Annotated in this window: 350 protein-coding genes, 9 tRNA genes, 9 rRNA genes, 1 other RNA gene, 7 pseudogenes and 2 riboswitches (1 of these 378 running past the window's edge); of the genes and pseudogenes, 115 read left to right on the top strand and 261 right to left on the bottom strand. The window is 73.2% G+C overall.

The window, feature by feature from the left end:
- From OG335_RS24980 to OG335_RS24910, 15 genes are all read right to left on the bottom strand, one after another.
- Window positions 1-2,556 carry the 5' portion of an Rne/Rng family ribonuclease gene (locus tag OG335_RS24980; protein ID WP_405013345.1) on the bottom strand. It extends 1,044 nt beyond the left edge of the window, so only the first 2,556 of its 3,600 coding nucleotides appear in the window; its start codon is at window positions 2,554-2,556; its stop codon lies beyond the left edge, outside the window.
- 351 nt (window positions 2,557-2,907) lie between these two features.
- Window positions 2,908-3,672: a TIGR03936 family radical SAM-associated protein gene (locus tag OG335_RS24975; RefSeq protein ID WP_405013344.1), complete on the bottom strand. Its 765-nt coding sequence runs from the start codon at window positions 3,670-3,672 to the stop codon at window positions 2,908-2,910.
- Between the two features lie 139 nt (window positions 3,673-3,811).
- Window positions 3,812-4,558, bottom strand: a complete 747-nt coding sequence (locus tag OG335_RS24970; protein ID WP_405013343.1) for a hypothetical protein — start codon at window positions 4,556-4,558, stop codon at window positions 3,812-3,814.
- A 71-nt stretch (window positions 4,559-4,629) separates the two neighbouring features.
- On the bottom strand, window positions 4,630-6,558 hold the full coding sequence (locus OG335_RS24965; protein WP_405013342.1) for a TIGR03960 family B12-binding radical SAM protein: 1,929 nt from the start codon (window positions 6,556-6,558) through the stop codon (window positions 4,630-4,632).
- 145 nt (window positions 6,559-6,703) lie between these two features.
- A complete protein-coding gene (gene rodA, locus OG335_RS24960) occupies window positions 6,704-7,903 on the bottom strand; it encodes a rod shape-determining protein RodA (protein WP_405013341.1) in 1,200 nt (399 codons plus the stop codon).
- Window positions 7,900-10,122, bottom strand: coding sequence for a penicillin-binding protein 2 (mrdA, locus tag OG335_RS24955; protein WP_405013340.1), 2,223 nt, complete (start codon window positions 10,120-10,122; stop codon window positions 7,900-7,902). Before mrdA ends, rodA begins: the two co-directional genes overlap by 4 nt.
- Before the next feature lie 52 nt (window positions 10,123-10,174).
- Window positions 10,175-10,816, bottom strand: coding sequence for a rod shape-determining protein MreD (gene mreD / locus OG335_RS24950; protein WP_405013339.1), 642 nt, complete (start codon window positions 10,814-10,816; stop codon window positions 10,175-10,177).
- A gap of 2 nt (window positions 10,817-10,818) precedes the next feature.
- The gene (gene mreC / locus OG335_RS24945) at window positions 10,819-11,757 is read right to left on the bottom strand and encodes a rod shape-determining protein MreC (RefSeq protein WP_405013338.1); all 939 of its coding nucleotides are present in this window, start codon (window positions 11,755-11,757) and stop codon (window positions 10,819-10,821) included.
- 129 nt (window positions 11,758-11,886) lie between these two features.
- Window positions 11,887-12,912, bottom strand: coding sequence for a rod shape-determining protein (locus OG335_RS24940; protein ID WP_405015518.1), 1,026 nt, complete (start codon window positions 12,910-12,912; stop codon window positions 11,887-11,889).
- A gap of 445 nt (window positions 12,913-13,357) precedes the next feature.
- Window positions 13,358-13,771 (bottom strand): nucleoside-diphosphate kinase, encoded by a 414-nt coding sequence (gene ndk, locus OG335_RS24935; protein WP_405013337.1) that lies wholly within the window; start codon window positions 13,769-13,771, stop codon window positions 13,358-13,360.
- Window positions 13,772-13,872: 101 nt separating this feature from the next.
- Window positions 13,873-14,253 carry a DUF4233 domain-containing protein gene (locus tag OG335_RS24930; RefSeq protein ID WP_405013336.1) on the bottom strand — a complete coding sequence of 127 codons (381 nt, stop codon included), beginning with the start codon at window positions 14,251-14,253 and terminating at the stop codon, window positions 13,873-13,875.
- Window positions 14,254-14,260: 7 nt separating this feature from the next.
- Window positions 14,261-15,658 (bottom strand): bifunctional folylpolyglutamate synthase/dihydrofolate synthase, encoded by a 1,398-nt coding sequence (locus OG335_RS24925; protein WP_405013335.1) that lies wholly within the window; start codon window positions 15,656-15,658, stop codon window positions 14,261-14,263.
- 76 nt (window positions 15,659-15,734) lie between these two features.
- Window positions 15,735-18,542 carry a penicillin acylase family protein gene (locus OG335_RS24920; RefSeq protein WP_405013334.1) on the bottom strand — a complete coding sequence of 936 codons (2,808 nt, stop codon included), beginning with the start codon at window positions 18,540-18,542 and terminating at the stop codon, window positions 15,735-15,737.
- A 145-nt stretch (window positions 18,543-18,687) separates the two neighbouring features.
- Window positions 18,688-19,212: a hypothetical protein gene (locus OG335_RS24915; RefSeq protein ID WP_405013333.1), complete on the bottom strand. Its 525-nt coding sequence runs from the start codon at window positions 19,210-19,212 to the stop codon at window positions 18,688-18,690.
- Between the two features lie 353 nt (window positions 19,213-19,565).
- On the bottom strand, window positions 19,566-22,208 hold the full coding sequence (locus OG335_RS24910; RefSeq protein ID WP_405013332.1) for a valine--tRNA ligase: 2,643 nt from the start codon (window positions 22,206-22,208) through the stop codon (window positions 19,566-19,568).
- A gap of 182 nt (window positions 22,209-22,390) precedes the next feature.
- Between OG335_RS24910 and OG335_RS24905 the strand changes: the two genes are divergently transcribed.
- Window positions 22,391-23,425, top strand: coding sequence for a hypothetical protein (locus OG335_RS24905; RefSeq protein ID WP_405013331.1), 1,035 nt, complete (start codon window positions 22,391-22,393; stop codon window positions 23,423-23,425).
- 61 nt (window positions 23,426-23,486) lie between these two features.
- Window positions 23,487-24,281: a hypothetical protein gene (locus OG335_RS24900; RefSeq protein ID WP_405013330.1), complete on the top strand. Its 795-nt coding sequence runs from the start codon at window positions 23,487-23,489 to the stop codon at window positions 24,279-24,281.
- Between the two features lie 76 nt (window positions 24,282-24,357).
- On the opposite strand, the gene clpX is transcribed toward OG335_RS24900, so the two are convergent.
- The 5 genes from clpX to OG335_RS24875 all read right to left on the bottom strand — a co-directional run bounded on the left by clpX (window position 24,358) and on the right by OG335_RS24875 (window position 29,211).
- Window positions 24,358-25,644 carry an ATP-dependent Clp protease ATP-binding subunit ClpX gene (gene clpX / locus OG335_RS24895; RefSeq protein WP_405013329.1) on the bottom strand — a complete coding sequence of 429 codons (1,287 nt, stop codon included), beginning with the start codon at window positions 25,642-25,644 and terminating at the stop codon, window positions 24,358-24,360.
- A gap of 304 nt (window positions 25,645-25,948) precedes the next feature.
- Window positions 25,949-26,605 (bottom strand): ATP-dependent Clp protease proteolytic subunit, encoded by a 657-nt coding sequence (locus OG335_RS24890; RefSeq protein WP_405013328.1) that lies wholly within the window; start codon window positions 26,603-26,605, stop codon window positions 25,949-25,951.
- 52 nt (window positions 26,606-26,657) lie between these two features.
- Complete coding sequence (locus OG335_RS24885) at window positions 26,658-27,284, bottom strand: ATP-dependent Clp protease proteolytic subunit (protein WP_405015517.1); 627 nt, start codon at window positions 27,282-27,284, stop codon at window positions 26,658-26,660.
- A gap of 214 nt (window positions 27,285-27,498) precedes the next feature.
- Window positions 27,499-28,881: a trigger factor gene (gene tig / locus OG335_RS24880; RefSeq protein WP_405013327.1), complete on the bottom strand. Its 1,383-nt coding sequence runs from the start codon at window positions 28,879-28,881 to the stop codon at window positions 27,499-27,501.
- A 256-nt stretch (window positions 28,882-29,137) separates the two neighbouring features.
- Window positions 29,138-29,211 (bottom strand) — tRNA-Pro (locus OG335_RS24875).
- A gap of 165 nt (window positions 29,212-29,376) precedes the next feature.
- Here OG335_RS24875 and OG335_RS24870 point away from each other — a divergent pair.
- Window positions 29,377-29,450: transfer RNA gene (locus tag OG335_RS24870), tRNA-Gly, on the top strand.
- Window positions 29,451-29,899: 449 nt separating this feature from the next.
- Here the strand turns inward: OG335_RS24870 and OG335_RS24865 are convergent.
- Together OG335_RS24865 and OG335_RS24860 are read right to left on the bottom strand one after the other, a co-directional pair.
- On the bottom strand, window positions 29,900-30,166 hold the full coding sequence (locus OG335_RS24865; RefSeq protein WP_405013326.1) for a hypothetical protein: 267 nt from the start codon (window positions 30,164-30,166) through the stop codon (window positions 29,900-29,902).
- Between the two features lie 275 nt (window positions 30,167-30,441).
- Complete coding sequence (locus OG335_RS24860) at window positions 30,442-31,404, bottom strand: peptidoglycan DD-metalloendopeptidase family protein (RefSeq protein WP_405013325.1); 963 nt, start codon at window positions 31,402-31,404, stop codon at window positions 30,442-30,444.
- 5 nt (window positions 31,405-31,409) lie between these two features.
- Window positions 31,410-31,603: riboswitch (cyclic di-AMP (ydaO/yuaA leader) on the bottom strand.
- 393 nt (window positions 31,604-31,996) lie between these two features.
- Between OG335_RS24860 and OG335_RS24855 the strand changes: the two genes are divergently transcribed.
- Window positions 31,997-32,782: a DUF6348 family protein gene (locus tag OG335_RS24855; protein ID WP_405013324.1), complete on the top strand. Its 786-nt coding sequence runs from the start codon at window positions 31,997-31,999 to the stop codon at window positions 32,780-32,782.
- 39 nt (window positions 32,783-32,821) lie between these two features.
- On the opposite strand, the gene OG335_RS24850 is transcribed toward OG335_RS24855, so the two are convergent.
- The 4 genes from OG335_RS24850 to OG335_RS24835 all read right to left on the bottom strand — a co-directional run bounded on the left by OG335_RS24850 (window position 32,822) and on the right by OG335_RS24835 (window position 36,148).
- Complete coding sequence (locus OG335_RS24850) at window positions 32,822-32,980, bottom strand: hypothetical protein (RefSeq protein WP_405013323.1); 159 nt, start codon at window positions 32,978-32,980, stop codon at window positions 32,822-32,824.
- Between the two features lie 472 nt (window positions 32,981-33,452).
- On the bottom strand, window positions 33,453-34,670 hold the full coding sequence (locus tag OG335_RS24845) for a PP2C family protein-serine/threonine phosphatase (protein ID WP_405013322.1): 1,218 nt from the start codon (window positions 34,668-34,670) through the stop codon (window positions 33,453-33,455).
- 317 nt (window positions 34,671-34,987) lie between these two features.
- Window positions 34,988-35,473, bottom strand: a complete 486-nt coding sequence (locus OG335_RS24840) for a ribose-5-phosphate isomerase (RefSeq protein ID WP_405013321.1) — start codon at window positions 35,471-35,473, stop codon at window positions 34,988-34,990.
- Window positions 35,474-35,551: 78 nt separating this feature from the next.
- A complete protein-coding gene (locus OG335_RS24835) occupies window positions 35,552-36,148 on the bottom strand; it encodes a biotin transporter BioY (protein WP_405013320.1) in 597 nt (198 codons plus the stop codon).
- A gap of 304 nt (window positions 36,149-36,452) precedes the next feature.
- Between OG335_RS24835 and OG335_RS24830 the strand changes: the two genes are divergently transcribed.
- Window positions 36,453-37,856, top strand: a complete 1,404-nt coding sequence (locus tag OG335_RS24830; RefSeq protein WP_405013319.1) for an amino acid permease — start codon at window positions 36,453-36,455, stop codon at window positions 37,854-37,856.
- Window positions 37,857-37,919: 63 nt separating this feature from the next.
- Here OG335_RS24830 and OG335_RS24825 read toward each other — a convergent pair whose 3' ends face one another.
- A complete protein-coding gene (locus OG335_RS24825) occupies window positions 37,920-38,552 on the bottom strand; it encodes a disulfide bond formation protein DsbA (RefSeq protein WP_405013318.1) in 633 nt (210 codons plus the stop codon).
- 219 nt (window positions 38,553-38,771) lie between these two features.
- Between OG335_RS24825 and pepN the strand changes: the two genes are divergently transcribed.
- Window positions 38,772-41,333 (top strand): aminopeptidase N, encoded by a 2,562-nt coding sequence (pepN, locus tag OG335_RS24820; protein ID WP_405013317.1) that lies wholly within the window; start codon window positions 38,772-38,774, stop codon window positions 41,331-41,333.
- Window positions 41,334-41,434: 101 nt separating this feature from the next.
- Here pepN and OG335_RS24815 read toward each other — a convergent pair whose 3' ends face one another.
- From OG335_RS24815 to acnA, 6 genes are all read right to left on the bottom strand, one after another.
- Window positions 41,435-42,370: a carbohydrate ABC transporter permease gene (locus OG335_RS24815; RefSeq protein WP_405013316.1), complete on the bottom strand. Its 936-nt coding sequence runs from the start codon at window positions 42,368-42,370 to the stop codon at window positions 41,435-41,437.
- 13 nt (window positions 42,371-42,383) lie between these two features.
- Window positions 42,384-43,316, bottom strand: a complete 933-nt coding sequence (locus OG335_RS24810) for a carbohydrate ABC transporter permease (protein ID WP_405013315.1) — start codon at window positions 43,314-43,316, stop codon at window positions 42,384-42,386.
- Between the two features lie 77 nt (window positions 43,317-43,393).
- A complete protein-coding gene (ngcE, locus tag OG335_RS24805) occupies window positions 43,394-44,803 on the bottom strand; it encodes an N-acetylglucosamine/diacetylchitobiose ABC transporter substrate-binding protein (RefSeq protein WP_405013314.1) in 1,410 nt (469 codons plus the stop codon).
- A gap of 409 nt (window positions 44,804-45,212) precedes the next feature.
- Window positions 45,213-46,541, bottom strand: coding sequence for a glycoside hydrolase family 18 protein (locus OG335_RS24800; protein ID WP_405013313.1), 1,329 nt, complete (start codon window positions 46,539-46,541; stop codon window positions 45,213-45,215).
- 280 nt (window positions 46,542-46,821) lie between these two features.
- Window positions 46,822-47,451 carry a maleylpyruvate isomerase family mycothiol-dependent enzyme gene (locus tag OG335_RS24795; RefSeq protein WP_405013312.1) on the bottom strand — a complete coding sequence of 210 codons (630 nt, stop codon included), beginning with the start codon at window positions 47,449-47,451 and terminating at the stop codon, window positions 46,822-46,824.
- Window positions 47,452-47,533: 82 nt separating this feature from the next.
- Complete coding sequence (acnA, locus tag OG335_RS24790) at window positions 47,534-50,179, bottom strand: aconitate hydratase AcnA (protein WP_405013311.1); 2,646 nt, start codon at window positions 50,177-50,179, stop codon at window positions 47,534-47,536.
- 484 nt (window positions 50,180-50,663) lie between these two features.
- Between acnA and OG335_RS24785 the strand changes: the two genes are divergently transcribed.
- Window positions 50,664-51,101, top strand: coding sequence for a type II toxin-antitoxin system VapC family toxin (locus tag OG335_RS24785; RefSeq protein ID WP_405013310.1), 438 nt, complete (start codon window positions 50,664-50,666; stop codon window positions 51,099-51,101).
- 95 nt (window positions 51,102-51,196) lie between these two features.
- Entirely contained in the window at window positions 51,197-51,727 is a 531-nt protein-coding gene (locus OG335_RS24780) for a superoxide dismutase family protein (protein WP_405013309.1), read from the top strand.
- 177 nt (window positions 51,728-51,904) lie between these two features.
- On the opposite strand, the gene argF is transcribed toward OG335_RS24780, so the two are convergent.
- From argF to OG335_RS24765, 3 genes are all read right to left on the bottom strand, one after another.
- Window positions 51,905-52,906 (bottom strand): ornithine carbamoyltransferase, encoded by a 1,002-nt coding sequence (argF, locus tag OG335_RS24775; protein ID WP_405013308.1) that lies wholly within the window; start codon window positions 52,904-52,906, stop codon window positions 51,905-51,907.
- 257 nt (window positions 52,907-53,163) lie between these two features.
- A complete protein-coding gene (locus OG335_RS24770) occupies window positions 53,164-55,890 on the bottom strand; it encodes a polynucleotide kinase-phosphatase (protein WP_405013307.1) in 2,727 nt (908 codons plus the stop codon).
- Complete coding sequence (locus OG335_RS24765) at window positions 55,887-57,539, bottom strand: 3' terminal RNA ribose 2'-O-methyltransferase Hen1 (protein WP_405013306.1); 1,653 nt, start codon at window positions 57,537-57,539, stop codon at window positions 55,887-55,889. Before OG335_RS24765 ends, OG335_RS24770 begins: the two co-directional genes overlap by 4 nt.
- Before the next feature lie 124 nt (window positions 57,540-57,663).
- On the opposite strand from OG335_RS24765, the gene dapD reads away from it, so the two are divergent.
- Both dapD and OG335_RS24755 read left to right on the top strand, forming a co-directional pair.
- Window positions 57,664-58,650: a 2,3,4,5-tetrahydropyridine-2,6-dicarboxylate N-succinyltransferase gene (dapD, locus tag OG335_RS24760; protein ID WP_405013305.1), complete on the top strand. Its 987-nt coding sequence runs from the start codon at window positions 57,664-57,666 to the stop codon at window positions 58,648-58,650.
- A 393-nt stretch (window positions 58,651-59,043) separates the two neighbouring features.
- Window positions 59,044-59,265 carry a hypothetical protein gene (locus OG335_RS24755; RefSeq protein WP_405013304.1) on the top strand — a complete coding sequence of 74 codons (222 nt, stop codon included), beginning with the start codon at window positions 59,044-59,046 and terminating at the stop codon, window positions 59,263-59,265.
- On the opposite strand, the gene OG335_RS24750 is transcribed toward OG335_RS24755, so the two are convergent.
- From OG335_RS24750 to OG335_RS24715, 8 genes and pseudogenes are all read right to left on the bottom strand, one after another.
- On the bottom strand, window positions 59,256-60,089 hold the full coding sequence (locus OG335_RS24750; RefSeq protein ID WP_405013303.1) for a DUF6099 family protein: 834 nt from the start codon (window positions 60,087-60,089) through the stop codon (window positions 59,256-59,258). The genes OG335_RS24755 and OG335_RS24750 overlap by 10 nt on opposite strands.
- Window positions 60,090-60,461: 372 nt before the next feature.
- A pseudogene (locus OG335_RS24745) lies at window positions 60,462-60,770 on the bottom strand (nucleotide pyrophosphohydrolase); the annotation flags it as partial.
- Window positions 60,771-60,892: 122 nt separating this feature from the next.
- Window positions 60,893-62,188 (bottom strand): AAA family ATPase, encoded by a 1,296-nt coding sequence (locus OG335_RS24740; RefSeq protein ID WP_405013302.1) that lies wholly within the window; start codon window positions 62,186-62,188, stop codon window positions 60,893-60,895.
- 261 nt (window positions 62,189-62,449) lie between these two features.
- On the bottom strand, window positions 62,450-63,277 hold the full coding sequence (locus OG335_RS24735) for a putative RNA methyltransferase (protein WP_405013301.1): 828 nt from the start codon (window positions 63,275-63,277) through the stop codon (window positions 62,450-62,452).
- 44 nt (window positions 63,278-63,321) lie between these two features.
- On the bottom strand, window positions 63,322-63,750 hold the full coding sequence (locus tag OG335_RS24730) for a fic family toxin-antitoxin system, toxin component (RefSeq protein ID WP_405013300.1): 429 nt from the start codon (window positions 63,748-63,750) through the stop codon (window positions 63,322-63,324).
- Window positions 63,747-63,980 (bottom strand): toxin-antitoxin system HicB family antitoxin, encoded by a 234-nt coding sequence (locus OG335_RS24725; RefSeq protein ID WP_030270443.1) that lies wholly within the window; start codon window positions 63,978-63,980, stop codon window positions 63,747-63,749. The genes OG335_RS24730 and OG335_RS24725 overlap by 4 nt, the downstream gene beginning before the upstream one ends.
- A 194-nt stretch (window positions 63,981-64,174) precedes the next feature.
- Window positions 64,175-65,503 (bottom strand): class I SAM-dependent RNA methyltransferase, encoded by a 1,329-nt coding sequence (locus OG335_RS24720; RefSeq protein ID WP_405015516.1) that lies wholly within the window; start codon window positions 65,501-65,503, stop codon window positions 64,175-64,177.
- A 392-nt stretch (window positions 65,504-65,895) separates the two neighbouring features.
- Window positions 65,896-67,950 carry an APC family permease gene (locus tag OG335_RS24715; RefSeq protein WP_405013299.1) on the bottom strand — a complete coding sequence of 685 codons (2,055 nt, stop codon included), beginning with the start codon at window positions 67,948-67,950 and terminating at the stop codon, window positions 65,896-65,898.
- Between the two features lie 247 nt (window positions 67,951-68,197).
- On the opposite strand from OG335_RS24715, the gene OG335_RS24710 reads away from it, so the two are divergent.
- Together OG335_RS24710 and OG335_RS24705 are read left to right on the top strand one after the other, a co-directional pair.
- On the top strand, window positions 68,198-68,866 hold the full coding sequence (locus OG335_RS24710; protein ID WP_405013298.1) for a potassium channel family protein: 669 nt from the start codon (window positions 68,198-68,200) through the stop codon (window positions 68,864-68,866).
- On the top strand, window positions 68,866-69,537 hold the full coding sequence (locus tag OG335_RS24705) for a potassium channel family protein (RefSeq protein ID WP_405013297.1): 672 nt from the start codon (window positions 68,866-68,868) through the stop codon (window positions 69,535-69,537). Before OG335_RS24710 ends, OG335_RS24705 begins: the two co-directional genes overlap by 1 nt.
- Before the next feature lie 60 nt (window positions 69,538-69,597).
- Here OG335_RS24705 and OG335_RS24700 read toward each other — a convergent pair whose 3' ends face one another.
- Entirely contained in the window at window positions 69,598-70,365 is a 768-nt protein-coding gene (locus OG335_RS24700; RefSeq protein ID WP_405013296.1) for a DUF3159 domain-containing protein, read from the bottom strand.
- Entirely contained in the window at window positions 70,362-70,772 is a 411-nt protein-coding gene (locus tag OG335_RS24695; RefSeq protein WP_405013295.1) for an OB-fold nucleic acid binding domain-containing protein, read from the bottom strand. The genes OG335_RS24700 and OG335_RS24695 overlap by 4 nt, the downstream gene beginning before the upstream one ends.
- A 139-nt stretch (window positions 70,773-70,911) precedes the next feature.
- On the opposite strand from OG335_RS24695, the gene OG335_RS24690 reads away from it, so the two are divergent.
- The 3 genes from OG335_RS24690 to OG335_RS24680 all read left to right on the top strand — a co-directional run bounded on the left by OG335_RS24690 (window position 70,912) and on the right by OG335_RS24680 (window position 74,640).
- Window positions 70,912-72,114 carry an ROK family protein gene (locus tag OG335_RS24690; protein ID WP_405013294.1) on the top strand — a complete coding sequence of 401 codons (1,203 nt, stop codon included), beginning with the start codon at window positions 70,912-70,914 and terminating at the stop codon, window positions 72,112-72,114.
- A gap of 133 nt (window positions 72,115-72,247) precedes the next feature.
- Window positions 72,248-73,579, top strand: coding sequence for an LLM class flavin-dependent oxidoreductase (locus OG335_RS24685; RefSeq protein ID WP_405013293.1), 1,332 nt, complete (start codon window positions 72,248-72,250; stop codon window positions 73,577-73,579).
- Window positions 73,580-73,800: 221 nt separating this feature from the next.
- A complete protein-coding gene (locus OG335_RS24680; protein WP_405013292.1) occupies window positions 73,801-74,640 on the top strand; it encodes a patatin-like phospholipase family protein in 840 nt (279 codons plus the stop codon).
- 113 nt (window positions 74,641-74,753) lie between these two features.
- Here OG335_RS24680 and OG335_RS24675 read toward each other — a convergent pair whose 3' ends face one another.
- The 19 genes from OG335_RS24675 to OG335_RS24585 all read right to left on the bottom strand — a co-directional run bounded on the left by OG335_RS24675 (window position 74,754) and on the right by OG335_RS24585 (window position 100,635).
- Entirely contained in the window at window positions 74,754-75,641 is an 888-nt protein-coding gene (locus tag OG335_RS24675) for a TauD/TfdA dioxygenase family protein (RefSeq protein WP_405013291.1), read from the bottom strand.
- A 36-nt stretch (window positions 75,642-75,677) separates the two neighbouring features.
- On the bottom strand, window positions 75,678-76,010 hold the full coding sequence (locus OG335_RS24670) for a 4Fe-4S dicluster domain-containing protein (RefSeq protein WP_405013290.1): 333 nt from the start codon (window positions 76,008-76,010) through the stop codon (window positions 75,678-75,680).
- Window positions 76,007-77,584 carry an FAD-dependent oxidoreductase gene (locus tag OG335_RS24665; protein WP_405013289.1) on the bottom strand — a complete coding sequence of 526 codons (1,578 nt, stop codon included), beginning with the start codon at window positions 77,582-77,584 and terminating at the stop codon, window positions 76,007-76,009. The genes OG335_RS24670 and OG335_RS24665 overlap by 4 nt, the downstream gene beginning before the upstream one ends.
- Before the next feature lie 8 nt (window positions 77,585-77,592).
- Window positions 77,593-78,555, bottom strand: coding sequence for an ABC transporter permease (locus tag OG335_RS24660; protein WP_405013288.1), 963 nt, complete (start codon window positions 78,553-78,555; stop codon window positions 77,593-77,595).
- The gene (locus tag OG335_RS24655) at window positions 78,552-79,358 is read right to left on the bottom strand and encodes an ABC transporter ATP-binding protein (protein ID WP_405013287.1); all 807 of its coding nucleotides are present in this window, start codon (window positions 79,356-79,358) and stop codon (window positions 78,552-78,554) included. Before OG335_RS24655 ends, OG335_RS24660 begins: the two co-directional genes overlap by 4 nt.
- A 3-nt stretch (window positions 79,359-79,361) precedes the next feature.
- The gene (locus tag OG335_RS24650) at window positions 79,362-80,405 is read right to left on the bottom strand and encodes an ABC transporter substrate-binding protein (protein WP_405013286.1); all 1,044 of its coding nucleotides are present in this window, start codon (window positions 80,403-80,405) and stop codon (window positions 79,362-79,364) included.
- A 530-nt stretch (window positions 80,406-80,935) separates the two neighbouring features.
- Window positions 80,936-81,052: ribosomal RNA gene (rrf, locus tag OG335_RS24645) — 5S ribosomal RNA — on the bottom strand.
- A gap of 97 nt (window positions 81,053-81,149) precedes the next feature.
- Window positions 81,150-84,258 (bottom strand): 23S ribosomal RNA (locus OG335_RS24640).
- 280 nt (window positions 84,259-84,538) lie between these two features.
- Window positions 84,539-86,060 (bottom strand): 16S ribosomal RNA (locus OG335_RS24635).
- Together the 16S, 23S and 5S rRNA genes form the textbook arrangement of a ribosomal RNA operon.
- Before the next feature lie 459 nt (window positions 86,061-86,519).
- Window positions 86,520-88,205 carry a ribonuclease J gene (locus OG335_RS24630; RefSeq protein WP_405013285.1) on the bottom strand — a complete coding sequence of 562 codons (1,686 nt, stop codon included), beginning with the start codon at window positions 88,203-88,205 and terminating at the stop codon, window positions 86,520-86,522.
- A gap of 169 nt (window positions 88,206-88,374) precedes the next feature.
- Window positions 88,375-89,274 (bottom strand): 4-hydroxy-tetrahydrodipicolinate synthase, encoded by a 900-nt coding sequence (gene dapA / locus OG335_RS24625; protein ID WP_405013284.1) that lies wholly within the window; start codon window positions 89,272-89,274, stop codon window positions 88,375-88,377.
- Between the two features lie 229 nt (window positions 89,275-89,503).
- Entirely contained in the window at window positions 89,504-90,232 is a 729-nt protein-coding gene (gene thyX, locus OG335_RS24620; RefSeq protein WP_405013283.1) for an FAD-dependent thymidylate synthase, read from the bottom strand.
- Window positions 90,229-90,690 carry a hypothetical protein gene (locus OG335_RS24615; protein ID WP_405013282.1) on the bottom strand — a complete coding sequence of 154 codons (462 nt, stop codon included), beginning with the start codon at window positions 90,688-90,690 and terminating at the stop codon, window positions 90,229-90,231. The genes thyX and OG335_RS24615 overlap by 4 nt, the downstream gene beginning before the upstream one ends.
- A 7-nt stretch (window positions 90,691-90,697) precedes the next feature.
- Window positions 90,698-91,444, bottom strand: coding sequence for a 4-hydroxy-tetrahydrodipicolinate reductase (dapB, locus tag OG335_RS24610; RefSeq protein WP_405013281.1), 747 nt, complete (start codon window positions 91,442-91,444; stop codon window positions 90,698-90,700).
- Entirely contained in the window at window positions 91,441-92,811 is a 1,371-nt protein-coding gene (locus OG335_RS24605) for a M16 family metallopeptidase (protein ID WP_405015515.1), read from the bottom strand. The genes dapB and OG335_RS24605 overlap by 4 nt, the downstream gene beginning before the upstream one ends.
- Before the next feature lie 81 nt (window positions 92,812-92,892).
- Window positions 92,893-95,103 (bottom strand): polyribonucleotide nucleotidyltransferase, encoded by a 2,211-nt coding sequence (locus tag OG335_RS24600; protein WP_405013280.1) that lies wholly within the window; start codon window positions 95,101-95,103, stop codon window positions 92,893-92,895.
- Window positions 95,104-95,537: 434 nt separating this feature from the next.
- The gene (rpsO, locus tag OG335_RS24595) at window positions 95,538-95,828 is read right to left on the bottom strand and encodes a 30S ribosomal protein S15 (protein WP_405013279.1); all 291 of its coding nucleotides are present in this window, start codon (window positions 95,826-95,828) and stop codon (window positions 95,538-95,540) included.
- A gap of 140 nt (window positions 95,829-95,968) precedes the next feature.
- A complete protein-coding gene (gene eccD / locus OG335_RS24590) occupies window positions 95,969-97,435 on the bottom strand; it encodes a type VII secretion integral membrane protein EccD (protein ID WP_405013278.1) in 1,467 nt (488 codons plus the stop codon).
- Window positions 97,436-97,731: 296 nt separating this feature from the next.
- Window positions 97,732-100,635, bottom strand: coding sequence for an FAD-binding and (Fe-S)-binding domain-containing protein (locus OG335_RS24585; protein ID WP_405013277.1), 2,904 nt, complete (start codon window positions 100,633-100,635; stop codon window positions 97,732-97,734).
- Window positions 100,636-101,192: 557 nt separating this feature from the next.
- Between OG335_RS24585 and eccCa the strand changes: the two genes are divergently transcribed.
- Both eccCa and OG335_RS24575 read left to right on the top strand, forming a co-directional pair.
- Entirely contained in the window at window positions 101,193-105,146 is a 3,954-nt protein-coding gene (eccCa, locus tag OG335_RS24580) for a type VII secretion protein EccCa (protein WP_405013276.1), read from the top strand.
- Between the two features lie 468 nt (window positions 105,147-105,614).
- A complete protein-coding gene (locus OG335_RS24575; RefSeq protein ID WP_405013275.1) occupies window positions 105,615-107,015 on the top strand; it encodes an APC family permease in 1,401 nt (466 codons plus the stop codon).
- 66 nt (window positions 107,016-107,081) lie between these two features.
- Here the strand turns inward: OG335_RS24575 and mycP (OG335_RS24570) are convergent, their stop codons facing one another.
- From mycP (OG335_RS24570) to OG335_RS24555, 4 genes are all read right to left on the bottom strand, one after another.
- A complete protein-coding gene (mycP, locus tag OG335_RS24570; RefSeq protein ID WP_405013274.1) occupies window positions 107,082-108,386 on the bottom strand; it encodes a type VII secretion-associated serine protease mycosin in 1,305 nt (434 codons plus the stop codon).
- 110 nt (window positions 108,387-108,496) lie between these two features.
- Entirely contained in the window at window positions 108,497-108,787 is a 291-nt protein-coding gene (locus OG335_RS24565; protein WP_405013273.1) for a WXG100 family type VII secretion target, read from the bottom strand.
- Window positions 108,788-108,864: 77 nt separating this feature from the next.
- Window positions 108,865-109,173, bottom strand: a complete 309-nt coding sequence (locus OG335_RS24560) for a WXG100 family type VII secretion target (RefSeq protein ID WP_405013272.1) — start codon at window positions 109,171-109,173, stop codon at window positions 108,865-108,867.
- A gap of 181 nt (window positions 109,174-109,354) precedes the next feature.
- Window positions 109,355-110,932, bottom strand: coding sequence for a type VII secretion protein EccB (locus tag OG335_RS24555; RefSeq protein ID WP_405013271.1), 1,578 nt, complete (start codon window positions 110,930-110,932; stop codon window positions 109,355-109,357).
- A 337-nt stretch (window positions 110,933-111,269) separates the two neighbouring features.
- Here OG335_RS24555 and eccE point away from each other — a divergent pair, with 337 nt between their 5' ends.
- The 3 genes from eccE to OG335_RS24540 all read left to right on the top strand — a co-directional run bounded on the left by eccE (window position 111,270) and on the right by OG335_RS24540 (window position 115,676).
- Window positions 111,270-112,541 carry a type VII secretion protein EccE gene (eccE, locus tag OG335_RS24550; RefSeq protein WP_405013270.1) on the top strand — a complete coding sequence of 424 codons (1,272 nt, stop codon included), beginning with the start codon at window positions 111,270-111,272 and terminating at the stop codon, window positions 112,539-112,541.
- A complete protein-coding gene (locus tag OG335_RS24545) occupies window positions 112,541-113,305 on the top strand; it encodes a hypothetical protein (protein ID WP_405013269.1) in 765 nt (254 codons plus the stop codon). The genes eccE and OG335_RS24545 overlap by 1 nt, the downstream gene beginning before the upstream one ends.
- 268 nt (window positions 113,306-113,573) lie before the next feature.
- Window positions 113,574-115,676 (top strand): AAA family ATPase, encoded by a 2,103-nt coding sequence (locus tag OG335_RS24540; RefSeq protein WP_405013268.1) that lies wholly within the window; start codon window positions 113,574-113,576, stop codon window positions 115,674-115,676.
- Between the two features lie 60 nt (window positions 115,677-115,736).
- Here OG335_RS24540 and OG335_RS24535 read toward each other — a convergent pair whose 3' ends face one another.
- The 10 genes from OG335_RS24535 to rimP all read right to left on the bottom strand — a co-directional run bounded on the left by OG335_RS24535 (window position 115,737) and on the right by rimP (window position 128,707).
- Entirely contained in the window at window positions 115,737-116,684 is a 948-nt protein-coding gene (locus OG335_RS24535; RefSeq protein WP_405013267.1) for a bifunctional riboflavin kinase/FAD synthetase, read from the bottom strand.
- Between the two features lie 63 nt (window positions 116,685-116,747).
- Entirely contained in the window at window positions 116,748-120,140 is a 3,393-nt protein-coding gene (locus OG335_RS24530; RefSeq protein WP_405013266.1) for a serine protease, read from the bottom strand.
- A gap of 245 nt (window positions 120,141-120,385) precedes the next feature.
- Window positions 120,386-121,291, bottom strand: a complete 906-nt coding sequence (truB, locus tag OG335_RS24525) for a tRNA pseudouridine(55) synthase TruB (RefSeq protein ID WP_405013265.1) — start codon at window positions 121,289-121,291, stop codon at window positions 120,386-120,388.
- Between the two features lie 24 nt (window positions 121,292-121,315).
- Window positions 121,316-122,398, bottom strand: coding sequence for a bifunctional oligoribonuclease/PAP phosphatase NrnA (locus OG335_RS24520; RefSeq protein WP_405013264.1), 1,083 nt, complete (start codon window positions 122,396-122,398; stop codon window positions 121,316-121,318).
- 2 nt (window positions 122,399-122,400) lie between these two features.
- Window positions 122,401-122,841, bottom strand: a complete 441-nt coding sequence (gene rbfA, locus OG335_RS24515) for a 30S ribosome-binding factor RbfA (protein ID WP_405013263.1) — start codon at window positions 122,839-122,841, stop codon at window positions 122,401-122,403.
- 147 nt (window positions 122,842-122,988) lie between these two features.
- Complete coding sequence (locus OG335_RS24510; protein WP_405013262.1) at window positions 122,989-123,285, bottom strand: DUF503 domain-containing protein; 297 nt, start codon at window positions 123,283-123,285, stop codon at window positions 122,989-122,991.
- A gap of 124 nt (window positions 123,286-123,409) precedes the next feature.
- Window positions 123,410-126,556, bottom strand: a complete 3,147-nt coding sequence (gene infB / locus OG335_RS24505; RefSeq protein ID WP_405013261.1) for a translation initiation factor IF-2 — start codon at window positions 126,554-126,556, stop codon at window positions 123,410-123,412.
- Window positions 126,557-126,753: 197 nt separating this feature from the next.
- A complete protein-coding gene (locus OG335_RS24500) occupies window positions 126,754-127,047 on the bottom strand; it encodes a YlxR family protein (protein ID WP_405013260.1) in 294 nt (97 codons plus the stop codon).
- Between the two features lie 70 nt (window positions 127,048-127,117).
- Complete coding sequence (nusA, locus tag OG335_RS24495; RefSeq protein WP_405013259.1) at window positions 127,118-128,119, bottom strand: transcription termination factor NusA; 1,002 nt, start codon at window positions 128,117-128,119, stop codon at window positions 127,118-127,120.
- A gap of 51 nt (window positions 128,120-128,170) precedes the next feature.
- The gene (gene rimP, locus OG335_RS24490) at window positions 128,171-128,707 is read right to left on the bottom strand and encodes a ribosome maturation factor RimP (protein ID WP_405013258.1); all 537 of its coding nucleotides are present in this window, start codon (window positions 128,705-128,707) and stop codon (window positions 128,171-128,173) included.
- Window positions 128,708-128,944: 237 nt separating this feature from the next.
- Between rimP and OG335_RS24485 the strand changes: the two genes are divergently transcribed.
- Window positions 128,945-130,117: a ferritin-like domain-containing protein gene (locus tag OG335_RS24485; protein WP_405013257.1), complete on the top strand. Its 1,173-nt coding sequence runs from the start codon at window positions 128,945-128,947 to the stop codon at window positions 130,115-130,117.
- An 80-nt stretch (window positions 130,118-130,197) separates the two neighbouring features.
- Window positions 130,198-131,118: an aminoglycoside phosphotransferase family protein gene (locus OG335_RS24480; protein ID WP_405013256.1), complete on the top strand. Its 921-nt coding sequence runs from the start codon at window positions 130,198-130,200 to the stop codon at window positions 131,116-131,118.
- On the opposite strand, the gene OG335_RS24475 is transcribed toward OG335_RS24480, so the two are convergent.
- The 8 genes from OG335_RS24475 to OG335_RS24440 all read right to left on the bottom strand — a co-directional run bounded on the left by OG335_RS24475 (window position 131,091) and on the right by OG335_RS24440 (window position 142,387).
- The gene (locus OG335_RS24475) at window positions 131,091-131,657 is read right to left on the bottom strand and encodes a GNAT family N-acetyltransferase (RefSeq protein WP_405013255.1); all 567 of its coding nucleotides are present in this window, start codon (window positions 131,655-131,657) and stop codon (window positions 131,091-131,093) included. The genes OG335_RS24480 and OG335_RS24475 overlap by 28 nt on opposite strands.
- Window positions 131,658-131,765: 108 nt before the next feature.
- Entirely contained in the window at window positions 131,766-132,641 is an 876-nt protein-coding gene (locus OG335_RS24470) for a GNAT family N-acetyltransferase (protein ID WP_405015514.1), read from the bottom strand.
- A 144-nt stretch (window positions 132,642-132,785) separates the two neighbouring features.
- Complete coding sequence (gene ispG / locus OG335_RS24465; protein WP_405013254.1) at window positions 132,786-133,946, bottom strand: flavodoxin-dependent (E)-4-hydroxy-3-methylbut-2-enyl-diphosphate synthase; 1,161 nt, start codon at window positions 133,944-133,946, stop codon at window positions 132,786-132,788.
- 141 nt (window positions 133,947-134,087) lie between these two features.
- Window positions 134,088-135,380, bottom strand: a complete 1,293-nt coding sequence (locus OG335_RS24460; protein WP_405015513.1) for a M50 family metallopeptidase — start codon at window positions 135,378-135,380, stop codon at window positions 134,088-134,090.
- 61 nt (window positions 135,381-135,441) lie between these two features.
- Window positions 135,442-136,671, bottom strand: coding sequence for a 1-deoxy-D-xylulose-5-phosphate reductoisomerase (gene dxr / locus OG335_RS24455; RefSeq protein ID WP_405013253.1), 1,230 nt, complete (start codon window positions 136,669-136,671; stop codon window positions 135,442-135,444).
- 187 nt (window positions 136,672-136,858) lie between these two features.
- Window positions 136,859-138,301, bottom strand: coding sequence for an aldehyde dehydrogenase family protein (locus OG335_RS24450; RefSeq protein ID WP_405013252.1), 1,443 nt, complete (start codon window positions 138,299-138,301; stop codon window positions 136,859-136,861).
- Window positions 138,302-138,583: 282 nt separating this feature from the next.
- Window positions 138,584-140,149 carry a PucR family transcriptional regulator gene (locus OG335_RS24445; RefSeq protein WP_405013251.1) on the bottom strand — a complete coding sequence of 522 codons (1,566 nt, stop codon included), beginning with the start codon at window positions 140,147-140,149 and terminating at the stop codon, window positions 138,584-138,586.
- A 198-nt stretch (window positions 140,150-140,347) separates the two neighbouring features.
- Complete coding sequence (locus OG335_RS24440; protein ID WP_405013250.1) at window positions 140,348-142,387, bottom strand: ATP-binding protein; 2,040 nt, start codon at window positions 142,385-142,387, stop codon at window positions 140,348-140,350.
- Between the two features lie 228 nt (window positions 142,388-142,615).
- Here OG335_RS24440 and gabT point away from each other — a divergent pair, with 228 nt between their 5' ends.
- From gabT to OG335_RS24425, 3 genes are all read left to right on the top strand, one after another.
- The gene (gene gabT, locus OG335_RS24435) at window positions 142,616-143,956 is read left to right on the top strand and encodes a 4-aminobutyrate--2-oxoglutarate transaminase (protein ID WP_405013249.1); all 1,341 of its coding nucleotides are present in this window, start codon (window positions 142,616-142,618) and stop codon (window positions 143,954-143,956) included.
- Between the two features lie 447 nt (window positions 143,957-144,403).
- The gene (locus OG335_RS24430) at window positions 144,404-145,045 is read left to right on the top strand and encodes a phosphatase PAP2 family protein (RefSeq protein WP_405013248.1); all 642 of its coding nucleotides are present in this window, start codon (window positions 144,404-144,406) and stop codon (window positions 145,043-145,045) included.
- A 151-nt stretch (window positions 145,046-145,196) separates the two neighbouring features.
- A complete protein-coding gene (locus OG335_RS24425; protein ID WP_405013247.1) occupies window positions 145,197-145,790 on the top strand; it encodes a MarR family winged helix-turn-helix transcriptional regulator in 594 nt (197 codons plus the stop codon).
- Here the strand turns inward: OG335_RS24425 and OG335_RS24420 are convergent.
- Window positions 145,696-146,622, bottom strand: coding sequence for an EamA family transporter (locus OG335_RS24420; protein WP_405015512.1), 927 nt, complete (start codon window positions 146,620-146,622; stop codon window positions 145,696-145,698). The two genes, OG335_RS24425 and OG335_RS24420, sit on opposite strands and share 95 nt — an antisense overlap.
- A gap of 129 nt (window positions 146,623-146,751) precedes the next feature.
- Between OG335_RS24420 and OG335_RS24415 the strand changes: the two genes are divergently transcribed.
- The gene (locus tag OG335_RS24415; RefSeq protein WP_405013246.1) at window positions 146,752-147,684 is read left to right on the top strand and encodes a LysR family transcriptional regulator; all 933 of its coding nucleotides are present in this window, start codon (window positions 146,752-146,754) and stop codon (window positions 147,682-147,684) included.
- 43 nt (window positions 147,685-147,727) lie between these two features.
- Here the strand turns inward: OG335_RS24415 and OG335_RS24410 are convergent, their stop codons facing one another.
- From OG335_RS24410 to OG335_RS24345, 14 genes are all read right to left on the bottom strand, one after another.
- Complete coding sequence (locus OG335_RS24410) at window positions 147,728-148,447, bottom strand: ZIP family metal transporter (protein WP_405015511.1); 720 nt, start codon at window positions 148,445-148,447, stop codon at window positions 147,728-147,730.
- Window positions 148,448-148,619: 172 nt separating this feature from the next.
- The gene (locus tag OG335_RS24405; RefSeq protein WP_405013245.1) at window positions 148,620-149,054 is read right to left on the bottom strand and encodes a DUF6278 family protein; all 435 of its coding nucleotides are present in this window, start codon (window positions 149,052-149,054) and stop codon (window positions 148,620-148,622) included.
- 129 nt (window positions 149,055-149,183) lie between these two features.
- On the bottom strand, window positions 149,184-150,824 hold the full coding sequence (locus OG335_RS24400) for a restriction endonuclease (RefSeq protein WP_405013244.1): 1,641 nt from the start codon (window positions 150,822-150,824) through the stop codon (window positions 149,184-149,186).
- A 417-nt stretch (window positions 150,825-151,241) separates the two neighbouring features.
- Window positions 151,242-153,152, bottom strand: coding sequence for a hypothetical protein (locus tag OG335_RS24395; protein ID WP_405013243.1), 1,911 nt, complete (start codon window positions 153,150-153,152; stop codon window positions 151,242-151,244).
- A 160-nt stretch (window positions 153,153-153,312) separates the two neighbouring features.
- Window positions 153,313-153,969, bottom strand: a complete 657-nt coding sequence (locus OG335_RS24390) for a YigZ family protein (protein WP_405013242.1) — start codon at window positions 153,967-153,969, stop codon at window positions 153,313-153,315.
- Between the two features lie 268 nt (window positions 153,970-154,237).
- Window positions 154,238-155,545 carry a DUF6986 family protein gene (locus OG335_RS24385; protein ID WP_405013241.1) on the bottom strand — a complete coding sequence of 436 codons (1,308 nt, stop codon included), beginning with the start codon at window positions 155,543-155,545 and terminating at the stop codon, window positions 154,238-154,240.
- Between the two features lie 197 nt (window positions 155,546-155,742).
- On the bottom strand, window positions 155,743-157,281 hold the full coding sequence (locus OG335_RS24380) for a DUF2637 domain-containing protein (protein WP_405013240.1): 1,539 nt from the start codon (window positions 157,279-157,281) through the stop codon (window positions 155,743-155,745).
- A gap of 134 nt (window positions 157,282-157,415) precedes the next feature.
- On the bottom strand, window positions 157,416-158,096 hold the full coding sequence (locus tag OG335_RS24375) for a LuxR C-terminal-related transcriptional regulator (protein ID WP_405013239.1): 681 nt from the start codon (window positions 158,094-158,096) through the stop codon (window positions 157,416-157,418).
- Window positions 158,048-159,412 carry a sensor histidine kinase gene (locus tag OG335_RS24370; protein ID WP_405013238.1) on the bottom strand — a complete coding sequence of 455 codons (1,365 nt, stop codon included), beginning with the start codon at window positions 159,410-159,412 and terminating at the stop codon, window positions 158,048-158,050. Before OG335_RS24370 ends, OG335_RS24375 begins: the two co-directional genes overlap by 49 nt.
- 315 nt (window positions 159,413-159,727) lie before the next feature.
- Window positions 159,728-159,844: ribosomal RNA gene (gene rrf, locus OG335_RS24365) — 5S ribosomal RNA — on the bottom strand.
- A gap of 96 nt (window positions 159,845-159,940) precedes the next feature.
- A 23S ribosomal RNA gene (locus tag OG335_RS24360) occupies window positions 159,941-163,049 on the bottom strand.
- Window positions 163,050-163,328: 279 nt separating this feature from the next.
- A 16S ribosomal RNA gene (locus OG335_RS24355) occupies window positions 163,329-164,850 on the bottom strand.
- 536 nt (window positions 164,851-165,386) lie between these two features.
- Window positions 165,387-166,157 carry a nucleoside/nucleotide kinase family protein gene (locus OG335_RS24350; protein WP_405013237.1) on the bottom strand — a complete coding sequence of 257 codons (771 nt, stop codon included), beginning with the start codon at window positions 166,155-166,157 and terminating at the stop codon, window positions 165,387-165,389.
- 13 nt (window positions 166,158-166,170) lie between these two features.
- Window positions 166,171-167,163 (bottom strand): LD-carboxypeptidase, encoded by a 993-nt coding sequence (locus OG335_RS24345; RefSeq protein WP_405013236.1) that lies wholly within the window; start codon window positions 167,161-167,163, stop codon window positions 166,171-166,173.
- Window positions 167,164-167,672: 509 nt separating this feature from the next.
- On the opposite strand from OG335_RS24345, the gene OG335_RS24340 reads away from it, so the two are divergent.
- Complete coding sequence (locus OG335_RS24340; protein WP_405013235.1) at window positions 167,673-168,383, top strand: hypothetical protein; 711 nt, start codon at window positions 167,673-167,675, stop codon at window positions 168,381-168,383.
- 134 nt (window positions 168,384-168,517) lie between these two features.
- Here OG335_RS24340 and OG335_RS24335 read toward each other — a convergent pair whose 3' ends face one another.
- Window positions 168,518-169,081, bottom strand: coding sequence for an NUDIX domain-containing protein (locus tag OG335_RS24335; protein ID WP_405013234.1), 564 nt, complete (start codon window positions 169,079-169,081; stop codon window positions 168,518-168,520).
- Between the two features lie 89 nt (window positions 169,082-169,170).
- On the opposite strand from OG335_RS24335, the gene OG335_RS24330 reads away from it, so the two are divergent.
- Entirely contained in the window at window positions 169,171-170,076 is a 906-nt protein-coding gene (locus tag OG335_RS24330; RefSeq protein ID WP_405013233.1) for an ATP-grasp domain-containing protein, read from the top strand.
- Window positions 170,077-170,171: 95 nt separating this feature from the next.
- On the opposite strand, the gene OG335_RS24325 is transcribed toward OG335_RS24330, so the two are convergent.
- Window positions 170,172-174,068 carry an ABC transporter ATP-binding protein gene (locus OG335_RS24325; RefSeq protein WP_405013232.1) on the bottom strand — a complete coding sequence of 1,299 codons (3,897 nt, stop codon included), beginning with the start codon at window positions 174,066-174,068 and terminating at the stop codon, window positions 170,172-170,174.
- 546 nt (window positions 174,069-174,614) lie between these two features.
- Window positions 174,615-175,244: pseudogene (locus tag OG335_RS24320) on the bottom strand (TetR/AcrR family transcriptional regulator); the annotation flags it as partial.
- A 128-nt stretch (window positions 175,245-175,372) separates the two neighbouring features.
- On the opposite strand from OG335_RS24320, the gene OG335_RS24315 reads away from it, so the two are divergent.
- From OG335_RS24315 to OG335_RS24300, 4 genes are all read left to right on the top strand, one after another.
- On the top strand, window positions 175,373-177,094 hold the full coding sequence (locus OG335_RS24315; RefSeq protein WP_405013231.1) for a carboxyl transferase domain-containing protein: 1,722 nt from the start codon (window positions 175,373-175,375) through the stop codon (window positions 177,092-177,094).
- Between the two features lie 125 nt (window positions 177,095-177,219).
- A complete protein-coding gene (locus tag OG335_RS24310) occupies window positions 177,220-179,469 on the top strand; it encodes an acetyl/propionyl/methylcrotonyl-CoA carboxylase subunit alpha (protein WP_405013230.1) in 2,250 nt (749 codons plus the stop codon).
- Entirely contained in the window at window positions 179,466-180,464 is a 999-nt protein-coding gene (locus tag OG335_RS24305; RefSeq protein WP_405013229.1) for a hydroxymethylglutaryl-CoA lyase, read from the top strand. The genes OG335_RS24310 and OG335_RS24305 overlap by 4 nt, the downstream gene beginning before the upstream one ends.
- A 195-nt stretch (window positions 180,465-180,659) precedes the next feature.
- On the top strand, window positions 180,660-181,865 hold the full coding sequence (locus OG335_RS24300) for an acyl-CoA dehydrogenase family protein (protein ID WP_405013228.1): 1,206 nt from the start codon (window positions 180,660-180,662) through the stop codon (window positions 181,863-181,865).
- Between the two features lie 120 nt (window positions 181,866-181,985).
- On the opposite strand, the gene OG335_RS24295 is transcribed toward OG335_RS24300, so the two are convergent.
- Window positions 181,986-182,441 (bottom strand): universal stress protein, encoded by a 456-nt coding sequence (locus tag OG335_RS24295; protein ID WP_405015510.1) that lies wholly within the window; start codon window positions 182,439-182,441, stop codon window positions 181,986-181,988.
- A gap of 993 nt (window positions 182,442-183,434) precedes the next feature.
- On the opposite strand from OG335_RS24295, the gene OG335_RS24290 reads away from it, so the two are divergent.
- Window positions 183,435-184,577, top strand: coding sequence for an HAD family hydrolase (locus OG335_RS24290; protein ID WP_405013227.1), 1,143 nt, complete (start codon window positions 183,435-183,437; stop codon window positions 184,575-184,577).
- Here the strand turns inward: OG335_RS24290 and OG335_RS24285 are convergent.
- A complete protein-coding gene (locus OG335_RS24285) occupies window positions 184,544-185,365 on the bottom strand; it encodes a GNAT family N-acetyltransferase (protein ID WP_405013226.1) in 822 nt (273 codons plus the stop codon). The genes OG335_RS24290 and OG335_RS24285 overlap by 34 nt on opposite strands.
- A gap of 709 nt (window positions 185,366-186,074) precedes the next feature.
- Here OG335_RS24285 and OG335_RS24280 point away from each other — a divergent pair.
- From OG335_RS24280 to OG335_RS24265, 4 genes and pseudogenes are all read left to right on the top strand, one after another.
- Window positions 186,075-187,118: pseudogene (locus OG335_RS24280) on the top strand (helix-turn-helix domain-containing protein); the annotation flags it as partial.
- 668 nt (window positions 187,119-187,786) lie between these two features.
- The gene (gene orn, locus OG335_RS24275; RefSeq protein ID WP_405013225.1) at window positions 187,787-188,389 is read left to right on the top strand and encodes an oligoribonuclease; all 603 of its coding nucleotides are present in this window, start codon (window positions 187,787-187,789) and stop codon (window positions 188,387-188,389) included.
- 248 nt (window positions 188,390-188,637) lie between these two features.
- Window positions 188,638-188,713, top strand: a tRNA-His gene (locus OG335_RS24270).
- Between the two features lie 286 nt (window positions 188,714-188,999).
- A complete protein-coding gene (locus OG335_RS24265) occupies window positions 189,000-189,449 on the top strand; it encodes a DUF4442 domain-containing protein (protein WP_405013224.1) in 450 nt (149 codons plus the stop codon).
- A 334-nt stretch (window positions 189,450-189,783) separates the two neighbouring features.
- Here the strand turns inward: OG335_RS24265 and OG335_RS24260 are convergent, their stop codons facing one another.
- Window positions 189,784-190,821 (bottom strand): LacI family DNA-binding transcriptional regulator, encoded by a 1,038-nt coding sequence (locus OG335_RS24260; RefSeq protein ID WP_405015509.1) that lies wholly within the window; start codon window positions 190,819-190,821, stop codon window positions 189,784-189,786.
- A gap of 601 nt (window positions 190,822-191,422) precedes the next feature.
- Here OG335_RS24260 and OG335_RS24255 point away from each other — a divergent pair.
- The 5 genes from OG335_RS24255 to OG335_RS24235 all read left to right on the top strand — a co-directional run bounded on the left by OG335_RS24255 (window position 191,423) and on the right by OG335_RS24235 (window position 197,130).
- On the top strand, window positions 191,423-192,751 hold the full coding sequence (locus OG335_RS24255) for an ABC transporter substrate-binding protein (RefSeq protein ID WP_405013223.1): 1,329 nt from the start codon (window positions 191,423-191,425) through the stop codon (window positions 192,749-192,751).
- A gap of 125 nt (window positions 192,752-192,876) precedes the next feature.
- On the top strand, window positions 192,877-193,884 hold the full coding sequence (locus OG335_RS24250; protein ID WP_405013222.1) for a carbohydrate ABC transporter permease: 1,008 nt from the start codon (window positions 192,877-192,879) through the stop codon (window positions 193,882-193,884).
- Between the two features lie 3 nt (window positions 193,885-193,887).
- Complete coding sequence (locus OG335_RS24245) at window positions 193,888-194,766, top strand: carbohydrate ABC transporter permease (protein ID WP_405013221.1); 879 nt, start codon at window positions 193,888-193,890, stop codon at window positions 194,764-194,766.
- Window positions 194,767-194,809: 43 nt separating this feature from the next.
- A complete protein-coding gene (locus OG335_RS24240; protein WP_405013220.1) occupies window positions 194,810-196,282 on the top strand; it encodes a GH1 family beta-glucosidase in 1,473 nt (490 codons plus the stop codon).
- A 71-nt stretch (window positions 196,283-196,353) separates the two neighbouring features.
- Window positions 196,354-197,130 carry a hypothetical protein gene (locus tag OG335_RS24235; protein WP_405013219.1) on the top strand — a complete coding sequence of 259 codons (777 nt, stop codon included), beginning with the start codon at window positions 196,354-196,356 and terminating at the stop codon, window positions 197,128-197,130.
- Between the two features lie 49 nt (window positions 197,131-197,179).
- Here the strand turns inward: OG335_RS24235 and OG335_RS24230 are convergent, their stop codons facing one another.
- Both OG335_RS24230 and OG335_RS24225 read right to left on the bottom strand, forming a co-directional pair.
- Entirely contained in the window at window positions 197,180-198,103 is a 924-nt protein-coding gene (locus OG335_RS24230) for a spermidine synthase (protein ID WP_405013218.1), read from the bottom strand.
- 95 nt (window positions 198,104-198,198) lie between these two features.
- The gene (locus OG335_RS24225; RefSeq protein WP_405013217.1) at window positions 198,199-198,723 is read right to left on the bottom strand and encodes a hypothetical protein; all 525 of its coding nucleotides are present in this window, start codon (window positions 198,721-198,723) and stop codon (window positions 198,199-198,201) included.
- A 326-nt stretch (window positions 198,724-199,049) separates the two neighbouring features.
- On the opposite strand from OG335_RS24225, the gene OG335_RS24220 reads away from it, so the two are divergent.
- Window positions 199,050-200,459: a tetratricopeptide repeat protein gene (locus OG335_RS24220; RefSeq protein ID WP_405013216.1), complete on the top strand. Its 1,410-nt coding sequence runs from the start codon at window positions 199,050-199,052 to the stop codon at window positions 200,457-200,459.
- 7 nt (window positions 200,460-200,466) lie between these two features.
- On the opposite strand, the gene OG335_RS24215 is transcribed toward OG335_RS24220, so the two are convergent.
- Complete coding sequence (locus OG335_RS24215; protein ID WP_405013215.1) at window positions 200,467-201,105, bottom strand: histidine phosphatase family protein; 639 nt, start codon at window positions 201,103-201,105, stop codon at window positions 200,467-200,469.
- A gap of 177 nt (window positions 201,106-201,282) precedes the next feature.
- On the opposite strand from OG335_RS24215, the gene OG335_RS24210 reads away from it, so the two are divergent.
- From OG335_RS24210 to OG335_RS24180, 7 genes and pseudogenes are all read left to right on the top strand, one after another.
- Entirely contained in the window at window positions 201,283-202,485 is a 1,203-nt protein-coding gene (locus OG335_RS24210; RefSeq protein WP_405013214.1) for a hypothetical protein, read from the top strand.
- Window positions 202,486-202,516: 31 nt separating this feature from the next.
- Window positions 202,517-204,133 carry a hypothetical protein gene (locus OG335_RS24205; RefSeq protein ID WP_405013213.1) on the top strand — a complete coding sequence of 539 codons (1,617 nt, stop codon included), beginning with the start codon at window positions 202,517-202,519 and terminating at the stop codon, window positions 204,131-204,133.
- Window positions 204,130-205,491, top strand: a complete 1,362-nt coding sequence (locus tag OG335_RS24200; RefSeq protein ID WP_405013212.1) for an AAA domain-containing protein — start codon at window positions 204,130-204,132, stop codon at window positions 205,489-205,491. The genes OG335_RS24205 and OG335_RS24200 overlap by 4 nt, the downstream gene beginning before the upstream one ends.
- 166 nt (window positions 205,492-205,657) lie before the next feature.
- On the top strand, window positions 205,658-206,056 hold the full coding sequence (locus OG335_RS24195; protein ID WP_405013211.1) for a hypothetical protein: 399 nt from the start codon (window positions 205,658-205,660) through the stop codon (window positions 206,054-206,056).
- Between the two features lie 114 nt (window positions 206,057-206,170).
- Window positions 206,171-206,794, top strand: a pseudogene (locus tag OG335_RS24190) (bifunctional DNA primase/polymerase); the annotation flags it as partial.
- A 65-nt stretch (window positions 206,795-206,859) separates the two neighbouring features.
- Window positions 206,860-206,933, top strand: a tRNA-Lys gene (locus OG335_RS24185).
- 80 nt (window positions 206,934-207,013) lie between these two features.
- Window positions 207,014-207,343 (top strand): hypothetical protein, encoded by a 330-nt coding sequence (locus tag OG335_RS24180; RefSeq protein ID WP_405013210.1) that lies wholly within the window; start codon window positions 207,014-207,016, stop codon window positions 207,341-207,343.
- A 151-nt stretch (window positions 207,344-207,494) separates the two neighbouring features.
- Here the strand turns inward: OG335_RS24180 and pgi are convergent, their stop codons facing one another.
- Both pgi and OG335_RS24170 read right to left on the bottom strand, forming a co-directional pair.
- Window positions 207,495-209,156 carry a glucose-6-phosphate isomerase gene (gene pgi, locus OG335_RS24175; protein WP_405013209.1) on the bottom strand — a complete coding sequence of 554 codons (1,662 nt, stop codon included), beginning with the start codon at window positions 209,154-209,156 and terminating at the stop codon, window positions 207,495-207,497.
- A gap of 140 nt (window positions 209,157-209,296) precedes the next feature.
- The gene (locus OG335_RS24170; RefSeq protein ID WP_405013208.1) at window positions 209,297-210,877 is read right to left on the bottom strand and encodes a Na+/H+ antiporter; all 1,581 of its coding nucleotides are present in this window, start codon (window positions 210,875-210,877) and stop codon (window positions 209,297-209,299) included.
- A gap of 281 nt (window positions 210,878-211,158) precedes the next feature.
- Here OG335_RS24170 and OG335_RS24165 point away from each other — a divergent pair.
- Window positions 211,159-211,232 (top strand) — tRNA-Lys (locus OG335_RS24165).
- A 70-nt stretch (window positions 211,233-211,302) separates the two neighbouring features.
- Here the strand turns inward: OG335_RS24165 and OG335_RS24160 are convergent.
- On the bottom strand, window positions 211,303-212,262 hold the full coding sequence (locus OG335_RS24160; protein ID WP_405013207.1) for an N-acetylglucosamine kinase: 960 nt from the start codon (window positions 212,260-212,262) through the stop codon (window positions 211,303-211,305).
- Between the two features lie 130 nt (window positions 212,263-212,392).
- On the bottom strand, window positions 212,393-214,084 hold the full coding sequence (locus OG335_RS24155; protein ID WP_405013206.1) for a chitinase: 1,692 nt from the start codon (window positions 214,082-214,084) through the stop codon (window positions 212,393-212,395).
- 240 nt (window positions 214,085-214,324) lie between these two features.
- Here OG335_RS24155 and OG335_RS24150 point away from each other — a divergent pair, with 240 nt between their 5' ends.
- Window positions 214,325-217,543, top strand: coding sequence for a S41 family peptidase (locus tag OG335_RS24150; RefSeq protein ID WP_405013205.1), 3,219 nt, complete (start codon window positions 214,325-214,327; stop codon window positions 217,541-217,543).
- A gap of 136 nt (window positions 217,544-217,679) precedes the next feature.
- On the opposite strand, the gene OG335_RS24145 is transcribed toward OG335_RS24150, so the two are convergent.
- A complete protein-coding gene (locus tag OG335_RS24145) occupies window positions 217,680-217,892 on the bottom strand; it encodes a hypothetical protein (RefSeq protein WP_405013204.1) in 213 nt (70 codons plus the stop codon).
- A gap of 159 nt (window positions 217,893-218,051) precedes the next feature.
- Window positions 218,052-220,100, bottom strand: coding sequence for a phosphocholine-specific phospholipase C (locus OG335_RS24140; protein ID WP_405013203.1), 2,049 nt, complete (start codon window positions 220,098-220,100; stop codon window positions 218,052-218,054).
- A gap of 186 nt (window positions 220,101-220,286) precedes the next feature.
- Here OG335_RS24140 and OG335_RS24135 point away from each other — a divergent pair, with 186 nt between their 5' ends.
- A complete protein-coding gene (locus OG335_RS24135) occupies window positions 220,287-220,943 on the top strand; it encodes an SDR family oxidoreductase (RefSeq protein ID WP_405013202.1) in 657 nt (218 codons plus the stop codon).
- Window positions 220,944-221,007: 64 nt separating this feature from the next.
- Here the strand turns inward: OG335_RS24135 and OG335_RS24130 are convergent, their stop codons facing one another.
- Together OG335_RS24130 and OG335_RS24125 are read right to left on the bottom strand one after the other, a co-directional pair.
- Window positions 221,008-221,667, bottom strand: a complete 660-nt coding sequence (locus tag OG335_RS24130; RefSeq protein WP_405013201.1) for a pentapeptide repeat-containing protein — start codon at window positions 221,665-221,667, stop codon at window positions 221,008-221,010.
- A 143-nt stretch (window positions 221,668-221,810) separates the two neighbouring features.
- Window positions 221,811-223,022: a low temperature requirement protein A gene (locus OG335_RS24125; protein WP_405013200.1), complete on the bottom strand. Its 1,212-nt coding sequence runs from the start codon at window positions 223,020-223,022 to the stop codon at window positions 221,811-221,813.
- A 541-nt stretch (window positions 223,023-223,563) separates the two neighbouring features.
- On the opposite strand from OG335_RS24125, the gene OG335_RS24120 reads away from it, so the two are divergent.
- Together OG335_RS24120 and OG335_RS24115 are read left to right on the top strand one after the other, a co-directional pair.
- A tRNA-Lys gene (locus OG335_RS24120) sits at window positions 223,564-223,637 on the top strand.
- A 151-nt stretch (window positions 223,638-223,788) separates the two neighbouring features.
- Window positions 223,789-223,862: transfer RNA gene (locus OG335_RS24115), tRNA-Lys, on the top strand.
- 131 nt (window positions 223,863-223,993) lie between these two features.
- Here the strand turns inward: OG335_RS24115 and OG335_RS24110 are convergent.
- On the bottom strand, window positions 223,994-224,818 hold the full coding sequence (locus tag OG335_RS24110) for a hypothetical protein (protein ID WP_405013199.1): 825 nt from the start codon (window positions 224,816-224,818) through the stop codon (window positions 223,994-223,996).
- 221 nt (window positions 224,819-225,039) lie between these two features.
- On the opposite strand from OG335_RS24110, the gene OG335_RS24105 reads away from it, so the two are divergent.
- Together OG335_RS24105 and OG335_RS24100 are read left to right on the top strand one after the other, a co-directional pair.
- Entirely contained in the window at window positions 225,040-227,385 is a 2,346-nt protein-coding gene (locus OG335_RS24105) for a transglycosylase domain-containing protein (protein ID WP_405013198.1), read from the top strand.
- A 129-nt stretch (window positions 227,386-227,514) separates the two neighbouring features.
- A complete protein-coding gene (locus OG335_RS24100) occupies window positions 227,515-228,567 on the top strand; it encodes an EamA family transporter (protein ID WP_405013197.1) in 1,053 nt (350 codons plus the stop codon).
- 52 nt (window positions 228,568-228,619) lie between these two features.
- On the opposite strand, the gene lepB is transcribed toward OG335_RS24100, so the two are convergent.
- Window positions 228,620-229,558, bottom strand: coding sequence for a signal peptidase I (gene lepB / locus OG335_RS24095; protein WP_405013196.1), 939 nt, complete (start codon window positions 229,556-229,558; stop codon window positions 228,620-228,622).
- A gap of 244 nt (window positions 229,559-229,802) precedes the next feature.
- Entirely contained in the window at window positions 229,803-230,138 is a 336-nt protein-coding gene (locus OG335_RS24090) for a chorismate mutase (RefSeq protein WP_405013195.1), read from the bottom strand.
- Between the two features lie 249 nt (window positions 230,139-230,387).
- On the opposite strand from OG335_RS24090, the gene OG335_RS24085 reads away from it, so the two are divergent.
- Together OG335_RS24085 and OG335_RS24080 are read left to right on the top strand one after the other, a co-directional pair.
- A complete protein-coding gene (locus tag OG335_RS24085) occupies window positions 230,388-230,813 on the top strand; it encodes an OsmC family protein (protein ID WP_405013194.1) in 426 nt (141 codons plus the stop codon).
- A gap of 359 nt (window positions 230,814-231,172) precedes the next feature.
- Window positions 231,173-233,617, top strand: coding sequence for a putative bifunctional diguanylate cyclase/phosphodiesterase (locus tag OG335_RS24080; RefSeq protein ID WP_405013193.1), 2,445 nt, complete (start codon window positions 231,173-231,175; stop codon window positions 233,615-233,617).
- Window positions 233,618-233,815: 198 nt separating this feature from the next.
- Here OG335_RS24080 and OG335_RS24075 read toward each other — a convergent pair whose 3' ends face one another.
- Window positions 233,816-234,961, bottom strand: coding sequence for an LLM class flavin-dependent oxidoreductase (locus OG335_RS24075; RefSeq protein WP_405013192.1), 1,146 nt, complete (start codon window positions 234,959-234,961; stop codon window positions 233,816-233,818).
- Window positions 234,962-235,699: 738 nt separating this feature from the next.
- Here OG335_RS24075 and OG335_RS24070 point away from each other — a divergent pair.
- Together OG335_RS24070 and OG335_RS24065 are read left to right on the top strand one after the other, a co-directional pair.
- The gene (locus OG335_RS24070) at window positions 235,700-236,299 is read left to right on the top strand and encodes a DedA family protein (protein WP_405013191.1); all 600 of its coding nucleotides are present in this window, start codon (window positions 235,700-235,702) and stop codon (window positions 236,297-236,299) included.
- Between the two features lie 307 nt (window positions 236,300-236,606).
- Entirely contained in the window at window positions 236,607-237,857 is a 1,251-nt protein-coding gene (locus OG335_RS24065; RefSeq protein ID WP_405013190.1) for a hypothetical protein, read from the top strand.
- Between the two features lie 52 nt (window positions 237,858-237,909).
- Here the strand turns inward: OG335_RS24065 and OG335_RS24060 are convergent, their stop codons facing one another.
- The 6 genes from OG335_RS24060 to OG335_RS24035 all read right to left on the bottom strand — a co-directional run bounded on the left by OG335_RS24060 (window position 237,910) and on the right by OG335_RS24035 (window position 243,970).
- Window positions 237,910-238,782 (bottom strand): alpha/beta fold hydrolase, encoded by an 873-nt coding sequence (locus OG335_RS24060; RefSeq protein ID WP_405015508.1) that lies wholly within the window; start codon window positions 238,780-238,782, stop codon window positions 237,910-237,912.
- A gap of 77 nt (window positions 238,783-238,859) precedes the next feature.
- Window positions 238,860-239,966, bottom strand: a complete 1,107-nt coding sequence (locus OG335_RS24055; protein WP_405015507.1) for a branched-chain amino acid ABC transporter permease — start codon at window positions 239,964-239,966, stop codon at window positions 238,860-238,862.
- A 107-nt stretch (window positions 239,967-240,073) separates the two neighbouring features.
- A complete protein-coding gene (locus tag OG335_RS24050; protein WP_405013189.1) occupies window positions 240,074-240,940 on the bottom strand; it encodes a branched-chain amino acid ABC transporter permease in 867 nt (288 codons plus the stop codon).
- Window positions 240,937-241,752: an ABC transporter ATP-binding protein gene (locus tag OG335_RS24045; RefSeq protein WP_405013188.1), complete on the bottom strand. Its 816-nt coding sequence runs from the start codon at window positions 241,750-241,752 to the stop codon at window positions 240,937-240,939. Before OG335_RS24045 ends, OG335_RS24050 begins: the two co-directional genes overlap by 4 nt.
- A 146-nt stretch (window positions 241,753-241,898) precedes the next feature.
- Window positions 241,899-242,696 (bottom strand): ABC transporter ATP-binding protein, encoded by a 798-nt coding sequence (locus tag OG335_RS24040; protein ID WP_405013187.1) that lies wholly within the window; start codon window positions 242,694-242,696, stop codon window positions 241,899-241,901.
- A 71-nt stretch (window positions 242,697-242,767) separates the two neighbouring features.
- Window positions 242,768-243,970, bottom strand: coding sequence for a substrate-binding domain-containing protein (locus OG335_RS24035; RefSeq protein WP_405013186.1), 1,203 nt, complete (start codon window positions 243,968-243,970; stop codon window positions 242,768-242,770).
- A gap of 538 nt (window positions 243,971-244,508) precedes the next feature.
- On the opposite strand from OG335_RS24035, the gene OG335_RS24030 reads away from it, so the two are divergent.
- Both OG335_RS24030 and OG335_RS24025 read left to right on the top strand, forming a co-directional pair.
- The gene (locus OG335_RS24030) at window positions 244,509-245,270 is read left to right on the top strand and encodes a CoA transferase subunit A (RefSeq protein WP_405013185.1); all 762 of its coding nucleotides are present in this window, start codon (window positions 244,509-244,511) and stop codon (window positions 245,268-245,270) included.
- A gap of 1 nt (window position 245,271) precedes the next feature.
- Window positions 245,272-246,006 carry a 3-oxoacid CoA-transferase subunit B gene (locus tag OG335_RS24025; protein WP_405013184.1) on the top strand — a complete coding sequence of 245 codons (735 nt, stop codon included), beginning with the start codon at window positions 245,272-245,274 and terminating at the stop codon, window positions 246,004-246,006.
- A 134-nt stretch (window positions 246,007-246,140) separates the two neighbouring features.
- Here the strand turns inward: OG335_RS24025 and OG335_RS24020 are convergent, their stop codons facing one another.
- Both OG335_RS24020 and OG335_RS24015 read right to left on the bottom strand, forming a co-directional pair.
- The gene (locus OG335_RS24020) at window positions 246,141-246,851 is read right to left on the bottom strand and encodes a uracil-DNA glycosylase (RefSeq protein WP_405013183.1); all 711 of its coding nucleotides are present in this window, start codon (window positions 246,849-246,851) and stop codon (window positions 246,141-246,143) included.
- A 309-nt stretch (window positions 246,852-247,160) separates the two neighbouring features.
- A complete protein-coding gene (locus OG335_RS24015) occupies window positions 247,161-247,940 on the bottom strand; it encodes an HAD-IIA family hydrolase (protein WP_405013182.1) in 780 nt (259 codons plus the stop codon).
- Window positions 247,941-248,296: 356 nt separating this feature from the next.
- Here OG335_RS24015 and OG335_RS24010 point away from each other — a divergent pair, with 356 nt between their 5' ends.
- Together OG335_RS24010 and OG335_RS24005 are read left to right on the top strand one after the other, a co-directional pair.
- On the top strand, window positions 248,297-249,322 hold the full coding sequence (locus OG335_RS24010; protein ID WP_405013181.1) for a lytic polysaccharide monooxygenase: 1,026 nt from the start codon (window positions 248,297-248,299) through the stop codon (window positions 249,320-249,322).
- Between the two features lie 39 nt (window positions 249,323-249,361).
- The gene (locus OG335_RS24005) at window positions 249,362-250,432 is read left to right on the top strand and encodes a Gfo/Idh/MocA family oxidoreductase (protein ID WP_405013180.1); all 1,071 of its coding nucleotides are present in this window, start codon (window positions 249,362-249,364) and stop codon (window positions 250,430-250,432) included.
- 79 nt (window positions 250,433-250,511) lie between these two features.
- Here the strand turns inward: OG335_RS24005 and mycP (OG335_RS24000) are convergent, their stop codons facing one another.
- From mycP (OG335_RS24000) to OG335_RS23965, 8 genes are all read right to left on the bottom strand, one after another.
- Window positions 250,512-251,930 carry a type VII secretion-associated serine protease mycosin gene (mycP, locus tag OG335_RS24000; RefSeq protein ID WP_405015506.1) on the bottom strand — a complete coding sequence of 473 codons (1,419 nt, stop codon included), beginning with the start codon at window positions 251,928-251,930 and terminating at the stop codon, window positions 250,512-250,514.
- A gap of 169 nt (window positions 251,931-252,099) precedes the next feature.
- Window positions 252,100-253,695 carry a WXG100 family type VII secretion target gene (locus OG335_RS23995; protein WP_405013179.1) on the bottom strand — a complete coding sequence of 532 codons (1,596 nt, stop codon included), beginning with the start codon at window positions 253,693-253,695 and terminating at the stop codon, window positions 252,100-252,102.
- Window positions 253,696-253,729: 34 nt separating this feature from the next.
- Window positions 253,730-254,305, bottom strand: coding sequence for a hypothetical protein (locus OG335_RS23990; RefSeq protein WP_405013178.1), 576 nt, complete (start codon window positions 254,303-254,305; stop codon window positions 253,730-253,732).
- Window positions 254,306-254,668: 363 nt separating this feature from the next.
- Window positions 254,669-255,667, bottom strand: coding sequence for an adenosine deaminase (locus tag OG335_RS23985; RefSeq protein ID WP_405015505.1), 999 nt, complete (start codon window positions 255,665-255,667; stop codon window positions 254,669-254,671).
- 130 nt (window positions 255,668-255,797) lie between these two features.
- Window positions 255,798-257,111 carry a DUF445 domain-containing protein gene (locus OG335_RS23980; protein WP_405013177.1) on the bottom strand — a complete coding sequence of 438 codons (1,314 nt, stop codon included), beginning with the start codon at window positions 257,109-257,111 and terminating at the stop codon, window positions 255,798-255,800.
- A 146-nt stretch (window positions 257,112-257,257) separates the two neighbouring features.
- Window positions 257,258-258,217, bottom strand: a complete 960-nt coding sequence (locus OG335_RS23975; RefSeq protein ID WP_405013176.1) for an ATP-binding cassette domain-containing protein — start codon at window positions 258,215-258,217, stop codon at window positions 257,258-257,260.
- Between the two features lie 126 nt (window positions 258,218-258,343).
- A complete protein-coding gene (locus OG335_RS23970; protein WP_405013175.1) occupies window positions 258,344-259,246 on the bottom strand; it encodes an ABC transporter permease in 903 nt (300 codons plus the stop codon).
- Complete coding sequence (locus OG335_RS23965; RefSeq protein ID WP_405015504.1) at window positions 259,239-260,084, bottom strand: ABC transporter permease; 846 nt, start codon at window positions 260,082-260,084, stop codon at window positions 259,239-259,241. The genes OG335_RS23970 and OG335_RS23965 overlap by 8 nt, the downstream gene beginning before the upstream one ends.
- Before the next feature lie 286 nt (window positions 260,085-260,370).
- Here OG335_RS23965 and OG335_RS23960 point away from each other — a divergent pair, with 286 nt between their 5' ends.
- Window positions 260,371-262,776, top strand: a complete 2,406-nt coding sequence (locus tag OG335_RS23960; RefSeq protein ID WP_405013174.1) for a transglycosylase domain-containing protein — start codon at window positions 260,371-260,373, stop codon at window positions 262,774-262,776.
- Window positions 262,777-262,936: 160 nt separating this feature from the next.
- Here OG335_RS23960 and OG335_RS23955 read toward each other — a convergent pair whose 3' ends face one another.
- Window positions 262,937-263,239: a GroES family chaperonin gene (locus OG335_RS23955; protein ID WP_405015503.1), complete on the bottom strand. Its 303-nt coding sequence runs from the start codon at window positions 263,237-263,239 to the stop codon at window positions 262,937-262,939.
- A gap of 191 nt (window positions 263,240-263,430) precedes the next feature.
- On the bottom strand, window positions 263,431-263,772 hold the full coding sequence (locus tag OG335_RS23950) for a DUF3618 domain-containing protein (protein WP_405013173.1): 342 nt from the start codon (window positions 263,770-263,772) through the stop codon (window positions 263,431-263,433).
- 142 nt (window positions 263,773-263,914) lie between these two features.
- Here OG335_RS23950 and bcp point away from each other — a divergent pair, with 142 nt between their 5' ends.
- Together bcp and OG335_RS23940 are read left to right on the top strand one after the other, a co-directional pair.
- The gene (bcp, locus tag OG335_RS23945) at window positions 263,915-264,388 is read left to right on the top strand and encodes a thioredoxin-dependent thiol peroxidase (RefSeq protein ID WP_405013172.1); all 474 of its coding nucleotides are present in this window, start codon (window positions 263,915-263,917) and stop codon (window positions 264,386-264,388) included.
- A gap of 222 nt (window positions 264,389-264,610) precedes the next feature.
- Window positions 264,611-265,300 (top strand): hypothetical protein, encoded by a 690-nt coding sequence (locus OG335_RS23940; protein WP_405013171.1) that lies wholly within the window; start codon window positions 264,611-264,613, stop codon window positions 265,298-265,300.
- 94 nt (window positions 265,301-265,394) lie between these two features.
- Here OG335_RS23940 and OG335_RS23935 read toward each other — a convergent pair whose 3' ends face one another.
- Window positions 265,395-267,776: a chitinase C-terminal domain-containing protein gene (locus OG335_RS23935; RefSeq protein WP_405015502.1), complete on the bottom strand. Its 2,382-nt coding sequence runs from the start codon at window positions 267,774-267,776 to the stop codon at window positions 265,395-265,397.
- Between the two features lie 354 nt (window positions 267,777-268,130).
- On the opposite strand from OG335_RS23935, the gene OG335_RS23930 reads away from it, so the two are divergent.
- The gene (locus OG335_RS23930) at window positions 268,131-268,784 is read left to right on the top strand and encodes an HNH endonuclease signature motif containing protein (RefSeq protein WP_405013170.1); all 654 of its coding nucleotides are present in this window, start codon (window positions 268,131-268,133) and stop codon (window positions 268,782-268,784) included.
- A gap of 66 nt (window positions 268,785-268,850) precedes the next feature.
- Window positions 268,851-268,934: transfer RNA gene (locus OG335_RS23925), tRNA-Leu, on the top strand.
- Window positions 268,935-268,992: 58 nt separating this feature from the next.
- Here the strand turns inward: OG335_RS23925 and rdgB are convergent.
- The 4 genes from rdgB to OG335_RS23905 all read right to left on the bottom strand — a co-directional run bounded on the left by rdgB (window position 268,993) and on the right by OG335_RS23905 (window position 271,251).
- Entirely contained in the window at window positions 268,993-269,601 is a 609-nt protein-coding gene (gene rdgB / locus OG335_RS23920) for an RdgB/HAM1 family non-canonical purine NTP pyrophosphatase (RefSeq protein ID WP_405013169.1), read from the bottom strand.
- Between the two features lie 20 nt (window positions 269,602-269,621).
- Window positions 269,622-270,008 (bottom strand): hypothetical protein, encoded by a 387-nt coding sequence (locus tag OG335_RS23915; protein WP_405013168.1) that lies wholly within the window; start codon window positions 270,006-270,008, stop codon window positions 269,622-269,624.
- Between the two features lie 190 nt (window positions 270,009-270,198).
- Window positions 270,199-270,933: a ribonuclease PH gene (gene rph / locus OG335_RS23910; protein ID WP_405013167.1), complete on the bottom strand. Its 735-nt coding sequence runs from the start codon at window positions 270,931-270,933 to the stop codon at window positions 270,199-270,201.
- 81 nt (window positions 270,934-271,014) lie between these two features.
- Window positions 271,015-271,251, bottom strand: a complete 237-nt coding sequence (locus OG335_RS23905) for a glucose PTS transporter subunit EIIB (protein ID WP_045306667.1) — start codon at window positions 271,249-271,251, stop codon at window positions 271,015-271,017.
- A 398-nt stretch (window positions 271,252-271,649) separates the two neighbouring features.
- Here OG335_RS23905 and OG335_RS23900 point away from each other — a divergent pair, with 398 nt between their 5' ends.
- Together OG335_RS23900 and OG335_RS23895 are read left to right on the top strand one after the other, a co-directional pair.
- Window positions 271,650-272,942, top strand: a complete 1,293-nt coding sequence (locus OG335_RS23900; protein ID WP_405013166.1) for a PTS transporter subunit EIIC — start codon at window positions 271,650-271,652, stop codon at window positions 272,940-272,942.
- Between the two features lie 230 nt (window positions 272,943-273,172).
- Window positions 273,173-274,441, top strand: a complete 1,269-nt coding sequence (locus tag OG335_RS23895) for a PTS transporter subunit EIIC (protein ID WP_405013165.1) — start codon at window positions 273,173-273,175, stop codon at window positions 274,439-274,441.
- Between the two features lie 124 nt (window positions 274,442-274,565).
- Here OG335_RS23895 and OG335_RS23890 read toward each other — a convergent pair whose 3' ends face one another.
- Complete coding sequence (locus tag OG335_RS23890) at window positions 274,566-275,525, bottom strand: LuxR C-terminal-related transcriptional regulator (protein WP_405013164.1); 960 nt, start codon at window positions 275,523-275,525, stop codon at window positions 274,566-274,568.
- Window positions 275,526-275,665: 140 nt separating this feature from the next.
- Here OG335_RS23890 and OG335_RS23885 point away from each other — a divergent pair, with 140 nt between their 5' ends.
- On the top strand, window positions 275,666-276,571 hold the full coding sequence (locus OG335_RS23885; protein ID WP_405013163.1) for a branched-chain amino acid transaminase: 906 nt from the start codon (window positions 275,666-275,668) through the stop codon (window positions 276,569-276,571).
- Window positions 276,572-276,614: 43 nt separating this feature from the next.
- Here OG335_RS23885 and OG335_RS23880 read toward each other — a convergent pair whose 3' ends face one another.
- The 9 genes from OG335_RS23880 to clpS all read right to left on the bottom strand — a co-directional run bounded on the left by OG335_RS23880 (window position 276,615) and on the right by clpS (window position 283,052).
- On the bottom strand, window positions 276,615-277,364 hold the full coding sequence (locus OG335_RS23880; protein ID WP_405013162.1) for an MBL fold metallo-hydrolase: 750 nt from the start codon (window positions 277,362-277,364) through the stop codon (window positions 276,615-276,617).
- Window positions 277,365-277,547: 183 nt separating this feature from the next.
- Window positions 277,548-277,739, bottom strand: coding sequence for a MerR family transcriptional regulator (locus OG335_RS23875; RefSeq protein ID WP_405013161.1), 192 nt, complete (start codon window positions 277,737-277,739; stop codon window positions 277,548-277,550).
- A 221-nt stretch (window positions 277,740-277,960) separates the two neighbouring features.
- Window positions 277,961-278,929, bottom strand: coding sequence for a PLP-dependent cysteine synthase family protein (locus tag OG335_RS23870; RefSeq protein WP_405013160.1), 969 nt, complete (start codon window positions 278,927-278,929; stop codon window positions 277,961-277,963).
- Window positions 278,930-279,053: 124 nt separating this feature from the next.
- Window positions 279,054-279,332, bottom strand: coding sequence for a MoaD/ThiS family protein (locus OG335_RS23865; protein ID WP_405013159.1), 279 nt, complete (start codon window positions 279,330-279,332; stop codon window positions 279,054-279,056).
- 94 nt (window positions 279,333-279,426) lie between these two features.
- Window positions 279,427-279,543, bottom strand: coding sequence for a putative leader peptide (locus tag OG335_RS23860; protein ID WP_317634052.1), 117 nt, complete (start codon window positions 279,541-279,543; stop codon window positions 279,427-279,429).
- 136 nt (window positions 279,544-279,679) lie between these two features.
- Entirely contained in the window at window positions 279,680-280,111 is a 432-nt protein-coding gene (locus OG335_RS23855) for a Mov34/MPN/PAD-1 family protein (RefSeq protein WP_405013158.1), read from the bottom strand.
- A gap of 153 nt (window positions 280,112-280,264) precedes the next feature.
- Window positions 280,265-281,710: an amino acid permease gene (locus OG335_RS23850; protein WP_405013157.1), complete on the bottom strand. Its 1,446-nt coding sequence runs from the start codon at window positions 281,708-281,710 to the stop codon at window positions 280,265-280,267.
- Window positions 281,711-282,032: 322 nt separating this feature from the next.
- A complete protein-coding gene (locus tag OG335_RS23845) occupies window positions 282,033-282,608 on the bottom strand; it encodes a DUF2017 domain-containing protein (RefSeq protein ID WP_405013156.1) in 576 nt (191 codons plus the stop codon).
- A 150-nt stretch (window positions 282,609-282,758) separates the two neighbouring features.
- Entirely contained in the window at window positions 282,759-283,052 is a 294-nt protein-coding gene (gene clpS / locus OG335_RS23840) for an ATP-dependent Clp protease adapter ClpS (protein WP_405013155.1), read from the bottom strand.
- 149 nt (window positions 283,053-283,201) lie between these two features.
- Here clpS and OG335_RS23835 point away from each other — a divergent pair, with 149 nt between their 5' ends.
- The gene (locus OG335_RS23835) at window positions 283,202-284,530 is read left to right on the top strand and encodes a nicotinate phosphoribosyltransferase (protein ID WP_405013154.1); all 1,329 of its coding nucleotides are present in this window, start codon (window positions 283,202-283,204) and stop codon (window positions 284,528-284,530) included.
- A gap of 266 nt (window positions 284,531-284,796) precedes the next feature.
- Window positions 284,797-285,384: an isochorismatase family protein gene (locus OG335_RS23830; RefSeq protein WP_405013153.1), complete on the top strand. Its 588-nt coding sequence runs from the start codon at window positions 284,797-284,799 to the stop codon at window positions 285,382-285,384.
- A 136-nt stretch (window positions 285,385-285,520) separates the two neighbouring features.
- Here the strand turns inward: OG335_RS23830 and OG335_RS23825 are convergent, their stop codons facing one another.
- Entirely contained in the window at window positions 285,521-286,549 is a 1,029-nt protein-coding gene (locus OG335_RS23825; RefSeq protein WP_405013152.1) for a hypothetical protein, read from the bottom strand.
- A 316-nt stretch (window positions 286,550-286,865) separates the two neighbouring features.
- Between OG335_RS23825 and OG335_RS23820 the strand changes: the two genes are divergently transcribed.
- Complete coding sequence (locus OG335_RS23820; protein ID WP_405013151.1) at window positions 286,866-287,501, top strand: hypothetical protein; 636 nt, start codon at window positions 286,866-286,868, stop codon at window positions 287,499-287,501.
- Here OG335_RS23820 and OG335_RS23815 read toward each other — a convergent pair.
- Both OG335_RS23815 and OG335_RS23810 read right to left on the bottom strand, forming a co-directional pair.
- A complete protein-coding gene (locus OG335_RS23815) occupies window positions 287,476-288,117 on the bottom strand; it encodes a hypothetical protein (protein WP_405015501.1) in 642 nt (213 codons plus the stop codon). The two genes, OG335_RS23820 and OG335_RS23815, sit on opposite strands and share 26 nt — an antisense overlap.
- A gap of 423 nt (window positions 288,118-288,540) precedes the next feature.
- A pseudogene (locus OG335_RS23810) lies at window positions 288,541-288,827 on the bottom strand (cation transporter); the annotation flags it as partial.
- A 419-nt stretch (window positions 288,828-289,246) separates the two neighbouring features.
- Here OG335_RS23810 and OG335_RS23805 point away from each other — a divergent pair.
- Both OG335_RS23805 and OG335_RS23800 read left to right on the top strand, forming a co-directional pair.
- Entirely contained in the window at window positions 289,247-289,636 is a 390-nt protein-coding gene (locus OG335_RS23805; RefSeq protein ID WP_405013150.1) for a hypothetical protein, read from the top strand.
- A gap of 204 nt (window positions 289,637-289,840) precedes the next feature.
- Window positions 289,841-290,932, top strand: a complete 1,092-nt coding sequence (locus OG335_RS23800; RefSeq protein ID WP_405013149.1) for a DUF2332 domain-containing protein — start codon at window positions 289,841-289,843, stop codon at window positions 290,930-290,932.
- A 233-nt stretch (window positions 290,933-291,165) separates the two neighbouring features.
- Here the strand turns inward: OG335_RS23800 and OG335_RS23795 are convergent, their stop codons facing one another.
- Together OG335_RS23795 and OG335_RS23790 are read right to left on the bottom strand one after the other, a co-directional pair.
- Window positions 291,166-291,696 carry a DinB family protein gene (locus tag OG335_RS23795; RefSeq protein WP_405013148.1) on the bottom strand — a complete coding sequence of 177 codons (531 nt, stop codon included), beginning with the start codon at window positions 291,694-291,696 and terminating at the stop codon, window positions 291,166-291,168.
- Between the two features lie 166 nt (window positions 291,697-291,862).
- Window positions 291,863-292,282 carry a winged helix-turn-helix transcriptional regulator gene (locus OG335_RS23790; RefSeq protein WP_405013147.1) on the bottom strand — a complete coding sequence of 140 codons (420 nt, stop codon included), beginning with the start codon at window positions 292,280-292,282 and terminating at the stop codon, window positions 291,863-291,865.
- A 119-nt stretch (window positions 292,283-292,401) separates the two neighbouring features.
- On the opposite strand from OG335_RS23790, the gene OG335_RS23785 reads away from it, so the two are divergent.
- Entirely contained in the window at window positions 292,402-293,040 is a 639-nt protein-coding gene (locus OG335_RS23785; protein WP_405013146.1) for an NAD(P)-dependent oxidoreductase, read from the top strand.
- Window positions 293,041-293,538: 498 nt separating this feature from the next.
- On the top strand, window positions 293,539-294,030 hold the full coding sequence (locus OG335_RS23780) for a GNAT family N-acetyltransferase (protein ID WP_405013145.1): 492 nt from the start codon (window positions 293,539-293,541) through the stop codon (window positions 294,028-294,030).
- A 77-nt stretch (window positions 294,031-294,107) separates the two neighbouring features.
- Here OG335_RS23780 and OG335_RS23775 read toward each other — a convergent pair whose 3' ends face one another.
- The 6 genes from OG335_RS23775 to OG335_RS23750 form a co-directional block, all read right to left on the bottom strand.
- Window positions 294,108-294,554 (bottom strand): HIT family protein, encoded by a 447-nt coding sequence (locus OG335_RS23775; RefSeq protein WP_405013144.1) that lies wholly within the window; start codon window positions 294,552-294,554, stop codon window positions 294,108-294,110.
- 33 nt (window positions 294,555-294,587) lie between these two features.
- Complete coding sequence (locus tag OG335_RS23770; RefSeq protein ID WP_405013143.1) at window positions 294,588-294,788, bottom strand: hypothetical protein; 201 nt, start codon at window positions 294,786-294,788, stop codon at window positions 294,588-294,590.
- An 89-nt stretch (window positions 294,789-294,877) separates the two neighbouring features.
- Window positions 294,878-296,329, bottom strand: coding sequence for a S8 family serine peptidase (locus OG335_RS23765; RefSeq protein WP_405013142.1), 1,452 nt, complete (start codon window positions 296,327-296,329; stop codon window positions 294,878-294,880).
- Window positions 296,330-296,450: 121 nt separating this feature from the next.
- Window positions 296,451-297,836, bottom strand: coding sequence for a WXG100 family type VII secretion target (locus tag OG335_RS23760; RefSeq protein ID WP_405013141.1), 1,386 nt, complete (start codon window positions 297,834-297,836; stop codon window positions 296,451-296,453).
- Between the two features lie 71 nt (window positions 297,837-297,907).
- A complete protein-coding gene (locus tag OG335_RS23755; protein WP_405013140.1) occupies window positions 297,908-298,405 on the bottom strand; it encodes a hypothetical protein in 498 nt (165 codons plus the stop codon).
- A 158-nt stretch (window positions 298,406-298,563) separates the two neighbouring features.
- A complete protein-coding gene (locus tag OG335_RS23750; protein ID WP_405013139.1) occupies window positions 298,564-299,295 on the bottom strand; it encodes an endonuclease V in 732 nt (243 codons plus the stop codon).
- Window positions 299,296-299,505: 210 nt separating this feature from the next.
- Here OG335_RS23750 and OG335_RS23745 point away from each other — a divergent pair, with 210 nt between their 5' ends.
- Complete coding sequence (locus tag OG335_RS23745) at window positions 299,506-299,802, top strand: hypothetical protein (protein ID WP_405013138.1); 297 nt, start codon at window positions 299,506-299,508, stop codon at window positions 299,800-299,802.
- A gap of 86 nt (window positions 299,803-299,888) precedes the next feature.
- Here the strand turns inward: OG335_RS23745 and OG335_RS23740 are convergent, their stop codons facing one another.
- The 3 genes and pseudogenes from OG335_RS23740 to OG335_RS23730 form a co-directional block, all read right to left on the bottom strand.
- The gene (locus OG335_RS23740) at window positions 299,889-300,593 is read right to left on the bottom strand and encodes an RDD family protein (RefSeq protein WP_405013137.1); all 705 of its coding nucleotides are present in this window, start codon (window positions 300,591-300,593) and stop codon (window positions 299,889-299,891) included.
- Between the two features lie 130 nt (window positions 300,594-300,723).
- Window positions 300,724-301,221: an RDD family protein gene (locus OG335_RS23735; protein ID WP_405015500.1), complete on the bottom strand. Its 498-nt coding sequence runs from the start codon at window positions 301,219-301,221 to the stop codon at window positions 300,724-300,726.
- Between the two features lie 1,527 nt (window positions 301,222-302,748).
- A pseudogene (locus OG335_RS23730) lies at window positions 302,749-302,844 on the bottom strand (hypothetical protein); the annotation flags it as partial.
- A 212-nt stretch (window positions 302,845-303,056) separates the two neighbouring features.
- Between OG335_RS23730 and OG335_RS23725 the strand changes: the two are divergent.
- Window positions 303,057-303,473 (top strand): SsgA family sporulation/cell division regulator, encoded by a 417-nt coding sequence (locus tag OG335_RS23725; RefSeq protein WP_405013136.1) that lies wholly within the window; start codon window positions 303,057-303,059, stop codon window positions 303,471-303,473.
- Between the two features lie 203 nt (window positions 303,474-303,676).
- Here the strand turns inward: OG335_RS23725 and OG335_RS23720 are convergent, their stop codons facing one another.
- The 4 genes from OG335_RS23720 to OG335_RS23705 all read right to left on the bottom strand — a co-directional run bounded on the left by OG335_RS23720 (window position 303,677) and on the right by OG335_RS23705 (window position 309,399).
- Entirely contained in the window at window positions 303,677-305,167 is a 1,491-nt protein-coding gene (locus OG335_RS23720; RefSeq protein WP_405013135.1) for a glycosyltransferase 87 family protein, read from the bottom strand.
- Window positions 305,168-305,377: 210 nt separating this feature from the next.
- A complete protein-coding gene (locus OG335_RS23715) occupies window positions 305,378-306,904 on the bottom strand; it encodes a cellulose binding domain-containing protein (protein WP_405013134.1) in 1,527 nt (508 codons plus the stop codon).
- A 225-nt stretch (window positions 306,905-307,129) separates the two neighbouring features.
- The gene (locus OG335_RS23710; RefSeq protein ID WP_405015499.1) at window positions 307,130-308,530 is read right to left on the bottom strand and encodes a histidine kinase dimerization/phospho-acceptor domain-containing protein; all 1,401 of its coding nucleotides are present in this window, start codon (window positions 308,528-308,530) and stop codon (window positions 307,130-307,132) included.
- Between the two features lie 152 nt (window positions 308,531-308,682).
- Window positions 308,683-309,399 (bottom strand): response regulator transcription factor, encoded by a 717-nt coding sequence (locus OG335_RS23705; RefSeq protein ID WP_405013133.1) that lies wholly within the window; start codon window positions 309,397-309,399, stop codon window positions 308,683-308,685.
- Window positions 309,400-309,566: 167 nt separating this feature from the next.
- On the opposite strand from OG335_RS23705, the gene OG335_RS23700 reads away from it, so the two are divergent.
- A complete protein-coding gene (locus OG335_RS23700; RefSeq protein ID WP_405013132.1) occupies window positions 309,567-310,091 on the top strand; it encodes a hypothetical protein in 525 nt (174 codons plus the stop codon).
- Window positions 310,092-310,120: 29 nt separating this feature from the next.
- Here OG335_RS23700 and OG335_RS23695 read toward each other — a convergent pair whose 3' ends face one another.
- Window positions 310,121-310,813, bottom strand: a complete 693-nt coding sequence (locus tag OG335_RS23695) for a VOC family protein (RefSeq protein WP_405013131.1) — start codon at window positions 310,811-310,813, stop codon at window positions 310,121-310,123.
- Window positions 310,814-311,028: 215 nt separating this feature from the next.
- Between OG335_RS23695 and OG335_RS23690 the strand changes: the two genes are divergently transcribed.
- Window positions 311,029-311,511, top strand: coding sequence for an Lrp/AsnC family transcriptional regulator (locus OG335_RS23690; RefSeq protein WP_405013130.1), 483 nt, complete (start codon window positions 311,029-311,031; stop codon window positions 311,509-311,511).
- A 64-nt stretch (window positions 311,512-311,575) separates the two neighbouring features.
- Here the strand turns inward: OG335_RS23690 and OG335_RS23685 are convergent, their stop codons facing one another.
- The 7 genes from OG335_RS23685 to OG335_RS23655 all read right to left on the bottom strand — a co-directional run bounded on the left by OG335_RS23685 (window position 311,576) and on the right by OG335_RS23655 (window position 317,221).
- The gene (locus OG335_RS23685) at window positions 311,576-312,382 is read right to left on the bottom strand and encodes a hypothetical protein (RefSeq protein WP_405013129.1); all 807 of its coding nucleotides are present in this window, start codon (window positions 312,380-312,382) and stop codon (window positions 311,576-311,578) included.
- Window positions 312,383-312,545: 163 nt separating this feature from the next.
- Complete coding sequence (locus OG335_RS23680; RefSeq protein ID WP_100889990.1) at window positions 312,546-313,196, bottom strand: helix-turn-helix domain-containing protein; 651 nt, start codon at window positions 313,194-313,196, stop codon at window positions 312,546-312,548.
- A gap of 553 nt (window positions 313,197-313,749) precedes the next feature.
- The gene (locus tag OG335_RS23675) at window positions 313,750-314,208 is read right to left on the bottom strand and encodes a DUF2752 domain-containing protein (RefSeq protein ID WP_405013128.1); all 459 of its coding nucleotides are present in this window, start codon (window positions 314,206-314,208) and stop codon (window positions 313,750-313,752) included.
- 2 nt (window positions 314,209-314,210) lie between these two features.
- A complete protein-coding gene (locus tag OG335_RS23670; RefSeq protein WP_405013127.1) occupies window positions 314,211-314,447 on the bottom strand; it encodes a TM2 domain-containing protein in 237 nt (78 codons plus the stop codon).
- 234 nt (window positions 314,448-314,681) lie between these two features.
- The gene (locus OG335_RS23665; protein ID WP_405015498.1) at window positions 314,682-316,508 is read right to left on the bottom strand and encodes a DEAD/DEAH box helicase; all 1,827 of its coding nucleotides are present in this window, start codon (window positions 316,506-316,508) and stop codon (window positions 314,682-314,684) included.
- 135 nt (window positions 316,509-316,643) lie between these two features.
- Window positions 316,644-317,030, bottom strand: a complete 387-nt coding sequence (locus tag OG335_RS23660) for a type II toxin-antitoxin system death-on-curing family toxin (RefSeq protein ID WP_405013126.1) — start codon at window positions 317,028-317,030, stop codon at window positions 316,644-316,646.
- Window positions 317,027-317,221 carry a hypothetical protein gene (locus OG335_RS23655; protein WP_405013125.1) on the bottom strand — a complete coding sequence of 65 codons (195 nt, stop codon included), beginning with the start codon at window positions 317,219-317,221 and terminating at the stop codon, window positions 317,027-317,029. The genes OG335_RS23660 and OG335_RS23655 overlap by 4 nt, the downstream gene beginning before the upstream one ends.
- 205 nt (window positions 317,222-317,426) lie before the next feature.
- Here OG335_RS23655 and OG335_RS23650 point away from each other — a divergent pair, with 205 nt between their 5' ends.
- The gene (locus OG335_RS23650; protein ID WP_405013124.1) at window positions 317,427-317,864 is read left to right on the top strand and encodes an SsgA family sporulation/cell division regulator; all 438 of its coding nucleotides are present in this window, start codon (window positions 317,427-317,429) and stop codon (window positions 317,862-317,864) included.
- Window positions 317,865-317,887: 23 nt separating this feature from the next.
- Here the strand turns inward: OG335_RS23650 and OG335_RS23645 are convergent, their stop codons facing one another.
- The 3 genes from OG335_RS23645 to OG335_RS23635 all read right to left on the bottom strand — a co-directional run bounded on the left by OG335_RS23645 (window position 317,888) and on the right by OG335_RS23635 (window position 324,096).
- A complete protein-coding gene (locus OG335_RS23645; protein WP_405013123.1) occupies window positions 317,888-320,407 on the bottom strand; it encodes a bifunctional lysylphosphatidylglycerol flippase/synthetase MprF in 2,520 nt (839 codons plus the stop codon).
- Window positions 320,408-320,543: 136 nt separating this feature from the next.
- Complete coding sequence (locus OG335_RS23640; protein ID WP_405015497.1) at window positions 320,544-321,095, bottom strand: class F sortase; 552 nt, start codon at window positions 321,093-321,095, stop codon at window positions 320,544-320,546.
- A 178-nt stretch (window positions 321,096-321,273) separates the two neighbouring features.
- Window positions 321,274-324,096, bottom strand: a complete 2,823-nt coding sequence (locus OG335_RS23635; protein WP_405013122.1) for a phosphatidylglycerol lysyltransferase domain-containing protein — start codon at window positions 324,094-324,096, stop codon at window positions 321,274-321,276.
- A gap of 230 nt (window positions 324,097-324,326) precedes the next feature.
- On the opposite strand from OG335_RS23635, the gene OG335_RS23630 reads away from it, so the two are divergent.
- Entirely contained in the window at window positions 324,327-325,577 is a 1,251-nt protein-coding gene (locus OG335_RS23630) for a hypothetical protein (protein WP_405013121.1), read from the top strand.
- A 36-nt stretch (window positions 325,578-325,613) separates the two neighbouring features.
- Here the strand turns inward: OG335_RS23630 and OG335_RS23625 are convergent, their stop codons facing one another.
- Together OG335_RS23625 and OG335_RS23620 are read right to left on the bottom strand one after the other, a co-directional pair.
- Entirely contained in the window at window positions 325,614-327,047 is a 1,434-nt protein-coding gene (locus OG335_RS23625; protein ID WP_405013120.1) for an MFS transporter, read from the bottom strand.
- Between the two features lie 127 nt (window positions 327,048-327,174).
- Window positions 327,175-327,489, bottom strand: a complete 315-nt coding sequence (locus OG335_RS23620) for a DMT family transporter (protein WP_405013119.1) — start codon at window positions 327,487-327,489, stop codon at window positions 327,175-327,177.
- A 53-nt stretch (window positions 327,490-327,542) separates the two neighbouring features.
- Window positions 327,543-327,606: riboswitch (guanidine-III (ykkC-III) riboswitch) on the bottom strand.
- 285 nt (window positions 327,607-327,891) lie between these two features.
- Between OG335_RS23620 and OG335_RS23615 the strand changes: the two genes are divergently transcribed.
- Window positions 327,892-327,966, top strand: a tRNA-Cys gene (locus tag OG335_RS23615).
- Window positions 327,967-328,129: 163 nt separating this feature from the next.
- Here OG335_RS23615 and OG335_RS23610 read toward each other — a convergent pair.
- From OG335_RS23610 to OG335_RS23570, 9 genes are all read right to left on the bottom strand, one after another.
- Window positions 328,130-329,608 (bottom strand): PPE domain-containing protein, encoded by a 1,479-nt coding sequence (locus tag OG335_RS23610; protein ID WP_405013118.1) that lies wholly within the window; start codon window positions 329,606-329,608, stop codon window positions 328,130-328,132.
- Window position 329,609: 1 nt separating this feature from the next.
- On the bottom strand, window positions 329,610-329,939 hold the full coding sequence (locus tag OG335_RS23605) for a hypothetical protein (protein ID WP_405013117.1): 330 nt from the start codon (window positions 329,937-329,939) through the stop codon (window positions 329,610-329,612).
- A 123-nt stretch (window positions 329,940-330,062) separates the two neighbouring features.
- Complete coding sequence (locus OG335_RS23600) at window positions 330,063-331,367, bottom strand: S8 family serine peptidase (RefSeq protein WP_405013116.1); 1,305 nt, start codon at window positions 331,365-331,367, stop codon at window positions 330,063-330,065.
- A gap of 189 nt (window positions 331,368-331,556) precedes the next feature.
- Window positions 331,557-333,827 carry a xanthine dehydrogenase family protein molybdopterin-binding subunit gene (locus tag OG335_RS23595; RefSeq protein WP_405013115.1) on the bottom strand — a complete coding sequence of 757 codons (2,271 nt, stop codon included), beginning with the start codon at window positions 333,825-333,827 and terminating at the stop codon, window positions 331,557-331,559.
- Window positions 333,824-335,185 (bottom strand): 2Fe-2S iron-sulfur cluster-binding protein, encoded by a 1,362-nt coding sequence (locus tag OG335_RS23590; RefSeq protein WP_405013114.1) that lies wholly within the window; start codon window positions 335,183-335,185, stop codon window positions 333,824-333,826. Before OG335_RS23590 ends, OG335_RS23595 begins: the two co-directional genes overlap by 4 nt.
- Window positions 335,182-336,048 (bottom strand): FAD binding domain-containing protein, encoded by an 867-nt coding sequence (locus OG335_RS23585; protein WP_405015496.1) that lies wholly within the window; start codon window positions 336,046-336,048, stop codon window positions 335,182-335,184. The genes OG335_RS23590 and OG335_RS23585 overlap by 4 nt, the downstream gene beginning before the upstream one ends.
- 438 nt (window positions 336,049-336,486) lie before the next feature.
- Window positions 336,487-338,127 (bottom strand): beta-N-acetylhexosaminidase, encoded by a 1,641-nt coding sequence (locus tag OG335_RS23580; RefSeq protein WP_405013113.1) that lies wholly within the window; start codon window positions 338,125-338,127, stop codon window positions 336,487-336,489.
- Between the two features lie 69 nt (window positions 338,128-338,196).
- Entirely contained in the window at window positions 338,197-338,478 is a 282-nt protein-coding gene (locus OG335_RS23575) for a DUF3039 domain-containing protein (protein ID WP_405013112.1), read from the bottom strand.
- A gap of 58 nt (window positions 338,479-338,536) precedes the next feature.
- Window positions 338,537-339,109 carry a YqgE/AlgH family protein gene (locus tag OG335_RS23570; RefSeq protein WP_405013111.1) on the bottom strand — a complete coding sequence of 191 codons (573 nt, stop codon included), beginning with the start codon at window positions 339,107-339,109 and terminating at the stop codon, window positions 338,537-338,539.
- 326 nt (window positions 339,110-339,435) lie between these two features.
- On the opposite strand from OG335_RS23570, the gene murA reads away from it, so the two are divergent.
- On the top strand, window positions 339,436-340,776 hold the full coding sequence (murA, locus tag OG335_RS23565; RefSeq protein ID WP_405013110.1) for a UDP-N-acetylglucosamine 1-carboxyvinyltransferase: 1,341 nt from the start codon (window positions 339,436-339,438) through the stop codon (window positions 340,774-340,776).
- A gap of 75 nt (window positions 340,777-340,851) precedes the next feature.
- Here murA and OG335_RS23560 read toward each other — a convergent pair whose 3' ends face one another.
- The 10 genes from OG335_RS23560 to ftsE all read right to left on the bottom strand — a co-directional run bounded on the left by OG335_RS23560 (window position 340,852) and on the right by ftsE (window position 352,846).
- On the bottom strand, window positions 340,852-341,133 hold the full coding sequence (locus OG335_RS23560; protein ID WP_030271959.1) for an HU family DNA-binding protein: 282 nt from the start codon (window positions 341,131-341,133) through the stop codon (window positions 340,852-340,854).
- Window positions 341,134-341,614: 481 nt separating this feature from the next.
- Window positions 341,615-343,090, bottom strand: coding sequence for an NAD-dependent malic enzyme (locus OG335_RS23555; RefSeq protein ID WP_405013109.1), 1,476 nt, complete (start codon window positions 343,088-343,090; stop codon window positions 341,615-341,617).
- A gap of 347 nt (window positions 343,091-343,437) precedes the next feature.
- Window positions 343,438-345,726, bottom strand: a complete 2,289-nt coding sequence (locus OG335_RS23550) for a HelD family protein (protein ID WP_405013108.1) — start codon at window positions 345,724-345,726, stop codon at window positions 343,438-343,440.
- Between the two features lie 198 nt (window positions 345,727-345,924).
- Window positions 345,925-347,112, bottom strand: a complete 1,188-nt coding sequence (locus tag OG335_RS23545) for a uroporphyrinogen-III synthase (protein ID WP_405013107.1) — start codon at window positions 347,110-347,112, stop codon at window positions 345,925-345,927.
- Between the two features lie 215 nt (window positions 347,113-347,327).
- A complete protein-coding gene (locus OG335_RS23540; RefSeq protein WP_405013106.1) occupies window positions 347,328-348,695 on the bottom strand; it encodes a nitrate/nitrite transporter in 1,368 nt (455 codons plus the stop codon).
- A gap of 198 nt (window positions 348,696-348,893) precedes the next feature.
- Window positions 348,894-349,272: a transfer-messenger RNA gene (gene ssrA, locus OG335_RS23535) on the bottom strand.
- A gap of 125 nt (window positions 349,273-349,397) precedes the next feature.
- Complete coding sequence (smpB, locus tag OG335_RS23530) at window positions 349,398-349,886, bottom strand: SsrA-binding protein SmpB (RefSeq protein ID WP_405013105.1); 489 nt, start codon at window positions 349,884-349,886, stop codon at window positions 349,398-349,400.
- A gap of 58 nt (window positions 349,887-349,944) precedes the next feature.
- A complete protein-coding gene (locus tag OG335_RS23525; protein ID WP_405013104.1) occupies window positions 349,945-351,078 on the bottom strand; it encodes a S41 family peptidase in 1,134 nt (377 codons plus the stop codon).
- A 111-nt stretch (window positions 351,079-351,189) separates the two neighbouring features.
- On the bottom strand, window positions 351,190-352,101 hold the full coding sequence (gene ftsX, locus OG335_RS23520) for a permease-like cell division protein FtsX (protein WP_405013103.1): 912 nt from the start codon (window positions 352,099-352,101) through the stop codon (window positions 351,190-351,192).
- A gap of 55 nt (window positions 352,102-352,156) precedes the next feature.
- Window positions 352,157-352,846: a cell division ATP-binding protein FtsE gene (gene ftsE, locus OG335_RS23515; RefSeq protein WP_405013102.1), complete on the bottom strand. Its 690-nt coding sequence runs from the start codon at window positions 352,844-352,846 to the stop codon at window positions 352,157-352,159.
- A 338-nt stretch (window positions 352,847-353,184) separates the two neighbouring features.
- On the opposite strand from ftsE, the gene OG335_RS23510 reads away from it, so the two are divergent.
- Window positions 353,185-353,379 (top strand): hypothetical protein, encoded by a 195-nt coding sequence (locus tag OG335_RS23510; RefSeq protein ID WP_405013101.1) that lies wholly within the window; start codon window positions 353,185-353,187, stop codon window positions 353,377-353,379.
- 151 nt (window positions 353,380-353,530) lie between these two features.
- Here the strand turns inward: OG335_RS23510 and prfB are convergent, their stop codons facing one another.
- The 3 genes from prfB to OG335_RS23495 form a co-directional block, all read right to left on the bottom strand.
- Window positions 353,531-354,640 (bottom strand): peptide chain release factor 2, encoded by a 1,110-nt coding sequence (gene prfB, locus OG335_RS23505; protein ID WP_405013100.1) that lies wholly within the window; start codon window positions 354,638-354,640, stop codon window positions 353,531-353,533.
- A gap of 34 nt (window positions 354,641-354,674) precedes the next feature.
- Window positions 354,675-355,958: a serine/threonine-protein kinase gene (locus tag OG335_RS23500; RefSeq protein WP_405013099.1), complete on the bottom strand. Its 1,284-nt coding sequence runs from the start codon at window positions 355,956-355,958 to the stop codon at window positions 354,675-354,677.
- A gap of 190 nt (window positions 355,959-356,148) precedes the next feature.
- Window positions 356,149-358,011: a serine/threonine-protein kinase gene (locus tag OG335_RS23495; RefSeq protein WP_405013098.1), complete on the bottom strand. Its 1,863-nt coding sequence runs from the start codon at window positions 358,009-358,011 to the stop codon at window positions 356,149-356,151.
- Window positions 358,012-358,291: 280 nt separating this feature from the next.
- On the opposite strand from OG335_RS23495, the gene OG335_RS23490 reads away from it, so the two are divergent.
- Window positions 358,292-361,069 (top strand): FHA domain-containing protein, encoded by a 2,778-nt coding sequence (locus OG335_RS23490; RefSeq protein WP_405013097.1) that lies wholly within the window; start codon window positions 358,292-358,294, stop codon window positions 361,067-361,069.
- Window positions 361,070-361,224: 155 nt separating this feature from the next.
- Here OG335_RS23490 and OG335_RS23485 read toward each other — a convergent pair whose 3' ends face one another.
- From OG335_RS23485 to OG335_RS23470, 4 genes are all read right to left on the bottom strand, one after another.
- Entirely contained in the window at window positions 361,225-366,165 is a 4,941-nt protein-coding gene (locus tag OG335_RS23485; RefSeq protein WP_405013096.1) for an NAD-glutamate dehydrogenase, read from the bottom strand.
- 417 nt (window positions 366,166-366,582) lie between these two features.
- Window positions 366,583-367,242: an HAD family hydrolase gene (locus tag OG335_RS23480; protein ID WP_405013095.1), complete on the bottom strand. Its 660-nt coding sequence runs from the start codon at window positions 367,240-367,242 to the stop codon at window positions 366,583-366,585.
- A 29-nt stretch (window positions 367,243-367,271) separates the two neighbouring features.
- Window positions 367,272-367,781 carry a DUF6912 family protein gene (locus tag OG335_RS23475; protein ID WP_405013094.1) on the bottom strand — a complete coding sequence of 170 codons (510 nt, stop codon included), beginning with the start codon at window positions 367,779-367,781 and terminating at the stop codon, window positions 367,272-367,274.
- 207 nt (window positions 367,782-367,988) lie between these two features.
- Window positions 367,989-369,050, bottom strand: a complete 1,062-nt coding sequence (locus OG335_RS23470; RefSeq protein WP_405013093.1) for a patatin-like phospholipase family protein — start codon at window positions 369,048-369,050, stop codon at window positions 367,989-367,991.
- 321 nt (window positions 369,051-369,371) lie between these two features.
- Here OG335_RS23470 and OG335_RS23465 point away from each other — a divergent pair, with 321 nt between their 5' ends.
- A complete protein-coding gene (locus tag OG335_RS23465; RefSeq protein WP_405013092.1) occupies window positions 369,372-370,058 on the top strand; it encodes an Rv3235 family protein in 687 nt (228 codons plus the stop codon).
- Between the two features lie 79 nt (window positions 370,059-370,137).
- Here OG335_RS23465 and secA read toward each other — a convergent pair whose 3' ends face one another.
- The gene (gene secA, locus OG335_RS23460) at window positions 370,138-372,888 is read right to left on the bottom strand and encodes a preprotein translocase subunit SecA (protein WP_405013091.1); all 2,751 of its coding nucleotides are present in this window, start codon (window positions 372,886-372,888) and stop codon (window positions 370,138-370,140) included.
- 289 nt (window positions 372,889-373,177) lie between these two features.
- On the opposite strand from secA, the gene OG335_RS23455 reads away from it, so the two are divergent.
- Window positions 373,178-374,323, top strand: coding sequence for a winged helix-turn-helix domain-containing protein (locus tag OG335_RS23455; protein WP_405013090.1), 1,146 nt, complete (start codon window positions 373,178-373,180; stop codon window positions 374,321-374,323).
- 12 nt (window positions 374,324-374,335) lie between these two features.
- Here OG335_RS23455 and OG335_RS23450 read toward each other — a convergent pair whose 3' ends face one another.
- Window positions 374,336-375,091 (bottom strand): response regulator, encoded by a 756-nt coding sequence (locus OG335_RS23450; RefSeq protein ID WP_405013089.1) that lies wholly within the window; start codon window positions 375,089-375,091, stop codon window positions 374,336-374,338.
- A 163-nt stretch (window positions 375,092-375,254) separates the two neighbouring features.
- Window positions 375,255-375,941 (bottom strand): ribosome hibernation-promoting factor, HPF/YfiA family, encoded by a 687-nt coding sequence (gene hpf / locus OG335_RS23445; RefSeq protein ID WP_405013088.1) that lies wholly within the window; start codon window positions 375,939-375,941, stop codon window positions 375,255-375,257.
- 432 nt (window positions 375,942-376,373) lie between these two features.
- Between hpf and OG335_RS23440 the strand changes: the two genes are divergently transcribed.
- Window positions 376,374-377,108: a ComF family protein gene (locus tag OG335_RS23440; RefSeq protein WP_405013087.1), complete on the top strand. Its 735-nt coding sequence runs from the start codon at window positions 376,374-376,376 to the stop codon at window positions 377,106-377,108.
- 40 nt (window positions 377,109-377,148) lie between these two features.
- Here OG335_RS23440 and OG335_RS23435 read toward each other — a convergent pair whose 3' ends face one another.
- From OG335_RS23435 to mtrA, 3 genes are read right to left on the bottom strand one after another with little or no spacing between them, the layout of a single operon-like run.
- Complete coding sequence (locus OG335_RS23435) at window positions 377,149-378,981, bottom strand: LpqB family beta-propeller domain-containing protein (protein ID WP_405013086.1); 1,833 nt, start codon at window positions 378,979-378,981, stop codon at window positions 377,149-377,151.
- On the bottom strand, window positions 378,971-381,112 hold the full coding sequence (mtrB, locus tag OG335_RS23430; protein WP_405013085.1) for an MtrAB system histidine kinase MtrB: 2,142 nt from the start codon (window positions 381,110-381,112) through the stop codon (window positions 378,971-378,973). The genes OG335_RS23435 and mtrB overlap by 11 nt, the downstream gene beginning before the upstream one ends.
- 4 nt (window positions 381,113-381,116) lie before the next feature.
- The gene (mtrA, locus tag OG335_RS23425) at window positions 381,117-381,794 is read right to left on the bottom strand and encodes an MtrAB system response regulator MtrA (RefSeq protein ID WP_363487734.1); all 678 of its coding nucleotides are present in this window, start codon (window positions 381,792-381,794) and stop codon (window positions 381,117-381,119) included.
- A 286-nt stretch (window positions 381,795-382,080) separates the two neighbouring features.
- Here mtrA and OG335_RS23420 point away from each other — a divergent pair, with 286 nt between their 5' ends.
- The 5 genes from OG335_RS23420 to OG335_RS23400 are packed head-to-tail and all read left to right on the top strand — an operon-like array spanning window position 382,081 to window position 387,679.
- Complete coding sequence (locus OG335_RS23420; protein WP_405013084.1) at window positions 382,081-383,331, top strand: hypothetical protein; 1,251 nt, start codon at window positions 382,081-382,083, stop codon at window positions 383,329-383,331.
- A 4-nt stretch (window positions 383,332-383,335) separates the two neighbouring features.
- Window positions 383,336-384,019, top strand: coding sequence for a DUF4129 domain-containing protein (locus tag OG335_RS23415; protein ID WP_405013083.1), 684 nt, complete (start codon window positions 383,336-383,338; stop codon window positions 384,017-384,019).
- Window positions 384,016-385,323, top strand: a complete 1,308-nt coding sequence (locus tag OG335_RS23410; protein WP_405013082.1) for a DUF4350 domain-containing protein — start codon at window positions 384,016-384,018, stop codon at window positions 385,321-385,323. Before OG335_RS23415 ends, OG335_RS23410 begins: the two co-directional genes overlap by 4 nt.
- Window positions 385,320-386,342 (top strand): AAA family ATPase, encoded by a 1,023-nt coding sequence (locus OG335_RS23405; RefSeq protein WP_405013081.1) that lies wholly within the window; start codon window positions 385,320-385,322, stop codon window positions 386,340-386,342. Before OG335_RS23410 ends, OG335_RS23405 begins: the two co-directional genes overlap by 4 nt.
- Before the next feature lie 26 nt (window positions 386,343-386,368).
- Window positions 386,369-387,679, top strand: coding sequence for a DUF58 domain-containing protein (locus tag OG335_RS23400; protein WP_405013080.1), 1,311 nt, complete (start codon window positions 386,369-386,371; stop codon window positions 387,677-387,679).
- On the opposite strand, the gene OG335_RS23395 is transcribed toward OG335_RS23400, so the two are convergent.
- Complete coding sequence (locus tag OG335_RS23395; RefSeq protein WP_405013079.1) at window positions 387,646-388,428, bottom strand: helix-turn-helix domain-containing protein; 783 nt, start codon at window positions 388,426-388,428, stop codon at window positions 387,646-387,648. The genes OG335_RS23400 and OG335_RS23395 overlap by 34 nt on opposite strands.
- An 84-nt stretch (window positions 388,429-388,512) precedes the next feature.
- On the opposite strand from OG335_RS23395, the gene OG335_RS23390 reads away from it, so the two are divergent.
- Window positions 388,513-389,496: an LLM class flavin-dependent oxidoreductase gene (locus OG335_RS23390; RefSeq protein ID WP_405013078.1), complete on the top strand. Its 984-nt coding sequence runs from the start codon at window positions 388,513-388,515 to the stop codon at window positions 389,494-389,496.
- Window positions 389,497-389,626: 130 nt separating this feature from the next.
- Here OG335_RS23390 and rrf (OG335_RS23385) read toward each other — a convergent pair.
- The 4 genes from rrf (OG335_RS23385) to OG335_RS23370 all read right to left on the bottom strand — a co-directional run bounded on the left by rrf (OG335_RS23385) (window position 389,627) and on the right by OG335_RS23370 (window position 396,332).
- Window positions 389,627-389,743: ribosomal RNA gene (gene rrf, locus OG335_RS23385) — 5S ribosomal RNA — on the bottom strand.
- A gap of 97 nt (window positions 389,744-389,840) precedes the next feature.
- A 23S ribosomal RNA gene (locus OG335_RS23380) occupies window positions 389,841-392,949 on the bottom strand.
- 281 nt (window positions 392,950-393,230) lie between these two features.
- Window positions 393,231-394,752: ribosomal RNA gene (locus tag OG335_RS23375) — 16S ribosomal RNA — on the bottom strand.
- A 575-nt stretch (window positions 394,753-395,327) separates the two neighbouring features.
- Window positions 395,328-396,332, bottom strand: a complete 1,005-nt coding sequence (locus OG335_RS23370; RefSeq protein WP_405013077.1) for a stage II sporulation protein M — start codon at window positions 396,330-396,332, stop codon at window positions 395,328-395,330.
- Between the two features lie 111 nt (window positions 396,333-396,443).
- Between OG335_RS23370 and OG335_RS23365 the strand changes: the two genes are divergently transcribed.
- On the top strand, window positions 396,444-397,400 hold the full coding sequence (locus OG335_RS23365) for an RDD family protein (RefSeq protein WP_405015495.1): 957 nt from the start codon (window positions 396,444-396,446) through the stop codon (window positions 397,398-397,400).
- 153 nt (window positions 397,401-397,553) lie between these two features.
- Here the strand turns inward: OG335_RS23365 and OG335_RS23360 are convergent, their stop codons facing one another.
- From OG335_RS23360 to OG335_RS23330, 7 genes are all read right to left on the bottom strand, one after another.
- Window positions 397,554-398,201 (bottom strand): hypothetical protein, encoded by a 648-nt coding sequence (locus OG335_RS23360; RefSeq protein ID WP_405013076.1) that lies wholly within the window; start codon window positions 398,199-398,201, stop codon window positions 397,554-397,556.
- 203 nt (window positions 398,202-398,404) lie between these two features.
- Window positions 398,405-399,853: an adenosylhomocysteinase gene (gene ahcY / locus OG335_RS23355; protein ID WP_405013075.1), complete on the bottom strand. Its 1,449-nt coding sequence runs from the start codon at window positions 399,851-399,853 to the stop codon at window positions 398,405-398,407.
- Between the two features lie 367 nt (window positions 399,854-400,220).
- Entirely contained in the window at window positions 400,221-401,195 is a 975-nt protein-coding gene (locus tag OG335_RS23350; RefSeq protein WP_405013074.1) for a cation diffusion facilitator family transporter, read from the bottom strand.
- A gap of 120 nt (window positions 401,196-401,315) precedes the next feature.
- Window positions 401,316-402,482 (bottom strand): SIS domain-containing protein, encoded by a 1,167-nt coding sequence (locus OG335_RS23345; RefSeq protein ID WP_405013073.1) that lies wholly within the window; start codon window positions 402,480-402,482, stop codon window positions 401,316-401,318.
- Window positions 402,483-402,516: 34 nt separating this feature from the next.
- Window positions 402,517-402,699 (bottom strand): Trm112 family protein, encoded by a 183-nt coding sequence (locus OG335_RS23340; RefSeq protein ID WP_405013072.1) that lies wholly within the window; start codon window positions 402,697-402,699, stop codon window positions 402,517-402,519.
- Between the two features lie 128 nt (window positions 402,700-402,827).
- Entirely contained in the window at window positions 402,828-404,222 is a 1,395-nt protein-coding gene (locus OG335_RS23335; protein WP_405012343.1) for a phosphomannomutase/phosphoglucomutase, read from the bottom strand.
- Between the two features lie 158 nt (window positions 404,223-404,380).
- Window positions 404,381-404,794 (bottom strand): DUF3499 domain-containing protein, encoded by a 414-nt coding sequence (locus tag OG335_RS23330; protein WP_405013071.1) that lies wholly within the window; start codon window positions 404,792-404,794, stop codon window positions 404,381-404,383.
- An 83-nt stretch (window positions 404,795-404,877) separates the two neighbouring features.
- On the opposite strand from OG335_RS23330, the gene OG335_RS23325 reads away from it, so the two are divergent.
- On the top strand, window positions 404,878-405,330 hold the full coding sequence (locus OG335_RS23325; protein WP_405013070.1) for a metallopeptidase family protein: 453 nt from the start codon (window positions 404,878-404,880) through the stop codon (window positions 405,328-405,330).
- Window positions 405,331-405,345: 15 nt separating this feature from the next.
- Here OG335_RS23325 and OG335_RS23320 read toward each other — a convergent pair whose 3' ends face one another.
- From OG335_RS23320 to OG335_RS23310, 3 genes are all read right to left on the bottom strand, one after another.
- Window positions 405,346-407,019 carry a DUF5719 family protein gene (locus OG335_RS23320; protein WP_405013069.1) on the bottom strand — a complete coding sequence of 558 codons (1,674 nt, stop codon included), beginning with the start codon at window positions 407,017-407,019 and terminating at the stop codon, window positions 405,346-405,348.
- Between the two features lie 6 nt (window positions 407,020-407,025).
- Window positions 407,026-410,940: a glycosyltransferase gene (locus tag OG335_RS23315; protein WP_405015494.1), complete on the bottom strand. Its 3,915-nt coding sequence runs from the start codon at window positions 410,938-410,940 to the stop codon at window positions 407,026-407,028.
- 281 nt (window positions 410,941-411,221) lie between these two features.
- Complete coding sequence (locus OG335_RS23310; protein ID WP_405013068.1) at window positions 411,222-411,497, bottom strand: WhiB family transcriptional regulator; 276 nt, start codon at window positions 411,495-411,497, stop codon at window positions 411,222-411,224.
- A 692-nt stretch (window positions 411,498-412,189) separates the two neighbouring features.
- On the opposite strand from OG335_RS23310, the gene OG335_RS23305 reads away from it, so the two are divergent.
- From OG335_RS23305 to OG335_RS23295, 3 genes are read left to right on the top strand one after another with little or no spacing between them, the layout of a single operon-like run.
- Window positions 412,190-412,792: a cysteine dioxygenase gene (locus OG335_RS23305; RefSeq protein ID WP_405013067.1), complete on the top strand. Its 603-nt coding sequence runs from the start codon at window positions 412,190-412,192 to the stop codon at window positions 412,790-412,792.
- Window positions 412,793-412,820: 28 nt separating this feature from the next.
- Window positions 412,821-413,780, top strand: coding sequence for a 2-phospho-L-lactate transferase (gene cofD, locus OG335_RS23300; RefSeq protein ID WP_405013066.1), 960 nt, complete (start codon window positions 412,821-412,823; stop codon window positions 413,778-413,780).
- Window positions 413,777-415,069, top strand: a complete 1,293-nt coding sequence (locus OG335_RS23295; protein WP_405013065.1) for a coenzyme F420-0:L-glutamate ligase — start codon at window positions 413,777-413,779, stop codon at window positions 415,067-415,069. The genes cofD and OG335_RS23295 overlap by 4 nt, the downstream gene beginning before the upstream one ends.
- Before the next feature lie 12 nt (window positions 415,070-415,081).
- Here the strand turns inward: OG335_RS23295 and OG335_RS23290 are convergent, their stop codons facing one another.
- Both OG335_RS23290 and OG335_RS23285 read right to left on the bottom strand, forming a co-directional pair.
- On the bottom strand, window positions 415,082-415,990 hold the full coding sequence (locus OG335_RS23290) for a DNA-3-methyladenine glycosylase family protein (RefSeq protein ID WP_405013064.1): 909 nt from the start codon (window positions 415,988-415,990) through the stop codon (window positions 415,082-415,084).
- A gap of 196 nt (window positions 415,991-416,186) precedes the next feature.
- A complete protein-coding gene (locus OG335_RS23285; RefSeq protein ID WP_405013063.1) occupies window positions 416,187-417,302 on the bottom strand; it encodes a peptidoglycan recognition protein in 1,116 nt (371 codons plus the stop codon).
- A gap of 102 nt (window positions 417,303-417,404) precedes the next feature.
- Between OG335_RS23285 and OG335_RS23280 the strand changes: the two genes are divergently transcribed.
- The 3 genes from OG335_RS23280 to OG335_RS23270 all read left to right on the top strand — a co-directional run bounded on the left by OG335_RS23280 (window position 417,405) and on the right by OG335_RS23270 (window position 421,924).
- Window positions 417,405-418,196, top strand: a complete 792-nt coding sequence (locus tag OG335_RS23280) for a TIGR03089 family protein (RefSeq protein ID WP_405013062.1) — start codon at window positions 417,405-417,407, stop codon at window positions 418,194-418,196.
- A gap of 192 nt (window positions 418,197-418,388) precedes the next feature.
- Window positions 418,389-420,125 carry an LCP family protein gene (locus OG335_RS23275; protein WP_405013061.1) on the top strand — a complete coding sequence of 579 codons (1,737 nt, stop codon included), beginning with the start codon at window positions 418,389-418,391 and terminating at the stop codon, window positions 420,123-420,125.
- A 230-nt stretch (window positions 420,126-420,355) separates the two neighbouring features.
- On the top strand, window positions 420,356-421,924 hold the full coding sequence (locus tag OG335_RS23270) for an LCP family protein (protein WP_405013060.1): 1,569 nt from the start codon (window positions 420,356-420,358) through the stop codon (window positions 421,922-421,924).
- A 21-nt stretch (window positions 421,925-421,945) separates the two neighbouring features.
- On the opposite strand, the gene OG335_RS23265 is transcribed toward OG335_RS23270, so the two are convergent.
- Window positions 421,946-422,605, bottom strand: a complete 660-nt coding sequence (locus OG335_RS23265) for an acyltransferase (RefSeq protein ID WP_405013059.1) — start codon at window positions 422,603-422,605, stop codon at window positions 421,946-421,948.
- 100 nt (window positions 422,606-422,705) lie between these two features.
- Window positions 422,706-423,746: a glycosyltransferase family 2 protein gene (locus OG335_RS23260; RefSeq protein WP_405013058.1), complete on the bottom strand. Its 1,041-nt coding sequence runs from the start codon at window positions 423,744-423,746 to the stop codon at window positions 422,706-422,708.
- Between the two features lie 341 nt (window positions 423,747-424,087).
- On the opposite strand from OG335_RS23260, the gene OG335_RS23255 reads away from it, so the two are divergent.
- Window positions 424,088-425,581 carry an LCP family protein gene (locus OG335_RS23255; RefSeq protein WP_405013057.1) on the top strand — a complete coding sequence of 498 codons (1,494 nt, stop codon included), beginning with the start codon at window positions 424,088-424,090 and terminating at the stop codon, window positions 425,579-425,581.
- Here the strand turns inward: OG335_RS23255 and OG335_RS23250 are convergent.
- From OG335_RS23250 to ssuE, 4 genes are all read right to left on the bottom strand, one after another.
- The gene (locus tag OG335_RS23250) at window positions 425,568-427,586 is read right to left on the bottom strand and encodes a hypothetical protein (RefSeq protein ID WP_405013056.1); all 2,019 of its coding nucleotides are present in this window, start codon (window positions 427,584-427,586) and stop codon (window positions 425,568-425,570) included. The two genes, OG335_RS23255 and OG335_RS23250, sit on opposite strands and share 14 nt — an antisense overlap.
- 145 nt (window positions 427,587-427,731) lie before the next feature.
- Window positions 427,732-430,299, bottom strand: a complete 2,568-nt coding sequence (locus OG335_RS23245; RefSeq protein WP_405013055.1) for an ABC transporter permease — start codon at window positions 430,297-430,299, stop codon at window positions 427,732-427,734.
- Between the two features lie 17 nt (window positions 430,300-430,316).
- Window positions 430,317-431,105, bottom strand: coding sequence for an ABC transporter ATP-binding protein (locus OG335_RS23240; RefSeq protein WP_405013054.1), 789 nt, complete (start codon window positions 431,103-431,105; stop codon window positions 430,317-430,319).
- Between the two features lie 251 nt (window positions 431,106-431,356).
- Complete coding sequence (gene ssuE / locus OG335_RS23235; protein WP_405013053.1) at window positions 431,357-431,938, bottom strand: NADPH-dependent FMN reductase; 582 nt, start codon at window positions 431,936-431,938, stop codon at window positions 431,357-431,359.
- A 372-nt stretch (window positions 431,939-432,310) separates the two neighbouring features.
- On the opposite strand from ssuE, the gene OG335_RS23230 reads away from it, so the two are divergent.
- Window positions 432,311-433,681 carry an LCP family protein gene (locus OG335_RS23230; RefSeq protein WP_405013052.1) on the top strand — a complete coding sequence of 457 codons (1,371 nt, stop codon included), beginning with the start codon at window positions 432,311-432,313 and terminating at the stop codon, window positions 433,679-433,681.
- A gap of 60 nt (window positions 433,682-433,741) precedes the next feature.
- Here the strand turns inward: OG335_RS23230 and OG335_RS23225 are convergent, their stop codons facing one another.
- A complete protein-coding gene (locus OG335_RS23225; protein WP_405013051.1) occupies window positions 433,742-434,905 on the bottom strand; it encodes an acyl-CoA dehydrogenase family protein in 1,164 nt (387 codons plus the stop codon).
- Window positions 434,906-435,025: 120 nt separating this feature from the next.
- Complete coding sequence (locus OG335_RS23220; RefSeq protein ID WP_405013050.1) at window positions 435,026-436,189, bottom strand: LCP family protein; 1,164 nt, start codon at window positions 436,187-436,189, stop codon at window positions 435,026-435,028.
- Between the two features lie 161 nt (window positions 436,190-436,350).
- Between OG335_RS23220 and OG335_RS23215 the strand changes: the two genes are divergently transcribed.
- Both OG335_RS23215 and OG335_RS23210 read left to right on the top strand, forming a co-directional pair.
- On the top strand, window positions 436,351-437,694 hold the full coding sequence (locus OG335_RS23215) for a UDP-glucose dehydrogenase family protein (RefSeq protein ID WP_405013049.1): 1,344 nt from the start codon (window positions 436,351-436,353) through the stop codon (window positions 437,692-437,694).
- Window positions 437,695-437,722: 28 nt separating this feature from the next.
- Window positions 437,723-438,130, top strand: a complete 408-nt coding sequence (locus OG335_RS23210) for a CoA-binding protein (protein ID WP_405013048.1) — start codon at window positions 437,723-437,725, stop codon at window positions 438,128-438,130.
- A gap of 43 nt (window positions 438,131-438,173) precedes the next feature.
- Here the strand turns inward: OG335_RS23210 and OG335_RS23205 are convergent, their stop codons facing one another.
- Genes OG335_RS23205 through OG335_RS23190 form a run of 4 tightly spaced genes read right to left on the bottom strand, consistent with a single transcriptional unit; the run spans window position 438,174 to window position 441,940 of the window.
- Window positions 438,174-438,992 (bottom strand): MerR family transcriptional regulator, encoded by an 819-nt coding sequence (locus OG335_RS23205; RefSeq protein ID WP_405013047.1) that lies wholly within the window; start codon window positions 438,990-438,992, stop codon window positions 438,174-438,176.
- A 41-nt stretch (window positions 438,993-439,033) separates the two neighbouring features.
- On the bottom strand, window positions 439,034-440,224 hold the full coding sequence (locus OG335_RS23200; RefSeq protein WP_405013046.1) for a dipeptidase: 1,191 nt from the start codon (window positions 440,222-440,224) through the stop codon (window positions 439,034-439,036).
- A 37-nt stretch (window positions 440,225-440,261) separates the two neighbouring features.
- Window positions 440,262-440,786, bottom strand: a complete 525-nt coding sequence (gene purE / locus OG335_RS23195) for a 5-(carboxyamino)imidazole ribonucleotide mutase (RefSeq protein WP_405013045.1) — start codon at window positions 440,784-440,786, stop codon at window positions 440,262-440,264.
- Complete coding sequence (locus OG335_RS23190) at window positions 440,783-441,940, bottom strand: 5-(carboxyamino)imidazole ribonucleotide synthase (RefSeq protein ID WP_405013044.1); 1,158 nt, start codon at window positions 441,938-441,940, stop codon at window positions 440,783-440,785. Before OG335_RS23190 ends, purE begins: the two co-directional genes overlap by 4 nt.
- A gap of 210 nt (window positions 441,941-442,150) precedes the next feature.
- On the opposite strand from OG335_RS23190, the gene OG335_RS23185 reads away from it, so the two are divergent.
- Window positions 442,151-442,672: a GtrA family protein gene (locus tag OG335_RS23185; protein WP_405013043.1), complete on the top strand. Its 522-nt coding sequence runs from the start codon at window positions 442,151-442,153 to the stop codon at window positions 442,670-442,672.
- A gap of 9 nt (window positions 442,673-442,681) precedes the next feature.
- On the opposite strand, the gene OG335_RS23180 is transcribed toward OG335_RS23185, so the two are convergent.
- Window positions 442,682-443,926 (bottom strand): ATP-binding protein, encoded by a 1,245-nt coding sequence (locus tag OG335_RS23180; RefSeq protein WP_405013042.1) that lies wholly within the window; start codon window positions 443,924-443,926, stop codon window positions 442,682-442,684.
- Window positions 443,927-443,944: 18 nt separating this feature from the next.
- Window positions 443,945-444,619 carry a response regulator transcription factor gene (locus OG335_RS23175; RefSeq protein ID WP_405013041.1) on the bottom strand — a complete coding sequence of 225 codons (675 nt, stop codon included), beginning with the start codon at window positions 444,617-444,619 and terminating at the stop codon, window positions 443,945-443,947.
- 328 nt (window positions 444,620-444,947) lie between these two features.
- Here OG335_RS23175 and OG335_RS23170 point away from each other — a divergent pair, with 328 nt between their 5' ends.
- Window positions 444,948-446,453: a peptide MFS transporter gene (locus OG335_RS23170; RefSeq protein WP_405013040.1), complete on the top strand. Its 1,506-nt coding sequence runs from the start codon at window positions 444,948-444,950 to the stop codon at window positions 446,451-446,453.
- A gap of 272 nt (window positions 446,454-446,725) precedes the next feature.
- Here the strand turns inward: OG335_RS23170 and hutI are convergent, their stop codons facing one another.
- From hutI to hutU, 4 genes are all read right to left on the bottom strand, one after another.
- A complete protein-coding gene (gene hutI / locus OG335_RS23165; RefSeq protein WP_405013039.1) occupies window positions 446,726-447,892 on the bottom strand; it encodes an imidazolonepropionase in 1,167 nt (388 codons plus the stop codon).
- A gap of 89 nt (window positions 447,893-447,981) precedes the next feature.
- Entirely contained in the window at window positions 447,982-449,334 is a 1,353-nt protein-coding gene (locus OG335_RS23160; protein WP_405013038.1) for a formimidoylglutamate deiminase, read from the bottom strand.
- Entirely contained in the window at window positions 449,322-450,509 is a 1,188-nt protein-coding gene (locus OG335_RS23155; protein WP_405015493.1) for an allantoate amidohydrolase, read from the bottom strand. Before OG335_RS23155 ends, OG335_RS23160 begins: the two co-directional genes overlap by 13 nt.
- Window positions 450,510-450,520: 11 nt before the next feature.
- Window positions 450,521-452,176: a urocanate hydratase gene (gene hutU, locus OG335_RS23150; protein ID WP_405015492.1), complete on the bottom strand. Its 1,656-nt coding sequence runs from the start codon at window positions 452,174-452,176 to the stop codon at window positions 450,521-450,523.
- A gap of 219 nt (window positions 452,177-452,395) precedes the next feature.
- Here hutU and OG335_RS23145 point away from each other — a divergent pair, with 219 nt between their 5' ends.
- A complete protein-coding gene (locus tag OG335_RS23145; RefSeq protein ID WP_405013037.1) occupies window positions 452,396-452,878 on the top strand; it encodes a hypothetical protein in 483 nt (160 codons plus the stop codon).
- An 85-nt stretch (window positions 452,879-452,963) separates the two neighbouring features.
- Here OG335_RS23145 and OG335_RS23140 read toward each other — a convergent pair whose 3' ends face one another.
- From OG335_RS23140 to hutH, 5 genes are all read right to left on the bottom strand, one after another.
- Entirely contained in the window at window positions 452,964-453,578 is a 615-nt protein-coding gene (locus tag OG335_RS23140) for a CE1759 family FMN reductase (RefSeq protein WP_405013036.1), read from the bottom strand.
- Complete coding sequence (locus OG335_RS23135; protein WP_405015491.1) at window positions 453,575-454,672, bottom strand: LLM class flavin-dependent oxidoreductase; 1,098 nt, start codon at window positions 454,670-454,672, stop codon at window positions 453,575-453,577. The genes OG335_RS23140 and OG335_RS23135 overlap by 4 nt, the downstream gene beginning before the upstream one ends.
- Window positions 454,673-454,807: 135 nt before the next feature.
- Window positions 454,808-455,176: a hypothetical protein gene (locus tag OG335_RS23130; RefSeq protein WP_405013035.1), complete on the bottom strand. Its 369-nt coding sequence runs from the start codon at window positions 455,174-455,176 to the stop codon at window positions 454,808-454,810.
- A gap of 93 nt (window positions 455,177-455,269) precedes the next feature.
- Window positions 455,270-456,142, bottom strand: coding sequence for a MurR/RpiR family transcriptional regulator (locus OG335_RS23125; RefSeq protein WP_405013034.1), 873 nt, complete (start codon window positions 456,140-456,142; stop codon window positions 455,270-455,272).
- A 198-nt stretch (window positions 456,143-456,340) separates the two neighbouring features.
- Window positions 456,341-457,921, bottom strand: a complete 1,581-nt coding sequence (hutH, locus tag OG335_RS23120; RefSeq protein ID WP_405013033.1) for a histidine ammonia-lyase — start codon at window positions 457,919-457,921, stop codon at window positions 456,341-456,343.
- A gap of 157 nt (window positions 457,922-458,078) precedes the next feature.
- On the opposite strand from hutH, the gene fdhD reads away from it, so the two are divergent.
- Complete coding sequence (gene fdhD, locus OG335_RS23115; RefSeq protein ID WP_405013032.1) at window positions 458,079-458,903, top strand: formate dehydrogenase accessory sulfurtransferase FdhD; 825 nt, start codon at window positions 458,079-458,081, stop codon at window positions 458,901-458,903.
- 29 nt (window positions 458,904-458,932) lie between these two features.
- Here the strand turns inward: fdhD and OG335_RS23110 are convergent, their stop codons facing one another.
- Both OG335_RS23110 and OG335_RS23105 read right to left on the bottom strand, forming a co-directional pair.
- Window positions 458,933-459,304 (bottom strand): hypothetical protein, encoded by a 372-nt coding sequence (locus tag OG335_RS23110; protein WP_405013031.1) that lies wholly within the window; start codon window positions 459,302-459,304, stop codon window positions 458,933-458,935.
- A 713-nt stretch (window positions 459,305-460,017) separates the two neighbouring features.
- Window positions 460,018-461,148, bottom strand: a pseudogene (locus tag OG335_RS23105) (diguanylate cyclase domain-containing protein); the annotation flags it as partial.
- Window positions 461,149-461,373: the final 225 nt, after the last annotated feature.

Genomic DNA, 461,373 nt, shown 5'->3' with positions numbered 1-461,373 from the left:
CTCGGCCGCCTCGATGTTGTTGCGGGTGACGGTCTCCTCGAGGTTGCCGCCCTGGCCGACGAACTTGCCGGTGTTGACGTCGACCACGATCATCGCCTCGGTGCGGTCGATGACCAGCGAACCGCCGCTCGGCAGCCAGACCTTGCGGTCCAGCGCCTTCATGAGCTGCTCGTCGATGCGGTACGTGGCGAACACGTCGACGTCCGAGGTCCACTTCTGGAGCCGCTCGGTGAGGTCGGGGGCCACGTGGGAGACGTAGTCGTGGATGGTGTTCCACGCGTCGGAGCCGCTGACGATGACCTTGGTGAAGTCCTCGTTGAAGATGTCGCGGACGACCCGGACGGTCATGTCCGGCTCGCCGTAGAGCAGCACCGGGGCGTTGCCGGTGGCGACCCTCTTCTGGATGTCCTCCCACTGCTGCTGCAGCCGCTGGACGTCCCGGGTCAGCTCGTCCTCGCTGGCGCCCTCGGCGGCGGTGCGCACGATGACGCCCGCGTCGTCCGGGACGATCTTCTTGAGGATCTGCTTGAGGCGGGCCCGCTCGTTCTCGGGCAGCTTGCGGCTGATGCCGGTCATCGAGCCCTCGGGCACGTAGACCAGGTAGCGGCCGGGCAGCGAGATCTGGCTGGTCAGGCGGGCGCCCTTGTGGCCGATCGGGTCCTTGGAGACCTGCACCAGCACGGACTGGCCCGACTTGAGGACCGACTCGATCCGGCGCGGGCCGCCGTGGCCGCCGAGCGCGCCGAAGTTGACCTCACCGGCGTACAGCACCGCGTTGCGGCCCTTGCCGATGTCGACGAACGCGGCCTCCATCGACGGCAGCACGTTCTGCACCTTGCCCAGGTACACGTTGCCGACGTACGAGGTCGCCTGCTCCTTGTTGACGTAGTGCTCGACGAGCACGCCGTCCTCCAGGACGCCGATCTGGGTGCGCTCGCCGTTCTGACGGACGACCATGACGCGCTCGACCGACTCGCGGCGGGCCAGGAACTCGGCCTCGGTGATGATCGGTACCCGGCGGCGGCCCAGCTCGCGGCCCTCACGGCGGCGCTGCTTCTTGGCCTCCAGACGGGTGGAGCCCTTGATGGACTGCACCTCGTCCGGGTCGAACGACGGCTCGGTGGAGCGGCGGCGCGGCTCGCGCACCTTCACGACCGTGCGGACGCCGTCCTCGGTGCTCTCGGCCGGCTCGGAGCCGCCCTCGCCACCACGGCGACGGCGACGCCGGCGGCGGCGCGAGGAGGACAGGCCGGCGGCGAGGTCGTCCTCGTCGTCCTCCGGCTCCTCGTCAGCGCCCTCGTCCTCGGCCTGCGGCTGCTCGGCGCCCGCAGCCTCGACGGCCTCCGGCTCCTCGGACTCCCCGCGGCGGCGGCGACGGCCGCCCCGGCGGCGGCGGCGGGACGGACGGTCGTCCTCCCAGTCGCCCTCCTGCTCGGGGCCGCTCTCGGGGGCCTCGACCGGCTCCTGCACCGCGACGGGCTCCTGCGGGCGGGCCACGGGAGCGGGGGCGGCGACCGGGGCGGGTGCGGCGACGGGGGCGGGTGCGGCGGCGGGCTCGGCCGCGGCACGGGCCGGCTGCTGGCGGGTCCGGGCGGGCGTCTGGACCCGGACGGGCGTACGGACCCGGCGGCGGCGGCCGACACCGCTGTACTCGAACTCCTCCTCCGTCCCGGACGAGGAGGGGGCGGCGGCCGGGGCCGCCTTCTCCGCCGCCTTCTCCGCCGCCTTCTCTGCCGGCTTCACCGCCGGTGCGGCGGCAGCGGCCGCGGCGGGCGCGGTGTAGGGCGCGGGCTCCTGGAAGACCGGCGCCTGGAAGATCGCGGTGGACGGGCGGACCGCACGGCGGCGGACCCGCTGCGTGGGCTCCGGCTCGGCGGCGGGCGCCGGCGGCGCGGCCTCGGCCGGGACGGCCTTCGGCTCCTCGGCGACGGCCTCGGGCTCCTCCTCGGCCTCCTCGGCGACCGGCTCGGGCACCACGGGGGCCTGCTCGACGACGCGGCGGCGGCGGGCACGGCGGGCCGGGGCGGCCGGCTCCTCCGCGACGGCCTCGGCGGTCTCGACTGCCTCGGCGGCGGGGGCGGGCTCGACCGCGACGACGGGCGCCTCGACGGGGGTCTCGGCCTCCGCGGCGGGTGCACCGGCCGGGGCCTCGGCACGCTTGCGGGCCCGGCGGGCCCGGACGGGCTTCTCGGCGGGCGCCTCGGCCTCGGCGGCCGCAGCGGCGGGCGCCTCCCCGACCGGGGCCTCGGCCTCGGTCACGACGATCGGTGTGGCATCCGGCGCACCGGCCGGGGCCTCGACGCGCTTGCGGGTCCGCCGGGCCCGGACGGGCTTCTCGGCGGGCGCCTCGGCCTCGGCGGCCGCAGCGGCGGGCGCCTCCTCGGCGGGTGCGTCGGCCGGGACGACGGTCTCCGCGCTCTCGGCGGCGGCACCCTGGGGTGCGCCGGCCGGGCGGGACACCGCGCGGCGCCGGCGGCGCGGCGGGGCGGCGGAACCGCCTTCGGCGGGGTTGTCGGCCGGTTCCGCAGCAGACTGCGGTTCGGTGTTCTCGAGCATGCGGGTGGATCTCCCGTCAGGCCCCCGGGCTCCGCATCCGGGCACGGCTCGACACCTGGGTCACGGTCGGCCACGGAAATGGCGGGCCAACTCCCACGGTGCCGCCGTGCGGACGCGAGGCCGCACAGGAGCTCGTAGTCTCGCTCGGCGTCCCGCACGGTGCGGGATGTCGAAAGTCTTCTGGTCTGACCAGTTGTTCTCTGTTGTCAAGGCCGGGCCTCGGGGCCCGTCTGCGTACGACGACGCTCGCTCCCCTGGGAAGCCGCGGGGACCTGTGGAGCCACGGCCCGGTGGCGGGCCCTGGTTCCCTGCCCGCTCGGCGGTCGGCGAAGGCGTACGGCCCTGCGGCCGTCAGAGGCCTGCCGGGGCCGCAGCGCGATCGAGCGCCAGCGGGTCGGTCACCGTGCCGGACTCCTCGTCGAGCGGCCCCTGCGCCAGCCTGGTCACCTCAGCGGGGACCGGCGGCGCCAGGTCGGCCGTTGCACGGAGACCGGACAAAACGTCGTCGGGTCGTACGGCGGGTGTGGCGTGTCGTACTACCAGCCGCAGTATCGCACAGGCTGCGCCCTGACGAACATCGTCGGCACTGTCTGTGGCAGTGTCGTTACCATCGCCGACCTGCGGCGGGAGGACGGCGAGCGCCGCCACGGCCCCACGGGCGTCGAACACCCGCATACCGTTCTTGGTCAGACGCTTCACCTCGACCTGCTCCGCCGCAAGGAACTCGGCCACCGCACGGGCCGCCTCGGCGGGCTCGACACCGACCAGCCGGAGCTGCCACTCGGAGGCCTCCAGGCGCTCGACGAAGTGGGCGGTGCGCACCTCGACGGCGTCGATGACGTCCAGGCCGGGCGGCAGGGAGGCGTCCAGCCGGGCACGGAGCGCCTCCGGGTCCAGCACCTCGGTGAGACCGATCTCCAGGTACTCCGCCTCGCTGGCGACCCCGGTCGGTGCGGCGTTGGCGTAGCTGACCTTGGGGTGCGGCGTGAAGCCGGCCGAGTACGCCATGGGGACGGCCGAACGGCGGAGCGCGCGCTCGAACGCCCGCTGGAAGTCCCGGTGGCTGGTGAAGCGCAGACGGCCGCGCTTGGTGTAGCGGAGACGGATGCGCTGCACCGTCGGCGCGGGCGGCGGACCGTCGGGCGTGCGGCGTGCCAGGGCTGCTCAGTCCTTATGTCGGTGTCCCGTCCGGCCGCGGGCGGCCGGGTGTCTGTCAGGACAAGGGTACGCGCCCGGGCCCGCCGCCCCGACCGGGTCACCCCAGAAGGACCCGCCGCACCTCGCGCACCACGCCCTGGATCTCCACCTTCACCGGCCACCACACCTCGCGCCGCACCCAGCGGCACGGCCGGACCACGAGGAACCGCCAGAGCCGTCCGCCGATCCGCCACGCCCGGACGATCGCCCGCCCGGTCTCCCGGAGCACCGGGTACAGCACCACCCGCCAGCACCACGCCAGCGCCGCACCCAGCACCCGCAGACACCACAGCAGCGCCGCACCCAGCGGGCGCAGCACCCACCTCGCCAGCCAGAGCAGCGGCGCCACCACCAGCACCCGCCAGCACCAGGCCAGCGCCGCACCCAGCACCCGCAGACACCACAGCAGCGCGCGCCCGAACGGGCTCAGCACCCACTCCCCCAGCCAGAGCAGCGGCAGGAGTACCAGCACCCGGCCGAGCGGCGCCAGGATCCACCGGTACGCCCACACCGCGGGCTCCACGACCAGCACCCGGCCCAGGAGGGTCAGCGCCACGCCCACGGCCCGCACGGCCGCCACCAGGGCCCGTACGAGGGGCACCAGCACCCGGCGGCAGACCCACCCGGCCGGCACGACCACCAGCACCCGCAGGCACCACAGCAGGGCCGCGCCCAGCGGGCGCAGCACGACGAGCAGCAGTTCCCCCGCGAAGCGCAGCGGCACCACCACGAGCAGCGCGAAGATCCGTGCGGGCACCCGGATGCAGGCCACCAGGCAGCCCTCGGCGGGTCGTTCCTTCTCCATCGGTCTCCTCGTCACGCAGCGGCCCTCCCCGGCGAACACGCCGGGGAGGGCCTGGAGGTTGCGTGACGGTGCTAGGGCTTGACCACGCTCAGCGGCAGCAGCTTCTGTCCGGTCGGGCCGACCTGGATGTGGGTGTCCATCTGCGGGCAGACGCCGCAGTCGAAGCACGGGGTCCAGCGGCAGTCCTCGACCTCGACCTCCTCCAGGGCGTCCTGCCAGTCCTCCCAGAGCCAGTCCTTGTCGAGGCCGCTGTCCAGGTGGTCCCAGGGCAGCACCTCCTCGTAGGTGCGCTCGCGGGTGGTGTACCAGTCGACGTCGACGCCGGTGCCGGCGAGGCCCTTCTCCGCGCTGGCGATCCAGCGGTCGTACGAGAAGTGCTCGCGCCAGCCGTCGAAGCGGCCGCCGTCCTCGTAGGCCGCGCGGATGACGGCGCCGATCCGGCGGTCGCCGCGGGAGAGCAGGCCCTCGATGATGCCGGGCTTGCCGTCGTGGTAGCGGAAGCCGATGTTCTTGCCGAACTTGCGGTCGTTGCGGATCGAGTCGCGCAGCTTGGTGAGGCGTGCGTCGGTGTCCTCGGCGGAGAGCTGCGGCGCCCACTGGAACGGGGTGTGCGGCTTGGGCACGAATCCGCCGATGGAGACGGTGCAGCGGATGTCGTTGGTGCCGGTGACCTCGCGGCCCTTGGCGATGACGTTCTTCGCCATGGTGCCGATCTGGAGCACGTCGTCGTCGGTCTCGGTCGGCAGGCCGCACATGAAGTACAGCTTCACCTGGCGCCAGCCGTTGCCGTAGGCGGTGGCGACGGTGTTGATGAGGTCCTCTTCGGACACCATCTTGTTGATGACCTTGCGGATGCGCTCGCTGCCGCCCTCGGGGGCGAAGGTGAGGCCGGAGCGGCGGCCGTTGCGCGAGAGCTCGTTGGCCAGGTCGATGTTGAACGCGTCGACGCGGGTCGAGGGCAGCGACAGGCCGACCTTGTCCTCGGCGTAGCGGTCGGCGAGGCCCTTGGTGATGTCGGCGATCTCCGAGTGGTCGGCGGAGGAGAGCGACAGCAGGCCGACCTCCTCGAAGCCGGTGGCCTTGAGGCCGCGCTCGACCATCTCGCCGATGCCGGTGATGCTTCGCTCCCGCACGGGGCGCGTGATCATGCCGGCCTGGCAGAAGCGGCAGCCGCGGGTGCAGCCGCGGAAGATCTCCACGGACATGCGCTCGTGCACCGTCTCGGCGAGCGGCACGAGGGGCTGCTTCGGGTAGGGCCACTCGTCGAGGTCCATGACGGTGTGCTTGCTGACCCGCCACGGCACGCCGGGGCGGTTGGGCACCACGCGGGCGATGCGGCCGTCCGGCAGGTACTCGACGTCGTAGAAGCGCGGCACGTAGAAGCCGCCGGTCCGGGCGAGGCGCAGCAGCACCTCGTCGCGGCCGCCGGGGCGTCCTTCGGCCTTCCAGGCGCGGATGATCTCCGTCATGTCGAGGACGGCCTGCTCGCCGTCGCCGACGACGGCGCAGTCCAGGAAGTCCGCGACGGGCTCGGGGTTGAACGCGGCGTGGCCGCCGGCGAGCACGATCGGGTCGTCGAGGGTGCGGTCCTTCGACTCCATCGGGATGCCGGCGAGGTCGAGCGCGGTCAGCATGTTGGTGTAGCCGAGCTCGGTGGAGAACGACAGGCCGAACACGTCGAAGGACTTGACCGGCCGGTGGCCGTCGACGGTGAACTGCGGCACGGCGTGCTCGCGCATGAGCGCTTCGAGGTCGGGCCAGACGCTGTAGGTGCGCTCGGCGAGGACGCCCTCGCGCTCGTTCAGCACCTCGTAGAGGATCATGACGCCCTGGTTGGGCAGGCCGACCTCGTAGGCGTCGGGGTACATCAGGGCCCAGCGCACGTCGCAGGCGTCCCAGTCCTTGACGGTCGAGTTGAGCTCGCCGCCGACGTACTGGATCGGCTTCTGGACGTGCGGGAGGAGGGCCTCCAGGCGTGGGAAGACCGATTCGACTGGCATGCGGTGAGCCCTTTGAGACGTGGACGGGGTGATCCTCAAGGGTAGCCGAACCGGCCGGTGCGATTTCTCGCCCGAACGCCGCCGCCCGTCCGGAACGGGTCCGGACGGGCGGGGCGGGCGGGTCGTGCGGGGCGGGGACCGCTGGTCAGATCCCTATCGGCCGCTGGGAGCGGACGGACTGCAGGAGCCCTATGCCGATCCAGACGGCGAACATCGAGGAGCCGCCGTAGGAGACGAACGGCAGCGGGATGCCCGCGACGGGCATGATGCCGAGGTTCATGCCGATGTTCTCGAAGGCCTGGAAGGCGAACCAGGTGATGACGCCGGCGGCCAGCACGGTGCCGTAGAGGTCGGTGGCCTGCCGGGCGATCCTGCAGCCGCGCCAGAGCACGACGCCGAGCAGGGCGAGGAGGGCGATGCCGCCGACGAACCCGAGCTCCTCGCCGGCGACGCTGAAGACGAAGTCGGTCTGCTGCTCGGGGACGAACTGGCCGGTGGTCTGGAAGCCGTGGAACAGGCCCATGCCGGTGAGTCCGCCGGAGCCGATGGCGATGCGGGCCTGCGCGGTGTTGTAGCCGACGCCGCCGGGGTCGAGGGTGGGGTTGGCGAAGGCGGCGAAGCGGTCGATCTGGTACTTGCTCAGGACGCCGAGCTTCCACACCAGGAGTGCTCCGGCGCCGCCGGCCGCGATGAGGCCGAAGACCCAGCGCCGGGCGGCGCCGGAGGCGAGCAGGATGCCCATGATGATGACGCCCATCACCATGACCGAGCCGAGGTCGGGCATCAGCATGATGACGGCCATCGGGAGGGCGGCGATGGCGAGCGCCTGGATCACGCTGCGCGAGGAGGGGAACTCCCGCTCCCCCGCGTCGACGCGGGCGGAGAGCACGACGGCCATGCCCATCACGATGGAGAGCTTGGCGAACTCGGCGGGCTGCAGCGAGAAGCCGCCGCCGAACTGGATCCAGGAGTGCGCGCCGTTGATGGTCGAGCCGAGCGGCGTGAGGGTGGCGACGAGCAGCAGCAGGACGCCGATGTAGACGAACGGCACGGCCGTGCGCAGCCGGCGTGTCCCTATGGCGACGGTGACGGCGCACAGGGCGACGCCGATGAGGGTGTTGGTGAGGTGGCGGTAGAGGAAGTACTGCGGGTCGCCGTGGGTGAGGGCGTCGCGGCCCCGGGTGGCGGACCAGACGAGCAGGGAACTCCCGAGGGAGAGCGCCAGCGCGGCCAGGACCATGATCCAGTCCATCCGGCGCAGCGGCGCGTCCTTCGCGAGGACCCGGGAGATCGAGCCGCGGGGCGGGGCGAGCCGCACGTTGCGGTACGAGCCGTAGGAGGTCATCCGCGGCTCCTTCCGGGGGTGCGGGCGGGTTCCAGGGCGGCGAGGGCCAGGGTGGTGGTGCCGCCTGCGCCGCCGGTGGCGGGGGTGGGGTCGAGGAAGGCGCGGGTGCCGGAGTACGCGGCCTGGAGGATGGCGGTGCCGTCGGGGTTGAACTTGGGGAGCTCGGCCTGCGGCTTGGGCAGCAGGGCCTTGCCCCCGTCGACGTTGCCCTTGTCGTCGACGCCGTAGAGCGCCTGGTAGATGCGTCGCACCGAGTCGCCGGAGCCTCCGGAGCCGGTGCCGCCCTGGCTTATCGTCATCACGACCGCGTAGTCGTCGCTGTAGGTCGTGAGCCACGAGGTGGTCTGCTTGCCGTTGACCTCGGCGGTGCCGGTCTTGGCGTGCAGCTGGATCTTGTTCTGGGGCCAGCCCGCGCCGGTGAACTTCCAGGCGGCGGTGCCGCTGACGACGACGCCGGCGGTGGCCTGGTCGATGTACTGCAGCAGCTTGCCCTGGGCGGGGATCTTGCCGTCCTCGTGCGGGGCGATGTCGCGGACGAGCTTGCCGTCCGGGCTCATGATCGCCTTGCCGACGCTGGGGCGGTAGAGCGTGCCGCCGTTGGCGAGGGCGGAGTAGATGCGGGCCATCTGGAGCGGGGTGACGAGGGTGTCGCCCTGGCCGATGGCGAAGTTGACGGCGTCACCGGCGCGCATGACGTTGCCGTCCTGGCAGTTCTCGCGGGCGATGAGGTCGGCGTACTCCTTGCCGCCCTTCGCGGCCTGCTCGCACCAGGAGGTCTTGTTGGCGTCGTAGAAGGCCTGCTTCCACTGCCGGTCGGGCACCCGGCCGGCGACCTCGCTCGGGAGGTCGACGCCGGTCTTGGCGCCGAGGCCGTACTGGTGGGCGGTCTTGGTGAACCAGTCGGCCGGGTTCTTCGGCTTGATGCCGCCGTCCTTCAGCCACTGGTCGTAGGAGAGGTGGTAGAAGACGGTGTCGCAGGAGATCTCCAGCGCCTTCTCCAGGGAGATGTCGCCGAAGCTCTCGCCCTCGAAGTTGTTGAAGACGCGGCCGCCGATGGTCATGCTCGGCGGGCAGGGGTAGTGGCCGTCGAGCGAGTAGCCGGCCTGGACGGCGGCGGTGGTGGAGATGACCTTGAAGGTCGAGCCGGGCGCGGAGAGCCCCTGGATCGCCCGGTTGATCAGCGGGTAGTTGGAGTCCTTGTCGGTGAGCGCCTGGTAGTCGCCCGCGGAGATCCCGCCGACCCACAGGTTGGGGTCGAAGGTCGGGGCGCTGGCCATGGCGACGATCCGGCCGGTGTGGACGTCCATGACGACCGCGGCACCCGAGTCGGCCTCGTAGTTCTTGTGGGTCTCCTTGTCGTAGACCTTGCGGGCGTCGGTCATGGCGCGCGCGAGCTGGTCCTCGACGACCTTCTGGACCTTGGCGTCGATGCTGGTGACGAGGTTGTTGCCGGGCTGGGCGGGGGTGGTGCCGGCGCTGCCGATGACCCGTCCGAGGTTGTCGACCTCCAGCCGGTCGACGCCGGTGGTGCCGCGCAGGTCGTCGTCGTAGACGGATTCGAGGCCGGCCCGGCCGATCTGGTCGGACGGCAGGCGGCGTTCGCGGCCCTCCAGGTCGGCGCTCTTGGTGACCTCGTCGTCGGTGACCGGCGAGAGGTAGCCGAGCACCTGGGCGGCGCTGGCGCCCTCGGCGCCGGTGTAGCGGCGGACGGCCGTGGGCTGGGCGGTGACGCCGGGGAAGTCCTCGCGGCGCTCCATGATCTGCATGGCCTGCTGCGTGGTGGCCTGCTGCGTGACCGGGATCGGCTGGTAGGGCGAGCCGTTCCAGCAGGGCTTGGGCGTCTTGGCGTCGCACAGCCGCACCTTGGCCTGGACGTCCTTGGCGGGAAGTCCGAGCACCTCGGCGAGGCGGCCGAGCACGGCCTTGCCGCGGTCCTTCTGCTGGAGCAGGGAGGTGCGGCTGACGGAGACGACGAGCTTGGTCTCGTTGCCGGCGAGCACCCGGCCGGAGGCGTCGAGGATCTCGCCGCGCACGGCGGGCTCCACGACCTCCCGGATGTGGTTGCCCTGCGCCTGCGCGGCGTACTGGCTGCCCGTGCGGATCTGCAGGTACCAGAGCCGCCCGCCGAGGGTGGCGAGCAGCGACAGCACCAGGATCTGCAGCACCACGAGACGGATCGTCACCCGTTGGGTGCGTCCGGTCTCCGGGATGTTGCTCACTGGGGGGACTCCTCCTCGGAGGTCTGCGGTGTCGGGAGGTGGGGCCGGCGCCTCAGGGGCGGCGGGCGAGGCCGAGGACGCGGCGCTTGCGCGGGCCGGCCGGCATCGGCGAGGACTCCCGGGTGGTCTTGTAGCGGGCGAGGCTGCCGAGCCCGGAGCCGCCCGGGTCCTCCGTCTCGGTACTGCCCGCGCCGCGCTCGAAGCGCCTGGCGAGGAACATCACCGCGGGCACCACGAAGGGGGCCAGCAGGACGTCGTACAGCAGGGCGCTGAACACGAGCCCGCCGAGCCCGACGTGACGGGCCGCCGTGTCGCCGACGAGGGCACCCACGGAGGCGTACAGCCCGGTGGAGACGACGGCGGCGCAGGCCACGACCAGCAGGGCGCTGACCGCGGACCGCTGCCGCCCGCCCTCGGGGCGGAGGAGCCCGGCGGCGTAGCCGACGAGGCAGAGCACGAGGGCGAACCGGCCGACGGCGTGGTCGGACGGCGGGGCGAGGTCGGCGAGCAGGCCCGCGGCGAAGCCGGCCAGGCAGCCGCCGGCGGGGCCGTAGACGAGCGCGAGGCCGACGACGACGAGCATGAGGAGGTCCGGGGTGGCTCCCGGCAACTGGAGCCGGCCGAGCACGCTGACCTGGACGACCAGGCCGAGCAGCAGCAGGACGGCGGAGAGCAGGATGCGGTTCACACGCACGGTCAGTTCCCCCCGGCAGGTGTGGCGGACGTGGTGGACGGCTGCGCCGGGGCGGCGGCGGGGGCGTTCGCCGCGGCGGTGGGCTTCGGCGGCAGCACCTCGTCGCGCGGGTCGCTGCGCGGCGGCACCACGACGACGCCGACCAGGTCGAGCCGGGTGAACTGCACGTACGGCTCGACGAGGACGGTCTTGGTGAGCTGCCCGGGCGTCGCCTGGACCTCGACGACGCGGCCGATGGGCACGCCGGGCACGAACGGGCGTCCGCTGCGGGAGCCGAAGGAGACGACCCGGTCGCCGGTCTTGACCTGGGCCTTGCCGTTGAGCAGCTGCACCTTCATCGGCGCGGTGCCCTGGCCGGCGGCGAAGCCGATCTCGTCGCTGCCCTCCATCCGGGTGCCCGCGGTGAAGCCGGGGTCGGAGGCGAGCAGCACCGTGGCGGTGGTCGGGGCGACCGTGGTGACCCGGCCGACCATGCCCTGGCCGTTGATGACGGTCATGTCGCGGGTGAGGCCGTCGTCGCTGCCGGCGTCGATGGTGATCGTCCAGGAGAAGCCCTGGGCGGCGCCGAACGCGATGACCTGGGCGGCCTTGATGGTGTAACCGCCCTTGCCGGCGGTGCCGAGCAGGTCGTCGAGCTGCTTGGTGCGGCCGGCGGCGGTGTCGGAGGAGGCGAGCCACTGGCGCAGCTCGGTGTTCTCCTTGGTGATCTGGTCGAGGCGCTGCTGGTGCGTCGAGGCGTCGCGGACGGCGCGGACGGTGCCGGCGACCGGGTCGACCACGCCGGAGGCGGCACGCTCGACCGGGCCGAGGGCCTCGGCCGCCACCCGGCGGACCCCGCCGAGCGGCGAGTCCTCGCCGCCCTTGATGTCGACGGTGATCAGGGCGAAGGCGACCGCGACCAGCAGGATGAGCAGTAGTCGGCTCTCTCGAGTGTCCCTCACGGTGCTGGAGCGCCCCTTCGTTCCCTGGTACCGGTTGTTCAGTTGGATGGGTGCGGCGCGCGGGTGCCGCGTGTGCGGCGGGCCCGGGCCGCGGTGGTGCGGCGGCGGGCTGCCGCCGCACGTGGTGGGTCAGCGCCGCGGCTGGGCGTCCAGCACCTGCTGGAGTGCCTCGAACTCCTCGACGCACTTGCCCGCCCCGAGCGCCACCGAGTCGAGCGGGTTCTCGGCGATGTGGATGGGCATGCCCGTCTCGCGGCGCAGCCGCTCGTCGAGGCCGCGCAGCAGGGCGCCGCCGCCGGTGAGCACGATGCCGCGGTCCATGACGTCGCCGGCGAGCTCCGGCGGGCACTGGTCGAGCGTGGTCTTGACGGAGTCGATGATCGAGTTCACCGGCTCGTCGATGGCCTCGCGGACCTCGGCCGCGGAGATCACGACGGTCTTGGGCAGGCCGCTGACGAGATCGCGGCCGCGGATCTCGGCGTGCTCGTCCTTCTCGCCCTCCAGCGCGAAGGCGGAGCCGATCGACATCTTGATCTGCTCGGCGCTGCGCTCGCCCAGGAGGAGGCTGTACTCCTTCTTGATGTGCTGGACGATCGCGTTGTCCAGCTCGTCGCCGGCGACGCGCAGGGACTGCGCGGTGACGATGCCTCCGAGGGAGATCACGGCGACCTCGGTGGTGCCGCCGCCGATGTCGATCACCATGTTGCCGGTGGGCTCGTGGACGGGCAGGCCGGCGCCGATCGCCGCGGCCATCGGCTCCTCGATGATGTGCACCTGGCGGGCACCGGCCTGGGCGCTGGCCTCGATGACGGCGCGGCGCTCGACCCCCGTGATGCCGGAGGGCACGCAGACGACGACCCGGGGGCGGGCGAGGTAGCGGCGCCGGTGGATCTTGAGGATGAAGTAGCGGAGCATCCGCTCGGTGATCTCGAAGTCGGCGATGACGCCGTCCTTGAGGGGCCGGATGGCGACGATGTTGCCCGGGGTGCGCCCGATCATCTTCTTCGCCTCGGCGCCGACCGCGAGGATGCCGCCCGTGTTGGTGTTGACCGCCACGACGGAAGGTTCGTTGAGGACGATCCCCTTGCCCCTGACGTACACCAGCGTGTTGGCAGTGCCGAGGTCGATCGCCATGTCACGGCCGATGAACGACAGATTGTTGGCCATGGGGTGTGCAGTGCCTTCCCGAGCTCGGTGTGCATGTGCGGGGGGTGGGCCGATCGCGCGCGCCCACGACAGGGCTGACATCAGCTGAGGAGCGGTACCGGGCCCTTGAGTTGCGACCATCGTAGCCAGGCCTGTTCACCGCGGACCGCGAGGTACGGCATGCTGGCCATTCTTAGACGGAGGATGTGCTACTCACGGGATTGGGACGCCGTGTCGGCGGTCCGGGTTGCGCGTTCCGGTGAGGATTTCGTGGAACTCACCTGGTCGGGCCAGGCCGGGTTGCACCCGGCCCGGCCCGGGGGTCCGCCGCGTGCGACACCGGATCGTCAGGCATGCGCGGGGTGGGGCGTGCGCGGGGATCCGGGTGCCCTGGTCGGACGTGTGCGGGCCGGACGTGCCCTGGTCGGACGTGGGCGGGTCGGACGTGGGCGGGTCAGACGTGGGCGGGGAAGAAGATCTTGATCTCGCGCTCGGCCGACTCGGCCGAGTCGGAGGCGTGGATCAGGTTCTCGCGGGTGATCGTGGCGAAGTCGCCGCGGATGGTGCCGGGGCCGGCCTGCAGCGGGTCGGTCGCACCGGCCAGCGCGCGGATGCCGGGCACGACGTTCTCGCCCTCGACGATCAGGGCGAGCGACGGGCCGGAGGTCATGAACTCCAGCAGCGGCTCGTAGAAGGGCCGGCCGACGTGCTCGGCGTAGTGCTGCTCCAGCGTGGCACGGTCGAAGGTGCGCAGTTCGACGGCGGCGAGCCGCCAGTTGGCCTTGCGCTCGATACGGCTGATGATCTCGCCGGCCAGGCCGCGCTCGACGGCGTCGGGCTTGAGCAGGACGAGAGTGCGCTGGGACACGGTGCGGCTCCAGAGGATCGGCTTCGACGTGGTGTATACGCCACGTCAGACACTACCCTGCGTGCGCGGGCCGTCGGGAGGAACGGGCCGCTCAGCGGGGGTCAGGCGGTGGCTGCGGGCGCCGCGGCGGGAGTGCCCGCGGAGGGTGCGGCGGCGGCGGCGGCCCTGGCGGCCTTGATCTCGTCGATCCGGCGGCCGTACCGCACCGAGCACCACCAGAGGGCGGCGAAGACCGCGCCGAGGCCGTACATCGTCGGGAGGACGAGGCCGCTGGCGATCAGTCCGATCTGCAGCGCCCAGCCGACGGTCACGGCGCCCGGGCGCTCGATGACCCCGCAGAGCAGCACGCAGAGCAGCATGGCGATTCCGCTGACCGTCCAGATGGTGCCGGTGGACACGTCGGACACCTGCATCGCCACCAGGCCGGCGAACAGGATGAGCAGGGCCTCGCCGATCAGCGTCGAGGAGCACAGGATCCGCATCGGGGCACTACTTCCTTCCGAACAGCAGGCGTGCCTCGCCCACCGTGATGACCGAGCCGGTGACGAGGACGCCGGCGCCGCCGAGGTCCTCCTCCTCCGCGAGGGTGACGGCCGCCTCGATGGCGTCGTCGAGACGGCGCTCGACCCGCACGCGGTCCTCGCCGAAGATCTCCACGGCGATCGAGGCCAGGTCGTCGACCGCCATCGCGCGGTGGGTGGAGTTCTGGGTGATGACGACCTCGGCGAGGACCGGCTCGAAGACCTCCAGCAGCCCGGCCACGTCCTTGTCGCCGCTCGTGGCGATCACGCCGACGAGCTTGGTGAAGGCGAAGGCCTCGCCGATCGCGGCGACCACCGCCTCGGCGCCGTGCGGGTTGTGCGCGGCGTCCAGGATGACGGTCGGGCCGCGGCGGACGACCTCCAGCCGGCCCGGCGAGGAGACGCCGGAGAACGCCTGGCGCACCTTGTCGACGTCGAGCTGTCCGCCGCCGCCCGCGCCGACGCCGAAGAACGCCTCGACCGCGGCCAGCGCCAGGACGGCGTTGTGGGCCTGGTGGGCGCCGTGCAGCGGGAGGAAGACGTCCTCGTACTCCGCGCCGCCGAGGCCGCGCAGGGTGACGAGCTGGCCGCCGATCGCGACCTCGCGGCGGATCACGCCGAACTCCATGCCCTCGCGGGCGACGGTCGCGTCGACCTCGACGGCGCGTCCGAGGATGGTCTGCGCGGCGTCGACCGGCTGCTGGGCGACGACGGCGACGGCGCCGGGCTTGACGATGCCGGACTTCTCCACCGCGATCTCGCCCGGCGTCGAGCCGAGCTTGTCCGTGTGGTCGAGGCCGATCGGGGTGATGACGGCGACCGTCCCGTCGATGACGTTGGTGGCGTCCCAGGAGCCGCCCATGCCGACCTCGACGACGGCGACGTCCACCGGGGCGTCGGCGAAGGCCGCGTACGCCATGCCGGTCAGCACCTCGAAGAACGACATCGCGACGGGCTGCCGCTCGTCGACCATCCGCACGTACGGCTCGATGTCGCGGTAGGTCTCGACGAAGCGCTCGGGGCTGATCGGCACGCCGTCCAGGCTGATCCGCTCGGTGACGGACTCCACGTGCGGGCTGGTGTACCGGCCGGTGCGCAGCTCGAAGGTGCCGAGCAGCTGCTCGACCATGCGGGCGGTGGAGGTCTTGCCGTTGGTGCCGGTGATGTGGATCGACGGGTACGAGCGCTGCGGCTGGCCGAGGATGTCCATCAGGGCGCTGATCCGGTCGAGCGAGGGCTCCAGCTTGTTCTCGGGCCAGCGGCCGGAGAGCTCGGTCTCGACGGCGCGCAGCTCGGCCTCCGGGCCGGCGGCCGCCGCGTCGGAGGGGCGGGAGGTGTACGGGTTCTGCTCGGCCTTGTCGCTCACAGGGTCAGTCTACGGAGCGCGGCGCCCTGCTCCGGCGCGGGCACCCCGGGCGGGGCGCCGGCGCCGGAGCGCGGGGTCAGCGGTGCGAGGGGAACTGCACGACCTGCTGGTAGGTGGGCCGGTTCTGCCAGGTGGTCTTCGCGTCGGTGACGCCGCCGAGCGGGCGCTGGACGATCGTGTCGGCGCACCACTGGTCGCCGGCGGCGCAGTCCGCGTCGCCGGGGTAGACCTGGGCGGCGGTCTGTGCGGCGGCCCTCCCCAGGCTGTCGAGGAGCACGCCCCGGCAGGCCGCGAGGTCTCCCCCGCCGCAGTACGGCCGGGCGAGCGGGCCCGCGACCGGGTCGCCGAGGACACCGCGCAGGTCCTTGTCGAGGTAGCTCCACCAGCCGTACTGGAAGGCGGAGCCCTTGTGCGGGATGGACTCGTTGGCGCTGACCGGGCCGCCGGAGGGGCCGGTCTGCCCGCCGGAGGGCGACTCGTTGATCTGGAGGGCGCCGGTGAGTGCGGTGAAGAGCGGGTCGCCGAGGCCGGGCCGCAGGACGGCGTCGGCGAGCAGCGGCCACCAGGCGTCGAGGGTGCGGACGGCGTCCGCGTCGGCGTAGCGGTGGCTGCCGGGGGAGGTCTCGCGGCGCGGCGACCCGGCGGCCCGCCAGGTCTCCAGCCGCTGGACGGCGGTGGCGAGGGCGGGGTCGGTGACGGGTGCGGAGCGGATCACCCGGAGGAGTTCGGGCAGCACGTCCTCGGCGCGCAGGTCGGCGAGGGCCGCGCTCTCCATGGCCTGGGTGAGCGAGACCCGGCTCGCCCGGCCGCCGCCGGCGAGGAGCGCCCTGACGCGGTCGTCGAGGAGGTTGCCGCGGTGCACGGAGCCGTTGCCGAAGCCCGCGGCGGCGAAGCCGGCGGCCTGCCTGTTGTTCCAGGAGATGTAGTAGTCCTGGTTGACGGACTGCGGGTGCCCGGCGGGCGGGGTGTAGCGGGCGGTGTTCGCGACGGGGTCGAAGTCCAGCCACTCGTAGGCGGGTTCGCCGCGGGTGGGCAGGCCGGGGTCGACGCCGGGGGCGCGCACCGGGTTGGTGCCGGAGTTGTAGTACGCGATGTCCCGGGAGTCGGCGTAGAACCAGTTGAACGTGTAGTTGATGCTCTGCGCGGCCTGCTGGAAGCTCGCGGCGTCGTGCACCGCTCCGGGGTCGTTGAGCATCTGGAAGCCGATGATGGAGTCGGCCTCGTGCCGGTAGGTGGAGCGCAGCGAGGTGAAGGCGACGGGTTGTCCGCCGACGGTGCCGCGGGCGGTGACGAGGCCGTACTTCGTGCGGTTCATCACCAGCGTGTAGGAGCCGGCGCCGGTGGGGTCGGCGGTGGTGGGCTTCCAGGTGTTCTTCTGTTCGAGGCGCTCCAGCGGGAGGCACTGCCCGTGCCAGAGGTAGTGGTCGGCGGCGGTGGTGGCGGGGCTGCCGTCGGTGGTGCAGAGCGGCACGGCGTACGTGTCGGTGATGTCCTGGCCGGCGGAGGTGGCGCTCCACGCGTAGTCCTGGCCGCGTCCGAGCTGCACGTAGAAGCTGAGGCCGGCGAACGCGGCGCCGCGGGCGCTGATGCCGGGGCCCTGGATCTCCTCCAGCATGAGCAGCTGGGGGGCGAAGTAGCCGGTCTGCGGGCCGAAGACGGCGACGGGGTGGCCGTCGTCGGTGTGGCTGCCGGAGACCAGGAGGGCGTTCGACATGCCGTGCTTGGCGGTGAGGAGGTTGCCGGGCAGCAGGCCGGGTGCGGCGGTGACGGTCTGGCCGCCGGTGCCGGTGGCGTCGCGGACGAGGGGTTCGGGGACGACCGACCCCGCGTCCGGCAGGGCGGTGCCCTGCGGGTCCTGCGGCGGCTGCGCGTACGGGAAGCGCTGCCCGTCGTGGAGGGTGAGCACGGCCTCCGGGTCGTCGGACTCGCGCAGGGACGACCAGACGCGGTCGCCCTCGGCCTGGCCGTAGCGTGCCTCGGCGGCGAGTTTGACCTGGGCGGAGGCGAGTTCGCCGCCGCCGCCGGAGCCGAAGAGGGCGCCGACGACGGAGGCGAGGGCGACGAGGTCGGTGAGTTCGAACGGGTCGATGGTGCCGGCGTTGGTGATGGCGTCGATGTGGCCGGTGAGGTCGTACTCGCCGGGGAACCAGCGGCCGCTGTAGGCCTCGCGGATGTACTGGTTGATGCCGTCGAGGTAGGCGCCGGCGTCGGCGAGGGCCTGCCGGGCGCGGTCGCCCTGGCCGGCGATGGCGTCGATCTGCTGCTGGAGTTCGGCCTCGGTGTAGGGGGCGGCCTGCCAGAAGCTCTGCTCCAGCTGGCGGTTGGCGGCGGCGCCGCCGGCGAAGCCGGAGAGCTTGCCGCGGCCGACGTGCCGGAAGAGGTCCATGACCCAGAGCCGGTCCTGGGCGGCGGCGTAGCCTGCGCCGAACTCGGTGCCGTACCGGGTGGTGCCGGTGATGTGGGGGACGCCGGTGGCCTTGTCGCGGACGATGGCGACGTCGGCCCGCGGGCGGGTGGTGGAGGCGACCTGGTCGGCGGGGACACCGAAGGAGGCGTCGTTGAAGAAACTCCTCAACCCGGCCTCGGTCAGTTGCGGGTAGGCGCCGGCGAGGGCGGCGTAGGGGCCGAGCTGGTCGTCGGTGTGGGCGGGGCGGCTGCCGAAGACCTTGTGGAGCAGGATCTCGGAGAGCGTGGCGTTGCCGTTCTCGCCGGGCGGCAGGATGTCGAGGCACCGGCCGGCGCAGAGGTCTCCGGCCACGGCCGCGGCCGTGGCGGGGACGGGGGCGGCTGCGGCGGGCGGCGAGGCGGTGGGGGCGAAGGCGGCGATCAGGGCTGCCGCGAGGGTGGCGGCGGCGAACCTGGGTGCACGGGGGCGTCGTTGCATACCGGCTCCTCGGTCGAGTTGCGGCTGCGGTGCTGCGCTGTGCTGCGCTACCCGACGGTAGGACGCTTGCTGACACTCTGCCTAGTAGCGTGCATGCCACAACCCGGCGCCGAACGCGCCGCGCCGCGCGCCTCCCCCGGCTCCGTCAGGCGTGGCGGGCCACGGGCACGTGCACCCGGCGGCCGCCGTGCCGGCGCCGCAACTCGGCGGCGATCTCCGCGCCCTCGCCCTCCGGGAGCAGCGGCAGCATCATCGCGACGGCCTGCAGCAGCCCGCCCACCAGGTACGTGGTGTCGGGCGTGGCGGCGATCAGGGCGCGGACCGTGGGGACGTCGCCCGCGTCCACCGCCTCGATCAGGCGGGCCGGGTCGGCCGCGTCCTCGTCGAGCAGCACGCCGGAGGTGTCGGCCGGCACCCGCCGGGCGAGCCCGCGCAGCACCCGGTCGGCGGCCTCGGGGGCGTACGCCTTGCGCACGGCCTCGGCGGCGATCCAGACCAGCAGGGTGGCGACCTCGCGTTCGACGTTCTCGGCGAGGAGCCGGTCCAGCTGGTCGTCGAAGGACAGCTGGTTGCCGTGCCGGAATGCCAGCAGAAGTGCCGCTGCCCGGGCTTTGGCCGCCTCGACCTCGCGCAGGGGCAGTTCGTCGGCCAACTCCCTGGTTGCCGGCATGACGTGTCCTCCCGTCAGTCGCGCACCCGAATGGCGACGTCTGCCCACCGTACACATCCCACCTCGGAACACCAGGTGAACGCGCGCAGGCAGAAACGGATGGAATTCACCGGACATCGATCACGGTGTTTCACCGGGTGCACCTCGGACGCGCACGGGGAAATACCGCCGAACGGTCTATCAAGAACACGTCCGACTGCGCCGAATACGCGATTTCCGGCGACTCCGCACCAGGTACCGGTCCGCGCCGCGGCAGGGCCTGCGCCCGCGGTGGGACCCGGGACCGCCACCCGGCACGCCGACGCCCGGCCGGGTCTCCCGGCCGGGCGTCGGTGCGTCCGTCGTACGGCGGGTCAGGCCTGCGGCAGGCCCGCCAGCTGGGCGGTGATCCGCGCGATGTCGGCCCCGGCGGCCTCCTGGCGGGTGCGGATCTTGGCGACGACCTCGTCCGGCGCCTTCGCGAGGAAGGCCTCGTTGCCGAGCTTGGCCGTGGTCTGCGCCTTCTCCTTCTCGGCGGCCGTGAGGTCCTTCTGCAGGCGCTTGCGCTCCGCGGCCACGTCGATGGTGCCGGAGAGGTCCAGTGCGACGGTGGCACCGGCGACCGGCAGCGAGGCGGTGGCCGAGAAGTCCTCCGCCGGGACGGTCAGCCGCAGCAGCGAGCGGATCGCGTCCTCGTGGACGGCGAGCACGGTGCCCGCGAGGTCGAGCCGGGCCGGCACCTTCTGCGCGGGCTGCAGGCCCTGGTCGGAGCGGAACCGGCGCACCTCGGTCACCACCTGCTGGAGGGTGGCGATCTCGGCCTCGGCGGCGGCGTCGCGGCGGGAGCCGTCCGCCGTCGGCCAGGCGGTGACCACCAGCGACTCGGCGCCGGTCAGCGTCGTCCACAGGGTGTCGGTGACGAACGGCACGATCGGGTGCAGCAGCCGCAGCGTGACGTCGAGGACCTCGCCGAGCACCCGGCGCGAGGCGTCGGCCTGCGCGCCGCCCTTCGCCAGGGTGGTCTTGGAGAGCTCGACGTACCAGTCGAAGACCTCGTCCCACGCGAAGTGGTAGAGCGCGTCCGAGACCTTCGCGAACTCGTAGTCCTCGTACAGCGCGTCGACCTCGGCCACGGTCGCGTCCAGACGCGACAGGATCCAGCGGTCGACCGCGGTGAGCTCCTCCGCGGGCGGCAGCGGGCCCTCGACGGTGGCGCCGTTCATCAGGGCGAACCGGGTGGCGTTCCAGATCTTGTTGCAGAAGTTCCGGGAGCCCTTGACCCAGTCCTCGCCGATCGGCACGTCCGCACCGGGGTTGGCGCCGCGGGCCAGGGTGAAGCGGACGGCGTCGGCGCCGTAAGCGTCCATCCAGTCCAGCGGGTCGACGGCCGTGCCGGACGACTTCGACATCTTCTTGCCGAACTCGTCACGGACCAGGCCGGTCAGCGCGATCGTCTTGAACGGCACCTGCCCGTCCATCGCGTACAGGCCGAACATCATCATCCGGGCGACCCAGAAGAAGATGATGTCGTGGCCGGTCAGCAGCACGTCGGTGGAGTAGAACTTCTCCAGGTCTGTGGTCCGCTCGGGCCAGCCGAGCGTGGAGAACGGCCACAGACCGCTGGAGAACCAGGTGTCGAGGACGTCCGGGTCCTGGTGCCAGCCCTCGCCGGTCGGCGGCTCCTCGTTCGGGCCGACGCAGACGACCTGGCCCTCGGGGCCGTACCAGACCGGGATCCGGTGGCCCCACCAGAGCTGGCGCGAGATGCACCAGTCGTACATGTTGTCGACCCAGTCGAAGTAGCGGCCCTCCAGCGCCTTCGGGTGGATCTGCACCCGGCCGTCGCGGACGGCGTCGCCGGCCTCCTTGGCCAGCGGCTCGACCTTGACCCACCACTGCAGGGAGAGCCGCGGCTCGACGACCGTGTGGCAACGCGAGCAGTGGCCCACGGCGTGCTCGTACGGGCGCTTCTCGGCGACGATCCGGCCCTGCTCGCGCAGCGCGCCGACGACGGCCGAGCGGGCCTCGAAGCGGTCCAGGCCGAGGAAGGGGCCGTGCACGGTGATCGCGCCGTGCTCGTCCATCACGGTCAGGTTGGGCAGGCCGTGGCGCTGGCCGATGGCGAAGTCGTTCGGGTCGTGCGCGGGCGTCACCTTGACGGCGCCGGTGCCGAACTCCGGATCGACGTGCTCGTCCGCGACGACCGGGATCTCCCGGTCCGTCAGCGGCAGCTTGATGGTGCGGCCGACCAGGTGCCGGTACCGCTCGTCCTCGGGGTGGACCGCGACGGCGGTGTCGCCGAGCATCGTCTCGGCGCGGGTGGTGGCGACCACGATCGAGTCGTCGCCGTCGCCGTAGCGGATCGAGACCAGCTCGCCGGGACGCTCCTTGTGCTCGACCTCGATGTCGGAGAGCGCGGTGAGGCAGCGCGGACACCAGTTGATGATGCGCTCGGCGCGGTAGATCAGGCCGTCGTCGAACAGCTTCTTGAAGATGGTCTGGACGGCCTGCGACAGGCCCTCGTCCATGGTGAAGCGCTCGCGCGACCAGTCGACGCCGTCGCCGAGGCGGCGCATCTGCCCGAGGATCTTCCCGCCGTAGCTCTCCTTCCACTCCCAGACCTTCTCGACGAAGGCCTCGCGGCCCAGGTCGTGCCGGGAGAGGCCGGACTCGGCGAGCTGCTGCTCCACCTTGTTCTGGGTGGCGATGCCGGCGTGGTCCATGCCGGGCAGCCACAGCGCCTCGAAGCCGAGCATGCGCTTGCGGCGCGTCAGGGCGTCCATCAGCGTGTGCTGGAAGGCGTGACCCAGGTGCAGGGCACCGGTGACGTTCGGCGGCGGGATGACGATCGTGTACGCGGGCTTGTCGCTCTTCGCGTCCGCGGTGAAGTAACCGCGTTCCACCCAGCGCTCGTACAGCGCGCCCTCTACCTCCGCCGGGGCGTAGGTCGTCGGGAGGGTGGCTGCGTCGTCCCCGGGGTAGGACTTCTCGGGGCGCTGGTTCGTCGTGTCGGTCACGACGCACAGTTTACGTACGAGGGGGGCCTCGTTACGAACCGATAGGCCGCGGACCGCCCGGCCCGGTGCGGACGACCGTGCGGTAGCGTGCCCGGATACTCGTACGGGTGACCGTACGGACACGGACGAGAAGCGCACGACGGCAGGCCGCGGTGACACCGTGGCGGGGGGACGGGTCTTCCATGTACGGCCAGGGTCAGCAGTACCCGCAGGACAAACCGCAACAGCCGCAACAGCCGCCCCAGCAGCCACCGTACGGGCAGCCCCCGTACGGCGCCCCGCAGCAGCAGCCCGGGTACGGCTACCCGCAGCAGCAGCCCGCACCACCGTACAACGCGCCCCAGCAGCCCCCGGCGTACGGCGCCCCGCAGCAGCAGCCCGGGTACGGCTACCCGCAGCAGCAGCCCGCCGCCCCCTACGGCGGCCCGCCCGGCTACCCGCAGGCGCCGGTGCCGCAGCAGCAGCCGTACGGCGCGCCCGGCGGCTACCCGCCGCCCGCGCCGCGCAGGAGCAGCAGCGGTCTGGTGATCGCGCTGGTGATCGGCGCCGTCGTGCTGGTCGGCGGCGGACTCGCGGTCTGGGGCCTGTCGAGCGGGGACGACACCGGCACCGGCACCGGCACCACCGCGGGGAGCACCGGCGGCACCGGCAGCACCGGGGGCACCACCGGCGGCGGGGGTGGCACCACGAACGCCGCCTACAAGCTCGACCTGCCCGCGACCCTGCTCGACGGCTACGGGCAGCAGCAGGCCACCGCCGTACCGGCCACGCCCGGCCCCGACGGCAAGCCGCCGGCCTGCAGCAACGGCACCGCCGTCGCGGGCAGTTACACCAAGCAGCAGACCAGCATGCTGCAGGTCGTCGGCTGCTACGGATCGGTCGCGAGCCCGTCCCTCGTGATGGCCGCGCTGGAGGCCGAGATCGTCACGCCCAAGAAGATCGGCACCACCACCATCACGTCCAGCTGGCTCCGCAAGCCGACCGAGTACCCCGTGGGCCGGACGAACAGCTCCGGCGCGAAGCTCAAGTGCGGCGTCATCAGCTCGTCCGCCACCAAGGCCGCCGCCGGGGGCACCACCGTCTGCTTCTGGGCCGACCGCTCGACCGCCGCCGAGGTGGTCTTCGGCGACCTGATCCCGACCGGCAAGCCGCTCACGCCCGCCGAGGCCGCCGAGAAGACCGCCTCGATCCGCGAGGCCGTCCTCGTCAAGAAGTGAGCCCGCCGGCAGCCGCCGCAGGCAGCCAGGCTCCTCGATCCCCTCGTCGAAAGGACGTCCGGTGTCCGAGCAGAACCCGTACGGTGCCCCACCCCCGCAGCCCCAGCCGTACGGGGCCCCGCCTCCCGCGTTCGGCCCGCCCCAGCCTCCGGCGTACGGATATCCGCAGCAGCCGGCACCGCCCTACGGCGCCCCGGCCGCGGGTTTCGGCGTCCCTCAGCAACAGCCGTGGGGCGGCGGGGTCGTGCCGCCGCCGCAGAAGTCGCGGCGCGGGCTCTGGATCCTGCTGGGCTGCGTGGGCGGCGCGATCCTCGTCGGCGCCGGACTGCTGGGGTACTTCGTCTACGGCGTGACCTCGACGACGTCGAAGTACACCATCGCGCTGCCCTCGTCGTTCCAGGGGCTCCCGCGGGACGACTCCAACCCCCTCGCGCAGAAGCTCGAATCAGGCCTGGAGGACTCCCTCGGCAAGGGCGAGAACGCCTGGTCGCCGACGCCGGTCAGCACGGTGTACACCGATCGGCAGAAGGTCGTCGCGGTCTTCGGCGGCTACGGCACCGTGCTCTCCCCCCGCAGCCAGATCGACGACTTCTACGTCAACTTCGAGGAAGGCGCCCGCAGCCAGGGCACGACGTTCAGCGACCGCCGGGACTTCGACCCGGGCCCGCTCGGCGGACGGCTCACCTGCGAGATCATGCACGCCCCGGCCGAGGACGACAGCCTCTGCACCTGGGCCGACGGCTCGACGTTCGTCGCGATGCTCACCGGCGAGGTCGACCCGGACGGTGAGGTCGACCTCGACGAGGCCGCGGCCGCCGCGCTGGAGATGCGCAGGATCGCCGAAGTCCCCAAGTAGCCCCGCACGTACGGCGAAGGCCCCCGCGGACCATCCGGTCCGCGGGGGCCTTCGCCGTCTACAGGTCGGGCGACGGTCAGGCGCTCTTCTCGCGCCGCTCCCGCTTGATCATGTCCCGCGGGACGAGGGTCGGGATCGCGTGCTTGGAGACGACGTCCCCGGTCACGACCACGCGGGCGACGTCCTGACGCGACGGCACCTCGTACATCACGGACATCAGCACCTCCTCCATGATGGCGCGCAGGCCACGGGCACCGGTGCCGCGCAGGATCGCCTGGTCGGCGATGGCCTCCAGGGCGTCCCGCGTGAACTCCAGCTCGACACCGTCCAGCTCGAACAGCTTGCGGTACTGCTTGACCAGGGCGTTCTTCGGCTCGGTCAGGATCTGCAGCAGCGCCTCGCGGTCGAGGTTGTGCACGCTGGTGATCACGGGCAGACGGCCGATGAACTCGGGGATCATGCCGAACTTCACCAGGTCCTCCGGCATGACCTGCCGGAAGTGGTCGCTGGAGTCGGACTCGCGCTTCGAGCGGATCGTCGCACCGAAGCCGATGCCCTTGGCACCCGCGCGGCCCTCGATGATCCGCTCCAGACCCGCGAACGCACCGCCCACGATGAACAGCACGTTGGTGGTGTCGATCTGGATGAACTCCTGGTGCGGGTGCTTGCGGCCGCCCTGCGGCGGCACCGAGGCGGTGGTGCCCTCCAGGATCTTCAGCAGCGCCTGCTGCACGCCCTCGCCGGAGACGTCACGCGTGATCGACGGGTTCTCGCTCTTGCGGGCGACCTTGTCGATCTCGTCGATGTAGATGATCCCGGTCTCGGCCTTCTTGACGTCGTAGTCCGCCGCCTGGATCAGCTTGAGCAGGATGTTCTCGACGTCCTCGCCGACGTAGCCGGCCTCGGTCAGCGCGGTGGCGTCCGCGATCGCGAAGGGCACGTTCAGCATCCGGGCCAGCGTCTGCGCGAGCAGCGTCTTGCCGGAGCCGGTCGGGCCGAGCAGCAGGATGTTCGACTTGGCGAGCTCGATCGCGTCCTCGCGACCCGCGCCGGTGCGGCTGCTCTCGCCGGCCTGCACGCGCTTGTAGTGGTTGTAGACGGCGACGGACAGCGCCTTCTTCGCCAGGTCCTGGCCCACCACGTACTGGTCGAGGAACTCGTAGATCTCGCGGGGCTTCGGCAGCTCCTCGAAACGGACCTCCGAGGACTCGGCGAGCTCCTCCTCGATGATCTCGTTGCACAGGTCGATGCACTCGTCGCAGATGTACACGCCAGGCCCGGCGATCAGTTTCTTCACCTGCTTCTGCGACTTGCCGCAGAACGAGCACTTGAGCAGGTCGCCACCGTCTCCGATGCGTGCCACGAGGTGCTTCCCCTTCGCCAGGGGCCCCGCAGCGGTCCGGGGCCTGGTGCTGTGGACCGGCTGCGCCATCGGCGGTCGGTCTCGCTATCCGACGGTACTCTGCCGCGGCGGCAATTCCGCCGACTTCGGCAGCTCTGCCCTACGCCCTGGGCGAATTGATACCGAACAGAAGCCGTCTCCCGGGCATGGGCCCGTCTACTGCATTGTGCCCGTCCGACCACCCCGACCGGAACGGATCGGGGCGGGGCGTACGTCACGGTGCCGTGTGCACCGTTGTACCACCCCGCCCCCGACTGCTCCGTGCTCAGGCCGTGAGCGACGACTTGCGCGTGGAGATGATCTGGTCGATCAGCCCGTACTCCAGGGCCTCCTCGGCCGTGAGGATCTTGTCGCGCTCGATGTCCTCACGGACGGTCTCGACCGGCTTGTTGGAGTGCTTGGCCAGCATCTCCTCCAGCTGCTCGCGCATCCGGAAGATCTCCTTGGCCTGGATCTCCAGGTCGGACACCTGACCGCGGCCCGTCTCGGTGTACGGCTGGTGGATCAGGATGCGGGCGTTCGGGAGCGCCATGCGCTTGCCCGGCGTACCGGCCGCCAGCAGCACCGCGGCGGCGGACGCCGCCTGGCCCATGCAGACGGTGGTGATGTCGGGCTTGACGTACTGCATGGTGTCGTAGATGGCGGTCAGCGCCGTGAACGAGCCGCCGGGCGAGTTGATGTACATCTGGATCTCGCGGTCCGGGTCCATCGACTCCAGGCACAGCAGCTGCGCCATGATGTCGTTGGCCGAGACGTCGTCCACCTGCGAGCCGAGGAAGATGATGCGCTCCTCGAACAGCTTGGCGTACGGGTCGTACTCGCGGATGCCCTGCGAGGTGCGCTCGACGAAGCGCGGGACGATGTAGCGGCCCTCGGCACGGGCGCCCTGGAACTCGCCGCGCGGCGTGTATGGAGTGTTCATGGGGTGTTGGGTCCTCCGAAGCGTACGGTCTGGGGGTCTGTGCCGGGAGCGGTCAGGACGCTCCGCCGCCGGTGCCGCCGCCGCCCGGGACGTCCGCGGCACTGTGCATGATCTCGTCGATGAGGCCGTACGCCTTGGCCTCCTCCGGGGTGAACCACCGGTCGCGGTCCGAGTCCGCGGTGACCCGATCGAAGGTCTGACCGCTGTGGTGCGCGATCAGCTCGGACATCCGCTTCTTGGTGCGGAGCAGCTGCTCCGCCTGGATCCGGATGTCGGAGGCCGAGCCGCCGAGGCCGGCCGAGGGCTGGTGCATCAGGATGTTGGCGTTGGGCAGCGAGAAGCGCTTGCCCTTGGCACCCGCGGTCAGCAGGAACTGGCCCATGGAGGCCGCCATGCCCATCGCGATGGTGACCACGTCGTTCTTGATGTACTGCATGGTGTCGTAGATCGCCATGCCGGCCGTGATGGAGCCGCCCGGCGAGTTGATGTACAGGAAGATGTCCTTCTCCGGGTCTGCGGCCAGGAGGAGGAGCTGCGCGGTGATCTTGTTGGCGATGTCGTCGTCGACCTGCTGGCCGAGGAAGATGATGCGCTCGTTGAGCAGCCGGTTGTAGACCTGGTCGCCCAGGCCGCCGAGCACGTCACCGGCGGCGGCGCGGGGCGCCGTCAGGCCATCCATCTGCATCTGCGGGAACGTCACTTAGCCACCTGCTCAGTCGATCTGCGTGTGTGTCGCTGTCCATCGACCCTAACGCGCAGGCCGGGCCGCAGAATCCCCCACGCAGAACTGTTCGCTGTGAGCGCAGGGTGCACGCGGGAATACGGCAGCGGCCCGGACACCGTGCGGTGTCCGGGCCACTGGAGGCCGATCGGCGGGATCGGCGCGGGGAGGATCAGGCCTCGTCCGCGACCTCGACGGTCTCGACGGCGTCGGACGCCTCGGTCTCGTCCTCGTCGTCCTCGAAGGAGACGGCCTCACCGTTGCTGTCGGTCACCTTGGCGGCCTCGACGACCAGCGCCAGCGCCTTGCCACGGGCGACCTCGCCGACCAGCAGCGGAACCTGACCGCCCTGGACGATCTGCTGCGCGAACTGGTCCGGGGTGAGACCCGAGCCGGCGGCACGGCGGATGAGGTGCTCGGTCAGCTCCTCCTGGGAGACGTTGAGCTCCTGCTTGGCCACGATCTCGTCCAGGACGAACTGGGTCTTGATGCCCTTCTTCGCCTGGTCCGCGGTCTCCTGCTCGTAGTCCTCGACGGACTTGTCCTGGGTGGCCAGGTAGGCCTCGATGGTCAGGCCCATCGGCTCCAGCTGGTGGTGCTCCAGGTTGTGCTTGCGGGTCTCGACCTCGTCCTTGAGGAGCTTCTCCGGGTACTCCATCTCCACCCGGGTCAGCAGCTCGTCGAGGACCTTCTCCTGGGCCTGGGTGGCCTGGTCGAACTCCTTCATGCGCTCCAGGCGCTTGGTGGAGTCGGCCTTCAGCTCCTCCAGCGTGTCGAACTCGCTCGCCAGCTGGGCGAACTCGTCGTCCAGCTCGGGGAGCTCCTTCTCCTGGACGGCGGTCACGGTGACGGTGACCTCCGACTCCTTGCCGGCCTCGGTGCCACCCTTGAGCTCGGTGGTGAAGGTCTTGGACTCGCCGGCCGACAGGCCGACGACGGCCTCGTCGATGCCGTCCAGCAGGCGGCCGGAGCCGATCTCGTAGCTCACGCCGGTGGCGGTGCCGTCCTCCGGCACCTCACCGTCGACCTTGGCCTCCAGGTCGACGACTACGACGTCGCCCTCGGCGGCGGCGCGCTCGACGTCCTTGACGGAGGAGAAGCGCTCGCGGAGCTGCTCCAGCGACTTGGCGACGTCCTCGTCCGACACCTCGATGGCGTCGACGGTGACGGAGATCTCCGAGAAGTCCGGCAGCGTGATCTCGGGGCGGACGTCGACCTCGGCGGTGAACTTGAGGTCACCACCGTCGGCGATCCGCTCGACACCCTCGATGTCCGTGATGTCGGGCTGGCCGAGGACGTCGATCTTGATCTCGTCGACGGCCTGCGTGTAGAAGCGCGGCAGGGCGTCGTTCACCGCCTCCTCCAGCACGGCGGCACGGCCGAAGCGCTGGTCGATGACACGAGCCGGAATCTTGCCCTTGCGGAAGCCCGGGACCGAGACCTGCTGGTTGATCTTCTTGTACGCCGCGTCGAGGCTGGGCTTGAGCTCCTCGAAGGGCACCTCGACGGTGAGTCGAACCCGGGTCGGGTTCAGAGTCTCGACGGCGCTCTTCACGGTTAGGTCTCCTATTGGGCTTGCGGTCAGGTTGTCTCCGCCCGAGGTCGTCGGCCGGAAGGCCGATCGGGCGAGACGGGCGATGGGCGGTTGGGGCTGCATCTCCCGTACGGGGGGTGGACGGTGAGCGTGACTCCTCGCCCTCGGGCGGTCGCGGTCCGTGTAATCGCCACAGGCACCACCGCCAGCGGTCCATCCTACCGGTACCACGAAAGCAACAGGGCCCCGCCCGCCTGACGAGACCCTGCCGAAACTGTCGGGGTGGCCGGATTCGAACCGACGGCCTTCCGCTCCCAAAGCGGACGCGCTACCAAACTGCGCCACACCCCGTAGTGCCGAGAGGAAGAGTACACGCCGGTCCGGGGCCCCTCCGCGCAAATATCGGAGCCCGCCCGGGCGAAAGCGGTGTGCATTTCGCCGACCCGACCAGGTAGGCTGGCCAACGTCCTCGCGGCCGACCCCGGCCCCGGGGCGACGTGCCGTCAACGCACGTGTGCGGGCGTAGCTCAATGGTAGAGCCCCAGTCTTCCAAACTGGCCACGCGAGTTCGATTCTCGTCGCCCGCTCCATCCGTCCCGGCCCCAGCTCAGCGACATGATCGCGGAGCTGGGGCCGTCGTCGTTCGAGGGCCCGTCAGGGCGGCGCGGCCGGTCCGTGCCAGCGCCAGGTCGGACCGGCCGCGGTCCCGCCCCGGCTCCTCTCCTTCTCCCAGGAGCACCGGGGCGCGCGGGAGGCCGCACCGGCGGGCGGGGACGCCGTTGCACCCCCGGCGTACGCGCGGTCACACGGTCTGCCGCCGGTTCCCGTCACCCGTCCCCGGGACGGGTGACGCTCCCCGGACCCGGCCGGACCCGCCGGGCACGGCCCGACGGAGACGGCCCGACGGAGACGGCCCGACGGAGACGGCCCGACGGAGACGGCCCGACGGAGACGGCCCGACGGAGACGGCCCGACGGAGACGGCCCCGGGCCGGCGGGTGAACCGCCGGCCCGGGGCCGTTGCCGTGCCGCGGCCGAGGTCAGCCCAGGTAGTGACGGACCACGCGGGAGGCGTACACGTCGGTGTCGAGCATGCCCGCGCGGGCGGAGTCGGAGCCGCCGTCGTTGGAACCCACGGTGTTGTCCTGGCCGGCGTTGAAGATGTCGTCGCCCGCGAGCTGGTTGTGGTTGCCGATCACGATCGTCGGGTTGAAGTCGTCGCTGTCGGCGACCGCGGACGCGGCCGGCAGGCAGACGGCTCCGGTGACGGCCAGGAGAACGGCGGCGCGGCGGAGTGCTCGGGTCATGAGGGGTTCCCTTCCACGTTCCACGACGGGGTTTGTCGTGGCTGCGACAGTAGAAGGAAGGGGACGCGGCTCCGGGGACGTTCGGCCGGTCGGTGGCGTGTTGACGCCGCACGCCCCGACGCGGGAGGAGGCCGCGCGGAGGAGCCGGCGCGGGAGGAGCCGGCGCGGGAGGAGCCGGCGCGGGAAAGGCGGACGGGAAAGGCGGACGGGAAAGGCCGAGGCCCGGCCGGGGATCCGTGGATCTCCGGCCGGGCCTTCGGGTGGCGCGGGGTGCGTCAGACGCGGACGCCGTGGGCGGCGAGGTACGCCACCGGGTCGATGTCCGAGCCGTACGACGGGGTGGTGCGGACCTCGAAGTGCAGGTGCGGGCCGGTCACGTTGCCGGTGGCACCGGAGAGGCCGATGACCTGGCCGGCGGTGACGGTCTGGCCGACCGAGACCTTCAGCGCCGAGAAGTGCGCGTACTGGGAGTACTTGCCGTCGGCGTGCTTGATGACGACGTTGTTGCCGTAGGCGCCGCCCCAGCCGGCCTCGACGACGGTGCCCGCCGCGATGGCGTGGATCGAGGTGCCGGTGCTGACCGCGAAGTCGACGCCGGTGTGGTAGCCGCTGGACCAGTTGGAACCGGCCTTGTGGTACGGGGTGCCGAGGCCGGAGGAGACCGGCGCGACGTAACCCGAGGCGGCGGCGGGCGCCTTGGCCTCGGTGGTCGGGGCGGCGGGCTTCGCGGCCTCGGTCTTGGGCGCGGCGGGCTTCGCGGCCTCGGTCTTGGGCGCGGCGGGCTTGGCGGCCTCGGTGGTCGGGGCAGCCGGCTTCGGGGTGCTCGCGACCGGGGCGCGGTGCTCGGAGCGGGAGGCCGCAGCCGAGTCGGCCTTCTTGGTCTCGGCCTGCGGCGCGGCCGCGGCGGCCTGACCGGAGACGGAGAGCTTCTGGCCCGGGAGGATGAGGTTCGGGTTGCCGCCGATGACCTGGCGGTTGTCGTCGTACAGCTTCTTCCAGCCGCCGTCGACGTGCTGCGCACCGGCGATCTTGGACAGGGTGTCGCCGTGGACGACCTGGTACGAGGCGGCCTGCGCCGGAGCGGCGGCCGGGGCCGCGGCCTGAACGGCGGCGACGGGGGCCGCGGCCGGGGTGCCGGCGCTGTGGGCGCTGGCAGCGGTGACGGGGATGGCGATCGCAGCGGCGGCCACACCGGTGGCGACGGCGACGCGGGACAGACGGGTGCCCAGAACGGACATGGAGTTGTTCCTCTCCTACGCCTACGAGGTGAGCTGTCGGGTTCGGGCGGGGAGATCGCCCGGTCGCGGAAAATGACGCGACTTCACCCCAAGCCGTCCCGGAACTACCGGACGCGGCACTTACCTTGGGTCCCCCGCTCCTGCCGTGCACAGATGGTGCGTGACCCCGGGCAGCGGCAGGACTCGGCGTTCCGCCCGGTGGCCCGCCCGGTCGGTGGCCGGGCAGACCATGAGAAAAACCTATGGACCGCTCCGCTGGCAAGCCGCCCCCTCCGAGGGGCCGTCAGGGGCCCTCCGGGCGGTCACTCTCCGCCGGGGCGAGGTGGGCGTAGCGCAGTCGCCGCAGTGACCGTGCGTATCCGGATCATGTCCGCGCGGGAGATTCCGCACCCCGCGTGGCCGGCCGGTCGCGGCGGGGCACGGATCATGCACGGCCCGGTGACCCTGGTCACGAGAGCCTCCCGGAGGCCCTTTTCCGGGTTCACCGGACGTCAGGGCAACCGCGCCCGCGGACCGGTGTCACCGGGCGGGCGCCCGGCCGATAGCCTCGCTCGCGAGCGATGTTCGACCCCTTTTCGAGCGAGGAGCCCTCTTGCGGGCGCAGGCCAGGCTGGAGACGGTCCAGCGCAGCGTGATCCGGGAGATGGCCCGGTACGGGCAGCGGTTCACGGTGGACGGCCGCGTGCTGCGCGGGCCCGGCACGACGGCGGTGGCGGTCCGCGAGCACCCGGGCGAGGACGGCTCCGCCGGCCACGTCGACCTGGGCTTCGTCCTGCGGCTGGGGCAGGCGGACGGTCCGGTGATCTGGGACTGCACCGCCGGGCGCGGCCGCACGGAGGAGGAGAAGCTCGACAGCGCCGTGCGCATGTGGGCGACGACCACCGCGGCCGCCGTGGTGGAGATGCAGGAGCGCCGCGGCGAGCACGGCGACCACGTGCGGCCCGTGGAGCTGCCCGGGTGGCACGCGGTGCAGGGCCCGGCGGCGGTGTTCGGTTTCGGGAGCGACCGGCTGGCGGAGTGGCTGGCCGACAACCGGCTGCTGCCCGCGCTGGCGGACGCCCTGCGCCCGGGGCTGTCGCCGACCGGGGTCACCGGGGTGAAGGTGTTCCTCGGCGGCCGGGCCGGTGAGGAGGTCGCCGAGGTGCGGGTCGACGGCGCCGTGTCGGACCCGGCCTCGGCCGCGCTGCGCGCCCTCGGCTGGCCGCGCGGCGAACGCCTGTGCTGGGCACGGCTGTTCGTCCTGCTGGTCCCCGACGAGCAGGAGGCGCAGGCGGTGCCCGCCGGTTCGGCTCCGGCCCCCGGGGCGACACAGGGCGGCCCGGGGGTGCTGCGGCGCGGCCTGCTCGCGCGCTGGCGGCAGGCGAGGCCGGGGCGCTGACCTGGCCGCGCGGAAGCGGCGGCCGGGTCGGCGCTGCGGTCAGCTGGCCACGGAGGAGATCGTCTTCGCGAGCTGGCTGAGGAAGTCCTGGATCGGCTTGGCCGCCGTGGACTGGCTCACCATGAAGCCGAAGAGTGCTGCGAGGATCGCGTGACTGGTCTTCAGCTGCTTGTTGCGGATGAAGATCACGACGATCACGCCGAACAGGAACAACGCGGAGACGGAGAAGGCCACCCGGACTCACTTCCTCAATCTGTGGCGGGGGTTCTTGCTGGAACCCCGTGTCGAAGCCGGACCGCGGCCTGCGCCGACCGTCCCTGGCACGAGTCGGCCGATCCCGTCGCCATGGAGGTGCCCTGCGGGACCCGACCGCCTGTTGCCTGCCGCACGTGCCGCCCCCCATCCCCCGAGCTTCGACCAGCCCACCCGGACTCAGTGTGGTCGTTCGTGCTGCCTGCGTAAAGGACTTGCCGGAAGCACGGGGCCCGGATCCTGCCATGTGAGACGAATTTCCGCCGACCGAGACGATAGCGGAAGCCTTCTGACGAACCGTCCGCGGGGGTCGGATGAACACGCCGAATCGGCCTACGGGCAGGCCCGGGCGGTGTGATCCATCCGGGGGAGGCTCCGCCAGAATGGCCGAAGATCACCTCCCAGGGGTTGACAGGCGCTACTGCCGCCACACCAGCAGCACGGCGCGGTCGTCGTTGACGTCCTTGGCGACCGTCTCGATGAGCCGGCCGGCCGCACCGCGGAAGCCCTTCACCACCAGCCGGTCGGCCTCGCCCATCAGCCGGTCCATGCCCTCGGAGAGGTCCCGCCCGGGGATCTCGACCATGCCGTCGGTGCAGAGCATCAGGAGGTCGCCGCGGTCGAGCTGGCCGCGCACCGCCTCGAACTTCGCACCGTCGTAGATGCCGAGGAGCGGCCCCTCCTGCGACTCCTTGACGTCCCAGCGCCCCGCACCGCCGAGGCGCTGCATGCCCGGCAGGTGTCCCGCCGACAGGAGTTCGTACTGCCCGGTGTCGAGGTCGAGCACGAGGTGGACGGCGGTCGCGAAGCCCTCCGCCCAGTCCTGGCGCAGCAGGTAGCCGTTGGCGGCGGGCAGGAAGTCGTGGGCGGGCAGCGATCCGAGGAGGCCGCCGAACGCGCCGGAGAGGAGCAGGGCGCGGGAGCCGGCGTCCATCCCCTTGCCGGAGACGTCGGCGAGCACGACCTCCAGCACCCGGCCGCCGGGGCCGGTGCGGGTGGCGACGACGAAGTCGCCGGAGAACGACTGGCCGCCGGCCGGGCGCAGCGCCATGTCGGCGGACCAGCCGTCGGGGAGCTGTGGCACCTGGCTCTGGACGCGCAGCCGCTCGCGGAGGTCGAACAGCATGGTGCCGCCGCCGCGCCAGGGCACGCCGACGCGGCTGCGGAACTGGGCGAGCAGCAGGCCGGCCACCCCGACCGCGCCGACCACCAGGGCGGCGCCGGGGGTGACGCCGTAGACGTAGGCGTCGGGGTTGTCGCTGGCGATCCGCTCGCCGGTGTGGACGAGCGATTCGGCGGAGAGTCCGAGTGCGGCGGCCGCGTAGAGCAGGACGAGGGTGGCGGGGCGCAGCAGCAGGGAGCCGGCGAGCACCGGGAGCACCAGGGCGGTGGGCGGCACCCAGGCCGGGATCCAGATGTTGAGGACGACCAGCAGCGGGACGGCGGCGAGGAAGAGGGCGAAGGCGAGCCAGTCGGGGGCGGCGCCGCGGAAGTAGTCCACGCCGGTCCTGCGCAGGGTGCGGCGGGCCCGGCGGAGCCTCGCCCGCAGCCGGGCCGTCACGGGATCCCCGGCCGCGTTCGCGGTGGGGCCCGTCGCAGTGCTCCCGGGCGTCGCGCCCTGCGTGCTGCCAGCCATGGGGCCCGACCTTATCCACCGGTGCGGTCCGGCGTCGACGCCCCTGCCGGGGTGGGGTGCGCGGTCGCACCGGGCGGGGCGGGTTTCGGCCGGGTGCGCCGTGGGCTCCCGTGGAGCGTCCCGGGGCGTGCGCGGGGCGCTGCGCGCCGGGCGGGCCGGGCCGGGGCGGCGGGGAAGGGCGGCACGGCCGGGTGCCGGGTGAGGGAGAGGGGGCGCGGCCGGAGTGCTCACGGCCGTCCGGACGCGGTCCGGCGGTGGTGCGCGGTCGTTGCTGCCGCACGGCCCTCTGCGGGCCGTGCGGCAACGGGTCGGAGGGATCAGCCCTGGGGGTGGTGGGCCGGGATCGGCGGGAGCTCGCCGGTGGTCTCGTACTCGCTCAGCATGTCGATCCGGCGGGTGTGCCGGGTCTCGCCGCTGTAAGGGGTGTTGAGGAAGATCTCGACGAACTTGGTGGCCTCGTCGGTGGTGTGCATCCGGCCGCCGACCGAGATGACGTTGGCGTTGTTGTGCTCGCGGCCGAGAGCGGCGGTCTGCTCGCTCCAGGCGAGCGCGGCACGGACGCCCTTGACCTTGTTGGCGGCGATCGCCTCACCGTTGCCGGAGCCGCCGATGACGACGCCCAGCGCCTCCGGGTCGGCGGCGGTGCGCTCGGCGGCGCGGAGGCAGAACGGCGGGTAGTCGTCCTCGGCGTCGTAGATGTGCGGGCCGCAGTCGACCGGCTCGTGGCCTGCTCCCTTCAGCCACTCGACGAGGTGGTTCTTCAGTTCGTATCCGGCATGGTCGGAGCCCAGGTACACGCGCATGACCATGAGTGTGGCATGCGCGTGCACGGGCCCGCGGGAGGGGGCCGGAGGCGGTCGGCGCGGCGGGCCGACGATGGGTCAGCGGCGGCCCGCGAGCTTCCAGGCCAGGGGCAGGGCGCCCATGGCGAGCAGGGCCTTGAGGGCGTCGCCGACCAGGTACGGGTAGAGGCCGAGGTGGGCTGCCGTGGCCGGCGACACGTCCAGCGAGGCGGCCAGGTAGGGGACGCCGACGGCGTAGATGGCGAGGGTGCCCAGCACCATGGCGCCGGCGGTGCGCAGCGGGCTGCGGTCGGCGCCGCGGCGGGCGAGGGCGCCGGTGAGGGCGGCGGCGAGGACGAAGCCGATGACGTAGCCGAGGCTGGGGGCGGACCAGCCGGAGGTGCCCTCGGCGAACCAGGGCAGGCCCGCCATGCCGGCCAGGAGGTAGAGGCCGAGCGAGGCGGCGCCGCGGCGGGTGCCGAGGGCGGTGCCGACGAGCAGGGCGGCGAAGGTCTGGCCGGTGACCGGGACGGGCGATCCGGGGACGGGCACGGAGAGCTGGGCTGCGAGGCCGGTGAGGGCGGCGCCGCCGGCGACGAGGGCGAGTTCGCGGGCCTGGCCGCCGAGGCGGGTGGTGGCGCGGGGCAGCAGGTCGGCGAGGACGGGGGTGCCGGTGATCGGCGTGGCAGTGGCCATCGGGGGCTCCGCTTCGGGCTCGGCGCGCACGGCGGCGTGGCGCGGTCGGGTGATCACTCGTGAACCTACGCCGCGTCACCGGGCGGGGCGGTCTCCGCATGCGACAAAGCGTCAGGGGCGGGTGTTGTGGGGTCCGGCCTGCGACGAAGCCCACATCGACGGGTGCACGGGTGAGGGTGTAGGCACCGCGCGTGACGGACGTGTCCGGATTTCGAGCCCGGGCCGGATCGCCTTGGCGTGTCCATCGCCCATGCCGAATAGTGGACGACTCTCTCCGGAATCCGACGACCACGGGACACGCCTGATGACGACCCCCTCCCCCACGCCCACCCTGGAGCGGCCGGCCGGAGCGCCCGCCGACGAAGGCCGGCTGGCACCGGGCCTCAAGCCGCGCCATCTGTCCATGATCGCGCTCGGCGGCGTCATCGGCGCCGGCCTCTTCGTCGGCTCCGGCGCCGGCATCGCGGCCGCCGGACCGTCGATCGTGCTGGCCTTCGCGCTCTCCGGGGTGCTCGTCATGCTGGTCATGCGGATGCTCGGCGAGATGTCGGCGGCCCAACCCGCCAGCGGTTCCTTCTCCGTGCACGCGGAGCGCGAGATCGGCCCGTGGGCCGGGCTCACCGTCGGCTGGATGTTCTGGACGCTCCTGTGCGTGGGCGTCGCCGCCGAGGCGATCGGCGCCTCGAAGGTGATGCAGGGCTGGTTCCCCGGGGTGCCGCTCTGGGTGTGGGTGGCCGTCTTCATGGCCTTCTTCTGCGGCAGCAACCTCGCCGCGGTGAAGAACTTCGGCGAGTTCGAGTTCTGGTTCGCCGCGGTGAAGGTCACCGCGATCGCCGCGTTCCTGGTGATCGGCGTGCTGGCCGTGCTGGGCCTGCTGCCCGGCAGCGACAGCCCCGGCACGGCGCACCTCACCGGCCACGGCGGCTTCCTGCCGAACGGCACGACCGGCCTGGTCACCGGCCTGCTCGCGTCCGTCTTCGCGTACGGCGGCCTGGAGACCGTCACCATCGCGGCCGCCGAGTCGAAGGATCCCCGGCGCAGCGTCGCCGTCGCGGTGCGCACCGCGATGTGGCGGATCGCGCTGTTCTACGTCGGCTCGATGGCGGTCATCGTCACCCTGGTGCCGTGGGACGACCCTTCCGTGCGCGAGCCCGGCCCGTACGTCGCGGTGCTGGACACGCTGGGCATCCCGGGCGCCGGCCAGGTGATGAACGTCGTCGTGCTGATCGCCCTGCTGTCCGCGATGAACGCCAACATCTACGGCTCCTCGCGGATGGCGTACTCGCTGGTGCAGCGCGGCCAGGGCCCGAAGGCGCTGGCGCGGACGCACGGCGGGGTGCCCCGCCGGGCCGTGCTGGCCTCCTCGGCCTTCGGCTTCCTCGCCGTGCTCCTCAGCTACCGGTGGCCGGACACCGTCTTCACCTGGCTGCTCAACACGGTCGGCGCCGCGGTGCTGGTCGTGTGGGCGTTCATCGCGGTCGCGCAGCTGCGGATGCGCCGCCGGCTGGAGCGCGAGGCGCCGGAGCAGCTGACCGTGCGGATGTGGGGCTTCCCGTACCTGACGTGGGTCGCGCTGGCGGGCATCCTGGCGGTGCTCGGGCTGATGCTGCTCGACGAGGACAACCGGGTGCAGCTGTGGTTCACCGCCGGTCTGGCCGCGGTGCTGGCCGTGACCGGACTGGTCCGCGGCCGGCGGCAGGCCGCCTGACCCGGCGGCGGGTACGGCGAGGGGCCCGGCGCGGGAGAACCCGCCGGGCCCCTCGCCGTGCCGTCACTCGAAGGACGGGCCTGCGGTGCGGGTGCGCTTGATCTCGTAGAAGCCCGGGGTGGAGGCGACGAGCACCGTGCCGTCCCACAGGCGGGCGGCGGCCTCGCCGCGCGGGGCGGGGGTGACGACCGGGCCGAAGAAGGCGACCCGGTCGCCGTCGGGGCCGTCCACGGCGATGACCGGGGTGCCGACGTCCTCGCCGACCAGCGTGATGCCCTCCCGGTGGGAGGCGCGCAGGGCCTCGTCGTAGGCGTCGGTGTCGGCGGCGTCGGCGAGCTCGACCGGCAGGCCGGCGGCCTCCAGGGCGGCCTCGATGGTGGCGCGCTCGTTCGGCAGGCCCTGGTTGTGGAAGCGCAGGCCGAGCTCGGTGTAGAGCCGGCCGAGCACCTTGTCGCCGTGCGCCTGCGCGGCGGCGATCAGCACCCGGACCGGGCCCCAGCCCTGGTCCAGCAGCTCGCGGTACTTCTCGGGCAGGTCACGGCCCTCGTTGAGCACCGACAGGCTCATGACGTGCCAGCGGGTGTCCACCGGGCGCACCTGCTCGACCTCCAGCATCCAGCGGGAGGTCATCCAGGCCCAGGGGCAGATCGGGTCGAACCAGAAGTCGGCGATCTTGCGGGAGTCGGCAGTCGTCACGGACGGCGTCCTTCGGTCGAGGGGTCGGTACGGGACTCCCGGGGCGTGCCCCGGTCCCGCGGATGGCAACAGCGCGCCCCTGCGGTTGATTCCGTGCGCACCACCCGGGTCCGTGCCGGGGCCGGGCGGACCCGCCGTGAAAGGATGCCCCAGGCCGGGCCCACCGGTCCGGCCACCGCATCACCTCACAGCGTGCGATCCGGACAAAGGAGTACCGCCGTGCCGGGCAAGAACCTGAGCCGCGAAGAAGCGCAGCAGCGGGCCGAGGCGATCGGGGTGGAGAGCTACCGCATCCATCTCGACGTGACCTCCGCGCCCGACCCGGCGGCCGCCACCTTCCGCTCCACCACGACCGTCGTGTTCCGCTGCTCCGCGCCGGGCACCGACACCTTCGCGGACCTGCTGGCGCCGCGGGTGCACGCGGTCACCCTCAACGGCCGCGCGCTCGACCCGGCCGAGGTCTTCGACGGGGTCCGGGTGGCCCTGCCCGGCCTGGCCGCGCACAACGAGCTGACCGTCGTCGCCGACTGCGCGTACAGCCGCACCGGCGAGGGCCTGCACCGGTTCGTCGACCCGGCGGACGACGAGACCTACCTGTACACGCACTTCGAGCCGGCCGACGCCCGCCGGGTGTTCGCGAACTTCGAGCAGCCCGACCTGAAGGCGCCGTTCACCGTGTCGGTGACCGCCCCGGCGGCGTGGGACGTGTACGCGAACGCGGTGCACGAGGAGATCACGGCGGACGGCGCGGCCCGCACCTGGCGGTTCGCCCCGACGAAGCCGATCTCCACCTACCTCACGGCGGTGGTCGCCGGGCCGTACCACGTGGCCCGCGACCACTACAGCCGCGAGCTGCCGGACGGCGGCGTGCTGGAGATCCCGCTCGCCGCGACCTGCCGCCGCTCGCTGGCCCCGCACTTCGACTCGGACGAGATCTTCACCGTCACCAAGCAGGGCCTGGACTTCTTCCACCAGGAGTTCGACTACCCGTACCCCTTCGGCAAGTACGACCAGTGCTTCGTGCCGGAGTACAACATCGGCGCCATGGAGAACCCGGGCTGCGTGACGTTCCGCGAGGAGTACGTCTTCCGCTCGAAGGTCACCGAGGCCGCGTACGAGGGCCGGGCCAACGTCGTGCTGCACGAGATGGCGCACATGTGGTTCGGCGACCTCGTCACCATGAAGTGGTGGGACGACCTGTGGCTGAAGGAGTCGTTCGCCGACTACATGGGCTCGCTGTCGCAGCACGAGGCGACCGGGTACCGGGCGGTGTGGATCACCTTCGCCAACCGCCGCAAGGCGTGGGCGTACCGGCAGGACCAGTTCCCGACGACGCACCCGATCACCGCGGACATCCGCGACCTGGAGGACGCGAAGCTCAACTTCGACGGCATCACCTACGCGAAGGGCGCCTCCGTCCTCAAGCAGCTGGTGGCGTACGTCGGCCGGGAGCCGTTCCTCGCGGGTGCCCGGCAGTACTTCCAGCGGCACGCGTACGGCAACACCCGGCTCGCCGACCTGCTGGAGGCGCTGGAGGCGACCAGCGGCCGCGACCTCACCGCCTGGGCCGCCGCCTGGCTGCAGACCTCCGGCGTCAACGTGCTGACCCCGCAGGTCACGGTGGACTCCGAGGGACGCATCACGGAGCTCGCGATCGTCCAGGACGGCTCGGTGCCGCGCCCGCACCGCGTCGCGGTCGGCCTGTTCGACCAGGACACCGACGGCGGCCTCGTGCGCACCGCACGGATCGAGCTGGACGTGACCGGCACCCGCACGGTGGTCGCCGAGGCCGCCGGGCGGCCGCGGCCCGCACTCGTGCTGGTCAACGACGACGACCTGACGTACTGCAAGGTCCGCTTCGACGAGGGCTCGCTGGAGACGCTGCGCGCCTCGCTCGGCGAGATCCGCGACGACCTGGCCCGGGCGCTCGCGTGGTCCGCGGTGTGGAACCTCACCCGCGACGGCCTGATGCCCGCCCGGGACTACCTCGACCTGGTGCTGCGCTTCGGCGGCCGCGAGTCCGACATCGGTGTGCTGCAGTCGCTGCACCTGCAGGCGAAGACCGCGCTCGACCTGTACGCCGACCCGGCGTGGCGGGCCGCGGGCGGCCGGCTGCTCGCCGAGGGCGCGGTGCGCGAGCTGCGGGCCGCCGAGCCGGGCAGCGACCACCAGCTGGCGTGGGCCCGCTTCGTCGCCACCGCGGCCGACGGCCCGGAGGAGTTGCAGCTGGTGCGCGGCCTGCTGGAGGGCACCGCACGCATCGACGGCCTCGACGTCGACCAGGAGCTGCGCTGGACGCTCTGGCTGGCGCTCGCCGCCGGCGGGGCCGCGGAGGGCCCGGAGATCGAGCGGGAGCTGCAGCGGGACAACACCGCCAGCGGCCGCCGCCAGCTCGTGCAGTGCCTGGCCGCCCGCCCCACCCCGGAGGCGAAGGCCGCCGCGTGGTCGGCCGTCGTCGACTCCGACGAACTGCCGAACGCCCTGGTGGAGGCGGAGATCGCGGGCTTCGCCCAGGCCGGCCGGCGGGACCTGACGGCGGGCTTCACCGCGCCGTACTTCGCGGTGCTGGAGAAGGTCTGGGAGCAGCGGTCGATCGAGATCGCGATGCGGATCGTCGGCGGGTTCTTCCCCCGTCACCAGACCGAGCCGGCCGTGCTCGCGGCGACGGACGAGTGGCTGGACGGGCACCCGGGGGCCGCGCCGGCCCTGCGCCGCCTGGTGACGGAGTGCCGTGACGACCTCGCCCGGGCGCTGCGCGCGCAGGAGTGCGACCGGGCCTGACGGCCGGAACGGCCGCGGCCCGCTGACCCGGATGCGGCCCGACACGGATGCGGCCCCCCGGCCCGGAAGGGCAGGGGGGCCGTCGGCGTTCCGGGCCGCTGCTACTTGAGCGTGGCCGAGGTGAGGCCGGACTGCACCTGGCGCTGGAAGGACAGGTACACCACCAGCACCGGCAGCATGGCGATCGTCATGCCGGCGAAGAGGGCCGGGGCGTCGCTCTTGTAGCCGGACTGCAGGGCGAGGTTGACCAGGCCCTGGGCGAGCATCGAGTGGTCGGCCTCGCCGGCCGTGGTCGGCTGCATCAGGGTGACCGGCAGGATGTACTGGTTCCACTGGCCGAGCACGTTGAAGATGCCCACGCTGATCAGGCCGGGCTTGGCCATCGGCACCATGATCCGGAAGAACGCCCGGGTGTGCGAGCAGCCGTCCAGCATCGCCGCCTCGTGGATGGCGGTCGGCAGGGTGCGGAAGAACGAGTGCAGGAAGAACACGGTGAACGGCAGCGAGTACGCGACGTACACCAGGATCAGGCCGAGGTAGCTGTTCAGGCCGAGGTACGGCGAGATCTCACCGAGGTTGCGGACCATGAAGAACAGCGGCACGAGGGCCAGGTAGACCGGGAACATCGCACCGGCCACGAACGAGAAGTAGATCACCCGGTTGCCGCGGAACTCGTAGCGGGCGAGCACGTAGGCCGCCATCGCGCCGAGCAGCATGGTGAGGGTGAGCGAACCCGCCAGCACGATGAGGGTGTTGGCGAAGAACCCGCCGATGCCCTTGGACCACGCCCGGGTGAAGGAGTCGAAGCCCCAGTGCGTCGGCCAGCTCCAGGCGGAGCCGTTGATCTGCGAGTCGGTCTTGAACGCGCCGAGCACGACCCAGGCCAGCGGGAAGAGGATCATCACGGCCCAGAGTGCGAGGAAGCCGTGCGAGAAGACGTTGAGGATGCCGCCGCTCTCGGCGAAGCGCTCCGTCCGGCCGGCCGGACGGCTGCGCTGGGCCGGTACGGCGGTGGACTTGTCGATGCTGGTGCTCATGGCCAGGCCCCGCTCAGTACTCGATCCGCTCGCGCCGGGTGACGCGCAGCGAGACGACGGACAGGATGAGGGTGAAGAAGAAGATCACGACACCCATCGCGCAGGCGTAGCCGGCCTCGCCGAAGGCGAGGAAGTTGCGCATCAGATACGTCGACATCAGCTCGCTGTGGTGGTCTGGGCCGCCGCCGTAGGTGCGGCCCGGGGTCATGCTGGCCACCAGGGCGAAGGCGTCCATCGCGACGATCGCGAGGTAGACCCAGGCCGTCTGCACGGTCTCCCACAGCAGCGGCAGGGTGATCGTGAAGAACGTCTGGCCGCGCTTGGCGCCGTCGAGCAGCGCCGCCTCGTAGATGTCCTTGGGGATCGACTGCATGGCCGCCGAGAAGAGCACGAGGTAGAAGCCGACGCCGCCCCAGACGAGGATGCCCAGGATGCACCAGAGCACCAGGTCGGGGTCGGAGAGCCAGGCCACCGGGTGCTGGGCGTCGACCAGGCCGGCCTTGATCAGCACGCCGTTGAAGAGACCGCTGGCGTCCGTGCGGTACACGGCCTGCCAGAGCACCGCGAGGATCGCGATGGAGAGCACCTGCGGGAAGAAGAACACGACCTTGTAGAAGGCGGCGCCGCGGACGCCCTGCACGCCGCCGGTGCCGCCCTTGCCGCCGACGTTGAGCATGAAGGCGAAGAAGAGCGCGATCAGGATCGTCGCGACCGGCAGCACCGCGAGCAGCAGGAGGTTGTGCCACAGCGCGCCGAGGAAGACCTCGTCACCGAAGAGTTTCGTGTAGTTGTCCAGGCCGACGAAGTTCATCTCCTGGCTCTGCCCCGACCAGTCGGTCAGGGAGTACCCGAAGGTCTGCGCGTACGGCCAGAGCACCAGCCCCACGTACAGCACGATCGGGAGAAAGAGGAACCCCACGATGAAGGGGTACTTGCCGTGACGCATGGGTCACTTCTCCTGTCCGTCAGGGTGACGCACCGGGGGCGGTTCGGGGCCCCCGGTGCGTCCTGTTCCTCCGCCGGTCAGGCGGTCTTGTTCTTGGCGGCCGACTCCTTGGCGCGCTTGATCCACTCCGCCGGAGTGATGCGCTTGGCCATCAGCTCGCCCGAGGCGTTCTGCAGGTCCTCGTCGAACTTCGATGCGGTGTTCGGGTACTGGTAGTTGAAGGTGTTCGCACCGGCGGCCGTGAGGGAGACGACGGTGGAGGCGGTGCCCGGCTTGAGCTTGACCTCGGGGCCGACGCCGTCCTTCAGGCAGGTGAGGCTGTTGGCGGTCTGGGCGAACTTGCCCGAGGCCTCCTTGGTCAGCATCATCCGGAGGAACTCGAGGCCGCCGGCCACGTTCTTGGCCTTGGACGGGACGATGAAGGGCTCGCCCGCACCGGCGCGGATCGCCTCGAAGGGCAGCTTGTCGCCGGGCAGCGACGGCATGGGCAGGAAGACCATGTCGAAGTCGGCCGGGGTGGTGGCCAGCTGCTCGTTCTCCAGCCAGGAGCCGGACGGGATGAACGCGGCCTTGTACTGGTTCCAGGCGGTCTGCGACTCGGTGTGCGTCATGCCGTTGGTGCCGGGGAGGAGGAAGTCCTTCTCGACGATCTGGTAGAACGCCTCGACGACGGTCTTGACGGCCGGGTCGTCCCAGGCGGTGGCGTCGAGGGCGTCGATGCGCTTCATCAGGTCGAGGCCGCCCTGCTTGGCGATCATGTCCAGGAGCGCGACGTTGATGTAGTAGGGGTACTTGCCCTGGTGGGCGAGGGGCGCGATGCCCTTGGCCTTGATCTTGCCGCAGAGCTCGATGAACTCGGCCCAGGTCTTCGGGGCCGTCCAGCCGTTGTCCTTGAAGAGCTTGCCGGAGTACCAGAAGCCCCAGACGGTGTAGACGTAGGACAGGTTGTAGACCTTGCCCTTGACCGTGCCGGACTCGATGGTGCCGGGCATCAGGACGTCGCGGATCTTCTTCGACGGGTCGTCGATGTACGGCGCGTCGAGGAGCGGCTGCAGGTCGGTGAGCTGGTTGGAGTCGGCCAGCACGTCGAGCTTGATCTGCTTGTTGCCCGAGTCGTCGATGACGTCCGGCGGGGAGCCGGCGTTGAAGCGCGGCTGCAGCTTGCCGGTGACGTCCTGGTCGGCCTGGTGGTTGATCTTGGCGCCGGGGTAGCTCTTCGAGTAGATGGCCTCGAAGGCCTTGGCGTAGTCGCTGCCGTAGCCGCCGTTGAAGATGAAGACCTCAAGGCCGTCGGCGTCCTTGACGCCGAACGGGTTCTTGGCGTCGGTCAGGTTGTAGCCGCCGGCCGCCTTGTCGCCCTTGTCACTGCTGCCGCCGGTGCCGCCGGCACACGCGGTGAGCAGGGACCCGCCGGTGGCGGCCAGCACGGCGATGCCTGCGGCGCGCTTGAAGATGTCACGCCGGTTGTACTCGGTTGCAGAGCCCATGAGTGCCCCTAGCCCCTCGATGTCCAAGAAGATGGGTGATGCCCCGGGGTATGACGAGATGTCAATTCCCGTTGATAAAGGCCCGCCTGGCGGCAAGTGCGCCGGTCAAAGGCGTGCGGTCGATGCGCAAAGGTATAGTCCACTGTTCATCCTGCGGCAATAGCAGGGCCGCTGGATGGGTCACGTTGGGAGTCAAAGCGTTGCGGGCGGTGCAGCATGTGCAATGCGCAGGGAGCCTGCCCGATAGCCGACAGACCGCCCGGACACCGAGAAGATAGCGCGTTGATGCTCGTTTAGACACAGAAACGCGCAGCTTCGCGCATCAGCGATCAAAATCGTGATGCGAGACGCTGCGCGTGGGAGAGCGGGGGCAGGGGGGCGCGCCAGGACCGGCACGCCCCCCGTCGGGTCACGGCCGCCCGAAGCCGCCCTGCAGGCCGCTGTCGAGGGCCGACACCAGGGAGCCCTGGGCGTCGTCGTTGTCCAGCGACCAGGCCATCACCCCGCCGAGCCCGAGCGCCCGGACGTAGCGCGCCTTGCGGGTCAGCAGCTCGGGCGTGTCGTACGTCCAGAACTCCGTCCCGTCGTACTTCCAGGTCGCGCCGTGCAACCGGTCGTCGTGGACCGCGCCGGGCAGGTCCTTGATCAGGCGGTAGGGCAGGTTGCCGCCCTGCGCGAGGCCGGTCGCCGGCTGGTAGAGGCCCGCCGTGCCGCCGTCCGCCACGCCCGTCCAGCCGTAGCCGTAGAACGGCACGCCGAGCACCGCCTTCTCCGCGGGGAGGCCCCTGGACAGGTAGTGGCGCACCACGCGGTCCGCGCTGTAGCCGGCGTTCTGCGGCGACGGGTCGGCCCGGTCGGAGAACAGGTTGGCCTGGTGGTTGGTCGGCCCCTGCGCCTCCCACGGGCCGTGCAGGTCGTACGTCATCAGGTTGAGCCAGTCGACCGAACGGGCGACCCTGCCGATCTCCAGCTGGTCGGCCTTGGCCTCCCCCGCCGGGACGGCCGCCGTCAGCAGGTAGTGGCTGTGCCGCTTGCCGCCCAGCGCGTCGAGCTGGCGGCGGAACTCCTGCATCAGCAGCGTGTAGTTGCGGCCGTCCTCCGGACGGACGACGTTGCCCGGGTCGCCGCCGCCGCCCGGGTACTCCCAGTCGATGTCGATGCCGTCGAAGACCCCGGCCCCCGCACCGGCCCCGCCCTCGGCGGAGCCGAGCTGCGGCAGGTCGCCCTTCACGTACAGGTCGATGCAGGAGGCGACGAACTTCTTGCGGGCGGCGTCGGTGGCCGCGGCGTCCGAGAAGTACTTCGACCAGGTCCAGCCGCCGAGCGAGATCACGGCCTTGAGCTGGGGGTTCTTCGCCTTCAGCTTGCGCAGCTGGTTGAAGTTGCCCTTCAGCGGCTGCTCGGCGGTGTCGGCGACGCCGTCCACCGACTCCTCCGCGCCGACGGGCCGCTGGTAGTCGGCCCAGGCGTCGCCGACGCCGGCGGCGTTGGCCTCGAAGCAGGTGCCGTCGGCGGAGACGTTGCCGAAGGCGTAGTTGATCACGGTGAGCTTGCCGGCCTGGCCGGACTCCTGGACCTTGCGCGCGGTGGCGCCGCTGTAGACGCCCCACTGGGTGAAGTAGCCGACCCGCTGGCCCTTCAGCCGGGGGGCGGGGTGGTCGTGGGCCTGTGCGGCCGCCGGTGCGGCGAGCACGGTGGCCAGTGCCACCGCGAGGACTGCTGAGGTGCGTCTGGGCATGCCCGTGACCTTCTCCGAGTCAGCATCAAATGGTCTGGACCAAGCTGAGACAGAGGTTTAGTCCATCGGCCGGGCAGCGCACAAGGGGGCCGACGCACCGTCAACCGCCCGCCGGCACAACGCCGGACCCCCGGACCGCCCCGCGAGCGACCCCCGGAAGGCCCGCGGAAGGCCCGCGGAAGGCCCGCGGAAGGCCCGCGGACCGCCGTACGAGCGGGCCGTGCGAGAGGCCCGCGGACCGCCGTACGAGCGGGCCGCGCGAGCGGCCTGCGGCCCGCCGTCAGCCGCGTGACGCCAGCGTCGGCACCCCGGCGCCCGCCAGCTCGCCGAGCGCCTCCTGCCGCCCCGTGAGCGCCATCAGGAGGGCCAGCATCGGCCCGGCCACCTCCGGGCCGGTGCCCGCCGACCAGTCGGTGTCGGTGGCCCGCAGGGCGAGCCCGTCGATCCGGCGCCGACCGCCGATCAGCAGGTTCGAGCGGCGGTAGAAGTCCGCACACCGGGTGAGCGCCGCCATCGGGTACGGGTGGACGACGCCCAGCGGCCGCCGGATGTCCTCCGCGTGCACCACCGTCTCTCCCAGCCAGCTGTCCAGCGGCCCCGGCGGGTGCCGCACCGACTCCAGCCGGGCCGCGAACGCGGCGAGCGTGCCCGCCGGGCCGTCGGCGGTCAGCGCGGCGATGTCGCGGGCCGCCATCGCCTCGAAGCGGAACCCCGACCCGGCCATCCGCACCGCGAAGCGCGCCGGCGTCGTCGCGGCCGTCGCCGCCATGTGCGCCAGGGTCTCCTGCACCGTGCGCCCGGCGCAGAGCGAGGGCGTGGCCCACTGCCCGGGCGACAGCCGCTCGACGTCGGCCAGCAGCGCCCGCCGCTCGGCATGGATCACGGGCCAGGGATCGCGCGGTGTCGCCATGCCTCCGTCGTACTACGACGAGGGCCGGGCCGCACCCCCTGGTGTCAGGGGGTGCGGCCCGGCCTCCGGGTCACTGCGGAGCTCAGCCGATCAGGCTGCGCAGCACGTACTGCAGGATGCCGCCGTTGCGGTAGTAGTCCGCCTCGCCGGGGGTGTCGATGCGCACGACCGCGTCGAAGGTGACGTCACCCGCGGTGACCTTGACGGTCTTCGGGGTGCGGCCCTCGTTGAGCTCGGTCACGCCGGAGAAGGAGAAGGTCTCCTCGCCGGTGAGGCCCAGCGAGTCGGCGGTCTGGCCGGCCGGGAACTGCAGCGGCAGGACGCCCATGCCGATCAGGTTCGAGCGGTGGATGCGCTCGTACGACTCGGCGATGACGGCCTTGACGCCCAGGAGCGCGGTGCCCTTGGCCGCCCAGTCACGGGACGAGCCGGAGCCGTACTCCTTGCCCGCCAGGACGACCAGCGGGGTGCCGGCGGCCTGGTAGTTCTGCGAGGCGTCGTAGATGAACGACACCGGGCCGTCGGCCTGGGTGAAGTCGCGGGTGTAGCCGCCCTCGGTGCCCGCCGCGATCTGGTTCCGCAGGCGGATGTTCGCGAAGGTGCCGCGGATCATGACCTCGTGGTTGCCACGGCGCGAGCCGTAGGAGTTGAAGTCACGCTTCTCCACACCGTGCTCGGTGAGGTACTGCGCCGCCGGGGTGCCCGGCTTGATGTTGCCGGCCGGGGAGATGTGGTCGGTGGTGACCGAGTCGCCCAGCTTGGCCAGCACGCGGGCACCGGCGATGTCGGTCACCGGGCTCGGGGTCTTGGCCATGCCCTCGAAGTACGGGGGCTTGCGGACGTAGGTCGACTCGGCGTCCCACTCGAAGGTGTTGCCGGTCGGCACGGGCAGCGACTGCCAGCGGTGGTCGCCCGCGAAGACGTCCTGGTAGCCCTTGTCGAACATGGCCTCGTCGATGGAGCCGGCGACGGTGTCGGCGACCTCCCGCTCGGACGGCCAGATGTCGGCGAGGAAGACGTCGTTGCCGTCGGCGTCCTGGCCCAGCGCGTCACGGGTGATGTCGACGTTCATGTTGCCGGCGAGGGCGTACGCGACCACCAGCGGCGGGGACGCCAGGTAGTTCATCTTGACGTCGGGGTTGATCCGGCCCTCGAAGTTGCGGTTGCCGGAGAGCACCGAGACGACGGCGAGGTCGGCCTCGTTGACGGCGGCCGAGACCTCCTCGGGCAGCGGGCCCGAGTTGCCGATGCAGGTGACGCAGCCGTAGCCGACCAGGTTGAAGCCCAGCTTCTCCATGTACGGGAGGAGGCCGGCCTTCTCGTAGTAGTCCATGACGACCTTGGACCCGGGGGCCAGGGTGGTCTTGACCCACGGCTTGACCGTGAGGCCCTTCTCCACGGCCTTCTTCGCCAGCAGGGCGGCGCCCAGCATGACGGAGGGGTTGGAGGTGTTGGTGCAGGAGGTGATCGAGGCGATCACGACCGCGCCGTTGTCGATCTCGTAGGACGAGCCGTCGGGGGCGGTGACGGCGGTCGGCTTCGAGGCCTCGGCGGAGTACGTCGGCAGCGCCTCGGCGAACCTGTCGGCGGCCTCGGCCAGGATCACGCGGTCCTGCGGGCGCTTCGGGCCGGAGATCGACGGGACGACGGTGGAGACGTCCAGCTCCAGGTACTCGGAGAAGACCGGCTCGACCGACGGGTCGTGCCAGAGGCCCTGCTCCTTGGCATACGCCTCGACCAGGGCGAGCTGCTGCTCGTCGCGGCCGGTGAGCTTGAGGTAGTTGATGGTCTCGGCGTCGATCGGGAAGATCGCACAGGTCGAGCCGAACTCCGGCGACATGTTGCCGATGGTGGCGCGGTTCGCCAGCGGGATCGCGGTGACGCCCTCGCCGTAGAACTCGACGAACTTGCCGACCACACCGTGCTTGCGCAGCATCTCGGTGATGGTGAGCACCAGGTCGGTGGCGGTGGTGCCGGCCGGGAGCTGGCCGTTGAGCTTGAAGCCGACCACGCGCGGGATCAGCATGGAGACCGGCTGGCCGAGCATCGCGGCCTCGGCCTCGATGCCGCCGACGCCCCAGCCCAGCACGCCCAGGCCGTTGACCATCGTGGTGTGCGAGTCGGTGCCGACACAGGTGTCGGGGTACGCCTGGCCGTTGCGGACCATGACGGTGCGGGCCAGGTGCTCGATGTTGACCTGGTGCACGATGCCGGTGCCGGGCGGGACGACCTTGAACTCGTCGAACGCGGTCTGGCCCCAGCGCAGGAACTGGTAGCGCTCCTTGTTGCGGCCGTACTCGATCTCGACGTTCTGGACGAAGGCGTCCGGCGTGCCGAACTTGTCGGCGATGACGGAGTGGTCGATGACCAGCTCGGCCGGCGCCAGCGGGTTGATCTTCGCCGGGTCGCCGCCGAGGTCCTTGACGGCCTCGCGCATGGTGGCGAGGTCGACGACGCAGGGGACACCGGTGAAGTCCTGCATGATCACGCGGGCGGGCGTGAACTGGATCTCCTCGCTCGGCTCCGCCGCGGCGTCCCAGTTGCCCAGGGCGCGGATGTGGTCGGCGGTGATGTTGGCGCCGTCCTCGGTGCGGAGGAGGTTCTCCAGCAGGACCTTGAGGCTGTACGGCAGCCGCTCGGAACCCTCGACGGCGGAGAGCTTGAAGATCTCGTACGACTCGTCGCCCACCTGCAGCGAGCTGCGGGCGTCGAAGCTGTTCGCGGACACGACTGACTCCTTCTGGGTCCACCCGATGGTAAGGTAAGCCTTAGCTAAGCCCACCTCGCCGATGCGGAAGGCGTGCGGCTCTCGGCAACTATCTTGATGTCAAGATAAATCATAGTGTGAACTTATCTCGATGTCGAGATAAACCATAGTGCATGCCCGCGCACGCCATCACCTCAGGCAGGGCCCTTCCGGGACGCGCCACGGCACCCCTCCCAAACTTCACCCGCCGCCCGTGCGGCGCAAGTGCGCGCGCACACCGGAAGCCCTGAACACGCCCCGGAACACGCCCCTCAGGCGTCCCGGCACGCGTCCCGGCGACGGGCCGGACGCGCGCCGCGGCTAGGGTGTCCGGAACCCCGCCCGAGCCCCGTTCGAGCACCCACCCGAGCCGCCGTCGCGGCCCGTTCGCCCCGCGACCGCCCACGTCCGCGCCGCGCACGAGCAGCCTCGCGGGACGACGGCCCCACCGCCGAGGAGCCCGCCCGTGATCGTCGTCGACGCATCCGCCCTCGTCCTCGCCCTGGCCGACGACGGCCCGCGCGGCGACGGAGCCCGCGCCGAACTCGCCCGCGACACCGCATGGGCGGCACCCGACCACGTCCTCATCGAGTGCATGCAGTCGCTGCGCGGCCTGCTCCTCGCCCGCCAGGTCACCGCCGAACGCGTCACCGAACTCGCCGAACGGCTGCCCGCACTGCCGATCCGGCGGATCGACGTGGCCCCGCTGCTCCGACGCGTCTGGGAACTCAAGGACAACCTCACCCCGGACGACGCCGCGTACGTGGCGGTCGCCGAACAGCTCGGCGCACCCCTTGTCACCGCCGACCTGCGGCTGATGCGGGCCAGCGGCCCCCGCTGCGAGATCCGCGGCATCGACGCGGCCGGCAACACCGTGGCAGGCCGGACCACCCCGTCCGGGTGACGCCGCGGCACGCCGCCGCGCCGGCCGCCCGGCCGGACGCCACCGTGGGACGGCCCACCCGAGCCGTGGCGGGCCCGCCCGACGAGAGGCCCCCGATGCCCGTGCCGTTCGCCCCCGCCCTGCCCGCGCTGCTCCTCCTGCCCGCGCTGGCGGCACCGGCCACCGTCGTGGACGCGGACTTCGACCCCGCGTCCGCCTTCGTCCGGCCGACCGCCATCAGCCACGTACCCGACCTGGTGCCCTACGGGGGCCATGTCCGGCTCACCGTCACCCGGGCACCGGGCGCCTCCACGGTCGCTCTGGAACTGCGCGGCCTGGCCCCCTCGCTCGACCTCGCCGCACACGTGCACACCGGCCGCTGCGGCGCCGACCCGGCCGCCTCCGGACCGCACTACCAGCACGTGCCGGACCCGGTGCAGCCCTCGACCGACCCGGCCTACGCCAACGACCGCAACGAGGTCAGGCTGGCACTCCGCACCGACGACACCGGGCAGGCCGCCGCGCGGACGGCGGTGGGCTTCGCCTTCCGCCCCGGTGAGGCACACTCCCTGGTGCTGCACACCGGCCGGCGGAGCGGCGCCCATCCGGCGGGCGAACGCATCGCGTGCGTCGACGTCGACCTCTGACCCGCAGGCACAGCGGCACGGCGGCACAGCGGCACGGCGGCACAGCGGCACGGCGGCACGGCGGCACAGCGGCACGGCGGCACAGCGGCACGGCGGCACGGCGGGTCAGCGGCACGGCGGCGGACCGGGTTCGGCGCCGGTGCCCGGTGCCGGTGCCGGGAGGTGGGTGGGTGGGTGTCAGGAGCCGAGCGTCGCGACCATGACGGCCTTGATGGTGTGCAGCCGGTTCTCCGCCTGGTCGAAGACCACCGAGTGCGCCGACTCGAACAGCTCGTCCGTGCACTCCAGCTCGGCCATGCCGGTCGCCTCGTGCATCTGCCGCCCGATCTCGGTACCGAGGTCGTGGTACGCGGGCAGGCAGTGCAGGAAGCGGACGGCCGGGTTGCCCGTCGCACGGACGGTGTCCATCGACACCTGGTACGGCCTGAGCATCTCGATGCGCTCCGCCCAGACCTCCTTGGGCTCCCCCATCGAGACCCAGACGTCGGTGTAGAGGAAGTCGGCGCCGGCCACGCCGTCGGCCACGGACTCGGTCAGGGTGATCCGGGCGCCGGAGGTCTCGGCGAGGGCCTGGGCGGCCTTCTGCACCTCCGCGGCGGGCCAGAGCTGCTCCGGCGCGACGATCCGGACGTCCATGCCGAGGAGGGCGCCGGTGATGAGGAGCGAGTTGCCCATGTTGTTGCGGGCGTCGCCGAGGTAGGCCAGGGCGACCTCGGAGAAGGGCTTGGCGCAGTGCTCCCGCACGGTCAGCACGTCGGCGAGCATCTGGGTCGGGTGCCACTCGTCGGTCAGCCCGTTCCACACCGGCACCCCGGCGTTCGCGGCCAGCTCCTCGACGATGTGCTGGCCGTGGCCCCGGTACTCGATCCCGTCGAACATCCGGCCGAGGACCCGCGCCGAGTCCTTGATCGACTCCTTGTGGCCGATCTGGGAGCCCGCCGGGTCGAGGTAGGTGGTGGTGGCTCCCTGGTCGTGCGCGGCCACCTCGAAGGCGCACCGGGTGCGGGTCGACGTCTTCTCGAAGATCAGCGCGATGTTCTTGCCCCGGAGCCGGGGCTGCTCGGTACCGGCGTACTTGGCGGCCTTCAGCTGCGCGGCGAGGTCCACCAGGAAGCGGAACTCCTGGGGAGTGAAGTCGAGCTCCTTGAGGAAGTGCCTGTTCCGGAGGTTGAACGCCATGCCGGGCTCCTGGGTCATCGGATACTTGAATGGGAAGTGTATACGACAGCCCGAATTTGTATGCAGATGGCGGCGGCCGACTCCGCACCGCGTCCCACCGGCTCCACGGGGACACCGCCGGGCGTGTCCGACACCGCCGGGTCCACCCGGACCCTGCCGGACCGCGGTCGGCATGGCCTGGCCCGGTCGGGCCCGGCCGGGTCCGCTCGGAGGCGCCGGGTCCGGCCCCGCCGCTCGCGGCAGGGCCGGACCTCCGATCAGAGCCGCGGGTCGACCGGCTCCGACTCCAGCGCGAGCACCGCGAAGACCGGCTCGTGGACCCGCCACAGGGGCTCGTTCGCCGCCAGCCGGTCGAGCGCCTCCAGGCCGAGCGCGTACTCGCGGAGGGCGAGCGAGCGCTTGTGGCCGAGGAACCGCTGCCGCAGCACGTCCAGCGACTCGGTGTAGTCCGGGCCGTAGATGATCCGCAGGTACTCGCGACCGCGGACCTTCACTCCCGGCTGCACCAGCCGGCCCGCGGCGTCGCGCACGAGGGAGGCCACCGGTTTGACGACCATGCCCTCACCGCCCGCTCCGGTGATCTCCTCCCACCAAGCGATGCCGACGGCCACGGACGCGTCGTCGGTGGTGTCCACCAGCAGGCGGCCGGTGCCCTGCAGCACCGGCTCCGCCGCGTCGTCGGCGGCGACCAGCCGGTCGATCCAGCCGAGGTGCCGGTCGTGCGGGAGCACCGCGAGGTTGGCCCCCTCGGCGGCGAGCAGTTGGAACGGCGCCAGCCGGATGCCGCTGAGCCCTTCGGTGGGCCAGCAGTAGCGCCGGTACGCGGCCGTGAACGCCTCCGCGTCCAGGGCGCGGCGGCGCTGCCGGGCCGTCAGGTCGGCGACGTCCAGCCCGCGCGCGGCGGCGCGCTCCAGCGCGTCCACCACCTGCGGCAGCGCGGCGCCCGCGGCCGCACCGACCGCGGCGTACTGGCGGCGCAGCAGCTCGGCCGCCTTCAGGGACCACGGCATCAGCTCGGCGTCCAGGAGCAGCCAGCCGGTGCCGAGCTCGTCGAAGAGCCCGGCCCGCTCGGCGGCCGTCCTGACCCGGCCGAGCACGGCCCCGGTGAGCTCGTCGTCGCCGAGGAAGGCCCGACCGGTACGGGTCCAGATCGCGCCCGGGCCGGAGAGGCCGAACCTCTTCTCCAGCGCGGCCTCGTCCCGGGCGACCAGCACGACGGCCCGGGAGCCCATGTGCTTCTCCTCGCAGACCACGTGCTGCACACCGTCGTGGCGGTACGCCAGGAACGCCTCCTCCGGGTGCTCCAGATAGCCCTCGCGCCGCGAGGTCGCGGACGGGGCCATCGTCGGCGGCAGGTAGGCGAGCAGCCGCGGGTCGAGCGCGAAGCGGCTCATCACCTCCAGCGCCGCGGCGGCGTTCTCCTCCCGGACGGCGACCCGGCCGTGGTGCGCGGTCTCCACGATCCGCCGTCCGGAGACGTCGGCGAGGTCGAGCGGACGGCCCTCGCGGCCGCCCGGCGCGTCCGTGTGCAGCGGCCGCGAGGGGGCGTACCACTCCTGCTCCGCCGGGACGGAGACGAGCTCGCGCTCGGGGTAGCGCAGCGCGGTCAGGCTGCCGCCGAACACGCAGCCGGTGTCCAGGCAGATCGTGTTGTTGACGAAGCTCGCCGCGGGCACCGGGGTGTGGCCGTAGACCACCAGCGCCTTGCCCCGGTACTCCTCCGCCCACGGGTAGCGGACCGGCAGGCCGTACTCGTCCGTCTCGCCCGTCGTGTCGCCGTACAGCGCGTGCGAGCGGACCCGGCCGGAGTTGCGGCCGTGGTACCTCTCCGGCAGACCGGCGTGGCAGACCACCAGGGCACCGCCGTCGAGCAGGTAGTGGCTGACCAGGCCCCGCATGAAGGTGCGGACCTCGTCCCGGAACTCCTCGGACTCGGCGGCCAGCTGGTCGATCGACTCCTGCAGGCCGTACGCGACCGTGACCTTGCGGCCGTCCATGTGCCGGCCGAGCTTGTTCTCGTGGTTGCCCGGCACGCAGACCGCGTGGCCGGCTGCGACCATGCCCATCACCAGGCGCAGCACGCCCGGCGTGTCCGGGCCGCGGTCGACCAGGTCGCCGACGAACACCGCGGTACGGCCGTCCGGGTGGGCGGCGTCGACCGCCCGGCCCCGGGCGTCGCGGGCCAGGTCGTAGCCGAGGCGGGCGAGCAGCGTCTCCAGCTCGGAGCGGCAGCCGTGGATGTCGCCGACGATGTCGAAGGGGCCGGTGAGGTGCCGCAGGTCGTTGTACCGCTTCTCCGTGACGATCTCGGCGGTGGCGACCTCCTGCTCGCCGCGCAGGAGGTGCACCTTGCGGAAGCCCTCGCGTTCCAGCCCCTTCAAGGAACGCCGGAGCTCGCGCTGCTGGCGCGGCAGCACGTGGTCGGGCAGCTGCCGGTCCGGGCGGTGGCGGTTGCGCTCGGCGCACACCGCGAGCGGGACGTCCAGGACGATCGCGATCGGCAGGATGTCGTGCTCCCGGGCGAGCCGGACGAGGGCCTTGCGGGACTCGGGCTGCACGTTGGTGGCGTCGACGACGGTCAGCCGGCCGGCCGCCAGCCGCTTGCCGACGATGTAGTGGAGCACGTCGAACGCGTCGGCGGAGGCCGACTGGTCGTTCTCGTCGTCGGAGACGAGACCGCGGCAGTAGTCGGAGGAGACGACCTGCGTGGGCTTGAAACGGGAACGGGCGAAGGTCGACTTCCCGGAGCCGCTCGTGCCGATCAGCACGACCAGGGACACGTCGGTGACGGGCAGCCGCCGGACGGGCTGCGCCACGGCGGGCACGTCGGCGGGCGTGCCGGACGGTGCGGGGGCCGGGGCCGGGTCGGCGGAGCCGAGGGCAGGGACGGGGACCGAGCCGGGGACGGAGCCGGGGGCGGGGGCGGTGTGGGGGGTGTCGTCGGCGGTCGTCCCGTCGGCGGCACTGCGGTCGTCGGTCGTCATCGGGTCACGCTCCCTTCGGGGGCCTGGTCGGTCGTGGCGCCGCCGGACGCGAGGAACAGGGCGAGCTGGGTCGGCGCCCCGACCTCCTCGTCCGACGGGCCGACGGGCCGGAGGTCGACGGTGTACCCGTACGTGCGGGCGACCTGTTCGGCCCAGGCTCGGAACTCCGCCCGCGTCCATTCGAAGCGGTGGTCCGCGTGCCGTACGTGGCCCGCCGGGAGGCTCTCCCAGCGGACGTTGTACTCCACGTTGGGGGTGGTCACGACGACCGCCCGAGGGCGGGCGGCGCCGAAGACCGCGTACTCCAGGGCGGGCAGTCGCGGCAGGTCGAGGTGCTCGACGACCTCGGAGAGCACCGCGGCGTCGTAGCCCTTGAGCCGGGCGTCGGTGTAGGTGAGCGCACCCTGCACCAGCTGCACCCGCGCGGCCTGGCGCTCCGACATGCGGTCCAGCCGCAGTCGGCGCGCGGCGGCGGCCAGGGCGCGGGAGGAGACGTCGACACCGAGCACCTCCTTCACACGGGTGTCCTTCAGCAGCGCACCGACCAGCTCGCCCTGGCCGCAGCCGAGGTCGAGCACCCGCGCCGCACCGGTCTCCGCGAGGGCGGCGAGGATCGCCTCCCGGCGCAGCTCGGCGAGCGGTCGGGAACGGCCCGCTCGGGCGTCGTCGGATGCCGGCGGACCGCCGGCGACCCCGGCGGCATCGGCGACAGGCGCGTCGGACGCACGGGTCGTGCCGGATGCCTCGGCCGTGCCGGATGCCCGGGGCTCTCCGGATGCGTGGACGTCCTCGGCCGCGCCGGACGCCTCGGGCTCGTCGTCGGACACGGCGTTGTCCAGCTCCTCCGCCTCCTGGTCGTCCGCCTCGGCGAGGCGGGCCAGCGCCAGCCGTTCCATGGCGAGCCGGGTGAGCGACCAGCGACGGGCCAGGTAGCGACGGGTGATCAGTGCCCGCTCGGGGTGCCCGGCGAGCCATCCGTCGCCGGCGGCCAGCAGCTTGTCGACCTCGTCCGGGGCGACCCAGTAGTGCTTGGACCCGTCGAGGACCGGCAGCAGCACGTAGAGGTGCTGCAGCGCGTCGGCGAGCCGCAGTTCGCCGGTGAGCCGCAGCCGTACGTAGCGGCTGTCGCCCCATGCGGGGAACACCTCGTCCAGCGGCACCGCGGTGGCCTCGACCTGCCACCCGAGCGGCGCGAAGAGCCTCCGGACCATGGCGGGCCCGCCGCCGCCGTCGCCACCGCCGTTGGCCGGCACCGCGGGCAGCGCGATCCGCAGCGGCAGCGGGAGGTCGGCCCGACCGGGCAGCTTCTCGCAGTCGCCCTTCATCGCCGTCCGGAAGACCGTACGGAGGGCGACGGCCAGCAGTGAGGACGCCGCGTAGGGGCGGTCGTTCACGTACTGCGCGAGCGTGAGGTCCGGCGAACCGCCGCGGCCGCCCTTGCCGCGGTTCTGACGGACGAGGGCGACCGGGTCGATGTCCAGCAGCAGTGCGGCGGTGCAGGCCTCGTCGGTCGCCTCGGGGTAGAAGACGTGCGCCACGCCGTGGGCGGTCGAGAAGCGCTGCACCTTGTCGGGGTGCTTGTGCAGCAGGAAACCCAGGTCGGTGGCGGGACCGTCCGCGGTGGCCGTGGTGGAGATCGAGATGAACACCCGGCCGAGTATGGCCGATCGGGGATCGGCAGGTCATCGCATTTTGGCCTGTCAGCGCGGCCGACGGCGTCCGGACGGTGAGCGCGTTCGGCAGTGCCTCCCCCGATTCGTTAACGTGCTCGATGTGACTGCTGAAACCTCCTCCCTCCCCGGCGCCGTCGCCGTCGGCCTGGCGACGATCGCCGCCGACGGCACCGTGCTCGACACCTGGTTCCCCGCTCCCGAACTGACCGCCGCGCCCGGCCCGGCCGGAACAGTCCGGCTCACCGCCGAGCAGGCCGAGGCCGCGCTGGGGAGCGGCGCCGCGGAAGCACTGCGCGTCGACGCCCGCCGCGGCGTCGAGGTCGTCGCGGTACGGACCGCCATCTCCTCGCTGGAGGACAAGCCGCTGGACGCGCACGACGCGTACCTGCGGCTGCACCTGCTGAGCCACCGTCTGGTGAAGCCGCACGGGCAGAACCTGGACGGCATCTTCGGGCTGCTGGCCAACGTGGCGTGGACGAGCATCGGGCCGGTGCCGGTCGCCGGTGTGGAGCAGGCCCGCCTCGCGGTCCGCTCGCAGGGCGGCCAGCTCGCCGTGTACGGCATCGACAAGTTCCCGCGGATGACCGACTACGTCGCGCCGAGCGGCGTCCGGATCGCCCACGCGGACCGCGTCCGCCTCGGTGCCCACCTGGCCGAGGGCACCACGGTGATGCACGAGGGCTTCGTGAACTTCAACGCCGGCACGCTCGGCACCTCGATGGTCGAGGGCCGGATCAGCGCGGGTGTCGTGGTGGGCGACCACAGCGACATCGGCGGCGGCGCGTCGATCATGGGCACGTTGTCGGGCGGCGGCAAGCAGACCGTGTCGGTCGGCGAGCGCTGCCTGCTCGGCGCCAACGCGGGCATCGGCATCTCGCTGGGCAGCGACTGCGTGGTGGAGGCCGGTCTGTACGTGACCGCCGGCACCCGGGTCACCACCCCCGACGGCAAGATCGCCAAGGCGGTGGAGCTGTCCGGCCAGGACAACCTGCTGTTCCGCCGCAACTCCCAGAGCGGCGCGGTCGAGGTGATCGCGCGGTCCGGCTCGTGGGGCGGCCTGAACGCGGAGCTGCACGCGCACAACTGATCCTCTGTGCTGCCGGCGGGCCCGGCTCGCGTACGGACCGTACGCGAGCCGGGCCCGCCGTCGTGCCGGGACGGGACCGCGGCTCTGCCGACGGGCGGGCCAGGACCGCGAACCCGACCGCGAACCCGACCGGGACCGGGACCGCGACCGCGATGTCGGGTCCGGACCCAGGCCCGGACCCAGGCTCCGGGCGGAGGGGCGTCGGGCCCGGTTCCCGCGTATGGCGGAACGCGGACCGGCGCGCAACCCGGCCTCACTCCTGGGGCTGACGGCCGAACACGGTTGGACCTCAACGGGTGGTGCGAGGTGACCGCCGGCGTGCGGGGGTCGTTGGAGGGTGGGCGCCGGTGTCCGGCGCCGCACACCGCACCACCGAGTCGGAAGGGCACTCTCATGTCCGATCGCACGTCCGAGCCGAATCCCGAAGCCTCGCAGTCGCTCTCGTACGACCTGTCCGCGGCCGTGGCGTCGAAGGGCCTCCTCCAGCAGATGGAGGAGCTGCTGGCGACGGTGAGCGCCAACCTGGCCGGGCTCGGCGCCGACCTGCGCTCCTCGAGTGTCACCCGGACCGACGACCCGGAGGACGAGGCTCCGGAGGCCGGCGCTCACCGCTGAACCCCGGTCGGGGATCCGTGCGCCCCGGCCGCGGCGGGTGGCCGCACACCGGCGCGGAGGCCCCGGCCGCGGCACGCCGGAGCTGCGGCCGTCCCGGATGCTGACTGTCGGCGGTCCAGCGGTCGCGCCGCGAGCGGGTCGGGCAGGCCGGACACCCCCGGCGCACCGGCCTGCACCGGCAGATCGGACGGGCCGGGCTGCGCGGACACGTCGGACGGGCCCGCCGTGCCGGGACCCGCCGCCGGGGGCCGGTCGTCGTCGGCCTCGCCCGCGTCCTGCGGCGCCGCACCGCTGTCGCGGCGGACGGTGCGGAGCAGCTCGGCCACGAGGTCCTTGCACTCCGCGCCGGCGTCGACACCGTCGATGCACTGCCAGTACACGGTCTCGGCGTCGGCGCCGCAGGCGAGCACGACGAGGGCCTCGGCCACCTCGTGCAGCAGGCTGCCGAGTTCGTGGAGCAGCGGTTCCAGCTCCCCGAGGCCGTCGAGGCGCTCGGCCCTGACACCTGCGGTCCGGTCCGCGGAGGGCCGTTCGACACGGGCTCCGCCGGCCGACCGATCGTGGGGATCCCCGGCGTGGTCCTTCCTGGGGCCGGCCTCCTCCGTGTCGTCCGGCGGCCGGGCCAGGCAGGCGACCGCGTGGGATCCTGCGTCGCGCAGCAGTTGTCCGAGTGCGCCGATCTCACCGGTCTCCCGGTGGGCGATCCGGATGCCCACGGCCTCGATGAGCAGCACCGTCTGCCGGGCCTCCTCCAGTACGTCGGACGCCGTCCTGGCCTGGGCCAGCGTGTGCCGGGCGGTCTTGATCAGTCGCAGTGCGTCCATGCCGCCACTCCCTTCGCTCGTGTCCGTCCGCCGTCGCCGGCGGTGTGTCACGACGCAAGGGTGCCCGCGGTGCCGGACCACGGCCTTCCGGCCCGGACGCCCTGTGGACAAACCCCGCCTGTGGACAACCGAGGTCCCCCACACGGCGGAAAACCGTCACCCGCACGGTGGACAGGCGGAACGAGAAACAGAGAGGGAGAGACAGGAGAGGAGGGAGAAGGGGCGGGAGCACACGGCCCGTCACCCGACGGCGGACCCGCCCACCGCCGCGTCGTCACCAGGCCCCGGCCCCCGCCCCGACCTCGACCCCGACCCCGACCCTGCATCGTCACCCGATCCCGCATCGTCACCCGACCCCGGCACGGCGTCGCCACCCGGGACGGGGAAGCGCGTCTCGTTCCGTTCGATCTTCGCCGCCAGGGCCTCCGCCGGGTCCACGCCCACCGCCGTGCAGAACTGCAGCAGGTAGGCGAGGACGTCCGCGACCTCGTCGCGTACCCGGTGGGCCCGATCGGGGTCGGACATCACCGCGTCGGCCTGTTCGGGTGTCAGCCACTGGAAGATCTCCAGCAGTTCGGCCGCCTCCACGCTGAGCGCCGCCGCGAGGTTCTTCGGCGTGTGGAAGGGCTGCCAGCGCCGGGCGGCCGCGAACGCGGTGAGCCGGTGCCGGAGCACTTCCAGGGCGTCGGGCCCGGGGCCAGGCCCGGGTTCCGGTCCGGGTTCCGGTCCGGGCCCGGGGCCAAAGCCGGGCCCGGGCCCGGGTGCGGCCGAGTGCGGGGCGGGGGTGCGGGTGTCGTCGTCGCTCACGCCCCCAGGTCTACCCCATCACCACCGACCCGCCCGCCCTGCGGGGGCACGCGCGGACGGTCCGGCGGCACCAGGACGCTGTGGCCGGTGGCCGGATCCCGGCGGCACTCGACCAGTTCGACGCCCTCCACCTCGTGGGCCGCCGCGGGCTCCTGGAGGGCGGCGAGCACCCTGACGTCCTCCTTCGCGCAGACGTCCCGGGCGACCCGGAGCAGTGAGGCGGTCTGTTCGGTGCCGAGGCCGGCGCCGAGGTCCTCGGCGAGCACGGTGAGCTGCCGGTGCGCGGAGGGCACCTCGGCGGCCGCGTCGACGTCGAGCACTCCGGCTCCGGTGAGGAGTACGGCGGCGAAGGCCAGCAGTCGCAGCATGCCGTCGGAGGCCTGGTCGGCGCCGGTGCGGCCGAGGACGCCTTCGTCGAAGACCGCCATGAGGCGCTCCTGCGTGTCCGCGCCGCGCCGGGCGACCTGCAGTCCGAGCAGGGGGTGCGGGGCGGCCGCCTGGACGGCTTTGAGGAGGCGCCCGTAGCGGCGGCTGCACTCCCGTTCCAGCCGGGCGAGCACGGCGGAGATGTTGGAGGCGGTGCCGACGAGTCGGGCCTGCGTCTCGGGCCGGGTCCAGCTGCGCATCGCCGCGGGCACCGGGTGCAGCGGGAAGACCTCGCGCAGCGCGGTGAGCAGGTGTTCGGCGGCGGCCAGCACCTTGCGCTCGCCCGGCGACGACCCGGCCACGCGCAGGGGGATCTGGGCGGTGATCAGGCTGTCGCTGGGGAAGGGCGCGCGGATGTCGCCCTGCCGGGTGTCGTTGTGCCAGGTGACGTTCACCCGGCCGTGGGTGGTGTCCTGTTCGCCGGTCTCCACCAGGGTCTCGCCGGCGAGGGTCAGCCACTCGCGGGCGACGCGGACGCGGCCGTCGGTGCGGACGACGAGTTCCAGCCGGATCGGGCCGGCGTCGGAGCGGACGGTGCAGCCGAGGATGATCGCGTTCCGGCCGTGCGGGACGCAGCCTGCCAGCCCGCCGCGGATGGGTGCGGCCAGCGGCCCGGAGGTGCCGCCGAGACCGTCGAGCGAGAGGCCGATCTCCTCGCCGAGGGCGAGCCGGGAGAGGACGGCGAGGGCATCCAGCGCGTTCGACTTGCCGACGCCGGAGGGCCCGTGGAGCACCGTCAGCGCGGTGAGCGGCAGGGTGGTGCGGCGGTACGACTTGAAAGAGGTGAGCCGTAGTTCCTCGACGGCGGGGCGGCGGATGGCGGTTCGGGTGACCGGGGCGGCGGTCACGGCGGCTTCGCTGGTCACTCCGGGACCTTAGCGGCCGTCCTGGCAGGTGAAACGTACCTGCTCGGGCGGGTTCACACGAACGGCTCAGCGCCCGCGGCGCCGCGCACCCCCTGCCCCGAAGGACGCCGGCCGCCACCCGTCGCCGGACCACGGCGCGCGGCCCGCACGCAGGACAGGCAAGAGAGGCGGAAGGAGGCGAACGGGGGCACGGGACGAAGACGCCGGACGGAAGGGCCCGGCGGAGGGACAGGACGGAGTGACGGCCCGGTCGGCCCGGCCTCAGCCGTAGACCGACAGCCGCACGGAGCCGGTCACCTCGACGGGGTCCGGGAGTTCGGCGAGGGCCGCGGCGAGCCGGTCGGGCGCGGTGTGCCAGGCGTTGGGGCCCATGCCGACGACGGCCGCCGCGTCGCTGTGGGAGAGGCGGAGCGTGAACTCCACCTCCGTCCGGTCGAGGGGCTGCAGCCAGGGGTTGAGCTTCTCGTCGATGCGGCGTTCCTTCTCGTCGTCCACGGACAGCAGGCCGAGGCCGTCGACGAGTTCGCGCAGGTGGCGGCCGGTGGGGGCGACGAGCAGCAGGCGGCCGCCGGGGCGCAGCACGCGGCGGATCTCGGGGCCGTTGCGCGGGGCGAAGACGTTGAGGACGAGGTCGGCGCAGCCGTCGCGGAGCGGCAGCGGGCGCCAGGCGTCGCAGACGACGGCGCCGATCCGCGGGTGGGCCCTGGCGGCGCGGCGCAGTGCGTACTTGGAGATGTCGAGGGCGGCGCCGGCGGGGCCGGCGAGGCGGTCGAGGACGTGGGCGAGGTAGTAGCCGGTGCCGGCGCCGAGGTCGGCGACCAGGCCGTCGTGGGGGACGGTCCCGGCTGCGTGGGCGAGTGCGTCGGCGATCGGACGGTAGTGCCCGGCGGCGAGGAAGTCGGCGCGGGCGGCGACCATGGGGGCGGTGTCGCCGGTGCCGGTGTGGGCGTCGCCGGCGAGCAGGCTGACGTAGCCCTGCCGGGCCTGGTCGAAGCTGTGCCCGGCGGGGCAGCGGAGGGTGCGCCCGTCGAGGGTGAGGTGCCGCGCGCAGTGGGGGCAGGCCAGATGGTGCTCGATGTCCTGCAGCAACGTCGCGTTCCTCGGGCTCGGGGGTGGGCTCCCAGCCTAACGAGTCAGTCGGTGTCGGTTCCTTCGTCGTCCTCCCCGCTGACTTCCTCCTCCTCGGGTTCGTCGACGACCCAGGCGGCGAGGCGTTCGGCGACCCCGCTGACGCCGATCTTCCCTTCGCGGATGGCGCGGGCGAGGCTGCGGACCTCGCGCGCGGTGGTGGCGACGGTGCAGCCGCTGGCGACGAGGTAGGCGTAGGCGACGGCGGTGGCGAACAGCTCGTTGTTCCGCTCCAGCGAGGGGATGCGGATCAGCTGGTGCATCAGGGCCGCGGCCCGGTCGTAGGGTTCGGGGTAGACGGCGATGTCGAAGATCTCGGCCTGGTGCCGGGCGACCGCGGCCAGGAGCGACCCGTAGTCGGTGACCTGGGGGTCGCCCGGGGTGTACTGCTCAGCGGTCATGAGCAGCCACGAGAGGTCGACCTCAAGTTTCAACGGCGCACGTCCTGCGCGCCGGGCTCTCCGAACTCGGCCAGGAAGGCGGTCTCGTACTCCTTCATGAACTGCGCGGCGGTGTCGACGAAGAGGCGACCGGCCTCTCCCATGTCCTGCTGCACGAGGCGTTCGATGTACTGGTTCATGCTGATCCCCTGCTGTTCGGCCCTTTCGCGGGCCATCTCGGCGGTGGTGGCGTCCACCCGGACGTTGAGTTGTTTCTTGGCCATGCATTCAAGCTAGCGCCGAGGTGCTAGCACAGCAAGGGCGCTTTCCGGCCGCCTCTCCGCCCCCGCTCCCCTCAGATGTCCGTTCACGCCCCGTCGGAAACCAGCCACCCGGCGCACGGACCCGGCCGCGCCACGGCGGACGGCGGGTACGGGAGCCGTTCCTCCCGTACCCGCCGTCCGGGTGGTGGCCTCGGCTACTGCGCGCCGACCGGCTCCAGGATCGCCACGCACTCGAAGTGGTGCGTCATCGGGAACAGGTCGAACGCCCGCAGCGAGACCGGCCGGTAGCCGCCCTCGCGGAAGAACGCCAGGTCGCGCGCGAGCGCCGCCGGGTCGCAGGCGACGTACGCGATGCGCCGCGCCTCCAGGCCCGCCAGGTGCGCCACGGTCTCCCGGCCCGCACCGGCACGCGGCGGGTCGAGGACGATGAGGTCGGTGGCGGTGATGCCGGTCCGCGGGAGGAGCGTCTCCACCCGGTCGCACTCGATCCGGACGTTCTCCAGCGCGGCGAGGTTGTGCCGGGCGTCCTCGACGGCCCGCTTGGACGACTCGATGCCGAGCACCGCGCCCTCCTCTCCGACCCGGTCGGCGAGCGCACCGGCGAACAGCCCGACGCCGCAGTACAGGTCGAGCGCCATCTCGCCCCACTGCGGGTCGAGGCCGTCCAGCACCGCGTCGACCAGGGTGTCCGGGGCCTCGGGGTGGATCTGCCAGAAACCGCCGTCGGAGACGCGCCAGGTGCGGCCTGCGGCGCGCTCGCGGACGAAGGTGCGGCCGTGCACCCGGTGGAAGAGGTCCTGCTCGTCGACGCGGGTGATCGACACCGGCTTGTCGAGCTCGACCAGCGGCAGCTGCTCGCCCGGGGCGGGCCGCAGGATGACCTGCCGGTCCGAGGAGCCGGACGCGGCGATCGCGTCGACCGAGACGAGGCCCGTCCAGTCGCGCGACTCGATGCCGAGCTCGGTGACGCCCTCGGCGGCGATCAGGCAGCGGTCGATCGGCTGGATGTCGTGCGAGCGGTGCTTGCGCAGGCCGACGCTGCCGCTCTCCCGGTCGACCGCGTACTGGACGCGGGTCCGCCAGGCCGGCACCTCGCCGGCCGGGAGCTTGCCGCCCACCGGCTCCACCGAACCGTCCCAGCCGGCCTCGGCCGGGGTCAGGCCGGCGAGCTTGGCCAGCTGCTCGGTGAGCACCTGGCCCTTGAGCTTGCGCTGGCCGCCCGGGGTGACGTGCTGCCAGTCGCAGCCGCCGCACAGGCCGGGGCCGGAGAACGGGCACGGCGCGGCGATGCGGTCCTTGGCGGCGTCGAGGACCTCGACGGCGTCGGCCCGCAGGAAGCGCGAGGTGGTGGTGCCGTCGGTGATCTCGGCGATCACGCGCTCGCCGGGCAGCGTGTGCCGCACGAAGAGCACCCGGCCCTCGTGCCGGGCCACGCAGTGCCCGCCGCCGTGCGCGACCGGGCCGACCTCGACCTCGTAGCGCTCGCCCACCAGCGAGTCGCCGCTGGGCACCTTGGGCGCCACCGGGGCCTTCGGCGCCTTGGGGGACTTCGACGCACGCGGGGCGCTCTCGGCGGTGCGCAGCGCCTTGGGCGGGCGGACGGCCTGCTTGGCCGCCGTGCGGCCCTTCGGCCGGTCCGTGCCGCCCTGTGCCCGGCCCTGCTGCTGCCGGGGAGCGTCCGCGCGGTCCTCGCGGGCACGCCGGGCCCGGGGCTCGTCGGCCGGGGCGGTCTCGCGGGGCGCGAGGGGCGCGGTCTGGGCGGTGTAGCCCTCGCGGTCGGTGGCGGCCGGGCGGGCGGCCCGGTTGCTCCAGCGCGGGTGGGCGACCTGTCCCGGCCTCGCGCCGGACTTGCCGGCCTTGCCGGTCTTGCCGGCCTTGCCGGACTTGCCGCCCGATCGGGGCGGGTTGTTGCGGGTCACGGTGATCCGTCCTTGCTGCTGGACTGTGCGGAGTCTGAGGTCTCGAAGGCCCGGTTGACCTGGTGCCGGGGCTCGCCGCGTCGGACGGCGCCCGGTGCCGACCATGCCTTCTGCGGCTTGCGCCGCTCGGAGGACTCCAGCTGCCAGGGTACGGACGTCACCATCACCCCGGGCTTGAAGAGCAGGCGGCCCTTGAGCCGGAGCGCGCTCTGGTTGTGCAGCAGGTGCTCGTACCAGTGGCCGACGACGTACTCGGGGATGTAGACGGAGACGACGTCGCGGGGGCTGCTGCGGCGCAGGTTCTTGACGTAGTCGAGGACCGGTCCGGTGATCTCGCGGAACGGCGAGTCGAGGACCTTCAGCGGGACGTCGATGCCTCGGGCGTCCCAGTCCTGGCGGAGGGCCTCGGTGTCGGCGAGGTCGACGTTGACGGTGACGGCCTCCAGGGTGTGCGCGCGGGCCAGCCTGGCGTAGGCGAGGGCGCGCAGGGCCGGCTTGTGCAGCTTGGAGACCAGCACGATGGCGTGCACCCGGGTCGGCGGGGCGACGTCGTCGGGCTCCTCGGCGGCGACGAGCTCGTGGGAGACCCGCTCGTAGTGGCGGCGGATCGCCTTCATCAGCACGAAGAGCACGACCATCGTGGCGATGGCGATCCAGGCGTGGCTGATCTTGGTGACGAGCACCACGATGAGCACGGCCATCGTCATGACCAGGCCGAAGGTGTTGATGGCCCGGCTGCGCTGCATGTGCGCGCGCTTCTTCGGGTCGGTCTCGCTGCGCAGCAGGCGCGTCCAGTGCCGGATCATGCCGGACTGGCTCATGTTGAACGACACGAAGACGCCGACGATGTACAGCTGGATGAGCCGGGTCGGGTCGGCGTCGAACGCGACGATGAAGAGGACCGCCACACCGGCCAGCAGCATGATGCCGTTGGAGAACGCGAGGCGGTCGCCGCGGGTGTGCAGCTGGCGGGGCAGGTAGCGGTCCTGCGCGAGGATCGAGCCGAGCACCGGGAAGCCGTTGAAGGCGGTGTTGGCGGCGAGCACCAGGATGAGGCCGGTCACCGCGGCGACGAAGTAGAAGCCGGGCGTGAAGTTCGAGAACACGGCCTCGCTGATCTGGGCCAGCGCGGTCTTCTGGTGGTAGCCGGGACCGGCGCCGACGAGCTGCTCGGCCGGGTCCTCGGCCATCTGCACGCCGGTCAGGCGGGCCAGCCAGATGATGCCCATGAACATCACGACGGCGATGCTCGCCATCAGCAGCAGGGTGGTGGCGGCGTTCTTGCTCTTCGGCTTGCGGAACGCGGGCACGCCGTTGGAGATGGCCTCCACACCGGTCAGCGCGGCGCAGCCCGAGGAGAACGCCTTCAGCAGGAGGAAGACCATGGCGAAGCCGGCCAGCGAGTCGTTGCCGGGCGTGGCCTGCAGGTGGAAGCCGGCGCTCTCGGCGTTCATGTCCTGGCCGAGGCCGAAGTAGCGGAACGCGCCCCACACGACCATGCCCATCACACCGACGATGAAGGCGTAGGTGGGGATGGCGAACGCGCTGCCGGACTCCCGCACGCCGCGCAGGTTCACGCCCATCAGCAGGATGACGACGATCACGGACAGCACCAGCTCGTGGCCGCGCAGCGACGGCACGGCCGACACCACGTTGGCCACGCCCGAGGTGGTGGAGACGGCCACGGTGAGCACGTAGTCGACCAGCAGGGCGCTGGCCACCACGAGGCCCGAGTTCGGGCCGTGGTTCACGGTCGCGACCTCGTAGTCGCCGCCGCCGCTGGGGTACGCGTGCACGTTCTGCCGGTAGGAGGCGACCACCGCGAGCATCACGACGGCGACGACCAGCCCGATCTGCCACGAGAAGTGGATCGCGGACGCCCCGGCGACGGACAGCGTGAGGAGGATCTCCTCGGGGGCGTAGGCGACGGAGGACAGCGCGTCCGAGGCGAACACGGGCAGCGCGATGCGCTTGGAGAGAAGAGTCTCCCCCAGCTTGTCGCTGCGGAGCGCTCGCCCGATCAGGATGCGTTTCGGGAGATCGGCAGGCATAGGCACATCAAGGAATCGTAGGGGCTACCACCGGATGTGCCGACGACCGGTGCCCCCTCCGTCGAGACTGTGTTCGGCGGACCGGCTAGCGTGTCGGATGAAGGATTTGCGGGCAACACCCGGTTGCCCGGTGCGCCGGGGTTGAAGGCGCGGATGACGATCCACCCCCGAAAGCGGGGGTGCGGAAGGATGATGAGCGGTGTTTGCGCAGGTCATGACCCCAACGGATCGGGTGAGGTAGCGTCCCGTGCACATCGTCATCATGGGCTGCGGACGCGTGGGCTCGGCCCTCGCGAGAGCCCTGGAGAAACAGGGCCACTCGGTCGCCGTCGTGGACCAGGATCCGACCGCCTTCCGCCGGCTCGGCGCCGGGTTCAACGGCCGACGCGTCACCGGCGTGGGCTTCGACCAGGACACCCTGCGCGAAGCGGGCATCGAGGAGGCCGGTGCGTTCGCCGCGGTCTCCAGCGGTGACAACTCCAACATCATCGCCGCCCGCGTCGCCCGCGAGAACTTCGGCGTCGAGAACGTCGCCGCCCGGATCTACGACCCGCGCCGCGCCGAGGTCTACCAGCGTCTGGGCATCCCGACCGTCGCCACCGTGCGCTGGACCGCCGACCAGATGCTGCGCCAGCTGCTGCCGAGCGGCGCCGAGCCGCTGTGGCAGGACCCGTCCGGCAGTGTCCAGCTCGCCGAGGTCGCGTACGCGCCGACGTGGATCGGGCACAAGCTGACCGCGATGGAGGAGGCCGCGGGCGTGCGCGTGGCGTTTCTCACGCGGCTCGGCGAGGGCGTCCTCCCGACGCCGCACATGGTGGTGCAGGAGGGCGACCTCGTCCACGTGACCCTGCGCCGGGCCGAGCTGGACGCGGTCGAGGCCGCGTTCGCCAAGGGCCCCGAGGAGGAGGGTCACTGATGCGAGTCGCCATTGCCGGGGCCGGTGCCGTCGGCCGCTCGATCGCGGGCGAGCTGCTGGAGAACGGCCACGACGTCCTCCTGATCGACAAGAACCCCAACTCCATCTCGGTGGAGCGCGTGCCGATGGCCGAGTGGCTGCTGGCCGACGCCTGTGAGATCACCTCGCTCGACGAGGCCGCCCTGCAGCGCTGCCACGTGGTGATCGCCGCCACCGGTGACGACAAGGTCAACCTGGTCGTCTCGCTCCTCGCCAAGACCGAGTACGGCGTGCCCCGGGTCGTCGCCCGGGTGAACAACCCGAAGAACGAGTGGCTGTTCAACGAGTCCTGGGGCGTGGACGTCGCCGTCTCCACCCCGCGCCTGATGTCGGCCCTGGTCGAGGAGGCCGTCAGCGTCGGCGACCTCGTGCGGCTGATGCGCTTCAGCCAGGGCAACGCCAACCTCGTCGAGCTGACCCTCGCCCCCGACACCGAACTGGTCGGCACCCGGGTCGCCGACGTGCCCTGGCCCGACGACACCGCCCTGGTGACGATCATCCGTGAGGGCCGGGTGCTGGTGCCGGGCAAGAACGACACCCTGGAGGCCGGCGACGAGCTGCTCTTCGTCGCCGCCCAGGAGCGCGAGGAGGAGCTGGAGAACCTGCTGTCCGCAGGCTCCGGCGCCCAGTAGCGCACACGCGCGAGGGCCGTACCCGCCGGGTACGGCCCTCGCGTCGTTCGTCCTCCGCCGTCACTCGTCCTCGGCGATCTCCGCCTTGATCGGCGGCGGCGCCTTCAGCAGGATCTGCCAGGTCACCCACATCGCCAGCAGCATCGGCGGGATGCCGAGCGCGACCTTCAGCCAGCCCAGCAGGTTGACGTTGCCCGTGAAGTACAGCGGGAAGAGGATCAACGGCTTGACGCCCATGATCGCCACCCACGCCCAGGTCGCCTTGGTGTACGCCGCGAGCCGGCCCGGGTTCTGCCGGCGCCAGGTGAACATCTCGCCGGTGGGCGGGCCCAGGATCACGCCGACCAGCGGCCAGCGGACCAGCGCCGACACCGCCAGCGTCACGCAGTAGCCGACGCTGTAGAGCAGGCCGGGCAGGTAGAAGTTCTCCGCCTTGCCGGTCTTCATCGAGATCCACGCGCCGATCGCGACACCGAAGACGCCTCCGAACGCGTGCTGGATCGTCTCCCGCTTGAACAGCCGGATCACCACGAACAGCGCACTCAGACCGAGCGCCGACCACGCCGCCGTGGCCACCACGTGCGTCAGGTTGAACGCCACGATGAAGACCAGGCCGGGCAGGGTCATGTCGACCATGCCGCGGACACCGCCGAAGGCCTTCAGGACCGTCTCGGCCGCCTCCTTGGAGGCGGCGGCGTCCCGCGCCGCGGCCTCCTCGGCCGAACCGGGACCGGGCTCGGCCGTACCGGGGCCGGCCTGGGCCGGATCGATCCCGTCGGCCACGCCGACGGTGGGGGCGGCGGACTCGCCGCCGGGCAGGTTGCTCACGCGGATTCGCTCCCGTGTCCGACCGGACGCAGCTCATAGCGGGGGTTGAACAGCACGCGGCGCCCGCGTGCGTGACTGATCCGACCGGTGGCGATCAACCGCCGGCCGGTCTCTATGCCCACGATCGAGCGGCGGCCGAGCCAGACCACGTCCAGCGCGTCCGTACCGTCGAACAGCTCGGCCTCCAGGGCCGGCACACCCGCCCGGGGGCGGAGTGTCACGGTGCGCAGCGTCCCCGCCACGGTGACCACCTCACGGTCACCGCAGCTGGCGATCGGTGTGCATCCCGACTCGGCCGTGTCCTGGCGCAGTTCCTCCGCCTCCAGCTCCTCCGAGGAGGACGTCAGGCGGTTGATCATGCGTCGGAAGCGGCCCTGCGGCTGATCGCTGCGGATGTCACCACTCATGTCGGAAGGGTACCGGGTGGCGGGCCCCCGGCGGCAGGGTCGCAGGTCACAGCGGCCACGGCGGCGCCACCGCCGTCCGCCCGGGCCGCTTCACGCCGCCGCCACGCCCGTGCAACACCCCGCTGGGACCATCGACCGCATGCTCTCCCTGGTCGCCTCCCCCACGTTCGGACGCACCGCGCTGCCCGCCGAGGGCGGCGGCGCGGGCGCGGTGCTGCGGCAGGTCCTCGCCGGAGGGCCGATGACCCGCCCCGCGGTCGGCCTGGCCGCCGGGCTCAGCCCGGCCGCCGTCTCCCGGCACACCGCCGACCTCATCGCCCTCGGCCTGCTGCGCGAACTCCCCCCGCCCGACGGCCCGCCCCGCGCCGGCCGCCCACGGCTCCCCCTCGGCATCGACACCCGCCACCACCTCGCCTGCGGCGTGCACATCGGCGTGCCCTGGCTCACCTTCGCCCTGCTCGACCTGCGCGGCCGGGTCGTCGCCCACGAACGCATCCCCCGCCAGGGCGACGCCGACGAGGTCCTGCGCGCCGTCCGGGCCCACCTCCCCGGCTTCGCCGCCCGCCGCGCCGCCGGCCGCTCCCTGCTCGGCGTCGGCGTCGTCACCGGCGGCTGGGTCGACCCCGAGCGCGGCGTCGTCGTCGAACACGGCCCGCTCGGCTGGCACGACGTCCCCGTCCGCGAACGGCTCGCCGGGGTCACCCGGCTGCCCGTGCACGTCGACGGCCACGCCCGCGCCCTCGCCCGCGCCGAGCTGCTCTTCGGAGCCGGCCGCGAGGCCACCGACCTCGTGCAGCTCTTCGTCGGCAACGTCGTCGACGCCGCCATCGCCACCGGCGGCGAGGTGCTGCGCGGCCCGCGCTCCCGGGCCGGCGACATCGGCCACCTGCCCGTGCCCGGCTCCACCGAGCCGTGCCTCTGCGGCCGCACCGGCTGCCTCCAGGCCACCGTCTCCGACCGCACCCTCGCCCGCCGCGCGTACGAGCAGGGCATCGTCCCGCGGCCCGACCTCGACCTGCTGATCGCCCGCGCCGCCGTCGGCGACCGGTCCGCGCTCCGGCTGTTCGACGAACGGCTGCGGCTGATCGCACCCGCCGCCGCCCTCCTGCTGAACGTCCTCAACCCGGAGGTCCTCGTCGTCAGCGAGGCCGGCCTGGCCGTCGCGCCCGAGCTCGGCCGCACCCTCCACGCCCAGGTCCTCGCCCACTCGCGGCCCGAACCGGCGCCGCTCGTCGCCCCCGGTTCCTTCGGCCTCGACCTGCTGGCCGTCGCCGCCTGCGCCGGCGTGCTCGACAGCGCCTACCGGCGGCCCATGGAGCTGCGGACGGCACGGGCCTCCTGACCGGCAGGGGGACGTCGCGGCCGGGTCAACGCCGCATTAATTCCCCCGCCCCGCGAATCGTTGTCCGCCGCACGCACGGCCCGGAGGATGGCAGGAATCCTTCCCCTCCTCCTCCGAGCCGGAGCCCTCCGCCATGCCCGAGAACGACCGCCACCTGCACTTCAACCTCTTCCTCATGGGCGTCGGCCACCACGAGGCCGCCTGGCGCCACCCCCGTACCGACCCCGCGCAGGCCGCCGACGTCACGCACTTCCAGAACCTCGCCCGGCAGGCCGAGGCGGCGTCCTTCGACTCCGTGTTCCTCGCCGACGGCGTCGAGGCCCGTTCGGACGGCGGCTGGGGCCTGATCAGCCACTTCGAACCGTTCACCCTGCTGACCGCCCTCGCCGTGGTGACCGAGCGGATCGGCCTCATCGGCACCGTCTCCACCGGCTTCTCCGAGCCCTACAACCTGGCCCGGCAGTTCGCGTCCCTCGACCACATCAGCCGCGGACGCGCCGGCTGGAACATCGTCACCTCCGCCGGCGACCGCGCCGCCCAGAACTTCGGCCGCGACGCCAACCAGGAGCACGCCGTCCGCTACCGGCGGGCCGAGGAGTTCCTCGACGTCGTCACCGCCCTGTGGGACAGCTGGGAGGACGACGCGCTGCTGCTCGACCGGGCGTCCGGCGCCTTCGCCGACGCCGGTCGCGTGCACGAGATCGACCACACCGGCGAGCACTTCCGCGTCCGGGGGCCGCTGAACATCCCGCGCAGCCCGCAGGGCCACCCGCTGCTCGTCCAGGCCGGCTCCTCCGAGAACGGCCGCGGCTTCGCCGCCCGCTGGGCGGAGGCCGTGTTCACCGCCCAGCAGACGCTCGCCGAGGGGCAGTCCTTCTACGGCGACCTCAAGCGCCGGGCGGCCGCCGCCGGACGCGACCCGAACCTCGTCAAGATCCTCCCCGGCGTGGTGCCCGTCATCGGCTCCACCGAGGCCGAGGCCCGCCGCCTCGACGAGGAGCTCGACGGCCTGATCAGCCCCGACCGCGCCGTCTCGGTGCTCTCCGGCGTGCTCGGCGTCGACCTCGGCGACCACCCCCTGGACGCGCCGCTGCCGCCCCTCCCGCCCGTCACCGCGATCAACGGCGCCAAGAGCCGCTTCGAACTCATCCGCGACCTCGCCGAGCGCGACGGCCTGACGCTCCGGCAGCTCATCGGCCGGCTCGGCGGCGGCCGCGGCCACCAGGTGGCCGTCGGCACACCCGAGCAGGTCGCCGACCACATCGAGACCTGGTTCACGCAGGGCGCCGCGGACGGCTTCAACGTGATGCCGCCGATCCTCCCCGACGGCCTCACCGACTTCGTCGAGCAGGTGCTGCCGATCCTGCGCAAGCGCGGGCTCTTCCGCGAGGGGTACACCGGCCGCACGCTCCGCGAGCACTACGGCCTGCCGCGCCCGGCCGGCCGGTACACCGCCGCGGCGTGACCCGCGCCGTCCGGGGCGGTGCGGCCACCGGGACCGCACCGCCCTGCGGCATGCCCGCGCCCGGCCGGCCCGCCCCGGCCGTCCGGGCGCACACGGACGGCACGGACGGCACGGACGGCACGGACGGCACGAGCGGCACGAGCGCCGTGGAATCCCCTGCGCGGCCCGCACGTTGACCGTCCGTGGCGCGGCGCCGGGCCGCGCGAGGAGGGTGGCGGCGCATGACGGTACGACGGTCCCTGGTGCTGGGCGGCGGCGGCCTGGCGGGCATCGCCTGGCAGACGGGCGTGCTCGCCGCTCTCGCGGAGGAGGGGCTCACGGTGACGTCCGGGGCCGACCTCACGGTCGGCACCTCGGCGGGCGCCACGGTGGCCGCACAGCTCGCGAGCGGCCTCGGCCTGCCCGAGCTCTACCGCCGGCAGGCCGAACCCTCCCTGCAGAACACCGAACTCGCACCGGCGGCCTTCGACGCGGCCGCGCTGATGGAAACCTGGGCGGCGATCCTCGCCGACACCACCGACCCGGCCGAGGCCCGCCGCCGCGTCGGCGGACTGGCGCTCGCCGCGGACACCGTCCCCGAGGAGGCCCGCCGCGCGGTGATCGCCGACCGGCTGCCCGCGCACACCTGGCCGGACGGCAGGCTCGTGCTCGTCACCGTCGACGCCCACTCGGGCGAGGTCGTCCTCCTCGACCGGACGTCCGGGGTCGGCCTGGTCGACGCCGTGGCCGCCAGCTGCGCCGTCCCCGGGGTCTGGCCGCCCGTCACGATCGGCGCCGGCCGCTACGTCGACGGCGGGGTCCGCAGCTCCGTCAACGCCGACCTGGCCGACGGCGACCGGGTGCTGGTACTCGCGCCCCTGCCGGACGAGGCCCTCGCCGGGCAGCTCGCCGGGCTCGTCGCCGGCGGTGCCCGGGTGCTCCCCGTCACCCCGGACGAGGCCTCCGCGGCGGCCTTCGGGGCGAACCCGCTGGACCCGGCGGTCCGCACCCCCGCCGCCCGGGCCGGGCTCGCCCAGGGCCGCGGGATCGCCGCCGAGGCCCGGGAGATCTGGCAGGGCTGACCGCCCTCGCCAGGTAATCGCCGCCGGGTGACCGCCACCGGGTCCCGGACGTGGCGGTGCGCCGCAGGGCAGCAAGCCCTGCGGCGCACCTGCGTCGGCACCCGACCCGGGCGTCAGCCCGTGTAGTGCGCCGCGTCGTCGCCCTCGACGACGTAGCTCGGCTCGCCCGACACGGCGACCGGCACGTCGCCCGCGACGGTCACCCGGTGCAGGCGGCGCGGCAGGTCGTCGTAGTCGTCCGGCGCGTAGTGCTGGGTCGAGCGGTTGTCGAAGAGCACCACGTCGCCCACGGCCCAGCGCCACCGCACCACGTTCTCCGGCCGGGTGACGTACGACTGCAGGGTGCGCAGCAGGTCGAGCGAGGCACCGGAGGGCAGGCCGAGGATCCGCTCCGCGAACCCGCCGACGAACAGGCCCCGCTCGCCGCTCTCCGGGTGGACCCGCACGACCGGGTGGGCCGTGCGGTAGGTGCGCGACGTGAAGACCCGGCGGCGCTCGGCCTCCGCGTCGTCGAGCTCCTTGCCCTGGGCGTAGTCGTAGTCGTTGGTGTGCACGGCCCACAGCCGGTCGGCCAGGTCGCGCAGGGCGTCCGGGAGGTCCTGGTAGGCGGTCTGGGTGTTGGCGATCAGCGTGTTGCCGCCGTACGGCGGGACGACGAGGCTGCGCAGCGTGGACGCCTTCGGCGGCGTGCGGACGAACGTGACGTCGGTGTGCCACTGGTTGGCACGGCCGCCGTCCTCGCTGTCGACGGCGAGCACGTGCGGCTGCCCGTCGAGCGAGGGGACGGTCGGGTGGGCGGTGGTGAGCGGCCCGAAGTGGCCGGCGAACCGGGTCTGCCCCTCGTCGTCGAGGTGCTGGCCGCGGAAGAAGAGCGCCTTGTGGGCCACCAGCGCGTCGTTCAGCGCCGCCACGGTGGCGGTGTCGAGCGGGGCGGCGAGGTCGAGGCCGGTGATCTCGGCGCCGATCCGGCCGCCGACCTTGTGGATCTCGAATGCGGTCACGGTGTGCCTCTCTCAGGAGTCGCGGGAGGTGGGGCTTCAGGACGTGATGGGTGCGGTGCCGAGGGTCGGCCCGACGGCGAGCAGCGAGCCCGGGGTGCGGCCGTGTCCCCAGCCGATCAGGGCGCGGTAGCTGCCGAGCAGTCCGGCGTCGGCGAGTTGCTGCTCGTCCTGCGGACTGCGGTGGGTGGTGGGTGCGACGAACAGCGCGTCCACGGGGCAGTTGGCCTCGCAGTGGAAGCAGGTCTGGCAGTCGGCGTGCCGGGCGATGACCGGGATGCCGTCCGGGCCGCGGTCGAAGACGTCGGTCGGACAGACCTTGATGCAGCGGTCGCAGGCGATGCAGCGGTCGGCGGAGACGAGTTCGATCACGCGGGCTCCTTCAGGGGTCGGGTCCACACCTCGTCGAGGCCGCCGGTGGCGATCCGGTGGTGCTGGGCCGGGTCCTGCGCGGGGAAGTCCAGGCGGCGTGCCATGCCCCGGCTCTCGGTGCGGGCCAGCGCGGAGCGGTACATCCAGCGGGCGTTCGCGGCGAGCGCAGCCGCCTCGCGGGCCCGGACGGCGTCGCGGCCACTGCCGGACAGCCCGGCCCGGGCCGATCGCCAGGCGTCGTCCAGCACGTCCAGTGCGGCGGTGAGGGTGTCGCCGTGCCGCAGGTAGTTCTTGTCGTACGGCAGCACCTCGCCCTGCACGGTCGTGATCAGCTCGCGGTGGTCGATCCGGCCGGCCGGGCCGGTGGGCCGCAGTCCGGCGCCGCCCGTGCCCCGCACCGGCCGCGTGGCGGCCCTGGCGCCGAGCCCGGCCGCGTGGCGGGCGGCGCCCTGCCCGGCCCACGTGCCGGACGACATCGCCCAGGCCGCGTTGTGGCTGCCGCCGCCGGTGAAGCCGCCGCAGATCAGCTCGCGGGTGGCGGCGTCACCCGCCGCGTACAGGCCGGGCACCGTGGTTCGGCAGTCCTCGCCCGCGATCCGGATGCCGCCCGTGCCGCGCACGGTGCCCTCGGCGAGCAGTGTCACCGGGAACCGCTCGGTGAACGGGTCGATCCCGAGCCGGTCGAAGGTGAGGAAGAAGTTCGGCTGGGCGAGGCGCATCGCCTGCCGCGCGGAGGCGTCCGCGCGGTCGAGGGTGCAGTACACCCGGCCGGTCAGCAGCTCCCGGGCGATCACGGAGCGGCCGCCCTGGCTGGCGGCGCCCTCCAGCACCGTGCCGTCCTCCCGGTGGAAGGTGGCGAAGGAGTAGAAGGCGGTCTTGGTGACGGAGGTGTGCTCGGGGGCGATGCCGTAGGCGTTGGAGAACTCCATGCCGGAGAGCTCCGCGCCGACCTCGGCGGCGTACAGCGCACCGTCGCCGGTGTCGGTGTCCGTGCCGAGGGCCTTGCTGAGGAACGCGCAGCCGCCGGTCGCCAGCACGACGGCACGGGCGCGCACCCGGTACGCGTGCCCGGCCTGGCGGCGGTAGCCGGCCGCGCCGGCCACCGATCCGTCGGTGGCGGTGAGGAGTTCGGTGACCGGACTGTGGTCGAGGATCCGTACACCGGCACGGCGGACCCTGATGCGCATGCCGCGCATGTACGCCGGGCCCTGGAGGCCGTTGCGCAGCGGGCGTCCGTCCGGGCCGGTGGGGAACCGGTAACCTCCGCTCTCCGCGAGCTCGTTGATGTTGGCGAACGTCCGGTCGAGCACCCGGCCCATCCAGCCGCGATCGGCGAGGTACCCGCCGAGCTCCTCCCGGCTCGCCATCGCGGCCTCGCGGGCGGCGGGTTCGGGGGCGACGTACCAGACACCGGTGCCTCCGGCGGCGGTCGCCCCGCTGGTGCCGCAGTAGCCCTTGTCGGCGAGGACGACGTCGGCGCCGGCCCGTGCCGCGTCGAGCGCCGCCCAGGTGGCGGCCGGTCCGCCGCCCACCACCAGGACGTCCGCGGTGAGTTCGGCCGTTTCGGCGGTCACCGGGCCACTCAGCCGTTCACCGGTGCGCGCCAGGCCGTGAACCTGCGCTCAAGCCCGACGAGCAACTGGTTGAAGGCGACGCCGATCAGGGAGATCGTGACGATGCCGGCGTACATCTCCGGGATCGCGAAGTTGTACTGCGACGCGTTGATCAGGTAGCCCAGGCCCGCCTTGGCGCCGACCATCTCGGCCGCCACCAGGACGAGGATGGAGACCGCCCCTGCCAGCCGGATGCCGGTGAACACCGTCGGCACGGACGCCGGCAGGATCACCTTCTGGAACAGCCGCAGCGGCGACAGGTTGAGCGAACGGGCCAGCCGCAGCAGGGTCGGATCGACCGTGCGGACCGCGCTGATGGTGTTCAGCAGCACCGGCCAGATGCACGCGTACAGCACGATGGAGATCTTGGACGTCTCGCCGATCCCGAGGATCAGGACGAACACCGGCAGCAGGGCCAGCGCCGCGGTGTTGCGGAACAGTTCGAGCAGCGGGCTCAGCAGGTTCGCGACCGGCTTGTACCAGCCGATCAGCAGGCCGAGCGGTACCCCGATCAGCACGGAGAGGCCGAAGCCGCTCAGCGAACGCGTCAGGCTGGCCTGCGTGTTGGCGACCAGTTGCCCGTTGCCGAGGAGGCCGGTCCATGCGACGACCACCTCGCTGAACGGCGGCAGGAACGTCGGGTCGACGAGTTCCAGGCGCGGCGCGATCTCCCACAGCCCCAGCAGCAGGGCGATCGCCAGGCTCTTGGTGAGCCCGGTCAGCAGCACCGCCCGCAGGCGGCGCAGGCGGCGGAACCGTGCCGCAGGGGACGCCAGGGGCTGCGCGGCGGCCCGGGGCGCCGGGACGGCGGCGGTTGAGGCTGCGGAGGTCGGAGGCACCGCGTCGGCGGTCGGGCCGGACCGGGCGGGAACGGCGGGCGCCTTCGGCCTCGCCAGGACGGACGGAGCGGGCGGACTGACGTCGGTGCTCATGCGGCGCTGACCTCTTTCTCCAACTGCTGGGCCCTGCTGACCTCGTCGTGCAGCAGGTTCCAGATCTCGTGCCGGTAGCGGGCGAACTCGGGGCTGGAGCGCAGGTCGTGGACCGCGCCGCGGTCGCCCAGGTCGATCGGCACGACCTCCTTGACCCGTCCGGGCCGGGAGGTCAGCACCGCCACCCGCTGCCCGAGGTAGACGGCCTCCTCGATGCCGTGGGTGATGAAGACGACGGTCTTGCCGGTGCGCTCCCAGATCCGCCGCAGCTCGTCCTGCAGCGACTCCCGGGTCTGCGCGTCGAGTGCCGCGAACGGCTCGTCCATCAGCAGCACTTCGGGGTCGTAGGCAAGGCTGCGGGCGATCGCCACGCGCTGCTTCATGCCGCCGGAGAGCTCGTGCGGGTGGCGGTCCTCGAAGCCGTGCAGGCCCACGAGCTCCAGGTACTCCCTGGCCCGCGCGGCCCGCTTCCGGCGCGGCACGCCGATCGACTCCAGGCCGAACTCGACGTTGCCCTGCGCCGTACGCCACGGCAGCAGCGCGTACTGCTGGAACACGGTGGACCGGTCCGGGCCGGGCCCCGTGACCGGGCGGCCGTCGAGCAGGATCTCGCCGCCGTCCGGCTTGGTCAGGCCGCCCAGCAGGTCGAGCAGGGTGGACTTGCCGCAGCCGCTGGGCCCCACGATCACCGCGAACTCGCCCGGCGCGATGTCGAGGTCGACGGCGTCCAGGGCGGTGAACTCGCCACCCCCGCGGACGGTGAAGGTCTTGCTGACGGAACGGAAGGAGATTCCGGTGCTCATCGCTCAACTCCTGCTGGGAGACGGGGAGGTGGCAGCGGCTGCGGAGTAGCCGTTGAACTCGTTGGTGTACAGGTCGGACGCCTTCACCTGACCGGCCTTGATGTCGCCGTGCGCCACCAGCCAGTCGATCCAGGTCGCGAACTCCGCGTCGGTGACCCGGCCGCCGGTCTCGGCGACGCCGGCGGACTTCCAGTACTTCAGCGTCGCGGTGTCCTCGTTGCGGCCGCGCTTCTTGACGATCTCGACGCTCCGGGCGATGACCTCCTCGCGGGGGGTCGTCCTCGTCCACTCGATCGCCTTGGCGACACCCGTCACGAAGGCCCGCGCGGTGGTGGGGTTCTCCTTGAGGAAGCGCTTGGTGATCACGTAGGTGCCGGCGCTGAACTTGCCCAGCAGGTCGAAGTCGCTGAAGAGCGGACGGATCCCGCCCGTGGCGAGCGCCTTGTCGCGCAGGACGCCGCCGAGCACGCCGACCTCGATCTGCCGCTGCCGCAGCGCCTGTTCGGTGTTCACCGGCGGCACCACGATCGGCTCCACCTTGCCGATCTCCCCCGCCGTCAGCCCGTTGCGCTGGAGGTAGATGTCCAGCACGGCCTCGGCGTGGGCGCCCAGCGTGTTCATCCCGACCTTCTTGCCGAGCAGGTCGTGGGCGGAGTGGATCGGACTGTCCTGCAGCACGTAGTAGCCGTTGTACGCGGCCTCGTCGACGCCGTAGTAGCTGATCACGGCCTTCACCGGGGCCCCTGCGGCGATCAGCTTCACGACAGCGCCGTTGAAGGCGCCACCGAAGTCGATCTGACCTGTCGCCGCCGACTGGATGTCCTGCGGGCCGCTGATCGTGTTGCCGACCCACTCCAGCTTCACATCGCCGAAGTACCCGAGGTCCTCGGCGAGTTCGGGCAGGGTGACCTGGCCGGCCCAGCCCTGGTAGCGGAGCTTGCGCGTCTCGCCCGTGCCGCCCCCCGACGCGGTGGCCCGCCCGCAGGCGGCGGCGGCCGCCCCGACGGCGGCGAGGGCGAGGAACGAGCGGCGGGAGGTCGCGGACATGGCGGATCCTTTGCGGGGCGGCAGGAGAGACTCCCGGTCGGCAGCGGCGCCCGCAGAACGTGCACGGGGAGGGGACCGGCCGACGGGCAGGAGAGATGACGCGTGACGGGGTGCGCGGTACCGACCCGGGCTAAGCCGTCGAAGGGACGGCCCGGGCGGGGCGGCGGTCAGCGCGGATGGTGAGGGGAGCAGGGCGACGCGGCGGCGCGAGGGCCGTCAACGACAGACGGCACAGATCGCGCTCGCGTGACGTCGCAGATCGACGTACAGGCGGCCCACAAGGCTCTCGGACTGGCTCACGCTCCCAGCGTTCCAGCCGCCGGGTACCGGGTCAACGAATGTTCCCGGCCTGCAAGAAACCTGTCGTCGGGGGAAACACCCGGGCAGTACTCGGCTCCTGCGGCGGGCCGCCGGCCCTCGGCCATGGCACGCCGTGCAATGCCGCGCAATACCGTGCCCCGCCGGCAGAAACGTGCCGTAAACGCAGTGAAGCCCCCTCCCGGACGGGAGGGGGCTTGACTGGAATGATTGTTCGGCGGCGTCCTACTCTCCCACAGGGTCCCCCCTGCAGTACCATCGGCGCTACGAGGCTTAGCTTCCGGGTTCGGAATGTAACCGGGCGTTTCCCTCACGCTATGACCACCGAAACACTATGAAACTGTCACCACCCACCCGCGAACTCAGGACACAGCCTGGTGCGATGGGGGTCGTTGTTTCAGAACAACACAGTGGACGCGAGCAACTGAGGACAAGCCCTCGGCCTATTAGTACCGGTCAACTCCACCCCTTACAGGGCTTCCATATCCGGCCTATCAACCCAGTCGTCTACTGGGAGCCTTACCCTCTCAAGGAGGTGGGAGTGCTCATCTCGAAGCAGGCTTCCCGCTTAGATGCTTTCAGCGGTTATCCCTCCCGAACGTAGCCAACCAGCCATGCCCTTGGCAGGACAACTGGCACACCAGAGGTTCGTCCGTCCCGGTCCTCTCGTACTAGGGACAGCCCTTCTCAACACTCCTACGCGCACAGCGGATAGGGACCGAACTGTCTCACGACGTTCTAAACCCAGCTCGCGTACCGCTTTAATGGGCGAACAGCCCAACCCTTGGGACCTACTCCAGCCCCAGGATGCGACGAGCCGACATCGAGGTGCCAAACCATCCCGTCGATATGGACTCTTGGGGAAGATCAGCCTGTTATCCCCGGGGTACCTTTTATCCGTTGAGCGACGGCGCTTCCACAAGCCACCGCCGGATCACTAGTCCCTACTTTCGTACCTGCTCGACCCGTCAGTCTCACAGTCAAGCTCCCTTGTGCACTTACACTCAACACCTGATTGCCAACCAGGCTGAGGGAACCTTTGGGCGCCTCCGTTACTCTTTAGGAGGCAACCGCCCCAGTTAAACTACCCACCAGACACTGTCCCTGATCCGGATCACGGACCCAGGTTAGACATCCAGCACGACCAGAGTGGTATTTCAACGTCGACTCCACCATGACTGGCGTCACGGCTTCAAAGTCTCCCACCTATCCTACACAAGCCGAACCGAACACCAATATCAAGCTATAGTAAAGGTCCCGGGGTCTTTCCGTCCTGCTGCGCGAAACGAGCATCTTTACTCGTAATGCAATTTCACCGGGCCTGTGGTTGAGACAGTCGAGAAGTCGTTACGCCATTCGTGCAGGTCGGAACTTACCCGACAAGGAATTTCGCTACCTTAGGATGGTTATAGTTACCACCGCCGTTTACTGGCGCTTAAGTTCTCAGCTTCGCCCGACCGAAATCGGACTAACCGGTCCCCTTAACGTTCCAGCACCGGGCAGGCGTCAGTCCGTATACATCGCCTTACGGCTTCGCACGGACCTGTGTTTTTAGTAAACAGTCGCTTCTCGCTGGTCTCTGCGGCCACCCCCAGCTCAGAGTGCAAGACTCATCACCAGGAATGGCCCCCTTCTCCCGAAGTTACGGGGGCATTTTGCCGAGTTCCTTAACCACAGTTCACCCGAACGCCTCGGTATTCTCTACCTGACCACCTGAGTCGGTTTGGGGTACGGGCCGCCATGAAACTCGCTAGAGGCTTTTCTCGACAGCATAGGATCATCCACTTCACCACAATCGGCTCGGCATCAGGTCTCAGCCTTAATGAACGGCGGATTTGCCTACCGTTCGGCCTACACCCTTACCCCGGGACTACCACCGCCCGGGCTGGACTACCTTCCTGCGTCACCCCATCGCTCACCTACTACCCCGTTGGGTCACCGGCTCCACCACGTCCCATTGTCCGAAGACTCCGGGCCGGCTTCGCGGGCTTAGCATCAAGAGGTTCGACGTTGGCGCTTCAAAGCGGGTACGGGAATATCAACCCGTTGTCCATCGACTACGCCTGTCGGCCTCGCCTTAGGTCCCGACTTACCCTGGGCAGATCAGCTTGACCCAGGAACCCTTGGTCAATCGGCGCAAGAGTTTCCCACTCTTGTATCGCTACTCATGCCTGCATTCTCACTCGTGAACCGTCCACAACTGGATTCCTCCGCTGCTTCACCCGGCACACGACGCTCCCCTACCCATCCACAGCGCCGTTGGGCGTATTCTGTGAATGACACGACTTCGGTGGTGTGCTTGAGCCCCGCTACATTGTCGGCGCGGAATCACTTGACCAGTGAGCTATTACGCACTCTTTCAAGGGTGGCTGCTTCTAAGCCAACCTCCTGGTTGTCTCTGCGACTCCACATCCTTTCCCACTTAGCACACGCTTAGGGACCTTAGTCGGTGTTCTGGGCTGTTTCCCTCTCGACCATGGAGCTTATCCCCCACAGTCTCACTGCCGCGCTCTCACTTACCGGCATTCGGAGTTTGGCTAAGGTCAGTAACCCGTTGAGGCCCATCGCCTATCCAGTGCTCTACCTCCGGCAAGAAACACACGACGCTGCACCTAAATGCATTTCGGGGAGAACCAGCTATCACGGAGTTTGATTGGCCTTTCACCCCTAACCACAGGTCATCCCCCAGGTTTTCAACCCTGGTGGGTTCGGTCCTCCACACGGTCTTACCCGCGCTTCAACCTGCCCATGGCTAGATCACTCCGCTTCGGGTCTTGGGCATGCAACTATGACCGCCCTATTCGGACTCGCTTTCGCTACGGCTACCCCACACGGGTTAACCTCGCTACACACCGCAAACTCGCAGGCTCATTCTTCAAAAGGCACGCAGTCACACCCCACAAGGAGATGCCCCCACGGCTTGTAGGCACACGGTTTCAGGTACTATTTCACTCCGCTCCCGCGGTACTTTTCACCATTCCCTCACGGTACTATCCGCTATCGGTCACCAGGGAATATTTAGGCTTAGCGGGTGGTCCCGCCAGATTCACACGGGATTTCTCGGGCCCCGTGCTACTTGGGAGAAGCTCAAGCAAGCCGTACAGATTTCGTCTACGGGGGTCTTACCCTCTACGCCGGACCTTTCGCATGTCCTTCGACTACCCATACGGTTTCTGACTCGCCCAGCCGCCGGCAGACGACTGAAGAACTTTCCCACAACCCCGTCATGGCAACCCCTGCCGGGTCTCACACCATGCCGGTTTGGCCTCATCCGGTTTCGCTCGCCACTACTCCCGGAATCACGGTTGTTTTCTCTTCCTGCGGGTACTGAGATGTTTCACTTCCCCGCGTTCCCTCCACATACCCTATGTGTTCAGGTATGGGTGACAGCCCATGACGACTGCCGGGTTTCCCCATTCGGACACCCCCGGATCAAAGCTCGGTTGACAGCTCCCCGGGGCCTATCGCGGCCTCCCACGTCCTTCATCGGTTCCTGGTGCCAAGGCATCCACCGTGCGCCCTTAAAAACTTGGCCTACAGATGCTCGCGTCCACTGTGCAGTTCTCAAACAACGACCAGACACCCACCCTCCCACACCGAACGGTGCAGTCACGTGAGGCCGGCACCCAGAGGCAACAGCCAAACGGCCGTCCCCTCAGGACCCAACAGCGTGCCCGACCCGACCGGATCACCACCACGTTCCACGCCCCGAAGAGCAGTACTAGCAGTCGTCACCGACCGTGCCGAATAGTCAACGTTCCACCCATGAGCAACCGTGCGAGACATTCGCTCGCAAGCGGCTATGTGCTCCTTAGAAAGGAGGTGATCCAGCCGCACCTTCCGGTACGGCTACCTTGTTACGACTTCGTCCCAATCGCTGGTCCCACCTTCGACGGCTCCCTCCCAAGGGTTAGGCCACCGGCTTCGGGTGTTACCGACTTTCGTGACGTGACGGGCGGTGTGTACAAGGCCCGGGAACGTATTCACCGCAGCATGCTGATCTGCGATTACTAGCAACTCCAACTTCATGGGGTCGAGTTGCAGACCCCAATCCGAACTGAGGCCGGCTTTTTGGGATTCGCTCCGCCTCGCGGCATCGCAGCCCTTTGTACCGACCATTGTAGCACGTGTGCAGCCCAAGACATAAGGGGCATGATGATTTGACGTCGTCCCCACCTTCCTCCGAGTTGACCCCGGCAGTCTCCTGTGAGTCCCCATCACCCCGAAAGGCATGCTGGCAACACAGAACAAGGGTTGCGCTCGTTGCGGGACTTAACCCAACATCTCACGACACGAGCTGACGACAACCATGCACCACCTGTACACCGACCACAAGGGGGCGCCTATCTCTAGACGTTTCCGGCGTATGTCAAGCCTTGGTAAGGTTCTTCGCGTTGCGTCGAATTAAGCCACATGCTCCGCTGCTTGTGCGGGCCCCCGTCAATTCCTTTGAGTTTTAGCCTTGCGGCCGTACTCCCCAGGCGGGGAACTTAATGCGTTAGCTGCGGCACCGACGACGTGGAATGTCGCCAACACCTAGTTCCCAACGTTTACGGCGTGGACTACCAGGGTATCTAATCCTGTTCGCTCCCCACGCTTTCGCTCCTCAGCGTCAGTAATGGCCCAGAGATCCGCCTTCGCCACCGGTGTTCCTCCTGATATCTGCGCATTTCACCGCTACACCAGGAATTCCGATCTCCCCTACCACACTCTAGCCTGCCCGTATCGAATGCAGACCCGGGGTTAAGCCCCGGGCTTTCACATCCGACGCGACAGGCCGCCTACGAGCTCTTTACGCCCAATAATTCCGGACAACGCTCGCACCCTACGTATTACCGCGGCTGCTGGCACGTAGTTAGCCGGTGCTTCTTCTGCAGGTACCGTCACTTGCGCTTCTTCCCTGCTGAAAGAGGTTTACAACCCGAAGGCCGTCATCCCTCACGCGGCGTCGCTGCATCAGGCTTTCGCCCATTGTGCAATATTCCCCACTGCTGCCTCCCGTAGGAGTCTGGGCCGTGTCTCAGTCCCAGTGTGGCCGGTCGCCCTCTCAGGCCGGCTACCCGTCGTCGCCTTGGTAGGCCATTACCCCACCAACAAGCTGATAGGCCGCGGGCCCATCCTGCACCGCCGGAGCTTTACACCGTCAACCATGCGGAAGACGGTCATATCCGGTATTAGACCCCGTTTCCAGGGCTTGTCCCAGAGTGCAGGGCAGATTGCCCACGTGTTACTCACCCGTTCGCCACTGATCCACCCCGAAGGGCTTCACCGTTCGACTTGCATGTGTTAAGCACGCCGCCAGCGTTCGTCCTGAGCCAGGATCAAACTCTCCGTGAATGATTACCCGTCATCGGGTTCACACCCGCGTTGAGCGGCACGGCAACCCCCGGAATAGGGAGCCCCGCGCACTGCGTCCTCGCTGTGTTATTTACTACAAAAGGAATCTCCAACCCCGGAACAAGTCCGAGGCCGGGGATGTCAACATATCTGGCGTTGACTTTTGGCACGCTGTTGAGTTCTCAAGGAACGGACACTTCCTTCGGACCGCCTTCCAGCGGACCCTCCGGGTGTTTCGCTCTTTCGTGTTTCCAGCTTATCAGATGTTTTCCGCCCCGTTTTCCGGGGACTCTTTCATCGGATTTGCTTTTGCCTTTCGGCGCTCCCGAACTCTAGCAGAGTTTCTCCGCCGCATTTCCCGCTCCGAACTGAATTCGGAGGAGGTCTGCCCGGCGGTGGGGCAACTCGGAGAACATTACGCACCGAGTCGCCCCACGTCAAACCGGGGCCGGGCGGGCGTCAGACCTCGACGACGACCGGCAGGATCATCGGCCGGCGGCGGTAGTTGTCCGCCACCCACTTGCCGATGACCCGGCGCACCATCTGCTGCACCTGGCGGACCTCCAGCACGCCGTCGCCGGCGGAGCGCGTGAGCGCCTCCTCCAGCTTGGCGACGACGGGCACGAACGCGCTGTCGTCGATGCCGGAGCCGCGGGCCTGGATCGTCGGGCCGCTCACGATCTTGCCGTTGGTGGAGTCCACCACCACGAAGACCGAGATGAAGCCCTCCTCACCGAGGATGCGGCGGTCCTTGAGCGAGGCCTCGGTGATGTCGCCGACCGACGAGCCGTCGACGTAGACGTAGCCGGCCTGCACCTTGCCGACGATCCGCGCGACACCGTTCTCCAGGTCGACGCAGACGCCGTCCTCGGCGATGACCGTGCGCTCCTTCGGGATGCCGGTCTTGATGCCGAGGTCGGCGGCGGCCCGCAGGTGGCGCCACTCGCCGTGCACGGGCATCAGGTTGCGCGGACGGCAGATGTTGAAGAAGTACAGGAGCTCGCCGGCCGAGGCGTGGCCGGAGACGTGCACCTTGGCGTTGCCCTTGTGCACGACGTTGGCGCCCCAGCGGGTCAGGCCGTTGATCACGCGGTAGATCGCGGTCTCGTTGCCGGGGATCAGCGAGGACGCGAGGACGACGGTGTCGCCCTCGACGATGCGGATCTGGTGCTCCCGGTTGGCCATCCGCGACAGGGCGGCCATCGGCTCGCCCTGCGAGCCGGTACAGACGAGCACGACCTTGTCGTCCGGCAGGTCGTCCAGCGTCTTCACGTCGACGACGAGGTTGCCGGGCACCTTGAGGTAGCCGAGGTCGCGGGCGATGCCCATGTTGCGGACCATCGAGCGGCCGACGAACGCCACCTTGCGGTTGTGCTTGTGGGCGGCGTCCAGCACCTGCTGGATGCGGTGCACGTGGCTCGCGAACGAGGCGACGATGATCCGGCGCTTCGCGGTGCCGAAGACGTTGCCCAGCGCGGCGGAGATGTCCCGCTCGTGCGGGATGAAGCCGGGCACCTCGGCGTTGGTGGAGTCCACCAGCAGCAGGTCCATGCCCTCCTCCGCCAGCCTGGCGAAGGCGGGGAGGTCGGTGAGCCGGCCGTCCAGCGGCAGCTGGTCCATCTTGAAGTCGCCGGTGGCGACGACCATGCCCGCGGGCGTGCGGACGGCGACGGCCAGGGCGTCCGGGATGGAGTGGTTGACCGCGATGAACTCGCAGTCGAAGGGGCCGATGCGCTCGCGCTCGCCCTCCTTGACCTCCAGCACGTACGGGCGGATCCGGTGTTCGGCGAGCTTGGCCTCGATCAGGGCGAGGGTGAGCTTCGAGCCGATCAGCGGGATGTCCGGGTTCTCCCGGAGCAGGTACGGGACGGCGCCGATGTGGTCCTCGTGCCCGTGGGTCAGGACGATGCCGTCGATCTTGTCGAGGCGGTCCCGGATGTACGTGAAGTCCGGGAGGATCAGGTCGACGCCGGGCTGCTCGTCCTCGGGGAAGAGGACGCCGCAGTCGACGATCAGGATCCGGTCGCCGTACTCGAAGACGGTCATGTTGCGGCCGATCTCCCCGAGGCCGCCGAGCGGGGTGATGCGGAGGGCGCCCTGCTTCAGGGCAGGGGGCGCGCCGAGTTCGGGATGCGGGTGGCTCAAAAGACTCTCCTCACGACGCACGCCACATGCCCGGAAGGACCTCCCCCGGAGACATATGGCGTGCATCCATCGTCGGTTTCCTACGTACCAGGTGCCTCCGCGCCTTCGGTCCGGTCCAGCGGCAGGCCCTCGGGGGCCCGGCGAGCCGGGGCGCGCACGTCTCTGTCTGCTACAGGTGTACCCCGCCGTCGGCCAGATCCTGCTTCAGTCGCGCAATCTCCTCGGGCGTGGCGGACACCAGCGGCAGGCGCAGCGGGCCGACGGGGTGTCCCAGCAGCTCGAGTGCGGCCTTGGTGAGGATCACGCCCTGGGTGCGGAAGATACCGCTGAAGACGGGCAGCAGGCTCTGGTGGACGGCGGTGGCCTTGGCGGTGTCGCCCGCGGTGAAGGCGTCGACCAGGGCCCTCAGCTCGGGGGTGACGAGGTGGCTGACCACGCTGACCACGCCGACGGCTCCGACCGAGAGGAGCGGCAGGGTCAGGATGTCGTCGCCGGAGTACCAGGCGAGCCCGGAACGCGCGATCGCCCAGGAGGCGGCGCCGACGTCGCCCTTGGCGTCCTTGTTGGCGACGATCCGGGGGTGCTCGCCGAGCCGGACCAGCGTCTCGTGGCTCAGCGCGACACCGCTGCGGCCCGGGATGTCGTACAGCATGACCGGCAGGCCGGTGGCGTCCGCGAGGGCGACGGTGTGCCGGTACAGGCCCTCCTGCGGGGGCTTGCTGTAGTACGGCGTGACCGAGAGCAGGCCGTGGGCGCCGGCGGCCTCGGCCTGGCGGGCCAGCTCGACGCTGTGGCGGGTGTCGTTGGTGCCGACGCCGGCGATGATGTGCGCGCGGTCCCCGACCGCCTCCACCACGGCACGGACCAGCTGGGCCTTCTCGGCGTCGCTGGTGGTCGGGGACTCGCCGGTGGTGCCGTTGAGCACGAGACCGTCGTTGCCGGCATCCACGAGGTGGGCGGCGAGGCGCTGCGCGCCGTCGAGGTCGAGGCCACCGTCGGCGGTGAACGGGGTGACCATCGCGGTCAGGACCCGGCCGAAGGGCGTCTGGGGGGTGGAGGTCGGAGCCATGTGTCCAAAACTACTCGTAGGCCACTGGGGGGCGGTCACGCCGGTCCACGGTTCGGACAGAATCCGGGGCGGCCGGCGGCGGGCCGGAGGGAGCCGAGCATGGGATTCCGGTGCTGCCCGCTCGGGGGTTCGGGCAGCACCGGGATCCGTGTTCCGAGCGTAGGGAGCGCCCGGAACGCCCGCAATCCGGACATCTCGGGCGCACCGCCCGTATGCCTGTCGTCCCAGGTCAGGGGGCGACCCGGCCGTGCTTCTCGAAGGCCGCATGGGTGAGCGGCATGAGCTCGGCCCACTTCGCCTCCATCCGCTCGGCGACCATCTCGATCTCCCGCTGCGGGAAGGACGGCACCGTCGCGTTGTCCCGCTTGGTGCGGAGCGAGAGGAAGTGCATCAGCGAGCGAGCGTTGCAGGTCGCGTACATCGACGAGAACAGGCCGACGGGGAGCACGGCGCGGGCGACCTCGCGGGCCACGCCGGCGTCGAGCATCTCCTGGTACGCCCGGTAGGAGGCGCGGTACGACTCCTCCATCGCCGCGGTGGTCACCCGGTGCTGCTCGGGGGTGCCCTCCACGAACTCGTACCTGCCGGGACGGCCCTGCTGGACGAGCTTGCGCCCGGCGTCCGGCACGTAGAAGACCGGCTGCAGCTCGCGGTAGCGGCCGGACTCCTCGTTGTACGACCATCCGCTGCGGTGGCGGTGGAACTCGCGGAACACGAAGATCGGCGCGCTGATCAGGAAGGTCATCGAGTTGTGCTCGAACGGGGTGCCGTGGCGGTCGCGCATCAGGTAGTTGATGAGGCCTTCCGAGCGCGCCGGGTCCTGGCCGACGGCCTCGATGGACTGCTCGCCCGCGGTGGAGACCCGGGCCGCCCAGAGCACGTCGGTGTCGGTGGCGGCGCTTCGGACGAGTTCGACCGTGACGTCGCTGCGGAACGTGGGGGCGGTGCCGTCGGTCACGCGGTGCTCCTCGTGTCGAGAGTGGTGCTGTGCAGCTTGATGGCGTGGTGCATGGCCTTGCGGGCGCGCGGGGTGTCCCCGGCGTCGGCGTAGGCCACGGCGAGGCGGAAGAAGACCCGCCAGTCCCCGGGGGCGGCCTCCGCCTCGGTCTTGCGGCGGGCGAAGACCTCGTCGGCGGAGGCCCGGTCGATGCGGCCGCCGGTGGTGCGGCGGAGCTCGTCCACGGGGAGGCCGCCCTCGGCCTCCAGCTCGCGGGCGAGCTGCTCGCTCGCCCGGCCGAAGCGGACGGTCTGGAGGAGGAACCAGACCCCGATCGGCGGGATGACGAAGGCGCACACGCCCATGCCGATGCCGAGCGGCTTGCCGGTCGCGATGAGCTGGACGCCCTCGCCCACGCAGAGCAGGGAGACCAGCAGCAGGGCCGCGGCGAGCAGGAAGAAGCCGGTACGGGAGGTCATGCGGGGCTCACAGGTCCAGGAAGTGTTCGAGGCCGAGGGTGAGCCCGGGTGTGTCGACGACCTTGCGGACACCGAGCAGGATGCCGGGCATGAAGCAGCTGTGGTGCAGCGAGTCGTGCCGGATGGTGAGCGTCTCGCCGGCGTCGCCCAGCAGCACCTCCTGGTGCGCGAGGAGGCCGCGCAGCCGTACGGAGTGCACCGGGACGCCGTCCACGTCGGCGCCGCGGGCGCCGTCGAGACCGTGGGTGGTGGGGTCGGTCTGCCGGGGCAGGCCGGCGGCGTCGCGGGCGGCGGCGATGAGCTGGGCGGTGCGGGTCGCGGTGCCGCTGGGGGCGTCGGCCTTGTTGTTGTGGTGCAGCTCGACGACCTCGACGGTCTCGAAGTACTTCGCGGCCGCCTGGGCGAACTGCATCGACAGCACGGCGCCGATGGAGAAGTTCGGGGCGATCAGGAGGCCCGTGCCGGGCGCGTCGGCGAGCAGGGCTCGCACGGTCGCGAGGCGCTCGTCCGTCCAGCCGGTGGTGCCGGTGACGACGTGCAGGCCGTTGCGGAGGCAGAAGTCCAGGTTGCCCATCACCGCGTCGGGGTGGGTCAGCTCGACGACGACCTGCGCCCCCGCCCCGGTGAGCTCGGTGAGCTCGGACTTGCTGTTCAGTGCGGCGACCAGCTCCAGGTCGGCGGCGGCCTCGACGGCCCTGACGGCCTCCGAGCCGATCCTCCCGGTGGCGCCGATCACGGCGACGCGCAGAGTCATGCGGTTTCCTCCTGGGCGAGCTGGGCGGCGATCGCCGCCGCCCGCTTGTCGTTGACCGGGCCGATCAGCGCGAGCGACGGCCGGTACGCCCCCAGCACATCACGGGCCACCGCGTGGACGTCCTCCAGAGTCACCGCCGCTATCCGCCCGAGCATCTCGTCGACGGAGAGGTGGGTGCCGTAGGCGATCTCGGCCTTGCCGATGCGGTTCATCAGCGAGCCGGTGTCCTCCATGCCGAGCACGGTGGAACCGGAGATCTGACCGATGGCGCGGTGCAGCTCCTCCTCGGTGATGCCGTCGGCGACGACCTTGGCCAGCTCCCGGCGGCAGATGCCGAGCACCTCCTCGACCCGCTTGGGCTGGCAGCCGGCGTAGATGCCGAAGATGCCGCTGTCGGCGTACGAGGACGAGTAGGAGTAGACCGAGTACGCGAGGCCGCGCTTCTCCCGGACCTCCTGGAAGAGCCGGGAGCTCATGCCGCCGCCCAGGGCGGCGTTGAGGACGCCCATGGCCCAGCGGCGCTCGTCGTGCCGGGGCACGCCGGGGACGCCGAGCACGAGGTGGGCCTGCTCGGTGGGCCGGTTGAGCACCTCGGTGCGGCCCGCCGTGCGCACGGTCTTGACGCCGCGGCGCACCTCGGCGGGGTGTCCCTCGGACTTCGCGAGGACGGCGGCGAACGCCTCCTCGACGAGCTTGACGACCTTGCGGTGGTCGAGGTTGCCGGCGGCGGCGACGACCAGGTGCTCCGGCTTGTAGCGGCGGCGGTAGAAGCCGGCGATCTGGTCGCGGGTGAGGTTGGTGACGGTCTCCTCGGTGCCCAGGATGGGGCGGCCGAGCGGGCCGGTGCCGTAGATCACCTTGGCGAAGAGGTCGTGCACGACGTCGCCCGGGTCGTCCTCGGCCATCGCCATCTCCTCGAGGATGACGCCGCGCTCGGCGTCGACGTCCTCGGGGCGGATCAGCGAGCCGGTGAGCATGTCGCAGACCACGTCGATGGCGAGCGGGAGGTCGGTGTCGAGCACCCGCGCGTAGTAGCAGGTGTTCTCCTTGGCGGTGAACGCGTTCATCTCGCCGCCGACCGCGTCGAGCGCGGCCGAGATCTCCAGGGCGCTGCGCCGGGCGGTGCCCTTGAAGAGCAGGTGCTCCAGGTAGTGGGTCGCGCCGTTGAGGACCGGTGTCTCGTCCCGGGAGCCGACGCCGACCCAGATGCCGAAGGTTGCGGAGCGGACCGTCGGGAGGGTCTCGGTGACGACCCGCAGGCCGCCGGGGAGGACGGTGCGGCGGACGGTGCCGGCGCCGTCGACGCCCTTCAGCAGGGTCCGGGTCGTGCCGGGGCGCTGCTTCGCCGCGGGGGCCTGAGCCACCAGGTGTACCTCTCAGATCGGGGAAGAACAGGGTGCGGCCCGCACGCCGCGAGGGGCGTGCGGGCCGCGGGCTGACCTAGTGCGTCACTCGGACGCGGCGGCGTCGCCGCCCTCCTCGCCCTCGACCACGGGGATCAGGGAGAGCTTGCCGCGCGGGTCGATCTCGGCGATCTCGACCTGCACCTTGGCGCCGACCGCGAGCACGTCCTCGACGTTCTCCACGCGCTTGCCACCGGCGAGCTTGCGGATCTGCGAGATGTGCAGCAGACCGTCCTTGCCGGGCATGAGCGACACGAACGCGCCGAAGGTCGTGGTCTTCACCACGGTGCCCAGGTAGCGCTCGCCGACCTCCGGCATGGTCGGGTTGGCGATCTGGTTGATCGTGGTGCGGGCGGCCTCGGCGGCCGGACCGTCGGAGGCACCGATGTAGATGGTGCCGTCGTCCTCGATCGTGATCTCGGCGCCGGTGTCCTCCTGGATCTGGTTGATCATCTTGCCCTTGGGGCCGATGACCTCGCCGATCTTGTCCACCGGGATCTTGATGGTGATGATGCGCGGCGCGTACTGCGACATCTCGTCCGGGGTGTCGATGGCCTCGTTCATCACGTCGAGGATGTGCAGGCGGGCGTCCTTGGCCTGCTTCAGCGCGGCGGCGAGCACCGACGCCGGGATGCCGTTCAGCTTGGTGTCGAGCTGGAGGGCGGTGATGAAGTTGCGGGTACCGGCGACCTTGAAGTCCATGTCGCCGAACGCGTCCTCGGCGCCGAGGATGTCGGTCAGCGTGACGTAGTGCGTCTCGCCGTCGATCTCCTGCGAGATGAGGCCCATCGCGATGCCGGCGACGGCGGCCTTGAGCGGCACACCGGCGTTCAGCAGCGACATGGTGGAGGCGCAGACCGAGCCCATCGAGGTGGAGCCGTTGGAGCTCAGCGCCTCGGAGACCTGGCGGATCGCGTAGGGGAAGTCCTCGCGGCTCGGCAGCACGGGCAGGATCGCCCGCTCGGCCAGCGCGCCGTGGCCGATCTCGCGGCGCTTGGGCGAACCCACGCGGCCGGTCTCGCCGACCGAGTACGGCGGGAAGTTGTAGTTGTGCATGTAGCGGCGACGCGTCTCGGGGGCGAGCGTGTCGAGCTGCTGCTCCATGCGGAGCATGTTGAGCGTGGTGACACCCAGGATCTGGGTCTCGCCGCGCTCGAAGAGGGCCGAGCCGTGGACGCGCGGGATGGCCTCGACCTCGGCGGCCAGGGTGCGGATGTCGGTGACACCGCGGCCGTCGATGCGGACCTTGTCCTTGATGACGCGCTCGCGGATGATCTTCTTGGTCAGCGCGTTGTAGGCGGCGCCGATCTCCTTCTCGCGGCCCTCGAACTCCGGGAGCAGCTTGTCGGCGGCGATCGCCTTGACGCGGTCGATCTCGTTGTTGCGCTCCTGCTTGCCGGCGATGGTGAGCGCCTGGGCGAGCTCGTCCTTGACCGCGGAGGTCAGGGCGCCGAGCACGTCGTCCTGGTACTCCAGGAAGACCGGGAACTCGCCGGTGGGCTTGGCGGCCTGGGCGGCCAGCTGGGCCTGGGCGGCGCAGAGCACGGTGATGAACGGCTTCGAGGCTTCGAGGCCCGCGGCGACGATCTCCTCGGTGGGGGCCTCGGCGCCGTCGGCGACCAGCGAGATGGTCTTCGTGGTGGCCTCGGCCTCGACCATCATGATCGCGACGTCGCCGTCCGGCAGCGCGCGGCCGGCGACGACCATGTCGAAGACGGCGTCCTCGAGCTCGCTGTGGGTCGGGAACGCGACCCACTGGCCCTTGATCAGCGCGACGCGGACGCCGCCGATCGGGCCGGAGAAGGGCAGGCCGGCCAGCTGGGTGGACGCGGACGCGGCGTTGATCGCCACGACGTCGTACAGGTGGTCGGGGTTGAGCGCCATCACGGTGACGACGACCTGGATCTCGTTGCGCAGGCCCTTGACGAAGGACGGGCGCAGCGGGCGGTCGATGAGGCGGCAGGTGAGGATGGCGTCCTCGGAGGGCCGGCCCTCGCGACGGAAGAACGAGCCGGGGATCCGGCCCGCGGCGTACATGCGCTCCTCGACGTCGACCGTCAGCGGGAAGAAGTCGAAGTGCTCCTTCGGCTGCTTGGAGGCGCTGGTGGCCGACAGCACCATGGTGTCGTCGTCCAGGTAGGCCACGGCGGAGCCGGCGGCCTGACGGGCCAGGCGGCCGGTCTCGAAGCGGATGGTACGGGTGCCGAAGCTGCCGTTGTCGATGACGGCCTCGGCGTAGAACACGTTCTCTTCCACCTGGAAGATCTCCTCTTTCGTACGTGTCCGGTGGAGCGTCCCCTGCGTCTGCCTGCCCGGCCCTGCGGGCCGGTCTTCGATCGAAGCCTCCGGGTGTCGTCGTGGACTCCCGGCGGCCACTACCGAGGACCGGCGCCTTTCGGCTGCCTGGTCGGCGGTCGCGTGTGGACGCTCCCCCGGATGCGGGCGGCCTCCGTTTGAAGCCTGCGGCCCGCGCGTGGTGTGGGTGCTGCCCGGTGCCGTCCGCGAGACGCGCGGTCGGGCATCAACCCGGGCATGCCCTCCACCTTACAAATTCACACCCTACAGAGCGCGCCATTACCACGCGTGTGGCTGCGGTTATCTCCTGTGGGGCGTCGCCGCGGCTTCGTGGCCGCGGCGGATGCGCCGAAGGGCGGCTCCCCCGAGCGGGGGAGCCGCCCCACGGAGCGGTGTCAGCGAGCGCCGCCCGCGGCGCCGCGGCGGATGCCGAGGCGGTCGACGAGGGTACGGAAACGCTCGATGTCCTTCTTGGCCAGGTACTGCAGCAGCCGGCGGCGCTGGCCGACCAGGATGAGCAGGCCACGACGCGAGTGGTGGTCGTGCTTGTGGGCCTTGAGGTGCTCGGTCAGGTCCGAGATGCGGCGGGAGAGCATGGCCACCTGGACCTCGGGGGAACCGGTGTCGCCCTCCTTCTGGCCGAACTCGGCGAAAATCTGCTTCTTGACGTCGGCGGCGAGAGCCACGGCATCTCCTTCAGGGGTGGCCGAGCGATCCCGGTAGACGACACAGGATCTGACAGAACTCGGACTGTCCAAGCGTACCAGCGCCCGCCGGCGTCCCCTGTCACGGGGGCGCGGGCGGGCGGCGGAGGGGTGCGCGGGGGTCAGCTGGTGATGCCGCGGACCAGGGCGTAGATGTTCAGCACGGCCAGGGCCAGCGGGACGAGCGACATCAGCATGAGGCTGTCGACCATGTCCAGGATGCGGCCCCAGAACGGGGAGACGCCGACCCGCGGGACGATCAGCGCGATCGCCGTCAGCAGCGCCGCGCCGGCCGCGATGGACGCCGACAGCCAGACGGTGCGCAGGTCGAGCGAGCTGCCGGCGCCGCCCTGCTGCAGCTGCTCCAGGATGAACAGCGGGGTGTGCAGCGACAGGCCGAGGACGAGCAGGGCGAGGCCGGCGAGGCCGGCGATCGTCAGGCTGAAGACCTGCGCGGTGTAGCGGAACAGCCGGGCCCGCAGCATGGTCGAGATGCCCACGGCGAGCGCGAGCAGCTCGGCGGGGACGGAGTCGCTGAAGCCGAGGACGGCGCAGGCGCCGACGACGGTGGCCGCGCAACCGCCGACGAGGCCGACGAGGACCTCGTGGCCGCGGCGGGCCTGGTGGGCGATCCGCTCATACTGGACGGCCTCGGCGCGGCTGGTCTCCTCGCCGTAGCCGCTGCCGCGGGTGCGGGTCTGGCCGGGGGCGCTGAAGCCGACGGGCAGTCGGGCGAACCGCGCCGACAGGGCGGGCAGGAAGCCGACCACGGCGACGGCGGCGACGCCGGTGACGGCCGCGATGTGGGTGGCCGGCGTGCCGTCGAGGAGGACGGCGGCGAAGGTCGAGAGGGTGCCGGCGGCGGCCAGGAAGGAGGAGGCGACGAAGACCGAGTCCTTCTCCGGGAGCAGGCCGACGAGCAGCACGGACGCGACGAGCGCCGCGACGCAGCCCACGAGGAACTGCAGGCGGCCCGGACCGTCGCCGAGGGCGACCGGCACGGCGCCGGAGCCCGCGATCAGCGCGTGCGGGAGGGCGCCGAGGCCCAGGGCGAGGCCGGCTGCGTGGTCGCCGTACACCCGGGCGCGGACGCCGGCGAAGGTGACCAGCACGATCGCGGTGACGCCGGAGAGGATGCCGGGCAGGCCGTGCATGTCGTGCCGCAGGTCGGAGTACCAGAGGGCGAAGCCGAGCAGGGTGAGCAGCACGGCGGCGCCGATGAGGCCGAAGGCCCGCATCAGGTCGGGGCTCCAGAAGCGGCGGTCGGCCTCGACGGCGCTCGCGATGGCGTCCGCGACGTCGTCGTAGACGGCCGGCGGGAGCGACTCGGAGAACGGGCGCAGGCTCAGCAGGTCGCCGTCGCGGACCTGCTGGGCGGCCAGCGGCATGCCGCTGTCGAGCACGGTGCCGTCGCGGCGCACCAGGTGGAAGCCGGTGGGCGTGCCGTCGACCTGGGTCTGGCCGGTCAGGCGCAGCACCTCGGGGTAGATGTCGGCGAGCGGGACGTCCTCCGGCAGGGCGACGTCGATCCGGCTGTCCGGTGCCACCACGGTGACGCGGCAGAAGCCGGTGGTCGCGTTGGCGCTCATGCGGCCACCTCGCACCGGTCGGCGGGTGCTCCCCGTAGGGCGCGCCCCGTCCCTGTCCGCTCGCTACGCTCGCTCACCGGCGCTCCCCCTCGTTGGATGTGCCTGTTCGTCAGCTTCTGTTCTGCTGTGCGCCGCTGTACGGATCGGGACCGACACGATCCGGCCGACAGGCGGCGCGGCGTTACCCTACCGCCCGCCGGGGGTGGCGGGTGCGCCGGGGGCGGGGGCGTCCGGGCGGTGCGGGCGGCGGGTCGTCCGGGTCCGGCCGACCGGGCGCGGCCTGCGCCGCTTCCGGTTCAGCGGTCGGTGGCGGCTGTGCGGTCGAGGGGGTCGTGGCGGTCGAGGCCGTCGCGGACGACCTGGGCCAGGTGCACCGCGCGTCGGCCGTCGCCGAGTTGGGCGATCTGGATGCGGCAGCCGTAGCCGTCGGCGAGGACGGTGGTGTCGGGGGCGGCGGCCCGGACGGCGGGCATCAGGACGCGTTCGGCGGCGGCCACCGAGACGTCGTAGTGGCCCTGCTCGAAGCCGAAGTTGCCAGCGAGGCCGCAGCAGCCGGAGTCGAGGACGGTGTTGTCGAGGCCGAGGGCGGCCTCGATGCGGCGGTCGGCGGCGGTGCCGAGCACGGCGTGCTGGTGGCAGTGGACCTGGGTGACGGCGCGGCCGCCGAGGTGGGGCAGGTCGGTGCCGTCCTCGTCCAGGAACTCGGCGAACGTCCTGACCCGGGTGGCGAGTTCGCGGGCGGCCGGGTCGGTGGTGCCGAGGAGGCGGGGCCACTCCTCGCGGAGCGCGGCGGTGCAGCTGGGTTCGAGTCCGACGACCGGCACTCCGGGCGGCAGGGCGGCCAGGCTGCGGCGGGCGACGGCGCGGGCGACGCCGAGCTGGCCGGTGGAGATCCAGGTGAGGCCGCAGCAGACCGGCCCGTCGGGGAGCCGTACGTCGTGGCCGAGGCGCTCCAGCACCTCGACGGCCGCCCGGGCGGCGTCCGGCTGCAGGTAGGCGGAGAACGTGTCCGGCCAGAGGATCACCGGGGTGGCGCCCGGCCGGGCCGGGCGGGCGGCCCGGTGGCGCCGGAACCACGCGGTGAAGGTCTCGGCGGGCAGGGCGGGGAGGTCGCGGCGGGGGTCGATGCCGCCGAGGCGCTTCAGCAGGGCCGCCGCGGGGCGCAGCCGCAGCAGGGCGCCGGCCGGCCGCGGGGCGAGCGCGGCGGCGCGCAGCCAGAGCGGCAGCCAGCCCATGGACCAGTGGGAGGCGGGGCGCAGCCGGTGGCGGTAGTGCTGGTGGAGGAACTCGGTGCGGTAGGTGGCCATGTCGACGTGGGTGGGGCAGTCGCTGGCGCAGCCCTTGCAGCCGAGGCAGAGGTCGAGGGCCTCGCGGACCTCCTCGGACCGCCAGCCGTCGGTGACGGCCTCGCCGCGGAGCATGTCGGCGAGGAGTCGGGCGCGGCCGCGGGTGGAGTGGCGTTCCTCGCCGGTGGCCATGTAGCTGGGGCACATGACGCCGGTGGTGGTGTCGGTGCACTTGGCGACGCCGACGCAGCGGTGGACGGCGTGGAGGAGGCTGCCCCGGTCGTCGTCGTAGGGCTGGGCGAGGGGCAGGAGGTCGCGGCCGGTGAAGCGGAGGTCGGCGTCGAGGGGGCGCGGGTCGACGAGGTTGCCGGGGTTGAGGAGGTTGCCGGGGTCGAGGATCCGCTTGAAGCGGGCGAAGAGGTCGATGATCTCCGGGGGGTACATGCGGGGCAGGAGTTCGGCGCGGGCCTGGCCGTCGCCGTGTTCGCCGGAGAGCGAGCCACCGTGGGAGACGGCGAGGTCGGCGGCCTGTTCCATGAAGGCGCGGAACTCCGGGAGGCGCTGCGGGTCGGTGAGGGGGAGGTCGAGGCGCAGGTGGACGCAGCCCTCGCCGAAGTGTCCGTAGGGGATGCCGCGCAGGCCGTGCCGGCCGAGCAGGCGGCGCAGGTCGCGCAGGTAGTCGCCGAGGTGTTCGACGGGGACGGCGGAGTCCTCCCAGCCGGGCCATGCCCGGGTGCCGTCGGGGAGGCGGGTGGCGATGCCCGCGCCGGCCTCACGGACGGCCCAGAGCCCGCGCTGTTCGGCGGGGTCGGTGACGACGGAGGTCGCGGCGCGGGCCTGGCGGCGGGCGGTGGCGGCGAGGTCGTGGGCGGCGTCGAGGGCCTCGCGGGGGGTGTCGCCGCCGACCTCCAGGAAGAGCCAGCAGGCTCCGTCGGGGAGGTGGTCGAGGGCGGCGGGGCGGGGGCCGGCGGCGAGGAGCGCCGCGACGAGGTCGGCGGCCATGCCCTCGACGGTGAGCGGGCGCAGCGGCAGGAGTCCGGGGACGGCGTCGGCGGCGGCGCTCTCGTCGGGGTAGCCGGCGACGACGAGGGCGCGGGCCGCGGGTTCGGGGACGAGGCGGACGGTGGCGCCCAGGAGGACCGCGCAGGTGCCCTCGGTGCCGGTGAGGGCGCGGGCGAGGTGGTGGCCGTGTTCGGGGAGCAGCGCGTCGAGGGCGTAGCCGGAGCCGCGCCGCGGCAGGTCGGGCATGGCGCGGCGGAGCAGGGCCAGGTGGTCTCCGGCGAGGTCCTGGAGGGCGCGGTGGAGTTCGCCCGCGCGGCCGGGGAGGGTGCGCAGGCGGGCTCGGGCGGCGGCGTCGAGCGGTCCGCCGGCGGTGAGTTCGGTGCCGTCGGCGAGGAGGAGGTCGAGGGTGCGGACGTTGTCGCCGGTGCGTCCCCAGGCGACGGAGTGGGAGCCGCAGGCGTCGTTGCCGATCATGCCGCCGAGGGTGCAGCGGCTGTGCGTGGACGGGTCGGGGCCGAAGCGCAGGCCGTAGGGGCGGGCGGCGCGCTGCAGGTCGTCGAGGACGGTGCCGGGTTCGACGGCGGCGGTGCGGGCGTCGGGGTCGACGGACAGCACCCGGCCCAGGTGGCGGCGGAAGTCGATCACGACGGCGCCGGGGCCGATCGCCTGGCCGCCGATGCTGGTGCCCGCCCCGCGCGGCACCAGCGGCACTCCGGCCTCCCGGCACAGGGCGACGGTCGTCCGGACGTCGTCGAGGTCGGCCGGGTGCACGACGCCGGCGGGGAGTTGGCGGTAGTTCGACGCGTCGTAGGCGTACACGACGCGTTCGGCGGTGCCGAACCTGGCCTCGCCCCGCAGGGTGGCGGCCAGCTCGCGGGCGAGGTCGGCCGTGCGGGGGTCCGCCTGGGTCATCGGGGTCCTCCGGCTGCGGTGCGGGCGGGTACGGGACGGCGGGCCGGGGCCGGCCGGGGCCCAGTCTCCAGGATGGCGCGGCGGGCGGGGTCCGGCGCGTCGGGGCGGCCCCGGCCGTGGGGCGGTCCGGCCTCCGACGGCGCCGGTGCCGCTGATGCCGCGTCATCACGCGGCTCCGCACCGCCGGGTCGATCGCACGGGTGTTCGCCGGTGTGCGGGGGCGGCGGCCCCGCCCGTACGCCGGGAGCCCGCCGATCCGTGGCCGCCGCAAAGCCAACCCTCGTCCCCGAACCGTCCAACCGGACCAGTAGGATCGGCGCTTGCGCAAGGCGCACGGGGGCGGGCACGATGCGGCGGCCCCCGCGCCTGCGGTCGGCGGAGCGGGGGCGGCGTCATCCATCGGAGCGCCCGGACCCGTGGACGTATTCGGTTGCGTGAGGGTTGGTGCCAGTGAGCGAGCGGGCGGAGCGAACCGTCAAGAGGTGCGTGTTTCGCGCAGCGGCCGCCGAGCGGCGGGCTCGCGTCCTGACAGCGACGGACGGGGAAGAGGCGGTCGCATGAGTGTGGTGACGGTGAAGCGTCCGGCGCGGGCATATCCGCCCGCGGTGCCGGACGAACCGGTGGAGCTGGTGCCCCCGCCCGAACTCCCGCGGTCGGGCGGCGAGGACTGGATGATGTCCCTGCTGCCGCTGCTGGGCATGGGCGGTTCGGCGGCGTTCTTCTTCTCCCCGGGCGCGCAGGGCCCGATGAAGATCATGGGTGTGCTGATGGTCGCCTCCACGGCGGGCATGGCGGTCGCCCAGATCGTGAAGGCCCGCCGCGGCGGCAGCGCCGGCACCGCCGACGAGCGCCGCGACTATCTGAAGTACCTGCAGCAGATGCGCCGACAGGTCCGCCGGACCGCCGAACGCCAGCGCGGCGCCCTGCTGTTCACCCACCCCGAGCCCGACCAGCTGTGGTCGATCGTCGCCGAGGGCCGACGGCTGTGGGAGCGCCGCCCGACCGACAACGACTTCGCCCAGGTGCGGCTCGGCCGCGGGCCGCAGCAGCTGTCGACACCGATCGTCGCGCCGCAGACCGCGCCGATGGACGAGCTGGAGCCGCTGGCCGCGGAGGCCATGGGCACCTTCATCAAGGCGCACGGCACCCTGCAGGACCTGCCGCTCGCGGTCTCGCTGCGCGCCTTCTACCACATCACCGTGTGCGGCGATCCCGACACCGTGTACGGCACCGTCCGGGCGATGATCGCCCAGCTGACGACGCTCCACTCCCCCGACGACCTGATGGTCGGCGTCGCCGCCGCCCCCGGCGCGATCGACGAGTGGGAGTGGGCGAAGTGGCTGCCCCACACCCAGCACCGCAAGGAGAACGACGGCGCCGGTGCGCGCCGTCTGATCGCCGCCGGGCTGGGCGAGCTGGAGGAACTGCTCGCCAAGGAGCTGGAGGGCCGCAAGGGCTTCTCCCGCGACAACGTGCCGAGCGCCGACAAGCCGCACCTGATCGTCGTCATGGACGGCGCCGCGGTGCCGCAGGACTCGGTGCTGGCCGGCGCGGAGGGCGTCGAGGGCGTCACCGTCATCGAGGTGGTGCCCGGTGACCTCGACGAGCCCAGCGGCCACCTGGTCATCACCGTCGGCAAGGACGACCTGCTGCTGGAGTCCGCCTCCGGCGCCTCCTACTCGGGCAAGCCGGACACCCTGTCGTCCTGGCAGTCCGAGGCGCTCGCCCGCCAGCTGGCCCCGTTCCGGGTGTCGGCGGGCGGCGACGACGGCGACCCGTCGCTCGTCTCGATGGACTTCACCGAGATGATGAACACCGGCGACCCGGGCTCCTTCGACCCGGCCCGGCACTGGCGGCCCCGCCCGATGGCGGAGAAGCTGCGCGTGCCGCTCGGCGTCGGCACCAACGGCGAGTACGTCTGGCTGGACATCAAGGAAGCGTCGCTGCAGGGCATGGGCCCGCACGGCATGTGTGTCGGCGCGACCGGCTCCGGCAAGTCCGAGGTGCTGCGCACCATCGTGCTGGCCCTCGCGGTGACGCACTCCTCCGAGGTGCTCAACCTCGTGCTCGCCGACTTCAAGGGTGGCGCCACCTTCGCCGGCATGTCGGAGATGCCGCACACGGCGGCCGTCATCACCAACCTGGAGGGCGAAGCCACCCTCATCGACCGCATGCGCGACGCGATCGAGGGCGAGATGAACCGCCGCCAGGAGCTCCTGCGCGCGGCGGGCAACTACGCGAACATCAACGAGTACGAGCGGGCCCGCGCCGCCGGTGCGGCGCTCGACCCGCTGCCCTCGCTCCTGATGATCATCGACGAGTTCTCCGAACTGCTCACGGCGAAGCCGGACTTCATCGACCTGTTCATCCAGATCGGCCGCATCGGCCGTTCGCTCGGCATGCACATGCTGCTCGCCTCGCAGCGCCTGGAGGAGGGCAAGCTCCGCGGCCTGGACACCTTCCTCTCCTACCGTCTCGGTCTGCGCACCTTCTCCGCGGCCGAGTCGCGCGCCGCGATCGGCGTCCCCGACGCCTACCACCTGCCGCCCATCCCCGGCGTCGGCTACCTGAAGTTCGGCTCCGACGTCATGGAGCGGTTCCGGGCCGCGTACGTCTCCGGCCCGTACCGGCCGCCGGGCCAGCAGCGCACCAGCGGCGGCCAGGTCATCACCGCGCAGCCGGTGCTCTTCACCGCCGCCGAGGTCGCGATCGTCGAGCCCGTCGTCGAGGAGGTGTACGAGGAGGTCGAGGAGATCGACGACTCGCTGCTCGACACCATGCTCGACACCTTCGTGCACCGCATGATCGGCCAGGGCCCGCCGGCCCACCAGGTGTGGCTGCCCCCGCTGGAGGAGGCGCCGAGCATCGACGGCCTGGTGCCGCCGCTGCAGGCCACCGCCGAGCGCGGTCTGACCTCGCCGGAGTACGGCGCCCTGGGCCGCCTGGTGGTGCCGGTCGGCATCGTCGACAAGCCGCGCGACCAGCGCCGCGACGTGCTCTACCAGGACTACTCGGGTGCGGCCGGCCACGGCCTGATCGTCGGCGGTCCGCAGTCCGGCAAGTCGAACATGGTCCGGGCCCTGGTCTCGGGCTTCGCGGTCACGCACACCCCGGTCGAGACGCAGTTCTACCTGCTCGACTTCGGCGGTGGCGCGTTCGGCGCGCTCGCCGGCCTGCCGCACGTCGGCGGGGTCGCCGGACGCCTGGACGTCGAGAAGGTCCGCCGCATGGTCAGCGAGGTCCACGGCGTCCTCAACCGCCGCGAGGAGCTCTTCCGGGCCACCGGCATCGACACCGTCACCACCTACCGCACCCGCCGCGCGGCGGGCCAGCTGCCGGACGAGCAGTTCGGCGACGTGTTCCTGATCATCGACGGCTGGCTGACCTTCAAGCAGGAGTACGAGGTCCTGGAGCCGGTCATCTCCGACATCGCGCAGCGCGGTCTGACGTACGGCGTGCACGTCGTCGTCACCGCCGCGCGGTACGCGGAGGTGCGGCCCGCGCTCAAGGACCTGCTGCAGAACCGCACCGAGCTGCGGCTCGGCGACTCGATGGAGTCGGAGATCGACCGCAAGGTCGCGGTGAACGTGCCGGCCGGCTCGCCGGGCCGCGGCATCACCGCGGGCAAGCTGCACTTCCTCTCCGGCCTGCCCCGCCTGGACGGCTCCTCGTCCACCGTCGACCTCGCGGACGGCGTCGCCGACCTGGTCGCCCAGATCGACGCGGCGTGGACGGGCCCGCGCGCCCCGCAGGTGCGCATGCTCCCCGCCGTCCTCGACGGCCAGGCCCTGCCGAAGGGCTTCGAGCACCCCGAGCTCGGCGTCTCCTTCGGTGTGGACGAGGTCGAGCTGGCCCCGGTCTTCGTCAACTTCGAGACCGACCCGCTCTTCATCGTCTTCGGCGAGAGCGAGTCCGGTAAGTCGGCGATGCTGCGGCTGCTCATCAAGCAGATCACCGAGCGGTACACCCCGGAGCAGGCCGGCATCGTGGTCGGCGACTTCCGCCGCTCGCTGCTCGGCGTGGTGCCGCAGGAGTACCTGGTCGAGTACGCGGCGGCCGCACCCGCCATGACGGCGATCATCGAGATGCTCCGCGGCGCCTGCTCGCGGCGCCTGCCCGGTCCGGACGTCACGCCGGAGCAGCTGCGCAACCGCAGCTGGTACAGCGGCAAGGACATGTTCGTGATCGTGGACGACTACGAGCTGGTCGCCACCGGTTCGGGCAACCCGATGGCGCCGCTGGCGGAGTTCCTGCCGTTCGCGCGCGACATCGGCCTGCGCGTCATCATCGCCCGCAACGCCGGCGGTGCCGGCCGGTCGCTGTTCGAGCCGGTCATGCAGCGCATGCGCGAGCTCGGCGGTCAGGGCCTGCTGCTCTCGGGCGACAAGAACGAGGGCGCCCTGCTCGGCACCGTCAAGCCGCAGCCGCTGCCGCCGGGCCGCGGCGTGTTCGTCTCCCGCCGGATCGCGGCGGGCCAGACGGTGCAGACGGGCTGGCTGCCCACCCTGTAACGGTGACCGTGCGTGACGCCAAGGGCCGGACTCCTCGGAGTCCGGCCCTTGGCGCATCCCAGGCCGTGGACGGTGCCAGAACGTTACCTGTGTTTTTTCCGCCGTCGGCTGCGGTTCCCGTAGGCCCCCGGCCCGCCCTGCGGCCCGCGGAGGGCCACCTGCACCCCATCTGGTGAATCGACACGCCTCCTTCGATACACATGCCGTTCACCGGAGTTCACCTTGGAATCAAGCCCGACCGGCCGGAGTTGACAAGACGGACAAAGGCGAATATTGCCGCAGGTGACCATCGGATCGCATGCCCATGCGCCGGAGCGCAACGGATTCCGAAGCAGATCACGCGTTGACGTGGGCAAATCGCCACGGTTGCATGGCCACTCGGGAGCGATCGAACACCATGCCCGTCAACGCCCATCGGAGGCGATACCGCTCCCTCCCCCAAAGCTCCGCACAGCCGATCGGATTCCCATGACCGACACGCTTCGCCCGCCACTCGCCGTAGCCGAGACCACGGCAGGTACGGGCACTCCCAAGAAGCTCACCCGTTCGATCGGTGTCGTGGGCGGCACGCTGCTCACCCTCTCCTGTGTCACGCCGGCGTCCTCGCTGTTCGTGATCGTGCCGGACCTCTTCTCCACCATCGGCACCTTCACGGCCCTGTCGATCGCGATCGGCGCGCTCATCTGCATCGCGGTGGCGTTCTGCTACTCCGAGCTCGGCACGCTCGTCCCCAGCGCCGGCGGCGAGTACGCGATGGTCGGCACCCTCGCCGGCCGCTTCGCCGGCTGGCTGGTGTTCATCCAGTCCCTGATCGTCGTCATGATCGTGCCCTCGCTGATCGCCATCGGCACGGCCGACTACCTGGCGCCCATCGTGCACGTCGACGCCCGCTGGGCCGGCGCCGCGGTGATGCTCGCCGCCACCGTGGCCGGCCTCCTCGACCTGCGCGCCAACGCCTGGATCACCGGCGTCTTCCTCGTCCTGGAGGTCATCGCCTCCGCCGTGGTCGCCTTCCTGGGCTTCGGCCACGCCGAGCGCGGCGTCGGCAGCATGCTGCACGGCTCCGTCGTCACGGACGGCGCGACCAGCGGCGTCGGGATCGCCGCGATGCTCGCCGCGATGGGCACCGCGCTCTTCGTCACCCAGGGCTTCTCCACCGCCATCTACCTCTCCGAGGAGCTGGAGAACCCCCGCCGCAACGTCGCCCGCACCGTGCTGTGGACCCTCGGCCTGTCGGTCGTCGTCATCCTCGTGCCGGTCGTCGCGATCACCGTGGGCGCCCCCGACCTCGCCGCGCTGAGCGCCGGCGACATCTCCGCCCTCGTCGCCGGCTGGAGCAACACCGCCGTCGGCACCTTCATCAGCCTCTGCATCGCGCTGGCCATCGTCAACGCGGGCATCGTCATGGTCATCCAGAACTCCCGGGTGCTCTTCGCCTCCGGCCGCGACAAGGCATGGCCCGAGCCGGTCAACAAGGCCTTCGGCACCCTGAACCGGTACAACGCCCCCTGGGTCTCCACCCTGGCCGTCGGCGTCCCCGGCGCGGTGCTCTGCTTCGTCCCGCAGGACCAGCTGACCAACATCACCGGTGTCGCCGTCGCCGCGCTGTACCTGCTGGTCGCCGTCGCCGCGCTGTTCTCCCGCAAGGGCCACCACAAGCACGCCCCGGCCTGGCGCCAGCCGATCTGGCCCGTCCTGCCGGTCCTGCTGATCGTCGGCCTCGCCTACCTGCTGACCCAGCTCGACGTCACCGCGCTGCTGTGGACCGCCGGCATCACCGCCGCGGCCGGCCTCTACTGGCTGCTGTACCTCCGCCCCCGGCAGGACACCCGCTGGGTGATCACCCTGCCCGAGGACGAGCAGGTCTGACCCGCCCACGCAGGAGGCCCGGCACCCCGAGGGGGGTGCCGGGCCTCGGCCGTCCTGCCGGACCGCTCAGTCCTCGCGGCGGCGGCGGAAGTCCCGCAGCACCACCGACCCGCCCGCCAGCGCCGCCACGGTGAGCGCACCGCCGCCCAGCACGAACGTGCCGGTACGGCGGTCGCGGTCGGCCTGGGTCTCGGCGAGGCCGAGCGGCTGCGCGACGACGGGCACCCGGTCGATCGTGACCTTCGCGTCCTCGTGCGGCTCGTCGTCCTGCTCCGCGCCGCCCTGCACGGCCTTCACCGGGTCGACGACACCCCAGCCGATGAACTTGTCCGGGCCGCGCTGGGTACGCTGCGCGGTCTGCATGATGCGCGCCCGGATCTGCGCCGGCGTCCACTCCGGGTAGGCGCCCTTCAGCAGGGCGGCCACCCCGGCCACGTACGGCGACGAGAAGCTCGTGCCGTTGTCGACGCACTGCCCGCCGGCCGGCACGGTCGAGAGCATGTCGACGCCCGGTGCCGCGACTTTGACGAAGGCGCCGTACTCGGAGAACGGCGCCCGCTCGTTGTTGCGGTCCGAGGCGCCGACGGCCAGCACGGTGCGGAAGGCCGCCGGGAACGTGTCGCCCTCGCGCCCGTCGTTGCCGGAGGAGGCGACGATCACCACCCCGCGCTCCTCGGCGCGGTCGACGGCCGCCTGCAGCTCCTTCTTCTTCGGGAAGTCGGCCTGGTCGCCGTCCGCCCGGACGTCCTGCGAGATGTTGATGACGTCGGCGTGCTTGTCCAGCGCGTCGTCGATCGCCCGGATCAGGCTGTCGACGGATCCGCTGCCCTGGTCGTCGTTCTGCTTCAGCGAGAGGATGACCGCGTCCGGCGCGAGGCCGACGAAGCCCGTGCCGTTGATCGCCCGGGCCGCGATGATGCCGGCGACCTTGGTGCCGTGGCCGACGGTGTCCTTCCGCCCGCTGTCCTTCTCCCCGCCCGGCGGGCTCGCGAGGTACGAGCCGCCGTCCTCGACCTTGTCGCGCAGCTGCGCGTTGCGGTCGTCCACGCCGGTGTCGATCACCGCCACCTTGACCGGTGTGTCCTTCTTCCGCCCCGGCACGTCCTTGGCGAACCTGCCGGTGCGGCCTTCCTTCCACAGCTCGGTCAGCAGCACCCGCTGGAGCGCCCAGGGCATGCCCTGCACGTTGGCCGACGGGAAGGTGCACTCACCGGCCGCGGCGATACCGATGGGCGACCAGTGCGCGGAGCCGTCCGCACCGGACGGCGAGGCGGACGGCGACGCCGCGTACGCCGGGGCTGCGGCGAGCGACCCGACCACCCCCAGCACGACGGACACCGCGGCTGCCCCGCGGAACGTACCCAACGACACCTGAACTTCCCCTCTGATCCCCGGATGCCGTGCGCGTCGGTGACGCGCGGAGGGCGGGCGCCCCCGGACGCCCGCCCCTCTCGGAAGAACCGTGCCGCGCGGCGACCGGCTCAGCTCCAGACGCTGGTGTTCTTCTGCTCGGTGGACTGGTAGCTCTGCGCCGCGTTGTCGAGCGAGGTCGAGATCTGACCCAGGACCTGCTGCAGGTCGGCGGCCTTCGCGTCCCACTCGGTCTGGCGGGCGCGGTAGCCCTCCTGCGCGGCACCTTCCCAGCTGGAGGCGATGCGCTGCACGCCGGCCTTCAGCTCGTCGAGCTGCGACTGGATGCGCTGCGCGGTCTGACGGATCTCCGAGGACGCGTCCGTAATGGTGGAGAAATTGACGAGAATGTGGTCGGACATGATGTCTCCTTGTCGATGGAATCGCCAAGGCCCGCCCTGCGGGCCCGAATCGGCTGCGGCCTACGAACCCGCGAGGATCAGAAAGAGCCGCCGAGACCGGACATCGAGGACTGCTGGTCCTGCTCGGTCTGCGCGTACAGCTTGGTGGTCGCCTCGATCGCCTGCTTGATCTCGTCGAGCACCCGGTTGAGCGCCGTGGCGTCCTCGTTGAAACGGGTCTGCATCTGGCCGTAGGCCTGCGCGGCCTGACCCTGCCACCCCGCCTTGATCGAGTCGACCAGCGAGTTGAGTCGCTGGATCTCGCCCTGAACCTGAGCGTTCACCTCGCCGATGCGGTTGGCGAAGGAGCTCATTTCCTCAGCGGTAGTCCTGAACTGACCAGCCATGATCCACCATCCCCCATGAGACAGACATTTGTGTTCGGATAGTCCTGACACGGCCTACCCGGGAACGCCGCGATGCGGTGTCCCCCAGCACTGTAGCCGCCACCCGCAAGTCGCCCAACACCGGGCGTCGTACAGTTACCAGACCATGACAGTGCGGCGAAGAGCGCGTTCTGACTGATCGTCACGCGGTCTGCGCGGTCTCCGCGGCCTTCGTGCTCAGCGCCCCGCCGGCCGGCACGAGCACCGACCACGCCAGCGGAACCCTGCCCGGCGTCACCGACTTGTAGCCGAGACGGGCCTGCGCACCGGCGTCCTCCGCAGCCGCCTGCTGCTGACCCGCCGTGGGCGCCGGGGAGGCGCCGGTGCCGCCGTCCCCGTTGGCCTGCAGCGAGTAGCGCAGCCCGGTCTCGGTGATGAGGAACGTCGTGCCGGAGGTGTCCTGCTCGCCGGGGGCGGTCTGGCCGTCCACGGCGCGGTACAACAGGCCGTGCCCGGGCGTCACATGGGCCGAGGCCGACCCCAGCGACACCTTCGCCGGGTATTCGGTGTGCGCCCACACGGTGCGCTTCACCGCGCCCTCGACATACCCCTCGAAGGTGCTGCAGATCACCGAACGGGTGCCCTTGGGGCCGGTGTTGAGCGGCAGCGCGGGCTTGGCGTCGGGCAGGTCGCCCTTGTCGAGCATGGTCGTGTCGACCTTGCCGGCCAGCTCCGCGTTCTCGGCGGGCGACAGCTCGGCGGCCTTCGGCGTGGCACCGTCGTACGGCACCTTCAGCCTGGGGTCGTTGCGGATCACCTCGGCCTGGAACGGCGTCACCGCGTACAGCACGTCCTTGCCCACCACGTAGTAGGTGTTCTGGAAGAACATCAGCCGGCCCACGTACGCCTGCTTCTTGTCGGTCAGGGCGACGTTCGACCTGACCTTCGCGCTGCCGAGGTCCTTGATCTCCGGGAAGACGATGACCTCGCCGGCCTCCAGCGTGTCCAGCCAGTCCTTGGTGACCTGCTGCGGCTGCACCTTGTCGCCGAACAGCCCCGACTCCAGCGCGGACCGTTCGATGCCCTTCATGTCGGTCTGACCGACGGCATGCTTCACGCCGTTCATGTCGACCAGGAACTTGCTGCCGACGTCGCCCTTGCTCACCGGCGGCGCCTGCACGTAGAGGCCCTGGCCCTCCTGCAGCACCAGGTCCTTGCGCTCCAGCTCCTTAGCCTCGTCGCCCGCGGCGATGAAGACGGCCTGGTTGATGCCGGCCTGGGTGCCCTCGGCGCCCGGGCGGTCGCAGACCGACCACCTCTTCGTCTCGCCCGCGTCGGCGGCGGACGGCAGCTTGTCCGGCGCGTACGGGATGCCGATCGTCGCGCCGTGGTTCTTGTAGTTGTCGAGCACCTTGTCGGCGACCGGCACCACCTTGGAGCCCGCGGGCAGCAGCAGCCGGGCCGAGGACATGTTCAGGACCTGGTGCAGCACCTTCTCGTGGGTCTCCGGGTCCTCCAGCACGACGTAGCGGGTGGTGGAGTCCTTGCCCTGGATGATGTTCTTGCCGTCGTCCCAGTTGAGCGGCGCGCTGGGCTTGATGACGCCCCACATGCCGAAGCCCGCGACCACCACGGCCGCCACCACGAAGCTCGGCAGCACCGCGCGCACCGGACGCGGCGCGTCCTCGTCGTTGCCACCGCCGCCGGGCTGGAGGAACGCACCGACCGTCCGCTTGCGGGCGAAGTTGTACGCGTTCAGCTCGTCCCTGCGTGATGCCATGCTCGTCCCCGTCTCCCCTGTGTGACCGCGCCTGTCCGACCGTCAGCGCACGTTCGCCGTGCGCGAGTCTGCCAGCCTCCCCCGGCCCCGGGCCGGGGCACCCCCGAGGGCACCGGACGCACTCAACCCTCTACGATGCGGCAGCAGACGGTGAGTACGGTAACGGGTACGGTACGCCGACCGGCCAACCGGGCCGTGACATCACAGCAGAGAGGTCCATCGGGGGATGCCAAGCCAGACCGCTCCAGCCCGACGCAGCGCTCCGCACGGCCGCAGGGCCGGCGGACGGCGCCCCGACCCGGACGGACGCCGCGGCCGTCCCGCACCCGCCTCGCCGGTGTCCGTGAAGGTGCACCCCCGGCCCGGCCTGCTCGGCAAGCGCCTGCGGCTGCAGCAGCTGGTGCTGCTGGAGGTCGCCGCGGCACTCGTCGCGGTCGGCTGGACGATCGGCCCGGCCGTGGCCGGAGCGTTCGCCGTACCCGCCGCCCTCCTGGTGATCGTCGGCCTCGTGCCGATGCGCGGCCACACCCTGCCGGGGGCCATGCGGGTGCGCTCGGCGATGAAGGCCCGGCGCCGCGAGGCCCAGTACAACGTGCCCCCGCCCGGCACCGACCCCGCCCTGGCACCCGCGCTGGAGGTCGAGCCCGCACTGCGCACGTGCACCCACGTCACCGAGACCGACCTCGGCGACGGCCGGCCGATCCGCCGCGAGACCGGCATGGTCGGCGACGGCACCTTCTTCACCTCGGTGCTGCTCGTGCAGGCCAAGGACCTCCCGCTGCGGCCCGTCCGCACCGCCCTGCCGCTGCCGCTCGACGTGATCTGCTCCGCACTCCAGGTCGACGACATCGGGCTGGAGTCCGTGCAGCTCGTGCAGCACACCCAGCCCGCCCCGGCGCCGCACCTGCCGGACCAGTCGCTCGCGGCCCGCGCCTACCACCAGCTCCAGGACGGCCCCGCCACCCCGGCGCTCCGGCTGACCTGGGTGGCGCTCAAGCTGAACCCGGAGACCGCGACCACGGCGGTGCTCGCCCGCGGCGGCGGCGAGGAGGGCGCCCGCAAGACCCTGCAGCGCGTCACCGACCAGCTCGCCGGCCGGCTGAACGCCGCCGGGTTCACCGCCACCGTGCTCGACGAGCGCGAGCTGATCGCCGCCCTGGCGATCTCGATCTGCGCCAACCCTGTGGCCGTGGCCGGCCGCCAGGGCAGCGGAGGCGGCGGCGCGGCCGCTGCCCGCCGTACCCAGGAGAGCAGCAAGTTCTGGCGGATCGACGACCGCTGGCACAGCACGTTCTGGATCTCCAAGTGGCCGCAGCTCAGCCGGCCGGGCGGGGCAGCGGGCCGGATCTCCGCGCCCGACCTCGTCAACCTGGTCACCGGCACGCCCGCGCTGGCCAGCACCTTCAGCCTGACCGCGAGCCGCGGCACCGGCGGCTCGGTCGCCGTCAGCGGCCACGTGCGGGTCACCGGCCGCAGCGAGAGCGAGCTCGCCCAGGTCGGACGGCTCGTGGAGTCGCGCGCACACCACGCCGGGATCGGTCTGACCCGGCTCGACCAGGAGCAGGCACCCGGCCTGCTCGCCACGCTGCCCCTGGGAGGGACTTCCTGATGGCCTATCAGTCCTACCCCACCCAGGCCCCGCAGCCCGCCGCCGAACCGGCCCGCCCGGCCCGTGTACGGCCCGGCTTCGGCCTGCGCGGCCCGCGCCGCGAGAAGCACGTGCTCACCGCGGAGGACCTCGGCGCACTGTCCTTCCCCGTCGGTGACGACGGCGTGGTCATCGGCGTCGACCCGCAACAGCAGCCCGCCGTGATCGGCCTCTTCCGGCCGAGCCCGTACGACGTGGTGCTGATCGGCGGCATGTGGACGGCCCAGGTCATCGCCCTGCGCGCGGCCGCGACCGGCGCCCGGGTGGCCGTCGAGACCGGCCGGCCCCAGGCGTGGGCGCCGATGGCGCAGGCCGCCGGCGGCGGCCAGCCGTGCGTGACCGTGCACCAGGCCGGCCGGCTCGGACCGCAGGGCGCCTCGGTCGCCTCGCCGGTGCTGGTCGTCCGCGACCTCGGCGCACGTCCGCCGCGCAGCCGGCTCTCCGCCGCCCCGTGGCAGACCACGCTGACCCTGCTGCCGTACCTCGGCCCCAACGCCGGCCGGGTGCTCAACGCCGCCGACCTGGTCGGCGTGCAGCGGATCTCCCCCCAGGAGACGGAGATCGTCGCCCGCATCCTGTCGCTCGGCGACCACGAGGTCGCGGCGCTGCCCACGCTCGGCGAGAACATCACCCTGTGGGCGACCCGCATGCAGCGCCAGTACGTGATGACCAACCCCGGCGAGGCCGAGGCCCAGGTGCTGGGCGGCCCCCGCCGCATGGACTGAGCACCACCCCGAGGCCGACGGGTCCGCGGCCGGCAGCTGCCGCCGCGGGCCCGTGTCCGTGACCGCCCGTTTCGGGCCGCCCGCGCAGGGGACGGGGAAGAGAGGGCGGACGCCCCGGCGTTCACCCTTCGGGTGGTTCCGCGGGCGGTGCACCGCCGTGCCCGCAGCGGTACCGCATCCGGTACCGCCTACAGGTGACCGCGGATCACGTCCTAGTCTTGGTGCCCGACCCACCGCGAACAGCGGCGACGAAAACGAGGGAGCCCCAGTGAGCAGCGATCGGGACGGCGTCTACGTCGGCGACAACGCGGCGGAGGACGACGACGACTGGTCCGACGAGCCCGACTACGCTCCCCCGTCCTGGTACACGCAGAGCGCGGGTGCACCCGAGCAGGCCGCTCCGGCGCCGGTGCCGCCGCCCGCCGTGCCGCAGAACTCGACGGCACCTCCGCCGACCCCGGCTCCCGGGCCTGCTCCTGTACCGGCGCCCGCTCCCGCGCCGGTGCAGAGCCACGTCCCGGCTCCCGCGCCCGTCCCGGCTCCCGCGCCCGTCCCGGCCCCGGCGCCCGCTCCCGCGCCGGTCGTCGCCGCGCCGGCCCCCGCCGTGCACGAGCAGCCCCCCGCCGTCGAGCAGCCGGCGCCGGTTCCCGCGCCCGCGCCCGTCCCGGTGGCGGAGCAGCCCGCGCCCGCGGTCGAGGTGCAGGCCGTACAGCCCGCCCCGGTGCAGGAGCAGTCGGCGCCGCAGCCCTGGCCGCCCGCCCAGGAGCAGGCGGTGCAGCCCGCGCCGGCTCCCGTGCAGCAGGCCGCTCCGGTCCAGCCGGCTCCCGTGCAGCCCGCGCCCGTGCAGCAGCCCGGCCCGCCCGCACCGCCGCCGGGCCCGGTGCCGCCGTACCAGCAGTACCAGCAGCAGCCGCAGCCGCAACCCGGTCCGTGGCCGCCCCAGCCCTACCCGAACACCGGGCCCGGGCCGGTGCAGCCCGGCCCGCCCGGCCCGCCGGTCGACCCGCGGACCGGCGGCTGGCCGCAGCAGCCGCAGCAGCCCCAGCCTCAGCCGTACCAGCAGGGCTACCCGCAGCAGGGCGGGGTTCCGCAGGCTCCGGTGGCGTTCCAGCAGCCCGGCCCGCAGCAGTCGACGGCGCACGGCGCCGCGCTCGGCTACACCGCGGCGGTGGAGCTCTCCTCGGACCGGCTCCTGAAGGGCCAGCCGAAGGTGCAGCGGCAGCAGCCGCGGTTCCAGTTCGGCGGCAAGCAGGCGCAGGCCGACCGGGCGCGCCGGCTGGAGATCATCCGCACGCCGGTGATGAGCTGCTACCGGATCGCGGTGATCAGCCTCAAGGGCGGTGTCGGCAAGACCACGACGACGACGGCCCTCGGTGCGACGCTCGCCAGCGAGCGCCAGGACAAGGTCATCGCGATCGACGCCAACCCGGACGCCGGCACGCTCGGCCGCCGGGTGAAGCGCCAGACCGGTGCGACCATCCGCGACCTGGTGACCGCCATCCCGCACCTGCGCAGCTACATGGACATCCGCCAGTTCACCTCGCAGGACCTCAACTCGGGTCTGGAGATCCTGGCGAACGACGTCGACCCGGCGGTCTCGACGACCTTCGACGACTCCGACTACCGCCAGGTCATCCAGGTGCTGGGCCAGCACTACCCGATCATCCTGACGGACTCCGGCACCGGTCTGCTCTACAGCGCGATGCGCGGTGTGCTCGACCTCGCCGACCAGCTCATCGTCGTCTCCACGCCGAGCGTGGACGGCGCCTCCAGCGCCTCCACCACGCTGGACTGGCTCTCCGCGCACGGCTACGCCGACCTGGTGCAGCGCAGCATCACGGTGGTGTCCGGGGTGCGCGAGACCAGCAAGATGATCAAGGTGGAGGACATCGTCGCGCACTTCCAGACCCGCTGCCGCGGTGTCGTCGTGGTGCCGTTCGACGAGAGCCTGGCGGCCGGCGCCGAGGTCAACCTCGTGATGATGCGGCCCAAGGTGCGGGACGCCTACTTCGAGCTGGCCACCCTGGTCGGCGAGGACATCGCCCGCGCCCAGCACGCCCAGCAGGCCGCGTGGGCGCAGCAGCAGGGCTACCAGCCGATGCCGCAGCAGCAGCAGCCGTACCCGCCGCAGCAGGGCTACCCGCAGCAGGGCGGCTACACGGGGCAGCCCGCACCGGGCACGCCGTGGGCGCAGCCGGGCCAGGCCCCGCCGCCCGGCTACGGCCAGCAGCCGCCGCCGCAGGCCCAGCCGGGCGGGCAGCAGCTGCCGCAGGAGTGGCAGCAGGGCGGTCAGCAGGGCTACGGCTACCCGCCGCAGGAGGGGCACCAGCCCCCGCCGCCCGGGTACGGCTACCCGCCGCCGCAGCACTGACCGGAACGCCGCAGGCCCCCGACGCCGGACGTCGGGGGCCTGCGGCGTGCGTGCGGCCGGTCAGCCGGCGGGGTCGGTGAGCTCGCGGGCCTGCTTCACGTCGTCGGCCATCCGCTCCAGGAGCGCGTCGATGGAGTCGAACTTCTCCATGCCGCGCAGGTAGGCGAGGAAGTCGACCGCCACGTGCATCCCGTACAGGTCGAGGCCGACCCGGTCGATGGCGTACGCCTCGACGGTGCGCGCGGTGCCGTCGAAGGTGGGGTTGGTGCCGACCGAGATCGCGGCGGGCATGCGCTCGCCGTCCGCGGTGAGCCAGCCCGCGTACACGCCGTCGGCGGGGATCGCGCTGTGCGGCACCGTCTCGACGTTGGCGGTGGGGAATCCGAGCTCGCGGCCGCGCTGGGCGCCGCGCACCACGATGCCCTCGACCCGGTGCGGGCGGCCGAGCACCTCGGCGACCCCCCCGAGGTCGCCGGCGGCGACGAGCCGGCGGCACAGGCTGGAGGAGAACGCCTCGCCGTCTCCCGCGGAGCCGGTCACCTGGAGGTCGAGCACCTCGACGTCGAAGTCGTCGGCGGCCCCGAGCTCGGCGAGCAGCGCGACGTTGCCCGCGGCGCGGTGTCCGAAGCGGAAGTTCGGCCCCTCGACGACGCGCTTGGCGCGCAGCGCGTCGACGAGCACCTGCTGCACGAAGAACTCCGGCGACTCCTGGGAGAACTCCAGGGTGAACGGCAGCACCAGCACCGCGTCGACGCCGAGGGCCTCGATCAGTTCGGCCCGCCGGGGCTGCGGGGCGAGCAGCGGCGGATGGCTGCCGGGCCGCACGACCTCGCTCGGGTGGGGGTCGAAGGTGACCACCACGGACTTGGCGCCGACTTCGCGGGCGCGCTCGACCACCCGGCTGATGATGAGCTGGTGGCCGCGGTGCACACCGTCGAACGATCCGATGGTGACGACGCTGCGCCCCCAGTCCCCGGGGATCTCCTCCAGGCCACGCCAGCGCTGCACCTGACCGCTCCTTGTCCCTCTGCCGCGCCCCCGCAGGAGCACTCGAACACTCAACCCGAACCCCTATAGCGTGCCATGCGCCCGTCCCTGCTCCGGCACCGGAATGGCCTCGGCGCGGTCCGTGGCCGGTCCGGGGCCGGCCACGGGGTGCTGCGGGTCGCGTCCGGAGGCCGTGCGGGGCCGCCGGCGGGCGGTGTACGGGCCGTTGGGGAGCGGCGCGGCGGTGTCGGGCCACTCGGCGAGCAGCCGGGAGAAGGCGGCGACGCGGTCGGCCGTGCGGGTCAGTGCGGTGTCCGCGCCGGGCCAGCGGGCGGCGATCCGGCGGACGACCTCGCGGGTGCGTTCGGGGCGGGCGGCGGCGCAGGTGTCGGCGATCCGGTCGAGCACGGCGGCGAGCACGCCGGGGTCGCGTTCGGCGGCGAGCAGGGTGTCCAGCAGCCGGTCGCGGCCGGGGTCGTCGGCGGTGGCGAGCACCGGGGCGAAGACCTTGCGGACGGGGGCCTGCGCGGTGACGACCGCGGCGACGAGCGGTCCCGCGTCGTGCCCGGCGGCCAGCAGCGCGTCGAGGTGTGCCGCCAACTGCCCGGCCCGTTCGGGGTGTTCGCGCAGCTGGTCGGCGGCGACGAGGACGCCCTGGCGGGCGACCCGCGGATCGCGGGCACCGGCGAGCAGGCGCAGCGCGTCCGCGACGGGCGCTCCGGGGCCCGCAAGCCTGCGCCGTACGGCGCCGACCACGGCCGCGGGGTGGTCGGCGAGGGCGGGCGCCAGGGCGTCGGCGCCGACGAAGGGGTCGTCGGCGGCGTACGCGGCCAGGGCGCGTGGGAGGTGCTCGGCCCGGCTCTCCGGGTCCCGGACGAGCACGGCGAGCGCGGCGCCGTGCAGGGCGGGCTCCTCGGTGCGGGCGAGCAGGGTGAGGGCGGTGTGGCGGAGCAGCCGGCGGCCGGCCGGGCCGGCGTGCGGGGCGGCCCGTACCGCGTGCACGGCGGCGGCGACGTGGCGTTCGGGCCGGGGGTCGTGGCTCCAGCGGTCGGCGGCCCGGCAGAGCGCGGACGGCTCGTCGGCGGCGAGTTCGGCGAGCAGCGCGTCGGCCCGCGGATGGGCGGCGGCGACCAGGGTGTCCGTCAACTCGTCGAGGGCGAGCAGGCGGTGGGTGTGCAGGAGGTCGCGGGCGAGGTCGGCGACAGTGGCGCCGGTGCCGTCGCCGAGCGGCCCGGCGTCGGCGAACCACGCGCAGAGCAGCGGCATCGCGGTGCGGGGGTCGGCGGTGAGCAGGGCCGCCGCGGCCGCCCGGTACGGGCGGCCGGGCGGGTCGGTGCGCACGAGGCGGCGCAGCAGGGCGAACCGGTCGGTCGGGGCGAGCGGCAGGGCGGCCCACCAGTCGGGCCCGAAGGCGGGGTGCCGGGTGAGGTGGTCGAGCAGTGGGCGGTGCACGGCGGGGTCGGGGAGGCCCGGCAGGACGGCGGTGAGGAGGGCCGCCGACCACCATGCGGCGGCGCCGTCGGGTGGGGCGGTGTCGAGGGTGCGGCGGAGCCGGTCGAGGCGGGCGGCGAGGGCGGCGCCGCCGTCCGCGGGGTCGGGCGGGCGCAGGGCGGCGGCCACGGTCGCGAGGCGGTGCCGCGGCACGGCGGGGCAGGCGGCGGAGGCCGCCCCGGGCCGGTCCGCGGCGGCCGGGCCGGGGGTGGCGTCCGGGGGCGGGAGCAGCAGGTCGAGCGCGCGGTCCACGTCGAGGTGCCGGCCCTGCAGCCGGTCGGCGTGGTCCTCGCGGGCGAGCCGGTAGCCGTCGCCCGCGCGGGTGAACAGGCCTTCGGCGAGCACGGCCCGCCGCCAGCCGCCGGCTGCGGGGAACAGCCCGTCGAACTGTTCGGCGGTGAGCGCCGCGTGGCCGGTGGCGAGGAGCAGCCGGGCGGCCTCGTGGACGCGTCCGGCGACGCGGGCGGCGGTGCGCCGCAGCCGGCTCGCGTCCTCGCCGCGCGGTGGGGGCGCGCCGCGGCGGTGGGCGCCGCGGGGGCGGTCGTCGTCGGTGGCGGTGGTCCGGCGGGCGATGCGCAGGCACTGGAGGTCGAGGTGGGCCGCGTAGAGGGCGTCGCGGTCGGCGGGGGCGGCGGTGAGCCCGGCCGTGCGGAGCTCGCCGGCCGTGCGCAGGGCCTGCGGGTGGCCGGCGTCGGCGGGCGGGAGCAGAGCGGGGTCGGCACCGCACCGGTGGGCGACCTGCCGGGCGGTGTCGGGCGGCAGCGGGCCGAGGTGGAGGACGGGGCCGGGGCCGCCCGGGCGGCTCTCCGGGCGGCACGCCAGCAGCAGCCGTGCGCCGTGGGCGGCGAGCCAGTGCCGGGTGGCGGTGTGCCAGGCGGCGGTCGGCGGTGCGGGCGCCTCCTCGGGGGCGTCGAGCAGCACCAGCAGGGGGCGGTCGGCGGCGGCGCAGAGCCGGGCCGTGTCGTCCGCGGCGGGGGCGGGGACGCCGAGGGTGCGGGCGGCGCCGGCGAGGGCGCGGTGGAGGGCTTCGGCGAGGGAGCCGTCCGCGGGCGCGAGGTCGGCGCCGCGCAGCCAGAGCGTCGGCAGGGGATGCGGCCGGGCGGACCGGCGGGCGGCGAGGGCGGCGAGTTCGGTGCTGCGTCCGCTGCCCGCGGTGCCCTGCAGCACGGTGACCGTGGCGGTGGGCTCCTCGCCGGTGAGGCCGTCGGGGCGTTCGACCCGGTCGGCGGCGAGTGCCGCGACCGGGCAGGGCCCGGCGGTGGCGGAGGCGAGGGCGGTGGCGGCGAGCGCGAGGATCCCGCCGAGGTTGAGGGCCGCGCCGAAGGCGGGGGCGCTCTCGGCGTTGCGCAGCAGCAGGTCGGCGGGCAGGACGTGGGCGAGCGGCAGGGCGGCGGCGGTGTCGGCGCGGGCGCCGGTGAGGCCGGGTGCGAGGAGGGCGACGACGGCGCCGGTGGCGGTGTCGACGACGGGTGCCCCGGCGGCGGGCGGTACGGCGGTGGCGGGGAGCCGCAGCAGTACGGCGGCCGGGGCGTGGAGCCGACCGGCGGGGGTGCAGGGCAGGAGGACCGGGGCGGCGTCCGGGGCGGGCCGGTGCAGGACGGCCAGGGCCGCGTCCTCGCGGAGGGCGGCGACCGCCGGGTGCGGGCCGTCGGTGCGGCCGGGCCGCTCGGACTGCTCGGGCTGCTCGGGCCCGTCGGGCCGGTCGGGTGGTGCGGTGTGCAGCAGGGCGAGGCCGGACGTGCCGAGGGCGTGGACGCCGCCGGGGGCGAGGACGGCGGTGCGGCCGCCGGGCAGGTGCAGGACGCGCCCGCCGGGGCCCGTCAGGGCCTCCAGCGGGGCTGCCAGGGTGCCGTGCCGGTCGAGGGGCAGGGCGAGGCCGGTGGGGTACCCGTGCGCGTCGGTGACGGCGACGGGTGCCCAGCCGGGCGGTCCGGGCGGAGCGCCCGCGCCGTGCGCCGTGCCGCCGTACTGGTGCCTGCCCGCCATGGGTGGTGCCCCCTCCCGCGGGCCGGGGGGAGGGGGTCCGGCCGCGTACCTGCCGCCGGGAGGGTGCCCGGGGTGAGGGGTCGGCCACCGCGCACACGCCGTTCACCACGCCGGTTCACCTCGCGCGCTCGCCCGTACGGGTGAGAACGCGGGCAGGGCGGGCGTCGCCCGGAGGAGGGACGTCCGCCGGGGAGCGGTGTCGCCCGAACGGGCGAGCCGACCGGAGGGGACGGGGGTGGCGGCCGTCAGCCGACGAAGACCGCGACCGGCTTCGCGCTGGCGCCGCGCTCCTCGACCAGGGCGAGGAAGCGCCCGTCCGGGTCGAAGACGGCGATGGGCCCGTCCACGCCGAGGCCGGGCGCCGGCAGCTTCACGCCGGTGGAGATCATCCGCGCCTGGTCGGCGTCGACGTCCCAGCGCGGGAAGGCGGCCGCCGCGGCCTCCGCGATCGGGAGCACCTCCAGCTTCTCCTCCAGCTGCTCCAGGGTGCGGGCGTGCTCCAGCCCGTACGGGCCGACCCTGGTGCGGCGCAGCGCGGTGAGGTGGCCGCCGACGCCGAGGGCGGCGCCGAGGTCGCGGGCGAGGGCGCGGATGTACGTGCCGGAGGAGCACTCGACGGTCACGTCGAGGTCGGTCACCGGGGTGCCGTCCTCCGCGACGGCGGTGCGCTGCGCGTGCACGGTGAAGGAGTGCACCGTGGTCGGCCGGGCCGCCAGCTCGAAGTCCTCGCCCTCGCGGACGCGGGCGTAGGAGCGCTTGCCGTCGATCTTGATGGCGGAGACCTTGGACGGCACCTGCATGATCTCGCCGGTGAGCAGCGCGACCTGGGCGTCGACCGCGTCGCGCGTCACCGCGTCGGCGGGGACGGAGGCGGTGACCTCGCCCTCCCGGTCGTCGGTGATCGTGGTCTGGCCGAGCCTGACCGTCGCCTCGTAGGTCTTGCTGGTGAGCATCAGGTGGCCGAGCAGGCGGGTGGCCCGCTCGACGCCGATCACCAGGATGCCGGTGGCCATCGGGTCCAGGGTGCCCGCGTGGCCGACCTTGCGGGTGCCGGCGAGCCACCGGAGTTTCGCGACCACGCCGTGCGAGGTGATGCCCTCCGGCTTGTCGACGACGACCAGGCCGTCGGGGCCGGTTCCCTTGCGCTTCATCGGTTCTCTCTGCAGATGGACGGATCAGGAGGGCAGCGCGGCCCGGAAGCGCGCCACGGTGGTCTCGACGCCGTCGCGGACGGCGAACCCGGCCGCGTAGACGTGGCCGCCTCCGCCGAGTTCGGCGCAGACCGCGGCGACGTCGACGGCGCCCTTCGCGCGGCAGGAGCCGCGCAGGGTGCCGTCGGGGTCCTGCTTGAGCACGAGTGCCACCTCGGCCTCGGCGGGGCGGCGCAGCACGTCGATCAGGCCCTCGATCTCCTCGACGGTCACGCCGTACAGCACGAGTTCCTCGTACGGCACCCAGGTCCAGACGAGGCCCAGGCCGCCGGCGGCGGCGGGCTCGTACACCGCGCGCCCGAGGGCGCCCGCGAGGACCTTGAGGTAGCCGAAGGAGGAGGTGTCCCACAGCCGGCGGGAGATGAGGTCGTGCCGGATGCCGGTGGCCAGCAGCCGGGCGGCGAACTCGTGGGTGGCCGGGGTGGTGGCGGCGTACTTGAAGGAGCCGGTGTCGGTGGCGACGCCGGTGTACAGGCAGGTGGCGAGGTCCCGGTCGAGCGGTACGCCGAGGCGGCGCAGCAGCTCGTCGACGAGCACGGCGGTCGCGGGGGCGCCCGGGTCGATCAGCCGGTGCGTGCCGAAGCCGGGGTTGGAGGCGTGGTGGTCGAGGACGACCAGCACCGGCGCGGCGAAGGCCTTCTCGTGGAGCAGGCCGAGCCGGCTCTCGGAGGCCACGTCGAAGCAGAGCACCAGCTCGGGCACGTCGGGGACGGCGGCGGCGGGCACGATCAGCTCCTGGCCGGGCAGGAAGGCGAGCGACTCGGGGACGACCTGCGGGTCGTCCCCGAAGGAGACCCGCACCTCGTGGCCGAGGGCGCGCAGCGCGAGGCCCGCGGCGAGCGCGGAGCCGAGTGCGTCGCCGTCGGGGTTGATGTGGCAGATCAGGTCGATCGTGCCGGCCCGGCGGACGGCCGCGACCACCCGCTGCCACTCGTGCTCCAGGCCGGGCGCCTCCGCGCGCGGGGCCGGAAGCGCCACGAGGGCAGCCTCCACCGTGCTGGTGGAAGCCGCCCCCGCGGTACCGGCCGCCGTCGGCTCGCCGGTCATGGCTACTCGTCCTCGTCGTCGCGCTCGCCGGGCTGGCGGTACGGGTCCGCGTCGCCCGCGTACGCGGCGCCCGCGGCGGCGGTGCGTACCGCCGCGTCGGACTGCCGCGCCTTGTCCAGCAGGTCGTCGATGTTCTTGGCGTTGTCCGGCAGCGCGTCCGCGACGAACGTCAGGGTCGGTGTGAACCGGACCCCGGTCTGCCGGCCGACCTCGGAGCGGAGGACGCCCTTGGCGCTCTCCAGCGCCGCGGCGCTGGCCTCCCGCTCGGTCTCGTCACCGTAGACGGTGTAGAAGACGGTGGCCTCGCGCAGATCGCCGGTGACCCGGGCGTCCGTGATGGTCACGTAGCCCAGTCGCGGGTCCTTGATCCGGCGCTGCAGGGTCTCGGCGACGACCACCTGGATGCGGTCGGCGAGCTTGCGCGCCCTTGCGGTGTCGGTCACTGTGCCTCCTCGTGCGATGGGTCCGGTACCCGGGCCGTTCCTGCGCCCGGTGGGGTCCCAGCCCCAACGTACCTGCCCGCGCCCAGCCTTGTGGGCGCTCTCGGTCCTGATCGGTGTGACGGTCGCGACTTCCGCGGCCGCCGCTCCTCATTCGTCGTCGTCATGGTGGTGGCGCCTCCTGGTGGAGAGCAGCATCACCTCGGGGCGGCCTGCGACGAGCCGCTCACAGCTGTCCAGGACGTCGGTGACGTACGCGGCGTCACCGGCCACCACCGCACAGCCGATCTCGGCCCTGCGGTGGAGGTCCTGGTTCCCGACTTCGGCAGCGCACACGCCGTACTTGCGCTGCAGCTCGGCCACGATGGGCCGCACGATCGAGCGCTTCTCCTTCAGCGAGTGGACGTCGCCGAGGAGGAGGTCGAAGGTGAGAGTTCCTACGAACATGTGTGGCAGGTCTCGCCGACCTGTAAGGCCTCGAAGGGTCCGTGGATCACCTGGACCCTACACAGCGAGACCGGGGCCGGTCGACGGGAATTTCCTCCCGCCGACCGGCCCCGGGCCGACACCGTTACGCGCGCGGCTTCTCGCGCATCTCGTAGGTCTCGATGACATCGTCGATCTTGATGTCGTTGAACGAGCCCAGCGTCACACCGGCCTCGAAGCCCTCGCGGACCTCGGTCGCGTCGTCCTTGAAGCGGCGCAGACCCTCGATGTTGAGGCTCTCCGCCACGACCTTGCCGTCGCGCAGCAGGCGGGCCTTGGTGTTGCGTCGGATGACGCCCTCGCGGACGAGCACACCGGCGATGTTGCCGAACTTGGAGGAACGGAACACCTCGCGGATCTCCGCGGAGCCGAGGCGCACCTCCTCGTACTCGGGCTTGAGCATGCCCTTGAGGGCCGCCTCGATCTCCTCGATCGCCTGGTAGATGACCGAGTAGTACCGGATGTCGACGCCTTCGCGCTCGGCCGCGGTACGGGCACGCCCCTCGGCGCGCACGTTGAAGCCGATGATGATGGCGTCCGAACCCATCGCCAGGTCCACGTCGGACTCGGTGATGGCACCCACACCGCGGTGCAGGATCCGGAGCTCGACCTCCTCGCCCACGTCGAGCTTGACGAGGGCGTCCTCGAGGGCTTCGACGGAACCGGAGACGTCACCCTTGATGATGAGGTTGAGCTTCTCGATGCTGCCGGCCGCCAGGGCCGCCTCGAAGCCTTCGAGCGAGACACGCACGCGGCGCTGCGCGAAGGACGCGTTGCGGTCGCGGGCGGCACGCTTCTCGGCGATCTGGCGGGCCGTGCGGTCCTCGTCGACGACGATGAAGCTGTCGCCGGCGCGGGGCACCGAGGTGAGACCGAGCAGCAGCACCGGACGGGACGGACCCGCCTCGGCGAGGCTGTTGCCGTTCTCGTCGAGCATGGCGCGGACTCGGCCGTAGGCGTCGCCCACGACGATCGAGTCGCCGACGCGGAGCGTGCCGCGCTGGACGAGCAGCGTCGCCATGGCGCCGCGGCCCTTGTCGAGGTGCGCCTCGATGGCGATGCCCTGCGCGTCCTGCTCCGGGTTGGCCCGCAGGTCCAGCGAGGCGTCCGCGGTCAGGACCACGGCCTCCAGCAGCTGGTCGATGTTCAGGCCCTGGCGCGCGGAGATGTCGACGAACATGGTGTCGCCGCCGTACTCCTCGGCCACCAGACCGAACTCGGTCAGCTGGCCGCGGACCTTCGTCGGGTCGGCACCCTCGACATCGATCTTGTTGACCGCGACCACGATCGGCACGTTGGCGGCCTTGGCGTGGTTGAGCGCCTCGATCGTCTGCGGCATGACACCGTCGTTGGCCGCGACCACGAGGATCGCGATGTCGGTGGACTTGGCACCACGGGCACGCATGGCGGAGAACGCCTCGTGACCGGGGGTGTCGAGGAAGGTGATCGGACGCTCTTCGCCGTTCACCTGTGCCGACACCTGGTAGGCACCGATGTGCTGGGTGATGCCACCGGCCTCGCCGGCCACCACGTTGGTCTTGCGGATGGCGTCGAGCAGGCGGGTCTTACCGTGGTCGACGTGACCCATGACGGTGACGACCGGCGGGCGCGCCTCCAGCATGTCCTCGTCGCCCTCGTCGGCACCGAAGTCGATGTCGAACGACTCGAGCAGCTCGCGGTCCTCGTCGTCACGGCTGACGATCTCCAGGACGAAGCCCATCTCGTCGGCCAGCAGCTGGAGCGTGGCGTCGGAGACCGACTGGGTCGCGGTGACCATCTCGCCGAGGTTGAACATCACCGAGACGAGCGCGGCCGGGTTGGCGTTGATCTTCTCCGCGAAGTCCGTCAGCGAGGCACCACGCGACAGGCGGACGGTCTGCCCGTTGCCACGGGGCAGCATCACACCGCCGACGGACGGGGCCTGCATGGCCTCGTACTCCTGGCGCTTCGCCCGCTTCGACTTGCGACCACGGGCCGGACGGCCACCGGGGCCACGGCCGAAGGCGCCCTGCGTGCCACCACGGGCACCCGGACCACCGGGACGGCCGCCGAAGCCGCCGGGACGGCCACCGCCGCCACCGAAGCCGCCGCCACCGCCGCCGCCACCCGGACGCGGGCCGCCGAAGCCGCCGCCACCGGCCGGGCGCGAACCCGGGCCGGCCGGACGACCGGCGAAGCCGGGACGTGCGCCGCCGCCGCCGGGACCGGCCGGACGGGCACCGGGACCGCCACCCGGGCGCGGGCCCGGACGCGGGCCGGGACCGGCCGGACGCTGCGGCATCATGCCGGGGTTCGGACGGGGCATGCCGGACGGGCTCGGCCCACCCGGACGCGGGGACGCCGGACGGGGCAGCCCGTCGGGACGCGGACGGTCGCCACCGGGACGCGGACCGCGCTCGGCACCGGGGGCACCGGCCGGACGCGGACGGTCGCCACCGGGACGCGGACCGCGCTCGGCACCGGGAGCACCGGCCGGACGCGGACGGTCGCCACCCGGACGGGGGGCGCCACCGGCACCGGGAGCACCGGCCGGACGCGGACGGTCGCCACCCGGACGGGGGGCGCCACCGGCACCCGGACCGCCGGGACGGCGGTCGCCGCCGGGACGGGCCATGCCCGTGTTGCTGGACGTGAACGGGTTGTTGCCCGGACGCGGGCCGGCCGGACGCGGGCCCGGACGGGCCGCGGGGTTGGCCGGACGCGCAGCGGCCGGACGGGACTCACGGGGCTCACGGGCCTCGCCGGCCGGGGCCGGGGAGGAGAACTCGGCAGCGGGGGCGGCCGGAGCCACCGGAGCTGCCGGAGCCACCGGCGCGGCAGGCGAAGCGGGGCGCGCCGCCGGGCGCGGGCCCGGGGTCGGCGCACCGGCGGAACGCGGTGCCGCGGGGGCGGCCGGAGCGGCGGGTGCCGCGGCGGCCGGGGCCTGCGTAGTGGGACGGGGGCCCGGCGTCACGGTGGGACGCGGGCCGGGGGTGGGGGCACCCGGCTTGGGTGCGGCCGCGCCGGAACCGGCGGGCTGGGGCGCCGCGGGCTTCCGCGGGCCAGGCTTCGCGGAGGAACCGCCGGCAGGCGGCGTCGCTCCCAAAGCGTCAGTCAACTTGCGAACGACCGGCGCCTCAATCGTCGAGGACGCCGACCGCACGAACTCACCGAGCTCGGTGAGCTTGGCCATGACGGCCTTGCTCTCCAAGCCAAGCTCCTTGGCAAGCTCGTATACCCGGACCTTAGCCACTTCGCTCCTGTCTAACTGTCCGGGGTGATCGTCCGCCGGACCGTCGCTACTTCATGGGCGTACTCATCGCGTACTCATCGAGTGCTCATCGCAATCTCGACCTACTTCCATCTCGCGAGGTACCTGACGTTTCGCACCGCACACGCGTCAACGCGTGCCGTGCGGTTCTTGCTGCGGTGCTCCGCCGCGCCTGAGACTCAGGACGCCGGGACACCACCCGCCCGCTGTTCGACATGGGCCCGCAGGTCATCGGTGTCGAGCGGACCCTGGAGCCGGAAGGCCCTGGGGAACGCCCGGCGGCGGACCGCGAGGTCGAGGCAGGCGGGCTCGGGGTGAAGATGTGCACCCCGACCCGGCAGTGCGCCGCGGACGTCGGGGACGCAGGCGCCCTCGACCACCACGACACGCAGCAGCTCGTGCTTGGCCGCGCGCTTGCGGCAGCCCACGCAGGTGCGTTCCGGGCATGCGCGGACATGCGTCCGGCCAGACAACCTCAAGTCTACCCCTCCGAAGGGACATGGCGCCGCCCCGCCGATCACGGCGGGACTCGCGCACCACCGATCAGCGCGCTGCGGATTCCCCGTCCAGCACCTCGGTGTCGGGCCGGATGTCGATCCGCCAGCCCGTCAGGCGGGCGGCCAGGCGGGCGTTCTGGCCCTCCTTGCCGATCGCCAGCGAGAGCTGGTAGTCGGGCACGATCACCCGCGCGGAGCGCTGCGCGTAGTCCACGATCTCGACCTTCGTCACCCTCGCGGGGGACAGCGCGGCAGCGACCATCTCGGCCGGGTCCTCGGAGAAGTCGACGATGTCGATCTTCTCGCCGTGCAGTTCGGCCATCACGCCGCGCACCCGCATGCCGTTCGGGCCGATGCAGGCGCCCTTGGCGTTCAGGCCCTGGCGGCGCGACCACACCGCGATCTTGGTGCGGTGGCCGGCCTCACGGGCGATCGCCGCGATCTCCACCGACCCGTCGGCGATCTCCGGCACCTCCAGCGCGAAGAGCCGCTTCACCAGGTTGGGGTGGGTCCGCGACAGCGTCACCGACGGGCCGCGGACACCGCGGCGCACGCCGACGACGTAGCAGCGCAGGCGGGTGCCGTGCTTGTACTCCTCGCCGGGCACCTGCTCCTGCGGAGGCAGGATCGCCTCCAGCTTGCCGATGTCGACCAGGATGTTCTTGGGGTCGTTGCCCTGCTGGACGACACCGGTGACGATGTCGCCCTCCTTGCCCGCGTACTCGCCGAAGGTCTGGTCGTCGGCGGCGTCGCGCAGGCGCTGCAGGATGACCTGCTTGGCCGTCGACGCGGCGATCCGGCCGAACCCGCTCGGGGTGTCGTCGAACTCCTTCGGCTCCACGCCCTCGTCCAGCTCGGCCGCGTCCTCCAGTGCCCACACGGTCACGTGGCCGGTCTTGCGGTTCAGCTCCACCCGCGCCCTGCGGCGCGAGCCCTCGGTGCGGTGGTACGCGATGAGGAGCGCCGACTCGATCGACTCGACGAGCAGCTCGAAGGGAACGCCCTTCTCGGTAACCAGCCCACGCAGGGCGCTCATGTCGATGTCCACAGCTACGCCTCCTCTTCTCTCTTCAGGTTCATGATCGGGGTCGGGAACGGACTACGCGTCGTCGTCAGCGTCGTCGTCGGCGTCCGCGACCTCGTCGAGCAGCGCCTCGTCCTTGCGGTTGAACTCGACCTGCACGCGGGCCTTCGCGACCTCCGTGAAGGCCAGGCGGCGCTCCTTCGGGCGTCCGCGGCCCTTCACGGGCTGCACCTCGACCAGCGCGCCGTCCTCGTCGCTCTCCAGGATGCGGGCGGTGATCTCGCCGCCCTCCACCAGCTGGATCAGGGCGAGCCGGCCCTCGGCGCGAAGCCAGTGGCGCGGCTGCAGGAGGGGGCGCTCGGCGCCCGGCGAACCGACCTCCAGCAGGTAGGCGCCACTGCCCATGAGGTCCGAGTCGTCCAGGGCCTGTCCGACCAGGCGGCTGAACTCGGCGATCGCGTCGAGGTCCACCCCGCCGTCGGCGTCCACGTCGACCTGCACCTGACGGCGGTTGCCCGCCTGGGTGACCTTGACGTCCTCCAGGTCGAGGCCTGACTCCGCGGCCAGCGGTTCCAGCAGGGCACGCAACCGATCGGTCTGGGGGGTGCTCATCCGGGTGACTCCTCGGCCGCGTCTGCTGTTGTCAGGTGCTAACTCCTCGCGCAGCCTATCCGGTCACCCCCGCAACCGCCGATTCCGACCGTGCCGCCCGCCCGGGTGACAGCGTCCGCCGAGAGCAAGGTCACACCCGAACGACCCGCCCCGCGCCCGCGGACCGGCCGGAGCCGGGTGCCATGATGCACCGTGACCGGGGGCGCCGTCCCTCACCGAGCGAGCGGGAGCCCTGCGATGCCGTCCCCCACCCGGCGGACCGTCCTGGCCCTCGGTGCGCTGACCGGCGCGCTGCTGGCGTCCGGCTGCACCGACGACCACCGGGACCCCGACCGTGCGGACCGCCCCGATCCGGACCTGCCGCTGCGGGCCCGGGCCGTCGCCGCCACCGACACCCTGCTCGCCGGCTACGACGCCGTCGCCGCAGCGGGGGCGGGGCCGGACGCGGCACTGGCGGGCGTCCTGCGGAGGCAGCGGGCGGAGACCGCCGCGCACCGGGCCGCGCTCGCCGAGGGACTGCCCGCGGCATCGCCGTCCGCATCCGTCCCCGCCCCCGCATCGCCGCCCGTTCCCCCCTCGCCCGCCTCGCCGTCGCCCGCCGCGAGCGGTGCGGTGGCGACCGTCGCCGCGCTGGCCGCCGCCGAGCGCCGGACCGCGGGCGCCCGGCTGGCCGACCTGGAGGCCGCCTCCCCCGCCCTGGCGGAGCTGCTGGCCGCGGTCTCCGCCTCCGGCGCCCTGCACGCGGCGGCCCTGGGCGACACCGGCCCCGTCACCCCACCGACCGCGGCGTCCCCGTCCCCGTCACCCTCCACGTCAATGACCGCACCCCCGTCCAGGTCCCCGGCCTGGTCCCCGTCCTCGGGCTCCGCCACGGCCCGGCCCGCCTCCGGACCGGCCGCCGCAGGCTCCTCCGCCGCGGCCTCCGCGCCGGCGCCGACCGCCGCGGTCGAGGCACTGCAGGCGGCCCTCGGCGCGGAGCACGCAGCCGTCTACGGGTACGGCGTGGTCGGCGCCCGCCTCACCGGCCCGCAGCGGGACGACGCCCGCAGCGCCTACACCGCGCACCAGGCCCGGCGGGACGGCCTGGAGCGCCGCATCACCGGCACGGGCGTCTCGCCCGCCGCCGCCGCCGCGGGCTACCGCCTGCCCTTCGCCGTCACCGACGCGGCCGGCGCCGGACGCCTCGCCGCCCACATCGAGACCCGCCTCACCGCCGTCTACGCGGACGCCGTCGGCGCCACGGCCGGCGAGGCCCGGCAGGCGGCGGCCGCGGCCCTGCGGGAGAGCGCCCTGCGCGCCGCGCACTGGGGTGCCGTGCCCCCGGCCCTGCCGGGCCTGCCCGACCCCGCCGCGGACGCCACCGCCGGCACGGGTGCGGACACGTCCGCGAGCGCCTCGCCGCGCACCTGACCTGCGGCCCCCGGCCGATGCCCGACAATGAGCGGGCGACCCGTCCCGGGCGCACGGAGCGAGAGGCCAGCATGTCGGCGATGCCAGGGCAGCAGATCACCATCCCCGCGCGGCTCGCCGACACCGTCCAGGCGTGGGAGGGCGAGGCCGGCCGGGCCTGGCTGGCCACCCTGCCGGAGCTCGTCGTCACCCACCTCGACCGCTGGGGGCTCACCCTGGAGCGGATCGGCGACCCGGGCGGGCAGATCAGCCTGATCTGCCACGTGCACCGGGAGACCGACCTCTCCCCCGCCGTCCTCAAGGCCGGGCTCGTCACCGAGGAGACGGTGAACGAGCACGCCGCCCTGCGGCACTGGGCCGGCCGCGGCGCCGTCCTGCTGCTCGACGCCGATCCGGCGGCGGGGGTCCTCCTGCTGGAGCGGCTGCACGGCGACATCCCGCTGCGCTCGCTCGCCGAGGACAAGGCCATGCTGGAGGCGGCGAGCCTGCTGCGGCACCTGTGGGTGCCGCCGGCGGACGGCCACCCGTTCCAGGCGGTGCCGGACCGCGTCGCCGGGATGTCGGCGCACCTGCGGGAGCACCGGGCCCTGCCCGGGGCCGTGGACGTGCTCCCGCTCGTCGACGAGGCCCTGGAGACCGCGGCGGGCCTCGCCGCCTCCGAGCCGGAGCGGTTCCTGCTGCACGGCGACTTCCACCACGGCAACGTCCTCGCCGCCGACCGCGCGCCCTGGCTGGCCATCGACCCGAAGCCGCTGGTCGGCGAGCGCGCCTACGACCTCGCCTGGCTCGTCCAGGACCGGATGGACACCCTCGTCGGCTCGCCCGGCCCGCGCGCCGCCGCACGGCGCCGCCTGGGACGCCTGTCGGAGGCCGTCGGGGTCGACCGCGACCGGCTGCGCGGCTGGACGCTCTTCCGCACCGTCGCGGCCGGCCTGTGGAGCCTGTCCGTCGGCGACGGGGAGGCCGCCGAGCTCTACCTGGAGTTCGCCGCCGGGCTGTGAGCGGCCGCCAGCGGCAGCGTCGCGCCCATCACCGCGTACGGGCGGAACGTGTTGGGGAAGCGCACCGCCCGGGCGAGGTCCCGGTAGCCGAGTGCGCGGTAGAGCCGCCGCGCCGGGGTCTCGGCGTCGATCGCCGACAGGATGCTGCGGTCCTTGCCCGAGGCGTCGCACAGGCCGCGGATGAGGGCACTGCCGAGGCCCCGGCCCTGGTAGGCGGGCAGGACGTGCAGCTCGGTGACGGCGAAGACGCCGTCCAGCCAGTCGCCGTACCCGCCGGCCTCCAGGTACGGCTGGATCACCGTCGACCACCAGTGCTCACGGGCGTTCGGCATGCCGTAGCCGAAGCCGACCAGCCGACCGGAGTCGAAGGCCCCGAGGGCCCTGACGCCGGGCTGGTGGGCGTGCCGTCCGACGATGTGCAGCCGGACGGCCACCTCCTCGGGCGTCAGCCCGAACGCCTCCGCCTGCACCTCCAGCGCGTACGGCGCCCAGGCGGCCAGGTCGATGGCCTCGATCGTCACCCCGGTGTGCTGCTCCATGGCGGGAATGTACTCCCCCGCGCCCCGTCGAGTGATCGTTACCCGCGTCCGGCGCCCGCCTGACGCGCCGCACGGACGCCGCAACGGCCGCACGGCAGGGCGCCGCAGTCAGAACAGCACGCTCATGAACGCCCCGACCTCGCGGAAGCCCACCCGGCGGTAGGCGGCCCGGGCCCGCAGGTTGAAGTCGTTGACGTAGAGCGACACCACCGGCGCGACCTCCGCGAGGGCGGTGGCGAGCACGGCGGCCATGCCGCCCTCGGAGAAGCCGCGGCCGCGGTGCTCCGGTGCGACCCACACGCCCTGGATCTGGCAGGCACCCGCCGTGACGGCGCCGATCTCGGCCTTGAAGACAACCTCACCGTCGTCGCCGAACCGGGCGAAGGAACGGCCCGCGGAGACGAGCTCGGCGACCCGGGCCTGGTAGAGCAGGCCGCCGTCGCCGGCGAGCGGGGAGATCCCCACCTCCTCGGTGAACATCGCCACGCAGGCGGGCATCACCGCCTCGACCTCGTTGCGGCGGACCCGCCGGACGAGCGGGTCGGGCGCGACCTCGGCGGAGGGCGTGGTGGTGGCCATCAGCGGCTGGTGCGCGCGGACGTCCCTGGCCGGTCCCCAGCTGCGCTCCAGCAGCGCCCAGAGCGCCGCCGTGGGCCCTGCCGGGCCCACGATGGAGGAGCAGCGGCGGCCCTGGCGCCGGGCACGCTCGGCGAAGGCCCGGACGGCCTCCGGGCCCGCGTCGACGAGCACGAGGTTCGCGCCGGCGTAGCAGAGCGACTCCAGCCGGCCGTCCTCGTCGTGCCAGCCCCACAGCTCGCCGCCGAGGCGCCACGGGTCGAGCCCGACGGCCTCCACGCGGGTGGCGACGAAGGCGTTGGCCACCGGATCGCGGCGGAGCACGTCCAGGGCGTCGTCGAGGTCGGAGGCGTCGAGCACCCGCGTGGCCGCCAGGGCCCGCGCGACCTGGAAGGGGCCGGGGAGCATCACACCTCGATCGAGCACGGACACCTCACTTGGGGACTCCTGCCGCACCCTACTCCCCCGGCGGTCGCGGCAGGGACCACGGGGGCCGTCCGTACACCCTCCCGGGAGGGGTGGCGGACGGCCCGTGGCCGGTCTTCGACGGGGTCAGTCGGCGGCGACGACGACCGGGGCGCCGGACTCGACGCCCTCGGCCTGCATCTGCTCGGCGAGCTTGAGCGCCTCCTCGATGAGGGTCTCGACGATCTTCGACTCGGGAACGGTCTTGATCACCTCGCCCTTCACGAAGATCTGGCCCTTGCCGTTGCCGGAGGCGACGCCGAGGTCGGCCTCACGGGCCTCGCCGGGGCCGTTGACGACGCAGCCCATGACGGCGACGCGCAGCGGCACCTCCATGCCCTCCAGGCCGGCGGTGACCTCCTCCGCGAGCTTGTAGACGTCGACCTGGGCGCGGCCGCAGGACGGGCAGGAGACGATCTCCAGGCCGCGCTGGCGCAGGCCGAGCGACTCCAGGATCTGGTTGCCGACCTTGATCTCCTCCGCGGGTGGGGCGGAGAGCGAGACGCGGATGGTGTCGCCGATGCCCTCGGCGAGCAGCGCGCCGAAGGCGACGGCCGACTTGATGGTGCCCTGGAACGACGGGCCGGCCTCGGTGACGCCGAGGTGCAGCGGGTAGTCGCAGGCGGCGGCGAGCTGGCGGTAGGCGTTGATCATCACGACCGGGTCGTTGTGCTTGACCGAGATCTTGATGTCGCGGAAGTCGTGCTCCTCGAACAGCGAGCACTCCCACAGCGCGGACTCGACCAGCGCCTCCGGGGTGGCACGGCCGTACTTCTCCAGCAGGCGCTTGTCGAGCGACCCGGCGTTGACGCCGATCCGGATCGGCACGCCGGCGCCCTTGGCGGCCTTGGCGATCTCGCCGACCTTGTCGTCGAACGCCTTGATGTTGCCCGGGTTGACACGGACGGCGGCACAGCCGGCGTCGATCGCGGCGAAGACGTACTTCGGCTGGAAGTGGATGTCGGCGATCACCGGGATCTGCGACTTCTTCGCGATGATCGGCAGCGCGTCGGCGTCGTCCTGCGAGGGGACGGCGACCCGGACGATCTGGCAGCCCGACGCGGTGAGCTCCGCGATCTGCTGGAGGGTGGCGTTGATGTCGGAGGTCAGCGTGGTCGTCATCGACTGGACCGAGACCGGGGCGTCGCCGCCGACCGGAACGTTGCCGACCATGATCTGACGCGAGTAGCGGCGCTTGGCGAGCGGCTTGAGCGGCAGGGACGGAATACCGAGCGAGATCGCGGTCATGTGCGCAGGGTTCCCCTGAGTGATGTCGGTGAGCCGGCCGGTGGGTCTGACCGGGCCGGGCGGGTCGTCGAGGACGCGCCCGGCCCTCAACGGTACGGCACGACGCCCGGCCGGAGCACATCCGGCCGGGCCGCCGCGGCGCTAGTTCAGCTTGACGGGGTTGACGACGTCGGCCGCCATGACGAGCGCGGTGAAGCAAATGAAGACGCCCGCGACCACGTACGCGAAGGGCATCAGCTTCGCCACGTCGAACGGACCCGGGTCGGGCCGCTTCAGCAGGCCCGCCAGGCGGCGGCGGACCGACTCCCAGAGGGCTCCGGCGATGTGGCCGCCGTCGAGCGGCAGCAGCGGCAGCATGTTGAACAGGAACAGCGACAGGTTGATGCCGGCGAGCAGCTGGATGAAGAACGCCAGCTGCTGGGTGGCCGGGAGGTCCATGGAGACGACGTCGCCGCCGAGACGGGCGGCGCCCACCATGCCGATCGGGTCGTCGGTGGAGCGCGGGGCGCCGTCCACGACCGCGTGCCACAGGTGCGGCACCTTGCCGGGCAGGGCGACCAGCGAGGAGACGCCGTGCTTCGCCATGGCGCCCATCTCGTCGGCGCTCTCACCCAGGCTCAGGTGGTGCACGCCGCGGGCCGGGGTGATGCCGAGGAAGCCCGCCTCGACGGTGCGGCCCTTGACCGCGTAACCGTCCTTGTCGACCGCCGGGAGCGTGTTGGTGGCGATCGTCGCGCTCAGCGTGACCTGCTCGCCGTGCCGGTCGACGACGATCGGCACGGTGCGGCCGGCCGAGTCCCGGATGTCCGCCTGGAGCTGCGTGTAGGTGCCGATGCGATCGCCGTCGAAGGAGAGCACCGTGTCGCCGTTGCGCAGCCCCGCCGCGTTCGCGGGCGAGACCGGCGCCCCGGCCGGGCAGACGTCGGTCGGCTCGCCCGCCTTCACGACGCACGCGCTGACCTGCTGCACCGTCGGGGTGGAGACCTCCTGCCCGATGCCCATGAAGAGGGCCAGGAACAGCACCACGGACAGGATGAGGTTCATGAACGGCCCGGCGAACATCACGATGACCCGCTGCCAGGGCTTGCGGGTGTAGAAGAGCCGGTGCTCGTCACCCTCCTGCAGCTCCTCGTACGAGGCCTCCCGGGCGTCCTCGATCATGCTCCGCCAGGGCGAACTGCTGCGCTTGGTGACCCGGCCGTCCGCGCCCGGCGGGAACATCCCGATCATCCGGATGTAGCCGCCGAGCGGGATCGCCTTGATGCCGTACTCGGTCTCGCCCTTCTTGCGCGACCAGACGGTCGGCCCGAAGCCGACCATGTACTGCGGCACGCGGATCTTGAACAGCTTGGCGGTGGAGAGGTGCCCCAGCTCGTGCCACGCGATCGAGAACAGCAGCCCGACCAGGAAGATCAGGATGCCGAGCACCCACATCAGATTGTTCACCGCTCGCCCTCCGCCATGCCGCTGCCGCTCCGCCCGCCGTCCGTACCGGTCAGCCCGCCGCCAGCTCGCGGGCCCGGGCACGCGCCCAGTCCTCCGCACGAAGGACGTCCGCCACGGTGAGCGAAGTTCCCGGCGCGGGGGTGCCGTGCTCGGCGACCACCTTCGCCACAGTGTCCACGATCCCCGTGAACGGCAGCCTGCCGTTGAGGAAGGCCTCCACACACTCTTCATTGGCCGCGTTGAACACCGCCGGGGCGGTGCCGCCGAGCGTACCCACCTCCCGGGCGAGCGAGACGGCCGGGAAGGCCTCGTCGTCCAGCGGGAAGAACTCCCAGGTCGCGGCCTTCGTCCAGTCGCAGGCGGGGGCGGAGTCCGGCACCCGGTCGGGCCAGCCGAGGCCCAGCGCGATCGGCATCCGCATGTCCGGCGGGCTGGCCTGCGCCAGGGTGGAGCCGTCGGTGAATTCGACCATCGAGTGGACGACCGACTGGGGGTGCACGACGACCTCGATCCGGTCGAACGGCACGTCGTACAGCAGGTGCGCCTCGATGACCTCCAGGCCCTTGTTGACCAGGGTCGCGGAGTTGATCGTCACGACCGGGCCCATCGCCCAGGTCGGATGGGCCAGCGCGTCGTCCGGGGTCACCCCGGCGAGCTGCTCACGGGTGCGGCCGCGGAACGGGCCGCCGCTGGCCGTCACGACGAGCTTGCGGACCTCCGCCCGGGTGCCGCCGGCCAGCGCCTGGAACAGCGCGGCGTGCTCGGAGTCGACCGGCACGATCTGCCCGGGCCGGGCCACCGCCTTCACCAGCGGGCCGCCGACGATCAGCGACTCCTTGTTCGCCAGCACCAGCACCCGCCCGGCCTCCAGCGCCGCCAGGGTGGGCCGCAGCCCGATCGACCCGGTGATGCCGTTCAGCACCGAGTGGCACTCCAGGGCGGCGAGCTCGGTCGCGGCGTCCGGCCCGGCGACGATCCGCGGCAGCGGGCGCCCGGCGGCACCGGCCGCGAGCGCCTCGCGCAGCGCGGGCACGGCGTCCTCCCGCGCCACCGCCACCGTGTGGACGCCGAGCTGCAGCGCCTGCTCCGCGAGCAGGCCGACCCGGCCGCCGTTGGCGGACAGCGCCACCACCCGGAAGCGGTCGGGATTGCGCAGCACCACGTCGATCGCCTGGGTGCCGATCGAACCGGTCGAACCGAGGATCACCAGCTCCCGGGGGCCGTCCGGGTCGGCGACCGTGGGGGTGAAACGCAGCTGGGGGTGGGCGAGCGAGTTCATGCCCCCATTCTGTCCTGTCGCGGCCGCTGCTCCGTCCTGTCGCGGCCGCCGCCCGGTCCGGGTGGGGGCCGTCGCGGCGGGGTGCCGCCCCTGCGGGGTTCCGTCGTGGCAGGCGCCGTCGTGGCAGGCCGACGCCCCGCCACCAGGTGTCGGTGACGGGGCGTCGGGTCGGCCGGGCGACGCCGGGTCAGAGGTCCAGGCCGGTGAGCACCAGCACCTTCTCGTAGGTGAAGTCGGCCATCGCGTACTTGACGCCCTCACGGCCCACGCCGGAGTCCTTCACGCCGCCGTACGGCATCTGGTCCGCGCGGTAGGAGGGGGCGTCGCCGATGACCACGCCGCCGACCTCCAGCTCGCGATGGGCGCGGAAGGCGGTCTGCACGTCGTGGGTGAAGACGCCGGCCTGCAGGCCGAAGGCCGAGTCGTTGACGGCGGCGAACGCCTCGTCGGTGGAGTCGACCCGGTGCAGCGACAGGACCGGGCCGAACACCTCGGCGGTGGCGAGGATCGCGTCGGCGGGCAGGTCGGCGACCACGGTCGGCGCGTAGGCCGCACCCTCGCGGGTGCCGCCGGTCAGCACCTTCGCGCCCTTGGCGACGGCGTCGTCGACCCAGGACTCGACGCGCTTCGCGGCGTTCTCGTCGACGAGCGGGCCGACGTCGACGGCGTCGTCCGCCGGGTCGCCGGTGACCTGCGCCCGCACCTTGGCGACGACCTTCTCCACGAGCGCGTCGTAGACGCTCGCGTCGGCGATCACCCGCTGCACCGAGATGCAGGACTGGCCGCCCTGGTAGTTCGAGAACATCGCGATCCGCGTCGCGGCCCAGTCGAGGTCGGCCTCGGAGGACCAGTCGGCGAGCACCACGGCCGCGGCGTTGCCGCCGAGCTCCAGGGTGACGTGCTTGCGCGGCACCGAGTCCATGATCTGGTAGCCGACCTTGTCGGAACCGGTGAAGGAGATGACCGGCAGCCGCACGTCCTGGACGAGGGCCGGCATCTTCTCGTTCGGCACCGGGAGGACGCTCCACGAGCCGGCCGGCAGGTCGGTCTCGGCCAGGATCTCGCCGAGCACGAGGGCCGACAGCGGGGTGGCCGGAGCCGGCTTGAGAATGATCGGGGCGCCGACCGCGATCGCCGGGGCGACCTTGTGCGCGACCAGGTTCAGCGGGAAGTTGAACGGGGCGATGCCCAGCACGACGCCCTTGGGGAAGCGCCGCACCACCGCGAAGCGGCCGGTGCCGCCCGGGTCGGTGTCCAGGCGCATCGTCTCGCCGTTGGTGCGGCGGGCCTCCTCGGCGGCCCAGCGGAACACCGAGACGGCACGGCCGACCTCGCCGCGCGCCCACTTGATCGGCTTGCCGTTCTCGGCGGTGATCAGGCGGGCGATCTCCTCGGTGCGCTCGGCGAGACGCTTCGACACGTGGTCGAGCGCCGCGGCGCGCACGTGCGCGGGGGTCGCGGCGAACGCGGGCGCGGCGGCCGCGGCGGCGGCCACCGCCTCCTCGATCTGCGCGTCGGTGGGGACGGCGACCTTGCCGACCAGGCTGCCGTCGTACGAGTGGCGGACCTCGAAGTCGGTGTCGCCGCTCGCCCGGCGGCCGGCCAGCCAGAACTCATGGGTGGTGGTCACGGTCGCACCGGCCCTCTCCTCGTTGCTCCGCCCCACGGTCGCGGGGTCCGTTCTTCACGGTAGGACCCGGCGGGCGGCAAACGGATTGGACAGTGTGGAGGGGTGCGCGGAGCCGCCGCTCCAGGACGGCGGGATTGCCGGGCGACGGGCCGGTGACCTGGTCGCGTGACCCTCACCGCTCCCGCGCTCCGCCCCCGCTTCTCCGCTCCCGCTCTCCGCCCCGCGGCCCCGCGTACTCGCGACCTCGCTCTCGCCCGTGCTCCTCGGGCGGTCGGGCGGGGCTCAGTCCTCGCCGGACCGCAGTGCCAGCCACAGCTCCATCCGCACGTCCGTGTCGTCGAGCGAGCGGCCCAGCAGCTCCTCCACCCGCCGCATCCGGTACCGCAGGGTGTGCCGGTGCACGCCCAGATCGGCGGCGGCCGCGTCCCACTGGCCGTGCCGCGACAGCCAGGCCCGCAGGCTCGCCACCAGATCACCCCGCGCGGTGCGGTCGTGGTCCCGGAGCGGCCTCAGCAGGCCCTCGGCGAACGCCGTCACCGCCTCCTCCCCCAGCAGCGGGAGCAGCGACCCCGCACCGACCTCCTCGTGGTCGACCGCCCGGCGGCCGCCCCGCACCGCCACCGCCAGCGCCCGCTCGGCCTGCGCGAACGCCGTCGCCGCCTCCTCCAGCGTGGCCGGCGCCGACACCCCCAGCGACAGCCCGTCCTGCTCCTCCACCGCCCCCAGGCACGCCCGGTGCGCCGCACCGTTGTCCACCGCCAGCACCAGCAGCCGCGGCCCGTGCGGACCGTCCTCGCGGGAGACGAGCAGCCGCTCGCCGACCCGGCCGCCCGCCTGCTCCGCCCGGTCGCCGAGCTCGCCCAGCGCCTCGGCCGCCTCCGGCCCCGGACCGGCCCCCGCCACCAGCACCCGCGCCATGCCCTCCGGCAGTCCGCCGAACAGGCCCGCCGACACCTTCCGGGCCGTCGCCACCTCGCCGGCGAGGATCATGTGCAGCAGCGCCGCACCCATCCGTTCCTCGGCCTGCCGCAACTCCCGCGACCGCTCCAGGGTCAGCGTCAGCAGCGCCACGGCCGCGTTCAGCACGTACCGCTCGGTCGGCGTGATGCGGTCCTCGGTACCGACCGCCAGGAAGCCGCGCGGGCGCCGGTCGGCCCCCAGCGACTGCACGACCACGTAGTCCTCGTCCGCCGTGTCGATCCCCGGCGCCCGGCCCTGCAGCGCCGCGCTCGACGGGGCCGGACGGCGGCGCAGCCGGTCCACCTCGGCCGCCAGCCGGCCCGCCCGCCGCGCCGCCCAGTCCGGCGCCACCGCCGACAACGCGCCCGAACCGTCGTACAGCGCCGCCCACCCGCCCAGCCTCGCGGCGAGCCGGCGCACCACCGCGGTCGTGCCGTCCTTGCCGAGCGCGGCGCGGGTCAGCTCCTCCTGCGCCTCGAAACTCGTCGTCACCGCCTCGTACTGCTCCGCCGCCAGCGCCGCCGACACGGCCTTGCTGATCGCGATGAACGGCGTCGCCTCCGGCACCCGCAGCAGCGGCAGTCCGCGCTGCACGGCCGCGTCCACCAGCGCCTGCGGCACCTCCGCGTGCGACAGGCCCACACCGAGGCCCAGGCCCACCACCCCCGCGTCCGCGAGCCGGTGCACGTACGCCTGCAGCCGGGACGCGCTCCGGCCTAGCTTGATGCCCGTCGTCAGCAGCAGCTCGCCGCCCTCCAGGAACGGCGTCGGGTCGTCCAGCTCGCTGGTGTGCACCCAGCGGACCGGCCGCTCCAGGTGGTCCGCACCCGCCAGGACAGTGAGGTGGAGCGCGGTGTTGCGGACGACAGAGGCGAGTGTGGGGGGCATGGCACCTTCGCTGGTACGACCCGGTCGCGCCGTTGCGACCGCGCGGGAGAGGGATCGGAGAGCTCACCCCCATTATGTACGGCCCGGACAAGCAGCAGCACCGAATCCTCCGCTGCGGAGCGGAGCTGAGCAACGCCGAAAGCCTGTGGTCGGTGTGCGGTGCCGACACGCTGTGCGGACGCGCGGTGCCGGCACGGGTCAGCTGCGCAGGTCCACCAGCAGCGGCGGCACCTGCTCACCGTCGACCGTCGTCAGCGACACCACCGCGTGCCCGCTCGGCAGCGCGTGCGCCAGATCGGACGGCGACCACCGGTGCCGCTCGACGTCCCGGGTCGTCACCGACTCCGTCTGCGCGGTCGTCCCCGACAGCGCCTTGCGACCCGCCCGGGCCGCCTTGCGCACCAGGCCGCCCGAGGTGTCCGGGGTGTGCGTGACCGCGGTCTCCGTCACCAGGTGCGTCCCCCAGGCCTCGGAGAACAGCCTGCCGTCCCACGGCGCGATCCCCGGGAACGCCATCCGGCACCCGACCGCCCCGAACAGCGGCGCCCGCAGCGCCTCCGGCAGGTCCACCAGGCTGCGCAGCACCAGCACCGCCCCCGCGTGCGCCCCCCTCATCCGCTGCAGGCCGCGCACCGTGTGGGTGTCCAGCGCGGCCGTCGCGTCGTCCACCACCAGGCCCGCGAACAGCGAACGGTCCGCCCTGGCCACCGCCGCCTGCACGAACTGCGCCACCACCAGCCGCGACAGCATCCGGGCCGCCTCCGGATGGCTGCGCTCCGGCAGCTTGATCCGCACCCGCAGCGGATGGTCCAGCGCCCGCATCGCGAACGCCGGACGCGCCTCCGGCCCTCCGGGGAAGCACCCCGCGAACGCCGGACGGTCCAGCAGCGCCAGCCGGTCCGCCAGCAGCCCGCCCGGATCGTCCACCCGGCCGCGCTGCCGCTCGCGCTGCACCAGATCGGGCTCGTGGACCGCCAGCACCCCGGCCGTCCGCAGCACCTTGCGCAGCGCCTCCCACACGTCCGCATCGCCCGACAGCAGCGCCCGCAGCTCGGCCACCCCCGGGTAGCGGCCGTGCGCCGCGTGGTACGGGCCCACCACCTGCTGCAGCGCCGAACGGGCGCTCTCCGCACGCGACGCCAGCTCGTCCGGCAGCAGCGCGTCGGCCAGCCGCGCCGCCGCCTCGTCCGGATCCGCCGCCGCCCCGTACAGGTCCAGACCGTACGGCGTCGCGCGGTCACCCGGCGCGATCACCACGTCGTACCAGGCGTCGGGCCCCAGATCGGCCTCCGCCGCACCGATCACCACCGCACAGGCCGACCCCGCCAGCGCCTGCAGGCACAGCGCCTCCGCCACCGGCCGCGCCAGCCGCGCCGTCTTCCCCGTCCCCGCCGGACCGACCGCCAGCAGCGACGTGCCGAGCAGAGCCGGATCCAGCGCGAAACCCGCGGTGCGGTGCGCCGGCGGGTTCTTCACCACGTCCTGCGCCGTCCCCAACCGGACCTGAGAGGTCAACAGGTCGTGCCGGCCCGTCCGGCCCGGCAGATCACGCACCTCGGACGGGTGCGCGCACGCCGCCGCCCCCCGCGCCGCCACCTGCTCCTCGAACGCGGGCAGGAGGGAGGGGTCGGCGGTCACCGTCCCCCAGGCCCGGCGGATCCGCACGTAGTCGACGTCCCCGACGGGCTCCCCGGCGAGCCGGTGGGCGGCGGTGGGGGCGGCGCGGCGCACCTCGTCCCAGGGGTCGACGGTGCCCGGGGAACGGTCGGGGGTCGCGGTCTCCTCCCGGGTGACCGTCCGGGCCAGCGCGGGTGCAAGCCAGCGGCGCCAGAGCTCGGCCCACCGTCCCATGCGCCCGAACAGCATGACGACACCCAGCAGGACCGCCACATTCACGGCGAGCGCGATGAAGAGTGAGATCACGAAGGAGTTCGGACTGGTCAGTCCGCCCATCCCGAGCAGCCCCTGGACAAGCGGAACACCCTGGAGGTAGACGATGGTGCCGACAGCCAGGTTCAACGCCGCCCGCAGCAGGAGCGGGCCGGCCGGGACGGCGGCGTGCGCGGCGCGGGCCTCGTCCTGGGGGCGGTGGCCCAGGCGGAAGATGCCCGGCGCGGCCTCGGGGCGGGGTTCGGCCGCCCAAGCGGCGAGGTCGAAGGGGAGGGCCCGTTGCGGCGGAACGGCCGATGTCCGGTGGGCCTGTGCGGCCCGTTGCCCCTGTGTGCCGTCCAGTCCCATCCCGGCCCCGCTCCCTGTCCCACCACCGGCATTGCCATACCCGTGTCACCGGCCCGGCGACACGCCCGCGCTCAATGTAGTGGAGCGCGGGTGCGCGTTCGGCGATCTCCGCGCGCTGGCCAGTCAGCACAATTCGGAAGGACCAGTGCTCCCGAGTGGCGCATGCCGGGGCCGGGAGCCCGGCCGTAGCCTTCGAGGACCGCGCCTTGAGATTTGGAGATCCCCGCCATGAGCGCTGCAACCCCGCTCCCGCAGGAGCGCCGCCTGGTCACCGCGATTCCCGGCCCGAAGTCGCAGGAGCTGCAGGCCCGCAAGCTCGGCGCGGTGGCGGCGGGTGTCGGCACGACCCTCCCCGTGTACGTCGCGCGTGCCGGCGGCGGCGTGCTGGAGGACGTGGACGGCAACCGGCTGATCGACTTCGGTTCCGGCATCGCCGTCACCAATGTCGGCAACAGCGCCGAGGCGGTCGTCGCCAAGGCGTCCGAGCAGTTGGCCGCCTTCACGCACACCTGTTTCATGGTGACGCCGTACGAGGGCTACGTCGCCGTGGCGGAGCAGCTGAACGAGCTGACGCCGGGCGACCACGAGAAGCGCACCGCGCTGTTCAACTCGGGCGCGGAGGCCGTGGAGAACGCGGTGAAGGTCGCCCGCGCGTACACCAAGCGCACCGCCGTCGTGGTGTTCGACCACGGGTACCACGGCCGCACCAACCTGACCATGGGCCTGACGGCGAAGAACATGCCGTACAAGCAGGGCTTCGGCCCGTTCGCGCCCGAGATCTACCGGGTGCCGGTCGCGTACCCGTACCGCTGGCTGACGGGTGCGGAGAACTGCGCCCCCGAAGCCGCGGCGCAGGCCATCGACATGATCAACAAGCAGATCGGCGCGGACAACGTCGCGGCGATCATCATCGAGCCGATCCAGGGCGAGGGCGGCTTCATCGAGCCGGCGAAGGGCTTCCTGCCCGCCATCGCGGAGTACGCGAAGGCGAACGGCATCGTGTTCGTCGCGGACGAGATCCAGACGGGCTTCTGCCGCACCGGTCAGTGGTTCGCCTGCGAGGACGAGGGCGTCGTCCCGGACCTGATCACCACGGCCAAGGGCATCGCGGGCGGTCTGCCGCTGGCCGCCGTCACCGGCCGCGCCGAGATCATGGACGCCGCCCACGCGGGCGGCCTGGGCGGCACGTACGGCGGCAACCCGGTGGCGTGCGCCGCGGCGCTGGGCTCCATCCAGACCATGAAGGAGCTGGACCTCAACGCCAGGGCGCAGCACATCGGCGAGGTGATGCTGGGCCGCCTGCGCACGATGCAGGAGAAGTTCGACGTGATCGGCGAGGTCCGCGGCCGCGGCGCGATGATCGCGGTCGAGCTCGTGAAGCCGGGTGGCAAGGAGCCGAACGCCGAGGTGACCGCCGCGATCGCCAAGGCGTGCCACGCCGAGGGCCTGGTGGTCCTGACCGCCGGCACCTACGGCAACGTGCTGCGCTTCCTGCCGCCGCTGGTGATCCCGGAGCACCTGCTGACCGAGGGCCTGGACATCATCGAGAGTGCCTTCGCCCGCGCCTGACGGACCGGGACGGTGGTCCCAGGACGGGGTGGACCCGGGACGGTGGACAGCGTCCCGCACCGAGCGGCCCGGCCCCGTGGGGTCGGGCCGCTCGGCCGTTCCCGTCCACCCCCTCGCGGACCCGGGCGGACCCGCGCGGACCCGGGCGTGCGGGATACGCACGCGGACGACCGTGGGCGCGTGGAGGTTGTACTCGGAGTGGTGAAGATGCTGTGCGAAACCGGTTGCGCTCCACTGCGCCGGAGGGCCTTTGACGTAGTGTCATCGCAGATGGACAGCGAGCCGCGCCCCTGCGCACCACCTTCGGCAGCCGCGGCACCGGCCGTCGAACCTCCAGACCGATCGACCGACCGCCCGGTCCACACCCCCCGGGCCGCGCGGAGCGGCGATCACCTCGGCCGCCCCGGAGCTCTCCCCCCTGCTCCGGGGCGGCTTCATGCGCTTGTCGTGCCCCTGTTGATCGCGGTGCTGGCGCTCATCTCCTGGCAGGTGGCGGTCGACGGACCCCTGCTCGGCGTCGACACGGGCACCCGCACCGCCGTCCACGAGGTGCGGCACGCACTGCACAGCACCCTGATCAACCACGTCGGCGCGCTGTTCTCCGACCTCGGCGGGTCGGTGCTGGCGATCCCGGTCCTGATGGCGGCCGCCGTGGCGGCGGCCGTGCGCCGCCGCCGCACCCCGTCCACGGGCCGCTGGTGGCTGCCCCTGCCGGTGGCGGTCGCAGCCACGGCGCTGATCCCCCTGCTGGTCGTCCCGGCCAAGGCGTGGTTCGCCCGGCCCGGCCCGTACGGGCTGCCGCTCGCTCCGGACCAGTGGGGCTGGTACCCCTCCGGGCACACCGCCACCTCGGCGATCGCCTACGGCACGGCGGCACTCCTGCTCGGCAGCACGGTGGGCGTCGACGCACGGCAGCGTCTGTACGGGGGCACGGTGCTGGTGTGCCTGGGCGTCGGCGGCGGGCTGGTCTGGAGCGACTACCACTGGCTGCTGGACGTGCTCGCCAGTTGGTGCCTGGCCGGGACGGTCCTGTGGGCCGTCGCACGGCTGCTCGCCAGGGCGGACGGCGCCACCCCCGGTTCGCCCTGACCGCGACGGCAGGCCCTCCCGCGGGAACCCGCCCGGCCCTGCGCCGGGAAGTGAGTCGGCCTCAGCCAGCGCCGGGCGGCCCGGCACACCCCCGCTAACCTGGCCTCACCTCCCCGGCCCCGGGCCGGGGCACCCGAGCCGGGAGCCCGCCATGACCACGCCGCCGTCCGCCGACACCGCCGCGGAGCTCGCCGACGCGCTGAGCCGGGCGATGAAGCGCATCCGGCGACGAACCGTGCAGCGCCTGGAGCCGTACGGCATCACGCCCGCCCAGGCCCGCGCCCTGCGGACGCTCGCGCACTCCCCCGCCCCTGCTCCCGCGCCTACTCCTGCCTCCGCTCCCGCTCCCGCTCCTGCTCCCGCTCCCGCTCCCGGGACGGCCGGCCGCCAGGACACCGGGGTGGCGGGCGGGCCCGCGGAGGACGTCCGGGCCCCGATGCGGTTGAGCGACCTGGCCGAACGGCTGCGGATCGCCCCCCGGTCGGCGACCGCCGTGGTCGACGCGCTGGAGGAGGCCGCGCTGGTCACCCGTACACCGGACCCGGAGGACCGGCGGGCCGTCCGGGTGGTGCTCACCGCCGAGGGGCACAGCGCGCTGGAGCGGATCGGCAGGGTCCGGCACGAGGTCGCGCAGGAGTACTTCGGCCCGCTCAGCCGGTCCGACCAGGACGCACTGCTGCACGCCCTGCGACGCGCCGAGGAGGCGTACGAGGCCGAGCCGGCCGGCCGGGACGCAGCGCGGTGAGCCCGATCCCGGCGATCACCAGGACGGCCGCGAGACCGGCCGCCCAGCTGAACCGCTCGCCGAGCAGCAGCCACGAGGACGACATCCCGAAGACCGGCACCAGCAGCGAGTAGGGCGCCACGGCGGAGGCGTCGTAGCAGCGCAGCAGGTGACTCCAGGCGACGAACCCGAAGAGCGTGGAGACGAGGCCGACGTAGGCGATGGCGCCGACCCCGGCGAGGCCGATGCCGGCCAGCGCCCGCAGGTCCGCCTCGGGTCCCTCGACCAGCAGGGAGAGGGCCAGCAGCGGCAGCGGGGGAACGGCGCTCACCCACACCATCCAGCGCAGGGCGTCCGGCGGGGCGGCGCGGCGGGTCAGCACGTTCGACAGCCCCCAGAACGCGGCGGCGGCGATGACCAGTACGAAAGCCCCCACCGGCCCGCCGAGGCCGTGGTCGGCGGCGGCCACACAGATACCGGCGAAGGCCACGGCGAGACCGGTGGCGCGCTGCAGGGTCGGCCGCTCCCCCAGCATCCCGGCGGCGAGGACGGCGGTGAAGACGGCCTGGCTCTGCAGCACCAGCGAGGAGAGGCCGGCCGGCATGCCGGCGTGCATCCCGAGGAAGAGCAGCCCGAACTTCACGACCCCGAGGGTGCAGCCGACCGCGGCCACCCAGCGCCACGGCACTCGCGGCGGTCCCACCAGGAAGACGGCGGGCACCGCGACGACGGCGAAGCGCAGGGCGCAGAACAGCAGCGGCGGGAAGTTCTCCAGCCCGACGTGGATCAGGACGAAGTTCAGGCCCCAGACGGCGGCGACGAGGACGGCGAGGGCGATGTGGCGGGGCGTCATGGCGGCGGGGGCGGCGACGGGGGCAGGGATGGACGTGGTCGGCATGGGTCGAGCCTGGCGGGCCCGGACGGTGTAGCACCAGCGATGAATTCTGAACCGAACCGTTCAGTGCTGCTTTAGCATGGCGGCATGTTGGACCTCGGCAGACTCCGGGCGCTGCACGCCGTCGCGGTGCACGGCTCGGTGGGCGGCGCGGCCGCCGCGCTCGGCTTCACCCCTTCGGCGGTCTCCCAGCAGATCTCCAAACTCGAACGCGAGACCCGCACCGTCCTCCTGGAACGCCAGGGACGCGGCGTCGTCCTCACCGACGCGGCCGCCCGGCTGGCCGGCACGGCACAGCAGTTGCTGGCCCTCGTCGAGCAGGCCGAGGTGACGCTGGAGGAGCAGCGCGGGCAGGCGGTCGGACGCCTCCTGGTGGCGGCTTTCGCGACCGGCGCACGCGGGGTGATGCCCGGGGCGCTCGCGGACCTGCGGCAGCGCTGCCCGGAGCTCGACGTCCGTCTGCTGGAGACCGACCCGTACCTCGCCGCCGAGTTGGTCGCCCGGGGCGAGGTCGACCTCGCGCTCGTCCAGGACTGGCCGACCGTGCCGCTGCCCGTGCAGGAGGGCATCTCCCGGATGGACCTCGGGCGGGATCCCGTCGACCTGCTGCTGCGGGCCGAGCACCCGCTGGCCGCGTTGCCCTGTGTGCCGGTGGACCGGCTGGTCGGGCAGCGCTGGATCAGCGTGCCGCCCGGCAACATCTGCCACGACTGGCTGGTCCTCACCCTGCGCGAGGTCGGCGAGGAGCCCGACGTGCTCTACCAGGTCGGCGAGTTCGAGACGCAGATCGCGCTGATCGAGGCGGGGCTGGGCCTCGGGCTGGTCCCCCGCCTGGGCCGCGCGCCGCTGCCCGACGGGGTGGTGGCGCGCACCGTCTCACCCGAGCCGACCCGTCGCGTGTACGCGCTGTGGCGCACCCAGGCGTCCCGCCGCCCCGCGATCACCGCAGCCCTGCGGGCGATGCGGGAGCAGTGGGCCCTGGTGGGGACGCCGTCGGCGGACGGCCTGCACGTCCCCTGATGCCGAGCCGGTGCGGGACGCCGAACCGGCTCGGCGTCCCGGGTCAGTCGGCGAAGCCGATCACGAGCCACATGAAGCCGACGCCCAGCAGGGTGCAGAGCAGGGTGCTGCGCGAGGGGTGCGGGCTGTGCGCCTCGGGCAGGATGTCGGAGGTCGCGAGATACAGCAGGAATCCGGCGAAGAAGCCGAGGTAGAGACCGAGCACGTGCTCGGGGATGGTGAAGAGCAGGGTGATCGCCGCGCCCGTCACCGGCGCCACGGCGTCCGCGGCGAGCAGGGTCATCGCCCGCCTGCGGTCGTTCCCGTACATGCGGGTGATCGTGTACGTGTTGAAGCCGTCCGCGAAGTCGTGCGCCACCACCGCTATGGCCACCACGGTGCCGACCGTGGTGCCCGCCTGGAAGGCCGCGCCGATCGCGAAGCCGTCCATCAGGCTGTGCCCGACCAGGGCTCCGGCCGCGGTGAGGCCGACGCCCTGGCGTCCGTGGTCGTGCCGGTGGTGCCCGTGGGTGTGCTCGGCGTACTCGGACTCGTGGCTGCGGTGGATGGCCACCGCCCGCTCGATGATGTGGATGGTCAGGAATCCGGCGGCGAACATCAGGAGGGCCTGCGGCACGCCGTGGATCTCGTCCGGGGCCGCGCGCGACGCCTCCGGCAGCAGGTCGAAGGCCACCACGCCGAGCATCAGCCCGGCCGCGAAACCGAGCACCAGGTGCCGGCGGTCGCCGGTGCGCTGGGCGACCCAGCCGCCGATCAGCGTCATCAGGAAGGCCGCCGCCGCGACCGCGACGGCGGTCACCGGACGGCCTGCGGACGCCCGGGGCCGCACGCGTGCCGGAGCCGGGCCGCACGCGTGCCGGTGGCGCCGGTACCGGCTGCTCCGGTACCGCCCGCCGCGACGGTGGTGCCCGGGTCCGTGGTCACGTCGTGACCGGTCAGCCGTCGGTGGCGGCGCGGTAGGCGGCGGCGAGCTGCGGCGAACCCTCGTCCGCCCAGCTGTGGCCGATCACCGCGACGTCGAGCTCGCGGTCGCCGGGCAGCACGAGCAACGGATGGTCCCGTTCCACGTCCAGCCGCCATGCCGTCCCCGGCACCGTGCGGTGCAGGACCGTGCCGAGGTACAGACCGGCATCGTTGCCCAGCCACTCCGAGACCTCCGGATCGTCGCGCCAGCGCGGCAGCAGCTGGTCGAGGGCCGTCAGGGATGCCACGCCGTCGTCGAGCTGCACGCCTGCGTCGCCGGCCAGCTCGCGCAGCAGTCCGCACTCGGCGAGCAGCTCGGCCATGGTGGCCTCGTCCGGCTGGGGCGGGATCCCACCGGGGCGGCGGGCGTGCCGCGCACGCCACCTGTCCATGAACCCGATTCCCATCCGTCCAGCCTGACAGGGATACGCCGCCCGTGCAGCCGGCGCGGCCGGGCGCGGCGCCGCCGACCCGTTCGGAGACGGGCCGGCCCGGCGCGGTCCGCCGCGTTCGGCCGGGCACGGCCGCCGCCCGGGTCAGCCGCCGAGGGCGAGCGGCAGGCCGAGGTGGGTCCGGGAGAGCTCCTGGACGCCGCCGCCGTCGATCAGGTGGATCCGGCGGTAGTGCTCCTCCGCGGCGAGGTCGAGCGCCGCCTCGCCGAACCGGCCGGTGGTGAGCCTCAGCCCGCGTTCGGCCCCCTCCTCGCCGACGGCCTCCGCGAGGGTGCGCAGTTCCTCCGCGGCCACGGGCTCCGCGTTGCGGGACGCCCACACCACCCACCGGCCGGGCAGGGCGCTGTGCTGCGCCCCCTCGGCGGTGGCGACGAGCCCGGCCGGGCCCCGCAGCCGCACGCTCCACGCGCCGAGGCCACCGCGGGTGAGCAGTTCGCGCACGAGGTGCGCGAACTCGATGGGCGAGAGCTCGGCGACGGACGGCACCGCGGCACCGGCCGTACCGACCGGCGTGACCGGCACCGGCCCGTACGGATCCGGGCTGACCACGGCCGACAGCTGGCGCAGCCGTACGAGCGACTCGTCGTGCTCGGCGTCGGAGTAGATGCCCTGGGCAGGTTCGTCGTCGGGGTCCGCCGCGACCGCGGCGTCCGGTTCGGCGAGCAGGCGGGTGCGGGCGAGCGCGTCCCGGTCGGCGTCGACGCTGAGCAGGCAGACCGGGTCGGCCCCGGGGAGCCGGAGCCAGCCGTTCAGCACGACGCCGGCCAGGATGCCATCGGTGTCCACCGCGTCGGCGGCCTGCAGCGCGCGCAGGGCGAGGCGGGCCGCGAGCCGGAGGTAGTCGGAGGCGCGGTCCGCCGGGGCCCGGGTCACCGGCTCGGTGCTGCCGTCCAGGGCGAGCCGGTAGCCGGAGAGGGCGGGCACGACGTCGAGGGGCGGAAGGTCGAGGTCGAGCACCGCGGTGCTGGTCAGCGGACGGAAGAGTGCCCGGCACGGCGCGGGCAGGTCCTGGGTGGCTCCCTCGGCCGCGGCCAGGGCGCGTTCGAGCAGGGACTCCACCGCGGCGGGCTCGGACTTCCGGTAGGCCCGGCGGCACTCCTCCAGGCTCTGGTTGTACTCCCGGACGGCCCGGGCGCGGGCCTGCTCAGCCTCGGTGTGGGAGGTACGAGCGGCCAGGGCCTCGACGGTGGCGCCGTCCGCCTGCCGGGTGCGCCACTCACGCAGGTCGCGCTGGTGCCGCAGCCGTGCCTGGGCGAGCTCGCGCTGGAATCCGGAGTCGAGGAGCCGACGGGAGGGGGGCTCCTCCGGGCCTGCGGTGGCCGGCTCCGCCGGGGCGTAGTCGGCCCAGCGCGGCTCGGCCTCGGCCGGCGGGGCTGCCGGGTCGGTGGGGAAGGGGCGCGGCTCGTAGGTGCGCAGCTGGCTCTCGAAGTCCATGGCGGAGACCGGGAGCGCCGCACGGCGCAGCAGGTCGGCGAGGTGCTCGTGCTCGGCCTGGACGGTGAGGGTCCGGTGGTGCGTCAGGGCGGCTGCCCGGCCGTGGGCGGCGGCCTCGGGGTCGGTCCCGGGGTGGGCGGGTCCCTGCTCCGCGTCCTCGGCCCCCAGGTCGCGGAAGAGGGTGGCGAGGAAGCCGGCCTGCAGCGATTCGGTGGTCTGCTGGGGCGGCCGGGCGCCGGACGGCCGGGCCGGGGCGGTGCCGTCCGGGCGGCTGTCGGGTGAATGCTGCATCAGCGGTCGATCCCCCAGTGGTCACTGCACGTCCGGCGAGCGGCCGGTGCGCCCCGGATCCCGCCGGACCCGGCCCGGACCGGACCGCACCCGCTCGCGGGGGCCGCTCGGCCACGGCCCCTGGGCAGCATTGTCCACCGTTCGGGTGCACAGGTCAGCCAACCGGGCGAGTTGGTGACGGGTGTGCCGCGTGCTTCACCGGCACGCGTCCTCGTCGCGCGGAGTGGCGCACGCAGTGCTGCACGAGTGTGCGATGCGGTCCGTCCGACCGGTCCGCCGTACCTGGCGGACCGGTCGGGCTGGTGGTCTGACCCGTGGTCGGACCCGTGTGGAGGATCGGAGTGCAGGATCGGAATGCAGGATTCGGAGTGCAGGATTCGGAGTGGTGGGCCGGAGTGGTGGACGGGCGGGTCGGGGTCAGTTGGTACGGGTGTTGGTCAGGTGCTGGCCGATGTAGCCCACGTAGATTCGGCCGCTGCTGGAACAGTCGTCGAGGTAGTGGAGCCGGGGTGCGGTGGAGCCTCCGCCGATGCGCAGGTGGGCGCCCATGAAGGCGCGACGCGTCACGTCGACCGTCGACGGCACCGGCAGCATCCGCTCCCGCTTCCACTTGGCGTGGCTCTCGACCGTGCGCGACTCCCAGCGGACGGCCTTGCGGGGCGGGAAGTGGTGACAGCCGGCCGGGGTGTGTTCGCACCACTGCTTGAAGTCGCCGCCCGCCTGCCCCTGGACCGCCGCGTGGGCGTACTCCTGAAGGGCCGTCAGGCCGTCCCAGGTGAGGCGTGCCCAGCCGGCGCCGTCCGGCTGGCCGTCGAGGGCCAGGGTCTCCTTCTCGTCACCGGTGAACTCCAGGAGCGGGAACTCCTCGAACCGGTGCACGAGCTCACCGAAACTGCCCGGCACCAGTTCCTTCTCGGCTGCCACGTCCCGGGCCAGGCGGGCGTACTCCGCCTCGGCGGGGGCGGTCAGAAGCGCACCGGGCGGACGGTCCGCCCCGGCCGGCGCGGGCACCACGAGACCGCCTGCCGCACAGAGCCGGCCCGGCGGACGGGCTGTGCGGTGGCGCGCAGCGCGCCGGGACTCCTCGGTCCGCGGACGCTGTGCCTCGGCCGACGGCCGCGGCCGGGCGGGTCGACGAGCCTCGGGCGGCAGCGTCATCGGCGGCACGCCGTCCAGCGGTGCGGGGAGGGCCAGCTCGGCGGCGATCCGGCGCGGTTCACGGGCCAGCAGCGCCGCCGCACGCCGTACGTCCTCCTCCATCCGCTGCCGCGGCAGCACGTGGTGGCGCGCCGAGTCCGCCCGGGAGGCCGGGTCGACCTCCGGGAGGTACGTGCGGACGGCGCCGCCGTACACCTTGTGGTACTCGAAGGCCACGTTGAAGAGCGGCAGGGCGGCGTGGTCGAGCACGAACAGCGAGGCCACGCCGACGAGCTGGCGCAGCACGGGCTGCACCTGGTCGGTCAGCCACCCCTCGGGCGCGGACGCGGACGGCGGGCTGACCACGATCGCGGCCAGCCTGCGGGCCGGGTCGCAGAGGCGGTCGATCAGGTCGTCCACCTCGGCGGGTGTGATCAGACGCGGCCGGTCGGCGAGCTCGGCCGGGCCGTCCCACACGTCCAGCAGGGCGACCAGGGTGCGGGCGAGGTCCGGTACGGGCACCCGCGCGGGGCTGCGGACCGGTGATCCGGCACCCAGGTGGTCCGACTCCAGGCAGAGCATGACGTGCTCGGCCCGGCCCCTGTCCGTTCCGTCGGGCGGTACGGCGTCCGTGGGTCGGCCTGTGTGGTCGGCGGTGTCGGCCGTGGGGTCGACGGAGGCCAGGGTGAGGGTGAGCTGCTGGGTGCCGTGCGGCAGCGGCGTCCGCAGTCGGCGGCGGGCGTACCGCCCACCGGCGGGCGCGGGGCCAGGACCGGGGCCGTCGGGGAGGGGACGTGGGCCGGAGGTGGAAGGGGGTGCCAGGTCGGAGGGCGGGGCGTTTCCAGGAGGGGCGGAGGCGGTGGCTGCCGGCGTGCCGCCTGCCGAGGCGGCGGGACACACCGCGGCAGCGGGAACCGGGAGAGGCCCGCGGTCGCGGTCGAGCAGGACACGGTCGCCCAGTCTGAAGCGCTCGGCCGGCGCGGCCCGGTCGCCGGGCGGCGGTTCGTCATGGCCTTCCTGCTTGAGCCAGGCGGCGATGGCCTCGTCGATCAGGGCGAGCGCATGGTCGAAGGGCAGTGATGTGCGGGCCGTCATCCGATACGGAGTGGCACGGCCGGAGGGGGCGGCCTGGCTGAGCAGGCCCTGGGAGTCGGCTGTTCGGCCGGAGGTCGGGGCGTGGTCGGACGTCATGCTCGGTACCTCCCGTGGTGCGGTGGTGGGGTCTGCGGTCCTCCATCGATGGGCTGGCGGTCGGCGTCGGCCGATCCGGGTCGGCCGACGTCCTTGTGCTGGAAACGGAAAGGCCCGGAGCGGAAGTTCCGACTCCGGGCATGGTTAATTCGTTCGAGTGTTACTCGACGGGTACCTCGACGTGGCTCCACCCCATCTGGTCCGCCTCCGAGGTACCTCCGGTGGCCTCGGCCAGCCACGCGTGAAAGTCCGTCACCCCGGCTGCCGGCACGCCGACCTCGATCCGGACGCCTGAGGCCTCGTAGGCCAGGTCGCGGACGCTGTGGCCGGCCGCCCTCAGGTCGTTCTCCAGCCGCCCGGCGCGGGTGTGGTCGGCGACGACGGAGAACAGCGCGACCGGGCGGCGTTCCAGCAGCCCGACGGTGTCCAGTGCCTCCGACACCGAGGAACCGTACGCCCGCACCAGACCCCCCGCACCGAGCTTGACGCCCCCGAAGTACCGGGTGACGACCGCGACCACGTCCGTCAGTCCGCGCCGCCGCAGCACCTCCAGCATCGGCACGCCGGCCGTGCCGCTCGGCTCGCCGTCGTCGCTCGACCGCTCCCGCCGGTGCTCCTCGCCGACCACGAAGGCGGTGCAGTTGTGCCGGGCGTCCCAGAACCGCTTGCGGACGGAGGCGATGAAGGCCTGGGCCTCGTCCTCGTCGGCGACCCGCGCGAGATGGCAGAGGAAGCGGGACTTCCTGATCTCGATCTCGTGGCTGCCGGCACGCCTGATGGTCAGGTACGACGGCGGGTTGGGGCTGGTTTCCGGCATGGCGGCGGCGGATCTCCGGGGGACGGCGGGCGGTGGACGCCACCGTCCGGACCGCCGTGCGCGACCTGGCTGCGGCGCGCGCGGCGCCCGGCTGGCGGCGGCCCGGTGGGGTGGCCGGGTGGAATGGCAAGGTGGTGGCCGGGTGGGGTGGCCGAGCGCCGTACCGGGCCGACCGGGCGCGGTCGGCGCGCGGTAGCGCCGCGTGCCGCCAGCCTAACGCCCCGCGGACGCACGCCGACCGATGGCCCGGGGCCGCGGCCGGCGGGGGTCAGCGCCCGGCCAGCGCGTCCAGCCCCGGCCGGTCGAGGCCGGTCAGGCGGGTCACCTCGGCGGTGTCCACCGCACCGCAGTCCAGCCCCCGCAGCAGGTAACCGCTGAGGGCCCGGGCGGTCGCGGGCTCGTCCATGACGTCGCCGCCGGCCTTGGCCACGTAGGCGGCCAGCCGCGCGGCGGCGGTTTCGAGGCCCTCGCGGTAGAACGCGTAGACGGCCGCGTAGCGGGTGGGCAGGTGGGCGGGGTGCATGTCCCAGCCCTGGTAGTAGGCGCGGGCGAGGGAGCGGCGGACCAGGCCGTGGTGGAGCCGCCACGCGGCGTGCACCTGCTCGGTCGTCCCGGTGGGGACGACGTTCGTCGAGCCGTCGGACAGCCGCACTCCGGTACCGGCGGCGGCCACCTGCATGACGGCCTTCGCATGGTCCGCCACCGGGTGGTCCATGCTCTGGTAGGCGGCGCTGACGCCGCAGGCCGCGCTGTAGTCGAAGGTGCCGTAGTGCAGGCCGGTCGCCCGGCCCTCGGCGGCGTCGATCATGCGGGACACCGTCGCCCGCCCGTCGGGGCCGAGGATCGCCTGCGTCGTCTCGATCTGGATCTCGAAGCCGAGCCGGCCGGCCGGCAGACCGGCGCGCCGCTCCACGTCGTCCAGCAGCCGCACCAGCGCCGTCACCTGCTCGGCGTAGGTGACCTTCGGGAGCGTGAGCACCAGCCCGTCCGGGAGGCCCCCCTCGGCGAGCAGCGTGCCCAGGAAGAGCTCCAGGGTCCGGATGCCGCGCTCCCGGACGGCCGCCTCCATGCACTTGATGCGGACGCCGACGTACGGCGGCGCCGTTCCGGCCGCGACCGCCTCGCCGAGGAGCCGGGCGACCCGGATCGCGGCCGCGTCCTCCTCGTCGTCGGGGCGGGGGCCGTAGCCGTCCTCGAAGTCGACCCTGAGGTCCTCGACGGGCTCCCGCTCCAGCTTGGCGCGGACGCGGGCGTGGACGTCCGCGAGGAGCGCGTCGTCGGGGAGGCCGAGGGCCTCCCCGAGCTGCCCGGGCGTGGCGGCGTGGGTGTCGAAGGCCTCGACGGCGCGACGGCCCCAGTCCCGCACGGTGTCGGCATCGAAGGCGTCCGCCGGCACGTAGACCGTGTGGACGGGCTGGCGGGTGCCCGAGTCGCCCGGGTAGCGGCGGGCCAGCTCGGCGTCGACCGGTGCGAGCAGGGCCTCGACGGCGGCGCGGGCGGCACCGGAGAAGACGGCCCCGGGCTGTGCCGCACCGCCGGGCACCGCTGTGGTGGAGTCCAGTCCGTCCTGCGCCATCGGCACTCCTTCACTACGCACCGCCCCGACACCGCGACAGCGCTTCAACAAATTGTTGATGCGAAGGTAGTGTTCGGTGCGGCAAGGCGTCAATGCCGGACCGCCACCCGGACGCTCTCCTCCTCCGTCGCTCCCCGGCCGACGCCGACCGGGCGCCGACGGCCCGACCGCCTGCTGCCGTGACCCGCTCCCGTCGCCTACTCCCGGCCCGAGCTGACGTAGCGGTTCTGCAACTGCGCCCAGATGCGGTGGACGTCCGCGGGGTTGACCGAGCCGTCCGGGCGCGAGCCGGTGACCCCGTACTCGACGGTCAGGAACTCGGCCAGGGTCTGCGGATCGGGCTGCTGCGCGTACGAGTCGATGTACGCGATCAGGGCGTCGAAGCAGACCTCCGGGTCGAGGTCGGACGCGGGACGGCGCCCGGCCGCGGACTGCCCGGACTGCGCCGCCACGGCCTCGATCGCGGACTCCATCTCGGCGTCGAGCTGCTCCAGGGGCGTCGGCGCGACCGCCGGGCCGTCGCCACGCAACGCCTGCCCGGCGCCCACCGACTGCTCACGGTACGGCTGCGCCCGGCGCGCCCCGTCGCCCGGCTGGTCGGGTTCGAAGCCCTGCTCCGCCTCGAACGACTGCTCCAGCCGCACGGGTCGGCCGATGCGGCCGGCCGCCGCCTGGGCGGGAATCGGCCGGCCCGGCGCGGGCTGGGCCGGCTGCGGCCGACGCGCGCCCTGCCCGGGGGCACGGGGCTCCTGCACACCCGCAGGGCGAGGCGCCCCCACCCGCGGCGGCTTGAACCACGGGGACATCTGCCCGGGCACCCGCGCACCGTGCGGCTCCGACTCGCCCGCCTGCTGCGAGTACTCGCGCACCGCCTTGGTCATCCACACGTTGAGCTCCGCCGCCTCGGGCTCCGACACGGCGGCGGCCTCGGACGCGGCGCCGGGCTCCTGCGCGTCCCGCAGCCGCACCGCGGCGAGCTTGGCCAGCGTCGGCACTGCCACGGCCGCCGACACCGGGGCCACGGCCGTCGCACCCTCGCCCTTGGTCACGCCGAGCGGACCGTCGATGCGGTCGAGGATGCTCGGATCGAGCGGCACGCCGTACTTCGCGAGCTTCAGCGGCAGCAGCGCCTGGAAGGGCGCCGACCGGCGCCAGCCCCGGCCGTAGCGGAACCGCAACTGCGCCCGGTACACGAGCCGGTTCTGCTCCAGGCGGACCGTCTCGTCGTACGAGCGGAGCTCCCACAGCTTCATCCGCCGCCAGAGACGAAAGGTCGGCACCGGCGACAGCAGCCAGCGCATCAGGCGCACGGACTCCATGTGCCGGTCCGCGGTGATGGCGGCGATCAGACCGACCGCGTGCCGGGACGCCTCGACCACCACCACGAACAGCACCGGAATCACGGCGTGCATCGCCATGCCCAGCGCGTCGCCCCAGGAGGCGGCGGCGTTGAACGCGATGGTGGCGGCCGTCAGCAGCCATGCGGTCTGCCGCAGGAGCGGGAAGGGTATGCGGAGCCAGGTCAGGACCAGGTCGAGCGCGAGCAGCACCACGATGCCCGCGTCGACACCGATGGGAAAGGCGTACGAGAAGGCGCCGAAGCCCTTCTCCATCGCGAGGTCTCGGACTGCGTTGTACGACCCGGCGAAACCGATGCCCGAAATCAGACAGGCACCGGCGGCGACCACAGCGAGCAGGACTCGGTGGGTGCGGGTGAGGGATGGGCGACGTGCCATTCGAAAAATCAACCCCTGGGACTCGGCTGCTGCCGCAAGCGACCGTTGCTGCCGAATCCACCCTCGGCCCGACACGGGGTCACCGTGCTGTGGACCGACTCGGCCCACCGGATACTACTCGTACGCGCGTTTCATCACGCCTCCCGCCCTGGCACCGGCGTGCGCTCCGGCGCCCCGTTGAGATGGGCCAATACCGCCAGGACCCGGCGGTTGGCATCATCCGCGGGCACCAGGTCCAGTTTCGTGAAGATATTGGCAATGTGTTTGGCCACCGCACCGTCGCTGACGGTGAGTCGACCGGCGATGGCCGAGTTGGAACAGCCCTCGGCCATCAGCTCCAGCACCTCGCGCTCCCGAGGCGACAACCGCCGCAGCGGTCCCGAACCGGCCTGGCTCTCCAGCAGCTTGGCGATCACGTCCGGGTCCATGGCCGTGCCGCCGGCCGCGACACGGCGGATGGCATCGACGAACTGTTCGGCGTTGAACACCCGGTCCTTCAGCAGATACCCCACTCCTCCCGACCCGTCGGCCAGCAACTCCCGTGCGTAGAGCTGCTGGACGTGCTGCGAAAGGACGAGCACCGGAAGGCCGGGGATCACGCGGCGGGCCTGGAGCGCGGCCTGGAGGCCCTCGTCGGTCAGCGTCGGCGGCAGCCTGACGTCCACGACCGCCACGTCGGGGCGCTCGGTGACCAGTGCCTCCAAGAGCTCCGGCCCGGTCTCGACGGCTGCCGCGATGGTGAACCCGTGGGCCTCCAACAGCCTGATCAGTCCTTGTCGAAGGAGGTAGAGGTCCTCTGCGAGGACAACGCGCACGGTAGCTCCATGGTGATCGTCGTCGGTCCGCCCTGCGGGCTGCTCAGCGCGAGCGTTCCGTCGAAGGTACCCAACCTGCGCTCGATCCCGCGCAGCCCCGTCCCGCGCCCCGGCTGCGCACCACCGCAGCCGTCGTCCGTGACGATCACCCGCAGCAGCCCGGCACGGAACAGGATGTCCACCCACACCTGCCGCGCGCCCGAGTGCTTGGCCGCGTTGGCCAGCAGCTCGCTGACGCAGAAGTACGCCGCCGCCTCCACGGACGGCTCCGGCCTCGACGGCATCGCGACCGTCACCTCGGTCGGCTGTCGGCTGTCCAACGCCAGGGCCCGCACCGCGTCACCCAGCCCGCGTTCGGCCAGGACCGGCGGATGGATGCCTCTGACGAGATCGCGCAGCTCCTGGAGCGCCTTCGCCGAGGACTGCCTCGCCTCCGCCAGGAGCTCCCTCGCCGCGGCCGGGTCCGTCTCCAGCAGGTGCTCGATGGTCCCGAGTGTCATCCCGATCGCCACCAGCCGGGCCTGGGCGCCGTCGTGGAGGTCGCGCTCGATCCGCCGGAGTTCCGCCGCCTGGCTTCCGACCGCGTCGGCCCTGGTCAGCGTCAGCTCCTCGACCCGCTGCCGGAGCTGGGTCGCGGTCCCGCGATGCCCGACCGCGAGGAGCCGGCACGCCGTGTCGAGGTGCGCGCGAAGCCCGTACGGCATGAGGAGGAGCCCCACCGCGACGATCGAGGCGCTGATCGTCAGCGAGATCAGGTATCCGACAGGGTGCCCGGCCGGGACCGGGCCGTAGGTACGCGGGTCCACCGCCATGGAGAGCGCGAAGACCAGGCCGCCGATCACCAGCGCCGCCGCAGGGCCGATGAAGAACAGCACGGAGAGCGGATTGAGGACCCACCAGGCCGCGTCCGTCCTGGTCGCAGGGTCGCGCACGGTGCTGTGCACGAACCTCGCGACGCCGGCCGTTCGGGGGCTCCGGTGGTAGGAGAAGCCTGTCCACCAGTAGCCCCGCTCGTCCCGCTCCAACGCGGGTAGGGGCGCGTACCGCGCCGGAACGACGACGCCGTACCAGCGGTCGAGCTGGGTCCGGGTCCACCCGGCGGACCGTCGCGCACACCACTGCGCCGTGACAAGCCAGGTGAGAGCTCCTACGGCCAGGGCCACGACCAGGTAGACATCCGTCCCTTCGAGCCAGTTCGCCGTCACCGCGCCCGTGAGGCCGGCCACGAAGAACGGGCTCGTGACGGCGAAGAAGGCACCGGCCGTCGCTCCGGCCGCCCTCGCCGACGCCTGACCGCCCATGCGGAGCCTGCCCAACCACGCCCTTCCCACATCCGTGCCACCGAAAGGACTCGCGAAGGTCATGGCGCTGCTCCTGGGATCGACGTCCGGGTACGAGGTCCGACGCGACCAGTGTTGCGTGCCGGCACCTGGCGGCACATTGGCTGTGGGACCCGTTCCCGGGGTGGACCTAGCACCACCCTGCGACGCCGCTCCGCCGAACACGAGCCGGCCCGGCCCCGGCCGGGACCAAGCCCCGGGCACATTCGGACGAGCCGTACCGGGGGAAATGTGTGCCGTAAACGCAGTCAAGCCCCCTCCCGGACGGGAGGGGGCTTGACTGGAATGATTGTTCGGCGGCGTCCTACTCTCCCACAGGGTCCCCCCTGCAGTACCATCGGCGCTACGAGGCTTAGCTTCCGGGTTCGGAATGTAACCGGGCGTTTCCCTCACGCTATGACCACCGAAACACTATGAAACTGTCACCACCCACCCGCGAACCAGGACACAGCCTGGTGCGATGGGGGTCGTTGTTTCAGAACAACACAGTGGACGCGAGCAACTGAGGACAAGCCCTCGGCCTATTAGTACCGGTCAACTCCACCCCTTACAGGGCTTCCATATCCGGCCTATCAACCCAGTCGTCTACTGGGAGCCTTACCCTCTCAAGGAGGTGGGAGTGCTCATCTCGAAGCAGGCTTCCCGCTTAGATGCTTTCAGCGGTTATCCCTCCCGAACGTAGCCAACCAGCCATGCCCTTGGCAGGACAACTGGCACACCAGAGGTTCGTCCGTCCCGGTCCTCTCGTACTAGGGACAGCCCTTCTCAACACTCCTACGCGCACAGCGGATAGGGACCGAACTGTCTCACGACGTTCTAAACCCAGCTCGCGTACCGCTTTAATGGGCGAACAGCCCAACCCTTGGGACCTACTCCAGCCCCAGGATGCGACGAGCCGACATCGAGGTGCCAAACCATCCCGTCGATATGGACTCTTGGGGAAGATCAGCCTGTTATCCCCGGGGTACCTTTTATCCGTTGAGCGACGGCGCTTCCACAAGCCACCGCCGGATCACTAGTCCCTACTTTCGTACCTGCTCGACCCGTCAGTCTCACAGTCAAGCTCCCTTGTGCACTTACACTCAACACCTGATTGCCAACCAGGCTGAGGGAACCTTTGGGCGCCTCCGTTACTCTTTAGGAGGCAACCGCCCCAGTTAAACTACCCACCAGACACTGTCCCTGATCCGGATCACGGACCCAGGTTAGACATCCAGCACGACCAGAGTGGTATTTCAACGTCGACTCCACCATGACTGGCGTCACGGCTTCAAAGTCTCCCACCTATCCTACACAAGCCGAACCGAACACCAATATCAAGCTATAGTAAAGGTCCCGGGGTCTTTCCGTCCTGCTGCGCGAAACGAGCATCTTTACTCGTAATGCAATTTCACCGGGCCTGTGGTTGAGACAGTCGAGAAGTCGTTACGCCATTCGTGCAGGTCGGAACTTACCCGACAAGGAATTTCGCTACCTTAGGATGGTTATAGTTACCACCGCCGTTTACTGGCGCTTAAGTTCTCAGCTTCGCCCGACCGAAATCGGACTAACCGGTCCCCTTAACGTTCCAGCACCGGGCAGGCGTCAGTCCGTATACATCGCCTTACGGCTTCGCACGGACCTGTGTTTTTAGTAAACAGTCGCTTCTCGCTGGTCTCTGCGGCCACCCCCAGCTCAGAGTGCAAGACTCATCACCAGGAATGGCCCCCTTCTCCCGAAGTTACGGGGGCATTTTGCCGAGTTCCTTAACCACAGTTCACCCGAACGCCTCGGTATTCTCTACCTGACCACCTGAGTCGGTTTGGGGTACGGGCCGCCATGAAACTCGCTAGAGGCTTTTCTCGACAGCATAGGATCATCCACTTCACCACAATCGGCTCGGCATCAGGTCTCAGCCTCAATGAACGGCGGATTTGCCTACCGTTCGGCCTACACCCTTACCCCGGGACTACCACCGCCCGGGCTGGACTACCTTCCTGCGTCACCCCATCGCTCACCTACTACCCCGTTGGGTCACCGGCTCCACCACGTCCCATTGTCCGAAGACTCCGGGCCGGCTTCGCGGGCTTAGCATCAAGAGGTTCGACGTTGGCGCTTCAAAGCGGGTACGGGAATATCAACCCGTTGTCCATCGACTACGCCTGTCGGCCTCGCCTTAGGTCCCGACTTACCCTGGGCAGATCAGCTTGACCCAGGAACCCTTGGTCAATCGGCGCAAGAGTTTCCCACTCTTGTATCGCTACTCATGCCTGCATTCTCACTCGTGAACCGTCCACAACTGGATTCCTCCGCTGCTTCACCCGGCACACGACGCTCCCCTACCCATCCACAGCGCCGTTGGGCGTATTCTGTGAATGACACGACTTCGGTGGTGTGCTTGAGCCCCGCTACATTGTCGGCGCGGAATCACTTGACCAGTGAGCTATTACGCACTCTTTCAAGGGTGGCTGCTTCTAAGCCAACCTCCTGGTTGTCTCTGCGACTCCACATCCTTTCCCACTTAGCACACGCTTAGGGACCTTAGTCGGTGTTCTGGGCTGTTTCCCTCTCGACCATGGAGCTTATCCCCCACAGTCTCACTGCCGCGCTCTCACTTACCGGCATTCGGAGTTTGGCTAAGGTCAGTAACCCGTTGAGGCCCATCGCCTATCCAGTGCTCTACCTCCGGCAAGAAACACACGACGCTGCACCTAAATGCATTTCGGGGAGAACCAGCTATCACGGAGTTTGATTGGCCTTTCACCCCTAACCACAGGTCATCCCCCAGGTTTTCAACCCTGGTGGGTTCGGTCCTCCACACGGTCTTACCCGCGCTTCAACCTGCCCATGGCTAGATCACTCCGCTTCGGGTCTTGGGCATGCAACTATGACCGCCCTATTCGGACTCGCTTTCGCTACGGCTACCCCACACGGGTTAACCTCGCTACACACCGCAAACTCGCAGGCTCATTCTTCAAAAGGCACGCAGTCACACCCCACAAGGAGATGCCCCCACGGCTTGTAGGCACACGGTTTCAGGTACTATTTCACTCCGCTCCCGCGGTACTTTTCACCATTCCCTCACGGTACTATCCGCTATCGGTCACCAGGGAATATTTAGGCTTAGCGGGTGGTCCCGCCAGATTCACACGGGATTTCTCGGGCCCCGTGCTACTTGGGAGAAGCTCAAGCAAGCCGTACAGATTTCGTCTACGGGGGTCTTACCCTCTACGCCGGACCTTTCGCATGTCCTTCGACTACCCATACGGTTTCTGACTCGCCCAGCCGCCGGCAGACGACTGAAGAACTTTCCCACAACCCCGTCATGGCAACCCCTGCCGGGTCTCACACCATGCCGGTTTGGCCTCATCCGGTTTCGCTCGCCACTACTCCCGGAATCACGGTTGTTTTCTCTTCCTGCGGGTACTGAGATGTTTCACTTCCCCGCGTTCCCTCCACATACCCTATGTGTTCAGGTATGGGTGACAGCCCATGACGACTGCCGGGTTTCCCCATTCGGACACCCCCGGATCAAAGCTCGGTTGACAGCTCCCCGGGGCCTATCGCGGCCTCCCACGTCCTTCATCGGTTCCTGGTGCCAAGGCATCCACCGTGCGCCCTTAAAAACTTGGCCTACAGATGCTCGCGTCCACTGTGCAGTTCTCAAACAACGACCAGACACCCACCCTCCCACACCGAACGGTGCAGTCACGTGAGGCCGGCATCCAGAGGCAACAGACCAGACGGCCGTCCCCTCAGGACCCAACAGCGTGCCCGACCCACCAAGCCGTATCCCTGTTTTCCACGCCGAAGCAGTACTTACAGAGCCGTACTCGATGTGCCGAATAGTCAACGTTCCACCCATGAGCAACCGTGCGAGACATTCGCTCGCAACCGGCTATGTGCTCCTTAGAAAGGAGGTGATCCAGCCGCACCTTCCGGTACGGCTACCTTGTTACGACTTCGTCCCAATCGCTGGTCCCACCTTCGACGGCTCCCTCCCAAGGGTTAGGCCACCGGCTTCGGGTGTTACCGACTTTCGTGACGTGACGGGCGGTGTGTACAAGGCCCGGGAACGTATTCACCGCAGCATGCTGATCTGCGATTACTAGCAACTCCAACTTCATGGGGTCGAGTTGCAGACCCCAATCCGAACTGAGGCCGGCTTTTTGGGATTCGCTCCGCCTCGCGGCATCGCAGCCCTTTGTACCGACCATTGTAGCACGTGTGCAGCCCAAGACATAAGGGGCATGATGATTTGACGTCGTCCCCACCTTCCTCCGAGTTGACCCCGGCAGTCTCCTGTGAGTCCCCATCACCCCGAAAGGCATGCTGGCAACACAGAACAAGGGTTGCGCTCGTTGCGGGACTTAACCCAACATCTCACGACACGAGCTGACGACAACCATGCACCACCTGTACACCGACCACAAGGGGGCGCCTATCTCTAGACGTTTCCGGCGTATGTCAAGCCTTGGTAAGGTTCTTCGCGTTGCGTCGAATTAAGCCACATGCTCCGCTGCTTGTGCGGGCCCCCGTCAATTCCTTTGAGTTTTAGCCTTGCGGCCGTACTCCCCAGGCGGGGAACTTAATGCGTTAGCTGCGGCACCGACGACGTGGAATGTCGCCAACACCTAGTTCCCAACGTTTACGGCGTGGACTACCAGGGTATCTAATCCTGTTCGCTCCCCACGCTTTCGCTCCTCAGCGTCAGTAATGGCCCAGAGATCCGCCTTCGCCACCGGTGTTCCTCCTGATATCTGCGCATTTCACCGCTACACCAGGAATTCCGATCTCCCCTACCACACTCTAGCCTGCCCGTATCGAATGCAGACCCGGGGTTAAGCCCCGGGCTTTCACATCCGACGCGACAGGCCGCCTACGAGCTCTTTACGCCCAATAATTCCGGACAACGCTCGCACCCTACGTATTACCGCGGCTGCTGGCACGTAGTTAGCCGGTGCTTCTTCTGCAGGTACCGTCACTTGCGCTTCTTCCCTGCTGAAAGAGGTTTACAACCCGAAGGCCGTCATCCCTCACGCGGCGTCGCTGCATCAGGCTTTCGCCCATTGTGCAATATTCCCCACTGCTGCCTCCCGTAGGAGTCTGGGCCGTGTCTCAGTCCCAGTGTGGCCGGTCGCCCTCTCAGGCCGGCTACCCGTCGTCGCCTTGGTAGGCCATTACCCCACCAACAAGCTGATAGGCCGCGGGCCCATCCTGCACCGCCGGAGCTTTACACCGTCAACCATGCGGAAGACGGTCATATCCGGTATTAGACCCCGTTTCCAGGGCTTGTCCCAGAGTGCAGGGCAGATTGCCCACGTGTTACTCACCCGTTCGCCACTGATCCACCCCGAAGGGCTTCACCGTTCGACTTGCATGTGTTAAGCACGCCGCCAGCGTTCGTCCTGAGCCAGGATCAAACTCTCCGTGAATGATTACCCGTCATCGGGTTCACACCCGCGTTGAGCGGCACGGCAACCCCCGGAATAGGGAGCCCCGCGCACTGCGTCCTCGCTGTGTTATTTACTACAAAAGGAATCTCCAACCCCAGGAAATCCTGAGGCCGGGGATGTCAACATATCTGGCGTTGACTTTTGGCACGCTGTTGAGTTCTCAAGGAACGGACACTTCCTTCGGACCGCCTTCCAGCGGACCCTCCGGGTGTTTCGCTCTTTCGTGTCTCAAGCTTATCAGATCCGAGCTCGTGCTCTTTCCCGACTTGCTTTCGATTTCTTTCACCGGAACCGGCCTGACGGCCTGTCCGACGTTTCAAACCTTAGCCGATCCCCGCTCCGAAAAGCGAATCCGACCGCAACCCATATAAACGCGCACACCGAATTCGCACAGGGGCGCGACAAAGACACAGCCCTGCCCGGGAATCGGGAAGTGGTGGTTCAGAGGATTGGCCGCCCCGGGACCGTCCGCGCAGATGCGTGTCCGGTGCTCCCTGCCGAGCGACCAGGTAACACTACGCCCCTTCGGGGGACAGAGGCAAACCGGAGACCCGGACGATCCAGTGGCACCCGGCCCGGCCGGCCTTCACGTACTCGCCGTTGGGGTGGTCGTTCGCGACGATCCGCAGGTGGGCAGCCTCTCGGTCCTGGCCGTTCCGCGTGTGGCGCTCGACGAGCCGGCCCCGGCGGACGTCGTCCTCCGCGTCGATGTACCAGAGCTCGCGGAGCAGTCCGCGGACGGCGGACCACGGTGCGTCCGCGGATGCGAGGTAGTTGCCCTCCGTCACGACCAGTCGCGTGTGCGGAGCGATGACGTGCCGCGCCGCGACGGGCTCGTCGAGTGCCCGGTCGAAGTCCGGCGCGTAGATGTCGTGGAACCGCTCGTTCGCGACCCGCCCGAGGAGCGCGAGATATCCGGCGGTGTCGAAGGTCTCCGGGGCGCCCTTCCGTGCACGCAGCCCGAGCCTGTCCAACTGGGTGTTGGAGAGGTGGAAGCCGTCGAGCGGGAGGTAGGCGGCGGCACCCGGCCCTTCGCTCGCCACGATCCCGTCCACCAGGTGGCGGGCGACCGCCGACTTCCCCGCGGCGGGCGGCCCGGCCAGCCCGAGGACGGTGCGGCCGGTGGCGCTGCCCGGTCCGCGGAGCAGTCCCAGCGCTCGGGTGAGCAGTTCCTGCGCGGACACGGTCGAGGCGGCGGCCTCGTGAGGACCGGCCGGGCGGCGTCCGACGCCGCCCGGCCCGTCGCCGCCGTCGGAGATCCGGTCGTGTGGTGCGTCAACGTGCATGGCCGCACCCTACTCACGCATCGGGCGCGGCGAGGACCTGTTCCTCGATGGTCAGGGTGCCCGCGTCCGCGTCGAGCAGGGCACGGACGCCCAACGGCACCGTGAGGCTGCTGGGCCCGTGTCCGAAGCCCAGCTCCCAGAGGACGGGCACGCCGAGCGGGCCGAGCCGGTCGAGCATGACCTCGCGGACGCGTTCGAGCGGTCCGCAGCCGTCCCAGGAGCCGAGGGCGATGCCGGCGACGCCGTCGAGGGCACCCGAGCGCAGCAGTTGGGTGAGCGAGCGGTCGAGCCGGTACGGCTGCTCGTTGACGTCCTCCAGGAGCAGGATCGTCCCCGCGTACGAGGGTCGGCCGGTGGAGGTGCCGAGGTCGGTGGCGAGCAGCGCGGCGCAGCCGCCCGCGGTGATGCCCGTCGCGCGGCCGGGGACGAGGGCGGTCGCGGTGCGCGAGGTCAGGGTCCGCGTGCTGTCGGGGTCGAACAGGGTCCGACGGAGGTGTTCGGCAGTGGAGGGATCGTCCAGGAAGGTCCCCGCGCTGCCCATCGGCCCGTAGAGGGTGGGGAGCGCGAGCCGGGCCGCGACGGCCTCGTGCAGGACGGTGACGTCGCTGAAGCCGATCAGGATCTTCGGGGGTGCGCCGCGCAGGGCGTCCCAGTCGACGAGGTCGACCATGCGCTGGATGCCGTAGCCGCCGCGGGCGCAGATGACGGCCGAGACCGCGGGGTCGAGCCAGGCCCGTTCGAAGTCGGTGGCGCGGTCGCGGTCGGTGCCGGCGAGGTAGCCGTGCACGGGGTGGCGGTCGAGCACGTGCGCGCCGAGGACGACCTCCAGACCCCACGAGCGGATCAGGGCCTCGCCCGCGGCGAGGCGGTCCGCGGCGACGGGACCGCTGGGGGCGACGAGCGCGACGCGGTCCCCGGCGCGGAGGCGGCGGGGCCGGGCGGGGCCCGAGGCCGGGACGGAGCGGTGCACGGTGCGGTGTGCCGTGCGGTCGGGCAGCTGATTCATCGACAGGTCCTCCCCCTGGTGACTGGTTCGCCCGCTCACGGTATCCCCGCCGTCGGGGCGGCCGATCCCTCGCCGGTAGGGCCGTTGCTGCGGTCCGCACCCGGACGCCGGGCGGACCCGGCATGCAACGGGAGCGATTTCCGGCCGCCGACTCCGGGCAGGGGTGTGGCGAACAGGGCCGCCGGTCCCGCCGCCACCCTCACATCGTGGACCGAATCGGCTCCCAAGAGTCCTGTGCGGCAGGATCGTTCATGCCGCAGACGGAAGGGTCCGCACCCATGACCTCGCTCGACAGACCGCCGGACGGTCGGACGGTCTCCGCCCGGACCGGCACCGACCAGGCTGCCCCCACCCGGATGACAATCCCGACCCGCAGCGCGTCTGCCCGGGCCACCGGTGAAAGAGCAACCGGTGAACGGGCCACCGGTGAAAGGGCTGTCGGCGGACGGACCGCCGCCGAAACGGCCGACGGTGACCGGACCACGGCCAACCTGCTGGCAGGGCTGGCCGTGAGGCTGCGCAGCGCGTACGAGGACGGGGCCGAGCCGGCCGGGTTGGCGGCGGCCTGCCTCCGATCGGAGGCGGAGGTGCGCCAACTCCTGACGGCGGCCGGTGCCGACCTGTCGTCCGCGGAACGGTACGGCGGCGGGCCACCGCTCTCCGGCGCAGCGGCGGAGCCCGGCCCGGACGTCCTCGCAGGGGCAGCACCAGGCGCGGACACGGCCGACGGTACGGACACCGCGGCGGGCCCCGACGAGCCCGGCCCGGAGGACGGCACCACTGCGCGGCACGTACGGAGGGTGCGCCGGCCGACGCCGTCGCGGAGGCTGCGGCGCTTCCATCCCCGGCAGGCCGATCGGCCGGACGGACGCCGGACGCCGGGTCTCGCGGCCGGGCAGTCCGCGACCGGGGCCGACGACGGTCCGCCCCTGGGCATACTGATCGGCGGCTCGGCGCAGGCGGCCGTGGCGGCGTCCGGGCGGGCGGTACGGGTCGCGGCGCGACTGGTGCGGCGGAGGTCCGGGACGTGCCTGGTCGTGCTGCCGTCCTGGCGGGAGGCCATCGCCGTCGCGGTGCCGACGGAACAGCTCCTGACCTCGACCGGGTTGCACGCCGACGAACTGGCCGACGCGCTCCTCAGCGTGGTGATCAATCCCGACGCCCTGCACGACCGCGACCTGCGGCTGCACGGCTGGCGCGTCGAGCCGCCGCAGGACTGACGGACGCGCACGGACGGCCACGGCAGGCGCGCCCGGGCCGGCCGCGGTCAGGGCCGCCACGGGGTCGGGGTCATACCGGGTCAGGGCCGCACCGGGTCGGGGCCGCACAGGGTCAGGTCGCGGTCGAGTCGCGGTCAGGTCGACGGGCCGTCCGGTCGGCTGTTGGGGCTGCCGTTGGGCACGTACCCCAGGTGGACGGGTGCAGCCTCGGGGGCGGCCAGCAGGGCGGGGAGCTGCGGAGGCCACAGGGCGTCGGCGTCCGGGTCGGCGAGGTCGGCCGGGGTCCACCAGCGCCAGCCGAGGATGCGGTCGGCCGCGTGGGCGGCGCTCACGTCGCCGCCCAGGGCGCGTCGGGGGCCGGTCGTCACGAAGATGTGCTCGTGCTGGCGCACGGGGATGCCGTGCCAGGTGAAGTCGTGTTCCCACGTGCAGAGCAGGCGGCCGGTGGCGAGGTCGGTCCACCCGGTCTCCTCGGCCAGCTCGCGGCGGGCGCCGTCGGCGGGCAGTTCGCCGGCCTCCAGGCCGCCGCCGGGCATCGTCCAGTGGACGCCGACCTCGCTGTTGTCCGAGCGGAGGAGGAGGACGGCTCCGTCGGGAGCGATCACCGCTGTCCTGGCCGCGCGGCGCGGGGTGCGGGCTCGGCCGGAACCCCCGTCGCGGGAGGGGATCAGCCCGAGGAACCGTCGCAGATTCGGCATCGGATCACCGTGGCACAGGGGCCCGTGACTGTCGAACGGTTTGCGGGGCACCATGCGAACGCCCGGACACCGGACCTACCGTGTGGGCCATGACCTCTCCGGCCGTCCTCCTGCCGCTCGACCCGCTCGCCGTCCGGCGGCCCCGCCCGGACCCGCACTTCCTGCCGGAGGCCGAGGCCGTCCGGGAGGCGGGCGGCACCTGGCGGCTCCTCGACCACGACGCGCTGCTCGCGGGCGACGCGAAGGCCGCCGTACGGCTGCTGCCGGAGGGCTGCGGGCCGCTCTGGTACCGCGGCTGGATGGTCGACACGGCCTCCTACCACGCGCTGGCCGAGGCGCTGGCGGCCCGCGGCGGCGCTCTGCAGACCTCGTCGGCCGACTATGCGCGGGCGCACGAACTCCCCGGCTGGTACGAGGTGTTCGCGGGTGCGACACCGGCCACGCGGTGGTTGCCCGGGGCCGGCCTCCCGGGCCGTGCCGCGCTCGCCGAGGCGGCGCGGCTGCTCGGCACCGGCCCCGCGGTCGTCAAGGACTACGTGAAGTCGCGCAAGCACGAGTGGCACGAGGCCTGCTTCGTGCCCGAGCTCACCGACACCGACGCGCTCTGCCGGGTCGTGGCGCGCTTCGTCGAGCTGCAGGGCGACGACCTCGCCGGGGGTGTGGTGCTGCGCCGCTTCGAGGACTTCGTGCAGCGGTCGGACGGCTCGGGTCCGGCGCGGGCGGTGGAGGCCCGGGTGTGGTGGCTGGACGGCGAGCCGGTGCTGGTGGGCCCGCACCCGGACGTACCGGGGGACGTGCCCGCACCCGATCTTTCGGCGGTGCGCCCGCTGGTCTCCGCGCTGGGCTGCCGGTTCGTCACCACCGATCTCGCGCAGCGGGCGGGCGACGGGGAGTGGCGGGTGGTCGAGGTCGGGGACGGGCAGGTCAGCGGCCTGTCCCGGACGGCGGACCTCACGGTGCTCCTCACCGCTCTGCTGTCCGCACCGGCGCGCTGAGGCACGACCGACCACTGCTGCGGGCCGCCGCGGCCCGCGACGTCCGCCTGCCCGGGCCCGGGTCTGGGCTCCGGCCCGGGCAGGCGACGCCCGGCTCAGCCGACCGGCGCGGACCTGCCGTCGGCCACGAAGGCCTGCCACAGCCGGTGGTAGGCGCCGCCGCGCAGGAGCAGGTCGTCGTGGGTGCCGTCCTCGACGATCCGGCCGCGGTCGAGCACGACGATCCGGTCGGCGCGTTCGGCGGTGGTGAGCCGGTGCGCGATGACGAGGGTGGTGCGGCCGCCGGAGAGCCGGTCGGCGGCCGCGTTGACGGCCGCCTCGCTGGCGAGGTCGAGGGCTGCGGTGGCCTCGTCGAGCAGGAGGATGTCGGGGTCGACGAGTTCGGCGCGGGCGAGGGCGACGAGCTGGCGCTGGCCTGCGGAGAGGTTGCGTCCGCGGGCGGCGACCCGGTGTTCGTAGCCGCCGGTCAGGCCGAGGATCATGTCGTGCGCCCCGACGGCCCGGGCTGCGGCCTCGACCTCGGCGCGGGTGGCGTCGGGCCGGCCGTAGGCGATGGCCTCGTGGACGGTGCCGGCGAAGAGGTACGCCTCCTGCGGGACGACACCGAGCCGGTGGCGGTACCCGGCGAGGTCGTACCGGGTGACGTCGGTGCCGTCGATGCGGACGCTTCCGCCGGTGGCGTCGTAGAACCGGGCGACGAGCTTCACGAGAGTGGACTTGCCGGCGCCGGTCTCGCCGACCAGGGCGACCGTCTGGCCTGCCGGGATGTGCAGGTCGATCCCGGTGAGGACGTCGGGCCTGCGCTCGCCGTCCCCGTTGTAGGCGAAGCTGACGTCCTCGAAGCGGATCTCGCCGCCGAGCCGGTCGACCGGGGTGCTGGGCTCCGCCTCCGGGGTGCTGGTCGGGGTGCGGAGCAGCTCGCGGATCCGGCCGAGGCTGACGCTCGCCTGCTGGTAGCCGTCGAAGACCTGCGAGAGCTGGTTGACGGGTGCGAAGAAGAGGTCGATGTAGAGCAGGTAGGCGACCAGCGCGCCGATCGTGAGGGTGCCCGCTTCGACGCGGGACGCGCCGGCGATCAGCACCAGGGCGGAGGCGACGCTCGACAGGAACTGCACGAACGGGAAGTACAGCGAGATGTAGAGCTGGGCCCGGGCGCGGGCGTCGCGGTACTCCAGGCCGCGGGCGACGAACCGGGCGGTGTTGACGTCCTGGCGGCGGAAGGCCTGGACGATCCGCATGCCCGCGACGTTCTCCTGGAGGTCGGCGTTGACGGTCGAGATCAGGTCGCGGGAGATCTGGTACTGGACGGTGGACTTGCGCCGGAAGACCAGGGTGGCGACGACGAGCACCGGCAGCACGGCGAAGACCACGAGGGCGAGCCCGGCGTCGAGCACGAGCAGGGCGGCGAAGATGCCGAAGAAGGTGAGGAGGCTGACCACCGCGGTGACGACGCCGGTCTGGAGGAACGTGGAGATCGAGTCGACGTCGGTGGTCATCCGGGTCATGATCCGGCCGGTGAGCTCGCGCTCGTAGTAGTCGAGTCCGAGCCGGTTGAGGTGCGCGAAGATCTTCAGCCGCAGGGTGTACAGGACACGCTCGCCGGTGCGTCCGCTGACCCTGGTCTCGGCGCTCTGCACGAGCCAGTCGACGAGGACGACGGCCAGGGCCGCGAGCGAGGCCACGGCGACACCGGCCATGGCGGCCTTGCTGACGCCGTCGTCGATGCCGTGCCGGATCAGCACCGGGAGGGTGAGGCCGGCGGCGGTGTCCAGGGCGACGAGCAGCAGGGCGAGGGCGAGCGGGCGCCTGAAGGGTGCCAGCAGGGTGCGGAGGCCGAAGTTCGGGTCTCCGGCCTCGGCCGCGGCGACCCGGACGTCGGGGCTGTCGGCCGCGGGCGGGAGGGAGGCGACCTTGGCGAGGAGTTCGGCGTCGTCGCCGGCCGTGCGGGGTGCGGCCGGGCTGGGCGCGGCCGCGGGGGGTGCGGCCGCAGGGGGTGTCCGGGTGCCGTCCGCCGGTGCGGGGCGGTCGGCGGTTCCGGCGGCCGGGCCGTCGGCAGGGGCGGCGGCGGTACGGTCGGCCGCGTCGGGATCGGTGATCAGTGCCCGGTAGAGGGGACATCGGGCGTCGAGTTCCTCGTGCGTGCCGATGTCGACGAGCCGGCCGCGCTCCAGCACGGCGATCCGGTCGGCGAGCTGCAGGGTGGACCGCCGGTGGGCGATCAGCAGCGTGGTGCGGCCGGCCATCACGGAGCGGAGCGCGCCGAAGATCTCCGCCTCGACCTGGGGGTCGACGGCGGAGGTGGCGTCGTCGAGGAGCAGCACGCGCGGGTCGGTGAGGATGGCGCGGGCGAGGGCGATCCGCTGGCGCTGGCCGCCGGAGAGGGTGAGGCCCTGCTCGCCGACCTTGGTCCCGTAGCCGTCCGGGAGCTCCCGGATGAAGCCGTCGGCCTGGGCGACCCGGGCGGCGGCCTCGATCTGGGCCTCGGTGGCCTCGGGGTGGCCGTAGGCGATGTTGGTGCTGACGCTCTCGGAGAAGAGGAAGCTGTCCTCGGGCACGATGCCGACGGCGGCGCGCACCGAGTCGAGGGTGAGGTCGCGCAGGTCGTGGCCGTACAGCCGGATCGTGCCGGCGGTCGGGTCGTAGAAGCGCGGGACGAGCTGGGCGACGGTCGACTTGCCGGAGCCGGACGCGCCGACGAGGGCGAGGGTCTCGCCGGGGGCGAGGCGCAGGCTCAGGCCGTCGAGGACGGGGACGGGCTCGTCGTGCCCCTCGTAGTGGAAGTCGACCCGGTCGAGGGTGAGGGCGTCGGTGCCGGCGGCGACGGCCGCGGGGGCGGTGTCGGCGGGGGTGAGGGCGTGGGCGTCCGGCCGCTCCTCGACGTGCGGGCGCTGGTCGATCAGCTGGAGGACGCGCTCCACACCGGCCCGGGCCTGCTGGGCGACGGTGATCACCATGGCGAGCATCCGGACGGGTCCGGTCATCTGGGCGACGTACGTCGAGAACGCCACGAAGGTGCCGAGCGACACCTCGCCGCGGACGGCCAGCCAGCCGCCGAGGGCGAGCACGGCGACCTGGGCGAGGGCGGGGATCGCCTGCATGGCGGGGGTGTAGCGGCTGTTCAGGCGGATCGACCGGAGCCTGGCCGCGAAGAGGGAGCGTGAGACCCGCTCCAGCTTGCCGCGCTCCTGCGCCTCCTGGCCGAAGCCCTTGACGACCCGGACGCCGCCGACCGCCGCGTCGACGACCCCGGCGACGGCCGCGGCCTCCTGCTGGGCGGCCCAGGTCGCCGGGAAGAGCCGCTTGCGGCTGAGGGCGGCGCACCACCACAGGGCGGGGGCCATCACGAGGGCGATGAGGGTGAGCGGCAGCGAGAGCCAGAGCATGACCACGAGGGACATGCCGAACATGAGGAGGTAGCCGGTCATCATCGGCAGCATGGAGAGCAGGCCGTTGATGAGCTGCAGGTCCGAGGTGGCGCGGCCGACGACCTGCCCGGTGTCGAGCCCGTCCTGGCGGCGGCCGTCCAGCCGGGTGAGGGAGCGGAAGAGGTCGGCGCGCAGGTCGTGCTGGACGTCGAGCGCGAGCTGACCGCCGTAGTAGCGGCGGATCTGCGCGCAGAGGAAGACGACCGCGGCGGCGAGCAGAAGCACGATCGCCCAGGGGGTGAGCGGTCGGCTGTGGGCGGTGATGACGTCGTCGATGATCAGTTTGGTGATCAGGGGGACGACCGTGGTGACGGCCATGCCGACGAGCGAGGCGCCGAAGGCGAGCAGGACGTTGCGGCGGTAGCGCCACGAGTAGCCGCCGAGCCTGCGGAGCCAGCCGGATCCGTCCGCGCCCGGGGCGGTGTCGTGGCCGGGTGCGGTGCCGCCGGGTGTGCGGGATCCGCGCGCCCCGTCCGTCGAGCGGCGGCGGGACTTCTTGCCCGGCCGGTTGCGCTGAGGATCGGCGTTCCGGGACAGCTCCGCAGTAGAACCATGAGTCTCAGGCATATTTAGGGATACTAACCATTCGGCACGTGTACCGTCCATCGCGTTTCGACGGACGCCCGGCAGGCTCAACGACCGGCGGCCGGGGAACCTTCCCGCTGCTCTCCAGGGTCGCCGACGGCCCGCCCCCGCGCACCGGGCGGACGACCGGGACGCCCTGCGGCCTTCGCCCTACGCCCACCGGGAACCCGCCGGCCGCACGGGCCCCACCGCCCCACGACCCCGCCATCGCACCCGCGCGAACCCGCACCCGCACACTCACCCGCGCGCGCACCCGCACCGCGCGACGGCGCAGCAGCCGTTCACGGCGCACCCGACCGGTGCCCTGCCGCCGCCACGCGCCCCCTGCGTCGCCGCGGCGCGGACCCCGGCCCTCCGGGCACCGCCCCCGGAAGCTCAGTCCTCGGCAGCCTCGGCAGCCTCGGCGGCCCGGGCCCCCGGGTCGCCCTCCGCGGCACCCCGCCCGTACGGGTCCGCCGAGTCCGCCCGGTCCGCCTGGTCCGCCGCCCCGGCCGGCGCCCAGACTGCGGTGACCGCAGTGGCCGCGGAGGCCGCCGCCGCGGCGAACGCTCCCTGGGCGAGGCTGTGCAGCAGCACGGCCATCGCGTCGCGCGGCAGCCCGGAGCGGTCGGCCTGCGCCGAGTGCGGCGCGGCGCTGTGCGGGGTGGAGTTGAGCAGCCCGAAGACCGCGTGGACGGCGGCGCGGGCGAGCGGCTCGGCGCCGGGGCCGGCCAGCGGCGGGAAGGCCTCGCGGACGACGCCCACCCAGAGCTCGACGTAGCCGCGCTGCAGGCGCCGGACGCGCCGGCGGTCCTCCTCCTTCAGATGGAGCAGTTCGCGGTCGTGCAGGATGATCAGGTCGCGGTCGTCGAGCGCGAAGTCGACGTGGCCGCCGATCAGGGCGTCGAGCGCGCCGGACGGCCCGGACGCACCGTCCGCCTCGCCGGCCCGGCGCCTCCCCTCCTCCAGCAGGCGCTCGCTGATGCCGACCAGCAGGTCGGCGAGCATCGCGTCCTTGCCGGAGAAGTGCCGGTAGAGCCCGGGCCCGCTGATGCCGACCGCCTTGCCGATCTCGTCGACTCCGACGCCGAGGAAACCGCGGGCGGCGAAGAGTCGCGCGGCCTCCTTGCGGATCTGGTCGCGGCGTGGGAGCGCGGAGACTGCTGGCACGTTCGGCATGCTGCCCATCGTAGACAGGCGGGTTATCCATGGTTAACCTGGCCGCAGGAGTTAACGCTCATTAACATGGGTTGCGGGCTCACCCGTCCGCATGCCCGCTCGGCGCCGAGGGCAAGGGAGCTCTCCGGATGGTCCTCACATCCACTGGATCCGTCGCCGGACCGGCAGGCGGCCCGCACCCGGGGCCGTCCGCCGGCCACGGCCCGCGCACCACCGGGCCCGGCCCGGCCGCAGCACCGGCCCCCCGGCTGGAGTCCGCCGCCGACCCCGCGTCCGCCGCCTACCGTGCGAACGAGGCCGCGCACCGCGCACTCGTCGCCGAGCTGCGCGCGAAGCTCGCCACCGCCGCCCAGGGCGGCGGGGCCAAGGCCCGGGCCCGGCACACCGCCCGCGGCAAACTGCTCCCGCGCGACCGCGTGGACACCCTGCTCGACCCAGGCTCGCCGTTCCTGGAGCTCGCGCCGCTCGCCGCCGACGGCCTCTACGACGGGGCCGCCCCCGCCGCGGGCGTGATCGCCGGCATCGGCCGGGTCGCGGGGCGCGAGGTCGTGGTCGTCGCCAACGACGCCACCGTCAAGGGCGGCACGTACTACCCGATGACGGTCAAGAAGCACCTGCGGGCGCAGGAGGTGGCCCTGGAGAACCGGCTGCCCTGCATCTACCTCGTCGACTCCGGCGGCGCCTTCCTGCCCATGCAGGACGAGGTCTTCCCCGACCGCGACCACTTCGGCCGCATCTTCTACAACCAGGCCCGGCTCTCCGGCGCGGGCATCCCGCAGATCGCCGCCGTGCTCGGCTCCTGCACCGCCGGCGGCGCGTACGTGCCCGCCATGAGCGACCAGGCGGTGATCGTGCGCAACCAGGGCACGATCTTCCTCGGCGGCCCGCCGCTGGTGAAGGCCGCCACCGGCGAGGTCGTGACCGCCGAGGAGCTCGGCGGCGGCGACCTGCACTCCCGCACCTCCGGCGTCACCGACCACCTCGCCGAGGACGACGCCCACGCCCTGTCGATCGTCCGGACCATCGTCGCCGGGCTCGGCCCGCGGGCGGCCGCACCCTGGACGCCCGCCCCCGTCGAGGCGCCCGCCGTCGACCCGGCCGGCCTCTACGGCGCGGTGCCGGTCGACCCGCGCACCCCGTACGACGTGCGCGAGGTGATCGCCCGGATCGTCGACGGCAGCCGGTTCGCCGAGTTCAAGGCCGAGTACGGTGCCACGCTCGTCACCGGCTTCGCCCGGATCCACGGACACCCGGTCGGCATCGTCGCCAACAACGGCGTGCTCTTCGCCGAGTCCGCCCTCAAGGGCGCGCACTTCATCGAGCTGTGCGACCAGCGCGGCATCCCCCTCCTCTTCCTGCAGAACATCACCGGCTTCATGGTCGGCCGCCAGTACGAGGCGGGCGGCATCGCCAAGCACGGCGCCAAGATGGTCACCGCGGTGGCCTGCACCCGTGTCCCGAAGCTGACCGTCGTCGTCGGCGGCTCCTACGGCGCGGGCAACTACTCGATGTGCGGCCGCGCCTACTCCCCCCGCTTCCTGTGGATGTGGCCGGGCGCCAAGATCTCCGTCATGGGCGGCGAACAGGCCGCGTCCGTGCTCGCCACCGTGCGACGCGACCAGTACGAGGCGCAGGGCGAGGAGTGGTCCGCCGAGGCCGAGGACGCCTTCAAGAAGCCCGTCCGCGAGCAGTACGAACGCCAGGGCAGCGCCTACTACGCCACCGCCCGCCTCTGGGACGACGGAGTGATCGACCCGCTCGACACCCGCACCGCGCTCGGTCTGGCCCTCACCGCCTGCGCCAACGCGCCCCTCGCCGAGCCCCGGCCGTACGGCGTCTTCCGGATGTGAGGCGGCGGGCCCGACGCCCTCCGCCCGACCCCCGTACGGGCCCGGCCCAGCGCCGGGCACCACCGACCCGCCGCCGGACGCGCCCGGCATCACCACCTCCCCCTCGATCCGGAGGAACGCCTCCCATGTTCGACACCGTTCTGGTCGCCAACCGGGGTGAGATCGCCCTGCGGGTGATCCGCACCCTGCGGCGGCTCGGCATCCGGTCCGTCGCCGTCCACAGCGACGCCGACGCGGACGCACCGCACGTCCGCGCCGCCGACCTGGCCGTCCGCCTGGGCCCGGACGGGGGCGACGACAGCTCGGCCGCCGCCACCTACCTGCGCGCCGACCTGCTGCTCGACGCCGCCCGCCGCACCGGCGCGCAGGCCGTGCACCCCGGCTACGGCTTCCTCGCCGAGAACCCGGCGTTCGCCCGGGCGTGCGCCGACGCGGGAGTCGTCTTCATCGGCCCGCCGCCGGCCGCGGTGGAGCTGATGGGCGACAAGATCAACGCCAAGGAGGCCGTCCGCGCCGCCGGCGTGCCGGTGGTGCCCGGCAGCCGGGGCGGCTCCCCGACCGACGCCGAACTCGTCGACGCCGCCGTCGAGATCGGCTACCCGGTGCTGCTCAAGCCGTCCGCCGGCGGCGGCGGCAAGGGCATGCGCCTCGTACGGGACCCCGCCCACCTCCCGACCGAGATCGCCGCGGCCCGCCGGGTGGCCCGCACCGCGTTCGGCGACGACACCCTGCTGCTGGAGCGCTGGGTCGACCGCCCGCGCCACATCGAGGTGCAGGTGCTCGCGGACGCCCACGGCGCCACGGTGCACCTCGGCGAACGCGAGTGCAGCCTGCAGCGCCGCCACCAGAAGCTGATCGAGGAGGCACCCTCCGTCCTGCTCGACGAGGCGACCCGGGCCGCCATGGGCGCGGCCGCCGTCCGCGCCGCCGAGGCGTGCGGCTACACCGGGGCCGGCACGGTGGAGTTCATCGTGCCCGGCCTGGCACCCGGTGCGGCCACCCCCGAAGGCGTCCTGGACTTCTTCTTCATGGAGATGAACACCCGGCTCCAGGTGGAACACCCCGTCACCGAAATGGCCGTCGCCGTCGGCGCGGGCACCCCCGACGCGCACCGGCTCGACCTCGTCGAGTGGCAGCTGCGGGCCGCGGCCGGCGAACCGCTGGCCTTCGCCCAGGCGGACATCTCCTTCCAGGGCCACGCCGTCGAGGCCCGGATCTGCGCCGAGGACCCGGACCGCGACTTCCTGCCCACCGGCGGCCGCATCCTCCTCCTCGACGAGCCCGTGGGCGAGGGCGTCCGGGTCGACTCGGGCGTCGCCACCGGCTCCGACATCGGCAGCCTCTACGACCCGATGCTGGCGAAGGTGATCGCGTACGGGCCCGACCGCCCGACCGCGCTGCGGCGCCTGCGGGCGGCACTCGCCGACACCCGCATCCTCGGCGTCACCACCAACACCGGCTTCCTGCGGCGCCTGCTCGCTCACCCCGACGTCGCCGCGGGCCGGCTCGACACCGGGCTGGTCGAACGGGTCGCTCAGGAGACCCCCGTCCTGCTGAGCTCGCCGTACACCCGCACCGATGCCGCCGGGACCGGGGCGGACCCGGCCGCCTCCCCGGACCTGCTGCTCGTCGCCGCCGCGCTCGCACGGCAGCTCGACCTCGCGCCCGCCGGCACACCCGGCGGCTGGACCGACCCCTACTCCCTCCCCTCCGGATGGCGCCTGGGCGGCGAGGCCGCCTGGACGGCCCACCGCCTCCGGACGGTTGGAGGCGAGCCCGTCACCGTGCTCGTCCGACCGGTCGTGCCCGGCACCGTAACCGACCCCACTGACAGTCCGTCAGGAGCGGCCCCCGAGCTGCAGGTGCGGATCGGCGACGGCCCGGTGCGCCGGGCCCGCGCCGAGCGCGACGGCGACCGCCTGCACGTCTCCGTCGACGGCCTGCGGACGACGTTCGTCCACACCGCCGACCACCGGGCGACCGGCCGCGTCGACTGGCTCGCCGCGGACGGGGACGCCTGGCCCGTCCACACCCACGACCCCGTCGCGGAGCGCACCGCCGCGGGCGGCGCCCACCACGGCGCCCTGACCGCACCGATGCCGGGCACCGTGACGGTGGTCAAGGCCGCATCCGGCGAACGCGTGACCAGGGGTCAGGCCCTGCTGGTCCTGGAGGCCATGAAGATGGAGCACGTCATCGCGGCACCGCACGACGGCACCGTCACCGAACTGCGGGCGCGCGCCGGCTCGACCGTCGCCATGGACGAGGTGCTCGCCGTGGTGACCGCCGACGCCGACACCCCCGCCGACACCCCCGCGGACGGCTCCGGCACGGCGGCCCAGGCGGCGGCCCCGACGGCGGAGGTGGCCCCGTGAGCGGCGACCCGCGCACCACCCGTACGTCCGAACCGGGCGTGCTCGCCCTCGGGCTGCCCGACCCGGTGCCGGACCCGTCGCTTCCGGCGCGGGTGCGGATCCACGAGGTCGGCCCGCGGGACGGCCTGCAGAACGAGAGCGCCCTCGTACCCGTCGAGGTCAAGGCGGAGTTCGTCGCGCGGCTCGCCGGGGCCGGACTGCGCACCGTGGAGGCGACCAGTTTCGTCCACCCGAAATGGGTGCCCCAGCTGGCCGACGCCGAGGACCTGATGCCCCGCCTGGCCGGACTGACCGGGCACCACCCCGGGCTGCGGCTCCCCGTGCTCGTCCCGAACGAGCGCGGGCTCGACCGTGCGCTCGCGCACCACGCCACGGACGTGGCGGTGTTCGCCAGCGCCACCGAGACGTTCGCCCGCCGCAACCTCAACCGCTCCGCGGACGAGGCGATGGCGATGTTCGACCCCGTCGTGGCCCGCGCGACGGCGGCCGGCGTGCCGGTGCGCGGATACCTGTCGATGTGCTTCGGCGACCCGTGGGAGGGGCCCGTCCCGGCCGCGCAGGTGATCGGCTTCGGGGTGCGGCTGCTGGAGATGGGCTGCGCCGAGCTGAGCCTCGGCGACACCATCGGCACGGCCACGCCCGGCCAGGTCACCGCCCTGCTGGCGGGGTTCGCCCGGGCCGGCGTGCCGATGGCGCGGCTGGCGGTGCACTTCCACGACACGTACGGCCAGGCGCTGGCCAACACGCTCGCCGCGCTGCGGTCGGGCGTGACCGTCGTGGACGCCTCGGCGGGCGGCCTCGGCGGCTGCCCCTACGCCAAGAGCGCGACCGGCAACCTCGCCACCGAGGACCTCGTCTGGATGCTCCACGGCCTCGGCATCGAGACCGGCGTCGACCTCGCCGCGCTCGCCGCTACCAGCGGCTGGATGGCCGGACAGCTCGGCCGACCGAGCCCGTCGCGGACCCTCCGGGCCCTGCTGGGCGGCTCCGCCTGACGCCGGGCCGGGAGCCCCCGGCCACCGGATCCCCCTCACCCGACCCACCGTACGTCCCGCCGGACATCCCGGCGCACACGCTCCGCCGCACTCACTCCGCCGCACACCCGCGACCCGCGCACACGGCCCGCACCAGGCACCACCGGCACACCCCGCCGAACGTCCGGCACACCCGCCGCTATCCAGGAGGACCCCATGCTCGACCACCGGCTGAGCACCGAGCACGAAGAACTGCGCCGCACCGTCGCGGAGTTCGCGAACGACCTGGTCGCACCGAAGATCGGCGAGTTCTACGAGCAGGGCGAGTTCCCGTACGAGATCGTCCGCGAGATGGGGCGCATGGGGCTCTTCGGGCTGCCGTTCCCCGAGGAGTACGGCGGCATGGGCGGCGACTACTTCGCCCTGTGCATCGCCCTGGAGGAACTGGCCCGGGTCGACTCCTCCGTGGCGATCACCCTGGAGGCGGCGGTGTCGCTCGGCGCGATGCCGGTGTACCTCTTCGGCACCGACGAGCAGAAGCGCACCTGGCTGCCGCGGCTGACCTCCGGCGAGATGCTGGGCGCGTTCGGCCTGACCGAGCCGGAGGGCGGCACCGACGCGGGTGCGACCCGCACCACGGCACGCTACGACGAGGCCACCGACGAGTGGGTGATCAACGGCACCAAGTGCTTCATCACCAACTCCGGCACCGACATCACGGGGCTGGTCACCGTGACCGCCCTGACGGAGCCCAGGGCAGGATCGGGCACGGGCGGATCGGGCACGGGCGGCGGGGCGCTCGCGCCGACCCGCGAGATCTCCTCGATCATCGTGCCGGCCGGAACGCCCGGCTTCCAGGTGTCGAAGAAATACTCCAAGGTCGGATGGAACGCTTCGGACACTCGCGAACTCTCTTTCACCGACTGCCGGGTGCCGGCGGCCAACCTGCTCGGTACCCGCGGCCGCGGGTACGCCCAGTTCCTGCGCATCCTCGACGAGGGGCGCATCGCCATCGCAGCCCTGGCCACCGGCCTGGCCCAGGGATGCGTCGACCAGTCCGTCACCTACGCCGGTACGCGGCGCGCCTTCGGGCGGCCCATCGGCGCCAACCAGGTCATCCAGTTCAAGCTCGCCGACATGGAGATGCGCGCCCACACCTCCCGCCTGGCCTGGCGGGACGCCGCCTCCCGGCTGCTGCACGCCGAGCCGTTCAAGAAGGAGGCTGCGATCGCCAAGCTGTACGCGTCGGAGGCCGCCGTGGACAACGCGCGTGAGGCCACCCAGATCCACGGCGGGTACGGCTTCATGAACGAGTTCCCGGTCGCCCGGTTCTGGCGCGACTGCAAGATCCTCGAAATCGGTGAAGGCACCTCGGAGGTCCAGCGGATGCTCATCGCGCGAGAGCTCGGCGTGAACTCCTGAGGCGCCCCCGAAGGCGGTACGACGCCTCGGACGGGTAGGGGCCGGGTCGTACGGGCCGAGTGGTGCGGGCCGAGTGGTGCGGGCCGACGCACCACCCCGGCCCGTACGACCCGGTGACCGTCAGGGAATGACGATGACGGGCCGGTTGGCACGGCGGGCGAGCCGACCGGACACCGAGCCGAAGATCCTGCCGAGCAGGCCGTGGGTGCTGCCGACCACGATCGCGTCGGCGGCGTACTCCCTGCCGACCTCCTCGATCTCGTGGCAGATGTCGCCACCCCGCTCGACCAGGACCCACGGCACACCGGCCAGGTAGTCCGCACAGGCAAGTTCGAGGCCGAGGATCTCCGTCCGGTGATCCGGCATGTCGACGAAGACAGGAGGTTCACAGCCGGCCCACACCGTGGCGGGCAGCCGGTTCGCCACGTGCACGATCACGAGCCCGCAGCGGGACCGCCGCGCCATGCCGACCGCGTACGCCAGTGCGCGCTCGCTGGACAGCGACCCGTCGAAACCCACGACGACCCCGTGCTGGAAGACCGGGTCGCACGCCGGCGACACCTGTTCCTTCAGCATCGGCTCGCCGTCACCATCGGTGCGGCCGGTGGCCGCCCCCTGCCCATCGGTCAACGCCTCGCCCCCGCCATCTGAACCGTCGTCGGGCCGCATCGCCGGACGCTGCGGCCCGACCCGCGTACCGCCGTCGCCCGGCGCGACCGCCCCGGGCGGAGTTCCACCTCGCACGTCACCCTCGTCCGCGCGGTGCCGACCCGACCGGGGCCACACACGGCGGGCTGCGTCACGGGCAGCCTGCAGTGCGACACGGCGCGCACGCCAGCGCCCTCCGGCGGACTCGCCGACCGACAGCGACCCGCCACCACCGGCATCCGCACCGGCGGGCAGGGGAGGCTCAAAACCAGCCATCGCTCACAGCTCTTCGCAGCACACGGGCCGACAGGACACGACAGGGCTGCCTGGACAGCAGACCCATCCGCGGCACCGAAACGCTCTCCGCCGAGCACCACCGAACGCGACCTGTCCCTCTCAGAGTACGACGGGCAGGAAACCCGGCCCAGCCATCGAAACCCGATCCGTCGAGGTTCCCGCGGACGGACCGCGCGCACCTCCACGTGCAAGCCCCCTCGCGAACGGCCCCGAGGGCAGCCGGGCACGGCGGTTCCCAGGAGCTTGACCGACAACCCGCCGTCGGCGCAACAGCCCGTAGACACAACGTGACCCGACCGTCATCGGTGGATGTACGGGCCGTGACCGGCACCCGACACCATGGGAACCGGGCGCGACGGCGCCCGGAGCACCGCGTCGCAGCCGCGCTGCGGGCCCGGCGCGGCCTCGGCGCGGACACCCGCCAGCTCACGGTGCTGCCGCAAGCTGCCGCGACCTGCCCACGGTCCGGCAGCAGGTGCCGGCGGGTCGAGCGGCACGCGCCGCCGGACGTAGCGGCGAGCGACCGTGCGGTGACCGTCCGGATTCGGCCATTTCGGTCGCCCACAGGTCGGCGATTGGCATTTGCCAGGTGCATAGGCGTCCGCCACTGGCAGCATGCACGGCATGCCGCTGCTCCTGTTCGACCTCGACAACACCCTGCTGCCCAGGGACGCCGCCTTCCGGGCCTGGGCCCAGGACTTCCTGGACGAACACCGGCTGCCCGCCGGCGACATCGACTGGTTCACCACCATCGACGGCAGCGGCTACGTGCCGCGCAGCACCGTACTGGGCGCCGCGAAGCGCCGCTACGGACTCGACCACTCCCTCGAACTCCTCCTCGCCCACTACCGGCGCGGCATCAACGCCCACATCCACTGCCCGGCCGACCACGTCGCGGCGCTCCGGACGGCCCGCGCCTCCGGCTGGACACTCGGCATCGTCAGCAACGGCGGCACCAGGCCCCAGCTGGAGAAGATCCGCCGGACCGGCCTCGGCCCGCTCGTCGACGGGTGGGTGATCTCCGAGGAGGCCAAGTGCGTGAAGCCCGACCCCCTCATCTTCGAGATCGCCGCCCGGCGCTGCGGCATCACACCGAGCGCGGGCTGGGAATCGGGCACCTGGATGGTCGGTGACCACGCCCCGGCCGACATCGCCGGCGCCGAGCTGGCCGGGCTGCGCAGCGTGTGGCTGCACCAGGGCCGCCCCTGGGCGGAGCGCGGCTACCGACCGACCCTCAGCGCCGCCGGACTGCCGGAGGCGGTCGGCCTGGTGCTCGGTGCGCGCAACGCGCCCACGGTCGGCACCGCCAGCCGGGCCGCGGTGCGCCGCGCGGTGACCCAGCAGGCGGCGGCCCGCCGTGCCGTCGGCCGGACGACGGACGCCCAGCCGCCCACGGCACTCTTCCGGCCGACCCCGGGCCTCGGCGCGGCCGCACCCGCCGGTACCGGCACCGGCGCCGGTACCAGTGCCGTTGCCGGTTCGGGTGCCACGGCGGCGGCAACATCAGCGGCAGCAACGGCGGCGGCAGCTGCCTCGCCGTCAACCGGCCCCACCGGCCCCACCGGCCCCGCCGACGCGCCCGCAGCGGCCGCCGCCCCGGCGTCCGTGCCCGCCGTGCCCCTGCCCGCCACAGCCGCACCGACCGGCGCGGCCGCGGGCGGCCGGACGCGCTTCGCCGTGCCCCCGACCCCGGCCGCAGCCCCTGCCTCGGGGTTCCGGGGCGCCGCCGCGCGCTACACGGTCATCGCCGAGGGCGTCGCCGGGTAGCGCCACCACCGGCTCACACCCTGTTCGACGAAGCCGAGGCGGCGGTAGAGCGGCTCGCCCAGCAGCGTCGACACGAGGGTCGCCTCCCGGTCCGGGTGGGCCTCCAGCACGGCGGCGACCATCGCCCGCCCGACCCCTCGCGAGCGGCACTCGGGCAGGGTCGCCAGGGAGTAGAGGCCGACGGCCTCCCCGTCGTCGTAGCTCAGGCAGGCACCGGCCGGCCGGCCGTCGACCCTCGCCAGCCAGGCGCGGAGGCCCGCGGTGCCCAGCAGGACGGGGGGCAGCATGTCCCCGCGTTCCCCGGCCATCCGGGCGGGCATCGGGAAGCCGTCGACGACCGTCCGCTCTACCGCGGCGAGGTCGTCCGGAGTGCGGGCCTCCGCCACGGTCACGCGTCCGGTACCGCCCTCACCACTTCCCGTACCACCTCCCGTACCGCCGCCCGCCCCGGGGTCCGCCATAGAGCCCGGCCGACGTGTCATCACCGCCTGCCCCAGGGCGGCCTCGCAGCCGCGCCGGGCGAGATCGAGACCGCCGTACGGGTCCTCCAGGCAGAGTGCCGTCGTGCTCCATCCGTGCAGGACGGCGACCACCTCGGCCGTCGTCCGCTCCGGGTCCGTGTACGGCCGGGTGACCACGACCCGGTGGACGTCGGCCGGCCCGCCGTCGCAGCGGACCGCGGCGAACCCGGGTCGGCGTACGAACTCCCAGCCCCGGGAGCGGGCTTGGGCCAACCAGAACGCGGCGGCGTTGTCGTTGGCCAGTTCGAGCCGGCTGAGCGTGTCCATGCGGCGACCCTAACCGTTCGTCAGCGCCCCTCCCGCGGGCGGCTTCCGCCCTGCGCAGGCAGGCTCACGACGGCGCGCGGGAGCGTTCCGTGCGCCCCGTTTCGTACCGTCCGTTTTCAGCCAATCTCGCTACGCACCCGGACGGTTGGCCAAACTCGCAGTCCAGGGCCGCCGGCAGGCTCCACGGATCCGCGGGGCCTCGGGATCGGTCGTGCGACAACAAGCCAGCGTTGCGCCCGCCCCCTTCCCAGAGAGGTCGACGGGTGCCACGCTTCGTGATCGAATGCATCACGCCAAATTGCCATGTCGACATAGCGTCGAATGGTGAACTTGTCACAACAGCAACGGTCCACCCAGTAGATTCGATCTTGGCGGGCAGTGCCGCACCACCACACCACACCACCGAGGGGGCTGGAGCGCCTTGAGCAGGGTGAGCAGGAGCGACGCGGGTCCTGACGGCGGCCAGCCGCCGACCGGCCTCCCGGGCCGTCCCGCCAGAGCTGACGGGCCGACAGTCCGTACGCCCGCACCCTCGCGCGCGACACTCCTGACCTCCGATCACCTCGGCGCCGGCCCCCTCACCGCGCTCCCGGGCCAGGCCCAGGCGGGCCCGCCGCTGCCGGGCGGTGCGGAGCACGGCTCGCCCGCCGCCCCGTCGCCCTCCTCCGCCTCGACCTCCGCCTCGGCCTCCGGCCACCTCCCTCAGGCCATCGCCGGAGGCGGCCCCGCCGCACCGGCGCACCTCGCACCGGCGCACGTCGCCGCGACGCAGCGCAAGCTGTCCGGTCGTCGCCGGCGCGAGACGGTCGCCGTCCTGATCTTCGGCGGCGCCCCGATCTTCGAGAGCTCGATCCCGCTGTCGGTCTTCGGCGTCGACCGGCAGGACGCCGGGGTGCCCCGCTACCGCCTGCTCGTGTGCGCCGGCGAGGAGGGCCCGCTCGCCACGACGGGCGGCCTCACCCTGACCGCTCCCTACGGGCTGGAGGCGCTGTCCCGCGCGGGCACGATCGTCGTGCCCGCCTGGCGGTCGATCTCCCAGCCGCCGCCGGTCGAGGCGATCGCCGCGCTGCGCAAGGCGCACCACGAGGGTGCGCGGATCATCGGGCTCTGCACCGGCGCGTTCGTGCTCGCCGCGGCGGGCCTCCTCGACGGCCGGCCCGCGACGACCCACTGGATGTACGCCCCGACCCTCGCCAAGCGCTACCCGCGCGTGCACGTCGACCCGCGCGAACTGTTCGTGGACGACGGTGACGTGCTGACCTCCGCCGGTACGGCCGCAGGCATCGACCTGTGCCTGCACGTGGTGCGCACCGACCACGGCGCCGAGGCCGCGAACGCGCTCGCGCGGCGGCTGGTCGTGCCCAACCGGCGCGCCGGCGGACAGGCCCAGTACATCGACCAGTCTTTACCGGAGGAGATCGGCAACGATCCCCTCGCCGAGGTCGTCACCTGGGCCCTGGAGAACCTCAACCAGCAGTTCGACGTCGAAGTGCTCGCCGCCCGCGCCTACATGAGCCGCCGCACCTTCGACCGCAGGTTCCGGACCCTGACCGGCAGCGCGCCCCTGCAGTGGCTCATCACCCAGCGCGTGCTGCAGGCCCAGCGGCTGCTCGAGACCTCCGACCTCTCCGTCGACGACGTCGCACGGCGCTGCGGCTTCCGCTCGCCGGTCGCGCTGCGCGGGCACTTCCGCCGCCAGCTCGGGGTCTCCCCCGCGGCGTACCGGACGAGCTACCGCGCACGGCGGCCAGCAGCGGCGGCGGTGCCGTCGCAGGGTGGTCCGGCCGACCGCTTCACCGGCGCCCTGTCGGCGCACACCCCGGGCACCCAGCCCGGGTCCGGGCATCCGGGCGGCCACGCCGGGCAGGCCTCCGCGGGGCACGCCGGCCACGGCGGGCACCCGGGTCAGCACGGGCCGGGCGCCGGCCACGGCTCGCCGGGAGCGGCCCAGCCGTCCGGCCAGGGTTCCGGTGCGGTGCCCGGTGGCGCCGGTCGCCGGCGGCCCGGTGCCGTCGTGCCGCCGCAGCCTGGTCCGGTGACCGGCCGTCGGCCGCGCCCGCCGGTGGCGGAGCGGCCGGCCGACCCTGCGCCCGCACGCCGGGCCGAGCGGGCGGCGGACCGCCGGACGGACGGACGGGCCGACCGGCCGGTGGAGCACGCCGTCGCCGACGAGGACGGGAACGACCAGCCGAGCGCCCGCGACCAGGGCCAGGGGCACCGGGTCGAGCACCTCGCACCGTCCGAGGCGGGTGGCGGCCGTGCCGCCGCGCGCGAGCCGGACCGCGAGGCCGCCGCGGGCCCGACCGGGCGTCCCGACGGGCAGTCCGGCACCGCGGCGGGCAGGTCCGGAGCGGCGGTGCCTCCCGGATCGGCGGCCCGGCCGGTGTCCGCGTCGCGCGATCGCGCCGTAGGGTGAGTGGCGTGAATGACCGTCTGGTGTGGATCGACTGTGAGATGACCGGCCTCGACCTCGGGAGGGACGCCCTGATCGAGGTCGCGGCGCTGGTCACGGACTCCGAGCTGAACATCCTCGGCGAGGGTGTGGACGTGGTGATCCGCCCGCCCGCGGAGTCCCTGGAGGGGATGCCGGACGTGGTGCGCACGATGCACACCGCTTCCGGCCTGCTCGACGAGCTGGCGGCCGGCGTGACCCTGGCCGAGGCCGAGGAGCTGGTGCTGGGTTACATCCGGGAGCACGCCCCGGAGGCGGGCAAGACCCCGCTCTGCGGCAACTCGGTGGCCACCGACCGGGGCTTCCTCTCCCGGGACATGCCGGCGCTCGAAGGGCACCTGCACTACCGGATCGTGGACGTGTCCTCGATCAAGGAGCTGGCCCGCCGCTGGTACCCGCGCGCCTACTACAACAGCCCGCAGAAGGGCGGGAACCACCGGGCCCTGGCCGACATCCGCGAGAGCATCGCCGAACTCCGGTACTACCGCGAGGCCGTGTTCGTGCCGCAGCCGGGCCCGGACGGGGACACCGCACGCGAGATCGCCGCGCGGCACCAGCTGCCGAACGGCTGACCGAACGGCTGACCGGGCGACCGGCCGGGCGGGCGCCGGGTCGACGGCGGGTCCGCGGCCGGCCGACCGGCGGTGCCGCGCCCGTCCCCGCCCGCCGGTGCCGCGTCGCGCGGCGCCCGTTCCCGTTCCTCGGGCACGGGCCCCCGCCGGACCATCAGGGGCCCGCCCGACCTCGAAACCCTGGCGCGAGCACCCTCTCGGATCCTGTAGAGTTCTTCCTGTCGGAGCGGGAACGCCCCGGACAGATGGTGGGTGTAGCTCAGTTGGTAGAGCACCTGGTTGTGGTCCAGGTGGCCGCGGGTTCAAGTCCCGTCACTCACCCCAACAAGCCTGAGGCCCCGATCTCTTGAAGAGATCGGGGCCTCAGGCGTTTCCGTACGCGTCGCGCCGCAGGCAGTACCGCGACGACCACTCCACCCCACCCTCCCGCGCACTGTCGGACCGCCGACGCGGCACCGCCGACCCGACCGCCGACGCGGCACCGCCGACCGGATCGACGGGTCGGACCGCCAGGCCGCACCGAGGGGCCGGACGGAAGGCGGGGCCGACCGGAGCCTCCCCGCGCCGCCCGGGCCTCCCACCCGAAGCTACCTGCCAGTAACATGCTGCCATGACGACCACACCCTCGATCGGGCAGTTGCTCGACTCCACCGTCCCCATGGCCCGCACGCTCAAGCTGGAGTACCTGGAGACGAGCCCCGAGCGGGCCGTGCTGCGCCTGCCGGACCAGCCGGAGTTCCACAACCACGTGGCCGGCCCGCACGCCGGCGCGATGTTCACCCTCGGCGAGTCCGCGAGCGGCTGCATCGTGCTGGCCGCCTTCGGCGACCAGCTGTCGCGCGCGGTGCCGCTCGCGGTCAAGGCCGAGATCGGCTACAAGAAGCTGGCGATGGGCACCGTGACGGCCACGGCCACGCTCGGGCGCCCCGCCGCGGAGATCGTCGCCGAGCTCGACCGGGGCGAGCGCCCCGAGTTCCCCGTCACCGTGGAGATCACCCGGGCCGACGGCGCCGTCACCGGCGTGATGACGATCACCTGGACGCTCCGCCCCAACTCCTGACCCGTACGGGCCGATCCCGCGGCACGTCCCCCGCGGCACGTCCCCCGCGGGCCGTCCCCGCAGGCCCGTGCACCACACCGGTGGCCGTCCGCCGGGGCGCTCCCGGTCGGCCGGGGCGTCCCGGCGGGCGGCCACCGGCGTACCCGGAGGACGGCCCGGTCCGGGCCCGGAGCGACGCCGGGCAGGGAGGGCCCGGGCGACCTGCCCGGACGCCCGCACGGCGCCGTCCAGGGGCCCGGCGGACGGCCTCGGCCGCGCGCCCGGCACCCACTGCCCGGCACCCACCGCCCGGCATCCACCGTCCTGAGCCGGCCCCCGGAGCCGTCCTCCGCGCTCACGCCGAGTCGCGCACCACCAGCTCGGTCGCCAGGACCACCTGTCGGCGGGCCCGGCCCCGCTCGGAGATCTCGTCGAGGAGCAGCCGCGCCATCGTGCGGCCCATCTCCTCGATCGGCTGCCGCACGCTGGTCATCTGCGGGTCGGTGTGCCGGGCGACGATCGAGTCGTCGAAGCCGATCACGGCGACCTGGTCGGGCACCCGTCGGCCGGCGGCGCGCAGCACCTGCATGGCACCGGCGGCCATCAGGTCGGAGGCGCAGAACACGCCGTCCACGTCGGGTCGGCGCTCCAGCAGTTCACGCATCGCCAGCCGGCCGCCCTCCTCGGTGAAGTCGGCGAGTCCGACGAGTCCCTCGTCGTACGTCCGGCCGGCCTCCTCCAGGGCCCGCCGGTAGCCGCCCAGGCGGGCCTGGGCGACCTCCATGTCGAGCGGGCCGGTGATGGTGGCCACCTGCTGGCAGCCACGGCGCAGGAGGTGCCGTACGGCCATCCTGGCGCCGCCGGCGTTGTCGGCGTGCACGTAGCTGAGCGGTTCGAGGTCGCCGCGGCGGCCGGCGAGCACGGAGGGGATCTCCAGGCTCTCCAGGATGCTCGGCAGCGGGTCGTCCTGGTGCACGGAGACGAGGAGCACGCCGTCGACGCGCTGGGCGGTCAGATAGGCCGAAAGTCGCTCCCGCTCGCGCTGGTTGCGGACGAGGATCAGCAGCAGCTGCATGTCGGTCTCGGCGAGCTCGGCGGAGACGCCGCTGATGATGTCGGAGAAGTACGGCTCGGAGAAGAGCCGGGTCTCCGCTTCGGGCACGACCAGGGCGACGGAGTCCGTGCGCGAGGTCACCAGGGTGCGCGCGGCGCGGTTGGGCACGTAGCCGAGCTCGACGATGGCGGCCTGCACGGCCTCGCGGGCCTTGTCGCTGACCCGCGGGGAGCCGTTGATCACCCGGGACACCGTGCCGCGCCCGACGCCGGCCAGGGCGGCCACTTCCTCCAGCGTGGGGCGCGCGGAGATCCTACCGCCCGCCCCGGCGCCGCCCATCGGCCCTGCGGGGGGCTGTGCGGTCTGGCTCATCGCTCACCTCTTGGAATTCCTCATGGCGCCTTGCGGCCCGATTCCTGCTCATTGTGGCCGGTTGCGGCCGCCGGGGAACCCGCCGGACGCTGCGCGTCCTGCGATCCGGGCGTCCGTACGGGCCGCGGCCCCGACCGTACGCGGTGTCCGCGGAGGTCGACGCGCGGTATCCCCAGGACACCGTTTCGCGACTCCCAGGACACGCTCCGGCAACGGATACGACGTCAACCCTTGACACCCGACCCTGCGACGAAGGAACCTTCCGGCATGCCCCCTGTGGGAGCGCTCCCACACTCTAGTGGCGAAATGCCCCTGGGAACAGCGCCTGAGCAGAGGGTCTGACGAGCACCGCTCAACAGCCCGAGGCCCCGGCCTCCCACGGCCGGAACGGCCGCTCGCCCGCACGGACCGCACCACCCGGAACCACCCCCGTACGGACCGAGCACCGCACCGGTAACACCCAGGAAATCCGAAACGCCCCGGCAACACTCAGGCAGCAGTCACAGCACCACCTTCCACAGACCGCGCAGCACCACCCCGATGCCCCACCCGGAACAAGGAGAACGCAATGCGCAGCACTTCCCGTCCCCGCAGAGCAGCCGTCGTGGCCACCGCCGTCCTCGCCGCCTCCACCCTCATGCTGACCGCGTGCAGCAGCGACGGTGGCAGCAAGGGTTCGGACGGTGCCTCCTCGGCCGCGGGCGAGAAGATCACGCTGACCGTCGGTGACTTCGGCACCTTCGGCTACAACGAGGCCGGCCTGTACGCCGAGTACATGGCCGCCCACCCGAACATCAAGATCGAGGCGAACACCACCCAGGACGGCCAGAAGTACTGGGACGCCCTGACCACGCACCTCGCCTCGGGCAGCGGCCTGGCCGACATCCAGGCGGTCGAGGTCGGCTACATCGCGCAGGCCACCGGCACGCTGGCCAGCAAGTTCACCGACCTGAGCAAGGTCGAGGGCGTCGACGCCGGCGCGTGGCTGCCCTGGAAGAGCAAGCAGGCCACCAGCGCCAAGGGCGAGCTCGTCGGCCTCGGCACCGACATCGGCCCGATGGCGATCTGCTACCGCAAGGACCTCTTCCAGCAGGCCGGTCTGCCGACCGACCGCACCGAGGTCGCGAAGCTGTGGGCGGGCGACTGGCAGAAGTTCGTCACCACCGGCCAGCAGTACCAGGCCAAGGCCCCGGCCGGCAGCTTCTTCACCGACTCCGCGAGCGGCCTGTTCAACGCCGTCCTCTCCGCGCAGACCCAGCAGTACTCGGACGACTCCGGCAAGCTGATCTACGACAAGAGCACCGGCGTCAAGACCGCCTGGGACACCGCCGTCTCCGCCTCGAAGGCCGGCATCAGCGCCAAGCTGCGCCAGTTCCAGGACCCGTGGAACGCCGCCTTCCAGAACGCCAAGTTCGCCACCGTGGTCTGCCCGTCCTGGATGACCGGCCTGATCAGCAAGTACTCCGGCGACGCGGGCAAGGGCAAGTGGGACATCGCGGCCCCGCCGGTCGCGTCCAACTGGGGCGGCGCGTTCCTGAGCGTCCCGAAGGCCGGCAAGCACCAGAAGGAGGCCGCCGCGCTCGCCGCGTGGCTGACCGCCCCGGAGCAGCAGGCGAAGGTCTTCACCAAGGTCGGCAACCTGCCCTCGACCACGGCCGGCCTGCAGCTGCCCGCCGTCCAGAGCGCCAAGCTCGACTACTTCGGTGACACCCCGACCGGCCAGATCTTCGCGGCCGCCGCGGCCGGCATCCAGCCGTCGGCGATCGGCGAGCAGGACGGCACCGTGAAGACGATCATCACCGACAACGGCATCCTCGACATCGAGGAGCACGGCACCGACCCGGCCAAGGCCTGGGAGACCGTCGTCAAGACCGTCAAGGACAAGGTCGAAGGCTGATCAGCCCGAGGGTCCGATCCGGTGAGGACCTGACCCCTCACCGGTGATCCCCCCGCCCGGCCGGGCTCTGCCCGGCCGGGCGGCACCGCACGCAGCCGACAGCCACTCCCGGGAAGGACAACCCAGTGGCCACCTCCATCCGAGCCGCGGCCGAGGACGGCTCGGCGCCGACCACGGCACCGCACCGCTCCACCCCCTCCGCCCCACCGCAGCGCCCGGCCTGGCGCTCCAAGCTCTACCGCCTTGACCTGAAGGCCTCGCCGTACGCGTACATCGCACCGTTCTTCATCTGTTTCGCCGCCTTCGGCCTGTTCCCGCTGATCTGGACGGGCTGGCTGTCGCTCCACCGCGTCGACCTGCTCACCCCGGATGTCACGGAGTGGCGCGGCATCGACAACTACACCCGTCTCTGGGAGACCGAGCAGTTCTGGACGGCGCTGCGGAACACCTTCACCATCGGGGTGATCTCGACCGTCCCGCAGCTGCTGATGGCCCTCGGCCTGGCGCACCTGCTCAACTACCGGATGCGCGGCCGCGGGTTCCTCCGCGTCGCGATCCTCGCGCCGTACGCGACCTCGATCGCCGCGGCCACGCTGGTCTTCGTCCAGCTCTTCAACCCCGACTACGGCATGATCAACTGGCTGCTGGGCCTGGTGGGCGTCGACCACACGCAGTGGTACTCCGACACCTGGCCCTCGCAGATCGCCGTGTCGACCATCGTGACCTGGCGGTGGACGGGCTACAACGCCCTGATCTACCTGGCCGCCATGCAGGCCGTACCGAAGGACCTGTACGAGGCCGCGAGCCTCGACGGCGCCTCGCGCTGGCAGCAGTTCACGCGGATCACCATCCCGTCGATCAAGCCGACCATCCTGTTCACGATCATCGTGTCGACCATCGGCGCCACCCAGCTCTTCGGCGAGCCGATGCTGTTCGGCGGCGGCGTCGGCGTCAGCGGCGGTTCGGCGCACCAGTTCCAGACCCTCAGCCTGTACCTGTACGAGCTCGGCTGGCCGAGCCGTCAGCTGGGCCGCGCCTCGGCGGTCGCCTGGACGATGCTGCTGATCCTTCTGCTGATCGGGCTGATCCAGATGCTCGTCGCCCGTCGCAACCGCACCAAGCTGGGAGGCTGAACCATGGCCGTCATCTCCACCGCGCCGCTGCGCAAGCGGTTCCGGCCCGGCGCCGGCGACCAGGACAAGGCCGGCCCGGTCACGTACGTGATCCTCGGCGTCGCCGCGCTGCTCTCGCTCTTCCCGCTGTACTGGACGTTCGTGGCGGCCAGCCACACCGGCGAGCGGGTGGCCCTGTCGCCGCCGCCGCTGCTGCCCGGCAACCAGCTCTGGACCAACATCACCACCGCCTGGAGCCAGGCGGACATGGGCAAGGCGCTCCTCAACTCGACGATCGTGGCCGGCTGCGTCTCGCTCAGCACGGTGCTGTTCTCCACGCTCGCCGGCTTCGCCTTCGCGAAGCTGGAGTTCCGCGGGCGGAACGCGCTGCTCACCCTCGTGGTCGCGACCATGACGATCCCGCCGCAGCTCAGCGTGATCCCGCTGTACCAGATCATCACCAAGCTCGAATGGGGCAACCAGCTCCAGTCGGTGATCCTGCCCTCGCTGGTGGCCGCGTTCGGCGTGTTCTTCATGCGCCAGTTCCTCAGCGAGGCCCTGCCGCTGGAGCTGATCGAGGCCGCCCGGGTGGACGGCGCGCACAGCCTGCGCATCATCTGGCACGTCGTGCTGCCGATCGCGCGTCCCGCCATGGCGGTGCTGGGCATGCTGGTGTTCGTGCAGTCCTGGAACGACTTCTTCTGGCCCTTCGTGGTGCTCACCCAGCAGAACCCGACCGTCCAGGTCGCGCTGTCCGGCATCGGCGGCGGCAGCGGCCACGACATCAACCAGGCAGTGATCATGACCGGCGCGCTGGTGGGCACCCTGCCGCTGCTGCTGATCTTCGCCGTCCTGGGCAAGCACATCGTCGGCGGTATCACGGCCGGCGCGGTGAAGAGCTGACCGTGACCATCTTTCCCACACCCACCTATGGGAGCGCTCCCGTATGACCGTCACCGATCCGCACACCACGGCCACCTCGTCGGCCGACCTCGCCGACCCGGCCCGGTCCGCCTTCCCGCCGGGATTCGCCTGGGGCGCGGCCACCGCCGCCTACCAGATCGAGGGCGCGCACGCCGAGGACGGGCGCACCCCGTCGATCTGGGACACCTTCAGCCACACCCCGGGCAAGGTCGCGAACGGCGACACCGGCGACACCGCGGTCGACCACTACCACCGCTTCCGCGAGGACGTGCGGATGATGGCCGACCTCGGCCTGACCTCCTACCGCTTCTCGCTGTCCTGGCCGAGGATCCAGCCCACCGGCCGCGGCCCCGCGGTCGAACGCGGCCTGGACTTCTACCGCGCCCTGACCGACGAACTCCTCGCCAACGGCATCACCCCGGCCGCGACCCTCTACCACTGGGACCTGCCCCAGGAACTGGAGGACGCCGGCGGCTGGCCGCAACGCGAGACCGCGTACCGCTTCGCCGAGTACGCCGCCATCGCCGCCGAGGCCCTCGGCGACCGGATCGGCACCTGGATCACCCTCAACGAGCCCTGGTGCAGCGCCTACCTCGGCTACGCCTCCGGCGTCCACGCCCCCGGCCGCACCGACCCGGGCGACTCCCTGCGCGCCGCGCACCACCTCAACCTCGGCCACGGCCTCGCCGTCGGCGCCCTGCGCGCCGCCCTGCCCGCCACCGCCCAGGTCGCCGTCTCCCTCAACCTGCACGCCGTGCGCCCGCACAGCTCGCACCCCGACGACCTCGACGCCGCCCGCCGCATCGAGGCGGTCGGCAACCGCGTCTGGACCAGCCCCATCTTCAAGGGCCGCTACGACGACGACCTGATCGCCGACACCGCGCACCTCGTCGACTGGGACACCCTGGTCCAGCCCGGCGACCTCGCCGAGATCTCCCGCCCGCTCGACCTCCTCGGCCTGAACTACTACAACCCCACACTGGTCTCCTCCGCGGAGAACGCCAAGAACCTCCCCCGCCACGACGGACACGGCGACAGCTCGCACTCCCCCTGGCCCGGCGCCGACGACGTCGCCTTCCACCTCGCCCCCGGCGAGGTCACCGCGATGAACTGGCCCATCGACCCCACCGGCCTGTCCGACTCCCTCATCGGCCTGCACCGCGAATTCGGCCTCCCGCTGCTCGTCACCGAGAACGGCGCCGCCTTCGAGGACACCGTCTCCGAGGACGGCACCGTCCACGACCCCGAGCGCACCGCCTACATCAAGGGCCACCTCGGCGCCGTCGCCGACGCCATCACCGCCGGCGCCGACGTCCGCGGCTACTACTGCTGGTCACTCATGGACAACTTCGAGTGGGCCTACGGCTACGAGAAGCGCTTCGGCCTCGTCCACGTCGACTACGACACCCTGGTCCGCACCCCCAAGACCAGCGCCCGCTGGTACTCCGAGGCCATCCGCACCAACAGCCTGGAGCACGGCATCGCGCCGCAGTGACCGACCGGGTGACTGACCACGGTGCGTGACCGCCCCGCGTGACCAAGACCGGCCTCGCTCGTTCCTCTCACGTGCGAGCCATTCACGCGGCGCGGCCGCGCCCGACAGTGCTGGCGGCAGGCGGCGCGATCCTTGCCCAGCTGTGGGGGTTTGGGCTGGGGGTCTGCGACGCCCGTGCCGTCGACGGGCCGGGGCCCGGCCTGCTCGACCGGGCCGGGGTCCCGGCCCTGCTCGTCCCGGCCGACGGGGAGGTGCTCCCCGTCGGCCGGATCCGGCGGACGGAACCCGTCGGTGCGCTGCTGCGCGACCGCATCAGGATCGACGGCCTGCCCCTTCCCGGGCAGGCCGCGGCCGTACCGGACGCCTTCGCCATCGCCTCCGTCCTGCTCCCCGCCGTCCCCCCGCCGTCGCGGGGGGACGGCGGTTCCGTCTCCGGCACCGGGCCCCGCCCGGCGGCCGCGCCGGCGGAGCCCCTGCCGCCGGCCCGGGACGACCCGGCACCGGGCACCGGCACCACCGTCCCGGGCATGACCGTCCCGGGCACCTCGGCCGACGGCATCGCGACTGACGGCACCACGGCTGACGGTGCACCGGCGGCAGCCTCCGCCGGCCTCCCGGACGGCACCTCCGGAGCCACGGCCGCGGCGCACCTCGCCCCCCGGGCCGGGGCCGGTGATGACACCGCCGCGGACCCCGGCGACGGCCGGCCCGCCGGCCCGCTGTCCGCCGCGCCCGTCGTCCGGGCCGGCGGCCACAGCACGGTGGCCGTCGCCGCCCCGATCGCGGCCGGCCTGCTGCTCACCGGCCTGGCGACGTACCGGCACCGCGGACTGCCCCGCGGCCACTGAGCGGCCCCGGCCCCCTCCCCGCCCATTCCCCCGCGGCGGGTCGGGCGTCTCAGCGGAAGACCCCCGGCGGGGGCGCCGGGGAGGGCATCGCGTCCGCGTCGGTGACCGGGGCGGCCCCGGCGGTGAAGTCGGCGAGGCCGCGGCCGTACTCGACCCGTCCGAGGGCGGAGTCGGAGGCGACCCGGCGGCCGAGCTCGTCCAGGGGCAGCGGCCGGACGGCGGCCGCCAGCACCAGGTTGCCGAAGCGCCGTCCGCGCAGCACCGCCGGATCGGCCACCAGGCAGACCTCGGGGAACACCGCCCGCAGGGTGGCCGCCTGCGCGCGGGCGAAGGCCAGCCCGGCGCCGTCGGCGATGTTGACGACCAGGCGGCCGTCCGGGGCGAGCGCGCGGGCCGCCAGCGCGGCGAACTCCACGGTGGCGCAGTGCGCGGGCACCCGGGCGCCGGAGAAGACGTCCGCGATCACGAGGTCGGCGCCGCCCTCGGGCGCGCGTTCCAGCACGGCGCGGGCGTCCGCGCCGCGCACCCTGATCTGCCAGCCGCGTTCCAGCGGCAGCTGGATGCGCACGAGTTCGGTGAGCGCGGTGTCGATCTCGGCGACCTGCTGGCGGGACCGCGGCCGGGTGGCTGCGACGTAGCGTGGCAGCGTGAGCGCGCCGCCGCCGAGGTGGAGGGCCGTGACCGGGCGGCCGGGCGGGCCGGCGAGGTCGATCAGGTGGCCGATCCTGCGCTGGTACTCGAAGCCGAGGTGGGTGGGATCGGCGAGGTCGACGAGGGACTGCGGTGCGCCGTCGAGCAGGAGCTGCCAGGCGCGCGGGCGGTCGCGGTCGGGGCGCAGCTCGGCGGTGCCGGAGTCCACGGCGGCGGTGAGCGGGCCCTGCCGGTGGCTGCGCCCGTCGGCGGGGGTGTCCGTCGCGGCGGTGTCCGGCTCGGCCGGTGGACGGGCCCTGCCGGCCCGGTTGGTGCGTCCCATGGGGACCATTATCGGCGGGTCCGGCGGCGGGTCCCGCGGGCTGCCGCGGCGGGCGGTGCGGCAGGGGTGCGGCGGCCGGTGGCGGGCGGGCCGGTTCAGAAGGGGCCGAGGCCGCCCGCGGTCAGGGTGCAGGCGGCCTCGCAGAGGGCGGAGCGCAGCACCCAGGCATCGGTGGGCCGGGCCGGGGTCTGCGGGCCGGTCGGCGGCATCACCCAGCGCGGGTCGGTGGGGGGCAGGAGGACGGCCCCGGGTGTACAGGAGCTGCCGGGCAGGTGCCAGCTGCGTGCGGTGCCGGCGGGGACGAGGAAGGAGACGGCGGCGCCTCCGCGGCTCTGCAGGACGGCTCCGCAGGCCCGGCGGAGGCGGAGGATGTCGACGGTCTCCAGCCCGTGGCGGACGGCGACGGTCACCGTGTCGTAGAGGGCTGCGGGGGGTGTGCGGCCGTCCGCGGTCCCGGGTGTCCCCGCGGCGGTGGCGGCCGGTCCGCCGCCGGTGCCGCCGCAGCCGCCGCCGGCCGACGGTCCGCCGCCGTCCGTCCCTTCGGGCAGCAGGGCCGGGGCCACTCCGGCCGGCAGCCCGGGGGTGGCGGGCCGGTGGTACTGCGACACTCGGGTGGCCATGGGGACCTCCTGTCACCTCGTCAGGTCGGGAGCCCGGCACCGCCCGGAGGTGTGGGGGTGGGCGGCGGGGCTTCCGCGTATCAGGACAACGCGAACGGGGGTCGGAAGGCCACGGGCAGGGCGGCGGCAAGACATGGCATTTCATGGCAGAACCCGCCAACCCGGCCCGCAATGTCCACTATTGTCCAGGATCTCTCCCGGCACGCTGAGCATCCGGGCCGTCACTGGCGGTACTGTCGGCCCCGGCGCCGCCCGGCCACCCCGCCGGGTGCGCCACGGCGCGGCAGTCGCCGCGGCACCACCTGTACGACCCTCGGAGCGCAGCCATGGCAGCCACGAGCCCCGGCGGACCCAGGCCCGCACCGGCCGCCCCCAACCCGGTGATGCGCGCGCTGCGCGGCGACCGCTCGCCGGGCGAGTTCGCCACGGCGGTGCGGCGGGCCGCGCGGGAGATCGGCGAACACGTGTCGTGCGACGCGCGGTACGTCGGCCGGGTGGAGGCCGGTGAGATCCGCTGTCCCAACTACGCGTACGAGCGGGTGTTCCGGCACATGTGGCCGGACCGTTCGCTGGCCGATCTCGGTTTCGCGCCGCGGACGGCGGCCCGGCGGAGGGGGTCCGGCACCGCGGCACGACTGCCGGTGCCAGAATCACCACCGGCAAAGGCAGTTGACGACCCGCACCATCGTGACGAGGAGAACGACGACGTGCACCGCCGTACGTTCCTGACCGGCGGCTCGACCGCCCTGGCGGCCGTGCTAGGCCTGGACGGCGAGAGCCTTCCCGACGCCGCCGCGACCGTGCCCGCGCGGTCCGTTCCGGCCCCGCGCAGGGTCGGTGCGGCCGAGGCCGAGGGGGTCGAGCGCGCCGTCCGCGACATCCGGCTGCTGGACGACGCGCACGGCGCCGACGCGCTCTTCGAGCGGGCGGGGCAGTCGCTGCGGCACGCGTACGTGCTGCTCAACGAGGGCGTCTACAGTGCGGCGACCGAGCGCCGCCTGCAGGCCGGTGCGGGTGAACTCGCCATCTCCGTCGGCTGGCTGGCGCACGACTCGAACCGGCTGGCGGACGCCCGCTCGTTCTACGCGGAGGCGGTCGCGACCGCGCGGATGGCGGGCGACGCCGGGCTGGAGGCGCACGTCTTCTGCAACAGCGCGTTCCTCGCCCGGGACGCCGGCCGGCCGCGCGAGGCGCTGCGGGCGGCGCAGGCCGGGCAGGCGGCGGCCCGCGGCCTCGGGTCGGAGCGGCTGCTGGCGCTGCTGGCGCTGCGCGAGGCCGGGGGCTGGGCGCAGTTGAACGACCGGGCCGCGTGCGAGCGGGCGCTGGCGCGGGCGGCCGGGCTGTTCGACCGGGGGCCGTCGGAGGCGGACCCGGAGTGGATGTCGTTCTTCGGGGAGGCCGAACTCGTCGGCCAGGAGGCGCAGTGCTGGTCGGCGCTGGGCGAGTGGGAGCTGGCCGCGGACCGGGCCGGGCGGGCGATAGCGCTGCAGGATCCGCACTTCGTCCGCAACCGGGTGCTGTACACGGCGGAGCTGGCGCACGACCGGCTCGGCCTCGGTGACCCCGCGGGCGCCGCCGAGCAGGGCTCGGCGGCGGTCGTCCTGCTGGGCGAGGTGCGGTCGGCCCGGATCCGCGGCATGCTCGCCGGCACCGCCGGGCGGCTGGGCGCGCACCGGGCGGTGCCGGAGGTGGCGGACTTCCTCGACGCCTACGCGGATGTGACGGGGGCCGCCTGAGCGTCCGTCAGTCGAGGTGGCTGTGGTCGTTCCAGAACTCGACGGCGGGCAGGCCGTACTCCCAGGAGAGCACGGAGAGGGCGGCGGTGCCGAGCTTGAAGCGCTGCGCGTACTCGGGCGCCAGGCCGAGCCAGCGGGCGGTGAGGATGCGCAGCAGGTGGCCGTGGGCGAAGAGCACGACGTCGCGGTCGGCGCAGTGCATGGTGGTGGTGTCGGGGTGCGGCACGCCGTGGGTGTCGTTGAGTTCGGCGAGGAGGCCGTCGACGCGGGCGGAGACCTCGCCGAGCTTCTCGCCGCCGGGCACGCCGTCGCGCCAGATCAGCCAGCCGGGGTGGTCGGTGTCGCGGATGTCGGGGCCGGTGCGGCCCTCGTAGCGGCCGTAGTCCCACTCCAGCAGCGCGTCGCAGTCGGCGGCGCGGTCGCCGAAGCCGGCGAGTTCGCAGGTCTCGCGGGCGCGGGAGAGCGGGCTGGTGAGGACGACCGCGTCCTTCAGGCCGTTCCAGGGGGCGCGGGCGAGGCGGGTCCCGAGGGCGCGGGCCATCGCGCGGCCCTCCTCGGTGAGCGGCACGTCGGTGCGGCCGGTGTGACGGCCGGTGGCCGACCAGGCGGTCTCGCCGTGGCGGACGAGCACGATGCGGGCGGGCATGGGAGGACTCCTCGAGACGGGGTGAGCGGCGGCCTGGCTCGCCATTGAGGGCCGACTCCCCCATGATCCCGCACCCGGGGGCCGGCTGCGGATCGTGGGCCCCGGTCGCGGGGGCGGGTGGTGATCCGCAGGAGGCGGCACCGGTTGTCGGTGCCGGATGCAACACTGGGCCGCACCATGAACGTCTCGCACCTGGGGCAGTCAGAGCCGCTCGCGCAGCGGCTCTCCGAGCTGCGCGGCCGGGCGCCGCAGCGCAGTCTCGACGCCCGCGCGCTCGCCGCGCTCGCCGCCAATCCCGGCTGTCGCCGCCGGTCCCTGCTGGACGCCGCAGGCGTCGACAAGGGCGCGCTCGCCCGCCGGTTGGGGCGTCCGGCGCCGTTCGGCCAGTCGCCGTTCGCGCTGGCCCGCGGCAACGTCTTCGAGGCCCGGCTCAAACAGGACGGCTACGCGGCCCTGCTGGAGCCGCTCCGCCGCCACCTCGGGCTGCCGGAGGAGGCGGACGCCCCGCCGGCCGTGCCCGACCTGCTGCGCAGGTCGTCACCGGCGGTGCGGGCCGAGCGCACCCGGGAGGTGCTCGCGGCCGCGGCGGCGGACTCCTCCGCCTGGACGCTGCTCGACCACCCGATGCTGCGGCTCACCGTGGCCGGCAGCCCCGCCTACCTGGAGCCGGACGCCCTGCTCGTGCACGGCGGCCGCTGCACGGTGGTGGAGATCAAGTCGTTCCCGGTGCTGGACGGTTCGGCCGACCCCGCGAAGGTCGGCGCGGCCGCGCGGCAGGCCGCGGTGTACGTGCTGGCGCTGCAGGAGACGGCCGCCGCGCTGGCCGGGCGGGAGACCGCGGCCGACCCGTACGCGGTGCAGGAGCTGCCCGGCAGCCCGCGCACGGACGTGCTGCTCGTCTGCCCGAAGGACTTCTCCAACCGTCCGACGGCCGCCGTGGTCGACGTCCGTCGCGAGCTGGCCACGACCCGCCGCCAGCTGACCCGGATGACCGGCGTCGGCAGCCTGGTGGACTCCCTCCCCGCGGGCACGAGCTTCGACCTGGTGCCGGACGACGCGGGCGCCCCGACCCGGCCCGCCGAGGAGCTGGAGGCGGCGCTCGGCACGGTGCCGGCGGCGTACAGCCCGGACTGCCTCTCCGCCTGCGAGCTCGGCTTCCACTGCCGTGCCCAGGCCCGGTGCGGCGACTCCGTCGACCAGCTCGGCCGGGGCGTGCGCGGGGAGCTGGGGTCGATCCGCACGGTGACCGGGGCGCTCGCCGCCGCGGAGGCGGCGCCGGGGGACGGCGGGGGCGCCGCGGACGCGGAGGCGGACGAGGCGGCCGCACGGCTGCGCCACGCGGCGGCGCTGCGGGCCGAGGCCCTCGCGGGGACGCCCTGATGGCGGGCGCCCGCGGCCGGGGATGCCGCCGATGAGCCTGCTCGGGACGCTCGCGCGGTTGCAGGCGGTGCGCAGCGGCCGGGCCGAGCCGCTGGCGACCGTGCGGCACCGGCACCTGTCGGACCGGCCGATGGTGGTGATCCCGCTGGCCGCGGCGGGCGAGGCCGGTGCGCCGCTGGCGGTGATGCTGGGCACCGACCGGGAGGCCCCGCGCCTGCACATCGTGCCGCAGCCGCTGAACCGCACCCAGCGCTTCGACTTCCTCGCCCGCTTCGGTGCCGACCTGCTGCCGTACATGGCGTCCTTCGCCGAGGACGTCGAGCACATCGAGGGCTCCGAGCGCGACGCGGAGTCCGGGGAGAAGGTGCCGGTCGTCCGGGAGCTGTGCGCGGACGCGCCGCAGCTGGTGGTGCCCAACCAGGGGGCCGTCCGGCACCTGGCGCTGATCGGCCGCTCGACGCGGTTCCGTCGCACCGCGGAGGATCCGGACCCGGGGCCGTACCCGGCGCCGACGCAGGTGCCGCTGCTCGGGCGCTGGCTGACGCACGTCACCGACCGCGCGCAGGTGCCGGGTTCCAGCCTGCTGCTGCCGCTGACCTCGCTGCTGGCCCGGCACTGGGCGACCGGCCAGAGCCACCTGGAGGACCAGCACCTGGCCGCCCGGCTGGCGTGGCACGGCCTGCCGGACGGCACCGACGGCCCCGGGGGCGCGCAGGCCGCGGAGTACGTCGAGACCGCGCGCGACGCGCGGGGGCAGCTGCTGCACCCGCCGGCCGGTCCGGCGACCGATCCGAGCTTCGACGAGGTGCTGCTGGCCCCGGCGATCACCCGGCACGACGCGGCGCTCGCCGCCGCGCGGGGCGCCGCGGACGCCGGGGACACCGCGGCGGCGGCCCGCGCGGAGCTGGTGGTGAAGCAGGCCGCCGAGCACCTGCACGGCGTGCTGGAGCAGGTGCTGCTGCCGGTCTGGGCGGACGTCTGGCGGGGCCTGGACCTGCTGCGGGCGCTGCCGCCGGGCGCGCACGTCGCCGAGCGGTGGGAGGGCGACCGCTGGTCGTACACCGGCCACCGGGACCGGGTGGCGGCCGGGGAGCCGCCGCAGCCCCGGCAGGACGACGCGGTGACCGCGGCCCGCAAGCTGGCGCAGCGTGAGCGCGAGCAGGTGCGGGTGGAGGTGCAGGAGGCGCTGGACGACCCGCTGGCGATGGCGGAGCACCGACTGGCGGGCGAGGCCTTCGCCGGCGAGGTGGTGGCGCTGGTGCCGGAGTACGACACGTCGGGGCGGTCGCCGAAGCCGCGGCCGCTGCTGGTGGTGCGCACCGCGGACCGTCCGCATGCCGACCCGGGCCGGGAGGTGCACCGGGCGCACGGGCCGTCCGCGCAGCGCGGGGTGGTCGTCGGCGCGGACGCCGCGGAGGGCACGGTGACGGTGCGGGTGGTGTCGGGCATGGGTCGGCGCAGGGAGCCGGAGCCGGGCAGTCTGCCGGAGGTCGGTGAGCGGGTGGTGTTCACGCTGTTCGAGCTGCAGCCGCGCCAGTCGGCGCCGCTGCCGGATCCGGAGGACACCCCGTGGACGCACGGCGGTCCGCCGAGTGGCGGGCCGGGTGGTGTGCCGGGTGCGCCCGGCGGGACGGAAGAGTGGGAATGACGAGCGGTACGCCCGACCCGACACCGGGTGCGGCGGCCGACGCCGCCGTGGCCGCGATCCTCGACGCCGCCGTGCGGCCCGCCGTGGGGGCGCCGCGCGGGGTGGTGGTGGACTCGCCCCCCGGTGCGGGCAAGTCGACCCTGGTGGTGCGGGCGGCGCGGGAGCTGGTGGCGGCCGGCGAACGGCTCATGATCGTGGCGCAGACGAACAGCCAGGTCGACGACCTGGTGGACCGCCTGGCCGTGAAGGGGCCGGAGCTGAGCGTCGGCCGGCTGCACGCGAGCGACACCCGCCCGGCGCCGGAGGCACTGCGGCACCCCGGGGTGACGGCCTCGGACAAGGTCGCCGACCTGCTGGAGCAGGACGTGGTGATCTCCACCGCGGCGAAGTGGCAGTGGGTGAGGACCGAGGCGCCGTGGCGGCACGCGATCGTCGACGAGGCGTACCAGATGCGCTCGGACGCGCTGCTGGCGGTGGCCCGGCTGTTCGAGCGGGCGCTGTTCGTGGGGGATCCGGGCCAGCTGGACCCGTTCACCGTGGTCGGCACCGACCAGTGGGCGGGCCTGTCGTACGACCCGTCGGGCAGTGCGGTGGTGACGCTGCTGGCGCACAACCCGGCGATCCGCCCGCACCGGCTGCCGGTGTCGTGGCGGCTGCCGGCGAGTGCGGCGCCGCTGATCTCGGCCGCGTTCTACCCGTACACGCCGTTCCGGGCGGGCACCGGGCCGGACGAGCGCCGGCTGACGGCGTCCGCGGCGGCCGACGGCTCCGCGGTGGACACCGCGATCGACGAGGCCGTCGAGCACGGCTGGGCGCTGCTGGAGCTGCCCGCCCGGCACACGGTGCGGACGGACCCGCAGGCGGTGGCGGCGGTCGCGGCGACCGTCCGGCGCCTGCTGGACCGCGGCCTGTCCGCGCACTCCGAGCAGGGCACGACGCCGCTCACGCCGGGCCGGGTGGCCGTCGGCACGGCCCACCGGGACCAGGCGGCCGCCGTGCGCGCGGCGCTCGCCACGCTGGGTGTGCCGGTGGACGCGGCGTCCGGCCCAGCTGTCACGGTCGACACGGCGAACCGCCTGCAGGGCCGCGAGTACGACGTGACCGTGGTGCTGCACCCGCTCTCCGGGCGGCCCGACGCGACGGCCTTCCACCTGGAGACGGGGCGGCTGTGCGTGCTCGCCTCCCGGCACCGGCACGCCTGCATCGTGGTGGCCCGGGCGGGGATCCCCGAGCTGCTGGACGAGCACCCGTCGGCGGAGCCGGTGCAACTCGGCGTGGCGGTGAAGTTCCCGGACGGCTGGGAGGCCAACCACGCGGTGCTGGCGCACCTCTCCCGGCACCGGGTGCCGCTCGGGTGAGGGGCCCGGGGGCGCCGGTCGCGGGAATTTCGGGGGCAGATCGCAGGTGGGATGCGCCCCGGTGATGGGAATAGCGACCTGGTGTGCACCGTTCCGCTACCGGCCGCCGTCGCGCGACAATGGACGACGGCCGACCCCGCCACCAGCCCTCCGGAGGTGTCCGTCCATGCCCGATCCCCACACGCAGGCGTCCGACCAGAGCGGCGTCCCCGCACCGGCCGCCCCGGGCCCGGGCAGTCCTCCCCGCCGGCTGCGACCGGCCCACCTGATCTTCGAGCCGCAGGCGGAGGAGCCGGAGCCCGAGCGGTTCTTCGACCTGGAGTCGATCGACGACCCGGCCGAGCTGCTGCGCCGGTCCACCGAGCTGGCCCTGGCGTTCCGGGCGGCGGCGGAGCGGGCGACGGACTTCCAGGCGATCGCCGCCGCGCAGCTCGCGGACACCCGCCGTTTCGACGCGCTGACGCCCGCCGAGATCGCCGACCGCGCCGAGTGGACACCCGACTACGCGGCCCGCATGGTCGAGTACGGCCGGGGTCTGCAGCAGCAGCGCCGCACCGACCACTGACCGTCCGCGGCCCCGGCACCCTGCCCGTACCGGGCCTCTGGCATATGCGGCCGGTAAGGGTACGCCGGGGCGCGCCGCGGTGTCCGGTGAACGGGCTTTTCCGTCCCGGCCCGCCCCCGCCCGGTCCACCCTGCTGGGGTGGACATCTGGACGTATGAATCGGTGGAGTACGTCACCGTCGCCGGGGAGGCCTGGCTGGCCTCCGCCAGCGAGTACCCGCGCTCCATGCGCGCCCTGTGGGAGTCGCGCCCGTGGGCTTCCAGCGTGCTGCCGTGCGGGCGCACCTTCGACGTGATCAGCATGCCGGCGCTGTTCGGCCGCCGGGTGCTGGACGAGCTGTGGTCGTCCGGTCCGGGCTGCGGCCCGGTCGCCTCGTACCGCGGCCGCACCCTGCTCTTCGTGCAGCCGGGTGCGGCGCCCCGGCTGCGCACCCTGCTGGCCTGGGAGGAGTGGGCGCGGGACGTGCCGCCGCTGCTCTGCCACGGCCAGGGCGACGCGGTGACCGTGCCCCCGCTGCAGCGCATGGTGGACGCCCCCGACTCCCCCGCGCTCGGCGGCGGCCGCTGGATCGTCGCCCCGGACACCCGCGAGCCCTGGCTGCCGGGCGCCGCCGTGGTGCTCTGGGCGTGTGTCCGGGCGGCGCGCGGCGAGCACCGCGGCCGGGCGGCGGCGACGGCCGGGCTGCCGGGCGTGGGTGCGGGCCTGGAGGTGTCCGTGGAGCCGGTGCCGTCGGCGTGAGCACACCCGCCGTTTTCGGTTTTGGTTCCACCGCGGGCCGCTGCTAGAGTCTTCCACGTCAGCAGGCGCCGCTAGCTCAGTTGGTTAGAGCAGCTGACTCTTAATCAGCGGGTCCGGGGTTCGAGTCCCTGGCGGCGCACAGACGGTCGGAAGCCCTTCGCGAAAGCGGGGGGCTTTCGGCATTTCCCGGAGCCTCGCCGACTGCTACCCTCCCCGGACATGGCGCCCGACGATCCCGCGCGCAGCACACCACCGGGCTGGGAGGAGTGGCTCCGCGCCGAGCTCTCCGGCCTGGAGGCGTCCGCCCTGCGCGCGCACCGCGCGGCACGGCGACGGCGGCGCCTGCTGGTGGCGCTGATCCCGCTCACGGTGCTCGCCCTGGCCGCCGCCCTGGCGGTGCTGCCCCGCTCCGGCACCGACCGTCCCGTGCCGTACCCGACGGGGAGCCCCGCCCCGTCCGCGTCCACCGTGCCCACCACGCCCACCGTGCCCACCGCGTCCGGCGGGCGGTCCGCCGCCTGCTGCCCCGCCGTCCTGCCCGGCGGCTGATCGAACCGCCGGCCGGCCGAACCGGCGGCCGGCCACTGACCGGCATGTCCCGGGCCCGCGGCCGGAGCTGACGGACGGACCGGGCGCGGACGCGCCCCGGACGCCCGCGGGGCCGCCCCCGGAGGGACGGCCCCGCGGTACCCGGGCCGGGTCAGCGGCCGCGCAGGCTGCGGTAGGTGCCGACGAGCGCGGCGGTGGAGCTGTCCAGCGCCTCCGTGCCCTCGCCGGTCAGCAGCACGGGCTCGATGCGCTTGGCGAGCACCTTGCCGAGCTCGACGCCCCACTGGTCGAAGGAGTCGATGTTCCAGATCGCGCCCTGGACGAACACCTTGTGCTCGTACAGCGCCACGAGCTGGCCGAGCACCGACGGGGTGAGCTCGGTGGCCAGGATCGTGGTGGTGGGGTGGTTGCCGCGGAAGGTCTTGTGCGCGACCAGTTCGGCGGGCACGCCCTCCGCCGCGACCTCCTCCGGCGTCTTGCCGAAGGCGAGTGCCTGGGTCTGGGCGAAGAAGTTGGCCATCAGCAGGTCGTGCTGGGCGACGAGGCCGGGCAGCAGGCCGTCGACCGGCGCGGCGAAGCCGATGAAGTCGGCCGGGATGACCTTGGTGCCCTGGTGCAGCAGCTGGTAGTAGGCGTGCTGGCCGTTGGTGCCGGGGGTGCCCCACACGACCGGGCCGGTCTGCCAGGTGACGGGGTTGCCGTCGCGGTCCACCGACTTGCCGTTGGACTCCATGTCGAGCTGCTGGAGGTACGCGGTGAACTTCGACAGGTAGTGCGAGTACGGCAGCACCGCGTGCGACTGCGCGTCGAAGAACGCGCCGTACCAGACCCCGAGGAGGCCGAGCAGCAGCGGCACGTTCTGCTCCGGCGGCGCGGTGCGGAAGTGCTCGTCGACCACGTGGAAGCCGTCCAGCATCTCGCGGAACCGCTCCGGGCCGATGGCGATCATCAGCGAGAGGCCGATCGCGGAGTCGTAGGAGTAGCGGCCGCCGACCCAGTCCCAGAACTCGAACATGTTGGCGACGTCGATGCCGAAGTCGGCGACGCCGCCGGCGTTGGTGGAGAGCGCCACGAAGTGCTTGGCGACCGCGTCCTGATCGGCCCGGAGCTCGGTGAGCAGCCAGTTCTTGGCGGAGACCGCGTTGGTGATGGTCTCGATGGTGGTGAAGGTCTTCGACGCGACGATGAAGAGCGTCTCGGCGGCGTCGAGGCCGACGAGCGCCTCGTGCAGGTCGGCGCCGTCCACGTTGGAGACGAAGCGGACGTCGATGCCGCGGTCGGTGTAGGAGCGCAGCACCTCGTACGCCATCGCGGGGCCGAGGTCGGAGCCGCCGATGCCGATGTTGACGACCGATCGGATGCGCTTGCCGGTGTGGCCGGTCCAGGCGCCGCTGCGGACGCGGTCGGCGAAGGCGGCCATCGTGTCGAGCACGGCGTGCACGGCCGGCACGACGTTCTCGCCGTCGACCTCGACGACGGCGCCCCGGGGGGCGCGCAGCGCGGTGTGCAGGACGGCGCGGTCCTCGGTGATGTTGATCTTCTCGCCGCGGAACATGGCGTCGCGCAGTTCCGCGACGCCGGCGGAGGCGGCGAGGTCGCGCAGCAGCGCCAGCGTCTCGTCGGTCACCAGCTGCTTGGAGTAGTCCACGTGCAGGTCGCCGACGGACAGGGTGTAGCGGCTGCCGCGCTCGGGGTCCGCGGCGAACAGACCGCGCAGGTGCTGCTCGCCCAGCTCCGCGCGGTGCTTGCCCAGCGCGGCCCACTGGGGCGTGCGGTCCAGGGGGGTGCGACCGCCGGTGCGGTTGTCCGACATCGGTTGCTCCTTGAGTCATCCGGATTGCAGTACCGGCAGGGCCCGGCGGGAGGGTTGCGCTCGGTCCGACGGCAGGATGGTGCGTTCGCCGGCTCCGTTGACGGCCATGCCCGCGGCCAGCCTATCCCCGGGCGGCCCGCTCATCGGCGCGCCGAGCGGAGGTCGAGCTGGCGGAGCACCTCGTCGGCGACCTCGGGGACGCCGCCGGGCTCCCCACGCGCCGTCAGCACCTCGCGGCGCGATGCGGCGATCATCTCCTCCTCCAGGGCCGCGGCCTGCTTCCACACGGCGAAGGTCCGCTTGGCCTCGGCGGCCCGTTCCTCCTCGTACCGTTCGGGGCGGAGCCGGGCGAGGCGGTCGTGCTGGCGCTCGCGGAGGCGCTCGACGAGGTCGGCGGGGAGGTGGCGCTCGTCCTCCAGCTCGGCGAGCCGGTGCAGGCCCGCCTTCGCGGCCCGCCACCAGAGCAGCCGGACGGCCTCCTCGTGGGCGTCCGGGTGGTCCCTGAGCCCGGTCAGCCGCGCCACCCACGGCAGGGTGAGCCCTTGCACCAGCAGGGTGAAGAGCACGACGCAGAACGCGACGAAGACGATCTCGCCGCGGGCCGGGAACGCCCCACCGCCGTTCACGGTCAGCGGCACCGCGAGGGCCAGCGCCACGGTGGCCACGCCTCGCATCCCGGACCACCAGAGCACGACGGTCTCCCGCCAGCTGATCGGCGTGTCCTCCGTGCCGTGGGTGACCCGCCGCGACAGCCAGGCGGCGGGCAGCAGCCACAGCAGCCGCAGGAGCACGACCGTGGCGATCACCCAGGCGGTGTCGCCGACCATGCTCTCCCAGCTGCCGCGGACGTCGGCGAGCACGGTGCTGAGCTCCAGCCCGATCAGGCCGAACGCCACCCCGGTGATGAGGATCTCGACGATCTCCCAGAAGGCGTTCCCGACCAGCCGGAACGACACGTCGTCCGCGTCGGCGGCCCGGTCGGCGAGGTAGAGGGCGCAGATCACGACCGCCAGCACGCCGGAGCCGTGCGCCTCCTCCGCGACGGTGTAGGCGGCGAACGGCACCAGCAGGTTGAGGGCCACCTGCTGGGTGGGGTCGTCGAGCCAGCCGGCCAGGCGGGCGTTGAGCCAGCCGAGCGTGATGCCGACGACCACGGCGACCACCGCGGAGAGCACGAACCGCAGGGTCGCGTGCGGCACGGAGAAGTCGCCGCTCACGACGGCCTCGACCGCGAGCGAGTAGATGACGATCGCGGTGACGTCGTTGAAGAGGCCCTCGCTCTCCAGGACGGCCACCAGTCGGCGCGGCAGGCCGACCGAGCCGGCCACGGCGACCGCCGCCACCGGGTCGGGCGGCGAGACGACCGCGCCGAGCACGACGGCGGCGGCGAGCGGCAGGCCGGGCACCAGCCACCGGAAGACGACGGCGACCACCGTGGTGGTGACGACGACCAGGGCGACGGCGAGCAGGAGGATGGAGCGGATGTTGGCCCGGAAGTAGCGCACCGAGGAGCGGCGGGCCACCGCGAAGATCAGCGGCGGCAGTACGAGCGGCAGGATCAGCCCGGGCGGCACGGTCACGTTCGGGATCTGCGGCACCAGGGCCATCACCAGGCCGAGCAGGGTCATGAGCACCGGCTGCGGCACGTGGATGCGGCGGGCCAGCGGCATCGTCACCACCGACACCAGCAGCACCAGGAACAGCAGTGACAGCTGGGCCACCGATCGACTCCCTGCGTCCGTTGCGTCCGCACGGGTGCGGACGGCTCCACGATCCGGCTGCCCCCGAACCCACCGGGGCAGCGTAAATGTGACAAAGGTCCCGCCTGTTGCGGCTCGCCGGACGGGCCCTCCGCGACCCGCGGCGCTGATCTCCCGTCAGCGGTCCCGGTGCCGCACCGGGCACTCCCCGGCAGGCCCGGGCCGACCGGCCCGGCGCGGCCGCGGAGGGCACGGATGTGCGTCCGACCTGCGGGAGCGTGTATGGTTGTCCACGTCAGCGCGCGCCGCTAGCTCAGTTGGTTAGAGCAGCTGACTCTTAATCAGCGGGTCCGGGGTTCGAGTCCCTGGCGGCGCACAGACGGTCGAAGGCCCCTCGCGGAAGCGGGGGGCCTTCGGCGTTCCCGGGGCCGGCAGGGGCCTGCCCGTCACGGCCCGCCGGCGACCAGCGCGCGGTGGAGTGCGGCGGACGCCGCCCCGGGCGCGACGGCGCGGGCGGCGAGCCAGGCCGCGGCGCCCGCCGCGCTGCCCGCCGTCCGCAGCGCGGCCCCGGGCCGGCGGCGGGCCAGCTCCGCGCGGACGGCCGCCGCGAGCGGGGTGCCGGCCGTGAGCAGTCCGCCGGCCAGCACCACCGGCCCGTCCGCGGCCGGCGGACCGACCGCCTCCAGCGTGTCGGCCAGCAGCCCGGCGGCCCGGTCGACGACGGCCTGCGCGGCGGCGTCGCCGTCCGTGGCGGCGTCGAGGACGAGCGGGGCGAGCCGCGCCAGCCGGGCGGGCGGTTCGCCGTACACCGCCGCCAGGACGGCGGCCCGCAGCCCGTCGCCGTCGCTCCGCCCGGTGAGACGTGCGGCGGCCGCGGCGGCGGCACCGGTGAGCGGCCGGCCCGCGTCGACGGCGTCGAGGGCCAGCCGGACGGCCTCCCGGCCGAGCCACTGGCCGGAGCCGCGGTCGCCGAGCAGCCAGCCGTGGCCGTCGGCGAGCCGGACGAGGGTGCGGTCGCGGATCAGGGCGGCGACCGCGCCGGTGCCGGCGATCAGCACGGCGCCGTCCGGGCGGGTGGTGCCGGCGGTGTACGCGAGCGCGAGGTCGCCGGTGGTGTGCGGGGTGACGGGCAGGCCGGCGGCGGCCCGCAGCAGTTCGGGCGGGGGTGCGGTGACGAGGGCGCCGGCGAGGCCGATCACGCAGGCCGTGACGGCGGCCGGGTCGAGGCCCGCGAGGGCGGCGCGCACGGTGTCGCCGACGGTCTTCACCGCGGCGTCGAGGCCGTGGGCCACGGGGTTGGCGCCCTCCCCGCGGGCGCTGCCGTGCACGTGCCCGTGCAGGTCGGCGACGACGGCCCGGCTGCCGGTGCCGCCGGCGTCCACGCCGAGGACGAGCGGGCCGGTCATGGTGTCTCCTCGTCGTCGCGGTGACCCCACTATCGGCGCACGCCGGACGGCGGTCAACGACCGGCGGGTCCGGAGGCCGACGGCCTCCGGACCCGCCGGACGGGGGTGACGGACGGGGGTGACGGACGGATCAGCCGAAGTAGGAGTCGAAGTTCTTCGAGAACTCCTGCCCGCCGAAGCGGTCCCAGTTGATCGACCAGGTCATCAGGCCGCGCAGGTTCGGCTGGGCGCCGGCCCGCGGGACGTAGCTGCCGCAGTTCGCGGCCTTGGTGAGGCAGTCGAGCGCCTTGTTCACCTCGGCCGGGGAGACGTAGCCGTTGCCGGCGTTGGTGGTGGCCGGCATGCCGATCGCGACCTGCGAGGCGGCCAGGGCGGGGAACACGTTGGCCGTGTTGCCGGCCACCGGGAAGCCCTTGAGCAGCATGTCGGTCATCGCGACGTGGAAGTCGGCGCCGCCCATCGAGTGGTACTGGTTGTCCAGGCCCATGATCGAGCCCGAGTTGTAGTCCTGGACGTGCAGCAGGGTGAGGTCGCCGCGCATCGCGTAGATGACCGGCAGGTAGGCGCCGGCGCGCGGGTCCTGCCCGCCCCAGGGGCCGGAGCCGTAGTACTGGTAGCCGAGCTGCACGAAGAAGGTCTCCGGGGCCATGGTCAGCACGAAGCCGGCGCCGTACTTGGCCTTGAGCGTCTTCAGGGCGGAGATCAGGTTGACGATCACCGGCGAGGTCGGGTTCTTGAAGTCGGTGTCGCCGGTGTTGAGCGACAGCGAGTGGCCCTCGAAGTCGATGTCGAGGCCGTTGAGGCCCCACTTGTCGATGATCGCGGAGACCGAGGAGACGAACGCGTCGCGGGCGGCGGTGGTGGTGAGCTGGACCTGGCCGTTCTGGCCGCCGATCGAGATCAGCACCTTCTTGCCCTGCGCCTGCTTGGCGGCGATGGCCGCCTTGAAGTCGGCGTCCGACTCGACGGTCGGGCACTCGGTGGCCGGGCAGCGGTTGAACCGGATGTCGCCGGAGGTCACCGAGGTCGGCTCGCCGAAGGAGAGGTTGATGACGTCCCAGGAGGCCGGGATGTCGGCCATCCGGGTGTAGCCGGCGCCGTTGGCGAAGCTCGCGTGCAGGTAGCCGACCAGGGCGTGCGCGGGCAGACCGCCGCCGGGCGGCTGCGTCGTGGGCGGCTGGGACGTCGGGGGCTGCGAGGTGGGCGGCTGGGAGGTCGGCGGCTGCGACGTCGGGGGCTGCGAGGTGGGCGGCTGCGACGTCGGCGGCTGGGACGTGGGCGGCTGCGTGGGCCCGCCCGGTCCGTCCAGCGAGACGTCGTCCGCGTAGTAGGTGCCCTGGCCGTACCAGCCGTGGGTGAAAACGGTCGCGCTGGTCTGGCTCGCGCCGGTGGTGAAGCTGACGGTGAGCTTCTGGTAGCTGCCGCCGGTGCTCGGGGTCCAGGTCGAGGTGCCGCCGTTGACGCCGAGGTAGACGTAGGCGCCCTTGACGTACGCGCTGAGGGTGTAGGCCGTGTTGGGCGCGACGGTGACGGTCTGGGTGCACTGGGCGTTGTCGCTCGCCGAGGCGGCGCCCGCCAGGGCGTAACTGCCGCTGTGTGCCTGACCCGTGACGACGCTGCCGGTGCCGCCGGTGCAGCTCCAGGCGCCGAGGGCGCCGCTCTCGAAGCCGCCGTTGGCGAGGAACTCGCCCGCGGAGGCGGAGTTGGCGAGGCCGAAGGTCAGCGCCGCGGCGCCGGCCGCGGCGACCGTCCAGGCGGTGGCGGCGGCCAGCAGGCGGCGGCCGGGCGGTGCGGCGTGGGCGGGTCCTGAGGAAGCGCGCATGTGGGGGATGCTCCTGCCGTAAGACGTGGGGGAGGGTGTCCGGGACCGGCGTGGGGGCCGGCACGGCCGCGCCGACACGGCGGAGCATCGCCGCATTGGACTGGACCATTCCTGGACTAGACCACTGAATCGAATCCACGTGCGCCTGTCAATGGAGTCGGCGCACCGTCAGGGCCCGTCGCGGTGTTCGCAGTAGGGCGGCGGGTTGCGGGCCCCCCGCGAGCGCCGAACCATGGAGAAGTGTCCGGATATCTCAGGTACCCCCACGTCCGCGGCGGGCTCGTCACCTTCACCGCCGAGGACGACGTGTGGGTCGCCCCGCTCGGCCCGGACGGCGGCACCGGACGGGCCTGGCGGGTCACGGCCGACCGCGTCCGGGTCAGCCACCCCCGGCTCTCCCCCGACGGCCGCACCGTCGCCTGGACGAGCTGGCAGGCCCTGACCCCCGAGGTGTGGACCGCCCCGGTGGAGGGCGGCGAGGCCGTCCGGCTCACCCACTGGGGCAGCCCCGACACCCGCGTGCGCGGCTGGCTGCCCACCGGTGACGTCCTGGCCGTGACCTCGTACCACGAGCCGTTCGCCCACTACACCTGGGCGTACGCGCTGCCGCCGGACGGCGCCCCCGGCCGCCGGATGCCCTGGGGGCCCGTCAACGACGCCCAGGTCGGCGTCGACCACACCGTGCTGCTGACCGCCGCCGCCCCGCACAACCCGTCCTCCTGGAAGCGCTACCGCGGCGGCGCCACCGGGCGCCTCTGGCTCGACCACGGCGAGCTGCTGCCCGGGCACACCGGCCACCTGGCCTCCCCCATGCCGGTCGGCGAGCCCGACCGGCCGCGCGTCGCCTTCCTCTCCGACCACGAGGGCATCGGCAACCTCTACTCCTGCCGCACCGACGGCACCGACCTGCGCCGCCACACCGACCACGCCTCCTACTACGCCCGCGAGGCGGCCTCCGACGGCACCCGCATCGTCTACCAGCACGCCGGCGACCTGTGGCTGCTGGACGGACTCGACGCCCCCGCCCCGCGCCGCCTGGACGTGCCGCTGGGCGGGGCCCGCGCCGGCCGCCGCGCCTACCACGTGTCGGCGGCGCTCAACGTCAAGGACCTCGTCTGCGACGGCACCGGCCGGGCCGGCGTGATCAACGTGCGCGGCAGCCTCTACTGGCTCACCCACCGCGACGGCCCCGCGCGGGTGCTCGCCGACACCCCCGGGGTCCGGGCCCGGCTGCCCGTGCTGCCCGCCCACGGCGGCCACGTCGCCTGGATCACCGACGCCGAGGGCGAGGACGCCGTCGAGATCGCCCCGCTGCCCGCCCGCGGCACCGACGGCGGCGGCCCCTCCCGCCGGATCGCGGCCGGCCGGATCGGCTGTGTCCAGGAGCTCGCCGCCGCACCGGACGGCCGCCACCTCGCCGTCGCCGCCTCCGACGGCCGCCTGCTGCTCGTCACCACGGAGGACGGCGACGTCCGGGAGGTCGCCGCCTCCCACTACGGGCCGGTCAGCAGCCCGGCGTTCTCACCCGACTCCCGCTGGCTGACCTGGTCGCAGCCGGTCGCGGGCCGCTCGCTGCGGTCGATCCGGCTCGCCCGGGTCGACTCCTCCGAGCGGATCGTCGACGTCACCGGCGGCCGCTTCGAGGACGAGCACCCCGTCTTCACCCGGGACGGCCGCTTCCTGGTCTTCCTCTCCTGGCGCGGATTCGACCCGGTGCACGACGTGCACACCGGCGACATGTCGTTCCCGCTCGGCTGCCGCCCGTACCTCATCCCGCTCGCCGCGGACACCCCGTCGCCGTTCGCCGCGCCGGTCGAGGGCCGGCCCGCGGTCGGGGTCGACCCCGACGCGACCGGCGGCGACGGCACCGTCACCGTCGACCCCGAGGGGCTCACCAAGCGGCTGGTGCCCTTCCCGGTGACGGCCTCCAAGTACTCGGCCACCGCGCCGGTGCGCGGCGGGGTGCTCTGGCTGCGCTGGCCGATCTCCGGCGCCCTCGGCCAGACCTTCGCCAACCCCGCGGACACCTCCGGCCGGCCCTCCCTGGAGTACTTCGACCTCGCGCACGGCACCCGCACCACCGTGGTCGACCAGCTCGACGGCTACGCGGTCGCCGGCGACGGCGGATCGGTGCTGGTGTACTCCGCCGGGGCCCTCAAGCTGCACCCGCTGCCCGGCGGCTCCCCCGTCACCGTCGACCTGCGCCGCATCACCCACACCGTGCACCCCGGACCCGAGTGGCGGCAGGCCTACCACGAGGCCGCCCGGATCGTCCGCGACCAGTTCTGGGACAGCGACATGTGCGGCCTCGACTGGCCCGGCCTCGTGGCGCAGTACGAGCCGCTGCTGGAGCGCATCGCCGGCCCCGACGACTTCGCCGACCTGCTCCGCGAACTCCTCGGCGAACTCGGCACCTCCCACGCCTACGTCACGCCCTCGCGGCGCGGCGAGGGCCCGCAGCTGCTCCAGCAGCCCCTCGGACTGCTCGGCGCCAACACGCACCGCGCCGCGGACGGCCGCTGGCTGGTCGACCGCATCCTGCCCGGCGAGTCCTCCGACCCCCGGGCCCGCGCGCCGCTCGCCGGCTACGGCATCCAGGACGGCGACGAACTGCTCGCCGTCGACGGCCGCCCGCCCGACCCCGTCCGCGGACCCGCGCCGCTGCTGGCCGGCACCGGCGGCTCCACCGTGGAGCTCACCCTGCGCTGCCGCGGGACCGACCGGATCCGCCGGATCGCCGTCACCCCGCTCACCGACGAACGGCCGGTCCGCTACCAGGACTGGGTGGTCAAGCGGCGCAGCCTCGTCCAGGAGCTCAGCGACGGCCGGTGCGGCTACCTGCACATCCCGGACCTCGGCGGCTCCGGCTGGGCGCAGTTCAACCGCGACGTGCGCAGCGAGCTCGCCAAACCGGCCGTCATCCTCGACGTCCGGGGCAACGCCGGCGGCAACGTCTCCGAGCTGGTGCTGGAGAAGCTCGGCCGCCGGGTGCTCGCCTGGGACTTCACCCGCGGCCGGCACCCGGTGCGCTGGCCGCGCGACGCCCCGCGCGGCCCGGTGGTCGCCCTCGCCGACCACGCCACCAGCTCGGACGGCGACGTCATCATCGCGGCGATCAAGGTGCTCGGGCTCGGCCCGGTCGTCGGCACCCGCACGTGGGGCGGCGTGGTCGGCATGACCGGGCGGCACACGCTCGGCGACGGCACCCAGATCTCGGTGCCGAAGAACGCCTCCTGGTTCACCGAGGGCATCGGGTGGGGTGTGGAGAACCACGGCGTGGAACCGGACGTGGAGGTGCTGCGCAGCCCGCACAGCTGGGCGCTCGGCGAGCACACCGACCTCGCGGCCGCGGTCGAGCTGGCGATGGAGCTGCTGGCGGAGCGGCCGGCCGCGGCACCGCCGCCGCACGACGCACCGCGGCCGGACCTGCGGCGTCCGCCGCTGCCGCCCCGGCCCTGACGGCGGGCGCGGCAGCGCGACGGCGGGCGCGGCAGCGTGGCAGCGGGCGCGGCTTCGTCCGGCCGGGGGAACGCCGGAGGGGCGCAGCGGCCGGTCGGCTGCTGCGCCCCTCCGGGCGTGGGTACGGCTGCGGTGATCAGTCCCAGGGATCGCCCTCGGCGGTCATGTCGGCGGCGGCCCGGTGGTCCTCGTCGAGCTGGACGGACTGCGGTGCCGCCGACTCCTCCGGCCCGCTCCGGCCGACCGGGTCGGTGAAGGCGTCGGCGGCCTCGTCGTGGGCGAGCGCGGCGCGCTCGGGCGTACTCGCCGTCTCGTGCGACTTTCCCCGGAACCTGTCGAAGATGCCCATGTCCTCCTCCTTGCGTGCGGTCCGACCTGGGCTTCCCTCACTGTCACACTACGCCGCCGGGGATGCCACCGGGGGCGTGCCGGACCTGGCCCGGGGCCCGGTCGGAACGGTCCGCACGGTCGGCCCGTCCGCACGGTCGGCCCTGTCCGCACGGTCGGCTCAGCCGGAGACGCTGGCCGCGCCGGTCTCCAGGTGGCCGGTGAACCGCTGCGACCAGGTGGGGTCCGAGTCGACGGTGACCGTGAAGTCGTACCAGCCGTCGGTGTAGGCGACGGCGTTGAAGTAGTCGCCCGCCGAGCCGCCGGCCGGCACCCGGTACGTCCAGGGGCCGTCGGTGCGGTAGTTGGTGGAGGTGACGGTGAAGGTCACCGCGGTGCTGCCGGCGTTGGTGAACGCGAACCGGAGGGCGAGCTTGCCGGTGCCGGCCTCGGTCGCGTACGAGGTCGCGACCGACACCAGCTTGCCGGGCTTGGTGGCGTCGCCCTTGAAGCGGCGCAGGAAGCGGTTGGGGCCGACCACGCCGAGGTCGTACGGGCCGTTGCCGTAACCGGTGCCGCAGTTGAAGAAGTCGGTCTGCCGGCCGCCCGCGTCCACCGTGTACTGCCAGGGCCCGCCGGTGCGGTGGGCGTTGGCGTAGGCGGCGAAGTGCGCGGCGGACGTGCCCTGGTTGGTCATGGAGAGCCAGACCTTCATGACGCCGTTGGTGCCGAACTCCAGGTGGTCGAGGTCGCCTCCCGGCTGGTACGGCAGGGCGCGGGCCGGTCGGGTGCCGGCCTCCTGCCGGGGCAGCGCGTTGTCGACGGGGGCCGGGTTGGGCAGCGGGCCGCACGCGGCCATGCCGATGACCGCGTCGGTGTTCGGCAGCGCGGGCATGCCGTACACCGGGTGCGCGAAGTCGAACATGCCGGTGAGGTCGCCGCAGACCTTGCGGCGCCAGGCGGAGATGTTCGGGCAGACGGCGGGCTTGCCGAGGGTCGAGGTCCAGCGCTCCAGGAAGCGCAGCACCGAGGTGTGGTCGGAGACCTCGGAGCTGACCCAGCCGCCGCGGGTCCAGGGGGATATCGCGATCAGCGGCACGCGGAAGCCGAGGCCGATGTTGGTGCCGTCGTAGAACTCGCCCGGCGTGCCGGCCGGCGCCGCGGGCGGCGGCACGTGGTCGAAGAAGCCGTCGTTCTCGTCGTAGTTGAGGAAGAGGACGGTGGAGTCGAAGACGTCCGGGTCCGCGTTGAGCGCGTCCATCACGAGGTGCACGAAGTGCGCGCCGTCGGCGGGGGTGGCGTACGGGTGCTCGGAGGAGGCCTGGTCGGCGACGATCCAGGAGACCTGCGGGAGGGTGCCGCCGAGCACGTCGGCGCGGATCGCGGCGGCGATGTCGTCGGGCGTCCTGCCGGTCTTCTTCGGCACGGAGCCCATCCCCTTGGCGGCGAGGGCACTGCCCGCCGGGGCCTTGGCGAACCGGTCGAAGTAGGCGAGGGCGTTGTCGCCGTAGTTGTCGGCGGCGTTCTGGTAGACCTTCCAGCTGACGCCGGCCGTCTCCAACGCCTCCGCGTACGTCTGCCAGCGCAGGCCCGACTCGTCGCCGCCGTCGTACGCCGGGCCGCCCGCGGTGCCGGCGGGGTCGATCGTGCCGGACCAGTGATAGGTGCGGTTCGGGCCGGTCGCGCTCAGCACCGAACAGAAGTACGCGTCGTTGACGGTCCAGTTGTCGGCCAGCGCGTAGTGGAAGGGCAGGTCGGCGCGGGTCAGGTGGCCGAGGGTGCGGACGTTGCCCTTGGCGGCGACCCAGGAGTCGAGCTTGCCGCCGTTCCACGCCTTGTGCTGGTCGGACCAGGCGTGCGCGAGGTCGCCGTTGCACTGGGCGAGCCGCTCGGGGTCGGCACCGCCGGCCGGCTTGGTCGCGCTGAACTGCCACGGGTACTGCCGGCCGCCCAGCAGGGTCGGCTGGTTGAAGACGCTGTAGCCGCCGGCGATCTGGATCGCGCTGCGGTCGGCGAAGCCCCGGACGCCCTTCAGCGTGCCGAAGTAGTGGTCGAAGCTGCGGTTCTCCTGCATGAGGACCACGATGTGCCGGGCGTCGGCGAGCGTGCCCGTGCTGCCGAGCCCGGCCGCGGAGGCCCGGGTGGTGCCGCCCGCGGCACCGGCCACGGCGGCCCCCGCCGCGGCGCTCGCCGACAGTGCCATGAACTTCCTACGACTGAGCTCAGCCATCGGGCCGCCGTCCCTTCGGTGATGACGCCTGGTGATGTTGTATGGACACGTTGCCCGCAGAACGGGCCGCGGAGAATCGTCACGCAGCGCCGGGCGTCATGACCATGGCCGGGACGCAAGGTTGACGGAGTGTTCGCCGCCGCGTCGCCCGGCGACCGCCCGGTGAACGGGGATAGCGTGGTCGGCATGCGGATCGTCATCGCCGGCGGACACGGCCGGATCGCCCTGGACCTCGAACAGCTCCTCACCGATCGCGGAGACACCCCGGTCGGGCTGATCCGCCACGCCGGCCAGGCCGACGACCTGCGGCAGCGCGGCGCCGAACCCGTGGTGCTGGACCTGGAGTCGTCCGACGCGTCCGAGGTCGCGGCCGTGCTCGGCGGCGCCGACGCCGTGGTCTTCGCGGCCGGCGCCGGGCCGGGCAGCGGCGCCGCCCGCAAGGACACCGTCGACCGGGCGGCGGCGGTGCTGCTCGCCGACGCCGCCGAACGGGCCGGCGTGCCCCGGTACGTCATGGTGTCGTCGATGGGCGCGGACGCGGCCGCACCCGACGGGCCGGACCCGGTCTTCGGCGCCTACCTGCGGGCCAAGGGCGCCGCCGACGACGACCTGCGGGCCAGGCCCGGGCTGGAGTGGACGGTGCTGCGGCCCGGCAGCCTCACCGACGCGCCGCCGACCGGGCTGGTGACACTCGCCGAGCACACCGGCCGCGGCTCGGTGCCCCGCGGCGACGTCGCCGCCGTGCTCGCCGCACTGCTGACCGTGCCCGCCCCCGCCGCCGGCCTGACCCTGGAGCTGCTCTCCGGCCGGCAGCCGATCGCCGCGGCGCTGACCGGGCTCTGAACGGGCACCGCGCCCGGCCGTCCGGCCGGACCGTTCAGCCCTTCACCGCTCGGTCCTTCACCGCTCAGTCCTTCACCGTGATGCCCAGCGCGTGGGCGAACTGCGGGGCCAGCTCGAACAGCTGCCCCGTGTTGAGCACCGCGCCGGAGAGCCCCTGGTGGCCGTCGGGCAGGCCGAGCCGGACGGCGCCGCGCAGGTCGACGTCCGCCATCCGGGCGCCGGCGAACCGCACGCCGTCCAGGGTCGAGCCGGGGAACGACACACCGGTCAGCTTGGCGCCGCCGAGGTCGACGTCCCGCAGCAGGCAGTCCTCGAACACGACGTCGCGCAGCACCGCGCCGCGCAGGTTCACCGACTCCAGCTTGCAGCCGCGCAGCACGGTCCGGCGCACCTGCGAGCCGTACCAGGAGATGCCGGCGAGGACCGAGCCGAGCACCACCGCGTCCTGCCACTCCGACTCCGCGAGGTCGGCCGCCACCAGGCGGCAGCCCTGCAGCCAGACCTCGTTCCAGCGGGCCGTGCGCAGCACCGTGCCGTGCAGCTCCACGTTGGTGAAGGCGCACTCCAGGAAGCTCGCCCCGGCCGCCCCGCCCGTGGGGCCCTCGCCCTCGAAGTGCACCGTGTCGTAGCGGGCACCGCTCTGCAGCGCCCCGCGGTGCGGGGTCAGCAGGTCGGCGTACGGCAGGTCGGCGAGCTGCTCGGGAACGGCGGGCACGGCGGGCATGTCGGTGGCCGATCTGGTGCGGGCCCCGCGGGGGCGGACGGCTGGACGGACGGGCGGCGCAGCCGGGCGGGCCGGCCCCCGGCCATCCTGGCAGGGCGCACCGACATCCCCGGCCGGAGACGGCGGTACGAGGGGGTCAGGGGTCAGGCTCCGCGGCGGGCGTGCAGCGCGATGCCGACCGCCACCGCGGCCGAGGCCACCAGCCCCGCGGCGGGCACCCCCCACCGTCCCGCGGCGGTGCAGGCCAGCACCGCGAGCGCGGCGACCGGCAGCACCGCCTGCTCGGCGCCGCGCTTCACGTGCCGGGAGTGCAGCAGCCAGACCGTGAGGAGGTAGAGCGCCGCCGGCACGGTGACGGCGGCGGTCGCGGCCGCCGCCGAGAGGTGCGCCTGGCCGACCGCGTGCTCCACCGCGACCTCCAGACCGGCGCCGATCGCCGCCGCCGAACCGAGGATCAGGTAGTGCCCGTACCCCCACAGGAACGCCTGTCGGCTGGAGCGGAGCAGGCCGTGGACGGGCACGGCGAAGTAGATCCACCAGGCGGAGAAGCAGAGCAGCACACCGCCCGCGGCGATCGGCAGGAGCTCGCCGAGCGCCTCGTGCTCGTCGAGCGCGGCCTGCACCGCCAGGGTCGCCGCCGCCACGGTCTCGCCCAGCACGATCAGAGTGAACAGCCCGTAGCGCTCCGCGATGTGGTGCGGGTGCCAGGTCGTCCGCGCGGGCAGCTCGGCCAGCACCGGCACCGCCAGCTCGGCGAGCACCCCGAGCGGCAGCACGTAGGCGTAGGCGCTGTGCGGCACCAGCAGCACCAGTGCCCAGCCGATCTGGCAGACGGTGATGCCCAGCGCGTACCGCAGCGCCACCGCCCGGGCCGGCCCCGTCTCGCAGGCCGCCGCGCGCAGCCACTGCGTGACCATCGCGAACCGCATCAGCACGTAGCCGACCACGGAGAGGACGAGGTCCTGCGAGGCGAACATCCGGGGCACCCCGGCCGCCAGCACGAGCACACCGGTGATCTGCACCAGGGTGGTGAGCCGGTACGGGACGTCGTCCACGTCGTAGGCGGAGGCGAACCAGGTGAAGTTCATCCAGGCCCACCAGATCGCGAAGAAGACGAAGAGGTAGCGGGACAGCCCGGTGGCGAGGTGGTCCTCCGCGACGGCGTGCGCGAGCTGCGCGCCCGCCTGGGCCACGGCGACGACGAAGCAGAGGTCGAAGAAGAGCTCCAGCGGGGTCGCGGTGCGATGCGCCTCCCCCGGCCGGCGCGGAGCCATCCGCCGGACCGGCCGGTGGTGCTGGAGGTGGGCCGGCGTGGTCGCCGCACCGGCCGGGTGCTTGGCCTCGTCGCTGGTCATGGTCCCGCCTCGGGAAGGGTCGGTGCGGCATCTGCCCCGCGATCCTGGCACTCCGGCGCGCCCCGCGCACGCATCCCGCGCCTCCGCGCACGCCTCCTCACCCGCCTCAGCGCCCGCCTCCGCTCCCGGGCCCGGCCGGCCGGGCCCGACGGGGTCTCCGCCGTCACCCGCGGTTGACGCGGCAGTGCGCGAACCGGGTGACAGGACCGCGGCTCCCGGGACCGTGCCCGGCGCGCTGCCCCGCACGCCCCGGCCGGGCCGCTAGATTCCCTCCCGAGTGGAACGACGACACGGGCGGTCTGCGGGCAACGCGGAAGGTCAAGGCGGAGGACGGAACACGGGGGCGGTTCTCCGCTGCGCCCCGCACGCCGGCCGAGCCTCGTGATCACCGCGCTGCCTGCCGGCGCGCGGCCCCGGCAGCCGACCCGGACACCCGGCCCGGACACCCGCCGCGGGACACGTCAGGGGACGCGCAGGGTGACCGCGCCCTCACGATTTCCGGCAGGCGCCCGCAGCCGTGTAATGTTCCGCAGGTCAGCAGGCGCCGCTAGCTCAGTTGGTTAGAGCAGCTGACTCTTAATCAGCGGGTCCGGGGTTCGAGTCCCTGGCGGCGCACAGACGGTCGAAGGCCCCTCGCGGAAGCGGGGGGCCTTCGGCGTTCCCGGGACCGGACCCCGCACGGGCCGGGACCCAGTCACCGGGTCGCAGTCGCCGGGGCCCGTGCGGAACGGTCCGGCGGGACGTGTATTGTTCTCTCCGTCACCACGCGCCGCTAGCTCAGTTGGTTAGAGCAGCTGACTCTTAATCAGCGGGTCCGGGGTTCGAGTCCCTGGCGGCGCACAGACGGTCGAAGGCCCCTCGCGAGAGCGAGGGGCCTTCGGCGTTCCCGGGACCGGACCCCGCACGGGCCCGACCCCGCACGGGCCGGGACCCAGTCGCCGGGTCGCAGTCGCCGGGGCCGTCGGGAGGGGTCAGCGGGCGAGCAGCCGGCGGAGCGAGTCCTTCGTCGCGGCCGCGAACCGTTCGCGCTGCCCGGCCTCCAGCAGGTCCAGGGACAGGTACGGGTTGAGGTCCTCCAGCTCGACGAGCAGCAGGTCGCCCTCCGGGGTACGGCACGCGTCGACGCGCTGGATGCCGTGGTCGATGGTGTTCCAGTCGACGAAGTGCTGCGCGAAGGCCAGGTCGTCGCGGCCGGGCCGGTACGGCGCCAGCTCCCAGCGGACCTCGCGGTCGGGGGTGTGCAGCGCGTACTGGAACTCGCGGTCGACGAAGTAGAAGGACACCTCGTAGCGGAAGTCGATCCGCGGCTGGACGAGGACGCCTCCCGCTCCGCAGTGCTCGGCCAGGCGTTCGGGAGCGACGAACTCCAGACCGATGGAGTCCGCCCCCAGCATCGGCTTCACCACGTACTCCGGCGCCTCCGGCAGGCGGCCGAGGTCGGCCGCCGTGCCGACGGTCGGTATGACGGGGTGGCCCGCGGCGGAGAGGTCGAGCAGGTACTGCTTCCCGGCCATGTCCGCACGGCCGGTCAGCTCGTTGAACACCGGGGTGCTGCGGCGCAGCGCCTCGGCCCGGAAGGCGTCGTACTCCGCCTGGTAGTGCAGCACCGGGCCGCTGTTGCGGACCACGACGCCGTCGAAGGAGTCCATCAGCCCGGCCGCATCCAGCGGGTGGCAGAGGGCGACGGTGAAGTCGGTGCGCAGCTCCGCGGAGAGGTGGACGTCCTCGTCGCCGTACCGCCTGCCGCGGGCCGGATAGGTGAGGTCGGTCACGTACAGGATGCTCGGGCGGGCCATGGTGCTCCTCGTGCGGCGGGTCGGGGCACCATACCCGCCGCGCCGCGGCGGGCGGAGCCCCGGGCCCGGTGGTGCCCGGGCGGCCTGCCGGATTAAAGGAGCGGTAGGAAGAAATGGGACATAAGTCCCTAACGCCTGACAAGTCGATCAGGCAGGCTGGGACGGTCCATGCCGTCAGACGCGTGAGCAACCGCTTCGGGGCTCGCAGGAAGGGTCCCCCGGTGCCCCGTACCCCACAGCAGAACGGCCGACCCTCACCCGCCGGAAAGCCGCCGCGCCGGCGGCGGACCGGCCTGCGCCGGTGGCTGCCCACCTGGCGGATGACGCTGGCGGGTGCGGTCGTGGTCGTCGTGCTCTGCGCGGGTCTGTTCACCCTGGGCCTGACGATGGTGAAGGTGCCGGACGCCCACGCCGCCGCCATGGCGCAGAGCAACACGTGGCTCTACCAGGACGGCACGCTGATCGCCCGGACGGGCCGGACGAACCGGCAGAACGTGGCGCTCGACGGGATCTCGCCCGAGGCCCGGCACGCCGCGCTGGCCGCCGAGGACCGGAACTTCTACCACGAGGGCGCGGTCAACCTGCAGGGCCTGGCCCGCGCCGCCTTCAACACGGCCACCGGGAAGAGCACCCAGGGCGGCTCCACCATCACCCAGCAGTACGTCAAGAACACCTACCTGAGCCAGAAGCAGAGCGTCACCCGCAAGGTGAAGGAGCTCTTCATCGCGATCAAGGTGGACGCGACGGAGAGCAAGGACGACGTCCTCGCCGGCTACCTCAACACCTCGTACTACGGGCGCGGGGCGTACGGGATCCAGGCCGCCGCCCAGGCGTACTTCGGCATCGACGCCGACGGGCTCGACGCCGCGCAGGGCGCCTACCTGGCCGCCCTGCTGAACGCGCCGAGCGCCTACGACGTGGCCACCGCCACCCCGCAGGGCAGGCAGAACGCGACGAACCGCTGGAACTACGTGCTGGACGGCATGGTGCAGGAGGACTGGCTCTCCGCCGCCTACCGCGCCGCGATCGCCTTCCCCGAGGTGAAGGAGCCGAAGAACGCCCCCGGGCTCTCCGGCCAGGCCGGCTACCTCGTCGCCGCCGCCACCGACTACCTCACCTCGCAGCACATCCTCACCGACGCCCAGCTCGCCCAGGGCGGCTACGCGATCACCCTCACCGTCGACCCCGAGCGCGAGCGGCAGCTGCAGGCCGCCGTCCGCACCCAGCTCACCGACAACCTCGACCCGGCCGCACGGAAGAAGGACGCCGACGCGCAGGCCGGCGCCGTCTCCGTCGACCCGAGGACGGGCGCGGTGATCGCCCTGTACGGCGGCAGCGACGCCACCGAGCACTGGATCGACAACGCGACCCGGCAGGACTACCAGGCCGGCTCCACCTTCAAGGCCATCGCCCTCGCCGCCGCCCTCGACAGCGGGGCGGCCACGCAGTCCGGCCGCCGGATCAGCGCCGACACCGTCTACGACGGCACCAGTGGCCGCGCCGTCCGCGGCGGCACCGGCGTGCCGTACGCCCCGCCCAACGAGGGCGGCAAGGACTACGGGCAGGTCACCCTCCAGCAGGCCACCGACTGGTCGGTGAACTCCGTGTACGCGCAGCTCGCGCAGGACACCGGCCTGGAGAACGTCCGGAAGACCGCCGTCGCCCTCGGGCTGCCCGCGGACACCCCCGGCCTCTCCGCGGTGCCGTCCATCCCGCTCGGCGCCGCCACCCCGAGCGTGCTCCAGATGGCCGGGGTGTACGCGGCGCTCGACAACGACGGCAGGCAGATCACCCCGTGGCTGGTGAAGTCGGTCGAGGTCGAGGGCGAGCAGGTGCCGCTGCCCGCGCACGGCACCACCCAGGCCGTCAGCACCGAGGCGGCCCGCGCCACCACCGACATCCTGCAGGGCGTCGTCGGCGACCCCGGCGGCACCGGGTACCGCGCCGCCGCGCTGAAGCGCCCCACCGCGGGGAAGACCGGCACCACCGACGACTCCCGGTCGGTCTGGTTCGTCGGCTACACCCCGGACCTCGTGACCGCCGTCGCGCTGTTCGGCCAGGACCCGAAGACCGGCGCCCAGGTCACGCTCGACGGCATCGGCGGCACCGGTTCGGCCGCGGGCGGCCGCTACCCCACGCAGATCTGGACGGCCTACATGAAGTCCGCGCTGGCGGGCAAGCCGGTCACCGCGTTCACCGCGCCCAAGCAGGTGCGCACCAGGCCGGTGGAGACGGCGCCGACCGGCACCCCGTCGGGCACGCCCTCCGGCAGCCCGTCCGCCCCGGCCTCCACCGAGCCCACCGCTCCCGACGCCGGCTCCGACGGGACCGGGCAGAGCAGCCGGCCCCGGTCCAGCCCGGGCGCGACGCCCGGCGCGGGACGGCCCGGCGGTACCGGCGGTACCGGCGGCGTCCTCGGCGGAGGCGGCGGGACGGGCACCGGCTCCGGGACGGGCGGCGGGACCGGCACCGGAACGGGCGGCTCCGGCGGCGGCCTGCTCGGCACCGGGGGCTCCGGATCGGGCTCCGACACCGGCACCGGGGCCGCCCCGGGCGGCGGCGGGTAGCCGGGTCCGCCCGGGCCCGGGCCGGAAGCCCCGCCCGGGCGGGCTCCGCAGGCGCACACCGGAGAGAACAGCACCAAACCTCAAGATGGCGCCTTACGTAGCACGTCCGCGAACTGGCACAATGCGGCGGTGCACAGCTCTCCGCCCTCGCCGCCCCGCCGCCCCGCCTCCCTCGGACCAGCCCTCGCCCTGCTCTCCGCCGTCGCCTTCGGCGGCTCCGGGACGGCCGCCAAACCGCTGATCGAGGCGGGTCTCTCGCCGGTCCACGTCGTGTGGCTCCGGGTGACCGGCGCAGCCGTGGTGCTGCTGCCCCTCGCCTACCGGCACCGGGCGGCCGTACGGCAGCGGCCCGGGCTGCTGCTCGGCTTCGGCCTCCTCGCCGTGGCGGGCGTGCAGGCCTGCTACTTCGCGGCGATCTCACGCATCCCGGTGGGCGTCGCGCTGCTGATCGAGTACCTCGGCCCGCCGCTGCTGCTGGGCTACGTCCGGTTCGTCCAGCGGCGCCCGGTCTCGCGCGGCGCCGTGATCGGCGCGGGCGTCGCCGTCACCGGTCTGGCCTGCGTCGTCGAGGTCTGGAACGGCCTGGGCTTCGACGCCGTGGGCGTGCTGTTCGCCCTCGGCGCGGCCTTCTGCCAGGTCGGGTACTTCGTGCTCGCGGACGCCGGGCGCCGCGGCGAACGCCCGATCGACCCCATCGCGGTCAGCGCGTACGGGCTGCTCGTCGGCGCCGTCGTCCTGACCGCCGTCACCCGGCCCTGGAACGCGGACTGGAGCCTCCTCGGCGGCTCGGTGACCATGAACGGCCACCAGCTCCCCGCCCTGCTGCCCGCCGCCTGGATGGTGCTGGTCGCAACCGTCCTGGCCTATCTGACCGGCGTCGTCGCCGTCCAGCACCTGTCGCCGCCGGTGGCCGGGGTGGTGGCGAACCTGGAGGCCGTCGTCGCCACTGTGCTGGCCTGGGTGCTGCTCGGCGAACACCTCGGGACGCCCCAGCTGCTCGGCGGATTCCTCGTCCTGGCGGGCGCCTTCGCCGCACAGACCAGTCGGCCGCCCGCCGACCGGGCAGCGACCCCGGTCCCGGCCACGCCTGCCGAGCGGGCCGTCGAGCGGGCACCGTCCGCGGCCCCGGTCCCGACCGCCGCCACGGCGACCGGGACCGCCGACGAGCGGGCCGTCGGGTAGCGGTGCGGTCAGGTCGAGGCGCCGTGCGGCCGGGCCTCCGGACCCGCGCCGGTCAGCGGCCCGACCAGCCGAACCAGTCGACGTGGCCGAGCGGCCAGACGACCGCCGCCGCCGGGCCGACGACGTTCCCGACCGGCACGGCCCCGTCGCCGGGGCCCTCCCGGTGGTAGCGCGAGTCGGCCGAGTTGCTGCGGTGGTCGCCCTCCACCCACACGTAGCCCCGCGGCACCGTGACCGGCCCGAAGTCCAGCCCCGCGCAGGAGTCGTCACCGGCGTGCAGGTAGGGCTCGACGACGATCTGCCCGTCGACGCGCAGCTCCGTGCCCCGGCACTGGACGGTCTGCCCGCCGACCGCGATCACCCGCTTGACCAGGTAGTTGTCGTCCTTCGGCGGCAGCAGGCCGACGAAGCTCAGCACGCTGTCGACGGCACCGGGCAGCGTACCGCCGGAGGCCGTCCGCGCCGGCAGCCAGTCACCCGGGTCGCGGAAGACCACGGGCTCGCCGGGCTTCGGCTGCCAGCCGGTGAGGACGGCCAGCTTGTTGACCGCCACCCGGTCGTGCACCCGCAGCGTGTTCTCCATCGAACCGGACGGGATGGTGAAGACCTGGAACAGGCAGGTCTTCACGACCAGCGCCACCAGCAGGCCGACGGCGGCCATCACCGGGAGTTCCATCCACCACGGCCACCGTCGCCGTCCGCGGCGGCCACCGCCGCGGGCCGCGTTCTCGTCCCCGCCACCGGCGCCGCCCCCGGCCGGGGGCGTGGTTCCGGCGTCGGGGCGCCGCGGCCCGGCGATCCGCGGCAGCCGGGCGCGGAGGCCGCCGGGGGGTGCGTCGGAGGGCGTACCGGACGGCATCGCGCCGGGCGGGGTGCCGGTGGCGGCCGCACCGGCGGCGACGGCCCCCTCGGCCGGCCCGCTGCCGTGCTCGGGACCGGCGGCGGTGCCGGCACCCGCGTCCGCGCCCGGGGTGCTCACGTACCTGGTCATCTGCGCTGCCACTCCTCGCGCCACCGCAGCGCGGCCACCGGCCACGACGGCCCACCGGCAGCGCCCCGCCGGTGGGTCGAATATCGCCGGTCGAAGAACGACAGCACGCTAGCGCCGCCCTGCGGCGGTGGCGAATCCCGCGTCGACGTGCGCGCTGCCGACGCCCGGTGCCGGTGCCCGGCTCCGGCCGCCCCGGCACGGGTTTCCTGCTGCGGCACCGCTGCCGCAGCGCCTCCGCCGCGGATCAGGCCCGCGCGATGGCTTCGTGGTGACGGATCACCTCGGCGATGATGAAGTTCAGGAACTTCTCCGCGAAGACCGGGTCGAGATGGGCCCCGGCAGCGAGTTCGCGGAGCCGCTTGATCTGGTCACGCTCACGGGCCTGGTCCGCGGCGGGCAGCTTGTGCGCCGCCTTGAGGCGGCCGACCTTCTGCGTGGCCTTGAAGCGCTCGGCCAGCATGTGGACCACGGCCGCATCGATGTTGTCGATGCTCTCGCGCAGGCTGGTCAGCTCGGCCAGTACGGCGTCCGCGATCTTCCCCGTCGCGTCGACGGTGGGGTCGATGGGCTGATCGGTCATCGGATGATCGCTCCGGGTCTCGCGGGCTGGACATGCCCGAACGGCCGGTGACCGGCGCGGGCCTCGGCAAATCTAACAGGGGCCGCCCCGGGAAACCCCACCCTCCGGACCCCTGGTCCAGCATCCGGACAGCCGCCGCGCGCCAGGTGCGGCCGATCGCCCGGGCAGGGGCCGGTCGGGCCGTAGGCTGGGCCCGGCACCACCGGACCTGATGGTCCACCAGTTCCCGAGCCCAGGAGGTACCTGACCGTGGCAACCACCCGCACCGCGACCACCGCGTGGGAAGGCAATCTGCTCGACGGCAAGGGCGTGGTGACCTTCGCCTCGTCCGGCATCGGCGAGTTCCCGGTCTCCTGGCCCGCCCGCGCCGAGGCGGCCAACGGAAAGACCAGCCCCGAGGAACTGATCGCCGCCGCCCACTCGGCGTGCTTCTCCATGGCCCTCTCGCACGGCCTGGCCGGCGCCGGCACCCCGCCCACCAAGCTGGACACCCAGGCGGACGTCACCTTCCAGCCCGGCACCGGCATCACCGGCATCCACCTCACCGTCACCGGTGAGGTGCCCGGCCTGGACGAGGACGGCTTCACCAAGGCCGCCGAGAACGCCAAGGCCAACTGCCCCGTCAGCCAGGCGCTCACCGGTACGACGATCACCCTGACCGCCAAGCTCGCGTAGGCGCCCGGCCGTCGGCCGACCCGGGTCTCCGCAGGTCCGACGGCACCCCGTCGACCGGGCCGACCGGGGCCCCCGGCGGACGACGCGCCCTGCCCGCGCCCTCCGCGCCCCCGCTTCCGTCACCCGACGGGACCGGGGGCGCCGGTGCGTCCGGGGCACGGAGTCCCACCCTTCGTCAGAAACCCGGCGAATCGCCCTCGCGGCAGTCGCTTCCGCTTCCGTGCGCCGCCTATGATCGGCGGCGACGGCCCGGCCCCGAGGGGTTCGATCGACCGCGGGCGCGGACCGCCGAAAACACGGACCACTGCAGCACGGGCAACCGTCCGGATCACAGTGGGAGCAGCGGACGGGAGCATGCCGTGCCGGGCCGAAACGAGGGGGTCGACGCACACCACTCGGTCGTGCGGTACGAGGAGCTGCACCGGGAACGACCGGGGCGTCCGGAGCCGGCGCACGCGCCCCCGCCCCACCCCGACCAGCGCCACACCGATCAACGGCGCGCCGATCAGCCGCGGTCGGAGCTGCACCGGGCCGATCAGGACCGGGCCGCGCAGCCGCGTGCCGCCGACACTCCGCACGGTGCCGCCGACGGTCCGCCCGTCGAGGAACCGCAGACCGTCTGTCCCGCCTGTTCCGGCCCGGCCGGCGGCGCGAGGAGCAGCGGCGGTAACGGCATCGGCGGTGGCAGCGAACGCCTGCTCGCCGCGCTGCGGGCCAGCGAGTCGCGCTTCCGCGCCGTGTTCGCCGACGCCGGGATCGGCATGGCCCTGATCGACCCCGAGGACCGGATCATCGAGGTGAACCCGGCCTTCGCCGCCATGGTCGGGTGCGAGCCCTCCGAGCTCGGCCGCACGCACATCCACGACATCATCGACCCCGAGGACACCCCGCAGCGCCTCTACCGCGAACTGGTGGACGGCAGGCGCGACCGGATCAAGGTCGAGAAGCGGCTCAAGCACCGCGACGGCCGGTCGGTGTGGAGCAAGGTGACCATCTCCCTGATCAGGGACAGCGCCGGGCACCCCCTCTACACGCTCGCGATGGTCGAGGACGTCACCGAACAGCGGCTGCTCGGCGACCGGCTCGCCTACCAGGCGCTGCACGACCCGCTGACGCGGCTGCCCAACCGGACCCTCTTCTTCGAACGCCTCGAAGCCGCGTTCCTCCCGGCCCGCCCCGGTGCGGACCGGTCCCGGCCGGCCGGCACGTCCCCGACGGCGCCGGGCTCCCTCCCTGCCTCCGTACCTCCCGCCGCGCCGCCGTCCATGCCTACCGGGATGCCTATGGGAATGCCTACCGGGATGCCCGGGGGCGCACCGGCCGGCATGCCCGCCCCGGCGGGTGGCGGTGCCGGACGGAGGGCACACGGCGCGGCGGGCCGGACGGGTTTCACCGGTGCGGTGGCCGGCGGCTCGACCCGCGCGGGAGCGGCTCGTCCGGCCCGCACGGGCGCCGCGGGCAGATCCGCCGGCACGTCGGCGGGCGGCCCCGGGCGCGCGGCCGCGGAGCACGGGCAGCACCAGCGGATCGGGCTCTGCTACCTCGACCTCGACTGCTTCGCCGCGATCAACGAGACCCTGGGGCACCACATCGGGGACCGGCTGCTGGTCGCCGTGGCCGCCCGGCTGGAGAACGGTTTCGCCCGCGGGGACCGCCAGCTGGTGGCCCGGCTCGGAGGGGACGAGTTCGCCGTGCTGGTCACCGACAGCGAGGGCGCGGCGCAGCTCACGGCCCTGGCCGACCGCCTGCTCGGCGCGCTGGAGCGGCCGTTCGAGATCGCCGGGCACCGGCTCGTGGTCACGGCGTCGGTCGGCGTCGTGGAGCGGCCGGTCGAGGGCACCTCGCCGACCGACCTCCTCAAGGACGCGGACTCGACGCTCTACTGGTCGAAGGCCGACGGCCGGGCACGCTGGACGCTGTACGACCCGGCGCGCGGCGCCCACCAACTGACCCGGCAGCTGCTCTCCACCGCACTCCGGCCGGCCCTCGAACGCGGCGAGTTCACCGTCGAGTACCAGCCGCTCGTCGGGCTGTCGGACGGCCTCGTGCACGGCGCCGAGGCGCTGGTCCGCTGGCGCCACCCTCGCTACGGCACGCTGTCGCCCGACCGCTTCATCCCGCTCGCGGAGGAGACCGGGGCGATCGTGCCGCTCGGCAAGTGGGTGCTGGAGGAGTCGTGCCGTCAGGCCCGCCGCTGGCTGGCGGAGTTCCCCGACGCCGACACGTTCGTCAGCGTCAACCTCGCCGCACGCCAGATCTGGGACTCCGACGTCGTCGCCGACGTCGCCGAGGTGCTCCGACGCACCGGCCTGCCCGCCGGGCTCCTCCAGCTGGAGATCACCGAGAGCGCCCTGCTCGGCCCCGGCGGACGCCCGCTGCAGGCCCTGCAGGCGCTCGCCGACATGGGCATCCGGATCGCCATCGACGACTTCGGCACCGGCTACTCCAACCTCTCCTACCTCTCCCGGCTCCCCGTCCACGTGCTGAAGCTCGACGGCACCTTCGTCGAGGGCTTCCGCGACGCGGGGGCCGTCGGCGGCCGCGCCGACGGCGGCCGACCGGCCGCCGGGGAGGCCGACGGCCTGCGCGCCCGCCGCACCGAGGCCGACGAGCAGATCGTCGGCGCGATGGTGCAGCTCGCCCACGCCTTGGGGCTCACCGTCACCGCCGAGGGCATCGAGAACGAGGCCCAGGCCGAACGCCTCCGCCTCACCGGCTGCGACACCGCCCAGGGCTGGTACTTCGCCAAGCCCGGCGCGGCGGACCTGGTGGCCGCGATGCTCCGCGAGAACGGCTCGCGGTGATCCCGCCCGCGGTGGCGGGACACGACGGGCGGTGCACGGGTACCGCCGGGGCGGGGTGCGGGGCGGAGCGGGGTGCGGGGCGGAGCGGGGTGCGGGGCGGAGCGGGGTGCGGGGCGGAGCGGGGTGCGGGGCGGAGCGCGGCGGCCTCGGCACCACCGCGCGCTCGCGGGATGGTGCCGAGGCCGGCTCGGGACGGGCTCAGACCACCGGTCCGGCAGCCGCGGAGCCGTCGGTGGTGAGCCCGTAGGCGTCCGCGATCATCCGGTAGGAGCGGTGGCGTGCCGCGTGGCCGTGGATGTGCGACGTCACCATCAGCTCGTCCGCGCCGACCCGCTTGCGCAGCGCCTCCAGGCCGTCCGCCACGTCGCCCGGGGCGCCGAGCACCACGTTGCCCAGCCAGGTGGCGAGGAAGTCCGCCTCCGCCTCGGTGTAGGGGTGGGCGGCGGCCTCGTCCGGGGTCGGGATCGGGCCGGGCCGTCCCTGCCGGAGCCGCAGCATGGCGAGCCCCGCCGAGCGGGACAGCCACAGCGCCGCGGCCTCGTCGTCGGCGGCCACCGCGCTCACACCGATCAGCGCGTACGGCTCCGCGAGCACCTCGGAGGGCTGGAACGAGCTCCGGTACAGGTCGAGGGCGGGTTCCGTGTTGCCGGCGCTGAAGTGGTGGGCGAAGGCGAAGGGCAGACCGAGCCGGCCCGCGAGCCGGGCGCTGAAGCCGGACGAGCCGAGCAGCCAGATCGGCGGCCGCTCCGGACCCTGGGGCACGGCCGTCAGCCGTGCGTACGGGTGCCCTGCGGGGAAGTCCGCGTCGAGGAAGTGGGTCAGCTCGGACAGCAGCTGCGGGAAGTCGTCCGCGCCGTCCGCGAGGCCGCGCCGCAGGGCCCGGGCGGTGGCCTGGTCCGTGCCCGGGGCGCGCCCCAGGCCGAGGTCGATCCGACCCGGGTGGAGCGCCTCCAGCAGCCCGAACTGCTCGGCGATCGCCAGCGGCGCGTGGTTGGGCAGCATGACGCCTCCCGAACCGAGCCGGAGCGTCGTGGTGTGCGCGCCCAGGTGCGCCAGGAGCACGGCCGGGCTGGAACTGGCCACCCCTGGCATCCCGTGGTGCTCGGCGACCCAGAAGCGGTGGTAGCCCCACTCCTCCGCGCCGCGGGCGAGCTCGGTCGTGGCGGCGAGCGCCTCGGCCGGGGTGTGGCCGGCGCCGACCGTGGCGAGGTCGAGGATGGAGAGCGGGGCGGGCGCGGACCCCCGGGCCCGGCCCCGGACGGCGTCCTCCGACCGGCTCGCGTCCTCGGATGGGGTGGCCTGCGCCCCGTTGGTCCCGCTCGGCCGCTGGTCCTCGCTGCTCATGCCGCCCGTCCTCCTGATCTCCGCGATCCGTCTGCGATGCCGCTGCACCGGCGCCACCGCGTGACCGGTGGACAGTGGGACAACAACCCCGGACCGGCCCCGGGTGTTCCCGGCCGTCCGGCCCGCAGCCGGCCCCCGCCCCGCACCGGCCACCGGGGCGGAGCCCGTCCGCGCACCTGCCCGCCTGCCAGAGCGGGCCCGGCCGGCGCCCCGCCTGACCTGGACCGCAGGGCGCTGGCGACTTCATGCCAGCGCCGGAAGTCGCCAGCATCTGAGGTCGCGTCAGAGGATCGGATCGGGCAAAGTTACCCACCAGTGCGGTGCATGTGCGACCGCGCTCCTGACGAGGACAGCCGGGCTGGACCAGCGCCGCGCCGTCTGCACGAGCCCCCGGAACGGCACCCCGTTCCGGGGGCTCGTGCCGTGTCGGGACAGGTCCACGCGCGGACGGCGTCCGGTCCGGGCGGGGTGCCCGTTTCCGCGGCGCCGGGCACCGGATACCCCGCCGGACCGGCGGCCGCAGCACGCGGCCGTACGGGCTCCGCCGCGCGGCCCGCTCCGGTGGTCGGGCCCGCGCATCACGCCCACGGTCGCGCGTGACGGAAGTTCGCGCGGAATGGTTCCGGCCGGTGCTGTGAAGCGCGGCACAGGGGGTGCTTCACGGCATGAAAGGTCGAGTCGCTAGCGTTACTCCTTGCAGCACTGCTCTCCCCCGGGCGGTCTGGAGGGAGCTCGACCTTGGACGCCGCAGCCGTCATCGGCCCGACATGGATCTGCGCGCTGGCGCTGTGCGCCGTGCTCGGTGACGCCTTCCTACCCTTCCTGCCCAGCGGCACGCTGGTGATCCTCGCGGTTCTGCGAACGTCCGAGGTCGACGGCGCTCCGCTGCTGCTCGGCGCCGGCGTGGCCGTCGCCTCCTTCCTCGGCGACCTGCTGCTCCTGCAGTTGGCCCGCCGCGGGGCCCCCGCGGTGCGGCGCCGGCTCGCAAGCCGGCCCGGGCTGGCCACCAGTGTGGAACGCGTGCAGGCGGGTCTCGCGCAGCAGACCAGCCGGGCGGCGGCCGTCATCGTCATCGTGGCGAGGTTCGTGCCCGCCGGGCGCACCATCCTGGATCTCGCGGTCGGGCACTCGCCGGACTCCTCCCGGCTCTTCCTGCGGTGGTCCGCCCTGGCGGCCGTGATCTGGGCGACGTACATCGTGAGCCTCGGCTGGCTGAACAGCCACTGGTTCGACACCGCCTGGCTGAGCCTCGCGGTCTCGTGCGCGGCGGCGACCCTCATCAGCACCTCGGTCGCCCGGCTGATCAGGCGCCGGCGCCGGAGCGCCGTCGCCTGCTGACACGGCGGCGCCCGGACGTCCCACCGGGCGTCCCACCGGGCGTCGCACCGGGCGTCCGCAGGACCCGACGCCGGGCGGTCGAAGCCCGTCCTGTCTCAGGACGGCAACAGTCGGCCGGAACGGGAGCCGTCACGGGACTCCACGCGTGATGGGTAGCGGTGGCATTCGGAGCCCCGGCACTCCCGCGGGCACCTGCCATCCTTGAACAGCACACATGATCGATTGCCCGACGATGTCGGTGCGCCCAGACGGCCACGCGGAGGCAGGGCGCCGGCCGCGTCGTCGGTGCCACGCCCAGGGGGAGACCATGAGCAGCATCTCACGCAGGACCGTGCTGAGTGCCGGTGCGGCCACCGCGGCACTCGGAGTGGTGACGGCGTGTTCGGGCGGCGGATCAGCGTCCGGAGACGCGCAGGGCGGCACGGCGAGCGCGTCCGGAACCCGGCCCACGGTGCAGCCCGTCAAGGCGACCCCGCTGGGAGACGGCTCGACCTCGGACTCCGGGATCCAGCCGAACCAGCCCAAGCCCGAGAAGCTGAAGCCGGGCGAGCAGCCGCCGCAGTTCGTCGTCTTCTCCTGGGACGGCGCCGGCGCGACCGACGACGGGCAGTTCGGCCGGTTCCTCAAGATCGCCGAGGAGCACAAGGCCGCCATGACGTTCTTCCTCTCCGGCATCTACACCCTGCCGAAGGAGAAGGCGAGCCTCTACCACCCGCCACGGCACTCCGTGGGCGCGTCGGACATACCCTTCCTGTCCGGGAACGCGGTGCGGAACACGGTCAAGCTGATCAGCCAGGCCTGGCTCGACGGCCACGAGATCGGCACCCACTTCAACGGGCACTTCTGCTCGAGCCGCTCCGACCACAACGGCGTCAACAAGTGGACTCCCGAGGACTGGGAGAGCGAGATCCAGCAGGCGATCTCCTTCGTCACCGGGTGGCGGACCAACACCGGCTTCACCGACGTCGAGCCGCTGCCCTTCGACTACAGGAAGGAACTCATCGGCGGCCGTACGCCCTGCCTCGAAGGCCAGAAGGCCCTGCTGCCCACCGCCGCGAAGCTCGGCTGGAGGTACGACGCCAGCTCGCCGGGCGGCCAGCAGATCTGGCCGCAGAAGGTGCAGGACGGCAAGATCTGGGACTTCCCGCTGCAGGCGATCCCGTTCCCCGGCCACACGTTCCAGGTGCTGTCGATGGACTACAACATGCTCGCCAACCAGTCGCGCACGACCAAGGGCGACCCGGCACGGTACGGCGAGTGGCGCGCCCAGGCCAAGGGGGCCTACATGGCCGGCTTCGAACGGGCCTACACCACGAACCGGGCGCCGCTGTTCATCGGCAACCACTTCGAGCAGTGGAACGGCGGGATCTACATGGACGCGGTCGAGGAGACCCTGAAGGAGATCGCCGCGAAGCCGGACGTCCGCCTGGTCTCCTTCCGCCAGCTCGTCGAATGGCTCGACGTGCAGGACGAGTCGATGCTGCGGAAGCTGCGGACGCTCGGCGTCGGCAAGGCCCCGGCCGACGGCTGGCAGGCCTTCCTCGGGGCGGCGGGCTGAGGCCCGCCACTCGCCGCCGTCCGGGGGCTCGGCCGGGGCGGCCCCGGTGGTGTCAGGCCGCGGACCCGCCGTCCAGGATCCGTTCGACGACGGCGTCCGCCCCGGCCGCGCCGCCGATGATCGAGTAGTGGTTGCTGCCGGGCACCCGCGTGGCCGGGACCCTGGTGCCGTCGAGGCCCGCGCGTTCGATCCGGGCCGGGTCGTACAGGCCCTGCGGTTCGTCGAGCAGGCCGCGCTCGGCCCAGAGCAGCTCGGCGCGACACGGCAGCCGGTGGATCGCGGCCGCGGCGTCCTCGTCGAGCAGGACCTCGCGCCCGTCCTGCCGGATCGCGTCCGGCACGCAGGAGGAGCGGAGCTCCGGTTCCTCTCCCACCAGGTCGCGCTGGGTGTAGGCGTCCCAGCGGTCGGTCCAGGCACCTGCGAACGCCGGGTGGGCCAGCCAGAAGTCCCGGTACGCCGCTCGGTCGGGAAACGTCATGGACAGCCGCGCCAGTGCGGGGCCGAGGACATGGGCCAGGGCGTCGTCCTCGTCGACGCCGGCCGGGAGCGGGAAGCTCAGCGCACCGTCGACGAGGATCAGGCGGCGCACCAGCTCGGGATGCCGGACGGCCGTCAGCGCACCGACCCAGGCACCCATGGAGTGCCCGAGCAGAAGGGCGGGCCCGAGGCCGAGAGCCTGGACGACCTGCGCGACGTCGTCGGCGTGCCGGGCCAGGCCGAACGGGCCGGTGACCTCGCGGCTGCCGGCCCGGCCGCGCAGGTCGGGGGCGACGAGCACCGCCTGCCCGGCGAGGCGATCGGCGACCGTGCCCCACGCGAGTGCGTTCGCGGTGATGCCGTGGACGGCGACCACGGTCGGCGCGTGCGGCGTCCGGGCCGGCCAGCGCAGCACCGTCAGGTCTCCGCCGGGAACAGCGACGGTCAGTTCCTCGTGACCTGCGACATGACCTTCGACGTGACCTGCGACGTGGCCTGCGACGTGGCCTGCGACATCGGGAGTGCTCACGTTGCCTCGCTCTCACGGGTGCGTACGGGGACGGCCGACCCGCCGCGGGCGGCCCGCATCCGGCCCGGGAGACGGGCCAGACCGCCGGGGAGCAGGTAGACCACGACCACGAAGAGTACGCCCAGCAGGAAGAGCGGCTGGGAGAGCGGCACCTTCAGGACCGCGGGAAGGTCGGCGACCGCCGAGGAGTTGGCCAGGTCGCCCAGGCGGTGACCGGCCCAGGTGTAGATCACCCCGCCGAGGAGCGGGCCCCAGCGGGTGCCCGAGCCGCCCAGCACGACCATGACGAGGAGGGCGAGGGTGGCGTCCGAGGTGGCGGCCTGCGGGGTGGCACCGCCGGTGAGCAGGAGGTAGACCACACCGCCCGCACCGGCGAGGCCGCCGGCCAGGACGAAGGCGATCAGCTTGTACCCGTAGGGCCGCAGGCCCAGCACCTCGACGCGCCGCTCGTTCTCCCGGATTCCGGCCCAGATGCGTCCGGTGGGCGAGTTGACGGCGTGGTGCACGATCGCGAGCGTCACGACGAGGTACGCGAGGGCGATCCAGTAGAGGTTGGCGGTGTTGCCGATGCCGACCGTCCAGGTGGGCAGCAGGTCCGTCGGGGCGGCACGGCCCTCCTCACCGCCGGTGAGGCCGCCGGGATTCCGTTGCACGAGGATGGCGCCGGCCTGGGCGAAGGCGAGCGTGACCATGGAGAAGCCGATGCCCGTCACCCGGAGGCTGACCGCCCCGAGCGCGAGGGCAAGCAGGATCGCGGCGGCGGTGCCGACGGCGGCCGCGGCGGCGAAGGGGAGACGGAGCTCGATCATGGCGAGCTCGGTGACGTAGAGGCCCGTGGCGAAGTAGAGGGCGTGGCCGAAGGAGAGCAGGCCCGTGCGGCCGAGGAGAAGGTCGTAGCCGGTCGCGAGGGCGCCGTAGACCAGGCACAGGGCGAGGAGTTGGAGGCTTCCGGGGCTGCCGAGCGGGCCGTCGAGGAGCCCGGGGAGGGGAAGCGCACTGTAGGGGGCGACAAGGAGCAGGATCAGCGGAGCGATCGGCCACCAGCGTAGTGCCCGTCGGCCCGGCGTCGAGCCGTGGCGGAATGATTCACCTGTTCGAGGGATGGTGCGTTCACGTCCGCCGGATCCAGAATGGCCGTCAGGAACACTGCTGAGGGTGGGATCGGCGATCCCGTCCGGGCTTCCGGCGCTCGTGGTCGAGGTGCTGGAGCTCACGCGAGCCTCCCGGTGAGTCCGCGGGGCCGTACGAGGAGAAGCACGGCCAGGAGTACGACGACGGAGAGATCACCCAGACCGGCGGCGGTGTAGTAGTTCGCGAACTGCTGCACGAGACCGACCGCGGCCGATGCCACCGCGGCACCGGTGACGGAGCCCATGCCTCCCATGACGACCACGACGAAGGCGAAGATCAGAAGATCCGTGCCCTGACCGGGGTTCACGGACCCGAAGTAGAGGCCGGCCAGGGCCCCGCCCAGAGCGGCGGCAGCGCCTCCGATGGCGAAGACGAGAGTGAACGCACGGCGGACGTCGATCCCCAGGGCCGTCACCATGGCACGGTCCTCGACGCCGGCCCGGACGATCAGCCCGTACCGGGTGCGGGCGAGGAAGAGCCGCAGGGCGAACAGGACGGCCAGGGCCGCCCCCATGAGAACGAAGCGGTTGACGGGCACGACCGCACCGAACAGGCCGACGGTGCCGGAGAGTTCCGAGGGCTGCGGGAAGGGCCTGGCATCGGCGCCCCACACACCCATGAGCAGCGCGGGCAGGGCGAGCCCGACACCGACGGTGGCCAGGATCTGGTCCCGCGGACGGCTGTAGAGAGGCCGGATGACCACGAGTTCGAGCAGGACGGAGGCGAGAGTGCCCACCACCGTGCCGAAGAGGACGGCGAGCCAGAAGGACATCCCGGCCTCGGCCGCGGCCCACCAGGAGGCGTAGGCCCCCACGGACAGCAGCGCGCCGTGGGCGAAGTTCAGCACGTCCATCAGCCCGAAGATCAGCGAGAGGCCGGAGGCCACCAGGAAGTACAGCGCACCGAGCCCGAGACCGGTACAGACAAGGAGAACAACAGTGCTCATGGGGAGATCACCTCCGTGACGGATGCGGTCGGATCGGGGTCGGCGGCCCGCTGGAGGGCCCCGGTGGACGCCGCGGCTGCGGCCGGGTGCGCCGTCGGCCCCGCCGCCCTTCGGCCACCCACGCCGAGCAGGCGGCGGGCGGCCTCCTCGTCGGCCAGCAGGTCGGCGGCCGCACCCTGGTGGGCGGTACGGCCGTCGGCCAGGACGGCGCACCGGTCGGCCAGTCGCCTCACCAGCGCCAGGTTCTGCTCGACGAGGAGCACCGGAACCCGCTCGGCGGCTCTGGCGAGCACCTCCGCCACCTCGGAGACGATCTTCGGAGCCAGGCCTTTCGTGGGCTCGTCCGCGATGACCAGGCGGTTGCGGTTGAGCAGCGTGCGGCCGATCGCCACCATCTGCTGCTGGCCGCCCGAGAGCGTCCCCGCGAGCTGCCGGGCCCGCGTGCGCAGTTCGGGGAACAGCTCGTGGACCAGGTCGTAGGCGGGCTCGGCGTCCCGCTCGGCCAGGCGGAGGTTCTCCGCCACGGTGAGGCCGGCGAAGATGCCGCGGTCCTCGGGGGCGTAGCCGATGCCCTGCCGGACCACCTGGTGGGTGGGCAGGCCGACGAGCTCGACCCCGTCGAAGCGGATGCTCCCCGTCCGTGGGACGAGTCCCATCACCGCCTTGGCGGTGGTGGTCTTGCCCGCACCGTTACGCCCGAGGAGTGCGGTGACGCCCGTCGCCGCAACATCGATGTCCACACCGTGGAGGATGTGCAGTCCGTCGATCACCACCCGCAGCCCCCGGACGGCGAGCAGCGGCTCCACGACCACCGCGCCACCGTCGCCGCCGGCACCACCCGCACCACCGGTGCCGGTGCCGGTGCCGTCCCGGTGTCCGTCCGCCTCCGGTGGCGCCGACCGCGCCGTCCGTCCCGTCGTCCGTCCCACTGTCCGTCCCGTCCGAGAGGAGTCGTCGCTCACAGCGCCTCACCCAGGTAGGCCTGCTGCACGGTGGCGTCCGCCATCACTGCGGCAGGAGTGTCCAGTGCCAGAAGAGTGCCGTGGTGCATCACCGCGACCCGGTCCGCGAGGCCGAGCAGGACGTCCATGTGGTGCTCGACCATCAGCACCGTCCGGCCCGAATCCCGGTGCACGGAGCGGATCAGCTCGGTGAGCGCCGGCACCTCCTCCGCGCTGACACCGGCCATGGGCTCGTCTAGGAGGATGATCCGAGGGTCCGCGACGAGCAGCACGGCAAGCTCCAGCTTGCGCTTCTCCCCGTGGGACAGTGCGCCCGCCAGGGTGTCCGCGCGGTGCCCGAGCTCGGTGCGCTCCAGCGTCCCGGCGACCTGGGCGTCGTACCGGTCGGCACGGCGCCACAACCGGTACGAGGCCACCGGGCCGGCAGCGGCCTGGGCAGCCAGGCGGACGTGGTCGGCGACCGTCATCCCGTTCCACAGGGAGGAGGTCTGGAAGGTGCGCCCGAGCCCGAGCCTGGCCCGGGCGTGGACGGCGTGCGCGGTGACGTCGACGCCGTCGAGCTCCACTGTGCCGTGGGTCGCCGGGTGGAGCCCGGAGACGAGGTTGAAGAGGGAGGTCTTCCCGGCACCGTTCGGTCCGATGAAGGCGATGAACTCGCCCTCGTCCACGGCGAAGGAGACGTCCTCCAGGATCGGCACACCGCGGACCGACCAGCCGAGCCCACGGAGCCGCAGCACCGGTGTGCCCGGTGCTGCTGCAGCGCCCGGCGCCACCGGCACCTCTGCTACCGACACCTCTGCCACCGGCACCGCTGCCGCCACCGGCTCCTGCGGTCCCGCCGCGGATACGGGAGGCTGCATCAGGATCAGCCCGCCATCGCGGTGACGGGCGGCGCCACCTGGTCCGCGGTGAGCACCTTCTCCACGGTGGGCTTGGCCGCCGCACCGGTACCGGTGAGCTTCACCTGGAACATCGGCTGCAGCAGGGCGTGGTCCTCGGCGCGGATGCTGAGCCGTCCCTTGACGCCGTCGAAGCTCCAGCCCTCCAGGGCCTTCACCAGCGCCGTGGTGTCGTCGGCCGACCCGTGGTTGGCCTCGATCGCGTGGACGATCATCTGGGCCGCGGTGAAACCGTCCGGGGTGAAGATGTCGGCCTTGCCGCCCGCCTTGGCGACGGAGTCCGTCATGGCGCGCTCGACGTCGGTGCCGGCGGCACCCGGGAAGTAGTGGTTGAGGAAGGAGATCTTCTCGGCCGCCGGGCCGAAGAGCGGGTACGAGGCGGCCAGGTCGAGGCCGGTGACGACCCGGGTCGCCGCGAAGACGTCCTGCTGGTTGAGGGACGTCCACAGGGCCGAGGCGGTCTCGCCGGCCCACGCGACGAACAGGAGGTCGGGCTTGGACGCCTTGGCCTGCGTGGCGAACGGGGTGAGGTCGGTGGCGCTGGGCGGGGCGAGGACGGCGTCGACGGTCGCACCGGCCTTCCCGAGCACGGCCCGCACCGCGGCGACGTTGGCCTGCCCGAAGGCGCTGTCCTGGGCGAGCACCGTCACCTTCCTGCCCTTCGCCTCACCGATGAAGGAGGCGGCGGTCAGTGTGTCCTGGTACGACTGGCGCCCGGACCGGAAGGTGTACGTGTTGAGCGCGGTCACCTTGTCCGCGGCGGCCGGGCCGCTGATGAAGAGCACCTTGTTCTGCGCGGCGAACGGCGCCACCTGCAGGGCCACACCGGAGGCCGTCGAACCGGCGAGGATCTTGTACCCCTTGCCGATCAGTTCCTTCGCCCCCGAGACCGCCTTCGCGGGGTCGCCCGCGTCGTCCTGCTCGACGAACTCGATCGGATGCCCGTCGACCTTGCCGGTGCCCTTCGTCGCATAGTCGAGCCCCGCCTTGAAGCCTTCGAGGTACTGCTTGCCGTAGGCGGCGAGCGGTCCCGTCCGGGAGTAGAGCAGCCCGACCTTCACCGGGCCGGACGCGTCGGCGCTCTTCGCGTCGGCCGTTCCCGCGGTGCCGGCCTTGGCACAGCCGACGGCGAGCACACCGCACACCGCGAGGATGGCCGCCTTGCGCACGGCACGCCCCGGGCGTCCTGCCCGGCCGGTCGTGCCCGGGTCGCCGGCACGCCCCCGCTGCCCGGGATCCCCGGTGGTTCCGGCTGCTCTGACACTGGTGACGAGACTGCTGCGCATGATGGCCGGCTCCTGAGGGTGCTGCGGGGTGGATGCCGGAACCGTAGGAGCGCGCCCGGGCCGGCGACATGGCGCCGGTCGACGCACCCGGGGCCCGCACTGTGTGGGTCTCGGCCATGTCCGGGCGTCTGCGGTGCACCCATGTGGCCCGGCGACACCGGCCGGCCCGTTCTGCTGTCGCGCATCGCCATGGAACGGGCGCTGTTCCCCGGTGAGGGTGGTCCGGCGGCACCACCCCGGCGCGACGGCCGCCCGTCCGCCGCCGACCGGAGCAGGCCGCCGGACCGCCCGCCGGACCGACCGCTGGACCGACCGCCGGACCGACCGCCGGACGGACCGTCAGGCAGGCCGCCGGACCGGGTCTGCCCGTACCGGCCGGCCCCTGCCCGCCCCACCAGCCCGAACCCCGTGAGGTGACCCCTTGGACAAGGTCCTTGACTCCCCCGATCGCGCCGTCGAGGACATCCCCGACGGCGCGGTCCTCGCCGTCGGCGGCTTCGGACTGTGCGGTATCCCCAGCACTCTGCTCGGCGCGCTCGCCGCAGCCGGCACCGGCGGCCTGCAGGTCGTCTCCAACAACTGCGGCGTGGACGACTGGGGCCTCGGCCTGCTCCTGCACGCCGGGCGGATCGCCCGTATGACGTCCTCGTACGTCGGGGAGAACAAGGAGTTCGCCCGCCAGTACCTGAGCGGCGAGCTGGAGGTCGAGCTCACACCGCAGGGCACGCTGGCCGAACGGCTCCGGGCCGGTGGGGCGGGCATCCCGGCCTTCTTCACCCCGGCCGGGGTCGGCACCCAGGTCGAGGAGGGCGGGCTGCCGTGGCGGTACGCGGCGGACGGCTCGGTGGCCGTGTGCTCGCCGGCGAAGGAGGTCCGCGAGTTCGGGGGCCGCCGCTACCTGCTGGAGGAGGCGATCACGGCCGACTTCGCGCTGGTCCGTGCGGAGGTGGCGGACCGTCACGGCAACTGCGTGTTCCACGCCGCCGCCCGGAACTTCAACCCGCTGTGCGCGGCGGCCGGACGGATCACCGTCGTGGAGGCCGACCGGATCGTCGAGGCGGGTGAGCTGCCGCCGGACGCGGTGCACCTGCCCGGGGTCTACGTCGACCGGGTGGTCGCGGCCGACCCGTCCGACCGCAGGATCGAGCGGCGCACCGTCCGACCGGCTCTCCAGGAGGCCTGAAATGTCCCCCACGACCACGACCACCACTCCCGGCACCACGGCCACCACGGCCGCCCGCGACGCCGCCGCCGCCGACGCCACCGCCGACCCGCGCGACGTGCTCGCGGCGCGGGCGGCCCGCGAGCTGCGCGACGGCCAGTACGTGAACCTCGGGATCGGCCTGCCGACGCTGATCCCCGACCACCTGCCGCCCGGTGTGCACGTCGTGCTGCACTCCGAGAACGGCATCCTCGGGGTGGGCCCGTACCCGGAGGCCGGCACGGAGCACGCGGACCTCGTCAACGCCGGGAAGGAGACAGTGACCGTCCGTCCGGGCGCCGCCTACTTCGACTCGGCGTTCTCGTTCGGGATGATCCGGGCGGGCCGGATCGACGTGTCGGTGCTCGGTGCGATGCAGGTGTCGGCCGGCGGTGACCTCGCCAACTGGATGATCCCGGGCAAGATGGTCAAGGGCATGGGCGGCGCGATGGACCTGGTGCACGGGGCGCGCCGGCTGATCGTCGTGATGGAGCACGTCGCGCGCGACGGCTCGCCGAAGATCGTGAACGAGCTCACCCTGCCGGCCACCGGCCGGGGCGTGGTCCACCGGATCGTCACGGATCTCGCGGTGCTGGACGTCACGCCCGAGGGACTCGTGCTGGTGGAGGTGGCACCGGGACGCACGGTCGCGGAGGTCCGGGCGGCCAGCGAGCCTCCGCTGCTGGTGCCGGCGGGATTCGGCGACGAAACCGCCTGAACCCCGACGGAGGCCGGCCGGGGCAGCGCGCACACCCGCGCGCTGCCCCGGCCGGCCTCCGTCGTCCCCGACCGCTCGTCTCCCCGGTCGTCTCCCGGTCGCCGGGACCACCGGATCCGCCGGACCTCGCGGACTCAGTCCTTCAGGTTCGGGATCGTCCAGTCGATCGGCTCGCCGCCGGCCTCCGAGAGCGCCGTGTTGATCTGCGAGAACGGCCGGCTGCCGAAGAAGAGCTTCGCGGAGAGCGGCGACGGGTGCGCGCCCTGCACCACCGCGTGGCGGGACGTGTCGATCAGCGGCAGCTTCTTCTTCGCGTAGTTGCCCCAGAGGACGAAGACGCAGGGCTCCTCGCGGGCGCTGACGGCCTTGATCACCGCGTCGGTGAACTTCTCCCAGCCCTTGGCCTTGTGCGAGTTGGCCTCGTGCGCACGCACCGTGAGCACCGCGTTGAGCAGCAGCACTCCCTGCTCGGCCCAGTGCATGAGGTAGCCGTTGTCGGGGGCGGGGATGCCGAGGTCGGCGTCCAGCTCCTTGAAGATGTTCCGCAGCGACGGCGGGGTCTTGGTACCGGGCAGCACGGAGAAGCTCATGCCGTGGGCCTGGCCGTCGTCGTGGTACGGGTCCTGGCCGAGGACGAGCACGCGCACCTTGTCGTAGGGCGTCGCCGCGAGGGCGGAGAACTCCTGCCCGCTCGGCGGGAAGACCTGGTGCTCGGCCCGTTCCGTCGCCAGGAAGGCGGCGAGCTCGGCGAAGTACGGCTTGCCGGTCTCCTCGGCGAGCGCCTCCTGCCACGACTCGGGTACCTCGAAACCGGCGCCCACGCCCGCCCCAGCCAGATCCGTCACGACAAACCTCCCACCGACCGCGCGGCATCCCGCAACAGCCGCTTCCGACGTACGACTTCTACAACCTGAACGCTACACACCCGGACCGACACCCCGCGCCCACCGGCCGGCTCCGCCGCCGGGCCGGCCCCGCGGCCCCGGGGCTGCGCAGCGTGGGGTGCGCAGCGGGGGGTACGCGGTGACGCCGGACGGGGGCCCGAGGAGCCCGGGCGGCCCGGCCTCGAGAAGGTGCCCGTGGCGCCTCTGGCAAACGCAGCGCCCCTGCCGCCGGAAGCCCGTCGGCAGGGGCGCTGCGGAGGTTCCTGACGGTCAGATCTCGTCGATCAGGTCGGCGATCGACTTCACGACGCGGGTCGGCCGGTAGGGGAACCGCTCGACGTCGGCCGGGGCCGTGAGGCCGGTGAGCACCAGGATGGTCTCCATGCCGGCCTCCATGCCGGACACCACGTCGGTGTCCATGCGGTCGCCGATCATCGCCGCGGACTCCGAGTGCGCGCCCGCCGTGTTGAGGGCCTCGCGCATCATCAGCGGGTTGGGCTTGCCGACGAAGTACGGCTCGACGCCGGTCGCCTTGGTGATCAGGGCGGCGACCGAGCCGGTGGCCGGGAGCACGCCCTCGGTGGACGGCCCGGTCTCGTCGGGGTTGGTGCAGATGAAGCGGGCACCGCCGTTGATCAGGCGAATCGCCTTGGTGAGGGCCTCGAAGCTGTAGGTGCGGGTCTCGCCCAGCACCACGTAGTCCGGGTCCTTGTCGGTGAGCACGTAGCCGGCCTGGTAGAGCGCGGTCGTCAGGCCGGCCTCGCCGATGACGTACGCGGTGCCGCCGGGGCGCTGGCTCTTGAGGAAGTTCGCCGTCGCCAGGGCGGAGGTCCAGATGCACTCCTCCGGCACCTCCAGGCCCATGCCGGCGAGGCGGGCGCTGAGGTCGCGCGGGGTGTAGATGGAGTTGTTGGTGAGCACCAGGAACGGCTTGCCGGACTCCCTCAGGCGGCGGAGGAACTCCTCCGCCCCGGGGATCGGGGTGCCCTCATGGATGAGGACGCCGTCCATGTCGGTCAGCCAGGACTCGATGGGCTTGCGGTCTGCCACGTGCGTGTCTCCCGAGATCGTGCGGGTGGTCGTTCTGAACTGCACCCCTCCGCCCGGTGACCCGCAGCGGGCCGTACCGCGACGTGTGGGGGTCCTGCCGGCTGCCCCAACGGGGCCCAGCCTAATCCGCACACCTGGCCGACGGGAGGACGTCCCGCCCTGCGGACTTCGGGGGCCCGTGGTGTGGTCCGGCCCGGGCGGGCGCGCGGGGGCCGTCTGCCGGGCGGTCCGCTGCCTCAAGGCGTCCTTAAGCGGCCCATAACGGCGCTGGGCGTCCGTCAATCCACAGGTCCGCACTGGCTAGCGTGCATGACGCAGCGCCCCCACCCTCACTCCCTCCCCCGAGGAGCTCCCCCATGTCCGCTCGCCCGTCCGCCTCCCGCCGACGCCGGGTCACCGTGCTGGCCGGCGCCCTCGCGGGGATCGCCCTGTCCGGCACGCTGGGCACCGGGACCGCCGCCGCCCACGGCTCCATGCAGAACCCGTTGAGCCGGGTCTCCGGCTGCTACCTGGAGGGCCCGGAGAGCCCGAGGTCGGCGGCCTGCGCGGCGGCGATCGCGCTCGGCGGCACCCAGGCCATGTACGACTGGAACGGTGTCCGGATCGGCGACGCCGGCGGCCGCCACCGCGAGATCATCCCGGACGGGCGGCTCTGCAGCGCCGACAACGCCGAGTTCGTCGGCCTGGACCTCGCCCGCGCCGACTGGCCCGCGACCAGCCTGACCGCCGGCGCCGCCTTCACTTTCCGGTTCCGCGCCACCGCCCCGCACCGCGGCACGTTCCGGCTGTACGTCACCAACACGACGTACGACCCGGCGCTGCCGCTGCGTTGGTCCAACCTGCAGTCCACGCCGTTCCTGACCGTCACCGACCCGCAGTTGGTGGACGGCCAGTACGTGCTGCCCGGCACCGTTCCGTCCGGACTGAAGGGCCGCCAGCTGATCTACGCGATCTGGCAGCGCTCGGACAGTCCGGAGGCGTTCTACTCCTGCTCCGACGTGGTGTTCGACGGCACGGGCACCGTCACGGGCACCGCCCCCGTGCCGTCGGCCGGCAGCGGGACGCAACACGTGCACTCGGCCGCTCCCACGCCGGGGACGCCGACCTCGACGCCGACCGGCCCCAGGGCCGTCCCCGCCGCCGCACCCGCCGCACCCGCCGCACCCGCGACACCGTCCGCCGCCGCACCGACGACCGCGCCCGTCACCCCCACCACGCCCGCCACGCCCGCCACGGCCCCCGCCACCGGGCAGCAGCTGGCCCGCACCGGCACCGGCCGGTCGACCGGCCTGATCGCCGCCGTCGGCGCGGCCTTCCTCCTGTCCGGCACCGCGATGGCCGTCCTGCGCCGCCGTCACCGCCGCGGCGCGCACGCCCGCTGACAGCCGGGCGGGCCGACGCGGCCGTGGTTGAGTAGGGACATGAGCAGCGTGCCCCGACCCCCCTTCCGCGTCGGTCTGATCGGCTACGGCCTGGCCGGCTCCGCCTTCCACGCCCCGCTGATCGCCGCCACCCCCGGACTGCGGCTGGCCGCGGTGGTCACCGCCAACCCCGACCGCCGCGACCGGCTGCGCCGGGCGCACCCGGACGCGCAGCCCGTCGACACCCCCGAACAGCTCCTCGCCCGCGGCGACGAGCTCGACCTGGTGGTCGTCGCCTCCCCCAACCGCACCCACGTGCCGATCGCCGGGGCCGCCGTCGCCGCCGGCATCCCCGTGGTCGTGGACAAGCCGCTCGCCGGCACCGCCGCCGAGGCCGCCGCGCTGTGCGACCTCGCCGAGCAGGCCGGCGTGATGCTGTCGGTCTTCCAGAACCGCCGCTGGGACGGCGACTTCCTGACCGCACGCCGCCTCCTGGAGCAGGGCGTGCTCGGCCGGGTGCACCGCTTCGAGTCGCGGTTCGAACGCTTCCGTCCCAAGCCGAAGCCCGGCTGGCGCGAGCTCGCCGACCCGGCCGAGGTCGGCGGCACCCTGTACGACCTCGGCAGTCACCTCGTCGACCAGGCGATCACCCTGTTCGGCCCGGTCGAGAGCGTGTACGCGGAGATCGAGACGCTGCGCGACGGCGCGGTCGTCGACGACGACGCCTTCGTCGCCCTGACGCACGCCTCCGGAGTCCGCTCGCACCTGTGGACGAGCGCCCTCACCCCGCTCGGCGGCCCCCGGCTGCGCGTGCTCGGCGACACCGCCGGCTACGTGAAGTTCGGCATGGACCCGCAGGAGGACGACCTCAGGGCCGGACGCCACCCCGGCGACGGGCGCCCCTGGGGAGCCGACGACCCGGCCTCCTACGGCACCCTCGGCACCGACGACGGCGCGGTCCGCACCCCCACCGACCCCGGCGACTACCCGGCCTACTACGCCGGCGTCGCCGCCTCACTGGCCACCGGCGCCCCGCCGCCCGTCGACCCGCGCGACGCGGTCGCCACTCTCGCCGTCCTCGAAGCCGCCCGCGGCTCCGCCGCCACCGGTAGCACCGTCCGGCTCGGCTGACGCAGCCCACCCGGGCCCGGGAACGCCGTCGGGGCCGACCGCGAGTGCGCGGTCGGCCCCGACGGGTCATCCAGGTCGTTCAGCGGCCGTACGGGTTCCCGCCGGACGGCGGCGGCGTGCCCTGCCCGGGCGGGAAACCGCCCGGCGCGGGCGGCTGCTGCCCGTAGGGCTGCGGCTGGCCGTACGGCGCCTGCGGCTGCTGCCCGTACGGACCCGGAGCCGGCGGCTGCGCCGGGAACCCGGCGGCCGGGTACGAGGGCTGGGGCTGCGGCGGCTGCTGGCCGTACGGCGCGGGCGGCACCGGTCCGGGCCCCGCCACGGAGCGGTTGCGCCGGGAGACGACCACGATCACGATCACCACCAGCACCACGACGACGCCCGCGGCGCCGAGGATCAGCGGCAGGCTCCCCGAGTCGGACGGCGCCGGGGCCGCCGGAGAGGACGGCGTCTGCGCGGGCGCCGAGGCCGGCGCACTCGCCGCACCGCCGGGCTCGGCCGTCGCCTCACCGGACGGCGCGGGGGCGGACGCACCCGCGAGGGGGCTCTGGTCCGCAGGACCCGGGTCGCCCGGCGTGGTCAGCGCGATCCGCGGACGGACGGCGCCGTAGCCGACGTAGTCGCTGCGGCCCGTCTCACCGGCGGCCTTGCCCGCGGTGTTGATGAGGACCCGGAGGACCTGGTTGTTGGTCCACTCCGGGTGCACGGACCAGACGAGCGCGGCCGACGCGGAGGCCAGCGCGGTCGCGTCGGACGTTCCGTGGCTCTTGCAGTACCCCGACGGCCCGGTGCAGGCGGTGTAGATGTCGGAGCCGGGAGCGGACAGGGTCACCTGCGGACCGTGCTCGGACTCCGAGGTCGACTTGCCGTTCCTGTCGGTCGCCGCCACTCCGACCACCCCGGGCATGCCGGCGGGGTACTCGACGACGTTGCTCCCGCTGCCGCTGTTGCCCGCGGCGGCGAAGATCAGGCTGCCCTTCGCAGTGGCGTGGTCGACCGCCGCGCGCAGCTTCTCCAGGTCCGCCGGCTTCAGGTAGCCGGCGGCGATGCCCTGCGAGATGCTGATGATCTTGGCGCCGTGGTCGGACCCGTAGACGATGCCGTCGGCCAGCTGCTGCAGCGCACCGGCGGCGGTTCCGTCCGTGCCGCCGATCTTGCTGTTGACCTTGATCGGGAGGACCTTCGCGCCGGGCGCCAGACCGTACGCGCCCTTGCCGTTCAGGCCCTTGCCGCTGCCGACGATGTTCGCCGCCATCGAGGTGCCGTGCCCGTTCGGATCGGTGGTGACCCCTCCCGGCAACCCGCTGAAGTCCTTGCCGGACACCAGCTGGCCCTGAAGGTCAGGCGCATCACCCTTCACGCCGGTGTCGATCACCGCGACGGTGACTCCGGTGCCGGTGCTGGTCCGCCACATCTCCGGGGCCTTCATGGCGTCCAGGTGCCACTGCTGCTCCCGGATCGAGTCCGCTCCGGCGGCGGGACCAGCGGCCACCCCGACCATCACGGCGGCCACCGCCGACAACGCGGCGAACCGCCGCCCCCGCACTCCCCTGCCCGTTCGCCGCATCACACTCTCCTTCGATCCATCGTCCAGAGCCGTTCCGGCCTGCCACACAGACCTGCCCGGTCACCGGGTCCACGACCCCGTGACCGGGCAGGCAGGCTGATGGCTACTCAATCACGCCCGGATTGACCGGGCCCCCACCGGACGTCCAGGTGTCCTCGTCCTCGGTCAGGTAGTCGGGACGGTTACCGCGGTTCTTGTCCTTCCGCCCGGCAGCACCGCCGTGGCCGGCGCCCATGCCGCCATGACCGGCCCGCCCGTCCGTCCCGCGCTCCGCCCTGCCGCGCAGGCCGGTGCCGCCCTGGGTGAACTCGCCACCCGCGGAGGGCCCGCGGCGACCGCCGACCGCACCACCGGAGCGCCCGACCAGGCCTCCGGCACCGCCGCGTGCACCGCCCGCGCCCCCCTTGGCGCCGGCACCGCCCGCGCCGCCGGCGTGCGGCATGCCGCCCATGCCGGGGGCTCCGGACCGACCCGCCTGGGCTCCACCCGCGGCGCCCGCGGCACCCGCAGTGCCACCGGCCCGCGCACCCGCACCCGCGCCACCGGCGCCGGTGACCGAGCCGCCCGCCCGGCCGGCGCCACCGGCGCCGGTCGTGCTGCCGGCCCCGCGGCCGCCACCGAGGCCGCCCGCTCCACCCCGACCGCCCCCCAGACCGCCGCCGAGCCCACCGGGGATCGTGCCGCCGGGCAGACCGCCGACGCCACCACCACCACCGCCGAGGCCACCGCCCGTTCCGAGGCCGCCGCCACCGACGCCACCGCCGGGAAGGCCCGGACCGGACGGGCTCGGCAGGGTGGGCGACGCCGGCACGTGGTCGATCCCCGTGCTCGGGATGTTCACGCCGACGTTCGGCAGGGGCGTGACCTGGCCCGGGGTGACGGGCGTCGGGTGCGTCGAGCCCGTCGGCACCTGCTGCGAGCCGCTCGGGGGCGACCACGACGGCATCTGCGCCGGGCTGAACGAGCCACCGGTGCCACCGCCGGTCGAGCCACCGCCGACCGATACGTTCTCGCTGCCACCGCGGCTGATGTCCGCGCCGGGAGGCGGCGGGAAGATCGGGGGCTGCGCCTGGCTGAGCCGCGAGATGGACTGGTCGTACGACTGCCCCAGCTTCGCCATCTGCTGGGTGGCGTCCGCGTGGGCCTGGTTGATGCGGGTCTGCGCGGCGTTCGCCTCCTCCGGGGTCACCCAGTCGGAGTCGACCATGTCGGCGACCTTGCCGGCCGCCCAGCCGCCCACCACGGTGCCGATGCCGGGCAGCGCCATGCCACCGGCGATGAAACCGCCCACGGTGACGGCGGTGTTGGGCTGGGCCTCGTACCGGCGGACGATCTCCATGTCGTCGGTCGGCACGCCGGGCATGCCCGACTTGACCTCGCTGAGCGTCTCGCCGGCGGTCGCCATGTAGGTGCCGGCGGTCCGGGAGTACGAGGCGAGTTCCATGGTCGACTTGGAGACGTTGCCGCCCCAGTTCTTGAAGCTGTCGGCCGCGTCGCCCTGCCAGTCGAGCCCGCCCATGTGGGCGTGCAGCTCGTTGCTGACCTCGTCCATCTTCTGGGCGGCCAGCAGCAGGCGCTGACCGATCTGCATGACGGCCACCGGGTCGGCGCCGTCGACCATCGCCACGAGATCCTCGTGGGTGTTGGCGCCGAAGTCGCCGTCTTGGTAGAGGCGACGGACGAATCGCTTCTCGGTCATGCCTCGCTCCCCCTCTCCGCTGTCGGAGCAGTCATCAGTAGGCCCCCTGCTGCGTACCGGTCGTGGGCTGTGCGGCCGGCTGTGTGTAGGTCTCCGGCTGGGCGTACGTGCCGCTGCCCGCCGCGCGGTAGGCGGCGGACGATCCGGCGGGCGGCAGCTGCGACTGCGCGCCGGCCTGGTTGAGGATCGAGTGGAACTTCTGGCGCTGTTCCTCGTCGGCGTTGTCGTAGCCCTTGGCCGCCATGTCGATGCTGGCGCTCATCGCCTCGATCTGGAGGGAGAGCGTCCTCGACAGCTGCTCCAGGTTGGCGTGCACCGTGGTGTACGCCGACATCAGGTCGCCGGCCTGGCCGAAGTTCTGGCCGAGCTGCCAGGCCTGCAGCTGCTGCTGGGAGACCTCGCCGTGACTCGCGGGCGAGCCGTCGAGGTCGCTCAGGATCGCGTCGACCTTGCTCTTGAAGGTCTGCAGGTTCTCGACCTCGACCTTGACCGCCCTGGCCCCGACCTGTCCGGCCAGGGTCTGCGACTGCGCGACCATGGCCGCCGTCTGCGCAGCCGTCACCGTCGAGACGACGTTGTAGAAGATCCCGGACGTCCCGCCATCGCTCATCGCCGTTCCACCTCCCCCGTGCACGGCCTGGCCCCGCCGCGGCCCGCCGTACCACCACTTCTCCTGAGCTCCCCTGCCGGGTGCTCTAACCGTTCGGATCGGACGCTCACGCACCGACGGGCGGCATCCGCCGCCACCCTTAACATAGCGGCCGCCCCCGACGCGCCGTCAGGGGCCCTGTGCGGTGAAGCCGCTATCGGTACGTACCCGTCACCTCTCCGCCACAACACCCTTCCCCGGGGCGGTTGTTCCCCGCTGCCACGGCCGGGGCCGGAACCGGCCGCGGCGGCGGCCCGGTCCTAGGACGTGTCTGAACCATTCCCGACGCCGCGCGCCGATCCGCCGCGCATGGTCAGACACGCCCTAGCGGCGCGACCAGGCGTCCAGGTAGGCGTCGATCTCGCCGCCGATCCGCTTCTTGCCCGCCGTGTCCAGGAAGGAGGCCTCGACGGCGTTCCGGGCGAGCGCCGCCACGCCCGCCTCGTCCAGGTCGAGCAGGCGGGCCGCGACGGCGTACTCGGTGTTGAGGTCGGTGCCGAACATCGGCGGGTCGTCGCTGTTGACGGTGACGAGCAGGCCGGCGTCGACCATCTGCCGGATCGGGTGCTCCTCCATGCGCGCGACCGCCCGGGTCGCGATGTTGGACGTCGGGCAGACCTCCAGCGGGATGCGGTGCTCACCGAGGTGGTCGACGAGGGCCGGGTCGTGGACGGACTGCGTGCCGTGCCCGATCCGCTCGGCGCCGAGGTCGCGGATCGCGTCCCACACGGTCTGCGGGCCGGTGGTCTCGCCGGCGTGCGGCACGCTGTGGAGGCCGGCCGCCCGCGCCCGGTCGAAGTACGGCTTGAACTGCGGGCGCGGCACGCCGATCTCCGGGCCGCCGAGGCCGAAGCTGACCAGGCCTTCGGGGGCCAGGTCGAGGGCGAGGCGGGCGGTCTCCTCGGCGGCGTCGAGGCCGGCCTCGCCGGGGATGTCGAAGCACCAGCGCAGCACGATGCCGAGGTCCTTCTCGGCGGAGATCCGCGCGTCCTCGATGGCCTCCATGAACGCCGTGTCGGGGATGCCCCGCCTCACCGACGAGTACGGGGTGACGGTGAGCTCGGCGTACCGGATCTGCTGGCGGGCCATGTCCTCGGCGACGCCGTACGTCAGCGCCCTGACGTCCTCGGCGTCGCGGACGAGGTCGACGACGCTCAGGTACACCTCGATGAAGTGCGCGAAGTCGGTGAAGGTGAAGTACTCGGCGAGCGCCACCGGGTCGACGGGCACCTTGCTGCGGCCCTCGTGGCGGGCGGCGAGCTCGGCCACGACGCGCGGCGACGCGGAGCCGACGTGGTGCACGTGCAGTTCCGCCTTGGGCATGCCGGCGATGAACGCCTCGATGCCGTTGGTGCCTTCGGCCACGGTGCTGCTCCTTCTCGGTCGACTCGCGCGGATCGCGGCAGGTCGCCGTCCTCCGGGACGGGACCGGGCCGCGTCCCCGATCGTAATGTCAGCCCCCGAGTGCGACGGCCACGCTGTGGATGACGAGTCCGGCGGCGGCGCCGACGACCGTGCCGTTGATGCGGATGAACTGGAGGTCGCGCCCGACGTTGGCCTCGATCTTGCGGGAGGCCTCGTCGGCGTCCCAGCCGGCGACGGTGTCGGAGATCAGGGCGGTGATCTCCTCGCGGTACGTGCCGACGACGTACTCGGCGGCGTCCTGGAGCCAGCCGTCGGCCTTGGCCTGGAGCCGGCCGTCGGTGGCGAGGCGCTCGCCGAAGGAGCGCAGGCCGTCGCGGAGGCGGCGGCGCAGCTCGCTGTCCTCGTCCTCGGCGGCGTCGAGGACGAGGGTGCGGACGGCGTCCCAGGAGGAGGCGATGAGGTCCTGCACCTCGGGCCGGGCCAGCAGGTCGGCCTTGGCGTGCTCGACGCGGGCGATGGTGTCGGGGTCGTGCTGGAGCTCGGTGGCGAAGTCGGCGAGGAAGTTGTCGATGGCGCCGCGCGCGGCGTGGTGCGGGTCGTCGCGGATGTCGGTGACGAACCGCATGAGTTCCTTGTGGACGCGTTCGCCGACCTGGTGGTCGATGAAGCGCGGTGTCCAGCCGGGCGTCTTGCTGGTGATCCGCTGCACGACGTCCTCGTGGTGCTCGGTGAGCCAGTGGTGGACGCGGACGGCGATCAGGTCGACGACGCCGTGGTGGCCGCCGTCGGCGACGACCTTGGAGAGGAGCCGGCCGGCGGGTTCGGCGACGGGGGTGGCGGCGGCGCGCCGGGTGACGGCCTCGGCGACGACGGCCTGCACGTCCTCGTCGCGGAGCACGGCGATGACGCCGCGCAGGGCGGCCGACGCCTCGCGGGTGACGCGTTCGGCGCTGCCGGGGGCGGAGAGCCACTCGCCGAGGCGGCGGGCGATGCCGATCGCCTCCAGGCGGGCGCGGACGACGGTCGGGGAGAGGAAGTTGTCGCCGACGAAGTCGCCGAGCGACTGGCCGAAGGCGTCCTTCTTGGTGGGGATGATCGCGGTGTGCGGGATCGGCAGGCCGAGGGGGTGCCGGAAGAGCGCGGTGACGGCGAACCAGTCGGCGAGGGCGCCGACCATGCCCGCCTCCGCCGCCGCGGCGACGTAGCCCGCCCAGGCACCGGCGCCGGCGGCGTCCGCCCAGGTGGCGAGGGCGAAGACGGCGGTGGCGGCGGCCAGCAGGCCGGTCGCGATGGTCTTCATCCGCCGGACGCCGCGGCGCTTGCGCTCATCGGCCTCGGTGAACCTGACCCCGCCGGCGGGTCGGGGGGCCGTCCCGGTGCTCTGTTCGACGCTCACCCGCACAGTCTGCCCCGGGTGCGGGGCCGGTATCGCGTCAACGGGCCGGGCGGCCCGGCCCGGGTACCCGCCCCGGCCGGGCGGGGGGTGCGGCACGGCCCGGGCGGGGGTGCGGCGCGGCCCGGGCGGGTGTCGGGGCCGCGGCGGGACGGTCAGCCGATGGCGACGCCCGCGTACATCCGTGCGATGACGTCCTCGATGGCGGGTTCACGGACCGACAGGTCGACGAGGGGGTAGCGGGCGGCGACGGCGGCGACGATCGGCGCGGCGCTCTCGCGGGCGGGGAAGGCGAGCCACTGGCGGGGGCCGTCCGTCCGGACGACGCGGGCGCCGGGCACGTCGATCGGCGGGCGGGACTCGGCGAGGTCGACGACGAGGGTGCGTTCGCTCTCCCCGGCGGCGTGGAGACCGGCGAGGTCGCCGTCGTGGACGAGCCGGCCGTGGTCGATGACCATGACGCGGTCGCAGAGCTGTTCGATGTCGACGAGGTCGTGGGTGGTGAGGAGCACGGTGGTGCCCCGGGTGCGGTTGACCTCGCGCAGGAACGCCCGCACCTTGGCCTTGCTGACGACGTCGAGGCCGATGGTGGGTTCGTCGAGGTAGAGGACGCCGGGGTCGTGGAGCAGGGCCGCGGCGAGGTCGCCGCGCATCCGCTGGCCGAGGGAGAGCTGCCGTACGGGCGTGTCGAGCAGCCTGCCGAGGTCGAGGAGTTCGACGCAGCGGTCGAGGTTGGCGCGGTAGCGGGCGTCGGGGATGCGGTAGATGCGCCGCGCGAGCTCGTAGGAGTCGCGCAGCGGCAGGTCCCACCAGAGGGTGGTGCGCTGGCCGAAGACGACGCCGATCCGCCGGGCGAGGGCGGTGCGGTCGCGGGCGGGTTCGACACCGGCGACGCGGAGCCGTCCGGAGGTGGGGACGAGGATGCCGGTGAGCATCTTGATGGTGGTGGACTTGCCGGCTCCGTTGGGGCCGATGTAGCCGACGCACTCGCCGGCGCCGACGGTGAAGCTCAGGCCGTCGACGGCGTGCACCTCGCGGCGCTCGCGGCGCAGCCGGCCGGCGCGGGTGCGGATCGTGAAGGTGCGGCGGACGTCGTCGAGTTCGATGAGGGCCATGCGGGTGCTCCTTGGTCGTGGCCGGATGCGGCGGCCGGGCTCGGCCGCGGCGGCGGGGCTGCCGGGGGGGCTGCCCGGCGCGGGTCGGCGCGGGTCGGCGGTCGGAGGCCGGCCGCCGGGGCGGGGTCAGCTGCCGGTGCCCTGGTACGCGCGCAGGCCGGCCCGCCAGACGACGGCGGCGGCGAGCACGCAGAGCACCGCGGCGAGCGGGGAGGCGTACTGGAAGGCGGTGGGCAGGCCGAGCGGGTCGGGGCGGCCGAGGATGTGCAGGGCGGGCAGCCAGTTGACGAAGGCGAGCGGGATGCCGAAGACGGCGCCGGCGACGAGTTCCCTGGCGAAGATCGTCGGCGGGTACTGCAGGAGGGTGGCGCCGCCGTAGGTGAAGGAGTTCTGGAACTCCTTGGCCTCGCCCCACCAGAACTGCAGGGCGGCGCCGCCGATGAAGACGCTCGCGAAGATGACGCTGCCGGAGAGCAGCAGGACGGGGACGAGCAGCACGCGGTCGGCGGTCCAGTGCACGGGCAGTGCGCCGATCGACCAGGCGAGGACGGCCGTGGCCTGCGCCGGGCGACCGAGACGGCGCAGCGAGAAGCGTTCGGCGCAGAGCTGGGCGAGCACGGGGGCGGGCCGCACCAGCATGGTGTCGAGGGTGCCGGTGCGGACGCGGTCGCCGAGCAGGTCGGCGGAGCCGACGAAGAGGTCGGCGGTGCCGAGGGCGAGGGAGGAGGTGCCGTAGAGGAAGCCGAGTTCGGGGAGGGTCCAGCCGCCGAGGGTGTCGGTGTGGCGGAACATCAGCACGACGACGACGAAGTCGAGGGAGGTGACGGCGATGTTGGCGATCATCATGAGGGTGAACGAGGTGCGGTAGGACATCAGGGATCGCGTCCACATGCCGGCCATCAGCCACCAGGCGCGGACGGCCCAGCGGGCGCGGGCCGCGAGACCCGTGCGGTGCACCGTGCCGTCGGGACCGTCGGAACCGTCGAGGACCTGGGGGCCGCCGGGGCGGGCGGTCGGGGTCTCAGCCACCCTGCACCACCACCTTGCGGACGGCGAGCGCGAGCGTCGCCCGTCCGGCGGCGAACAGCCCGGCCGCCCAGACGAGCTGGAAGGCGAGGCCGGTGGCGAGGGCGGTCCCGGTGCGGCGTTCGAGGAGGACGTCGGTCGGGATCTGGATCAGGGCGGCCCAGGGCAGCACGGCGGCGAGGCGCCCCAGGAAGCCCGGGAAGAGCGTGATGGGCAGCAGCATGCCGGAGAAGAACATCGCGACGGCGAGGGTGACGGCCCGGATGCCCTCGGAGTCGTGCAGCCAGAAGCCGGTGAGCGAGACGAGGAAGCGCAGCCCGAAGCTGACGACGACCGCGAGCAGCACGGACAGCAGGAAGGCCGCCCAGACCAGCGGCGAGCGGGGCAGCCGGATGTGGAAGACCAGCACGCCGGCGAGGGTGGGCACGGCGCCGCGGGTGAGCAGGTGGAAGGCGGCCCGGCCGAGGTCGGTGGCGAGCCACCAGGCCTGGAAGTCGACGGGCCGGTAGAGGTCGACGGCGATGTCGCCGCTGCGGAAGCGCTCCTGCACGTCGTCCTGGAAGCCGCCGCCCCAGACGGCGACGGTGACCAGCAGGGCCTGGCTGATCCAGATGTAGGTGACGGCCTGGGTGGTGTCGTAGCCGCCGAGGCCGGGCCTGGCGTGCCAGAGCGCGAGGAAGGTGTAGGCGAGGATGAAGCCGAAGACGGTGTTGGTGAAGGCGCCCGCGGCGGTGGCGGCGCGGTAGGTGGCGTAGCGCCGGAAGGCGCCGGCGGCGACGGCCCGGTGGACCGCGAGGGCGCCGGACCGGGGCGGCCCGAGCTGCGGATCTGGCACTCGAATGTCTCCTTGTCGACTTTTCGGCGGACATCGGTGGACGGTGGCGGACAGCACGCGCCCGGTACGGCCCGGCGGCCCGCGCACCCCCGCGCGGGCAGCCCGGAACCGCCCCGACCGGCGCACCCCCGGGGGTGCGGGGCGGCGGGCGGAGCCGGGCGGTGCTGCGGTGCTGTGCGGTTGTCACCTTTCACCGTAGCGCCGCCGCCCGGCCGTCGCAGCCGATTTCCGGCACGCCCGGGCCGACCCGCAGAAACACCTGATTACGGGTCAAATCGCCCATAATCGCCCTATGACCAGAGCGCAGCGAGCCAACCACCCCACGGGCGACCGGAACCACCGCCCCGGGCCGGACACCGCCACGCGCACCGACCCGCCCGCCCAGCGCCGCCCGCACGCCGCACCCGGCCGCACCGGGGAACCACCCCTCCCCGGCGCTCCCGGCCCCCGGCGCCGCCATCGCCGCGCCCCCGGCCACGACCGCCGACGACGACGCGAGGCCCGCCGCGTCCGCCGCCGCGCCCTCCCCCGCTGGCGCCGCGCCGTCCCCACCTGGCGCATGCTGCTGGGCACCCTCGCCGGCGGTGTACTCCTCGCCTGCGCGACCTTCGGTGCGCTCTACGCCGCCGTCCCCGTGCCCGACCCCAACGCGCACGCCCTCGCGCAGAGCAACGTCTACTACTACGCCGACGGCACCACCGAGATCGCCCGCACCGGCGCCGTCAACCGCGAGGACGTCCCGCTCTCCGAGATCCCCCTCGACACCCGCAACGCCGTCGTCTCCGCCGAGGACCGCACCTTCTACCGCAACCAGGGCGTCGACCTCAAAGGCATGGTCCGCGCCGCCTGGCAGAACGTCAGCCACCTCGGCGCCCCCGGCCGCGCCTTCCAGGGCGGCTCCACCATCACCCAGCAGTACGTCAAGAACTACTACCTGACGCAGGACCAGACCCTCACCCGCAAGGCCCGGGAGCTGTTCATCTCCCTCAAGGTCGACCGCCGCTCCACCAAGGACACCATCCTCGCGGGCTACCTCAACACCAGCTACTTCGGCCGCAACGCCTACGGCATCCAGACCGCCGCCCGCGCCTACTTCGGCACCGACGCCGCCCACCTCACCCTCGCCCAGGGCGCCTACCTCGCCACCCTCCTCCAGGCCCCCAGCGCCTACGACGTGAAGACCGCCAGCCCCGCCAACCGCGAGAAGGCCGTCGCCCGCTGGAACTACGTCCTCGACGGCATGGTGACCCTCGGCTTCCTCGACCCCGGCACCCGCGCCGGACTCACCTTCCCCGACACCCTCGAACCCCAGGCCGCCCAAGGGCTCGAAGGACAGTCCGGCTACCTCGTCGACATCGCCGACGACTACCTCACCCAGACCGGCGTCCTCGACACCGCCACCCTCAAGGCCGGCGGCTGGCGCATCACCACCACCTTCGACAAGCCCCGCCAGGACGCCTTCGTCGACGCGGTCAAGCACGAACTCACCGCCGAGCTCGACCCCGCCGCCCGGCCCCGCACCGACACCGACGTCCGCGTCGCCGGCGCCTCCGTCGAACCCGCCACCGGCCGCATCGTCGCCGCGTACGGCGGTCCCGACTACGCCGTCCAGCCCTACAACGACGCCCTCCGGCAGGACAACCAGGTCGGCTCCACCTTCAAGCCCGTCGACCTCGCCGCCGCGCTCGAAGGCGACCGCACCACCCAGGACGGCCACCCCATCACCACCCAGACCCTCTACGACGGCACCAGCGGCCGCACCGTCGTCGGCGGCCCCAGCCCGTACTCCCCGCCCAACGAGGACAACGAGAACCACGGCCCCATCACCCTGCGGCGCGCCATGATGCGGTCCGTCAACTCCGTCTACGCCCAGCTCGGCATCGACGCCGGACTCGACAACGTCCGCCGCACCGCCATCCGGCTCGGCCTCCCCGACAGCCTCCAGGGCATGAACCCCGACCACAGCTCCATGACCCTCGGCACCGCCACCCCCAGCGCCCTCGACCTCGCCGCCGTCTACGCGGCCCTCGCCAACCACGGCCAGGCCATCCGCCCCTGGGCCGTCAGCGCCCTCTCCCGTCCCGGCACCCGCGAGGCACCCCCGCTGCCCGGGCACGAACCCACCGTCGCCGTCACCCGCGCCAGCGCCGACGCCGTCACCGACGTGCTGCGGGACACCGTGGGCCCCGACGGCACCGGCTCCACCGCCCAGGCGCTCGGCCGCCCCGCCGCCGGCAAGACCGGCACCACCGACGACAACCGCTCCGCCTGGTTCGCCGGATACACCCCCGAACTCGCCTCCGTCGTCGGCCTGTTCCGCGAGGACGTCAAGACGCACGCCAAGGAGTCACTGGCCGGCACCGCCGGGTACGAACGCATCAACGGCGGCACCTTCCCCGCCCGCATCTGGACCGCCTACATGGGCAGCGCCCTCAACGGCACCCCCGTCGGCCAGTTCGACCTCCAGCCCGGCCCCGGCAACACCGAACCGCCCACGCCCGTCAGCCAGGCCCCCAAGGCCCCCAAGCCCGCCAAGCCGAAGCCCAAGCCGAAGCCGAAGCCCAAGGCCAAGACCACCGCGCCGGCGATCAAGCGCCCGGTCGCACCCCGGCCCCCCGTCGCCACCCGGCCCGCCGCGGCCGCACCACCCGCACCCGTCCGGCCCCCGGCCCCCCGGCCCACCCCCGGCCGGCCCTGACCGCCGTCACGGACCGCTGCGGCGACCCGCACCCGCGGGCCGCCGCAGTCGGCCGTCCGCCCCCCGACGACGACACGGACCGACACGAACCGGCACGGACCGGCACGTGCCGCCGAGAACACCGACGGTCAGGTCCACGGCCCGTCAGGACGGCGGGCCGTCACAGGTACAGGCCCGTCGAACCCTCCACACCGCTCAGCCGCTCCGCGGCCACCGCGTGCAGGTCACGCTCCCGCAGCAGCACGTACGTCGCCCCGCGGACCTCCACCTCCAGCTTGTCCTCCGGGTCGTAGAGCACCCGGTCACCCGGCTCCACCGCCCGCACGCTCTGGCCGACCGCCACCGCCTCCGCCCAGGCGCAGCGCCGCGACAGCTCCGCCGTCGCCGGGATGAGGATGCCGCCCGTCGACCGGCGCTCCCCCTCCCCCGCCTCCGTGCGCACCAGCACCCGGTCGTGCAACATCCTGATCGGCAGCTTCTCCCCCAGCCGGTCGTGCCGGGTCTCGTCCTGCTGCGCGCCGTGCTCGTCGTTCTTGCTCACGCCCCCGACCGTACCCGCCCGCCCGGCGCACGTCGCCCCGCACCCTGCCCGGCATGCGGAAGGGCCGGTGCGCGCCCCGCGCGCCCCGACCCTCCGTCCGTCCTCCAGGCCGGTCAGCCCCGGCGGCGCCGGCGAGCGGCGGCGACCAGCAGCAGCACACCCGTACCGACCAGCACCGCCGGCACCACGCGGTCCGGACGCGGTCGGCCCTTGGCGTCCACGAACCCGGCCTTCGCCTGCTCCAGCGCACCGCTGGCCGCCACGTACGCGCGGCCGGCCTTCTGCTCCACGGCGCCGAGCACCCGCGCCTTCGTCTGCGCGACGACCGTCGCCGGGTGCACCCGCATCGCCAGCTCGTCCAGCGTGGACGCGAGCCGCTCGCGGGCCTGCGCGATGTCCGCCTCGATCTGGGCCGTCGTCCGCGGCGCCCCGTCCTTCGTGCTCGCCTGGGCCACTCGTGCCACCCCAATCACCGATGCTTGTCCGTACGACGGGTCCAGTCTGTCAGCTCGCCCGGCGCCTCGCGCAGCGCCACCCACCAACAGGGGTAGGTTGACCGGGGTACGACCACCCGTCCAGCACGAGGAGAGATCCACCGTGAGAGAGCGCCTCAAGGCCGGCGACGCCGCCCCCGCCTTCACCCTGCCCGATGCCGACGGCAACCAGGTGTCCCTCGCCGACCACCTCGGCCGCAAGGTGATCGTCTACTTCTACCCCGCCGCCCTCACCCCCGGCTGCACCACACAGGCCTGCGACTTCACGGACAACCTGGAGGTCTTCGCCGGCGCCGGCTACGACGTCCTCGGCATCTCGCCCGACAAGCCGGAGAAGCTCGGGAAGTTCCGCGACACCGAGAACCTCAAGGTCACGCTGCTCGCCGACGAGGACAGGTCCGTCCTGGAGGCGTACGGCGCCTACGGCGAGAAGAAGCTCTACGGCAAGACCGTGGTCGGCGTGATCCGCTCCACCGTCGTCGTCGACGAGGAGGGCCGGGTCGAGCACGCCCTCTACAACGTCAAGGCCACCGGCCACGTCGCGAAGCTGCTCCGCGACCTGAAGATCGGCGCCTGACCCTCCGTCGGCCCGCGGCGGGCACCGGGATCGCTCCCGGTGCCCGCCGCGGTGCGTTCCGGCCGGGGAGCCCCGCGCCGGGCCCGGGCTGTCACCGTGTCACCGTCTCGTTCCGATGGGGTCCGGGGATGGACAAGGCCCCACCGCGCGACTCCACCGGCCGCTAGCGTCTCCGGTCACCGGGTCCAGCAGCCCGCGCCCCACCACAACCCTGGAGACACCGTGCCGAGCACCGGATCCCGCACCGCCCGCGCCCTCCTCGCCGCCGGCGCCCTCGCCGCCGCCCTCACCCTGACCGCGTGCGACCCGGACGGCGAGCCCGACGCGCTCCCGCCCGCCGGTTCCGGCACCCCGGCGGCAGCCTCGGCGCCCGCAGCCTCCGCGCCCGCCGCCCCGACCACCGCCGCCGCGAGCAGACCTGCCACGCCCAAGGCGAGCCCGACGGCCAAGGCGGGCGGCAAGCACACCGTCGTCTCCGCGAAGACCGCCGGCGGGCTGACCCTGGCGACCGGCGACGGCGCGATCACCGACGTGCCCGTCGACCCGGGCGAGATGCGCGACGGCATGAACCTCGTCGTCGAGAACTACCAGCGGGCGGGCCAGACCGGCGGCCGCCGCATCCTCTTCGTCGGCGTCGACAACGTGCCCGAGGACACCAGCAAGCGACGCGAGCACCTGTGGCGCGGCCTCATCGAGTACGCCGAGGGCAACGGCTCCACCGGTCAGCCCACCACCGCGAACCCGTACGCCGCGGGGGCCCTGGGCGGCAGCCTGGAGTGCCTCTCCCTGGGGGCGGACGCGATCTGCGGCTGGGCCGACTCCTCGACCGCGGGCGTCGCGCTCGTCCCGGCCGCCACCCCGGCGGTGGCCGCGAAGCTCTTCGCCGCCATGCGGGCCGACCTGGAGCAGTGAGCCGCCGCGGGGCGGGTCACCCCGCACACGGCAGCGGTGGCGGCCGACCCCCCGACCGGGTCGACCGCCACCGCCGTCCGTCACCTCAGGTCAGTCAGCACGGACCGAGGTCGTTCCAGACACCCCACTGACCGGTGGTCGAGGGGTCCTCGCCCTGGGTCCACCACTTGTTGCTGTATTTGCGGCCCTTCCACGAGACCGTGGTGGTCGTGGCGTAGACCGTCGCCGCGTTCCAGCTCGGCGGCGTGCAGGTGCCGCCGGTCGGGCTCGCCGAGGTGCTCGGGGAGGCACTGGCCGAGGCGCTCGGCGACGCGGACGCGCTGGCGCTGGCCGAGGCGCTCGCGCTCGGCGAGGCCGACTGCGAGGCGGAGGCCGAGGCACTCGGCGAGGCCGTGGAGCCGGTCGCACCGCGGGTGAAGTCGCCCGCCAGGCCGTACAGCGTGCCGCTGACGCTGACCGTCCAGTTCGCCGGGGTCGAGACCGGCAGGTAGTAGACGAAGTCCATGTCGACCGACGCACCCGGCGCCAGCGACTGCCAGCTCGGCAGCTTCACCGAGACGCGGTTGTACACGCCCTTCAGGCCGCCCACGTTGTTCGCCGCGGTGTGGTCCTGCCGGATCACGCTCAGGCCGAAGCCCGACTGGTCCTTGGCGTTGCCCGGGGCCGAGTTCGCGTAGTCGAACTGGAACTCCGTGCCGCCCGGCAGGGTCAGCGTCGAGTTGTTGACGATGTGGATCTTCGGGTTGATCGGGTAGTTCGAGTCGCCCAGCGCGAAGTTGGTGAACGACACGTCGATCGGCAGGGTCTGCTGCGGCAGCGCGATCGTCGACCGGGTCGCACCGTACGCCGACGCCGCCTTGAACTTGTCGTACATCAGCGAGGTCAGGGTCGAGCCCTGCACGTACTCGCCCTTGCCGCCGTTCGCGGTGGCGTCCCACCTGTAGTCGCCCGCGAGCTCCCAGATCATCGTGCCGCCGGCACCCTGGTCGACCACGTAGTCGGCCTTCGCGGCCACCGACTGCTCGTCCTCGGTGGAGAGGAACACCTTCTTGGCGTCGTTCCACAGCCACGGCGCCACCAGCGAGGAGCTGTAGTTGCGGGTGTAGGTGCCCTGCAGCGCGGTGTCGGTCAGGCCGTACCTGGAGAGGTAGTCCGGGACGACGCCCTTCTCCAGGTTCTTGGCGTGCCACATCGGGTTGGAGCCCGCCGGGGCCTCCTTGCCGTTGTCGTCCAGGTCGTGCCACAGGTTGTCGATGCCGACCGCGCCGTCACCGCAGGACGTCAGCCCCGCGCCCGCCGGGCAGGTGCTCGTCGACGCCGTGCCCCACAGGCCGTTGGTGCCGCCCGTGACGTTCTTGAACCCGCGCGTGTAGTAGGGCAGGCCGATGTTGACCCGGCCGGCCGTCATCGCACCGCGGAAGTAGTGGTACGCCCAGTCGGTGTTCAGGTAGCCGATGCCGCCGTACTGCGAGGTGCCGTACACGTTGGCTGCGGCGAGCTCGCCGTCCTTGCCGTCGTCGTACAGCGCGGCGTTCGGGCCCACGTACTTGTTCCAGGCGCCGTGCAGGTCGTACGACATGATGTTGACGTAGTCCAGGTACTGCGCCACCTGGAACGTCTCCATGCCGCGCAGCAGGTAGCCGGAGGACGGCGCCGCGACCGACAGCATGTAGTACTTGCTGTCCGTCGCGCCCGCGCGGTCCAGCTTCTCGCGCAGCGTCTTCATCAGCGCCGCGTAGCCCTTGACCAGCGAACCGCGCTTGGCGTTGGAGATCGTGGCGTCGAGCGGGTTGCCCGCGTCCTTCATCGACGTCGGGTACTCGTAGTCGATGTCGACGCCGTTGAAGCCGTACTTCTTGACGAAGTCGACCGCGGAGTCCGCGAAGGTGTCGATGCCGGCCTGGTTGACCGAGCCGTCCGCGTTGACCGTCATCGAGTAGAAGCCGCCGGAGCCGACGCGCTTGCCGTCGTCGCCGAAGTAGCCGCCGGTCTCCGCCCAGCCGCCGACCGAGACGAGGGTCTTGACGTTCGGGTACTGCTTCTTGAACTTCGTCAGCAGGTTGAAGTGGCCCTTGTACGGGAGGCTCGGGTCCATCTCGGCACCGGCCACGCCGGGGAAGGTCATCCCGGTCGCCGCGTTGGTCGCGGAGTCCGTGCCGACCGACACCTTGTTGTCGCTGCCGACGTGCGCGAACGCGTAGTTGAGGTGGGTCACCTTGTCCCACGGGATGTTGTTCACCAGGTAGGCCGGCGTGCCGTCCTGCCCGGTGCGCCAACCGGTGAAGTAGCCGATGATGCGGCGCTGGTGGTCCGCGCCCATCTTCTCGCGGCCCGCGGTGTCGTAGACGTCGCAGTAGGGGACGTTCACGCCGGGCGTGCTGTACATGCCGTCGGGACGACACGACTGGTTGTCGACGGCCGCCTGCGAGGGCGACGCACCGAGCGTCGCCACGAGCAGACCCGCGAGGCCGGCCACGGCCGAGGCGACGAACGCCGTCCGGCGGCCGGAGCCCTCGCGACGGCCTGCTGCGGTGGGACGCTGCACCGTCAGGTTTCGGTTCAACACTCGGTCCTCCAGGAGAGAGTGTCGGCACGTCCGGTTGGGGCGCGGACGTGCAAGTGGGGGAGGGTAGGACGCACCGCGGCCGACGCCCCGTCAACCGCCCGGCCGTCGTACCGCAGATTGGGCCCGAAGGTATGTGGTCTGAACCACTTCGGTCAATAGGTCTGTACCAATAACCTGCCACCGCCCCCGTGACCCCCCACCCGCACACTCGTTCTCCCCACAGGGGGACGGGCACTGCCCACAGGGACCCACAGGGGGAAGCACATGCAGGTCAGATACACCCGCGAACTCCTCGCCGAGACGGCGGCCGGGAGTTCGTCGCTCGACGAGATGCTGCGCACGTTCGGGAAGGAGCCGGAGCAGTACAACCGCAAGTACCTCAGGCGCAGGATCAAGGAACTCGCGATCGACATCTCGCACTTCCGCACTCGGGGCACGATCTACACGCGCGAGGTACTGGAAGAGGCCGTGGCCGCCTGCGACACCGTGGCCGGGGTCGTCCGCTACCTCGAACAGCGTCCGGCCGGTGGCACCCAGGCTCACATCGGGCGGCGCATCAAGGCTTTCGGGATCGACACCTCCCACTTCGTGGGACAGGCTCACAACCGCGGAAAGCGGAGCATCCGACGACTGACTCCCGGCCAGGTGCTCACCCGTCGACCGGCCGACGCCAAGCGACTGCCAGGCCAGAGGATCCGCCAGGCGCTGCTGGAACTCGGCCACCCGGACGAGTGCGCCGACTGCGGCACCGGCCCGGTCTGGCAGGGCCGGCCCCTGGCGCTGGAGGTCGACCACGTCAACGGCGACTGGTCGGACAACCGGCCCGGCAACGTCCGCCTGCTCTGCCCCAACTGCCACGCGGTCACGGACACCTACTGCGGGCGGAACAAGAACAGGGTCCCGCGCCGGACGGACTGAGTGCCTCGGCGCCTCCCGGCACCGACACTGCCACCACCCGTGCGGGTACCCCTAGACTGTGGCCATGCGGCCGTGGCGTAACGGGCAGCCGCGCTGGTTTTAGGTGCCAGTGGAGGAAACTCCGTGAGGGTTCGAATCCCTTCGGCCGCACTAGCCTAAGAATCGAAGGCCCGCTGGCGAAGATCGCCGAGCGGGCCTTCGCTCGTCCTCAGCCCAGCAGCTCGCGGACCACCGGCGCCAGGGCGCGGAAGGCCTGCCCGCGGTGGCTGATGGCGTTCTTCTCCACCGGGGTCAGCTCCGCACACGTACGGCTCTCGCCCAGGGGCTGGAGGATCGGGTCGTAGCCGAAGCCGCCGTCGCCGGCCGGCGCGGTGCGCAGCGTGCCGAGGAGGCGGCCTTCGACGACGCGTTCGGTGCCGTCGGGGAGTGCGAAGGCGGCGGCGCAGGCGAAGTGGGCGCCGCGGTGGGGTTCGGCGATGTCGGAGAGCTGGGCGAGCAGGAGGTCGAGGTTGGCGCGGTCGTCGCCGTGCTTGCCGGACCAGCGGGCGGAGAGGATGCCGGGGGCGCCGCCGAGGACGTCGACGCAGAGGCCGGAGTCGTCGGCGACGGCGGGGTGGCCGGTGGCGCGGGCGAGAGCGTGCGCCTTGAGGAGGGCGTTCTCGGCGAAGGTGATGCCGGTTTCGGGGACGTCGGGGATCTCGGGGTAGGCGTCGGCTCCGACGAGTTCGACGTCGAGTCCGGCGTCGCCGAGGATGTCGCGGAGTTCGGCGACCTTGTGGCGGTTCCGGGTGGCGAGGACGAGGCGTCGTGTGGTCATGCGGCCCACCCTAGCGAGGTTCAGGCGCAGGCTTTGGTGAGGTTGCCGGCGGCGTCCGCGAGGGGCTTGAGGTCGGGGACCTGCTGGTTGTCGATGGCCTTCTGGGCGTTGTCGACCTGGGTCTGGAGGTCGGTGACGGCCTGGGAGACGTCGGTGTCGCTGGAGTTGCGGCCGAGCTGGTCGAGGTCGTTCTTGAGCTGCTGGAGGGCCTGTCCGGCGGCGGCGGGGTCGTTGGCGGCGTTGTTGAAGGCGTCGCCCGCCTGGGTGATGTCGTTGGTGATGCGGATGGCGGTGTTGCCGCAGTCGACGGCGCGCTGGACGGCGGAGCAGCTGACGGCGCTGAGCGGGAGGACGAGGAGGAGGCCGGCCACGGCGAGGGTGGTGGAGCGGGTGAGGCGGTCCGGCATCGGGGTCCTCCGCTGGTGGGTGGGCGCTCGGTCGGTTCGGTGCTTCGGTGCTTCGGTGCTTCGGTGCTTCGGTGCTTCGGTGCTTCGGTGCTTCGGTGGTGAGGACGGCGGGTCGGACGTCCTCGGTTCCGAACGGTACGGGCTGCGGGCGCGCGGTGTACAGGATGCGCGCCCGCGGCCCGGCGGCGGGTCAGTTCTGGAGCTGTTCGAGGGTCTTGCGCTGGATCTCGTCGAGTTCGGCGCAGCCGAGGGTGCCGAGGTCGAGGAGCTGGTCGAGGAGGGCGCGGTCGAAGGGGGCGCCTTCGGCGGTGCCCTGGACCTCGACGAAGCGGCCGTCGCTGGTGCAGACGATGTTCATGTCGGTCCCGGCGCGGACGTCCTCCTCGTAGCGGAGGTCGAGCATGGGGGTGCCGTCGATGATGCCGACGCTGACGGCGCTGACGCCGCTGGTGAGGGGCTGGCCCTTGGCGCGGAGGATCTTCTTGTCGCGGGCCCAGGCGATGGCGTCGGCGAGGGCGACGTAGGCGCCGGTGATGGCGGCGGTGCGGGTTCCGCCGTCGGCCTGGAGGACGTCGCAGTCGAGGACGATGGTGTTCTCGGCGAGGGCGCGGTGGTCGATGACGGCGCGGAGGGAGCGGCCGATGAGACGGCTGATCTCGTGGGTGCGGCCGCCGATCTTGCCGCGGACGGCTTCGCGGTCGCCGCGGGTGTTGGTGGCGCGGGGGAGCATGGAGTACTCGGCGGTGACCCAGCCTTCGCCGGTGCCCTTGCGCCAGCGGGGAACGCCTTCGGTGACGCTGGCGGTGCAGAGGACTTTGGTGTCGCCGAAGGAGACGAGGACGGAGCCTTCGGCGTGCTTGCTCCAGCCTCGTTCGATGGTGACGGGGCGGAGCTGGTCGGGGGTGCGGCCGTCGATGCGTGACATAGGCACCGAGCGTAGCTGTTGGGGGGACGGCTGCGGCCCGCCGACCGGGTGGTCGGCGGGCCGCGGGGTGTGCGGGGCGGGTCAGTCCATCATGTCCTCGATCTCGCCGGCGATGGGGTCCGCGTCGGTGCCGATGACGACCTGGATGGCGGTGCCCATCTTGACGACGCCGTGGGCGCCGGCGGCCTTGAGGGCGGCCTCGTCGACGAGCTCGGGGTTGACGACCTCGGTGCGCAGGCGGGTGATGCAGCCTTCGACCTCTTCGATGTTGTCGATTCCGCCGAGGCCGGCGACGATCTTCTCTGCCTTGCTGGCCATGTGTGTCTCCCTGTGTGTCGGCGGTGCGGCGGTGGTGCCGCCGGGTGCCGTCCTGCGTTGGTGCGTGTGGTGCCGTGGTGGTGACGCGGGTTCACCGTGTCACCGTGGCGCGACCAGCATTTCCCGTTTCGGGGTGATTTGCCACGTCAGTTCACTTTTGGCCCATTTCGGCGCGCACGGCCGCGCGCCGGGGCCGGAGGATGGCGATCATCGGGGCCGTGGGCCCGGTTCCCGCCTGCCTCCAAGTGGTCTACACCAATATTAGGTGCACAACGGACAACGCGGAACGGACCCCCGGTGTTCCTCGGCCCCGCCGCCCTGCACCGCCGCCGCGACCGTGCAGGGCGGCGGCGGTGCAGGGCGGCCTCGGCATCGGCGACGGCACTCGGAGGGTACGGATGAGCACAGCGGGCGCAGCGGTTCCACCCTCGCCGTGGTGGCAGACCTTCTACGGGGGCCTGCAGAAGATGGGGCGGAGCCTGCAGCTGCCGGTGGCGGTGCTGCCGGCGGCGGGCATCCTGAACCGGCTGGGCCAGGACGACGTGTTCGGCAAGGACGGTCTGGGCTGGGACAACGTGGCGAAGGTGTTCGCCGCGGCGGGCGGCGCGCTGCTGAACTCGAACCTGGGGCTGCCGCTGCTGTTCTGCATCGGCGTGGCGATCGGGATGGCGAAGAAGGCGGACGGTTCGACCGCACTGGCGGCGGTGGTGGGCTACCTCGTCTACTTCAACGTGCTGCGGGCGTTCCCGGACAGGGACCAGTGCGGGGGGACGCTGCAGGGTGACCAGTGCATCGACTTCTCGGCGGACACGTCGAGTGCGGCGGTGTTCCAGAATCCGGGGGTGCTGGGCGGGATCCTGATCGGTCTGATGTCGGCGTGGCTGTGGGTGCGGTTCCACCGGACGAAGCTGGTGGACTGGCTGGGCTTCTTCAACGGGCGCCGGCTGGTGCCGATGATCACGGCCGTGGCGGGTCTGGTGCTGGCGTGTCTGGCACTGTGGGTGTGGCCGCCGATCGGGTCGGCCATGACGGACTTCTCGCAGTGGCTGGCGGATCTGGGCTGGGGCGGGGCCGGTATCTTCGGTCTGGCGAACCGCCTGCTGCTGCTGATCGGCATGCACCAGTTGATCAACACGTTCGTGTGGTTCCAGTTCGGGGACTACACGAAGCCGGGGACGGACGAGGTGGTGCACGGTGACATCCCGCGCTTCCTGGCGGGGGACCCGACGGCGGGGCAGTTCACCTCGGGCTTCTTCCCGATCATGATGTTCGCGTTGCCGGCGGCCGCGCTGGCGATCGCGCACTGCGCGAAGCCGCACCGGCGCAAGGAGATCTACGGGCTGATGCTGTCGGTGGGTCTGACGAGCTTCGTGACGGGTGTGACGGAGCCCATCGAGTACTCGTTCGCGTACATCGCGCCGGCGCTGTTCGTGGTGCACGCCCTGCTCACGGGCGCGTCGATGGGGGTGACGTGGGCGCTGGGGGTGCACGACGGTTTCAGTTTCTCGGCGGGTCTGATCGACTACGTCATCAACTGGGGGCTGGCGACGAAACCGTGGCTGATCATCCCGATCGGGCTGGCGTTCGCGGCGGTGTACTACGCGGTGTTCCGGTTCGTGATCGTGAAATTCAATCTGAAGACGCCGGGCCGGGAGGACGAGGCGGACGAGGTGGATGTCACGAAGGCGTGAGGTTTTGTTGAGCCACTCGCCAAAGTCGCGGTGACCGCGGGTAATCAAGATCGTCGATCCGCAAGAAGGTTTCGATTTCATAGCGCTTCCGACCTGCGGCGCTTCCAAGGGTTCCCCCCTCCGTCGGGGGCGTGTTAGAAACTGGTCTACACCACTCGTGGTGTAGACCAGTTTGGCGTGTCGGCCCCGATGCACCCCTCCGGCCCGCCCTGTCGTTAGGAACCATCCCCATGAGTACGACTGCGCAGGCACCGGCGCCCGCCGCGGCACCCTCCCCGGCCAGGAAGATCGGCCAGAGCACCGTCCAGGGCCTGCAGAAGATCGGCCGCAGCCTCCAGCTGCCGATCGCCGTCCTGCCGGCCGCCGGCCTGCTCCTGCGCCTCGGCCAGGACGACGTCTTCGGCAAGGACGGCCTCGGCTGGGACAAGGTCGCCGCGGTGTTCAACACCGCCGGTGGCGCGGTGTTCGACAACCTTCCGCTGCTGTTCGCGGTGGGCATCGCCATCGGATTCGCCAAGAAGGCCGACGGCTCCACCGCCCTCGCCGCCCTGGTCGGCTACCTGGTGTACAAGAACGTGCTGACCGCGTTCCCGATCACCGAGTACAAGATCCTCCCCGGCAAGGACGAGGCCGCGACCTTCCAGAACCCCGGTGTGCTGGGCGGCATCGTGATCGGCCTGCTGAGCGCCGTGCTCTGGCAGAAGTTCCACCGCACCAAGCTGGTCGACTGGCTGGGCTTCTTCAACGGCCGCCGCCTCGTCCCGATCATGATGGCGTTCGTCGGCACCGCCGTCGGTGTGGTCTTCGCCCTCACCTGGGGCCCGATCGGCGACGCCATCAGCAGCCTGAACGACTCCCTCATCGGTGCCGGCGCGCTCGGCGCGGGTGCGTTCGGCCTGATCAACCGCGGCCTGCTGCCCGTCGGCATGCACCAGTTCGTGAACTCGTACGCGTGGTTCCAGACCGGTGACTTCACCAAGGCCGACGGCACCGTCGTGCACGGCGACCTGACCCGCTACTTCGCCGGCGACCCGAGCGCCGGACAGTTCATGTCGGGCTTCTTCCCGATCATGATGTTCGCGCTGCCCGCCGCGGCCCTGGCCATCGCCCACGCCGCCCGCCCCGAGCGCCGCAAGGCCGTCATGGGCATGATGATGTCGCTCGCGCTGACCTCCTTCGTCACCGGTGTCACCGAGCCGATCGAGTTCGCGTTCCTCTTCATCGCCCCCGTGCTCTTCGCCATCCACGCCGTGCTGACCGCCGTCTCGATGGCCGTCACCTGGGCGCTCGGCGTGCACGCCGGCTTCACCTTCTCCGCCGGCCTGATCGACTACGGCCTCGGATTCAGCAAGGCCACCCACCCGCTGCTGATCATCCCGATCGGCCTGGTCTTCGCGGCGCTGTACTACGTGCTGTTCCGCTTCGCGATCACCAAGTTCAACCTCAAGACCCCCGGCCGCGAGGACGACACCGAACTCGAGGACGTCACCAAGGCCTGACACTCCTCCCCCGCTCGCGCGGACCCCGCCCGGCTGCTCCGGGCGGGGTCCGTCGCGTTCACGCCGGACACCACCGCCGGCGGCCGCTCGCGAGCGGGCGGACTGGCCCGGACGGCACCGCCGCCTAGAGCCAGCCGAGCCGGGCGGCGTGCACGCCCGCCTGGAAGCGGCTCTGCGCACCGAGGTCGGTGGTGAGGTCCGAGACCAGCCGCCGCACCGTGCGCTCGGAGATCTCCAGCTTCCGGGCGATCGCCTGGTCGGTCAGCCCGGCCGACAGCAGGCGCAGCACCTCGCGGTGACGGTCGTCGGGCACGCCGCGGCCGAGCAGGTCGGACGGCACCCAGGCGGCCGTCCAGAAGTAGTCGAAGAGCTCGCGGACGACCGCGAGCACCGCGGTGTCGCGAACGACCAGGGCGGTGTCGGGTGCGCCGCCCGGCGCGGGCAGCACGGCCAGGGTGGTGTCGACCACGATCATCCACAGCGGCAGGCTGTGGGCGACCCGGATGCCCGCGCCGGCGGCGGTGAGCTGCTGGACGTGCGCCAGCACCGCGGGGTGGCGCAGGGCGGCGGCGGGGTAGACGGTGTGCAGCCGTACGCCGTGGCCGAGGGCGATGCGCTCGCGGGCGAGTTTGGCGTCGAGGGCGCCGGGGCTCTGGTCCTGGCCGGGCCGGAGCGAGAGGGCCTCGGTGCGGGCGCCGCGGGCCGCGTCCTCCAGGAGGGCGGCGATCCGGTCGGCGCCGTGGACGAGGTGGTGGCCGGGGCCGTCGCCGGGGCCGTCCGCCTGGAGGGGAAGGTAGCGGGCGTGGAGGTGCTCGACGGAGTCGCGGGTGTGCCGGACGGCGGCGAAGAGCTCCGCGAGGTGGTCGTCGGCGGTCCCCAGCAGGTGGCGGACGGCGGTGGTGACGGAGACGGCGGCGAGGCCGCTGCCGGTGGAGGCGGTGGGCTGGAGCAGGCCGAGGAGCCGGAGCTCGGCGACGGCGGTGTCGAACTCGTGCTGCGACCAGCCGAGTTCGTCGCGCAGGAGGGGAAGGGGGCGGCCCGGGTCGGCAAGCAGGCGGCGGTACAGGGCGGTGCTGTGCTCCACCCCGGGGACGATAGTCAGCGGCCCGCCGTCCGGACGGTGAATTCCAGCATGCGGGACCGGGGCGCCGGTCCCGGCCATGGCCGGTTCAGGGTGCCGCCGCGGCGGCACGGGGCGGCGCGGGCGGCACCAGGATGGCGGGCATGGTGATGACCGAGGCTTCGACGATCTGGTTCGACGGCGCGCTGGTGCCGTGGCAGCAGGCGCAGGTCCACGTGCTGACGCACGGGCTGCACTACGGCACCGGCGTGCTGGAGGGCACCCGGGTGCACGGGACGGCGGACGGGGCGGCGGTGTTCCGTCTGGACGACCACCTGCGCCGGCTGGTGCGGTCCGCGGGCATGCTGCGGCTGCCGCTGCCGTACGGGGTGGAGGAGTTGGCGGCGGGCACGCTGGACATGCTCCGCGCGAACGGGCAGCGGTCCTGCTACGTGCGGCACTTCGCGTTCCTCGGGTACGGCTCGATGGGACTCGACATGCGGGGCGTGCCCACCACGACGGTGATCGCGTCGTGGGACTGGCCCGAGGCCGTGGAGGCGCGGCCGCTGCGGCTGAAGACCAGCAGTTGGCGGCGGAACGACCCGAACTCCGTTCCCCCCGCGGCGAAGGCGACCGGCCCGTACCTCAACTCGGTGCTGGCACGACGGGAGGCGACGGATGCCGGCTACGACGAGGCGCTGCTGCTGGCAGCCGACGGCTCGGTGAGCGAGTGCAGTGCGGAGAACGTCTTCACGGTGCGCGACGGGGTGCTGCGCACGCCCCCGGCGGCGTCGGGCGCGCTGGAGGGCCTCACCCAGGACACCGTGCTGACGCTGGCCCGGGATCTGGGGGTGGAGGTGCGGGTGGAGCGGCTGCTGCGGTCGGACCTGTACGCGGCGGACGAGGTGTTCGTGTGCGGCACCGCGGCCGGGATCGCCCCGGTCGGCTCGCTGGACGACCGCGAACTCCCCACCGCGCCGGGCACATTGACCGAGCGGCTGGCGGACGCGTACCGGGCGGCGGTGACCGGGGAGAACCCTCGGTACGCCCACTGGCTGACGCGGCTGTGAGACACCCCGGGCCCGGCCGGAGCCGGGTCGGGCACGGCTCCGGTCAGAGCTCGTAGACGGCGCCGGGGCGGGCGAGGTCGACGGGCCCCGTGAACGCCGCGGCGGCGTCGCGGCGGTTGTTCTCGGCGTCCGTCCACGGCGGGATGTGGGTGAGGACCAGGCGGCCGACCCCGGCGGCCGCGGCGTGCTCGCCGGCCTCGCGGCCGTTGAGGTGGATCGCCCGGAAGCTCTCCTTGCCGTCGGTGTACGCGGCCTCGCAGAGGAAGAGGTCGGCGCCGCGGGCGAGGTCGACGAGGTCGGCGCACTCGCCGGTGTCGCCGGAGTAGACGAGCGCCGTGCCGCCGTGCTCGACCCGGAAGCCGTACGCCTCGGTGTCCAGGTGGTTGACCAGGACGCTGGTGACGCGGAACGGCCCCAGGTCGAAGGTGCGGTTGCCGAGCGGGCGGAAGTCGAAGACCTCCTTCATGCCGGGCTCCTCCGGCATGTCGTACGCGCGGGCGAGGCGGTCGGCGGTGCCGTGCGGCCCGTACACGGGCACCGGGTCGGGGCAGCCCTCGACGCGGTAGTTGCGGGCGACCCAGTAGGCGCACAGGTCGACGCAGTGGTCGGCGTGCAGGTGGCTGAGCATCACGGCGTCGACGTCGTAGAGGCCGGTGTACTTCTGCAGCGCGCCGAGCGCGCCGTTGCCGAGGTCGAGCACCAGGCGGTAGCCGTCGGCCTCGACCAGGTAGCTGGAGCAGGGGGAGTCGGCCGACGGGAAGCTTCCCGAGCACCCCACCACGGTCAGTTTCATGCCGAGCCCCTCCGCCCCGCTGGGTCATGGTCCGCCGACAGGGCCCTACCTGTCGGTAGTGGATGCCTTCGCGTTGTCGAGAGTAAGGGGCGGGCGGCACTTTGCCCCCGTCTCCGTGCCGCGCTGTGGCTGGAATCACCAGAACGGGCCGGGAGGGTTGCGGGGAGTGGCGGCGGGCGCCGGTCAGCGGTGGCCGGGGCGGTTGCGGGCCCAGCTGCGGATCCGGTCGGGATGCCAGCGGGGGCGCCCGGCGGCGTCGACGGTGTCGGGGTCGGGCAGGAGGCCGTGGCGGCGGTAGCTGCGGACGGTGTCGGGCCGGACGCCGATGTGCCGGGCGATCTCCGGGTAGGACCACAGGTCCTCGGGGTGCGTCACAGGCTTCGCCCTTCGCGCTGGGTGCGGTGCGCGATCAGCTTCGCGGCCGGGCCGGGGGCGGCCGGGCGGCGGCCGGGCGCCGTCGCCGTTCCGTGACGGGCCGGCAGCACGGAACGGACAAATCCCCGATTGTCACAGCACGACGGGCGGGCGCCGGCGGCGGCGTGCGGAAGGCGTGGCACCCGTCCGGATGCCACGCCTCGGCGGTACTCCCCCGGGCGTCAGGCCCAGAGCTGCCCCTGGAGCGCCTCGACGGCGGCCTCGGTGGACTCGGCCGTGTAGATGCCGGTCGACAGGTACTTCCAGCCGCCGTCCGCGACGACGAAGACCACGTCGGCGCGTTCGCCGGCCTGCACGGCCTTCCGGCCGACGCCGATCGCGGCGTGGAGGACGGCGCCGGTGGAGACGCCCGCGAAGATGCCCTCCTGCTGGAGGAGGTCACGGGTGCGGCGGACGGCGTCGGCGGAGCCCACGCTGAAGCGCGTGGTGAGCACCTCGGCGTCGTACAGCTCGGGGACGAAGCCCTCGTCGAGGTTGCGCAGGCCGTAGACGAGGTCGTCGTAGCGGGGCTCGGCGGCGACGATCTTCACGCCGGGCACCTTCTCCCGCAGGTACCGGCCGACGCCCATGAGGGTGCCGGTGGTGCCGAGGCCCGCGACGAAGTGGGTGACCGTGGGCAGGTCGGCGAGGATCTCCGGGCCGGTGCCGGCGTAGTGCGCAGCGGCGTTCCCGGGGTTGCCGTACTGGTAGAGCATGACCCAGTCCGGGTGCTCGGCGGCGATCTCCTTGGCGATCCGCACGGCCGTGTTGGAGCCGCCGGCGACGGGCGACGAGATGATCTCGGCACCCCACATGCGGAGCAGCTCGCGCCGTTCCTCGCTGGTGTTCTCCGGCATGACGCACACCATGCGGTAGCCCTTGAGCTTGGCGGCCATGGCCAGCGAGATGCCGGTGTTGCCGCTGGTGGGCTCCAGGATGGTGCAGCCCGGGGTGAGCCGCCCCTCGGCCTCGGCGGTCTCGATCATGTGCAGGGCCGGGCGGTCCTTGATCGAGCCGGTGGGGTTGCGGTCCTCCAGCTTCGCCCACAGGCTCACGCGCCCGTCGTCGTTGCCGGGGAGGTCGGCCGAGAGCCTCGGCAGCCGGACGAGCGGGGTGTTGCCGACGGCCTCCAGGGGGCTGTCGTAGCGCATGGTGCCTCCGGCGTTCGGGGGGCGGATGAGGGGGCGGAGCGGGAGCCTGCGCGGGCGTCCCCGTGGCGGTCGCGCGCCCCCGGCCGGAGGGCCGGGGGCGGGGCGCTGCGGGCCGCGCCGACCGTTACTTCGAGCCGCCGGCCACGGCCGGGAGGATGGTGACGCTGTCGCCGTCGGCGACGGTGGTGCCGATGCCCTCCAGGAAGCGCACGTCCTCGTCGTTCAGGTACACGTTGACGAAGCGGCGCAGCTCGCCGTTCTGGAGCAGGCGGTCGGCGATGCCGGGGTGGCGGCTGTCCAGGTCGTGGAAGAGCTCCCCGACGTTGGCGCCGGCGCCCTCGACGGCCTTGGCGCCGTCGGTGTACGTGCGGAGGATGGTCGGGATGCGGACCTCGATGGCCATGGCTGCGCTCCTGTGGAGGTGGGTCGGGTGGGCCGCCGCACGCGGCGCGGCAGGGGTGGAGGGCCCCGGGGTGCCGGGGCGGGCGGTGCCGAAGTCAGTGGGCGTCGGCGGTACCGGGACAGATCGCACTGGCGAGCCGGCACAGGTCGACGTGCAGGCGCGCCACGAGGCGGATGCCTGGGGCCTGGTTGCTCACATCGACGGAACGCATGCACTCATCGTATAGATTCCCGCCCCCGCAACGGCATCCACGTCTCGCGATGCGGGACATTCCGTTTCCCCTGGCGAGACAAGGGCCCGGGGCGGCCGTTTCGGGCCGTCCTCCGGGCCCCGCACCGGACCCCGGGTCAGGCGGGGTACACCTCGACGACCTCGACGTCTTCCTCGGTGATCACGCCGTCCACGATGCGGAACGAGCGGAATTCGTAGGGATCGTCCGCACCGGTGCCCTCGGCGGTGGACACCAGGACGTAGTGCGCCTCCGGCTCGGAGGCGTAGCTGACGTCGGTGCGGGACGGGTACGCCTCGGTCGCGGTGTGCGAGTGGTAGACGACGACCGGCACCTCGTCGCGGTCGTCCATCTCGCGGTACAGCTTCAGCAGGTCGCCGGAGTCGAACTCGTAGAAGGTGGGTGAGCGGGCCGCGTTGAGCATCGGGATGAACCGCTCCGGGCGTCCGCTGCCCTCGGGGCCGGCGACCACACCGCAGGCCTCGTCCGGGTGGTCGGCACGGGCGTGGGCCACGATGCGGTCGCGCAGTTCTCGGGTGATGGTCAGCATGCGGCCAGGATAGCCAGCGGGGGCGGGCGTTCCGGCGCCCGGACCGGCCCCCGGACGGGCTGCCGGACAGGCCACCGTCCCCGCCTGCCGGACGGCGGGCGCGGGGGCGGGGCGGTCGGCGACGGGGCGGGACGGCCGGCGACGGGGCGGCGGTCAGAGGTGGCCGTCCTCCGCGCGCAGGGGGTCGCGGTCGGGGCCGCGCAGGGCCTCGGGGCGGCGGCGGGCGAGCAGCGCGTAGCCGAGGGCGAGCAGGGCGGCCCAGACGGGCAGCACGTACAGCGAGATGCGGGTGTCGTCGTCGATGCCGATCAGCACGACGACGAGGAACAGGAAGGCCAGGGCGGCACCGCTCGGCCAGAGCCCGCCGGGCGCCCTGAAGGTCGGCGGCGGCAGGCGGGTGCCGCGCCAGGCCCGCCGGTAGCGGATCTGGCAGACGAGGATCACCGCCCACGTCCACAGGCCGCAGACGGTGGCCACGGAGGTGATGTACTCGAACGCCTTGGCCGGGGCGAGGTAGTTGAGCAGCACGCCGACGCCCATGAGCAGGCAGGACGCGGTGATGGCGACGGCGGGGGTGCGGCGGCCGTTGAGCGCGGCCATCCGGCCGGGGGCCTGACCGCACAGCGCGAGGTCGCGGAGCATGCGGCCGGTGGAGTACATGCCGGAGTTGCAGGAGGACAGGGCGGCGGTGAGCACCACGCCGTTGATGATCGAAGCGCCGGCGGGGATGCCCATCTTCTCGAAGGCCGCGACGAACGGGCTGACGCCGGGCGCGAACTCCTGCCACGGCACCAGGGAGAGGATGATCACCAGCGCCCCGACGTAGAAGAGCGCGATCCGCCAGGGCAGCGTGTTGACGGCCCGCGGCAGGGTGCGGGCGGGGTCGCGGCTCTCCCCGGCCGTGACGCCGACGAGTTCCACGCCGAGGTAGGCGAACATGACGATCTGAAGGGTCATCACCGTCGCGCCGACGCCTGCGGGGAAGAAGCCGCCGTTGTTCCAGAGGTGGCCGACCGAGGCGGTGTCGCCGGCGTCGGTGAAGCCGAAGAGGAGCACGCCGAGGCCGAGCAGGATCATGCCGACGATGGCGGTGACCTTGACCATGGAGAACCAGAACTCGATCTCGCCGAAGAGCTTCACAGAGATCAGGTTGGCCGCGTAGAGGAGCACCAGGAAGGCCAGGGCGCTCGCCCACTGCGGGATGCCCGGCTGCCAGAACCTGACGTACACGGCCGCCGCCGTGGTCTCGGCCATGCCCGTGACCACCCAGAACAGCCAGTACGTCCAGCCGGTGACGAAGCCCGCGAACGGGCCGAGGAACTCCCTGGCGTACTCGGCGAAGCTGCCGGACACCGCCCGGTAGGTGAGGAGCTCGCCGAGCGCCCGCATGATGACGAAGATCACCACGCCGGCCACGGCGTAGCCGAGGATCAGACTGGGGCCCGCCTTGGAGACGGCGGTGCCGGCGCCGAGGAAGAGCCCGGTGCCGATCGCCCCGCCGATGGCGATCATCTGGATCTGGCGGCTGCCGAGGCCTCGGACGTAGCCCTCCTCGTCCGGAACGGCGTCGATCACCTCGTCGTAGCGCTGACCGGCCATGGGGCGGACCGTCCTTGGGTCGCGGGAGGGCGGCGGGCACGCCGGGCCCCGTCCGGACACCGGTGCCGATCCGGCCGTCAGGCCGAGCATGGCACGCCCGCCTTGGGACGGTACGCCCGAAATGCCGCACTCCCCTCGGCCGTCATCCGGACGAGGGCCGGGGCGGTCGGCAGGCACCCGACGCATCCGCATCCCGCCGGGCACGGTCGGCCGGCTCGGCGGGAGCGGGATGCGGGATGCGGACAGGCGGGGCGGCGGGAGCGGGATGAGGACAGGCGGGGCGGGACCGGGCGGCCGGGGCGGCGGCGCTCCCTCCCGGCGGTCAGCCGGTCATCGCCTCCAGCAGCGACTCCTGCATGCCGCCGAGCCAGAGGTAGGCCATCACCAGCGGCTTGCGCGGGTCGGCGTCGGGCAGGCCGTGGAGCTGCTGCTCGTCCTCCTCGGAGACCTCCAGCCGGGAGCCGAGCGTGAGGCGCAGGTCGTTGAGGGCGCCGAGCCAGCGCGGGCAGTCGTCGGCGGGCACCGTGACGACGCCGCCCTTGCCGCCCAGGCCGTCGAGCGCCTTGACCACGCCCAGCGCGTCCTCCCGCTTGCGGGCCCGCAGGTCGAGCTCGGTGTACCGCCGGAACTCGCCCGCCATGGCGCGGGTCTGCGGGTCGTCGGGCTCGCCCGGCTCCCCGTACGCGTCGGGGAAGAGCCGCGCCAGCGCCGGGTCGGCGGGCGCCTCGGTGGGCCCTTCGGCGAAGAGCGCGGCAAGCGGGTCGTCGGCGAGGCCCGCCGGGCCGGGGCCGATGAGTTCCAGCATCTGCACCTCCAGCGATCGGAGGATGGACGCCTCCACCTCGTCGAGGGCGATCGCTGCGGCGCCCTCACCGGCGCTCTCGAAGAAGCCAGCCATGAGTTCGGATTCAGCCCGTCTGCGTCGTTGTCGTCTGTCTGTCTGTCCGTGGGTCCCGGGTGCGGCCCGGGTGGGCGGTGGCGCCCGAGGGCGGCTCCGGCCGGGGCGGGCGGCGACGGCGGGTCGCCCCGCGTGTCCGCCGCCCTCGCGTCAGTCGTGCTGCAGGGTGGCCCAGAGGCCGTAGCCGTGCATCGCCTGGACGTCGCGCTCCATCTCCTCGCGCGTGCCGCTGGAGACCACCGCGCGGCCCTTGGTGTGCACTTCCATCATGAGTTCGCGGGCCTTGTCCTTCGGGTAACCGAAGTAGGCCTGGAACACGTACTGGACGTAGCTCATCAGGTTCACCGGGTCGTTGTGGACGATGGTGACCCACGGCGTGTCCGGCTGCACCGACGGCAGGCCCTCGATCTCCGGGCGCTCGATCTCGACCGGCGCGACACTCACGACTGGCTCTCTCCTCTGCGGCTCACCGGGGTGAGGGCGCGTCCGCCCCTTCCTCATGCTTCCATCCGGGGGACGTCCGGGCGAATCCGGGTCGACGTGTCGCGCGAGAAATCGTCACTTTGACGCTAAGTGGTAGTAGCATCATCACCATGGACGCCATCACCGCGCACCGTTCCACGGCGCTGCTCACCGACCGCTACGAGCTCACCATGCTCCAGGCCGCCCTGCGCAGCGGTGCCGCACACCGCCGCTCGGTCTTCGAGGTCTTCACCCGTCGTCTGCCGAACGGCCGCCGCTACGGCGTCGTCGCCGGCACCGGCCGCGTGCTCGACGCGGTGGAGAACTTCCGCTTCACCGGCCCCCAGCTCGACTGGCTGGCCGACCAGCGGGTCGTCGACGAGGACACCCTGCGCTTCCTGGCCGACTACCGCTTCCAGGGCGACATCCACGGCTACGCCGAGGGCGACGTCTACTTTCCCGGCTCGCCGCTGCTGACGGTCGAGGGGAGCTTCGCCGAGGCGGTGATCCTGGAGACGGTGATCCTCTCGATCCTCAACCACGACTCGGCGATCGCCGCCGCCGCCTCCCGCATGACCGCCGCCGCCGGCAGCCGGCCCGTCATCGAGATGGGCGCCCGCCGGGCCCACGAGGGCGCCGCCGTCGCGGCGGCCCGCGCCGCGTACGTCGCAGGCTTCTCCGCCACCTCCGACCTGGAGGCCGGCTTCACCCACGGCATCCCCACGACCGGCACCGCCGCGCACGCGTTCACCCTGCTCCACGACAGCGAGCTCGACGCCTTCACCGCCCAGATCGACTCGATGGGCCGCGGCACGACGCTGCTGGTCGACACCTACGACCTGGCGGAGGCCGTCCGCACCGCCGTCGAGGTCGCGGGGCCCGAGCTCGGCGCCGTCCGCATCGACTCCGGCGACCTCACCCTGCTCGCGCACCGGGTCCGCCGCCAGCTCGACGACCTCGGGGCCCACCGGACCCGGATCATCGTCACCTCCGACCTCGACGAGTACGCCATCGCGGCACTCGCCGCCGCCCCGGTCGACGGCTACGGCGTCGGCACCAGCCTCGTCACCGGCAGCGGCCACCCGACCTGCGCCATGGTCTACAAACTGGTCGCCCGCGAGAGCGTGCCCGGCGGACCGCTCGTCCCCGTGGCCAAGCGCTCCGCCGGAGGCAAGACCAGCACCGGCGGCCGCAAGTGGGCCGCCCGCAGGCCCGACGCCGACGGCACCGCCGAGGCCGAGGTCGTCGGCACCGGGCCCGTGCCCGCCGAACTGGAGCCGCACCTGCTGCACGTGCCGCTGGTGCGCGCCGGCAAGGTGGTGGGGCGCGAACCGCTCGAAGCAGCGCGCGACCGGCACCTTCGCGCCCTGGCCGGGCTGCCGCTGTCCGCGACCCAGCTGTCGAAGGGCGAGCCCGTGATCGTGACCGAGCTGCTGAGCGGCGCGACCACCGCGGGGTGACGACCGGCGGGCCTTCCGCCTCCGCGCGTCACTCCCTACAGTCTTCTCGACAGCACTCGCAGTCGCCCCCACGCTCCAGCACCCCGCACCGGGGCCACCACCGCACCGCACGGCACCGCAGGACACGGCGGCGCAGCACACCCGCCGTCCACCGGCGGCGCGGAGGGGCACCGGAGCGATCGCCACACCGCGCGAACCGGCGCACCGCACAGCCCCCCGGACCCCTCGATCCGCGCGCGGATCACCCACAGCGAGAGAAGCGAGCCATGCACCGGGCCCTGATCGTCGTCGACGTGCAGAACGACTTCTGCGAGGGCGGCAGCCTGGCCGTCGCCGGAGGTTCCGAGGTGGCGGCCGCCATCACCGACCTGATCGCCGACGCCTCCCCCGGCTACACCCACATCGTCGCCACCCGCGACCACCACATCGACCCCGGCGCGCACTTCGCCGCCGAACCCGACTACGTGTCGTCGTGGCCGGCGCACTGCGTGGCCGGCACGGAAGGCGTCGGGTTCCACCCCAACTTCGCCCCGTCCGTGACCTCCGGCGCGATCGAGGCGGTCTTCGACAAGGGCGCCCACTCCGCCGCGTACAGCGGCTTCGAAGGCGTCGACGAGAACGGCGAGACACTCGCCGGCTGGCTCCGCGACCGGGACGTCACCGAGGTCGACGTGGTCGGCATCGCCACCGACCACTGCATCCGGGCCACCGCTCTGGACGCCGCCCGCGAGGGCTTCTCGACCCGGGTGCTGCTCGACCTCACCGCCGGGGTCGCCGCAGCCACCACCGACGCCGCCCTGGTCGAACTCGCCGCCGCCGGAGTCGAGCTCTCCGGCACGCCGGTGGTCCGCTGACCGGACGGGCACCGCACCCCGGACGGGAACGGACAGGCGTCGCACCCCGGCCGGCACGGACGGACAGCGTTCCCTGGACGGGAACGGGTGGGAACGGGGACCGGTGGGAACGGGAGCCGGAGCGGCCGGGAGGCGGCTACCGGTCCGTGACCAGGAGCTCGACGACGTCCTCCCCGCCCGCCCGGAACGCCTCGCGCAGTTCGCTGCCGACCGCGTCCGGCTCGGCGGCGACCCGCGCACCGGAGACGTAGACCACCCGCACCCCCAGGAACTCCATCCGGTGCTGCTCGGCGCGCACCCACGACTCCTCGCCCTCGCTCACGCAGCGCAGGTCGGAGTCGACGGCCACGGCGACGGCCGCGCCCGGCCAGTACAGGTCCGGGACGGCGACGTAGGTGCCGCCGGGCATCCGCAGCTCCGGGCCGGCCAGCGGGACCGGGAGCAGCCACTCGTCGACCAGGTCGCCGATCCGGGCGAGCACCGACTCCCTCTCGGCGGCGAGGAGTTCGTCCACCGCCGCGCGTACCCGCGGCTCGCCCAGCAGTCCGGCCTCGCCGAGCTCGCCGACGAGCTCCCGCAGGCCGCAGCCGCCGTCGGTACGCGACACCGCCTCACGCAGCATCGCCCGCAGCAGGGCCGGCCGCACCGCGCCGCTCTCGAACGCGCCGGCGTCCGTCCACTCACGGACCGCGTCGGCGACGGCGCGCGCCACCGGCGCACACGCGAGGCCGTGCACCGAGCGGGCCTCCAGCTCGCGTCCGGTGCGGCGGATCCGCACGGCACCCGCGTCCTTCAGCCGCCGCTGGCGCGGCACCAGCACGTCCACGCCGGTCACGGCGGGAAGGCGGGGCACCGAGGCGAAGCCGTACAGGGCGAGGGCGGCGGCACCCGTGATCACCGCGCCCTCACGGCCGCCTTCCTCACGGCCGTTCTGGGCGGCGTAGAGGAGGGCGGCCCACATGCGCTGCTCGGGCGTGGGGTCCCCGCCCTGCAGGAGATAGACCCGCGGCAGCATCCGCTGCCAGGGCCCGCCGCGCCGGCAGTGCTCGGTGACGACGCGGGACGGTACGCCGCGGGCACGCAGTTGGCCCGCGGTGACGACGTTCTGCTGACGCCGCGCCAGCTCTTCGAGGGAGAGCGGCTGGGAGGGAATCCGGTAGCTCATGCCGACACCCTCCCCAACGCCGACCGGGCCGCACGCACGACCTGACGACCTGTTACCCAACCGTCGTCAAACCGGGACGGGTCTGCACTAAAGTCCCCATACCCTCACCCGTTCGACGTATCGGACGTTCACTCCAATGCCGGAATAGATCGGACTTAGGGCATGACGATCCGTTTTTCATCGAATCGGCACATCACCGCCACGAGGCCGGGAGAACCGTCACGATCAGCGCGATCTGACCCAGAGTGATCGACAGCACACGGTGAAGCACCACCCCCGCGCCACCGCAACTCCTCCGATTGCCTAACATCGGCTCATGCCCCGTGACGAGATCCCCGGTCTGCGCGCCGCCCAACTGCGCCTCGGCCGTCTACCCGGCTATGTCCGCCGTCCCGACCTCTCGCGCCGCAAGAGCGAGGACGGCCACACCTACAAGAAAGGCTGGGAGGTCCGCTTCACGGCCCGGACGGAAGCCGAGATAGCCGAGATCCGCGACCTGGTCGTGGCCGCCGGCTTCGCCCCGGCCCGGCCCTTCTTCAAAGGACACCAGCTGATCCAGCCGGTCTACGGCATCGCCGCGGTCCAGGCCTACCTGGCCGCCCGGGAGGCCATGGAGGAACTCGCCCGGACCCGCGACGGCGACACCTTCACCGGCGATTCCGAGGCCGACACCGCTGCCGTGGCCGCGGCCGGTACGGCGGCCGCCGGCGCCGTCGCCTTCCCCGGGCAGACACGCCGCGAGGCCGCCGCACCCCTGGCCGCCGCCGCGGCCGCCGCCGCCGCGGTGGCTGCGGCCACTGCCGCTGCCGCCTCCACGGACAGGGGCACGGGGGCGGATACGGGTACGGGTACGCCGTCGACGGCTGTCGACCCGGCCCCCGCCGCAGTCACCGGCGCCCACGGCCGAAGAGCCGCCGACCGCGGGATCAGTTCAGCCGGTCGTACATCCTGAACGTGTAACTCGCTTCGTACGAGATGACGTTGCCGCTCGTCGCCGGAAGGCCGAGCCGACGGGCCAGCAGCCCCGACAGCGGACCGCAGCCCTCCGGCGCGGAAGCGGTGAACGCGTCGTCGTACGCCGAGAAGTGCACCAACGGCGGATTCCGGGAGACCCACACCGAGGGTGCCGGCCGCTTCAGGTGCACCTCCACCGGCACACTCGCTCCGACCGCACACCCCCGCGGGAGCACCGGGCCGGCCAGCGCGAACCGCAGGCTCAGCACGCCGGTGTAGAAGTCCGCCCGGCCCCCGTACACCGGCTCCAGCGTCAGCCCGAGCAGGCGACTGCGGCCACCCGCCGCGGTGCCGGTCAGACCGCCCGGCACCGCTGTCGGACCGCCGCTGCGCCACGCCCCCCACGCCTGGCCGGGCGTGCCGTCCGCCATCGGCCCCTCCGCGTGCACCATCATGATCGGCCGCACCGCGGGCAGGTCGACCGCGCCGATCCGCAGCCGCGGCGAGGCGAGGTGCACCTCGCACCGCCAGCGGGCCGGGTCGACGCCGACCGGGAGCGCCGGGCAGTCCGCGTAGCCGGGTTCCAGGGCGGCGAGCTCGGCCTCGGGCGTCACGGCCGCACCAGCGGCGGGGACACCCGCGGCCACGGACCCGGACGGCACCGCGGGAACGGCCGGCGCGGCCGACAGGGTGAGGGCTGGAGCCGAGGGACCGGGCTTCGAGGGGCCGGGCGTCGAGGGGCCGGGGCCTGCCGCAAGCGCTTCGGCGGGACAGGCGACCGCCAGAACGCCCGCCGCGGCAACGGCGACGAGCGGGAGGCGGAACGTCCGGCGGCCGGAACCACGACGGGGACGGCGGCCGGGGCGGGGCGAGGTCTCGGTTTCCATGACGGCAAGCCTCCCGGGGGCACCGGCGCCCCCGACATCGGTGAGAGCCCTGACCGCACCCCCACACGCCCCCGGTGCGACCCCCGAGACCGACCCTGACGGACTGTCACGCCGAGGCCTCGGCGGCGGCCTCCGGGATGTCGGCGGCGTCGAACCGATCCGGCGGCCCGTGGCGATACGAAACCGCGCCACCCACTCGTTGCCCGCACATCCGACCAGGGGGGCACCCGCGACCGCCCAGAGATGCCCACCAGCTGCGGATGGAGCAGGCGGTCGACGGCGGTCACACCGGTCGGCACCACCGACACCGCGACCGCGCCCACCACCGCCACCCCGGCCAGGTCCTCGGCCCGCCCGAACCCGTAGGTGCAACTGCGGCTCGCAGCGCGACGCCCGAGCAGGAACGCCAGGCCGAGCGGCACGGCGGTCGGCGCGTCGGTCGGCGCGCCGGTCAGGAGCGCCGCCGTGAGAGTGGCCCCCGTGCCCGCAGGAGTGGTCGCCGGGATGCGGGTGCGGGTGTGCGGATGGGTGCGCCAGGTCCGGCGTGCGCCCCACGGTGGCACATCAGCACCGCTGCGGCCACCGCCGTTCCACCCTCTGTGACCAGGTGCGATACCCTCGCACCTGCACCCGGCTCCGGACCTGACTGACTGTTCGTCACATTGCGTACCAATCAGGCCCGTTCCGCGCATCTCAGAAGACTTGTCACCCAAAGCAGCCGCGCGAGGGCCTAGAGTGAGCGCAGCGCAGGGCGCCCCTTCCGACGCAACCAGATCGAGAGGCTGATGTGACTGATCGTCATGTCCCCGCCACGGCATCGATCCTCCCCGTTGCGGACGACGAGCCCAGAGCAGCCATGCCGCTCGAGTTCACCGCCTTCTGCGAACTGCACCGCCCCCGCTACCTCAGCTACGCGCGGGTCTGGTTCCACGACCCGACCCGTGCCGGGCGCGTGGTCGACCAGGCGTTCCGCAAGCTGGCCGACGTGTGGCCGGAGGTTCTCGGCAGCCCCAACCCGGCCGCCATCGCCTGGCAGATCCTGCGGAGCACGGTGGCCGAGTGCGACCGCCCCCGGCCCGAACCGATCGTCGAGCACCGCCCTTCCCCCGCCGACGAAGACCTCGCGATCCTGCACTACGTGGTCGGGCTGGCCGCCCCCGAGATCGCCGACGTGGTCGGTGCGGAGGCCGCGAGCGTGGCCGGCCAGCTCCGGCACGCGCTCCGCGGCATGCCCCAGGAGTGGTGACCCGCCGGTAAGTACCGGCCGCGTGCCGGCCACCTTCGGTCACCGTCACGTAGCCGCCACCGTCACCTGGCAGCCGCCGTCGATCAGCGGCCGGCCCGCCGGACGACTCCTTTTCCGACGGTGATCCGAATCACCGCCCGATCGGCGCACGCGACGGCCTCCACCGGCGAATGATGATCTCCAGTCACCGGACGGAGAATCCACATGTCCATCGAGCACGCCGCCGCCATGTTCGAACAGCAGGCCACCGCCTGCGCCGAACTCGGCTCCCCGCTGTACGCAGCCGTACTCCGGCGGGCAGCAGCGGACATCAGAGAGGGCGGCCCGATCGCGGTCGCGATCGCGGGCCACGAGGATGCCGTGGGACCGCAGGCCATCGCCCTGCGGCTCCTGGGCGGAGTGCACGCGCTCGTACTGACGGGCCGGGCCCCCGGACTCGCCGCCCACTACCCGAGTGCCGGTGGCACCTTCGACCCGCACCGGCCGGACGCCGCCTGGCCGGCGCTCCGCGCGACGGTCGCCGACAACCTGCCCTGGGTCCGCGACTGGCTGACCCGCCCGCCGCAGACCAACGAGGTGGGCCGGGCGAACCTCCTGATCACGGGCCTGCTGTGCACACTCGGTGAACGGCGGCTCCCGGTACGCCTGTTCGAAATCGGCGCGAGCGCCGGGCTCAACCTGCTGGCCGACCGCTTCCACTGCACGTCCGCCGACTACGCGTACGGGCGGCCCGACTCACCCGTGCACCTCGCCGGGGCCTGGCGCGACACTCCGCCGGGCTGGCTGCCCGCGGAACCCGCCCCGCTGGTCTTCGCCGAACGCCGAGGCTGCGACCTCACCCCGATCGAACCGCGATCGGATTCCGGCGCGCTGGCCCTACGGGCGTACGTGTGGCCGGACCAGGCCGACCGGGCAGCCCGCCTGGCGGGCGCGCTGCAGCTCGCCGAGGAGCTGCCCACCACGGTCGAGCCGATCGGTGCCGCAGCCTTCCTGCGCAGCGTGGACGTCGCGCCCGGAACACTCACGGTGGTGTGGCACTCGATCATGCGGCAGTACGTGCCGGCCGACGAGTGGACCCTTGTGGAGCAGGAGCTGGACCGGTTGGCGGCGGCGTCCACAGACGACGCCCCGTTCGCGCACATCGCCTTCGAGCCCCGGAGGATCGGGCAGGAGCACCCCTACGTCCTCACCGTCCGCAAGGGCGTCGAGCCGCTCCGGCTGCCGGCCGCGGCAGTCCCGCACGGGTTGCCCGCGTGGCCTGCCGAACCGGGCTGGGGTGCCGCGGCCGCAGTCTGACGGAGGCGCCGGGCGGCTCCATTCCGCCGCCCGGCCACCCGGACGCCCGTCCGGGAGCCGCCGCACTCGCGACCGCGGGGTGGTTGTTGCACGCACGGCGACAGGGCGCGCGGCGGCAGGACGCGGGGTGGTCGGCGAGCAGGGTAGTCCGCGCGCGGCGTCCGGGGGCGTCCGGCCCCGACCGCCCCGTCCGAACAGCCGGTGCCGGCCCCTGGCCCTGACGTGCGTGTGGCTCAGGGGCGGGTGCCGGTGACGTCGTACAGGTGGTGCACGGGGTCATGGATCAGGTACCTCGCGAAGGTCTCCACCGTGAAGTGTGCGCCGTCGCTCCGCAGCCCCGTACGGGACCACCGGCTGCCCGACACCTGGTCGAACGCCGCCGCCAGCTGCTCCGCCGCGGCGGCGAGCTCCGGGCCCACGACCATCGGATCCTGCTCGCCGTACCGCTCCGCGACCGCCGTCTCGTCCTGGTTCCAGTTGGGGAAGGTCGGATCGTCCTGCGTGAGCATCAGGGCCAGCCGCAGGTCGAAGATCCGGAAGACGTCCCGCACATGGCACGCGTACTCCAGCGGAGACCACACGTCCGGCTGCGGGCGGCGGCGTAGCTCGACCGGATCGCCCACGAGCAGCGTCACCCACGAGGCGGCGTTCGCGCGGACCATGCCGGCGACGTCCTCGCGCACCACTTCGGAGGTGCTCAGCCCGCAGTCGCTACAGGGGCGTTCGAGCACCCAGGTCCAGTCCTTGGCATCAGGAATGATCATGCCCTCAGCATCCCGCCGCCCTACCGGGCCTCACCAGGCCACGAAACGCCAGTCTCCGCCAAGATGCTGCCACCCCCGCGTCCGACGCCCGCCACCGATCGACGCCCGCCGGGTGCCGGATGCCGGATGCCAGGTGCCGGGTGCCGGGATCGTCACGGGACGCAGGTCACCGATCTGCCGGTGCGACCTCCCGTCCCCTGTACGAGGCCCGGGCGGCCCGAATCTCGTCCAGGTGCTCACGGGTCCAGGCGCACGCCGCATCGATCGGGCCGAACAGGGAGCGGCCCAGCGGGGTGAGCGCGTACTCGACCCGGGGAGGCTGCTCCGCGTAGGCGGTGCGTGCGACCACCCCGTCCCGCTCCATCGCGCGCAGGGACTCCGCCAGGACCTTGGGGGTGATCCCGACCAGCGGCACCTTCAGCTCGGTGAAGCGCCGGGGCCCGCCCTCCAGGCACCGCATGATCTTCCAACTCCACTTCTCGCTGCCCCGGACGGGCAGCCGCTGGTCACCGTCCGCGCACGTGCCGAAGAAGTCGGCGGCGAGCGGCGGGAGGGGCGAGGCGGGCGGGGTGAGCATTCCGGTCATGTCCAGAACGTACTGCGGGTACCGCCGGTACCGTTGAAGTAACCGACACCTCCTGTCCTACCGTCGCGGCATCGCGGCCGATGAGCGCATCGGCCCCACGTGTCGATGGGGTGGTCCCGGTGAGTGTTGTGGTGTTCGGAGCAGGCGGGCGGGTGGGGCGGGCCGTCGTCGCCGAGGCGGTGTCACGCGGACTGCCCGTCACGGCCGTCGTCCGCACGCCGGAGCGGCACGCCGACCTGGCGGGCCCCGGGGTGGAACTGGTGGCCGGCGACGCGGGCGACCCCGACTCCGTCGCCAGGACCGCGGCGGGGCACGCCGTTGCCGTAGCGGCGCTGTACCGCGCCGACGTCACCGCCGCGGAGTTCTACCGCACGACCACCTCCGCACTCGTCGCAGGGCTGCAGAGCGCGGGTGTCCCCCGGCTCGTGACCGTCGGGGTGGCCACCACGCTGGCGGTCGCACCAGGCGTCCTCGTGCACGACGGACCCGAGTTCCCGTCCGAGTACCGCGCGTTCTCGCTCGGTCACCAGGCGGCCCTGGAGGTGCTGTCCGACGCCCCGCAGCCGCTGGACTGGGTGGTGGTCACACCGCCGATGGACCTCGGCCACGACGGGGCCCGCACGGGCAGGTACCGGATCGGCGGTCCGGTCCTGCCCGAGGGGGGCGGGCACATCTCGCACCCGGACCTCGCGATCGCCGTCGTCGACGAGGTCGAGCGGCCGACCCACCATCGCGCGCAGGTGGCCGTGTGGGCCTGACAGCCACGGACCGCAGGCTCCGCCCGGTGCGCGGACGGGCGGAGGGGCGAACGGGCAGACGGACGGGCAGGGCCAGGCCGGGCGGCGGACGGGCCGTCGGCAGGCCGAGTGAGAGCGGCCGCACGGCGGGCACCGCCCGGTCTGCGGGAGGTCGCCGCACGGTCGTGCAGCCGCTAAGGGTCGTACGGAGGAGCTGTTCGGTCATGGCCCCAGGGGAACACGGGTCCGCACCGCGCCGGGGCGCCCTGCTCCTGCCTGTGGACAACTCGGGGGGTCCAGCATTTCCTCCCCCCTTCGGGTGAATCCGTCCCGACAGCTGACGTCCGGCGATCCACACCTGGCGAACGGCGAACCGGGAACCGGGAACCACGAGCGACACCCGAGGGGCCGCGCCCCGCCCGGCGCCCGAACCCTGCCCGGGCCCGTCCACCGCCGCAGGACCACCGCACCGCCGAATCGGCTGGCGACCCGGCCCCGTCGCCGCGCAGAATGCCCGTCATGAACGTTCCACCCCCCGAGACCTGGTCCGTCGCGGCCGAACCGGTCGACCACGCCGCATCGAAGTCCCTCCTGCACGACTACCTGGACGAGTTGATCAGCCGGTACTTCGGACGGCCTGCGGAGGAGGCGGAGATCGCCCAGGAGGCCGGCGGCAGTGCCGACCTGCGTGACGGACGAGGCACGTTCCTGATCGCCCGAGCAGGCGGCACCCCGGTGGGCTGTGCGGGAATCCGCTGGCTGGATCCCCACGTGGGTGAACTGACCCGGGTCTACGTCGCCGGGCCCGCCCGACGCGGCGGTGCGGGACGGCGGCTGATCGGGGCCGCGGAGGAGGCAGCGCGGCAGCACGGCGCACGGCGGATGCTGCTCAACACGCGTAAGGACCTGCACGAGGCCATCGCGCTCTACACCGGTCTCGGATACCGTCCCACCGCCCCGTACGGCGACGACCCCTACGCCGAGGTCTGGCTGTCCAAGGATCTCGCCTGAGCGGTGGGGGTCAGGCCCGTCGGGACGCAGCCGTCGGGCGTGCGGTGATGCGCGTCAGGCACCGCCCGGCGGACGGATCACGAGGTGTCCAGCGCAGCCCGGAGGCGAAGGGCGATCGCGTCCATCGCCTCCGGTGCCACGGCCGACTCCTCGTCGACTCCGAGCAGCGCGAACACCCTTGGCCCGCGCAGTGATTCGGGCTGGTCCACTCCACGGGGCACGATGTGGAAGTGGACGTGGGCGAATCCCTCGGCCTCGGCGAACTGCGCCACATACGTCTTCGCGCAGCCCGTCACCTCGGCCAGCGCCCGGGACAACCGGACCTGCCAGCGTCCCAGGCCCGCGGCCTCGTCGTCCGTCAGCTCGGCGACGGCCGTCACATGCCGGCGCGGAACGAGAACCAGCCAGCCCGGCAGTGCCGTACCGAAGGCGTGCGCGGCCCGCCAGTGCTCGTCGGAACCGATCAGGTCGCGCGGCGCCGAGCCGTCCGTCTCGGCCGTCCGGGCGCAGGTGTAGCACTCCATGGGCCGAGCGTAGTGCGCCCGGGGAGGCCCCGGTCAGCGGGCGGCATCCTCCTGGATCGCACAGACCGCCTCGACCGCGGCGGAGCCGAGGCCCGGGAGGAGCGAGGCCAGCAGGCTCTTGCACACGGCCGCCTCCTCCGGGGTCTTCGGCCCGTCCGCGAAGGCAGGGGCAGGGGCGGAGAACAGCGTCACGGCTGCGGCGACGGCAAGTACGGAGGCGAACTTCTTCAGCATGACGGCCCTTCGGGTCGGTGGTGGCGGATGAGCCATCACTACCTGAAGGGCCGTCGGGAACGGCGGATCGTACACCGTTCGTAGGCGTGTCAGCGGTACTGGCCGCCACCGCCGCCCGCAGGCGGCTGCTGCGGCGGGAACTGCTGCTGGTACGGCTGCTGCTGGTAGGGCCCGCCGGCCCCGTACGCCTGCGGCTGCCCCTGGCCCACGTGCGGGGGCTGCGGCGCGCCCTGCCCCTGCCCCGTGTACGGCGGCTGCGCCTGCGATGGGAAGTGCTGCGCGCCCGGCCCGTAGGGCGGCGGTGCGGTCGGCGGCACGAAGCCACCGCCCCCACCGCCGGGGCCGCCGCCGTCGCCGTTGCCGCGCGACCGCTTGACCAGCACGATGATGCCGCCGACCACGACCACGGCGAGCACGGCGACGACGATCAGGACGAAGACGGGGATGCCGCCCTCGCTGCTGCCGGAGGAGGTACCCACCGCAGTGGAATCCCCGCCACCCGCGGGCTTGGAGGCGGCCGGCGAGGACGGCGCGTCCGTGCCGCCGGGCCCCCGCGACTCCGCCCGCGACAGCAGCGGGTTCTCCTTCGGCCCGCCGTCGACCTCAGGGTTGGGCGCCAGTGCGCCCTTCGCCGAGGCGATCCCGTACCCGTACCGCTCGTTGGGAACGGCCGACTTGTCGGGCGGGGCCACGGCCGACTTGATCATGCGGTTGATGACCTGCCCGGCCGACAGGTTCGGGTACTTCGAGCGCACGAGGGCCGCGATGGCGGAGACGTAGGCGGTGGCGTCGGAGGTGCCGTTGCTCATGTGGTACGAGGAGGTGGACTTGAAGTCGACCGCGTAGATACCGACCCCTGGCCCTGCCAGGGTGATCTCCGGCCCCTTGTTCGACTTCGCCCAGCTCGCGCCCTGTTGGTCGACAGCGCTGACCGCGACCACTCCGGGAACTGCTGCGGGGTACTCGACGGGGAGACCCTGATCGCCGTTGTTCCCCGCCCCGGCGACCAGAACGACATCCTTGTCGACCGCGTACTTGATCGCGTCACGAGTGTCCTCGTCCGCGCCGCCGCCGAAGGACATGTTGATGACCTTCGCGCCGTGGTCCACCGCATAGCGGATGGCTTCCGGCAGACGCTCGCTCGACCCGCTGTCGATCTCGCCGCCGACGGCAAGGGCGATACGGATCGGGAGGATCTTCGCCTTGGGTGCGAGTCCGCTGATGCCGGACGATCCCCCGTGGCCATGACCCGCGATGATCCCGGCCATGGACGTCCCGTGGCCAAGGGTGTCGACGCGGCCGTCGCTCTGGTTCCCGCTGAAGTCGGCGCCTGGCAGCACCTGGCCTGCCAGGTCCTGGTGGTCGGCCTTCACACCGCTGTCGATCAGACCGACAACGACGTTCTCGCCCTGGCTGATCGGCCAGACCTCTGCCGTGACGTTGTACCGCTTCAGTGGCCACTGGCCGTCGCGCACGGAGTCCGCGGCCGCCGGCCACGCACTCAGACCCCACAGCAGAGCGCCGGTGGCCAACACGGCCATACCGCGCATCGGTCGGCTGGTCGTCAAGCCTTCGTCACCCCACTCGTCGGCGGCCGCCCCGCTCGGCAGGTTCGTCTGCTTTGCGGGGCGGCCGGTCAATTGGCGCCCACGGGAGCCGGATTCATTCCACCACGTTCGGATTGACCCGGTCCCCCGACACCCAGGTCTCCTCGTCCTCTACCAGGTAGTCAGGACGGTCCGAGCCCTTCTTCTTCTCCTTCTTCCCGGCCTGGGAGCTGCCCGGCATACCGCCGTGGCCCTGGCCTGCCGCGCCCTGACCGGCCGCTCCACGGCCGCGCCCGAGACCGGACCCGCCCTCGGTGAAGGCTCCGCCGCCACGACCCGTACCACCGGCCTCGCCGATCACGCCTCCGGCGCGACGGCCGACGGCACCCGAACGCCCGCCGGCACCGCCCTTGCCTGCGCCTGCTCCGCCCTCACCCATGCCGGAAGCGCCGAAGGCACGTCCGGCGCCGGTGTTCGTACCACCCGTGGTCGAACCGGATCCTCGGACCAGGCCGGTGCCACCCGTGGTCGAACCGGATCCTCGGACCAGGCCGGTGCCACCCGTCGGTCCGGTCATCGTGACACCGGTCGCACCGCCCCCGCCCTTGACGCCGCCGACACCGTGGATGCCTCCGTCACCAGCACCGTTGACGAGCCCGCCCGCACCGGTACCGCTGCCCGGCGCACCCGGTTTGACCCCGGTCACCACGCCGTCGATGCCGGTGCCCGGACCGCTCGGAGCCTTCGGGGTAGGCGTCGGATTCGCCGTTCCGCCCTTGATCCCCGAGTCCGTGGGTCCGGCCGACTGCTTGGGTGCGGTCACTGCACCCTGGGGCGACGTCCGGGAGGAACTCGCCCGCGCAGCAGTGCCGGACGAGCTCTGGCCGGCTCCGGCGAAGCCCATTCCTCCACCCATGATCAGGCCGGCGAGTGCACCCGCGCCGCCCGAATCCGACGGGGGAAGGTCGGTGATCTCATCGTCGATGCCGGGTCGGGGAGGCTTCAGGAACGTCGTGGCGGCGCGGTACTTGGTCGCCAGGACCTCCATGACGGCTACCGCCTGGGCCTTCTTCTCGTCCGCAACACCCGTACGGGTGTCCTCGTCGTCGACGCCGACGGTGGACTTGGCCGTATCGCTGATCGCGTCACCGGCCTTGTCCCAGAAGCCGGGCTCCTCCGGCATGTCCCGCTTCGCGGTGTCGATGGCTTCGGACATCATCTCCAGCGCGACAGCGGCGTCGTTGGCGTACGCGGCGGCGTTGTTGACCACGTCGGCCAGGTTCGTCATCTTCGTGTGGAAGGCATCGCTCGTTGCACCCTCCCACGACGACGTGGCGTCGGCAGAAGCGGTGTTGAGCGCCGTGCGGATCTGCTTGAGCGTGGACGCGGCGTTGCGCCAGGGATCGCTGGCCGCCATGACTCCGCCGGAGTCCATGGACTGCACCATGTCGATCATCGCCGCGTGGCTGTGGTCGTTGAAGTTGCTGTACCGGTTACCCATGCGTGGAGGCCCTCCGTCCCCGTCCCGAACCCGTCATCACCTGAGTGCCCTCCCTGAGAGGACGACCCCAGTCACCATGACGGTTGCGGATCGCCGCTGCCTGCCGGAGAGGTACCCGTCGGCCCCTTGGGGCCGACAGCCGGCCCACCGGCCCGGTTGGAGGCGGCCGGATTGTAGGAGGCGGGTGACGGCGTGGCCGTATTGCCCACCGACCAACCGTCGCTGTTCACCTTCAGCGTCCGCGAGGTCTCGTGCTCTTGGTCCTCGTAGTTGGTCGCCGTCAGCTCGGCCTTCCGCTGAGCAGCCTCGATCGTGCCTTGGATCTGGTCCAGCACGATGCGAAGGTTGTCCCGCATGAGCTCGTACTTGGCATGCAGTGCCTCGGCTTCCGGGAAGGTGCCGAACGCCGAGCGGCCGACACCGCTCTGTCCGTGCACCCGCGATCCATTCGCGGACGCCTCGAACTCGCCCAGCAATCCCCGTACCTGCGAGGCGAACGCCCGCAGGTTGTCCACTTCCACGCGGTAGCCGGCGCCGGAACCCCCGCTCGAACCGCTCCCCGTGCTCACGTCCGTCGTGCCTCCCCCGTACGTCCTCACGTCATGTCCCAGGTCTAACCCTTATGTCTAACACATGCCACGTCAGGCCAGAACGGCCCCTCACAGGCTGGTCGGCGACCCCGGGGCTGACCTGCACCGCTGCTCCGCGGCATTTTCACGGCGGACCGTCAGGCGACGGCCCGGGCCAGGGCGCGGCGGCAGAGCGAGTCGGCGCGACGGGTCGTCTCGGGGAGGCGGTAGGACGGGGTGAGGGCGAGGACGGTCTCCACCGCCTCGTCCAGCCCGATGCGGTGGCCGACCGAGACGAACACGGGCTTGACGCCCTGTCGGGTGCGGACGGCCCGGCCCACCTCGGCGCCGTCGCCGTCGAGCAGCGGGGAGTACGCGCCGCGCTCCGCTGCGGGCGGCTCGTGGTCGAACGTGAAGGCGGTCTTGGCGACGCCCAGGGTGCGCAGGCCGGTTCGGACGCCGAGGTGGCTGGCGAGCCCGAGGCCGCGGGGATGGGCGACGCCGTAGCCGTCGCACACCACCAGACCGGGCGCCACCGGGAGGGCGTCCAGGGCTGCGAGGACGGCGGGCAGTTCACGGAAGGCCAGCAGCCCGGGCAGGTACGGGAAGGCGACCGGGCTGACGGCCGTCGCCTCGTGCACGACGTCGAGGGTGGCGCAGTCGAGGAGCACCGCCGCCGCCGCGACGACGTCCCGCTCGTCGTCGTACGCGACGTCCACCCCGGCCACCAGCGATCCCGCGGCCGGTGCGGGGCCGGCCGTGGACACCCGTGGCCGCAGGCGCAGCTGCTCGGCCACGGCGGCGGCCTCGTCGGTGGGCCAGTCCACCGGTACGGTCACGTCTCCCCCTGCGTCACGTCGTGTCCGGGCCCGTCGTGTCGGGCCCGTCATGTCCGGAGGGCCACCGTACCGAGCGGCTACGACGGGAGGGGCGCAGCCCCGTGGCGTCGGCTGCGGCCGCCCGTGAGCCCGTGCGCCCCTCGTGCGGCGCATATGCCGGATTAGGCTGGACGTAGAGGCCCTCCGTGCTGGGTACACCTCTCACAGGATCCCCACCGAGCGGACACCCGACATCCGACCCCGTGTGAAGGACTGAATGCCATGCCGCGCCCGACTCTCCCTCAGCTCTGCACCGGCACCTTCACCGTCGTCGCCTCGGCCGTCGCCCTGCTGGCCGTCTCGGGCGCCACGTCCGTGTTCGAGGTCGTGGTGCTGATGGTCTTCGCGGTGACCCTCGGCTCACTCGCGACCGCGTTGCTGATGACGCTCTCCAGCCAGCGGCAGCTGGCGCGTGCCACACGGTCCGGCGCCCGCGTCGCGTCGGCCGCGGCGGGCGCCGGTGCCGGCGCGGGAAGCGCCGGGGTGCCGGGGCCGCGCCCCGAGTACGCCGGGCGCTGACGCCGGGCCGCATCGCACGGGACCGGGCAGGCGCCTCCCCGCGGCCTTCCGGCGGCAGCCTTCCGGCGACGGTCGGCGGTCGGCCGTCAGGCCGTCGAGACGACGACGGTCTTGGCCGCCTTGTCGTGGATGCACTGGCGGTACGGCTTGTCGAAGACGCCGAACAGGCCGTCGATCGGCCACCACAGCGCGCCGCAGCAGATCAGCGCGGGCACGACGAAGGTGGCGGACCGGGTCCAGGCGGCCGCAGGGGTCGGGACGCTTCCGTCGACCAGCATGGCCACCCTGACCTTCATCAGCTTCTTGCCGAGCGTCTGCCCGTCGCGGCTGAGCATCAGCCCGTCGTAGACCAGGTAGAGCAGGTAGCCGAGCCAGGTGGCGCTGACCCACCCGTCCTGCTTGCCCAGACTGGCGAACGGCAGGACCACCAGCACGGCGACGGCCTGCACCAGCACGTAGTCGACGATCTGCGCGACGATGCGGTTGGGCCAGCTGCCGAGCGGGGGCATACCGGGTCCCGGTCCCGCTCCCGGCGCACCCGCCGGACCGGGAGCACCCGCGCCACCCGCGCCACCGGGCGGCGCACCGAAGCCGGACGGCGGCGGGGCCCCGTACGCGGCGTCGTAGTCACCTGGGGCGTCGTACGGGCTGCCGGACGCGGGAGGAGGCGGAGGCGTGCCGTACGGGTCGGACGGCGCACCGGACGGCGTGCCCTCGGGCGGGGGCTGCTTGTCGAAGGAGGGCGTGCCGCCCCCTTCCGGCTCCTGGGCTGAGGGGTCGTGGGTGCTCATGCACCGAGTAGAACATTGCAAATGCCGCGAAATCGGGACATCTGGACCGTTTCGATACGTTGTCGCGGGCCCCGCGCGCCCCGCGGGCACCGTCACGAGCGGACGGGCCGTCACCCGGGATGACGGCGTCTCAGCCCTTCACCACACGGGTCCCCGCCGCGCGATCGTGCCAGCCGCGGCGCGAACGCCGGTCCAGCAGCACCCACGGCAGCGCCAGCGGCAGCAGCAGCACCGCCGTCTGCCTGACGATCCACCGCCACAACGACCGGCCCGACGACGGTGGCCGACCTCCGCCGCCCGGGCGGCGGACGTCCACCACCCGGATCCGCACCAACCGCTTGCCGAGCGTCCGGCCGGTGCGCGCGGTCGGCAGCACCTCGTACAGGACGCCCAGCACCACGAGGACGCCGACCAGCACCCCCACCTTGCCGATCACGACGCCGTCGACCAGCCACACCGTGACCTCGCGGCCGGCCAGCGTGGACGCCGCTCGGGCCTGCTCGACCTTCTCCCGCACGTGCGCGGCAGCCGAAGCGGCCAGCGGCACCCCGGCTGCGGCAGCCACCACGGCCGACACCAGCATGTCGACGATCCGGGCCGCGCACCGCCGCCCCAGCCCGGCGGACACCAGCGGCGCGGGACGCTCCCGCTCGGTGCTTCTTCGACCGCGGGCCGGCTTCCCCCGCTCGGTACCGGCGACGCCGGGCCGCGGGACCTTCGGGGACGGCGCCGAGCCGGATACCGAGACGGCCGCCCCGGCGGTCCTGCGGGCGGCCGTCGGGCGCAGCCGCGCAGGGGGCGCGGAGACGGTGGGCCCGGAAGCGGGGGATCCGGCGGCGGGAGGCTCGACGGCGGGCGCGGAGGCCGCGGAAACGGCGGCCAGGGGTACGGCGGCAACCGGCGCCGCAGACACCGGCGCCGCGGACACCGGCGCCGCAGACACCGGCGCCGCGGACGCGGGCGCGCTCCCCGCCCCGGCTTCCACAGCCCCGGCGTCCACCGGCTTCGGCGCCCGCTCGGTCCGGTGCACACCGGACCCGACACCGGCATCACCGGCACCGGCATCACCGGCACCGGCACCGGCAGTACGGGAGCCAGACCGCTCCTGACCCGACGCGAGAGTCCCGACGGTGCTCGGCGCAGGACCGACGGCGGCCGGAGCAGGACCGGCGGCCGGAGCAGTGGCGGGTCCCACGGCCCTGACGCCGGTCGGCTCGTACCCACCCCCGGCCTCGGGGACGGCCTCGTCCTCCGACTCGCCGACCGTCCGGGGCTCCGGCCCGGGGTCGGGCTCCGCCTGGAGGGCACGCACCGGCGCCGGGGCCGGGAAGGACGGCGGCGCGGCCGGATGGTCGGCGCCGGACGGGCGGCCGTCCGCCGCCATCGCCCCCGGACCCCCGGCAGCCGCGGGGAGGACACCCCACGACACCCAACGCGGCGCGGCACCCGTCTCCAGCAGACCTCGCTGTGCCTGCGGGTCCGCCTGCCAGCCCGACCCGAGCGCGGGAGCAGCCACCCGCGCGCCGCCCGCCGTGGCTACGGCCGGACCGGCCTGCGACACCGCCCCCGGCATCGACCTCGCTCCGGGGACCGCCGCAGGGCGCAGGTCCGCCGGACGCAGGTCTGCGGGCGGCACCGGACGAAGGGCCTCGGCCTCGGACCGCAGCGGCTCGACATCGGCGCGCGGCCGGACCTCCAGCTCGCCCTGCGGCGCCATCACGAAGGATGCGCCGCCCGAGGTCTCGTCGAAGTACGACGGCCCGGTCCGGGTCTCCGGCCCTGATCCCGACCCCGACCCATGCGGCTCGGACGGCCCGGACGGCGTCGGCGGCGTGGACGAAGGCCCGGCGACGACCGGGTGCGCGGCTGCCTCAACCTCCGCCGGAGCCCCTGCCGGGCGCGCACGCTCAGGCGACGGGCCCGTACCGGGCCTCCCGTCGCTCCCCGAAGCCGCGGCCGACGGGGCGGCGTCCGACCGGGCAGCGGCCGACGGGGCGGCGTCCGAAGGGGTGGCGGGCGGCGCGGCCACCGGTGGGACGACGGGCATCGGCACGGCCGGGGCGGCGGCCTGGCGGCTCCGCATCCGCGGAGGTTCCAACACCTCGCCCTCCACCGGAGCGGGGCGCGTGGTGCCCGGAACCCAGGCGGTTCCGCCCCAGTAGCGGACGAAACCCGGGATGGAGGGGTCCGGGTAGTAGCCCGGCACGGGGCCGACGGCGGTGTCCGCGCTGCCGTGGGGCCGGTCCGTCATGCGGTTCTTCTTTCGTGGCCGCGCCGAAGGCGCTCGGATGTGCAGGCGGACAGTCGCCACGCAGTCACAAAGGGTAGTACCTCGACCGTCGACTCCTCGGGCGTTGTCCGTAAATGACAAGTTCCGAAAGGTGTGTAAGAGAGCCCGCCCGCGCCGCTCTCCCCTTCCGAAGGGCCGGAACGGCCCGGACGCGAGCGGAGAGGGATGCCGTCATGGAACAGAGCCCGAGCGTGGTCGAGCTGGAGCTTGACGTGGAGCTGGTGCTGTCCCCCGAGCGGAGCGTCTCGGTACCGGCACGACTGTCGTACGGCAGCCACGACCCGTTCGCCGTCCACGTCACCTTCCACCTGGACACGGGGTCGCCGGTGACGTGGGTGTTCTCTCGGGAACTGCTGGTGGAGGGCACGTTCAGGCCCTGCGGGCAGGGCGATGTGCGGATCTGGCCGACCCGGGCCGGGAGGCGCAGCGTGCTGTGCCTGGCGCTGAGTTCGCCCGCCGGCGACGCGTTGCTGGAGGCCCCTCTGGCGGTGGTCGCCGGCTGGCTGGAGCGGGCGCACCGGCTGGTGCCGCCGGGCCGGGAACTGGCCGCGCTGGATATGGACCACTGTCTGGCCGAGCTGCTCGCATGAGGCCGCGCCGTCGGCGGGCGAACCGTTCGGACGGCGCGGGCAGGACGGGCAGGGGGCCGGGCGCACGGTGAGCGTCCGCCCTCGGGTGAACGCCGAACCGGCGTCACCGTTCACGCGGCGGTGAACGTCCACTGCCGGCCGGGCGCGGCCGCTCCCCGGATCGAACGGTACGCCCGCCCTCGGACGTCCACCGCCGGAGCGCGCTACGCCGGAGCGTCGGCCACCGGCCCTTCGACCACCGACGCGTCGCCCACCGGCACGTCCGCCACCGGGGCGACCGGGGCCACCCGGGTCACCCGGGTCACCGGGGCGAGCCGCTGCCGCGGCAGCCGGAGCATGGGCGCGCCGGCAGCCCGTCGACGTGCGCCCACCCGCGCCGCGGCGACGGCGAGGAAGCCGGCACCCACCAGCGGGTACACCGCTGCCGGCAGCTGGTGCAGCGGCGAGAGGTGCAGGTCGAGGTCGCCCTTGTGCGGGACGACCCACATGCCGAACGACAGGAAGGCCAGCAGCGTCGCCGCGAGGATCGGCCGCCACCGCAGCCGTCGGACGGCGGCCGGTCGCGAGCGTTCGTGGGCGGCCTCGGCGGCGAGCAGGACGAGCACGGGCACGCACCACACCCAGTGGTGGGTCCAGCTGATCGGCGAGATGAGCACCGCGGTGACCGCTGCGCAACAGATCCCCCAGGCCTCGCCGCGCGGCAGCCACCGCGCGCTGCGGTGGGCCCAGGCGGCGACGGCGAGCCCGGCGACGGCCACGGCGGCCCCGGCCAGGGTGGCGAGGGTGCCCGGGTCCGCCGAGTGGAGCAGGCGGGCGACCGCGCCGCGTACGGACTGGTTGTCGACGATCTCGGTCTTGCCGACCCGGGTGGAGTCGTAGAGGTACTTCGTCCAGAAGCCGTAGGTGGCGTCGGGCAGGACGAGTGCGCCGACCGCGACGGTGGCGAGGAAGGTGAGCCCGGCGGTGATCGCGGCTCGCACGCGTCCGGTGATCAGCAGGTAGACCGCGAACAGCCCCGGGGTGAGTTTGATGCCGGCGGCGATGCCGATCGCGACGCCCCTGGGGAGACGGCCGAGGAGGGATCGGCGGCCGGGGCCGTCGGTCCGGTGGTCGGCCCGGGTGAGGTCCCAGAGCACGAGGCAGGCGAGGGCGAGGTTGATCTGCCCGTACCGGAGCGTGGTGAAGACGGGTTCGAGCCAGACGCCGAGGCCGGCGACGAGGACGACGCCGACCGGCCTGACCTCGCGGCGCGGCCAGCCGACCAGCCGGAAGGCGAGGTGGGCGAGCACGCCGAGCAGCACGATGTTGCCGGCCGTGATGGCGATCCGGAGGAATCCGATGCCGAACCACGTGGTCGGCACGAACAGCATCGCGGCGAACGGCGGGTAGGTGGCGGGCAGGTTCCACTCGGTGACCCGCAGGGCGTACAGGTCGCCGCCGTGGGCGACGGCGGCGCCCTCCGCCCGGTAGACGATCATGTCGACCATCGAGGTGCCGACGAAGTGCCGGACCGTCGCGTACGCGAGGAGCGACACCAGGGCCACCGCAGCGGCCGCGGCGAGCGGCCTGCGGGGCGCCTCCCGGAGGGCCCGGACCAGCGCGGTGGAGGCCGGGCCGCCACCGGTGGGAGCCTGCTCGGGCGGGTGTCCGGGCTGCCGCCGGGGTGTCCGGTCGGCCTCTCGCACCGCTGTCACGTTCTGCTCCGTCCGCCGGTGAACCAGCTAGCGACACTACCTGAAGCCCTCACCGGTTCCCCGGTCGCCGAGTCGCCGCCGGTCGGCCGGCCGCCTGGCACCGGGCACTGCCGCACCGGCGCCCGGTGACGGACGACGACGCGGTGGCACCCTCCGGCCCCGTGATCCGGAGGGTGCCACCGCGGTCGCGCCCGTCACCGGGCGAGGTCGTCAGCCGGTGTACGCGCCGAAGGCGCGGGTGAAGGCGAGCGGCTGCTGGTCGATGCTGCTGCAGCTGGCGTCGGCGTAGGCCTTGGCGCCACCGGGGCAGGCCTTGTCGCGGGTGCCCGACCACATGGCGAGCCAGGCGAGGTGCTTGGTCTTCGCGAACTCGGCGAGCTGGGTGGCGTCGGCCACGGTGAAGACCTCCGTGGCGACGTCGTTGACGCCGATCATGGGCGTGACGGCGACCGCGGCCCATGCGGCGCCGTCGCTCAGCGCCAGCACGCTCTTCACCTGGGCCTGGGTGGCGGTGGCGGCGTCGATGGCGTACTTGCCCATGCGGCCCTGCGGGTTCGGGGCGACGCCGTCGCCGAAGTCCATCGCCATGATGTTGACGGCGCCGATCTTCACGCCGGCGCTCTTCACCCCGGCGACGAGGTTGATGCCGTCCTGGGTGAGGCCGGTGGGCAGGGCGGGCAGGGTGAAGGAGACGTCCAGGGTGCGGCCCTTGCCGGCGGCGGTGCGCTGGAGCTGGGCGACGGCCTGGGCGCGCCGGGTGTTGGCGGCGGTGTCGGCGAGCGCGCCGCCCTCGATGTCGAAGTCGACCTTGGTGAGGCCGTAGGCGTCGACGGCCTTCTGGTAGGCGGCCGCGAGGTCGGTCGCGGAGGAGCAGGCGGTGGCGAGCTCGCTGCCGTTGGCGCCGCCGAAGGAGACCCGGACGTCGCCGCCCGCGGCCCGGAGCGCGCCGATCTGCGCGGCGACGGCGTCGGTGGTGAGGTCGCTGACACCGCCCCACTTCGGGGTGCAGCCGCCGCCGGAGACGAGGAAGGCGAGGTTGTAGGTCTTCACCCCGGTCGCCTTGGCGGTGCCGACGAGGTCGAACGCCGGGTAGAGCGAGGTGTCGACGTACGGGGCGAAGCGGCCGCCGGCGGACGGGTCGGCGGTGGCGGTGGGCGTCGGGGTGGGCGTCGTCGCCGTGGGGGTGGGCGTGGCGGTGACGGTCGGCTTCGCCGTGGTGGCGGTGGCCGAGGGGCTCGGCGCGGGGGTGGTGGGGCGGCCGGTGGGGGTGGGCGTCGGGCCGGTGCCGGTGGAGCAGGAGACGTCGTTGATCAGGCAGTGGGCGGGTTCGGCCTGCGCGCCGCCGGAGCCCTGCACGACGAAGCCGACGTCGACCGTCCGGCCCGGCTCGATCCGCTTGTTCCACGCCTCCGGCTTGACGGTGACGTGCTGGCCGGAGACGGTGAAGCCGGCGTTCCAGAGCGAGGAGATCTTGGCACCGGCCGGCAGGTCGAAGCTCAGGGTCCAGCCGTCGATGGGCGCGGTGGCCGGGTTGGTGACCACGTACTGACCGGTGTAGCCGGTCTCCCAGGCGCTCGTACGGCTGTAGACCGCGCCGAGCGAGGCGGCTCCGGCCGACGTGGCGAGCGCGACCACACCGCCGGTGACGATCACGGTGGCGATCGCGGAGGCACCGATGATCGTGCCCTTGCGGCTGCGACGGCGGTGGCCCTGACGTCGGGTGGGCTGGCTCGGCATGGTCTGCGTACCTCCGCTGAGAGGGTCGGGCCGGGTCTCGACGAGCCCGGGCGCCGCAGACGCTACCGGCCCGTAACGGCCGCAAACCCCCTGCTCAGAGAGGGGTAGGTCTCCCTTAGGGTGCCGTTAAGGAACTCCCCCCGGCGGCACCCGCCGGTACCACCCGCGGGCCTGCACCCGGGCCGATACCCGGCCCGCGGACGTCAGCCGGGCCTGCACCCGGGCCTACAGCCGGGCCGCGCGACGCCGGCCGGGCCGGACGCCGCGGCGCCGCCCTGCGCGCGCGGGTTCCTCGGCCGGGCCGGTGTGGAGCCGCATCCGGATCTCCGCGCCGCCGAGCCCGGCCGAGCGGCCGAGGGCGAGGTCGCCGCCGGTGGCCTCGGAGAGCTTGCGGGCGATGTCCAGGCCGAGCCCGGTGGAGCCCTCGCCGCCGTGGCCGGCCCCGCGTTCGATGGCGGCGTCGGGGTCGTCGAAGCCGGGGCCGGCGTCGCCGACCAGCACGATGACGGACGTGTCGGTGGCCAGGACGTCCACGGCGAAGGCAGTGCCCATCGAGGTGTGGCGGAAGACGTTGCCGAGCAGGGCGTCGATCGCGGCGGCGAGGTCGCCGCGCTGCACGGGCACCTGGACGGGAGCGTCGGCCCCGGCGAGCTGCCAGGGCCGGCCCTCGTCCTCGGCGAGGGCGGACCAGAACCCGACCCGTTCGCGGATGACCTCGGCGGCATCGCAGCCGAGGACGACGGCGGGCGTCTCCTCGCGGCCGCGCCGGGCCGATCTGATGATCTGGTCGACCTCGCGCTCCAGTTGGGCGACGGCGTGCCGGGTGGCGTCGGCCGCGTCGCCGTCGCCGAGCGAGGCGGCGTTGAGGCGGAGCACGGTGAGCGGGGTGCGGAGCCGGTGGGAGAGGTCGGCGGCGAGTTCGCGTTCGGCGGCGAGGAGGTGGACGACGCGGTCGGCCATGGTGTTGAAGGCGCGCCCGGCCTCGCGGAGCTCCTCGGGTGCGCCCTGGGCTCGGGCGTCGTCGAGGGGCACGCGGACGGTCAGGTTGCCGGACCCGAGCGACCGGGCGGCGGAGGCGAGCCGACGGGCGGAGCCGACGATCCGGGCGCCGGTGCGGTCGGCGACGAGCACGGCGATGGCCACCAGGGCGAGGGCGACGAGCGAGAGCACCAGCCAGGCGGTGCCGACCCCGTGGGTGAGGTCGGCTTCGGCGACGTAGACCTCGACGACGGCGACCCGGGCGTTCTCGACGGCGACGGGCTGGAGCAGCGCGAAGCCCCCGGCGACCCTCACGGTGAAGGAGCGGACGGTGCCGGCGCCCCCGTCGCCGCCCGCGGTGGCGATGTCGGAGGAGGTCGCCCGGCCTTCGCCGACCACCGCGCCGGAGGGCAGGTGGACGGCGACGCGGTCGTGCGCGCCGGCGTCGGTCGAGGCGACGGCGCGCGCGATCGGGTCCTGGTCGGTGGTGATGGCGAGGGCCGGGCCGAGGGCGGCGGCCTGGCGTTCCGCAGCGGTGAAGGCGCGGTCGCTGGCGGTCTGCTGCACCATCAGGCCGAGCGGGATGAGGAACGCCAGCGCGACCATCGTCGTCCCGGCGACGGCGGCCTTGATCAGGGCCCACCGCAGCGAGCGGGTGAAGCGCGTCCGGCCGGGAGCCTGCCCGGCACCCTGCCCGGACGTCGTACCGGTCACCTGTCCCGACGCCTTGCCGGTCGCCGGCCCGGGCGGCGGCGGCGCGACGGAGGCCGTCCGGCCGGGCGGCCTGGCACCACGCGGACTCATGTCGGGAGGCCCACCGGATCGGCGGCCGTGCTCCGCGGCGCTTCCAGGCGTACACCGACACCGCGCACGGTGTGCAGGTAGCGCGGGCTGGAGGCGGTCTCGCCGAGCTTGCGGCGGAGCCAGGAGAGGTGGACGTCGATGGTCTGGTCGCCGCCGTACGTCTGGCGCCAGACCTCGGCGAGTATCTCCTTGCGCGGCACGACGACGCCGGGCCGGGCGGCGAGGAAGGAGAGCAGGTCGAACTCACGGCGGGTCAGGTCGAGCGCCCGTCCGTCGAGCGCGGCCTGGCGGCGCTGGACGTCGATCGCGAGGCCGCCGACCCGCAGCACCTGGGGTGCGGGGGCGCTGCCGCCTCCGAGCCTGCGCAGCACGGCGGTCATGCGGGCGGTCAGGTGTTCGCCGGAGAACGGCTTGACGAGGTAGTCGTCGGCGCCGGCGTTGAGCAGCCGGACGATCTCGGCCTCGTCGTCACGGGCCGTGGAGATGATCACCGGCACGTCGGTGAGGCCGCGGATCATCTTCAGCGCCTCGCTGCCGTCGAGGTCGGGCAGGCCGAGGTCGAGGATCACCAGGTCGCAGCCGACCTGGGCGACCTCGCGGAGTGCCTCCAACGCGGTGCCGACGCTGCGCACCGCATGGCCGGTCTCGGCCAGGTGTCGAATCAGCGCGGAGCGTACGAAGGGGTCGTCCTCGACCACGAGCACTGTTGCCATGGCCCTGCACGGTACGGCATCGGGCCGCCATTGGTCTGTACCGGGAACGGAATGTGACGGTTTGCCGCAGTGCTGCCGGGCACGCCGCGCGGGCTGCACCCGGCGTCGGCGGGATCGACCGGCCCGCCCGCCCGTGACCGGGCCCGATACGGCAGGATGTCCGCACAATGCGCAACGGAATCGTACAGATCGGGGCCTGGGCGGTGGCGACCGGAGCGGCGGTCGCCCTGTCCTGGAGCGGCGTGCACGCCGTGCTGTCGGAGGCAGGGTCGGAGCGGCCGCAGGCGGTGCCGCTGCCGACGGCGGCGGGGCTGAGCCTGCCGCCGGCGACGTCGTCCGGAGACGGGTCCCCGTCGGCTGCGCAGTCGCCGTCCCCGTCGGCCCCGACCCCCTCGGGCAGCCCGACGCTGCCCAGCCCGATCCGCACGGCGACCACGCAGCCGCCGCGGACGAAGAAGCCGAGCACGCCGACGACGGTGCACAGCTACCTGGTGCCGGGCGGCAGGGTCGCGCTGGACATCCGGCCCGACCGTGCCGAGCTCGTCTCCGCGACCCCGGACGCCGGCTGGCAGATGCAGGTCTGGAACGGCGACCACTGGATGCGCATCGACTTCTCGAAGGACGACAGCGCCAACTCCGTCTTCGTCACCTGGAACGGCCACGCACCGGACGTGCAGACCGTCGTCCGCTGAGCCCCGGCAGGAGTGTCCCGGCGGGTCGGCTACCCGGGCGGGAAGGGCAGGTAGCCGGGCAGGTACGGCCCCGCGTAGCGGGTGCGGTCGACCAGGGTGTGGCGGATGGGGCCCGCCGTGCCGATGACCGCGATCACCACCGTGCCGTGACGGTCGCTCAGCTCGTACGGCTCGGTGACGGCCTCCGCGCCGCGGTCGACGGCGTAGTCGAACGCGAAGTACGCGTCGGGCACGCGCAGGGCGAGCTCGACGACGCCCTCCCCGTGGTCGGCGAGATGGCGGGCGAGCCGCCCGCCGGGCCGGGTGGCCGAGCTCAGGACGTACCGTGCGCCGCCGCACTCCAGCACGTACGAGCGCAGGTGCGGACTGCCGGTCTCCGGTCCGGCGTACGCGATGCCGCGCATGCCGAGCACGGTCCGGTAGTGCCGGGCCGCCCGGTCGGCGTCGTGCACGGCGAGCACGACGGCGTCGGTCAGGCAGGTGGGCCCGTGGGCGTACGCGCCGTGGTCTCCCTCCCCGGGGCCGTACGCGGGCCCGGAGCCGCCCGCGGGCCCGACGGGAAGAACGGGCCCGGCCTGGTGGACCGGCCCGGCCTGGTGGACCGGCCCGGCGTGGTGGACCGGCCCGGTGCGGCGGACGGGCTCGGTGCGGCGGACGGGCTCGGCCTGATGCAGGTGTTCGAAGCCGTGGACGTGGTCGGAGCGGTGGGCGTGCTCGGGCATGGCGGGCCTCCCCGGTCGTCCCCGGGACGGTACGGCGACGGTGCGGGGGCCGCCCGCGGGGTGTGCAGGAGAGTGGCGTGGCTCACACCGCTGCGCAAGTGTTCCGTTTCCTCCTGGGCAAGCTGTGCCGGACGGGCCGACAATGACGGCACCGACTGGACAGATTGCCCACCGGCGCCGGCTCCCGGTCGGCCCGCCCACCGGACGGAGCAGCCGTGCACTCCCCCAACGACGCCATCGACCCGCTCGACGGCAAGCTCATCCGCCTGCTCAGCGAGGAGCCGCGGATCGGCGTGCTGGAGTGCTCGCGCCGGCTGCAGGTCGCCCGCGGCACGGTGCAGGCCCGGCTGGACCGCCTGCAGGCGCGGGGGGTCATCGGCGGGTTCGGCCCGCAGGTCGACCCGGCGGCGCTCGGCTACCCGGTGACGGCCTTCGCGACGCTGGAGATCTCGCAAGGTCAGGGGGCCGACGTCCGGGCGCACCTGGCCGCGGTGCCGGAGGTGCTGGAGCTCCACACCATCACCGGGCAGGGCGACATGCTGGTGCGGATCGTGGCGCGTTCCAACGCGGACCTCCAGCGGGTGATCGACCGGGTGGTGGGGTTCGACGGGATCGTCCGGGCCTCGACCGCGATCGCGTTGGAGAACCCGGTGTCGTACCGCATCCTCCCGCTGGTGGAGCAGGCCGCCCGGGAGTGACCGGGGCCGGCCCGTCGGCACCTCGTACGCAGGGCCCGGGCGACTCGGCCCGGGCGCCACGCCGTCAGCAGGACGGTACGGCGCCGCCCTTGTCGAGGGCGTCGAGCGCGGCCACGGCGGACGCGAGCGTGGTGACCGGTACGAGCCGGAGGCCGTCCGGGGTGTCGACCTTGGCATCGGAGCACTCGCTCTTCGGCACCAGGAAGACGGTGGCGCCGTCGCGGGCCGCTGCGCGGGTCTTGAGCGGGATGCCGCCGACCGCGCCGACGACGCCCTGTTCGTCGATGGTGCCGGTGCCGGCGATGACGCGTCCGCCGGTGAGGTCGCCGCCGTGGCCGTTGCCGTTGAGCTTGTCGATGATGCCGAGGCTGAGCATCTGTCCGGCGCTCGGGCCGCCGATGTCGCCGAGGTCGATCTTCACGGTCACCTGCGACGGCGAGAGGTGGAGGTAGGAGAGGGCCGCGGCGGTGGCGCTGTCCTGCGACTCGGTCATCTGGTGCGCGGTCTCCTTCTCCGCGTCGCCCGGGTCGGTCTGGGGGTAGACGGCGTCGCTCGGCAGCACCGCCTCGTCGCCGCGGACCCAGGCCACCACGGCCGTCCGGAAGCTGATCTCCTCGCCCGCGTTGGTGGCGGAGATGGTGGTGGCGCGCAGTTGCCCGCTGGTGGTCCGGGTGGGCACGCCGGTGACGGTGATGACCGGGGCCCCGTTGTAGGTGCCGAGGGTGTCCGCGGTGACGCCCGGCCGGGTCAGCGTGAACGGCAGCGGCGCGAACGCGGCCACGCCGAAGAGCGCGAGCACCAGTCCGCCGCACAGGGTGAGGGCGCGGGTCCGGGGGGCCGTCAGGGCCGGGGGCAGCTTTGCGTCAGACACACCCGCATCGAACCACACCGGCGGCCGGCCCCGCGGCCGGCCGGGCCCGGTCGGCGCAGCGCGTCGGCGACCGCCCGGCCGCCGGACGACAACCGCCGGACCACCGGGGCCGCCGGGCACGACCGCCGGACCGCCGGGACACGACCGCCGGACGGGCCCCAGGTCAGCGCAGTGCGTCGGCCACCTCGGTGGCGGCCTCGACGACCCGCGGTCCGACCCGCTCGGGCACGAGCCCGTTGAGCATCACGACGCCGACGCTGCCCTCGATCCCGCTGAGTCCGAGCAGCGCGGCCGCGGCGCCGCTGGCACCGGACTGCTCCTCCGCCCGGGTGATCACGAAGCCCTGCTCGGGGCGGCGCTGGTTAGGGAAGCCGCGGGCCTCCAGGATGGCGCGGCCGGCCGCGCTCTCGTCGAGCGGGTGGCGCAGGCCCGTGCGGTACGCGACGTGGAAGTCCGTCCAGCTGGGCTCGACGACGGCGACGGCCAGGGCCTCGTTGCCGTCGACGAGGGTGAGGTGGGCGGTGGCGCCGAGGTCCTCGGCGAGGCTGCGGAGGGCGGGCAGGGCGGCCTCGCGCAGCAGGGGGTGGACGCGGTGCGCGAGGCGCAGGACGCCGAGGCCGACGCGGGCGCGGCCACCGATGTCGCGGCGTACGAGGCCGTGCTGCTCCAGGGTCGCGAGCAGGCGGTAGACCACGGTGCGGTTGACGGCGAGCCGGGCGGCGAGCTCGGTGACGGTGAGCCCGCGTTCGGAGTCGGCGAGGAGTTTCAGGACCCGGACACCGCGGTCCAGGGTTTGGGATGTTTCGGCAGTCACGACGCGCAAATCCTTTCCGCGGCGTCGCCGGCGCCGACGGAAGGCGGGCCGGGACGGGGGTGTCACGCGCAGGTGGGGTTGTCCGCGCCGGAGGAGGTCTCGGCGTCATCGACGAGGGCACAACTCCGCGGTGCCCGTCTCGGCTGTGGGTGGTCGTTCGAGAGAGCGTGGGGGAAAGGTAGTGAACGCGGCCGGGGCTGCGGAAGTAGTTGTCCAAAATTCGGTCAACATCAGCAAAAAGTCGTGGCCCAAATCATGACATCGCGCCCAAATCACAAGGCCGTGCCGCTCGCGTGTTCGATATTTGACCGGAGTGCGGACACCGGCCGGGCGTCGGCCGCGGCGGTCGGGCGGTCCGCCGGCCCTCCCGTGGGGGCGCACGCGTACCCGTTCAGGGGCGCACGTCCACCTGCTCACACCACCCCCGTCCGCCCGGCTCGTCGACGGGGCACCGCGAGCGCCGGGTCGCCGGCCCGCGAGCGCCGGGTCGCCGGCCCGCGGTCGACAGCGGGCGCCCGGCGACGGGCGGTGGACGACGGGCCGGGCGGAGGAGTCAGAAGAGGTTGCGGCCGATCGTCCACAGGCCGGCCGCCACGAGGAGCGCCGGGACGGCGCCGGGCCTGGACGCGGGCCTCCAGCGGCGGCCGGCCAGTCCGTGCCGCAGGGCCACGAGGTACCAGGCGGCGACGAGCGGGAGCACGAGGAGCAGTGCGGCGTTGTCGTGCCAGGCAGCGGCGAGGTCGCCGTGCAGCAGGTCGTACGCCATGCGGGTGCCGCCGCAGCCGGGGCACTGCAGGCCGGTGAGCCGGTGCACGGGGCAGAACGGCAGGAACTGCCCGGGCAGGTGGGGGTCGCGGGTGCGGAGGTACGCGGCGCCCGCGAGGCCGGCGGCGAGCAGGCCGAGCGGGCCGGCCGCGGGGTGGCGGAGCGCTGCCGCGGCACGCCCCGCACCCCCGGTCCGGGTGCTGCTCCCGGGCCGGGGGTGCGGGTGTCGTCGCGCTGCCGGACGCATGGTCAGGCGCGGAGCTTCCGGCCCTGGGCGTCGGTGCGGGTGTCGCTGACGAGGAAGATGATGCCGTCGATCAGCGCCCAGACGCCGAGGCCGCCGCAGGTGAGGAGCTGGGCGACGCCGATGCCGACGTGGCCGGTGTAGAAGCGGCCGATGCCGAAGCCGCCGAGGAAGATCTGCAGGAGGCCGGCGACGACCTTGGACTTGTCGGACAGCTGGGTGTTGTCGGCGTTGTACGCCACTGGGGCTCCTCTGGAAGTGCATGGCCGACTCACCGTTCGGGACGGCGAAGTCTCGGCATGTGGGACGGGTGGACGCATGTGCAGCTCCGTGCGGAGCGCAGCGCCACCAGGCACGCGGAAGATTAACGGATCATCCGACCCCGTGTCTCCACAGTTTCTTTGCCAAGACGTGAAACTTCGCCCGGAGACCCTTCGCCCAAGGACCGTTCGTCCACCACCCGACCGAAGGCGCCCTCAGGCCTTCGCCCACTCCCGGATGCAGGCGATCCTCGCGTTCAGCTGGTTCGCCGTGGCCTGCGCCGTGAGCGGTCCGCCGCACTGGCGGCGCAGCTCGTTGTGGATCGTCCCGTGCGGCTGGCTGGTGCGGTGGTGCCAGGCGGCCACCAGCGCGTTCAGCTCCTTGCGCAGCTCCCGCAGCTCCTGATGGGTCACCACCGGGCGCTGCTCGGCGGGGAGTTCGATCAGGTCGGCCTCCTCGGCCGGCTTGGCCTTGGAGCGCTGGATCTGCCGGTGCTGGCGCTTCTGCAGCAGCATCTGCACCTGGTCGGGCTCCAGGAGGCCCGGGATGCCGAGGTACTCCTCCTCCTCCTCGCTGCCCGGGTGCGCCTGCATGCCGAACTCCATGGCGTTGTACAGCACCCGGTCGAAGACCGCGTCGCTGCCCAGCGCCTCGTAGGAGAACTCCTCGGCGCCCGTGTCCGCCCCGTCGTTGGCCTTCTCGGCCTCGGCGAGCAGCCGGTCCTCCTCGTCGAAGAGGCCCTCGCCCTCCTTCTTCGGCCGGTCGAGCACGTGGTCGCGCTGCAGCTCCATCTCGTTGGCGAAGCCGAGCAGCATCGGGATGGTCGGCAGGAAGACGGACGCCGTCTCGCCGCGCTTGCGGGCGCGGACGAAGCGGCCGACGGCCTGCGCGAAGAAGAGCGGGGTGGAGATCGAGGTCGCGTACACGCCGACGCACAGCCGGGGCACGTCGACGCCCTCCGACACCATGCGCACCGCGACCATCCAGCGGGAGTCGCCGGCCGCGAAGTCGGAGATCCGCTGCGAGGCCTCGCTCTCGTCGGAGAGCACCAGGGTGACCTTCTCGCCGGTGATCTCGCGCAGCAGCTTGGCGTAGGCGCGGGCGACGTTCTGGTCGGTGGCGATGACCAGGCCGCCGGCGTCCGGGATGGCCTTGCGGACCTCGGTGAGGCGCCGGTCGGCGGCCTGCAGCACGCTCGGGATCCACTCGCCCTGCGGGGAGAGCGCGGTGCGCCACGCCTGCGCGATGAGGTCCTTGGTCATCGGCTCGCCGAGGCGGGCCTCCAGCTCGTCGCCGGCCTTGGTGCGCCACCGCATGCTGCCGCTGTACGAGAGGAAGATCACGGGGCGCACGACGTGGTCGGCGAGCGCGTGGCCGTACCCGTACGTGTAGTCCGCGACGGACTTGCGGAGCCCGTCGGTGTCGGCCTCGTAGCCGACGAACGGGATCGGGTTGGTGTCCGAGCGGAAGGGCGTTCCGGTCAGGGCGAGCCGCCGGGTGGCCGGCTCGAACGCCTCGAAGCACGCCTCGCCCCAGGACTTCGAGTCACCGGCGTGGTGGATCTCGTCCATGACGACGAGGGTCTTGCGGGCCTCGGTGCGGTTGCGGTGCAGCATCGGGTTGACCCCGACGCCCGCGTACGTGACGACGACGCCGTGGTAGTCCTTCGACAGCGGCCCCGAGGAGTACGCCGGGTCGAGCCGGATGCCTATCCGCGCGGCCGCCTCCGCCCACTGCTTCTTCAGGTGCTCGGTCGGCGCGACGACCGTGATCTGCTGCACCAGGTGGTTGTGCAGGAGGTACGAGGCCAGGGTGAGCGCGAAGGTCGTCTTGCCGGCGCCCGGCGTCGCGACCGCGAGGAAGTCCCGCGGCTGCTTCTCGATGTACGCGTCCAGCGCGCCCTGCTGCCAGGCGCGCAGCTTCCCGGCCGTGCCCCAGGGGGCGCGGCCCGGGAAGGCGGGCGACAGGTGGTGCGAGGCGTTGCTCGTGCCGGAGGCTCGGACGGGCGCGGCGGGCGCGGCGTCGGAGAACAGCGGCGACATCGGGGAAGCGGCGGCGGTACTCACGGGCTCCGGAGGGGATCGTCGCAGGTCAGGGCGGTTTTCTCGGCCCCAGCCCGCGGTCGGGCGGCGGTCGGACAACCAGCCCAGCCTACCGGGCGCCGTCACGGTACCGGGTCAGGCTCGACCCCCGTGCAGGGCCCGCAGGCGCTCCGCGATCACGCCGACGTCGGCGATCTCGCCCGCCGCCACGGCCACCACCAGCGCGTATGCGGCGTCCTGGTCGACGTCCGCCATGTCGGCGCCGTTGAGGTCGAGAAAAACCACCGTGCCCATCCAGGCGGTCCGCTTGTTGCCGTCCACCAGCGGGTGGTTCGCGGCGAGCGAGTGGAGCAGCGCCGCGGCCTTCGGGAAGAGCCCGTCGTACGCCTGCACGCCGAACATCTCGGCGCCGGGCCGGTGGGCGGCCGAGTCGAGCAGCCCGGGCTCGCGCACCTCGGCCGGGCGGCCCCGGCAGCCGAGCACGGCGAGTTCCAGCAGCTCGGGAACGTCGAGGTACCTCACTCCCCCAGCCTCCTCAGCAGCTCGGCGTGCCGGTCCGCGTACTTCGCCCCGAGGCGGCGGACCTCCTCCGGGACACCCCCGGCCCGCCCCGCGGCGTCCGGCCGGCGCCCGCCCGCCGGCTCCTCCCGCGGAAACCCCGGCGCCGGCCCGTGCTCCTGCTCCTGCTCCTGCTCCTGCTCCTGCTCGGTCATCCGCAGACCGTACGGGCCGGGCGGCGCCCCGCGGTACCGGATTTCGACGGCTGCTGTGAGGCGGGTCACAGCAGCGCCCGGGTAAGGACGGCGTGTCGCCCGACTCCCCTCCCCCGGGGCGCCCGCCCCAGCCGTCACAGAATCCACACACGTCACACGTTCCGTCCGCGAACTCCGGGGCAGGACGACACCGGGAGGAACCGATATGTCCGCAGCGCCCCTCACCGTCGAGCAGGCCGTCCAGGCCCGGCTCTTCGTCACCACCCACCGCACGGCCACCCTGCGCGTCACGCTGCGCTACCGCGCGGACGACCCGCTCGCCGTCCGCATGCTCTTCCCCGCCGAGTTCTCGCTCGACGGCGAGGCCCTGCCGGAGGCCCCGCCCGAGGTCGAGTGGGTGTTCGCCCGCCGGCTGCTGGCGGGCGGCCTCGACCTCCCCAGCGGCCTGGGCGACGTGCACGTCCGCCCGCTGATCGGCGGGCGCACCATGGTCGAGCTGCGGGCCGCCGAGGGGGTCGCGCTCGTCCAGTTCGACACCGCCGACCTGAGGCGGTTCCTCCTGCGGAGCTTCCTGGCGGTGCCCGAGGAGCAGGAGTTCCTCCTCCTGGACACCGACCGGGCGCTCGCCGAACTCCTCGGCTGACGGCCCCCGCCCCCTCCCGGCGGCTACTCCGACAGCTTCCGCATCAGCCGCACGCCCTGCGCCGGCGTCATGTGCGGCAGGTACGCCTTGCCGATGGCGCGGGTGATCGCGGGCAGCGCGGCCGGGTCGGGATAGACCATGTACATCGGCCGGTACTCGGGCTGGAACTTCGCCTTGAAGGCGAGCAGCGAGCGGAAGCCGTACACCGGCTCCAGGACGCCGCCCATCCAGTCGAGCATCCGCTGCAGCGGGGTCGCCGGTCCGTCGCCCTCGGCCCGGGCCAGCGGCGCGCCGGAGAGGCTGAGGAAGCGCGCCCCCTCCTCCTTGAAGCCGAGGGCCGCCGAGGCGATGAGGAACTCCATGACGCCGCGGAAGCCCTCGGCCCGGCGGCGCATGAAGTCGAGCGTCCATCCGACGGGGGCGCCGTCCTCGTAGACCGGCATCCAGCTGGTCAGGCCGTGCACCGTGCGGTCGGCGTCGACCGCGACGAGCAGCCGTACCGCCGGGTCGTCGAGCTCGGCGAGGCCGCCGAGGGTGAAGCCCATCTCGGGCAGGCCCTTGTCGGAGACCCACTCCTCGGAGATGGAGCGGATCTGGTCGCGGACGGCGATCGGCGCCTCGCGGTAGGTCCACCACTCGGCGGTGATGCCCTGCTTCCCGGCCTTGTTCAGGGAGGTCCGGACGTCCTGCCACTTCTTGCCGGTGAAGGCGAGGTCGGGCAGGGCCACCACGGTGTCCTCGGCGACCTGCAGGGTGCGCCAGCCGAGGGCCTCGGCCTCCTCCTGCACCAGTGCGGTGACGCTGTAGAAGCAGGGGGTCCAGCCGCGGGTGTCGCAGTGCCGGGCGAAGCCGGCGACCGCCCGGCGCCTGGCCGCGGGCTCGCCGAAGGGGTCGCCGGTGGTGAGGGCGACGGTGGCGACGACCCGGAACGGCACGGCCGCCCGGCCCTCCTCGTCGAACCAGTAGTGGTTCCCGTCCCAGGTCGACAGGAACGACAGCGTCGACCCGCCGGTGCCGGTGAGCAGCGCCCGGGCGCGGGCGGTGTCCTCGGCGTCGGTGTGCACGGCGGGCCTCCGGAAGGCCACCAGCAGGGCGACGAGGGTCACCGCCCAGAACAGCACGCCGACGGTGATCTCCAGGGCCTGCGCGCCGCCGCCCGCGGCGATCGGACGGTCCGGCAGCAGCTCGTCGTAGGAGGGCGGCAGGAACTCGGCCGGGAGGCCCGCCGCCAGGCCGGCGGCGTCGGCGTGCGGCCGGTACTGCCGGGTGAGCAGGAGCCCGATGCCGACGTACGCGGCGCAGCACAGCACGAACGTGCCGCCGACGAGGACGGCCAGTCGGCGCTCGACCCGCTCGGGCAGCCGCTGGTCGAAGCTGCGCCGGGTCAGCACCAGGAGCACGAGCATCGCGACCGGCAGCAGCAGGGACTCGCCGATCAGTTCGACGAGCAGGCCGGTGCCGCCGCCGCCCGTGAGGTCGTCGCCGTGGATCGCCAGGAGCCACCAGAGCACGGCGACCCAGGCGAGCTCGGTCACCACGGTGATCCACCAGGCGAGCCGCAGGCCGCGGCGCAGTCCTTCGGCGAGCACGAGCAGCAGGACGGGCGCCAGGGCGGCCATGAGCCGGCCGGGTGAGTCGAAGAAGCGGACGGTCGAACGGGCCCGTGCGCAGGCCTGCGCGGACTCCCGGCAGGCGGCGGCCACCTCCCCGCCCGAGGGGACGTGCGAGAAGTACAGGTCGCCGAGGGTGCTGAACGGGCCGATCGCGTCCTGGTACAGCGAGGCGACGAGCGGGCCGATCGCCGCCGCGGCGAGCGTGAGGGCGACGAGCACCCGGGTCTCGGTGTGCGAGGCGCGGTGCGGGCGACGGCCGCCGCGGCGGTGGAACAGGGCGCCGCCCGCGAGGCCGGCGAGCACGGCGGCGACCCGCTGCACCCCTTGCAGGTGGCCGACGTAGAGCATCATCACGAGCGGGACGAGCACGACGAGCAGTCGCAGCCGGCGGCGCCACAGCACGGTGAACCGGTAGCTGAGCACGGCGGCAACGGCGAAGAGGCCGATGGTGGGGCCCACCGCGATCTGGTCCTGGATGGCCTGCATCCAGCCGACGTCCGCGGCGACGCCGAGCCGGACGACGGCGGTGCCGAGCAGGGTGCCCGCGACCTGCCCGGCCACCAGCAGCGCCGCGGTGGGCACGGTGCCGAACCGCACCTCGGCGAGCGGCCCGAGCACCGCCAGCAGCAGGGTGGTCACCACGTACGCGCCGATGCCCGAGCACCAGAGCAGCGAACTGACCGGGGTCCACCAGTGGCCGGCCTCCAGGCTGGGCAGGCCGACGCCGACGTCCGGCAGCAGCCGGTCGGACGGGCCGGTGCCGAGGCTGCCGGTGGCGGCGCCGACGACCCACAAGGCGACGATCAGGGCGAGGGTGAACGGCGCCCGGCGCAGCTGCGCGGCGAGCCGGGCGAGGAGGCGCAGGGCGGGGCTGCCGGTCTCGGGTCCGGGGCGGACCGGGGCGGGGTCGGCCGTCGCGGTGCCGGTCATCGCACCGCTCCCCGCTGCCCGGCCGGGCGGGCGGGCCGCCCGCCGCGGCGGTGGGCGGCGGGGTGGGGGTGCGTCCGGCGGCGGGTGCCGCCCGGGGGCGTCCGGTCCATCGGGCTCCTCTCGTACGGTCGCCGGGTCAGGCCGCGCGGACCAGGTGGGCGTAGACGACGACGTTCGCGTCGTAGCCGGTCTGCCGGCTGAAGTCGCCGCCGCAGGTGATCAGGCGGACCTGGGCGGTGCCGGCGGCGCCGTAGACCTGCCGGTCCGGGAAGTCGTCCTTGGGGTGGACGACCACGGCGTCGACGGCGAACCAGGCGGTGGAGCGGTCGTCGCGGACGACCGCCACCCGGTCGCCGCGGTGCAGGGCGCCGAGGCGGTAGAAGACGGCGGGTCCGCGGTCGTTGTCGACGTGGCCGGCGAGGACGGCGGTGCCGCGCTCGCCGGGCGCGGTGCCGGCCCGGTACCAGCCGGCGAGGTTGGCGTCGCCCGGCGGAGGCGGTTCGAGCCGCCCGTCGGCGTCCAGGGCCAGGCCGGTGACCGGTGCGTCGACGGAGAGCGCCGGGATGCGGATGCGGACGGGTGTGGCGCGCGGCATCGGCGGGGCGGCGACCAGGGGCGCGCCCAGTGCGTCGAAGCCCTGCTCGGCGGTGGGCAGCGGGGGCAGGATGCGGCCCCCGCCGTGCAGCATCCAGGCGCCGAGCACCAGGGCGGCGCCGGCCGCCAGCGTGCCGGGCCAGGGGTTCTTGGGTGTCCTGCCCACCGTGCTCCCGTCCGTGTGTCGCCGGTGCCGGGCCGGGGGCTCCGGGCCCGGCCGTGCCCGTGATGGCCCGTCGGCCGCGCGTCCCCGGCCCGGCGGGGAGGGCGGCTCACGGCTGCTGCTCCGCGGGCGCGGCGTCCGCGGGGTCCGCGGCCGGGCCCGGGGCCGGGTCGGCGGCCGTCCGCTGCCGTCGGACGGCCGGCAGCCGCGGCCGGGTGACGAAGCCCTCGGCGACGGCGTTGGCGAGCCCGATCGCGAACAGCTCGGTGGGCTTCTCGTAGAGCACGTACCGCGGCTGCCAGGCGGGCCGGTACTTCGCGTTGGCCCGGTAGAGCGACTCCAGCTGCCACCACCGGGAGAGGAAGCGCAGGGTGCCGCGCCACAGCCGCAGCACGGGGCCGGCGCCGAGCCGGGCGCCCTCCTCGAAGACGGCCCGGAACATCGCGAAGTTCAGCGAGACCCGGTCGACCCGGATCTCGCCCGCCGCGGCGCGCAGCAGCAGTTCGGTGACCATGAACTCGACGAGCCCGTTGTCGGACTCCCGGTCGCGCCGCATCAGGTCGAGGGAGAGGCCGTCGGCCCCCCACGGGACGAAGCTCAGCAGCGCGCAGGTGCGGTCGTTCTCGTCCCGGCACTCGATCATCAGGCAGTCGCCGTCCTCGGGGTCGCCGATCCGGCCGAGCGCCATGGAGAAGCCGCGTTCGGTGCGGCCGTGGCGCCAGGCGTCGGCGAGCCGCACGAGGCCGGCCAGCTCGCCCGCCGGGATCTCGCGGTGCCGGCGGACGACCGCGCGGTAGCCCGCCTTGCGGACCCTGCCGTGCGCCTGCCGGACGGGGCGCATCGGCCGGCCGTCCAGGCTGAAGCCCGCCGTCGTCACGACCGCCTCGTCGCCGAGCTCCATGGCCCGCAGCCCGGCGACGCGGGTGTAGGCGAGGGCCGCCTGCTCGCCGGCGCCGGTGACGGCGGGGATCCAGCCGCGGGCGCGGAGCTCGCGGTGCCACACCTCGATGGCCTGCGGCCACGCCTCCGGGTCGCCGAGCGGGTCGCCGGAGGCGAGCGCGACGCCGTTGACGACGCGGTGCAGCACCGCGGCCTTGCCGGACGGCGACCAGCAGACCGCCTTGTCGCGGCGGAGCGCGAAGTAGCCGAGGGAGTCGCGCTCGCCGTGCCGGGCGAGCAGGGCGCGCAGCCGCTGTTCGTCCCCGGGGCCCTGGGCCCGCTCGCCGTGGGGGGCGCGGAAGAGCAGCCGCATCGCGGCGAGCAGCAGGGCGGCGCCGACGAGGTTGATGCCCAGGTCGACCCAGCCGGGCACGTCGACGTCGGAGACCTCGACGACACCGGAGAGCGTGACCAGCCGCAGCAGCACGTACAGCATGGCGTCGCCCCAGTCGGGCGGGGATTGCGCGTAGGTGGCACGGACGACCGCGGCGCCGACGACGGTGAGCAGCGCTCCCCCGACCAGCAGGACGGCGGCGGCCCGCGCCGGGTTGCCGCGCCCGCCGCGGGCGGTGAACACCGGCCGTCCGGCCAGCAGGGCGGCCAGCACGGCCACGGTGACCACCGCCGACACCCAGTTGAAGGGGTGCGCGCGGTACTCGGGGTACGCCAGCGCGTACCCGAAGACCGCGGCGTAGAGGACGACCAGGACGGTGGTGACCACCCAGGCGGCCCGCTTGCGGCGGCGCAGCATCACCGCGAGGAGCCCGGCGAACAGCGCCCCGGTGAATCCGGCGGCGATCAGGACGGGCGTGAAGTACTCGCCGCGGTCGGCCCGCTCGACCTGCGCGCGGAACGGCTCGACCAGGCCGGCCAGCAGGTTGAGGAGGGCGGCCACGCGGGTGTACCACTCGGCTCCGGTCGCGCAGCGGCGGCGCCAGGCGGGTACGGGCGGGGCAGCGCGGGACGGTTCCGGCGCCGGAGCCGGTGCGGGTGCGGGCTCGCGGGCCGGTGCGGTGGGGGCGGTGGGGGCGGCCGCGGAGGCCGGGGTGGGGGCGGCCGCGGGCTCAGGGGCAAGCGGGGCGGTGGGGGCGGGTGCGGTGGGTGCGGGCGCGGTGGGGGCGGGTGCGGTGGGTGCGGGCGCGGTGGGTGCGGGCGCCGGGGCAGTGGCCGGGGTGGCGGTGTCGACAGCGGGCTCGACGGCCGGGTCCGCGTCGGGGGCGCCGGCCAGGACGTTGTAGAAGGAGGTCTTGGTGGCGACGACGCGCCGGTGCACGCGGGCCTCGCGGCGTTCGGCCCGGGCCATCCGGCGCGGCCGCGAGGCGTAGCGCCAGCGGGCCCACGGGCTGTCCGGGCGGGCCAGCCGGATCGCGCCGACGAAGGCGAGCGGCCAGATCATCACGCCGATCAGGCCGGTCCAGAGCTTGCCCTTGAAGAGGCTGACGGCGATGAACAGCAGCAGGATCGCGGCCCCGACGAGCTGCCCGGCCGTCAGGTGGGACTTGAAGCCGCCGAGGGGCAGTTCGCCCACGATCAGCAGTCCGACGACGGCCACCGTCAGGATCACGGCGTCGACGGACTTGCGGCCCTCCTTGCTCCAGTAGACGTCCTCCAGGTGCAGCACCAGGGCGAACTCGTCGAGGACGAGGCCCGCGCCGATGCCGAAGCCCGCGGCGAGGACGTTCCAGAGCGGCCCGCCGTCGCCGCGGACGGTGAAGGCGCCGATGCCGCAGACGAGCAGCAGGGCCTGGCCGAACACCACGTGATGGATGTGCAGGCCGCCGGGGGCGACGTTGCCCGGCCACCAGCTGGTGCCGCGGCGGATCATCCGGACGCTGAAGCGGATGAACAGGAACGACCCGACGAGCCCGAGCAGCAGGAGGAGGAGCGGCTCGCGTCCGGTGTCGACGATGCGTTCCCGGTACGCGTCGAGCAGCGACTGCCACATGGCGTACGAGACCTCCGGTCGTCCGGTCGGCGGGTGCGATCCCTTCATCTGACGACGGCTCAGCAGGTGCGCGCCACCCGATGACCTGCCCGATGCTCCGAACGGGCGAGCGTCAACACGGTGCCCGGCGGTTCACCCTTCGATCCCGGGTGCGAGCCCCCTGACGTGCCATGCTGTGGGCCGCACCCACCCCGGACCTTCGATCCGACTGTCGGACTGTCGGACTGTCAGCTCGTCCGGCCCCGTTGCGGACGGACTCGACCCGAACGGAGACGACCATGGACGCTCTCTCCCGCAGGACCCTGCTGGCCGGTGGCGCCGCCACGGCGGCGGCCCTCGCCGCCGGCTGCGCGGGCACGCGCCCGCCGAACGGCGAGGAGGCGGCACCCGTCCAGGACTCGGGAGGGACGGCCGACGGGACACCCAAGCCGCCCGCCTCACTGATCGGCGACGGCTCGACCTCCGACACCGGCCCCCAGCCGCAGCAGCCCGAAGCCGTGCCCCTGGAGCTCGGTCAGCGGCCCCCGCAGTTCGTCGTCTTCTCCTGGGACGGCGCCGGCGAGCTCGACAACCAGTTGTTCCGGCGCTTCCGGCAGCTCGCCCAGGACCACGACGCCCGGATGACCTTCTTCCTCTCCGGCCTCTACACCCTGCCGGAGGCGAAGAAGGACCTGTACCGGCCGCCGCAGCACCCCGTCGGCGCCTCCGACATCGGCTACCTCAGCGACGAACACGTCCACGAGACCATCCGTCAGGTCGGCGAGGCGTGGCTGGAGGGCCACGAGATCGGCACCCACTTCAACGGGCACTTCTGCGGGCCCACCGGCGGCGGCCGCTGGTCGCCCGAGGAGTGGGACAGCGAGATCGAGCAGGCCATGGACTTCGTCATGAACTGGCGGACGAACACCGGCTTCACCGACCTGCCCGCCCTGCCGTTCGACTACCGCAAGGAGCTGATCGGCGGCCGCACGCCCTGCCTCGAAGGCCAGCGCGGCCTGCTCCCGACCGCCGCCAAGCGCGGCTGGAAGTACGACAGCAGCGGCCCCGGCGGGCTCCAGGTGTGGCCGCAGAAGTTCCAGGGCGGCGCCCTGTGGGACCTCCCGCTGCAGTCGATCCCGTTCCCCGGGCACAGCTTCCAGGTGCTGTCGATGGACTACAACATCATGTACAACCAGTCCGGCAGCAGCACCAAGGGCGACAGCGCCCGCTACGGCGCCTGGCAGATCCAGGCCCGCGACTCCTACCTGGCGGGCTTCGAACGCGCGTACAACACCAACCGTGCGCCGATGATCATCGGCAACCACTTCGAGCAGTGGAACGGCGGCATCTACATGAACGCCGTCGAGGAGACCCTCAAGGCCGTCGCCGGCAAGCCGGAGGTCCGCCTGGTGTCGTTCCGGCAGCTCGTCGAGTGGCTGGAGGTGCAGGACCCGGCGGTGCTGCGCAAGCTCCAGGCCCTCGCCCCCGGCGAGTCGCCCGCCGGCGGCTGGCCGTCCTACCTCGGCGGGCCGGCCGCGACCGGCTCCTGACCCGCGCCGCCCCGGCGCCGCCGGCGTCCCCCGCGGTCAGCCGCCCGCCCCGGCGGCCGCCGTCCGGCCGGACACCACCGCGCCGAGCAGCGCCACCCCCGCCATCACCGCGAAGATCACCGCGAACGCGCCCGCCGGAGCCGGGGCGTCCTGGGCGGCGGCCGCCGAGCCGCCGCCCAGCCCGGAGAAGAGCACCCCGGCCAGGCCGATCAGCAGCACGTTGCCCAGCGCGTCGCTCAGCTGGAGCGCGGCCGAGTTGGCCCCGGTGTCCTCCGCCGCCGACAGCTTCATCATCAGCACGCTGATGCTCGCCACCGCCAGGCCCATGCCGACACCGCCGACCGCCCACGCCACGGCCGCCACCCAGGCCGGCACGGACGGGACGAGCACCAGCGCCGCACCCGCGATCGCGACCGCCGTCAGCACGAACCCGAGCCGGATCATCGCCTCCCGGTGCCGCTGCGCCCCCGGACGGCCCTGCAGCCACGAACCGAACGCCCAGGACAGCCCGCCGCTGGTCAGCGTCAGACCCGCCAGCGTCGGCGAGAGGTCCCGCTGCGTCACCATCATCAGCGGCACGAACGCCTCCGCCGCGAAGAACGCGCCAGCCGCGACCCCGCGCAGCAGGATCACCGTCGGCAGGCCGCGCGCCGCCCGCAGCGTCCCCGCGGGCAGCAGCCGCACCACCGCCGGCAGCAGCAGCGCCGCACCCGCCACCGCCGGCACCAGGCCCAGCAGGTCGAGCCGCTGCCCCGCGTACTGCAGCAGCCCCGCGCCGGCCGCCGCCAGCGCCGCGCACCACGTGCGGCCGCGGTCGAACGCCGCCGCGTGCAGCGGCGGCTGCGCCCGCTCGGCACGGCGCAGCGCCGGCCACATCACCGCCACCGGCAGCAGGACGAGCACCGGGACCGCGAGGAACACCCACCGCCAGCCCAGGTGCTGCGTCACCGCACCCGACACCAGCGGGCCGACGATCGACGGCAGCACCCACGCCGCCGAGAACGCCGCGAACACCGACGGCCTCAGCCGCTCCGGAAAGGCCCGGCCCACGACGACGTAGAGGGCCACGATGACCAGGCCACCGCCCAGGCCCTGGACCGCCCGGCCCGCCACGAACGCCCACATGCCCGCCGCCGTGCCCGCCACCACGAGCCCGGCCGCGAACACCGCTATCCCGGTGAACAACGGCTCCAGCGGGCCGCGCCGGTCGCACCACTGGCCGGACACCACGAGCGCGAACAGCGTCGTCGTGAAGTAGCCGGAGAACGCGAAGGCGTAGAGCCCGAGGCCGTCCAGGCTGCGGGCCGCGACCGGCATCGCGGTGTTCACCGCGGTCGCCTCGAACGCCAGCAGCAGCACCACCGAGACGATGCCCAGCGTCAACGCCCGGTACGGGCCGCTCAGCACCCCGCCACCGGTGTCGGGCAGGGGTGCGGCACGGTCGACGGGCGTCGATGAGGTGGTGGTCATGGCAGACATCGTAAGGCGCTCAGGGCCACCACACTCCTGACCGGAGGTCGGTGATCACCTCGGTCCGAGGACGTAGGACCCGGGCGCCGACACCTCCGGACGGCCCCGGACCGACCCTGCCGGACGCTCAGTGCAACACCTTCAGGCCGAGCACCCCGCCCACGATCAGCAGCAGACACGTCAGCCGGGCCGCCGTCGCGGCATCACCCAGCGCGGCCATCCCGTAGAGCGCCGTACCCACCGCGCCGATCCCCACCCACACCGCGTACCCGGTGCCGAGCGGGATGCTGCGCAGCGCGTACGCCAGACCGGCCATCGACGCCGCCAGCGCCACCCCGAACACCACCGTCGGCACCAGCCGCGAGAACCCCTTGGTCGCCTCCAGGGCCACCACCCAGACGGTCTCCAGCACACCCGCGACGATCAGCACCAGCCAGGCCACGACGACACCTCCGCAGTAAGAGGACGGCAGCTCTGCGTGCTGCCGTCACAGGTACCGCGTCGTCTTGTCGTGCCGGGTACGACGCACCTCGTCCGGGGCGGACAACGCCGCCTCTCCCATCGAACGTAACACACCACGACACACGGAATTCATACTCGGATATTGACGGCACCCGCCCCGCACCCCATAAGATGAATTCAACAGCACGGCAGACCGGCGAATACGCGGCCCGCCACCACGACAGTGACGACAGGAGTCGGCCATGAACAGGAAGACGGTGGCGACCGCAATGCCCCGCACCTGTGCCGCCTGTCGCCCCGGCTGTCGCTGTACACGCTGCGCCTGATACGCGCACCTCCTCCACGCTCGACCGACGGGCCCTGCCGGGCCTCGTCACCTCACGGCCGTGTGCCCGAGTGGTTTAGGGAGCCGCCTGCAAAGCGGCGCACGTGGGTTCGATTCCCGCCATGGCCTCCACCTCCGAACAACCGGACGGCGAATTACGCCGCCCGGTTTTTCGGCATTTTCCTTTCCCCTGAAAATCCCGGATAAAGGGAGACGGAAAGCAGTGCCGGGAACGGCTGCGGGGCGCCCCCGTCCCTCGGGAGCGCCCCGCACCGTGCACCGGATCCGGACCCGACTACTCGATCACCGGCGGGTTGGCCGATCCGCCGCGCCAGGTCTCCTCGTCCTCCACCAGGTAGTCCGGACGGCTCCCGCCCTTGTCCTTGTCCTTCTTCCTGCCCGCCGCCGACGGCCCCCCGTGCGGGCCACCGGCACCCGCGGCGCCGTTCTGCCCCGCCCGGCCCTTGCCGATACCGGAACCGCCCTCGGTGAACGCCCGGCCCCCGGCACCACCCTTGGCACCGCCGACCGCACCGCCACCGCGACGCACCAGACCACTGCCGCCCTTGCCGGCACCGGACCTGCCGCCGCCGGCACCACCGGCACCCGCCATGCCGCCCGTACCGGGCACACCCGCACGGCCCTGCCCGGCCGCTCCACCGGCCGCGCCCGCACCACCGGCGCCGCCGGGCCGGCCGGCCGAGCCGCCCTTGCCACCCGCGCCACCCGCCGCCCCCGGCCGCGCAGCACCTGCCCCCGCACCGCCACGCCCGGGCGGGAACCCGCCCACAGGCAGACCCCCGGGCGGCAGACCCGTCCCACCGCCGACGCCACCGCCACCAGCGCCGCCACCGCCCAGCCCACCGCCACCGATGCCGCCACCGGAACCCGGCAGCACACCGGTCCCGCCGGGCGTCGGCAGAGTGCCGACCGGCGGCAGACTGTCGATGCCGGTGCTCGGCGGCCGCACGGGCCCCGTCGGAAGGTCGGGATTCGGCGCGGTCGGATACCCGGGCTGCGGCGCCGGGGTGGGCACCGTCGGACTCGACGGGTCACTGTGCCTCGGCCCCTGCGGATCCCCCGACCCGGACCCGCCCGACGACCGGTCGTCCGGCACGCCGTTCGGGTACTTCGGCGCCACGGGAGGCCGCGGGACGGTGGACGGCGGGACGGGGTTCTCGGGCTCGGGCGGGTATGCGGTAGCAGGCTCGTGGTGGTCGTCCTTCATCGGCGGCTTCAGATAGCCCGCCGCCTCCGTGTACTGCGGCCCGAGGTGCTCCATGACCCCGATGGCGTACTGGTGGGCGATCTCCGTCGCGGAGAGCTCGCTGTAGTTCTTGTTGACCGCGCTGATCCGGTCCATGCCGCCGGCCACGTCCGCCTTGAACTGCGCGTCCGAGCGGTCGAAGGCGTCGCCGACGAGCTTGAGCCCACTGTCGAAGGTGCTGGGCACCTTGATCTGGGTCATGGCCGCCTTGGTCTGCTGGAGCGCCTCACCGGCGAACTTCATCGCGGAGGAGGTGTTCTGCGCGTGGGCGGCCGTGTTGGTCATGCTGGTCCCGAGCACACCGGCCCGCTTGGTGAACCCGTCGGCCGCGTCGCCCTCCCAGTTGGCGGTGGCGTGCTGGACGGCGACCTGAAGATCGCGGACCGCCTGCTCCAGCTCCCTCTGGACGTTCGTCCAGTGCTCGCCGACCTCCTGGAGGCGCTCGGGCCTGGAGTGCTCGACCATGCGCTTCAGCGGGATCAGGTCGTGCTGATCGAAAGCCGTCATCTCACGCTCCCCCGGATCCGATGGTCCTCGCCGAAGCGACGAACTCGTCCTCACGGGCCTGATAGGCGGCGGTGACCGCGTGGGTCTTGTCGCCGAAGTCGTTGATCAGCGAATCCAGTTCCTGGATGTGCCGGCTCAGGAACTGCTGCATCTGGGCGTGCGCGCCGAAAAGCTTCGCCGCCTCGTCGAAGTTCGCCCCGAAGTCGTCGCTCACGAGCACGGTGTTGTACTTCGCCTTGCTCCCGCACTCACTGAGCCCCTGCTGGAGCGCCCGAAGGCGCTTGACGACAGCTTCCAGCTCACCGGTGCTGACGCGATATCCGTCGGCCATGCCACTCCTCCCCCTGGAGTCCTGCTCCCCGCCCGCCGCTCAACGCAGGCCGACGGGGCACGTCGCGCCCCTGACAGGGCGTCCGATCCTATCGCCTCTAGACCGTGTACTGACACATCGTCATTACGGCCTTCCGTCGCCCTGGTACGGATTCTGGTTCTGGTAGGGCTGCTGCGGCGGCGGGTACCCGGGAGGGGGCTGGTTGCCGTAGGGCTGCTGCGCCGGGGACCAGTTGGGCGCGGACCCGTACGGCGCGGCCGCGTACGGGCCGGGTCCCTGCGGAGGCACGGGCCCGGCCGCCGGTCGGCGCCGGCTGCGGACCGCCACGGCAATCACCACGACGATCAGCAGCACCAGAACGGCCGCACCACCGAGGACGTACAGCCCCTTGGACTGTGCAGGCTTGATTGCCGACGCAGGCTCCGCCGGGTGCGCTCCCGAATTGGATGTGGCTTCCGGCTTGGCCAGCGGCCCCTGCTCGGTCCCGGCCGGGATTTCCAAGGTGAGTGCCTGGTACGGGCGGACCACGCCGTATCCGAAATGTGGGTCGGGCAGGCTCGAAGCCGCACCGGAAGGAGGGACTGCCGCCGACTTGATCAGGCGGTTGGCGACCTGTCCAGCCGTCAGCTGAGGGTACTTGGCTCGAACAAGGGCGGCGGCAGCGGACACATAGGCAGCGGCGTCCGAGGTGCCGCTCGCTTTGCAGTATCGGCTCGAACCGCACTGTCCGGCGCTGACAATGTCGACTCCCGGTCCGGAGATCCGAATCTCGGGACCGAAGTTGGAGTCCGGCCAGATCCCGAGGTTCTTGTCGGAAGCGGCTACGGCCAGCACTCCGGGCTGATTCGCCGGATCGTCAACGGGGCCGCCATCGTTTCCCGCAGCAACGACGATCAGCGCATCGTGCTGGTACGCGTAAGCGATTGCACCCGGCATGTCTGGGTTTGCGATGGAGGAACCCTGAGAGATGTTGATGACCTTGGCGCCGTGGTCGACCGCCCAACGAACGCCCTGGGGAATAGCGTCCGCCCCCTGGGCATCACCCTTGTAGATCGGGAGGATCTTCGCCCCGGGCGCCAGGCCGACGACTCCCGCGCCGTTCCCGTGCCCGTGCCCCGCGATGTGCCCCGCCATTCCGGTGCCATGGGAGTCCGTCGGCTTCGTGTTGAGCCCTTTGCCGCTCTCGTCGTATCCCGGCAGGACCTGGCCGGTGAGGTCGGGGTGGGTGGCGTCGACGCCGCTGTCGATGACGGCGACGATGACGCCGTCGCCCTTGCTGACGGACCAGACCTTGTCGAGGTCGAAGTAGGCGTTGGCCCACTGGCCGTCCCGCACCTGGTCGGCGGAGGCGGTCGGGGCGCCTGCGATCAGCAGTGCACCTGTCAGTGTCGTGGCGCCAAGCGCGCGGACGGCCCTGGTCAGCGTCATCACTACCCCGTCAGTTGTCTTCTGCTGCCCGTACGTTGTGCCCGACGGCCTCGCGTCGCCCGGGGCTGTTCGATCGTATCGCCTGTGCGGCGTGTACGGACTCAGGCTCGGCCCGCCCGCTGCCGGGGGTCGGCGCGAGGGGGCGGTGCCGCCCTGGGTGGCGGCGGAGGCGCGGGATGTGACGGCGCGTCAGCCCGTCGCGATGGCGTCCTCGGGCAGGATGGGGAGCCGGCCGACGGGCATGCCGGTGGCGGCGCGGACGGCGGCGGCGACCGCGGCGGGTGCGACGACGGAGGGGACGGCGCTGACCGCCTTGGCGCCGAAGGTGGCGACGACGTCGCGCTCCTCGACGAGGGCGGCGATGCGGATGTCGGGGGTGTCGAGGGCGGTGGGGAGCCGGTAGCCGCTGAGGGAGGCGTTGGCGAGCCGGCCGCCCTCGGTGCGGAGGTTCTCCAGCAGGGCGAGGCCGACGCCGTGGGCGACGGCGCTCTCGATGCGGTCCTCGATCTGGCGGGGGTTGAGCGCGCGGCCGACGTCCTGGGCGACGGTGACGTCGACGACGCGGACGGCCCCGAGTTCGATGTCGACGTCGACGACGGCCCGCATCGCGCAGAAGGCGATGGAGACGAACGCGTCGCCGTGGCCGTTCTCGTCGAGGGGTTCGGTGGGGTGCGGCCGGCACTGGGCGGTCGCCCAGAGCTCCTTGCCCTCCAGGGCCTCGCTGACGGGCATGCCGAGCACGCCGTCGTACGAGGTGATCTTGCCGTCGGCGATCGAGAGCAGTTCGACGGACATGCCGAAGTTGGCGGCGATGGGCTGCAGGAGCTGGTGGCGGACCATCAGCGCGGCCTTCTCGACGGCGCCGCCGGAGACCCAGGTGTGGCGGCCCCGGGCGGACGGCCCGGCGGGCGACTGGTCGCTGTCGACGGGGGCGATGTAGACCTCGGAGACGCCGAGGGTGCTCTGCACGATCTGGCGGGCGAGGGTGGCGAAGCCCTGTCCGGAGTCGACGGCGGAGCAGATGACGGTGGCGTGGTCGCCGCTGACCCGGACGGTCGCGGTGGAGACCTCGTCCTCGCCCTCGGCGCCGAGCATGTGGACCATGCCCACCGCGTAGCCGATGCCGCGCCGGACGGCGGCGGGGTCGCCCGCGCCGCCGGGTCCGCCGGGGAGCAGCCAGTCGGCTTCGGGGTCGTCCACCGGCAGTGCCGGGAGGGGGAGTTCGGTGACGGCGTCGAGCAGGGCGGCGACCGGCGCGGGGCAGGTGACGGCCTGGCCGGTGGGCAGCGGGTCGCCGGTGGCGAGGGCGTTGCGGCGGCGGATCTCCAGGGGGTCGACGCCGACGCGCAGGGCGAGCTGGTCGAGCTGCGACTCGTAGGCGAAGCAGGTCTGGAGGGCGCCCTCGCCGCGCATCCGGCCGGCGGGCGGGTTGTTGGTGCGGACGGCCCAGGCGTCGACGAAGACGTTGGGGCAGGTGTAGGGGCCGACGGAGAAGGCGGTGGCGGCGGCGAGCACCTCGGAGGACACGTCGGCGTAGGCGCCGCCGTCGAGGAGGATCTGCGCCTCGACCTTGACCAGCTTGCCCTCGGCGTCGGCGTGGTGCCGGTAGCGCAGCAGGGCGGGGTGCCGGGAGGTGTGGGTGTGGAAGGACTCCTCGCGGGTGAGGGTCATCTTCACGGGGCGGCCGGTGCGCAGCGCGAGCAGGGCGAGCACGACCTGGAAGGAGAGTGCTTCGCGGTCGGTGGAGGCGCCGGGCACGCCGGTGACGACGGTGCGCACGCGGTCGGGGTCGAGGCCGAGGCAGGCGGCGGTGCGGTCGCGGTCACCGTGCGGGTCGGTGGTGGAGAGGTGGAGTTCGACGCCGCCGTCGGGGCGGGGCACGGCGAGGCCGGCCTCGGCGCCGATGTGGGCGGGGTCCTGCCGGCCGACCTGGTAGAGGCCCTCGACGATGATCTCGCCGGTGGCCTCGGGGTCGCCGGTGCGCAGCGGGAGGTGGCGGAAGAGGTTGCCGTCGGGGTGCAGCGGCGCGGCGTTGAAGGCGGCCTCGGGGTCGGTGACGGCTTCGAGGAGCTCGTACTCGACGGCGACGAGGGCGGCGGCGACGCGTGCGGTGTCGGGGTTCTCCGCGGCGACGGCGGCGACGGGCTCGCCGTGGTGGCGGACGACCTCGGAGGCGAGCACCGGCCGGTCGCCGGGGGCCGGGCAGGAGGCGAGGTCGGCCGCGGTGACGACGGCGTGGACGCCGGGCAGGGCGAGCGCCGCGCTGGTGTCGACGGAGACGATCCGGGCGTGGGCGTGCGGGGAGCGGAGTACGGCGCCCCACAGGAGGCCCTCGGCCCAGAGGTCGGCGGCGTAGGGGTAGATGCCCAGCGCCTTGGGGAGCGCGTCGGTGCGGAGGGGGGAGCTGCCGAGACCGAACGGTTCGGGCGCCGGTGCTTCCTGCTCGGTGGGCGCGGTCATGCGTTCTCGTCCTCGGGGAGCCTGATGCCGTGGGCGGGGGTGGTGCCGTCGTAGACCGTGCCGTCGTAGCCGGACGGGTCGTCGTAGGCGGGTGTGCCGGGTTGGCCGGGCGCGCCCTGGTATCCGTAGGCGGGCGAGCCGTACACCGGCGTGCCGAACGCGGGTGTGCCGTCGTCGGTCTGGCCGGGCACGAACGCGGGGCCGTTCTCGTAGACCGCGCCGCCGTCGTAGCCCGTGCCCCCGTCGTAGCCCGCGCCGCCGTCGTACCCGGGCACGGGGGTGCCGTGGGCGGGGGTGGTGCCGTAGGGCGTGCCCTCGTAGGGCGTGCCGTGGGCGGGGGTCGGGATGTACGGGGTGCCGTGGGCGGGCGTGGTGTCGTACGCCGGGCCGTCGTGGGCGGTGCCGTGGGCCGGGGTGCTCTCGTAGAGGCCGGTGTCGTACGGGGTGGGCTCGTAGCCGCGGGCGGGGGCCGGCACGTGGCCGAGGTAGCCCTCGGCGGGCTGCGGCGGCTGGTAGTAGCCGGCTTCGTAGACGCCGGGCTGCGGGGCGGTGCCGGGGGCCGGGTGGCCCGTGGCGTGCGGCCGCGGCTCGGCGGCGGGCGCCTGCCGGGCGGCGGCGTACTGGTCGGCCTCGACCCAGAGTTCGGAGTCGGCGTAGAGCGGCAGCTCACCGGCGAGCGGGAGGTCGGTGGCGGACTGCCGGCCGGCGGGGCGGGGCTGCCCGGGGGCGGTGTCGCCGGACGGGGTGCCGCCCTCGGCGGGTGCGTCGTCCTCGGATGCGGGCGCGGCCTGGACGGCCTGTGCGGCGGCGGCCTGGGCCGCGGCGGCGTCGAGTTCGGCCTCCAGCTCGGCCTCGCGGGCCTGGGCGACGCTCTGCACGGCGGCGAGCACGCCGCGGTAGCCGGTGCAGCGGCAGAGGTTGCCGCAGAGCGCCTGGCGGGCCTCGACCTCGGTGGGCCGGTGGTTGCGCTGCAGGAGGTCGTGGACGGCCATGGCGAGGCCGGGCGTGCAGTAGCCGCACTGGACGGCGCCGGAGTCGGCGAGGGCCTGCTGGACGTCGCTGGCGGTGCCGGCGCCGGAGAGGCCTTCGACGGTGGAGATCTCGCTGTCGGCGGCGAGTGCGGCGGGCACCAGACACCCGGCGACGAGCTGGCCGTCGACCTGGACGGTGCAGGCTCCGCACTCGCCCTGCTCGCAGCCGTCCTTGGCGCCGGCGAGGCCGAGCCGTTCGCGGAGCACGTAGAGGAGGCTCTCGCCGATCCAGGCGTCGTTGACGGGCCGTTCCGCCCCGTTGACGCGCAGCGTGTACGAGGCGCAGGGCCGCACGTCGCCGCCGAGGCCGTTGGGTTCGTCCGTCACTTCAGCGCCCTTCCCAGTGCCCGGCGGGCCAGCACCGCCACGGTACGCCGCTGCCGCACGAGGACGGCGGCCGACCCCTCGCCGGCGGATTCCAGGGCGGCGTCGGGGATGCAGGCGGCGGCGGTGTACTCGCCGAACGCGGCGAGCGCGGCGGGGTCGATGGCCTGCGCGCCCTCCTCGCCGCGGGCGTCCCAGTCGATGCAGCCGGCGACCCAGGCCTCGGCCTCCAGCGGGCGCAGCGGCACGGGGGCGACGGCGCCGACGGCGCAGCGGACGGCGCGGCGGGCGGGGTCGAGCACGATGGCGACGGAGGCGGTGGCGCGGGCGGGGCCGCTGCGTCCGCCGCTCTTGAGGAAGACCTGCGGGGCGTGCAGCAGGGGCACCCGCACCCAGGTGAGGAGTTCGCCGGGTCGCAGCGGGTCGAGGCCGGTGAGCAGGTGGCTGACGGGCACGTCGCGGCTGGCTCCGGCGCGGGTGAGCGTGGCGGAGGCGTCGAGGGCTGCGAGCACGGGGAGGGTGTCGCCGGCGGGGGCGGCGGTGGCGATGTTGCCGCCGAGGGTGCCGACGTTGCGGATCTGCGGGGGTCCGGCGGTGCGGGCGGCGTCGGCGAGGGCCGGGATGAGCGCCGCGAAGTCGGGGCGGTCCATCCGGGCGTGGGTGAGTCCGGCGCCGAGCACGGCGGTTCCGCCGTCCTCGTAGCGCCAGCCGCGGAGTTCGCTGATCCGGCCGAGGCCGATGAGGGCGGCGGGCCGGAGCCGGCCGGCGTTGACCGACTCCATGAGGTCGGTCGCGCCGGCGACCGGGACGGCGCCCGGGGTCGCGGCCAGCGCTTCGACGGCCTCGTCGACCGAGGCCGGCAGCATGATCGTCCGGTTCACCTGGATTCCACCGTGCTCCACTTGCTCATCAACTGCCCTGCCCCTCCCCACCGGCAGTGCGGCCTGGCCGTAGGGTACGGGCGACAGGGCCGGGTTGGGCAACTCTGGCACACAATCCCCCGTGATCACTTGCCGAGTGGCGGGCCTACGAGGGCAATGCTGGACAAATCACGCCACAGATCGGTCGTAAGCGGAACCCCTGATGCCGGATGTTCATCCGAACTTGACCTACCGGGTGCCGGCCGGGGCACCGCTCCCCCGGCGGACGACCCGGCCGGGGCGCGGCGTTGACGGGACCGGCCCGCCGTCCGGTTCCCGGCTCCCGGCCGGGAGCCGGGCGGAGCCGGGCGCGAGCCCGGCGGGGGCGGGACCGGGCCGCCCCGGCGCGGGCCGTACGCGGGCCGTGGCCGGCCCCGGGGCGCCTCAGGGGCCGTCCGAGGGCCGTCCCGCCACCCCGGGCCACCGCTGCCACGGGTGCGGGCCGCCCGGCGGCCGGTACTCGACGCCGAGGGCGTCCAGCCGCGCGAGGTGGACGGCCATCCGCCGCTCGAAGTCGGACCAGTCGCGGGCCGCCGGGTCGCGCGGCAGGTCGGACCAAGCGACCTCGGCGAAGGCGGCGAGCCGGGGGAACGCCCGGTAGTCGATGTCCCGGGCGCTCGCCATGAACTCCGTCCACAGGTTGGCCTGGGTGCCGATGACGTGCGCGGCCGCGGCCGGGTCGAGCTCCGGCGGCACGGGCTCGAAGCGGTAGACGTCCTCCGTGGTGCGCACGTAGCCGACCGGGATGGGCTCGTCCTCGCCGGGCGCCTGCCGGTGGTCGAGGTAGACGTGCTGCTCCGGGCACATCACGACGTCGTGGCCGGCCCGGGCGGCGGCGATGCCGCCCTCGTAGCCGCGCCAGGAGGAGACGGCCGCGCCGGGGGCGAGCCCGCCCTCCAGGATCTCGTCCCAGCCGATCAGGCGGCGCCCACGGTCGGCCAGCCAGCGGTCGAAGTGCCGGATGATCCAGCTCTGCAGCTCGTCCTCGCCGGAGAGGCCGAGCTCGGCGATCCGGGCCTGCGCGGCCGGGCTGGCCTTCCACTGCTCCTTGGGGCACTCGTCGCCGCCGAGGTGCACGAACTCGGACGGGAAGATGTCGAGCACCTCCTCCAGCACCTCCTCGAAGAAGCGCAGGGTGGCGTCGGAGGCGTTCAGCACGTGGGGGCTGACGCCCCAGTCGGTCCAGACGCCGAGGGCCGCGGTGTCGACGACGTCGGTGTTGCCGAGTTCGGGGTAGGCGGCGATGGCGGCCTGGTTGTGGCCGGGCAGGTCGATCTCCGGCACGACGGTGATCTGCCGGGCGGCGGCGTACGCGACGATCTCGCGCAGGTCGTCCCGGGTGTAGAAGCCGCCGTGCGGGCGGTCGTCGCGGCGGTCTCCGCTGCGGAAGCCGACCATGGAGCGCTCGCGCCAGGCGCCTACCCCGGTGAGCCGCGGGTGGCGCGCGATCTCGACGCGCCAGCCCTGGTCGTCGGTGAGGTGCAGGTGCAGCACGTTGAGCTTGTGCGCGGCCATGAGGTCGAGGAAGCGCAGCACGTCCGCCTTGGGCAGGAAGTGCCGGGCGACGTCGAGGAGCACACCGCGCCAGCCGAAGCGCGGCGCGTCGTCGATGGTGACGGCGGGCAGCGCCCACGTCGAGCCGGGCAGCGGGGCCCGCCGGTACGCCTGCGGGCCGAGCAGCTGGCGCAGGGTCCGGGCGGCGTGGAGGAGGCCGGGGAGGCCGCCGCCGCGCAGGAGGACGCCGTGCGCGTCGACGGTCAGCCGGTACGCCTCGGGGCCGGAGGCGGCCCGCAGGTCGTCGTCGAGTTCGAGCGAGACGGCGGGGGCCGCCGGGCGGCCGTCGCCCGGGGAGCGGGCGTCGAACGGGAAGCCGGTCGCGGCGGAGAGTTCGGCGCGCAGCAGGCCGGCGACGCCCTCGGTGCCGTCGGCGGCCGCTATCCGGGTGTCGGGTCCCAGCAGGAAGCTCCGCGGGCCGGTGTCGCGCGCGGGGAGCTCGACGCTCCGGGGGGCGGGGATGAGGTCCATGCGGTCATCCTGCCCCGACATCCGGCAGTGGTACAGACCACTGCCGGATCGCGTCGGAGATCCGCGGGGCTACTTCTTGTCGTCCCCGCCGCCCTCGCCGCCCTGGCCGAGACCCTCGAAGATCTCCTTGCACATCGGACAGACCGGGTACTTCTTCGGGTCGCGGCCCGGCACCCAGACCTTGCCGCAGAGGGCCACCACGGGAGAGCCCGAGAGGGCGCTCTCCATGATCTTGTCCTTCTGGACGTAGTGCGCGAAGCGCTCGTGGTCGCCGTCCCCGTGGGACACCTGGGGAACGGGCTCGACCAGGGTGCCGGTGCCGAGTCCGCGCTCGGGCTCAAGAGTGCTCATGGGTGACAAGTCTATGGGCGCCGCTCGGAAGCGGGCCAGTAGCGCACGGGCGGACGGCTCAGTTGAGCGTCGGATCGTCCGGATACGTGGCCAGCATGGCCAGCGGACCGCGCTGCCTGCGCAGCACCGAACGCCAGAGCCGCTCCGGCTCGGGGCTGCTCACGTCGCCGGGCTCGCAGTCGACGAGGTACCAGGCGCCCTCGGCGATCTCCGACTCCAGCTGGCCCGGCGACCAGCCCGAGTACCCGGCGAAGACCCGCAGCGCGCCGAGCTCGCCGACCAGCACCTCGGGCGGCGCCTCCAGGTCGACGAGGCCGATCGCGCCGTGCACCCGGCGCCAGCCCACCGGGTCGTCGCCGTGACCGGGCTCACCCGGCACGACGGCGATGGCGAGCGCCGAGTCGAGCGCGACGGGGCCGCCCTGGAAGACCACGGACGGCTGCCCGGTGAGGCCGGCCCAGCCGTCCAGCACCGCCGCCACCTCCACCGGGGTCGGCCGGTTGAGCACCACGCCGAGCGCCCCCTGCTCGTCGTGGTCGAGCAGCAGCACCACCGCCCGCGCGAAGTTCGGGTCCGTGAGGACGGGCGTCGCGACGAGCAGTCGGCCGGTGTGGGAGAGGGCCGTGGTCATGCTCACATGATCCCGCAGGAAGGCCCGGCAGGGGCGTCCAACACGAAACCTCCCCGACCCGTTCGCGGCCGTCCGGGGCGCAGCCCCGCAGGTGGCCGCGGGGGTGGCCGGCACCACCCGGTCGGCCGTACCGGAGGGCGCCCGGGGCGCCCGTGCGGGCCCCGCGGAGCATGATCACCAAAGGGGCACACGGGAACCAATCGCCCACCCTCTACCATCTATGAATGGTGGAAGGACCTTTCGCTGGTGGTGGAAGATCCTTCCACTCGCGTTTCCCTTGCCCCGCAGCCGAAAAATCCCCCTGCGCACCCCGGATTGCGAGAACGATGACCGACGACGTCCTGCTGGTCCACGGCGGTAACCCCCTCGAAGGCGAGATCCAGATCCGCGGTGCCAAGAACCTGGTGCCCAAGGCCATGGTCGCCGCCCTGCTCGGCCAGGGGCCCAGCCGCCTGCGCAACGTCCCGGACATCCGCGACGTCAAGGTCGTCCGCGGCCTCCTGCAGCTGCACGGCGTGACGGTGCGCACCGGCGACGAGGACGGCGAGCTGATCCTCGACCCCTCGCACGTCGAGAGCGCCAACGTCGCCGACATCGACGCGCACGCCGGCTCCTCCCGCATCCCGATCCTGTTCTGCGGCCCGCTGCTGCACCGGCTCGGCCACGCGTTCATCCCCGGCCTCGGCGGCTGCGACATCGGCGGCCGGCCGGTCGACTTCCACTTCGAGGTGCTGCGCCAGTTCGGTGCGACCATCGAGAAGCACCCGCAGGGCACCTACCTGGTGGCCCCGCAGCGGCTGCACGGCACGAAGATCGAGCTGCCGTACCCCTCGGTCGGCGCGACCGAGCAGGTGCTGCTGACGGCCGTCCTGGCCGAGGGCGTCACCGAGCTGCGCAACGCGGCCGTGGAGCCGGAGATCGTCGACCTCATCTGCGTGCTGCAGAAGATGGGCGCGATCATCTCGATGGGCACCGACCGCACGATCCTCATCACCGGCGTGGACGAGCTGGGCGGCTACAACCACCGCGCGCTGCCGGACCGCCTGGAGGCGGCCTCGTGGGCGTGCGCGGCGCTGGCCACGAAGGGCGACATCTACATCCGCGGCGCCCGCCAGCTGGAGATGATGACCTTCCTCAACACCTTCCGGAAGGTCGGCGGCGCGTTCGAGGTCGACGACGAGGGCATCCGCTTCTGGCACCCGGGCGGCGAGCTCCGCGCGATCGCCCTGGAGACGGACGTGCACCCCGGCTTCCAGACCGACTGGCAGCAGCCGCTGGTCGTCGCGCTGACCCAGGCCACCGGCCTGTCGATCGTCCACGAGACGGTCTACGAGTCGCGGCTCGGCTTCACCGGCGCGCTCAACCAGATGGGTGCGCACATCCAGCTGTACCGCGAGTGCCTCGGCGGCACGCCGTGCCGGTTCGGTGCGCGCAACTTCCAGCACTCCGCGGTGGTCTCCGGCCCGTCCAAGCTGATGGGCGCCGAGCTGGTCATCCCGGACCTGCGCGGCGGCTTCTCGTACCTGATCGCCGCACTGGCGGCCGAGGGCACCTCCAAGGTCCACGGCATCGACCTGATCAACCGCGGCTACGAGAACTTCATGTCCAAGCTGCGTGACCTCGGCGCCCACGTCGAGCTGCCCAGCGAGGCCGTGGTCACCGTCTGACGGCGCCCGCGAAGGCCGATGGCCGGTCTCCCCGAGGGGAGACCGGCCATCGGTCTGTTCAGGCTGCTACAAGCCTCAGGCGCCCTTGGCGGCTTCCTTGAGCTTGGAACCGGCGCTGACCTTGGCGCTGTAGCCGGCCGGGATCTGGATCGGGTCACCGGTCTGCGGGTTCCGCGCGGTGCGAGCCGCGCGGTGGGTGCGCTCGAAGGTCAGGAAGCCGGGGATGGTGACCTTCTCGTCACCCTTGGCGACGACCTCGCCGACGACCTCGGCGAAGGCGGCCAGAACGGCGTCGGCGTCCTTGCGGGTCACCTCGGCGCGCTCGGCCAGCGCGGCCACCAGCTCACTGCGGTTCATGTGTACTCCTGTGGTCTGTTGCTTGCGGTGTGCGGCGCACCTCGGCGCCACCGTCCGGGGAAGACCGGACGGGTCACTGGTCCGCACACTGGTGCTCGTTCAGGCGAGGGGTGGTCAGAGGCCGGGCTCGGGCCCCGAAGCGCCGCAAACCGCCCGCCCGGGTACGAATCCTGCCCCGACCGGCACTGAGAAAGCCAATCGGGCACCGGAGAGGCCGACCCGAACCACGCCCTCCCGACGGATGCATGACGCTCCGTCGACCCCGGTGCACCGGAGTCGGGCGGCGGTCGGGACGACACGCCGGTCACCCGGGGGGACGTTCCGTACTTGTCGGACACGCCACCCCCGTGCAGGGCTACCGTACGCCCTGGCACCGACAAGCCCAAACACACCCCTTCCCCTTGTGTCGCAAGGAGAAGGGGCCGGTCGGACGGCCTGCGGCGCCGTCCGCGCGCCGGAGCGGCCGCGAACGACACCCCGGTCAGATGCCGACCGCCGGGAAGGACGACGTGTCGAGGGTGCCGACGATGCCCGCGGTGGGCCGCGGGGGGGCCTGCTCCTGGCCGCCCCGCGCGGCCACCGCCGCCTCCCGCACGGCCGCGGCCACGGTCTTGGCGACGTCCGGGTGGAACACGCTCGGGATGATGTAGTTGGCGTTGAGCTGGTCGTCCGCGACGGTGGTGGCCAGCGCCCGGGCCGCGGCGAGCATCATGTCCGTGTCGACCGTCCGGCTCTGCGCGTCGAGCAGGCCGCGGAAGACGCCGGGGAAGACCAGCACGTTGTTGATCTGGTTCGGGAAGTCGCTGCGGCCGGTGGCGACCACCGCGGCGGTCTGCCGGGCGATGGCCGGGTCGACCTCCGGGTCCGGGTTGGCCAGCGCGAAGACGATCGCCTCGGGCGCCATGGTGGCCAGGTCGTCGCCGTCCAGCACGTTCGGGGCCGAGACCCCGATGAAGACGTCCGCGCCCGCCACGGCCTCCTTGAGGGTGCCGGTGCGGCCCGAGCGGTTGGTGTGCCGGGCGATCCAGCGCAGGCTGTCGGTGAGGCCCTCCCGGCCCTCGTGGACGACACCGTGCACGTCGGCGACGGTCGCGTGCTCGACGCCGGCGGCCATCAGCAGCTTGAGGATGGCGGTGCCGGCCGCACCCGCGCCGGACATCACCACCCGGATCGCGGACATCTCCTTGCCGACCACCTTGAGCGCGTTGGTGAGCGCCGCCAGCACGACGATCGCGGTGCCGTGCTGGTCGTCGTGGAAGACCGGGATGTCGAGGGCCTCCCGCAGCCGGGCCTCGATCTCGAAGCAGCGCGGCGCGGAGATGTCCTCCAGGTTGATGCCGGCGAAGCCGGGCGCGATGGCCTTCACGATCGCGACGATCTCGTCGGCGTCCTGGGTGTCCAGGCAGAGCGGCCACGCGTCGATGCCCGCGAAGCGCTTGAACAGCGCCGCCTTGCCCTCCATCACCGGCAGCGCGGCCTTCGGGCCGATGTTGCCGAGACCCAGCACCGCCGAGCCGTCGGTGACCACGGCGACGCTGTTGCGCTTGATGGTCAGCCGGCGGGCGTCCTCGGGGTTCTCGGCGATCGCCATGCAGACCCGGGCCACGCCCGGGGTGTAGATCATCGACAGGTCGTCGCGGTTGCGGATCGGCAGCTTCGACGACATCTCGATCTTGCCGCCGAGGTGCATCAGGAACGTACGGTCGGAGACCTTGCCGATGCTCACCCCGTCGATCGTCCGGAGCTTCTCGACGATCTCCTCGCCGTGGGCCACCGAGGCGGCGGCGACGGTGACGTCGATCCGGAGCGCCTCCAGCCCCGACGCGGTGACGTCGAGGCCCGTGACCGAGCCTCCGGACGACTCGACCGCGGTGGTGATCGCACTGACGGCGTTGCCCCGTGCCGGGACCTCCAGCCGCACCGTGATCGAGTTGGAGACACTGGGCACCGTCGCCATCGACGACCTTCTTCCGTACGCTTCCGAGGGTTTTGGAGTTCGATCGTCGCACCTACCGCGTCGTAGCCAGAAATAACGTTCATTGAGTGTGCGGAACCCACAAAGGCGTTCCGGCCGATCGGGCGTCCGGCCGAAAATCTGCCGCCGAACCCTTGGCCCGCGGATCGGATGCGTTACATTGGACGGGACGTCGGCCCGATCCAAGCCCCCGGGCCCAACCTTCGTCGCTTCGAGCGACCACTTGCCGCGAGGCGAGCATGGCGGGTCGGCGTCATCGACACGAGAAGGCCCCCACCTCCGGGTGGGGGCCTTCGTCGTGCGCCCGGGCCGGGCGCGCACGGCGGCGGTCAGCCGTGCAGCAGGGCGGGCACCCCCTCGGCGTCCGGCAGGTCGTCCGGGCCCGAGAGCACCGTGAGCCGCTGGGTGGCCCGGGTCAGCGCCACGTACAGCACCCGCAGGCCCGCCTCGGACTCGCCGGCGATGCCGGTCGGGTCGGCGACGACCGTGGCGTCGTACTCCAGGCCCTTCGCCTCCAGGCTGCCGAGCGCCACCACCCGGTCGCCCAGCTCCGCCGCCCAGCCGGACGCCTCCGCACGGCGGTCCATCGGCACGACCACGGCGACCGTGCCGTCCACCTCGCCCAGGAGGCGCTCCAGCTCGGCCCGGGCGGCCTTGCCGAACGCCTCGGCGCCCGGCTCGCGGACGGCCGCGAAGCGCGGCACGACACCCGTCGACCGCACCGCCGTCGGCGACGGGGTGCCGGGCGCGGCCAGCGCCAGCACCTTCGCCGCGACCTCGGCGATCTCCGCCGGGTTGCGGTAGTTCACCGTCAGCGTGTGCCGGCGGCGCGGCTTGCCGGACAGCACCTCGTCCAGTGCGGCCTGCGCCTCCTCCGGGAACGGCCACGAGGACTGCGCCGGGTCGCCGACGATCGTCCACGTCGCCATCCGGGCGCGGCGGCCGATCATCCGCCACTGCATCGGGGTGAGGTCCTGCGCCTCGTCGACGATCACGTGCGCGTACTCGGTGCGCTCGACCGGCACCCGCTCGCGCTGCCGGGCGCTGCGGTCGGCGTACGTGGTCACCTCGTCGAGACCGGAGAGCAGGTCGACCGCGTCGACCTCGCGCACCCGCGGCCGGGCCGGCTCGCCCAGCAGCAGCTGCAGCTCGTCCACCAGCGCGACGTCGTGCGCCGACAGGTCGCCGTCGCCGCGCTCGGTGAGGTGGCGCCAGGAGGACCCCAGCAGCCGGGCCTCCTCCGGGGTGACGGCGCGGCGGGCGATCCGGTTGGTGTGCCGCGGGTGCCGCAGGGTCGCCAGCACCCGGCGCGGGGTGAGCGGGGGCCACCAGGCGTCCAGGAAGTCGAGGAAGACGGCCTCGTCGGAGACGTACTCGTCGAAGGCCTCCCGCTCGTCCTGGCGCTGCTCGCGCTCGAAGTGGCTGGTCGGCTTCGGCAGGTTCCGGGTGATGTCCTGCCACAGGGCGTCCAGCAGGAGACGGCGGGCCCGCGGGCGCAGCAGGTTGAGCGGCGTGCCGCCGGTGCCGACGACGTTCGCGCGCACCCCGCGCAGCCGGCCCGCGTCGAGCCGCAGGGCCTCGCCGCGCGCGAAGACCTTCAGCTCGGTGGGCGCGCCGAACTCCAGGGCGGCCCGGGCGGCCCGGCGCAGCAGCTGCACCATCCGCCCCGACCCCTTGATGCGGGCCGTCTCGGGCGTGTCGTAGCGGCCCGCCTCGATGCCGTCGACGAGGCTGCCGACCGCGCGGATGGCGACCTGGCCCTCCTCGCCGAGCGAGGGCAGCACGCCCTCGGTGTACGACACGAGCAGCGCGGTGGGGCTGACCACCAGGATGCCGCCCGCGTAGCGGCGGCGGTCCTGGTACAGCAGGAACGCCGCGCGGTGCAGGGCGACCGCGGTCTTGCCCGTGCCGGGGCCGCCGGTGACCAGGGTCGCGCCCGCGGCGGCGGCCCGGATGACCTCGTCCTGCTCCTTCTGGATGGAAGAGACGATGTCGCGCATCGTGTGGCTGCGGGCACGGCCGAGGGAGGCCATGAGCGCGCCGTCGCCGACCACGGCGAGCTCGCGCCCGTCCAGGGTCGGCGCGAGGTCGGGGCGCAGCAGGTCGTCCTCGACGCCGATCACCCGGCGGCCCTTGGAGCGGATCACCCGGCGCCGGACGACCCGGCCGGGCTCCAGCGGCGTGGCGCGGTAGAACGGCGCGGCGGCGGGTGCCCGCCAGTCGATGACGAGCGGGCCGTACTCGGCGTCGAGCACGCCGAGACGGCCGATGTGGAGGGTCTCGGCGACGGCCGGGTCGTCCGGGTCGAGCGGTGTCTGCGACGGGATGCCGTGCTCCTCCGGCGCGTCGGCCTGCTGCAGGTCGATGCGGCCGAAGAGGAAGTCCTCGAACTCGCTGTTGAGCCGGTGCAGGTGGGCGCCGGCCCGGTAGACCTGGGCGTCACGTTCGGCGAGCGCGCCGGGGGTGCCCACCTGCACGCGCTTGGCGGCGTCCTCGAGGATGTACTCGGCTTCGGCGAGCTTCTCCTCCAGACGCCGGTAGACGGTGTCGAGGTGGCGCTGTTCCTCGGCGACCTCGCGGTCGCGGACGGAATCGTTGGTCTCTGGTGTGGTGTGCATGGGCCTCGTCGGTACGGCGCGGGGGAAGCGGCGGACGGAAGATCCTACTCCCTGACCGGGCCCTCCGGCCTCCCCCGGCCGCCGTTCGGACGCGGACCGGCCGAAAACAGGCCCAGGGGCCGGAGTACCGGCTCCGGCCCCTGGGGGTTCTGGTGGGACGGGCCCTCCGGCGGGTGCCGGTCCCGTCCTGCGTGGCGGCTAGTCGTCCTCGCCGTACTTGCCGGCCGGCTCGGCCACCGGGTCGACGGCCAGGCGGTAGCCGCGCTTGACCACGGTGGCGATCAGGCGGGGGGTACCGAGCGCGGCGCGCAGCCGGGCCATCGCGGTCTCCACCGCGTGCTCGTCGTCGCCGCTGCCGGGCAGCGCCCGCAGGAGTTCGGCGCGGGGCACGACCCAGCCGGGGCGGCGGGCGAGGGTGCGGAGGAGGGCCATGCCGGCGGGCGGTACGGGCCGCAGGTCGCCGTCGACGAGGGCCGCCTGGCCGCGCAGCTCCAGGGTGTGCCCGGCGACGGCGAGGCGGCGGGCGCGCTCCGGGAGCTGCGCGGTGAGGGTCTGCACCATGGCGCCGAGCCGCATGCGCTCGGGCCAGACGGTGGCGATGTCGAGCTCCTCCAGCGGGGCGGCCGTGACCGGCCCCACGCAGACCGGCAGGACGTCCCGGCGCAGGGCGTGCAGCAGGTCGGCGGTCTGGCCGCGTTCGGCGGCCCGGTCGAGGAGGCTGATGGCGGCGGGGGCGGAGGTGAACGTGACGGCGTCCAGGGAGCCGCTGCAACACGCGTCGAGGAGGCGGTCGACGGGGGCCAGGTCCACCGGCGGGAGCCAGCGGTAGACGGGCACCTCGACGACCTCGGCGCCGGCGGCGCGCAGCGACTCGACGAAGTCGCGCAGCGGCGCGCCGTGCAGCTGGACGGCGATGCGCCGGCCGTCGACGCCCTGCTCCAGGAGGCGCTCCAGCACCTCCACGGAGGACTCGGACTCGGCGGACCACGCCTCCCGGAGGCCGGCGGCGCGGATGGCGCCCTTGGCCTTCGGTCCGCGGGATAGCACGCTGGCCTTGCCGAGGCCGCGGACGAGGTCGTCGAAGAGGCCCCAGCCCTCGGCGGCCTCGATCCAGCCGCGGAAGCCGATGCCGGTGGTCGCGACGGCGATGTCCGGCGGGTCGGCCACGAGGGCGCGGGTGGCGTTGAGGAGTTCGGTGTCGTCGGCGAGCGGCACGATCCGCAGGGCGGGTGCCCGCAGGACGGCCGCCCCGCGGCGCTGGAGGAGGGCGGCCAGCTCGTCGGCGCGGCGGGCTGCGGTGATGCCGATGGTGTAGCCCGCCAGCGGCGGGGCGGCGTCGGGCGACGGCACGAGGGCGGTGGTCGCGCTTGCGGTCGTGTCGGCCATGGGCAGACGTCCTTCGTGGAGCGCCCCGGAGGCTGTCGGCGGGCCCGGGGGCGGGTGCCTCCCGCCTGCACCCGGCAGGGTGTCCGGCGGTCGGCGGGCTGGGTGGGTGGGCCGCCATCGTCCCTCGCCGGGGTCACACCACCGGGTCGGTCGGATTTCCGGCTTGTTTCGCAGGTGAGGGCCGGTCCGCCTCGGCGGACCGGCCCTCGTGCGGATCAGACCTCGGCGAGTGCGGGGGACTTCGCCGCGACGGAGGGGGCCGCGGGGCGTCGCAGGTACGCGGCCCAGGTGAGGACGAAGCAGATCGCGTAGGCGATCAGGAAGGAGACGAAGGCGGGGGTGCCGCTCTTGGTGGTGAGGAAGGACTGGCGGAAGGCGAGGTTGATGAAGAGGCCGCCGAGGGCGCCGACCGCACCGATCACGCCGATCGCCGCGCCGGACATCCGGCGGGACCAGGCGGCCGCCTCCTCGGCGGTGTCGCCGGCGGCGATCCTGTCCTGGGCCTTGGCCTCGAAGATGCCGGGGATCATCTTGTAGGTGGAGCCGTTGCCGAGCCCGGCGAAGACGAAGAGGCCGATGAAGCCGACGAGGAAGACCGACAGGGACTTGATCGAGGAGGCGTAGGTGACCAGGCCGGCGGCCGCGGCCATCGCGACGAAGTTCCAGAAGGTGATCCGGGAGCCGCCCCAGCGGTCCGCCAGCCAGCCGCCGACCGGGCGGATGACCGAGCCGAGCAGGGGGCCGATGAAGGTGAGCTGGGCGGCCTCCAGCGGGGTACGGCCGAACTGGTTCTGCAGGACGAGACCGAAGGCGAACGAGAAGCCGATGAAGGATCCGAAGGTGCCGATGTAGAGCACCGCCATGATCCAGGTGTGCTTCTCCTTGAGGATCGCGCCGAAGGTGCCGGTGTCGTTGCTCAGCGGGGCCAGGTTGTCCATGAAGAGCGCGGAGCAGAGCGCGGCGACCACGATCAGCGGGATGTAGATGCCGAGCACGAGCTTCGGCTGGGTCGCGCCGGCCCAGGTGATGACGGCGAGCGCGACGAGCTGGATGACCGGTACGCCGATGTTGCCGCCGCCCGCGTTGAGTCCGAGCGCCCAGCCCTTCTTGCGCAGCGGGAAGAAGGCGTTGATGTTGGTCATCGAGGAGGCGAAGTTGCCGCCGCCGACGCCGGTGAGCGCCGCGACCACCATGAACGTGGTGTACGAGGTGCCCGGGTGCATGACGTACAGCCCCGCGAGGCTCGGTACGAGGAGGAGCAGCGCCGACACGATCGTCCAGTTGCGGCCGCCGAAGCGGGCCACCGCGAAGGTGTAGGGGATGCGGACGAAGGAGCCGACGAGGGTCGGCATCGCCACCAGGAAGAACTTGCCGGCCGGGTCGATGCCGTAGTCCTTGCCCATGAACAGGACCATGACCGACCAGAGGCTCCAGATGGAGAAGCCGATGTGCTCGGAGAAGACGGAGAAGATCAGGTTGCGGTTGGCCACGCGGCGGCCGGTGCTCTCCCAGAATTCCGTGTCCTCCGGCTGCCATTCCTGGATCCAGCGGCCGCCTGTTCTGCGCTGGGCTGTGTCGCTCATCGGTCTCCCCTTGCGTGCCGGTGCCTGCCCTGCCCGTGCTGTCGTGAACGACGTTAGAAGTCCGGGGTTTCCGCTTCGTTGTGCTCTGTGAAGCCTGCGGAACCGTCCTCTCACCCGCCGGGCGCCGGCCGTGTGAGGCGGTGGAAACGCACGAAGGCCGCCCTCCGTGGTGGAGGACGGCCTTCGGTGCACATGAGGTTGTGGAGATGCCGGGAATCGAACCCGGGTCCAGCGGAGTGGATTCAGGACTTCTCCGAGCGCAGTCCGCTGTGCTTTTCTCGGCCCCGGCAGTCACGCGGACAAGCCGCCGACGGGCCCAGCTGCTGTTTTATTTCCCCTCCGCCCCCGCAGCCGGGGCGGACGGTTGAGTTCCCTAGATTATGCCAGGGTCCGGGTCGGGAACTCCCCGGTCTGACACCCTATTCGCTTCGCTGATCAGGCAGCGAGAGCGAACTGCGGGGTATCGCGCTTGGTGTTGGCGATTATTTTTTTGCGGCAGGTGGTTATCGAGATCATTGCCGCGTTCCTCGGCTCGCTTCTCCTGTTTCGACTACCTCTGTCGAAACCGATCATCCCCATGTTGATTTGACAAACAGCTCCGGAGGGCGGGCCCTCCGGCGGTGCAAGAGCCATGGTACGCGCTCGGCCCCGGGAGGGTCCAGCGCATTACCGCACGGCGGCGCGCGGGGGTACCCCCGGCGGTCAGCCGCCGCCGGCCCGCTGCTTGCGGCGCGCCGCGGCGATGGCGCGGTCCGACTCGCGGCGGTCCTGCTGCTCCCGCAGCGTCTGCCGCTTGTCGTACAGCTTCTTGCCGACCGCGAGCGCGAGCTCCAGCTTGACCCGGCCGTCCTTGAAGTAGAGGGAGAGCGGCACGAGCGTGTGGCCGGTCTCCTTCACCTTGGACTCCAGCTTGCGGATCTCCAGCTTGTGCAGCAGGAGCTTGCGCTTCCGCTTGGCCGAGTGGTTGGTCCACGTGCCCTGGGTGTACTCCGGGATGAACACGTTGTCGATCCAGGCCTCGTGGCCCTGGATGTACGCGTACCCGTCGACCAGGTTGGCACGGCCCTCGCGGAGCGACTTCACCTCGGTGCCGGTCAGCACCATGCCGCACTCGTAGGTGTCGACGATGGTGTACTCGTGCCGCGCCTTCTTGTTCTGCGCGATGAGCTTGTTGCCCTTTTCCTTTGCCATAGCGCCGACATTGTCGCATCCCGCCGCGGTGGTCGACAGTCCTTTTGGCCTCGGGGGCTCAGCGGCGCGTCCCGAGGCCGGCCAGGACGCGCAGGGCCAGCTCGTCGGCGGCCCCCGGCGCCGCGGCGACGTCCGGCTGCAGGCCGACGCCGTCCGGGGAGCGTCCCTCGGGCGTGTAGTAGCGGCCGACGGTGAGCTCGACCACACCGCCGTCGGCGAGCCGGCTGGGCTGCTGCACCGTGCCCTTGCCGAACGTCCGCGCGCCCACCAGGACGGCCCGGCAGCGGTCCTGCAGCGCGCCGGCGAGCAGTTCGGCGGCGCTCATCGTGCCGCCGTCCACGAGCACCACCAGCGGTGTCACGGTGTCGCCGCCCGCGGGGGCGGTCAGCTCGCGGCGCTCGCCGCGCGACTCGTACGCGGCGACCGCGCCGCCGTCGAGGAAGATCGAGGCGGTCCGCACCGCCTCGTCGACCAGGCCGCCGGAGTTGCCGCGCAGGTCGAGGACGACCGCCTGCGCGCCCTGGGCCGCCGCCCCGACCTGGGCGGCCACGCCGCTGGTGAAGCCGTGCACGGCGATCCGGACGACGCCGGGCGAGGGGTGGTCGACGGAGACCTCCTGGGCGGCGAGCACCGCGCGGCCGAGCACCAGCTCGCGCGGGGCGTCGGCGCCCCGGCGCACCGTGAGCTCGACCGTCCGCGACGCCGAGCGGGAGGCGGTCGGCGTCGCGGCCGCCCGGCCGCGCAGCCGGGCCACCACCTCGGTCACCGGCAGGCCGTCGGCCTGGGTGCCGTCCACGCTGAGCAGGCGGTCGCCGACGGCGATGCCGGCCTGCGCCGCGGGACCGCCGGGCTGCACGGCGGTGACCGAGGTCGCGCCGTCCCGGGTGCGGTCGACCGTCAGGCCGACGCCGAGGTAGCGGCCTCGGAGGAGTTCCGCGTACTCCTGCGGGCTGAGGTAGGCGGCCCAGCGGTCGCCGCTGGCGTCGACGAGCGCCTCGGCCTGCTGCGGGCTGAGGTCGGCGCCGGTGACGTCGCGGCCGGCCTTCAGCTGGGCGGCCGCGTCCATGGACGGCGCGGCCGGTACGGCCGCGGGCTCGCCCCAGGCGCCGGTGGCGGCGCCGGTGAACAGCACGGCGCCGAACACCAGGGTGAGCGTGGCCCCCTGGCGTACCCGACGTCGACTTCCCGGCATGCACCGGAGTCTAGGGTGCGGCACCCGGCGCGGGCGACGAAATGCCCGGCCCGGACGCCGCACGGCCCCGGACGGCGGGTGCCGTCCGGGGCCGTGCGGCGTGTCGGGGCGTCAGACCTTCAGGTACTTGCGGAGGGTGAAGAAGGCGGCGACGCCGGCCATCACCATGCCGACCACGACCAGCAGCGGGATGACCGTGAGCACCGACGAGAGGCCGATGAACTGGATGAACAGCACCCGCTTGGCCAGCCAGTGCTGCACGAAGAAGTGCCCGAGCAGCAGCAGGCCGGAGGCCATCACGGCACCCAGCAGGGCGGACACCGCGGCCTCGGCGATGAACGGCATCTGCACGTAGAAGTTGGAGGCGCCGACGAGACGCATGATGCCGGTCTCCCGGCGGCGGCTGAACGCGGACACCCGGACGGTGTTCACGATCAGCAGCAGTGCCACGAAGAGCATCAGCACCATGATCACGAACGCCGCCGTCTGCAGGCCGTTCAGCAGGCCGAAGAGGTTCTCCAGGATGCGCCGCTGGTCGTCGACCGACTTCACGCCGGGCTTGCCGGCGAACGCGCTCTGGATGACGTCGTACTTGGTCGGGTCGCTGAGCTTGACCCGCCACGACTGCGGCATCGCCTCCGGACCGACCGCCGCGAGCAGCGGGTTGTCCGGGTTCGACTCCTTCCAGTGCTTGTACGCCTCGGAGGAGGACTCCAGGGTCGCCTGCTGCACCAGCGGCTTCATCTTGTCGAGCTGGGCCTTCACGGCCGTGACCTGGTCGGCGGTGGCCGCCCCGCTCGCACACTGCGCGGACGCCGCGCCGTCGAACTTGGTGCAGAAGGAGATGCTGACCTCGACCTTGTCGTACCAGTACCCCTTCATCGAGTTGACCTGGTCGCGGACCAGGAGGCTGCCACCGGCGAGGGCGAGGGAGAGGGCGACACTGACGATGACCGCGATGGTCATCGTCAGGTTGCGGCGAAGGCCGATGCCGATCTCCGACAGGACGAACTGGGCGCGCATGCTTCTCTCAATCCAGGGTCAATGCAGGCAGGGCGGTCAGGCGTTACGGCGGCGACTAGTTCTGGTAGCCGTACACACCGCGGGCCTGGTCGCGGACCAGCAGGCCCTTGTCGAGCTCGATCACGCGCTTGCGCATCTGGTCGACGATGGCCTGGTCGTGCGTGGCCATCAGCACGGTGGTGCCCGTGCGGTTGATGCGGTCGAGAAGCTTCATGATGCCGACGGAGTTCTGCGGGTCGAGGTTTCCGGTCGGCTCGTCCGCGATCAGCAGCATCGGGCGGTTCACGAAGGCCCGGGCGATCGCCACGCGCTGCTGCTCACCACCGGAGAGCTCGCCGGGCATGCGGTCCTCCTTGCCGCCGAGGCCGACCAGGTCGAGCACCTCGGGCACCACCTTGGCGATGGCGCTCTTCGGCTTGCCGATGACCTCCAGGGCGAACGCCACGTTCTGCGCCACGGTCTTGTTCGGCAGCAGGCGGAAGTCCTGGAAGACGGTGCCCAGCTGGCGCCGCATGTGCGGCACCTTCCAGTTGGAGAGCTTGCCGAGGTCCTTGCCGAGCACGTGCACCGCACCGGTGCTCGGCCGCTCCTCGCGCAGGCACAGCCGGAGGAAGGTGGACTTGCCCGAGCCTGAGGAGCCGACGAGGAAGACGAACTCGCCCTTCTCGATCTCCAGCGAGACGTTGTCCAGGGCAGGACGGTTCTGCTTGGGATAGATCTTGGAGACGTTGTCGAATCTGATCACGGCTGCATCACGGAGGCCATCCTAGGTGGGTCCGTCCGCGCCCCGGGCCGGGAGCGGCGGTCGGAACGGCATCCTCCCCCACCGCTCCAGGTCTGGGACCATACGCGAACCACATGCCGACCTGCAGTCCCCGGTCGGGTACGGACCGCGATTTCGTAGGCGATTGACCCGATCTGTCCCGAAAAGGAGAGGCGGCGAGATGCGACCGATCTCACAGTCGGCCCCGGGAAGCCCGCCACTGCGGGCGCCGAGCGCCCGCGGACCTGGCACAGTGGAGGGACGGACCGGAACCATCGGCTCGTCCGGTGCGTTGGCAGTGACAGCAAGGAGGAGATCGCATGACCTGCGACCATCTGGTGTGCGCCAACTGCAACGGCCGCGTGAGCGAGGGCCGGTGCCCGGTGTGCCGCGCCAACCGGGCCCGGCTGCAGGAGCAGCAGGGTCCGTTCGCCGCACTGACCCCGGCTGCCCTGCTCGCCCTGCTGGTCGGGCTGTTCGCCGTGGTGCTCATCGCCCGGCAGGCGCTGGCCTGAGACGTTCGAAGGGCCCCGGAGCTCGAAGCTCCGGGGCCCTTTCGTCGTGCCGTCCCGCGGTGGCCGGTTCACCGCCCCGCGTCGCCCGTGCGGGCGGGGCCGCCTCCGGTGCCGTGCGCGACGGTCACCGGGGCCGGCCCGCGGACGGGCTTCAGCTCGCGGCCTCGCGCTGCTTGCGCCAGCGGATGCCGGCCTCGATGAAGCCGTCGATGTCGCCGTCCAGCACGTTCTGCGGGTTGCCCACCTCGTGCTCGGTGCGCAGGTCCTTCACCATCTGGTACGGGTGCAGCACGTAGGAGCGCATCTGGTTGCCCCAGGAGCTGCCGCCGTCCTTGAGCGCGTCCATCGCGGCGCGCTCCTCCTTGCGGCGCAGCTCCAGGAGCTTGGCCTGGAGGACGTTCATCGCCGACGCCTTGTTCTGGATCTGCGAGCGCTCGTTCTGGCAGGACACCACGGTGCCGGTCGGGAGGTGCGTGATGCGCACCGCCGAGTCGGTGGTGTTGACGCCCTGGCCGCCGGGGCCGGAGGCGCGGTACACGTCGATGCGCAGCTCGCCCTCGTCGATGTCGACGTGGTCGGACTGCTCGACGACCGGCAGCACCTCGACGCCCGCGAAGGACGTCTGGCGCCGGCCCTGGTTGTCGAACGGCGAGATCCGCACGAGGCGGTGGGTGCCCTGCTCGACGGAGAGCGTGCCGTAGGCGTACGGCGCCTTCACGGTGAAGGTCGCCGACTTGATGCCGGCCTCCTCCGCGTACGAGGTGTCGTAGACCTCGGTCGGGTAGCCGTGGCGCTCGGCCCAGCGCAGGTACATGCGCATCAGCTGCTCGGCGAAGTCGGCGGCGTCGACGCCGCCCGCCTCCGCGCGGATGTTGACGAGGGCCTCGCGGGCGTCGTACTCACCGGACAGGAGGGTGCGGACCTCCAGCTCCTGGACGGCCTTCTTGACCGACGCGAGCTCGCCCTCGGCCTCGGCGCGGGTGTCCGCGTCGGACTCGGCCTCGGCGAGCTCGAAGAGCACCGCGAGGTCCTCGACGCGACTGCGGAGGTTCTCGACCCGGCGCAGCTCGCCCTGGAGGAAGGAGAGCCGGCTCGTGACCTTCTGGGCGTTCGCGAGGTCGTCCCAGAGGTCGGGGGCCGCTGCCTCCTCCTCGAGGCGCGCGAGGTCGGCCCGGATCTTGTCCAGGTCGAGGACGGCCTCGATCGACCCCATGGTCGTTTCGAGGTTCTTGAGCTCTTCGGAAGGATCGACGGCTGCCACGCCTCCAGCGTAATGGTTCGCGGAGACGCTTCGGCTACACCGGGGGCACCCCGGGGGCCGCGGGGTCCTGCGGGGGCGCCCACCCGGCGGCCGCCGCGGACGTGCCGGACCCGCCGGACCCGTCCGGCTCGGCGGCGAACGCGCTGAACGCGGCGGCCGCACCGGCGAGCAGGAGCACGGTGGCGATCAGCACCGCCAGCATGCGGCGGCGGCGCACCAGCCGGCGGCGGCGGTGGCTGGTGACGGGGGCGGCCGAACGCTGGGCCCGGGACTCCGCGGCGTACGAGGCGAGCTCCTGCGCGGAGGGGCGGCGCAGGCTGGTGTGGGTGTCCCGGGTGGAGTCCGGCGTGGGGGCGGGCACGAGCGGGACGGCCGGGCCGCGCCGGCGGCGGTGGGCCCCGGACCCGGCGTCGGCCTCGGCGTACACGGCCTCGGCCGGGGTCGGCAGGTCGTCGGCGGGACTGCGCTGGGCGGGCACGGTGAGCGGCGGCAGCCCCGCCAGCACGGGCAGCTGCTCGCGCAGCCGGGCGGCGAGCTCGGAGGCGCGCAGCCGGGAGGCGGGGGCCTTGGCCAGGCACTCGGAGATGATCCGCCAGAGGCCGTCGGGCATGCCGGGCACCGGCGGGACGCTCTCGGTGACGTGCCGGCGCAGCACCGCGCCGGTGTGCCCGCCGCCGAAGGGCGTGAACCCGGCGAGGAGCTCGTAGAGCACGGTGGCGAGGGCGTAGATGTCGACGGCGGCGCGGGGCTCCAGGCCCTCGATGATCTCGGGGGCGAGGTAGTCGGGGGTGCCGATGATGCGGGTGGCGCGGGTGCGGCGGGGGGCGTCGACGAGGCGGGCGATGCCGAAGTCGGTGAGCTTGGCGCGGGGTGCGCCGCCGACGCCGGGCGGGGCGGCGAGGTCGAGCAGGACGTTCTCGGGCTTGACGTCGCGGTGCACGATGCCGGCGGCGTGGGCGGCCGCGAGGCCGTCGGCGACGTCGGCGATGACGGAGGCGGCGGCGAGCGGGTCGAGGACGCCCTCGCGCTCCAGCCGGGTGCGCAGGTCGGTGCCCTTGACGAGGTCCATGACGAGGGCGAGGTCGCTGCCGTCGACGACCATGTCGTGCACGCCGACGACCCGCGGGTGGTCGAGGCCGGTGAGGGCGGCGCGCTCCTGGACGAAGCGTCCGACCAGCACCTGGTCGGACGCGAGGTCCTCGCGCAGCAACTTGACGGCCACCGGCCCGTCCGGGCCCTCGCCCAGCCACACGGTGCCGGCCGATCCCCGGCCGATCACCTGGTGGACGGTGTAGCGGCTGCCGATCTTGCGTGCCAATGCTGCTCCGTGGGCTCGGTAGGTCGGTGCTCAGCGACCAACCTACGCGCCCGGGCGGCCTCCGGGGGGCGCCGGAGGCCGCTGGGAGAACGTCGCATGACGGAAAATTTGTGAATTGTCGACAAAGCGCCAAAATCACGGCCGGACGGACCGCCAGCCGGGCCGCCGGTTCACGGCGCACCGGCGCCGGTCACGGCGTACCGCCGCCGCCCAGGCCGTTGATCCAGTCGCTCACCTCGGTGAACCAGCCCTTCACGTTCTCCCAGTAGACGGGCAGGTCGGTGAAGTTCCAGAGCGCCGCGGCGGCGATCGCCAGGATCAGCAGCACCATCAGGCAGCCCTTGAGGCAGCCGAGGCCCGGGATGTACATCCGGTTCCGGCTGCGTCCGCGCGGCTCCCGGGCCGGGGCCGGCTCGCGGCGCTGCGGCGCGGGCGGCTCGGCCCGGCGCTGCGGGGCCGGCTCCTGGCGCCGCGCCGGGGCGGGCGGCTGGGGCTGCGGCGGCGGGTACGCCTGCGGCGCGGCCGGCTGCCGGCCGTACTGCGGCTGCTGGGGCTGCGGCGGCTGGCGGTAGCCCTGCGGGGGCTGCGGCTGCTGGGGCTGCGGCTGCCGGGCCTGGTACGGCGGCGGGGCCACCGGGGGCCGCTGGGCGTAGCCGCCCTGCCCGCGGCCCTGCGGGGGCTGCGGCGGCGGCTGCTGTCGGTGCGGCGGCTGGGGGTACTGCGGCTGCTGGGGCTGCTGCCGTCCGGGCCCGGCCTGGTACGGCTGCGGGGCCACCTGCGGGCGGTCCAGCTCCTCCGGGTCGTAGTAGCCGATCTGCGTCTGCTGGTTGCGGTCGCGGGCCGCCCGCATCTGGGTCTGCCACGGGTGCGGCGCCTCCGGGTCCGCGCCCGGCGCGGCCGGCGGGCCGGGCGGCACCGGCGGCATCACCCGGGTGCGGTCGCCACCGGCCGCGGGCGCCTGCGGCATCATCTGCGTGCGGTCCTCGGAGCCCGCCCCGACACCGGGGACGACCTGGGTCGCGGCGCCGGGGTCGAAACCGGGGTCGAAGCCCCGTGCGGGCAGCATCTGCGTCGCGTCCGCGGAGCCGGCCGGCACGGCGGCGGACGCCGCGGCAGCAGCGGCGGCTGCGGCCAGGGCCGGGTCGGGCAGCAGCAGGTCGCCGACGGCGAGGGCCTCCTCCACCGCCGCCGGGGAGGCGTGCACGCCGACGCCGGCGGCGACGACGCGCAGCGCCCGGGCGAGCGAGGTCGAGGTCGGGCGCTCGGCGGGGTTCTTGCGCAGGCAGCGCTCGATGACCGTCCAGAGCGGCTCCGGCATGGAGCGGGGCCGCTCCGGCTCCTGCGCCAGGTGGGCCTGGAGCACGGCCAGCGGCCCGTCGCCCTGGAACGGCGGACGGCCGGTGACCAGCTCGTACAGCATGATGCCGGCGCCGTAGACGTCGACGGCGGCGGTCTGCGGCCGTCCCTCCGCGGACTCCGGCGCGACGTACGTCGGCGTGCCGACGAACTCGTGCGTGCGCGTGATGCCCGGGGAGTCGGCGAGCCGCGCGATGCCGAAGTCGGTGAGCATTGGGTGCATCTGCTCGACGCCGTCCGCGGTGAGCGTGGTGGCGAGCAGCACGTTCGCGGGCTTGAGGTCGCGGTGCACGACGCCGTCGGCGTGGCTGACGGCCAGCGCGTCGGCGACCTGGGCCATCAGGAGCGACCCGGCGATCGGGCTGAGCGGCCCGTTCGAGCGCAGGTAGCGGTAGAGGTCGGGGCCCTCCACGAGGTCCATGACCAGCGCCAGGAGCTCGCCCTCCACCACGAGGTCGCGGACCCGCACGATGTTGGGGTGGGACAGCCGGAGCAGCACCGAGCGCTCGCGCAGGAAGCGCATCACGACGTCCGGGTCGGTGGCGAGCTCCTCGCGCAGCACCTTGACCGCCACGGCGCGGCCCGGTTCCATCCCGGGCACGACGGCGTCCTCGCGCACGCGGCCGCGGAAGACCGTGCCGGTGGCCCCACGCCCGAGGGTCTCCTCGATCAGATATTTGCTGCCGACGGGCCGCACCTGTGACTCCTGTGGTCGCTCGCCCCGCTGCCCGGTGGTCGGGCAGGGTGGCCACGTTTTCGGAAACTCTAACGGTGCCCGGCCGCGTTGCCGAGGCGATCACCCGGCGTGCTGGACGGAACTCTCCGGGCCGTTCCACCGGGGAAGACCCCCGTGACGTGCCGTCGGTTCCACCGGCGGGATCATCGCAAGATCGTCAAATCCGGTACCGTGCCCGGACTGTCGCTCCAGGGTGGCAGGATGGCAGGCACCACACGCGTGCAGAAGGGACCCGGGCGAGATGCAGATCCGGCTGACCGTCCTTCGACCGCGCGGCGGCGCGTCCGGTGCCGGGTCGTCCACGGACGTGCTGGTCACCGCGCCCGCCGGGACGGCGCTCGGCGCGGTCGCCGGGGCGCTCGCGGGCGCCGCGGGCGTGCGCGGGCCGCGGTCCGCCGCCCAGGTGCAGCTCTACGCCGGGGCGGAGCTCGTCGACGACCAGGCACTGCTCGGCCACCCGCCGCTGCTCGACGGCGCCGTCCTCTCCCTCGGCGAACCCGACCCGGACACCGAACCCGCCGACCTCCCCGTCGGCGCCGAGCTGCGCATCGTCGGCGGCCCCGCCGCCGGCGGCGTGCACCGCCTGCACGGCCGGGAGATCACCGTCGGCCGCTCCAGCGACGCCGACGTGCCCCTCGACGACCCGGACGTCTCCCGGCTCCACCTCTCCCTGCACCTCACCGACGACGGCGTCACCGTGCGCGACCTCGGCTCCACCAACGGCACCCGGCTGGACACCCGGTACCTGCGCGACGAGAGCGCCGACCTGCCCGACGGCGACCTCGTCCACCTCGGCGAGTCCACCCTGCAGATCGCCCGCCCCCGTACCGCGCCCGCCGCGGGCACCCCCCGCACCGCCGCACCGGACGGCGACGGCCACCTCCAGCTGCCCGACCGCCCCACCGCCCGCACCCCCGCCGCCGCCCCGCCCGCACCCGAGCCCGCACCGCAGGCACCCGGCCACCGCACCCGCGGGCTGCTCTCCCTGCGGCGCGGCCGCTCCGCCCCGGCCGAGCCCGCCCCCGAGGCGGCCGCCCGGCACGCGGCCGTCCGCGCCCACCAGGCCGCCGCCCGGCGCGAGCGCTGGCCCGACCCCGCGGTGCTCCTGCTGACCGCGCTCGGCCCCGGCCCCCGCCTGTGGGAGCGCACCCCCACCCACCCCGACGCACTCGCCGTCCGGCTCGGCACCGCCGACCGGCCCGGCGGCCCCGGCACCGCCCCGGGCACGCTGCTGCCCGCCGTGCCCGTCACCGTCGACCTGCAGGCCGCCGGCAGCCTCGGCCTCACCGGCCCGCGCGACCGGCTCACCGGCCTCGCCCGGGCCGTCCTCGCCCAGCTCGCCGTGCTGCACCCGCCCGGCGGCCTCGCCCTCGTGGTGGTCGCCGCCGACGAGCAGCGGGCCGCCGACTGGCACTGGACGATGTGGCTGCCGCACCTGCGCCCCGGCCACGGCCAGGACTGCCGGCTGCTCACCGCCTTCGACACCGAGCAGGCCGAGGCCCGGCTCACCGAACTGACCGCCGCCGCGGACGGCCCGGACGCCACCGTCGTCCTGGTCGACGGCGACCCCGGCACGCCCGCCGCCCGGGCCGCGCTCGGCCTGCTGCTGCGCCAGGGGCCCGCCGCCGGGGTCTTCGCGCTCTGCCTCGCGGCGAACCCCGAGGACCTCCCCGACGGCACCGGCGCCCGCGCCACCGTGACCGGCGAGGTCGGCACCCTCCTCACCGTCGACCTCGCCGTGGACGGCGCCCGCGAGCGGATCGAGGACGTCGCCCTCGACGCCGTGTCCGCCGCCTGGACCGAGCGGCTGGCGCGCGCCCTCGCCCCGCTGCGCGAGTCCGCCCCCGCCGCCCGCGGACCGCTGCCCGACGCCCTCCGCCTGCTCGACCTGCTGCGCCTGGAGGCCGTCACCCCCACGAAGCTCTCCGACCGCTGGGCGGCCCTGCCCGACGGCGCGGGCAGCGCCACCGCGCTTCTCGGCACCGGCCGCGACGGCGTGCTCACCCTCGACCTCGCCGGGTCGGACGAGCCCGCCCAGAACGGCCCGCACCTCCTCGTCGGTGGCGCGCCCGGCTCCGGCAAGACCGAGCTGCTCCGCACCCTGATCGCCTCCCTGGCCGTCGCCGAACGCCCCGAGCGGCTGGAGATCACGGTCATCGAGTCGCGCTCCCCCGCCGGCGGGGACGGTGCGGCGGGCCTGCGCGGCTGCACCGACCTGCCGCACGTCACCGCGCATCTCGACGCCGCCGCCGACCCCCGGCAGGCCCTGCTCACCGCCGAGGCCCTGCTGGACGAGCTGGCGCACCGCGAGGCGCTCCTCGACGGGCAGGACTTCACCGCCTGGCACACCGGCCGGATCCTCCGCAGGACCCCGGCGCTGGTCGCCGCCGGCGGTCCCGCCGCACCCGGCGCCCGCACGGCGGTGGTAGGCGAGCAGCGGCGCGCCGCCGACCACCCGGCCGACCTGCCCGGTGCCGCCGCACCCGGCGGCGACCACGGCGGCGGTCCGGGCCCGGCCCGGATGATCGTCATCGTCGACGACCTGGACGCGCTGTACGCCCCGACCTCGCCCGCCGGGCGGCCGCTGGCCCGCGCCCTCGGCGCGGTCGCGGAGCGCGGCGGGCGGCTCGGCATGCACGTGGTCGCCGCGACCGGCTCCCCCGAGCGCACCTCCGGCACGGAGATCGACGAGGCGGCACAGCTGCGGATCGCGCTCCGCACCGACCAGCCCGCCGAGTCCGACCAGCTCATCCACCTGCCGGACGCCGCCGCGGTGCCGGAGGACACTCCCGGCCGCGGCTACCTGCGGCGGCCGGACGGCGGTGTCACGGCCTTCCAGTCCGCCCGGGTCGGCGGCCGCATCCCGCGGACGTCCACCCTGCGTCCGACCGTCGTCGCGATCGACCCGCTGCAGCTCGGCGCCCCGCCGACCCGCCGGCCGGTCCGGGAGCTGGGCAACGGGCCCACCGACCTCGCCCTGCTGGCGAGCGCGCTGCAGCGGGCCGCGGCCCAGGGCTGACGCCGAGGCCGCCGCCCGGGGCGGCAGGGCCGGTCACGGCACGCCGCGAGGGCGGCACCGTCGGGTGACGGCGCCGCCCGGGGCGGCAGGGCCGGTCACGGCACGCCGCGAGGGCGGCACCGTCGGGTGACGGTGCCGCCCTCGCGGGGGGCCGGTCAGCGGCCGGCGCGCAGGAGGGTCCGGATGACCCGCATCGCGACGGAGAGGCTGGACAGCTCGTAGGTGTCGGAACCCCTTATGTCGTCGAGCGTGGTGCGCGCCCGGGTCAGCAGGGTGCCGTTGAGCTCGGCCCAGGCCTGGTAGCGGTCCTCCGGGGAGGATCCCTCGGGGCCGCAGGCGAGGACGTCGGCGGTCAGTGCGGAGTGTGCCGCGAAGAGGTCCTCGCGGATCGCCGCGCGGGCCATCGAGGACCACCGGTCGGTGCGGGGGAGCTCGATGATGCGGTCCAGCAGGTGGGTGATCTGCAGGCGGTCGGCGAGGTCGTAGTAGAGCTCGGCGACCTCCATGACGTCGGCCTCGGAGCGGTCCGCGACGCCGACGATGTCGAGGGTCGGGAAGGCCGAGGAGAGGCCGGCGATGCGGGTGGCCAGGTCGTCGGGGACGCCGGCCGCGGCCAGCTCCCGGTGGATCGACTCGAACCAGACGGCGTCCTCGCCGCGCAGCGGCTTGGGCAGGGAGTCCCAGACCTGGTTGACCCGGTCGTGGAAGAACGCGATGGTGCCGGCGATGTCGAGCGGCTGGCGCCGGTTGTTGAGCATCCAGCGGGTGGCGCGCTCGACGAGGCGGCGCACGTGCAGCCGCATCTTGGTCTGCACCCGGGCGGTCACCCGGGTGTCGAGCGCCTCGACGTCGTCCCAGAGCTGTTCCAGGCCGAAGACGGCGCGGGCCGCGGCGTGGGTGCGGGCGATCTCCTCCATGGTCGCGCCGGTCTCCTCGCGGAGCCGGAAGGCGAAGGTGCAGCCGCCGCGGTTGATCGTGTCGTTGACGATCAGGGTGGTGATGATCTCGCGGCGCAGCGGGTGCTGGTCGATCGCGTCGGCGAAGCGGGTCCGCAGGGCGGTCGGGAAGTACTGGTGGAGGGCGGCGCGGAAGTACGGGTCGTCGGGCAGTCCGGTGGCGAGCAGCTCGTCGGCCAGGGTGATCTTGGTGTAGGCGAGCAGCACGGACAGCTCGGGCTGGGAGAGCCCGCGGCCGGCCTGCTGGCGGTCGCGGATGAGCTTCTCGGCAGGCAGGAACTCCAGGGCCCGGTCGAGCTGTCCGGCGGCCTCCAGCCGGTTGATCATGCGGGCGTGCACGTTGACCATGCTGGGGGCCTGGGCGACGGCGTTGGCGAGCACGACGTTCTGCGCGTAGTTGTTGCGCAGCACGAGGTGGCCGACCTCGTCGGTCATCTCGGCGAGCAGGGCGTTGCGCTGCTTGACCGTCATGTCGCCGTCGGCGACGACCTGGTTGAGCAGGATCTTGATGTTGACCTCGTGGTCCGAGGTGTCGACGCCGGCCGAGTTGTCGATGGCGTCGGTGTTGATCCAGCCGCCGGTCTGGTCGGGGCCGCCGGCCGCGGCGAACTCGATGCGGCCGAGCTGGGTGCAGCCGAGGTTGCCGCCCTCGCCGATGACGCGGGCGCGGACGTCGCTGCCGTTGACGCGGATCGCGTCGTTGGCCTTGTCGCCGACCTCGGCGTTGGTCTCGGTGCTCGCCTTGACGTAGGTGCCGATGCCGCCGTTCCAGAACAGGTCGACGGGGGCCTGCAGGACGGCCTTCATCAGCTCGGCCGGAGTGATCTTGGCCTGGGCGATGCCGAGGCGTTCGCGCACCTGCGGGGAGAGCTGGATGGCCTTGGCCGTCCGCGGGAAGACGCCGCCGCCGGCGGAGACCAGCGAGCGGTCGTAGTCGTCCCAGGAGCTGCGCGGCAGGTCGAAGAGCCGGCGGCGCTCCGCGTACGAGACGGCGGCGTCCGGGTTCGGGTCGAGGAAGATGTGCCGGTGGTCGAAGGCCGCGACGAGGCGGATGTGCTCGCTGAGCAGCATGCCGTTGCCGAAGACGTCGCCGGACATGTCGCCGATGCCGACGACGGTGAAGTCCTCGGACTGCGTGTCGACGCCGAGTTCGCGGAAGTTGCGCTTGACGGACTCCCAGGCGCCGCGGGCGGTGATGCCCATGCCCTTGTGGTCGTAGCCCGCGGAGCCGCCGGAGGCGAACGCGTCGCCCAGCCAGAAGCCGTACGACTCGGCGACGCCGTTGGCGATGTCGGAGAAGGTGGCGGTGCCCTTGTCGGCGGCGACGACGAGGTACGTGTCGTCCTCGTCGTGGCGGACGACGTCGACGGGGTGGACGACCTCGCCGCCCTTGAGGTTGTCGGTGATGTCGAGCAGCGCCGAGATGAAGGTCTTGTACGAGGCGATGCCCTCGGCGAGCCAGGCGTCCCGGTCGACGGACGGGTCGGGGAGCTGCTTGGCGACGAAGCCGCCCTTGGCGCCGACCGGCACGATGACGGTGTTCTTGACCATCTGGGCCTTGACCAGGCCGAGGATCTCGGTGCGGAAGTCCTCGCGGCGGTCGGACCAGCGCAGGCCGCCGCGGGCGACCTTGCCGAAGCGCAGGTGCACGCCCTCGACGCGCGGCGAGTACACCCAGATCTCGAACGCCGGGCGCGGCGCCGGCAGGTCCGGGATGCCCTTCGGGTCGAGCTTCATCGACACGTAGGAGTGCCAGGAGCCGTCGTCTGCGTGCTGGAAGAAGTTGGTCCGCAGGGTGGCCTTGATGAGGTGCAGGAAGGAGCGCAGGATGCGGTCCTCGTCGAGCGAGGCGACCTCGTCGAGGGCGCCGTCCAGCTCCTCCATCAGCCCCTCGGTGAGCTCGGCGGAGCCGAGCCGGTGGCTGGGGCTGAGCCGGGCCTCGAAGAGGTTGACCAGCAGCCGGGTGGTGTGGGCGTTGTTGCGGAGCGCGTCCTCCATGTAGTCCTGGGAGAACGTGCTGCCGGCCTGCCGCAGGTACTTGGCGTAGGAGCGGAGCACCACGGCCTGGCGCCAGGTCAGCCCGGCGGTGAGGATCAGGCCGTTGAAGCCGTCGTTCTCGGCGCGGCCGGTCCAGGTGGCGGAGAACGCCTCCTGGAAGCGGTCGCGGGCCTCGTCGGTGAGGCCGGTGGCCTCGCGCAGCCGCAGGCCGAAGTCGTACACCCAGGCGGTGGTGCCGTCGGAGCGCTTCAGCGCGTACGGGTGCTCGTCGAGCACCTCGACGCCGAGGCGCTGCAGCACCGGCAGGACCTCGGTGAGCGAGATCGGGCCGCCGACGCGGTAGATCTTGAAGCGCCGCTCGTCGTCGCCCGCGCCGACCGGCTGGTAGAGGTTGAGGCGGAAGTCGCCCTCGCCGTGCAGCGACTCGATCTGCTTCAGGTCGGCGACGGCGGTGCGCGCGGTGAAGTCGGCGCGGTAGCCGTCGGGGAAGGCGTTGCCGTACCGGTGGGAGAGTTCGGCGGCGCGCTCCTCGCCGAGCTCGATGTGCAGCTGGTCGTGGAAGCCGTCCATCCAGAAGCGGGCGGCGTCGGCGAGCCGGGTCTCGATCCGCTCGACCTCGGCGTCGGTGAGCTGCGGCAGCGGGGTGCCGGGGGCGACCCGCACGACGAAGTGCAGGCGGGTGAGGACGGACTCGGTCGCGTAGACGGTGTAGTCGACCGTCTCGCCGTTGAGCTCCTCCTTGAGGAGGTCCATCAGGCGCAGCCGGATCCGCGTGGTGTAGCGGTCGCGCGGCAGGTAGACGAGCGCGGAGAAGTACCGCCCGTACTCGTCCTGGCGGAGGAACAGCCGCAGCCGGCGGCGCTCCTGCAGGTAGAGGACGTTGGTGGCGATGGTGAGGAGTTCCGCGGCCGGGGTCTGGAACATCTCGTCCCGGGGGAAGGTCTCCAGGATCTGCAGCAGGTCGCGGCCGTCGTGGCTCTCGTCGGAGAAGCCCGAGGTGACGATGACCTCCTGGACCTTGCGGCGGACGACCGGGATGCGGGTGACCGACTCGGTGTACGCGGCGGAGGAGAAGAGCCCGAGGAAGCGGCGCTCGCCGACGACCTCGCCGTTGGCGTCGAACTTCTTCACGCCGACGTAGTCGAGGTAGGCGGGGCGGTGCACGGTGGCCCGGCTGTTGGCCTTGGTGAGCACGAGGAGCTTCTTCTCGTGCGCCTTGGCGCGGACGGGCGCGGAGAGCCGCCCGAACGCCTCGCTGACCGGGTGGTGGTCGGTGTCGTGGCTGAACGGGTCGGCCCGCAGGATGCCGAGGCCGGTGCCGGCGACGGCCTTGAGCACCTCCTCGCCCTCGTGCTCGACGAGGTCGTACTCGCGGTAGCCGAGGAAGGTGAAGTGGTCGCCGGCGAGCCAGCGCATGAGCTCCCAGGCCTCGCCGACCTCCTGCTCGGGCAGGTGGGCCGGGGGCTGCTCGGCGAGCTCGTCGGCGAGACGGAGCGCGGAGTCGCGCATCTTCGTCCAGTCCTCGACGACCTCGCGGACGTCGCCGAGCACGCGGCGCAGGTTGGCCTCGATCGCGCGGAGGTCCTCGCGGTCGGTCTCGCGGTCGATCTCGATGTGCATCCACGACTCGACGACGGCGTCGGCGGGCCACTCGGCGCCGCCGGCCTGGCTGCGGGAGCAGGCGTCGACGTCGAGGATCTCCAGCAGCTTGCCGGTGATGTCACGGCGGACGGCGAGCTGGGGGTGGACGACGAGGTGGATCGCCCGGTCGAGGCGGGTCAGCTCGTTGGTGACCGAGTCGACGAGGAAGGGCATGTCGTCGGTGACGACCTCGACCACGGTGTGGCCGCAGGACCAGCCGTTCTCGTCGACGGAGGGGGTGTGCACCCGCACCTCGGCGGTGCCCTGGGGCCGCTTGAGTCCCAGCCGGTAGTGGGAGGCGGCCGCGCCGTACACGTCGACCGGGTCGCGGTCGACCAGGTCCTCGGGCGCGGTGTGGAGGTAGTAGTGGTGCAGGTACGCGGTCAGAGCTCCGTTGCTCAGACCCTCCCCCGGCGCCGCTCCCCCCACCTGGCTGTTCTCAGCGGCTGCTGCTGCCTTGGCGAGCAGTTCGGCCTTGGCTGCGTCCAGCTTGGTCTGCATGGCTTCTTTGGCTCCTGTCGCGCGCCGTTGCGTGACTCGGTGATGGCTTGGTGTGCACCGCCGGGTCCGTCCGCAATCCTCCCGCAGCGCCCGGACGAAAACCGCTCGTGCCACGCATGAGCGGCCCTGCGTCCGGGTACGACAAGACGTTTGGCCCGCGGGAGGAACCCGGCGACGCCAGTCAGCCTAACCGCATGAAACGAAGGTGTCAGGGGACACGGAGGAGCAATCCCGCAGGAAGCGCGCGCCCGAATGGACACCATGTCCAAACCGCCGGGCGTGCTCGTGTCAGCGCCTGTCAGGTGTTGCACGCCCGTCATCCTGCGTGCCGGCGAACGTCATCCGCCGGCCGCCGACCCCCCTCGGCGGGCACGGGACACCCCGACCGCCCGGCCGGCCCCGCCGACGCGGAACACCTCAGCCGGTGAGCTGCCCGGCCAGTGCGACGGCCTCCGCCAGCGAGTCCGCCACCGGCACGCCGACCGCCTCCAGCTTCTGCCGGGTGTGCGAGCCGCCCGCGTACAGCACCGCGTGGATGCCGGACTCCAGCGCCGCCTCCGCGTCGTCGACCGCATCGCCGATGAGCACCGTCCGGGCCGGGTCGAGCCCGGGGCCGAGCGCCGTCAGGTGCGCCGCCAGGAAACCGGCCTTGCGCCCGCCGGACGCCCCGGTGCGGCCGTCCACGCGGAGGAAGTGCCGGGTCAGCCCGAAGGCGTCCACCACCGGCACCAGCCGCTCGTGCTCGTACATCGACAGCAGCGACTGGCTGCGGCCCGGCCCGGCGCTCCAGCCGGTCAGCAGTTCGGGCACGCCCTCGGTCAGCCCGCAGGCGGGGCTCAGCTGCGTGTAGCGGTCGTGGAAGGCGCCGTCCAGGGCCTCCCACTCGGCCTGGCTCGGCACCCGGCCGAGCAGCCGCTGGTAGAAGCGGGGGATCGGGATCTCGTACTGCTCCCGGTACTCCTGCAGGCTCAGCGGCTGCAGCCCGACGGTCGCGAAGGCGGCGTTGCTGGCACCCAGCACGGCCTCCATGTCGTGGAAGAGCGTGCCGTTCCAGTCCCAGACGATGTGCGTGCGCATCCGGGCACGCTACCCGGCCCCGCCGACACTCAGGCCAGCAGGCCCGGGATCTCCTGCGTCGCGAACCAGAGCAGCTCGTGGTCCTCGGCGCCGTCGACGGCGAACTGTGCGTCCTCGTCGCCCTTGTCGGCCGCGCCGACCGCGTCGGCGGCCGCGGCGATGTCCGCCACCACGTCGGCGTCCGCGACGTCCGCGTGCACCGCGGCCGCCTTCACGAGCGGCACCGGGCCGTGCAGCACGACCCGGCCGAGCGAGGCCTGGTCCTGGTACTCGTCACCGGCGAACGCGCCGACCGCGGAGTCGGCGACCTCGACCGCCACCACCACCCGGCGGCGCGGCACCGACGGGTCGGCCGCCATCAGCCGCAGCGAGGCCTGACCGGCCCGGTTGAGGGCCGCGTACTCCAGCTCCTCCAGGTCGTCACTGACGTACCACTCGCGCAGTGCGGGCGTGACGGCGTACGCCGCCACCTGCTCCAGCACACCGCCGGGATGCGCCGCCGCCAGGCCGGTCAACGTGGTGGGCACGTACACACGCATCGGTGGCACTCCGATCTCGGTCGTGCGGGCCGTCGGGCCGCGCCCGCGGCGACCCCAGGATACGGGGCGGGTGATCGGCCCCGCGCCGCCCGCGGCCCCGCCCGCCCCCGCCGAGGGCCGGGCGCACCGTCCCCACCGGTCACCCGCGCCGCACCGGCCGCCCCCGCGACAGCGCCCGCACCGGTCACCCGCGCCGCGCCCGCCGCCTCAGCGCAGTGCGGCGAGCGCGGCCCGGCTGGTGCGCAGCGCCGACGCCAGGACCTCCGGCCGGCGGGACGGGTCCATCATGTTGGGCCCCATCACCGCGAGGTCGGCGGGCGTCGGCGCGAAGAGCTGCACCCGGGTGCCGGCCGAGCGCAGCGCACGGGCCTCCCGCATCATCTGCCGGGTGACCGTGCGCCGGTAGCGGCTGACCAGCTGGGCCAGCATGCCGCGGGGGCGGTCGCGCCGGCGCCACTCCTGCAGGGCGGCCGCCGCGCCGCGGGCCGGCTCGGTGCTCCCGGGCGGGTGCAGTCGCAGGGCCATCGGCGCGAGCACGTAGATCTCGTCGAGGCCGCGGCCGGCCATCAGGTCGGCGTTGGTGGCCGACCAGCAGCCGCCGTCGACGTACGGCGCGCCCGCGACCTCGACCGGGGCGAACCATCCGGGGATCGCACAGGACGCCATGACCGCGTCGGCCATCTCCGCGGGCGGCGCCCCGGCGTCGCCGAACGCCACCCGGCGGCCGCTGCGGTAGTCCACCGCGACCACCCGCAGCGGCGAGTCCTCGGCCCAGCCGTCCCCCTCGGAGAGCGCACGCACCAGGTCGCCCACCGCGGCGACCGAGCCTCGGCCCGGCGGCACCATCGCCGAGACCATGGTGAGGAAGGGGTAGTCGCGCGGATGCCGGACGGCGTCCCGCAGCAGGCCGGGCGAGCCGATGCCGGCGGCCGGCCGGGGCGGCAGGGCGCCGCCCGCGGCGGTGGCGTAGTCGAAGTCGACCCCGGCCAGCGGGCCGGAGGTGATCGGGAGGCCGTTCTGGTGGTCCCTGAGCTGTCCGGCCTCGGCACCCGCGGCGAGCAGGGCGCCGAGGATCGCGCCCGCGGACGTCCCGAGGATGACGTCGGCGCCGCCGGGCCGCCAGCCGGTGGCCTCCTCGATGGCGCACAGCGCGCCCACCGTCCACGCGGCGCCGAGCATGCCGCCGCCACCGAGCACCAGCCCGCGCCGCGGGCCGTCCGCACCGGCTGCGGCCACCGGTCCGTCGCCGGTGGACACTTCGGTCGCCATGCCGCCTCCCTGGGGTCACCTGGAGGCGATCCTCCGCCCTACCCGAGGGTAGGGCGGGGCGTGCAACGGCCTCGCAACGCACAATTTTCCCGGCGTGTCCGTACCCCTTCGTGCACCTCCCGACGGCCCCGCACGTCAACGCACCGCCACCCGGACCGGTCCGACCGGCCCGGCGCCCCAGCGAATTTCACCCGGATAGGTGACATCGCCGACGACTCGCCACGCCCTGCGGGCGGTCCTTGAGGACGGCGGACAGCCCCGGTAGCAAGGGGCACGACAGCCCCGCCGGAGCAGCCGAGCCCGACAGGAGGTCGGTCGACCATGGCCGAGCACCGCATCCCCGCCACCGCCACCGCCCTCTCCCCCGCACCCCTGCCCGCCCCCGTCCCCGCCGTCCCTGCCGTACCCGCCGAGATCGCCGTGCCCGCCGAGATCGCGCCCGCGGCCGGCCGGGCGGTGCCGCTGATCCGGCCGCTGGTGCACGTCCCCGGCCGCCCGCAGCCGCGTCGCCCGGTCCGGGCCGTGCACCCGGGCCGCAGGCCGGCCGCACACGGATCCGGGCACGGGCACGGGCACGAACAGGGGCAGGGACAGGGGCAGGGGCACCCGCGGTACCACCGGGCGGCGCTCGAACCGCGGGTGCCGCGGCACCCGCGGGCCGGTTGCGCGCCGTCGCACGGCGCCGGCCAGGGCGATGTCGCGGCGCGGTTCGCCCACCGGCTCGTGGAGGTGCTCACCGGGGTCCGCCCGGTCGGGCAGCTCCAGCGGCACACGACGCTGCAGGCCTACCAGCAGCTCACCGCGCTCGTCAGGGGCGGCCCGCTTCGCCCGCGCGGCTCGGCGCCGCGGACCCGGCTGGGCCGGGTGTACGACTCCGCTCCGGGGCCCGGCGCGCTGGAGGTGTGCGTCCGGGTGGAGTTCGGGCCGCGCCACCACATGGTGGCGTTCCGGCTGGAGCGGCACCGGCGCACCGAGCAGTGGCAGTGCGCGGCGGTGGAGTCCCGCTGACGTCCGGCCGCGGCGGCCCGGCACACGGCAGGGCGCCGCCACCCGGTGCGGGTGGCGGCGCCCTGTGGTGCGTGACCGGTCAGGCCTTGCGGCGGCGGCCCTTGGTCGACTTCGCGGCCTTGCGGCGCTCGGCGCGGGTGAGGCCGTCGCCCTCGTCCGCGACGCCGTCCTCGAAGTCGCCCTCGATGACCGTGTCGTCGCCGTCGACGGTCGGCGCGGTGTAGTGCAGCCGCTGCCGGACGGGGGCCTCCAGGCCCTTGGCCTTGATCTCGGGGCGGGCGTCGGTCTTGTCGAGCTGCACCGCGTCCTCGGGCACGGGCACCTCCTCGACCTGCTGCTCGACCTGGACCTCCAGGTTGAACAGGTAGCCGACGGACTCCTCCTTGATGCCCTCCATCATCGCGGAGAACATGTCGAAGCCCTCGCGCTGGTACTCGACCAGCGGGTCGCGCTGCGCGTAGGCCCGCAGGGCGATGCCCTCCTGCAGGTAGTCCATCTCGTAGAGGTGCTCGCGCCAGCGGCGGTCCAGCACCGACAGGACGACGCGGCGCTCCAGCTCCCGCATGATCTGCTCGCCGAGCTGGTCCTCGCGGGCGCCGTACTGGGCCTGGACGTCCTCCTGGAGCACCTTGGTGAGGAACTCGGGGGTGAGGCCGGCCTGGCCGCCCGCCTCCTCCTCCAGCTCGTCCAGGTCGAGGGTGACGGGGTAGAGCTGGCGCAGGGCCGTCCACAGCTTCTCGAGGTCCCAGTCGTCCTCGAAGCCCTCGCCGGTCGCGGCGGTGACGTACGCCTCGACGGTGTCGTCCATGAAGTGGCCGACCTGCTCCTGCAGGTCCTCGCCCTCCAGGACGCGGCGGCGCTCGCCGTAGATGACCTCGCGCTGGCGGTTGAGGACCTCGTCGTACTTGAGGACGTTCTTGCGGATCTCGAAGTTCTGCTGCTCGACCTGGGTCTGCGCGGAGGCGATCGCGCGGGTGACCATCTTCGACTCGATCGGCACGTCCTCGGGCACGTTGGCCATCGACAGGACGCGCTCGACCATGCCGGCCTTGAAGAGGCGCATCAGGTCGTCGCCGAGCGACAGGTAGAAGCGGGACTCGCCCGGGTCGCCCTGGCGGCCGGAGCGGCCGCGCAGCTGGTTGTCGATCCGGCGGGACTCGTGGCGCTCGGTGCCGAGCACGTAGAGGCCGCCCAGTCCCTGGACCTCCTCCTGCTCGGCCTTGACCGCCTCCTTGGCCTTGTCGAGGGCGCTCGGGAACGCCGACTCGTACTCCTCCGGGGTGTCCTCCGGGGTGAGGCCGCGCTGCGCCAGCTCGGCGGCCGCGAGGTGGTCGGGGTTGCCGCCGAGCATGATGTCGGTGCCGCGGCCGGCCATGTTGGTGGCGACGGTGACGGCGCCCTTGCGGCCGGCCTGCGCGACGATCTGCGCCTCGCGCTCGTGCTGCTTGGCGTTCAGCACCTCGTGCGGGATGCCGCGCTTGCGCAGCTCCTGGGAGAGGTACTCGGACTTCTCGACCGACACGGTGCCGACCAGCACCGGCTGGCCCTTCTCGTGCTTCTCGGCGATGTCCTCGACGACGGCCGCGAACTTCGCCGGCTCCGACTTGTAGATGAGGTCGGGCTGGTCGATGCGCTTGGGCGACTTGTTGGTCGGGATCGGCACGACGCCGAGCTTGTAGATCTGGTGGAACTCGGCGGCCTCGGTGGTGCCGGTACCGGTCATGCCCGAGAGCTTGTCGTACAGGCGGAAGAAGTTCTGCAGGGTGATGGTGGCCAGCGTCTGGTTCTCGTTCTGGACCTCCACCCCCTCCTTCGCCTCGATCGCCTGGTGCATGCCCTCGTTGTAGCGGCGGCCGGCGAGGATACGGCCGGTGTGCTCGTCGACGATCATGACCTCGCCGTCGATGACGACGTAGTCCTTGTCCGCCTTGTAGAGCTCCTTCGCCTTGATGGCGTTGTTGAGGAAGCCCACCAGCGGGGTGTTGACCGACTCGTAGAGGTTGTCGATGCCGAGGTAGTCCTCGACGCGGCCGACGCCCTCCTCCAGCACGCCGACGGTGCGCTTCTTCTCGTCGACCTCGTAGTCGCGCTCGCGCTTGAGGCGGACGACCAGCTTCGCGAAGTCGCTGTACCACTTGGTGGCCTGGTCGGCCGGACCCGAGATGATGAGCGGCGTGCGCGCCTCGTCGATGAGGATCGAGTCGACCTCGTCGACGATCGCGAAGTTGTGGCCGCGCTGGACGAGTTCGTCCTGCGCCCAGGCCATGTTGTCGCGGAGGTAGTCGAAGCCGAACTCGTTGTTGGTGCCGTACGTGATGTCCATGCCGTACTGGCGCTTGCGCTCGGCCGGCGACATGTTCGCCAGGATCACGCCGACCTCGAGGCCGAGGAAGCGGTGCACCCGGCCCATCCACTCCGAGTCGCGCTCGGCGAGGTAGTCGTTGACGGTGATCAGGTGGACGCCCTTGCCGGTCAGCGCGTTGAGGTACGCGGGCAGGGTGCCGACCAGGGTCTTGCCCTCACCGGTGCGCATCTCGGCCACGAAGCCGAGGTGCAGCGCCGCGCCGCCCATGATCTGGACGTCGTAGTGGCGCTGGCCGAGCACGCGCTTGGCGGCCTCACGGATGGTGGCGAAGGCCTCGGGGAGGATGTCGTCCAGCGATTCGCCGTCGGCGATGCGGGCCTTGTACTCGTCGGTCAGCGCGCGCAGTTCGTCGTCGGTGAGGTTGACGAAGTCCTCTTCGATCGAGTTTACCTGGGCGGCAATCCGCTGCAGCTTGCGAAGGATCTTTCCTTCGCCTGCGCGCAGGATCTTGTCGAAGACGGACACGTGAGCGGGCTCCTTGCCTGGATCGGCTCTGGATAACAGTCGGCGAGACCTACCCCACCGTACGGGCCATCGTATGCGAGGAGGCCGAGCCCCCGGGAGGTCCGTCAGCACGGTATTCCTGTGTCACCCGCCCGGGCAAAGCACTGTGAAGCGCCAGCGGACGGGCAAATCGGGCACCGGCCCGGACCCCGTGCCCTGCACAACCCCCGAGCGGCCCCCGGGGTTCCCGTCCGTCCGGCACGTTCTGCGGGCGGTCCCGCTGTCGGTGGCAGGGCCTACGCTGCCCGGCATGACCGTCATGCTCTCCGCCGACCAGGCCCGCCGCATCGCCCTGCGCGCGCAGGGGCTCCTGGGCGCCCCCGACCGCCGTGCGGGCGTCCGCGGCATGCTGCGTCACCTGGGCGCCGTGCAGCTCGACACGATCTCCGTGCTGGCCCGCTCGCACGAGCTCGTCCCGTACGCACGTCTCGGTGCGGTGGGGCGCCCGGCGGTCGAGCAGGCCTACTGGGGCGCGGAGACGACGTTCGAGTACTGGTCGCACGCGGCGTGCATCCTGCCGATGGAGGAGTGGCCGCTGTTCGCGTTCCGGCGGCGGGCCTACCGCGGCCGGGGCAACCTCTGGGGCCACCAGGTGTCACCCGGCACGTACCGGCAGGTCCTGGACAGGCTGCGCGCGGAGGGCCCGCTCACCTCGACCGGCCTGGGCGGTGCCAAGCGGACGGCCGAGTGGTGGGACTGGTCGGACACCAAGATCGCGGTCGAGCGGGCGCTCGCCTTCGGCGACGTCGTCTGCACCGAGCGGCGCGGCTGGAAGCGGGTGTACGCGCTGGCCGAGCAGGCCGTTCCGGCGGAGCTGTTCGGGCTGGAGCCCACCGACGAGGAGTGCCTGCGCCGGCTCGTCGCCCAGTCGGGCGCCGCCCTGGGGGTCGCGACCCGCGCCGACCTGATGGACCACCACCGGCTCAAGAGCGCCCAGGTCGACTCCGTGCTCGACGCGTCCGGTCTGGTGCCGGTGCAGGTCGAGGGCTGGGCGGCACCCGCCTGGGCGGATCCGGCGGCGCTGGCGGCCGCGCCGCGCGGCCGGCACCGCACGACCCTGCTCTCGCCCTTCGACTCGCTGATCTGGGACCGCGCCCGCACCGAGCGGATCTTCGGGATGACGCATCGGCTGGAGGCGTACACCCCGAAGCACAAGCGGGTGCACGGCTACTTCGCGATGCCGCTGCTGGCTGGCGGCCGGCTCGTCGGCCGGGTCGATCCCGCGCGCGAGGGCCGCACCCTGGTGGCCCGTCAGGTCTCGCTGGCCGGACCTGCGTTCGTCGAGCCGCTCGCCGAGGCGCTGCGCGAGGCGGCGGGCTGGGTCGGGTGCGACGCGGTGCGGGTGGAGCAGCTGGCGGACGAGCGGCTGCGCCCCGCACTGGAGAAGCTGCTCTGACCTGCCGTCAGGTCACCCTATTTCGAGGATCTTCTCCCGCATCGCGTACACCACGGCCTCCATCCGGGAGTGCAGCTGCAGCTTCTCCAGGATGTTGCGCACGTGGTTCTTCACGGTGTTCTCGCTGATGAAGAGCTCCTTGGCGATCTCCCGGTTGTTCATCCCGGTCGCCACCAGCTTGAGCACCTCCAGCTCGCGGTCCGTGAGCCGCGGCGCGGGCAGCAGGTCCCGGTCGTCCGAACGCCGTTGGATCATCGACTTGAACTCGGTGAGCAGCTTGGCGGCCATCGACGGGCTGATCTGCGACTGCCCGTCGGCGACCGCGCGGATCGCGGTGGCGACCTCGTCGGTGGAGATCTCCTTCAGGAGGTAGCCGGTGGCGCCGGCCTTGATCGCCTCGTAGAGGTCGGCCTCCTCGTCGCTGATCGTCAGCATGATGATCTTCGCGCTCGGCACCACCTCCTTGATGGCGGTGCAGGCCTCGATCCCGCTGCGCCGCGGCATGCGGACGTCCATGAGGATGATGTCCGGCAGCAGGTCGGCGGCCTTGAGCACGGCTTCGGCGCCGTCCCCGGCCTCGCCGATCACCCGGATGTCGGGCTCCTCGGCCAGCACGATCTCCAGGCCGCGGCGGAAGAGCGCGTGGTCGTCGACCACGAGCACCCGGATCGGCTCCGCGCGGTGCGGCCCGTAGCCGTCGTCGGGAGGTCCACCGGACCCCCCGCCGCCGGGGCGGCCTTCCGCATTCCGGCCGATGGGCTCGCCCATCCGGTCCTCCCCCGGTCGCCGGTCGATGTCGACCCCATCATTCCACGACCGAGGGGGCCGTTGATCACCCTCCGAGACCGCACCGCGCAGCTGGGTGACCCCGGCGGCCGAGGCCGCCGGGGTCACCGGTCGATCGCCGTGTCCGGGCGGGACGTGGACGGGATCAGTCCTCGTCGGGCCCGTTGATCGCGCCGCCGGCTCCTCCGCCGGCAGCCGTCGCGTCCTCCTTCAGGTGGATCACGCCGTAGTGGTAGCCGTGCCGGCGGTACACCACGCTCGGCAGTCCGCTGTCCTTCTCCACGAAGAGGAAGAAGTCGTGGCCGACCAGCTCCATCTCGTACAGCGCCTGGTCCAGCGACATGGGCGCCGCGGGGTGCGTCTTCTCGCGGACGACGAGCGGGCCGTCGCCCTCCACCTCCAGCGATCCCATCATGGTCTTGCGGGCCACCCCGTTGGCGGGCGGCTCGGCCGGCTCCGTCGCGGGCAGGGCGGCGAGGGCCGCCGTGGCCGCCGCGACGCTGACGGGGGTGCGGCCGTTGCCGCCCTTGTGCACCCGTCGCCGGTCGGCGGACTTGCGCAGCTGCGCGTCGAGCTTCGCCGAGGCCAGGTCGAGGGCCGCGTACGGGTCGCTCGCGGCGGCCTCGGCCCGGATGACGGGGCCGCGGGTGCGGACGGTGATCTCGACCCGCTCGGACCGTTCGGCCTGACGCGGGTTGTGCTCCTTGGACACCTCGACGTCGAGGCTGATCACCTTGCCGTCGAACTTCTGGACCTTCTCCAGCTTCTCGGCCACGTGCTCGCGGAACCTCTTGGGCACCTCGGTCTTGCGGCCCTTGACGACGATGTCCACGCAGAACTCCGATCCCTTGTGCTGTTGCCGATCCGGAACGCACCCGGACCGGGCTGAGACCCAGCCGGACCAGCCGATCCACCACCAGCCCCCCGCCTCCACCGGGAGCGGCGAACTCGACCGGCCCTCACCTCACTTCCTCCCCACCGAGAGCACTTGAAACCCCCTGTGTGCTTCATGCAACACCTCAGTCGGGGTTTCCGCCTCCCCAGTCGAACAGCGGAGCGAGACCGGGCCGGCTGCCCAGCTGTCACCACTGTCTACCCCCTACGGAGTGAAACACCGGTGAACGGCTGGACAACACGCGCCGGGGCGCCCACCGTATGGCTCAGTCCGCACCCCGGCAAGGGTCGGAGTCCCTCGAAATCCCGTGCCCCGTCGCCGTTCGTGCACGTCGGCGGGGTCCACGTCCCGGCCCACCGGAGGTGCCGCGTGACCGCTCCGCCGAGCTTCCGCATCCCGGACACCGGCCTGCTCGACCTGATCCTGCCCGCGCGGTGCGCAGGCTGCCTCACCGGCCGCCGCCAGCTGTGCCGCGCCTGCCGCGACGTTCTCGCGACCACGGCGCCCGGCCCCGCAGGACCGGCGCCCGCCCCCGCCGGGCTTCCCCCGGTGCACGCGGCAGCCCCGTACGCGGGACCGGTGCGGAATCTGCTGATCGCCCACAAGGAGCGCGGGGTGCTGCGTCTCGCCGCACCGCTCGGTGGGGCGCTCGCCGCCGCCGTGCGCTCCGCCGTCGAGGCGCACTCCCCCCTGGGTCACGCCCCCGGTGCACCCGGCCGCCTGCTGCTGGTGCCGGTGCCGTCCACCCGCCGGGCGGTACGGGACCGCGGCCACGACCCGATGCTGCGGCTGGCCCGCGCCGCCGCCCGGGAGCTGCGGCGCCGGGGCACGCCGGCCCGGGTCGCCCCGGTGCTGCGGCACGCCCGCCGGGTCGCCGACCAGGCCGGGCTGTCGGCGGCCGCCCGGCACCGCAACCTGCACGGGGCGCTGGAGGTGCCGGTCCGGCGGGCGCACGTCCTGCACGCCGGGCTGCCGGTCGTCGTGGACGACCTGGTGACCACCGGCGCCAGCCTGGCGGAGGCGGTGCGGGCCCTGCAGGCGGCCGGCCGGCCGCCGTACGCCGCGGCCACCGTCGCCGCGACGGCCCGCCGCCGCCCGCGCTGAGGCACGCCGGACGGCACGTCCGGCCCGGCCGCCGGGCCGGTCAGCCCGGGTAGTCGAAGGAGGCGGCCTGCTGCCCCTGGAGGGCGACCTCGCGCCACTGGTTGCCCTGGAGGCGGAAGATCCGGTGGTCGCTGGAGAGCGCCAGCACCGGCGGCACGGTCTCGCCGGTCCGGCTCTCCGACGCCGACACCGAGGTCATCGACTCGCCGCCCTGCAGCGGCGAGTCGCTGGACTGCGAGCCGTCGGTACCCACGTAGTGCAGCAGCTGCAGCTTGCCCTGCTCCTTGCCGAGCACGAGGAGCTGGTCGGTGTCCGCCCAGGAGACCGAGGCGACGTCGGTGAGCAGCGGCGCGACGGCCCGCAGCTCGGTGATCCGCGCCCGCGGCGCGCTCGCGGTGCCCTCGTGCAGGATCAGCCCGATCCGCAGGGAGCGCGCGCCGTCGGCGTCCTGCAGCACCACGGCGACCCGGGTGCCGTCGGAGGAGACCCGGACGTCCTGCACGGTGCGGCCGCCCAGCCCGTCGACCTGGACCTTCACCACCGTGCGGCCGCGGACCATGTAGACGTTCCCCGCCGCCGGGTCGCGGTCGACCACCCAGAGGTTCTGCCGGCCGTCCCAGCTCGGCGAGGCGAGGCCCTGCCCGGGCTTGGGCACGTGGCTGGTCAGCAGCGGCTCACCCAGCTTGTCGGACTCCTGGAAGCCGGTGACGTACAGCGCGGCGCCGTCGGCGCTCACCGCGGCGGCGCCCGCGCCGTCGCGGCGCACGGCGACGGCGCCGGCCTTCGGCTGCGTCTGCCCGCCGAGGGGCCCGGGGACGGCCCGGCCGGGCCCGTCCCCCTGCACCGTGAGGAGCTGCCCGTCGGCGAGCCGGTAGTACTGCTCGGCGCCCGACGTGCCGACCAGGTGGCCGGGGGCGGAGGCGGCGGCCTGGGTGGCGCTCACCGAGCACCCGCCCTTCTCGCCGGCCAGGTCGACCCGGTCGATCTGCGCCTTGCCCTGCTGGTCGGCCAGGGTGTGGAAGAGCTGCGTCGCCATCTGCGTGCAGTTGGTCTGGCGTCCGGCGAAGTCCGGCACGTCGACCCGGACGGTGGCCGTCCGGTCGTCGCCGACGGTCACGGCATCCTGGATGTGCACCCCGTCGAACGCCGAGTACACCGCGGGTGCCAGCCAGCCGGAGGGGCCGGCGGCGAGCGCCCTGGCGGCCGCGGTGAGCGGGTCCGTCCGGCGCCGCAGGTAGATCGGGTCCGGCACCATGACGGAGAGCGACTCGCCGGCCGCCGAGGGGTCGGAGGCCGCGTAGAAGTACCGGTGGACGGCGCGGTAGCCGTTCTTGAAGTTCGTCTGGTCGATGATCAGCCCGTCGGGGAGGCGGTCGATCCGCCACTCGCCCTTGTCGGGGCCGTCGGTCTCCTTCACGAAGGTGAACTGCTGCTGGTACGAGGCGTCGGAGACCACCCGGTAGGAGTCGCCCTCGTCGAGCTCGGCGACCTTCGTGCCGCTCACCGTGATGGTCTTCGCCTCGGGCGAGGCCACGGTCTCGTCCCGGTGCGGCGTGGTGGCCAGCACCGCGACCCCGGCCTGCGGGTTCCAGCGCTTGCCCGCGTCGGCGGTCAGGTACTTGAGGGCGGTCTCGTAGTCCTTCGCCTCGTCGGCGTTGGAGGCGGCGAGGAAGCCGGCCAGCAGGTCGCGCGGGTCCTCGCCCTTGTGCGGCGGCACCGGGAAGACCCGCACCTGGAGGTTCTCCGCGCCGGGGCCGGGCGGCAGCCCGACCCGCTCGGGCGGCCCGTCCGCGGGCATCGCCGCGCAGCCCGCGGCGAGCAGTACGGCGAGTGCGGCGCAGCCGGCCCGCGCGGAGCGCAGGTCAGCCCTCACGCTGCCCGTCCTTCGCACGCTGCGGCCTCCCGGTGGTGTCGGCGGTACGCGGGCCCTCCTGCGACGGCACCGGCGGACGGCCGGATCCGCGGTCCACGACGACCTGGGCCCCGGTGGCACCGTACCCGGCGGCCGCCGCACGGACGTCCGAGGGGTCGGCGACCGGCGCTGCCTGCCGTCGGCCGAGGCCCGGGCCGATGGACAGCACGCCGCCCAGCCCGGGGCCGAAGCCCACGGAGCCGATCTCCGGGGTCTCCGGGGCGTCCTGGTCGGGCTGGCCGGCATCGACGCCCGCGGCCGAGGCGGTCGACCCGCCGGGGCGCAGGGCGCGGCGGTACGGCGCGCCGGTGGCGGCGAGGCCGCGGTTGTGGCGGGAGTCCTCGGGTTCCAGCCGGAAGGGCGCCCGGGCGATCTCGCCGCCGCGGGTGCGCGGCAGGGTCAGCCGGAAGTGCGAGCCCCCGCCGGGCTCGCCCCAGGCCTGGAGCCAGCCGCCGTGCAGGTGGGCGTCCTCGACCGCGATGGAGAGGCCGAGCCCGGTGCCGCCGGTGGTCCGCACCCGGGAGGGGTCGGCCCGCCAGAAGCGGTGGAACACCCGGGAGGCCTCGCCGGGCTTGAGGCCGATGCCGTAGTCGCGGACGGCGACGGCGACGGCGCCGTCGCCGGAGCCGAGCCGCACGACCACGTCGCGGCCCTCGCCGTGCTCCAGGGCGTTGACGACGAGGTTGCGCAGGATGCGTTCGATCCGCCGGGAGTCGACCTCGGCGACCACCGGCTTCTCCGCGCCGCGGACGATCACCGCGCTGCCCTTGGCCTGGGCCAGCGGGTCGGCGGCCTCGACCACGCGGGTCACGATGTCGCGCAGGTCGACGGGCTCGGCGTCGAGGATCGCGGCGCCGGCGTCGAAGCGGCTGATCTCCAGCAGGTCGGCCAGCAGCGACTCGAAGCGGTCGAGCTGGTCCTGCAGGAGTTCGGCGGAGCGCGCCGCCATCGGGTCGAGGTCCTCGCGGCTGTCGTAGATCAGGTCGGCGGCCATCCGGACGGTGGTCAGCGGGGTGCGCAGCTCGTGCGAGACGTCCGAGACGAAGCGGCGCTGCACCCGCGAGAGCTCCTCCAGCTGCCGGATCTGCGCCTGCAGGGCGTTGGCCATGCGGTTGAACGACTCGCCGAGACGGGCGATGTCGTCCGTGCCGGTGACCTTCATCCGCTCCTCCAGGTGGCCGGCGGCGAGCCGCTCGGAGATGCCCGCGGCCATCCGGACCGGGGTCACCACCTGGCGCACGACGAGCCAGGCGATGCCGCCCAGCAGCACCACCACGAACACGCCGGCGGTCGCCAGGGTGGTGGTGACCAGGCCGAGGGTCTTGCTCTCCTGGCCGAACGAGAAGACGTAGTAGAGCTGGTACGGCGTGCCGTCCGGCCCGTTGAACTGCTTGCCGATGACCAGGCCCGGCTCGTTGCCCGAGGGGCTGCCGTCGTCGGCGGTGCGCTGGATCTCGGTGGTCTGCTGGTGCGGGGTTCCGGTCTCGGCGGCGACCTCGTCGCGCAGGTCCTGGCTGATGGAGTCGGGCACGATGTTGCCGGAGTACCAGGCGCCGCGCAGGGCGGCGCTCGGTGCGCTCTCCTGTTGACCGGTCGACGGCACCAGGGCGATGACCGAGTAGACGCCGCTGCCGCCGCTGGCGAGGTCGGAGACCTGCTTGATCAGCCAGGTGCCGACCTCGTCCCGCGAGGGGTCGGTGCCGGTGCCGGCCTTGGCCTGCAGGTTGATCGCCTCGTTGATCTTGTCCTGCTCGATCTGGAACCCGCCGAGCGCCTGGCCCTGCGCGGAGTGCTTCTTGGTGTCGAGCAGACCCGTGCGGACCTGCGCCACGACGACCACGCCGAGCACCAGGACCACGACCACGGAGAGCATGAGGGTGGCGGCGACCACCCGCAGCTGGATGGAGCGCCGGTAGAGCGCGACGAGCCGGCTCACCGGCCGCCGCAACTGACGCACGACCGAGGCGGCGAGTGCCACCGGACCACGGCGGCGCCGGCGGCCCCGCGTGGTCGAGCTCAGCACGTCACCGCGCACAGCAGCCTCCCCGTCGGCGTCCACGCCCGACGGGGAGTCGTCAGTTTCGTACTGCACCACGTCAGCTGGGCCCCGCCTTGTAGCCGACGCCGCGCACGGTCACCACGATCTCGGGGCGCTCGGGGTCGCGCTCGATCTTGGAGCGCAGGCGCTGCACGTGCACGTTGACCAGCCGGGTGTCGGCCGCGTGCCGGTAGCCCCAGACCTGCTCCAGCAGCACCTCGCGGGTGAACACCTGCCAGGGCTTGCGGGCGAGCGCGACGAGCAGGTCGAACTCCAGCGGGGTCAGCGGGATGCCCCGGCCGTCCCGCTTGACGGAGTGGCCTGCGACGTCGATCACCAGGTCGCCTATGGTCAGCTGTTCCGGCGTGGGCTCCTCGGCCCGGCGCAGGCGGGCGCGCACGCGCGCCACCAGCTCCTTCGGCTTGAACGGCTTGGTGACGTAGTCGTCCGCCCCCGACTCCAGACCGACCACGATGTCCACCGTGTCGGTCTTGGCCGTGAGCATGACGATCGGAATGCCGGATTCGGCCCGGATCTGCCGGCAGACGTCGATGCCGTCCCTGCCGGGCAGCATCAGGTCGAGCAGTACGAGATCCGGCTTGGTCTCCCGGAACGCGGCAAGTGCCTTGTCCCCGTCGGCGACGAAAAACGGCTCGAAACCTTCACCACGGAGCACGATGCCGAGCATCTCGGCCAGTGCGGTGTCGTCATCAACGACGAGGACGCGTCCCTTCATGACTCCATCTTCTCATCACCCGATTGTGACCTGCTTCACACCCGCCCTCTCGCGCCGCCCCTTGCGGGCGTGAAAACGGGCATTTCGCCTGAAAAAGCACAGCTCAGGGCGGTAGCGCGGACCGATGCCGATCAGCAGCGGAATACCTCTGGGGCCGTCGCCGCCACCATGGCACGATGGGCGGCGCAGCAGCGACTTCCGGCCGTCCGGCCGTATCCGATCCGACGCCCTTCCGGGCCCGGATCACCGGGTCCACGGCGCCCCGGACCCTCGACAAGGAGCCTTGATGACCGACACCCCGGGCTGGGCATCGCCCGGTTCGTCCGAGCCGCCCCGCGACGATGTCCGGCCGCCGGCCGGCTCCGCCGGCGACACACCGGGCGGGCCCGGCCCGTACGGCGGAGCGTACGGCAGCATCCCCGGCCAGGGCCAGGGGCCGGACGGCGGGGCGTCGGCGCCGGACGGCGGCCCCCAGGATGCCCGGGGCCCGGTCGCCCCGCAGGGCCCCTCCCAGGGCGGTTGGGGTCCGGGCAGCCCCCAGGGCGGCTGGCAGGGCCCCCCGCAGGCCGGCTGGGGCGTACCGCTCAGTCCGAAGCCGGGCATCATCCCGCTGCGTCCGCTGGGCGTGGGCGAGATCCTCGACGGCGCCGTGACCACCGTGCGGCGTCACTGGCGCACCGCCCTCGGCCTGTCGCTGGGCCTCGCGGCCTTCCAGCAGGTGCTGGAGGCGCTGGGCCAGTGGCTGGCGTACGAGCGGCCCGGCACGGTCACCGAGATCGTGGCGCTGCTGGGTCCGCTGCCCGTCGAGCTGCTGCTGGGCGTCATCGCGGTGGGCATGCTGACGATGGTGGTGAGCCGGGCCGTCCTCGGGCAGCCGGTGACCGTCTCCGAGGCGTGGAAGGCCGCCCTGCCGCGGCTCGTACCCCTGACCGGTCTCACCCTGCTGACGCTGCTGATCATCGCCGCCCCGTTCGTGCCGGGCTCCGTGCTGCTGATCGTCGCGGTCGCCGACGGCCTGAACGAGGGCCTGCTCGGGCTGGGCGCCATCCTGCTGCTGGCGGCCGCGCCGTTCGCGATCTGGCTGGCGATCGACCTGAGCCTCGCCGCACCCGCCGTCGTCCTCGAACGCCAGGGCGTCCTCGCCTCGATGGCGCGTTCGCGGCGGCTCGTGAAGGGCTCCTGGTGGCGTCTGCTGGGCATCAACGTGCTCACCCGCGTGCTGATCGGGGTCGCCTCCACCATCGTGATGGCACCGGTCACCGCCGTCGCGGGCTTCCTCTCGATCGGTGGCGACGACGTCGGCGGGGACAACCCGTTTCTCGTCGGCCTGCCCCCGCTGGGACTGCTCGTGCTGGCGATCGGCGGCACCGTCGTGGCGACCTTCACCATCCCGCTCAGCGCCGCCGTCAACGTGCTGCTCTACATCGACCAGCGCATCCGCCGCGAGGCCCTCGACATCGAACTCGCCCGCGCCGCGGGCCTGCCCGACTACGGCTCCGCGGACCTGGCCGACCGGCCGACGCCTCCGGGAGCCTGAGCCGATGCCGTACGGGGGGACGCACGGCCCGGGCATCCGTCTGCTCGCCGACGGCGCGCCGGTGACCATCCCCCGCGGACCGGCGCGCGACGCCCTCCGCGACGAGATGTTCGACCCGGCGTACCACCGGCACGACCCCAGCCTCGTCCAACGCGCCACGGACTGGCTCGGAGAACGCCTCGACGAGCTCTTCGCACACCTCGGGCACTCGATGGCGGGTGACGCCACCGGCATCGTGCTGCTCGTGCTGCTGGTCGTCCTCGTCGTCGGCGCCCTCTGGTGGCGCCTCGGCGCGCCTCGCCGGGAGACCGTCCGCACCGGCGCGCTGTTCGAGCACCGCGGACCGCGCAGCGCCGAGCAGCACCGCCGCGCGGCCGCCGCGCACGCCGCGGCGGGCGAGTGGCCGCAGGCCGTCCGCGAGCAGATGCGCGCCGTCGTCCGGTCGCTGGAGGAGCGGACCCTCCTCGACACCAGGCCGGGCCGCACCGCGGACGAGGCCGCCGCCGAGGCCGGCCGCGTCCTCCCCGACCAGGCCCGGGCCCTCGCCTCGGCCGCCCGCACCTTCGACGACGTCGTGTACGGCGAACGCGCCGCCGACCGCGCCGCGTACGAGGGCCTGCTCGCGCTCGACCGCTCGGTCGGCGCGAGCCGTCCCGTCCTCGCCCCGGCCCGCGGAGGCGCCGCATGACCACCGCCCCGCCCGTCCCTCCCGCACGGCCCGTCCCTCCCGCACGGCCCGTCCCTCCCGCGCCGGCGGAGCTCCCCGGCACGGACGCCCCCGGCGCGGAGCCGACACCCGCGCCGCAGGGCACCGCCGTGCGCCGTCCCCGCCGGCCGCGCCGCGTCCGCTGGTACCTGCTGGCCGCGGCCTTCCTCGTCCTGGTCGGCCTGCTGGTCGGTGGCCTCGGCGGCAGCAGCACCTGGCCGCCGCTCGACCCCCGCTCCCCCGACCCGAACGGCACCCGCGCGGTCGTCCGCGTGCTCGAACGCCAGGGCGTGACCGTCCGCACCGCCGCCGGACCGGCCGAGCTCGCGGCGGCCCTCGCCGAGCCGGACACCACCGTCGTCCTCCCCGACGCCTACCTCCTCGACGAGGACGCGCTGGACACCCTCGCCGGGGTCGACCGCGGCCGCGGCTCCCGCCTCGTGCTGGTCGCCCCCGACGACGCCGAGCTCGACGCGTTCGCCGGCGGCGTCCGCACCTCACCCGCGCCGGACGGGCTCCCCGACTACGTCGTCGAGACGTCCACCGCACCCGACTGCGCCCTCCCCGAGGCCACCCGGGCCGGCAGCGCCGAACTCGGCGGCCTGCTCTACGTCCCCGCCCCGGCCGACACCGCCTGCTATCCGCACCACGGAAAGCCGACGCTCGTCCTGCACCAGGACGCCGACGGCCGGCAGACCGCCGTGCTCGGCAGCGGCCTGCCGCTCACCAACGCCCACGCCACGGCGGACGGCAACGCGGCGCTCGCCCTCGGCCTGCTCGGCTCCCGTCCCCACCTCGTGTGGTTCCTCCCGGACTACACGGCCCCGGTCGCCACGCCCACCGAGGACCGCCGCAGCCTCCTCGACCACGTCCCGGACGGCTGGCGCTGGGCCGTGCTCCAGCTGGCGGTCGCCGCCGGCCTCGCCGCCGCCTGGCGGGCCCGCCGACTCGGCCCGGTCGTCTCCGAGGACCTCCCGGTCGTGGTCCGCGCCGCCGAGACCACCGAGGGCCGCGCCCGGCTGTACCGCCGGGCCCGCGCTCGCGGCCACGCCGCCGAGGCACTGCGCCGCGCCGCGCGCCACCGGCTCGCACCCTCGCTCGGCGTGCCCGTGAGCCGGGGGGAGGCCGACCCCGCGACCCTCGCGGCGGCCGCCGCCGGACGCCTGGGCCGCCCCTCCGCCGAGCTGCACGCGCTGCTGTACGGCGCGCCTCCCACCGACGACGCCGCACTGCTGCGGCTCGCCGACGACCTCGACGCCCTGGAAAGGCAGGTACGACAGCCGTGACCGAGCAACCCGCCGCCCTCACGACCCTCACGAAGCCCGGCACCGGCCCGGCCGACGGCCCGCTCCCCGCGGGCGACGCCCGCGCAGCGCTCACCGCACTGCGCGAGGAGATCGGCAAGGCCGTCGTCGGCCAGGACGCCGCCGTCACCGGCCTCGTCGTCGCCCTGCTCTGCGGCGGCCACGTGCTGCTGGAGGGCGTGCCCGGCGTCGCCAAGACCCTGCTGGTCCGCACCCTGTCGACGGCGCTCAGCCTGGAGACCAAGCGCATCCAGTTCACCCCGGACCTCATGCCCGGCGACGTCACCGGCTCGCTGGTGTACGACGCCCGCACGGCGGAGTTCTCGTTCCAGCCCGGCCCGGTCTTCACCAACCTGCTGCTCGCGGACGAGATCAACCGCACCCCGCCGAAGACGCAGGCCTCACTGCTGGAGGCCATGGAGGAGCACCAGGTCACCGTCGACGGCGAGCCGCGGGCCCTGCCGGTGCCGTTCCTCGTCGCCGCCACGCAGAACCCGGTCGAGTACGAGGGCACCTACCCCCTGCCCGAGGCCCAGCTCGACCGCTTCCTGCTCAAGCTGGTCCTGCCGCTGCCCACCCGCGACCAGGAGTACCAGGTGCTGGCCCGGCACGCGGCCGGGTTCGACCCGCGCGACCTGGCCGCCGCCGGGGTCCGCCCGGTCGCCGGTCCGGAGCACATCGCGGCCGCCCGCGAGGAGATCGCCAAGGTCGTCGTCGCCCCCGAGGTGCTGGCGTACGTCGTCGACCTGTGCCGGGCCACCCGGCAGTCCCCGTCGCTGTCGATCGGCGTCTCGCCCCGCGGGGCCACCGCGCTGCTCGGCACGTCGCGCGCCTGGGCCTGGCTCGCCGGCCGCGACTACGTCACCCCCGACGACGTCAAGGCCCTGGCCCTTCCGACGCTGCGTCACCGGATCCAGCTGCGGGCCGAGGCCGAGATGGAGGGCGTCACCGCCGACTCCGTCGTCCAGGCCGTCCTGTCGCAGACGCCCGCCCCGCGCTGACCCCACTTCACCAAGGAGCCCCGCCCATGGCCCTGACCGGCCGTACCGCCCTGCTCGCCGCGCTGGGCGCGCTCGTCGTCGGCCTGGTCGTCCCCTCGTGGGTGGGGGTCGGCGCGGCCGCCCTGCTCGTCCTGCTCGCCGTCACCGCCGACCTGGTCCTCGCCGCCCCGGTCCGCAGCCTGCTGCTCGAACGGTCCGGCGACACCCGCGTCCGCCTCGGCGAGACCGCGCAGGTCGAGCTGTCCGTCACCAACCCGTCCGGGCGCCCGCTCCGCTCCCTCGTCAGGGACGCCTGGCCCCCGTCCGCCTGGCACCCCGGCAGCTCGTACGACAACGCCCGGCACTCCGTCACCGTCCCCGCCGGGGAGCGACGGAGGCTCACCACCGTGCTGGGGCCAACCCGCCGCGGCGACCACCACACGCACCGGGTGACGATCCGTTCGTACGGCCCGCTCGGCCTCGCCGCCCGGCAGGGGGCCCACCGCGTGCCGTGGACGGTCCGGGCGCTGCCGCCGTTCGCCAGCCGCCGTCACCTGCCGTCGCGGCTCGCCCGGCTGCGCGAACTCGACGGCCGCACCTCCGTCCTGACCCGCGGCCAGGGCACGGAGTTCGACTCGCTCCGCGAGTACCTCCCCGGCGACGACGTCCGGTCCATCGACTGGCGGGCCAGCGCGCGCCGCCACACCGTCGCCGTGCGCACCTGGCGGCCCGAACGCGACCGGCACATCCTGATCGTCCTCGACACCGGACGCACCTCGGCCGGCCGGGTCGGCGACGCCCCCCGGCTGGACGCCTCGCTCGACGCCGCCCTGCTCCTCACGGCCCTCGCCACCCGGGCCGGCGACCGGGTCGACCTCCTCGCCCACGACCGGCGCCGCCGTACCGCGGTGGCCGGCCGATCCGCCGCCGACGTCCTGCCCGCCTTCACCGAGGCCATGACCACGCTGGAGCCCGCGCTCGTCGAGACCGACCTGCGCGCGCTCACCGCCGCCGCGCTGCGGATGGCCCCGCACCGCTCCCTGATCGTGCTCCTGACCGGCCTGGAGTCCGGGGCCGTCGAGGAGGGCCTGCTCCCGCAGCTGCCCCTGCTCACCAAGCGCCACGAGGTCGTCCTCGCCGCCCTCGCCGACCCCCGGCTGGAGGAGCTCGCGGCAGGCCGCGGCACCCTGGACGCCGTCTACGGCGCCGCCGCGGCCGAGCAGACCCGCGCCGACCGCCGCAGCACCGCCGAACGCCTCACCCGGCACGGCGTGACCGTGCTCGACGCACCGCCCGCTGCCCTGCCCCCGGCCCTCGCGGACGCCTACCTCGCCCTCAAGGCCGCCGGACGGCTCTGAGCGAGCCGCTCCGCCGTCTCCGCGTCCGCGGGCAGGAACGCCTCCAGCCGGAGTTCGGAGAGCGTGACGTCCACCGCGGTGGCGAAGGTCGTGACCGTGGTGATCAGGTTCAACTCGCTCCGACCGGAGCGCAGCCGCAGGGGTACGGCGAAGCCGAGCGGCGCCCCCGCGGGCTCCTCCGGTGGGAGGTAGCCCGCCAACTCGCGGTGCAGCTCGGCCAGTCCGTCGTCCGCCTCCGACTCGGCCCGCCGGGTGAGCCGCTCGACGACGTGCCGCGCCCACTCGGGGAAGTTGAGGATCCGCGGGGCGAGCCCCTGCGGGTGCAGCGCGAGGCGGTACATGTTGGCGCCGGGAGCGCACAGTTCGGCGGCCGCCCCCTCCGTCAGCAGCGCGAACGCCGCATTGGCCGCCACCAGCACGCCGTACCGGTCCACCACGACCGCCGGGTACGGCAGATGGCCGGCCAGCACGTGCTCCAGCGCGTCCAGAACGGGCGCCAACGCGGCCCCGTCCAGCCGGCTCTCCGGGTACGCCGGTGCGTAACCCGCCGCCAGGAGAAGATCGTTGCGGTCGCGGAGCCCGAGCTGCAACGACTCCGCGAGCCGGAGCACCATGGCCCGGCCGGGCGCCGAACGGCCGCTCTCCATGAAGCTCACGTGCCGCTGGGTCGTGCCGGCCCGTAACGCCAGATCCAGCTGGCTCACCCGGTGGCGGGTCCGACGTTCGCGCAGTGCACGGGAGAAGTCCACGCCGCCAGTCTCGGCCCCGGCCCTCCCACTCGCCATTCCCTCCAGGGAATTGAGAGCCTTCCCTGCCGGGCGCAGGCTCGTCCCATGCAGAACGACACCGAGACCGGCCCCGCGAACCACCCGGCCACCGACCGTGGCCTGGGCGTCCTCCTCCCGACCGGCAGCGCGCAGTGGGGGCAGGGCGCCGACCCCCGCGAGCTCGTGCCGTTCGCCCTGCGGGCCGAACAGCTGGGCTACGACGCGCTCTTCGTCAACGACTCGCTGCTGACACCCCGGATCGAGGCGCTCACCATGCTGGCCGCCCTGGCCCCCGTCACCCGGCATGCGACGCTCGGCACCGGGGCCCTCCTGCCGTTCCTCCGACGCCCGGTGCAGGCGGCCCAGGCACTGGCCTCGATCGACCTGCTCTCCGGCGGACGCCTGGCCGTGACGGTCGGCGCCGGCTTCCCCGGCCACTTCGGGCAGCCGCTGTACGCACTCTCCGAAGTCCCGTGGGAGCGGCGGTTCAAGCGCCTCGACGAGACCGTCGCCCTGTGGCGGCAGCTCTGGACCGCCAACGGGCCGACCTCGTTCCACGGCGAGATCCTCCGATTCGACGACGTCCCGCCGTCCACCCGCCCGTTCCAGCCGGGCGGGCCACCGATCTGGCTGGGCGGTGCCACCCCGGCCGCCCTCGCCCGCGCCGGCCGCTTGTACGACGGGTGGCTCCCCTATCCGCCCGACCCCGCCGACTACCGGACGGGCCTGACGGCCGTCCAGGAGGCCGCCACGGCCGCGGGACGCCACGCCGGGAGCATCACCCCCGCCCTCTTCGTCTCCGTGCTGGTGGCGGCCGACGAAGCCTCCGGGCGGCGCGCCATGGACGTCTACGCCCGCGCCAACTACGGCCTGGGGCTCGAAGACCTGGAGCAGGTCCAAGCCGTCGTCACCGGCCCCGCCGACCAGGTGGCCGCCCGACTCCGGCAGTACCGCGACGCCGGCGCCCGCCGACTCGTCGTCCGGCTGGGGGCCCTGGATCTCCCCGCCCAGTACGAACAGCTGGAACTCGTCGCCGGCCTCGCGACCTGACCTGACCTGACCCACCGACATCGGCCGACATCGGCACTGGTCCCAGGGCCGGTCCCATTCCGCGGTGAATGTGTGCCGTAAACGCAGTGAAGCCCCCTCCCGGACGGGAGGGGGCTTCACTGGAATGATTGTTCGGCGGCGTCCTACTCTCCCACAGGGTCCCCCCTGCAGTACCATCGGCGCTACGAGGCTTAGCTTCCGGGTTCGGAATGTAACCGGGCGTTTCCCTCACGCTATGACCACCGAAACACTATGAAACTGTCACCACCCACCCGCGAACTCAGGACACAGCCTGGTGCGATGGGGGTCGTTGTTTCAGAACAACACAGTGGACGCGAGCAACTGAGGACAAGCCCTCGGCCTATTAGTACCGGTCAACTCCACCCCTTACAGGGCTTCCATATCCGGCCTATCAACCCAGTCGTCTACTGGGAGCCTTACCCTCTCAAGGAGGTGGGAGTGCTCATCTCGAAGCAGGCTTCCCGCTTAGATGCTTTCAGCGGTTATCCCTCCCGAACGTAGCCAACCAGCCATGCCCTTGGCAGGACAACTGGCACACCAGAGGTTCGTCCGTCCCGGTCCTCTCGTACTAGGGACAGCCCTTCTCAACACTCCTACGCGCACAGCGGATAGGGACCGAACTGTCTCACGACGTTCTAAACCCAGCTCGCGTACCGCTTTAATGGGCGAACAGCCCAACCCTTGGGACCTACTCCAGCCCCAGGATGCGACGAGCCGACATCGAGGTGCCAAACCATCCCGTCGATATGGACTCTTGGGGAAGATCAGCCTGTTATCCCCGGGGTACCTTTTATCCGTTGAGCGACGGCGCTTCCACAAGCCACCGCCGGATCACTAGTCCCTACTTTCGTACCTGCTCGACCCGTCAGTCTCACAGTCAAGCTCCCTTGTGCACTTACACTCAACACCTGATTGCCAACCAGGCTGAGGGAACCTTTGGGCGCCTCCGTTACTCTTTAGGAGGCAACCGCCCCAGTTAAACTACCCACCAGACACTGTCCCTGATCCGGATCACGGACCCAGGTTAGACATCCAGCACGACCAGAGTGGTATTTCAACGTCGACTCCACCATGACTGGCGTCACGGCTTCAAAGTCTCCCACCTATCCTACACAAGCCGAACCGAACACCAATATCAAGCTATAGTAAAGGTCCCGGGGTCTTTCCGTCCTGCTGCGCGAAACGAGCATCTTTACTCGTAATGCAATTTCACCGGGCCTGTGGTTGAGACAGTCGAGAAGTCGTTACGCCATTCGTGCAGGTCGGAACTTACCCGACAAGGAATTTCGCTACCTTAGGATGGTTATAGTTACCACCGCCGTTTACTGGCGCTTAAGTTCTCAGCTTCGCCCGACCGAAATCGGACTAACCGGTCCCCTTAACGTTCCAGCACCGGGCAGGCGTCAGTCCGTATACATCGCCTTACGGCTTCGCACGGACCTGTGTTTTTAGTAAACAGTCGCTTCTCGCTGGTCTCTGCGGCCACCCCCAGCTCAGAGTGCAAGACTCATCACCAGGAATGGCCCCCTTCTCCCGAAGTTACGGGGGCATTTTGCCGAGTTCCTTAACCACAGTTCACCCGAACGCCTCGGTATTCTCTACCTGACCACCTGAGTCGGTTTGGGGTACGGGCCGCCATGAAACTCGCTAGAGGCTTTTCTCGACAGCATAGGATCATCCACTTCACCACAATCGGCTCGGCATCAGGTCTCAGCCTCAATGAACGGCGGATTTGCCTACCGTTCGGCCTACACCCTTACCCCGGGACTACCACCGCCCGGGCTGGACTACCTTCCTGCGTCACCCCATCGCTCACCTACTACCCCGTTGGGTCACCGGCTCCACCACGTCCCATTGTCCGAAGACTCCGGGCCGGCTTCGCGGGCTTAGCATCAAGAGGTTCGACGTTGGCGCTTCAAAGCGGGTACGGGAATATCAACCCGTTGTCCATCGACTACGCCTGTCGGCCTCGCCTTAGGTCCCGACTTACCCTGGGCAGATCAGCTTGACCCAGGAACCCTTGGTCAATCGGCGCAAGAGTTTCCCACTCTTGTATCGCTACTCATGCCTGCATTCTCACTCGTGAACCGTCCACAACTGGATTCCTCCGCTGCTTCACCCGGCACACGACGCTCCCCTACCCATCCACAGCGCCGTTGGGCGTATTCTGTGAATGACACGACTTCGGTGGTGTGCTTGAGCCCCGCTACATTGTCGGCGCGGAATCACTTGACCAGTGAGCTATTACGCACTCTTTCAAGGGTGGCTGCTTCTAAGCCAACCTCCTGGTTGTCTCTGCGACTCCACATCCTTTCCCACTTAGCACACGCTTAGGGACCTTAGTCGGTGTTCTGGGCTGTTTCCCTCTCGACCATGGAGCTTATCCCCCACAGTCTCACTGCCGCGCTCTCACTTACCGGCATTCGGAGTTTGGCTAAGGTCAGTAACCCGTTGAGGCCCATCGCCTATCCAGTGCTCTACCTCCGGCAAGAAACACACGACGCTGCACCTAAATGCATTTCGGGGAGAACCAGCTATCACGGAGTTTGATTGGCCTTTCACCCCTAACCACAGGTCATCCCCCAGGTTTTCAACCCTGGTGGGTTCGGTCCTCCACACGGTCTTACCCGCGCTTCAACCTGCCCATGGCTAGATCACTCCGCTTCGGGTCTTGGGCATGCAACTATGACCGCCCTATTCGGACTCGCTTTCGCTACGGCTACCCCACACGGGTTAACCTCGCTACACACCGCAAACTCGCAGGCTCATTCTTCAAAAGGCACGCAGTCACACCCCACAAGGAGATGCCCCCACGGCTTGTAGGCACACGGTTTCAGGTACTATTTCACTCCGCTCCCGCGGTACTTTTCACCATTCCCTCACGGTACTATCCGCTATCGGTCACCAGGGAATATTTAGGCTTAGCGGGTGGTCCCGCCAGATTCACACGGGATTTCTCGGGCCCCGTGCTACTTGGGAGAAGCTCAAGCAAGCCGTACAGATTTCGTCTACGGGGGTCTTACCCTCTACGCCGGACCTTTCGCATGTCCTTCGACTACCCATACGGTTTCTGACTCGCCCAGCCGCCGGCAGACGACTGAAGAACTTTCCCACAACCCCGTCATGGCAACCCCTGCCGGGTCTCACACCATGCCGGTTTGGCCTCATCCGGTTTCGCTCGCCACTACTCCCGGAATCACGGTTGTTTTCTCTTCCTGCGGGTACTGAGATGTTTCACTTCCCCGCGTTCCCTCCACATACCCTATGTGTTCAGGTATGGGTGACAGCCCATGACAACTGCCGGGTTTCCCCATTCGGACACCCCCGGATCAAAGCTCGGTTGACAGCTCCCCGGGGCCTATCGCGGCCTCCCACGTCCTTCATCGGTTCCTGGTGCCAAGGCATCCACCGTGCGCCCTTAAAAACTTGGCCTACAGATGCTCGCGTCCACTGTGCAGTTCTCAAACAACGACCAGACACCCACCCTCCCACACCGAACGGTGCAGTCACGTGAGGCCGGCACCCAGAGGCAACAGACCAGACGGCCGTCCCCTCAGGACCCAACAGCGTGCCCGACCCGACCGGATCACCACCACGTTCCACGCCCCGAAGAGCAGTACTAGCAGTCGTCACCGACCGTGCCGAATAGTCAACGTTCCACCCATGAGCAACCGTGCGAGACATTCGCTCGCAACCGGCTATGTGCTCCTTAGAAAGGAGGTGATCCAGCCGCACCTTCCGGTACGGCTACCTTGTTACGACTTCGTCCCAATCGCTGGTCCCACCTTCGACGGCTCCCTCCCAAGGGTTAGGCCACCGGCTTCGGGTGTTACCGACTTTCGTGACGTGACGGGCGGTGTGTACAAGGCCCGGGAACGTATTCACCGCAGCATGCTGATCTGCGATTACTAGCAACTCCAACTTCATGGGGTCGAGTTGCAGACCCCAATCCGAACTGAGGCCGGCTTTTTGGGATTCGCTCCGCCTCGCGGCATCGCAGCCCTTTGTACCGACCATTGTAGCACGTGTGCAGCCCAAGACATAAGGGGCATGATGATTTGACGTCGTCCCCACCTTCCTCCGAGTTGACCCCGGCAGTCTCCTGTGAGTCCCCATCACCCCGAAAGGCATGCTGGCAACACAGAACAAGGGTTGCGCTCGTTGCGGGACTTAACCCAACATCTCACGACACGAGCTGACGACAACCATGCACCACCTGTACACCGACCACAAGGGGGCGCCTATCTCTAGACGTTTCCGGCGTATGTCAAGCCTTGGTAAGGTTCTTCGCGTTGCGTCGAATTAAGCCACATGCTCCGCTGCTTGTGCGGGCCCCCGTCAATTCCTTTGAGTTTTAGCCTTGCGGCCGTACTCCCCAGGCGGGGAACTTAATGCGTTAGCTGCGGCACCGACGACGTGGAATGTCGCCAACACCTAGTTCCCAACGTTTACGGCGTGGACTACCAGGGTATCTAATCCTGTTCGCTCCCCACGCTTTCGCTCCTCAGCGTCAGTAATGGCCCAGAGATCCGCCTTCGCCACCGGTGTTCCTCCTGATATCTGCGCATTTCACCGCTACACCAGGAATTCCGATCTCCCCTACCACACTCTAGCCTGCCCGTATCGAATGCAGACCCGGGGTTAAGCCCCGGGCTTTCACATCCGACGCGACAGGCCGCCTACGAGCTCTTTACGCCCAATAATTCCGGACAACGCTCGCACCCTACGTATTACCGCGGCTGCTGGCACGTAGTTAGCCGGTGCTTCTTCTGCAGGTACCGTCACTTGCGCTTCTTCCCTGCTGAAAGAGGTTTACAACCCGAAGGCCGTCATCCCTCACGCGGCGTCGCTGCATCAGGCTTTCGCCCATTGTGCAATATTCCCCACTGCTGCCTCCCGTAGGAGTCTGGGCCGTGTCTCAGTCCCAGTGTGGCCGGTCGCCCTCTCAGGCCGGCTACCCGTCGTCGCCTTGGTAGGCCATTACCCCACCAACAAGCTGATAGGCCGCGGGCCCATCCTGCACCGCCGGAGCTTTACACCGTCAACCATGCGGAAGACGGTCATATCCGGTATTAGACCCCGTTTCCAGGGCTTGTCCCAGAGTGCAGGGCAGATTGCCCACGTGTTACTCACCCGTTCGCCACTGATCCACCCCGAAGGGCTTCACCGTTCGACTTGCATGTGTTAAGCACGCCGCCAGCGTTCGTCCTGAGCCAGGATCAAACTCTCCGTGAATGATTACCCGCAATCGGGTTCACACCCGCGTTGAGCGGCACGGCAACCCCCGGAATAGGGAGCCCCGCGCACTGCGTCCTCGCTGTGTTATTTACTACAAAAGGAATCTCCAACCCCAGGAAACCTGAGGCCGGGGATGTCAACATATCTGGCGTTGACTTTTGGCACGCTGTTGAGTTCTCAAGGAACGGACACTTCCTTCGGACCGCCTTCCAGCGGACCCTCCGGGTGTTTCGCTCTTTCGTGTTCCCAGCCTATCAGACCCTCGGTGTCCGTTTTACCGGCTTCCGATTTTCCAAATTCCCGCTGGGGGGATTTCCTCGACTTCGCAACGAACCTTATCAAAAGATTCGCGATGCTCAGTCCGGGGATTTGTCTTCGCCGGGTGGCGATCCTTTCGGACGCTCTGCCTCAGCTCGACGGTGTCGTAGACACTACGCCTCAGCCCGGCCGTTGTCCAGCCGGTCTCAACCGTTCAAACCTACTAGCCCGTCACGACCACGTCAATGGCCCTTCGGGGATGATCACGAGCCTACCAGGGTCGAGACCTTCCTCCGGACAGACCCGCAGGCGGGTCACGCCGCAATCGGCTGGGCGTCCGTCCGGTCGGCCTCGTCGACGTCTCCGATCTCGCCGCCGGCCGCTGCACGCCGGCCGTGGACGAGTGCGTAGAGGAGGAACAGCGCCTCCGCCAGGACGCCGATCGAGATCCGGGCCCAGGTCGGGAGGCCCGACGGGGTCACGAACGCCTCGATCGCACCCGTGACCATCAGCACCGCGGCAAGGCCGATCGACATGCCGATCGCCGCGCGGCCCTCCTCCGCGAGGGCGGTACCCCGGGTGCGCGGGCCCGGGTCGACGACCGTCCAACCCAGGCGGAGACCGACGCCCGCCGCGACGAACACGGCGGTGAGTTCCAGCAGACCGTGCGGGAGCAGCAGCCCCAGGAAGAGGTCGAGCCGCCCGGCGGACGACATCAGGCCGAGCCCCACGCCGAGGTTGAGGACGTTCTCCAGCAGCACGTACACCACGGGAAGGCCGAGCAGCACACCGAAGACGAGGCACTGGGCGGCGACCCAGGCGTTGTTCGTCCACACCTGGAAGGCGAAGGAGGTCGCCGGGTGCTCGGAGTAGTACGCCTCGAATCCCCCGCCGGGACGCGTCATCTCCCGCAGCTCCTCGGCCGCCCCGAGGCTGGCACGCACCTCGGGATGGGTCGACACCCACCACGCGACCAGCGCGCTGAGAAGGATCGACAGCACCCCGATGGGTATCCACCACCACCGGGCGCGGTACAGCGCGGCGGGGAAGCTGACGGTGAAGAAGCGGCCGGCGTCGCGCCAGGAGGACGTCCGCGCTCCTGTCACCGCGCCCCGGCCGCGGGCCACCAGCGTGGTGAGGCGCCCTTCGAGCACCGGGTCGGGCGCGGCGGACTGCACCTGGGCGAGGTGGCCGGTGACGCGCTGGTACAACGCGATCAACTCGTCGGCCTCCGCGCCGGAGAGCCGACGGCGGCGGCTCAGCGTTTCCAGGCGGCGCCACTCCTCCTGGTGCGAGGCGACGAAGACGTCCAGGTCCATGCGGCTCACTCCACAGGCGCGGCGAAGGCGGGGCTGGCCTAGCTTGCCAGAGCAGGGCCGCCGTATGTTTGGCGGCCGGGGATGGCGTCGGAGCGGATGGGGTGGGTGCTGGTGGACGACCTGGTGACGGGAGAGGCCGTCGTCCTGGGGTTGAGGACGGCGAAGGTGCCGAGCCGGGCGTTGGCGATCGCCCTGGACCTGGCCGTGGAGACGGTCGTCCTGGCGGCGACGACGACGGTGGTGCTCACCGCCGTGCCCGGGCTCGACGAGGCTGCTGCCGCGGCGGTCCTCCTCGGACTCGCCGTGTTCTTCCTGCTGGGCGTACCGGTGCTGGTCGAGACGCTCTCCCGCGGAAGGTCGCTCGGCAAGCTGGCCCTCGGGCTGCGGGTCGTGCGGGCGGACGGCGGCCCGGTGCGCTTCCGACACGCACTCGTCCGGGGGCTCGTCGCGGTGCTGGAGATCTCGATGACGATGGGGGCCGTGGCGGTGGTCGCCTCGGTGGTCTCGCCCCAGGGCCGACGGCTCGGCGACGTCTTCGCCGGAACCCTCGTCGTCCGGGAACGCCTGCCGATGGCCGCGCGCCGGCAGTCGGACCTGCCACCGGTGCACCCGGGCCTTCTGCACGCCATCGGCGAGCACCTGGTCGCCCTGGACCTCTCGGCCGTACCCGACGGCCTCTGGCTGGCCGTCCGCCAACTGCTCGGCCGCCTCGGACAGTTGGACCCGGCCGTGGCCGCGGCCATGGCCGGGCGGCTCGCGGCCGACGTCGTCGGACGCACCGGGCGCCCGGTGCCGTACGGCGTGCACCCGGCCGCCTACCTCGGTGCGGTGCTCACGGAGCGGCAGCGCCGCGAGTGGGAGCGGGCCTCCGAGGCCGCACGGCGTCAGGCCGGCTCCGCGGCGTACGCCCCGGCTGCCGGGGCTCCGTTCGCACCGCCGCCCGCGCCGTTCGCACCGCCCGCGGGTCCCCCGGGTACCCCGGTTGCTCCGGCTGTCCCGGCCACGGCGCCGCTCCACTCCGCACCGCCCGCGCCCCCGGCACCGTCCGGTTTCGCGCCGCCCGCCTGAGCATTCACCTCGCCGCGCACGTCCACCTCCCGGTGAACGTGCGCGTCCGCGTGAGCACTGCCCCGGCCACACGCGGTCGCCGCACCGTGAACGTCCGTTCCGCCGTGCACGTGCGCTGCACCGTGAACTCTTGCCCCACACCGTGGAGCCCGGTCACATCGTGAAGTCCGGCCAGGGGTTGGGCTGCGATTCCAGCTCCTCCAGCTCGATCCCCGGGCCGGCCAGCACCACGTCCCCCGCCAGGTGCACCGTCTGCTGTTCCCCGGTGGCGAGGTCGGCCACCACGTAGCGCTCGACGAGCAGCGGCCCGCTGTCCGTCTCGTGCGTGTCGACGGCGGCGAGCTGCCAGTTCTGGTCGACGGTGCGCGGTGCGAGGACGGGCTCCGTCAGGGCCACCAGCCGTACGCGCGTGCTCGCGCCGGCCTCCAGTCGGAGCATGCGGGCCGTGGCAACGAGGAACGCGGGCGACGTGCCGGTGAATCCGTGTGCCCGGTCGTGACCCTCGACCGCCTGCTCGCCCGCCGGGTCGTCGGCTGCGGCACGGACCCACGCGACGCCGTCCACCGCGCCGCCCCGGACCTGCCAGCCGCCCGCCCGGACCTCCAGACGGAGCGGTCGGCAGCGGGAGTCGAGCGTGAGGTCGGTGGTGCCGAGCACGGAGCCGTCGGGGGCGTACGTCTTGGACACGTAGCGCCAGCCGGCCGGGCCGGGGGCGCAACGGAAGCGTTCCTCGGCGACCAGCACGGGACCGTGGCCGGCGGGGCCGGTGTCGGTGTTCAGGGAGTATCGGCCGTTGGGCATGCCGAGAAGCCTAGGCGCCGCAGGTGCCGGGAGCGGCTCCGGGCCGCGGAAGCCGCGCGTACCCCGACGGCTCACGGGCGGCGGCACTGACTCGGAGGGCTGCAGGCGCTTCCCGGGAACGGGCGTGCGCCCGGTGCCGGGGCACCGGGCGCACACTCAGGACCGTGCGGGAGACGGGATCCGTCGCAGGATCCGCAGCGGGATCAGTAGCGGTACTGCTCCGGCTTGTACGGGCCCTCGACCGGGACGCCGATGTAGTCGGCCTGGTCCTTGCTGAGGACGGTGAGCTTGACGCCGAGCGCGTCCAGGTGGAGGCGGGCGACCTTCTCGTCCAGGTGCTTCGGCAGGACGTACACGCCGACCGGGTACTGCGCGGTCTTGGTGAAGAGCTCGATCTGCGCGATGGTCTGGTTCGCGAAGGAGTTCGACATCACGAAGGACGGGTGGCCGGTCGCGTTGCCGAGGTTCAGCAGGCGGCCCTCGGAGAGCACGATGATGGTGCGGCCGTCGGCCTTGCGCCACTCGTGGACCTGCGGCTTGACCTCGGTCTTGACGACGCCCGGGAGCTCGCCGAGGCCGGCGATGTCGATCTCGTTGTCGAAGTGGCCGATGTTGCCGACGATGGCCTGGTGCTTCATCCGCGCCATGTGCGAGGCGAGGATGATGTCCTTGTTGCCGGTGGTGGTGATGAAGATGTCGGCCGTCTCGACGACGTCGTCCAGGGTGGTGACCTGGTAGCCGTCCATCGCCGCCTGGAGCGCGCAGATCGGGTCGATCTCGGTGATGATCACGCGGGCGCCCTGGCCGCGGAGCGACTCCGCGCAGCCCTTGCCGACGTCGCCGTAGCCGCAGACGACGGCGACCTTGCCGCCGATCAGGACGTCGGTGGCGCGGTTGATGCCGTCGATGAGCGAGTGGCGGCAGCCGTACTTGTTGTCGAACTTCGACTTGGTGACGGCGTCGTTGACGTTGATGGCCGGGAACAGCAGCTTGCCGTCGCGGTGCATCTCGTACAGGCGGTGGACGCCGGTGGTGGTCTCCTCGGTGACGCCCTTGATCGTGGCGGCCATCTCGGTCCACTTGCTGGGGGACTCGGTGAGGGTGCGGTTGAGCACCTGGAGGATGATCCGGTACTCGTCGTTGTCCGCGGTGGACGGGTCCGGGGCCTCGCCGGCCTTCTCGAACTCGACGCCCTTGTGGATCAGCAGGGTGGCGTCACCGCCGTCGTCGAGGATCATGTTCGGGGTGCGGCCGTCGGGCCAGGTCAGCGCCTGCTCGGTGCACCACCAGTACTCCTCCAGGGTCTCGCCCTTCCAGGCGAAGACCGGCACGCCGGCCGGGGCGTCGACGGTGCCCTCGGGGCCGACCGCGATGGCGGCGGCGGCGTGGTCCTGGGTGGAGAAGATGTTGCAGGAGCACCAGCGGACCTCGGCGCCGAGCGCGGTGAGCGTCTCGATGAGGACGGCGGTCTGCACGGTCATGTGCAGCGAGCCGGTGATGCGGGCGCCGGCGAGCGGCTGGGTGGCGGCGTACTCGGCGCGGATCGACATCAGGCCGGGCATCTCGTGCTCGGCGAGCTGGATCTCCTTGCGGCCGAAGGACGCCAGGGAGAGGTCGGCGACCTTGAAGTCACCGTTGAGGTTGGACGACATGCGGGGTACTCCTCGCTGCGTGGGCCGGTGAACGGGTGTGCTCCGCCGCAGGGCGGCACGGACGCCACTCTGCTGCGCGGCACAATCCGTCGGAGGACCTCTCTCCCTCGACCGGTGCACGGGGGCTCCGATCGACCGCCATCAGCAGCGACGTTTGGCTCTGGGACGAATCTACACCGCGCCGTCCCCCCGGCGACCGGACTACGGGAACGGCGCGCACTTTCCGGCCGCCCTCAGCACCGCCCCTCGGCACTCACCCGGCCCGCGCACCGGCACCGCCCGCCCGCCGGGCGACCGGCGAACGGGCGGACGGGCGGACGGGCGAACAGCAAGCGGGCAGGCGGGCAGCCGGCCGACAGGCGGCCGGTCAGTGCCGGTCGGGCCCCGGGCCGCCCGGCGTCGCCTCCGGGTCGGGCCCGGCGGCGGCCTTCTCGGCGCTGTAGACGTCGGGCTCCAGGTAGATCGCGCGGGCGATCGGGACGGCCCGCCGGATCCGTGCCTCGGCGGCGTCGATGGCGGCGGCCACCTGGGCGGCGGTGTCCTCGGCGTTGACCGCGATCTTGGCGGCGACGAGGAGTTCCTCCGGGCCGACGTGCAGGGTGCGCATGTGGATGACGTCGGTGACGGTGTCGTGGTCGACGAGGGCGTCGCGGATCTCGGCCACGACCTCCTTGTCGGCGGACTCGCCGATCAGCAGCGACTTGGTCTCCGAGGCCAGGACGAGCGCGATGACCACGAGGAGGAGGCCGATGCAGACGGTGCCGACGCCGTCCCAGACGCCGTCGCCGGTGGCGACGGTGAGGGAGATGCCGATCAGGGCGAGGACGAGGCCGATCAGGGCGCCGGCGTCCTCCAGCAGGACGACCGGGAGCTCCGGGGCCTTGGCCCGGCGGATGTAGTCGGCCCAGCCCATGGTGCCCTTGGCCTTGGCGGACTCCTGGAAGGCCGTCCAGAAGGACCAGCCCTCCATCAGGATCGCGAAGACGAGGACGCCGACGGCCCAGCCCCAGTTGTGGAGCTCGTGCGGGTGGCTGATCTTCTCGTAGCCCTCGTAGAGGGCGAACATGCCGCCGAGGCTGAACAGCACGATCGAGACCAGGAAGCCGTAGATGTACCGCTCGCGGCCGTACCCGAACGGGTGCTGCTCGCTCGCCTCGCGCTTGGCCTGCTTGCCCCCGACGAGCAGCAGGACCTGGTTGCCCGAGTCGGCGACCGAGTGGACGCCCTCGGCCAGCATCGACGAGGAGCCGGTGAAGGCGAAGGCCGTGAACTTGCCCACCGCGATCGCCAGATTCGCGGACAGCGCCGCGACCAGTGCCCTGGTGCCGCCTTCGGTGCTCATGCTGTGGTCCGGTCCCTCCGACTGGGCCGCTCTCCGGCCGTGGCTCAGCTGTCGAGCGCACACAGTATCCCGCCGCCGGAGTGGGGCTGAGCGCCGGTCAGGGCGTGGAGGCGCCGGGGGTCAGCGGGCGAGTCCGAGGTAGACGGCCGCGAAGTCGGCCGGGCCGGCCAGCTCGGCGAGTGCTTCGAGCGGGTCGTCGAGGGTGCTGGTGAACTCCGTGAGCCGCACCTCGTGGGCGGCGGCGAGGCGGCGGGCCCGGCCGACGGCGAACCCGGGGTCGGCGTCCGCGGGCAGTCCGGGGGTGTGCCGCAGCAGTACGGCCTGCAGTTGGAGCGGCTCGGGCTCGTCGACCCGGTCGCGGAAGAAGTCGTCGGGGTCGGCGCCGCCGCCGAGGTGGCCGACGAACATGCCGCGGTGCGCGGTGAGCGCCTGCGGCAGCCGTCCGGTGAGCGCGGGCAGTCCGCCGCGGTCGGCCAGCATCGTCGCGAAGCGTCCGGCGGCGGCCGCCGCCACGGGCCCTTCGGCCCACACCAGCGGTACGGTGCCGGAGAGTTGGGCGGCGAGGCCCTTGGCGGGGTTCAGGTACGCCGCGGCGTCGGGGCGGCAGCGGACGGCGACCTCGTCGAGCCGGTCGGCGAGGGCCTGCAGCGAGCCGGCCGGCAGCTGCGCGGCGCCGACCCGGTCGGCCAGGGCGGCCAGCGGCGCGAGGTGCGCCCAGAGCGCGGCCGGGTCCTCGGCCGGGAGGTCGGGCTCGCCGCCGGGGACGTCGTCCGGTTCGACGGCGCTCTCCGCGAACGGCAGCGCGAGGCCGCGGACCTGCAGCGCCGCCTCGGCGAGCGCGCTGCCGGCTGGCGCGACCACCCCGATCGCGCAGCCCCGCGCGTACGCCTGCTGGGCGAGTCGTACGAGGCCCTGCTCGCGGCCGGTGCTGCTGCTGATCACCAGCAGGTCGAGCGGGCCGATCCAGCCGGGCAGCTGCCAGCGGAGGCCGGAGGAGAAGGAGCCCGGCTCGTCGCGTCGCACGTCGGACGGGACGAGGGGCAGCACCTGGCAGGCCGTGACCGCGAGTGCGGCCAGCACGTCGGCCGCGGCGAGCGCGCTGCCGTGGCCGGCGACCAGCACCGTACGGGGGCGGCCTTCGGGTCGGAGCGCCGAGAGGCCGGCCTCCTCGGCCAGCCGGACGGCGGTGCGGACGCGCGCGCCCGCACCCGCCAGGGCGAGGAGGGCGTGTTCCCGGTCGGCGCGCTGCAGTGCGGCCGGGTCGTCGAGCAGGATGTCGTCGAGCATGCGGCCGGCCTCCAGCGGGCTCACCGGGCAGGGGTCAGGAGGGGCGGCGGGCCTCGTCGACCAGCAGGACGGGGATCTCGTCGCGGACGGGGTAGATCAGCCCGCAGCCGTCGCCGGTGCACCGCAGCTCGGGCTGCTCCTGGTCGGAGCTCTCGGCGAGCGGCGCGTGGCACTGCGGGCAGGCCAGGATCTCCAGCAGGAAGGGCGGCAGGCTCATGGACGTCGTGCTCCGTATTCGTGCGTGGTCGGTGCGGCCGTGCCCCGGCCGGTAGCAACACTACCGGCCGGGGCACGGCCACCGTCAGATCGTCCCGGGTGTGCTCCGGGCCGCCGCGTGGGGTGGGGTCAGGCGCGGACGAGGGCGAGGACGGCGTCGCGGAGCTCGGCCATCCGCGCCGGGTCCTTCGCCTCCACGTTCAACCGCAGCAACGGCTCGGTGTTCGACGCCCGCAGGTTGAACCACCAGTCGTCCCCCGCGACCGTCAACCCGTCCAGCTCGTCCGTCGACACCCCCTCCAGAACCCCGTACACCGCCCGCACCGCAGCCGTACGCCCCACCTGGTCCGCCACCGTCGAGTTGATCTCCCCCGACGCCGCATACCGGTCGTAACGCTCGCACAGCGACGACAACGGCCGCTCCTGCCCGCCCAGCGCCGCCAGCACGTGCAACGCCGCCAGCATCCCCGTGTCCGCCCGCCAGAAATCCCGGAAGTAGTAGTGCGCCGAGTGCTCACCCCCGAACACCGCGTCCGTCCGCGCCATCTCCTGCTTGATGAACGAATGCCCCACCCGGGTACGCACCGCCACCGCACCCGCGTCCGCCACCACCTGCGGCACCGTCCACGACGTGATCAGATTGTGGATCACCGTCGGACGCTCCTCACCCCCCGCCCGCGCCCGCGCGATCTCCCGCTCCGCGACCAGCGCCGTGATCGCCGACGGCGACACCGGCTCACCCCGCTCGTCGATCACGAAACACCGGTCCGCATCCCCGTCGAACGCCAGCCCGATGTCCGCACCCTCCACCCTCACCCGCGCCTGCAGATCCACCAGGTTCGCCGGATCCAGCGGATTCGCCTCATGGTTGGGGAACGTGCCGTCCAGCTCGAAGTACATCGGCACCACCTCCAGCGGCAACCCCGCCAGCACCGTCGGCACCGTGTGACCGCCCATCCCGTTCCCGGCGTCCACCACCACCCTCAACGGCCGGATCCCCGACAGGTCCACCAGCCCCCGCAGATACGACGCGTACCCCTCCAGCGTCTCCCGCGACGACAGCGAACCCACCACCGTCCCCACCGCGGCCGCCGGCACCACCACACCACCGTCCGCACCCGTGCACCACGACTCCACCAGCGCCCGGACCTCCGACAACCCCGTGTCCTGACCCACCGGCGCCGCCCCCGCCCGGCACAACTTGATCCCGTTGTACTCCGCCGGATTGTGCGACGCCGTGAACATCGCCCCCGGCAGATCCATCGACCCCGACGCGTAGTACAGCTGATCCGTCGAACACAGACCGATCTCCACCACATCCGCCCCGAACGCCGCCGCACCCTCCGCGAACGCCCGCGACAACCCCGGCGACGACGGCCGCATGTCATGCCCCACCACCACCGCCGACGCCCCCACCACCCGCACGAACGCCGCACCGAACGCCCACGCCAGCGACCCGTCCCACTGATCCGGCACCACACCCCGGACGTCGTACGCCTTCACCAGCTGACTCAGATCCCGCACTGCCGCTCCGCATCTCTGTACGTGGACCCGTTCGACGTCCGGGGGCCTGCGCGTCGCGTGGACGCGGGCCGTGGTCCCGCGCGGTGCCGCCGGGACGCGCCCGGAAGGGCCCGATCACGGGGCAGCGTACCGGCCGGGGGCGAAGGGGAGGGAACGGCTCAGTTGTCGGGCGACCGCAGGACGCGCAGGTGGCCGCGGCGGCCCACCTCGCCCGGGTCCCCGTCGGGCCCGCCCTGGCGCGAGCTGCGCTCCTGGGGGCGGGCGGCCTCGCGGACGGCGTTCGCGAGGGCTTCGAGGTCGTCACTGGTGCGGCGGACGGGACCGATGTCGGCGGCGAGGCGGACGACGTCCCACCCGCGCGGGGCGGTCAGCCGCTCGGCGTGCTCGGCGCACAGGTCGTAGCAGTGCGGTTCGGCGTAGGTCGCGAGCGGGCCCAGGACCGCGGTGGAGTCCGCGTAGACGTACGTCAGCGTCGCGACGGCCGGCCGGCCGCACGCGGTCCGCGAACAACGACGTACAGAGCTCACGAGGGTGGACGGTACCGCACTCCCGAGCGGGCCGCGACGACCCACCCCCGCGGAGCGTTCCGTGTCGCCGCCGCACGGGGCGCGGGTGGTCCGTTTCCGCCCGTGCAGGGACTACGCTCGACACTGATATGGACAGCCCCACATCTCCGTCCCCGGCCGGCGGGCAGCGGCGACCGCGTCACCGGGACCGCCACGGCCGTGGCCTGCGCGGACCGCTCGCGCCGCCGCAGGTTCCGATCGCGCTGACCCGCTCCGAGCTGTTCGACGACTACGTGCGCGAGTCGGTGGAACGCCTGGAGCGGCGCTGGCCCCAGCTGGTGGACGTCGAGTTCGCCGTGCAGGAGGTGCCGCTGCCGCCGGTCGCCGGCGAGCAGGCCCCGGACGGCGTGCCCCTGGGGCGGGTCATCCCCGCGCACCAGGGCCGCAAGAGCCGGATCGTCGTGTACCGCCGCCCGGTCGAGATCCGCGCCAAGACGCGGGAGGACCGGGCGACGCTCGTCCACGAGATCCTCATCGAGCAGGTGGCCGAACTGCTCGGGCTGTCGCCCGACGCCATCGACCCCCGCTACGACGAGGACTGACACCCGCCGGGCGGCTCAGCGGAGCAGCACGCCCGGGTCGTTCTGCGCGTGAGGCACCGTCACGGTGCTGCGGTCGTTGCGGAACGCCTGCACGGTGAACATCGGCACGTCCTTCTGCGGCAGGGAGAGCATCCGCGCCGCGACCACCGGGCCGCCGGAGACCGTCTCCGCGGTGATCCCGTACACGCCGTTCAGGCCGGACGGCTCCAGGCCCTGCACGGCGACCGTGGTGCCCGCCGGGACGTCGACCTCCTTGGTCGCCGGGGTGCCGCCGCCGCTGCCCGCGGAGGCCGTGAGCCTGACCTTGGCCGCGGCGTCGGTCGCGGTGAGGAGGACGGTGGTCGCCCCGCCGCCGCGGTTGTCCGCGAGGACGGCCCGCTTGCCGATCGGGCCGGCGGCGCTGATCCAGGCGGCGTCGCTCTTGCCGTTGGCGCTGCGGTCGACCCGGGCGCCGGCGACGACCGGTGTCGGGTGCTGCGGGTCGGTCGGGCTGAGCCGGATCGCGCCCACCTCGCCCTTGGTGATCTCCTCGAACGGCAGCGCGGCGACCATGCCCGCCTTGACGTGGATCGTCTCCTTGCCCGCCGGGGTGAACCAGCCGTTCTTGCCGGAGACCTGGACCTTCAGGTCGGCGTCGTCGTCGGCCGGGGCGGCGACGACGAGCCGGCCGCTCTTGACGTCGCCCGGCAGTCCGGGAATCACCTGGACGGCGGCGGGGGCGGCCGAGGCCGCGATCCAGTCGCCGCCCTTGCCGGCCTCGGCGACGTTGAGCTGAGCGCCGACCCGGCCGCTGCGGACGACCACGTGCACGGCGAGGTCCGCCGTCTCCGTCGGGAGCAGGCTCTTCAGGCTGACCGCCTGGGAGGTGCCGGGCGCCAGGTTGATGCCCGCACCGGACTCCGTCTCGATCGCGCCCTTCTCGCCGACGAGCCGGATGTCGACGGTGGCGGGGGCGGAGTCGCCGTTGACCAGGCCGACGTAGTCGGAGCGGCCCGGCCCGGTGCTCGCACCGGCGAACCAGAAGTCGGTGCCGGAGGGCGCGCAGTCGAGGCCGTACAGGCCGATCCGGGAGGGATCGGTGATCGTCGTGGTCTGCGAGACGCTGAAGCCGGGCGCGTACGCGCCGGTGCCGACAGCGGAGCTGCCGGGGGCCTCCTGGGGGGCGGCCTGGCCGGTCACCGGCACGCCGGGCTTGGCGAGGCTCAGCCGGGCGTCGGCCGGAGCCCCCGCGGACGGCGCCGCGGAGGCCGACGCCGGGGCGGACGTCTTCGCGGACGCGCTCGGAGAGCTGCTCGGGGACGGGCTCGCGGAGCCGCCCGCGGGCGGCGAGGCGGCAGGGGCCGCGGGCGGGACGACGTCGGAGACGGACCCGCTGCCGCCCGTCGCCGTGCCGCTCGCGCCGGCCGGGCTGAAGACGGTGAGCGCGGTGCTCCCGAGCAGGCCCTGGACGGGCGCCGGGCAGAGCAGCGAGGTCCGCTCGACCTGCGCGCTGGTGACGCCCTTCGGGCTGTCGGTGGCCGACGGGTCGGCGGGCGGCCGCAGCTCCGCGATGCCGAAGACGACGCCGAGCACGGCCGCCGCCGCCAGCAGGGACTGTCCGGTGCGGCTGCCGCCGGGCAGTCCGCCGAGTCCGGGCCGCTTGATCGCGGGCGCCTTGATGGTGGGCGCCTTGATGGTGGGCTTCTTCATCGCGGGTCAGTTCCCCGTTCCGTGGTGGTGCGGGTGCCCGCCGTTGTCGTAGCCGTCGTGGTGCGCCGCGTTCGGGTCGTGGTACGGGTCGCCCGGCTGCGGGGCGGGTGCCCATCCCTGCTGCTCCGGCGGGTATCCCTGGCCCTGGTAGGGCTGCTGGTCGTAGCCGTAGGGCGCGTACGGGTCGGTGTACTGCGTGCCGTCGTAGGCGGGCTGGGGCTGCTCGTAGCCCTGCTGCTGGTCGTACCCCTGCTGCTGCTCGTAGCCGCCCTGGTACGGCTGCTGCTCGTACCCCTGCTGCTGCTCGTAGCCGCCCTGGTAGGGCTGCTGCTCGTAGCCGGGGGCGGGCTGCTCCTGGGCCGGCTGCTGCTCCCAGCCGTACGTGTCCTGGTAGCCGCTCTGGTAGGGGTCGGCCTGGTACGGGTCGGCGTAGGTCTCGGCCTGGTCCGGGTTGCCGTCCGGGGCGTCGCCCTGGTGCGGGATGCCCGCGTAGACGCCGGCGTCGGCCTCCGTGCCGTCTCCCTCGCCGCGCTCGGCCATGCGGCGGGCGCGGCGGCTGCCGGGCAGGGGCGCCTCGGCGGCCGCGGCGAGCGCCTGGGCGGCGACGACGTCCTCGGGGAGGTCGTCGTCCTTGTGGCTGCGGCGCCCGGGCAGGGCGAGGACGAGGACGACGAGGCCGAGCAGCAGCTGGGCGGTGATCCAGCCGGTGTGGGCGACGCTGCCCGAGCGGGTCACGACGAGCTTGCCGCCGTCGGCGGGCAGCGTGAAGGCCTGGGCCCAGTCGCCGTCCGGGGTGGTCGGCTCCAGGGCGGTGCCGTCCAGGGTGGCCTGCCACTCGGGGCCGGCCTGCTCGGCGAGGCGCAGCACCCGGCCGGCGGGACCGGCGGGGATCCGGGTGACGATGTCGTGGGCGCCGGAGGGCACCGGGACGTCGGCCCCGCCCTTGGGCGAGGTGATGACGGCGCGGGTGGCCTCGGCACCGGTGACCTGCCAGATGGCGATGCCCTTGCCCTGGCTGAGGCGGGTGATGCCGGGCGTGGTGTCGAGGACGTCGCGGACCTTGGCGATCAGCGGGTCCCTGACCTCGACGTACGCGATGCCGTAGCGGGCGAGGGCGTGCGCCTGGTCGCCGCCGGAGCCGGAGAGCAGGCGGCCGGTGACGCCGGTGAGGTCCTGGTCGGCGGCGGCGTCGACGGTGGCCTCGGCCTGGCCGAGGGTCAGGCCGGAGTCGCGGACGAGGGCGTAGCCGACGGCGCTGCCGTCGGCCCGGCCGGAGAGCACGAGGGTGCGGGAGCGGTCGGTGGTGCCGGCCTGCTCCGCGATGAAGGCGGGCAGCATGGCTTCGCGGCTGCGCTGCAGCGGGCCGTCGGCCCCGGCGACGGCCCACCAGAGCGCGTTGCCCAGCGGGGCGAGGACGGCGGTGGCGAGGACCAGTGCGGCGACGGGTTGGCGCCAGCCGAAGGCGATGCCGGAGACGCGGGCGTTGGCGCCGTCGGCGCCGATCGCGGCGGCCGCGAGGAGTGCGACGCCGGTCAGCAGGGTGGCCGGGCCGGCCCAGGCGGCGACGGCGGGACCGCCGGAGGCGGGGGTGACGGCGGTGCCGGCGACGACGACGGCGAAGAGCAGTCCGGCTCCGGCCGCGCCCCACGCCGCGAGGACGGCGCGGCGGCGGTCGGCGCGCAGCAGGGCGGCGAGGGCCGCCAGGACGATGCCGACGGAGAGCCAGATCGGCGGGGTGCCGGCGCCGCCGGGGTTGGCCAGCAGCAGGCCGGCCGGGGTGGCGGCGTGTCCGCTGAAGCCGGGTACGCCGGCCTCCAGCAGGAGGCGCGACGGGTGGGCGAGCACCTGGAGCGACCACGGGGCGAGCACGAGCACGGGCACGCCGAGCACGACCAGCACGCGCAGGCCCAGCAGGCGCAGCGCGGCCGGGCCGGAGCCGAAGGCGCCGCCGCGGAGCACCGCGTGGACGAGGGCGGCGAGGCTGAGCGGCAGGGCGATGGCCCAGGTGAGCGGGACGAACGCGGTGGAGAGCGTCAGCATGAAGGCGGCCATCCACACCGGCCGCCAGCCGGGGCGGGCGCCCTTGGCGGCGCTCTCGCTGCGGATGCCGAGGCCGGCCGAGATGGCCGCGGCGCGGGCCAGCGGCGGCAGCAGCACGGCGAGGACGGCGGTGCCGATGCGGCCCTGGGCGATCGCGCCGGTCGCGGCGGGCAGCAGCGCGTACGTGGCGCTGGCCCAGGCCCGGACGATCTTGGACTCGATCAGCGGGCGGGAGACCAGGTAGGCGCTGACCGCGGCGAGCGGCACCGCCAGGACGACGATCAGGCTGAGCGCGAGGTTGGCGTTGCCGAACGCCGCGCCGGAGAGGACGGCGAGGACGGCGAGGTACGGCGGGGTGGCGGCGGTGGAGCCGGTGCCGACGGGCTGCCAGGGGTCCGCGTAGGCGTTCCACAGGCCGGCCACGCCGTCGGTGGCGGGCAGCAGGGCGCCACCGAAGAGGTCGCCGGTGCCGAGCAGGCTGCGGCAGGCGGCGAGGGCGAAGATCAGGAGGGCGGTGAAGAGCAGCGGCGCGGGGCGCCGGGCGAGCTTCTTCAGCAGCACGAACTGCTCGACGACGAGGTCGTCCGCGTCGTCGTCGCCGGGCCCCGACTCGACGGTGCCGTGGCGTCCGGCTCCGGCGTCGTCGGCGCCGCCGATGCCGAGCGAGGAGATCGCCGTCTCGACGGCGAGCCGGGCGGTGGCGCCGGGGGCGGGGAAGAGCGTGCGGTCGTCGAGCGCCTCGGCGGAGCGGGTGCGCTTGCGGCGTGACCGGGCGGCGAGCAGCCGGGGCAGGCGGATGAGCTCGTGGTTGAGGCCGGCGAGTTCGTCGTACGCCTGGCGGGGGTCCTTGCCGACGAGGTTGGCGACGACCCGCAGCAGGGTGCCGAGGACGAGCCTCAGCAGCACGTACGGGAAGAGCGGGCCGCGGCTGTTGGCGAGCAGGGTGTAGACGGCGCCGGCCTTGTCGAGCCGGTGCGGGTGGGCGGCGCCGCAGTCGATGGAACGGCGTTCGCGGCTGGCGGCCTCGGCGTGGCGGAGCACGGCGTCGGGGGCGACGACGACGCGGTGGCCGGCGGCGTTGACCCGCCAGCAGAAGTCGGTGTCGTCCCGCATGAGCGGGAGCGCCTTGTCGAAGCCGCCGAGCTCCTCGAAGACGTCGCGGCGCACGAGCATGCCGGCGGTGGAGACGGCGAGCACCGGGCGGACCTGGTCGTGCTGGCCCTGGTCCTGCTCGCGGCGGTCGAGGCCGGTCCAGCGGCGGCCGGAGCGGGCGATGGTGACGCCGACCTCCAGGAGCTGCCGGCGGTCGTACCAGCTGCGCAGCTTGGGGCCGACGACGGCGGCGCTGGGGGTGGAGTCGGCGACCTGGAGGAGCCGGCGGAGGGCGTCGGTCTGGGGTTCGCAGTCGTCGTGGAGGAGCCACAGCCATTCGACGGGCCGGCTCTCGCGCGGGCCGGAGCGGCCGAGGTCGTCGTCCTGGCGGCCGAGGGGGTCGCCGAAGTCGTCCCAGCCTCCGGTGACGGGGTCGTAGCCGGAGGGGTCGAGGCTGTAGGGGAGGTCCTCGGGCCGCAGCGGGGGGCTGTTGAAGACGGCCTGGGCGACGGCGTTGCCGAAGCCGGAGCGGCGGCCGAGCACGAGGGGGCCGCTCTCGGGCAGCCAGTCGCCGAGGGTGTCCTGGAGGAGCTGCGGGGAGTCGTCCGTGGAGCCGGTGTCGACGGCGAGGACGCGCTGCACGGGCCGGTCCTGGCCGAGCAGTCCGGCCAGCGCCTGGGGCAGCCAGCGCGCGCCGTCGTGCGAGACGATGACGGCGGTGACCAGGTGGCGCGGGTAGGCGGGTGGCCGGGCAGCGGAGAAGCCGCTCTGGTGGCTGTAGACAGTCATCGAGTTCGCGGGCCCCATGGTCTTGTCGGCGGACGCAGCCGGTGGACGACGGCGGGTGGTGCGCGGTGCCGTCCGGTGGAGGCCGAGGTCACCGGGGCTGCCGGTGGGGACGGGGCGGGCGGCGGTGCGCGGGCGCCGGATGACGAGCACCCGGATGGCGCACCACACTAACGGCTCTGCCGAGCGGCGGCGGAGGCGGTCCTGGGGGAAGGGCGGGTGCGGGGACGCGAAAGCGCCCCACCGTTCGGTGGGGCGCCCGGCACAGCTGGGATCTGGGCCCGTCAGACCGCGCTCTTCTTGAGACGGCGGCGCTCGCGCTCGGACAGGCCGCCCCAGATGCCGAAGCGCTCGTCGTTGGCGAGGGCGTACTCCAGGCACTCGGAGCGGACCTCACAGGCGAGGCAGACCTTCTTGGCCTCCCGGGTCGAGCCGCCCTTCTCGGGGAAGAAGGACTCGGGGTCGGTCTGGGCACAGAGTGCGCGCTCCTGCCAGCCGAGTTCCTCCTCTTCGTCCTCTTCGATGCCGTCACCGATCAAAAGCTCAAAGAGCTCGCTCATCTGACGCGCCTCCTCTGCCCCTCTTGGCGTCCCCGTGGTGTTGCCGTTGCCTGAGCGGCGGAACGACACGAGTGAAATTACAGTTGCGCCACTCTGGCCCAGTCAAGCCGAGCTCTGGTATTGGGTCGAGGATTCACTCCCCGGAACCAAGCCGCCACCAAAAGTGCACATATCCCGACAACCCGGACATTCGACCGGAGTGGGCGCAACCATCCGAAGGATCCCGGGAACCCGACACGCGGCCGGCGCCGGCCGACCGCTCGGACGACCCCCCGATCGACTCCTCGATCACGGGGACGCCTGGGGCGGCGGTCCGGTTGCCCGGGTACCGGGCTGCCTTCCCGGCGATCTTCGCATCGAAACCTAGAGGTGGATTTATCACTCCATCCGGTGGTTCATGCCTGATGCGACCCGAATGTCCGGGAGATCGGGTTGACACCCCCGCACCTCGTGAGGTCTCCTAGCTCCCATGTCAGAGTTCGCCCCCCGCCGCGACGGCCGCCAGGCCGTGGTCACGCGCGCCGCGAGCTCGCTCTGTTGTCGCCTCTGTTCCCGCTGTATCTAGGCGCCCGCGTCCCACGAGCGCCGGCCACAGCCCGAACATCGAGGCCGCCCGCGCGAACCACGTCCCCGAATCTCCGCGGATCGGCTGCATCCCGACCGACCCGGACGATCCGAGGACTCCCGTGCGAATGCCCCGCATCCGTCAGCGCAACCGCGACCGCGGCAAGAACCGCCTCCGCGCCACCCCCGCCGTGCAGATCGCGGCCCCCCGCCACCCGTGGGCCGACGGCCTGAGCGACGTCTCCATCGCCGGCGACCCGCTGGCCTTCCCGCACCTCGCCCGCACCGACCTGCCGCCCCACCCCACCACCATCGCCGGTTACGCCCGGCTCGTCCGGGAGATCGCCGCCGACCGCGCCCGCTGGGAACCCCTCGTCGCGTACGACGCGCTCACCCGCTGGTACGAGCGGCTGGAGACCGGCCCGGGCTACGAGGTGTGGCTGCTCAGCTGGCTGCCCGGGCAGGGCAGCGGCTTCCACGACCACGGCGCGTCCTCCGGCGTGATGACCGTCGTGCAGGGCGAGCTCACCGAGCGCTCCCTCACGCACGACGGCGAGGGCAACAGGGCGCTGCGGCCGGGCGGGCAGCGGGTGTTCTCCTCCGGCTACCTGCACGAGGTGGTCAACGCCTCGCTGGAGCCGGCCGTCTCGATCCACCTGTACTCCCCCGGCCTGACCGAGATGAACCAGTACGACGCGGCCGTGCCGGAGCGGCAGCCCGAGCCGCGGTGAGCACCCGGCGGACTGGCAGGATGACCCCATGCGCATCGTGGCACTGGCTGGCGGAATCGGTGGGGCGCGCTTCCTGCGCGGACTGAAGGAGGCCGTCGCCCCCGGCGACGAGATCACCGTCATCGGCAACACCGGTGACGACATCCACCTCTTCGGACTCAAGGTCTGCCCCGACCTCGACACCGTGATGTACACCCTCGGCGGGGGCATCCACGAGGAGCAGGGCTGGGGCAGGGCCGACGAGACGTGGTCCGTCAAGGAGGAGATGAAGGCGTACGGCGTCGGGCCCGAGTGGTTCGGGCTCGGCGACCGCGACTTCGCCACGCACATCGTCCGCACCCAGATGCTCGCCGCCGGCTACCCGCTGAGCGCGGTCACCGAGGCGCTGTGCGACCGCTGGCAGCCGGGCGTGCGGCTGATCCCGATGAGCGACGACCGGGTCGAGACGCACGTGCGGATCACCGACGGGCAGGGCACCCGCGCCGTGCACTTCCAGGAGTACTGGGTGCGGCTGCACGCCGAGGTCGAGGCCGAGGCGATCGTCGCGGTCGGGGCGGACACCGCGAAGCCCGCGCCCGGCGTGCTGGAGGCGATCGCCGCGGCCGACGTCGTCCTGCTGCCGCCGTCCAACCCGGTGGTGTCGATCGGCACCATCCTCGGCGTGCCCGGCATCCGGCACGCGCTCGTCTCCGCCGCGGCGCCGGTGGTCGGCCTCTCGCCGATCATCGGCGGCGCGCCGGTGCGCGGCATGGCCGACAAGGTGCTCACCGCGATCGGTGTCGAGGCCGGGGCGGAGGCCGTCGCCCGGCACTACGGCGCCGACCTGCTCGACGGCTGGCTGGTCGACACCGCCGACGGGGCGGCCGTCGCCGGGGTGGAGGCGGCCGGCATCCGCTGCCGGGCGCTGCCGCTGCTGATGACGGACGTGCCGGCGACCACCGCGATGGCCCGCGCCGCGCTGGAGCTCGCCGCCGAGGTGCGCGCGTGAGCCTGCAGGTCGTGCCGGTCACCGGCCTGCCCGAGGTGCCGCCCGGCGCCGACCTCGCCGCGCTCATCGCCGAGCACGGCGACTTCGAGGACGGCGACATCCTGCTCGTCACCTCGAAGATCGTCAGCAAGGCCGAGGGACGGCTGCTGCACGCCGCCGACCGGGAGGCCGCGATCGACGCCGAGACCGTCCGCGTCGTCGCCCGCCGCGGCCCGGCCCGGATCGTCGAGAACCGCAACGGCCTCGTGATGGCCGCCGCCGGGGTCGACGCGTCCAACACCCCGCCCGGCACCGTGCTGCTGCTGCCCGAGGACCCGGACGCCTCCGCGCGCAGCCTGCGCAAGCGCCTCCAGGAGCTCACCGGCCGCCGGCTCGCCGTGATCGTCACCGACACCTTCGGCCGTCCGTGGCGCACCGGCCTCACCGACGTCGCGATCGGCGCAGCGGGCCTGTCCGTCCTGGAGGACCACCGCGGCCGCACCGACGGCCACGGCAACCCGCTGCAGCTCACGGTCACCGCCACCGCCGACGAGCTCGCCGCCGCGGGCGACCTGGTGAAGGGCAAGTCCACCGGCACGCCGGTCGCCGTCGTCCGCGGGCTCGCCGGGCTCGTCACCGCCGAGGACGGCGACGGCGCCCGGGAGCTCGTCCGCCCCGCCGCCGACGACATGTTCCGGCTCGGCACCTCCGAGGCGCTGCGGCAGGCGGTGACGCTGCGGCGCACCGTGCGCGCCTTCACCGCCGAGCCCGTCGACCCGGGCGCGGTCCGCCGTGCGGTCGCCGCCGCCGTGACGGCGCCGGCCCCGCACCACACCACGCCCTGGCGGTTCGTCCTGCTGGAGAGCGCCGGGGCGCGCACCCGCCTGCTCGACGCGATGCTCGACGCCTGGCGCCGCGACCTGCGCGAGCTCGACGGCTGGGACGACGCGAAGGTCGCCCGCCGCACCGCCCGCGGCGACGTGCTGCGCAACGCCCCGTACCTGGTGGTGCCCTGCCTGGTCATGGACGGCTCGCACGCCTACCCGGACGCCCGCCGGGCGGCCGCCGAACGCGAGATGTTCACCGTGGCGATCGGTGCCGCCGTGCAGAACCTGCTGGTCGCCCTCACCGGTGAGGGCTACGGCTCCGCGTGGGTGTCGTCGACGATGTTCTGCCGCGACACCGTCCGCGCCGTGCTCGACCTCCCGGAGGGCTGGGACCCGATGGGCGCCGTCGCCGTCGGCCGGCCCGCCGAGGCGCCGAAGGAGCGTCCGGACCGCACCGCCGACCCGTTCCTGACGGTGCGCTGAGCCCGGCGAGCCCTACCGGCCCCGGTGGTCCTCGGGGCTCAGCCGGGGCCCGTAGCGCGGCGCACGGGCACCGGTGAGGCCGATCAGCCGGCAGAGCCGGTGGCGCTGCGGCCGGTACGGCTCCAGCAGCTCCAGCATCTGCGCGTCGTCGCTGCGCGGCCGCCCGGCCAGGGCCCAGCCGACCAGGTTCGGCAGGTGGAGGTCGCCGACCGACACCGCGTCGGGGTCGCCGGCCGCACGCTGCAGGGTCTCCGCCGCCGTCCACGGGCCGACGCCGGGCACCGCCGTCAGCCGGGCGAAGGCCTCCGCGTGACCGAGGGCCCCGGCCTCCTCCATCCGAGGGGCGAGCCGGGCCGCCCGCACCACCGTCGCCGACCGCTTCGGGTCGACCCCGGCGCGGTGCCACTCCCAGCTCGGGATCGTCGCCCAGTCGCGTGCGGACGGCGCCGCCCGGAGCCCCTGCTGCGGGCCGGGTGCCGGGGTGCCGAAGTCACGCAGCAGCGTCCGCCATGCGCGGTACGCCTCCAGGGTGGTGACCTTCTGCTCCAGGATCGCGGGCACCAGCGACTCCATCACCAGCCCCGTCCTGGCCAGCCGCACCCCGGGGTGGCCGCGCTGCGCGTCCCGCAGCGGGCCGGGCGGCACCACCAGGGCGGCGGGGTCGTCCTCGGCGCCGAGCAGCCGCGGCAGGGCCTCCAGCAGCCAGTCGGCGCCCGCTCCCCAGGCCCGGGCCTCGATCTCGCCGGCGTGCGCGGCGATGCGGAGCGTGCCGACGCCGCCGGGGGTGCGGGAGGCACGCCAGTACGCGCCGTCGGCGTCGGCGCGGAAGGACGGGTCGGCGGGGCCGCGGCGCAGCGGGAAGAGGGTGCGGCCGAGGTCGACCGGAAATCCGGGGCGCCATCGCCGTACCGTGCCCGGCATCGCCCGTCACTCCCTCGTGTGCGGCCGTCCCGTCCGGGTGGCCTGTCGTCCGCGAGGAACGATACGCGCGTCGGGCCGGGCGGCGGCGACGCCCGGGGGCGGACGGCGGACGGCCGGACCTGCCGCGGGTGGGCGGCGGGTCCGGCCGGGGTCGGGGGGTCGGCGGGATCGCTCCCGGGTGCGGGGCCGGCGGGGTTCACCGGCCCTGGAGGTGGGCGGCCCAGGAGCGGATGTCGCCGAGCCGGTCGTAGAGGGCTTCGCCGGGGCACTCGGTGTTGAAGGCGTCCCGGTGGCCGGAGATCGACTTGAACTGCACCGAGGTGCCCTTCTTGTACTTGCTCCCGTCGGAGGCCGAGACGAGGGTGGCGGTGCCCTGGGCGTCCTTGCCGGTGAGGCCGAGCTTCCACGCGGCGATCTGCGAGACGCCGTCCACCTGTGCCTGCGGCGCCTGTGCGGAGACGTACGTGCCGAGGGCGGCGACGCCGGCGGAGTTGGTGTTGAAGCCCAGGGTGTGGGCGCCGAGCACCGGTTCGGCGACGCCGCCCGCGCGGCCCTCGTAGATGGTGCCGCAGCGGTCGACCAGGAAGTTGTAGCCGATGTCCCGCCAGCCGAGGCTCTTGACGTGGTACTGGTAGATCGACCTGATCATCTTGGGGGCGTCGGTGCAGGCGTAGTCGTTGGTCGTGTCGGTGTGGTGGACGAAGACCGCCCGGACGTCGCCGGTGTAGCCGAAGCCGCTCTCGCGGATCGACTCGTCGGCGCCCCAGCCCGCGCGGGTGACGATGCCCGGTCGCGGCGCGGCACCGCCCGCGCGCAGGCCGGGTTCGGCCGGCCTCGGCTCGGGTGCAGCCACCGGATCGGCGCCGGGGTCGACGAGTTCGGCCCGCAGCCCGGCCGGGAAGGGCCGGGTGCCCGCGGTGACCCGGACGGCGACGCCGTCGCTCGGCCCGACCCACAGCGGCGCGGTCGCGCCGCGGCCGGTGACTTCGTCCGGGCGGTCGTCCCGGTCGGCCTCCAGGTCGTACCAGGCGCCCCATCGGCCCGTCAGGGCGCTGCGGGTGCGGACCTGCACGCCGCCGTCGAGGGCTTCGGCCGGGTCGTCCCAGCTGACGCCGACGAGGGCGAAGGAGGCCGTGGTGCGCGGGCCGATGTCGCGCAGGGTGTCGGGCCCGCGGAGCGATGACTCCAGCGGGACGGTGGTGACGCCGCCGGTGCCGGGGTCCGCGTGGGCGGGCACGGCGGCCAGGGTCGTCAGCAGCAGGGTGGTCGTGGTGGCGGCCGCCGCGAGGGCGGCCCGTCGTTCAAGGCGCATAAATCGGATATTGACGGCAAATAACCTGAGCCGCCACGTCGCCCGCCCGACCCGGACGCCCCTGCCGGACGAGGACACCGAGGCCGTAGGCTGGACCGCACCATGACTGCGCCTTTCGCTGCCGACGCCCGCATCCCCGCCGAGCTGCTGCACGCCTACCTGCGCTCCGGGGCCCCCGATGCCGACCCCTCGCGTCCGCTGGTCACCTTCTACGACGACTCGACCGGCGAGAGAGTCGAGCTGTCCGCGAAGACCTTCGACAACTGGGTCGCGAAGACCGCCAACCTCCTTCAGGACGAGCTCAACGCAGGCCCGGACGACCGGGCCGTGCTGCTGCTCCCGGCCCACTGGCAGAGCGCGGTGTGGCTGCTCGCCTGCTGGTCCGTCGGGGTGACCGCCCTGCCCGGCGGCGACCCCGCCGACGCCGACCTCGTGGTCAGCGGACCGGACGGACTGGAGGCCGCGGCGGCCTGTTCCGGCGAACGGGTGGCGCTGGCCCTCCGTCCGCTCGGCGGCCGCTTCCCCCAGCGCCCCGACGGCTTCCTCGACTACGCCGCCGAGGTGCCCGGCCAGGGTGACCGCTTCGCGCCGTACTCCCCGCCGAACCCGGAGGCGCCGGCGCTGGAGACCGAGATCGACGGGCTGCCGCTGAAACTGACCGGCGAACAGACCGTGCAGCTCGCCCGGGAGGGCGCGGCGCGCCTCGGCATCGGGGTCGGCGACCGGGTGATGTCCACGCTGGCGTACGACGACTGGGCCGGGCTGGAGGCCGGGCTGCTGGCGCCGCTCGCCGCCGGCGCGTCGGTCGTGCTCTGCCGGAACTCCGGCACCCTGACGGCGGATCAGTGGGAGAAGCGGATCGAGGCCGAACGGGTGACCCTGCGGCTCGGCTGAGCCGTACGGACCACCGTCCCGCCCGCACCACCCCCGACGCCCCCCGCCCTCGAACGGAACGCCCGCGTACGGACCGTCCTTCCGGGACCTCCGAACACGTGGGCGTTCCGCGTGTTCCGAGGGTTCATCACCCCGGGGAGAAATCACCGCATGCGGGCCGAAACGGACGCGCGCTCGTCTAGGGTGTCCGAGGTGAACAGCGGAAACCGTCGTCCGGGCGACGCTCCGGGCGCCTCCCCCCGCGCGGTCGGCCCGACCGGGCCCGGGCCCGACGACCGCACCCCCGCCCGGGCCCCCGCCCAAGCACTCGTCCAGGCCCCCGTCCCGGACCTCGCGGCGGGCGGCCGCGGACGGAGAGCCACCCCCGCCGCGGACGGCCGGGCCGCCCGGCGGCGCGACCGCAGATCGGCCGAGCGCGGCCGCAGGGCCCTGCGCTGGACGGCGGTCTCCGCCGCGCTGGCCCTGGTCGCGGGCTGCGGCGGCGCCTACTTCGCCTACCGGCACTTCAACGGGAACATCGCCTCCGTCGACGTCCACGTCGGCGTGGAGGCCGAACGGCCGCGGGCGATCGAGGGCGCGCTCAACATCCTGGTGATCGGCACCGACAGCCGGGTGGGCCTCGGCCGCCGGTACGGCGACGAGGGCGGCACCGGGCACGCGGACACCACGCTGCTGTTCCACGTCGCGAAGGACCGCAGCAACGCCACCGTGATCAGCATCCCCCGGGACCTCATGGTGCAGATCCCGGAGTGCCGCACCGGCAGCCTCCGGATCCCCGGGGAGCGGCGGGCCATGTTCAACGCCAGTCTCGGCGAGGACGGCCGCGACCCCGGCTGCACCTGGACGACCGTGGAGAAGCTGACGGGCATCCACATCGACCACTTCATGATGGTGAACTTCGAGGCCGTCAAGTCGCTCTCGACCGCCGTCGGCGGCGTCGAGGTCTGCGCGGCGAAGAACATCGACGACCCGGACTCCCACCTGAGGATGACGAAGGGTCGGCACACCGTGCAGGGCGAGGAGGCGCTCGCGTTCGTCCGCACCCGGCACGCGGTCGGGCTGGGCGGCGACCTCACCCGGATCCCGCTGCAGCAGCAGTTCCTCTCCTCGATGATCCGGAAGATCAAGAGCAGCGACACGCTGACCAGCCCCACCAAGCTCTTCCAGCTCGCGGACGCCGCCACCAAGGCACTCACCGTCGACTCCGGCATCGACGACGTCCGCCGGCTCAAGGACCTCGCGGTCGAGCTCAGCCGGGTCGACACCGGGACCATCACCTTCACCACCGTGCCCGTCATGGACGACCTGCGGGACCGCGACCGGCTCGCGCTGCGCCAGCCCGACGCCGCCCAGCTCTTCGCCCTGATCGCGGCCGACCGGTCGATCGGGGCGCCGGCCGCGCCGCCCGTCCCCACCGCCGGCGGCACGGCAGCCACCGCGGCGGGCCGCTCGACCGCCGCCCCCGTCAGCCGTTCGTCCGTCAGGCCGCCGGTGCCGGTGCTGCTCGACCCGTCCGGGGTCGAGGTGACGGTGCGCAACGGCAGCGGTGTCGGCCGGCAGGCCGGCCAGGCCACCGCCGACCTCCGGGCGAAGGGCTTCACCCAGGCCACCGTGGGCGGCAACACCACGACCGCGGCGTCGAGTTCGATCGGCTACCCGGCCGGGCGGGCCGGGGAGGCCGCCGCCCTGGCCGCCGCCCTCGGGCTGCCCGCCGGCTCCGTACGGCAGAGCGCCTCGCTCGACACCGGGGACGCCCTGGTGGTCGTCCTCGGCCGGGACTACACGGCAGCACCCTCCCCCGGCACCGCCGGCGGCGGCTCCTCCGGTGCCTCGGCGGCCGGCACGCCCTCACCGGTGCCGGTGCCGACCGCCCCGCCGAAGAACCTCCAGCGGGTGCAGGCGGACGACGAGGACGTGTGTGCGCGGTAGTCGGCCGGAACGGGACGGTGTCGGCCCCGTCACGATCGTTTCTGTAACCTTTCGCCCGCCCGCTGCGTCTTGTGTGTAGACCGACCGGCCGCAGGACGCCCCGGCCCAGGCCCGTCCCGGGGGTGATCCCCGGGACGATCCGGCCGCGCGGCCGCCGGCCGGTCCGGGACCACCCCTGCCGGCCGACCGGCGCAGGGACACGACGAGCGGCGGGGAGCAGCATGACGAGCGTGGAGCCGATACCCGGCGGCAGGGCTGCCGTCCGCCGGGCCCGGCAGGGCGGGAACGGATCGCGGCGCAGGCAGCGGGCCCGCCGCTGGCTGCGCGTCACGGCCATCACCACGGGCGCCACCCTGGTCGCCGGGTGCGGCGCGGGCTACCTCTACTACCAGCACCTCAACGGCAACATCAGGTCCGGCACCAAGAACCTGACGGACGAGCAGGGCGCCCGGACGGCCCCGAACGCCAAGGGGCAGACCCCGCTCAACATCCTGATGATCGGCACCGACAGCCGCGGCACCAGCGAGAACGTCGCCCTCGGCGGCTCCGCCGACGAGGCGTCCCGCCCCGGCCTGGCCGACGTCCAGATGCTGCTGCACGTCTCCGCGGACCGCAGCAACGCCTCGATGATCAGCATCCCGCGCGACACCATGGTCGACATCCCGGCCTGCCGCGACGAGAAGGGCACGAAGTACCCCGCGGTGAAGCACACCGCCATCAACGAGGCGCTGGCCCGCGGCGGCCCCGGCTGCGTCGTGGGCACCTGGATCAGCCTGACCGGACTCGACATCGACCACTACATGGTCGTCGACTTCGGCGGCGTCGTCCGGATGGCCGACGCCGTCGGCGGCGTGCCCGTCTGCGTGGACCGCAACATGTACGACCGCTACCGGCCCGGCCACGGCGGCACCGGCCTCAAGCTGCCCAAGGGCACCACCCGGGTCACGGGCGAGAACGCCCTCAAGTGGCTGCGCACCCGCGACGCCTGGGGCTCCGACCTCGGCCGCACCAAGGCCCAGCACATGTACCTCAGCTCGATGATCCGCGAGCTCAAGTCCGGTGGGCGGCTCACCGACCCCGGACAGCTGATGACGCTCGCCGAGGCGGCGACGAAGTCGCTCACGGTCGACAAGCCGCTCGCGGACCTGAAGGCGATCTACGACCTCGGCACCGACCTGCGCGGCGTGCCCACCGAGCGCACCACCACGCTCACCGTGCCGGTGATCGCCGATCCGGCCAACCCGACGGCGAAGCTGCTGCTCAAGCAGACCGAGGTCAAGCAGATCTGGCGGATGCTGCTCGCCGACACCCCTCTCGACGGCAAGGGCGCGGCGGCCGGGCAGGCCTCCGCCGCCCCGTCGCCGTCGCCGTCCCCGGTGGCGTCCGACGGCGGCACCGCTCCCGCGAGGAGCACGATCGCGGTCAGCGTGCAGAACTCCTCCGGCACCGAGGGCCGGGCCTCGGAGGTGCGGAGCGCCCTGACCGCGGCCGGGTTCGCGAAGGCCTCCCTGACCGGCAACGGCACGGCCCGCGACACCACCCGGCTCGCCTACGGCGCCGGGCACCGGGCCGAGGCGCAGGCCGTGGCGGCCGCGCTGAACCTGCCCGCCGACGCCCTGGTGGAGTCGGGCACGTCCCGGACGCTGAGCCTGTCGATCGGCAGGGACTGGACCGCCGGTACGGCGTTCACCCCGGCCGCCGCGCCCACCGCACTGCCGAAGTCGGTGGACGCGGAGACCTCGGACGACGACGAGAGCTGCATGGAGGTCGTGCCGCAGGGCGGCCTCTACACCTACTGAGAGCCCGTCAGGCCCCGTCCGTCACGGCCCGTCCGCCGGGCCCGGTTCGGCGGACGGGGCGAGCAGGCCGCCGCTCTCGACGTACTCCTCGCCGGTCCGCGGGCAGCGCCAGCGGTCGCCGCCGGCCGGCTCCAGCGGTTCGCCGGCCCGGCCGACCCACTTGATCCGGCGGGCGGGCACGCCGGCGACCAGGGCGAAGTCCGGGACGTCGCGGTGGACGACCGCCCCGGCGGCGACCAGCGCCCAGCGGCCCACCGTCACCCCGGCGACGAGCACCGCGCGGCCGCCGATCGAGCAGCCCTGCCGGAGCGTCACCCCGCGGGCGTGCCAGTCGTCCCCGCGCTTGAGCCGGCCCTCCGGGTCGACCGCGCGCGGGTACAGGTCGTTGGTGAGCACGGCCGCCGGGCCGACGAACACGCCGTCCTCGACCACCGCGGGCTCGTAGACGAGCGCGTGGTTCTGCAGCTTGACCCGGTCGCCCAGACGGACGCCCGGACCGACGTACGCGCCGCGGCCGATGATGCACTCGGCGCCGATCTCGGCGTGCTCACGCACCTGCGCCAGGTGCCAGACGGTGCTGCCGGGGCCGATCACGGCCCGCTCGTCGACGTCGGCGGTCGGCTCGATCCGGACGTCCGCCGGGCGCGGCCGCGACACGTCGGCCCCCTCAGGAATCCCCATGGCGCGACGATAGTGCCCGGGTGCCCGCGGAGGGGGCCGTTCGGCGCGGGCGGGCCGGGCCTTCCCGGCCCGCGGCGCCCTCGGCTCGGGCCCTCTCGGCTCAGGCCCTCTCGGCCCGGGGCGCCATCGGCTCGGGCCGCTTGCTGGCGATCACCCGGCGGGCCAGCTTGCGCGGCGAGGTGAGGAAGCCGAAGCCCCAGCTCATGTGCATGGTGGCGAGCGCCACCGGCAGCTGCAGGCGGGCGCGGGCCGACAGCCCGCGGCCCTCGACCACCGAGCCGCCGAGGATGCCCAGCACGTAGCCGCCCGGCACGGCCAGGAAGACCGGGTGGACCGCGGCACCGAGCACCAGGCCGGCCACGCAGGCCAGCAGGGCGGCCGGCGGGGCGAGGTAGCGGAGGTTGACCGAGCCGCGGTGGTAGCGGGTGACGACCCGGCGCCACCGGCCGTAGTCCTTGTACTGCCTGGCGAGCGCCCGCACGCTGGGCCGCGGCCGGTAGGTGACCCGCAGCTGCGGGGTGAACCAGATCAGGCCGCCGTCCTGGCGGATGCGGTAGTTGAGCTCCCAGTCCTGGGCGCGGACGAACTCCTCGTTGTAGCCGCCTTGCTGCTCAAGCACCTCGCGGCGGAACACGCCGAGGTAGACCGTCTCGGCCGGGCCGGCCAGGCCTCCGGTGTGGAAGGCCGCGTTGCCGACGCCGATCCTGGAGGTCATGGCGGCGGCGACCGCCTTCTCCCACTCGCTCTCGCCCTCGGCGTGCATGACGCCGCCGACGTTGGCGGCCTCCATCGCGCCGAGCAGCCGGACGGCGGTGTCGATGTACCCCGGTGTCAGCAGACCGTGCCCGTCGACGCGTACCACGATGGGGTGATGCGAGCCGCGGATGGCCGCGTTCAGGCCGGCCGGGGTGCGGCCGGTGGGGTTGGGCACCGTCCGGACCCTCGGGTCCTCGGCGACGAGCGCCGCGGCGATCTCGTCCGTCCGGTCGGTGGACGGGCCGAGGGCGATCACGACCTCGACGTCGCCGGCGTAGTCCTGCTCCAGGATCCGCAGGACGGCGGTGCGCAGGTGACGTTCCTCGTTGAGCACCGGCATGATCACGGAGACCGCCGGCAGCTCCTCAGCAGCCTTGGTGTTCATCGCGCCCACCGTACCGGCGGGACCCGCCGGATGTCAGACGAGGGTCGCCGGAACACACCTGCCCAGCAGCCCGGACACCGCCGGGCGGAACGTTTCGCCACCTCGGGTGACCGTGCGGCGCGGCGCGGTCACGGCCGGGCACCGGCGGGCCTAGCATCCCGAAGATGCCGTCCTCACGTCCGTTCGTGCCGCCGCCGTCCCGCCCGCCGCGCGGACGCGCGGGCCGGTCGGCGCAGGGCGGCGCCGGGGGCGCGGGGCGGGGTGCGGACCGGAGGCCCGCCCGGCCGACCGGACCGGCGAGACGCGGCCGGGACCGGCAGGAGCCCCCGCCGAGGCGACCCGTGGCCCCCGGCCCCGGTCCGCGCCGGGGCCGGGGCCGGGGGCCACGCTGGGGCCGGTGGGGCCGCTGGGCGGTCGGCGCGCTGTCCCTGGCGGTGCTCGCCACCTCGTGCGCGGGGTGGATGCTGCTGCACGGCGTCGGCGACGCGATCGAACGGATCGACGCGATCGGCGGCGGCGACCGGCCCGCCGACGAGGGCCTCACCACCTTCCTGGTGGCCGGCACCGACGACCGGGCGGGCGTCCCGGAGGACACCCTGAAGAACGTCCTGCACGCGGGCGGCGAGTCGTGCCACTGCACCGACACGCTCATGGTCGTGCAGCTCGCCCGCAACGGCGGCCGGGCGACCGTGCTGAGCATCCCGCGCGACTCCTACGTCGACATCCCCGCCCACCAGGACCCGGCGACCCGCCGGGAGGTGCCCGCCACCAAGGGCAAGATCAACGCGGCGTACGGGATGGGCGGCGCCCCGCTCACCGTGCGCACGGTCGAGAAGAACACCGGCCTGCGGATCGACCACTACCTGCAGATCGACTTCCTCGGCTTCGTCACCACGGTCGACGCCCTCGGCGGCGTCGAGGTCTGCACCGCCAAGCCGCTCAAGGACCCGTACTCCGGCCTCGACCTGCCCGCCGGCACCACCCGGCTGAACGGGGCGGGCGCGCTCAAGTACGTCCGGGCCCGGCACGTCGACGGCTCGTCGGACCTCGGCCGGATGCGCCGCCAGCAGCGTTTCGTCGCCCAGCTGCTGCACCAGGCCACCGCCCAGGACGTGCTGCTCGACCCGGAACGGCTCGGGTCGGTGCTCGGCACCGCCCTGAAGTCCGTGAAGGCCGACAAGGGGCTGACCACCGGCGCCCTGCTCGACTTCGCCACCCGCCTCCGGGGCCTCTCCGCGGGCTCCGCGGACTTCGCCACCGTGCCGGTGTCCGACGTCGACCACCAGGTCGCCGGCTGGGGGTCGACGGTGCTGTGGGACACGGAACGCGCCGAGACGCTCTTCGAGACCGTCCGGGAGGGGCGGCCGCTCGTGACGCACCCGGACCCGTCGCCGTCCCCCGTGGTCGCGTCCCCCGTGGTCGCGTCCGCCGCGGACGGGGCCGTGCCCGCCGCGCAGATCCGGGTGCAGGTGCTGAACGGCACCGGCGTGACCGGCCTGGGGCAGCGCGTCGACGAGGACCTGCGCCGCGCGGGCTTCGCCACCACCGGCACGCCGTCCAACACGGGCACCGCGGTGGCCCGCACGTCCGTCCGCTACGACCCCCGGTGGGACGAGTCGGCGAAGACGCTGGCCGCGGCCCTGCCGGGCGCGGAGCTCGTCCGGACACCCGGGCTCGGCGCGACGCTCCAGGTCGTCGTCGGCACCGACCACGGCGGAACGCCCTCGCCCGCGCCGGCCGCCGTCCCGCCGCCCGCCTCGGCCTCCGCCTCCGCGACCCGGACGCCGGCGCCCGCGGTGAGCGCGGAGACCGGCAGCGAGATCAGCTGCCCGTGACCGCGCGCACCACGTACCAGCCGACGGCGCACAGCACGACGGCCGCCAGCGACGACCGGTTCAGCAGCACCTGCGCCGTGCCCACCCGGCCGGGCAGCGCCGTCGTCGGGCGGCGGGCCGGGCGGTGCGCCAGCACGGTGACCGTCTCCGCCACCGCGGCCGGGGCGTAGGCGCCGCCCAGATGCCGCCCGAGGGGCGCCGCGGGCCAGGCCCAGATGTGCACGGTGCTCCCGTCGGTGCCCTGCACCGACAGGCGGCCGCGGTGCACGGCCGCCGCGTTGACCTCGTCCCAGGACCAGCGGCGCACCCGCAGGCCCGAGGCGACGACCAGGCCCTCGCGGTCGAACCCCGCCTGCCAGGTGAGGGCGGTGACCAGGGCCACGAACATCGCGGACGTCGTGAGGAGCGGCCGCACCAGCCCGCCGAACCAGCCGTCGGCCGGCGCGGTGCAGAGGAACACCGCCGCAGGCACCGCCAGCAGCGGACCGGCCGCGAGGCGCAGCGGCCGCGGCATGCCGACCACCCGCGCGGGCTCCGGGCCGGTGTCGGCGGGCTCGGCGGCCCCGGCCGTCCGGGCGTCCGCGTCGGCCAGCGACGCGCCGGCCAGGACGGAGACGGCGTCGTCGTCGTCGCCGAGCGGCCTGCCCCGGCGCCACCACCGCGGCACGCCCGGGAACGCCCCGGTGACGGAGACCCGCCACCGGGCGCCCGCGTGGCCGGGGCGGACGAGCAGCTGGGCGGACGGGCCGTCGGGTCCGTGGAACAGCAGGGCCGGGGTCGGGCGCGCGGCCCGGTCGGCCGCCCTCGCGGCGACGGGCGGCGACACCGGGCCCGGCTTCCGGAGGGCGTCGGCGGTGCCGTCCGAGCCGTCGTTCCCGGTGCCGGCCTCCTGCGTGCCGTCATGCTCGGTGCCGGCGTGCCGGTACCCGGCCACGGTGTACTCCGGCACCCAGCCTTCGGCGTCCCGGCCGGGCCACCACAGGCAGGCGTTGCTCTCCTGGAAGCGCCAGAGCGGCGCGGCGGTCGGCGCCCCGGCGGGACGGACGAGGGTGTCGCCCTTGGCGTCCTGGCTCACCAGCACCCGCAGGGCGGGTGCGCCGGCGGCGGAGAAGGCGCGGCGGCGGCGCACGTCGGCCACCGCGGAGGAGAGCAGCAGCGCGGCCGCGGTGGCGGCGAGGCCGCCGAAGACGTACCAGGACGCCGGGTCGTACGGGTCGCCGACCAGCCGGGCGAAGCCGTCGTCGTCGGCCAGCAGCGGCAGCCGGTCACCGCGGTGCGGCGTCGGATCCCACCAGACGTCGAGGTCCGCGGTGCGCTGCTGCCCGGTGCCGGGGGTGGTGTAGCCGACGCGGGCGGTGAGGCCCTCGGCGTCCGTGGAGAGCACGGTGGCCTCGACGGGTGCGGCCCGTGCGGCGAGGGCGTCGCTGTCGCGCTGGTTGCCGTGCCCGGTGACCGCAAGGACGATCGCGGCCGCGAGGGCGAGCGCCGCCGTCAGGCAGCGGCCCACGGGCACGGCGGACAGCGGGGGACGCGCTGCGCCGACCGCCGTCCACGGGTACGGCACGGCCGGGCCGGCCGCCAGGTCGAGGATCCGGCGGGCCCGGCGGCGGCCCGCGTCCGCGCGGAGCAGGGCGAGCGCGAGCAGGACGTGCGCGGTGAGCGCCGTCCAGCGGGTGAAGGCGTCGGGCAGCCCGGTCGGCATCAGCCAGATCAGGACGGCGACCGCCGCGGGCACGAGGTACGGCCGGCGGGGCCGGACCAGCAGGAGCATCGCCTCGGCGAGGAGGACGACGCCGGTGGCGGTCTCCGTCCACGGGGTGAGACAGGACGCGGGAGCCGAGCACCCGGTCGGTGCCGGGTCGGAGAGCATCGCGAGGAGGCACACGGCCAGGGGGAGCACGGCGAGCCAGCGCGCCTCCAGGCGCCGCCACGTCCGGGCCGCGCGCCACCGGTCGGCGTCGGCGTCGGTGAAGGGCGGGGCGGCGGGCGGCGGGGACGCGGGCATGCGGGTGATGATGCCAAGCCGCCGGGCGGGGCCGGCGGCCGGGGCGGCGGGGCCGGCCACCTGGGCGGCGGGTGCCGAAACGGCGGAGGGGCCGGGCTGCAGGCCCGGCCCCTCCGTGCTGCGACGGCACCCGCAGGTGCGGCGGTCAGTCGGTGGCGATGGCCGCGAGGATGTTCATCCGGGCGGCGCGGAAGGCCGGCAGCAGGGCGGCCAGCAGGCCGACGACGGCCGAGGCGACCAGGATGGCGGCGATGGTGCCGGTGGGGATGGTCAGGGTGTCGAGCCCCTGGTCGATGAGGACGTCGCGCGAGGTGACGCCCCAGGCCAGGCCGAGCCCGGTGCCGAGCAGGGCGCCGAAGACGGCGATGACCACGGACTCCAGGCGGACCATCCGGCGCAGCTGGCGGCGCGACAGGCCGATCGCCCGGAGCAGGCCGATCTCCCGGGTGCGCTCGACGACCGACAGGGCGAGCGTGTTGACGACGCCGAGCACCGCGACCGTGATCGCCAGGCCGAGCAGGCCGTAGACCATGTAGAGCAGCTGGTTGACCTGCGTCTGGACGAGGTCCTTGTAGCCCGCCTGGTCGCGGACGCTGACCTGCGGGTAGGCCTCGACGGCCTTCTGCAGGGCGGTGAGCGTCTGCGCCGGGTCGGCGCCGGGGGCGGCCTCGGCGAACACGGCCACGTCGGCCGGGAGGTCCGCGGCGGGGATCGCCTCGGCGACGGTGTCGATGCCGGTGAAGAAGGCGCCGTCGAACATCGAGTTGCCGTTGGCGGTGATCACGCCGAGCGGCAGGGACTGCGTCCGGCCGCGGCCGTAGTCGACCTTGACCTGGTCGCCGACCTTGAGGCCGTGCGCGGTGGCGAACTTCTGGTCGACGGACAGGCCGCCGGTGAAGGCCGCCTCGGCGCTGCCGGAGGCCACCGGCATGTGGAAGTCCGAGGTGAAGGTGGACGAGGCGGCCACCAGGTCGGTCCTGGTGGTGGCGCCGTCCGGGGTGGTGAGGACGGCCGGGAGCGACTTCTGCTCGGTGACGTGGGCGAGGCCGGGCGTGGACCGGGCCGCGTCGACCACGGCCGGGCCGATGCCGCTGCCCTGGCTGTTGAGGATGAAGTCGACGCCGACGGACTTGTCGATCTGGCCGTTGACCGAGCTGACCATCGACGAGGTGACCACGGACGCGCCGGTGACGAGGGCGAGGCCGATCATCAGGGCGGCGGCGGTGGCACCGGTGCGGCGCGGGTTGCGCATGGCGTTGCGCTGGGCGAGCGTGCCCGCCGGGCCGAACACCGCGGGCAGCACGGCGCCGAGCACCCGGATGACGACGGTGGCCAGCAGCGGGCCGACGATCACGAAGCCGACCAGGGTGAGCAGGACGCCCAGACCCAGCCAGAGTCCGCCGTCGGCGGCCTTGTCGGCGGCGGCGGCGAGCACCAGGCCGGCGGTGCCGAGGCCGGTGACGACCAGGCCGACGATGACGCGGACGCGGTTCGCCGAGGCCTCGGCCGGGGTGCCGTGGTCGCGCAGGGCGGCCATCGGGGAGATCCGGCCGGCCCGGCGGGCCGGGACCCACGCGGCGAGGACGGTGATGAGGATGCCGACGGCGTAGGAGGCGGTCGGCACCGTCCAGGTGACGTCCAGCGAGGAGGCGTCGAGGTTCATGCCGACGGCCTTCATGAGCTGGATGAGCAGCATGGCGAGGCCGAGGCCGGCACCGAGGCCGATGGTCGAGCCGAGCACGCCGAGGATCAGCGCCTCCACCAGCACCGAGCGGTTGACCTGCTTGCGGCTGCCGCCGAGGGCGCGCAGCAGGCCGATCTCGCGGGTGCGCTGGGCGACCAGCATGGAGAACGTGTTGATGATCAGGAAGCCGCCGACGAGCAGCGAGATGCCGGCGAAGCCGAGCATGGCGTACTTCATGAAGTTGAGGAACGAGCCGACGTCCTGGGCGTTCTCGGCCTTCTGCTCCGCGGCGGTCTTCGCCTCGAAGCCGGTGCCGAGGGCGGCGAGCGCCTGCTGCTTCAGCTGGTCGTCGGTGCGGCTGCCGTCGCCGAACACCTCGACGGTGGTGAAGGCCGCGCTGCCGAGCAGGTCCTTCTGCGCGGTCGGGGTGTCGAGGAACGCGAGGGCGGCGCCCGGGTTGGTGGTGTGGAAGGTGACGATGCCGGACAGCGTGAAGTCGTAGCTGCCGCCGAGGGTGATGACGCGCAGCGGGCTGCCGAGCTTCAGCCCGGCCTTCTTGGCCGTGTCGGCGTCGAGCATGATCTGGCCGGAGCCCTGCGGGGCGCCGCCGGAGGTGATGTCGACGGAGTTGCGCGGGGTGTCGACCCAGTTCCCGGTGAGGGTGGGGGCGCCGCTGGTCGGGCCGATCGCCTTGTTGGTGGCGGGGTCGACCAGGGTGGCGCTCTCCACGAAGACCTGGCCGAGGGCGGTCTTCACGCCGGGCAGGGCGGCGATCTTCTGCACGGTGTCGACCGGGACGGTGCGGGGCTTCCCGCCGTCCGTCTCGCCGGGGGCGAGGTCGTCCTTCGCCGTGCCGACGGAGAGGTCGGAGGCGGTGGAGGCGAAGAGCTTGTCGAAGGTGCTGGTGGCGGTGTTGGAGAAGACGAGCGTGCCGGAGACGAAGGCCACGGACAGCACGACGGCGATCAGGGAGAGGACCATGCGCCCCTTGTGGGCGAGGAAGCTCCGTAGGGAGGTCTTGAGCAGCATCGGTGTCGTCCCCCGGCTCAGCTGGTGCGCTTGCCGTCGAAGCGGCGCATGCGCTCCAGGACGGTGTCGGCGGTGGGGGCGTGCATCTCGTCGACGATGCGGCCGTCGGCGAGGAAGAGGACGCGGTCGGCGTAGCCCGCGGCGACCGGGTCGTGGGTGACCATGACGATGGTCTGGCCGAGCTCGTCGACCGAGCGTCGCAGGAAGGTCAGCACCTCGGCGCCGGAGCGGGAGTCGAGGTTGCCGGTGGGCTCGTCGCCGAAGATGATCTCGGGCCGGGCGGCGAGCGCGCGGGCCACGGCGACGCGCTGCTGCTGGCCGCCGGAGAGCTGGGTGGGCCGGTGCTTGAGCCGGTCGGCGAGGCCGACGGTCTCGATGACCTGCTCCAGCCAGGCGGCGTCGGGCTTGCGGCCGGCGATGTCCATCGGCAGCGTGATGTTCTCCAGGGCGTTCAGCGTGGGCAGCAGGTTGAACGCCTGGAAGATGAAGCCGATCTTGTCCCGGCGGAGCCGGGTGAGCTGCTTGTCCTTCAGCCCGGTGATCTCGGTGTCGCCGATCCGGATCTCGCCCGCGGTGACCGTGTCGAGCCCGGCGAGGCAGTGCATCAGCGTCGACTTGCCGGAGCCCGAGGGGCCCATGATCGCGGTGAAGCGTCCGCGTCGGATGTCCACGTCGACCGCGTCGAGCGCGGTGACCCGGGTCTCGCCCTCGCCGTAGGCCTTCGTCACCTGCCGCGCGGAGGCGGCGGTGGCGCCGTCGCCACCGGGAAGCTTGGGGTCGTGCACGGCTGCAGCTGCCGTCTTCACTGGGATCTCCTCGTACGTCGTCCACCCGTCGCCCCACAGCCTGGTGGCCGCACCGTGTCCTGCGACATGGTGCGGGCCACCGTCCTCGCCCTGGAGCCAGCCCCACCCCCGGCCGGGGTGTCGGGCTGTAGGAACCACGTTAGGAGTGCCGCACCGGCCGATCGTCCTCCGCCGGGAGGAACGCGGGTGACCGGGAGATGTACGGGGAGAGGGTCCCCTCCCCCTAGGGGACCGGTCCTCCGGGACCAGGGTCAGCGGGCCGCGGCGAGCTCCGGGGTCCGTGCGGCGGTGCCCGCGGGGGCGGTGTGGCCGAGCGCCGCGGCGAAGGCGTCGACCACCGGGGTGAGCAGGAGGTCCGTCCCGGGCTCGACGTCGGCGGTGCCGTCGGCGCGCAGGGTGATCTCGCGGTCGAGCACGAACCACCCCTGCGTGACATGGCCCGCACCCATCGCGCTGAGCACCGGGCGCAGCGCGTAGTCGACGGCGAGCACGTGGGCGGTCGAGCCGCCGGTGGCGAGCGGCAGCACGGCCTTGCCGCGGAGCGCGTACTGCGGGAGGACGTCGAGCAGGGCCTTGAGGAGCCCGGAGTACGCCGCCTTGTAGACCGGGGTGCCGATGACGACGCCGTCGGCCTGTTCGAAGAGCTCCACGGCGCGGACTATCGCGGGGTGCGAGAAGTCGGCGGAGAGGAGGGCCTCGGCGGGCAGGCTCCGCGCGTCGAAGGGCACGACCTCGTGGCCGAGTGCGGCGAGCCGGGCGTCGACGTGGCGGAGCAGCCCGGTGGTGCGGGAGGTGGCGGAGGGGGAGCCGGAGACGGACAGGACGGTGGCCATGGGATCACCTCGGAAGGGGCGGGGCCTGCGGGCGGCCCCGGAGCGGGAGCGAGCGGGCAGCGCTGCACGGACCGCGGCGGTGGGGCCGGGTGCAGGGGTGCGGGTCGGAACGGGTGGCGCGCGGTGGGGCGAAGGTCAGCCACGACACAGCGAGCGGGCCACACGCAGCAGGTCGACGTGCCGCCGACGCGTGAGGATCCTCTGCTGCTCCATGCCGCCATGCAAGCACGGGCCGTTTCGGCCGGTCAAGGTTGGTTCCAGCAGGTGAACTTTCGGCCGGGCCGTCCGCAGCGTGCATCAAATCGGCTACAAGGGGCCCCGGGGCGGGGGCCGGGGCACTGCGGCGCCCCGCTTTCGGGCATCCTTCCCCACATGAACACGTGGCAGGAGGACCGCCCGGGGGGCGGGGGCGCGTACGGTCGGAACGACGACGGGTACCGCCAGGGTGGGGCGGCCGCCGAGCCGCCGCTGCCGCCGGGGCTGAACCCGCGCGGGCCCGGGGCCGCTCCGCAGGGCGGGCCGTCCGGGCCGGGGGGTCAGGGCGGCGCGGGGGCGTACGGCGGCGCGGTCCCCGCGCAGCCGCAGCCGGGCCACGGCTCGGCCCGGCCCGCGCAGTACGGGGCGGCGCAGCCGCAGTACGGCTCGGCGCAGCCGCCGGCGCAGCCGGGCTTCGGCCCGGCGGGCGGCGCGGACGCACCGGGCGGACCGGGGGGCACCGGCGGTGCGAGACCTTCGTCGCCGGCGGCGTCGCGGTGGCCGCGCGGCCGGAAGATCAAGGTGGCGGCGCTGGCCGTGGTCGGGGCGCTGCTGGTGACGGGCGTCGGCACCTACTTCTGGGCCGACTCGCAGCTGCGGCACGAGAACGTGCTGGCGGGCTACGACGGCCGTCCGGCGGCCGGCGAGGGCACGAACTGGCTGATCGTGGGCTCGGACAGCCGCGAGGGCCTGTCGGACGCCGACGAGGACTCGCTGCACACCGGTTCCGCGCAGGGCAAGCGCAGCGACTCGATGATGCTGCTGCACATCGGCGACAACGGGAACACCCTGATGTCGATCCCGCGCGACTCGTGGGTGGAGATCCCGAAGCACCTGGACACCGAGGGCAGCGGCAAGACCATCCCGGCCTCCAACTCCAAGATCAACGCGGCCTTCGCGCGGGGCGGCGGCCGGCTGCTGGTGCAGACGGTGGAGCACAACACCGGCCTGCGGATCGACCACTACGCGGAGATCGGGTTCGCCGGCTTCGTCGGGATCGTCGACTCGGTCGGCGGCGTGGACATGTGCATCGACAAGGACGTGAAGGACCGTGACTCGGGCCTCGACCTGAAGGCCGGCTGCCAGACGCTGACCGGCACCCAGTCGCTGGGGTTCGTCCGGCAGCGGCACCAGATGGCCGACCAGGACCTGGGCCGGATGCGCAACCAGCAGAAGTTCCTCGGCGCGCTCGCCAAGCAGGCCGCGTCCCCGGCGACGCTGCTCAACCCGTTCACCTTCTACCCGATGGTGAGCTCGGGCCTGGGCACGCTGATCGTGGACGACGACGCGGGCCTGACCGACCTGGGTTCGATGTTCCTGGCGATGAAGGGCGTGACGGGCGGCGACGGCAAGTCGATCACCGTGCCGATCGGCAACCCGAACTTCCGCACCGCCACCGGCGAGTCCGCGGTGAAGTGGGACGCGGTCAAGTCGAAGCAGGTCTTCGAGGCCTTCAAGAACGACACCGCGGTGCCCGACCTGAAGTGACGGGCCCGGGACGCGCGGGAACCCCCGGTCGGTCCGACCGGGGGTTCCCGCGTGCCGGGGCTACGGCAGGTTGCGCGCCATGACGATGCGCTGGACCTGGTTGGTGCCCTCGTAGATCTGGGTGATCTTGGCGTCGCGCATCATGCGCTCGACCGGGTAGTCGCGGGTGTAGCCGTAGCCGCCGAGGAGCTGGACGGCGTCGGTGGTGATCTCCATCGCGGCGTCGGAGGCGAAGCACTTGGCGGCGGCGCCGAAGAACGTCAGGTCGGAGTCGGTGCGCTGCGACTTGGCGGCGGCGGCGTAGGTGAGCTGGCGGGCGGCCTCCAGCTTCATCGCCATGTCCGCGAGCATGAACTGCACGCCCTGGAACTCGGCGATCGCCTTGCCGAACTGCTTGCGCTCCTGGACGTAGCCCTTGGCGTAGTCGAGGGCGCCCTGCGCGATGCCGATCGCCTGCGCGGCGATGGTGACCCGGGTGTGGTCGAGGGTCTTCATCGCGGTGGCGAAGCCGGTGCCCTCGGCGCCGATCATGCGGTCGGCGGGGATCCGCACGTTGTCGAAGTAGACCTCGCGGGTCGGCGAGCCCTTGATGCCGAGCTTCTTCTCCGGAGCGCCGAAGGAGACGCCCTCGTCGCCCTTCTCCACCACGAAGGCGGAGATGCCCCTGGAGCGCTTCTCCGGGTCGGTGACGGCCATGACCGTGTAGAACTCGGAGACGCCGGCGTTGGTGATCCAGCGCTTGACGCCGTCGAGCACCCAGAAGTCGCCGTCGCGCACGGCGCGGGTCTTCATGCCGGCCGCGTCCGAGCCGGCCTCCGGCTCGGAGAGGCAGTACGAGAACATGCCCTCGCCGCGGGCCAGCGCGCCCAGGTACTTCGCCTTGAGCTCCTCGGAGCCCGAGAGCTGGACGGGCAGCGAGCCGAGCTTGTTGACCGCCGGGATCAGCGAGGAGGACGCGCAGACCCGGGCGACCTCCTCGATGACGATCACGGTGGCGAGCGCGTCGGCACCAGCGCCGCCGTACTCCTCGGGTACGTGCACGGCGTGCAGGTCGTTGGCCCGGAGGGCGTCGAGCGCCTCCTGCGGGAAGCGGCCCTGCTCGTCGACCTCGGCCGCGTACGGGGCGATCTTGGCCTCGGCCAGCGAACGGATCGCGTCCCGGAGCATGTCGTGCTCCTCGCTCAGCCGGAAGAGGTCGAAATCCGCCTCGGAGTTGCCAGCCATGTGCCTCGCCCCTTGACCTGTTAGTTACCGTTAAGTAGCAGTGTTGGTCCTCATTCTAGGCGCGACACACCCGCCCACCGCACCGTGACATGCGTGACACCGGGTGCCACGCCGCGCCGGTCAGCTCACGCTCTCGCCCAGGGTGTCGCTGGTGGTGCCGTGCTCGGCCAGGTAGGCGGTCATCCGGTCGGTGCGGACGGCGTCCCAGAGGGTCTTCGCGGCCGCCCGGTCGAGCAGCACCACCGACTGCCCGTCGACCGAGTCGAAGCCGCCGAACGGCGCGTTCATGAAGCGCACACCGTCGGGACGCAGCCCGCGCAGGCTCCAGGCGAGGTCGTACAGGTCGGTGTTGCTCAGCCGGTCGTCCACGCTCATCACGTCGCCGACGGCCTTCAGCAGGCCGGTCAGCCGGGCCGGGTTCCCCAGGGTGCCCGCGTCCATGGTCTGGATCATGAGGGCGCGGAGGAAGTTCTGCTGGCGCTTGCTGCGGTCGAGGTCGCCGTTGGGCAGGCCGTACCGCTCCCGCACGTAGAGCAGCGCCTGCTCGCCGTTCATGTGGTGGGTGCCCGCGTCCCACTGCCGGGCCTCGCCGCGGCCCTCGATGGTCCGCGGAATGGTGATGTCGACACCGCCGACCGCGTCCGTCAGCGCGCGGAAGCCGTTCCAGTCGATCACCGCGACGTGGTCGATCCGCACCCCGGTGAGGTTCTGCACCGTCTCCACCATCAGCGCCGGACCGCCCCAGGAGTACGCCGCGTTGATCTTCGCCTTGCCGTGGCCCGGCACGTCGACCCAGGTGTCGCGGGCGATCGAGATGAGCGCCGCGCTCTTCCGGTCGGCGGAGACGTGCAGCACCATCATCGTGTCGCTGCGCTGCGCACCGGCCTTCCAGGCGGGCGCCTCGGCGTCCGCGCCGGTGGTGGCCACGTCGGAGCGGGCGTCCAGGCCCACCAGCAGGAAGGTCGTGCCGGAGTCGGGCACGGCCTGCGGCTGGCGGTCCGCGGGCGTCGTGGGGAAGGCGCCCGGGATGCGGTCCACCGACGACGCGTAGTGGTCCACCGTCCAGTACGCCGACCCGATGCCGCCCGCCACCAGGGCGAACAGCACGGCCAGCGTCCACACCAGCACCCGACGGGTGCGCCGCCTCCGGCGGACCTCGCCCCCGGTGCCGTCCGGCACCCCCTCGGCGTCCCCCTCCGGGGCCTCGCCCCCGGGCGCCCGGTCGAACAGACTCAGCGACTCCCGGCGGTCCGCCGCGGCTTCCTCGCGCTCCCCTGGCACCATGGGCGCATTCTGCCGCCCGGCGCGCCCCCGCGGGAGTGGTCGCGCGTTCGGCAACCGGGCCGTTATCCGCGGGTTCGCGCGGCCCCCGGGCCCGGATACCATCGGTGCCTGCGACAGCCACCCGCCCGGGGCGGCCGGCAAACCGACTGAAGGGGACGCACGTGGCCCTCCGCATCACGGTGATCGGCACCGGCTACCTCGGCGCGACGCACGCCGCCTGCATGGCGGAGCTCGGCTTCGAGGTGCTCGGCCTGGACATCGACCCGGAGAAGATAGCGTCGCTCGCCGCGGGCCGCGTCCCCATGTACGAGCCCGGCCTGGCCGACCTGCTCGTCAAGCACGTCGCAGGTCACGAGGGTTCGACCGGACGGCTGCGCTTCACCACCTCCTGGGAGGAGGTGGCCGAGTTCGGCGACGTCCACTTCCTCTGCACCAACACCCCGCAGAAGAAGGGCGAGTTCGCGGCCGACATGAGCTACGTCGACAGCGCGCTCGACTCGCTCGCCGTGCACCTGCGCCGGCCCACCCTGGTCGTCGGCAAGTCCACCGTGCCGGTCGGCAGCGCGAGCCGCCTCGCCGAGCGCCTCGCCGCCCTCGCCCCCGTCGGCGCGCAGGCCGAACTCGCCTGGAACCCCGAGTTCCTGCGCGAGGGCTACGCCGTCGGCGACACCCTGCACCCCGACCGGCTCGTCGTCGGTCTGCGCAGCGAGCGCGCCGAGCAGCTGCTGCGGGAGGTGTACGCCACGCCGATCGCCGAGGGCGTGCCCTTCGTGGTCACCGACTTCCCGACCGCCGAGCTCGTCAAGGCGGCCGCCAACTCCTTCCTCGCCACCAAGATCTCCTTCATCAACGCGATGGCGGAGGTCTGCGAGTCGGCCGGCGCCGACGTCGTGGAGCTCTCCCGGGCGCTCTCCTTCGACCCGCGGATCGGCGGAAAGTTCCTCAACGCCGGGCTGGGCTTCGGCGGCGGCTGCCTGCCCAAGGACATCCGCGCCTTCATGGCGCGAGCCGGCGAGCTGGGCGCCGACCAGGCGCTGACCTTCCTGCGCGAGGTCGACTCCATCAACATGCGCCGCCGTTCCCGCATGGTGGAGCTGGCCCGCGAGCAGTGCGGGGGCGGCTTCCTCGGCCGTCGGGTCGCCGTGCTGGGCGCCGCGTTCAAGCCCAACTCGGACGACATCCGCGACTCCCCCGCCCTGAACGTCGCCGGGCAGATCCAGCTGCAGGGCGCCCAGGTCACCGTCTACGACCCCAAGGCCGTGGACAACGCCCGCAAGATGTTCCCGGGCCTGTCGTACGCGGACTCCGCCCTGGAGGCCGTCGTCGGGGCGCACGTGGTGCTGCACCTGACGGAGTGGCAGGAGTTCCGCGAGCTCGACCCCGCCGAGGTCGGCGCGCTCGTCGCCGACCGCCGCGTCGTCGACGGCCGCAACGTGCTCGACGGCGCCGCCTGGCGGGCCGCCGGGTGGACGTACCGCGCCATGGGCCGGCCCGGCAAGGAATGACCGCGCCCGCCGCTCCGTTGTCCCCGGCATGACGTACGGAGACGACGCGACGGTCCGCAGGATCCTCCAGGAGACGGGCGACACCTGGGCGGTGGTCGGCCTGTCGACCAACACCGCCCGGGCGGCGTACGGCGTGGCCCGGGTGCTGCAGCAGGCGGGCAAGCGGGTGGTGCCGGTGCACCCGAAGGCCGAGACGGTGCTCGGCGAGCAGGGCTACGCCACCCTCGCCGACATCCCGTTCCCGGTCGACGTGGTCGACGTCTTCGTCAACTCCGGCCTGGCCGGCGAGGTCGCCGACCAGGCCGTCGCGGTGGGCGCCCGGGCCGTCTGGTTCCAGCTGGACGTCGTCGACGAGGCCGCCTACGCGCGCACCACCGGCGCCGGGCTCGCCATGGTCATGGACCGCTGCCCCGCGATCGAGCTGCCGCGGCTCTGACGGCGGGAGCCCGTCGGCGCCGGGGCGCCGGACGGGCGGCCCGTCAGGCCAGCGGCACCGCGATGTCGCAGACCGGGTCGCCGTCGCCGGCCGCCGCCCAGTCCGCGAAGTACACCTCGCGCGGCGCGTCGGCCACCGCCGCACCCCGCGCCTTCGCCCACGCGAAGACCGCGTCGTAGGCCGACAGGATCTGCGGGTACGCGCACTGCGCCTTGGTGATCACCGTGTACGCCTCGCGGTGGGCCGGCTCGGAGCGGTGCGCGTGCGCCGCCCCGGCGGCCCGCGCCGGGTCGACCGGCACGCACACCTCGACCGGCCCGTCACCGTCCTCGTTGACCTCGCCGTGGTAGACCACGAACGGCGCCGCGGCGACGCCCCCGTACGCCTGCGCGGCGGCGGCCAGCCGCCCGGTGGCCGCCGGGATCCACTCCGGCAGGTCCTCCGGCCCGGCGTGCCGCTGCTCGGTCAGCACCAACTGCTCCGGCACCTCGCGCTGCTGGATCTCGTACATGTCCGTACTCCCTTCGCCTCCCGACAACCGGATGCGGAGGTGCGCCGCCAGCTCCCGCTGCGCCGCGACCCGCCGTTCGACGGACTCCCAGTACGCCGCCACCAGGCCGGCCGCCTCCGGGGCGGGCGCGGCCAGCACCCCGGCGACCGCCGCCAGCGGCATGTCGAGCCGCCGCAGGCGGACGATCAGCCGGGCCTCCTCCAGCCGGCCCTCCCGGTAGTACCGGTAGCCGGTGACCGGGTCGACCCGGTCGGGCGGCAGGAGGCCCTGCCGGTCGTACAGCCGCAGCGCCTTCGGGGAGAGCCGGGCCCGGCGCGCGAAGGCGCCGATGCCCAGCAGGTCGTCCTCCACGCCGTGAAGCCTCCGCTCTGCCCCAGGGGCAAGGTCAAGCGTCAGCCGTCGAGGCCCGCGAGGGTGGCGATCGACGCCGGGCGGTCCGCCCGCAGGCGCGCGGCGACCCCCTCCGCGTCGCGCAGCACCCGCACCGCGTTGTGCCAGGCCAGCTTGGAGAGGTCGGCCTCCGACCAGCCCCGGCCGAGGAGTTCGGCGACGAGGTGCGGATACCCGGCGACGTCGTCCAGGCCGGCCGGGACGAACGCGGTGCCGTCGTAGTCGCCGCCGATGCCGATGTGGTCGATGCCCGCGACCTCGCGCATGTGGTCCAGGTGGTCGGCGACGGTCGCCGCGGTCGCCACCGGCCGGGGGTGGCCGGCCTCGTACGCGCGCTGGCACTCCATCGCGGCGGGGGTGGTCTCCAGCGGGTGGAAGCCGTGCGCGCGCATGTTGTCGTCCGCGGCGGACGTCCACTCGATGGCGGCGGGGAGCACGAACTTCGGCACGAACGTCGCCATCGCCAGGCCGCCGTTGGCGGGCAGCTGCGCGAGGACGTCGTCCGGGACGTTGCGCGGGTGGTCGCAGACGGCGCGCGCCGAGGAGTGCGAGAAGATCACCGGCGCCTCCGAGACGCGCAGGGCCGCCCGCATGGTGTCGGCGGAGACGTGCGAGAGGTCGACGAGCATGCCGAGCCGGTTCATCTCCCGCACGACCTCCTCGCCGAAGGCCGTCAGGCCGCCCGCGGCGGGCTCGTCGGTGGCGGAGTCCGCCCACGGCACGTTGTCGTTGTGGGTGAGCGTCAGGTACCGCACGCCCAGGGTGTGCAGGGCCCGCAGGGTGGCCAGCGAGGAGTCGATGGAGTGGCCGCCCTCGGCGCCCATCAGCGAGGCGATCCGGCCCTCGGCGCGGGCCGCCTCCATGTCGTCGGCGGTCAGGGCGAGGCGCAGCACGTCCGGGTAGCGCGCGGTGAGCGCGTGCACGAAGTCGATCTGCTCCAGGGTCGCGCTGACCGCGTGGTCGCCCGCCCAGTCGCTGCGCACGTACACCGACCAGAACTGCGCGCCGACCCCGCCCGCGCGCAGGCGGGCGAGGTCGGTGTGCAGGCGGCCGCTCTGGTCGGCCGCGAGGTCGATCGCGTCGAGGTCGTAGCCGGCCTGGGCGCGCATCGCCCAGGGGAGGTCGTTGTGCCCGTCGACCACCGGGGTCTCGCGGAGGACGGCACGGGCACGGTCGAGCAGCTCAGGGGTCATGGGGCCACCGTAACCAGCGACCCCCGCGGGGCGCCGCCTAGTTGCCGAAGCCGAAGGAGCCGGCGCCGGCGACCTTGGCGCGCAGCTTCTTGCCCTTCTCGGTGGCCTGGGCGTTCAGCTCGGCCTGGAACTCGACCATCCGCTCGGCGATCTCGGGGTCGAACGCGGCCAGCATCCGGACGGCCAGCAGGCCGGCGTTGCGGGCGCCCGCGACCGAGACGGTCGCCACGGGCACACCGGCCGGCATCTGCACGATCGACATCAGGCTGTCCATGCCGTCGAGGTAGCGCAGCGGCACCGGGACGCCGATGACCGGCAGCGGGGTGACCGAGGCCAGCATGCCGGGCAGGTGGGCGGCGCCGCCCGCACCGGCGATGATCGACTTCAGGCCGCGGGCCTGCGCCTGCTCGCCGTACGCGATCATCTCGCGCGGCATGCGGTGCGCGGAGACGACGTCCACCTCGTAGGGGACCTCGAACTCGTCGAGCGCCTGCGCGGCGGCCTCCATCACGGGCCAGTCGGAGTCGGAGCCCATCACGATGCCGACAACGGGGTTGGTCATTCGGTGATCGTTCCTCGCAGGTAGGCGGCCGCGTGGCGGGCGCGCTCGCGGACGTCGTCGAGGTCGTCCCCGACGACGTTGACGTGGCCGACCTTGCGGCCGGGCTTGACGTCCTTCCCGTACATGTGGATCTTCAGGCCCGGGTCGCGGGCCATGCAGTGCAGGAAGGCGTGGTACATGTCCGGGTAGTCGCCGCCGAGCACGTTGACCATGACCGTCCACCGTGCGCGGGGGCGGGGGTCACCGAGCGGCAGGTCGAGGACGGCCCGCAGGTGGTTCTCGAACTGCGAGGTGACCGCGCCGTCCTGCGACCAGTGGCCGGAGTTGTGCGGCCGCATGGCCAGCTCGTTGACGAGGATGCGGCCGTCGCGGGTCTGGAACAGCTCCACCGCGAGGTGCCCGGTGATGCCGAGGTCGCCGGCGATCCGCAGCGCGAGCTGCTGGGCCTGGGCCGCGAGCTCCGGGTCGAGGCCGGGCGCGGGCGCCGTGACCTCGGCGCAGACGCCGTTCTCCTGGACGCTCTCCACCACCGGGTAGGCCACGGCCTGGCCGCTGGGCGAGCGCACGACGTTCGCGGCGAGTTCGCGCAGGAAGTCGACCTTCTCCTCGGCGAGCACGGGGACCCCGGCGAGGAACGGCGCGTGCGCCTCCCCCTCGTCGCCGACGACCCACACGCCCTTGCCGTCGTAGCCGCCGCGGACGGTCTTCAGCACCACCGGGTAGCCGTCGCCCTCGGCGGCGAACGCCGTCACGTCGGCCGGGTCGGCGACGATCCGGTGGCGCGGGCAGGGCACGCCGATCGCGTCGAGCTTCGCCCGCATGACGCCCTTGTCCTGGGCGTTGACCAGTGCGTCCGGCCCGGGGCGGACGGCGATGCCGTCGGCCTCCAGGGCGCGCAGGTGCTCGGTCGGGACGTGCTCGTGGTCGAAGGTCACCACGTCGCAGCCGGCGGCGAAGCGGCGCAGCGTCTCCAGGTCCCGGTAGTCACCGAGGACGACGTCGGAGACCACCTGGGACGCGGAGTCCTGGGGGGTGTCGGCCAGCAGCCGGAAGCGGATGCCGAGCGGGATGCCCGCCTGGTGCGCCATGCGTGCCAGCTGCCCGCCGCCGATCACGCCCACCACTGGAAATTTTGCGTTGCCCGCGAAAGTCACGCTGCCCAGGATATCCGGGCCGGTGGGAGCCGGTGCACGGCAGGGCCGGGGGCCGGAGGCCCCGGGACCGGGCGCCGATCGCCTCACGGGGACCGAGTAGCCTGGGTTGCCGGTGCCTTAGCCGTGCATGTGCGTACACGAGGCGCCCGTTCGCGCTGCGCCCGCGCGGGCACCTGCCGTCCTCCCGTACGCCACTCAGGAGACACCCGGATGACCAAGACCTCCGCGACCTCGTCGTCGCTCCTGCAGCGGCTCGACGGCATCTCCGGCGAGGTGATCCGGTTCGGCGTGGTGGGCCTGGGCGGTGTCGCCGTCAACTTCGTCGTCTTCTGGGTCTGCATCAACGGCCTCGGCCTCGCCTCGCTGCGGTCGAACATCGCGGCGACCCTGGTGGCCATCTCCACCAACTACCTCGGCTACCGCTACTGGCTCTACAAGGACCGTGACGCGGCCTCCCGCCGCCGGGAGATCACGCTGTTCCTGGTCTTCAGCGGCGCCGGCATGCTGATCGAGACCGGCGTGCTGGCCGTCTCGGTGTACGTGCTCGGGCTGGACACGCACCTGGAGCAGATCGCCGCCAAGCTGGCGGGCCTGGCCCTGGGCACGGTCTTCCGCTTCATCTCGTACCGCACCTGGGTGTTCAAGGCCGTGCCGGAGCCGGTGCCCGCGCCCGCGGTGGTGGCCGAGGCCGAGCTGCTGCTGGCGGCCGAGGAGCCGCAGTACGTGAAGTAGGGGCGTCCCCTAGCCGTCCGTCCGGCTGCCGCCGAGGAAGAGCGCGAACACCGGGGGCCGGAGCGACAGCAGTTCGAGCCGTGCACCGTCGGCCTCGGCGAGGTCGCGGGCGACCGCCAGGCCGATGCCGGTGGAGTTGCGGCCGCTGACCGCGCGTTCGAAGACGCGGTTGCCGAGCTCCGGGGGCACGCCGGCGCCCTCGTCCTGCACCTCGGTCACGACGGAGGAGCCGGTGCGGCGGACCCGCACCGTGATGTCGCCGCCGCCGTGCATGAGCGAGTTCTCGATGAGGGTCGCGAGCACCTGCGCCACCGTGCCGGGGGTGCCGAGCACCCTGGCACCGCGCAGCCCTTCGAGGTGCAGGTGGCGGCCGTCGGCGCGCAGGGGGGCGCTCCACTCCTCGACCTGCTGCTTGATGACCTCGTCGAGGTCGAAGGGCACGGCGGTCGGGCTGGTGGGGTCGCGCTGGTTGGTGAGCAGCCGCTGGACGACGTCGGTGAGGCGTTCGACCTGCTGGAGGGCGATCGTGGCCTCCTCCTTGACGGTGCCGGGCTCCTCGGCGAGCGCGGTGATCTCCTCCAGCCGCATCGACAGTGCGGTGAGCGGGGTGCGGAGCTGGTGGGAGGCGTCGGCGGCGAGCCGGCGCTCGGCGGTGAGCATCCGGGCGATGCGCACCGCGCTGACGTCCAGCACCTCGGCGATCCGGTCGAGCTCGGGCACGCCGTAGCGGCGGTCGCGCGGGCGGGGGTCACCGGAGCCGAGGCGTTCGGCGGTCTCGGCGAGTTCGGTGAGCGGCCGGGCGAGGCGCTTGGCCTGCCAGACGGCGAGCGCCACCGCGGCCTGGACGGCGAGCAGTGCGACGACCCCGAGCAGCAGCAGCATGTTGCCGATCTCGTGGTCGACGTCCTTGCGGGACTGCTGCACGGCGACGGTCTCGCCGCTGGCGCCCTTCTCGGTGGCGCCGATCGCGGGCCCGTCGACGGGGGTGCCGACGGCGATCAGCCGCTGGCCGGGGATGTCGACGGTGACGTACGAGCCGGGGCTGACCTGGGCGGCGAACTTCTCCCCGGTCACCGGCTCGCCGGCGGCCAGCCGGCTCTCGACCAGGCCGAGGACCCGGACGGCCGCGGCGTCGATGCGGCCCTCGGCGGCGCTGACGATGCTCTGCTTCTCGATCAGCGCGAGCGGGACGCAGAACACCACGACCACCACCAGGACGACGCCCAGCAGCGAGTTGATCATTCTGCGCTTCACGCCGGGGGACGCCTTCGGTCAGTTCTTCTCGAAGCGGAAGCCGACACCGCGCACGGTGGCGATGTACCGCGGGTTGGCGGCGTCGTCGCCTAGCTTCTTGCGCAGCCACGAGATGTGCATGTCGAGGGTCTTGGTGGAGGTCCACCAGGTGGTGTCCCAGACCTGCCTCATGATCTCCTCGCGGGTGACGACCCGGCCGGCGTCGCGCACCAGCACGCGCAGCAGCTCGAACTCCTTCGCGGAGAGCGTGAGCTCGTCCTCGCCGAGCCAGGCGCGGTGCGACTCGATGTCGATCTTGACGCCGTGCGCCCCGGTGGTGAGCTGGTCGACGTTGCCGCGGCGGAGCAGCGCGCGGACGCGGGCGAGCAGCTCGGCGAGGCGGAAGGGCTTGGTGACGTAGTCGTCGGCGCCGGCGTCGAGGCCCACCACGGTGTCGACCTCGTCGGCGCGGGCGGTGAGCACGAGGACGGGGCAGCTGCGGCCGTCGGCGCGCAGCCGGCGGCAGACCTCCAGCCCGTCCATCTCCGGGAGGCCGAGGTCGAGGACGACGAGGTCGACCTCCTCCGTCAGTCCCGCCGCCAGCGCGGCCGGCCCGTCCTCGCGGACGAGCACCTCGTATCCCTCGCGGCGGAGGGCGCGGGCCAGCGGTTCGGAGATTGCCGGGTCGTCCTCGGCCAGCAGCACACAGGTCATGGGGTGATGGTAGTCCGCCGCGGATGATCACCGAGGCTGTGAACTACTTCACAGCGGGTCACCGGCGGCCGAATCCCTGTCATGCTCGCGACCGAATGCCCGCGCGGAGGCTCAGGCCGGAGATCCTGGACTTCGACCTTGAAAGCGAAGGAGATTTTACTGAAAAGCCATGGAACGACATGCTGGGGCCGGGAGAAGCATCACTCCGATATGCCGGTAAACGCCATGTTTGTCAGCTGATGTCATGTTCTCTTCGCCGTACAGTGGTCCGGTCCCCGTCCGCCGACACCCACGAGGCGGACGAAGTCAGGCAAGGAACCCACCACACATGGCGACTACCACCCTGGACGCCGGCGTACGGCCGGCACCTCACCGTGGCAAGACCTTCTTCGGGCACCCCCGAGGGCTCGCCACCCTCTTCATGACCGAGATGTGGGAGCGCTTCAGCTTCTACGGCATGCGTGCCCTGCTGGTGCTCTACATGACGGCCGCCACCACCGAGGGCGGCCTGGGCATGAAGATCGCCGTGGCGACGGCGGTGTACAGCGTCTACAACGCGATGGTCTACCTGCTGGCACTGCCCGGCGGCTGGATCGCGGACCGCTTCCTCGGCGCCCGGAAGACCGTCGCGCTCGGCGGCGTGATCATCATGATCGGCCACTTCGCCCTGGCCGTACCCGCGACCGCCTCGTTCTTCGCCGGCCTCGGCTTCATCGCGCTCGGCTCCGGCCTGCTCAAGGCCAACATCTCGACGATGGTCGGCCACCTGTACGACGGCCCGAACGACCCCCGTCGCGACGGCGGCTTCACCATCTTCTACATGGGCATCAACCTCGGTGCCTTCGCCGCCCCGCTGGTCATCGGCACCGTCGGCCAGAGCGTCGACTGGCACCTGGGCTTCGCCCTCGCCGGGATCGGCATGGCACTGGGCCTCGGCCAGTTCCTGCTCGGCACCCGCCACCTCTCCGCCACCAGCGACGTGGTCACCTCCCCGATGCCCGCCGCCGAGAAGCGCGCGGTGTTCCGCAAGGCGGGCCTGTGGCTGGCCGTCGCGGCGGTCTTCTACGCCGTCGTCGTGCTGAGCGGCCGCTTCACCATCGACTGGGCGATCTGGCCGCTGTCGATCGCGGGCATCGCCATCCCGGTCTTCGTCTTCGCCCGGGTGAAGCGCGACAAGGACCTCGACGCCGCCGAGCAGTCCCGGATGAGCGGCTACATCTGGTTCTTCGTGGCCGCCGCCGTGTTCTGGATGATCTACGACCAGTCCGGCTCCACGCTGAGCGTGTTCGCCGACGACAGCACCGCCTCCACGCTGTTCGGCTTCGCGTTCCCGTCCAGCTGGTTCCAGTCGCTGAACCCGCTCTACATCATGGCGCTGGCCCCCGTCTTCGCCTGGCTCTGGGTCGCGCTCTCGCGCCGCGGCAGGAACCCCAGCACCACGATGAAGTTCGCCTTCGGCCTGCTGATGATCGGCGCGTCGTTCCTCGTCATGATGCTGGCGATGGCCGCGGCCTCCGGCGGCGTGAAGGTCACCCCGCTGTGGCTGGCGATGGTCTACCTGATCCAGACCGTCGGCGAGCTGACCCTCTCCCCGGTCGGCCTCTCCGTCACCACCAAGCTGGCCCCGGCGAAGTACGCCAGCCAGATGATGGGCGTCTGGTTCCTCGCCGTCACCGCCGGCGACTGCGTGGCCGCGCTCGTCCAGCTGGTGCTGGGCGACGCCACCGGCAGCACCTGGTACTTCGCCGTCCAGGGCGTCGCCGCGATCGTCGCCGGCCTCGCGCTCGCGATGTACCGCAGGAAGGTCGTCCGCCTCATGGGCGACGTGCACTGACCCCGGCCGCACCCGCGGCGACGCGGCGGGCCGGCCCGGCGATCCCGGGCCGGGCCGCCGCGTCCGCCCACCCCGCCGACCGGCGGGGGCGAGGGCTCCCGCAGACCCGCCGACCGGCGGTAGCGGGCACCGGACGCCGCCCGGAAGACTGAGGGCACCACCCGGGCACAACCCGGCAGAGCAGCGAGGGAGGGCGCGGACCGCGCCCTCCCTCTTTCCGTCTCTTTCCGTCTCTTCCGTCTCTTTCCGTCTCCTCCGTGCCGCTCCCGCCGTCAGACCTCGCGGACGCCCGCCCGCCACACCCCGGCCGTCAGCGGCACGCCCGGCCGGTAGGCGAGGTGCACGTGCGAGGGCGCGTCCAGCAGCAGCAGGTCGGCCCGGGCGCCCACCGCGACCCGGCCCACGTCGGTGCGCCGCAGGGCGCGGGCCCCGACGGCGGTCGCCGCATGGACGGCCTCGTCCGGCGTCATGCCCATCTCACGGACGGCGACCGCGATGCAGAAGGCCATCGAGCTGGTGAAGCTGGAGCCGGGGTTGCAGTCGGTGGAGAGCGCGACGGCGGCACCCGCGTCGAGCAGTCGGCGGGCGTCCGGGTAGGGCGCCCGGGTGGAGAACTCCGCGCCGGGCAGCAGGGTGGCGACCGTCGCCGAGCCGGCGAGCGCCGCGACGTCCGCGTCGGTCAGGTGGGTGCAGTGGTCGGCGGAGGCCGCGCCGAGCTCCACCGCGAGCTGCACGCCCGGCCCGTGGCCCAGCTGGTTGGCGTGCACCCTCGGCACCAGGCCGCGGGCCGCTCCGGCGGTGAGCACGGCGCGGGCCTGGTCGCCGTCGAAGGCGCCGCGCTCGCAGAAGACGTCCACCCAGCGGGCGTGCGGGGCGCAGGCGTCCAGCATCGGCCCGGTGACGAGGTCGACGTACCCGGCCGGGTCGTCCGCGTACTCGGGGGCGACGACGTGCGCGCCGAGGTACGTGGTCTCCGGGGTGTGCGCGGAGGCGATCCGCAGGGCCCGCGCCTCGTCGTCGACGGTCAGGCCGTAGCCGGACTTGCACTCGATCGTGGTGGTGCCCTGCCGCAGCGCCTCGCCGACGAACCTGACGAGGTTGGCGTCGAGTTCGGCGTCGGTGGCGGCCCGGGTCGCGGCGACGGTGGTCCGGATGCCCCCGGCGGTGTAGGCCAGGCCGGACATCCGGGCGTCGAACTCCGCGGTGCGGTCGCCCGCGAAGACCAGGTGGGCGTGCGAGTCGACGAAGCCCGGCAGCATCGCCCGGCCCGCCGCGTCGACGCGGTCGTCGGCCGCCGGTGCGGCGGCGGCCGGGCCGACCCAGGCGATCCGGCCGCCGTCGACGACGACGGCCGCGCCGGCGAGCACGCCCAGCGGGCCGGGGCCGTACGCGGGGTCGTTGGTGACGAGGCTGCCGATGCCGGTGATGAGGGTGCTCACGGGTGTCCTTCCGCTCCCCGGGGGAGCTCTGGGCTGCAGTGGCTCGGGCCGGGGTGGCGCGGGCTGCGGGGCCCCGCGCGGCGGGAGCGCTACGCGTCGAGGGCGGCGATCGCGGTGCGGAGGGCCGTCGCGACGTCCGGGACGAGCCGGTGCTCGCCGTCCCGCACGATGTGCCGGCCGCCGACCACCACGTGCCGGACGTCGGCCGCGGACGCCGCGAAGACCGCGGTCTCCGCGCCGAGCTGCGGGCCGGGGCCGGCGGTGCGGACGGTGTCGAGGGCGACGGCGGTGAAGTCGGCCAGCGCCCCGGCCTCGATCCGGCCCGCCTCGGGCCAGCCGAGCGAGGCGTGGCCGTCCTCGCCGCCGGCGCGCAGCAGGGCGTGGGCCGTCCAGTGGCCGCGGGTGCGGGTGCGCAGCCGCTCGTTGAGCTCCAGCGCGCGGGCCTCCTCGAACGGGTCGATCACGGCGTGGCTGTCGCTGCCGAGGCTGATCGGGCAGCCGGAGCTCGCGAGGCGGCGGGCCGGGCCGATGCCGTCGGCGAGGTCGCGTTCGGTGGTGGGGCACATGCAGACGGTCGTGGAGGAGTCGCCGAGCAGCCGGACGTCCTCGTCGGTGAGGTGGGTGGCGTGCACGGCGGAGGTGCGCGGGCCGAGCACCCCGTGGTCGGCGAGCAGCCGGGTCGGGGTGACGCCGTGCGCGGTGAGGCAGGCGTCGTTCTCGGCGGTCTGCTCGGAGAGGTGCACGTGCAGCGGGGCCCTGCGCATGGCGGCCCAGTGCGCGACCGTGCCGAGCTGGTCGGCGGGCACGGCGCGCACCGAGTGCACGGCCGCGCCGATCCGGGCGTGGCCGGTGTCCTTGAGGGCGTCGGCGCGGGCGGCCCACGCGTCGGCGTCGCCGTCGCCGAACCGCAGCTGCGGCTTGGTGAGGTCGGCGCCGAAGCCGGCGGAGAGGTAGCAGGTGTCGAGCAGGGTGATGCGGATGCCGGCCCGGGCCGCGGCCTCGACGAGGGCGTGGCCCATCGCGTTGGGGTCCGTGTAGCGGGCGCCGCCGGGGGCGTGGTGCAGGTAGTGGAACTCGCCGACGGCGGTGATGCCGGAGAGGGCCATCTCCGCGTACACGGCGGTGGCGAGCGCGAGGTAGCTGTCGGGGTCGAGGGCCCCGGCGAAGCGGTACATGGTGTCGCGCCAGGTCCAGAAGGTGCCGGAGCCGACCTGCACGGTGCCGCGCAGCGCCCGGTGGAAGGCGTGCGAGTGGGCGTTGGCCCGGCCCGGCAGCAGCAGGCCGCCGAGGCGGACGGCGCCGGGCGGGCAGGGCCCGCTGTCGGGGGTGACGTGGGCGATCCGGCCGCCCGGCCCGACGGTGACGAGCACGTCGCGCTCGACCACCGGGCCGTTCGCGTGCGGCAGCCAGGCGTACTCCGCCCAGTACGTCAGCCCTGACATGCGAGGTCCTCCAGTACGTCGGCGAGGGCGGTCACGCCCGCCAGGCAGTCCGCCGCCTCGGCGTGCTCGGCCGGGGAGTGCGAGATCCCGGTCGGGTTCCGCACGAACAGCATGGCGGTCGGGACGGCCGATGCGAGGATCCCGGCGTCGTGTCCCGCGCCGGTCGGCAGCACGGGCACCCCGCCGAGGGTGCGGGCGAGCCGGTCGCGCAGCGGGCCGTCGAAGTCGACGACCGGCGTGTACGACTCGCGGGTGAGCTCGACCCGGACGCCGTCGCGCCCGCCGCGGTCGGCCGCGGCCTGCCGGATCTCCTCGACGACGCGCTCCAGGGTGGCCTCGTCGGCGGCCCGGGAGTCGAGCCAGCCGCGCACCAGGGAGGCGATGGCGTTGGTGCCGTTCGGCTCGACCGCGACCTTGCCGAAGGTGGCGAGCGCCCCCGCGAGCCGGGCCTTCTTGCGGGCGGCGAGCACCGTGGTGGCGTAGGTGAGCATCGGGTCGCGGCGGTCCTCGACGCGGGTGGTGCCCGCGTGGTTGGCCTCGCCGTGGAAGTCGAACCGCCAGCGGCCGTGCGGCCAGATCGCGGAGGCGACGCCGACGGGCTGCCGCTCGGTGAGGAAGCGGCCCTGCTCGACGTGCAGTTCGACGAACGCGCCGATGCGGCCGAGGCGTTCGTGGTCGGTGCCGATCGCGGCCGGGTCGTGGCCGGCCCGCTCCATGGCGTCGGGCAGCCGGGCGCCGTCGGCGTCGCGCAGCGCGTACGCCTGGTCCCGGGTCAGCACGCCGGCGGCGAGCCGGGAGCCGACGCAGGCGACGCCGAACCGGGCGCCCTCCTCGTCGCCGAAGTTGACGATCGCCAGCGGGCGGGTGAACTCCACCCCGCGGGAGCGGAGTTCGTCGAGGGCGGCGAACGCGGAGACCACGCCGAGCGGGCCGTCGAAGGCGCCGCCGTCCGGTACGGAGTCGAGGTGCGAGCCCGTGACGACGGCGTCCCCGGCCTGCGGGTCGCCGAGCCAGGCCCACTGGTTTCCGTTGCGGTCGACCTCGTACGCGAGGCCGCGCCGCTCGGCCTGCTCGCGGAACCACGCGCGGCACTCCGCGTCGGCGGTGGTCCAGGCGAAGCGGCGGTAGCCGCCGGAGGCGGCGGAGCGGCCCACGGGGAGCAGCTCCGCCCACATCGCTTCGAAGGTCACGACTCACCCATCGGGACGCGTACGCCGCGCTCGGCGGCGACCTCGGTGGCGCGGTCGTAGCCGGCGTCGACGTGCCGGACGACGCCCATGCCGGGGTCGTTGGTGAGCACCCGGCGGATCTTCTCGCCGGCCAGCGCGGTGCCGTCGGCGACGGTGACCTGTCCGGCGTGGAGGGAGCGGCCGATGCCGACGCCGCCGCCGTGGTGGATGGAGACCCAGGAGGCGCCGGAGGCGACGTTGACCATCGCGTTGAGCAGCGGCCAGTCGGCGATGGCGTCGGAGCCGTCGAGCATGGCCTCGGTCTCGCGGTACGGGGAGGCCACGGAGCCGCAGTCGAGGTGGTCGCGGCCGATGACGATCGGCGCGGCGAGCTCGCCGGAGGCGACCATGTCGTTGAAGCGCTCGCCGGCCTTGTCGCGCTCGCCGTAGCCGAGCCAGCAGATGCGTGCGGGCAGGCCCTGGAAGTGCACCTTCTCCTGGGCCAGCTTGATCCAGCGGTGCAGCGACTCGTTCTCCGGGAAGAGGTCGAGCACGGCCCTGTCGGTCTTGGCGATGTCCTGCGGGTCGCCGGAGAGCGCGGCCCAGCGGAACGGGCCCTTGCCCTCGCAGAACAGCGGGCGGATGTACGCCGGGACGAAGCCGGGGAAGGCGAACGCCCGGTCGTAGCCGGCGAGCCGGGCCTCGCCGCGGATGGAGTTGCCGTAGTCGAAGACCTCGGCGCCGCGGTCCTGGAAGCCGACCATCGCCTCGACGTGGCGGGCCATCGACTCGCGGGAGCGGTCGGTGAACTCGGCGGGCTTCTCGGCCGCGTACGACGCCATGTCCTCGAAGGCGACGCCGACGGGGAGGTAGGAGAGCGGGTCGTGGGCGCTGGTCTGGTCGGTGACGATGTCGATCGGGGCGTCCATGGCGAGCAGCTGCGGCACGAGCTCGGCGGCGTTGCCGAGCAGGCCGATGGAGAGCGGCTGCTTCTTGTCCCGGGCGGCGGTGGCGAGTTCGAGGGCGTGGGCGAGGTCCTTCGCCTCGACGTCCAGGTAGCGGTGCTCGATGCGGCGGGAGATCCGGGAGGGGTCGCAGTCGATGCAGATCGCGACGCCGCCGTTCATCGTGACGGCGAGCGGCTGGGCGCCGCCCATGCCGCCGAGGCCCGCAGTGAGGGTGACGGTGCCGGCGAGGGTGCCCCGGAACCTCTTCTCCGCGACGGCGGCGAAGGTCTCGTAGGTGCCCTGGAGGATGCCCTGGGTGCCGATGTAGATCCAGGAGCCGGCGGTCATCTGGCCGTACATGGTGAGGCCGAGCGACTCCAGTCGGCGGAACTCCTCCCAGTTCGCCCAGTCGCCGACGAGGTTGGAGTTGGCGATGAGCACGCGCGGCGCCCACTCGTGGGTCTGCATCACGCCGACCGGCCGGCCGGACTGCACGAGCATGGTCTCGTCCTGCTTGAGCGTCTGCAGGGTGCGGACCATGGCGTCGTACGAGCGCCAGTCGCGGGCGGCCTTGCCGGTGCCGCCGTAGACGACGAGCTTGGAGGGGTGCTCGGCGACCTCGGGGTCGAGGTTGTTCATGAGCATCCGCAGGGCGGCCTCCTGCTGCCAGCCCTGCGCGGTCAGCTTCGTGCCGCGTGCCGCGCGTACCTCACGCGGGCCGCTCACCTGGTCCACCATGCCACCGGCCTCCTTGCGGATGAATTCATTCAGACTTCCCAGGACTGAATATATCCAGACAACACGTCCGCCGCCAGGGCCGCCCCGCGCGCCGTCCGTCCGCCGCCGCTCCGCCCGGGCCCTCCGGAGCACGCCCGCGCGCCCCCGGAGCCGCCCGGATCGTCGGACCCGCGTCATAGGCTGGGGTCGACCACGAGGAGGGCGGTGGTGGCGATTCCCTACATGTCCCAGGGCCAGGATCCCGTCGGATGGGTGACCGAGGCCTACCCGCGGCCCCTGCGGTACGCCCTCTCCCAGCGCGGCGGCATCCCGCACACCGTGCGGACCGTGATCGCGGGGCAGCTGCGCGTCCGGACCGCCGAGCAGCTGCGCGAGCGGATCGAACGGCGGTGGTTCGGCGGCTTCGCCCACCTGCCCGCACCCGAACTCCTGGAGCGCGCCGACGACATCGCGCTGCAGCTCGTCGGCGCACCCGGCTGCGAGGTGTCGCTGCGCTGCGAGGACGGCTGGCTGCTCGACCAGGACGCCAACTGCATGTGGTGCCGGCCGAGCCGGACCGAGTTCCACATGCGGGACGAGGACCTCACCGACGGCCGCCGCTCGTCCGCGGAGACGGTGATCCGGATGGCCGCCGAGATCCGCACCTCGATGCGGGCGAACCGCCGCTACCCGAACGGCCCGCGGCGCTGACCCGCACGGCCACGCCGGGCTTCGGGCACGGCAGAGGCGGGTGGCGGAGCCCCCACCGGCTCCGCCACCCGCCGCCCGGGGAGGGTCAGGCCGCGTTCAGCGCCGCCAGCTGCTCGGCGAACGGCACCAGCCCCGGCTCGCCCCGCCCCCGGGCGGGGCGGCCCGCCAGCGCGTCGGCGAGCTCGCCCGCGGCGCGGGAGATCCGCGACGCCAGCCCTTCCGCGTCCCCGCCCGGGCCCCAGTCCTCCGAGGCCGCGAAGACGGCGGTCGGGACGACGGCGGCCCGGAGGTGGGCGAAGAGCGGGCGCAGGGCGTGCTCCAGCGCGAGGGAGTGCCGGGCGGTGCCGCCGGTCGCGGCGATCAGCACCGGGGTGCCGGTGAGCGCGTCGCGGTCGAGCACGTCGAAGAACGACTTGAAGAGGCCGCTGTAGGAGGCGCTGAAGATCGGCGTGACGGCGACCAGGCCGTCCGCCGCCGCGACCGCGTCGAGGGCCGCCCGAAGCTTCGGCCCGGCGAACCCGGTGACGAGGTTGTGCGCGATCTCGGTGGCCAGGTCGCGCAGCTCGATCACCTCGACCGTGGTGCCGTCGCCCGCCCGCTCGGCCGCCCGGCCGGTCAGCCGGTCGGCGAGCAGCCGGGTGGACGAGGGCTGCGAGACGCCCGCGGAGACGGCGACGATCCTGCGTACGGGCGGTGTCATCGGACGGCCTCCGGTTCGACGGCGGTGCGGTGGGCGAGCAGCGACGCGTGGGTCGGCGCGGCGGGGACGGCGGCCGGGCGGTTGCGCGCGAACTCCTTGCGCAGCACGGGCACGACCTCCTCGCCGAGCAGGTCGAGCTGCTCCAGGACGGTCTTCAGCGGCAGGCCGGCGTGGTCGACGAGGAAGAGCTGCCGCTGGTAGTCGCCGAAGGTCTCGCGGAAGGTGAGGGTCTTCTCGATGACCTCCTGCGGGCTGCCGACGGTGAGCGGGGTCTGCTCGGTGAACTCCTCCAGCGACGGCCCGTGGCCGTAGACGGGCGCGTTGTCGAAGTACGGGCGGAACTCGCGGACGGCGTCCTGGGAGTTGCGGCGCAGGAAGACCTGGCCGCCGAGGCCGACGATCGCCTGCTCGGGGGTGCCGTGGCCGTAGTGCGCGTAGCGGGTGCGGTAGAGGTCGACGAGCTTCTGGAAGTGCTCCTTGGGCCAGAAGATGTGGTTGGCGAAGAAGCCGTCGCCGTAGTACGCGGCCTGCTCGGCGATCTCGGGCGACCGGATCGAGCCGTGCCAGACGAACGGCGGGACGCCGTCGAGCGGGCGGGGCGTGGCGGTGAAGCCCTGGAGCGGGGTGCGGAAGCGGCCCTGCCAGTCGACGGTCTCCTCGCGCCAGAGCTTGTGGAGGAGGGCGTAGTTCTCGACCGCCAGCGGGATGCCCTGCCGGATGTCCTGGCCGAACCACGGGTAGACGGGGCCGGTGTTGCCGCGGCCGAGCATGAGGTCGACGCGGCCGTCGGCGAGGTGCTGGAGGGTGGCGTAGTCCTCGGCGATCTTCACCGGGTCGTTGGTGGTGATCAGCGTGGTCGAGGTGGAGAGGATCAGCCGCTCGGTGCGCGCCGCGATGTGGCCGAGCAGGGTGGTCGGCGAGGACGGCACGAACGGCGGGTTGTGGTGCTCGCCGGTCGCGAAGACGTCGAGGCCGACCTCCTCGGCCTTCAGGGCGATGGCCACCGTCGCCTTGATCCGCTCGTGCTCGGTCGGGGCCCGGCCGGTGGTCGGGTCCACGGTGACGTCGCCGACGGTGAAGATGCCGAACTGCATGGTGCTCACCCTCCAGATCGTTCAGATTTCAACTACGTGCGTCTGAACGCCCCCCTCGGCACACCTATTCCCCGCTGTTCCCCGTCGGCCGGCGACCCCGACCGGCGCCCCCGGCCGCGCCTGCCCCGCCGTGGCTCAGGCCGCGGCGCCGCCGTCCCAGTCGATGCCGAGGCCCGCCAGCCAGGCGCGGTCCGCGGCGTCCGGGGCGCTCCCCGCGTCGGGCGCGGCACCCGCCCCCTCCTCGGACGCCTGCTGCGGACCGGTCCGCGGGCGGGACGGCGGCCGGGGGATCTCCTGCACCGGCCCGAGCCCGTAACGCTCCACCGCCTCCGCCGACGCGGCCGACGGGCCCTGCTCCGTCACCCCGATGTGCACGGCGCTCTCGTCCCCCGCGTCGAGCACGGTGAGCCGGGGGTCCGGCGGCGGGCGCAGCGCGATCCGCCGCCCGCAGGCCGGGCAGGACCACTCGTCGGCGCCGTCGGCCAGCCGTGCGGTCATTCTCATCTGGTGGATCACCCGCATGTCGGTCACCCCCGTCCGGCCCGGCACCGGGCCCCGAGGAGGGGATGCCCGTTCCTGGGCCCGGGGCAACCTGGCCTACTCCAGGAAGAGTCCGCGGGCCGCCGCCGACTGCTCGTTGGCCTCCAGCCGGGCCTCCGCGCCGGGGAGTTCGTCGCACATCGTCTGCAGCAGCACCCGGCCCAGCATCATCGGCGCGCACGCCGTGTCGAAGACGAGCCCGGTGCCGACGGCGGCCGGCAGCATCAGGTCCGACAGCCGCGCGACCGGCGCGAACGCGCTGTCGGCGACCGTCACCACCGTCAGGCCGCACGCCCGGGCGGCCGCCAGGGCGTCCATCAGCTCCCGCGGGTAGCGCGGCAGTGCGAAGCAGGCCAGCGCGGTGGCGCCGGCGGCCGCGGCCTGCTCGATCCGGTCGGCGAGCATCGAGCCGCCCTCGTCGAGCAGCCGGACGTCCGGGTGCACCTTCGCCGCGAAGTACGCGAAGCCGTGCGCCTGGGCGGAGGCGGCCCGCAGGCCGAGCACCGGCAGCGGCCGCGAGGCGGCGAGCAGCCGGGCGGCGCGCACGATCGGCTCCGGGTCGGCGAGCAGGTCGGCGAGGTGGCGCAGGTGCTCGATCTCGGCGAGGACGGCCTGCTGGTGCTCGTTGCGGACCGCGTCCGCCGGGGTCTCCGCGGACGGGCCGGGCTCGCCCGCCCCCAGCTCGCGCAGCCGCTTGCGCAGCGCCGGGTAGCCGTCGTAGCCGAGGGCGACGGCGAAGCGCGTCACGGACGGCTGGCTGACCCCGGCGAGTTCGGCGACCTCGACGCTCGACAGGAACGGCGCCTCGGCGGCGTGCCGGACGAGCGAGTGGGCGATCCGCCGCTGGGTGGGCGTCAGCCGGTGCCCCTCGAAGAGCTGGAGGAGTCGGGCGGAGGGTCCGGCGGTGCCGGTCTCGTCCAGGGCTGTCATCAGCGGTACCTCCGAGCTCGTGAGCGGCGCGCGCCGTTGGCGACGGCGGCTTGGACGACTGTCGCGCAGTCCCGCCATGCGGGCAATGCCGTTTCGCGGAGCGGGACGGCACGGACGGCGGCGCAGCGCCCGCGCCGGCCCGGGGCACGGCCGGGGCCTGCCGGGACGGCCGGTGCCGGCCGCCCGTCCCGGCGCCGGTCAGGCGAGCGGGCCGGTGACCCGCTCGACCGCGGCGACCAGGCCGCCGGAGGCGACCAGCGCGGCCGCGGCCTCCAGGTCGGGCGAGAGGTGGCGGTCGCGGCCGGGGCCGCCGACACCGGCCTCGCGGGCGGCGGCGATCGCCGCCGCGGTGCCCGGGGCGAGCGGGCCGCTGCCGCCCTCGGCGCGGATCTCCAGGGCGCGCGAGGCGGCGGTGAGCTCGACCGCGAGCACCCGGCCGAGGTTGGCGACGGACTGGCGCAGCTTGCGGGCGGCCGACCAGCCCATCGACACGTGGTCCTCCTGCATCGCGGAGGACGGGATCGAGTCGACCGAGGCCGGCACGGCGAGCCGCTTGTTCTCGCTGACCAGCGCGGCCTGGGTGTACTGGGCGATCATCAGGCCGGAGTCCACGCCGGGGTCGTCGGCGAGGAACGCGGGCAGGCCGTGCGAGCGGGCCTTGTCGAGCAGCCGGTCGGTGCGGCGCTCGGAGATCGAGCCGAGGTCGGCGGCGGCGATGGCGAGGAAGTCCAGCACGTAGGCGACCGGGGCGCCGTGGAAGTTGCCGTTCGACTCGACGCGGCCGTCGGGCAGCACCACCGGGTTGTCGACCGAGGCGGCGAGCTCGCGCCCGGCCACGGTGGCGGCGTACGCGACGGTGTCGCGGCCGGCGCCCGCGACCTGCGGGGCGCAGCGGATCGAGTAGGCGTCCTGGACGCGCGGCGCGTCGTCCTGGTGGTGGCCGGTCAGGCCGGAGCCCTTGAGCACGGCGAGCATGTTGGCCGCGGAGAGCGCCTGCCCGGGGTGCGGGCGGATCGGGGCGTGCAGCTCGGGGGCGAGCACCTTGTCGGTGCCGAGCAGCGCCTCCAGGCTCATCGCGGCGGTGATGTCGGCGGTGGTGAAGAGCCGCTGCAGGTCGGCGACGGCCATGACCAGCATGCCGAGCATGCCGTCGGTGCCGTTGATGAGGGCGAGGCCCTCCTTCTCCAGGAGCTCGACCGGTTCGATGCCGGCGGCGGCGAGCAGCTCGGCGGCGGGCTTCTCGGCGCCGTCGGGGCCGAAGGCGGTGCCTTCGCCCATGAGCACGAGGGCGCAGTGCGAGAGCGGGGCGAGGTCGCCGGAGCAGCCGAGCGAGCCGAACTCGCGGACGGAGGGGGTGATTCCGGCGTTGAGCAGCGCGGCCATGGTCTCGGCGACCAGCGGGCGGACGCCGGTGCGGCCGGAGGCGAGGGTCTTCATCCGCAGGAAGACGAGGGCGCGGACGACCTCGCGCTCGACGGTGGGGCCCATGCCGGCGGCGTGGGAGCGTACGAGGGAGCGCTGCAGCTGGGCGCGGAGCTCGGGGCTGATGTGGCGGACGGCGAGGGCGCCGAAGCCGGTGGAGACGCCGTAGACGGGGCGCGGCTCGGCGGCCAGCGCGTCGATACGGGCGCGGGAGGCGGCCATCTCGGCGAGGGCGTCGGGGCCGATCTCCACGCGGGCGTTGCCCCGGGCGACGGCGAGGACGTCCTCGGCGGTGACATCGGCCTTGCCGACCTGGACGAGTGGCGCGTCGGGGGCCACAGCACCGTGCATATCCATATGCACAATCACATCAGGTGAATGAGGATATGACAACCGGGGGTCGTGGACACCTGCGGATTTCCCGCCGGGGCCGGTCGTGACGCAGGCTGGGCACCACGCGGGGCCCGCGCACGGGCGGCGCGGAACGCCCGCGGACGGGCAGGAGGAGGGGCCGATGGCACGGGCGACGGTACGGCGCCGGGTGGTGCGGCTGCGCGGCACCGAGGCGGGCGAGCGGCCCGACGCGCTGGCCGCGGAGGAACCGCTGGAGATCCGGCTCGGCGGCGAGCCGCTGACCGTCACCATGCGCACCCCCGGTGACGACTTCGACCTGGTGGCCGGCTTCCTGGTCGGCGAGGGCGTCGTGCACGAGGCGGGCCAGCTCGCCGCGCTGCGCTACTGCGCCGGGACGGACGCCGAGGGACTCAACACCTACAACGTGGTCGACGCGACGGTCCGCGGCGACGCCGCCCCGCTCTCCGGGCACCGCAACCTGCTCACCACCAGCGCCTGCGGCCTGTGCGGCCGCGACACCGTGGAGGCGGTCCGCACCCACAGCAGGTACCCGGTCGCCGAGGACGGCCTCCGGGTCTCCCCCGCCCTGCTGTACGCCCTGCCGGACCGGCTCCGGGCCGCGCAGCGCGCCTTCGACTCCACCGGCGGACTGCACGCCGCCGGCCTGTTCGACGCGCGGGGCGAGCTGCTCTGCGTCCGGGAGGACGTGGGCCGGCACAACGCCGTCGACAAGGTGGTCGGCTGGGCCCTGCGCGAGGGCCGGCTGCCGCTGACCGGGCACCTGCTGCTGGTGAGCGGGCGGGCCTCGTTCGAGCTGACGCAGAAGGCGGCGCTGGCGGGCGTGCCGCTGCTGGCCGCCGTGTCGGCACCGTCCTCGCTCGCCGTCGAGCTCGCCGAGGAGCTGGGCCTGACCCTGATCGGCTTCCTGCGCGGCGAGAGCGCCAACGTGTACGCGGGCGCCGGCCGGGTGACGACGGCGGGCTGAGCCGCCGTCACCCGGCCGGGCGCCGCGGGTCAGTTCCGGTTGCGCTTGCGCATCGCGACCACGACGGCGATCACGACGACGACCAGGATGCCCAGCACGACGATGCCGACGACCACGCCGACGATCGTGCCGAAGAAGCCCGACTTCTTCTTGCTCTTCGACTTCGACTTCGACTTGGACTTCGACTTGGCGACGTAGCCGCTCTTGCCCGCCGACCTGGACCTGCTCGTGGAGGCGGACCCGGCGAGCACCTCGGTGCCCGCGCCCGCCCGCGCCGCGGCCGCGGGCGCCTCCCGGACCGCCGCCGCGCGCGTGGCGGCCACCGCCTCGCCGCCTGCCAGTGCGGTCCCGCCGACCGCCAGCGCCAGTGCGAGAAGTGCTCCCGCCAGCCGTGTACGCATGGTCCCTCCCAGGGCCCCCGTTGCCGATGCCGTGCCACTGTCGCATGCCCGCTCCGGTGCGGCACAGTCCCGCCGGAGGGCCTGTGGCCCAGCTGTGACGTCCCCGGGACGCGGCGCGGTCAGTCCGGCGGCGGGGAGGACGGGCCGGACAGCGCGACGGCCACCAGCGCCCGCAGGGCGGGCGCGACCTGACCGAGCGGCAGGGTGGAGTCGTCCGCGAAGAGCTCGACCAGCCAGCCGCCCGCCGCGTTGGGGCCGCCGGCGGCGACCATCGCCCGGTACCCGCTGACCACCATGACCGCCTCCTCCGCCGGGTCGTTGCCGGTCGCACCCGCCCGCAGCGAGAAGCCGCCGCCGCGGGAGGCCCGCCGGGTCTGCGGGTAGTGCCGCAGGTCGAAGACGGCGTCGGGAGCCTCGATCTGGGCGCGCTGGGTGGCCGCCCCGGAGCTGCTCGGGCCGCTCGTCATGCGGTAGACGGCGTGCTGGGCGGTGCGCATGAGGTGCGAGCCCGGCGGCACGTACGAGACCCACCAGGCGACGGCGTCGAGGAGCCGGGCGGAGGACTCGGCGACGGTGACCATCCGGGCGAGGGTGTCGGCGGGGTGGCTGGTGCGCAGCGTGTCGTTCTGGTCGAGGGCGGCGAGCACGGTGGCGAGCAGCTGGCCCGGATCGGCGCTGCGGGCCGCTCCGCGAAACCGCCGGCGGTCGCCGTTGCCGCGCTGGCCGGGGCCGCCGCGGCGCCCGTCGGCCCGGTGGTGGGGGTCGGCGGCGTCGGCGAGCAGCACGGTCGGGTCCGGGGCGTAGCCGGGCCCGTGGCTGCGGCCGGCGACCACGGGATGGGCGGCCCGGGAGGCCTTGGCCCGGTACTGGGCGGCGTCGGCCAGCCGGAAGAGCCGGTCGGCGGTGGAGACCGGACCGATGGAGTCGCCGGTGGAGGCGACGCCGCAGGCGACGCCCTCGCCCTCGGTGAGCTGCAGGGCCCGGGTGCAGAGCTCCTCGGCGACGGCGACGACCTCGTCGGCCTTCTGGCCCTCGACGAGCAGGCAGAACTCGTCGCCGCCGAGCCGGGCGGCCAGGCTGCCGGGGAGCTTGGCGGCGCAGAGCGAGAGCTGGTGGGCGAAGCGTTCGAGCAGCCGGTCGCCCATCTCGTGGCCGAGCAGGTCGTTGACCCGCTTGAGCCCGTTGACGTCGCAGACGACGAGGCTGACGACGGTGTTGTCGCGGTTGTGCGCCTGCAGGGCGCCCTCCAGCCGGGCGTCGACGGCGCGGCGGTTGGCGAGCCCGGTGAGCGGGTCGGTGAAGGCCAGCCGGCGGAGGTCGGCGAGGCGTTCGGTCTGCGAGAGGCCTGCGGAGATCTGCGCGGCGAGCAGGGTCGCGTAGTCGGCGTCCTCGTCGGCGAAGAGCGGCAGGCCGGCGGCGCGGGCGAGGTACAGCTCGCCCCAGGCCTGGCCGTGCAGCACGATCGGGGCGACGAGGCAGCACTCCCGGCCGCGGCGGCGCAGCCCGGCGGCGCGCTGCCGGCAGAAGGCGCCGGTGCCGGGGTGGCCCTGCACGGGCGCGGGGTCGATGTCCTCGGCGGTCTGCACCCAGGCCCGGGGCAGCCGGCCGGTGGTCCAGTGCTCCTCCAGGTAGGTGACGATCTCGGGGAAGTCGGCCACCGGGTACGACTCGTCCTCGGGGAACTCCTCCTCCCCGGCGGCGAGCTCGCCGTAGTTGGCGAGCACCCGGAGCCGGCCGGACTCGCGGTCCCAGACGGAGACGGCGGCCATGGTGGCGCCGAGTGCGGCGGTGGCGCGGACGGCGGCCGCACGGACGGCCTCCAGCGGGGTCAGCGCACCCGCCATGTCGTGGGCCAGCTCGACGACGGCCTGCAGCCGGGCGTCGAGGGAGGAGGGGGACCGCGCGGGCTGCTCCGCCGTGGTCGCGTCGCCGCTCAACCGGATCGCCTCGTCCCTTGGTCCGTCCGCGCGGGTGCGCTTCCATTCTGGATCACGATTATGGCGCTTCGGTACCGCTATGCCCGATTTGTCATGGCAGGGCTCGCGGTCGGCGCGTCCGAACGGGCCGCA

The sequence above is a fragment of the Kitasatospora sp. NBC_01539 genome (assembly GCF_045040525.1).
Taxonomy (GTDB): Bacteria; Actinomycetota; Actinomycetes; order Streptomycetales; family Streptomycetaceae; genus Kitasatospora.
Note: the sequence above shows the minus strand (reverse complement) of the source record. Positions and strands in the feature narration are given on the sequence as shown.

Coding starts and splice junctions, on each gene's coding strand:
- OG335_RS24970 (WP_405013343.1), bottom strand. CDS start 4,558: ATGGAGAAGGAACGACCCGCCGAGGGCTGCCTGGTGGCCTGCATCCGG.
- OG335_RS24965 (WP_405013342.1), bottom strand. CDS start 6,558: ATGCCAGTCGAATCGGTCTTCCCACGCCTGGAGGCCCTCCTCCCGCAC.
- rodA (WP_405013341.1), bottom strand. CDS start 7,903: ATGACCTCCTACGGCTCGTACCGCAACGTGCGGCTCGCCCCGCCCCGC.
- OG335_RS24930 (WP_405013336.1), bottom strand. CDS start 14,253: ATGCGGATCCTGTGCTCCTCGACGCTGATCGGCGAGGCCCTGCTCATC.
- OG335_RS24920 (WP_405013334.1), bottom strand. CDS start 18,542: ATGCAACGACGCCCCCGTGCACCCAGGTTCGCCGCCGCCACCCTCGCG.
- OG335_RS24915 (WP_405013333.1), bottom strand. CDS start 19,212: ATGCCGGCAACCAGGGAGTTGGCCGACGAACTGCCCCTGCGCGAGGTC.
- OG335_RS24905 (WP_405013331.1), top strand. CDS start 22,391: ATGTACGGCCAGGGTCAGCAGTACCCGCAGGACAAACCGCAACAGCCG.
- OG335_RS24890 (WP_405013328.1), bottom strand. CDS start 26,605: ATGAACACTCCATACACGCCGCGCGGCGAGTTCCAGGGCGCCCGTGCC.
- OG335_RS24885 (WP_405015517.1), bottom strand. CDS start 27,284: ATGGATGGCCTGACGGCGCCCCGCGCCGCCGCCGGTGACGTGCTCGGC.
- OG335_RS24865 (WP_405013326.1), bottom strand. CDS start 30,166: ATGACCCGAGCACTCCGCCGCGCCGCCGTTCTCCTGGCCGTCACCGGA.
- OG335_RS24860 (WP_405013325.1), bottom strand. CDS start 31,404: ATGTCCGTTCTGGGCACCCGTCTGTCCCGCGTCGCCGTCGCCACCGGT.
- OG335_RS24845 (WP_405013322.1), bottom strand. CDS start 34,670: ATGGCTGGCAGCACGCAGGGCGCGACGCCCGGGAGCACTGCGACGGGC.
- OG335_RS24840 (WP_405013321.1), bottom strand. CDS start 35,473: ATGCGCGTGTACCTGGGCTCCGACCATGCCGGATACGAACTGAAGAAC.
- OG335_RS24835 (WP_405013320.1), bottom strand. CDS start 36,148: ATGGCCACTGCCACGCCGATCACCGGCACCCCCGTCCTCGCCGACCTG.
- OG335_RS24830 (WP_405013319.1), top strand. CDS start 36,453: ATGACGACCCCCTCCCCCACGCCCACCCTGGAGCGGCCGGCCGGAGCG.
- OG335_RS24815 (WP_405013316.1), bottom strand. CDS start 42,370: ATGAGCACCAGCATCGACAAGTCCACCGCCGTACCGGCCCAGCGCAGC.
- OG335_RS24810 (WP_405013315.1), bottom strand. CDS start 43,316: ATGCGTCACGGCAAGTACCCCTTCATCGTGGGGTTCCTCTTTCTCCCG.
- ngcE (WP_405013314.1), bottom strand. CDS start 44,803: ATGGGCTCTGCAACCGAGTACAACCGGCGTGACATCTTCAAGCGCGCC.
- OG335_RS24800 (WP_405013313.1), bottom strand. CDS start 46,541: ATGCCCAGACGCACCTCAGCAGTCCTCGCGGTGGCACTGGCCACCGTG.
- OG335_RS24795 (WP_405013312.1), bottom strand. CDS start 47,451: ATGGCGACACCGCGCGATCCCTGGCCCGTGATCCATGCCGAGCGGCGG.
- OG335_RS24780 (WP_405013309.1), top strand. CDS start 51,197: ATGCCCGTGCCGTTCGCCCCCGCCCTGCCCGCGCTGCTCCTCCTGCCC.
- argF (WP_405013308.1), bottom strand. CDS start 52,906: ATGGCGTTCAACCTCCGGAACAGGCACTTCCTCAAGGAGCTCGACTTC.
- OG335_RS24770 (WP_405013307.1), bottom strand. CDS start 55,890: ATGACGACCGACGACCGCAGTGCCGCCGACGGGACGACCGCCGACGAC.
- OG335_RS24755 (WP_405013304.1), top strand. CDS start 59,044: ATGTCCGATCGCACGTCCGAGCCGAATCCCGAAGCCTCGCAGTCGCTC.
- OG335_RS24750 (WP_405013303.1), bottom strand. CDS start 60,089: ATGGACGCACTGCGACTGATCAAGACCGCCCGGCACACGCTGGCCCAG.
- OG335_RS24725 (WP_030270443.1), bottom strand. CDS start 63,980: ATGGCCAAGAAACAACTCAACGTCCGGGTGGACGCCACCACCGCCGAG.
- OG335_RS24715 (WP_405013299.1), bottom strand. CDS start 67,950: ATGCCTGCCGATCTCCCGAAACGCATCCTGATCGGGCGAGCGCTCCGC.
- OG335_RS24705 (WP_405013297.1), top strand. CDS start 68,866: ATGCGAGTCGCCATTGCCGGGGCCGGTGCCGTCGGCCGCTCGATCGCG.
- OG335_RS24695 (WP_405013295.1), bottom strand. CDS start 70,772: ATGAGTGGTGACATCCGCAGCGATCAGCCGCAGGGCCGCTTCCGACGC.
- OG335_RS24690 (WP_405013294.1), top strand. CDS start 70,912: ATGCTCTCCCTGGTCGCCTCCCCCACGTTCGGACGCACCGCGCTGCCC.
- OG335_RS24685 (WP_405013293.1), top strand. CDS start 72,248: ATGCCCGAGAACGACCGCCACCTGCACTTCAACCTCTTCCTCATGGGC.
- OG335_RS24680 (WP_405013292.1), top strand. CDS start 73,801: ATGACGGTACGACGGTCCCTGGTGCTGGGCGGCGGCGGCCTGGCGGGC.
- OG335_RS24660 (WP_405013288.1), bottom strand. CDS start 78,555: ATGAGCACCGACGTCAGTCCGCCCGCTCCGTCCGTCCTGGCGAGGCCG.
- OG335_RS24655 (WP_405013287.1), bottom strand. CDS start 79,358: ATGAGCACCGGAATCTCCTTCCGTTCCGTCAGCAAGACCTTCACCGTC.
- OG335_RS24650 (WP_405013286.1), bottom strand. CDS start 80,405: ATGTCCGCGACCTCCCGCCGCTCGTTCCTCGCCCTCGCCGCCGTCGGG.
- dapA (WP_405013284.1), bottom strand. CDS start 89,274: ATGGCTCCGACCTCCACCCCCCAGACGCCCTTCGGCCGGGTCCTGACC.
- OG335_RS24615 (WP_405013282.1), bottom strand. CDS start 90,690: ATGACCTCCCGTACCGGCTTCTTCCTGCTCGCCGCGGCCCTGCTGCTG.
- dapB (WP_405013281.1), bottom strand. CDS start 91,444: ATGACTCTGCGCGTCGCCGTGATCGGCGCCACCGGGAGGATCGGCTCG.
- eccD (WP_405013278.1), bottom strand. CDS start 97,435: ATGAGCGCCAACGCGACCACCGGCTTCTGCCGCGTCACCGTGGTGGCA.
- OG335_RS24585 (WP_405013277.1), bottom strand. CDS start 100,635: ATGACCCAGGCGGACCCCCGCACGGCCGACCTCGCCCGCGAGCTGGCC.
- eccCa (WP_405013276.1), top strand. CDS start 101,193: ATGAGTGTGGTGACGGTGAAGCGTCCGGCGCGGGCATATCCGCCCGCG.
- OG335_RS24575 (WP_405013275.1), top strand. CDS start 105,615: ATGACCGACACGCTTCGCCCGCCACTCGCCGTAGCCGAGACCACGGCA.
- OG335_RS24565 (WP_405013273.1), bottom strand. CDS start 108,787: ATGTCCGACCACATTCTCGTCAATTTCTCCACCATTACGGACGCGTCC.
- OG335_RS24560 (WP_405013272.1), bottom strand. CDS start 109,173: ATGGCTGGTCAGTTCAGGACTACCGCTGAGGAAATGAGCTCCTTCGCC.
- OG335_RS24555 (WP_405013271.1), bottom strand. CDS start 110,932: ATGGCATCACGCAGGGACGAGCTGAACGCGTACAACTTCGCCCGCAAG.
- OG335_RS24545 (WP_405013269.1), top strand. CDS start 112,541: ATGGCCTATCAGTCCTACCCCACCCAGGCCCCGCAGCCCGCCGCCGAA.
- OG335_RS24530 (WP_405013266.1), bottom strand. CDS start 120,140: ATGGCGGGCAGGCACCAGTACGGCGGCACGGCGCACGGCGCGGGCGCT.
- truB (WP_405013265.1), bottom strand. CDS start 121,291: ATGAAGCGCAAGGGAACCGGCCCCGACGGCCTGGTCGTCGTCGACAAG.
- OG335_RS24520 (WP_405013264.1), bottom strand. CDS start 122,398: ATGACCGGCGAGCCGACGGCGGCCGGTACCGCGGGGGCGGCTTCCACC.
- OG335_RS24510 (WP_405013262.1), bottom strand. CDS start 123,285: ATGTTCGTAGGAACTCTCACCTTCGACCTCCTCCTCGGCGACGTCCAC.
- rimP (WP_405013258.1), bottom strand. CDS start 128,707: ATGAGCACCCCCCAGACCGATCGGTTGCGTGCCCTGCTGGAACCGCTG.
- OG335_RS24485 (WP_405013257.1), top strand. CDS start 128,945: ATGCCGTCCCCCACCCGGCGGACCGTCCTGGCCCTCGGTGCGCTGACC.
- OG335_RS24480 (WP_405013256.1), top strand. CDS start 130,198: ATGCCAGGGCAGCAGATCACCATCCCCGCGCGGCTCGCCGACACCGTC.
- OG335_RS24475 (WP_405013255.1), bottom strand. CDS start 131,657: ATGGAGCAGCACACCGGGGTGACGATCGAGGCCATCGACCTGGCCGCC.
- OG335_RS24470 (WP_405015514.1), bottom strand. CDS start 132,641: ATGCTCCCCGGCCCCTTCCAGGTCGCGCGGGCCCTGGCGGCCACGCGG.
- ispG (WP_405013254.1), bottom strand. CDS start 133,946: ATGACCGCGATCTCGCTCGGTATTCCGTCCCTGCCGCTCAAGCCGCTC.
- OG335_RS24460 (WP_405015513.1), bottom strand. CDS start 135,380: ATGTGGGTGCTCGGCATCCTGATCTTCCTGGTCGGGCTGCTGTTCTCG.
- dxr (WP_405013253.1), bottom strand. CDS start 136,671: ATGAACTCGCTCGCCCACCCCCAGCTGCGTTTCACCCCCACGGTCGCC.
- OG335_RS24445 (WP_405013251.1), bottom strand. CDS start 140,149: ATGCCCCCCACACTCGCCTCTGTCGTCCGCAACACCGCGCTCCACCTC.
- OG335_RS24440 (WP_405013250.1), bottom strand. CDS start 142,387: ATGGGACTGGACGGCACACAGGGGCAACGGGCCGCACAGGCCCACCGG.
- gabT (WP_405013249.1), top strand. CDS start 142,616: ATGAGCGCTGCAACCCCGCTCCCGCAGGAGCGCCGCCTGGTCACCGCG.
- OG335_RS24425 (WP_405013247.1), top strand. CDS start 145,197: ATGACCACGCCGCCGTCCGCCGACACCGCCGCGGAGCTCGCCGACGCG.
- OG335_RS24420 (WP_405015512.1), bottom strand. CDS start 146,622: ATGACGCCCCGCCACATCGCCCTCGCCGTCCTCGTCGCCGCCGTCTGG.
- OG335_RS24415 (WP_405013246.1), top strand. CDS start 146,752: ATGTTGGACCTCGGCAGACTCCGGGCGCTGCACGCCGTCGCGGTGCAC.
- OG335_RS24410 (WP_405015511.1), bottom strand. CDS start 148,447: ATGACGCTGATCGGCGGCTGGGTCGCCCAGCGCACCGGCGACCGCCGG.
- OG335_RS24405 (WP_405013245.1), bottom strand. CDS start 149,054: ATGGGAATCGGGTTCATGGACAGGTGGCGTGCGCGGCACGCCCGCCGC.
- OG335_RS24400 (WP_405013244.1), bottom strand. CDS start 150,824: ATGCAGCATTCACCCGACAGCCGCCCGGACGGCACCGCCCCGGCCCGG.
- OG335_RS24395 (WP_405013243.1), bottom strand. CDS start 153,152: ATGACGTCCGACCACGCCCCGACCTCCGGCCGAACAGCCGACTCCCAG.
- OG335_RS24390 (WP_405013242.1), bottom strand. CDS start 153,969: ATGCCGGAAACCAGCCCCAACCCGCCGTCGTACCTGACCATCAGGCGT.
- OG335_RS24385 (WP_405013241.1), bottom strand. CDS start 155,545: ATGGCGCAGGACGGACTGGACTCCACCACAGCGGTGCCCGGCGGTGCG.
- OG335_RS24380 (WP_405013240.1), bottom strand. CDS start 157,281: ATGGCACGTCGCCCATCCCTCACCCGCACCCACCGAGTCCTGCTCGCT.
- OG335_RS24350 (WP_405013237.1), bottom strand. CDS start 166,157: ATGCACGTTGACGCACCACACGACCGGATCTCCGACGGCGGCGACGGG.
- OG335_RS24345 (WP_405013236.1), bottom strand. CDS start 167,163: ATGAATCAGCTGCCCGACCGCACGGCACACCGCACCGTGCACCGCTCC.
- OG335_RS24335 (WP_405013234.1), bottom strand. CDS start 169,081: ATGCCGAATCTGCGACGGTTCCTCGGGCTGATCCCCTCCCGCGACGGG.
- OG335_RS24330 (WP_405013233.1), top strand. CDS start 169,171: ATGACCTCTCCGGCCGTCCTCCTGCCGCTCGACCCGCTCGCCGTCCGG.
- OG335_RS24325 (WP_405013232.1), bottom strand. CDS start 174,068: ATGCCTGAGACTCATGGTTCTACTGCGGAGCTGTCCCGGAACGCCGAT.
- OG335_RS24315 (WP_405013231.1), top strand. CDS start 175,373: ATGGTCCTCACATCCACTGGATCCGTCGCCGGACCGGCAGGCGGCCCG.
- OG335_RS24310 (WP_405013230.1), top strand. CDS start 177,220: ATGTTCGACACCGTTCTGGTCGCCAACCGGGGTGAGATCGCCCTGCGG.
- OG335_RS24300 (WP_405013228.1), top strand. CDS start 180,660: ATGCTCGACCACCGGCTGAGCACCGAGCACGAAGAACTGCGCCGCACC.
- OG335_RS24295 (WP_405015510.1), bottom strand. CDS start 182,441: ATGCTGAAGGAACAGGTGTCGCCGGCGTGCGACCCGGTCTTCCAGCAC.
- OG335_RS24290 (WP_405013227.1), top strand. CDS start 183,435: ATGCCGCTGCTCCTGTTCGACCTCGACAACACCCTGCTGCCCAGGGAC.
- OG335_RS24285 (WP_405013226.1), bottom strand. CDS start 185,365: ATGGACACGCTCAGCCGGCTCGAACTGGCCAACGACAACGCCGCCGCG.
- OG335_RS24265 (WP_405013224.1), top strand. CDS start 189,000: ATGACGACCACACCCTCGATCGGGCAGTTGCTCGACTCCACCGTCCCC.
- OG335_RS24260 (WP_405015509.1), bottom strand. CDS start 190,821: ATGGGCGGCGCCGGGGCGGGCGGTAGGATCTCCGCGCGCCCCACGCTG.
- OG335_RS24255 (WP_405013223.1), top strand. CDS start 191,423: ATGCGCAGCACTTCCCGTCCCCGCAGAGCAGCCGTCGTGGCCACCGCC.
- OG335_RS24245 (WP_405013221.1), top strand. CDS start 193,888: ATGGCCGTCATCTCCACCGCGCCGCTGCGCAAGCGGTTCCGGCCCGGC.
- OG335_RS24240 (WP_405013220.1), top strand. CDS start 194,810: ATGACCGTCACCGATCCGCACACCACGGCCACCTCGTCGGCCGACCTC.
- OG335_RS24230 (WP_405013218.1), bottom strand. CDS start 198,103: ATGGGACGCACCAACCGGGCCGGCAGGGCCCGTCCACCGGCCGAGCCG.
- OG335_RS24225 (WP_405013217.1), bottom strand. CDS start 198,723: ATGGCCACCCGAGTGTCGCAGTACCACCGGCCCGCCACCCCCGGGCTG.
- OG335_RS24220 (WP_405013216.1), top strand. CDS start 199,050: ATGGCAGCCACGAGCCCCGGCGGACCCAGGCCCGCACCGGCCGCCCCC.
- OG335_RS24215 (WP_405013215.1), bottom strand. CDS start 201,105: ATGCCCGCCCGCATCGTGCTCGTCCGCCACGGCGAGACCGCCTGGTCG.
- OG335_RS24210 (WP_405013214.1), top strand. CDS start 201,283: ATGAACGTCTCGCACCTGGGGCAGTCAGAGCCGCTCGCGCAGCGGCTC.
- OG335_RS24205 (WP_405013213.1), top strand. CDS start 202,517: ATGAGCCTGCTCGGGACGCTCGCGCGGTTGCAGGCGGTGCGCAGCGGC.
- OG335_RS24200 (WP_405013212.1), top strand. CDS start 204,130: ATGACGAGCGGTACGCCCGACCCGACACCGGGTGCGGCGGCCGACGCC.
- OG335_RS24195 (WP_405013211.1), top strand. CDS start 205,658: ATGCCCGATCCCCACACGCAGGCGTCCGACCAGAGCGGCGTCCCCGCA.
- OG335_RS24180 (WP_405013210.1), top strand. CDS start 207,014: ATGGCGCCCGACGATCCCGCGCGCAGCACACCACCGGGCTGGGAGGAG.
- pgi (WP_405013209.1), bottom strand. CDS start 209,156: ATGTCGGACAACCGCACCGGCGGTCGCACCCCCCTGGACCGCACGCCC.
- OG335_RS24160 (WP_405013207.1), bottom strand. CDS start 212,262: ATGACCGGCCCGCTCGTCCTCGGCGTGGACGCCGGCGGCACCGGCAGC.
- OG335_RS24155 (WP_405013206.1), bottom strand. CDS start 214,084: ATGCGCGCTTCCTCAGGACCCGCCCACGCCGCACCGCCCGGCCGCCGC.
- OG335_RS24145 (WP_405013204.1), bottom strand. CDS start 217,892: ATGGGCATCTTCGACAGGTTCCGGGGAAAGTCGCACGAGACGGCGAGT.
- OG335_RS24140 (WP_405013203.1), bottom strand. CDS start 220,100: ATGGCTGAGCTCAGTCGTAGGAAGTTCATGGCACTGTCGGCGAGCGCC.
- OG335_RS24135 (WP_405013202.1), top strand. CDS start 220,287: ATGCGGATCGTCATCGCCGGCGGACACGGCCGGATCGCCCTGGACCTC.
- OG335_RS24130 (WP_405013201.1), bottom strand. CDS start 221,667: ATGCCCGCCGTGCCCGCCGTTCCCGAGCAGCTCGCCGACCTGCCGTAC.
- OG335_RS24125 (WP_405013200.1), bottom strand. CDS start 223,022: ATGACCAGCGACGAGGCCAAGCACCCGGCCGGTGCGGCGACCACGCCG.
- OG335_RS24110 (WP_405013199.1), bottom strand. CDS start 224,818: ATGGCCCGCCCGAGCATCCTGTACGTGACCGACCTCACCTATCCGGCC.
- lepB (WP_405013196.1), bottom strand. CDS start 229,558: ATGACCAGGTACGTGAGCACCCCGGGCGCGGACGCGGGTGCCGGCACC.
- OG335_RS24090 (WP_405013195.1), bottom strand. CDS start 230,138: ATGACCGATCAGCCCATCGACCCCACCGTCGACGCGACGGGGAAGATC.
- OG335_RS24075 (WP_405013192.1), bottom strand. CDS start 234,961: ATGAGCAGCGAGGACCAGCGGCCGAGCGGGACCAACGGGGCGCAGGCC.
- OG335_RS24065 (WP_405013190.1), top strand. CDS start 236,607: ATGAGCAGCATCTCACGCAGGACCGTGCTGAGTGCCGGTGCGGCCACC.
- OG335_RS24050 (WP_405013189.1), bottom strand. CDS start 240,940: ATGAGCACTGTTGTTCTCCTTGTCTGTACCGGTCTCGGGCTCGGTGCG.
- OG335_RS24025 (WP_405013184.1), top strand. CDS start 245,272: ATGTCCCCCACGACCACGACCACCACTCCCGGCACCACGGCCACCACG.
- OG335_RS24010 (WP_405013181.1), top strand. CDS start 248,297: ATGTCCGCTCGCCCGTCCGCCTCCCGCCGACGCCGGGTCACCGTGCTG.
- OG335_RS24005 (WP_405013180.1), top strand. CDS start 249,362: ATGAGCAGCGTGCCCCGACCCCCCTTCCGCGTCGGTCTGATCGGCTAC.
- mycP (WP_405015506.1), bottom strand. CDS start 251,930: ATGGTCGGGGTGGCCGCTGGTCCCGCCGCCGGAGCGGACTCGATCCGG.
- OG335_RS23995 (WP_405013179.1), bottom strand. CDS start 253,695: ATGACCGAGAAGCGATTCGTCCGTCGCCTCTACCAAGACGGCGACTTC.
- OG335_RS23990 (WP_405013178.1), bottom strand. CDS start 254,305: ATGAGCGATGGCGGGACGTCCGGGATCTTCTACAACGTCGTCTCGACG.
- OG335_RS23985 (WP_405015505.1), bottom strand. CDS start 255,667: ATGCCCAAGGCGGAACTGCACGTGCACCACGTCGGCTCCGCGTCGCCG.
- OG335_RS23975 (WP_405013176.1), bottom strand. CDS start 258,217: ATGGCCCTCATCGAACTCGACGACGTCCGCCGCACCTTCACGATCCGC.
- OG335_RS23960 (WP_405013174.1), top strand. CDS start 260,371: ATGACCAGAGCGCAGCGAGCCAACCACCCCACGGGCGACCGGAACCAC.
- OG335_RS23955 (WP_405015503.1), bottom strand. CDS start 263,239: ATGTTGCACGACCGGGTGCTGGTGCGCACGGAGGCGGGGGAGGGGGAG.
- OG335_RS23930 (WP_405013170.1), top strand. CDS start 268,131: ATGCAGGTCAGATACACCCGCGAACTCCTCGCCGAGACGGCGGCCGGG.
- rdgB (WP_405013169.1), bottom strand. CDS start 269,601: ATGACCACACGACGCCTCGTCCTCGCCACCCGGAACCGCCACAAGGTC.
- OG335_RS23915 (WP_405013168.1), bottom strand. CDS start 270,008: ATGCCGGACCGCCTCACCCGCTCCACCACCCTCGCCGTGGCCGGCCTC.
- rph (WP_405013167.1), bottom strand. CDS start 270,933: ATGTCACGCATCGACGGCCGCACCCCCGACCAGCTCCGCCCCGTCACC.
- OG335_RS23905 (WP_045306667.1), bottom strand. CDS start 271,251: ATGGCCAGCAAGGCAGAGAAGATCGTCGCCGGCCTCGGCGGAATCGAC.
- OG335_RS23900 (WP_405013166.1), top strand. CDS start 271,650: ATGAGCACAGCGGGCGCAGCGGTTCCACCCTCGCCGTGGTGGCAGACC.
- OG335_RS23895 (WP_405013165.1), top strand. CDS start 273,173: ATGAGTACGACTGCGCAGGCACCGGCGCCCGCCGCGGCACCCTCCCCG.
- OG335_RS23885 (WP_405013163.1), top strand. CDS start 275,666: ATGGTGATGACCGAGGCTTCGACGATCTGGTTCGACGGCGCGCTGGTG.
- OG335_RS23880 (WP_405013162.1), bottom strand. CDS start 277,364: ATGAAACTGACCGTGGTGGGGTGCTCGGGAAGCTTCCCGTCGGCCGAC.
- OG335_RS23870 (WP_405013160.1), bottom strand. CDS start 278,929: ATGCGCTACGACAGCCCCCTGGAGGCCGTCGGCAACACCCCGCTCGTC.
- OG335_RS23865 (WP_405013159.1), bottom strand. CDS start 279,332: ATGGCCATCGAGGTCCGCATCCCGACCATCCTCCGCACGTACACCGAC.
- OG335_RS23860 (WP_317634052.1), bottom strand. CDS start 279,543: ATGCGTTCCGTCGATGTGAGCAACCAGGCCCCAGGCATCCGCCTCGTG.
- OG335_RS23855 (WP_405013158.1), bottom strand. CDS start 280,111: ATGCTGACCATCACCCGAGAACTGCGCGACCGCATCGTGGCCCACGCC.
- OG335_RS23850 (WP_405013157.1), bottom strand. CDS start 281,710: ATGGCCGGTCAGCGCTACGACGAGGTGATCGACGCCGTTCCGGACGAG.
- OG335_RS23845 (WP_405013156.1), bottom strand. CDS start 282,608: ATGGCTGGCTTCTTCGAGAGCGCCGGTGAGGGCGCCGCAGCGATCGCC.
- OG335_RS23835 (WP_405013154.1), top strand. CDS start 283,202: ATGGACGCCATCACCGCGCACCGTTCCACGGCGCTGCTCACCGACCGC.
- OG335_RS23830 (WP_405013153.1), top strand. CDS start 284,797: ATGCACCGGGCCCTGATCGTCGTCGACGTGCAGAACGACTTCTGCGAG.
- OG335_RS23825 (WP_405013152.1), bottom strand. CDS start 286,549: ATGAGCTACCGGATTCCCTCCCAGCCGCTCTCCCTCGAAGAGCTGGCG.
- OG335_RS23820 (WP_405013151.1), top strand. CDS start 286,866: ATGCCCCGTGACGAGATCCCCGGTCTGCGCGCCGCCCAACTGCGCCTC.
- OG335_RS23805 (WP_405013150.1), top strand. CDS start 289,247: ATGCCGCTCGAGTTCACCGCCTTCTGCGAACTGCACCGCCCCCGCTAC.
- OG335_RS23800 (WP_405013149.1), top strand. CDS start 289,841: ATGTCCATCGAGCACGCCGCCGCCATGTTCGAACAGCAGGCCACCGCC.
- OG335_RS23795 (WP_405013148.1), bottom strand. CDS start 291,696: ATGATCATTCCTGATGCCAAGGACTGGACCTGGGTGCTCGAACGCCCC.
- OG335_RS23790 (WP_405013147.1), bottom strand. CDS start 292,282: ATGACCGGAATGCTCACCCCGCCCGCCTCGCCCCTCCCGCCGCTCGCC.
- OG335_RS23780 (WP_405013145.1), top strand. CDS start 293,539: ATGAACGTTCCACCCCCCGAGACCTGGTCCGTCGCGGCCGAACCGGTC.
- OG335_RS23775 (WP_405013144.1), bottom strand. CDS start 294,554: ATGGAGTGCTACACCTGCGCCCGGACGGCCGAGACGGACGGCTCGGCG.
- OG335_RS23770 (WP_405013143.1), bottom strand. CDS start 294,788: ATGCTGAAGAAGTTCGCCTCCGTACTTGCCGTCGCCGCAGCCGTGACG.
- OG335_RS23765 (WP_405013142.1), bottom strand. CDS start 296,329: ATGGCCGTGTTGGCCACCGGCGCTCTGCTGTGGGGTCTGAGTGCGTGG.
- OG335_RS23760 (WP_405013141.1), bottom strand. CDS start 297,836: ATGGGTAACCGGTACAGCAACTTCAACGACCACAGCCACGCGGCGATG.
- OG335_RS23750 (WP_405013139.1), bottom strand. CDS start 299,295: ATGACGGGCCCGACACGACGGGCCCGGACACGACGTGACGCAGGGGGA.
- OG335_RS23745 (WP_405013138.1), top strand. CDS start 299,506: ATGCCGCGCCCGACTCTCCCTCAGCTCTGCACCGGCACCTTCACCGTC.
- OG335_RS23740 (WP_405013137.1), bottom strand. CDS start 300,593: ATGAGCACCCACGACCCCTCAGCCCAGGAGCCGGAAGGGGGCGGCACG.
- OG335_RS23725 (WP_405013136.1), top strand. CDS start 303,057: ATGGAACAGAGCCCGAGCGTGGTCGAGCTGGAGCTTGACGTGGAGCTG.
- OG335_RS23715 (WP_405013134.1), bottom strand. CDS start 306,904: ATGCCGAGCCAGCCCACCCGACGTCAGGGCCACCGCCGTCGCAGCCGC.
- OG335_RS23705 (WP_405013133.1), bottom strand. CDS start 309,399: ATGGCAACAGTGCTCGTGGTCGAGGACGACCCCTTCGTACGCTCCGCG.
- OG335_RS23700 (WP_405013132.1), top strand. CDS start 309,567: ATGCGCAACGGAATCGTACAGATCGGGGCCTGGGCGGTGGCGACCGGA.
- OG335_RS23695 (WP_405013131.1), bottom strand. CDS start 310,813: ATGCCCGAGCACGCCCACCGCTCCGACCACGTCCACGGCTTCGAACAC.
- OG335_RS23675 (WP_405013128.1), bottom strand. CDS start 314,208: ATGCGTCCGGCAGCGCGACGACACCCGCACCCCCGGCCCGGGAGCAGC.
- OG335_RS23665 (WP_405015498.1), bottom strand. CDS start 316,508: ATGTCGCCGCTGTTCTCCGACGCCGCGCCCGCCGCGCCCGTCCGAGCC.
- OG335_RS23655 (WP_405013125.1), bottom strand. CDS start 317,221: ATGACCGAGCAGGAGCAGGAGCAGGAGCAGGAGCAGGAGCACGGGCCG.
- OG335_RS23650 (WP_405013124.1), top strand. CDS start 317,427: ATGTCCGCAGCGCCCCTCACCGTCGAGCAGGCCGTCCAGGCCCGGCTC.
- OG335_RS23645 (WP_405013123.1), bottom strand. CDS start 320,407: ATGACCGGCACCGCGACGGCCGACCCCGCCCCGGTCCGCCCCGGACCC.
- OG335_RS23640 (WP_405015497.1), bottom strand. CDS start 321,095: ATGCTGCACGGCGGGGGCCGCATCCTGCCCCCGCTGCCCACCGCCGAG.
- OG335_RS23635 (WP_405013122.1), bottom strand. CDS start 324,096: ATGAAGGGATCGCACCCGCCGACCGGACGACCGGAGGTCTCGTACGCC.
- OG335_RS23630 (WP_405013121.1), top strand. CDS start 324,327: ATGGACGCTCTCTCCCGCAGGACCCTGCTGGCCGGTGGCGCCGCCACG.
- OG335_RS23625 (WP_405013120.1), bottom strand. CDS start 327,047: ATGACCACCACCTCATCGACGCCCGTCGACCGTGCCGCACCCCTGCCC.
- OG335_RS23610 (WP_405013118.1), bottom strand. CDS start 329,608: ATGACGGCTTTCGATCAGCACGACCTGATCCCGCTGAAGCGCATGGTC.
- OG335_RS23605 (WP_405013117.1), bottom strand. CDS start 329,939: ATGGCCGACGGATATCGCGTCAGCACCGGTGAGCTGGAAGCTGTCGTC.
- OG335_RS23600 (WP_405013116.1), bottom strand. CDS start 331,367: ATGACGCTGACCAGGGCCGTCCGCGCGCTTGGCGCCACGACACTGACA.
- OG335_RS23595 (WP_405013115.1), bottom strand. CDS start 333,827: ATGACCGCGCCCACCGAGCAGGAAGCACCGGCGCCCGAACCGTTCGGT.
- OG335_RS23585 (WP_405015496.1), bottom strand. CDS start 336,048: ATGCTGCCGGCCTCGGTCGACGAGGCCGTCGAAGCGCTGGCCGCGACC.
- OG335_RS23580 (WP_405013113.1), bottom strand. CDS start 338,127: ATGGACCTCATCCCCGCCCCCCGGAGCGTCGAGCTCCCCGCGCGCGAC.
- OG335_RS23575 (WP_405013112.1), bottom strand. CDS start 338,478: ATGAGCACTCTTGAGCCCGAGCGCGGACTCGGCACCGGCACCCTGGTC.
- OG335_RS23570 (WP_405013111.1), bottom strand. CDS start 339,109: ATGACCACGGCCCTCTCCCACACCGGCCGACTGCTCGTCGCGACGCCC.
- murA (WP_405013110.1), top strand. CDS start 339,436: ATGACCGACGACGTCCTGCTGGTCCACGGCGGTAACCCCCTCGAAGGC.
- OG335_RS23560 (WP_030271959.1), bottom strand. CDS start 341,133: ATGAACCGCAGTGAGCTGGTGGCCGCGCTGGCCGAGCGCGCCGAGGTG.
- OG335_RS23555 (WP_405013109.1), bottom strand. CDS start 343,090: ATGGCGACGGTGCCCAGTGTCTCCAACTCGATCACGGTGCGGCTGGAG.
- OG335_RS23550 (WP_405013108.1), bottom strand. CDS start 345,726: ATGCACACCACACCAGAGACCAACGATTCCGTCCGCGACCGCGAGGTC.
- OG335_RS23545 (WP_405013107.1), bottom strand. CDS start 347,112: ATGGCCGACACGACCGCAAGCGCGACCACCGCCCTCGTGCCGTCGCCC.
- OG335_RS23540 (WP_405013106.1), bottom strand. CDS start 348,695: ATGAGCGACACAGCCCAGCGCAGAACAGGCGGCCGCTGGATCCAGGAA.
- smpB (WP_405013105.1), bottom strand. CDS start 349,886: ATGGCAAAGGAAAAGGGCAACAAGCTCATCGCGCAGAACAAGAAGGCG.
- OG335_RS23525 (WP_405013104.1), bottom strand. CDS start 351,078: ATGCCGGGAAGTCGACGTCGGGTACGCCAGGGGGCCACGCTCACCCTG.
- ftsX (WP_405013103.1), bottom strand. CDS start 352,101: ATGCGCGCCCAGTTCGTCCTGTCGGAGATCGGCATCGGCCTTCGCCGC.
- OG335_RS23510 (WP_405013101.1), top strand. CDS start 353,185: ATGACCTGCGACCATCTGGTGTGCGCCAACTGCAACGGCCGCGTGAGC.
- OG335_RS23490 (WP_405013097.1), top strand. CDS start 358,292: ATGCAGATCCGGCTGACCGTCCTTCGACCGCGCGGCGGCGCGTCCGGT.
- OG335_RS23485 (WP_405013096.1), bottom strand. CDS start 366,165: ATGCAGACCAAGCTGGACGCAGCCAAGGCCGAACTGCTCGCCAAGGCA.
- OG335_RS23480 (WP_405013095.1), bottom strand. CDS start 367,242: ATGCGCACGCACATCGTCTGGGACTGGAACGGCACGCTCTTCCACGAC.
- OG335_RS23475 (WP_405013094.1), bottom strand. CDS start 367,781: ATGCGTGTGTACGTGCCCACCACGTTGACCGGCCTGGCGGCGGCGCAT.
- OG335_RS23470 (WP_405013093.1), bottom strand. CDS start 369,050: ATGGCGACCGAAGTGTCCACCGGCGACGGACCGGTGGCCGCAGCCGGT.
- OG335_RS23465 (WP_405013092.1), top strand. CDS start 369,372: ATGGCCGAGCACCGCATCCCCGCCACCGCCACCGCCCTCTCCCCCGCA.
- OG335_RS23455 (WP_405013090.1), top strand. CDS start 373,178: ATGACCGTCATGCTCTCCGCCGACCAGGCCCGCCGCATCGCCCTGCGC.
- OG335_RS23450 (WP_405013089.1), bottom strand. CDS start 375,091: ATGGGCGAGCCCATCGGCCGGAATGCGGAAGGCCGCCCCGGCGGCGGG.
- mtrA (WP_363487734.1), bottom strand. CDS start 381,794: ATGAAGGGACGCGTCCTCGTCGTTGATGACGACACCGCACTGGCCGAG.
- OG335_RS23420 (WP_405013084.1), top strand. CDS start 382,081: ATGACCGACACCCCGGGCTGGGCATCGCCCGGTTCGTCCGAGCCGCCC.
- OG335_RS23415 (WP_405013083.1), top strand. CDS start 383,336: ATGCCGTACGGGGGGACGCACGGCCCGGGCATCCGTCTGCTCGCCGAC.
- OG335_RS23410 (WP_405013082.1), top strand. CDS start 384,016: ATGACCACCGCCCCGCCCGTCCCTCCCGCACGGCCCGTCCCTCCCGCA.
- OG335_RS23400 (WP_405013080.1), top strand. CDS start 386,369: ATGGCCCTGACCGGCCGTACCGCCCTGCTCGCCGCGCTGGGCGCGCTC.
- OG335_RS23390 (WP_405013078.1), top strand. CDS start 388,513: ATGCAGAACGACACCGAGACCGGCCCCGCGAACCACCCGGCCACCGAC.
- OG335_RS23370 (WP_405013077.1), bottom strand. CDS start 396,332: ATGGACCTGGACGTCTTCGTCGCCTCGCACCAGGAGGAGTGGCGCCGC.
- OG335_RS23360 (WP_405013076.1), bottom strand. CDS start 398,201: ATGCCCAACGGCCGATACTCCCTGAACACCGACACCGGCCCCGCCGGC.
- ahcY (WP_405013075.1), bottom strand. CDS start 399,853: ATGTCGTCCAACCTCAACGGTGACTTCAAGGTCGCCGACCTCTCCCTG.
- OG335_RS23350 (WP_405013074.1), bottom strand. CDS start 401,195: ATGAGCACCGAAGGCGGCACCAGGGCACTGGTCGCGGCGCTGTCCGCG.
- OG335_RS23345 (WP_405013073.1), bottom strand. CDS start 402,482: ATGCTCGACGACATCCTGCTCGACGACCCGGCCGCACTGCAGCGCGCC.
- OG335_RS23340 (WP_405013072.1), bottom strand. CDS start 402,699: ATGAGCCTGCCGCCCTTCCTGCTGGAGATCCTGGCCTGCCCGCAGTGC.
- OG335_RS23325 (WP_405013070.1), top strand. CDS start 404,878: ATGGACAGCCCCACATCTCCGTCCCCGGCCGGCGGGCAGCGGCGACCG.
- OG335_RS23320 (WP_405013069.1), bottom strand. CDS start 407,019: ATGAAGAAGCCCACCATCAAGGCGCCCACCATCAAGGCGCCCGCGATC.
- OG335_RS23315 (WP_405015494.1), bottom strand. CDS start 410,940: ATGACTGTCTACAGCCACCAGAGCGGCTTCTCCGCTGCCCGGCCACCC.
- OG335_RS23310 (WP_405013068.1), bottom strand. CDS start 411,497: ATGAGCGAGCTCTTTGAGCTTTTGATCGGTGACGGCATCGAAGAGGAC.
- OG335_RS23305 (WP_405013067.1), top strand. CDS start 412,190: ATGCCCCGCATCCGTCAGCGCAACCGCGACCGCGGCAAGAACCGCCTC.
- cofD (WP_405013066.1), top strand. CDS start 412,821: ATGCGCATCGTGGCACTGGCTGGCGGAATCGGTGGGGCGCGCTTCCTG.
- OG335_RS23290 (WP_405013064.1), bottom strand. CDS start 415,990: ATGCCGGGCACGGTACGGCGATGGCGCCCCGGATTTCCGGTCGACCTC.
- OG335_RS23285 (WP_405013063.1), bottom strand. CDS start 417,302: ATGCGCCTTGAACGACGGGCCGCCCTCGCGGCGGCCGCCACCACGACC.
- OG335_RS23280 (WP_405013062.1), top strand. CDS start 417,405: ATGACTGCGCCTTTCGCTGCCGACGCCCGCATCCCCGCCGAGCTGCTG.
- OG335_RS23265 (WP_405013059.1), bottom strand. CDS start 422,605: ATGGGGATTCCTGAGGGGGCCGACGTGTCGCGGCCGCGCCCGGCGGAC.
- OG335_RS23260 (WP_405013058.1), bottom strand. CDS start 423,746: ATGAACACCAAGGCTGCTGAGGAGCTGCCGGCGGTCTCCGTGATCATG.
- OG335_RS23250 (WP_405013056.1), bottom strand. CDS start 427,586: ATGCCCGCGTCCCCGCCGCCCGCCGCCCCGCCCTTCACCGACGCCGAC.
- OG335_RS23245 (WP_405013055.1), bottom strand. CDS start 430,299: ATGCTGCTCAAGACCTCCCTACGGAGCTTCCTCGCCCACAAGGGGCGC.
- ssuE (WP_405013053.1), bottom strand. CDS start 431,938: ATGGCCACCGTCCTGTCCGTCTCCGGCTCCCCCTCCGCCACCTCCCGC.
- OG335_RS23230 (WP_405013052.1), top strand. CDS start 432,311: ATGAACACGTGGCAGGAGGACCGCCCGGGGGGCGGGGGCGCGTACGGT.
- OG335_RS23225 (WP_405013051.1), bottom strand. CDS start 434,905: ATGGCTGGCAACTCCGAGGCGGATTTCGACCTCTTCCGGCTGAGCGAG.
- OG335_RS23220 (WP_405013050.1), bottom strand. CDS start 436,189: ATGGTGCCAGGGGAGCGCGAGGAAGCCGCGGCGGACCGCCGGGAGTCG.
- OG335_RS23210 (WP_405013048.1), top strand. CDS start 437,723: ATGACGTACGGAGACGACGCGACGGTCCGCAGGATCCTCCAGGAGACG.
- OG335_RS23200 (WP_405013046.1), bottom strand. CDS start 440,224: ATGACCCCTGAGCTGCTCGACCGTGCCCGTGCCGTCCTCCGCGAGACC.
- purE (WP_405013045.1), bottom strand. CDS start 440,786: ATGACCAACCCCGTTGTCGGCATCGTGATGGGCTCCGACTCCGACTGG.
- OG335_RS23185 (WP_405013043.1), top strand. CDS start 442,151: ATGACCAAGACCTCCGCGACCTCGTCGTCGCTCCTGCAGCGGCTCGAC.
- OG335_RS23175 (WP_405013041.1), bottom strand. CDS start 444,619: ATGACCTGTGTGCTGCTGGCCGAGGACGACCCGGCAATCTCCGAACCG.
- OG335_RS23170 (WP_405013040.1), top strand. CDS start 444,948: ATGGCGACTACCACCCTGGACGCCGGCGTACGGCCGGCACCTCACCGT.
- OG335_RS23160 (WP_405013038.1), bottom strand. CDS start 449,334: ATGTCAGGGCTGACGTACTGGGCGGAGTACGCCTGGCTGCCGCACGCG.
- OG335_RS23155 (WP_405015493.1), bottom strand. CDS start 450,509: ATGTGGGCGGAGCTGCTCCCCGTGGGCCGCTCCGCCGCCTCCGGCGGC.
- OG335_RS23140 (WP_405013036.1), bottom strand. CDS start 453,578: ATGACACCGCCCGTACGCAGGATCGTCGCCGTCTCCGCGGGCGTCTCG.
- OG335_RS23135 (WP_405015491.1), bottom strand. CDS start 454,672: ATGCAGTTCGGCATCTTCACCGTCGGCGACGTCACCGTGGACCCGACC.
- OG335_RS23130 (WP_405013035.1), bottom strand. CDS start 455,176: ATGAGAATGACCGCACGGCTGGCCGACGGCGCCGACGAGTGGTCCTGC.
- OG335_RS23125 (WP_405013034.1), bottom strand. CDS start 456,142: ATGACAGCCCTGGACGAGACCGGCACCGCCGGACCCTCCGCCCGACTC.
- hutH (WP_405013033.1), bottom strand. CDS start 457,921: ATGGATATGCACGGTGCTGTGGCCCCCGACGCGCCACTCGTCCAGGTC.
- fdhD (WP_405013032.1), top strand. CDS start 458,079: ATGGCACGGGCGACGGTACGGCGCCGGGTGGTGCGGCTGCGCGGCACC.
- OG335_RS23110 (WP_405013031.1), bottom strand. CDS start 459,304: ATGCGTACACGGCTGGCGGGAGCACTTCTCGCACTGGCGCTGGCGGTC.